The organism is Dehalococcoidia bacterium (genome assembly GCA_041653995.1).
Taxonomy (GTDB): domain Bacteria; phylum Chloroflexota; class Dehalococcoidia; order GIF9; family UBA5629; genus CAIMUM01.
Map to the genome: position 1 here is coordinate 634,387 of JBAZEK010000001.1, position 461,373 is coordinate 1,095,759.

Here is a 461,373-nt window from a genome sequence, read left to right on the forward strand (position 1 = left end):
GTTTAGGCAAAAAGCAAAATTTTTAAAAATAATTTTAAATTGACCGGCTCAAAATGTATGTGATAACCTTACAATCGCACTGCCGAGTTGTGTAGTGGTAGCACGACGGACTTTGAATCCGTTTGCCCAGGTTCGAATCCTGGCTCGGCAGCCAGCTACTATTCCTCAATCTTTTTTCGGTCCCATATGGTATTTAATCAGCGCCTTCCTATTCAGCCAAACATGTATACACATCATTGCGATAAACAGGACCGCTATGAAGATGTGGGCCTCCGGCGGACGTCCTGCATGGAACTCCTGGGACTCCACGATACCCGTCACCACGACCAGAATAAACAATATGGGCATGGTGATACCGATAAACTTTCTCATTTAAACACCTCAATTGTCCTATTGATGTTGATCGACAATGACCTCACGAAAGATCTTGTGAGCGAGACATGATTTCATCTCCGTCAGCGCTCTGGAAAGACGGGCGACGGGGACACTACTCGCGCCGTGTATTTCGTGCACCTTTTCGTGTATCGTTTTCGCTTCATTACGGACTGCATCTACATACTGCCGGTATACCTGCAGGTCGGAGGGCTTCAGGCCGAACTCGGCAAGCTCGCTCACGATCTGTGCGATACGCAGACTGACGTCATCATAAATTCGACCCTGCGGTGTATCCGCCGGCATGAGAAAACCCAGCTCATCCAGTTCATTCAGATCGGCGGCAGACATACCAGTAGCATGAACCAGTTCGCTGAAAGTCAGCTTCTTGAATTCACCGGTTCCCATGGGATGAAATACATCGTCGAGAAAAGTCAGCATCTCGATCAAATGGTTGGTATCCTCACCACGTTGCCTGGCGCTCATCATCATTTTTATAGCCGAAAGAGGAAGGAACCTTTTCACCTGAAGCTGCTTGATCAGACGGATATCCTCGACACACTCCGGGCTGTAATAAGCCATATTACGGGCGGTCTTGACCGCCGGAGAGAGCAAGCCTTCCCGGACATAGTAATGTATGGTCGGCAGAGAAACCCCGGTGACGCGGGACACCTCGCTTATCCGCATCAATCCCCTTTTCTTCTCTATCGCTGTTGCCATTGATTTTTGCCTCTAAGTATAGAGTATAACTATATACTTTACACTTGTCAACGGCTATAGTACTCAGTTGTGCGTGCGTCATGCATCAGGTAAAGATATAGCCGGGCTGTCTGACCATTAAGATCGCCGGCAGCATCACCTGTAATAGGTTATCTGATTCTGAATGGTTACTTATTAGCCAGTTCTTTCTGATAGGCCTTCCATCCCGGGCACCAGGTGGTGTGCCATTTCCAGATCCTGCTCATCAGCGCATTAGGATTGGCCTCGGCCTTCTTCTTCATGGGACAGTCTGCACATTTCGATGCCATTATTTTCTCCTTCATCCGAGTTGAACTTATCAACTGTATTTGTGTATACATATTTTATATTAATTGGATATAATCCGTTACGCTTTAGCTCACAGGGGGTGGCCCGATGGAAATTACGCTGTATCAAATCGATGCATTCACCAACCATATCTTCGGCGGCAATCCCGCCGCCGTCTGCCCACTGGATGAGTGGATCGACGGCAGCCTGATGCAGAAGATCGCTGAGGAGAATAACCTGTCGGAGACTGCCTTCTTTGTAAAAAGAGAGGGTCGCTACGAGATACGTTGGTTCACTCCGGCTGTGGAGATCGAACTGGCGGGGCATCCTACACTGGCCGCCGCCTATGTCATATTCAATTACTGCAACCACGGTTCCAGCACAATCATCTTCTCGTCGAAAAGCGGGGAACTTACAGTTAAAAGGGACTCCGATCTGCTTAAAATGAATTTCCCTGTATTGAAGGCGGCAAAAGCCTCGGCAAACGACCTGCTCAACCGCGCACTCGGGCTTGCTCCAATTGAGCTTTATTTGTCGCGCGATTATCTGGCAGTTTATAAATCACAGAAGGATATACTCTCGATCGATCCTGACCTCGGCCTGCTTAAGAAGCTGGACTGCCTTGGTGTGATTGTAACTGCTCCCGGCGATGAGGCTGATTTCGTATCACGTTGTTTCGCGCCTTCCGTAGGCATCGACGAGGATCCTGTCACCGGCTCCGCGCATTCCACCCTCATTCCTTACTGGTCGCAGCGCCTGAAGAAGGACACGCTGCACGCATACCAGCTATCAAAACGTGGAGGCGAGTTATTCTGCAGGAACCTGGGCCGCAGGGTCGAGATCGGCGGAAAGGCAGTTCCCTACCTGAGCGGCAAGATCGTTATCTGATCGCCGGGACTAATGCATCCCCCTTTAACGACTCTGGCGAATACACCCTCTCTTGGCATGATGCAGATACCCATCTCTTTCATGATGACGCACCCGCTATGGCACTTCTTCCCGATCTGAGTGATCTCCAGCGTAACGTCTTCTCCAGCCCGCAGGCGTGCCCCGACCGGCAGTGAGACCAGTGAGATCCCGCTGGTTGTGACATTCTCGGCGAAATCGCCCGGCTTGAATTCATGCCCATCGACATTCATCTTTGCGATACTTTCCTCCGCCAGCAGGCTGACTTCTCTCACTTTGTCGCCTCCGGCATGTGCGTCACCCTCCATCCCAAGGCCTACCTTGAATACGCCCGAAACAACCGGCGTCTTCCTGACGCCTTTGGTATCGCTGCTGCACACCGCAATCACTCTGGCCATATCATCTCCATGAGTTACTTATATCTATTATTTTATAGCGAAAGGCCTCGTGCCATGCTGAGCATCGTTCATTGTGAAGGCCGACGATGTTGTCTCGAAGCTCAGCCCAATCTCCAGCGGATAGGACATGGCCACGTTGCAGGCCCTCTTGGCGGCTTGCACGACCACCGGATTATAGCCGGCGATCTCGTTGGCCATCTTGAGCGTCGCCTCCATGAGCTTGCCCTTGGGATATATCTGCTGTATTAAGCCGATGCGCAACGCCTCCGGGGCCTCAATCCTTTTCCCCGTATAGATCAGCTCCTTGGCTTTTCCGATTCCGACCGCCCGGGGCAGCCGCTGACATCCTCCCAGGTCGGGTATGATGCCCAACTGCACCTCGGGCAGCGAGAAAACGGAGTATTCAACCGCGAATCTGAAATCGCAGGCCAGTGCCAGCTCGAGCCCACCACCCAGACAGTATCCGTTAATGGCAGCTATAACAGGCACGGCCAGCTTCTCATACATAGTGAAGACATCTCGCAGTTTGCTGATACCGTCGTAGTAATCACGTATATCCGGGCCTGTGATAAAGTTCTCACCAGCGGCAATCTTCTTGAGATCGATGCCTGAACTGAACGATTTCTCGCCGGACCCGGTGATGATGACCACCCTGATATTGGGATCGTTGTCAATTTCGACGGCCGCATGCTTCAACTCATTGTTCATGCCCCGATACCAGGCGTTCATTGCACCCGGGCGGTTGAGCGTAATAATGGCGACGTGCCCCTTCACATCATAGGTAAGATCGCGATAAGCTGACATCGGTTCCTCCTGGCAACAAGAATAGAGGTCTTACAAACCCTCTACACTTTATAGATTATTGCTGGAAATTTCAATTAGCCTGTATCTCGCATCGCCTGCGTCCGGGCGTTAGTAGTTCACCTTATCCAGACCTTTCAGCCCTAGGATTGCTCTGGCCTCGCCCGAATTAGCCGGCTCAAGCCCGAGCTCCTTCATGATGCGTATGATCTTCTGCACCAGTTCGGCATTGCTCTTTACCAGCACGCCCTTGCTCAGGTAAAGGTTATCCTCCATACCCACCCTGACATGGCCTCCCATGGCCATTGCCACCGTACAAATGGGCATCTGAAACCTGCCCGCGCCTATTGCGGACCAGGTAAAATTACCCGACCCCAGGGCTTCCCTGGTCGCGTTTACCAATGTGACAAGGCTGTTTACCGTCGACGGCACACCCCCCAGCGTTCCGGTCACGAATTGTATATGCACCGGCAGCTTCATATGTCCCCTCTCTATCATGAATGCCAGGTTATTGACCATGCCCAAATCGTAGATCTCCACCTCCGGCCTGGTGCCGCTGGCGGAGAACAACGACAGAAACTCGCGCAGTGTTTTAAATGTATTGGGGAAGATATAATCCTCGCTGGCCAGCATGCCCAGCCTCTCCCAGGGATATTTCCAGTCCTTGATCTTCTCCGCCACGTGAAAGACCGAGAAGTTCATCGACCCGAAATTGAGCGATGCGATCTCCGGCCTGAAGGTGGTAACCGGAGAGGCCCTTTGCTCCGTGCTCATACCCATGCCGCCTCCAGTGCTGACGCAGATCACAGCATCCGACGCCTTTTTTATGCCGGCTAGCACCGTGCGAAAAATCTCGATATCGGGGCTGGGCATGCCGTTTTCCGGATTTCTGACATGTATATGCAGAATGGCCGCGCCCGCCTCTGCTGCCCGTATACCGTCGTCAATGATCTGCTTAGGTGTCAAGGGTAGATAGGGCGACATACTTGGAAAATGGGCAGAACCTGTTAATGCAGCGGTAACGATCACTTTTTGCCCGGACATCACAACACCTCCCTGTATGATGCCATAATAGACAAGGCTTGATTGGTAGTCAAATTTAGTAAGTGCTGCTATAATTCGCCTGCAAATCAATTACGACAGGTGCTGCCGGAAGGCAATTCGTCCCGAGTTATCCAGCATAATAATTTTCCGGTGAACATGTAGATTGAAGATCGACCTACATATACATACAAGCAAGCTGTCCCCCGACAGCAGACTGGACCCGGAGGCGGCAATTATAAAAGCGCGCGAACTGGGTCTGGATGGCGTATGTTTCACCGAACATGACCGCGCCTGGGAGCTGGTCGATATACAGGCGCTCAGCACGAAGTTCGATTTCCCGGTTTTCCGCGGGGTGGAGGTGATGATAAAGGAAGGCGGCGAGATACTGGTCTTCGGACTCAACATCAATTTCACCACGGTCATCGATATCGATACGCTGCGCAAGCTCAGCATGGATTCCGGCGCCTTCATGATCGCCGCGCATCCCTTCCGCGGCTATCCCTGCCATGATACATGGGACTTCCAGACTGCGGCCGACCTGGTTCTCAAGCGGCCTGTATTCGACAAAGTCGATGCCCTGGAGGGATTCAACGGACGCAATATGGAGGGCAACAACGTCTTCGCCTGCAAGCTGGCCGACAAGCTTGGCTTCCAGACCTCCGGGGGCAGCGATGCCCACCACCTGGATGAGATGGGCAAGTGCATAACCATTTTTGAGAAAAACATACGCAATGAAGATGATCTGCTGGCCGAGCTCAAGGCGGGCAGATTTTGCGGCTCAAATGGCGGTAACCACAAATGATCATAGCGGGAGTAACCGGCACCATAGGCACGGGCAAGAGCACGGTAGCACGCATGTTCGCGGAACTGGGCGCATTCGTGATAGACCACGACAGGATATCGCGCGAAGTGGTCGAGCCCGGCAAACCCGCCTGGCAGGCAATTGTAGACTCTTTCGGTGAAGGCGTTTTAAACGACGACCGCAGCATAAACAGGCAGGCGCTGGCCGACATAGTCTTCAAGGATCCCGCCGGCCTACAGATGCTCAACTCCTTTGTACATCCCGCCGTGCTGGACGAGGACCAGCGGCTGGTGGAGGAGAGGAAAGGCATTGATCCCGCCGGCCTAATCATCAAGGACGTCCCGTTGTTGCTGGAGGCGGGACCCGAGATCGCTCACATGCTGGTTGAGAAAATCATCGTCGTATTCGCTTCACCCGATGTCCAGCTCAAACGTCTGATAGCCCGCGGCATGCCAGAGCAGGACGCCCGCAACAGGATAAAAACGCAAAAGCCCGTGGGCGATAAGACGAAGTTCGCCGATTACGTGGTCAACAACGACGGCACGCTGGACGAGACCATGCAACAGGTCAAGGATATCTTCTCCAGTCTGATGGGCCGATCGTCGTAACAGTTATTTTGCCCTGCTGAAAACGCAATGTTATAATATCTCGTTTACCCGGCGTAGCCGGGGCGACGATTGGAAGAGTGCTCATTCCTCGGTAGCTCAACGGTAGAGCGGGCGGCTGTTAACCGCTAGGTCGTAGGTTCGAATCCTACCCGAGGAGCCAAATCTACTGCTACCCATTTGCTTAACACTTTGTATACGATTAGCTTTGAAATTTTGCTTAACTTTCATTAATTTTCCTCCTCTTCGGTGCTCTCTTTCTTTCATACTTCAAACTCAGTACAACCCAATCATGTCCAAGCTTCTTTCCTTTCACATCCCCTTTAGCCAATAGATATCGGACATGCTGCTCGGATAATCCCAAGTATTTCGCCGCTTCCACAACACCGAAAAGCACTTGTTTCATACATATGTTATAAGCGATATCGCTGATATTGTCAATATTACTTGGCTAATGCTATTATTTCAATTTTGACGGTGTCAGAGCTATGATATAGCTAACGTGTTTAAGGTTCCAACTCTACCCATGTATTTTCGTCTATTTGCCGTATTATCCGCTCTAACTTGTGATTAGGAATAAGCCGAGGTTTTTGCCCACTACCAGGAGGAGCCCTTCTACGCATATTTTCTTCATAATCTCGTCTATCTTGCCCCAGCCACTCAATCAATTGTAACAATTGTTCTTTTTCAGATGGTAATAACCTCGCCCAGAATTGCATACCAGGTATTATCAATTGAATATCCTTTGATATCGGTTGCTCGTGAGAATAATTCGGTGCTAATGGATATAAGGCATCAGGAAGAGGTGGCAACTTTCCATTGTTAGCAGTCTCATAATCCGTAATCCAATTCTTTGGTTTTTCTAATGATGTCGGTTCTATCTGCCCTTTCTTTTCATCCTTTTTTGCTTGCTTTTTGTTATAAGTGATAGCTTTATGTTTGAGTCGCTCAATCTCGCTTCTAGGAATCATCCAATTTCCGTACTCTGATGTTTTTTTACCTTTAATGTTCCCTCTTTGACAACTATCACGAACGTTATCCTCTGAGCGGCCCAGAAGAGATGCAAATTCTTTTACAGTATAAAATTGCTTTTCTTCATTCATCCTAATACACCTCGGAAAACCTCAAAAGACCGCAAGTTGCACCATACTCATAGCCACCTATTAAACTGTTGCTAGACATTATAGGAGGCGATAGAGAAATATGCCAAACATCATGGAAAGAAGTGTCATTGATATGAGGCAGGGTAGCTATGTCATAACCCTACCGAAGCCGTGGATACGATATATGAGGATAAAGCCGAAGGATATTTTGGAGGTGATTATTAACGATGACCTAATAATTCGTAAAAAGAAAACGCAACGTATAAAAAATAGAAGGCCAAAATAAAAAGGCTCCTGCCCAAAGCTTTGGTCGGCCAGCAAGCAGGAGCCAAAAGTAAACAACGGAGGCAATCCAATTGTCTACTCACGTCTATTGTAAACTAAAAAATAGAAAATCAAAAGACCGCATACTAGTTCCATCGGATGACAATAGCCGCAATATAGGCGACATTGAGGACGATATATTCACCAAGTTCAATTTCCAATCTTCCAAGCATATCTGCCACAAACATAATGCTATCGGTCTGGATATCGGAGCATTTAAGAACTACATACTGCCCAACGCAACTGAAATAGTCTGCCCTGATAAGGGAAAGTCCATCACCTACAGCATGTCAGTCTCTACATTTATGCAAAATGCTTTTAAGGATGATTTAGGCTGGGGAATGCAAATGTTTTGCCCGTTGAAATTCTGGAATAAGACACAATCCAGGCAATGGCAAGGAAGCCTATGGGAGCTGTAACGATGATAGACATTCAATCCGAACGTAAAATCAGTGCTGAGGTAGATAGAAATAATCAAAGAATCAATCAAATCAACCCTATAGAAAACTCTGATGATTCGAACTCTAACAAGGTAACAATAACCTTGCGCAAGCAATACGGGTTGTTATCAGCCAAAGAATTATTAGAACTCCCTATTGAACCGCTTACAGCATTATGGGGGCCGTTTATTTACAAAGCTTCGGTAATACTCCTCAATGGTAAAACGGGAGTAGGTAAGAGTACATTCCTATATGGGTTGCTTGTGTCGGCTGCAATGGGTATTACGTTTGCAGGCATTCCCTTTGAACGTCCTCTCAAGGTAATTTACAGCGACCGTGAGACTCCACCAAATCTACGACAAATTAAACTTCAAAGGATATGTAATGAAGTTAGGCCGGATAACCTGCTATTTATTCCTAAAGAACTATCCAACTTCCAAGATAATCTGCATATCTACAGAGAGATTGCGCTTAAAGAGAAGGCAGATATTCTGGCACTTGATACCATATCCGAAGCGTTCAACACTAAAGATGAGAATGACAATGCCGAAGCAGTCAGGCAATTCCGTACTATCAGAGATTTTTCCATTGATACCGGATGTGCCGTTATTGCTGTCCACCATACAGGCAGAAGTACATTAAGTGAATCAGACCCCTTTGCAGGCAGAGGTGCTACTGCAAGAGCCGACAAGGTCGATATTGTACTGAATCTATTCCCTCTCAAAGAAGACCCGTCTATATTGTGCTTATCTATTGGTGGTAAAGATAAGATTGCTGGAAACGATTCGAAAATCTATCTAAAGAAAGCTGGGAATGATTCTTTCGAAGTTGTGGAGCGGAAGGAAGCATACGAAGCGACAACATCCGAGCGATGTAAGGAATTCATTCTTGCCAATCTGGATAACACGGAAATATCTACCTCACAGATACAAGCTGAATGCCAGAAGGAAGGATATAGTCAACCTACAGTCACGAGGGTTATCGGAGCATTGGTCGATACTGCAAAATTACGTAAGACGCGGCGCGGATACTACCAGAAGATTGAATCATCAACAAAACATATAGGGATTGATGATTTGATTTTTGATTCAACAGCTTCGATACACACTCCGGAGGCCCGCTGATGGATAAAATCAATTGCCCCTCATGGGAAGGATGTGCTGCCCCATTATGCCCTCTTGAGCCTCTACCTGGTGCACAATGGTTTCCGAATGAGGATATTTGTCATACAGTACTTTTAAGGAAATTACCATGGATACGAGTACAACGCAAGATAAAACGCCGCTACCTGAAAGGGCAAATCGATAGCGATTTCTGCTTTACGCTTCCTACGCTACAGGCCATCAAGGCACCGCGAAAAGGCACGCATGGCATCAGTCCGGAGGCGATGTACAGAAAAGGCACCGGCCAGGACAACCAGAAGCCGCCAAAATCGTTTCCGATGCCCTTAAAGTAGCTTTGTGGGAAAAGACAGCGGGGTCAGTGGATATCAAACCATTGGCCCCGTCTATCAAACTGAAAAACAAGGCTATTCGACAGTTAAAGCCATTCTCTCTTGTAAAAATAAACGGCTTCGAATTACATATCACCATATTGTGGATTACCCAGTCTTTACATCATCTGTTTACTCATATACAATACTCCATTGTCGAAGTTAGTGAGGCGAGCACGGTTGAACGAGGTATTATGATGCAATTTGCAATCTATCCCATGTTAATAATGATGGTCAATGTTACGGTATGGATTGTGGGTATGATAGGTGTTGTTGTGGGCTTTGACCTATTTGGAACATTCAGTCTTTGCCAGCCACTATTATCGGCGAGGCCTTGGACGTTAATCACCTATTTTTTTACATATGACGCATTAGGATATCTAATACCCGATATGCTTATTCTGTTTTTATACGGAAGGGCATTCTGCCGTATAGCGGGACCGAAATCCTTTATTATTACATATCTTAGCGGTGGCTTATTTGCAGGAGTAGTTCTATTATTGTTTGCCCCACCATTATCTATAACGAGTGGTGCTGGAGGAGCAATATTTGCAACGGCAATGGCGTTAACTATTATTGAACCAAAACTCAAAGTGTGGTTCACGTCACTTTGGATTGCAACGGCTGCCTATTTTACCCTTGCGATGTTTGTATATCCTAACTTGATAATTCCGCGCCTACCGCCATTAATAGCATTGCCAACTGCTATAGGAGGAATAATCATCGGCTTGACCGCCGGATTAATACTTCGCTCTAAACAAGCCCAAATATGAAGTAAATACATTTTTTATTGATTTGCTATTACATCTCCCTCTGCTTTTTAAGGCATGAAAAAACTGCCAATAATTCCCCTTTTAGGACGAAAAAAACTGGAAATACTTCGACACCCCCTTTTTGTTTTAAGAAACTCCGTAGCTAAAGGTGTCAATACTTTAATTAGTCCCGAGACCAACCCACTTCCAATTTTTCCTCATTTTGAATGAAAGAAAATCGCGTTAAAATGACTAAAATATATATCCTTGTTTAACTTCGAGATTATTAAAATATTTTTCTACAGCTTTATAAAAGAATAATAAACGAATTGCAAAGACCAAGCCACTTCATATATCTGGTATATGCAGCAAGAAATTATATTTGAATCTGAAAGTAATCTTTAATACTCGATATATATTTTACAGACAGTTGTTCTTTCTATCGTCGTTACTCTGCATTCACTATTAAACGAACATCAACTGCTTTAGGATATTGGTGCATATAGTTAATATTAAAGAACGCCCTTTGCTGTGGTTCAACCATCTGTGAAAAGCCAGATTGTGTAGCCACTATTTCGCCGTTGCTGTCAAGTAAAGCACCCGACATTCTAACAGTGAGTTTTCTATTTGATAGGTTCTGTAGTTCTCCTACTACAGTAACCCACTCTAATATATCATCGCTTCTTACAAGTTTGTAGGAAAGTACCTTGATAAGCTCTTCCTCTGAGCCAGAAGTTTTTGTGCATTCGTCAATACCTTTATTGTAGCCTACATCGTAGCCAGTCTTAATAGCCTTATCAATTAATTCACGATATTTTGTCGTCATATCGTTCATTTCTGTTCGGCTCGCTTCTCTACCCTGAATATAGCCAGCTTCATAACCTCTTTGATAACTCCCATTTTCGATATTTGAGCAACCTGTTGAGCCGAACACAATTGCCAATAGCAATATTGATAGTAAAATTAGCAACTTCCTCATCTTAAGTCACCACTCCTTCATGCTCGATATTATATTCACTCCTATCAGGAAATATCAATTGTGAGAAAAAAACGTTGACCGACAACAGACTGGGCAACCCGCTTATATCTGGATAAAACAGATTAAGATAACGGCGACCTGTAAAACTTCATTGAATCTTGAAAACTGAAAGACCTTGTGTATCGTTGCACCATTTCCAAGCTCTCCCAGCGACCTAATTCCTTAATAGTCATGGTATCTATACCAGCCTTCCTTAACAGCACTGCAAACGTACGTCTGAATGTATGAGGATTGCAGGTAATGCCGGTGCGCATTTCAAGACGGCGTAGCATGGAAGAGATTCCCCATATATTCATGCCCCATATATTATTTTTAGGTTGATATTGAGATAGCCACTTTCGCAGGTATCCCTCTGCCAATACACCAAACGGAGCCATTGCTTCCTTGTTACCTTTTCCAATCACCCTGATAGTATGATTATTCCAATCAATATCCGTAAGCTTGATATTGGTTAATTCAGATAATCGTAATCCACTCTCTATGAATAATGCTATGATTGCCTTATCCCGCATGGTATCGGTTGCCTTAATAAGTGATTGTACCTGTGATAAATCTAACGAGGGCAGTATTAATACTGGCCGTTTAGGTGCCTCAACCCACAGTATTGGATTGTTTTCAGTTTTAAAGCCATACGATGATTTAGGGCTATATAGCCAGTTGTAAAAGGCCCTGAGACATTTATAGTAATCGTATTTGCCACCGATACTGCAAGTGAGAGATTGCAGGAATTTGTTTATCTGTGCGGTAGTCGGGGCCAACCCGATAAATCCAAGTGACCTTGAAAGGGTATTCCTGTAATCCCGTATAGTATTTTGTGAAATACCTTCCCTGCGAGACTTCAAAAATAAGTTAATAGCCTTATGGCAGTTATCCCTTCTTCTTGCAGATGGTTGTAGTGTATCCAAACATTGCAGCAGTTTGGGGCTTGGTGGACGCTTACCACTTTTGACCTGTGAAATGTAGCTTTTACTAAGCTTGCTTAACTTTGATATCTGAGATACACTGAGTTTGTTAAGCAGTTTAGCTATGTCAGGGCGGCTGTTAACCGCTAGGTCGTAGGTTCGAATCCTACCCGAGGAGCCAAATCTACTGCTCAACTATTCACTAAATACCCTGTATGCTGAATAGCAGGCTGTCATATCCGGCGCAGGTTTAAACAGTCCTCTGAAATTACTCATATGCGGAGATAGGAGAGTTGAATATGGATCCTGTTGTGCTCACGAACTTAATTCTCTGTGTCATTATATTAGGTTTAGGCTTGTGGGAATACGTCCGTACCAGATCACGCGTTGAACTATATGTGGGCATTGCTTTCGGACTGTTCGGTGTGTCACACCTACTCACCCTTTTAGGATTATCCTCTGTCCTGACCCTGCCTCTCATAATAATCCGCCTGACGGCATACCTGCTCGTTATCTTCGGCCTGTATACAGCGATCGCCAGGAAGAAAAGGAATACTTGAGCCGCGTTCTTGATACCAATGTCTTAATCTATCCACCCGGTTTCTGCACCGGAATAGAGCCGTTGTAATCCTTATTACACAGGCATATAATCAATTACTGATATCCGAGGTGATGGTATGGGCAGACGAATTTCAGCATCAGTACTAGCAATCTTCCTATTGACAGTCGTTGCTCTTGCAGCGTGCGGCAGAATCGATACTAACATTCACACAACCATTAAACCTTCCGGCTTTATAATACAGAATATCTCCCTAACGGGAAGCGGACAGATAGGAGCTTCGATTTCCAAGGCCTTCCCACTGCAGACTTATATCAGCAAAGGCTGGCTGATCAATGTTACTAATGAGGGTAGCTCCACAACAATATCAGCAACGAAGGTCTTCCGGAAAGAAGATATCAGCGATATTACTGCTGCATTCGTTAAAGTTAACGCGCAGGGTACGTCGGGTATTAAAGACCCGGCTTTTACCATAACCGACAATTTTTTTATTAAATACTATTCTTTGTCCTTCACCATACCGCCGATGACGCCGGATACGATCGATGTCAACTCGGGGCAGCAATGGTCTCAGGTGGGTGAGGCGGTGCTGGACGAAATGTTCAGCCTGTCCTGGTCAATTACTCTGCCCGGACAGATCACCGCGACCAACGCTGACTCCTATCAAAGGGACACGGCTATATATAAATTCAATTATTCCTCGTTAAAAAACGGGCGGCAGATAATGGTTCAAAGCAAGTACATTGACTGGCCGCTGATACTTATTGTCATCGGCGGATTAATAGTTGTGATATTGATTATCGTTTTCGCCTCAAGGCCGAAGCCTGCCAACAAAGATAGCAATACAGAGAAGGCTATTACGGCACTGCCACCCCCACCTCCAGCTTCTTAATGCACGGATTCGACTGATATTCATTTAATAAAGGAAAGTGCCCGCATGTATCTCATGCGGGCACTTTCCTTTTGTCTTTACGAATAATCTATTTGAGTTCCATCGATTCCGCGACCAGTTCTGCTATATCCTTGGCGATCAGCGTCTCCTCCGCGCCCTTGGCCTTGATGGCGTCGGTGAACATCTGGACACAGTAGGGGCAAGCTGAGGCCACGATATCTGCGCCGGTCTCCATGACCTGGTCGATACGCACCTCGCTGATACGTTTTCCGATGCGCTCCTCCATCCAGAAACGTCCGCCTCCCGCGCCGCAGCAGAAACCTTTGTTGCCGGAGCGCTCCATCTCGAGGATCGGCAGCTTGTTAATAGCCTGCAGCACATGCCTCTGCGGCTTGTATATATCGTTGTGCCTGCCCAGGTAGCATGAGTCGTGGTAGGTGATCCTGTTTTCCTTCATGACGGCGGGCTTGATCTTGCCGTCGCTGATAAGCTGGGAGATAAAGGTGCTGTGATGGATGATCTCGAAGTTTCCGCCGAATTGCGGATATTCGTTCTTGAGTGTATTGAAGCAGTGCGGGCACATGGTGATGATCTTCTTGATATTATAGCCTTTGAACTGCTCGATGTTATTGGCGGCCAGCGTCTGGTACAGGTACTCGTTGCCCAGTCTCCTGGCGGGCTCGCCGCAGCACATCTCCTGCGCGCCCAATATGCCAAAGCTCACGCCGGCGGCCTTGAGTATTTTGGCCGTGGCGATGGCGATTTTGGTGCTCCGCTCCTCCAGCGAGGCAGCGCAGCCTGCGAAGAATACGTACTCAACATTGGGTTCTTCTGATAACTGTTTGATATCCAGTCCGGCCGTCCAGTCTGTCCTGGTCAGGGTGGTGCCTTTACAGCTGTGTCCCCTGGCCTCAATGCACTGCAGGACAGCCAGCCCGGTTTCGGGAACCTGTGCTAGGTCCAGCACCAGGTGGCGGCGCATGTCGATGATCTTGTCGATATGCTCGACGAATACGGGACAGATGTCCTGGCAGGCGCGGCAGGTCGTGCAGGCCCAGATCACGTCTTCCGTGATGACCTCGCCCACCATGGCTTTGGTGCTTCCGCCTGCTTCTTCCGCAGGGGCGGGCGCGGCTTCGCCTCCGGCCCTGGCCGCTTTTGCTTTGGCCTTCTTCTCAGCCAGCAGCGCAGGGGAGCGCTCCTGCCAGTGAGCCTTGAGGTCCTGTACCAGTTGCCGCGGCGAAAGCGGCTTGTCCGTCAGGTAAGCAGGACACCTGTCCTGGCAGCGTCCGCAGTTGGTGCAGGCGTCCAGGTCGAAAAGCTGCTTCCAGGTGAAATCTTCGATCTTGCCTATGCCGTAGGTCTCGGCGTTCTCAAGGTCGACCATGCTGAGGGCGCCCTTGGGACGTGAGGTCTTGAAAAGTACATTGACCGGTGATATCAATATATGTGTCAGCTTGTCCCAGGCAACGATGACATAGAAGACGGCGCCTATGGTTATAATCACATGTCCATACCACAGGATCTGATACCACAGATAGCGCGAAGCCTCGGGGAGCCCGGCGAACAGGCCGGCGATCCAGAAGCCGCCGAACCTTACCTGTCCCCACTCGGGGTGCACGTAGTATTCAGGCTGGCTCAATCCCACTGCCTCGGGCGTAGCGGCGATCATCCTGAATCCCTGAAGGAAGAAGCCCGTGATAACAACGATGAAGATAAGAAAGAGGGCAACGCCATCGTCCAGCACGGTGTTGAGCCTCTTGGGCTTCTGAATATAGCGGCGTGCAAAGGCCATCAGCAGGCCGATCAGCACCATGACGCCCGCTATATTCCACAGTCCGCCCAGGTAAATATATACCGGGCCCTGGATAAAGGCGGCGTGAAAAGGCTCGAAAACATAATGGTTCAGAAAGTCCAGCCCTGCGCCAATGAAAAGGAGTATACAGCCAACAAAAATGAGGAAGTGCATAATGCCGGGATACGGCTCACGCAGGAATCTCACATGCAGGCCGGCATCTAAAATTGTGAGTTTGATGAACTCGCCGATACGCCAGCCCGGCTTATCGAAACGCTTTTCGGGCCTGCCCAGAGTCCACATCTGATAGCGCTTGTAGACCGAATAGCCGATCAGCGCGATGGCGGCGGCAGCCGCAAGGTAGAGGGCTATCTGTACTAATAAGGGGATATGCCAGAAAATTTCTCGCGTCGCTTCCATGTTACTCCTTCCGAGATTATTTTCTTAAAACCGCAATATTATATTACTTTTTAATAGCTTGTTCCATCCGCTTTTAAACTGAATTACGGACACGTCCTATGATAAGCAGCGTCCTTCGTCCCGCAGGATTGCTAGGCTTCAATCCGGTTTGTATACCCGTCCGGCGGCGGCAAACAGCTTCACTATAGAGCTTTCGGGAACATCCCCGCTGCCCAGCGGGGTCTCCCGGCCATCGCAGAAATGGTGGTAGTCGCTGCCTCCCGTGGTCAACAAATCATGTCGTTTGGCCAGCCCTGCGATCCGGCTGACGGTCCTGCTGTCGTACTGTCCGTAGTAAGCCTCGATGCCGTCCAGGCCGGCCGTCTTAAGCTCGACGATGATGTTGTCTACATCCGCAATATCGGCGGGATGCGCCAGCACAGCTATGCCACCCGCCTTTTTTATGATCCTGACGGCCTCGACCGGCCCAACCTTTTCCCGTCCCACGTAGGCCGGACAATTCCTGCCGATGTATTTATCGAAAGCCTCCTTCTCATTGGAGATGTATCCTTTCTCCAGCATGGCCTGCGCGATGTGCGGACGGCAGATAGATTCGCCCCTGGCCAGGTCCAATACCCTCTGCCAGGCCACCGGCTTGCCCAGTTCATCCAACCTGGCCACCATCTTCTGTGCCCTGCCGACGCGGGATTCCCTGATCTTCGCCAGGGAGGCTAAAAGTTCTGCATCCTCGTAATTGATAAAATAGCCCAGCACGTGCAGCTCCCCCGTGGCCAGGTCCGTATTAATCTCAACACCGGGGACTACGATCAGCTTCTTTACACCGGCAGCAGCCGCCAATGCCTCGCCAACACCGCTGACACTGTCATGATCCGTAATGGATATTACTTCCAGTCCCCGTTCAGCCGCCAATACGACCATCTGAGACGGTGTCAGGCGTCCATCTGAGCCTGTAGTATGCAGGTGCAGGTCGAATCTCAAGGTTCGCTCTCCTCACGCCTGATTCTCTGTATGTCGGCAGCTTTACCGGTTTCCGCATTGATGTCCAACAGCATTGCATCCAGTGCGGCAATACCCTTGCCGACCGACAACCGGTGAGGAAGACCTGTTAGAAAACTTTCGAGCACGTTGTCGACATCATCGCCGATGATGGACTCGACAGGACCAACCATACCGATATCGGTGACATAGGCCGTGCCGCCGGGCATAATACGGCTATCGGTTGTGCCCACATGCGTATGAGTACCCAGCACTGCGCTTACACGCCCGTCCAAGTATCGTCCCAGCGCTATTTTCTCGGATGTAGCCTCGGCATGGAAATCGACCAGGATCATTTTAGGCAGGGGCCTCAGCGAGGACAGCAGATTGTCCATAGCGCGGAAGGGGCAATCCGCCGGGCCGACGAAGACACGGCCTATAAGGTTTACAACCAGGACGCCGTCGACAATAAGGTAACCGCGTCCGGCCACGCCGGGAGGGAAGTTGAGCGGGCGGATAATGGGCAGGTCCCCGTCCATGCAATTGACGATCTCGCGCTGAGCCCAGATATGATTGCCGCTGGTTATGACATCCACGCCCGAATCAAGCAATTCCTGAGCAGTTTTGACTGTGATTCCGATGCCGTGGGCGCTATTTTCGCCGTTGGCTATCACGAGATCGACATTGTACTCATTAATTAAGCCTGGCAGAAACCGCTGTAGCGCCCTCCTGCCAGGCTTACCTATGACATCACCAACAGCCAGGATATTCAAATATCTACCTCATGCCGATCATTTAGCGTAATCTACCGCCCTCACCTCTCGCATAACTGTAACCTTAATCTGTCCTGGATACTCGAGGCTGTCCTCGATCTTCTTAACGATATCTCGCGCCAGCCGCATGGCCGCCAGGTCGTCCACCTGCTCGGGCTTAACTATGATGCGCACCTCGCGTCCGGCCTGGATAGCGAAAGCTTTTTCCACGCCGGGGAAGCTGCTGGCGACGTTCTCCAGTGCTTCAATACGCTTGATGTACTGGTCGAGCGACTCGCGCCTGGCCCCCAGCCTGGAGCCGCTGATCTGGTCGGCGGTAGCCAGTATGAATCCCAGAGAGCTGGTCGTGGTGGCTTCGCCGTGGTGCTCGGATATGGCCTGCGACACTTCCACCGACTTGTCCCATTGCTTGACCAGGTTTGCGCCGATCAGAGCGTGCGGCCCTTCCACCTCGTGGTCCACGGCCTTGCCGATATCATGCAGCAGCGCAGCGCGCTTGGCCAGCGTTACGTTTGCCCCGATCTCAGCGGCCAGCATGCCGGCGATATGCGCCACCTCCAAGCTGTGCGTGAGCACGTTCTGCCCGTAGCTGGTTCTGAATTTAAGCCGTCCCAGCAGCTTGACCAGCTCCGGATGAAGGCCCTGCACTCCGGCTTTGCGGGAAGCCTGTTCGCCCTCGAGTTTTATAGTAGACTCAACCTCGGTTTTGGCCTTGTCCACCACTTCCTCGATCCTGGCCGGGTGAATGCGTCCGTCCAGAATCAGGTTGGTAAGTGCGACCCTGGCCACTTCCCTGCGGATGGGGTCGAAGCTGGAAATGGTGACCGATTCGGGAGTATCGTCGATGATCAGGTCTACGCCCGTGGCCTGCTCCAGGGCACGTATATTGCGGCCCTCCCGTCCGATCAGTCTCCCTTTCATGTCATCACTGGGAAGCGGCACATTGGAGACAGTGGTCTCAGATACGACATCGGTGGCGCATCTCTGTATAGTGGTTGCCAGTATGTCCCTGGCTATATTATCGATATCGTCCTTGATGCGAACCTCCCATTCGCGCACGCGGCGGGAGGCATCTTCCTGAATCTCGCTTTCTACAGCATTCAAAAGCTGTTGTTTGGCTTCGTCGCTGGACATTCCCGAGATCGCTTCAAGGCGCTGTAGCTGCCGTGTCTTGACTTCCTCCACCTGTTCCCTGACCGTGTCGATCTCCTTTTCCCTTCCGATCAGGCTGCGCTCCCTTCGTTCAAGGGCTTCGAGCTTGCGCTCCAGGCGTTCCTCGCGCTGGCTTGATCGTCTTTCGAGCCGTTGCAGCTCGTATCTACGTTCCCTGCTATCCGCCTCAGCCGCCGCCCTAACCTTCACCGCCTCTTCTTTGGCGTCCAGGATTAACTGTTCGTATTTAGCTTGTGCGCTCTCAAGTAGCTTCTTTGCTTCGTTTTGCGCGTTGCGTATCTGTTGATTTGCTAATAATTGCCGGGCAAAGTATCCAACCAGTAGAAACAACACGGCCACAAGGCCGATTATCACGTAGTATATCCAGTCCATAATTCAGTAGCCTCTCTTTATAAATAAACCTTTGCGGGTTATACATTTTGTTGAACCTCGATAATTATTATACCCTTATTTAACGGTTCGTAACCAGTTTATTTAAAAAATCGACTATTTTCCGGTCCCGCCGTCCATCCTGCTCTCCCATAACTGCCTGATAACTCCCCGAACCAGATCGGACCCATAACCTTTCCTGCCCAGATACGCAGCCAGGCGCTTGTAGAACTCCGGATAATCAAGGTCTTTCAGATGCCTGGCCTTGCTCATGCCCGCGCGCAAGGCGTTGGCCTCGTCATTGATATGGCCGGTTACTCGTTCGATAATCGTGCCGTCCACACCTTTCTGCATGAGCTCGCGCTTTATCATCAGGCTGCTTTTATGCCTGTGCGACACACGTTCCCTGGCCCACATCTCAGAAAAGGTAGTGTCATCTATCAGCTTTAGCTTCTTCAGTTTTGCGACGGCACGACTCACAGATTCATCCGTGAACCTGCGTTTGAACATCAGGTGGCGGCGCACCTCGGCCTCACTGCGAGGCCTGTACTCTATGTAATGCAGCGCAGCCTCGTAACATTTCGGGTATTCGTCCCCCGACTTTTCCTGGGAGGCTTCACCCTTAGTCAACTGCTTCCTTTCCGGCCGGACCGCCCGCCTGTCCCGCGAGGGCAATCTGCCTGATCTGTTTCTCTATCTCGGCCGCCGTTTCAGGATGCTGCATAAGGTATTCGCGCGCCTTCTCCCTGCCCTGCCCCAATTTGGCGCCGGCGAAGTCGAAAAAAGCACCCGATTTCTTGATGATGCCTGTGCTGACACCCAGATCGATTATATCGCCCTCTTTGCTGATGCCGCTGTTAAACATTATGTCAAACTCAGCGACACGATAGGGCGATGCCACCTTGTTTTTAACGACCTTGGCGCGCACACGGTTGCCGATGATCTCGCTGCCGTTTTTTATAGCCTCGGACTTGCGCAGGTCTATTCTGATGGAGCTGTAGAACTTCAGCGCCCTGCCTCCCGGCGTCACCTCCGGATTGCCGAAAATCACGCCGACCTTCTCCCTCAGCTGGTTGATAAAAATAACAGCGGTATTGGATTTGCTGATCTCATGCGTAAGTTTGCGCAGCGCCTGCGACATCAGCCTGGCCTGAAGGCCGACATGAGAATCCCCCATCTCGCCCTCTATTTCCGCCCGCGGCACCAGCGCCGCCACGCTGTCGATGACCACCACATCCAGCGCATGCGTCCTCACCATCCTCTCAGTGATATCCAGCGCCTCCTCGCCCGTCCCCGGCTGTGCGCCCTTCAACGCGTCCACGTTTACGCCGCAGACCGACGCGTAATTGGTGTCGAGCGCATGCTCGGCATCGATATACAGCACCAGCCCGCCCGTTTTCTGTGCCTGGGCGATGATGTTAAGCGCCAGAGTTGTCTTGCCAGAAGCCTCCGCGCCGTATATCTCCGTTATACGCCCCCGCGGTATTCCTCCCACACCCAGAGCCAGGTCCAGGCTCAGGGACCCAGTTGGTATGACATCAACTTTCACCCTTGCCTGCCGCTCACCCAGCGACATAATTGAGCCCGCCCCATACTGCTTCTCGATCTGGCTTATTGCCAGGTCCAGAGCCTTTCCTTTTTCCACCCTTTCTTTATCCAATTCCATTTCTCCTCCTGCGATATTTTTTCCCCACAACCACACCTGTTAAACCTTAATTAAAACAATTGTACTACTTATAAAAATATAATGCAACACTTGACTATTGCGGTCAAATTTCGCAAAATTTTACGGAGCGTATAATATGCCTATCTATGAATATATCTGCCCCAAATGCCACATCCGCTTCGAGCAGCTTCGCTCATTTTCCAGCTCCGAAAAGGACGCCGAGTGCCCGAAGTGCAAGGCTCCCTCCAGCCGCGCCATATCCAAATTCGTTTCGCGCTCCAAGTCGGACTTCGGCATGCTCGACCATATGCCTTCCAGCGGTGGCGGAAAATCCTGCAGCGGATGCTCGTCCACCAACTGCTCGACCTGCGGTTGAGCTCTTTTCTGCGGTCAATACTTAGTAAGCTCAGCACCGCCTGTTCAGCATCGTCTTCTCTATCACCAGCACAGCCAGACCCAGTATCACGGCCTCAGCCATGATCGTGGCCGTGACCATGATGGCCGCATCGAAGAAAAAGTTTTCCGTGAACATCATGATCAAATAATCTTTTGAGGGATCCAGCAGCCAGAGTTCATTGGAAAAGCTGACGATGTGAAACAGATAGAAAAGGCTGTTGAAATCTATCAGTGACCATACTACCAGCAGCACCATTAATGACAGTGTTGCAATCGCACCAACCAGAATGCCGCGCAGCAGCCGCCGAATCCCCAGTATGGCGAAGACCGCGGCGCCGGATGCCAGGAAGGCCAGTATGGCTGCGGTCTGCAGTATCTTGAAGACCGAGATTATATAACGTACGTCTTCCAGGTGGGTCAGCTCCTTTTGATTGTAAAGCAGCCTTGGTTGCTCCCACGCCTCTACGGCCATCTGGGGCGACACCAGCTTTCCGCTGAAATAGTCCACCATGTTTTGAGCCACACCCTCCAAATGTATGTCGCTGATGCCAGTGGCCGCGCTTATCTCGTATTTATTGAATCCGTACCTGTACAGGCCCGGGGAATGCGCATAGATATTGACCGTGCTCGAGATGATGAGGACCGGTATCGATATAAACAGCACGGCTAAAACCAGCCATCCGGCCGGATTTATCTTCTTGGCTTTGATCTCCGTCATTTGATTCAAATCTCCCCCTATCGAACCGCGTTCGACCCCGAAAACTTGTGTTATAATTTTATACTAAATTTCCGGGCGTGCCGTATGTTTACCCACCTACACGTTCATACCGAGTACAGCTTGCTTGACGGTTGCTGCCGTATTATACCCCTTATACACAGGGCCAAGGACCTCGGCATGCGCAGTCTGGCCATCACCGACCACGGGAATATGTACGGCGTCATTGATTTCTATAGGACGGCCAGGGAGTGCGGCATCAAGCCCATCGTCGGCTGCGAGGTCTATATCTCTCCCGGCGATTACCGCAGCCGGGAGGCGGCTGATAAGACCAATTACCATGCCACCCTGCTGGCGCAGAATCATACCGGATACAACAACCTCATTCAGCTCGTGACGCTGGCCAACTTCGAAGGATTCTATTACAAGCCCCGCATCGACAGAGATCTCCTGCTCAAATACGGGGAGGGCCTGGTGATTCTCTCAGGCTGCGCCCAGGGCGAGTTGGGACGCCTGATATTGCAAAACCGTCTGAGTGAGGCCGAGGAGGCCGCAACCTGGTATAAAAGCCACTTTCCGCATTACTATATCGAGATCCAGCGACATCCCATGGCGGAGATCGAAAAGATCAACGAAGGCCTGCTCAAGCTGGCTCGACAACTCGACATACCCATCGTTGCCACCAATGATGTCCACTATATTCACAAGGAAGACGCCTACATCCACGATATCCTTCTGTGCATCGGAACCAATACCACGGTCAATGACGAGCGCCGCCTAAAGATGGACGGCGACTATTTCTACCTGAAGACGCCGCAGGAGATGCAGGAGCAGTACGCCGATATACCCGATGCCATTGAAAACACACGCGTTATCGACTCGCTCTGCAACCTCGAGATCGAGTTCGGCAAGCCCCACCTGCCTCAGGTGGATCTGCCTGAGGGGAAGACATCGCATGCATACCTGTCGGTGCTGTGCTGGAGGGGGCTCAAGGAAAGGCTGCCCGACGCCGATGCGGCTACTGAAAAACGACTCGAATACGAGCTCGACGTAATCGAGAAGACGCAGTTCGCCGACTATTTTCTTGTGGTTCATGACCTCGTGTTGTTTGTTAGAAAAAGCGGCATCTTTTTCGGTGTTCGCGGCAGCGCCGCAGCCAGCCTGGCCCTTTTCTGCCTGGGCATCACCGATATCAATCCCCTCACTTACAACCTGGTGTTCGAGCGGTTTCTCAACATAGAGCGCCGCGAGATGCCCGATATCGATCTCGATTTCCAGGATGACAGACGGGAAGAGGTGATCGCCTATGTCAACCAGAAATACGGCACAGACCATGTGGCGCAGATCATCACCTTCGGTACGCTGGGCGCCAGGGCGGCCATCAGGGACGTAGGCCGGGCGCTGGGCATGAACTACGGCTCGGTCGACCAGGTGGCCCGTCTGATACCGGCCAGGCCCAACATCCGTCTGGATGATGCCATGATGGAAGTCAAAGAGCTGACCGATATGTATAACGCCGATGAGATAATGCGCAAGCTGATCGACACGGCCAAGAAGCTGGAAGGCATCTCCCGCCATTCCAGCACGCACGCCGCCGGTGTGGTTATATCGCGAGAACCTCTCACGCGCTACCTGCCCATGCAGCGCGCCGGCCGCGATGTCGGTCAACACTCGGGCATGACACAGTTCTCCATGGACAATGTGGCCAGGCTCGGCCTGCTCAAGCTCGATTTTCTGGGCCTGGCGAACCTCACCCTTCTGGCCAAGGCCAGGGAGGTCATCGGCCAGCAGCACGGCACCGTACTGGACCTGCTCAAGATTCCGATCAACGACCCCAAGACTTTTGAGCTGTTCTCGTCAGGCGAGACTATGGGGATCTTCCAGCTTGAAAGCCCGGGCATGCGGCGCTATATCAAAGAGCTCAGTCCAACCAAGTTCACCGATATAGCGGCCATGGTGGCGCTCTATCGTCCAGGACCCATGGAGCATATACCCACCTTTATCAGGGCCAAGCACGGGCTGGAGTCGGTGCACTACCCTCACCCCGACCTGGTGCCCATACTCGAGGATACTTACGGAGTGATAGTATACCAGGACCAGGTGCTCTTTATCGTACAGCGTTTCGCCGGATACAGCCTGGGCCGCGCCGATATCATCCGCAAAGCCATGGGCAAGAAGGACGCCGCTGTGATGAAGAAGGAGCGGCAGAATTTTATTGACGGAGCCCGTACCAAGGGCTACACGGAGAATGAAGCCGCCGCTATCTTCAGCCTGATCGAGCCGTTTGCCGGGTATGCCTTCAACAAGGCGCACAGCGTAAGCTACGCACGCATAGCTTACGAGACAGCCTATCTCAAGGCCAATTATCCCATCGAATATATGGCTGCGTTCCTTAACACATACTTCGATAAGGCGGACCGTATAGCCTCCGCCGTCTCCGAATGCAGGCGTATGGGAATTGAGGTGCTCAAACCGGACATCAACCACAGCTATGCGCATTTCACCATCGAAGCGGACGGAGACAGACGCGCCATCAGGTTCGGCATGGTCTCCGTCAAGAACGTTGGCTCCAACGCCGTGCAGCCCATTATTGAGGCCCGCGAAAGCGGAGGTGAATTTAAATCGATCGAGGATTTCTGCCGCCGGGTGGACCTGCGCAACGTTAATAAGAAGGTCGTCGAGAGTCTGGTTAAAGCCGGGGCATTAGATAGTCTGGGCCAGCGGGGTTCATTGCTGGCAGCCATCGACCGTATCGTGTCGCTGTCCCAGCGTGAGCAACGCCAGCGGCAATCAGGCCAATCCAGCATGTTCGACCTCTTCGGGAATAATGTGGATATCCCTCTACCGGCCCTGGACCTGCAGGATTTCGATGTGGCGCTGCAGGAGCGACTACTGTGGGAGAAGGAGTTGATGGGTCTTTATTTCTCCGAGCACCCGCTCACCGCCATGGCATCCCGTTTGGCCGAGCACGCCACGGTGCTGTGCGGCGAGATAAATAACGAGATGGCCGGCGAGAAAGTCGTCGTGGCCGGCATGGTTACCGCAGTCAGGCATGTGACCACCAGGACCAACCGGCTCTTCATTATCGCTACTTTCGAGGACCTCAACGGCAGCATTGAGGTTACCGTCTGGTCAGACGTTTACTCGCAAACACAGGACCTGTGGATGGACGGCAGCATCCTGCTGGTGGAAGGCTACATCAAAGTCAGGGAGGACAGGGCTAACATCAACTGTACCAAAGTGAGCCGCTATGAGCCGGAGGCGGCCAGGCCCGAGCCGATAAAGACTGAGCCTTTAAAGCCGGACAATGGCGGTAAAAACAACCACGTTAAGCCCAGGACACTCATAATCAACATCAGGCAGAGCAACGACTCGCAGAAAGACCTGGAGTATCTGCAAAAGGTGATGGAAGTGCTGCGCAGGTACCCCGGCAACGACAGCGTGCAGCTGGCTATCGGCAGAGGTGAGGAGATCACGCGCCTGGAAGTGCCCGATATTAAGGTCGATAACTCCGATGAACTGTTGCAGGAGCTCTCTCATCAGAACGGCGGCTGAATCGGCAGATTATTATTCTATGAATTCACGGATCAGGGAATTAATCAGCAGTGGTTTTTCGCGTACCACCCAATGTGAAGCATCGGGCACCCTTTTGACGCTCAACTGCGTCACATATTCATCCAACCCACTGATACAGCCGGTTAAGAGGGCGGTATCCTTCTCCCCCCAGATTACCATGGTAGGCAGCGAGATTTTGGGCAACGTTGCCGCAGCAGCCGGCTTTTTGATCGGCTCTTCAGTGTTTTCCAGGGCTTCTACATCCATAGCCCGGTAGTAGTTCAGCCCGCCGGTCAGCGCACCAGGCTGTGCCCAGGCTTTTTTATAGCCTTGTATATCCGCGTCTTTGAGTACCCCGCTTTTAATGATCTCGCCAAAAGCCATGTTTATGAGCCATGAGTAATCATCGGCAGCAAGCACGGATTCCGCTTCAGGGCTGCGGAACAGCAGCATGTATTTGCTGGCTCTGCGTTGCGCCGGATTCTCCCTTAGCTCCCGCTCGAAGGTGGCGGGATGCGGTGAATTAATGATAACCAGTTTTTCCAGATATTGAGGATAAAACATAGCAAATGTCCAGGCCACGGCGCCGCCCCAGTCATGTGCCACCAGCACGAACTTCTTATGGCCCAGATATTCGGCAACCTGCCTGATATCTTCCACAAGGTATTTTTGCCTGTATTGTTTCACCTCCGCCGGTTTGGAGGACAGGTTGTAGCCACGCATATCCGGCGCGATCGCAAGATGGTCTTTGCCGAATTCCTCGAGCTGTTCCTTCCACATATCCCAATACTCCGGGAATCCATGCAGGAACATGATCAGCGGTCCTTTGCCGCTGTGCGCGTAGTGAAGTTTTATCCCGTTGACATCCGCAAAACCATGCTCAATCACGTTCCACCTCACGACGAGTATTTATAGCACCACAGGGGTGAACTAATTCAGGATAGGATCCGGCAGCCTTCCAGCTCCAGCAGCATGAGCTTGGTCTTTACATCCCCGGCGCTGCCCCTGAATCCGCCGGGCTTCCCATCGCTGCGTATCACCCTGTGGCAAGGTATGATCAGTGGCAGCGGATTAGTGGCCAGCGCTCGGCCCACCGCGCGGCCGGCCAGGGGATTGCCGGCTTTTTCAGCCACCCACTTGTAGCTTCTTACCTGTCCGTATGGTATCTCCCCGACAGCCTTCCAGATTCTGCTCTGGAAAGTCGTGGCGCCCGATAGGTCCAGCCTGCAATGAAAACCGTCCTTCCCGCCTTTAAAATAGTCCAACACCTGTCTCCGCAGGCCGTCCATGCTGTCAGACTTATCTAAATCCGCAATGTGACCGGCGCCCAGCTGTGCCAGGGCTTCTTTCTTATCAGGAACGGGCAGATTCAACCTGAGAACACCCTTCTCTGAAAAGGAGATTCCCACCCATCCGCAAGTCGTTAGTACGAGGTCATAAATCATCTGCATCGCAGACCGGATAAAAATACACTACGCGAACTCCGGCTGGATCAATCCATATTTGCCGTCCTTGCGCCGGTACACCACATTGATCGAGTTGTCCTCATCACTGACGAAGAGGAAGAAGTCGTGGCCCAGGAATTCCATCTGCTCCACTGCCTGCTCGACGGTCATCGGCTTCACGATGAAGCTCTTGCGTTTATAAACATGGTGGGGCTGCTCTACCGTGGTAACTTCCTCCTCCACAGGGGTTCTGATGGTCTCGTGCGTTTTGCTTACGTTGTATCTTTTCTTGTACTTGTCGATCAGGCGCTCCATCACGTCGTTCACCGCGTCGATGGCCGCCCGTGGGTTATCGTTCCTTTGCTCGCCCCTCATCAGGAAGCCATTGATATTCATAGTAACCTGTGCGCCAAAGACGGGCTGGCGCGATTTCGTTTTCTCTTCGATCAGTTCCAGCTTGACCGAGCTGATGTTGTTGAGATACTTCGATAGTCGGCCGAGCTTCTTCTCGGCGTATTCACGCACATCGTCTTCCAGTTTCATATTGCGCGCAGCAATTTTAATCTCCATAATCAACTCCTGTTCGAGATTTCCCTTGCCAGTGTGAATCCCAGCACGTGTCCGGCCCCTGCCGACTTGAGGGCCGACGCGCATGATTCGAGAGTAGCGCCGGACGTGCAGACGTCATCGATAACGATGACATCCCTGCCTGCCACCTCACCTGAATCGCAGATAAAGGTGTTTTCCATGTTGGCTTTTCGTTGGCGGACGCTGGCGCTGCGAGCCTGCGGCCCCGTGTTCCTGACGCGTTTCAGCAAAGCCGCGTTGACCTCCACGGATATCATTCTCGAAAGCTCGTCCGACAGCAACTGAGACTGGTTGTAACCCCTTTCCCTGAGCCGCATCTCGTGCAACGGAACAGGTACCAGTACGTCACCTCCCAGGCTATATCCCTGGAAATAGAGGGCCATATAGCCGGCCATGCAATTGGACATAGCCTGCACATTGCGGTATTTCAGCTCGTGTACAGCCTGGCGAACAATGCCATCGAAGATGAAAACCGAGCGGATGCCGTCAAGGCTGCTTTTTATTCCCCAGCACTCGGAGCAGAAAGCTCCACTGGATTCGGGCCTGCCGCATCGGCGGCACAGCGGCGGTAGTATCCTGCTCATTTTTTTTGAGCAGCTTGCACAAATAAAATCACCGATTTTCCCGCATCCTATACACGTACGCGGAAAGAAAAAATCGGTGACTTCATACTGGAGCTGTTTCAACCATCCGGTCAAAACATCTACTCCATACTTTTATTCGCCGTTATCCCGCCTTTCTCCTTTTAGTGCCCGCGCAATGTATGGCTCGCGCCGCTGAAGATAGGCTCGTTCAGGTAGATGTCGCCGTTCCTGATTTTCAGGTTGAAACCGCATTCAGGATTTGTGCAAACCCAGGCTTTATAATGTATCGCTGCCCCCTGGCTGCCGAAATCGGACAGCGGAACCAAATCACCTACTTTGCATTTTAAACACTTTGGAAAGGAATAGTTTTCCACTATTTTTTCCACCTCCTCCAAGGATGGATAAAGTATAGCATTAACCAAATTTTATAAGCAAATTGGATTGTTCGCGCGCCGTTGACAACCAATCAACAATTCATACGCCCTTCAATTCATATTCGGCCAGGCGTGTGTACACGGCGCCCTGCGGAGTGAGCCTGCTTCGCATCAGCGATACCGATCTTACCTTTATGGGCGGGCCTGAGACAAATGCGACATGCTGCGCCAGTCCGCTGAACTCCAGTCGCTGCTCCCTGCTGCATTCCTCACGCAGCCTGGCCAGGGTGAGGTGGGCTGTGAAAGGCCGGCTCTCGCTCTCGAAGCCCAGCGCCGCCATGGCACTGTCGATACCCCGCTGCAGATCGCTCAGCTCAGCGATATCCCCTTCAAGCCCCAGCCAGAAAACACGTGCGCGCTGTAGCCCGGGAAAGAATCCGGTCTGCCCGGTGATCAACTGAAACGGCCTGTGTGGTACGGTAACGGCTTCAAGTGCACCCTTGACCGCCTCGAGCCGATTAGCATCGACATTGCCCAAAAACTTGAGGGTTAGATGGATGGAGCCGGGATCAACCCATTTCACAAACCGCGGGCGGGACGAGCTAAGCCTGTCCTGGAGATTCTTCAGCCGTGCGACCAGTTCGGCGGGTAGCTCTATTGCAATGAACGACCTTATAGTCTCATTATTCATGAAGCTCTATTTATGCTCCAATTTGAATAGCCTCTGCGCATTGCCTCCCAGGATGGCGTCCAGTTCGGCTTTTCCCAGTCCGGACTCCCTGATATGAGCGATCACTCTCTGCTGGCTCAGCAACGGCCAATCGCTGCCGAAGAGGATTTTCTCTATGCCGCATAATGCGGCTGCCGATCTGTAGACGGCGGTTTTGTACAGGAAGGGCCCTGCCGCCGTATCGTACCACGCATTAGACAACGCCTCTCCAACCTCGGGCATCATCTCGTAAAAAGGCAGCCCTCCACCCATATGGGCCAGTATGATTTTCAGGCCTTTTGCCTGCGAGATAAACCTGTAGACGATATCCGGCGTGTTGCCGCCCTTGCCCGGATAATCGTGTCCCACAGGCTCCGACACGTGCAGCGAGAGCACCATTCCCAGTCCGATCAGGCGATTAATCAGGGGACTCATCAGCTTCGCGTCGCAGAGGTCGAAATCCTGGGCGTCCGGACGCAGCTCGCCCAAACCTTTGATCCCGCCTCTGCTGCAGCGTTCCAACTCGGCCAGAGCCTTCTCTCCCCCGCGCGGCTGCACAGCGCAGAATCCGATCAGCCTGCCTGGATGCCTGCCGATAGCATCCATAATATAATCATTGCTGCGCGCGCACATCTCATTGGTGGACCATCCGATGTTGTGGACCACCGAAACATCTATCCCCTGCTCGTCCATGCTGCGAATGAGCTCATCCGCCGTGCACAGTCTGGCCCTGGGATTGCCGTAGAGAAGTCCGAAGCAGTGATCCGATGCGCAGTGCTCCTCCCTCCCTTCGATAACTGCCGGGCTGAAGATATGCGTGTGAGAGTCGATTATCATGTAAAGCATTATAGATTAGCCGGCCCCTGTTAACAATGCGTGGTTTCACACTGAGCTATGCGGTGTATAAAAATGGACATGGCAATCTCGTGTGGCATATAATGGGTCAGGTTCAAACCTGACAGCCGGGAGATACCGCATCGTATCGGGATCCCGGGGCGCGTGCCGCTTCCAATGACCAATTATAGTATTGAAGACCTCCAGGGCATCGCCCGCAACCTTCGTCGGCACGTTATCACCATGATTTCGACCGCGGGCAGCGGCCATCCCGGCGGATCGCTTTCTGCAGCCGACATCGTCACTGCTCTATATTTCCATATCATGAGGCACGATCCAGCCAACCCGAAATGGCCCGACCGCGACCGTTTCATACTGAGCAAGGGTCATGCCGCTCCGGTCCTCTACGCCGCTCTGGCGGAATGCGGGTATTTCCCCCTCGAATGGCTCACCACCCTGCGGAAAACCGGCACCTGCCTGCAGGGACATACCGACAGTACTCTCACGCCGGGAGTCGATATGTCGGCCGGCTCGCTGGGCCAGGGACTGTCCGTGGGCATCGGCATGGCGCTGGCTGCCAGACTGGACAAAAAAAATTACCGCACCTACGTTATGCTGGGGGACGGGGAGTGCCAGGAAGGGCAGGTCTGGGAGGCGGCCATGTTCGCCCCCAACTACAAACTGGACAACCTGACGGCCATCGTCGATTACAATGGCCTGCAGTTGGACGGCTTCACGAAGCAAATCATGGACCTTGAACCGTTCGTTGATAAGTGGCGCTCCTTCAAGTGGGAGGTGCTGCAGATCGACGGCCACGATATGAAGCAGGTAGTGGATGCGCTGCAAAAGTCCGCGCTGGTAAAGGGCAAGCCCGTGGTCATCGTGGCGCGTACGGTTAAGGGCAAGGGTGTCAGCTTCATGGAAAACAAGGTGGACTACCATGGGAAGGCGCCGGGCAAGTCCGAGACCGAGACTGCGCTGAGGGAGCTGGCATGACCGGCTATTCCGAACTCACGACGCGCGAAGCCTTCGGCAAGGTATTGACGGAGCTGGGAGGAACGGACGCGCGCATCGTCGTGCTGGACGCCGACCTCTCGCGTTCAACCATGACCAAGTACTTCGCGCAGGCTTACCCCGAGCGCTTCATACAGTGCGGCCTGGCCGAACAGAATATGATCAGCATAGCCGCGGGGCTGGCGACCTGCGGCAAGATACCCTTCGCCAGCACGTTTGCCGTGTTCGCCTCCAGCAGGTGTTTTGACCAGGTGCGCATGAGCGTGGCCCAGCCGAAAACCAATGTTAAGGTGGTTTCCACGCATGGCGGCATCACGGTAGGTGAGGACGGCTCCTCTCACCAGGCTATTGAGGACATCGCTCTTTACTGCTCATTGCCCAACTTCAACGTGGTGGTCCCCGCCGACTCTATCGAGACAGTTGAAGCCATAAAAGCGGCAGCCGCCACAGAAGGACCATTCTACGTAAGGTTGGGACGATCAAAGACTCCCGTTGTATACAACTCCGGCTGCAGCTTCAAATTGGGCAAAGCCGACGTACTGCGGGAGGGGAAGGACGCGGCGGTTATCGCCACCGGCATCATGGTATACAAAGCGCTGGAGGCGGCCGACACTCTGGAGAAATCGGGCATTAAATGCCGCGTGATCAATATGTCCAGCCTCAAGCCTGTAGACCGCAAGGCCATCGAGGCCGCAGCGGCCGACACTGGCGCGGTCGTGACGGCCGAGGAGCATCTGCTGCACGGGGGCCTGGGAAGCATTATAGCGCAGGTATTGGGCTCAGGGACACCGGCGCCGCTTGCGTCCCTGGGTATAAAAGATACATACTGTAAGTCGGGCAAGCCTGAGGAGCTGCTCGAAGTCCACGGGCTGACAGCTGACGATATAGTGGACGCCGTTAGAAGCGTATTGGCCCGCAAGAGGTAGTGGCGATATAATATTCGTACCGGGTGATACCGATCAGCCGGTAAAAAATAAAATGGAAAACGATCTTCGCACGGCTTTTTTAAACAAGGAGAGGGCTGAACTTTTCCTCAGCAACCTGGAAAAGCTGCGCAGCGATAAGGCCATCAACGAACTATCCTATACAGCGCTCAAGACCGAGTACTCTGTCAATCTGCAGCACGCGCAGATAAAGATCGATCAGATCAAGCAGGAATTCAACAAGAGGCTGGCGCTGCGTTCGCGCCAGCTCGGAGTGTTCAAACAGGAGATGGCCAACCTGGACGCCCGCTTCAAGGTCGGGCAGATGCCGGCCGAAGACTATCTCAAACAGATCAAGAACCCGCAGAAGAAGATGGCCGACCTCGAAGAGCAGATCGCCCACCTAACTTCGCTGACCGAGGCCAAGACCTCCGCCGAAATATCCGTGCCGGAATCGACCGGCCTGGCTGCGCTTTTTTCATCGCGCCTGCGCCAGGGCAATCGCCAGCCCGCTGTTATGCCGACCAATCTGGCGTGGACACCACCCCTGCCTGCTCCCGAGCCTGAGCCACCCAAAGAGACTCCCCCTCCTGAAATACCTGACACCACCAGCATTTCGAGCCTGCACATATTGCCTGACAGGGCCTATCCCGGAAGCTCGATCGGCATAATAGCCACAGTTGTTAATTCGGGCCACGAAAAAGTGCAGCACAGGGCGGAGTTCAAGATCAACGGCAGAATCGAGGCCGTCGATGAAGTCAGTATCGAGCCTGGCCATAGCCGGGAGGTCACATTTATGACTGTAGGAGGGACACCCGGAGATTACAATTTATCCGTTGACAATGCCACCGGCCTATTGAAAATCATGCCTCCGGCCTGACCGCCGCTTATCCTGCATGAAAACACGGATTCTTGCTCTACTTATCGCTTTCGCTGTGCTGGGCAGCCTGATTGTCGTAGCGCTGTACAGCAACCTGGCCATCTACATATCCATCATAGCTATCGGCCTGGCACTGGCGTTGCAGAAATACGTGGCCAGCTACTTCGGCTACTTCATCATCGTTTTCTCCAACATGCTGCACGAGGGGGACCGCATCAGGATCGACAGCTACAAGGGTGACGTGCGGCATATCGGCGTCTTCTTCCTGACGCTGGATGAAGTGGGTGAGGACGAGAAGCTGGGCGGAGAGCTTACAGGAAAGATACTGAGCATACCTAACCTGATCGTGCTGGACAAGCCGGTGCTCAATTTCTCCAAAAGCTATGAAAAGAAAGGCCAGAAGCTGCAATGTGATTACATCTTCGATGAGATCAGGTTCCCCGTGTCATCCGACAGCGATATAGCCCGAGCGGCACTCTTATTGGAGGAGATAATCAACAAAGAGGATTGCGAGTACCTGGCACTGGCCAAGGAAGCGTTCCGCGAGAACTATCCTGCGTTCCTGCACGAGGCTGAGAGCAGCAGGCGCGTGCTGATACACGTGGACGAGCAGAGGATCTGGCTGAAGGGCAAGTTCGTGGCGCCCTACAGGTTGAGGAACCAGCTGCGCACAAAAATGTACCTCCATTTCCTGGAGCGCGCAGCCCAGGAATCCAACATCAAGCTGGCCGGGACTCAATTTTCATAGAAGAAGGGGGAAAGTGCCGAGGGAGGGACTTGAACCCACACTCCCGTGAGGGAAGCGGATTTTAAGTCCGCCGCGTCTGCCATTCCGCCACCTCGGCATTTCTTGGAGGCGGCGAGCGGAGTCGAACCGCTGTATAGGGGTTTTGCAGACCCCCGCCTTAACCACTTGGCTACGCCGCCGCGTAAATAAAAAATGGAGCGGAAGACGGGGCTCGAACCCGCGACATCCTCCTTGGCAAGGAGGCATTCTACCACTGAATTACTTCCGCTCGCTCAACCTTAAGTAAATATTCAATTTGGTGCCGAGGAGGAGATTTGAACTCCTACGGGCTTACGCCCACCACCCCCTCAAGATGGCGTGTCTACCAGATTCCACCACCTCGGCTGGCAGGGGTGGCAGGATTCGAACCCACGACACGCGGTTTTGGAGACCGCTGCTCTACCAGACTGAGCTACACCCCTATTATACAAAAAATATGAACTTTTTAAAGTGCAGTAAATCTTACAATAGCCGGGCGATCATTGGCAAATGCCCCAGTACAGAGAATCCTTTGACAATGAATTGTCACTTCCATATAATCGAGCCATCATTTCTTCCAGGCCTGAGTACCGGAATTAATGGCGGGAGGGCATCATGAAAAGATTGTTTGCCATAGTCTTATTACTCCTGGTCGCTGCGCAGCTGTATTTATTACCCATGTCAGTACAAGCAACAATCCCATGTCCTGTGGTAACTACACTTGATGCGACAAATATCACCGAGAGCACGGCTACTCTTAATGGAAGTGTAAGTATCCCCAGCATAGTAAAAAATGCGGTGCCCAATGGGATTATACCCGTCTCTTTGGAATACGCGGGTATCGAACCGATTCAGGCATTCGTTTCATTCCAATATGGCACCACTCCTGGAGTTTATAGCAATGAGACTCCACAAATTATGCTGACGCAATCCGGTACATTTCAGGCAGCTATAACTGGATTGCCTTCCTGTACGACTCATTACGCGCGCACGAAGGTGCAGACAAATATTATTCCTGGGCTATTTAAACAGTATCGCGATAGTCTACAGGGTGCCGGCGTAGGCCTGGATTATAAATGCGCACGGAACCTGTATATTCCGAACGGGTTCGGTTGTCCTGTTTCTTACGGCAATATAGTGTCATTCGACACTATCGGCTGCCAAACGTATATTGGTACAGGCTCACATGGGGCAGGCGGTATATCCGGTTTCGGAAACACGCCACCGTCTAATCCTCCCATTGTGGGGGTAAGCAGCGCTGCAGTTGCTTCCACCAGGGTTTCCCCGGGCGATAAAGTGGACATATCGGCCACCATATCGAATAAAGGCGGCTCTGTTGGAACTTCCAAAGTTACGTTATTCATCAACGGACAGGAAGAGGAATCCAAAGGTGTCACGCTGGCAAGCGGAGAGTCCACTACGATGCATTTCAGTGTCAGTCGCAGCGATCCCGGCACTTATACGGTTAATGTAAACAATGTCCCAGCCGGCAGCTTTACGGTGGACCAGTTCAAGAACAACGATGCGCTGATATACGGCGTAATAGCTTTATTCATCATCGGCATAGCCGGGATTCTGTATCTGCTGATCAGAAAACGAACGGCATAATCGGCGGTTTCCGGGTGTTCCAGGATTTAAGCAAAAGAGTGGTACCCCTGGTGCGAGTCGAACGCACGACACGCGGTTTAGGAAACCGCTGCTCTATCCACTGAGCTACAGGGGCACGAAGCAAATTATAGTCAATAGTTAACCTCACGTCTACTTCGGGAACAAAACTGGCATTAATGATCAGCAGTACGCAAGCACTTCACATGAGGACGAAGTGACCTCTTGGTTCATACGACCTGATAATATCCGCGTAAATACTCACGTATATGCCACACTGACAGGCGCCAGAACCCCGCCGATTAACTTACCCTACAAAGAACACCAAACTGACAGGGGATACTCTTTAATTAAAGAATCCCCAGAATCCTCTCGTTATCTTCCGTCATAGTGATATATCTCGTTTTCGCTACTGACGCCAAACCAGTCGTTCCAACCGCTGCCCCACACCTTAACGATGTTTACCAGTTCATTGCCACCCAAATGCCGGGTAGGTGATTTCAGGCATTTTCGCTGGTATCCATCGTATCGCAATACCCTGTTGCCGAAAACAGTATTGCAGCTCTCACTGTAATTACCACAAACGCACTCCGCAGCACCGGCGACAAGTATATTGTTGCCCGACGTCCCCTCAATGTAATTAAAACCGCTTTTGCCATTAAATATCGAACGTGCCCACTGCTTACCGTCATAGTGGGCGCTGGTGCAATCTTCGTCTTTATGTATGAAAGTGACGTAGACATCGCTGTTGCCTGTTCCCCAAATATTGTTGACTGTGTCAACTCTAAACGGAAGTTCTACATGTTCCCACGACTTGCCGTCAAAATGCAGCATTCCAGTGCCGCCGGCATATATGTTATCAGGTCCGGTTCCCCAGAGTGCCAAGCAACGATTGAAATCACCTCCTCCGGAATAGTCCTTGTGGATATACCATTTATCGCCATCGTAGTGCAGGATAATCCACTGGCTGCCACAGGCATAAACATCCTTCGGCGACGTACCCCATACGCCGTACAATTCATGATCCTGCCATACATCAGGGCGCGGCATTTTTTCCCAGGCCTGACCGTTATAACGCACTATATGCAAATCATCACCCACCGCATAGACGCAGGAAGACCCGCTGCCCCAAACAGCATGAAGCTCCTTATCTCCCGGACAGGCCATCTGATACCAGTTAATGCCGTTGTAACGCATAACCAGGCTCTTCCAGGTCCTTCCTTCATCCGGCGAATACGAACCGACCACAAATACGTTATTATATGCATTGCCCCAAATTGCATTGATTTTAATCGTCTTAACTGGAATGTCCATTTTCACCCAGTCAGCCTGATATGTGGATGACTCCGTTCCTGACGCCTGAGTCGCCGGCTGAACGGGCTGCTGCTGCGAGGTTTGCGAGGAAGGCTGTGTGGTAATTCCGGCGGATGATGTCACCGCACCGAAAATACTCAGGCTTTCTGCTATGGTATTAAACGTGTCTTCATATGAACCAAACAGAGATGGCGGTGCTCCGGAAACCACCAGCCATATGGAGTCGCCACGTGTGAGCATCACCATCATCATGCGTATTTGAGTCCCTGAGCTGAGCATATCAAAGATATATCTTTCTGCGTCGAGGCCGCTTATCGTAACCGGTGTTTTGGAGATGAGCCGGTATCCGTCCCAGGCGGACATTTCAGTTTCCACTTCCCGGCAACATTGCTCCAGCGTTACATCATCAGCCTTGCCACGAATACTCACATTAAAGCTGCCCTGGGGGCCTTCAAAGCGTACGACCTCATGCCCGCTGAGCTGTCCCGGAGAGGCCTGCAGCCAATCCGAAGGATAACGGACGGAGAAACCGTTCTCATTATCCGTATAGGTGGAAAAAGAATAGGCAGCCTGCGAGGTTGGTGATGTATATGGCGTCGTCTGATCCAGTATCTCCGTACCTGCAGTTGCCGGCAGCGGTGAAATCAGTTGAAAGCTGTCAATAATTTTATTATAGATAAGTTCATTTGAACTAAATTCAGAAGAGGGGGCACAGATCATGGGAATCCACCAAACCTTGTCATCCTGGATAAAAATAACCATCACAATTATTTCAGACACTCCATCATCGGTGACCTGGCAAACGTACTTAATGGACGGCATCCCTGCTACAGTGATCTGTTCATCCGAAATGAATTGATAACCGCTCAATTGGGCAAACTGTGACTGCACCGATTTATACTCGGACTGAAGCGGCAGGCTGCTCGTCTGGGTATATTTGTTGACCACAAAAATAACGGCTTTGTGTTTAGCATAATCCAGTGACTGCAACCCGTAAATGGTATTGTCAGACCAGTCGCTTTCAGGCAGGGCATCCCAGTATTCCGGCACCGAGATCGAATATCCATTAACCGTATCCCTGTGAGTTACCCAAGCAGCAGACGGTGAAGATGCCGTGGCTGCAGGGGTTACAGGCGCCGCAGCGGCAGGCGATCCCGTAATTCTAAAGCTGTTCAGAATCCTGTCAAACGTGGGCTTGTATGTGTTATATTTTGAGGGGGAACACATACAGTTTACTATCCATCCCGAATTACCATACACCATAATTCCCTGCATGACTTTGGCAGGCGTGGTCTCATGATCAAATAGAGCCACATGCTTTTTTGCAGGAATATCGTTAATAACTATATCTTCACTTGAAATAAAGGTATAGCTCTCATCCCTGTTCACCATCGTCATCTCAGACTTAAAGTAATCAGCCAGAGTCATCCGTTTAACCAGGGGAATTTCAGAGATGCTCACATAGGGCGGCATGCCGTTTCCCTTATCGGGGTCCCAGAACGCAATATATTCCCCTGCCTGCAACAAGGCGGGGTCCACCTGCTTCCAACCGGCCGGATAGGAAAAAGAATATCCATGATTACTGTCCTGATAAGTTTTGTACGTGGAGGACTGCGATCCCCTAACACATCCACTAAATACACCGGCAACTGCAGCTACAATCAATAATAGTAAGATCGCGAAATAAACTAAACGACGATGAGCGACATAGCCTTTCATCTACAACCCCCTTAGCCCTTCTTTTCTTAAATTGCAGGCTCTATCTTATGTTAATCAACGTTTACTAACGTACGTATATCTAATTATAATGCGGTTATCTGAAAAAAGTAAAAGCCCGTCACAACAAAGAAAGTCACAGCCCCGCGGGGCCATGACTTTCTTTATCTATCAGACTTGAGAGCAGCCTTCGATTGTTAACGCTGCACTCGCTATCTATTGCACCAGCGGACCCGGCAGGACGCCTCCATGATATCTGAAATGAAGGTTGAAGTTTATGCTGCCTCCCGCAGGCATTATCTGGCTGGAAGGAGTAATTGATTCCAGTACGCTGCTGGGCGGGCCACCGGAACTGTAGCTTATCGTATAAGTCCCGGTCGCTGCATTGGAGAAGCTCTGCGGAACATAGTTGCCCGATTCTATGTAGGGCCCATGTACCACGTAGGCTACAGAACCGGTCCATGGCTCTCCATTCAGCGTAGCCGTCACATGCACCGTGCCCCTGGACTGACTGTAGAAATTGAGTGTATAGTGAATCGATCCACCGGACGATAGCGTTTGCGAGGCAGACGGGCTGATGCTTGCCAGAACCGCTCCCGTCGGTCCGCCAGAGTTGTAGGTCAGAGTATAGCTACCGGTAGGCTGTGAGCTGAATGTTGCTGGAACGTTGTTGCTGGTATGCGAGCTGGGGCCGATCAGACTGTAGCTGATGCTACCCGACCCGATGGCCACCTGCCACGGCGCACCGTCAAGCGTGGCATTTACCACAATTGTGCCATAGGTCGGCTGCGGCTGCTGGTGAACGAAGTTCATAACGAAATATACAGTGCCTCCGGGAGATACGTTCTGCTGCGTCGAAGGGGTGACGCTGGCCAGTGTTGCACCCACAGGCCCGCCTGATTTGTAGATTAACTGGACATTGCCACTGGGCACGTAACCCACCGTGCGCGGAACCGAGTATTCGTTATCCTCCACCGGCCCGCTCACCGTGTAATGCGTCAGTGTGTACTGAACGGCGCCAGCCCAGGGCACACCGTTGAGCGTGGCGCTGGTCTGCACGCTGCTTCCGGAAACAGGGCTGCTGAAGGACATGCTGTAATTGAGAGACCTACCTCCTACCAGGCTCTCGGACGCAGTGGGAGAGATGGAAATGAAGTTGGCCCCCGGCGGTCCACCGTGGTTAAATGTCAGCAGGTAACTACCTGTCGGCATGTCGTTGAAAGTCTGCGGAGTGGCGGTGCCCGATACGGTCACCGGACCTGTAAGTGTGTAGCTGATGGAACCATACCATGAAGTGCCGTCAAGTGTCGTAGCAATGTTGATGGTGCCGGTTGCACCGGGCGGCGGGATGGGACTGCCGCCAGGGGTAACGAAATACCACGCCGTGGCCCACGGCCCTGTTTCACCTCCGTAGGATGCGCGCACACGCCAGAAGTAGGTTGAAGCGGTGCTCAATCTGCCGCCAGGCACCACGTAGATCAATTGAGTTAAATTCCTCTCATCCACCAGTACATTCTGGAATCCGCTATCGGACGCTATTTGTAAATGATACGTATTGTTGCCGATACCTACCCAGGTCATGGTAGGCGATAACGTCTGCGTGACAGTGCCGTTTATCGGTGTGGCCAGCACAACCGTAAGAGGGCTGGTGGGGACAGAACATCCGATCAAGGTAAACAATACGAGCAATAACGCCAGTGCCATTTTAAACATAGCCACCTCCAATACTGATTACTTATGATCTACCAGTTATTAAGGGCGCATGCGCTTGACAATGAAGCCCTCAGGGGTTAGATAACCTCTTCCGGTGTCTTCCCTCGGTTCTTTCCCTTCCCTGCGCACCGCGACCTCTTTGCCGCCGGTCGGAATCTCAGCCCTGGCGCCGGGCTTGCCGCTGTCTTTGGCCACCAGGACTCCCTGTGGAGTCCTGGCCGGTCCTGCGGCGTCTTTCTCCACGGCAGCCTGCTCGATTCTCTTCACAGGCGCCCTGCCGTCATCAGCCCGCAGCTCGGACCTGGGCAACTCCCGTGTTCTGATCACCCTTCCGCTGCGGCCGTACCCACGTTGCAGCTTCTCTTCCGTCGCAGCCGGCTCTTCAATCGCTGCGGCAGGGGCAGGAGGTGGAAGCGCCCCGGTCTGGCGCATATCGTTAAGGGTGGACTCAAGGTCTTTGATCAAATCGGTAAGCTCGATGGTGTCGACCTCATCCTCCTCTGCAGCCCAGCTCTCGATCTCGGTGGCATAATGCTGCAGCTTGAAGCTGTGTTGCTCGAGTTGTTTGATCCAGTCGGCCAGCTCCTTGGAAGCGGTCTGTATATCGGGAATCTCGGTTTCCAGCAAGTTTTTGATTAAATTCTGAACAGCGCTTTTTCTCGGCTTCGCAGCCATTTTCAACCTCGCTTTAACGGCACGGACGTGTATTTACAATACCGTGGCCGTAAGAAATTATAACAACGCACATTTGTCAATGCAATGTATGGAGGCGCATCAGGCCTTTCGCACAAACACGTGATACTTGCCCCCCACCTCCTCAATGCCCAGAAATTCGTTGCCCGTCATTTTAGCCCAGTTCGGCATATCCTGCTTGATCCCTTCATCATCGGCCACCACCTCCAGCACCTGACCGGGCTGCATGGTTTTTATTTGCTTTGTCGTGTGGACGATCGGCATGGGACAGTAAAGTCCGACGCAGTCGATGGTGACATCGGGTTTAAAGTTCACTGTGCTCTTATCCTGCTCAGCCATGCCGTACCTCCCTCTATTTTTTCAGAGGTTTGCCGCACTGGTGACAGACGACCAGCGTCTGCTCCATGATGAGAGCGCCGCAGTTCTCACAGCGACCGAAACTGACCTTGCAAACCTCACAATACGGATTGTCGGCCACTACCAGCTCTACATCGCAGTACGGACAGGTACAACGGCAGATGAGGGGCTTCTTATCTTTCTCAGGTTTCGCAGGCATGTTCATCCTCCTCCGGCTCTTCTTTGTCCGTCAAACCGGGTATATCGATCTTGTTCTTTAGCGCATAATTTTTAATAGCCTTATGTAAAGCCTGTGCGCCCAGGTTGGAGCAGTGCAGTTTATTCTTGGGCAGACCCTCGAGTTCCTTGGCCACCATGGCGGGTGTCACGGTCAGCGCCTCCTCCAGGGTTTTCCCTTTGACCAGATCACTGACCATGCTGGATACGGCGATGGCCGCGCCGCAGCCGAAGGTCTTGTATTTGACGTCCTCAATGCGGTTGTCCTTAACCTTGATATAAAAAGTCATCATGTCGCCGCACACGGGATTGCCGATCTCGCCCACGCCGTCAGCGTCCGCGATCTCGCCTACATTGTGTGGATTCATGAAATGCTGCATGACCTTCTCGCTGTAAACAGGCATAGCTATCACCCCTTCTGTTCTTTGAGATATTTGGAGTACAGGGGAGACATCTGTCTCAGGCGGTCCACCACCCTCGGCAGCTTCTCCATCACATATTTGACGTCTTCTGCATCGTTATTCGGCCCCAGGGTGAATAATACGGAGCCCTGGGCCAGCTCGTGGTTGATCCCCATGGCCAGCAGTACATGCGAGGCCTTGAGCGCACGCGAGGTGCAGGCCGATCCGCTGGCGGCCGCTATGCCGTGGCTGTTTAGCAGCATGAGTATGGCCTCGCCCTCGATAAAACGCAAACAGAAGCTGGCATATGCGGGCAGCCTGTTGACAGGATGCCCCGTCAGGACAGAATGCTCGACCTTGCCCAGCACACCTTCGATCAACATATCGCGCAATCCCGAAAGCCGCTCCATTCTGCCTTCCAGGTCGCGTTTGGCTATCTCCGCGGCCTTGCCCAGACCTGCGATGGCCGGCACATCCTCCGTGCCCGGCCTGCGCCCACCCTCCTGTATGCCACCGTCCATCAGGGGCAGCAGCCTAACTCCCCGCTTGACCCAAAGAGCGCCGCTCCCACGCGGTCCGTTAAACTGGTTGCCGGCTAAACTTAGCGCCTGCACGCCCAGCTTCTTAACATCGACGTCAATGTTCCCGGCGCTGGCCACGGCATCGGTATGCAGCACCGGCCCGTCCTTTGGCAGACCGGACGCTATCTCGGCCAATGGTTGTATGGTGCCCACCTCCCCGCTGGCATGCATGACCGAAATAAGCACAGTATCGGGCCTGACCAGCTTGAACAGCTCGGCCGGGATGACGGTGCCGGTTGTATCAACCGGCGCAAGGCTGATCTCAAATCCCTCCCTTTGCATGGTTCGTGCAGAGTTTAACACGGAGAAATGCTCGATAGCTGAGACTATGATGTGCTTCCCCTTCTCTGCCCTGGCGCGGGCGATGCCTTTGACGGCCATATTATTGGCTTCTGTGCCGCTGGAGGTAAAGACGACCTCCTCGGAGACGCCGCCGATCAGCGCTGCCACCTGCTCTCGCGCGCTTTCCATCGCTTCCCTGGCCCCATCTCCCCAGTTATGCAGCGATTGCGGATTGCCGAAAGTCTCGCCCAGGTAGGGCAACATGGCCTCCCTGACCTCCGGCAACAGCGGGGCGGCGGCGACATTGTCCATATAAACCTGTCTCATCTTACACCACTACACTTAATAATAATGGATATCCGGACTATGCGGAAATCACAGGGACAGCATTCTGTTCACCGCCGACATAGCCCGCTCCCTTACATCGGACGGCACCTTCACCTCAGGCTTCATCTCCTCGAGCGCCCACAGCACCTTCTCCAGCGTGATTTTCTTCATATTGGGACAGACCGCTTCCGCCGTTGCCGGGACGAAGGTCTTGCCCGGATTCTCCTTTTTCAGCCGATGCAGTATTCCCGTCTCAGTAGCGATTATCATCACTTCGGCCTGCGCCGTACGGGCGTATCTCAACATGCCGCCCGTGCTGAGCACCTCGTCCGCAACGGCCGTCACTTCGGGCCTGCATTCCGGATGCGCCAGGGCCACGGTGCCCGGATGCTTTTTCTTCCGGTCGATGATGTCCTGCGCCTGTATCTTGACATGAGTGGGACAGAAACCCGGCCAGAGCACCATAGGCCTGTGGAGTATTGTCGAAACATAATGACCCAGGTACTGGTCAGGTATGAAGAGTATCTCACCGTCGCCCATGCTTCTGACCACGTTGACCGCATTGGCCGAGGTGCAGCAGATGTCCGACTCCGCCTTGACCGCCGCGGACGAGTTAACGTAGCAGACCACACGCACGCCGGGAAGCTCCTTCTTCCTGGCGATGAGCTGCTCTACCGTGATCATGTCGGCCATGGGACAGCCCGACTCCGAGTCAGGCAGCAACACCACGCTCTCGGGCGACAGTATGGAGGCTGTCTCCGCCATGAAATGCACCCCGCAAAAGACGATGACCGGGGCTTTCACTTCAGCCGCCTTTCTGCTCAGCTCCAGCGAATCGCCGACGAAGTCGCCGATATCCTGCACCTCGGGTCGCTGATAATTGTGCGTCAGTATGACGGCCTTCCGCTTCTCCTTCAGGCTGAGGATCTTTTCAATCAACTCTTTATTCATATTATCGTGCGACATTCAAGTCCCTCATACTTGTAGGGGCGGATTTTAACCCGCCCGTCGGGCGCAGCTAAAGCAACGCCCTTGCATCGTTTTGTGCTATAGGGCACACCTGAAGCAACGCCCCTACGTTTAACCATGCATGCTCCGCGCATAGCGGCGTGCTATCTCTATTGCCATCCTGACCACGCCGTTCGCATCGCTCCCCAGGGCCACAAAGAGGGGCTCCTTGCCCCAGCCATCGCCCTCGTAAAAAATGTCCGGCATCCCGCCTCCGCTCCTGACCAGCTGTTTTATCTTCCAGGGCATAGACCTGCCGTCGGCTTTAGACACTTCATCCGGCTCAGCCGTACGGTCGATCCAGCCAAATAATAGTCTCTTTTCACGCGTGTATTTTTTCACGACTTTTATGATGCTCTCATCGCATTTAAAATTGATTCCGGCGTTGATATCCGGCCTGTATTTCCTGGCCTCGATGATCAGCCGCGCCATATGGTCCGAGCCACCCCACTTCGGCAGTCCGCTGGCCCTGGGGTATCCGTTGACCACAGTTATCCTTCCGTCTATGGCGGCTACCCCCGCAGGACCTGTGGCGCCGGGCATGGCATAGACAGCGTTAACCCGCACCTCGGGCATGAGCAATGAGAACTCCCTGCAGCGCTGCAGCCTTTCCACAGCCAGACAGAGATTGCCCATGATCTTTTCGGCGCTGTCTTTCTTTCTCATGGTTCAGCCCTCGGCCGCGCTGAAATAGGCCGGCCAGAAGGGATCATCCAGCACCGGCGTCAGCTTCTGCTTTCTGCCTGACTTCCTGATAAATACCCTGTCCCGCGGGGTGATCTCGCCGATATCCCAGGCGGATATATTCTTCTTCTTCAACTTTGAGATGATCTTGCCGCTGTTGGCGGGCGAGGCGGTGATGACCAGCGTGCCTTCACCGATGGATATGAGCGGATCGATCTTAAAAGCTTTGCAGACGGCGTCAATCGCATCGGGAATCGCGATCTTGTCCTCGTACAGGGTAACACCCAGCCCGGAGGCCGCAGCAACCTCGAAGACGCCGTTGAGCAGACCTCCTTCGGTAGCGTCATGCATGGCATGCGCCAGCGGCGCCGCCGTTAGCGCGTCCTCCACCACCGTCATCTGAAGCAAATATTCCTTGGCTCTGGCCACCATGCCACGTCCCAGCTTTTTAGTCAGGGACTTTTCCGCCTGCCAGGCCAGCAATCCGGTCGCTTCCACGGCGGGGCCTTTGGTCATGATCACGCGGTCGCCCACCTTTGCATTGCAGGCCGCTGTTATCTGACTCCTCTTGCCGAGTCCCATCACGGTGCAGCCTCCGTTAAGGGGAAAAGACATACCCGGGTAGATGCCCGTATGGCCGCCGATGATGGCGATATCCAGTTTCCTGCATTCTTCATCCACCTGCGTCCACACCTTATCTATAACTTTCTCAGCCGTGCCCGGCGGAAACATCAGGCAGATGGTCATGTACCTGGGTTTGACGCCCAGAACAGCCACATCGCTGGCGCAGATATGGACTATGGCCCAGCCGAAATAGGGCATAATCACGGGCATGCCGAAGGTGGGATCCTCGGCGATAACCATGACATCACCGCCGGGCAGGTCGATGACCGCGGCGTCCACGCCGTGCCGGGGTCCGATAAACACAGATTTATCTTTCCTGCCCAGCCGCGAGAGTATTATGCGGTCGAAAGTAGCCCGGTCCAATTTGCCCAGTTCAGGTAGCATTACAATCTCCTTGTGCGATTTAATGAGACTATAATACATTCGGTGGAACGTTTAATCAACCTACCAGCAGCGGGCGGGTTTGAAAACCCGCCCCTACATAATCGTATGTAGGGGCGTACCTCTAGGTGCGTCCGAAACACCCGGACTCGGATTTTAATTATTCAAAATTTGGCCATCCTTAAGCCTGATCACCCGATCGGCCCTGCCCGCCAGCTCCATGTTGTGAGTAACCACGATCAGGGACAATCCGCCTTGATTCAACTTCTTAAATAGGGAGTAAATCTTATCCGCTGTCGCCGTGTCGAGGTTGCCGGTAGGCTCGTCCGCCATGATGACGCGAGGCTCATTGACCAGCGCACGTCCGATGCTGACCCTCTGCATCTCGCCTCCACTGAGCTGGTGCGGCAGGTGGCGTGCGCGGTGCGACAGCTCCAACGTCTCCATAACCCCCGCGATCCTGTCATGCTTGACGGGTTTCTTGCTGAAAAGCAACGGCAGCTCTATATTCTCCTCCACTGTGAGAGTGGGCAGCAACAGGAACTGCTGAAACACGAAGCCGATACTATCTCTCCGCACCCTGACCAGCTCTCGCTCTTTCAGCCCGGCGGTCTCCCTGCCTTCCAGCGAGATACTGCCGGAGCTCGGCGTCTCAAGCAACCCCAGCAGGTGCAGCAGTGTTGATTTTCCAGATCCCGAAGGTCCGACGATCGAAACGAACTCACCCTTTCCGATGGAGAGATCGACGGACTTCAGAGCGTGCACCTGCTCGCTCCCCCTGCTGTAGCTCCTGGCCAGTCCCCTGGCGGATATTATTGCATCTTTCATTCCAGATCACTCCTCATAGCTTCCATGGGTGTCAGACGGGCGCACCTGACCGCCGGGTAGATAGAGCAAAGCAGGCCGATAGCCAGGGCAAAGCCGATGCAGACTAATATCAATAGCGGATCGATGCTGATCAGTTCACCTCCCGGAGAATAGGGGATCACTCCCCGCACAAAACCCTCCACCAGCTTCGAGCCGACCAGCGCCACCAGCAGTCCCACGGCGCACCCGGCCAGGGTGATGATGAGGGTCTCTACCACGATGAGGCGCGAGACGTCCCAGCCGGAGGCCCCCACAGCCTTCATCATACCGAACTCCCTGGTCCTTTCGTTAACCGACATGATCAGCGTATTGATGATGCCCACAGCACTGATGAAGAGGGCGATGATGATGACAGAGAAAAGCAGCGCCTGCGCTGAGCCCACCAGGTTCATGATGGTGCCCATCACCTGCGTCATGGTGACCACCTGTATATCCGGTATCTGCTCAAGCTTCTTTGAGATGTCGCTGATTCTGGAAATGTCTTCGACCTTAATGGCTATGGTAGTTAGCTGGCCTTCCTTGCCGAAGACACTCTGCGCGGCGCCCAGGGGAAGGAAGTGGAATTCGTCGTCCTGGTTGCCCGTGCGCTCCAGTATGCCTACTATGGTGGTGGGCACCTTATCGGGCCCGAAATCGAGCACCTGCCCGACCTTGAGGTTCTCCTTTTCCGCCAGGCTGCGGCCTACTATCATGACGCCGGTTTCGTCGTCTTTAAAGTATCTCCCCTCCACTTTCCACCATGGCTTCAAGGCCTTCTGTTCCTCTATATCGATGCCGTAGACAATGTGTGGTTTATCGTCCTTGAAGAACTGGTGCAGCAGCATGGGGCTGGCTATCTCGATGCCGTCCATCTTTTGCACCTGATCAAGGTCGGAGTAAGACAGGTATTTGGGTATCACGCCGCCGTGGATGATGAGGGAGGCCGCCTCGTAGGGACAACCCTTGGGCACGGCCAGCATGTGTATACCCAGGCTGTTGAGTTCTCCCCCGAGCTGGCGCTCATAGCCGGCATTGAAGGAGAGCAGGCTGAAGAGGACAGCGATGGCGATGGCCACACCGGCCACCGTAAGTCCAGTGCGCACATGCCTGCGCATGAGGTTCTTGGCTGCCAGACTGAATATATTCAAATCGCCTCCTGCCTAAAAATCGACCTTGGTGCCGATTAAATATACGTCGCTGCCCTCGGCGATCACCCCGGCCGTGACCCTGGCGTAGGAACCCTTCCTCTGCGGTATGACCAGGTTGCTGGGGGCCAGATCGATGTATATGACGGCATTGCCGTCCTTGAGGGTGAACCAGCACCCGGCCGGGCATTCGCTGGCTATTTTCCCTTCCACCATAACATTCTTCCCATCCCATCCCATCGGGTCCTGCAGTATCTCCGCGATGCGGGCGGCATGCACGCCGTCAACCGCGCTCTGCTCAGCGGAAGTACCGGTGCCGTTATCGGCAGGGACACCCGTCCCGACGGCGGGAGCCGTATCGGCCGCAGCCGCCTGTGTCTCAGCGGGTTGGCTCCTGTCCAGCGCAACGGACGCAGGCTGTGAACAGCCTGCCAGCAGTCCCGTACTCATCAGGACTATCAGCGCGATCGCAAGTAATATGCCTTTCATTTACCGTTCTCCTTTGTCTCTATTAGTCATTCTGTATAAGGTCGCCCCGGTTATTCTTGCAGATATCAGGATGGGCTGGGGCTGTCGTCAATCAAAGCCAATAGTATATTGTGATTATGAATTTTGTATGAAGACGTTCGCAATTCTTGGTGAAGCGCACGACATTAAATAAAAACATGTTTTACTGTATAATCGATTCAAATGAATGCTGAGAATAGTCCGGCGAAGCTGATCGGACGCTGCAGCAAATCAGTTGCCGCAGGCGACGGAGCGAAGCTGAAAGTGATCAGCCTGAAAGACAGCCGGGCCATCGCCGTACGCAGCCGGATTACTCCGCTCGAAGTCGAGATCGCCTGCCTGAAGAATGGCGTGGTACCCATGCGCTACCTGCGTAATATAGGCACGGCGGGAATCGACGGGCAGTTGAAGCTGCTGCGCTCCACAGTGGCCGTCTGCGGTGCGGGGGGACTGGGTGGCGGTGTTATCGAACTGCTGGCCCGACAGGGTATCGGACATCTGGTGATCATCGACAACGGCAGGTTCGTGGAGAACAACCTCAACCGCCAGATCATGTCCGATGAGCATGTGCTGCGCAGATCGAAGGTGAAAGTCGCCGCGCAGCGCGTCAGGCAGATCAACTCGGCCATAGCGGTAAAGGAATGCAGCGCTCACATTGGCAATTCCAATGTGGACGGACTCCTTAAAGGGTGCGACGTTGTAGTTGATGCTTTAGATAGTCTGTCCTCGCGCATGGTGGTGGAAGCGTCCTGCCGCAGGCTCAAATTGCCTTTTGTCCACGGCGCCATCGCCGGCTACTGCGGCCAGGTGATGACGGTATTGCCCGGCGATAGGGGGCTGTCCGCCGTATATGGCCCGGGATGCGACGTGCGCGGCGTGGAAGCTGTTACGGGCAACCCTTCCGCCACACCTGCCGCCATCGCCGCCTGGGAAGTGCAGGAGGTGGTCAAGCTGATCACCGGAACAGGAGAGCCTGTACGCAACCGCCTGCTCTTCGTGGACTTCGCCGACGGCAGTCTGGAGAGCATACCTCTGGCGCAGGAAGGCAAATAATGGCAACCGTTAATATCAGGTTCGTCGGACCCTGGCGCCTCTACATGGGGACCGAGAAATGCGCCATGCAGGCCGACACAATCGAGGAAGCCATTGAACGGATGGAGGCTATTTATGGCCCTAAATACCACGAGCGCCTGCTCAGGGGCGGCGTCAAAGAGAGGCGATCTATTTCAGGCGACAGTAATATACTGGTCAACCGCGTTAACATCAGACAGCTCACGGACCACACTCTGAAGGACGGTGACAACATAGATGTCATCCCGCGCTTCGTGGGCGGTTGAACTTGAACCCGTAGTAACACAGTCTCTTTAGTGATAGAATAGGCGGACTCAAATTTCCGCAGGGAGTGTACTATGGCTGCCAGAGAATACATACTCTCCATAGATCAGGGCACCACCGGCAGCGCGGCCATACTTTTCGACCGTGACGGCAAGCCGGCCGCCGATGCCGATACCGAGACCCGGCAGATCTTCCCCAACCCCGGCTGGGTTGAACACGATCCCAACGAGATATATCAGACTTCGCTCGATGTGGCGCGCCAGGCGCTGGCGAAGGCCGGCGTGAAGCCGTCCTCCGTAGCCGGCATCGGCATCACCAACCAGCGCGAGACCACCATCATCTGGGATAAAAAGACCGGCCAACCGGTCAGCAATGCCATAGTCTGGCAGTGCCGGCGCACCGCCGGGCTGGTTGAAGATCTGAAGAATCGCGGTGTCGGCCAGACCATCTGCGACAGGACGGGACTGATTCCAGACGCCTATTTCTCGGCCACCAAAGTGCGATGGATACTCGACCACGCCAAGGACGGACAGAAGCGCGCCGAGGCGGGCGAATTGCTCTTCGGAACGGTCGACTGCTGGCTGGCCTGGAAACTGAGCGGCGGCAAGGCCCACGTGACCGATTACGGCAACGCCTCCCGCACCATGTTGTTCAATATCAACACACTGCAGTGGGACAAAGATATACTTTCGACACTCAATATCCCTGCAGCCATACTTCCCCGAGTGATACCATCCAGCTTCAACTACGGGGAGACGGCGGAGGGCATCTTCGAGGGTGCCCGCGTGCCACTCTGCGCTATCGCGGGCGACCAGCAGGCCGCTCTCTTCGGCCAGGCTTGCTACAATCCCGGTATGTCCAAGAACACCTACGGCACAGGCTCGTTCATACTCATGAACAGCGGTGAAAAGCCTATCATCTCCAAACGGGGCCTGCTCACCAGCCTGGCCTGGGGCCTGGATAATAAGGTCAATTACGCGCTGGAGGGGAGTATCTTCATCACCGGTGCAGCCGTGCAGTGGTTGCGCGACGGGCTCAAGATCATCGCAAACGCGGACGAGAGCGAGGCGCTGGCGCGCTCGGTGGACGATAACGGCGGCGTCTATTTCGTTCCCGCTTTCGTGGGTCTGGGCGCGCCCTACTGGGACATGTACGCGCGAGGGGCAATGATGGGGATCACGCGGGGCACCGGCAGAGGACACCTGGCGCGGGCCACCCTGGAGGCCATCGCCTTCCAGGTCCGGGACGTAGTAGACACCATGCGCTCCGAGACCGGCATAGGCATACCGGTGCTGCGCGTGGACGGCGGCGGAACCGCCAACTCCTTCCTCATGCAGTTCCAGGCGGACATTATGAACGTTCCCATACAGGTGGCAGCCATACCGGAAACAACGGCGCTGGGTGTGGCCTATCTTGCGGGACTGGCCGCGGGCCTGTGGAAGAGCAAGGAGGAAATAGCCGGAAAATGGCGTTCTTCAGCCACATTCGAGCCGAAAATGTCGGCCGACCGGAGGGAAAACCTCTACGCCAACTGGAAGCGGGCGGTGGAGAGGGCCCGGGGCTGGGCAATAAATTAGATTATAGGTGCGATTATGAAAAGAGATTTCAAAGCGATTTCCGGGAAAACCTTCGACGTGATCGTGATAGGCGGCGGAATAGTCGGCGCGGGAGTGGCCAGGGATACCACGCTGCGCGGCATGGAAACGCTGCTGCTGGAGAAGGACGATTTCGGCTCGGGCACCACCTCGCGCTCTACACGCCTGATACACGGCGGCCTGCGCTACCTGCGCCAGCTCGAGTTCGGTCTGGTCCGCCAGGACCTGAGCGAGAGGGAGGTGATGCTGCGCATCGCCCCCCACCTGGTGTATCCGCTGTCCTTCTTCATCCCCATACCTAACTTCAGCCTCAACTTCGCCATGTTTTTCGGCACGATTCTCTACGATGTCATTTCCTTCGATAAGACACTGCCCAACCACAGGTATTTGAGCAAGGCCACGACGCTGGCCGAGGAGCCGGGCCTGAAAGTCGAGGGGCTGCAGGGCTCGTACGTATATTCCGATTGCGCCATACCGTTGACGGAACGTCTCAACTGGGAGACCGCGCTGTCCGCCGCGGAGGCAGGGGCTACGGTAGTCAACCATGCGAAGGTCACGGGCGTGCTGCGCGAGGGCAACCGAATCACCGGCGTTGAAGTGAAGGACCAAGTCAGCGGCGAAACGCTGCAGGCCAGGGGCAAGATGGTGGTCAACGCCGCCGGCCACTGGGTCGATATCATCAAGGAAATGCTGTTCAAGGATAAACCGCCCTACCTGCGGCGCACCAAAGGGGCGCATATCGTGATACCAAAGGTATCGGAGCACGCGCTGGTTCTCTTCTCCCCGCGTGACGGCCGCCTCTTCTTCGTCATCCCCTGGGAGGGCTTCTCTCTGGTGGGCACCACCGACACCGACTATAAGGACGACCTGGACGCGGTATACGCCACCAGGAAGGACGTGGAATATATACTGGAAGGTCTCCACCTGGCCTATCCGGAGGTCGGCATCGACGACGTCCACTACGCCTATGCGGGGCTGAGGTCGCTGGCGCTCAAGCCCGGCAGGTCGGCCTCGGATACGTCGCGCAGCCACGATATCGTCGACCACGCCAAACGCGATCAGCTTGAAGGGCTGGTGAGCATACTGGGCGGCAAGATCACTGCCTACCGCGCGGTGGCCAAAGATGCCGCCGACCTGGTCTGCCGCAAGCTGGGCAACAAGTCCCGCTGCCTCACGGGCGAGAGACCCCTGCCCGGGGCGCCTGCCCTCACCTCCGCCGATATAACGGACATGGCTCAAAAATCAGGCCTTTCTGTTGCGACCACCACGCATCTCTCCCGCATCTTCGGTTGCAGAAGCGGCGAGGTACTGGCCATGGCCGGTGACGATAAGTCCGGCCTGAGGCCGCTCAGCCCGGGTGGGCCGGACATCCTGGCGCAGGTCAGGTATGCTGTGCAAAATGAGACCTGCATGACGGTAAGCGATTTCATGCTGCGGCGCAGCGCGGTGGGGCTGCGCAAGGACCTGGGTACGGATGCAGTGCCCATGGTCGCCGCCGAGATGCAGAAGCTGCTCGGCTGGAGCGACAGTGAGAAGGAACGTCAGGTGCAGGAGCATAACTTCGCGGCCTCACTGGCGCGGCGCTTCAAAAATACATGAGGGCCAGTTATGTGGCCGCATACGAAATGCGCCGCCTATCAATTGCCGGGCTTTTTCGATATTATGTATATAAGGAGGTACGGATATGAGAATAAAGGTGCTGGCGATCACTGCCCTTTTAGCTATTGTCCTCAGCCTTATCCCTGCCGGCGCAGCCACAGCTGCAAGCATGAGCCCCGCCATGGGTATTGTCGGGCTTGAAGTGACGATCACCGGTCTCACTGAGGGAAACGCGTACAAGATCAAGTGGGACGCGGAGGTATACAAGCAGGGAGTGGTAGGCAGTAGCGGCAGCATCTTCTTCATAGTGCCCGAAGCCTATGGTGGCCAGCATCCGGTAATAGTTGAAAGCCCTGCTAGCGCGACAGTTTTTACCGGAGAGTATATTGTCGTACCGAATATCACCATCGCTCCTACTTCAGGTAAAGCCGAAACAGATATTACCGTATCCGGTTTCGGCTTCGGTGTGAGCGAGGATGACATCGCAGTCACGTACGATGGAACGATTATTAAAAGCGGCATCTCGGCCGATGAAAACGGGTCGTGGAGCACCACCTTCTCCGCTCCGGTCTCCGCACGGGGAGCGCGCGCCGTCGACGCATCCGGCGATACCACCAAGGGTTCGGACGTGGCGGATAAGAATTTCACTGTCAGTCCTGTGGTCGAAATGGACCCCATTTCAGGCGGCGTCGGCACGCAGGTCACCATAACAGCCACCGGTTTCGCCACGGCGGAGGGCGGGATCAAGGTGCTCTTCTCCGATAAAGAGGTCAGGTCCAACATGACCGCCGCGGTCAACGGGTCCTGGAGCACCAGTTTCGCTGTTCCTCCTTCAACCAGGGGCGGACATATCGTTAAAGTGCAGGGTAATACCACGGCCTCCAGCGATATACCCGACATGGTCTTCACGGTAGGCCCCGCGGTGTCCATCAGCCCCACCAGCGGCGCCGTAGAGGACAATATCAAGGTAAGCGGCAGCGGCTTTGCCAATAATGAGACCGCCATCGAGGTCACGTTCGACGGCAAGGTCATCGAACGCAACCTGCTGGCGGACGATAACGGCAGCTGGTCCGTTGAGACCAGGGTGCCCCCCTGCGGCAGCGGACCGCACAATGTCGCAGGCTACGGCAGGATAACTCCGGCGGCGGACATAACGCCGGCCATTTTTACCACAGAGGCGGTGCTGACTGTCGTACCCAAGAGCGGCAACGTTAAAGACGAGCTGCGCGTGACCGGCTCCGGCTTCAACGCGGGCAAGGACTACTCACTCTCCTGGGACGGCACCGCGGTTGCCAGCGGGTCGGTCAACGAATCAGGCAGCTTCCAATCAATTTTCAAGGCGCCCGGCGGCAAGAGCGGGTCGCTGACCATCACAGCCGCCGACACCAAGGGGTCCACGGCCTCTACTACCTTCATGATGGAGAGCACTGCTCCCGATACCCCGCAGATATCCTCACCCAAGGACGGCGCGACGGTCGGCTTCATAGGCGATACCAAGGTTGCTTTCAAGTGGAGTGAGGAGACAGATCCCAGCGGCGTCACCTACGATATCGAGGTGAGTGAGGGTTCCAATTTCGCCAAAAACCTTCTTTCGCACACCAAGCTGGCTGACGCCAAATACACGCTAACCGAAGCCGAAGCGCTGCCCAACGGCGAATACTACTGGCGTGTGAGGGCGGTGGACGGCGCGGGCAACGCCGGCGATTGGACTTCCGCCAACCTGGTGAAGGTCGGCTTCATGACCACCAACACGCTGGTATTCATCGCCATCGGCATAGTAGTACTGCTGATACTCATCATGGTTCTGCCCAGGATACTCAAGAAGAAGCGCCCCAAGAGCGACTGGGAATAGCTGCCTGTAATTGACCTGTTACGAGAATTCGAAAGGCCCGTCTTGCGACGGGCCTTTTCGTTTGCGGTTATCTACTTAATTGGCCTCTAAAAGTTCGCTTACAGAGGAAAGCAGGCTGGCATTGAGCTGGCGCCAGTCGTTCGGCGGGACCGGGGCGTTATCACGCTCCACCAGTTTGAGCGAACCGCTGGGACACGTGGAAGAGCAAAGCCCGCAGCCGATGCAGCGGTTACTGTCGAACAATAGTCGATCGTCTTTCATCGTCAGGGCTTCCATGGGACATCTCTCCACGCAATCGCCGCAGGCTATGCAACTGTCGGCGTCAAAGGCGGTGATGAATCCGGAGACCGCGGCTGAGCCCTTCATGTTGAATTTTTTCATGCTCTGCAGTATGCCGCAGTGGCAGGAACAACAGTTGCAGACGAACTGAACATATTTGCTCATGTTGCTGGAGCAGTGGACCAGGCCGGCCTCCTCGGTGCGGCGCAGTATGTCGCGCGCCTCGTCCTTGCTGATCAGCCTGCCGAACTTCCTCTCGGCCATAAACCTGGCATCGGGCCCGAATCCCATGCACACTTCCTTGGGCTTGGTGCAGGGGCGTCCTAAAAGCTCGCCGTGGTGCCGGCAGTAGCAGGTCCCCACCGCGATGTATTCCGCCATATCTATATACTGCGAGACTTTATCGTAAGGATGGATCTCGAAAGTCGCCGGTATCTCTTTCTCCACGCTGATCACGCGCGCCACAGGGAAGGGAACGGCAGTTTTTATGGAACTTGAGCTGTATTTATCCAGGGCCTGGAAATAATCTTCGAAGAGGTGCGCCAGCCTGACCGCCCTTTCGCTGACATCGCCGCTGAGGAACTGCATCTCGAAAATGCCGGGCAGCAGCGGCAGCAGGCTGTAAAAGCGGAGACTATTTTTATCGAAGGTATAGACGAGGCCCTTGTCGGCCATCGTTTCGAGGAGCGATCTCACCTTGCCGGCGTCTACCCCCGCCTTAATGCCTATTTCTTCGGCGGAGGCAGGCATAATTGGCATGGCTACTGCCAGGTCGGCCTCCTCCTGCGAGAACAAATAGTCTATTAGCGCGAAAAATTCCGGGCTTTTAATGGCGGGCATAGAACCGCCGCGCATCTGGATGGCTGCTCTGAGGTTCTCGAACTTGTGATCCGGCATTTTACGATTTCCGAAATTCAAAAGTGGATATGGTGGGCAGTACAAGACTCGAACTTGTGACCTCTACGATGTCAACGTAGCGCTCTAACCAGCTGAGCTAACCGCCCCCGGACCACATGGCATTTTATCAACGGCTATATCCATAGTCAAGGATGTAACGGCTGGCGGCCGGATTGCGGCTATACTTTGGTTGAAAGTTTAGCGTTGCCCGTCAACGAAACGTGGACGTTGCTGCCGCACTTGGGGCAGGTCACCTCTATAGTGATGACCGGTTGGCGCATGACCCTTTCGATCAGCGTGGATACCATGGTATCGAGCTGGTCGATGCGCTTGTACATCATCTCCAGGCGTTTTTCCATCTGGGCCAGTTTATCAAGCTGTTGTTCGGCGTCCTCGATTTTTTTATCCATATCCCGGCATCCGTATTTTTATTCCGGTATAGAAATGAAAGAGGAGAAATCGTCAATTCCTCCTCTCGGTGATATCGCCTAACCCAGGTTCACAGGCTCTTTTCCTGGACTCCCATGGAATTGAGCTCGTCGCGGTCTTCTTTAATCTGGGAGTCGAGCAAACCGGTCATCTTGGATTCAAGCCATTTCTTGTAGGCTTCCTTGGCCTGCGGTGAATTCCTCACCGCGACTTTGGCATTTTCCCATTCCTCAAGGAAGAGCTGGCCCAGGCGTTCGTCTTTGAGTGGAAATTCCTCGTCCATCAAAGCCTCCGCCCGCTCGATTATCCTGTTCATAACCGCCCTTTTGAGGCGGTCGATCGAAAGCAGTTCCTGGTCTTCGTAAGGCCGTGAAACGAATTGATCGGTTGCCATCAGTACGACCTCCCGTTCATGCTTTTTCTGACCTTATAATAAGCTGCCAGGTATTCAATGTCAAGCCATCCAAAAGCCTCTTTATCATAGTATTTCTTACATCACTCTAGGCACTTATTCATATCGTCATTGCGAGCCCGCAGGGCGTGGCAATCTTGTGTTGTGTAATCACTCACAGGATTGCTGCGTCGCTACGCTCCTCGCAATGACCGGATTAATACTTCCCTTGCTTTGACATTGCCGATAGCGGCGGGCTACAATGGTTGCCTGTTCGCGGGAGTAACTCAGCGGAAGAGTTCCTGCCTTCCAAGCAGGGTGTCGCGGGTTCGAATCCCGTCTCCCGCTCCAATAGCTGCAAATTCATAAAGATTTACCTCGGGCGCTGATCGGCCAGACCACCTCAACCTTGTCATTGCGTACGCCCACATACCAGTCGTGGGCGTTGCAGGTCGGGTCGCAATGGCCGGGCACCAGGCGCAATTTATCGCCCACCTTCAGGGCGCCTTTTGGATCTATGATTATGCCGTGTTCATCTGCAGCCGCCAGGTACGTCAGATCCTCGCGGCCGAAGACAACCGGCAGACCGGAGTCCATCGACTGCACCTTCAGCCCAGCGTCGCATATGGCCACGTCCGGCTTTTTATGGCTGGTTATCATCGTCAATATAAATAAGGCATTCTCCCATTCGCCCTGGTCAAGCTGTTTTCCTTCCCTGTCGAGGTCGAGCCCATAGTCGCGATCCATGAAGGCATAGGAGCCGCACTGCAATTCGTTATAGACCCCGGAATTGCCCTCGAAATAATAGGTGCCGGTACCGGCGCCGCCTACGATGTCGCACTTCAGTCCATTCTTTTTAAGCGCCTCCACCGCATCCCGCACTTTAACAACCGAGGCATCGATCAGCGCCCTGCGGTCATCATATTTGCGTTGGTGTTGCGCCACGCCGTTATAGGCCTGTATGCCGGAGAATCTCAGCCCGGGCGCTGCATCGATGGCTCCGGCTAACTCTATAACCTCAGGGATGGTCGACACGCCTGCCAGACTTCCACCGCAATCGATTTCTACCAGACACTCAAGCCCGGTGCCATGTCTCTGCGCCGCCGCAGAGAGGTCGGCCACGTTGGCCACATCGTCCACGATGACGATAGTACGCGCGCCGAATTTCGGGATGCGGGCCAGACGATCGATTTTAACGAGGTCACGAATTTCATTCGTCACCAGGATGTCTTTAATTCCCCCGCGTGCGAAGGCCTCGGCCTCCGCGACTTTCTGACAACAGATACCGCAGGCATTTCCGAGCTTCTCCTGGAGTTTCGCCACATCTATCGACCGGTGCATCTTGCCATGCACCCTGTGCCGCACGCCCATCTCCTTTGCCAGCCTGCCCATCTTCACTATGTTGCGTTCGAGTGCGTCGAGGTCGAGGATCAGGCAGGGTGTTTGTATTTCGGCTGCAGGCATACCTGGAAGTGCAGGCACGTCGTAACCAACTTGAAGCCCTTCGAGTTTCTCAGAATTTTTCATTTGTTTTGCATCTCCATAATATTTATTAACACCCCTATTATTACCCTTTTGAACAACTCGTTTCTCCTGTCCTGTTCAATGCCGTAGAGCCGGTGGCGCAGGCGCTCTCTACATTGACGATCGACATGCATCCCACTTGCTGACCCACTTGTGATGATTAATTAACCCGGGGTATTCTATTATAATTAATGGGGCGCAGAAGGATACAATTTATCAGTATTATTAGCGCCGGGGTAGTTGAAACCATGCACTACCGTTACGGAAATAAGTTTTTATTAGTAGTCGTATTACTGGCGGCCATGGCTTTGCCCTGCGCTGCGTTATCCGGTTGCATCCCCTCTGACAAAGCGACTCCGCAGCAGCTCGACTGGCCGGACATCATCCCAAACGTACAGGATAGTGTCGTATTGATTTTATGCAACTCGGATACCGGATGGCAGCAGGGCTCAGGCGTGATAATCGATCCTTCGGGATGCATCCTGACCAATGCGCATGTGATAGAAAATGCCCATGCGATACTGGTTTTTATAGGTTATCAGGGCTCTGTCAACACGAATTTTAACAACGTGTATCCGGCCAGCGTTATCGACGAATGGGCGGAAACCGACATGGCAACCATAAAAATCGCCCCCGGGTCGATCGCTTTAAAGGCCGTAAGTTTCACCAAACCCAGCGTTCCCAGGAAAGGCACACGGGTAATGGCACTGGGCTATCCGGTCGCGGACACCATCGGTATCATGGCTTCCAACGAAGACCAGTCCGTCAGCATTACGACCGGGATCGTATCCGCAATCCGTGATGTCAACGGGCATGCCTTCATCCAGACCGACGCGTCCATCAATCCGGGCAACAGCGGCGGACCGCTTATCGACAATACGGGTGAAGTCATAGGTATCAATACCTTCTGGCTGGAGGAAACACAGGGGCTGAATTTCGCCGTCGCCGTCAATTCGAATAATTCCTTTATCAGGAATTCAATCAGCAAGGGAGAACAGATTGTTACGCCGTCGATAATTCCCCTCGAGATATCCAATTATAAGTACGATGTTGTCTACTCTACCACCGCCGGCGCAGCCGGGTGGGATGTACCGTATACAGTGACGATCACTTGGGATACATCCGTTCCTGCCAGAAGCAGAATAACATACACATCCGATGCTCTTTCCAATACGGTTGATGACGCAAGCTATTCAGCGGACCACACGGTATTGCTGCAGAGCGGGACCTGTCCGCAACCCGACGGGCAGAACACCTCCAATTGCATCTGGTCCAAAAGAGATTACACCGTCAGGATCTACTCCACCGATATCTATGACCGGACGCTGGAATCTCCCAAATATCTGCTGAAATCCCCTTGAGCAGGTACAATACTGTTATCAGGGAATCCTGTATTTCAGGATCAGTTTTGCATCGTCAAAACACAGCATATCGCTTGTGTTGTCCCAGTTGGTGGTGGTGAAGAGCTGCATCCTGAACTGGCAACGCGATTGACCCGCCTGGACCAGGTTCTGTATCACGTGTTCTCCGTTCGAGGAATTTGCGACATCGATCAGCCAGGGCGAGAGGGGATATTCGATGATATTTCCCCCGCTGACTAATGCGCCCGGCCTGTTATACGCCAGTATATCCAGGTCGGACAGCGCGCCGTACTGGAAAAAGTATATCTCCAGTGCGCCCATATTGCCGTACATCGCTATGTCATAGGTAGGATTACCCACCTTTTTATAGCCGCTCAGGTCCAGCATCGCGCCGGTCACAACCGCGTTGGGAGGGATACCCGAGATATCGAAACTGAGAAAGGCGCGGCTGGGTAGATTAAGGCTGGTATCGCCCACGCAGGCAGTTTCCTGAAGGGTGTAAATAGCATTATTTTTCACCAGCGCGCCGGATTCTCCCGCTATGGCGGGCAATGTTACTGAAATCTCCTGCCCGCTCTGATAAATGACCCCCGCCGAGCCTGTATAGACGGTCAGAGCATCGCTGACAACTCCGTATGAATTAGTTGCAGTGAGCTTGTAATTCGTGGTCACGTACGGATGCACAATAATGCTGCCCTGGGCGCCCACGACTCCGCCGGGCTCCAGGCTGACCAGCGTGGCGTCCACAGTGCTCCAGTGCAGTGTGACATCGCCACCCGGACCTACATAGGTCTTGTCCGAGGAAAAATACCGTATGGAAGGCTGTTTTACCTGCTGCACTACGGCGCCGCTAACGACCACCTGTGTCCTGGCCGTGGTGCTGCCCGAGGAATTATAGGCGGTAAGCGTATATTGCGTGGTCTGCGCAGGAGTAACGGCGATGCTCCCCTGGATGGCCACGTTGCCCACCCCGTTGTCGATAAACACCTTGGATGCGCCCGTCACCGCCCAGCTTAATGTGCTGTACTCGCCGGCCTTGACAACTGTGGGGGAAGCCTGGAAAGTATGCACCACGGGCAGGAAGCTCATGCCGCTGATCTCTCCGGGAAGATAGCTGCATCCGGATAGGGGGATGGTAATCAGAAGAAGAATTAGGGCCATTTGCGTAATAATTCGAGATTTCATATATCACCTCGCCATTTTATTCGTATCCATCAATTTGACCTGCCAAACGCTAAAATTCAAAATAACTGACTATGGGTCAAGAGCAGTCTCTACCAACTGTGCTTATTTTCATAATAGATAACGTACAAAGCGGAGAGAAGTTTATTTCAAATCGTGCCGTTTACTGCTCACAGCCACTATCTCCCAAGCTCCACTTCGGCTATCCGGCCTTTTTGATATGATATCTGTTGTACAGGAAGTTTACCCGTTTTCTGTTTGGACGGCAAGGATTTTTCTGTATGCCGGGCATCGGTAATATTTTTTTAGCCGGAGGAGTCATAATCATGGAATCACCTATCGTAAAGGTCAAGATCCTGGGAATCTCGGGCACACCCATCAAGGACGGGAACTGCGACAAACTGGTGCAGGTGGCTTTGAAGGCTGCGGCCGGGGTACCGGGAGTCGAGACGGAGTTCGTGACGCTGGCGGATAAAAAAATCGCGGAGTGCAAACACTGCCAGTGGTGCGTTAAAAACAAGGCCAGGTGCAAGATCAAAGACGATGTACATGACGTGCATGACAAGATGTTCGCCGCGGACGGGATCATAATGGGCGGTCCGACCTACTGCCAGGTGCTGAGCACACAGCTCCAGAACGTCTTCTTCCGCGGCAGGGAGGAGATATTTTTCGGGCATCGCTGCACGGGCAAGGTGGGCGGCGCACTGACGCTGGGGTGGTTCGGCGTAGGGATGGAGTTCGCCCTTAAGGTCATCGAACAGATGATGATGAGCTGGCAGATCATCCCTGTGGCCAGGAGCAGCGCCATCGTCAGCACCTTCTGGAAGGGGGAGCATGTCAGGTACCAGGAGAACGGCGTGATGGACCATCCGGCAGGCGTCTTCGGCGCCATGGGGTTGGGGACCAGCGTAGCCAAATATGCGCAGATGATGAGGTATGCCAGGGACGCCGGCGTAGGGATATTGCCCAAAGCGTAAAAACCTTTGCAATTGGTCGGTCCTTAACCCGGGTAGTACAATCAAATCACAGCCCGGCAGTTGATGCAGTTTATCAAGTGGCTTTATAAACGCTGCCAAAGCGGAGGTTTAACATGTCGGACACTCAGGGTGGACAGGCAAAGCGCAGGGTTTTCGGAGAACGCAGGAGGAGGCCTGATTCGGCGCCGCCCGGCGGACGTGAGCGGGCGGGAACGCCGCAGCGGCGCGAATACCCGACAGGAGGCACTCCTACAGGCGGATTTGGCACGGGCGGCGGCTATGATTCCGGCGGCGGTCTTGATACCGGCGGCGGGCTGGGCGGCCTGTTAGGGGGATTGGCCGGTTTATTCGGCACGGGAGGCGTGAACAGCGGCTCGAACCGGGCAGGCGGCAGCGGTTGCCTGACGGGGAAAACAGGCTGCCTGATGATGCTTCTCGTCATCGGCGCGGTAGTGTTAATCGCATTCCTCATGTTCTCAGGCGTTTGCAGCATACCTGCCGGTATGGACGAGTTCTCAGACCAGTCCTCACTGCTTGATCAGTCGGCGCTGCAGGACAGCAGCATGTCCACTCAGGCGCTTTCCCTCACACCGGCCACCAGCGGCCAGAAATGGCTGGTCATGCTCTACCAGGACGCCGACGACAGGATACTGGAAAAGGACATCTACATCGATTTGAACGAGGCCGAAAAAATCGGCTCGTCGGGCCTGGTCAAGATCGTGGCGCAGATAGACCGTTATAACGGGGCCTACAGCGGCGACGGCAACTGGACAGGCACCAAGCGCTTTTTAATCAGCAGGGATGATAACCTCGGCAGGCTGCGCTCACAGGAGATCGCGGACCTGGGCGAGATGAACATGTCCTCGGGGCAGACTTTAATCGATTTCGCTACCTGGGCCATAAAAACGTATCCATCCGATAAATATGTGCTCATCCTCTCCGACCACGGCATGGGTTGGCCGGGCGGCTGGAGCGATCCCAATCCCAGGAGCAGCGGAGACCAGAGCACACCGCTGGGATCCCGCCTGGGCGACCTGATTTACCTGAACGAGCTTGACGGCGCGCTGGGACAGATCCGCGCCAATAGCGGTGTAGATAGGTTCGAGCTGATCGGCCTGGACGCCTGCCTGATGGGACAGCTCGAGGTCTTCACGGCGCTTGAGCCGCATGCCCGCTACGCGGTCGCCTCCGAGGAGGTCGAACCATCTTTAGGCTGGGCATACACCAGCATTTTTAAAAAGCTGGTTGAAAATCCCAACATATCCGGCGCCGACCTCGGCCGCACCATAGTGGCAAGCTATATCGATGACGACCAGCGCATCTCCGACAGCAGCGCCCGCGCGGACCTTCTGGGCGAGGGCTCGGCTTTATCAGGCCTGTTCGGAGGATCATATGACGTATCTTCACAGGGGCTTGCGCGCGAGATGGGGCGCGACTCGACGCTGAGCGCGGTGGACCTGTCGAAGGTCGGCCAGATCAACAGCAGCCTGAACCAGCTTGCCTTCACTTTTCAAAACACCAACCAGCAGGCGATGGCGGGAGGACGCACCTATGCCCAGAGCTTCACCAGCATTTTCGGCAGCCAGGTACCGCCCTCTTATATCGACCTGGGCAATTTCCTGCAGATAGTCAAACAGAAAAGTAATAACGCCCAGGTCAACCAGGCGGCCGATGCAGTGCTGGCCGCCATCAGCCAGGCGGTCATCGCCGAGAAACACGGCGCCGACGTACCGGGAGCAACGGGAATCGCGATTTACTTCCCCAACTCGCAGCTTTACCAGAGCTCAGTCGCGGGCGCCCGGTCATATACCGCCATCGCCAGCCGCTTCGCCGGCCAATCGCTGTGGGACGATTTCCTGGCCTATCACTATACCGGACGCAAGTTCACGCTGACAGACACCCGCCCAATCGTACCGGTTGGAGTATCCGTGAAGTCCCCGGCCGCAGGCGGGATCAGTATATCGAAGATAACCGTCTCCAGCGCTCAGGCTGATCCGCGTAACCCTGTCATGTTGAGCGCCGACATAGGTGGCGACAACATCGGATATATTTATCTGTTTGCCGGCTACTACGACCCTCAGAGCAATTCTATCTTTATTGCGGACGAAGACTACATCGAAAGCCCGGATACCCGCCTGGTAAAGGGCATCTATTACCCGGACTGGGGCAAGGGCGAATTCACCCTGGATTTCAAATGGGAACCGATCATTTTCGCCGTAGATGACGGGACCAACCGTGTGTATTGCCGGTTCAAACCCGAAAGTTACGGACGCAACTTTGCCGAAGCTGTCTACACGGTGGACGGCACCTACACCTTCGCCGATAGCGGTGAGCAATGCCTGGCTACACTGTATTTCAGCGACGGCGCGCTGCGCAGGGTGCTGGGTTTTACAGGGCAGAGAGAGGCCGGTGCTCCGCGTGAGATCACGTCCACTACGGGCGATAAATTCACCGTCACTGAAAGCTGGCTGGAACTGGACAGCGGCGGCAACGTGACCAACACAGTCTACCAGGAGGGAGGCACACTGACCTTCGGCAGGCAGCCGCTTACCTGGAAGACGCTGGATGCCGCACCCGGCGATTACATGGTCGGTTTTGTCGTGGAAGACCTGGACGGCAACAGCCAGCTATCGCTGACGCAGATAACCGTTCAGTAATGTCTGCTCACGCTGTGGCATCAAACACACAACGCTGAATGCCTTCAGAGCATCCGGTAGTGCTGGTTATGTAAAGTTTAAAAAACAGCTACTTCTTGTACTTTGGATTGTATTCAAAGGCCAACCTGACCCTGGCGCGGTAGCTGATGACCTTGCCTTTTTCGACATGCACGTAAAATTTCTGCACGTCGGCGACATGTACACCTTTCACTCTTTTGGATGCCGCGGCGACGGCTGTCGCGACAGCATCGTCAAACGACTTGGAGCTGGACCCGATTACCGTAATAACCTTGGCGACGGTATTCTCCATGACCGATCCCTCCTTTGAGACTATTGGCTTTATTCAATATTCAAATTCGCTGTCTATTTTTCCTCAATCTTTGCTGTAGGGGCGTTTTTCTTAACCGACTCTATGCCCTTTTTGGCGGAGTCCTTGCTGGTGTATCCCTCTCCCACGGCGATGATTTGGCCGTTGGTCGCCAGCAGCTTCCAGCGGAATTCCCCTTTCTTGTCCTTGTACAGTTCGAATTTTGCAGCCATCTATTTCCTCCTTTTTTTATTATCAAGGGCGTTCACTGCTTATGCGGCAGCCGACCCTGATATTACTTGATCATCCCTTTGATCACCTGCATCATGGTGGATGCCACGAGGTTGCTGGACTGCTGGCGATAGCCGCCTCCCATGGCGCTGCTGGATACGACCGCATTCACGATCGCCTCCAGGTTGCTGCCGCCCCTCTGCTTGGTGCTCATAAACGACATGCCGGCCTGCAGCAGATCGCCCAGGTCGAGGCCGTCCTGGCCCTGCTGGGTCTGCTGTCCGCCGGATCCACCCAGCAGCGAGCCGAGCACGTTGCCGATGCCGCCGCCCTGCTGTTGAGATTGCTGTTGCCCGCCGCCCAGCAAAGAGCCGAGCACGCCGCCCATTCCGCCGCCCTGCTGTTGAGACTGCGACGCCTGTCCGCCGCCCAGCAGGTCCTGTATCAGCGTCATGGCATTGGCCGGCGTGACCTGTTGGCCCTGGAACTGCTGCGAGGCCTGCTCCAACCCGCTGGCATACATTTGTGACGAGCCGCTTTTGCGCTGCCGCAGCATCTGAGCGGCATACTCGAGCTGGCCTGCCGGATCAGCGCCCTTTCTCTCGCGCATGGCCTGCGTGATCACCTCGAAGGTATCCACCATGTTGTCGCCGTGGTCGTGGTTGTTGTCATCGGCGTCATTGAGCTGCTGCCTGTTATCGGCAAGTGTGCCGGTGACTGATTGGAATAACTGTGCCAGGTCTATGGACTTCGATTGACTGGCCATTCTTTTCTCCTGTTATTATATTCGTTTACGTTTATTAATCATCAAAAACGGTGCCCGGGCAATATGGAACTTCCATAGGAGGCAACAAGAAAGGATCCCTCTGCCGTATATAAGCGCTCACTCAGCCTCGTAAATCCCCGGCCGCCGACCGGCTTAATTTACGGTTCTCCTCAAATCCCACTCGCAGTAACTATACGAACCAGTGATGACGCAATTAATGCTTCAAAATAACGGCTGCACCGGCCGCTATAACCACTGATTAATATATTTTTATAGTGTCATATTGAAACGATAAAGTCAAAATATTTTTCAATAATACGGATGTATTCACGTTATTTCAGCCGGCCTTCAGCATCTCGCGCAGCTTGCGTTTCAGTATCTTTCCCACGGCGCTGGTGGGCAGGCTGTCGTAGAAAACGATTATCTTCGGCACCTTGTAGGGGGCTTCACGCGCTCGGATGAACTCCCGAATCTTCTCCTTCTCGGCCTCGCTCTTCTCGACGCCCTCCTTGAGCACAATGGCTGAGGCCACCGTCTCGTTTCCGGGACGGTTGGGGTCGGGGACGCCGATGGAGGCGGCCAGCGCAACGTCGGGGTGCTCCATGATTATGTCATCAAGTTCCCGCGTAAACACCTTGTAGCCGGAGACGATGACCATATCTTTGAGGCGGTCCACGATGTAGATATAGCCCTCGTCGTCCATGCGGCAGATGTCGCCGGTGTGGAACCAGCCGTCCCTGAAGGCGTTGGCCGTCTCCTCAGGCTTGTTGTGGTACCCCTTCATCACCTGCGGACCGCGCACAGCCAGCTCGCCGGGCTCGCCGATGGGGACCGGCTCATTAGTGGCGGGATCGACGATTTTGACCTCGGTATCGCCGACCGGCAGGCCGACTGAGCCGAATTTGCGCTTGCCGTAGCGGGGATTAGCCGCTATGAGGGGACAGGTTTCGGTCATGCCGTAGACCTCACTGAACTTGTCCTTGCCCACGATATCCTCGAACTCCTTTAGGTACTCCACGGGGAATGGCGCCGCGCCGGCAATGCAGCCCCAGATGCCCGAGAAATCCAGCGCGCGGAACTCCGGCTTCTTCATCAGCTCGAGATAGATAGTTGGCACGGCCGTCAGCACGCTGGGCTTGTATTCCTTGATACATTTAATGATAAAGTCGTAATCGCGCGGGTTGGGTATGGCGACCTGCGGTGTGGCCCACACCAGACAGAACAGCCCCAGGAAGAGGCCCGCCTGGTGGAAGAGCGGGAAGGGGCACAGGATGCGCTCCTGTCCCTTGACCGCATCGACGTAGTTGCCCCACTGGATCATATGGCGTACCACGTTGTTGTGGGTCAGCACCGCGCCCTTGGAGGGACCGGTGGTGCCGCCGGTATACTGCATCAGCAGCGGGTCTTCCCCCTTGACCCTGACATTTACGGGATCGGCGGGGTACTCCTGCATGATATCGGTGAACCTGACTACGGGTATGGATGACTCGGGCAATTTAAGCGGCTGCGCATCAGGCAGAAAGTCGCTGAAGCCGGTCAGCGCAATGGTCTTCAGCTTGACCTTATCGGTAACCTGGCTGATGTTGCCCCAGAAAACATCCAGCGCCAGCAGTAACTTCGCGCCCGAGTCGTTGAGCTGGTACTCAAGCTCCCTGGGCGTCAGCAGCGGGCTGACGCCGGTCAGAACGCAGCCGGCCTTCGAGATGGCGGGGATGGCGATGTAGTAAGCCGGCAGGTTGAGCGAATACACCCCCACAACGTCGCCCGGCTCCAACCCCTGCTTGATGAGAAAAGCGGCGAAACGATTGGATAACGCGTCGATCTGCCGGAAAGTAATCTCCTTCCCCATGTAATTGACCGCCGTGATATCCGGCACCTCGCTTACTGCCTCCAGGAAGAGGTCATGGAACATTTTATGCCCGGGATAATCGAAGTGGGTTTTCACGTGCGGATCGAAGGACTTCCTCCAGAATTTTCCGGCGTAAGGATCATTCGTCATGCCTCAACCTCCTCTCCTTATTATTTCGGGGACATCATGCCCGTCAACACATTAATCCTGTCACACATTTTACTTCAGGTTAAAATACGGTATCAACAGATCCTCCAGAGAATACAATCCGATCGGCCTATCAATGAGATGTTGCGCAGCAAACAGCGCACCGTTGCCGAACGCCTCTCTCGATATTGATTCATGAGTTAAGCGTATAGTCTGAAATGGAAACCCGATGAGAATCTCATGCCTGCCGACAATGCCGCCTGCCCTGATCGTTTTAATTGACTCTTCCGGCAAAGATAATACTCTGGCCATAATTCTGGATGTGCCGGAAACCTCCTTTTTAGCTTTGAAATGTTCTTCGATAATCTCGATATCCGTATAAGGGGCAATACTTTTCAGGACTTTAGCCGCCAGCATCAAGAAATTGATACCGATAGTAATGTTGGGAGACCAGAGCACCTTCGTTTGCTGCGATAATTTCTTTAGGAAATCAATTGTCGTGCCGGGATACTCTGATATCGCGCTGACTATAGCAATTCCTCTTTTAGCCGCTTCACCGCCGTAAGACAATATGGCTTCTGCAGAAGAAAAGTCGATCAATACATCTATGGGATGTTCATCGAAAAGCCGCGACGGCGGCAATTCATCTTTGGGGAAAATTAATCCGGGTTCATCCGATTCAATACCTAAAAACTCCGGGACTGACCGATGCTGTAGCGTTTCTGACTTTCTGATCACCCAGCAAAGATGAGATTCCTTGCTTTGCAGCAATACCGTCGCAACGGACTTACCTGTTCTGCCAAACCCGAAAAGACCCACCCTCATGAAAAACCTCCTTAAAACATTTCCCTCTCAATACTGATTTGATGCCCTCTATCATAAGCAGCACTCTGTTAACAACCGGGCTGATTCCCGGTCAAAAGTTCAGCATTTTATACCGGCGGCAGCTGCCGCTTCGTGCATAGACGGCACGCAGGCCGGAGTTCCAGCCCGCCCGACAACAACCATTGATTACGGCTTGATTACTATAACAGAAATCCCCATCTCTTACCTGACAGGCTGTAATACTTGCGCTCTCTCATCCGATCTTCAACGTGCTCAGGAAGAATCGAGCCCTTTAAATCTCTTGCGAACCACCGAGAAATAAATTACACTTCTAAAACCGATGGATCTCATAAAAACAATCAGCAATGTCCTCGGTGTAATCGCCATCGTAATCGGTGTCTTTCTAATACCGCTGAGCATCTGGTTTCTTCAGCCTGCGATTAAAAATAAGGATAGGACTTCCCTTGTCATATCGATCGTTGTTCTGGCCCTGGCTGCAGGTTGCTTCATCGGGGCATACATCATGTTTACAACCGGGATAATCAAAATGGCTGTGACGTAGCCCTGCGGTGAATCCACTTGACGGCTGATCTAATAGACGGCGCCGCCGTCCAGGAAGATCGGGTGCCCCGATATATAGTCACCCTCGTCGGAGCACAGGAAAACACAGAGGTTGCCGACATCCTGCGGCTGGCAGACACGTCCGAACGGCAAATTTTTAGCCAGGTCCTTAATGTCCATTCCCATACCATTGACCAGGCGTGTGCCCATGTCGGTCTCTATCAGGCCGCAGGCGATGGTGTTCACCCTGATATTGTGGCCCACCTCCTCCTTGGCCAGGACGGAGGACAGGGCGTTGAGGCCCGCCTTGGCCACCGCATAGGGAGCGTGCCCGGCCATGCAACTGAAGGGGCTGACCGAAGAGATATTGATGATATCGCCGCGCTTCTGTTTCCTGATTATGGGCAGCGCCTCCCTAATGAAATAGAAGGCCCCCATCACGTGTATTTTGAAAAGCCTCTCCATCTCATCCGCCTCGGTATCCCCGACGAACCGCCCGCGCGAGGCTATGCCTGCGTTGTTTACCAGTATATCAATCCTGCCGAAGGTCTCTACGGTTTTAGCCACGGCGGCCTTGACCTGCTCGTAATAGGTGACATCGGCCTGTACCGACAGGGTACGACGTCCCAGGGCCACGATCTCCGCTCCGGTGGATTTCGCGGCGTCGGCGTCGCGCCTGTAATTGAACGCGATATCGGCCCCCTCACGGGCCAGGGCCAGCGCGATACCTCTGCCGATGCCCCTGCCACCACCTGTAACCAGGGCAATTTTCCCCAATAATCTCAAGACTGACCTCCTGTTAAATCAATCAGCGAAAAGTGAATTATTTAAATGATACTGTCGATGTCAGCCGATAACAACTTATTATATTGACATGACTATAAAATCTTTTTTTAATTGCCTGAAATAGGCGATAATATCATGCAAAGCGGTATCCACATGAACATTTTATCCAACGTGGCGGCACTGGTCATCGGCATAGCCTCCATATTGACCTTCTACACGGCCCTTTTACACGTCACCCGCAAAAAGGTCAATAACACCTATAAATTCAGAATTATCCGGGACGTGATGGTCGGCATCCAATCCCTTCAACTGTGTTTCGTGGCGATGAACCTGCAGTTCGAGTATCCCTTTCTGCTGTATCCATTGCTTACGCTGCTGTTCATATCCGGCTCGCTCAATTACATACGATATTTCATGTTTTTCTACCCCGGAGGGAAAATACCCCTTCGCCTGATATTGCAGATGACCCCGGCTGCGATCATACTGGTAGCTGAAACATGGTTCTACTTTATCGATACGGGCGCAAACAAGGCCGTTGTAATCAGCATATTCGCGGACCCGACCGGCAATCCGATCACGCTCGTGTTCGTGGCGGGTGTACTCGTTCTGCTCGTTCAATATGTGTTGCTGCTGCGTCTCGAGTCGGGGTTCATCAACATCGCCACTATGCGTGAACCCGTCCGGGTCTCCATCGTCCTTACCCTGTTTTATATGGCGGATATCATCCTGATCACAACCGGTTTCATCCTGGCCAACAGCGCGGTCATGGATACAGGCATCATGTTGATCGGACTTACGGGTCTTACCTACCTGCTGTTTGAAAACAGGTATCCCCATTTTTACCAGCTCGTCGCACGGGAGGAGAAGCAACAAAAATATCGTAAGTCGCTGATCCAGGGTCTTAGCACCAATAAAATAATTCAGCGCCTGCGTGAATTGATGGAGGAAGATAAGATATATCGGCAATTCGAATTAAAGCTCGATGAAGTTGCCTCCATGCTTTTCATAACCCCACACCAGCTCTCCGAGTTTATCAACGACCACATCGGCATGAATTTCTCGAGTTATGTAAACAACTACAGGGTGGAGGAGGCCAAGGAGCTCCTTATCAGCAACCCGGACCAGAGCGCCCTGTCCATCGGACTTGAGGTGGGGTTCGGCTCCAAGCCTTCGTTTAATACTATCTTCAAGCAGAAAACCGGCATGACCCCCCTGGAGTACAGGAAAAAGGGTATAGCCATATAATTCCAACTGCATATTGAAGAAAACGTGATATGATACCTGGCTTCAAAATATTGAGGTGATAAATGAGGATCAAAGAGCAGTTATCCAGGCGTGAATGGGTTTTGCTGGCGATGTCTCATCGCACAACGGACGGTATGATCGACCTCGTTTATACGTCCGACGACATCGGCGGGCAAACAGGCCTACTCGTGTCGTTACCCATGTAGGAAGAGTTTATCAAGCCGTACCATGTGTGTATTAACGATATGGTGCACAACATGGGCTCGAAAATTATCTATCACAGCGGCGGCTATATCCTCGGGCCATCACACTGCGTCCAGGCGGGGACCCCTCCCGAGAATATTTATGCCATGTTAGAAACGGCACTGAGCTATTACCCGCACCGCTGAACCTGGCTTGTATTCAAGGCTATTTTCCGGTAAAAAACGGGCATGATGCCCCCGCAGTACCGGAAAAAAGGTTCAATATTATAATTCTTAACGACAGCCGGCCGTTTTTCTGTTATTTTTCCTCCGATCAACAGTGAAATCTTAACGGAGGAGATTATGACTGAAGAAACGTTTATACCGGATTGGACCAACGACCCGCCTGCGCCGGGTTCATACAGGTCCATTGTCAAAATAGGGAGGCCTGACCAGATCAAGCTGCCGTCACCCGAGTACTTCCACCTCATTCAAAAGGAACTCAAACTTGACAGGAAATATTTTGAAGACAGGTGCGATGGCAACCAACGGCTGGGACCTGTGCCTGCATCCAATGTCGACACAGGCGCAATTGAAGCATTCATTGAAATGGTCGGGAGTGAGAATGTCCAGGCGGATGATTTTAACAGGGTCAAGTACAGCTACGGGAAATTGCCCGAAGAGACCTTTCCCCTCAAGCGCGGCAAGCTCCACGAGATAACCGGGGCTGTTGTGCACCCGCGCGACAAGGAAGATGTCAGGAAGTTGGTGGGCTTCTGCAACGAAAAGAAAATCCCTATATACGTGTACGGCGGCGGCTCCGGAACTACCAAGGCACTGCTGCCCGAGAAAGGTGGAATCACCCTTGTGCTCAACACGCACATGAATAAGGTGCTGGAGGTCAATGAGTTGAACAGCACCAGCCGTGTGCAGGCCGGCTGTATGGGCCCTCAATACGAAGAGGCCCTGAATAATGCGCCCCAGCGATATCATACCGTCCACCGCTTCACCGGCGGACACTTCCCCCAGTCCTGGGAATTGTCCAGCGTGGGCGGCTGGGTGGTGACCAGCGGCAGCGGGCAGGCTTCGACTTACTACGGCGAGCCGGTCAACCTGGTGCTCAGCGTCGAGGTGGTAACACCCCGCGGAGTCATCAATACTATCGATTATCCCAGCACGGCCACCGGTCCCAGGGTGATAGATATGTTCAAGGGTAGCGAGGGGTCCTTCGGCGTGGTGGTGGAGCTTACCATGAAGGTATTTCGCTACATGCCGGAAAACAGAAAGTATTTTAGCTATATCTTCCCCACCTGGCCCAAGGCGATCGACGCAGCCAGGGAGATCTGCCAGGGCCAGTTCGGCCTGCCCGCGGTGCTCAGGGTCTCGGATGCCGAGGAGACCGACCATGCCTTCCAGATGTATCCGCAGAAACCGGCGGTTGAGTGGTTCCTCGGGGCGTTCGGATTAAAGCGTGGCCGACGATCGATTTGCATGGGCATTATCGAGGGTGACAAAGATTTCGCCAAACTGGTGAAAAAGAAAATGAATGCTATAGCCAAAAGCTATGGCGGGCTGAGCATAGGCGGCAGCGGGGCAAAGACCTGGGAGAAGGAAAGGTACCTTTCCTTCCTTATAGGCGAGACTATATCAGATTACAATATACTGCTGGACACGATTGAAACCCCGGTTCGCTGGGACAACGTACACCATATACACGACTCGGTCATGGCCTATGCCCATTCCGTGCCAGGTACGATGTGCATCAGCCACGCGTCCCATTTCTACCCCTACGGCACCAACCTGTACTTCATCTTCGGCGTTAAGGGCAGCCTTGAGGACTATATATCCTACAGGACCGGCCTGGTGGACGCCATGGTGAAGGCGGGGGGAACACCCAGCCACCACCACGGCGTGGGAAGGCTGATGAACCAGTGGATGGAATCATTTCTCGGCAAAGAGGAGATGGACGCCCTGCGGGCTATGAAAACACACTTCGATCCCAACAACATCATGAACCCTGGCGGCACACTGGGGCTGGACATCCCGGACAGCATGAAGAGATAGACGACCGTCCATATCGGGCATGTTCCTCGATAAGATGCGCTAACCGAAGTTGTAGGAGTAATAAAGTGAAAAGGTTCATCGAAAGTCACAACAACGCGACCTACGATATCATCGTGATCGGCGGAGGGATCACGGGGGCGGCGGTGGCATACGAAGCGGCTTCACGGGGCCTGTCCGTGGCAATGGTGGAAAAAGGCGACTTCGGCGCTGCGACATCGTCTGCAACGTCTAAACTGATACACGGCGGCCTGCGCTACCTGGCCAATTTCGAGATCGGCATAGTCCGCGAATCCCTCAGGGAACGCAGGATACTGGAGAATATCGCGCCCAACTTCGTCTATCCCATACCATTCATCGTTCCTACGTACAAAAATTCGAAAGACAACCAGTGGATTCTCGAGCCGGCAATGATCATCTACGATTTATTGTCTTACGACAAGGGTTTTACCTGGGACAGGGCAAAAAGAATACCACAGCACCGGCACCTGTCGCGCAACAGAGTGCTCGATCTGGAGCCGGTGGTAAAGGCCGAGAGGCTCACCGGCGGGATAATGTTTTACGATTGCGCCAGCATCATACCCGAGAGGCTTACCCTGGCCTTTATCAAGTCGGCCGTTAAATTCGGGGCGGTTGTATCCAATTACTCCAAAGTAGAGGATTTCACCCGGGAGACGGGGAAGATAACGGGCGTGGTAGTCCGCGACCTGTTAAACGGCAAAACGGTCGAGATTCGGGGCAAGATGACCATTAACTGCGCCGGACCGTGGGCTGACCTGGTCCTTGATGTTGCCGGCGGCAAACCAGGTTCCCAGCACGTGAGGAGGTCCGAGGGGATTCACGTTATCACCCGGAGCCTGACCAGGAAGTACGTTGTCGGAGCGCTCACCCCCAATGGAAGGCACTGCAACATCCTACCCTGGCGCGGACACTCGCTTCTCGGCACAACCGACCGGGAGTTTACGGGCAATCCCGACGATTACAGGGTGACCAGGGAAAAGATCGAGGAGTTCATCGGCGAGATCAATATGTCCTTCGGCGACAGCGAGCTGGTTAAATACTCCGATATCAAGTATGCCTATGGCGGGCTGCGACCCCTGGTCGAGGACGAGACCGTGGACGTATATAAGACTTCCAGGAAATACGAGATCTACGACAACGCGGATGACGGCCTCCAGGGTTTGATCACAGTGGAGGGCGGCAAGTATACCACCAGCAGGAACCTGGCGGAAAACGTTCTGAAGACCGTTATGAATAAATTCGGCAGGGAGTACAAAAAATCTATTACAGCACGGAATTATCTGGCCGGCTGCGATATCAAGGATATGGCCGCCTTTATCTACTCGGCAAAAATCTCCAGCAGCGATTTCAGCGAGACCGCTGTTGATTACCTTGCCCGCATCTACGGGTCGGAGTTCAACGATGTAATGCAGATCGCCCGTAGCGATCGAAAGTATGCTGAACCTCTTAACGCCGACGGTGAGCTGCCCGCTCAGGCGCTTTATGCGGTCAAAAATGAGATGGCCCGTACCCTGACGGACATTGTACTCAGGCGGACGGGCATCGGTACGCTGGGCAACCCGGGGCCGAAAGTGCTGGAGACTGTAGCTGGAATCGCCGCTGGGGAGTTAAAATGGGATGCGGCAAGAGTTGATAGTGAACTGGAAAAGGCAGCAAAGGCTCTCTCCGTACCAAAATAACTGGACTGCAGATATTCAAGCGAGCTGCTGTTTTCGGCGGATTTTCCCCCCATTAAGGCTGCAACGTCAGGACCTGCGTCAGATCCCCTGCAGAAAGGAAATGCGTCGGCACCTGCTGCCCGTCGGCCCACATCTGCGCCAGGTCGTTGTAATAGGGACTCATGTAAAGACCGGACTGCCCGGGCGGACTCATAATGGTGGATTTCTCGAGATCGGACATATCCACCACCAGCCTGATAACCCCACCGGCATCCATGGCATACGGGTTCTTGCTGTCCCACATGCCCGCGTTGATGGTGAAACCGTCACCGGCGGTGGGAATCGGGCTCAGGTTATAGAAACCGAGTTTGCTGCCCAGCGGATGCTTGAATGTCATCTGGTGTACCTTTCCCCACTGCCATTTCGCAGGGTCCGGTCCCAGCCTGGCCGTCAGCTCGGCATTAGCATCGTTCATGCTTTTTCTGATGATATCGTCACGCATCTCTTTTATATCAGCGGTTGTCACGTCATCGTAGAAAATATCATCCGTTGCCCCTGCTATCCTGGTCAACAACCTGTCGGGGATATATACCTGAAGGTCCTGGGCCAGCTCCGCCATCAGTTTGGCGCCGACCTTGTTTTCCAGCGTATTCTGCGCCATATGGCTGTAGAAAGAGTTAAAAAGCGTGGCCGCCGGGCTATCGACGTCGGAGGAATAGTTCCAGCTCCTGAAGAGATCCAGCGCCGGCTTCAAATCGTTCGAGCCGCTGCAGGCCGACAGGATGAGCGGCACCCAGGTCTGCGCCTCGATCGAGACGTTGTCCAGTTGCATTTTCCTGATCTCGTCGAAGGTGAACTTCTCTTTGCTCCCGACTATCTGGTCGAAGCGCAGGGCGCGCTCGATCATCCAGTAATCGGTGATGTGGTAGTCGACTTTATATGGAACGTTGTTAAAGGAGGCCACGTAACCCTGTGCGGGGTTGAAATCGTACGGCAGCTTCTCGAAGGGAACGTAGCCGGTCCAATCATATTTACCCTCTTCACCCGGCACGGGCAGGGTGCCGTCGCCGGCTTTGCGTACGGGCGGCGACATTATGAACTGGTAACCTATATTCCCATAGATGTCTGCGTATCCCAGGTTGAGCGTGGGCGTGCGCACCACGCTCAGCGCCCGGCGAAACTCGTCGAAATCCCTGGCCTTATCCAGCGCGATAAAACCTTCCATGATACCCAGGCGCGGCTGTAGTCCCACCCACATCATGGCGCAGTTGGCCGGCGCCCGCGGCATCACATCGGATATGATAGGGCCGTGCCTGGAGATACGGACCCGCAGCTTCTCCTCCCTGAAACCGTCCTTGCCCTTTACCCTGATGGTCTCTTCCACGATCTGGAAGTTCTTATAGCCGTCCTCGGTCAGGTACTGATCGGCGTCGGCGGGATTGATCTTCTCGATGAAGAAGTCCATCTCATCTCCCCTGCCGTTGGTTGTGCTCCAGGCGAAATAGCGGTTCAGTCCCAGAACGGTAACGGTGGGCGTACCGGGTATGGCGCCGCCCATCACGTCATAGTCGCCGCCTTTAAGGTGTACCAGGTAGAAAAGCGCCGGTATGGTGGGAGCCAGGTCCGGGCTGCCGGTGAAGACCGCTTTGCCGGAGTCGGTACGTTTGCCGGAGAAGATCATCCAGTTGCTGGCGGGGACATCCAGCGGTATAAGGCTCTCGCTATGTCCGCTGCCTGCGGCAACGCTTTCACCCCATGCTGATGGACGATCGGCATCAGACGTGGCAGGTTGAGCCGGCTCAACTGTGCCGGATACGGTTGGCGCATCGGCGGGCACCCTGGGAATAATCGAATCGAGCAGTTCGCCGCCGGCATACTCTCCAACCTGGTTGAGGATGAGCTCGGTGTCCTTGCTGCGGTTGAGGCTGTAGGCCATGAGTATACCGCAGACCATGGTGTCTTGGGACTTCCATACCAGGGGCTTGAAACCGAGGATCGTATACTCGCTGGGGAGATATTTGACGCCGTTGATATAAGCGTTTACACCCCGTGTATAATCGTCAACCACCTTCCTGGCAGAGGGATCCATGCCGGCGTACTCCGCCTCGGCGGCGCGGTAAAAACCCACCGTCCTGAAGAACTTATCGGTATTGAGCATCATATCGCCCAGCACGGTAGAAAGCTCACCCCTGCCCGCCAGGCGCGTCATATCCATCTGGAACATGCGCTCGCGGGCTGTGATATAACCCTGTGCGAAAAAGAGGTCCGTCTCATTCTGCGCAAAGATATGCGGTATACCGTGCTCATCGGTGCGCACCTCGACCGGCGCCGAAAGTCCGTCCAGTTTCTCGGTGCCGCTATAGGAAGGTTGTGGAAGCCTGAACACCACCTGTATGGCCGTCACAATGACTATGGCTAAAACAAGTACGATGCTCAGCGTTATGACCAGTGCCCTGCCTTTCTTCGACTTCATATACCCACCTCCGTTATTAATAGCCTCCGCAAAAACGTTATCCGCTTTACCTTGTATCAACAGTCTTCTGCGCCGCCGGGAAAACGTCCAGCATAACGTAGATCTGCACTTCCGCCGGCAATTTCGTCCCGGCCGGTATGGACAGCGTCACGGACTTGAGGTTCCCATCCGTATCGGTTATGGCTGAAGTGTTAGCCAGGTAATCCATGTAGACGGCCTCGTTGCTCTGCGTGTCCACCAGCAGCAGCGCGGCGCGGTGCTCCGAAACCGGGTATAAGGCGCCGGGCTCCAGCGAGAACTCCGCCGTCGCCTGCGCGGGTTCTTTTCCGTCCGAAGGCTTGAAACTTATATCCGTCACATGTATCCCCTGCGGGGCATGGTTGGCGGCGCCGTCGAAGGGCCGCGTCACGTAAGTGCCCGAGACCAGCAGCTTCTGGTACCAGTTATTGGCCAGCCCGGCAATGACCATGTACGGCCCGAAGGTCGGTATGCCCAGCGTGTCGGTGTCCGCGAAGGCCGCAGCGTATTCGGACCTCCCGTCCGCTGCCAGGCGTCCCCTCAGCTCGAACAGGTTGAAGGGAATCATGATGCCTGTGATGGCCATGGGGAAGTTGCGGTTCTGCAGTATGAAATCGGGGCCCCGGTAGCGGCCGTTGAGCGGTATGGCGAAATCGCCGGAGGGATCGGCCGCCAGCTGTCCTCTGTCGTCATGCCTGGCGCCGATAGCCCAGAGTATGAATTTTCCCTCACCTTTAGCATCAGGGTATGAAACGGCGACCGGCCCGATCAGCCAGTCGATATAGTCGAAGCCGATCTGGTTGAGGCTGGGCAGCATGGTAGGTATGGGCGCCGCCAGTCGCGTCCATTCCAGACCAGTCACCTTATCGGCGGAGACGCTGAGGGGCAATCCGCCCTCAGCCGCGGCAGCCCTGAAATTGAACTGCCCCTGGAAGTTGCCTGCCTCGGACCCGCCCAGGGTCATGTTACCCACCCTCCAGCCGTTCGTATAGTATTTCCCTCGTATGTTCAGTTTATAGTCTGCTCCCGGCGCAAGAAAATCCCGCGGCCGGATATAGATATAGCGCCCGTCGGCCGAGTGGTCCACGTCCAGGGCGACCTCCGGCTCGATCTCGGCCACCAGGGCGTCCTGCGGGCAGCCCACCGGGCTGTCGCACAATCGCGCATTCACCGTTTCACCGCCTTCGCGCACGACCAGGCGCAATGCGATCATGGCGGAGGGCGGCAATGTATCAGGGAATTCTCTGAGCGTGTTGCCGCCAGGCGTGACATAGTAGAGCGCGCACACGTCGTCCGGGAAGGGCTGCGCGGAGGCGCAGCGGGCGTCGTTGGCCCGCAGACAGTAGTCGTAGGGAACGTACCAGACCTGCCCATGCTCTCCGCCGATATAGACGCCCGTATTTCCCAAAGCGGGAGAGCCGTTGAGGTCGTTGCGGTCGCGCAGCTCGTCCGCCGTCGAATTGGTATCGAAGGCCCAGCGCAGGCTGCCGTCCGAATTAAGCGCGTAAAGCTTTCCGTTGCCGCAGCCGAAGTAGATGATACGCCCGTCGCCCGAGGGCGCCAGGCCCACCACAGGCGATGAGCGAATAACGTCGCCCGTGTCGTATTTCCAGATCAGCGAGCCGTCCGGCCTCAACGCGTACAGCGTGCCGTCCGCCGATCCGAAGTAGATGGCGGTGGTGGTGCCTGCCGCGTCGCGGTCCAGCGCGGCCGAGGAGTAAATATGGTCGCTCGCGCCGAACTTCCATTTAACATCACCCTTCTTCGGGTCGAGGGCATACAGGTTGCTGTCGAAGCCGCCCATATACACCGTGCCGTCCGAGCCGACCGCGGCCGAGGCCGCGATGAATCCCAGCGTGCGGGTGCGCCAGAGCTCTTTGCCCTCCGGACTGACGCCCCGGATGTAGGTGTCGAGCGAGCCCCAGAAGATGGTACCGTCATTGGCGAAGGCGGCCTGGGACCAGTTATTGCTGGCGGTCTCGTAGGTCCACTTGAGCGTTCCGTCGGGATTGACGGCGTAGTAGTTGAAATTGGTATTGCCGGCGTAGAGGGTGCCGTCCGGACCGACGGCCACGTTGCCCTCGAACCAGCGGTTGTAGCTGACTCCGGGCCTCAGCTCGGCCTCGAAGGTCCATATCTTGCGCTGCTCCATGGGGACGTCGTCGATGCGGAAACGGTACATATTTCCGTCGCCGGAGATAAAGGTGATGGCGGAATAGCCTGCGGTGGGATTGAAAGCACTGAGGGCGCCGGCGGAATCGATGATCTCGCCCGTCTCGTACTTCCATTTGAGAGTACCGTCGGGATTGAGCGCATAGAAATAGTGGTCGGCTGATCCGACGTAGATCGTGCCTTTATCGTCGATGACGGGCGTTGAGAAGATGCCCTTGCCCGTCTGGAACATCCACGGCTCTTCCCCTTCCACGTACGCAGCCCGTATGTCGCTGAAACCCGTATTGCGCGTATCGTGGCGGAAGGTGGGCCAGGGCGAGCCGGCCAGGGTGGCGCCCGCATTTTGCGCAATTACGGGAGTTGCGTCCGATTGAGAAGGAGCGGGCGGCTGGCAGGCGGCTATCAGAGGGGAGAGCAAGATCAATACCGAGACAATAATCCACAACAACCTGTATACATTCATCATAGCGACTTAGTCTAAACCAGGCGGACATGACAGTCAATGGCACAGCCACATACAATCTTCATAGTTGCATAAATACATATTTAAACGGTATATTATGCGTTAAACGCAGTCAGGCCTGCCCTGAACTGCATCGGATTACCCCCCGGGAATTGTACTTGAGAGTGCTTAAACGAACCCTTCCTGTCGCAAGTGTCCTGGCGGTGCTTCTGTCTCTGCTCACGCCGGCGGCGCCCGTGTCGGCTGATTCCAGCCATACATGGGATAGCAGGGGCGATTTCGATGCGGGGATTCTGACCAACGTCGATACTTCGTCCAGCCCCGGCGACGTTTTGCTGGCAACTTATATTAATACGGGCAGCGGTGCATTCGACGCAGGCGATATCACTGATACGTTTAAAACCGACTGGCGCAAGGGAGCGGTCACCCGGCGAAGCAACGCCGGAGGCAACATTGTTTATGTCGATACCCCCGATGGACGGTTTTACGTCGGAGACGAGGTCCTCATCATACAGATGACGGGCACCGGCGCCGGGAACTGGGAAACGCAAATCGTCCAGTCTGTGAATCCGGGACTGCTTGAGCTGACGGAAAACCTTGCAAACACCTATTACGCGGATGGAAACAGCAAGTCCCAGGTTATCATGGTACCCCAATTCCGCGAAATGAACGTTTTAAATGGAGGTGTTGTAACCTGTGATCCCTGGAACGGATCTACGGGAGGTATCGTATTTTTCAGGTCGAACAGCACTGTCACGGTGGAGCCTGGCGGGCGTATCGACGTCTCGGGGATAGGATTTGTCGGCGGCTCGGGCGGAGGCGGAGGCGACGGGGGAAAAGGAGGCGATTCCGGTTCAGGTGCGCATGTCTATAAAGATGGTCAGGGTGGAGATGTTTCAGGAACGGGCGGCGCAGGCGGAAAAGCTGTTTGCTGCTGCGGGAAAGGCGGCAACGGCGCCCTGGAGGGCTACCGGGGCGACGCAGGCGGCCATGGATCGACGGGACAGGGCGTCGGTGGAGGCGCTTCAGACCGCGGCGGCGCCAACGCAAGCAGCAACGACCTCTCCCTGTTGCAGCTCGGAGGAGGTGGGGGAGGAGGCAGCGGGGGCAAGGGAGGATACGGCGGCGGCGGCGGCGGCGGCGGCGGCGGTGGTGATATCGGAAACGGAGAAGACGGCACTGCCGGGGCCAAAGGCGGACTAGGCGGAGCCGGAGGCAGTGGCGGTCAGGCTGCGGGGGCAGTTGTCATTTTTGCCAGGGCCATTGTGGTGAAGGGAAATATCACGGCCAGCGGAGGAGCAGGCCACCCGGGTGATGAGGGAAGTACCGGACATAACAGTCACCATTGGATAGACCAAAGCCAGGGAGGCCAGGGGAGTTTTGTCTGTTCCGGCAGCGCAGGCGGAGGAGGAGGGGGATCTCAGGGAGGATACGGTGGGAATGGGGGTGGCGGCGGTTCGGGAGGGACTATCTGGCTTGCCGCCGATAATCTGACTCTGGGTAACTCACTCGTTATAGCAGCAGGAGGCAATGGTAAAGAAGGCGCCCGTGGAGGCGAGCCGGGAGATGGACAGGAAGGAAATATCGGCGGTTCTATGGAGGCGCTATGGTGTGCCGGCAATGACAGCAATGATGGGCCCAGAGGCCCCCGCGGCTCAACCGGTAACAGCGGCGGCGACGGCGGCCCGGGCATAATCCGCCTGGATTACAGCAATCTGACGGGAACTACGGACCCGTCTCCGAGCTATACATCGGGCCTGTATTACACCGGCGGGACCATCGCCTCGGATGTCTGGGACACGGGATGGCACGCGGACGTATGGAGGAAGCTGAGCTGGCAGGAGACACTGCACGACAATACCGATATCAGCTTCCAGGTCAGGGCCGGCGACACTCCATTTAATAAAAACGACGCGGCGCCGGCCTGGATTTCAGTCGGCAGCAGCAGCCCGGTTACCTCGGGCCTGCCGAATGGACAATATTTACAGTGGCGGGCAACCCTGACTTCCGACCGTGATTTTACGCCGGTGCTGCACAGCGTATCCGTGGAGTACGGGGACGCACCCATCGTTGCCACTCTGCCGGTCACCAATTTAACTTCGACAACAGCTACATTGCGCGGCGACCTGACCTTCCTGGGTGCACACGGCGCCGTCGCCGGCGTCAATTTCCAGATGTCGGATACTCCAGGGGGACCTTACTACGATGTTTGCGCCGCACAATACCTGTCGGCGCCGGGCAATTTCCATATGGACATGCCCGGATTCTCACCCGGCACGACCTATTACTACAGGTCAAAGGCTGTCAGCGATTACGACGGCACAAGCTACGGCAACGAGGTGAGTTTCCGTACATCTACCGTACCGCCAACGGTCACAACCAGTGCCGCAGGCTCCGTAACTACATCTTCAGCCGTCCTGCACGGCGCACTGATATCCCTGGGATCGGCTGCTGCAGTAAACGCATACTTCCAATGGGGGACCACGCAGGGTGGTCCCTATCCCAATACCACTACAATGCAGGCTATGACTACCAACGGTCCCTTCAATTATCGGCTGTCAGGATTGTCGCCGGACACCACCTATTATTTCAGGGCGGGCGCGGATGGAGGCAGAGACGGCACGGCATACGGCGCTGAGATGAGCTTTACCACGGCCAAAATCCCTCCGTCGGTAACTACAGGGAACGCCACCTCCATAACCGCCGGCTCGGCCACGCTTAACGGCGGCCTGTCCAGGATGGGAACCGCCGCCACGGTGTACGTATCGTTTCAATGGGGCACAACGCCCGGCGGCCCCTATCCCAATTCAACAACACCCCGGGCCAAGACCGCCCCCGACTCGTTCTCCGCCGGTCTGACCGGTTTATCCGGCAAAACTACTTATTATTTCAGGGCTGTAGCGGATGGCGGGGTACACGACGTCAGCTACGGCGCAGAAAGGAGTTTCACAACCTCGATAATTCAGCCTTCGGTGGATACCCTGGGTGCAACTGCGATAACCTCCAGTTCGGCTGTATTGCACGGCAATCTGACATCCCTGGGCACCGCAAGCATGGTTGATGTCACGTTCTGCTACGGTTTGCACCCGGGTGAATTCAGCCATCTTCCCTGGCAAACCCTGAGCGCCCCCGCGGATTTCCAGGCTACTCTCGACGGCCTGGCGCCCGACACCACCTATTACTTCCGGGCTACTGCGGAGGGCGATGGAAACAGTGTTGACGGCGCCGAGCTGACTTTCCGTACTTCCAAAGCCCCGCCTTCGGTGTCCACCAACGAGGCAACCGGCGTGACCGACTTCACTGCAACACTTAACGGCACGCTTCATTCCCTGGGCTCCGCTCCAACCGTGAACGTCTCCTTCCAGTACGGCACGACCTCCGGCATGTACAGCAACGAGACTCCCGTTCAGGCTCTGAGCGCCCCGTCCGACTTCGACAGTGACCATGACCTGGCCGGGCTATCTCCCGGCACCACTTACTACTACCGCGCCAGGGCCAACGGCGGAGTACACGGCATAGCCTACGGGACTGAGCATGTCTTTACCACGGGGCGCACTCCACCCTCGGTCACCACCGGCTCAGCCAGTCACCTGACCACTAACTCCGCCACCTTGAACGGCAACCTGACTGTCATTGGCACGGCTGCCACGGTTAACGTATCCTTCCAGTACGGCACCACGCAGGGCGGCCCTTACCCCGATTCGACTACACCCCAGCCGAAGACAGCGACAGGGGCCTTCCTCTCCAACCTGACCGGCCTCACCCCCTATACCGTGTATTACTACCGGGCCAGGGGAGACGGCGGTGCGTCCGGTACCGCCTACGGTGATGAAGCCTCGTTTCGTACCGGTATGTTCCCGCCTTACGTCGAGACACTGCCGGCTACCGGCACAACCGGCATAACCTCCACATTGAACGGCAACCTGCGCAACCTGGGCTCGGCCAATACGGTCAACGTTTACTTCGAATACGGCGCTACGCGGGGAGGGCCTTATCCCGATTCAACAACACCCCGGGCCAGGTCCACGACCGGCGCCTTTGCCGCCGACCTCGATGGGCTGATCCCCGGCGTCACCTATTACTACGTGGCGAAGGGAGACGGCGGCTCATACGGGGTCGGTACCGGCGCCGAGATGTCTTTCACCACCTCCAAGCAGCCGCCGTCGGTGACCACCGATGCTGCCGGAGGCATCAGCGCAGATTCCGCTACCCTGAACGGCAATCTGACCGACCTGGGCAGCGCGCCCACGGATAATTTATCGTTCCAGTGGGGAACGTGGCAGGGCGGGCCTTATCTTTATTCAACTCCGCAGCAAGCCACGGCGGCGACGGGACCCTTCCAGGCCGGGCTCACAGGCCTGCACGGCGATACCACCTATTACTACAGGGCCAGGGCGGATGGAGGCATCTACGGTGCGGCCTACGGGGCTGAGCAGAGCTTCACCACCTTGAAGGTTCCGCCGTCGGCAGAGACCGACAACGCCACCGCCGTGGGAGCTATCTCCGCCAGGCTGAACGGCTTTCTGGACTCCCTGGGCACCGCTCCATCGGTGGAGACATGGTTTGAGTACGGCACCATGCCGGGCTTATATACCGGCAGCACGGCCCATGAGTGGATGGACTCGCGCGGATTCCTGCAGGCCGCAGTTACCAGTCTGACGCCTCTCACCACCTACTATTACATAGCGGTGGCCGATGGTGGAGCGCACGGCGCGGCTCACGGCGATGAGTGCAGCTTCACCACCAGCGCGACGCCGCCATCAGTATCCACCGGCGCCGCCACATCGGTCGGCGACGATTCCGCCACACTCAACGGCTATCTGCATTCCCTGGGCACTGCCGGCGCTGTAAACGTCTCTTTCCAGTACGGCACCACTTCGGGCAGGTACGGCAACGAGACGCCTTTGCAGTTGATGAATGATCCGGGCGTCTTCAATGCCAATCTGGTGGGTTTGCATTCCCACACCACCTACTATTACCGGGCTAAAGCGGACGGAGGCGATCATGGCGCCAGCTACGGGGCAGAGAACACATTCACCACCAGTGCCGATCCACCGTCGGTGATTACCGACGCCGCCACGCACATGACCACCGACACAGCCCGTTTAAACGGCGATCTGACCATCCTGGGCACTGCCACTACCGTAAACACGTCGTTCATATACGGCACGACCCCTGGCGGCCCTTATCCCGATTCCACAACACCGCAGGCCATGGCCTCCACAGATAAGTTCTATAACTACGTGACCGGATTGTCCCCCTTCACAACTTACTATTACAAGGCCAGGGCGGACGGCGGCGTCTACGGTACGAGTTATGGCGCTGAGGACCACTTCACCACCAACCGCCTGCCTCCCGTGATGAACACCGGCGGCGCCATCGACATCATGACCAATGCGGCAGTTCTTACCGGAAACCTCTATCTGATGGGCAGCGCATCCACCGTGGACGCATCATTCCAGTACGGAACCACGCAGGGCGGACCCTATCCGTTCTCCACAACGCCGCAGGCTATGACCTACCCCGATGCCTATCAGACACAGATCACCGCGCTGACTCCCGACACCACCTACTATTACCGCGCCAAAGGAGACGGCGGGGAGCACGGCACCGGATACGGAGACGAGCAGGCTTTCACCACCAGCCACCATCCACCCATTGTAGCTACTGGAAATGCCACCGGCATAACCACCGATTCCGCCATGCTGAGCGGCGATCTATTAAATCGGGGCAGCGCCCGGACAGTGTACGTGAGGTTCGAGTACGGCACCACGCAGGGCGGACCCTACGTCAACGCTACCGCTCCGCAGGCGATGTCGGCCGCCGGGGATTTCGATGCCGGTATAACCGGTTTAAGCCCGCTGACCGTTTACTATTACCGGTCCAGGGCCGACGGCGGCATTTACGGGACCGGCTTCGGGGCTGAGAAAAGCTTCATCACACCCAGTGAGCCACCCACTGTGACCACGGAGGGCGCCTCCTCGGTCACCACAAGCTCGGCGATACTCAACGGCGACCTGACCTCCCCGGGCAGGGCCGACACGGTAGACGTGTCGTTCCTGTGGGGCGCGACATCGGGAGGACCTTACACCAATACAACGGCGCCACAGGAGATGACAAGCGCCGGGGCTTTCAGCGCCGGCCTGAGCGGCCTTTCCCACGGTGTGACCTATTACTTCATGGCAAAGGCCGACGGCGGAATATACGGCACAGCTTACGGCGTGGAGAGGAGCTTCACCACCGCAACTTTACCCCCGCCGGCTCCCGGGTCTCCGCCACCTCCGGGCTCATCGGGCGGAATGACATCGTCCATACCACCGATTCTTCCGGTCTCACTGCCCAACGTCGTGGTGCAGAGCGCCACACTATCGGCGGGCAGGGTTGCGCCGGGCGATCCCGTCGAGATAACCGCTACCGTGGCCAACAGGGGCACGGTCAACGGCAACGCCGTCATAAAGCTCTATATCAACGGTCAGGAGGCTGCCGTCCGCTGCGTAACGCTGGAGAGCGGCAAGAGCAGGGTAATAATCTTCACCACGGTGCGAAACGAGCCGGGGACCTATACTGTGTACGTCAACGGCGTGCAGGCGGGCTGCTTCGTGGTGAAAGAGTATATCGATCCGGACATCGTACTCTTCATCAGCATGGCGCTGATCTTATGCTCACTGGTGCTGGCGCTGATGTATATATGGAGGAGGCGTCAGCAGGGATACTGACGCCCCCAACCGGATGTCGTTATTTAGAACCAGTGGTAATACTGCACCAGTATGAGTATGCCCTGGATGATGAAGATGACCGCCACCAGCGCATTGAGCACACCGGGATTTACCAGAACTATGATACCGAAGAGCAGTGTGAGCGCGCCGACGATGAGCGGGAACAGCGCCCAACCCGATGCCAGGATCTGCCCTATTCCCAGTATGATCAGGTATACCCCCACCACATAGTTCAGTATGCGCGGTATGATCAGGATAACGATACCGGCGATGATGGCCAGTATTCCCCACAGCCAGACGCCCGCGATGCACCATCCGATGCCGCTCAGTATCAACGCAGCGGCGATCAGATAATTGACGATGCGGGGGATGATCAGGATTACGATGCCGATCAGCAGCAGGATGATCCCTAACGCGGGACCGCCGGCAGGTAAGCCGAATGTCAGCCAGGGCATGTAGCACCTCCTACCTCTTTTTTTATTTTATATATATTAAAACAGAAAATACGGTTATTGTGTTAATGCATGAAAGGTATATCCGTCTTCACTTTTTTCCGCCTGCCGGACAGACCGCGATGCAGATGCCGCAGATCTCGTGGTTGTCCTGGCCCGTCGCGGCCAGCGAGAACTGCATGGCCTTCTCCCGGCACTTGAAGGCGTTGTAGTACTCATCCCGGTCGATTTTTATGTTCCACAGCTTGCCGTTTATGGCCTTCGCCGGGCATGCCTCGACGCAGACAACGCACTTGCCGCAACGGCTTTTGTCGATGGGCGGCTGCAGCGGTTTAAGCGGGTAATCGACCAGTATGGAGACAAGCCTCAGCCTGGGGCCGAATTTGAGCGAGATGAACAGATCGCTTTTACCTATCCAGCCCAACCCTGCCCGCGTCCCTGTCATCTTATGCGAGAAGTCATGCCTGAGCGTCCGGGCGAAGTCGGGGGACCGATCCAACCGGCTGGAGGTGGGCGCAAATGCCAGGCTCTTTATGCCCGTCGCGGCTATCTTACCGGCCACATCTGCCGCCAGGCCGGTTAAATAGACATTAGTATCCTGATAGAGCTTCCAGTATTCCGGCGTAGGGCCGGTGACGATCGAATCGATGATCTCATCGTCCAGCTTTTTGCCGATGCTTATGCCGCAGTTATAGCCGGCGAAGCGCTCGTGCAGCAGTCCGGACAGGTCGGCCAGTCCCCAGATGTGCCGGCCGTCGTCCGGGACGGTCTCACGTATTATCTCAACTATTTTTCCCTGCATCTGACTCCCCGGCGATTGGGAACATTATATATAATTGTACCCTTTCACATATAGCCGCACGTGTAATAACTGATATAATACATTTATTCAAACGAGGGGGAGCGTGAAATGCCCGTTATAAAAGTCAACGGCATCGATCTTTACTACGAGGTGCACGGCGAGGGAGAGCCTTTGCTGCTGATCATGGGCTACGGCTCCAACTCGGGCCACTGGTTCGTGATACTGCCCCGCCTGGCCGCGCGCTTCAAAACGATTATCTTCGACAACCGCGGCACGGGAAGGAGCGGCAAGCCGGAGATACCATACACCGCCGATATGATGGTGGGGGACCCCGTCGGACTGCTGGACGCGCTGGGCGTTGAGTCGGCGCATGTCTTCGGCGTCTCCATGGGCGGTATGATCGCGCAGGAGCTTGCGCTCAGATATCCATCGAGGGTAAAAAAACTGGTGCTCGGCTGCACTTCCTGCGGCGGGCCCCACTCCATCGGGTCCACCCCCGAGGCCAAGGCCTTTCTTTTCAATCCCGACCGGGCCAAACTGTCGGATGAGGAGAGGGCGCGCTCGACCGTGCCCTGGCTGTGGAACCAGGATTTCATCGATAAGCACCCCGAGGCCGTGGAGCGTTATGTAAAGACCACGACTCAGTATCCCACACCCATGCACGGCTATATGAGCCAGGCCAATTTTGTCCTGCTTCACGATATATACGAACGGTTGCCTCAGATCAAGGCGCCGGTGCTGGTCATGACCGGAGCGCGCGACCGGCTGATACCTCATGAGAACTCCAGTGTGCTCGCCTCCGGGATAAAGGGCTCCGAGCTGGTGGTGTTCGAGCAGGCCGGGCACGGGTTCATCTCGGATACGGTTCAGGAGAGCAGCGGGAAGATCATCAGCTTCCTGGAAAGCTAGCCGATAATTGAGATGATGGAGGACACGCAATGCAGCAGTCTGAATCGAGGGACGACAGGTTAAACCGTCTCGAGCGAAAGTCGGGCGACTACGAGGAGCTTTACGGCAGTTGCGCGCAGGGGACCTTGCTGGCGCTGCAGGAGGAGTTCAGCCTGGGGGATAAACTGACTCTTAAAGCAGCTACCGCCATGCCCGGCATCGCGCTGCGGGGCGAGACCTGTGGGGCGGTGATCGGGGCCATCATGGCGCTGGGCATGGTCTTCGGGCGAGAGAAACCGGACGACTTCGATGCGGTGCAGCGCACCACCAAGGCGGCACGCAGGCTGTGCCGGCGCTTCGAGCAGGAGTTCGGCGGCTGCAACTGCCGCGAGGTGCAGCATCGCATCTTCGGCAGGAGCTACAACGTGGCTGATCCGTCCGAATCGATGGAGTTCGTCAAGGCCGGCGCCGCGCAGAAGTGCCGCGCCCCGGCCGAGAAGGCGGCGCGCATCGCGGGTGAGCTGATACTCGACGGCATAGAGAAACCGTAGTCATCGCATAACCCACCACTGCGAGTCCTTTTTCCATCCTGTCATTGCGAGCCCGTCAGGGCGTGGCAATCTTGTGTACCCGCAATTACTCACAAGATTACTTCGTCGCTACGCTCCTCGCAATGACATGCTCAGTAAAGTAATACTGTACAATGTGATTTATGAGCGAAAGGCATTTCTACGTGTATATCATTACCAACTGGAATAACACTGTGCTTTATACAGGCGTGACCAATGATCTGAAAAGGCGTGTTTATGAACACAAAGAAAAGCTCGCTGAAGGTTTCACCAAGCGTTATAACCTGACAAAACTAGTTTATTACGAGGTGGCAGAGAACTCTGAGTCTGCGATTCTGCGCGAAAAACAGATAAAAGCCGGCTCAAGACAAGACAAAGCAGAGCTTATTGCGGGATTTAATAAATCGTGGACTGACCTCTATCCGGATTTGTAACTGCCCGTCATTGCACCTCCTTTCCTTCCTCGTCATTGCGAGCCCGCAGGGCGTGGCAATCTTGTGTACCCGCAATTACTCACAAGATTGCTTCGTCGCTACGCTCCTCGCAATGACTAGCTGACTGTCCCCATCCTGGCCTTAAAGGCCTTTTTCTTCTGCTCGTAGAGCTCGTAATATTCTTCCATCAGGTCGCGGATGGGCAGGTGGTAGGGGCACCTGGTCTCGCATTCGCCGCACTTGTTGCATTTGGCGGCCAGGTCGAACAGTCCCGCCCAGAAGCCGAAGATCTGCTCCTCCGGCAGGCGCGCCATGAAGCTGGGGAAGGTCATGACCGACGATATGTGTATCCCCTCCTTGCAGGGCTGGCAGTAGTCGCAGCGGTGGCAGAACCTGGTGCCCAGTTGCTCCTTCAATTTGCGCATGTCCGCGCGGTCCTTCTCGGTCAGGTCCAGCGGCCCGTTGAGTATGCCCACGATCTCGTCTATCTCCTCCGGCCGCTCGATACCCGGTATGGTGACAACGTCCTTGAACTGGAAAAGGTATCTGAAGGCAGTCCGTGCGTCGGCGATCATTCCGCCCGCCAGCGGCTTCATGACGATAAATCCCACGTCGTGCTTTTTACAGAGCGGCAGCAATTTTTCGGCCGCTTCGTCGGTGACGAAGTTGAAGGGAAACATCAGCGTCTCGAAACGTCCCGATTCCACGGCTTTGACGGCGACGTCGATCTGGTGCGAGGTGACGCCGATGTGCCTGATTTTTCCCGCCTTTTTAGCCTCCTCCAGCACGGCCATGGGGCCGTTGGGATCGAGCACCGCGTCCAGCGTTTTGAAGTCACTGACCGCGTGGAACTGGTAGAGGTCTATGTAATCGGTGCCCAGCCGCGTCAGGCTTTTCTCCAGGTGCTTGGCAATGCCGTCGCGATCCCGGTGGGTGGTCTTGGTGGCTATGATCAGCTCCTTCCGTTGTCCCGCTATAGCCTTGCCGATGCGCGCCTCGCTGGTGGTGTAGGCGTTGGCCGTATCCAGGAAATTGATGTCGTGGCCCAGGCACCTCTTGATTACGGCGACGGCCTCCTCCTCGTTCAGCCGCTGGATGGGTATGCCGCCGAACCCGATCCTGGTAACCATCAGGCCGGACTTGCCCAGCCTTATCTTTTCCATGTTTTGTCCTCCTCTGTAAAGATAAGATTGTATCCCTGTATGATAGCACAAGATTGCTTCGTCGCTGTGCTCCTCGCAATGACAAGCCCACTTGACAATGTCAAAATACATCAACTATAATCGAACGGTCGTTCGTTCGATTGACTGCAATTACACGTGATTTGGATGTTGGATGCGCAGAGTAACCATGAATAAAAAGGTAAAAGCGGATACCGGGATCGAGTCCAGTTCCAGGCGCCGTCAGGTTATCATGGCTGCGGCCAGGCTGTTCCTCAAGAAAGGGCTGCACAAGACCACCATGCGCGAGATAGCGCGCGAGAGCGGCATCGTGGTGGGAACGCTTTACCATTATATAAGCACCAAGGACGATATCATAACGATGATTATGGACGAGGAGCTGGCCGCCGTCCATGAGTTCATCCGTGACAGCGAGAGGATGCTGGCGAAGCTGGGCGCCGTGAAAACCCTGCGCCTGACCATCGACCGCTACCTGCATATGATAGATATCAGCCAGGACGTGCAGGTCTTCTGGTACCAGGAGAGCGGGAACATGCTGCCCGACCAGCGCCGAAGGCTGATCGAGGTCGAGGACAAGCTGGCGGCGATGTACAGCAAGATTCTACAGGCAGGGTGCAGGTCGGGCGATTTCCAGGTAAAGGATATCCTGCTCACCGCTCACGACATCATAGTCCTGGGAGACATGTGGGCTTTCAGGCGCTGGTTCATCGGACGGCACTGCACGCTGGATGAGTTCATCCGGCACCAGACCGACCTTATATTATCCGGTATATCCAACAAAACGGCCCCGGGCGCGGCTGTCCCGGGCAAACAACCCGTCAAATCAGAAAAAAGAGGAGGTGCTTCCGGCAAAGATTAGTGAAGGGCGGTCTTACAATCCGGTCCGGTTTCGATCCGGCTTCTTGTCACGGGGCATGCGGATTCATACAAAAACTTGAATAAAAGGTAGGGGGATCGATGACAGAACAGAAAGTTTACGGGTACAGGTGGGTGGTGCTGGTCGTTTACATGTACGCTTCGGCGGTATCGCAGTTTTTCTGGCTTAACTTCGCGTCCGTCGAGACCTTTATGGAGGAGCACCTGGGCATCACGCCCATGGAGGGCGGTTGGCTTGCCCTGATATTTCCCCTGATGTCAATCCTTTTCTCCATACCCTTCGGCATACTCATCGACCGCAAGGGCATCAGGTGGGGTATCGGCTCGGGCGTACTGCTGCTGGGCGTCTTCGGATGCCTGCGGCTGATCAATCCCGACGTATATTTATTATTGCTCATCTCGCAGATCGGCGCGGGCGCCGGCACGGCCTGCATACTCAACGGCACGACCAAGATAGCCGTGACCTGGTTCCCTGAAAAAGAGGAGGCGACTGCCGTCAGCCTGGGCACGGTCGCCATGTTCCTGGGCATGCTGATCGGCCTGGGCGTAACGCCCCTGCTGCTGGTCGAGCTGGGCTATTACAATATGCTGCTTACCTACAGCCTGCTCGGCGTGCTGGCCGTAGTGCTGTTCTTCGTTCTGGTCAAAGAGCGCCCGCCCACACCTGCCAGGCTGACCGCGGCCACGACGGAATTCACGGATATGAAAGAGTGGCGCGGGCTCAAGGATATACTCAAGATGCCCAGCTTCGTCCTCCTCAGCATCATCTTCCTCATCGGCACCGGCTGCTTCAACGGCATCGCCACCTGGATAGAGAAGTTCCTCAACGAGTCCCACGGCATCCCGCTGTCCGAGGTCGGCTACGTATCCGGGATCATGATACTGGGCGCAATCATCGGCTGCATCGTTATGCCGCTGATATCGGACAAGCTTATGAAGCGCAAGCCTTTCCTCTTCACGGCGTTGATCGGGGGAGTGATATTCATCGTCCTGATGCTGTTCCCCTTCGGATTCACCGGCAGCCTGATCAACTCCTTCCTGCTTGGCTTCTTCATGATCTCCGCCCTTCCCATACTGATGGCGCTGTCCGTCGAGTATGCCGGGGCACGCTATGCCGGCATCTCGCTGGGGTGGCTCTGGCTGCTGGGCAACGCCTGCGCGGTTGCGGTCGTCCCCGCCATGGAGATGCTGCGCGACGCCACCGGACAGTTCACGCTTGCCATGCTGCTGCTGGCGGTCCTGCTGGTCGTAGCCATCATACTTACCTTCATGCTCAAGGAGCCGAAGCTGGGGGAAAAGAAATAGATTTAGACTTAGATTGAGATTTAGATTTAGATTTAGATTGAGATTCAGATCGAGGTGGAATAGATGTCAGAATTGATACCGAAAGGGTTACCCAAAGGCAAACAGGTCCTGGAAAAGGGCCTGAAAACCAGCCGGTCTTTCGAGATGGGCGTGAGCGCCTTCCAGCGCGAGAGGGGCCTCACCCTGTCGGACTGGAGGCGCCGGAATACCGGTGAGGGCAACGTGCTTTTCGTTGCGCAGATGGGGCTGGCCACGGTCAAGGAGCAGGTGGAGTCGATGAAGGAGATGTATGACAGGTGCAAGGAAAGGGGCACCGACGTGGGCGCCATGATAGTCACCAGCAACTGGGTCAACGGGCTGCCGCGCGGCGACTTGCGCAGCAAGGCGCCCAGGGGCACCAGTTTCACGCTGGACGGCCCGGAAGACTTCGTCAAAGTGGCCCAGGCGGCGCCCATCATGCCGCTCTTCGCCGACAACATGGTCGGAACGCCCAACTCGGTGAGCAACGCGGTCAACGCGCTCAAGGCAGGCGCCCCCGGCCTGGGCACCATGTCCCAGTTCACCTGGAACTATCCCTACTGGCACGACGATGTGGGACAGGTCGCGGCCACGGTCGAAGCCCTGGGCATACTGGCCGGCAAGCGCGAGCAGGGCGCGGGCATCGGCAGCTACATGGGCGACGGCACATCGGCCGGGTTTATCGACCATGCCTCGGAGGTCGGCTACTGCCTGCTCGAGCAGTATATCGTCGAGAAGCTCTGCGGCGCCAGGTACATGACGGGTCTGGGCGGACTGATCAGCCACATACCGTCCAAGATGGCCACCTGGCTGGCGAGTCATGAAGTGCTGAGTGCGGCGCTGGGGACGGACGATATCGTTATGGTGCACGTGGAGGGGAATACGCTGGAAGTCAGCGAGGACGCCCATTCAAACTACGGCCTGGTGCTGGCGGACTTCCTGCCCTACGCCATACTGGAGCGTAAATATAAGACCGGCGCGTTTTACAGCGCCAAACCCATCATGGAGGCCGTCAGGGTCCCCACATTAACCGAGATAGCCGACGTCATACTGGCCTGCGCGGCGGGGCTGCGCAAGGTGCCCGAGTTCGAAGAGGCCAAAATCTTCAACGAGGCGGAGATCAACAAGCTCAAAAGGGTGCTGGTCGTCAACGGCAGAAAATTTTTCAGGAATATCTTGAAAGGTCTTCCCGGGTTGGGCGTGGATATCAAGGATCCCGTCGAGCTGCTGCTGGCGGTGCGCCGCCTGGGAGGCGCAAAGCTGGAGCAGCTGTACCATCCGGGCGAGAGGGACCCCAAAAAATACCGGGGCATCGTCCCCTTCGCGCCTACCGACCTGATCATGATGCAGCAGATGATAACCGATTTCACGGTGGACGCCATCCGCCAGGAAAAATTGGGCGATTCCATCAGCGGAAAGAAGATTGTGGCCGGCTCCACCGATACGCACGAGTTCGGCCTATATGTGCTGGAGGGAGTGCTCAACGCCTTCGGCGCCAGGGTTGTGCACGCGGGGGTCGACCAGGATGCCGAGCAGATACTGGACGTGGCCCATAAAGAGGGCACGCCCTATATCGCGGTCAGCACGCACAACGGCCAGTGTCTGGAATGGGGCACCAATCTGGTGGAGGAGTCGCGCAGGCGCAGACAGCCCGTCACCGTATTCATGGGCGGCGTGCTCAATACCATCGTCGACGGCGTCTCCGAGCCGGTCGACGTCACGGACCAGCTTTCGGCACTGGGCATCAAGACCTGCGAAGACATCAACGCACTGTTCAAGCAGATGACTAAAGTGTAGCTGCCGTTGACGGGGCTACTCACTAATAATGGAGGATAGAGTTATGGATAAAGTAAGTACGACCAGCCGTCGCCTTCCGCCCGTGCAGGGCACGGCCTCGGCCGGGGATATCGCAGCCATAGTCAAGAAGCTGCGCAACACCTTCAACACGGGTAAAACACACGATATAAACTGGCGTATGGGACAGCTCAAGGCCATGAGAGCCATGTTGAAGGAGCACTACCGGGAGTTCATCGACGCGCTTACTTACGACACCGGGCGGCCGCTGTATGAAGCCTGGACCGGCGACGTTTTCTGCGCGCAGAACGAGATAGACGTAGCCATCAAGGGTCTGAAGAAGTGGGTCAGGCCCAGGCCGCTGGAGCCGGACTTCGGCTTTTTCCCATCCAAGGCCTGGACCGTGCTCGATCCTCTGGGCGTGACGCTGGTCATCGCCCCCTGGAACTATCCTCTGGAGCTGGTTATGAATCCCACGGTGGGCGCCATCGGCGCGGGTAACTGCGTGGTGATCAAGCCGTCCGAGATAGCGCCGCATACATCGGGGCTGGTGGCCAAATACGTGCCGCAGTATATGGACAACGACGCCGTGGCCGTGGTGGAGGGCGGGGTAGCCCAGACCACCGCCCTGCTGGCGCAGTACTTCGACCATATCTTCTATACCGGCAACGGTCGTGTGGGACGCATCGTGCTGGAGGCTGCCGCCAAAAATCTGACCACGGTGAACCTGGAGTTGGGCGGCAAATGTCCCGCCTTTTTCACTAAAAACGCCAAAATGCAGGTAGCCTGCCGTCGCCTGGCCTGGGGCAAGTACTACAACAACGGCCAGACGTGCACCGCGCCTGACTACGTGCTGGTTGAGAAATCGGTCGAGAAGCCCTTCCTGGAGTGCATGGCCAAAACGATTAAGGAGTTTTATGGCGACGACCCGCAGAAATGTGAGGACTACGGCCGCATCGTGAACGTGCACCACTTCAGGCGCGTGGCCGCCCTGCTCGAAGGCCAGGAGGTCTACGTGGGCGGGCAGATGGACGAGTCGGACCTGTATATCGCGCCCACGGTGCTGGTAAACGTATCGCCGGACAGTCCCCTCATGCAGGAAGAGATCTTCGGACCCGTCATGCCGGTGATCGCCGTGCCGGACCTGGAGGCGGCCATCAAGTTCGTGAACGCGCGTCCCAAGCCTCTGGCCCAGTGCATCTATACAGAGGACCGCAATGAGGAGAGGATGATACTGGAGAGGACCACCGCCGGCGGCGTGGATATCAACACGGCCAACCTGCACAGCGCCACGCCGGGCATCCCCTTCGGAGGCGTGGGCGCCAGCGGCATGGGCACCTATCACGGCAAGCTGAGCTTCGAAGCCTTCAGCCACCGCAAGAGCGTGATCCGCCAGGGCACCTGGACCGAGCTGGTCAGCCAGGCCATCAACCCGCCGTATACGAAGTGGAAGTGGAACCTGGCCAAGCTCCTCTCAGGTACCTATTGACGCGGACCAAAATAAGCGAAAGGAGGCCCAAGTGGCTAAGGGAGATAAGTTGATCATCACCGCCGCCGTATCGGGCGGCGCCACCTTCAAATCGAACAATCCCAACGTGCCCTACACTCCGCAGGAGTTCGCGGACGAATGCGAGAAGTGCATGCAATACGGCGTGAGCATTGTACACATACATGCCCGCGACCCCAAGACGGAGTTTGCAACCGCCGACGTGGGCGTCATCGGTGCAACCGTCGAGGCCATCAGGAAACGCTGTCCCGACATCATCATCAACCTGAGCACCGCCATCACCGTCGGGCTGACGCCGGAGCAGCGCATAGCGCCCATCATCGAGCTCAAGCCCGATATCGGCAGCATGAACAGCGCGACCATGAATGACGGCATCGCCGACCATCGGACCGGCGAGGTCTTCTTCGAGTATACCTTCGAAAACAAGCTGGGCATGATCGCCGATTTCGCCAAAGTGATGAAGCAGCACGCGGTCAAGCCGGAGTTCGAGGTATACGACCCGGCGGGCATCTACAACATAGAGCTGCTGAGCAAGCAGAAGGACCTCTTCGCCGCGCCGCTCAACTTCCAGTTCGTGTACGGCGCCTTCGGCGGCATCGCCTTCAATCCCGCGCTGCACCTGACCATGGTCGACCTGCTGCCCGAAGGGTCGACCTTCGGCGTCTGCGGGGTCGGTCCCAACCAGGTGCCGGCGGCGGTCATGAGCGTACTCACCGGCGGGCACGTCAGGATCGGCCTGGAGGACAATACCAGGATGCCGGGCGGCGAGCTGGCAAAAGGAAGCTGGGAGCAGGCCAAATGGGTGCAGGAGCTGGCCGCCATACTGGAGAGGCCGGTGGCCATGCCTGCGGAGGCCCGCGAGATACTGGGCCTGCGCCGCAAATAGGCGTCTCATCAACGACGTTACACTCACTTGTAAGGGGAGGGCATTATGCTCAAGATAAATAAGGTCGCCGTCATCGGCGCGGGCTTCATGGGCGTCCAGATCTCGGCGGTCGCGGCCCTGGCCGGCAACGGGGTAAAGGTTTTCGACCTCGATCCACGATCTGCCTCCAAAGGCATCGAAGGGCTGAAGGGCATCTTCGGTCTGAAAGGCATGTCCGCACAGGCTGAGAGGCTCGATGCCGCCCAGAAAAAAATAATCTATTGCGCTTCGCTGTCCGAAGCGGTGGCGGACGCCGACCTGGTGATCGAAGCCGTCAGCGAGAGCATCGACCTCAAGAAGAAGATATTCAAACAGGTTGAGGCGGCCGCGCCGGCAGCGGCGCTGATCGCCTCCAACAGCTCATCCATACCGGTTGTGAAGCTGGAGGACGCCGTGTCACGTAAAGACAGGGTGCTGAATATACATTTCGACTCGCCCATGATCGACCTGCCGCTGGTGGACATCATGCCCGGCAGCGCCACGACCGCCGATAATATCGAGTCCGCCAGGGCGTGGGCGCAGAGCATAGGCTGCGTTCCCGTGGTGGTCAAAAAGCCGATTATGGGCTACCTGGGCAACCGTCTCTGGAGGATGGTCAAGCGCGAGTCCCTCAAGCTGTGGGCGGGGGGATACGGCGATCCCCTGGACATCGACCGCTCCTGGATGCTGCAGTTCAAGGTGGAGCTTGGGCCCTTCGCCATGATGGACGTGATCGGTCTGGACGTGGTCTGGGACATCGAGATGTCGTACTACAACGAGACCAGAGACGCGCAGGACCTGCCGCCGCAGGCGTTGAAGGACATGATAGCCAAAGGCCTGCTGGGCATGAAGACGGGCAAAGGCTTCTATGACTGGAGCGACCCCGCCTTCCTCAAGCCCGACTTCCTGGGGAAATAGCTTCGTCATTGCGAGCGAAGCGCGGCAATCCTGTGTACCCGCAGTCACGCAAAACAGGTTTTAGAAAAACTCGCCTTTATGCAAAAGCTCGCAGAACCTGTCAAACGGCATAACTTCCACAGGTCCGAACCGATATGACCGCTGGCCTGAGTACACTCCAATCAGCCTGTCCGCCTTTACCTTATCCGAGGATCCTAATGACAGCAGTGGTTTTTCCCAGGTACGTTTCCAGCTATCGGCCCTTTTGACCTCGATAGCTACTATGTTCGGTATGGAACCAGTGTTGCTTTTAGAAGTCTCAACAACAAAATCCACTTCCACACCTGCCGGAGTGCGGTAATAATGCACGGGCCGGTATTTGCGGCTGACCTGGTTATAAACACGCAGTTCATGATAGACCAGAGTTTCCAGGGCAAACCCCTGTACGCTGCCGTCAAGCGGATTGCGCGCCTGTCCGGCGGCCGTCCGCGCGAGGCCAGGATCGAACCAGTAGAATTTAGGATGGGCGGCTTCCCGCACTTTAAGTCCGGCCCGCCAGGCTGGCAGGAAATGTCCCAGCAGTGTATCCACGATGATGGAGAAATATGATTCCACGGTGCTGCGTGCCGCGCCGGCATCACGGGCGATGTTCTGCATATTGACAACCTGTCCGTTTATTTGCCCGGCCACGGTTATGAACCGCATGAAGGGCGGCACGTTGCGCAGCAGGCCCTCCTGCCTTATCTCCTCACGTATATGCGTATCGAGGTAAGCTTCAAGGATGTCGGGCGCCTGCTGCGGGTCGCGCTGGACCATGGGCAGCGAGCCCCACTCTATAGACGATACCAGATCAAAAGACTTACCCAGCTCTGCAGCGGAGAAACCCTCCATATTCAAAGTGATGGCGCGGCCCGCCAGCAGGTTGGCTCCCTCCCTGCGCAGCTTACGCGCCGATGATCCGCAGAGCGCGAAACGCCAGCGCCGCGATTCCATCAGTCGATGGACTTCGTCGAGCAGGGAGGGTATCTTTTGTATCTCGTCCAGCACTATCCAGGAATCATCCGTGAGACCGCCGGCCATGGCTTCCAACCTGTGGGGGTCACGCGATAGCTCAAGAAAGAGGGATGCATCCAGCAGGTCCAGAAAAAGCGCGCTCGGCAACACGTGTCGCAACCATGTGCTCTTGCCAGTGCCGCGCGGACCGAACAGGAAGAATGAAACCTCCGGGCATTTCAACAACCTGTGAATATACGTCTTAGCTATGGCATTCATGCATTTTCACACTTCTAATGTAATATTACATTGTATTATCACATTATAACTGCACTAATGCAAGTTTTCACGATTATATTTTCCCGTCATTGCGAGGCCGAAGGCCGTGGCAATCCTACCCCTTCCTCTGAAGGAGCATCTCCATGAAAGCCCCTGCTCTATCCTCGAACTGCGACATTGAGAAATTGGCGGGGTCCATGTGGTCGGCCTCGATCACCACCGAGGGCACGCCCAGTTCCGCCTGCAGCGCGCGTTTGATGTCCATCTGTCCCAGCGTGATGGGCAGGCAGGACTTGTTGGAGTGCAGTATCACGCCGTCGATGTGGTAGTCCCGGCAGGCCTTGAGCACCATGTCCTTTCTGCGTTTCATCGAGACGCAGGACACCATGGGGTAGGACTGCAGCGACTTCATGGCCAGCGCCTCCAGCGGGTTGGAGGTGTCGAGGCGTATGGACCAGGCCGCTGAGTAGGTCTCGGCCACCACCACGCCCCCGTATCTCTCGAAGTAGTTGAAAAGCCCCAGGTTGTACCACAGCGGTATGTTGTCCCAGAACAGCCGCACCTTCTCCTCGGCAATGATGCCGGTCTTGTTCTCCGCGCGCTGCTTGACCTCGTCTCTCACCTTCGTAAGATAGTCCACTGCGAGCTGCGTGCCCTGCCGTGTGACCATCACGAACATCAGTCCCACCTCAGCCGCCGAGATGGGCGTAGGAATGCAGCGCCGGTAGGAGGTGATCTCGTCCCACAGTGCGCAGGACTGGTCGGACAGACGCACCACCTCGGCCAGCCTGTCGTAGTCCATCTTTCTGCCGGTAGTCTCGGACAGGAATTCGATGATACGGTGTATTTCGCTCAGTGCGTAATCGATGTGGTAGCGCTGGATATTCTCGATCGGCACCTGGGGCAGGTCGGCGTTGAAGGCCTTTGCGTCGGGGAAGCGTTTGGCGATGTACTGGAAGTTCTTCATGGCGGGAACGCAGCCCGCGCCCGGCACGAAGATCATGTCGGGTTCCGGCAGTCCGTTCAGCGGCACGCCTTCCTCGCCCATAAGGCCGTTGATATAGCCCACGCAGTTGCGCAGGTAACCGCACAGGTCCGGCGAGAAGCCCATGGACTCGGCGGTCATATAGTTTTTATGAATCAGCCCGAAGGCGGCGCAGACGGGGGACCAGTTCTCGGGGAAGACCGGCTGCAGGTCCATGGCGTAGAAGATCTCGATCAGCCCGTTCATGGGCGGCATCCAGCCGATGGGCTTGCCGGCCTTTTTGGCCTCGTGGCCTTCCAGGTAGAACTCGGCCACGATCTTCTGCAGCTCCCTGGCGGTGGCCAGTCGTTTGGTCGATTTCCCCGTATTCTGCGGTTTATCCATTTATCATCTCGAAGAAGGCGCCGAAGCGCGTCTTTAGTTGTCCCTCGATGTTGCCGCTCTCGTCCATCTCGATCGGAAGCACCGCGATGCCCTCGTCCCTCAGTGCCTCCGACAGCGCAGGATAGTCGGCCAGGTGCGGCGTGCAGAACTTCTGAAAGAGGAAGATCACGCCCTTTGCGCCCGCCCTCTCCACCAGCTCCTTCACCCGCGGGACGCGGTCCTGTATGGTCGAGCGCGACGGGCAGGGGAAGCGGTGCATGTAGCGGTCGATCAGCCGGTCCATGGGATCCGCGCCCGAGCCGTCGGCCGGTTCGCAATATCTATACCCGTTGCACAGGTCGTCCGCCACCACCTGTCCACCTGCTGCCTCCAGCAGATCGAATATCCACATCTGCTCCACAATGCTGCCCGATACCAACACCGGCACACCCCTGACCGGAGCAGCCTTGCCCTTTTCGACTGAAGCCAGAAGATTAGTCAGATGTTCCAGGTACTCCTCGGGCGGCATGCAGAATCCTGCCTCCATTATTGTGTAAAAGTCGCGTGCCGGCGGAGCGAATATATTTTGCATACGAAACTCATGCAGCCGCAGCAGCTTCTTCCTGATCTCCGCATAGAGGTCCAGCGACCGCTTCAGCGATGCATCATTGACCTTTCCACCTGCCGCAGCTAGTTTATCTATGAGCTCGTTCAGCGTCTGCCTGTAGAATTTCCTGGCGTTTACATCCGTGTTATACGGCAGCGGCACCGTGTGGAAAGTCTTCAGCCCGCTGTTCTCCGCCCAGATATTCATCATACCGCACGATATATCGCACGTGTAGCCCTGTATTACGCCCCAGAGATATTTGTACTCGCCGCGCAGCGCCCTCTCCAGCGAGGTACGCATATAGGGGCAGACGAAGTTGGGGACCAGGCTGCCGGCCTTCTCCACCGTTATCGTGCCGCCATGGATCCGGAAAGGCATGAACACGGCTGCATGTATTATCTCAATTGGAGTATAAGTACAGAACCAGCCGAAGACCTTCTGTTTTTCTGCATGGCGAGTGAGCCGCTCCGCCCTATTTGCAACCGCGCCAACAAAAGGGACGAAATTGATGGGCATCTTGGCCAATCCAATGCTATCCATAATATACCTATTCCTGACAAAAAGTGTGCCTTATTATTTCACCAAATAACGCTGGGAAGGTGAGTCCCACACAGTTTTATATTGCCAGCAGAATATTACCATACAATTTAATGGGGGTGACCTTACCCCGTGTTTGGCAGCTCCCCGTTTTAGAATCCGGTCTTTGTATAAGCCTACTCCAGAAAGATTAACCAAACAATTCTTTTTCTATCAACCTGACATATTTGTTTGCATAAAACATATCTGGCTCTTGTCTAAAAGGTCTGACTTTCATTTCAAATTGAGGGGAAGCTACATTTGTGCTATCGAATAGTACTAAACCAATTCCGAAAATCACGCATAATGAATCGATTCTGGAGATATCCTCTTGCGATGAATCTCTTGGAACTACTATGTATGATTTATGGCTAAACAGTCTGTACGAACAGGCTTGGCCAAACGCCGTAATCAAGTCTTTAGTATCTACTTTAATCTCTGCCGATACAATTTCGGTTGGAGCTTTTAAGATATCACTGGGAAGTGATTCGCGTTTACCTATCGCGTCAGGCGTTCCCCATTTATCCCTAAACTTGTTTTTCCCTAGCGCTATAGCTTTTGTACAATCTTCTGCTTCATTCACAAGCCAGTCAGCAAATGGTTGATAGAACATGTCTTCATGAACTTTCTCAGGTTTAATCCCTTCTTCCTTTATCTCCCTTTCTTTAAAACTGACATGACGAAATACCCCTTTTGCAGGTTTATAAATTTCATCTGGATGTTCAGTGTCTAAATCCCAAACGTTCCCATGAACTGTATTGATCGGTATATGTGGACATTGCTCTGAAATTTTTCTTACAAGCTCAGAATAGTGTATCCCATCAGGGTTCGATATTAATATCTTTAAAGCCGCCGATACTATCTCTTCTTTCCTAGTAGTCATGATGATCCTCCCCATTTATTCACGTATCTGTTTGATAATATGAGTGATTGCCTTATTTTATAAACCTGTCTTACTTTCTTCACACTATATATTCAAACGATCTGCTATAAAAAGACAAAATAAATTAGACACCGTACAAAGCCCTACATATATCCGCGTATGCAGGATATGCTGATAATCCCCTTAGCTTCCGACTGATTACGAGTCTTCGCTTAGCCAAAGGGCCGTTATTCGGATCGAGAGCACGTGCGAGCGCCCTATCTTGATTCTTTGCCTCTTGATATTCTTCAATCAGCTTTCGCGTACATGTTACGACATCTTGATGAAGTGTCTGGTCAGAGTCGTAAGGAGGCGTAACGCCAAAAGGTAATGTGTCAATATGCCTTTTCCCAAATGCTCCGTCTGGTTGAAATTCCCGGATGACATGACTGATAGCCTCACTATTGAATAAGCCTGTCAAATAAATAGCTTCCTGTAAAGTATCAACTTGGGCCCAATAGAGAGTCTGATCAACGACTAAACGATCCCAGCCAAGAGACCTGGATTCGGCAAACGCGGAACAGACTAATTCTCCGCTTCTTCCTGTGAATACAAGGTAGCCAACTTCGCCAATATGCTGTTGGGCAAGCTTCTCTCTCTTGTTAATCAGATTCCAAACGTCTCCAATTCTCTTGCCGGAACCGAGTGCCATACAAATCTGGCGAAAAGCATTGACTGTGGATGGACCCATAGTTGCGACATCCACCTCCCCAAGTGGCGCCCATTTACCTCGATCCCTGCGAATTGGGAGCAGAGTAGGAACCGGTGAGTATATTTCAAACGGCGTTAGTTGATTTGAGGTAAGTACATTAAAGAAAAGATCAGCCGGGAGAACGCAAGGATCAAGGTGAAAATCCGGGAGTCTCTTAGCGTCTTTGACCGTGAATGACAGTTTACTTGTCTGTCGATCAATAGAACTAATACGCAACTGAGCTCGACCTCGAGACGGCGGAGCATGTGCAATTTCATGGAAATAAATCGTTCTGGGCATAATATCGGCCCCCTGTCGGAAATCGGCTGGATGGAAAAATCCTGCGTCTCCCGCGGGACTGATATGCTCACTCCAAGAAATCCGTTTACCACGGACATTCCGGTAAATTGTCATTGGTGACATACCAATTTCGCTGGCATAGAAACCTGATATCGTATCTAAGAACATAGCCCGAGGATTGCTCTTCGATCCAATCAAGACTGCTCCACGGTTTTTGAAGGTAGTCTCCGAAATACGCCATACTTCTTCGACGTCAAAATTAACAGGTTTTAGTGCATGTGCATATTCAGCGAGTCGAAATGGATTATGGTTATATCCAGTTCGCACTGAATCGGGCACAATACAAGCTATCCTTGCCCCAGACTGCAAATAGCGGGCGACTGCATGTAGAAGAAAGATAGTGGCCATTTCAATATGTAGGAACGATGGCCCCGGCGGTTTGATAGAGAATTGTTCGGCCTTGTTTTGTAGAACAAGTTTATATGGGTTATCAGCTATTCGACTGAGAGCAAGCCACGGAGGATTAGAAACCAGACCATTAAACTGACCGGCTACTAGGCCTGGCCTGTAGCTATTTCTCAAAATAAAAGCCCAGATACCATTACGTCTGTCCCTATTTAGCCGATCAACTGTCTCGGAGAAAGTTCTAAGGAACTCTCTTGCCTTAATAACATCTGTATCCACCAGTTTTGGGCTTGAAGCAGCTAATGCAACACGTGTTGCTTGATCAAGTTGGGCATCGCTAAGATTAATAGGTGAGTTTCCTCCAGTCATGCCCAACTCATAGGCTTCATCAATAATTGCGTCGAATGCTCCCTGGAAAGAAGGCGAGATCAGAAAATGGGGTAGTTCGACAATAGAATCTGCTATCTGTAATTGATGAGTCTCTTGTCCCTCAACTTCTAGTTGATTAGACAATGGCGTTACCGCAAATAGAGAGTCGGCATTATATATCGGAATTGTTATGGAAAAAGCCCCCAACGGCTCAAGCCAATCACGTGCAGCTAAAACCCAGCCGATTTTCGCAAGGATAGTAGCCAGAGGGTTAATGTCAAATCCGGTTATAGCCAAGGCTAGTTCCTGAATCCGACGTTCACCATCGCTTCCTGGAATTATTGAGGCGATGCGTGTTTTTGCCTGTAAGACTGTTTCAACCACCATCGCCCCCGAGCCACAACACATATCAACGAGGCGCGGCATCTCATTTCCTGGTAAAGATTGCATAACACTTCTCACTAATTCCCGGGCAAGCCAGCGCGGTGTCCATTCCTGACCAAGTAGGATACGTTGAGTGCGTTTTGCCAATTGGGCCATTAACTGCCCAAATAAATCATCCGAGGGTGCGCTGGCAAAGTCATAAGCTTGTAGGTCATCCTGCATTTTGGTAGCAATCTCTACAATAGCTTCAATTAAGGGTGGCTCGTGTAACCAACCAAAATAGTCATATTCGACTAGATTATTTAATCCTCTTGCCTTAAAAAAATAGCCCCTGACTATCGATTCAATATACGAGCGATCCCCAATTATAACCTTTCCCTCGAGTGCATCTGCGCAAATGAGCTTGGCAAGGGTAAGTATATAAAGTTCATCGGCATAGTCTGCACGCTCGAATTTGCCTGCCGATCCACTCGTGCCTACAAAGCTGACGAAACGCTTCCAAAGGTTCTCGATGATATTCCCGTATGTGGGGTTAGCATCAAATGCTTGTTCGACCACTAGATGCAAGGGTTCGATGTGGGCGGAACAAAAAGTGCTTTCGAACCCTAAATCAGATTGTATCGCGATGGCTGTCAGAGGTCGTGCACCCAACCGTGCGAGGTAGCGAATGAGAAAATTGAGAACATTCCTCGCTGCGGCGTCATCGACAAGCGAGCAGTCTACTTGATCGATTTGTTCAAGTTTTATGTGTGCTCTGCCGTACAAACCGCTTTCGGGTCTTGTAATTGACGCTATTTTATATGCCCGCCAACGAACCGTGTCAGATAGAACACCGACGATCATGTTTGGTTGTCTGTTGTCATTTAGTAACCCAGCACAGTAATCCTGAATCTGTGAATAACCGGCATTAAAATTAGACTGAATTGATATATTGGCCTCATATTCGATCGCAGTAGAGTCAACAAGATTATCAACGAAGCCTCGATGAACTGCGCCGTCTCGGTGGAACTGAGTCACTGCTTCGCTGCCCTCTACGTGGAGTTGAGCCCAACGGGGTCTATATGGAAACATACGATAGATATACGAGGTAAAGTTGCTGCGGACGACATCTTCTGAGGCGCCCCGATCCATCAGTATTATTGCTTGTCTTAAATAGTCTATTGCGGCAGTGATTTGTTCTGCGTCAAATCTCATTTTTTCTCCGTGCTCCAAGACACGTACTGTTTATTGTGCGAAGTGCAGCTAGTGATTCAACGGCTCTACTATCTCCAAATAGTCTAGTGGCAATTATAATATCAATTCTCTCCATTGTTTGTAGGGGAGATACATTAGACGCCAGGTCATGGCCCAATAGTCTAAGCTCACCCCATTCCTGCGCAGATAGTCTAGGTATTGGCAACCTCCGAATATGAGTGGCTTCGAGTTTTAAGGCGCCACCTCCCATCACTGTTCCTATAAGTTCCATAGCAGCTAGGCACCATGCTGAATTCATAATAGCCAAAAAGGCTAGAATATCTGGTCCTGAAATTGTTGGTTCAACCCAGAGAGTTGAAAAATTTGCATCGATAATAGCCGTACGATTCGGATTTAGTAATGTCTTCGGATGTATGTAATTGACACGAGCCACGAACAGGTCCGGCTTATGACGATGAGTTAGTGGCGGAAGCATGAACCAATGTCGAGCAATCCAATTGTTCTTTGCTCTAGGTGGTACCACATTGGTTCGCACTGCAGACAATTCAGGGATCAGTTTCGCGTCTCGGCTAGTACTCACCTTAGTATGTTGAGCGGCCAAGACTAAACCACGAAGTCCTTCAGGCATTAATCTACGACCTGGCTCAGGTATATCCAATTCAGGAGGTGAATATGCATCTAATATTAGCAGCCGGCCTTGCAGTTTGTTTAAGTGGAGAGCAAAGCCTTCTGACAGTTCATCTTGTTTTCTAAGTACAGGATAAAGGACTTCGCTAGGTAAAAGGACGGATTTACCCAACTCTCGACTTTGCGCAACCAAACTGAATTCCTCACCAAACATAAGGTTATCACAATAAAAGAAGGTATTTGCTCCAGTACGAAGTCCCTGACCCACTTTTAGACCAAGCTGCTCCGGGGACTGTAATGAGTCTGTTACTTCGGCTGAAAGGAGACTCAGTAGAGGTTGCGGAAGTATCGCTCTTCTGATGGACGCTGACAAATGCTCCGCTTTGATCCACGGTTCCAAATTACGAAGCCAAATTGAAGAACTTGAGGTGGCTAATAAGTTATTCAAATCAGCCGATAAATTGTATCTGTTTATGCTGATACCTTTTCTGGAGCAACTGCCTTGAGTTTCCGCACTGATGATCAACTCGCGCAATAGAGTATCGGGGTCATTTTTATCTGGAAATAAACCTCCTGAAGGTCCACGACTATCTTGAGATCCGTTTCTTAGGACGACCCTCAAGTATGATTCATTCGAGATAGATTCATGCAATGCCCGTGGTAATGTTGTCCGTTTGGCGACTAAAAGGCAAGTCTTTATCTGAGCGTCCTTGAACCAATCTCGGGCTTCATTTTCGACTGTCCAGCGAAGCAGAAACAATTTCAGAAGAAGATAACGAATTACATCGGCAAAGTCGCGAGTTAGCCATGATTCGGGGGCGACCATGGCCAACGTTCCTCCTGGTTTTACCAAAGCCGCGCACAAAATCCAAGAGGGTATAGCCAAATCAGATAATCCCGAATAAGACTGGGCGAGTGTGGCCAATATTTTACGATCGGTATCATTTAAACTCGGTAATTGCGAGATGATACTTAATAACCCTGACCTCACACTATTGGCATCGAATGATTCACCTTTTGACTTTGTGGAATAAGTTTGATATCTCACATAAGGAGGATTCGTTATAACAAAGTCAAATGCGTTGGTTGGTAGCTGTGATATCGTCTCCCACGAAAAAGCATTCCCTGTAATTATATTGGAATGCTTTCCAAGGCGAATTCTAGTGGAGTCTGCATACCGCGTGTCAAGCTCGATACCGCATAGGTCAGCTGAAGGAGTCCACTCCCTCACAGCTTTGAGCATGTCACCGGATCCAGCCATTGGATCCAACGCATTAGTAACATTCTCAGCAAATGAGAGCCTAGCGAGAAGTCGAGCAAGCTTAACTCCAGTGAAGTACTGCCCTAGTTGTTTCTTATGCTCCGCCAGTTTTCGCCCCCCAGTTTCTATAACATGAATTAGGGTTATCAGCCTCGCAAACATGAATAAGCTCCCTAATCCGATAATAAAAATCCGCCGCATTGATGGTGACGGATAGATCTCGTTGCATGCAGAGTGTCACAAACCGGGAATATAGTCTTTCAGGTGTACGTTCTTTCACATCAGGAGCTTTCGCCGCAGATGTCATTAGTTCTGTGATAATGGCGTTAATATCTGCAGTGCCGTCTTTAGGCATATGCGCAGTAGTTTCTTTTACAAGAAGAAAAAGCGGGTCTCCTTTTACCGAATTAGTGGAATTAACCTGTTTGAAGCTAGATTGGAGTTTGTCTAGAACACTGGCGCGTTCTATACGCAAACCTGCAGCCAGATGGGCTCTTTGAAGGGACTGCCAAATATCAGCCTGGGCAGCATGAAAAACAATTGTTGCCATTCCGTCATCTTTCAGGACACGAGCTATTTCGGTGAATACATTGGCCATCATGGAGCCATACACATCCAGTGTCTTGCTTTGTGAAGTGCTCAAGATGATTTCTTCTGCTCTATTTGTTAGTCGACCCAGCCAGACCTCATTCAAATAATTGATCTCAGAGTACGGTATAAAACCACCGAAAGGCGGATCTGTGAATACATAATCGACTGAACGATCAGGCAGGTCAAGCTTCCGACTACTTGCATTAACAATCTGCACTGAGCCTCTTCCTCCTAAAGCTGCAAAAGCTTTGCCGAGCGTTTTTGCTTTGCGTCGCAGGCCATTAAAAATGTTCTTCTCAACAGGCAAGCTACTGATGTATAAGACTCCTGTTTGGGCGCCTGTTAGAACGAATTCGCTCCGATTGTGCTTGATGACTACACGCGTCATTAACGTAGCATGCGTGGCATTATAGCTCAATGCTAAGAGCTTTAAAGAATCACGCAAGGGTTGAGGTGCGTTGTTAATTTCATCCCATATTGTGGCCATAGCTAGCCAATTTCGCGGAGTGTAGAATTGATGGGCATGAGTAATGCCAGTATGATACCCACTACGATATAGATCTCCCCATGGAACAATTGAGACAGGAGCACAGCTCGGGATCTTGCACTCAAGCGCACAGTTTGCTATCTCGACATCTTTATCGTTAGCAGGTCGTACCCAATTGGTTCTCCCAGTACGACCGTAGACCATTGCTATCTCACGGATTCTGCGCCTACTTTGAGTGTGTATAAAGGAATCGTTAAATATCTCTTCGGTTCTGGCCATATTACACAATGAAGATGTTTTGCCACATACTGGACAATTAAAAGTCTCACTTATTACAAGTGGATTGAAGCTTACGGCGGCATCCCAAAAGCGTGTCCTGCTTTTACAAAACGGGCACTCAAGAACCTCTGTCCAAATTGCATATCGGATGACTCCCGGCTCGCCATTTGGGCCTTGGGCTGCATATAGGTTCCCAGTGCGTCTTTCACATCTGGCAATCAATGCTTCAGCTTCTGCCAAAAACTCAGTTGGGTCAGGTGGGCTGGTAATTGTTTGGGCAACAAAAGCACATAAAGGTGATAACTCATAGATAATTGCTTTACGAGGTCCCCATTGTACTGGGGCCTTAAGTTTTTTAGCTAACTTTATAACTGCCGTGGTAGGATTGTCACAGAGCATTGCGGCAAGCCCAGCAGTGCCACTTCCTCCAAAGACATCCAATACAGTGTCACCTGGTTTAGTGTGAGAGGCGACAAATACAGCAATTGATTCCGGTGAAATTTTCGTAGGGTAAGAAAACGCCGAGAAAATTGGGCCACTTCGGGAGGCAGGAAGCGGGTTGGCATACAGCGGACCCAGCTTCTCCATAATGTTTCCCAGTTCTCTGTCAATCATCTTCGTTGAAATTCTCTCATTATCTCAGTTCTCTTTACATGGTTATCGTGTGTATGACCTTACCCCAGGATTCAGCAGTACCTGCGCTTAGAATCCAACCGCTGTATAAGCATACTCCACCAGTGTTCTGTGATTCAATGAACTGTATGCCCCGACTTCGGTGTAATACTTGCACTAATCCTCAATAATCTCCATGGCATGTTTGAGATTGACAAACCAATTAGTATTCAAACACTCATCACATAGTCTGCCATTGAAGCTCTAAGCATAGACATTCTCCATTGGCCGACCCGTTACTGAAACTATTGTACGGTGCACTATCGTTCGTCCCCAACCACCCCCTTAACATTCCGCAATAATCGTCACAAGGAAACACCCAACTCCATTTATTGAGTGCCGCGACATATCCTTTACCTTTACCTGTCAGGATGCTGTCCACCACTGCAATAGTCAGAACAATGTCATCAGCGAATACGTATCCCGGGCTAAACAACGGGAAGCCCTCTTCCTTAATACTTTGGGATTCATAGGCCGACCCGATGCTGTCACCGGAAATGGCTCCGATCATTGATATCAACCTCCCTGTTGCAGTTTACCATATGTGAATGATGCAGGGCTTATGATGCTGTTAATGCCCTGACAACAGCAATAATTGCCACTACTGTGATAAAGACCACGGATAGCACCAGCACTATCGCGCCCAATATGCACAGGCTGGAGGTGATGCAGAAGCCGGCGCCGACCTTTACGGCCGTCCACCTGTTCTCAATCCTACTCAGCCCGCGCGTCTTGATGGACGCGTAGCAGGCGGTGAAGAGAATAAAGAGGCCAGCCAGGGCGTACCATAGGCCGAAGGGCAACAGCATCAGACCCAAGCCCAGCGGTATGCTGGTGAAAAGCGCAACCCGCTGCCAGGCCAGGGAAGGCCAGGGCAGTATGCCTTCGCCGGGAGATTTGCGTGATGGTGGTGAAGTCGGTGGGGGAGTGGACGGCCTCGATCCGTCATAGGCATACCGCTTATCTCCCTCTTCAGCCCGCTGCCGACGGTAAAGGTCGTAGTCCACCTTCCTAAGTGGGTCGGACAGCACCTCCCAGGCCTCATTGATATCCTTCATGCGCTGCGCGGAGCCGCCGGCATCAGGATGGTGCTTGCGCGCAAGAGCCGTGTAGGCGGCCTTGACCACCTCCTGCTCGGCGCCGGGGCTCACACTCAGCACGTCGTAGTAGTCCTTCCAGTTAAGCTCGTACTGTTGCATGCGTCATACCTGCACCAAACCGCTGCCGCCGCAGACGTGACAGCGCTTCTGTTTCTCGAATCCCGGCGAGCCAGCCTCCTCTTTTCCCGATCCGCCGCAGCGGTTGCACCACCTGTCCCCCGGATCCATCTTCACCATGCCCGTGCCGCCGCAGACTCCGCAATCATGAGGCTTGCTGAATGCGCCGTAATGCCCCTGCTCGCCGGTCCCTCCACATCCCCTGCAGTTGACCACCTTGCTCTGATCTTTCATGTGACCCTCCTCGATTATTTATAGTAGATATCTTCCTTCTTGAACCCGATGGGTTCGCTGTTCCTGCGGCTGATACGCCGCAGGACGCCGTCCACCTCCTCCCTGCTGAAACTGCAGCCCTTCCTGACGCCATATAGATTCTTGCCCTGTATCACCAGCCCGTAGATCACCTCCTGCACCTGCGCCGGCGTGTAGCCCTCGGTCCTGCATACCACGTGCTCCTGCACCGCCGGGTCGAGCGGTATCCTTTTGCACAGGTTATGCACGATCTCGCGGCGCAACTCCCTGCCGGGCGGACACATGGTGATGACGCGGTCGAAACGCGAGGGACGCCGGCTGAGGGCGTCGTCCAGCGCCTCGACGTAGTTAGTGGTGGCGATGGTCACGACCTCGCTACATTCCTTTACGCCGTCCAATATGTCCAGCAACTCGTTGAGCGCTTCCCCGCGGGCACCCGGACCTCCCCTGCTCTCCCCTATCAGGTCGATGTCCTCTAAAAATACGATGGCGGGCCTGAGGTCTCCCGCAATATCGTATAACTCCCGCATATAGCGGGCGTGCACCAGCAGCGCGGGGTCGGCCGCCAGACAGGTGATACCCGGACTGTTGCTCATCAGCACCTTCGAGACCAGCGTCTTGCCCGTGCCCGGCCTGCCCGCCAGTATCAGTCCCCGCTTGCGCGGTATACCGTATCTGGCCAGCTCCCTGCTCCGCTTGAGGAAACCAACGGTGTTGGCAACAAGCTCCTCCTTAAGCTCGGACTGCAGCGCCAAGTCATCCCAGCCCCTGGCGCCCGTCTGCAGGAACTGGAAGCCGCCGTTGTACTTTATCTTCTGCCCACGGTAAAGCTCCCTCCGGCGAACTACTACGTCGACGCCCGCGGCGAAGTTATGCGCCTCCCGCTTATCGGCAAGCCGCCCCTCCACCGACACCCAGGCGCGCTCGCCGTGACGGCTGCATTTGATGCGCACCGACAGCCGCGTCGCACCACGAACGAGCAGCAGACGCCCGCAGGCCAGCACACCGATGCACCTGCCGGGTCCCGCCTGGACCTCATTGTAGTCCGGCTTCGACTCCCTGTCCGGCCCTAAAACCCTGACCACCTTCCAGCCGCCGGACTTCACCTGCTCCTTCAAGGCCAGCGCCAGCAGGTCATCGTAATAATGCTCCACCACCACCGGCAGCTCGACCCTGCGCCCGACACCAAGGAAGCTATCCACTGGGTCGGACCCTTTTAAATGTCTATTCCGCCCGCCGGTTTCGGCGCCGGGCGCATCCTCATCATCGTCATCACCCACACACTCAAACATATCGTACATATGGCCGCGGTCCATTTTCATGACTTATACCCCTTTTCCATAGCCTGTGATGATAATCTACAACGGGGACGGGACAGCTATCTGTCACTCCGGCTAAAGGCGCCTGTGGTATAATTTCGAGCGTATCACGCAAGGGGTAAGCAGTGAGGGAGAACAAGCGGGACAGGCTGGCGCGGCTGAGTAAGGTGGAACACATACTCTACCAGTGCCCGGAGGGACTGACCGTGGGCGCCATAGCGGAGAAATGCGGGGTGTGCGCACGCACCGCGCGGCGCGACCTCGAGGCGCTGGAATCAATCGGCGTCCCCGTCTGGGAGGATGGCGCCAGGCGCGGGATCGAGCCGGGATACTTCCTGCCCCCCATCTCATTCACACTTCCCGAGGCCATGACCATATTCCTGGCGGCCCGGCTGATGCTGGCCTACTCCAACACCTATAACCCCAATATCGACTCCACCTTCGTCAAGCTCAACTCCGCCGTGCCCGCGCCGCTGCGGGACCAGGTGAGGCGCACCATCGACTGGATGCAGAAGCTGCAACGAGACGACCGCCTGCGCCGCATCATGGACGCGCTGACCCACGCCTGGATCAACGGGCGCAGGGTTAAGATGACCTACCAAGCGCTGGGACGCCCGCAGGCCGGACAAAGGGTGATCGAGCCCTATTTCATCCAGCCCGCCACCTTCGAGCACGCAAACTACCTGATCGCCTACTGCCACCAGGCGCGCAGGGTGCGCACCTTCAAGATCGACCGCATCATCGATATCGCGCTGCTGGACGAACACTACTCCATACCCGCGGACTTCGACGCCAATAAATTCCTGGCCCCGGCCTGGGGCATCACGCTCAACGGAAGTCCGGTCAAGGTACGTCTCAGGTTTGACCCGGAGATCGCGCGCATCGCAGCCGAGACGCGCTGGCACCCCTCACAGTCCGTCAAGATGCAGCAGGACGGATCGGCCGAGGTCGGCTTCATGGTGCCGGTCAGCGACGAGTTCGTCTCGTTCGTGCTGCGCTGGGGAGATAAGGTGGAGGCGCTGCAGCCGGCAGCGCTGCGCAAAAAGGTCGCGGACGCCGCGCGCCGCATGATGCGTATGTACGAGACTACTATGAGCGCAGACAGAAAGCTGTTATAATTCTAATCAGCTAAATATAACCGGAGACAGTATATGAGATTTACCATCACTCTGGAAAAGGACGAAGACGGTTACATTATCGCCAGTTGCCCTGCCCTGCAGGGTTGTCATTCCCAGGGAAAAACTAAAGAGGAAGCATTGTCTAACGTACAGGAAGCCATCAAGGGATATATTGCCAGTATGCGAAAGCATGGCGAGAAGATACCGGTTACAGAGACTGAAGAGGTAGAGGTCGGTGTATAGTGGGCAAGCTCCCAGCAATTTCTGGGGACGAATTCGTCAAAGCGGTTAACCATATCGGGTATAGCTGGGATCATACGGAGGGAAGCCATATGATCCTGATAAATGAGAATGGGCGCAGGGTGGCTGTACCAAGACACAAGGAACTGGGACCAGGGTTACTGCGCAAATTGATTCGAGATATTGGGTTGACAAGGGATGCGTTCATCGAGCTTCTTAAGAAATAGTTCAGCATTGAAATTAACCTCTTTCCCCTATTGACATGGTGAGCAAAACTGAAACTGCGATCTTCGGCGGGGGATGCTTCTGGTGCACTGAGGCCGTCTTCTCCGAACTTAAAGGCGTATTAAAGGTTATGCCGGGGTACACGGGCGGACGCTCCGATAACCCGACCTACCAGCAGGTCTGCGGCGGCAACACCGGACACGTCGAGGCCGCCAGGATCGAGTACGACCCGGAGCTGATCAGCTACACCGACCTGCTGGAGGTCTTCTTCTATACACACGACCCGACCACGCCCAACCGCCAGGGCAACGACGTCGGCGAACAATACCACTCCACCATTTTCTACGCGGACGATGCGCAAAAGGAACTGACCGAAAAGTATATCGAAAAACTGAACGAGTCCGGGGAGTTCCGCGCACCCATCGTCACCACGCTGAGGCCGCTAACTAAATTCTACGAGGCCGAGGACTACCACCAGAGGTATTATGAGAACAACGCTGCACAGCCGTACTGCCGGGCGATCATAGCGCCCAAGATGAGCAAGTTCAGGGCGAAGTTTAAGAACGCTTTGAAATAACTCGGTGGATTTAGTAGAAGACATGGTAATAAGATCGTTTTCCGTTTTGTTTACAGCAGATTGCCGCGGCCTTCGGCCTCGCAATGACGAGAGAAAAACGGTCGCAATGACAGGGGTGCGGAAGCGCTCGCAATGACGAATTAAACAAAGCTCTCGCAGAGGTAGACCGCCGCCATCGCATCTTCTCCGTGGCCGTCGCAGCCCATCTCCCTGGCCAGGACCGGCGTAGTGCAGGCGCCGCCGATGATAACCTTCACCTGGTCCCGCAGCCCGGCCTTCGCGATCTCCTCCACCGTGGACCGCATGGATACAATCATGGGCGTGAGCAGCATCGACAACCCCACGATCTTCGCCTTGTGCTCGCGCACCGCATCGACGATGCGCTGGGGGGCGACGTCGGACCCCAGGTCGATCACCTCAAAACCGGAGGCGTTGAGCATCATGCCCACCAGGCTCTTGCCCAGGTCATGAATATCCCCCTTGACGGTCGCCAGCACCACCGTGCCCTTGCCCTGCACGTCGGTTTTGGCCAGCAGGGGCTCCAGCGGCGCCAGCCCGGCTTTCATCACCTCTCCCGCCAGCAACAGCTCGGTCAGGAAATATTCGCCGCTTTGATATTTATCGCCCACTATCCTCATGCCGGCGCTCAGGCCGTCGTTCAGCACAACCCGTGGGTCGGCGCCCGCCTTCAGCGCAGCGCTCACCTCACCGGCCACCGCATCGATATCCAGGCTGACAACCGTATCCAGCACACCTTTTATGGCATCACGTTCATTCATCGCTCACCTCGCCTCTATCAGGCTAAATTAAGGGGGTAGACCCCGTAACGGTGGGTATCTTCAATCATCCAGCGCGTGTTTCCGACCTTTACCGCGTTGTGCGAGTTGGTCATGGCCATGATGTACCCGCCGTCCATGGCGGCGGCCTTCAGTTGGGCCTTGACCGCCGCCTCCACCTCCTCCCTCGTGCCCTCGCTCAGCACATGGGAGATGTCCATGTTACCTAAGATGCACATGCGCTTCCCCAGCCGCTTTTTCACGTCCGCAATATCTATGCCGGCCGTCGGCTCCAGCGAGTGCACGCCGTCGAAGCCCCAGCCCGCGAACATCTCCAGCAGCAGGTTTACGTTGCCGCAGGAATGTACGATGATTTTGATGCCGCGCCTGTGGGCCTCCTCGCAGAGCCTGCGCAGGCTGGGCCCGAAAAACTCGTCCAGCACGCGCGGCGGCATCTGCGGGCCGCTCTTGTGGCCCATGTCGTCGGAATAGATGAAGGCCGGCATGCCCGCGTCGGCCGTGGCGTTGATGGTCGCCAGGTAGATCGTCTCGTAGTATTTCACCATTTTCCGCACGAAGTCGGGGTTGCGGCGCAGGGTCACGGCGAAGTTTGCCAGGCCCATCGACTGGGAGGCGGACTCCCACAGCCCGGAGAACAGGCTGCCCATCAGATAGATTTTGTCGCCGTAGCGCTTCTGCAGGTCGGCGAATACACGGTAGATGGTCTTGTAAAATTTATCGGGATCGGGATGATGCCAGGCCTCCCACAGCTCCGGCGTGGTCAGCAACCCCTCCCGGTACATGGGCGTGTCCACGTTTCCATCCGGGTCGGCCACCAGGTCGTACAGCTTGCCCCAGATGTCGGTGGACTGACGGTTGCCCCTCAAATTGAAAATGGACGAGTACATCAGCCAGGAGCAGTCGTAGCCCAGGGCGATGTCGGCCTCCAGCTTCTTACCCATGAATTTCTCGGTCTCGCTGGTCATCCAGCCGATACGGTTGATCAGCGGGGCGGCGAGCTTGAACAGCGCCCCTGTCACCCCCTCCCGGATCATGCTCAACGGGAGGGCCCCGTCCTTATTGCCCAGGATCTCGTAAATCTGGTTTTGCTCCTCGGTGCATGAAAAGATGGGCACGCGGTCAGGCACTCCCAGGTTTAATGCGGTTGCGGTACGCTCGTGGCTGTTCATAGGCTACTCCTACCTCCCTGATTTCCCCTTTTGAATTATGAACCTGTAGGTATTTAGACCCGGCACTGATGGTATCCGTTTGCCCGCTGACTGTCAATGAGCTCGTCATTGCGAGAGTAGCTTATTCTGTTCGTCATTGCGAGGAGCGTAGCGACGAAGCAATCTTGTGCGTGATCGCGGGTACACAGGATTGCCGCGCCCTTCGGGCTCGCAATGACGGGGGATGAAGTTCCGGTACACCGGATTGCCGCGCTTCCTGCCACGCCTTCGGCTCGCAGCTTCACCTCACCGCAATGACGAATCGGCTGCGTTTTGCATTTGACCTTCAAATCGACTTGCTGTAACCTGTTATAGTCAGGACACTTCGTTCACCTGTACTCATTTCCAGGAGGTGGCAGATGATGAAGCCGGCATTCCGGACGTTTCTCCCCATCTTCATGGCCCTGGTGATGATCCCCCTTGCATGCTCCCAGCCTTCCGCAATTTCCCCCAATCAGACAGCTTCCCAGTCCCCACCCCAGATCGAAATACCTGCAGACAAAGGACTGGTGTCTTCGTCCACCCAACCACCCGACTGCAAAATATGGTTCAGGTGCTGGGGATCGGGCATCTGCATGATGAATACGGACGGGACGGATTACCGGTGCTTCCAGACACCGGCCGAATGGTATTCCTGGTCACCCGACGGCAGCATGATCGTGTATCAGAGCAATGTGGACGGGAACGCCGAGCTATATGTGATGAACTCGGACGGCGCCAATCCCAACCGCATCACCCGTAATACCGACAAGGATGTCGAGCCTTCCTGGTCTCCCGACGGGAGCAAAATAGCCTTCGCCTCGGACCGCGACGGCAACTACGAGATCTACACGGTCAATCACGACGGTAGCAACCCCGTGCGATTGACCAATGATGACGCCGGCGACCGCGAGCCGAGCTGGTCCCCCGACAGCAGCCGGATCGCGTTCTCTTCAGACAGGGGCGGCAAAGATACACATATCTACACTATGAATGCCGACGGCAGCGACGTGCAGCCCGTGAACCAAAAACTTAACTACGCCTGTCAGCCCCGATGGTCGCCCGACGGCACGAAAATCATGTGCCAGGTGTCAGGCTGGATCTACAGCATGAATACGGACGGGACAAACCTGAAGACACTTGCCGGAGCACGGGCTACACGGGGCGTGGTTAACACGGACGCCTCGTGGTCTCCCTGCGGCAAGTGGATCGCCTTTATCACGAGTACATTCTCCAAAGACCGCACCAAATTAAGCTATAAGATCAATATAGCCAACGCAGACGGTGAAGAGACTATGACATTATACGAGACCGATGACATAGTGGAAGAGCCCGAATGGTCCCCCGTCTCGCGCACCGTCCTCGCAAGCGTTCCTTCACAGGCAGCCTCACCGGCCGGCTCCTTTCCCGGGACCAAACAAATCGCCTATGTGTCAAAGAACAAAGGTACCATCTACCGGAACATCTTCACTGCTCCCGAAAATGGAATGGACACTCCCGTGCAGCTTACCAGGTATGAACACGATAACGTCGATCCTGCCTGGTCACCCGACGGGCGGCAGATCGCCTTCTCCTCCAAACGCGACGGCGACTTCGAGCTTTTCACCATGGACGCCGACGGCAATAACCAGGCACAGCTTACTGTAAACAGCGCCAGCGACGGGGCGCCGGCCTGGTCGCCGGACGGCAAAAAAATAGCCTTCCACTCCTGGCGCGACAACGACTGGGAGATCTATACCTTCAGCTCAGAGGACGGCTGGAATGAACAGACCAGGCTGACCGATTCGGAAGAGCAGGATACCAATCCCTGCTGGTCGCCGGACGGTAAACAAATAGCCTTCATGAGCATGCGCGACGGCAACTGGGAGATATACCGCATGAACGCCGACGGCAGCGGCCAGGTCAACTTGACCAACACTCCCACGGACGAGGGGTCGCCCGCATGGTCTCCGGACGGCAAATATATTGCTTTCGATTCAATACGCGACAATAACTGGGATATATACCGCATGGACGCCAACGGCAGCAACCAGATAAACCTCACCAACGATCCGGGAGCCGATTATACGCCCTCCTGGTCGCCGGACGGTAAACAAATAGCTTTCATGAGCACGCGCGACGGCAATAAGGAAATCTATATCATGAACGCCGACGGCAGCAACCAGACAAACTTCACTCAGAACCAGGTGGACGACACCGATCCCTGCTGGCAACCGTGAGCGGCTACATTTAAATTCAGCCTTTGGCGGCGTCCTTCTCGCGCTGGTCCAGTATCAACTCGACCGCCATTGAAGCGACCTCCCCGGCCAGCGAGGAGCACCTCTCCAGCACGCCGGCCTTGAGTGCCGCCTCCAGGTCCTCGGAGTTGATCAGATTGAAGAAACGTCCGTAGAATTTCACCTGCAGATCGTGGCAGCGGCATGTGCCATAAATGCCGTTGAACCTGTTCTCAAGCTCCCGGCAGATCAAAAGCGCCTTCATCATCTTGCCGCGGCGGTGGAACTCCTCCTTCTTACGCCCGTAAAGATAGCTGATGGCCAGCACGGCGCCGGACAGCGCCCCGCAGTGTCCGTCACCCGTCAACCCGATGCCGTCGGCGAAACCGGTGGCGGCGCGGAATACGTCCTCGTTCTCAACGCCCAGCGCCTCGGTCACGCCCGCGAATACGCTTTGCGCGCAGTTGCCGTTCTCAAACTCGTATTTCTTGGCCAGCGCAAATGCCCTGTCTTTGATCTCCTGCCTCGATTCATCCATATCTCAACTCCTTAATTACACCGCTACATTATAATCTTACCATCCCTGCGACGGCACCTTGCCTTGCCATCCACCCGACACTATACTGTGATTAGCAGTATGAAAGTTGTGGACGTCGGGCAGGACATCGCAATCATCTCCCCGACGGGGGACATCTCTGCTGCCGTGGAGCAGGAGATCGACGGCCTGTTGGCCGTGAACACTAAAGACACGACCATACTGGATTTCCATTCCGCCTCATCCCTGAACAACACCGCGCTCAGCATGCTGGTACGCCTGCACAATTCCACCAGGCACGGGGGACAACGCCTGATCGCCGCCGGTCTGAACAGCCATATGCTCGACGTTTTCCGGCTGGCACGCCTGGACGAAGGCATACCCTGCTACGACGACATCGCCACAGCCCTGCAAAAGGCAGGTTATAGCGGACAACCGCCGCCGGAATTACTGAGTAAAGCCCCGTCAACCGAAACATCTGCGGCCGACCGCTGGGCTAAACCGGTACCCAGGCTGAGCGTCAAACCCATGCCCGGGGAGGCGGTGAACCTCAACGTCAGCAGACGCCGTGTGGCCGGGCCCATGCAGGGGTTCGGACAGCTCTGGCAGAAAACATATCGCATCTCTCTGCCGGGCAACATATCTCCCGAACAGGCTATTGCAATACTCAAAGAGAATTTCACCGGATTCCAGCCCCCGGCCAACCGTTTCTTCCCTCCGCCGGAAGGCATCAGTCCGGGCGAGGTGATCCTGATCAACGCCGATACGCCGGGCGGACTGGTGGTCACGGGCGTGATGGTGCTCTACACCGGACCCGAAAGCTTCACCTTCATCACACCCCAGGGTCATCCCGAGGCGGGATGGGTTACCTTCTCGTCCTTCAAAGAAGGTGACTCAACCATCGTGCAGATACAGGGACTGGCGCGGGCCGGCGACCCCGTATACGAACTGGCCTTCCGCATCGCAGGCTCAAAGCTGCAGCAGGGCATCTGGACCCACGTGCTGCAGTCCATGCTCAAACATCTGAATGTCGACGGACAGGTGCAGGTGACGCCCGTGTGCCTGGACACCCGTCTCCAATGGGGACGCTTTTTCAACGTCTTCCTCAACGCACAGATACTCACCATGCTCTACATGCCGGTACTGCTCTGCCGGAGACTATTCAAAAAGTTATAGAATCGGACTCGTTAATGAAATCAACCGGCAGCGATAACTCGCAGGTCTATGTGGTCGGCTCGGGCCCCAACGGCCTGGCGGCCGCCATCACCCTGGCCAAGGCCGGGTTAAAGGTTAGCGTGATCGAAGGCAACTCCTCCATCGGCGGCGGAGCGCGCTCGGCGGAGCTGACGCTGCCCGGCTTCACGCATGACACGGGCTCCGCGGTACACCCCATGGCCGCCATCTCTCCCTTTTTCAAATCCCTGCGGCTTGCAGACCATGGTTTAATATGGATACAGCAACCTGCGGCGCTGGCACACCCCATGGACGACGGCTCCTGCGCTCTGCTCCAGAGATCGATACTCGATACTTCGGCTACCCTGGGAAAAGACGCCCCCGGATACAGACAGCTGATCAGGCCGCTGATGGAAGACAGGGAAAACCTGCTGCCGGACCTGCTGGGCAGGATGCGCCGGCCTCAGCACCCCGTCTCACTGGCCCGCTTCGGGCTCAATGCCATGCAGTCCGCCCTATTCCTGGCGCACCGTTTCCAGTCGGAACGCACGCGTGGCTTCATCGCAGGGCTGTGCGCCCACGCGATACTTCCCCTGGACGAATGGCCCGGCGCCGCCTACGGACTGGCGCTGGCGCTGGCCGGGCACGCCGCCGGCTGGCCTATACCGAAAAGAGGTTCCGGCAGCATCAGCGCCGCGCTGGCCTCGCATCTTAAATCCAATGGCGGGACGGTAACCACGGGTAAATTCATCAATAGCCTGGACGATCTGCCGCAGGACGCCACCGTCATGTGGGACATCACACCTGCACAGCTGCTAAGAATAAAAGGCCTCAACCTGCCGGACGGCTACCGAAAGTCGCTCAGGGCATACCGCTACGGCCCGGGCGTTTTCAAGATCGACTGGGCTCTGAGCGAGCCCATCCCCTGGAAGGCCCGCGAATGCAAGCTGGCCGGCACGGTTCACCTGGGCGGCACATTCGAGGAGATAGCGCTGTCGGAAAGCTGCGCCTGGCGCTGCGAGAGCGCGCCGAAACCCTTCGTGCTGCTGGTCCAGCCCAGCCTCTTCGATCCCTCGCGCGCACCCGCAGGCAAACATACCGCCTGGGCCTACTGCCATGTGTCCAACGGCTTCGACGGCGATATGACCGGCGCCATCGAGGCGCAGGTGGAGCGCTTCGCGCCCGGCTTCCGCGAGATAATACTGGCGCGCCACACGGCCGGGCCGTCCGATCTGGAAAAGGATAATCCCAACCTGGTGGGAGGCGATATCAGCGGCGGCGCCCAGACGCTGTGGCAGATCTTCGCCCGCCCCGCGCTACTGCGCGATCCTTATAAAATACCGGGCGCAAATATGTATCTCTGCTCCTCCTCCACACCTCCCGGCGCCGGAGTGCACGGCATGTGCGGAGTCCACGCCGCCGCATCCTGCCTGAAAAATATGTGATCGGCAGTCAGTCCCACGCCGCTATCTCAACCCGGCTTAACTCGAACGGCAATAGTAGCTGAACCGGAATGTATGCTACAATCAAACGAGCGGACGAAGACATCGGACCAATTAATAGTTTCCGCGACAGGAAGGTGAAGAAATGATCGAAAAAGTGCACACCCATATAATCGCGGAACTCGAGCAGAACACCAAGACGGACATCATATTCATACTCGCTTCTATTCTTCTCAACCTGATCACACTGGCCGTCAACTCAGGCGTGGCCAGCTCCGGCGACAAGGATGCCACGCAGTGGATCGTCTTCTTCACCTTCATCGTCCTGGTGATCGTGATCAACCTGGTGGCGGAGATCGGCATCATCAAGGGCAAGCAGAACAGGCAAAAGCTGATAGACGGCCTGCTTAAGATGTACAAAGACCAGGGAGTGGACGGCTACTACGACCCGTCGTTGCTCGGTAATTACAACATGCGCTACAACCTCTTCATGCTGGTAGTGCTCGTCACCGGACTGGTGGCCATTATCGTCCCGGTGCTGCTGCTGTTGTAATCTATTAACCGCGCCGGCCGGCAACGTTGCTCATGAAAAATATCGCGACTATTACATCTGCGGAATGCTCCCGCTTACGCGGCATACTCTTCGACATCGACGACACCTTCACTCACGAGGGGAAGATGGTGCCGTCGGCCTTCCAGGCGCTGTATGACCTGCGCGAGGCGGGACTGATCACAGTGCCCCTCACCGGACGCCCGGCCGGCTGGTGCGACCATTTCGCGCGCATGTGGCCGGTGGACGGCATCGTGGGCGAGAACGGCGCCTTCTATTACTTCTACGACCACAAGGCGGGCAAGCTGCGCCGGCGCTATATATTCAGCCCGCAGGAGATCGCCGATAAACGCCGCGAGCTCGAGGCTATTAAAAACGAGGTGCTGCAAAAGGTGCCTGCCGCCGGCCTGGCCTCCGACCAGCCCTTCAGGCTGTTCGACCTGGCCATCGACTTCTGCGAGGACGTAAAACCGCTGAGCGAGGACGAGATCGATGAGATCTGCCGTATCTTCGCGGAACACGGGGCCACCCACAAAATCAGCTCCATACACGTCAACGGCTGGTTCGGCGACTACAACAAGCTGTCCACGGCTAAACTATTTTTAAAGGAAAGGTTCGCAATGAAATGGGAGGAGGCCCGTAGATGCATGCTCTTCGCCGGGGACTCACCCAACGACGAGCCGATGTTCGAGGCGCTGGAGCTGACAGTGGGAGTGGCCAACATCAGGCATTTTATTTCACGCATGAAACATCCGCCCAGGTATATTACGCGTAAAAAAGGCGGACACGGATTCGCCGAGATGGCCCGCATCATTCTGGATAAAAGAAACCCACCTAAAGGAGCAGTCAAGTGAGCGATAAACCGGTCGTATCTATAGTCAAAGGAAAATTCCCTCCCGACAGACAGGAGATAGACAGAATGGTCCGCAGCGCCGTCGACCTGGCGGGCGGCCTCAAGCCGATCATCAAGAAGGGCAGCCACGTCGTGATCAAGCCCAACCTCTTCGCGCCCTACCCGCCGCCCATCTCGGTGGACCGCCGCGTCATCTCCAGCATGGTCAGACTGGCGCGCGAGGCCGGCGCCAAACGCGTGACCGTGATCGAGGGCGTGAGCGTGGGCACGCTGATGAAACGCGTCAGGCCTGCGGCTACGCCCTGCGGACTCAGCCGCGGATTCAACACGCTGGAGATCATGCGCATGCTGGGCATCAAACGCGAGGTGGAGGAGGCGGGCGGCGAAGTCATGGGCGTCGAGGACGCCGAAAAAGTGGAAGTCGATATCAAGGGAGGAGTCGCCCTGCACCGGGTCAATTACCCCAAAGTAGTGCTGGACGCCGACTGCTTCATCAACCTGCCCGCCATGAAGACGCACACCATGACCATGGTGACGCTGTCTATCAAGAACCTGCAGGGGCTGCTGGACGAGCGCGGCAGGTACTATTCGCACCGCGACGACATGCACCAGCATATGGTCGATATCAGCAAGATACGCAAGCCGGACCTGGCTCTGCTGGACGGACTGCTGGCCATGGAAGGCATGGGCGCGGGAGAGGGCGGCACGCCCGTGGAGATGGGCGTGATCATGGCCGGTTACGACTGCGTGGCGCTGGACTCCGTCGCCTCCATGCTCATGGGCATCGACAACCCGCTGGTGGTCAATACCACCAGGCTGGCCGGGCACGACGGACTGGGCGTGAGCAACCCCTTCATGATCGAGGTCGCCGGCGAGACCATAGCCTCGGTCAAAAAGAAGTTCCAGCTTCCCGCCACCTATACCATGCCCATCGACAGCCTGCTGACGGGCGTCTATCCCAATATCGATATCTACATCGGCGGCGCCTGCTGGGCCTGCTGGCTGATGGCCGCCCTGGCGGCGGGCACGCTGGCCAAAGCGCCGCAGCGCACCTCGTTGATCGTGGGCGTCGACCCCAAGATCCCGCCCAAACTAAGGACCGATATGCGACATACTTTCTTCCTGGGCGAATGCGCCCTGGCTACGGGAGGCGACCTGCTGGAGCTGCGCAACGCCATGCAGCTGGCCGGCCTGGACCGCTTCCTGGGCGGATGCCCGCCCTATGAGCAGAGCTTGCTCAAGCTGGAGGATATCATGATCGAGATGGGCTACCTCGACCCGCAGGAGCTGGTCAAGAAGGCGGGTAAGCACAGGGAGGAGTTCTTCGACTATTATAAGAAATACGACCCGACCTGGGAGCCGGAGTTGGAATGAAACGTTGGTCATTGCGAGCGCAAATTATTAAACTGTCATTGCGAGCGAAGCGTGGCAATCTTGTGTCGGGAACCGCGGCAACAGCAGATTGCCGCGTCGCCTGCGGCTCCTCGCAATGACGGGGATATAAAGCTGCAATGACAGGGCAATAAAGGGCGCAATGACATGATAAAAAAAGGAGGTTGACATGGCTGAGAAAAAATATGTGATCGCGATCGATTCGGGCACGCAGAGCGTGCGCGCGGTGATCTTCGACCGTCAGGGCAACCAGGTGGCCATCGAGCAGGCCGAGCACGAGCCCTATTTCTCGCTGCAGCCCGGCTGGGCCGAGCAGAACTCGCAGGACTACTGGGACAAATTGTGCTTTTGTACTAAAGGCGTGATGGCCAAAGCCAAGATACCGGCCGACGAGATCACGGGACTGGGCATCACCACCCAGCGGTCGGCCTCCTTCCCCGTGGACCGCGAGGGCAACCCGCTGCGCCCGGCCATCATCTGGCTGGACCAGCGCGTCACAGAGAACGCACCGCCCATCAGCGCCAAAGCGCGCCTGATATTCAGCGCCATGGGGCTGGGGGACGCCATGGACAAGGCGCACCGCGAGTCCAAGTTCCTCTGGATACAGCAGCACGAGCCCGAGATATATAAGAATACCTACAAGTTCCTGCAGATCTCCGGCTGGCTGGTCAAGAAGATCACTGGCGAGTTCAAGGACTCGCTGGGCATGATGGTGGGCGCCTGGCCCATGGACTACAAGGCGCTCAAATGGCACGCCCTGGACCTGGCCTACGAGACTCTGGCGGTCAAAAGGGAGCACTGCGTGGACCTCTTCCCTCCCGATACCGTGCTGGGACATGTCACCAAAAAGGCCGCCGAGGAGACGGGACTGCCCGAGGGGCTGCCCGTGGTGGTGGGCGCGGGGGACAAGCAGTCGGAGCTGCTGGGCGCGGGCGCCATCGACCCCTCCATCGCCGTGATCAGCTACGGCACGGCCACCTGCATGGAGGTGATCAGCTATAAGTACATCTCCGAGAAGCATATGAAGTTCTATACCTGGCCCTCGGCCCTGCCCAACGCCTGGAACCTGGAGATGTTCATCTTCCGGGGATTCTGGATGGTGACCTGGTTCAAGCAGGAGTTCGGACACCGCGAGGCGCTGGAGGCGGAGAAGCGCGGCGTCGAGCCGGAGGTTGTGCTGGACGAGGTGATCAGCAAGATACCGCCCGGTTCGCTGGGGCTGATGCTGCAGCCCTACTGGACGCCCATGATCTACGACAAGTACGCCAAAGGCTGCATCATCGGCTTCGGAGAAGTGCATACGCGCGCCCACATCTACCGCGCCATACTGGAGGGCATCGGCTACGAATTGAAGCGCATGTACGAGGAAACGCGCAGGAAGACGGGCATCCCCGTCAAGGAGATACGCGTGGGCGGGGGAGGCTCCAAGAGCGACGTGGCCGTGCAGATCGCCGCCGACCTCTTCAACCTGCCCGTCTCGCGCATGGGCACCTCCGAGATCTGCGCGCTGGGCGCCGCTATCGACGCGGCCGTGGGCACGGGCATGTTCGGCTCTTTCAAGGAGGCGGTGGACTCGATGGTCAAGAAGGGCAAGACCTTCCAGCCGGACCCGGCCAGCCACCGCGTCTACCAGGCGCTGTACGAGGACGTATACCTCAAGACCCATAAATCGCTGGAGCCGCAGTACCGCAGGATAGCCGAGATCACCGGCTACCCGGTGATCTACAAGCCGTCTAAGTAGCCTTCGAAGCGGCCTTGATTATCTCGGTGTATTTGCGGCTGCCCTGGTAGAGGGTGCGCTTGCAGGTGTCGAAGTCCACATGGTACAGGCCGAACCTGGCCTTGAAGCCGTGGGCCCATTCGAAGTTGTCCATCAGGCTCCAGTACATGTAGCCCCGCACGTCGATGCCGTCCGCGATGGCCTTGTTGATCACCAGCAGGTGGTCCTCGATATACTTGCCCCGCTTGGTATCGGCGGCGTCGGCGATGCCGTTCTCGGTGATGTAGATGGGCTTGGACGTGTAGGATGCTATGAGTTTGAGAGCGCGGTACAGCCCCTCCGGGTAGACGGTCCATCCCATATCGGTCAGCTCCTCTTTGGGCACTTTGGTGATCTCGAGGAACTGCTCTTTGTTGAAGGGCCTGAAGACGCGGTAGTGGTTGGTGTAATAGTTGAGCCCCACGAAATCGAAGGTGTCCTTCTGCGCGCCCCGGTATCTTTCGTCGACAACCCCCGGCAGGGTGAATTTGAAGTTCCCGTCAACCAGGAACGTGAAGTGCGAGTTGTTCATGTTGTTGTTGAGCATGCGCGCGATCAGCAGGTCCAGCAGGTTCCACTGGTGCGGCGGATCGAACAGCGCCACGTGCACCACCAGCCCCACCTGCGCGTCCGGCCTGATCTTCTTTATCACGTTATAGCATTCCACATGCGCCAGCAGCTGGTTGCGATAGACGACGGCCGCCTGTTTGGCGTCCGTGCGCGCCGGCGGGAACTCGGCGCTGAAATAGCTCAGCACGGCATAGATGGCCGGCTCGTTGATAGTGCACCAGAATTTCACCTTGGGCGCCAGCTTCCGCACGACGCGTTCGGCGAAGCGCGTGAATACGGCGGGCGAATCGTCCTGCAGAAAAGCGCCTTTGTCCTCGAACCAGATGGGATTGGTGAAGTGGTGCAGCGTGACCATGGGCTCGATGCCGTTGGCCAGCATCTCGTCCACTTCCTTCACATAGTGGTCCAGCACGGCTTCGTCGAACTCACCCGGCCTGGGCTCGATCTTGCTCCACTCCACTGAGAATCGGTAGGAGTTGAGGCCGATGTCCTTCATCAACCGCACGTCCTCTTTGTAGCGGTTCCAGGCATCGCAGCACACACCTGCCTTCTGGCCCTCGAGTATGCGCGGTTGGCCCTGCTCGTTCACGGCGGACTCGAACTGGAACCAGTTGTTGTTGTCGCAGCCGCCCTCGATCTGGTGGGAGGCCGTGGCGCTGCCCCATAGAAAATCCTTGCCGAAGCGCAGAGGGGCCTGCTTCAGCTTGTCGAAATCGAACTTGAGATTGAGCTGGCGATCTCTTAAGCTCATCACCAGGATGATGTAGGCTGCGGCCAGCGCCGCGATAATTATGACTGCTATCAACATGCCGCTCATAATCTTACCTCCATATTCGATGCCGGATCGCCAGCCATGATAGAAGTTAGCATAAGCGTTGTCAAGCAGGATGATATGACCATTGACAACGGGCGGTATCTTATATAGTATGATTCACAATTATCACCGGCCGCCGCCAGGCGGACGGAACGAGGCCCGGCACAGGCAGTTGCGTCAGATGGAAGATATTAAGATAGGTTTCGTGCCCGCCCATCGTGAGCCGTTCGACGATGACTGGGCGGTGAACATGCGCAAAAGGTGCCTGGCCGCCCTGGCCCGTATCAAAGGCCTCGAAGTCATAGTTCCCCACGCGAAGCTGACAAAGGGAGGCCTGGTGCGCGACGACGGCGACGCCGACAAGGCCATTAAGCTATTCCGGGAACGTAAAATAGACGGGCTGGTCATCGGCACCATGACCTTCGGGGACGAGGTGTCGGCGCTGGCCGTGGCTTCAGCCTTCCGCAACGTCCCCTTATTGCTTTTCGGCACCAAGGAGGGGGATTTCACCGCCGACGGCGGGCGCAGGTCGGACTCGTTCTGCGGCACGCTGGCGGTATCCTCCGGGCTGCACCGCAGGAAGATTCCCTTCCTTTTCAGCGGCATACTTTTCCCCGAGGAAGCAAGCTTCAGAGCGGACATAGAGAATTTCATGGCCGTCTGCTCCATCGTCAAAGGTTTCATGGGGGCGCGCATCGGCCTGGTGGGTCCCCGGCCGGAGCGCTTCGAGACCTGCATCAGCAACGAAGACGCGCTGCTGAACAACTTCAACCAGAGGGTGGTGCCGACATCCATACTGGATATCATGCTGCGCCTGGAGAAGCTCAAGGAGAACGCCCCCGAGCTCAAGAATATAATCGGCGCGATGAAAAAGGAGATCGACCTCTCGGGCGTCAAGCCCGAAAAGGTCAGGACGATAGCGGGGCTGCAGTTGGCTCTTAAACAATTCGCCGACGAGAAAGGGCTGTCGGCCCTGGCTGTCCAGTGCTGGACCGCCATACAGGAAGCCTACGGCATCTCGGCCTGCTATGCCCTGGGACGCGTGACCGACAGCGGCCTGATGACGGCCTGCGAGGTGGACGTTTACGGCGCGCTGACCATGCTGATACAGAACCTGGCCTCCTTTAAAGCGGCGCGGCCGCATTTTATAGACTGGACCATCCGGCACCAGACCAAAAAGAACCTCTTCCTCTCCTGGCACTGCGGCAACGCGCCTCCCTCGCTGGCCTGCAGGGCGCAGGGGATAGCCATACACCCGCACAGCATACTGAGCAAGCCGCTGGGTAAGGAACGCGCGATGGGAACAGCCGAGTTCCAGCTCAAGCCCGGCGTCGTGACGTTGTGCCGCCTGACGGAACTGGACGGCGAATTCAAGATGCTGGTCACGACGGGAGAGATCGTGGAATCGGCCCAGCGCCTGAGGGGCTCATGGAGCTGGGTCAAGGTGCCCGACCTGGACGGGCTCTATATGACGCTGGTGGAAGAGGGATTCACGCACCATGCCAGCCAGGTCCACGGGGACTATACAATGCCCATCGAGGATGCCTGCGATTTCCTGGGCATTGAAGTCGTCCGCGTTTGACGGAGATATATCCGGCCTTTGCGCCCGGCGCCTGCCGGGGATGACCGCTGAAATAATATAAGGGGATGAAAATGGAAGATAAAAAACTGCCGCTCGGTACCAAGCTCGGATACGGGGCCTGCGACTTCGGAGGCAACCTGTTCTTCACGGCCACGGCCTTCGTGCTGATGAACTACCTCACCGACACGGTCGGGCTGGCTGCAGGGCTGGCCGGCATCGCCCTCATGGTCGGGCGCATCTGGGACGCATTCTACGACCCCGTGATCGGCTTCATCTCCGACAGGACTAAAAATAAAATGGGGCGCCGCCGGCCCTATATGCTGGGCGCTTCGATCCCGCTGTTCGTCGCCGTGGTGCTGATGTTTACCAACCCCTCGCTGATCGCCGGCGCGGGAGTGAGCCAGATGACGCTCTTCTTCTACGCCATGGTGGTCTATGTCATCCTCTGCACGGCCTATTCCACGGTCAACATACCCTATTGTGCACTGGGACCCGAGCTGACCGCCGACTATCACGAGAGGACCTCGCTCAACGGCTACCGCTTCGGCTTCGCGGCTGTGGGAACGCTGCTGGGCGCGGGCGCGGCGCTGCCCATCGTGGCCATGGCCCCGGATAAAAACCAGGGCTTCGTGCTGCTGGGGCTCATCTTCGGCGGCGTGATGCTGATATCCGCCCTGGTCACCGTCTTCTCGGTCAAGGAACCGGCCAGGGTCCATCCGGCCCAGTCCCTGGGCTTCGTTGATACCTACAAAGCTGTGTTCAAGAACAAGCCCTACCTGCTGATCCTGGCGACCTACATCGTCCATATACTGGGTATCACGGTGGCCAGCGCCATCGTGATCTACTACTTCAAGTACATACTGGGCGACGAGGGCGCCACCACCTTCGCCATGGTGATATTGATCGTAACCGGCATGATCTTCATACCGGTCAGCGTGGCCATGAGCAAGCGGATGGGCAAGAAGCGGGTCTACGGCATAGGGTTCGTCGTCATGGCCGTCATGCTGATGATCATCTTCATCTTCGGAGAAACCATGGGCGTGACATTTACCCTGGTCATGATGTTCTTCGCCGGCACGGGCTTCGGGCTGCTATACGCCATGCCCTTCGCCATCGTTTCCGATGCTATCGAATACGACTATCTGTGCACCGGAGAGCGCCGCGAGGGCGCCTTCTTCGGCATCTGGACCTGGGGGCTCAAGATCGGACAGGCCATGGCCATTTTCCTGATGGGCATGGTGCTGGAGGGCATGGGCTACGTGCCCAATATCATGCCTCAGTCCGCCAGCTCGCAACTGGCCATCACCCTCTTCCTGGGTCCCATATCGGCCGGGCTGTTCCTGCTGGCCGCCGTATTCCTGTATTTCTACCCCATTACGGAGCAGCGATACAAGGAGATACTGGCGGGCATCGCCGAGATGGAGGCCAAAAAAGGCATCGCCGCTAAAACTTAAAATCGAGGATATCGGGGAACCTCTGCCGGATATCCAGCATGGCGCCCAGCGTGAGCACCACGGTCCAGGCCACGCAGGTATGAAAGCGTCCCTTTGTGCCCAGTATCCTGTGCTTGTAGTCCCAATTGGTCTGGTTCACCTGCTCAGGCTGCCAGCCCAGGAAATCGCTGCCTTTCCCCAGCAGGTCCCTCGGGCTTGAGATGAGTTGTCCGCAGGCGCCGATCATTGCCAGGGCACACTTCTTCCAGACCTCGTCGCCTGTGGCCCGCCACAGCCTGAGGAAATCGCAGGCTATACTGAATCCGTAGAAATCAAGGTGGTGATGGGCCACCGAGACGGACGTCATGCCCTGCGTTTTGAAATCCCGTCTGCCCAGAGGACTGCTCGGATCGAAGGCGACATTATAGGTATACATCCAGCTCAGGACGAATCCCGCAGCCAATCCGGCATAGCGAAGATGGAATTTATCGTGCGATCTTTCATACAGGTCGAGAAAAGCCTTTAGCAGAGCAATTCCGGCCTCTTTGTCCACGCAGTCGGCGTCCAGCGTATCGGCGTAGAATGCGCCTTTATCGATCAGGGAGGCATAATACTTGCCGGCCTTCTCCAGAGCACGGTCGATATCGTCACGTTTGCCCGCCGTTTTCTCCAGCTCGACCAGCAGGCTGATAATGTAGGCGCCGTTGGTGCCCAGCGTGTTCATGGGTACGCCCGATATGTCCCGCCAGCGGCCGAAGCTGCCCTCCTGCTCGCCCCGCAGCTGGTGTCCGATATAGAAAGCGGCGTTTTTCTCAACCAGCTCAAGGAAATCCGGTTTCTCACGACCGGCGTCTTTCAGCAGCCTGTACAGCCTTAAATAGTTGTACATGACCTCGCCGTTGCAGCGGGCGTTGGCCCCTTCCTGCAGCTCGGGAGGCGTGCCCACGCCCAGGTATCCGCCCCAGCGTCCGTCTTTAAGCGAGTAGCAGTCGCGGTGCAAGCCGTTGGGCAATGCTCCCGCCAGGAAGAAATCCCCGATCCTCTCCGCTATATCCGTATACCTGCTGTTGCCGACCTCCTTTCCAAGGCGCGCAAAGATGGTGGCGGCCTCCAGCCCTTTGACCAGGAACGACCCGGCGGTGTACTCGTAGAAGGATTGAAACAGGCCGTTGCCCCTGCCCATCTTGACGGCCGTCATGCGTCCATCGTCGATCAGCAGATAGCGCAGATGGTTGAACTTAAGCGCGGCTATTTTAGACCAGTCGACACCAGTGACTTTTGCTCCGGGAGCCGCGAACTCACCCAGGGCAAGCTCCGCCAGCCTCATGAATATCTCGCCGATATGTGAGCAACAGCCATAGGCGATATAGAAGGTGCGCGAATACTCGAAGGGGACTTTGCTTACTTTAAATAATCTCTCGGTCCTGCCGCTCAATCCGCCGATGAAGATGCCCTTCTCCGTATAGGTGCGCGGCTCCTCGCAGTAGGGCACCCTGATTTCGAAAGCGGGACCTCCCGCACTCGGATATGTTTTGACGCTGGATATAACGGACCCGTCCCCGGCCGGCTGCGTGAACACCGCCTGCCAGTTCGAGCCGTCGTGCAGGATGGAGCAGGAGGGCACGGGTATCCTGTCCTCACGGAACGACCAGCCGGCCTCGACTCCGCCGCGCGGGTAGCGTCCCGTGCCCATGGTGTTTTTATCGTACATAATGGACGGCACGATCCACTGCTCCAGTTGAGTGGAAGGGCGATAGCCGAAGCCCAATTGCCAGCTTCCCTTGCGCAAAATTTTCCAGCTCCTTTCCACCTTGATCAGCCCTTCACTGAACGTGAGGCGGTCCGTCAGCTCCGCATGCCCATATGAAGCTGTGATAACGTTGCCCGGGCCTATTACGACCTTCTCCGGCTGCATCCATCGGCCGCCACTTCTCAAAGGAAAATACAGCTTCCCCAGCTCATTGCCCGCGATGACCAGAGCGACTGTTGCTCCTTCCCGTCTCAGCTCCAGCTCCATCGTGTACCTCCTTACAAAGCCCCGCACATAATATGCATAGTATTATGTCATTGCGAGCGCTTTTTTACCACGTCATTGCACCCATTTTCTCCACGTCATTGCGAGCCCGAAGGGCGTGGCAATCCTGTGCACACGCAATCACGTACAAGATTGCTTCGTCGCTACTCTCCTCGCAATGACGATTCAACAACCCCTTTATTTTTTATGTGCATCACCGTATAATCATCTCAATGGACGACGAAAACACGAAAATACGTCCCGAGTTCGCCTGCTACAACCATCCCGACCGGCGGGGCGCCGGCGTATGCTGGCGCTGCCAGCAGCCCGTCTGCGACGAGTGCAGCGCAACGCTGCTGGGCAAAACCTACTGCTGCAAGTGCGCCGAAGAGGTGGAGCAGATATCCGAAGAAATGGACAAGCCGGGCATACTCAAACGCGAGATAAACTCTCCCGCGCTTATGGTCTTCATAATTATCATTACGCTGGCCATCGCCGCCGTCGAGATATTCGTCATGACCAGGTAGCAGGCCCGATGCGCCGTCTCATGCATCGTTAAGTATGGAATAATCTGCTATACTTCTTGCCCATGGATAACGTCCGGGGGCTCAAATCCTTTTTCGAGCCGGACTCGATCGCCATTATAGGCCTTTCCAGAAAAACGGGGCCCGGTACATACAACGCGCTGGAGAACCTGCTCAACTACGGTTACAGCGGACGCCTCTACCCCGTCAATCCCAACGCCTCCGAGATCGCGGGCGTCAAAGCCTACGCCTCGATCAACGACATACCTGACCCGGTCGACCTGGCGGTTATTTCCACGCCCCGCTCACGGGTGCCGCAACATATCAGGGATTGCGCGGCACGCGGTATCAGGTGCGTCAGCATATTAACGCAGGGCTTCAATGACGCGGGGGATGAGGAGGGCAACCGGCTGTTCGGCGAGATAAAGGAAATCGCAGCTGCCACAGGATGCAGGGTGCTGGGACCCAACAGCTTCGGCAGCGCCAACTACTTCCATAAATTCTGCTCCGCCTTCGCCAGGGTATCCATGCAGGCCAGCCCGGTCGGCCTGGTCAGCCAGACGGGGGGCATCTTCAACGGGGTATCCGAGTTCAGGTTCGTTGGTAAAGGCATCGATGTAGGCAATATATGCAACGTGGACTTCGCTGACTGCCTGGAATACTTCGAGCAGGACCCGCAGGTGAAAGTCATAGCTCTGCACATCGAGGGCATGCCTGATCCCCGCCGTTTCATCGATACCGCCCGGCGTGTATCCCGCCACAAACCCATCGTGGCACTGAAAACAGGCAGGAGCAGGCAGGCCGTGAAAGCCGCTCAATCGCATACAGGATCGCTGGCCGGCATCACCGAGATATGGGATGCCGCCTTCAGTCAGGCAGGGATAATCAGTGTGGACAGCCTGGAGGAGATGTTGGACGTCACACGCGCCCTCTATATGCTGCCCGCGCTGACCAACCCCAATATCTGCGTTGCCACCTTCAGCGGCGGAGCTGCCATCATGGCCATGGACGCCATGCAGGGAACGGATCTGCTTACCCCGGCACCATCATCAACCTCACGTGAGCAGATCAGTAAACTGGCGCCATCCTGGCTGGGCGTGGGAAACCCTGTGGACTACTGGCCGATGGTGATGGGCTCTGAATCGGTGCCGCGTTCCATCGACGTCATCATGGAGATACTGCTGTCGGACAGAACCTTCGGTGGCTGGATGTTCATACAAATCGTCCCGAACAGCATGGTAAGCAGCCAGACCAGAGTGATTCTCAATGGGATGATCTCCAGGCATCCTGACAAGCCGCTGGTGTGTGTGCTGACCGGTCCGCACGGATCAGAGATTATCCAGGAGCTACAGAACGACGGTATCCTGGCTTTCCCTACACCTGAGAGAGCTTCACGAGCGCTGGCCCGTCACTACCGGTACCACCTGCGGCGCAGCGCCCTGTAAACGGCGCGGCACGCACCTTATCACGAGCACATCGCTCAACATGGGGAAAACGCGCGACAGCCCATCTAATGAATAAACGATAAAGCGGGTAAGCCCCGCCGGCAGAGCGGCCAGCATATCGCCCCAGCCCGGCGTGCAGCAGAGCATCGATACGCCCGTAACTTTCTCCACCATCATGTAGCGTCCCGCCATCTGCATCAGCGTCCTGTAGTCGAATTTATAAGTGTGGTCGGGCGGCAGCTCCCAGGGCAGACGCTTGTACGGGTTCTTGATCCCCAGCAGCTTCCTGAGGCCGAAAATCAGCTTGCCCACCTTGAATCCCATGCTCTCGAAGTTGGCGATGGCTATCACCGCCCTACCACCCGGCTTGACGGTCATGGCTATCTCCTCCAGGGCCCGGCCGGGGTCGGAGAAATGGTCCAGCGCGCCCTTGCATAGCACCTTGTCGATGGAGCCGGGCACGACGGGGATGCTCTCCCCGATGCCCTGCAGCACGGCGGTGTTGTATCCGTCCAGCTTGAGTGTCTCTCGCGCGTGCGACAGCATGGTGAACGAGGGCTCCACGCCGATCAGCTCGGCGCCGGAGGCCGACATGTTGACGATGTCGATGGCGCGGCCGCAGCCGATATCGAGTATGCGCTCGCCGGGATGGGGGTCGACCATCTCCAGTGTGGCGCTGCTCATGCGCTTGAAAAGGAACTCAACGTCCGGCCTCAGTTTGTCGGGCAGGACCTCGTTGTCGTCCCAGTTCAGATCTACTCTGAACATGGTCGCGCGTATAGAGACGAAGTATTCATGGCTGCTTAAAGTATAGCAGAACCGTCTGCCTGAATGCCCGCTTTTCGGCTTCGTCAAAGCTGAATTTCAACGCGGCAGGCTATCGACAGCCTCTTGCAGGGCGGCGGGTCCGGTCATGGCGGACACGCGGTCAACGAACTCCGACAGCGAGCTCGACGCCTCTCTCAGCCTGGTCATCTGAGAGTAGATCGGGCCGGCCGAGCCGGGGTCCTGCCCGTAGATGCCATGAAAGGCGAAGTAGGCCTGGTTCAGCTTCCTGATGTAATAGCCGTGGGACTCGAAAAAGGCGCGGCGCCCATTCATGTATGTTTCAGCCTGCTGCACCTCTCCGGCGGCCAGCAGCCCGTCCACCTGCCGCCGCGTCGTACGCATCTCGGCCGCGAAATCAAACCCGTCATCAGGCCGGCTGTTTTGTTGCGGGGCTGCGGTTTCAGCGTAATGGCTGTATACGATGGACCCGATCTCGTCGGCGATCATCCCGGCCAGCGTCTCGTTCATGGTTATCACGCCGGGTTCCTGCGCGAAGCCCAGACAATCCAAGAGATAGCGAAAACCCAGCGGTCTAAGGGCCAGGTACTGGTGCGCCCACTCTTCCACAGCCGCCTCGACCATGTTTTTCACAGGCAGTGAAGGCGAAACGACGGCGGGATAAGCCGCGCCGAAGCCGCCGATCTTAACCACCAGCGCGGACAGACCCAGCTCCGTAATGCTGTTCTCCAGCTCCTCTATCCGGGCTAAATCCATAGCGGGCTGCAGCAACTGGCGATCTAAATATAATATGCTTTCCCTGGGCGATACCACCAGCAGCAGAGGTGGCTGCTCGAACCTGTACCTGACCGGCGGCACTGCCGCTATCCCCTGCTGCGCCAGCGCACGCTCTATGTCCGCGTCCAGCGTGCGCATGACGGTATTCGTGCCGGACTCTACAGGGGAGAGCGAATTACGCAGCTCCCAGGCCGGCACGTTCAGGGCATAAGGCGCGGCGGCGCGGCGTATCTCGTATCCATTGTCGAAGGCGCCGGACGGCAGGCAGGCCGTTATCAATATCAACACACCAAGCGATACATACAGCGGACTTTTGCCGAGAGCAGAGCTGTTGAACACCCGGGGCTAATCCTTACAATATACCTTTTAATAGCGGTCCGTTGTTATTGTGCCCCAAAAGCGGCGGCAGGCCAAATCAACGGCAGGATGAAATTAAGCATTTCCAGCTAATCCTTTTTACCCATATATGCGCTTGTGCGCAAATTTAAATTAAGCCTCACGACGGATGGCGGCGCGTTTTGCGCATGTTAAATTAGTAGCGTAAGGAAAAAGGATATAAACAACAAAGGAGGATATGACAATGGCTGAAACAATGGAAAAAGTCCAGAACACTCAAACGGCACAGGGAGTAGCGGGGTTCAATTTCTGGGCTGACAAGCAGCCCTGCTGGGAGAAGTGCCATTGTCCCGAGATGATAAAGGCGGAGTGCCCGTCCACCATGTACCAGTTCCTCCCCTGCTGGGAGATCGAGGGCACTTACTGCAAGCTGGACGACCGCGGGGCAACCGGCAAGGACACCAGCATCTGCGAGGTCTGCCGGGTCTACAGGAAATACGGAAACGGCGAGCCCATCAGGATCAAGCTCCACGGCAAGGGCATGGACACACAGCTCAAAGCGCTGGAAAAAATAGCACGCTGAACAGTCAACACTCAGGATCTCTACAGGCCGGCCTTTAAAGGCCGGCCTTCCTTATTTCCTTCAGCGTTTCGGCCCTATGTGACTTTTATTACTTTCGCATATAATAAAGTTGCTATAATGGGCTGAAGAGAGGAGGATGCATATGAAAGACGGCCATGAGACCATCGTAGAGGCGCTGAAATACGCGCTGCGCATGGAGCTGGACGGGAAAAAGTACTATACGCTGGCGGCGCGGGAGAGCAGCAACAGGGTGGGGAAGGACCTTTACTTCTGGCTGGCGGAGCAGGAGGATCTTCACTACAAACGTTTCGAGCAGATCTTCGCCGCGATTTCGTCCCAGAAAGGCTGGCCGTCATCAGGCGTCAAGCCCCCCAAACCGATAAAGCTGGGTACGCTCTTTTCCCGCCTGATCAAGGAGTCGGCCAAACCGGCGGGGACAAAAGCGGAGATAGGCTCGGCCGATACAGCCATAGATATGGAGATCAAGTCACGCGACTATTACAGGGAAAGGGCGGACAAAGCCTCTTCCCCGGACGAAAAGGGGTTTTTCAAGGACCTTTCCGCCGAAGAGCAGGGACACTACCTGGCGCTGGTCGATTACAAGGAGTACATCAGCGATCCCGTGGGCTGGTTCACACGCACGGAACACCATCTGCTGGACGGCGCATAATCATTTTATATATCGGGGAGGTGAAACATACAGCATGAACTCCAAAGCACTCTATTCCCTGACCTACGGACTGTTCGTCGTGTCGTCCATGAAGGGCGATAGGATCAACGGACAGATCGCCAACACGGTCATTCAGGTTTGTTCGGAACCTCAGGTCATACAGGCCGTGATCAACCGCAGCAACCTCACGCACGAATACATATCCGCCAGCAAGGTTTTCACGGCGTCTATACTCGCCAGGGAAACGCCGCTCAACTTCATCGGCGGATTCGGATTCAAAAGCGGCCGCGATGTCGACAAGTTCTCCGGCGTAAACTATAAAACCGGGCAGAGCGGCGCGCCGGTCGTCCTGGACAACTCCCTGGCCTATATCGAGGCGAAGGTGATAGCGCAGCTCGACGTCCATACGCACACCATCTTCGTGGGCCAGATCATAGACGCCGATGTAATCAAGGAAGGCGAGCCGATCACCTACGCGTATTATCAGCAGGTCAAACGGGGCACCACTCCCAGGACGGCGCCCAGTTTTATTGCGGATAAAAAGGAGGATAAAGCGACTATGGACAAATATCAGTGCAACGTTTGCGGTTATATTTACGATCCCGAGAAAGGCGACCCGGACGGCGGCGTCAAGCCCGGCACCAGGTTCGAAGACATCCCTGACGATTGGACCTGCCCCGTATGCGGAGCGGAGAAGAGCCAGTTTAAAAAGCTTTAGAGGAGGTCAGCATGAAAAGGCCGCAGATCAGGCCCGGCATCGATCCGGTGGGCGCCATTGACTGGGACCGCCGCCTGTTCGATTCGCTCATACCGCTGCCGGACGGCACAAGCTACAACTCCTATCTGGTGCGCGGCAGTAAGAAAACCGCCCTGGTGGATACGGTCGATCCCGCCATGGACAGCGTGCTCACAGGAAACCTGGACGATCTCAAGGTGGAGCAGATCGATTATGTCATCTGCAACCATGCCGAGCAGGACCATGCGGGCAGCATCCCCCTGGTCCTGGACCTGTACCCTGAGGCTAAGGTAGTCTGCACACCCAAATGCAAGGGTATGCTGATCGACCTTCTGCACCTGGACGAGGGCGTCATAACGACGGTCAACGACGGCGAGAGTCTATCTTTGGGCGATAAGACCTTGGAGTTCATCCATGCGCCCTGGGTGCACTGGCCGGAGACCATGGTATCCTACCTGCACGAGGATAAAGTCCTTTTCTCCTGCGACTTCTTCGGCTCCCACCTGGCGCAGTCCGCCCTCTACGTCCAGGACGAAGGCCAGGTATATGAGTCCGCCAAGAGATACTTCGGCGAGATCATGATGCCGTTCAGGACCAACATCAAGAAGAACATGGAGCGGCTCAAGGGCTACGCCATCGACATCATCGCTCCCAGCCACGGGCCGGTCTACGACAGGTCGGAATTTATACTGGAATCCTATAAGCACTGGGTGTACGACGAGCCCGCCAACATGGTGCTGCTGCCCTACGTCTCCATGCACGGCAGCACAAAAGATATGGTTGACCACATGGTGGGGGCGCTTATCGCACGCGGCGTGAACGTCAGGCAGTTCGACCTGACGGTGGCGGATCCCGGCAAGATCGCCATCGCACTGGTGGACTCCGCCACTTTGATACTGGCGACCTGCACGGTGCTGGGCGGAGCGCATCCGCTGGCGGCCAATGTGACTTTCCTGGCCAACGCGCTGCGTCCCAACCTGAAATTCGCCACCATCATCGGCTCCTTCGGCTGGGGCGGCCGCACCATCGAACAGATCACCGGCATGCTGACCAATATCAAACCCGAAGTACTCCCGCCCGTATATATCAAGGGCAGCCCGTCGGAGAACGATTTCGCGGCTCTCGATGCGCTGGCTGAGGCCATAGCACAAAAACACCGCGAGAACGGCTATAAATAAAATCGAACAGGAGAACCGGCCATGACTTACTGGATGTGTGAAAAATGTAACTTCGTTATCGAGTCGCCCAGGCCGCCCGACCCCTGCCCCAGCTGCCTGGTCAAATGCGCCTTCAGCGACGTCACCTGCTATACGCCCGAGTGCGGCGGCCAGGGTACGCTGGATTCCAGGCTGGTGGCCCAGCGCGTGGTCAAGAGAGAGAAACCGGGCAAGATCGTCCACTTCAGTGACCTGGCCAAAGGACGCACCTCTGAGGGCAAGGAGAAACACATCCCGAGCATCGAGATGATGAAGGGACAGGGCAAGATGGGCAAGGACCTGGTGGAGATCGTCGTCGGCAGGGAGGCGTCCCACCCCAATACGGCCGAACACTATATAGTCTGGATACAGGCCTTCGGCGTTAAAAAAGACGGCCATATCCTCGACCTGGGAAGAGAGGTATACAAGCCTGAGAAGGGCCGGCCGGTGTATGCCTTCGAGATCGACTCGTCCGAGTTCAAACACATCTTCTCCTTCAGCTACTGCACCCAGCACGGCGTCTGGGAACAGCACCTGGAGTTGTGATGCCCGCTAATGCCGATACGTCGACGGTGAAAACCACTTTCTCCGTGAGCGGGATGTCCTGCGCATCCTGCGTCTCCCGCGTCGAGAAGTCGCTGCGTGACCTGCCCGGCGTGGTCTCGGTGGCGGTGAACCTGGCATCAAACCGCGCTGTAGTGGAGCACACGGGGAAGGCCGACACCGCCGCCATGCTGCGCGCCGTTACCGACGCCGGATACGGGATAGAGGTGGTCACGGCGGAGCAGGGCAGGGAGGACGCGGCGTCTCTGCGCGAGATCTCGCAGCTCCGCACACAGTTCATATTTTCGTTATGCATCGCCGCCGTGGTCATGCTGCTGAGCATGACCGGCCTGCTGGACTATGACTGGAAACCCTACCTGCTGTGGGCACTGGCCACCCCTGTTCAGTTCTGGGCCGGCCTGCGCTTCTATAGGGGCGCCTGGGGCGCTCTCAAGCACGGCGCGGCGGACATGAACACACTGATCGCCGTGGGCACATCGGCGGCCTACCTCTACAGCACCGCGGTGGTGCTCTTCCCGCATTTCTTCTCCTCGGCGGGCATGGGACACGGGCTGTACTTCGACACCTCCTCCATGATCATAGCGCTGATACTGATGGGGCGCTTCCTGGAATCACGCGCCAAAGGTCAGACTTCCGAGGCCATTAAAAAACTGATCGGCCTGCGGCCCAACACGGCCACCGCCGTACGGGACGGGAAAGAGGTCGAGGTGCCGGTGGAGCAGGTGGCGGTGGGCGAATTTTTACTGGTAAAGCCGGGCGAGAAGGTGCCGGTGGACGGCATCGTCAGCGACGGCTACTCGGCGGTGGACGAGTCCATGCTGACCGGCGAGAGCATGCCCGTGGAAAAGAAGGCGGGCGACAATGTGACCGGGGCGACGCTCAACCTGACGGGCAGCTTCAAGTTCAGGGCCACCCGGGTGGGCAAAGACACCGTGCTCTCCCAGATCATCAGGCTGGTCGATGAGGCGCAGGGAAGCAAGGCGCCCATCCAGCGGCTGGCCGATATCATAGCCGGCTATTTCGTGCCGGCGGTCATCGCCATCGCAATTGTCACTTTCCTGATCTGGCTTATCATCGGGCCGCAGCCCTCCTTCGTCTACGCCCTGCTCAATTTCGTGGCCGTCCTGATCATCGCCTGCCCCTGCGCGCTGGGGCTGGCCACGCCCACCGCCATCATAGTGGGCACGGGCAAGGGCGCCCAGTACGGGATACTCATCAAGAACGGGGAGGCGCTGGAGCGCACGCACAAAATAACCACGGTGATGCTCGATAAGACCGGCACGCTCACGCAGGGACGTCCCCGACTGACCGATATCAAGGCCTTCCCACCTTTTGCGGAGGAAGAGGCCCTGCGGCTGGCCGCGGCGGCGGAGCGCAACTCAGAGCATCCGCTGGCGCAGAATATTGTAAGATCCGCCCGTGAAAGGGGCATCGAAGTGCCCTCGCCGCAGACTTTCCAGGCTCTGCCCGGGCTGGGCATCGACGCGGGCGTGGACGGCCGCAAGGTTACTATCGGCAACAGCATGCTGATGCAGGACAGGGGTATCGATATCAGCGCCGCCCAGGGCGCCGCCGAAACCATGTGGAACCAGGGAAAAACCGTGCTTTTCCTCAGCATCGACGGGAGGATAGCGGCGGTGCTCGCCCTGGCGGACACGCTTAAGCGCGAAGCCGCGGCGGCTGTGGCCGCCCTAAAAAACATGGGCTTGCGCGTTGTGATGCTGACGGGCGACAACGCGCGTGCCGCCGGTTACATCGCAGGGCAGGCCGGCATAGACGGCATAATCGCCGACGTGCTGCCTGAAAACAAGTCGTCCGCAGTGTTAAAATTGCAGCAGGAGGGCCAGGTGGTGGCCATGGTTGGGGACGGCATCAACGACGCTCCTGCGCTGGCCCAGTCCGATATCGGCATCGCCATGGGCACGGGAACGGACGTGGCAATGGAGACGGGGGACATCACGCTCATGAGGGGCGACCTGGGAGGCATCGTCACAGCAATCTCGCTGAGCAGGCGCACTATGAGCACGATCAAGCAGAACCTGTTCTGGGCCTTCGCTTACAACGTAATACTTATACCCGTGGCGGCCGGCATATTGTATCCCTTCTTCTCTGCGGGCAACGTCCCGCCGGGATTGCAGTTCATCTTCGGCCGCTACGGATTCCTCAATCCCATGCTGGCCGCGCTGGCCATGGCCGCCAGCTCGGTCACGGTGGTATCCAACTCCCTCAGGCTGAGAGGGTTCAAACCGGTGGAATTGCCCGCTACGTAGTGACTGCCTGCGTCCCATTTTCAGTATCAAAATGAATAGCCTGAAAAAGGTCAATCAGGTGACGATATGAGGGGAATGAGCCACGGTGACCACCAGGTGTCTCCAATTACGGGTGGGCGTCATGGCATGGATATGACCTCGCATTCCATGCATATGCAGGCCGAACAGGATAAGCCGCCGGTGCATGGCGGGCAGCACGCTTCAATGGTCTCTGATTTCAAGCAGCGTTTCTGGATATCTCTGGCCATAACCATACCCATCCTTCTGCTTTCACCTGCTCTGCAGGAATTGCTCGGCCTGGGCAATTTACTCCGCTTCAATGGAGATATATACGTCTTGTGGGCATTGTCCTCAGTTGTGTTTTTCTATGGCGGTTACCCATTTCTCAAAGGCCTGTTTGAAGAGCTTAAATCGAAAAAACCGGGAATGATGACCCTGATCGGCCTGGCCATTATCGTAGCTTATGTATACAGCAGTGCCGTTGCGTTCGGTCTGAAAGGCGAAATGTTTTTCTGGGAGTTAGCTACACTGGTGGTCATCATGCTTCTCGGTCACTGGATTGAGATGCGGTCCATTATGGGTGCATCCAGAGCGCTGGAAGAACTGGCACGGCTCATGCCTGCTGACGCCCATAAGATCATGCCGGACGGTGGCATGAAAGACGTACCACTCGAACAACTTCTGGCCGGGGACAGGGTGATAGTTAAGCCCGGGGAAAAAGTGCCTGCAGATGGAATTGTATTGGACGGAGAAAGTTCCCTTAATGAAGCTATGCTTACAGGTGAATCCACGCCGGTTCCCAAGTCGGCCGGGGCAAAAGTGATAGGCGCCTCTATTAACGGTGAGGGAAGATTATTAATAGAGGTTCAGAAAATCGGGAGGGATTCTTACCTCTCGCAGGTGGTCAAACTTGTCAGAGATGCGCAGGACAGCAGGTCCAGGACGCAGGATTTAGCCAATCGTGCCGCCTTATGGTTGACTATCATAGCCCTGTCAGCCGGGGCAATAACTATCTTCATCTGGTTGATTATTATGAATGAGGACTTCGCCTTCTCGCTTGAGCGAATGGTAACGGTACTGGTAATAAGCTGTCCACATGCCCTTGGATTGGCTGTGCCGCTGGTTGTCGCTGTGTCCACCGCTATATCAGCCAGGAATGGTCTTCTGATACGAAATAGATTTGCCTTTGAACAGGCGCGCAATATTCAGGCCATTTTGTTTGACAAGACGGGCACGCTGACTGAAGGAAGGTTCGGCGTTACAGATACAATCATCTTACAATCAGAATTCACAGATAAAGAATTGCTCGCATATGCGGCCTCTGTGGAAGCCTTCTCTGAGCATCCCATAGCCAGGGGAGTCACGGCTTCAAGCGGGGATAAATTCCCGGTTGAGAATTTCAAATCCATACCGGGAAAAGGAGCTGAGGCCATAGTTAATTCAAAAATGGTGAGAATTGTCAGCTCGGGCTATTTGAGGGAAAACAATATTCAGGTCGCTGATGAAAGAATAGACGCGGCTTTTTCTCAGGGCAAGACCGTGGTATTCGTGATTATCGGAGGACAGCCGGCAGGCGCCATCGTCCTGGCCGATATCATCCGCCCCGAATCCAAAGAAGCCATATCAAAGCTGAAAGAAATGGGTATCAAATGCATGATGATTACGGGTGATAACAGGCAGGTAGCCGCGTGGGTTTCCGGGCAAATCGGTCTTGATGAGTATTTCGCGGAAGTTCTGCCCGATCAAAAAGCAGCCAAGGTGAAAGAAGTCCAGTCAAGAGGGCTGTTGGTCGCCATGACGGGAGACGGCGTAAACGACGCTCCCGCTCTGGCATTAGCCGATGTCGGCATCGCCATCGGCGCAGGTACTGATGTTGCCGTGGAGACGGCAGACATAATCCTGGTGAGAAGTAATCCCCTCGATACGGTAGCAATCATAGGCCTGGCGAAGGCAACCTACAGGAAAATGGTGCAGAACCTCGTCTGGGCTACCGGTTATAACGCAGTCGCCATTCCACTGGCTGCCGGCGCACTGTATGAATTTGGCATTCTGCTCACACCGGCAGTTGGCGCGATCTTGATGACACTCAGCACGGTAATCGTGTCAATTAATGCGAGGTTGCTCAGACTATAAGAATAAAGCAGATCGTAGCCGCAATTACATGCGAACATTACAGTTATGACGCATCCTGATTCCGGTGCTATAATCAAAATCAGAACACGTATGTCAGGAGGTGGACAATGTTGAGATGGTGTTTCCTGGTCCTTTTAATATCAGTACTCATGGTCTCCACATTTGTGTCAGGTTGCTCTTCCCAATCAGCTCAGGCCCCGTCCTACAACTATCCGCCAGGCGGTATGATGGGTCCCGGCGGTGTGACCGGACCGGGCGGCATGATGAGTCGCAACGGCCTGATAGGGCCGGGTGGGCCTTACGGGAGCAGCGGGCAGCGTATTACTATGGAGAAAGCCCTGGAGATAGTGAATAACTACCTCCGTGAGAGGAACGATCCCGATCTGGAAGCCGCTGAAATACTGGAATTCACCAACAACTTCTATGTTGGCTTCAAAGAAAAAAGCACGGGCTATTATGCCTTTGAAGCCCTCATCGACCCTTATACCGGAGATATGTATTCCGAGCCGGGGCCCAATATGATGTGGAATGCTAAATATGGGATGATGACAGGAATGATGTGGGGTAACCGTAATGCCGCTCTTCCCATGACCGTCAGCGAGGAGCAGGCCAAAAAGGCTGCGCAGGATTACCTCGATAGTTATCTGCCAGGTTTGAAAGTTAGCGACGCCGACCGTTTTTATGGCTACTACACTATTGAAATCCTCAAGGACAATCAAATTTACGGTATGCTCAGCGTTAACGGCTATACAGGGCAGGTATGGTATCACTTCTGGCATGGCCCCTTCATAGGGGTAAAGGAGCTGAACTGAGGCTGGTACGACTGCCGATCCCGTTTGTATAATAGTGAATGATGACTTACGTCACATCCTGAGATAATAAAATTCTGGTAACATGCGTCCTAAGATCGTTGACGCATGTACGTAAACGGAGGTTGAATTGAAAAAATCAGACGTCGTCGAACTGCTCAACAAGGACATAGAGGGGGAACATGCCGCCATCATCCAGTACCTGGCGCACGCCTATTCCATGGGCGAGGGCGAGCTGGCCTGTGAGATCGAGGCCATAGCGCGCGAGGAGATGCGCCACCTCGACTGGCTGGCCGAGGCTGTGACCGAGCTGGGAGGCACGCCCAGCTTCACCAGAGGCAAGATGCGCCAGGGCGGCAAAAGCGTAAGCGCCTGGATGAAAAACGACGTGCTGGCCGAGGAAGACGCAATTAAAATGTACCGCGACCACATCCGCCTCATTAAAGATGTCAAGATCAAGCGGCTGCTGGAGCGCATCCTCTCCGACGAGATGTCGCACCACGGCGACTTCGCGGGCTTCGTGAAAGAAGCCGCCGAAGAGAAGCTGAAGGACCTGCGCGGCGAGCGCAAAGACAGGCTCACCCGCGTGCTGGACTGGGGCATCGAGCACGAGTACACGGTCATACTGCAGTACCTGCTGCATTCTTACGCCGCGCCCAACGAGGAGATGCGCAAAGAGCTGCAGGACCAGGCCATTAACGAGATGCAGCATATGGGCTGGCTGGCCGAGAAAATGGTCGGCAGGGGCGGCCATCCCCATATGGAACACACAAAAATCGAAAAACCCAAAACGGCATCAAAGATGCTGGATGCCGATATCAAGATCGAAAAACAGGTCGCGGCCGCATACGATAAGGCGGCTAAAGAGATCGACGACAAGAAGGTCAAGAAGCTGCTGACCAGGATCCGCGACCACGAACTCTACCACATCAAAGTCTTCAACGACCTGAAAAAGTCACTCTGATAATAAGGAGGTTCTATTATGGCATACGAGGCGAAGGATTACGCGAAACTGCTGGGAATGGAGGGGTTCAGCGACACCCTCCTGAACAATCACTTTACGCTCTACAAAGGCTATGTGTCCAACACCAACAAGCTGTTCGACAGCCTGTCGGGAATGGTTAAGGACGGCAAGGCCGCGACCCCGGAGTACGCCGAGATGAAGAGAAGAATGGGCTGGGAATTTAACGGCATGCGGCTGCACGAGTACTACTTCGAAAACCTGGGCGGCAAAGGCGGGCTCAACCAGGACGGCAAGCTGGGCAAGCTGCTGGCCGCCGGCTTCGGCAGCTACGACGCCTGGCTGCAGGACCTCAAGGGCACGGCGGCCATGCGCGGCATCGGCTGGACCATTCTCTACCAGGACGTTATCGGCGGTAAACTTTTCAACCAGTGGATCAACGAGCACGACACCGGACACCCGGCGGGCTGCCAGCCGCTGCTGGTGCTGGACGTCTTCGAGCACGCCTTTATCACCGATTACGGACTCAAGCGGGCCGACTACATCGAAGCCTTCCTCAAGAACATCGACTGGAAGACCGTCGAGGCGCGCCTGCGCTGACCCCGTCACGACTGATAGAAGAATATTTCAGATAAAGGCAGGTGACATTATGTCAAAAATTTACGCCCTGCGGACCGTTATCCCGGCGCTGATACTGTTGCTTGCCTTTAGCGCGGCCGGATGCCAGGCGCCCTCTCAGCCTGAACCCAAAGCCACCCTGCCGCCTTCGCTGCCTGCGCCGGCTGTCGGCACGCAGCCGGAAGGTCAATCAGCGGTCGCTGAAAATGTCACCTGGGCCGCGGACGGCATGTTTAAGCCGGGAGAGTACAGTCGAAGTAAATCCTTCGGCGACTTCGAGTTGAGCTGGTCGACCGACGACCTTTACCTTTATATGGGGATGAAGGCCAGAACGGCGGGCTGGGTTGCAGTGGGCTTCGACCCCTCATCACAGATGAAAGACGCGGATATAGTCCAGGGCTTCATCAAGGACGGGGTGCTTTCGATCGCCGACCAGTACAGCACGGGCCAGTTCGGTCCCCATCCCGCCGACACGCAGCAGGGCGGCACCGAAGATATACTGGCGGCGGCCGGCGGATCGGATGGCGGCTTTACAACCATCGAGTTCAAGCGCAGGCTGGACACGGGAGATAAATTCGATAAGCCGCTGGGAAAAGGTACTCACAAAATAATCTGGGCCTACGGCAGCGACCCACAATTCACCCTCAAGCACATGGCGCGCGGGTCGGGCGAGATCGACCTTTAAAGGAGACCATATGGACGCATTTTTTCACTCTCAAATAGCCAGGGACATCATACTGATCTTCGCGGTATGCAACATCGTGCTTGGCCTGCTCGTTTTTTTCACCTGCCGCTGCCTGCCGGGATTCAAATTCGCGCGCGGCCTGATGCGGAACAAAGATTATGTAAATTTCTACAAATTCCACTGCTACCTCTGGCTGTTTTTCCTGGTATCGGTCATGGTGCATGCCTTTTTCGCCATCAATTTCATGCTTTAAAAGGAAGAATGCCATGCAAATCAAATGGATTTTACCGCTGACCGCCTGGAGCACGTTGATGCTGACATTGCTGGCAGGCTGCGCCGGCGGCGGCGCATCTGAGAGCAGTGATCTCTCCGCTGTGCAGATAAAGGAATACCATGGCGAGAGGCTGTCGGACCTGGGCGATTTCCATGAGAATTCGATCAAAGGCCCCCAGCGTGTGGATATCGGCTCCTACCGGCTGCGCGTTACGGGACTGGTCGAGAAACCGCTTGCCTACACCTATGCCGAAGTACTGTCCGGGCACAAGAGCTACACCAAGCTGGTCACGCTGGATTGCGTGGAGGGTTGGGCGGTCAAGATCCTTTGGGAAGGGGCGCTGGTGGGCGACATCATCACCCCGGCCGGCATACTGCCCGCTGCCAACACCGTCATTTTCCACGCGCATGACGGCTACACCACCTCTCTCCCCCTGGCATACGTCAGGGATAAAAACATCCTGCTGGCCCATAAAATCAACGGCGTGGAGCTGCCGCCCGAGCGGGGATTCCCCTTCCAACTGGTGGCCGAAGACAAATGGGGATACAAGTGGATCAAATGGGTAACCGAAATTGAGCTGTCGGACGATCCGAACTACAAAGGCTACTGGGAGAGGGCCGGCTACTCCAACGACGCCGACCTCGACAAACCCTTCTTCGAAAGGTGACCCGGCATAAGGTAACCGGGATTCAAGCGCGCTTCCTGCTCACGGTCAGAGAGAGGCCGTCGACAGCCGTGACCGTGACTTCCTCCCCCACCTTCAGCTCTCCATCGGGACAGGATGCATTCCACAACTCCCCCTGCACCCTGACAAATGCCTCCGGAAATACCGTTTCGACGACGCCGGTGCTTCCCACGATTGCTTCAGGACCTGTCACGTCCCCGTACAGGACAGTGGGATGACCTATGCGGTACATGATATAGCAAAAGACGGGGAATCCGGCCAGCACGGGTACGGTCAACCACAGCGGGACCTGTACACCCAGGGCGGGCAGCAGCCATAGCAGCAGGGCGGCTATAGCCAGCTCTTCAATACCTGATGTGATCAGAGAATAGATGGTATGCCAGCGGCCGGATTTACGTTTTCTCAACTGTTCCCCGGCTGCCGTATCCTAATCATCCAGTATCGCCACCACGCGCGCCCAGCCGGCGCTGCCCCCGGTCAGCCTGACCGGAAAGCAGGCCACCTTGAAGCCCGTGGGCCGAGGCAGCTTGTCCAGGTTGGCCAGTTTCTCGATGTGGCAGTATTCCTTCTTGATGCCGGCCTTGTGGGCGGTCCAGATCAATCCCTTGTCGTGCGTCCTGTCGAACTCCTCTTTGATGGCCGCGAAGGGACGGTCCCAGCCCCAGGTATCGATGCCCATCACGCGGCTGCCCTGGTCTATCAGCCACAGCGTGGACTCCTCGGTCATGCCGCACCCCGCCGAGAAATACTCGGGCTTGCCCCAGAGCTTGTCTGAGTCCGTCTGTATCATGACTATATCCCAGGGCTTGATGCTGTAGTTAATCTTTTTTAGCGCAGCCTTGAGGTCTTCCACGGTTACACCGGAGCCCTGCGGCTTGTGCCGCATGTCCAGCACCACGCCGTCGTGGTAAAACCAGTCGAGCGGCATCTGGTCGATGGTCCTGGCCGCTTTACCTTCGGACAGAGGAGCGAAATGCCAGGGCGCGTCGACGTGCGTGCCGGCATGCGCGCCCAGCGTGGCTGCGTCGTCCGCCCACCCCAGCCCATCCGCCAGGTCATCCTTCTTGCCGCCCAGGAACATCTCGATGATGGGTAGGCTCAACTCATGCGCCTTATGCTCCACCCTGACGGGCAGGGGTTCGCTGGGGCTGTCCTCGGTGGGCACGCTCAAATCATAAATCCTGGTCATCTCACCGCTCCTTTCACATTATGGCCGATGATTATATTGCAAAATAGAGAACGCTCAATGCAATGCTGAACTGGGCGGCGTAATAAAGGATATGGTTAACCGCGATGTACGGCCTGGAATCCTTATTGTCGTAATAAGTCATGCTCAGTACGAGGTCCGACAGCAGGAATAATATAGCGCCCACAGCCAGCAAAACGGTGCAGGCGATGTAACCCTGATTGACCGCCGCGTAGCAGGCCTGCGTCATCATGTAGGCTAATACGAATGAGTATGCATAGGTATCAACGGTATGCTCGGCGAAATTGAATTTGAATACAAACTTGCTGACGCAGATTATTACGGCCGCCAGGATAACTGCGATAACCAGGGGTATCCAGCTGAAACCGAAATAGGCGATTAATGCCGCCAGGTAAAACAGGTGACCTGCAAAGAAAGCCGCCATCCCACCGTGCTGGTAGAGCGATGAAGACTCTTTATACATGATCTTGAGGTCCAGCAGTATGTCGCCGATCAGGCCGCAGACAAGCCCCATCATGATGAGCGCGGCGAATACAGCTGCGCAGGGACACGGGTTAACCATGAAAGATGCGAAGGCCGTCACTATGAACAGGAAGCTGGCAAGGGTTTTATACAGCAGGGCCTTGACGCTGCCGTTGCGGTCCCTGTTTACCAGAAAGAGGGTCAGCGCGACCGCGCCCAGAAAGACAATCAGATACGGATAATAAATCATAGTCATTGTATATTATATAACAGTTTAACGGACATATATTTGGCCTCGGCTAAATGCTATAATTCCCCTCATCAGACGGCTATGGATTTTATGCGATGACGGACATTGAGAGCGTTAAGCAAAGGATCGCCGAACTCAGAGATAAGATCACTTATCACAATCACCGTTACCACGTCCTCGACGATCCGGAGATCAGCGACGCAGAGTACGACGCGCTTATGCTTGAGCTGAAAAAGCTCGAGCAGGCCCACCCGGAGCTGGTCACGCCCGATTCACCGACGCAGCGCGTGGGGGCGCAGCCGGTGGCCGCCTTCGGTGTCGTGAAGCATCCGCGTCCATTGCTCAGCCTGGCCAACGCCTTCTCGGACGAAGAGCTGGACGCCTGGTACAAACGGTTGACCGGGCTGGTTCCCGGCCATGATATCGATTTCGTCTGCGAGCTCAAGATCGACGGACTGGCCGTAGCCCTGACCTACGAGGACGGCGTCTTCACCGTGGGCGCCACGCGCGGCAACGGATACCAGGGTGAGAACATCACGCAAAACCTGAAGACCATACGGAGTATACCGCTCTCGGTCAGCCCGCAGGCGCCGCAGCGTTTCGAGGTGAGGGGCGAAGCCTACCTGCCCAAAAAGGGCCTGACAAAGATCAACGAGGAGAGGGCGGCCGAAAAACTCCCTCTCTTCGCCAATCCCCGCAACGCAGCGGCCGGCTCGGTCAGGCAGCTCGACCCGCGTGTCACCGCCGGGCGTCCGCTCGACATCTTTATTTACCAGCTCGGCTGGTCCGAGGACAGGGACATGCCGGGCACGCACTGGGAGACCATGCAGTACCTCAAGGCGCTCGGCTTCAAGATCAACAGCAACATGACACGCTGCAGGGACCTGGACGCGGTCAAGGCCTTCTGCCGCGACTGGGGAGGACGGCGTGAGGAATTGCCCTATGATGTGGACGGCGTGGTGATCAAGGTGAACTCCATCGCCCTGCAGGAGGAGCTGGGGTCGGTGGGGCACGACCCCCGCTGGGCCATCGCGTTCAAGTACCCGGCCGTGCAGGGAACCACGCGGCTTCTACGCATCGAAATCAACGTGGGCAGGACCGGCAGCCTCAATCCCTACGCCGTGCTTGAGCCTGTCAGCATAGGCGGCGTTACCATCAAGCAGGCCACGCTGCACAACGAGGAGGACATCCATCGCAAGGACCTGCGCATCGGGGACTGGGTGCTGGTGCAGCGGGCCGGCGAGGTGATACCTGAGATCGTCGAACCCATCGTCTCGCGCCGCACGGGCGAGGAGAAGGTATTTCACATGCCGCCGGCCTGTCCGGTCTGCGGCGCGGAGGTGATCAAGCCCGAGGGCGAAGCGATACACCGCTGCACCAATACCGCCTGCCCGGCGCAGGCGCTGGAGGCGATTAAGCATTTCGCCGGCAAGGGCGCCATGGACATCGACGGTATGGGCGAAAAGCTGTGCACCGCGCTTTTCGAGCAGGGACTGGTCAAGGACTCGGGCGACCTGTATTACGTGAGCAAAGAGCATCTGATGAATCTGGAAAGGATGGGGGAGAAGAGCGCGTCCAGGGTGCTGGCGTCCCTCGAGGTCAGCAAAAAGCGCCCGCTGGCGCAGCTCTATTTCGCGCTGGGCATACCCAACGTGGGTGAGGAGACTGCGACCATACTGGCCAGGCAATACACCCATATAAATAGTCTGTTGAGTGCCGGGGCGGAGGAGCTGATGAACATACCGTCCATCGGTCCCAAAATCTCCGACGGTATACTGGCTTTCTTCCGCCAGCCCCAGAACATGCGCATCATCGAGAAGCTGCGCAAAGCGGGTGTGGCCATGGAGTCGGCGGAGCAGCCGGCCGGGGACCTCCCTCTATCGGGCATGGAGTTCGTTATAACGGGCAGATTGGAGACATCAGGGCGGCAGGAACTTGAGGCGCGCATCAGGGCGCTGGGCGGGAAGGCCGCCTCCGACGTAACCAGGCGGACGAACTACCTGGTGGCCGGAAGCGATCCCGGCTCCAAGCTGGCGCGCGCCCAATCGCTGGGCATAAAAATACTGAACGAGAAGGAATTCCTGGCATTCCTCAATGGTCAGACCGGCGGCGGCGATACGCGGCAGGCGAAACTGCTATGAAGATCATCATGGGGCTGGGCAATACCGGCAGACAGTACCAGCACAACCGGCACAATGTAGGATTTCACTGCATGGACCGGCTGGCGGAGAGGCATTCCATCAAAATTAAAAACAAGCTCTGTCACTCTCAAACCGGCACGGGGCTGATAGAAGGCGAGGAGGTCGTGCTGGCAAAACCTGCGACCTTCGTTAACCTTAGCGGGAACGCGGCTGCAGCCCTGCTCAAACGTTTCGGCTGCACGCCGCAGGATTTGATAGTGATACACGATGACCTCGATCTGCCGACCGGGCGTATCCGCGTCAGGCTGGGCGGCGGGTCGGGCGGCCACCGCGGAATAAAGTCGATCATCCACGAGATCGACAGCCGGGATTTCAACCGCGTGCGCATCGGCATCTCCAGGCCCTTTCTGGATCGGTCCGGGCCTGATTATGAAAACGAGATCGTGGACTACGTGCTGGGCAACTTCAGCCGCGAGGAAAACGAGCTCATCCAGCCTGCGCTGGACCTGGCCTGCGATGCGACCGCCTGCATACTGGCGGAAGGCATCGCCGCAGCCATGAATACATTTAACCGCCGCAGGTAGAATTCTCTGCTGTTTCACATTGCCCGCATTTTCAACCGGATGATATAATGACACGGCTTTGAATTGCGGCCGAAAATTCCCCCCAGAATAAATCAGGTAGTAATAGCATGAAAATAAAGAACATCAACGCACGCGAAATAATCGACTCCAGGGGCAATCCGACGGTAGAGGTTGAGATATCCCTGGAAAACGGCGTATCAGGCAGAGCTGCGGTGCCTTCGGGCGCCAGCACCGGCAAATACGAGGCGCTGGAGCTGCGCGACGGAGATAAGAAACGTTTCGGCGGCCTGGGCGTATTGAAGGCCGTGGAGAACGTGAACACCACCATCCGCAAGGCCGTCATCGGGCAGGACGCCTCTAAACAGGACATTTTAGATAATCGGCTGATCGACCTGGACGGCACGCCTGACAAGTCCAGGCTGGGCGCCAACGCCATACTGGGCGTGTCTCTGGCGGCGGCGCACGCATCGGCCAACTGCGCCGGCCTGCCGCTCTACAAATATATCGGCGGCGATAAGGCCGTTACGCTGCCAGTCCCCATGATGAACATACTCAACGGGGGCAAGCATGCTGAGAACTCCACCGACCTGCAGGAGTTCATGGTCATGCCCACGGGCGCCGCCGGCTTCTCGGCGGCCATGCAGATGGGCTGCGAGGTCTACCAGGCCCTCAAGAAGACTCTGCGGAAAAAGAGCTACAACACCAATGTCGGCGACGAGGGCGGCTTCGCCCCTTCGCTTTCCTCGAACAGCGAGGCTGTCGAGGTGATACTGGAGGCCATAGAGCTGGCCGGCTACGAAGCGGGCAGGGACTGCCATATAGCCCTGGACCCCGCGGCCAGCAGCTTTTACAAAGACGGGAAATACGTACTGGCTCGCGAGAGCAGAACGCTAAGCAGCGCTGAGATGGTGGATTTCTATGCAGACTGGGCCTCTAAATACCCCATTATCAGCATCGAGGACGGCCTGGACGAGGACGACTGGGACGGCTGGATACTGCTCAACAGCAAACTGGGCAAGAAGGTGCAGCTGGTCGGCGACGACCTCTACACCACCAACGTTAAGCGCATCAAACAGGGCATTGAAAGAAAGGCTTCCAACTCGGTTTTGATCAAGGTCAACCAGATAGGCACGCTGACCGAGACGCTGGCCGCCATCGATATGGCCCGCAAAGCCGGCTGGACGGCGGTCATCAGCCACCGTTCCGGAGAAACGGAGGACACTACTATAGCCGACCTGGCGGTCGCTGTGAACTCCGGCCAGATCAAAACCGGCGCGCCCTGCCGCAGCGAGAGGGTGGCTAAATACAACAGGCTGCTCAAGATCGAAGCCGAGCTGGGAAAGAAGGCCGTCTACCCGGGGCGCAGCGCCCTGCTGATTTAGGAGGATAATATTTCATGGAGCTGTTCAAGGGTATCAACCAGATCAAACTTCCGCTTCTCAAGGTCGGCCCGGAGAACGTCAACGTCTATATCATCGAAGGCGATGAAGGAAACCTTCTGATAGATACCGGCTGGAACACGCCCGAGGCCTTCAATACGCTGGCACAGGAGATGAAGAACAGCGGATTTGCCATGAAGGACATCACCGACATCGTGGTTACGCACGTCCACCCCGACCATATGGGGTTAGCCGGCAAGATCGCCGAGTTAACGGGCGCCAGTATAGCGGTACCCGAAATTGAGAATAACCTGCTCGATTCCTATTATGATCATCCGGAAACCTTTATAAGCGAGATGATTGTTTTTTTTATGGCTAACGGTGTGCCCGACTGGGAGCTCAAGATGCTCTCGGAGGCTTCCTTCAACATCCGTAGCTATGTCTCACCCTTCAAGGCTACGAAGCTGCTGAAGGGCGGCGATGTGATATCCATGGCGCCGTACGAATTCCAGGTCATAGCCACTCCAGGGCACTCGCCCGGCCACATATGCTTATACGAGCCGGATAAGAAGTACTTTTTCAGCGGCGACCATGTCCTATCCGAGGTAGTCCCCAACATAAGTTACCACCCCCGGTCAGGCGAAAACCCCCTCGGAGATTATGTAAAGTCTCTGGGCGCGTTATCGGAGTTGGAGGTCCGCTTTGTCTTCCCCGGCCACGGATCGGTGTTCAGCGGGCTCGGACCCACGATCGACGATACATTACGCTTCCATCGCGACAGGATGATGAAGATACAGCGGGTGATGGGCGTTGAGACAAAGAACGCCTTTGACGTGGCGAAATCCATACCGTGGGTTGTCAACGGCGAAGAAACGGCCTACGATAAGTTAGAGCCGATAGACCGGAGGCTGGCGGTGCTGGAAGCGCTGGCGCACCTGCAGTACATGGTGGCCGAGGGCAAGGGCAAGAGAATGTCGGAAAACGGAACGACTATTTATTTTTCCGGTGAATAGTCCATGGACAAACTCGTACGTAAAATTCAGTCGCTCAACCTGAAATACAGCGATGCGCCGCAGCCCGGCCTGCTGATCGCCATGCCCAATCCGTATGAGGGAAGGGACTACCAGATAGAAGTGGTCTCACCCGAGTTCACCGCGCTGTGCCCCATCAACGAGGGACAGCCCGATTTCGCCACCATCACGATCAAGTACGTGCCTGACAGGTCCATCATCGAGTTCAAATCGCTCAAACTGTACCTGACCAGCTACCGCACCGTCAGGACCTTCTATGAGGAATCGACCAACCGCATACTGGAAGATCTGGTCAAATCGCTCAAGCCCAGGAGCATGGAGATCGTCAGCGAATGGAATATCCGCGGCGGCATGTCGACCAGGATCACCGCCGCCTATAATAAGCGCAAAACAAGTAAAGGAGGTTGACCAATGGCATATAAAATAGGTATTAACGGATTCGGCCGCATTGGCCGTCTCGTCTTCCGGGCTGTCAATCAGCATTATGGCGACAAACTTGAGATAGCCGCCGTCAACGACCTGACGGATGCCAAAACCAATGCTCATCTGCTTAAATACGACAGCACCTACGGCATCTACCCGGGCAAGGTGGAGGCGGCCGCCGACGCGATAATAGTGGACGGCGAGAAGACCAGGGTCATCGCGGAACGCGACCCCGCTAAAATACCGTGGAAAGACCTCGGCATCGACATCGTGCTGGAATCAACCGGCCTGTTCACCGACGCCACCAAGGCTGCCGCGCACCTGCAGGGCGGCGCTAAAAAGGTAATCATCTCGGCGCCGGCAAGCAATGAAGATATCACCATCGTCCTGGGCGTCAACGAAGATAAGTACGACGCTAAAAAACACAACATTATTTCCAACGCATCCTGCACTACGAACTGCATCGCACCGGTGGTAAAAGTCCTGAACGACAGCTTCGGGATTGCCAGGGGCTTATTGACGACCGTGCACGCCTATACCAATGACCAGAGATTGCTTGACATGTATCATAAAGATCTGCGCCGGGCCAGGTCGGCCGCCCTGAATATAGTCCCGACCACCACGGGGGCAGCCAAGGCCGTGGCGCTGGTTATCCCCGAGATCAAAGGCAAACTGCACGGCATAGCGCTACGCGTGCCCGTGCCGACGGTCTCGCTGTGCGACCTCGTCTGCGACCTGAATAAGGAGGTCACAGTTGACCAGATCAACGACGCCTTTAAAGCAGCGGCCGCGGGTAAGCTCAAGGGCATACTGGAGTATTGCGAGGAGCCACTGGTGAGCACCGACTTCAAGGGCAACCAGAACAGTTCCATCTTCGATTCCCTGCAGACCCTGGTGCTGGGAGGCAACATGGTCAAGGTGATCGCCTGGTACGACAATGAGTGGGGCTACAGCTGCCGCATGGCGGACCTGGCCATCATGCTTTTCGACAAGGGGCTGTGATAAATACAGATTAAGATTAAGATTAAGATTTAGATTGAGATTAAGGGGATGACGGAACAGAGCATTCAGGGAACGGAGGCCTGCGCATCACCGACGGCCGGCGCCGCCAACGCCTACGAAAAGCACTGGTTCTGCGTCTCCCTGTCCACCGACGGCAGGGTCACCATGCAGGATGCCGACTCACCTGAATGCTTTCTTCAAAGCCTGAGGACTTCGCTTCTGGCCTGGGTGGATTACCGCACCGCCGACTATCAAAGAGATGTGCGTAACGGCGGGACGGCGCTGGGATTCTCCCATCAGCTGGTCGACGCGCTGGTCGACGATCCGCGCCTGCTGTACGAAGACTATTCCAGCGAGATGGGGATCAAGCTGCCGTCGATACAAATACGCATCAACGAAGAGATCGACGTACAGAACTATCCCACCCTGCTCCTGCTGCGCAGGAACTTCATCCTGACCGTGCACCCCATCCTGGTCGACCGCCGCTTTATACGCCTGCGCAGATACTCCGGGACCATCTTCAAGAAGGTCCAGCTCGATATCTGCGCCGAGGACAAGCTGACCACGCTTTTGATTCGCATCATCGACCAGAACAACGACCGCAATTTCGAGCACCTCAGGCAGATAGAGGGGCGCGGGGACGATCTCAATAAGATCCTGATGGACCCGCAGACGCCGCGCCAGCTGCTGGGCCCGCAGATATACAACATGAAGCATTCCCTCATCACCTACCTGGACGCGCTGTGGGAGACGGTGGACGTGCTGCACGACCTGCGCTACGGGGACGCCGATCTGCTGACCAACGATACCTCGCTGCTCAACAGAATGGGATACCTGGCGGACGACGTCAGCCGCCAGATCGGGCTGGCGGAGCACATGTCGGACGTGCTGGCCTCGGGCCTGGAGGTGCTGCAATCGATCTACAATAACCAGCTGCAGGCCATGAACAACAGGATGGCGCTGTTGATGACTTACCTGACCGTGCTGGGCACGGCGGTGCTGGTACCCAACACGCTGGCCACTATATTCAGCAATTCGGCCTTCGATATGGGACCCCAGGACATCGGTTGGTATGCCACTATGCTGGTCGTTTCCACCGTGCTGGCAACCCTGCTGGCCTTTATCTGGGTGAAAAAGTCAGGTTTTCTACCCAGGAAAATGGACTGAATTTACTGAGACCCGGCCAGGCCGGTCAGCCGTTCGCTCACTTCCCACAATTTCGCGGCCGTCTCCCTGTCGTAGCTCAGGTGCGATGATTTCGACTCCGTTCCATTTACATTCACCCGGGTAATTTTCAGATGCTGTTTGGTCTCAAAATAGCGCCCCGTCAATCCCTCTACGCCGGAAGCGCATGCCAGATGCAGCGGCAGCACGGCGCCCTGCTCCGGCCCTTTCATCAAAGCGTGGAAAAAGGAGTCGATCGTCCTGCTTGAATGCGACCATATGGTGGAGCTGCAAGCCCCCGGGCAAACGCAGTTAACCGTTATGCCGCTGCCTTCCAGCCTCCTGGCCAGCTCGTAGGTGAAAAGGACCACGGCCAGCTTCGACCGGGCATAGGCCGAATCACGGCCGAAGGACTTCTCCCCCTGCAGATTGCCGAAATCGAGCTTTGCCATACGGTGGAGCGATGTGGTCATGTTGACTATCTTGGAGGGCGCGCCCGCTTTGAGAGCGCCGAGCAGCAGGTTGGTCAGCAGAAAGTATGACAGGTAGTCGACGGCAAAGGTCATCTCGATGCCGTCCGCGGTCAGCACCCTCTTCCCCATAATGACCCCGGCATTGTTGACCAGCAGGTGAAGCACCCCGTGCTGCTGCACGTAATCCATCGCCAGCATCCTGATCTGATCCTGAACGGACAGGTCCGCCATCAACAGGTGGACGTCGTTGTTTCCCGATTGCCGTCGGATGTATTCCTGCGCCGCGCGCCCCCTGCCGGGATCCCGGCAGACCAGAAACACTCTGGCATCGCGGCGCGCCAGTCCCAGCGCGATCTCCCGGCCTATGCCCGAGCTGGCGCCGGTGACCATGCAGTACCTGTCCTTCAGGCTCCCATCCTCCCCTTGCGCGTAGTCTTTCATATCCATATCCTCCTTCCCATTCCCTACCCTGTTATTCAACGGTTACAACCTTCTCCAGCCTGCGTATGACTTCGTCGATGTGAATGCCGGACTGGTTGACCATTACGATGGCGTTATTGGGACATGTTTCCACGCAATTGCCGCAACCCAGGCAGCCCTCGCCGATAACGGAATGGCCATCTTCCTGCCTTATGTTTTTTATAAAGCACGCATCCACGCAGGCGCCGCAGCCCAGACAGTCTTCAGTGACATGCACACTGATGCCGGGCATGCGCGAGATCTTGGACCTGATGCGCCGGTCGATGTAGGGAGTGAAGCGCCACAGGCAGCAGCACGGGCAGCAGTTGCAGATCGTCAGCAGCTGATTGCCGGATTTGAGGCCCAGCCAGACCGTGTCCAGCCTGTTCTTGCCCACCAGGTGGAACAGTCCCGCCTCCCTGCATCTCCGGGCATGCCGGTGGGCCTCCTCCTTTGAAACCAGACTGCCCAACTTAGGATTTATGTCAAGCACTGCCCTGCCCAGGAAAAGGCAGCCCAGCGTCTGGGGATAATCGCGGCAGTTCGAGCTCTCACGGCAGATGCAGAAATTCATGATCCAGTGGTATTGCGCCTGATCGATAAAATGATGCACTATCCGCGATGGGAGCATCGTCTGCAAGGGCTCTTCCAGCTCTTTTCCGACGCTTATGACCCTTTCCCTGGGAAGGTAAACGATATCGTCCCCCTCGAAAAGCCAGCGGTCCAGCAGTGCCCCCAGCACAGGCGCCCTGGTCAGACCGGCCAGGGCAAAGCGCCCGGGAAAACCCTTCTCGATCAGCCTTACCAACCACATCGGTCGCGACATGAGCAACGTCCCCTCTTTTTCGAAAATCGGACCGGCCGCCCTGCACAGGCTTGAGCCCCAGTATATTGTAAAGGCACCCGGACAATCATTCAATTACAGCTGACAAGCGCGTAATTCCGGGGCAACTAAACTTTCTATAAAATTGCACGTTTAATATAATAGACACCGGGTAAATCGAGGTAACCTGGTGTTAGTAGAAGAACAGTTAGTACAGAGGGCCGTAAATGGAGACCGAGAAGCATTTACGCAAATATATGATCTGCATTTCGACAAGATCTACAGATATATATACGTTAAAGTGCGCAGCCAGGCCGAAGCCGAGGACCTGACACAGGATGTATTTATTAAAGCTTACGAGAGCATCAAGAACTACAAGTGGCGGGATCTTCCCATCACCGCATGGCTGTTCAGAATTGCACACAACAGGGTCATCGACCATGTCAGAAAAACATCGAAGGAGAAAAAGGCCAGCCTCGACGAAGCCGGCGCAATCAGTTCAGGCGACCCGGTTTATATGACGGAATTGAATTTTGAGATATACCAGCTGAAGGATGCGTTGCAGCATTTGCCGGACGCGCAGCGCGAGGTCGCGACCATGCGCTTTATCTCCGAATTATCCATCTCGGAGGTCGCTCTATCATTGGGTAAAAGCGAGGGCACGGTCAAGGCGCTGCAGTTCAACGCTATCGCATCGCTGAGAAAATTGCTCTACGGTAAGATAAATGGCTATTAGGATCGAAGAAGCTTTCAACGACTGCTTTGACAGGCTCACCATCGGGGAGAGCCTGGATAGCTGTCTGCGCAGATACCCTGAATATTCCGCCGAGCTGGACATGATGCTCAGAATGGCTTACGACGTCAAGCGCAGGGCCTATCCCATACAGCCCAGGCCGGAGTTCAAATACTGGTCTCGTGTGAGACTACAGGGCGTGCAGGACTACATGAGCAGGCATGCTGTTCCGCAGAAATCAGGTTCCTTCAGCTTCCGCAGGAACCTGGCCATCTCCATGGCCGGTTTACTGGTGCTGGTAATCGCTTCCAGCGGCACAGCCGCAGCATCAAATAATGCGCTGCCCGACCAGCCGCTGTACGGCGTCAAGATGGCGGTTGAACAGGCCCAGGTATCTCTGGCCACGTCGGACATCGACAGGGCGGAGATTTATGCCAAGCTGGCTGAGAAGAGGGCACAGGAGATAGAGGCCCTGGCGAGGCAGGGGAAGGCCGAGTATCTGGTCAGCACGTCGGCTAAAATGGACTACCAGCTCGAACAGGCCGAGACCTATATCGGCAGATTCCAGGCAGCTAACACGGTCAGCCCCGCGCCGACAATGGAAGCTACTACCGCCGCGGCGCCGGCAGATGAAACATCCGGCCAGCCTGCACAGACAGATCCCCGGTCTGCCACGCAGGTGAGACCTTATGCCATACCCGGCACCGATAAGCCGCAGGTCCCGCCGGCCGGTACGTCGGCCACCGACACGACCGATCGGCCAAACTGGATCGGTGATGGGAAAACGACCGTAAAACAGCCCGTGCCTGCGTCACGCGCCTTAGCCAACGTCAGCAAGGCTAAGACCGCTTTAAACTCAAGCACCGCCAAGAGCCTGGCCACACTTCAGGATGCACTGGATAAGGCGCCCGAATCGGCCAAACCGGCCATTATCCAGGCCATCGAACGGGTTAAAAAGGCCAACGAGTGGTCGCAGGGCAACTCCAATAGCGGCCAGAACTATAAGCCTCCCATAATCCAGCCGGGGCCAAAGTATGTCCCGCCCACGATCAACAGGTCGACCGGCACCAACATAAACAAAAATACCGATGTGAATACAAATACCGACACCGATAAAAACAGCCCTGCCGGCACAATCATTTATTTCAACCGGAATACCGATATAACAAACACGGACAAAACCAATACCAATACCAATACCGGTACTACCACTACCACTCCAGGTGCGGTCAGGCCGACAACCATACTGACCGATACACAGAAGCTGGCGCCGTCGACTTCGCTGACAAACACGACTTCCGACGAAAAATCCGTGCTGCCGACATCTAAATAGAATCGACATCCGCAACTATAATTTGATTCAGGCGTTACTATATACAGGGAGGATAAAATGAACCGATTCGTAAAATATGTTCTGCTGCTGGCGCTTGTCGCCGCTCTGGTTATCCCGGCTGCCGCCTGTGCCCAGAAAAGCGTCGTCGAGGAAAGCACCAAATGGTCGGGCATGGCGCCCGCTCCGGGGGCTGCTCCAATGGCGCCTGCGCCGTCCGGTTTTACCGTGGGCAGATCATCAGAAACTGATTATTACTCCACAGACGGAGCCGGCGCAGAGGATGCTGTAGACCGAAAAATAGTCAGGACGGGCTCCATTAGCATGGAGGTGGAGGATATCATCAAGGCGCAGACTGAGATCGCCGACATCGCTGTTCAGTACGACGGCTATGTGGTCTCCTCGAACCTGAACGCCGCTAAAGAGAATCCCCGTGGCTTTATATCGTTCCGGGTACCCGCCGAGAAATTCGATACCGCCCTGGCTAAACTGCGACAGCTGGCGGTCAAGGTGACCAATGAAAATACCAACAGCCAGGATGTCACCGAGCAGTACACGGATTTGAAGGCCCAGTTGAGCAACTACGAAGCCACCGAGGCCCAGTACCTGGAGTTGCTGAAAAAGGCCGACAACGTAAAGGATATGCTGGAGGTTCAGCGCGAACTGTCCAACGTCAGGGGCAACATCGAGAGGATCAAAGGCCGCATGCAGTACCTGGAGAGGACATCGGATACGTCCCTCATCGAGGTCAGCCTGACCAAGTCCACGCCCATCGGCGAAAGCACCTGGGATGTTACCGGTGTTTTCAAGGGGGCGGTGGATGGATTAATCGCCTTCGGCAAGGTGCTGCTCAGCGTCTTGATCTGGCTGCTGGTCTTCTCACCGATCTGGATCATCGTGCTGGTCATCATCTTCATCGTCAGGCGCAGGAAAAAGGCTAAAAGCGGCACGGCGGAAGCCAAATAAACCATCGCAGGATGATATAATAAAGGGCAGCGCTCAATAGGCTGCCCTTTATTTATATGAACTTTGCAGTATACGAAGATTCACCCCGGACCGATATCTGGATGCGGGTTATTTTTTTTCTGCCCGCCCTGATCATACTGGCCACAATCGTAATCATGCCGGACGAAGAGCCCTGGGTGCCGGCCATGCTTATTATCGTGGCCGTTATAGCCGTGGGCCTTCCCTTTCTGTTGCTGCCGACCCGGCTGAGCATCCTGAACTCGGCCATTCGTATCGGATTCCGTCTGCCCTTTGCGTTCCTTATTCCCTTTAACACGGTCACTACGCTGCGGCCTTCGCGCTGGTCCACTGTCGGCATAAACCTGCCCACCAACCTTTCGCCAAAGAATGCGGTGGAGATAGTCCGCAAACACCGCCTCTCGGTCACCGTCACACCATCGGACAGGGAGGCCTTTATAGCCGGCTTCGACAAAGCGTTTAAGGAATGGAAGACATACGAGGGGAGGGGTCAATGAAACCGATTCAATGGTCGGGCGGCAAGCTCCGATTACTTGACCAGACCGCGCTGCCGCTGCAGGAGATATATCTCGAGATCTCCGGCTACAGGGCGACTATACATGCCATAAAAACCCTGCAGGTGCGCGGCGCCCCGGCCATCGGCATCGCCGCGGGCTACGGCATCGTGCTGGGAGCGCAGTCGATTAAAACATCATCGATGAAAGCGTTTAATAAGGAATTGGAGCAAATACTGAATGACTTCGCTGCTTCCAGGCCCACGGCGGTCAATCTGTTCTGGACCATAAACAGGATGAGGCGGGCGCTTTCAAAGGCCGCATCTCCGGATGAAGCAGTCGAATTACTGGAAAAAGAGGCGCGCCTGATCCACAGGCAGCAGTCCGCAGCTATGGCCAAACTGAGCCGCATCGGGTCATCGCTCATCGGCAGAGAATGCACGGTGCTGACCCACTGCAACACGGGACAGCTGGCCACGGGCGTGGAATACGGCACCGCGCTGGGCGTGATCAAGGCTGCGGCCGAGCAGGGGAAAAAGGTATCGGTTTACGCCGATGAGACACGTCCCCTGCTGCAGGGCGCGCGCCTCACCACCTGGGAGCTGCAGCAGCTTAAAATCCCCGTCACGCTCATAACCGACGGCATGGCCGGCCATTTCATCAGCCGGGGTATGATCCACTGCGTCATAGTGGGGGCTGACCGCATCGCCGCCAACGGCGATACGGCTAATAAGATCGGCACCTACTCCGTGGCGGTGCTGGCCAGGGAGAACGGTATCCCCTTTTACGTGGCCGCGCCCCTCAGTTCAATTGACGTCTCAATAGACTCCGGAGCCCGCATTCCCATCGAGGAGAGGGGCCGGGAAGAAGTGCTGGAATTCAACGGCCGCAGGATCGCCCCTCTCAAGGTACGGGCGGCCAATCCGGCTTTCGACATTACTCCACACCGATACATAACGGCCATCGTAACGGAAAAAGGCATCGTCAGGCCGCCCTATAAACGCAATCTTAAATCCACTTTTCAGGAGGTTCGGTAATGCAGGAAGCCAGGGTAGGTATCATCGGAGGAAGCGGCCTTTATCACCTGGAAGGCATGACACACGTCAGAGAGGTGCGCATATCGACGCCTTTCGGCGATCCCAGCGACGCCATAACTCTGGGCAACATCGAAGGGGTTCACGCGGCCTTCCTGCCGCGGCACGGCGTGGGGCACAGGCTCAGCCCGTCCGAGCTGCCCTCCCGGGCCAACATCTATGCATTCAAGTCACTGGGCGTGGAATATATCATCGCCATCTCCACCGTGGGCAGCCTCAAGGAAAAGATCAAGCCGATGGATATCGTCATACCGGACCAGCTAATCGACCGGACCTTCCTGCGGCCCGATACCTTTTTCGGCAACGGCATAGTCGGGCACGTGGCCTTCGCCGATCCTTACTGCCCGCATCTGAGCGATGTGCTGTATGACGCCGCCCATCGCAACGACATACGCGTCCACGACGGCGGCACCGTCATAGTTATGGAGGGTCCGCAGTTCTCCACGCGGGCCGAATCGGAATTGTACAGGTCCTGGGGCGCCGACATTATTTTGATGACCGCGCTGCCCGAGGCCAAGCTGGCCAGGGAGGCCGAGATATGCTACGGCATGATGGCAATTGTCACGGACTACGATTGCTGGAACGAGCTGAGCGAGACCGTCTCCGCCGAGATGGTCGTATCCAATCTGAAGAAGACCCTTCAGACGGCCAAAAAAGTATTGCGCCATGCCATCGTCAACCTTCCTGCAAAAAGGGAATGCAGTTGCGGGCATGCGCTGGAAAATGCCATAATAACTGCCCCCGAATTGATACCTGAGAAAGCCAGGGTAGACCTCGACATTATCATCGGGAAATACATTAAATAACAGGAGTCATATATCCGTGCCCGAGTTCAACTGCGCTGCCACGATCATAGGCGCAATGCCCGATAAAGACGCAGCCGCCGCCTGCGCCGGGATAAGCAGGCATCTGGTCGACCTGCCGGCCTGGCCGCAACTGCCGCTGCGCTCGAACCTGGAGAACATGTACGTCCAGTACAGCCAGGGATTCCCCGGCATCGCTGTCGACGGCCAGAAGCTGCACGTCGAACGCGGGCCGGATCTGGACCGCGGCATAGAAAGGCTTTATTACGACTGGAGCGAGAATAAAGCAGGCGGTTACGCCATCGATAAAGAGCATGCGTCCGGCCTGTATTGCATGGCATCGCATAACTCCGCCGCGCCGCCGGTAGTCAAAGGGCAGATCACCGGGCCGATAAGCTGGGGGCTGTGCGTTACCGACGGCGAGGGCAAGGGCATAATCTACGATGAAACTCTGGCCGACGCGGTCAGCAAGTTCCTCAAGCTGAAAGTAGCCTGGCTGGAAGGTTTTATGCGTTCCTTCTCCAGGCAGACGGTTATCTTTGTGGATGAACCGTACCTGGCTTCACTGGGCTCGGCCTTTGTGGCATTGCCCAACGAGCAGATTACAGGACAGTTAACAGAGGTCCTGAGCGGCATAAAAGGCATCAAAGGCATACACTGCTGCGGAGGGACGGACTGGTCGCTGTTGCTGGGACTGCCCATCGACATCATCAGCTTCGATGCCTATAGCTACCTGGATTCGGTATTGTGTTACCGTCAGGAGCTGCTGTCCCACATCCGCAGTGGCCGATCCATCGCCTGGGGCATCGTTCCCAACGATGAGGAGGCGCTGAAAAAAGAGACCCCTGCCGGCCTTTTCGACAGGTTCGGGGACGCGCTGTCGCACCTGACCGGAGACGGGATTTCCATACGTCAGGTGGTCCGGCAAAGCCTGGTTACACCGAGCTGCGCGCTGTTATCCCTCACGCATGACGGAGTAGAATATGTCTATAATTTGTTAACGGAGCTATCATCCCGGGCGAGGCGAAAATATGGTTCGTAAATGACCGCTGAAGTTGAAATCTACGGCCGCATTAGCGATAATACATAGCGAGTTCTATATAAGGTGTAAATATTAGGTGATATAAGATGAACAAACGCAAGAAAATGGCACTGCTCAAGCACCGCCGCAAGAGAAAAAAGTTTGAAGAGCGCAGAAAGGCTCTGAACCTCGCCTCCGGCGTGGTAACCAAACCGGCTGTCAAGACAGCTGCCAAAAAAGAGATCGAGATACCCAAGCCCGTTAAAGCGCTGGCCGACATGCTTAAAACACCGCCCGCCAAAAAGCCGGCGGTTAAGAAAGAGAAGCCCGAGCCGGTAAAGGCTGCAGCGGCTGAAAAGGTGGAAAAACCCAAGAAGGCGCCGGCCAAAAAGAAAGCCGGCCCGGCATCCGGGTCTACTGCCGCAGCCAAGGCGACGGCGCCTAAAAAGCCAGCCGCCCGGAAAAAGAAACCAGAGTCCGCCGAAGGGGGTTGATGGGGCAAGCTTATCTGCTAACGGGCATGCCCGGCACAGGTAAAACCAGCATCATCAAAGAAGCGATCACGCAGTCGAAGTGCAATGCTGGCGGCTTCTTCACGCAGGAAATCCGGAACGTGGGCATACGGGAAGGTTTCCGCATAGTCACCCTGGACAATAAAGAGGGTGTGCTGGCGCATATAACCATCGAGAGCCCTTTCCGCGTGGGCAAATACGGTGTGGATATCGATGTGCTCAACACCACCGGGATCGACGCTATCTATAACGCCATCGAGCACAACGACATAGTTGTGATCGATGAGATAGGTAAAATGGAGCTTTTCTCCCCGCGCTTCATTCAGGCTGTGCAGGACGCCCTGAGCAGCCCCAAGAAGGTGCTGGGCACGATAACCCTCAAACCGCACCCGCTGGCGGATACCATCAGACAGATCAGGAACATCAAGGTAACCGAGCTGACGCGCAATAACCAGAGATACGTGCTGGCCGAGATGCTGGCCTGGCTGGCATATACCGGTAAATGAAGATAAACCTGGTCCCCATCGGTGATATAGATGCCGGCGTCCTCCAGCAGTTGAAAGACGGATTGGAAGCCGTGTTCGGATGTCCCGTACGTATTGATCAGTCCATCGAAATACCGCAAGACGCATTCGACCGCGCCAGGGACCAGTATCTGTCCGATATCCTGCTCGACAGACTGCGGCGGCACGAACAAAAAGCCGATCACCTGCTGGGGGTGACCGGGGCCGACATCTTCACCCACGGCCTCAACTTCGTATTCGGCCAGGCCGACGACGTCAACCGCGTGGCGGTGATATCCCTCAACAGGTTGAGAGACGAGCAAAGCGCCCTTGAAGGCGGAGAACAGCTGTTGTTGGAGAGGTCGCTCAAAGAGGCCGTTCACGAGCTGGGGCACACGCTGGGGCTGGTGCATTGCGGGGACGTTAAATGCGTCATGCATTTCTCCAACAGCCTGGTCGACACGGACGTTAAAGGCCTCTATTTCTGCAGCCGTTGCCGTCCGAAACTGATAGAATAAACGTCGACTATTTAGATGTAGCCTGCTATAGCAGGTTCTATCCAATAACACAGCAGGAGGCTTGCGTGAAGAAACTGGACGACTACAGCGGCGATTTCAATCCCGATCTGAAGCCGAGCGATTTTTCCTACGAAGCGCTGGAGAAGCTCATCAAGATTTACGCAAAGCTTTACAAGGCGCTGGATGGCTTCTGGTACCTTGCCCTCATGGAGAAGCAGGGCAACGACGAGGCGCTGGCTTGCGACATACTGGTATGGGAGAAACTCTGCCTCTACGAGATGAAAAAGATCAGCGAGGGCTTCAATATTAAAGGAAATGATGTGAAGTCCATGATGAAAGCCTTTCAGCTCAGCCCGTGGGCCTGGAATATCAAATCGGAATTCGAGCTTGTCAACGACAACCACGTTATCTGGAAGGTGCTGCACTGTCCCACCGTCCAGGCGCTTGAGCGCGAGGGGCGCGGAAGGGAGAACGATATCTGCAACAACGTGGAGGTCAGGCTGAACAGAATGTATGCCTCCTTCTTCAATCCGGACATCCAGGTCAACTGCCTGAAAACGCCGCCGCGCGAGAGCGAAAATGACTACTACTGCCGCTGGGAATTCAAGCTGTAATTTTTTTTCGGCGCCTCTATTGACAAATAAATTTTTTACTCCTAATATAATATTGTCCATCGACCCGCATGGGCGGTGAGTCAAAGTCAGGGTAATTGAATAAAAAGCCCGCTTGGATCAGCGATGACCGAGACGGCGTATACAGAGTGACTGTAATGACCTTCCCGGCTGCTGCCTGGAAGGTTTTTTTATTGCCCTGAAGGCATAGAAAGATGAAACAGACTATTGGAATCATCGGCGCCGGGATGACCGGCACAGCGCTCGCGGTCCGCCTGTGGCAGTGGGGTTATGAAATCATAGCCGTCAGCAGCAGGAGCATCGAGTCGGCGCGTCGGCTATCTTCATTTGTCAGCGGCTGCAAGGTATGTGAAGGCCCGCAGCAGGTCGCAGACCTGGCTTCAGTGGTCTTCATCACCACGCCTGATGATGTCATCCCCGATATCGCCGCCGGCGTCAGGTGGCGCCCCGGGCAGATCGCAGTCCACTGCAGCGGCGTACATTCCATAGAAATACTGGAGCCGGCCGCCTCGAGCGGCGCGCACGTCTGCTGCCTGCATCCGCTGCAAACCTTTGCCGGCATCGAAGAGGCCATCAATAATATATCCGGATCCACCTTCGCCCTGGAGGGCGATGAAGTCGGGCTGGCGGCTGCCACCGAAATGGCGCAGGCGCTGGAAGGAAATATCATCCTGCTCAAGGCAGGAGACAAGGTAAAATACCACATCGCCGCCGTCACGCTTTCAAATTACCTGGTCGCACTGATGAAAACCTCCGCCGACCTGTGGCAATCCTTCGGCATACCCCAGGAGGAGGCCGTCAAAGCCCTGTTGCCCCTGCTCAAGGGAACGGTCCGGAACATCGAGCGTGTGGGCATACCGGGCTGTCTGACCGGCCCCATCGCCAGGGGAGACGTCGAAACCGTGCGCAAGCATATCAACACGCTGGCAACGGAGCAGCCGGATAGAGCAGGCATTTACCGCGTGATGGGACTGAAAACGCTGGAGATCGCCCAGGCCAAGGGCAGGATCAGCCTTGAGACCGCCGAAGAGATACGTTCCCTGTTGAACGGGATGACCGCTACAAAAGCTCCCGACTACAGGGATACCTTTAATAATTACGACCTCGAATTCGCCTCCAGATATTTTTCAATGTCGACGGATGAATAAAGATGTACTCACATAGTCACGACCGGCAAGGAGATAAAAGGATGTCAACTTACAGGACCATGCTCAAAAGCAAAATACACAGGGCAAGGGTGACCGACTGCAACATCGATTACGAGGGCAGCATCACCATCGACAGCGACCTGCTCAGGGCGGCCGATATACTGCCTTACGAGAAAGTTGAGATCCTCAATATCAACAACGGGGCCAGGTTCAGCACCTATGCCATCGAGGGCGAGCCGGGATCGGGCTGCATCTGCCTGAACGGCGCCGCCGCCAGGCTGGCCTGTCTGGACGACCTGGTCATTATCCTCACTTACCATGAAGTGCCGTCGGATGAGGCCGAAAAAGCTAAACCCCGCCTGGTATACGTGGACAGGCGTAACCGGATTACATCCGTCAAAAACGTTGACTCCTGGATGGACGACCTGATAGCGGCAAGATAGCCGGAGGCTGGCATCCATGCCGATCACGATCAACAAAATCCAGGACCTGAAAAACGCCGGCGAGAAGATCGTCATGCTCACGGCGTACGATTACTCCACCGCCAGAGTCGTAGATGAGGCGGGAGCGCATCTCATTCTTGTCGGCGATACCCTTGGCATGGTTGTCCTGGGCTACAGCACCACCATACCCGTCACCATGGACGAGATGCTGCATCATGTCAAAGCCGTGGTCAGGGGCGCTGTAAACGCGCTGGTCGTCGGTGATATGCCCTTCATGGCCTATCAGACAAGCGCCAAGGACGCCCTGCGCAACGCCGGCAGGATGCTGAAAGAGGGCGGCTGCCAGGCCGTCAAACTGGAGGGCGGCGCGGTCATGGCCGAGACCACCAGGCGCATCGTCGGCAGCGGCATACCCGTCATGGGGCACATCGGTCTGACGCCCCAGTCGATACACCAACTGGGCGGCCACCGCGTGCAGGGCAAGACCTCCGATGCCGCTAAACGCCTGCTGGATGATGCGCTGGCGCTGGAGCAGGCCGGGGCCTTCGCCATCGTGCTGGAACTGGTCCCGATAGAGCTGGCCAGACTCATCACCGGCAGATTGAGGATACCCACCATCGGCATCGGCGCCGGACCATACTGCGACGGGCAGGTGCTGGTGATCAACGATATGCTGGGACTCTTCACCGATTTCGTACCGAAACACACCAAACAATACGCCAGGCTGGCCTCAACCATGAAGGACGCCGTCTCACAGTACTGCGCCGAGGTGAAATCCGGAGCCTTTCCCTCGGACGAACACGCTGCTTCCATGGACGAGGGCCTGCTGAAGGACCTTTAGAAACCTTGAATGTCGTTCGCAGCATAGCCGAGATGAAGAAGCTGCGCCGGCAGTGCAAAGGCAGTGTAGGGCTGGTACCCACCATGGGCTACCTGCACGAGGGGCATCTGGAGCTGGTGCGGCGGGCCAAATCCGAGAATCCCGTCGCCGTGGCCACCATCTTCGTCAATCCCACGCAGTTCGGTCCCGCCGAAGATTTCAAGTCATACCCGCGCGACCTCGACCGCGACTGCGCGCTGCTGGACAAAGTCGAGACCGACATTGTCTTCGTACCGTCGGACAAAGAGATGTACCCCGACGGTTACGACACCTGGGTGGAGGTCCGGGGCATAACCTCCAAACTGGAGGGGAAATCGAGGCCCACGCACTTCCAGGGCGTGACGACCGTCTGCAACAAGCTATTTAATATCATCGAACCTGATAAAGCCTACTTCGGGCAGAAAGACGCCCAGCAGGCCTTTGTGATACGGAAGATGGTGTCCGACCTCAATATGAACCTTGAGATTGTCGTCTGCCCTACCGTGAGGGAGAGCGACGGCCTGGCCATGAGCAGCCGTAACACCTATCTGACCACGGAGGAGCGTCCTTCGGCGGTGGCGCTGTATAAATCGCTCTGCCTGGCAAAGGACATGTATGACAAAGGAGAGAGGGATGCGGACGCGATCAAAAAAGCCATGAACGGCCTGATCTCCGCTGTGCCCGCTGCAAAGATCGACTACATCAGCATCGCCGATACGGTCAGGCTGGACGAGGTGGATGTTATACGGGGCAGGGTGCTGATATCGCTGGCGGTCAGGCTGGGCAAGCCCAGGCTGATCGATAACATCATATTAGGGTGACTTCTATATTGCGGGCACACCTGAAGGTACGCCCCTACAAACTTTCACCGGTCATTGCGAGCGAAGCGTGGCAATCTTGCGTACTCGCAATCACGTACAAGATTGCTTCGTCACTACGTTCCTCGCAATGACACGGGCTACGGTTTTTCCCTGATAAATACCATTAATCCTATGACCGCGATAACTGCCATAGCCGCGCCGAAATAAAAGGGGGCCGCCGGGCTGACCGCCTGCCAGAGCCACCCCGCTATCAAACTGGCCGGAAGCAACGTTATACCCACCACCCCGTGATAAGCCCCGAAGGCCGTGCCCCGCCTGTCTTCAGGCACCAGGTCGCAAACCAGGGCTCTGGCCACACCCTCGGCCAGGCCGTAATATACGCCGTACATCGCCCACAGCACCCAGGCCGTCCATTCCACATCGAAGAGGGCGAAGCCCAGATAGACCAGCGCAAAGATGGTCCACCCTACAGCGATGATCTTCTTTCTGCCCAGCTTGTCGGAGAGGATGCCTGCCGGCATTGAGACCAGCGCGTAGACGGCATTGAACACGATCAACATGAGAACGATATAGAGAACGTTGTTCCCCAGGTTTTGCGCCCTCAGTATCAGGAAGGCGTCGCTGGAATTGCCCAGCGTGAAAATGAAACAGATGATCAGAAACAGCTTGAACCTGCCGGTGAAGGCTGTCGTAGCAGGCGGCTCAGCGCTACTCACACCCGCCAGCCCGGACTCAGAGACGGCGCAGCTCTGTTTGGGAGGCTCATGGATAAACAGAAAGAAAAACAGCGCGATGAAAGCCGGTATCACACCCAGAATGACCAGCCAGCGGTAGGCATCGGCCTGCAGGGACAGTACCTCACCCTGAACCAGGAATATCACCGCCGCGGCGATGACCAGTCCCAGGGCGGCGCCCGAGGTGTCCATGGCGCGGTGGAAGCCGAAGGCCTTTCCCCTCTCCGACTCATCGCAGGAATCGCCTACCATAGCGTCCCTGGGCGCGGTGCGTATACCCTTGCCGAACCTATCGGTGAATTTAATCGCCATCACCGGGCCCCAGCTGCCGGCTATCAGCATGAAAGGTTTGGCCAGCGTGGAGAGGGCATAGCCGATAAAAGACAGTTCCTTGCGGTTGCCGATCTTATCGCTCAGCCATCCGCTGGCGACTTTGAGCAGCGACGCCGTGCTTTCGGCCACGCCCTCGACCAGTCCTATGATAATCGTGCCGGTCTGCAGTATATTGGCCAGGAAAAGCGGCATCAGTGTGAAGATGAGCTCGCTGCTCACGTCCGTGAGGAAGCTCACTGCGCCCAGCCAGAAGATGTTGGGGTTTAACCCGAATATTTTCCTGTCTTTATCTGGCATATTCGAGCATCTTGGTCAGCACCTGCTTGCCTAACTCGACATTATCGCGATCGGGGCAATGCCGGCCGTCCGGGATATAAAAATAATAACCTTGCGAGATCTTATAGTCTTTTTCCAGCCCCAATCCCTGCCAGGGGTCCATGCCGCCGCAGACGTAAACCAGCGGCACCTTCAAATCGGCCAGTCTGGAGCGCGGGGACCAGGCTGGTTTGACCGCGGATTCGGGGTCCTTGCCGAACAGCGCCCGGCTCTCCACGAAGAAATCGTCCCTGCTGCGGTTGAAGACGCCGTCGCTGCCGGCGGACAGCTCGAAGATGCCCGTCTCAGCGCACTGCTGGTAACGCCACACGCGCCAGCCGTATTTGCCCGTTATCGCCTCGTCACGTGAAAGCGTAATTTTGGCATTTGCTTCAGCATATTGCATCCCTGTTTTTTGGGCGATTGCATCGTCGATCATATGCAGCACGCCCATGAACGCCGGTGTGGGAAGATTTGAGGCAGCCTGGAAGACCGGCATGTATGACTTGTATCGTCCATACTGGGTCATGCCGTGGATGAATCCGACCAGGAGTTCCCGCTCCAGCCAGTTTGAGTCGAACATCTCGACAGGCTCAAGGTTCTTGATATGTTGCGTCAGGCGGGCGTAGGTCTCGGGGCCCATGGTGATGCGCACCTGTTTGTCATAGGCATCCATGGTGAAAGGCCAGTCGATCACGCCGCTGGAGGAAAGCGTTACGTTGACGTCGTCGGGATATATGGCCGCAAAATCAACTGATAGGCCGCCGCCGTAGCTGTAACCGGCGGACATCCAGGGACCTGTGTACGTCTTTTTAAGCTCGGCAATGACCTGGTGATAATCAGCCAGGGCCTGGCCCACCGTCACGTATGCGGGAACGGTCTGGTCGCTGTCGGAACTGACACTCTGGCCGTAGCCGCGGTGCTCGGCCTGGATGAAGATGACGTCGGTCGGCGCGCCGTACATATTCCATGTAGCTGCCAATTCCTGATTTGTCAGGTCGTGCTCGTTCCCCAGGATAAAGAAAACGGGTGAGCTGTTGGGAGCGTTGTGCGGGACCAGTATAAATATCTCCTGATCGAAACGCGCACCGTCAGGACTGGCGTGGTCCAGCGGCTGGGAGATTATAATGCGTGTAAGCTCGTAATTCTTTTCCGCCGGGGCGCATGACAGAAAGGGGACGCAAAGCATCAATGCAATAAGGAAGACCAGGACGGTATTAAACACGGATTTTCTCATGATACCTGCCTAAAAAAGATTTCTTATATTGTAGATTAAGCAGGGCTGCCTGCCAATCCATTAAAACTTGACCAAAAAAATCATTGCACACTTCAGGCTTTTGTTTTGTATATGCTAATTCGACGCAAATAGTGCCTTGGTACCATTGTAAACAAGCAGCTATTTTACGAGCACTAGCGCGTAAAAGTCTCTTTCATCTGCCCTGGTTTTCACCACGTTAATAGGTAGGCCATTACCTCTTGCCGTAGCGTAGACATCAATGCCACACGCTTCCATAGATGGTCTGGCCTTGTCAGGATGCTTGCACGTTTGGGAAGTATCGCAGTCGGAACAGAGGGTGCAGGGCCCACTCTTAGTGGCCCACGCCTTGTAATATCCTGCCAGAAAGAGTGACCTTTCCAGGGTTATAGCTGCCTTACTCAATTTTCCAACCGACTGCCACCCTCTCTTGATATGGCGGTGAAGAAGGATTGCGTATCTGTATGAGTCAAGCACCTTCCGCATGTCTTCAGGCGCTGGTGAAAATGGCGGACAGCAGAGGCAACCGGAATAACCGCCGCAGCCGAACCGACATTTCAATCTAACCCACGGAGCAGTAATCACCGTGGCAGTCTCAATAATGACCGCATCGTCTACTCCGCTTTTAAGCATTATATCCAAGTATGGCCTTAATTTGGTGGCGATATTATCTGTGCCACCTTGCTTTCCTTTCTCTCTTTCTTTGCTCATATCCCTCATATCCCTCTAACCAAATCATGACAGGATTCTACCGGTTCCCTTAGAGACTAGCAAAACTGGCAAAAAACAAATTTCAATAAACCTGATATTATTTACAGAATTAATTATTTTCATAGATATCTACCTGAGCGGGAGGAATTCGTAATATGGAAACTGTAGATCCTATTTACAGGGAATTTGCATCCAGATTGGGACAGCCTGATTCGCACTACCTGCCTCGCATACTGGCCAAGCTGGCCAATCTCGAACAGGCAAAGATAATTCGAGAACTTCCTTCAACCCCGCAGGAAATAGCCGGAAAACTCGGTATCGATGTAAAAGCAGTTGAACTGCATATAAGAGAATTATTTGAGAAGGGTGTAATTTTTTACACCAAAAAAGGTCCCCAGATGGCTCGCAGTCTCATGCAGTTACATGATGCCGCGCTGTGCAATCCGAAATACGACGAAATGCTGGGGAACGAGTTCTTTGACCTATTCACAGCCCTGATGAATGAGGAGATAGGACCGGTCGCGATCACCGAGGTGCTGGCCGGGGCCGGCTCAGGGCAACCTATGATGAGGATTATACCAAGATGGAAATCAATAAAGGACATACCAGGAGTCCTGCCGTGTGAAGATGTGAGGGAGATAATCAAAGCACAGAGTACGCTGGCACTGGTGCCCTGCTGCTGTAAACGCGAATACAGGCAAAGGCAATGCGGGACACCTACGAATAGTTGTATCAGCATTGGAAAGACGGCCCAGTACAATATCGATCGTGGGGCCGGACGGCAAATGACTGCAGAAGAGGCACTGAAGGTAATTGATGAGTGCGACGATTACCCGCTGATACACGTCGCTCCAAACCAGACCGTTTTGAACCAGGTATTCTGCAACTGCCACTCGTGTTGCTGCGGATTCCTGCATCCTGTATTGTCACAGACTAAATTCGAGATATCACAGGCTATCGCCAGAAGCCGTTTTGAAGTTACTGTGGACGCAAAGGAATGCATCCAATGCGGGATTTGCGTGGAAAGATGCCAGTTTAAAGCAAATTCTATGGAATATAACCAGGAAACCGGCGACGAATGCTCAAAGACGGATATCGATAGATGCCTGGGCTGCGGCGCCTGCGTCACTTCCTGTCCTTCAGGCGCCAGAAAAATGAAACTGGTCCGTCCGCCGGAACATATACCCGGAACCGTCGGCGGTATCTACTGATCGCCCCGATTACCGGTATGCGGCGATTAAGCCGGGACTAGATTGAAGCCCGGCGGCTGAAACCGGCTACGTTTTCAGTATCTTCTTTAATCGATCCACTGCCTCCGGCAGTACTTCCCCAGTGCTCTCCCAGAAACGTAGATCACATATCTTATCCAGCGGTGTCTCTCCCTGGTTAATGATGACCAGCTTTGCACCGGCTTTGTGAGCTATATCAGGCATTTCTGCAGCAGGTTGGACAACCAGGCTTGAGCCGGCGACAATGAAACTTTCGCTCAGCCGGGAGTGATGGGCGGACTCATCATACGCCCTGCGGGGAATCGGATCGCCGAAATTGACCACGCTCGAAACCAGTTTGCCTTTCTCGCAGATCGGGCAACCTGTATTCAGCAGGTCGGGAAAGGAGTCGATCTGATTGGCACATGAGGTACATCTCAGTTTGGTGATGTTTCCATGAAACTCGGCGATCAATTCGGGCTTAATGCCCGACCTTAAATGCAGATTATCGACATTCTGTGTGATGAGGAATTTGAGCATGCCCATGTCCTGCAATTCAACAATCGCCTGATGGGCCTGGTTCGGCTCCACCTCTGTCCAGTCTACACCGGTGGGCGGCGGCAGCCCCTTCGCCTTCCTTGTCCACAACCCGTCAGGACCCCTGAAATCCGGCAACCCCGATTCAGTGCTGATTCCCGCCCCGGTGAAGACCACCAGGTATTTGGCCTGCGCCATCCACTGAGCCAGCGTGTCGATTCTTTCGTTTAAATCAGCCATTGTCTGACCGCTTTGCCAACCTGAATTCTATTATATACGTTATGCTGAAAAGCAGTACCTGTCTGGTATAATAGTCCAAGCTTTAATTATTCGCGGGGAGGCCGATATGACTGCGACCAAGCGCGCCATTGTAATAGCACTGCTTTTCGTTATCCTTTTCCTTTTCGGCGGATACACCACGCTGGACTGGTACCAGTTCCTGACCGGCACGGCCGACTTCGCCCGGCCCGAGATTCCCTACGTGCGCGCAACCAAGGTTGCAGTTTCATTCATCTGTGCCATCCTGGTTTTCCTCATCGGCAGGGACGGCTTTAACCGCGGCGACACTAAACGCCTGGTGCTGGCATACGCCGCCATCGCCGTGGGCGATATCTTCCTGGTCTTCGATATAAACATGATCGGCATGCTGGTCTTCGCCGTCGCGCACGTTTTCTTTATCATACGCAATGGATGGGGGCTCAAGGACTATTTCAAAAATAAATCAACCTCAAACCGGACCTGGGATATACTCTCGGCGCTGTTCATACTGGCGATAGCCGGGGTCGCGATGGGATGGTTCTTCCTCCCAGCACTGGGGCCAAGCCTGATGTTCTACCTGCTGGCGATCTACAGCCTGTTTCTGGGCGTCTCCCTTTGGGCGGCCTGGGCCGCAGTGCGGATCGGCTTCATGCCCAAAGCCAACGCCTGGCTGGTGGCCATCGGACTATCCTGCTTTTTCGTCAGCGACCTGCTGGTGGGCGTGCATTTCGCCACTGAGCCGGGCCGGTTCCAGACCTGCGCCATCTATATCACATGGCTTTTCTACACACCAGGACTGGTGCTGCCGGCACTGAGCGGCTACAGGCTGGACCGCAAAGCCGCCTGAGACAGCCACCGGCCTGTGTGCCGTTAAGTTTGATTTTGAAGCCGGTTTCTGATAGATTATTTAACTGGTTTGACTGCTGTCATTTATTTTATATCTAATTCCACCAGGTACACCTGTCCCTTGAACCTTAACCTTACATTTTCGGAGGTTAGCACATCATGGCCAAAATAAGTCTATTTATAGATGGCAAATCCATAACCGTTGACAGCGAAAGCACCGTGCTGGAGGCGGCCACGCAGGCCGGCGTCTATATACCCCAGCTATGCTCACACCCTGACCTGAAACCCTCCGGCGAGTGCGGCCTCTGCGCGGTTGAGATAGAAGGATCTGGCGAACCGGTCCAGGCCTGCAACACCAAAGTCACAGAGAACCTGGTCGTCCACACCGATACCGATGCCATCAGGAAGAAGCAGAAGCAGGCCCTGGAGAAAATACTCAAACAGCACCCCAATGCCTGCCTCACCTGTTGGAGAAGGGAACGCTGCAAACCGTTCGACATCTGCCTGCGCAATGTCGAGGTGACCGAGAGGTGCGTTACCTGCCCCGAAAACGGCCACTGCGAGCTGCAGCAGGTGGTGGACTTCCTAGATATGGGCAACGACAATATACCCTACACCTACCGCAACCTGCCGGTGCAGAGGGACAACCCATATTTCGATCTCGATTACAACCTGTGCATCGCCTGCGGACGCTGCGTCAGGGCCTGCCGGGACCTGCGGGGCATTAAGGCCCTCGATTTCAAGGAAATCGACGGCTTCAAGGTCGCAGGACCCGTTAAAGCAACCTACGAGGAGTCCGGCTGTAAATACTGCTTCACCTGCGTCGAGGTCTGCCCGGTGGGCGCGCTGGTGGACAAGCTGGCCAGGTACCGCGCCATCGCGGAATGGGAAGGCTATGTCGTCCCCTGCAGCTATGCCTGCCCGGCGCATATAGATATCCCCAGATATATAAATTACATCGCCCGCGGCAAATATCCCGAAGCGCTGGCCGTGGTAAGGGAGAAGGTTCCCTTCCCGGGCGCGCTGGGACGCGTGTGCATACACCCCTGCGAGCAGGCCTGCCGCCGCGGAAAGCTCAACGAGCCGATCTGCATCAAGTTCCTCAAGAGGTACGCGGCAGACCACGATAACGAGCTTTGGAAAAAGAACAATAAGATATTACCGCCTACCGGCAAGAAGGTGGCCGTCGTAGGCTCCGGACCCGCCGGCCTGACCGCCGCCTTCTACCTGGCCAAGCTGGGCCACGCTGTAACCGTGTTCGAGGCCCTCCCCCAGACAGGCGGCATGATGCGCGTGGGAATTCCCGCCTACAGGCTTCCCCGCGAGATACTCGACGCCGAGATAGACGAGATCAAAAAAGCTGGCGTGGAGATCAAGGTCAACCAGAGGATAGAGTCCATAGACGATCTGCTGGCACAGGGCTTCGACGCTGTGTTTATCGGCATCGGCGACCACAAGGGGTCCAAGATGGGCGCGGAAGGCGAGGACCTGCCCGGAGTGCTGGACGGCGTGAGCTTCCTGCGCACCGTGGCGCTGGGTCAGCAGTTCAATATCGGCAAAAAGGTGTCCATCATAGGCGGCGGCAACTCCGCCATCGACTGCGCGCGCGTCGCACTGCGCGTTGGCTCCAGCGATGTGACCATACTCTACCGACGCACCAGGGCCGAGATGCCCGCCGCGCCGGAAGAGGTGGAGGCTGCCATACACGAGGGCATCAAGATCGTGTTTTTGGCCGCTCCCAACAAGATTACGCAGAATGGCGACAAACTGGCCATGGAGTGCATCAAGATGCGGCTGGGCGACCCCGACGCCAGCGGACGCAGAAGCCCGGTGCGCATACCCGGCAGCGAGTACGTGGAGGAGTTCGACAACGTTATCGCCGGCATCGGACAGGTCTCCGATATACCGGCTAAATTCGACGTGGCCGTCAACCGCGGCAATATCAAGGCCAACGATAAAACGCTTGAGACCAGCCGCAAGGGCGTATTCGCCGGCGGCGATATCGTGACCGGACCCGCTTCGGTCATCGGCGCCATCGCGCAGGGCAGATTGGCCGCGTCTTCCATCGACATATACCTGGGCGGCAAAGGGCAGATCGAGGAACAGCTGGCGCCCGTAGAAGAGATGGAGCCCTGGTTCGGCGAGGAGCCGGGCTTCGCTGCCAAAAAGCACCCGGCTATGCCGGAGCTGGAGAAATCGAAGAGCCTGGGCGGCTTCGCCGAAGTCGAGCTGGGCTACAGCGAGCAGGCGGCCGTGGACGAGGCCAATAGATGCTATAAATGCCATTACAGGCTGAAGCTTTCGCACCCGCCGGCGCCGCCGGTCAAGGTCAAATCTGCCTGAGGGGAGGTGTGCATGTTCAAAATCATAGCCAGCGAGAAGCTGACGCCGGTGATCGATCTGTTCAAGATCGAGGCCCCGGCCATAGCCAAAAAGGCCAGGGCCGGCCAATTCGTAATCATACGTGTCGACGAAGCTGGAGAGCGCATACCGCTGACACTGGCCGACTGGGACGCCAAGGAAGGCACGGTCACTCTGGTGGCCATGGAGGTGGGCACCTCAACCAGGAAACTGGGACAGATGAAAGCAGGGGACAGCCTGCATAACCTGGTCGGTCCGCTGGGACTGCCCTCCGATATAGAGAAATTCGGCACCGTGATCTGCGTGGGAGGCGGCGTGGGCATCGCGCCCATCTACCCCATCGCCCGGTCGTTGAAAGAGGCAGGCAACAAAATCATCTCCATCATCGGAGCGCGCAATAAGGACCTGCTCTTCTGGGAGGACCGCATGAAGACAGTCAGCGACGAGCTGATCGTCACGACCGACGACGGCTCCTACGCGCGCAAGGGACTGGTCACCGAGCCGCTCAAGGAGAAGCTGGAACAGGGCAAGATCGACCGGGTGATCGCCATCGGCCCTGCTATCATGATGAAGTTCTGCGCTCAAACCACCAAACCTTTTAACGTCCCGACCATCGTCAGCCTCAACTCGATCATGGTGGACGGGACCGGCATGTGCGGCTGCTGTCGCGTGTCCATCGGCGGGACCACCAAATTCGCCTGCGTGGACGGCCCCGATTTCGACGGACACCAGGTGGACTGGAATACGGTGTTCGACAGGCAGAAGGTCTATCTCAAAGAAGAAAAAGAATCCCTGGATAAATGGGAATCCTGCCGGTGCGGCAAATCTTAAGGGAGGCGGAAGTTGGAAGAAAAACCTAAATCGAAAATCAACCTCAACCGCATAGACATGCCGCGCCAGGACCCCAAGGTGCGCGCGCATAACTATAACGAAGTAGCACTGGGCTACAACGACGAAATGGCCCTGCAGGAGGCCGCGCGCTGCATTCAGTGCCCCAAACGTCCCTGCGTGGCAGGATGCCCGGTCAACGTCGACATCCCCGAGTTCATCAAGGCCGTGCGCGACAACCAGATGGAAGATTCGGTGCGCATCCTTAAGAGCAAGAACGCCCTGCCCGCCATCTGCGGACGTGTTTGCCCGCAGGAGACGCAGTGCGAACAGGTATGCTCGCTGGGCAAGAAGGGGGCCCCGATAGCCATCGGCAGGCTGGAAAGGTATGTCGCCGACTGGGACCTGGCCCATAAAAAGGAAACAAAGGTTGAGCTTCCCCCGCCCACAGGCAAAAGGGTGGCCGTCATCGGCTCCGGACCCGCCGGCCTGACCGCCGCCGCCGACCTGGCCAGGATGGGACATAAGGTCACGGTGTATGAAGCCCTGCACACGGCGGGCGGCGTGCTGATGTACGGTATCCCCGAGTTCCGCCTGCCCAAGAATGTGGTGCAATCTGAAGTTGATTATGTTAAATCGCTGGGCGTGGATATACAGCTCGATTCCGTGATGGGCAAGCTGGCCACGGTGGACGAGCTGCTGGAGAAGGACTACGACGCCGTTTTCCTGGGCACGGGCGCGGGACTGCCCATGTTCCTGGGCATACCCGGCGAGAACCTCAACGGCGTTTACTCGGCCAACGAGTTCCTGACACGCGTCAACCTGATGAAGGCATACCTCTTCCCGGAGTACGATACGCCTATCAAGATAGGAAAACAGGTGGCGGTGATCGGCGGCGGAAACGTCGCCATGGATTCCGCCCGCTGTGCGCTCAGGCTGGGCGCCAATAAGGTCTATATCATCTACCGCCGCTCGCGCACCGAGATGCCGGCCCGCCACGAAGAAGTTGAGAACGCCGAGGAGGAAGGCATCATCTTCAAATTCCTCACCAATCCCAAACAAATCATCGGCGACGACAAGGGCTGGGTCAAGGCCATGGAATGCTACGAGATGGAACTGGGCGAGCCGGACGCCAGCGGCAGACGCCGCCCCATAACCAAACAGGGCAGCGAGTTCATCATCGATGTCGATGTGGTTGTAATTGCCCTGGGCACCACACCCAATCCACTCATCCCCTCCACCACCAAAGGCCTTGAAGTCACAAAACACGGAACGGTGGTGGCGGACGAGCAGTCCGGCAAGACCGTCAAGGACCGTGTCTGGGCGGGCGGGGACGTCGTCACGGGCGCAGCCACGGTGATCAGCGCCATGGGCGCGGGCAAACGGGCCGCTGCCTCGATACACGAGTTCCTGATGGGGCAAAAGCCCTAAGGTCATTGCGAGGAGCGTAGCGACGCGGCAATCTTGTACGTGATTGCGGGTACACAAGATCGCCACGCTGCGCTCGCGATGACGTTCTTATGCGGTTCGTGTTGACAGATATTCAACCTTTCGTTTATTATGGTAACAATTGAATATTTAAAGGCTGTGAACGGGAATAGTAGGTCCTGCAGCGAAGGCCACAGAGAGTCAAGCAAGGTGAGAGTTGACGCCGGAGCGGGGATTGAATGGACCCGGGAGCCGCAAACCGAAAGGGAAGTACCCCAGTAGGCTTTGACGCAGGGATAGCGTAATCACAATCCAGGGTATCGCCGGCAAACCGGCCGTACCTGACAGAGATGGTCCGGCAACGGATCAATAAGGGTGGCACCGCGAAGCTAAGCCTCTCGCCCCTTGGGTGAGAGGCTTTATTTATTGTATGGAGGTCAAAAAGGAATGGAATTGAATATGTGGCCCGGCGGGGCCGAGAATTTGGTCTAACAAACCGGTATACATAGACATAAAAAATATTTAGTGAGGTATAAAATGGCTAAAAAATTAACAAAGTTCATCCTGGCTGAAAAGGATATGCCGACTTCCTGGTACAACATACTGCCCGACCTGCCTGAGCCCATGCTCCCCATACTGCATCCGCAGACGCATGAGCCGACCATCCTGCCCCCGCCCCTCTTCCCGTCAACCCTGAACGACCAGGAGTTCAGCAAGGAACACTTTATCGAAATCCCCGACGAGGTGCTGGACGTCTACAGGATGTACCGTCCAACGCCGCTTATCCGCGCCTTCAGGCTGGAGAAGGCCCTGGGCACACCGGCCCAGATATTCTACAAGTACGAGGGCGTCAGCCCGGCCGGCAGCCACAAGCTCAACACAGCCATCGCACAGGCCTACTACAATAAGAAGGCGGGCATCAAGCGCATCGCCACTGAAACCGGCGCCGGGCAGTGGGGAAGCGCCCTTTCTCTGGCCTGCCAGTACATGGGACTTGAATGCAAGGTCTACATGGTCAAGGTCAGCTACAACCAGAAGCCCTACCGCCGCATCATGATGGAGACCTGGGGCGCCAAGTGCGTAGCCAGCCCCAGCACCGACACCAATTTCGGTAAGCAGGTACTGGCTGAAGATCCCAACTGCCCCGGCAGCCTGGGCATCGCCATCAGCGAAGCCTGCGAAGACGCCTTCAGCCGCGAGGACACTTCATACTCCCTGGGAAGCGTGCTCAACCACGTCATCCTGCACCAGTCCATCATCGGCCTTGAGACCAAGAAGCAGCTGGAAATGGCCGATGTCGAAGCCGATATCGTCATCGGCTGCGTGGGCGGCGGCAGCAATTTCGGTGGATTGGCCGTCCCCTTTGTAAAGGACAAGATGAAAGGCAAGAAGATTGAGATCATAGCCGTCGAGCCCACCGCCTGCCCCACCATGACCAAGGGACCGCTGGCCTGGGACCTGGGCGACGTGGCAGGCATGGCCCCGATCGTCATGATGTACACACTCGGCCATTCTTTCGTCCCATCGCCCATCCACGCGGGGGGTCTGCGCTACCACGGCATGTCTCCGCTGGTATCCCACCTGCATAAACTCAAGCTGATCGATGCCAGGGCGGTAAACCAGAAGTCCACATTCGAGAGTGCGATCCAGTTCGCCCGCACCGAGGGTATCATACCGGCCCCCGAACCCGCGCACGCCATCAAAGTGGTAATCGACGAGGCTCTTAAGTGCAAAGAATCAGGACAGAAAAAGGTCATCGTCCTGGGACTGAGCGGACACGGTCATTTCGACCTGAGCGCCTACGAGCAGTTCCTCTCCGGCAAACTGGAAGCCGACGCCTACGACGAAGCTAAAGTGAAACAGGCGCTGGCACAGCTTCCCAAGGTCGATTTCAAAGGCTAATTATTACATTCACACAGGCCGGCATACGTGACTGATCCATAAGAAGTAAGTCCGCGTATGCCGGCCTGCAAATAGATACCCGGACGTTTTGCCGGCCTAATACCTTTATGCTAAAATCCCAGCACTATTCCGATCCAGAGGTAACCGAATATGAGAATCCCCGCCATAACGGCTTTTCTGCTCGCAGCCATACTGCTCTTCAGCGCCTGCCGCATCGAGTTCTCCACAACTCCCATATCGGCGCCGGCGCCTGCGATGGCGCCCGTTATCCAGCAAATAACTCCCCTCGATCCCGGCTGGAAATCGCCGGGTCCGGCGGAAAACGCGGCGGTCCTACCCAATATCGCCGACGTGGTTGAAAAGGGCTACCCCGGGGTGGTCACCATCACGACCGAACAGATCGTCAACGATATGTTCAGCAGGGTCGTGCTGCAATCGGGCGCCGGATCAGGCTGGATACTCGACAGCAGCGGCATTATCGTCACCAACAACCACGTCGTGGAAGGCGCACGCAAGGTCGTTATCCAGTTCTCGGACGGCAGGACCAGTGAAGTGACCGCCGACAGGGTTTTCCGCGATCCTCTGACCGACCTGGCCATCATCAAGGTCGACCTGACCGACCTTCCAACCGTGGCTATAGGAGATTCAGGCAAGCTCAGGGTGGGCGACTGGGTGGTGGCTATAGGCAATCCACTGGGCAAGGGCATTAAAGCCAAGGAGGGCATAATCAGCGGCCTCAAGGTCTCCCTCTCCCTGGACGAGGACGAATCGCTGTACGACCTGATCGAGACATCGGCAGCCATCAACGAGGGCAACAGCGGCGGCCCTTTGCTTAACATGAAGGGCCAGGTCATCGGCATCACCAGCGCCAAGATCGCCAAGATAGGCGTGGAGGGCATGGGCTATGCCATCAGCATCAACTCCTCTTTGCCCATACTTCAGGAGCTGGTCAACAAAGGCTATATCACGCGGCCCTTCCTGGGTGTGGAGCTCTACACGGTAAACGACTACGTCGCATACTACAACGGACTGGCGGTCAAACGCGGGGCTATCATCACCACGGTGCAGCCGGGCAGCCCGGCGGCCAGGGCCGGTATGCGCAGGCTGGACGTTATCATCCGCTACCAGGGCAAGGAGATCACCACCGCACCTGAGCTTCTTCGCGAGCTTCGCAGCTCCAAAATTGGCGACGAGATATCGGTTACCTATGTCCGGGGAAAGAATACTTACACTGCCACCGCCCTGCTCACCGACAGCCCCCCTCCCCAATAGCGGTCTGATTTACCGATGCGCTCGCAGCGCCGGCTATTCTTGTTTCTTGATAGACAGCGTGATCTCAAGCCCAGAGAGTTTAAATTTCTCGGTGTGTGCCGGCGGCTCAGCCGACTTCTGAAGAATCTCCGTCGACAGCGTCTCCTGCCTGATATAATCGGCGAAATCCTTCATCACGGCCTGCACCTGCTCGCCGCCCTCGTAGTAGGTCCGGATATGGTCCGCTATCTCGAGGCCGGCGGACCTGCGCATGGTCTGCAGCCTTCTGACTATCTCCCTGGCAAGGCCCTCAGCCTGCAGCTCCTTGCTGATCTCCGTGACGACGCCGACCTGGTAGTCGCCCTCAGCTATCACGGACAGGTTCTTATCCTCTTTCATCTCCTCCTCTGTGAATCCCATTTCCTTGACGTTTAACTCATCCGTGATCTGAGTGCATAGTTTCTGCAGCGCCTCCCTCTCATGAGACGACCTGGCCTTCACGATCACCTTGGGCAGGGGCTGCCTGACCTTGACAGCGCTCCTGGAGCGCGCCGCCCTTCCCATGCTGCAAACCTTCATGGCCAGCTCTGTGCCGGCGATTATATCCGTATCGATCTGTTTCTCATCGGCATCGGGGAATAGCGCCAGGTGAACGCTTTCCGGCGCATCCTTGTCAACCGTCCTGACCAGATTCTGATAGATCTCTTCCGCAACGAAGGGCGTAAAGGGCGCAAGCAGTTTGGCCAGCGTCGCCAGCGCCTGGTACAGCGTATGGTAGGCCGATAGCTTGTCGTGGTCATTCTGGCTCTTCCAGAAACGCCGCCGGCTGCGCCTGACGTACCAGTTCGACAGGTCGTTGACAAAGGACTCGATCTTCCGGCCGGCCCCGGTGGGATCATATTCACCCAAATGGCGGTCCACATCGATTATCAGCTGGTTCAAGCTTGAGATCAGCCACCTGTCCAGCTCCGACGTGATTTTCGGGGCCTTCTTTCCGGGTGCGAAATTATCGATATTGGCGTAGATAACGAAGAACGAGTAGGTGTTCCAAAGAGTCATGAGAAAGTTGCGCATGACCTCGACCACCATGTCGGGAGACATGCGCCTGACGTTGCCGGGAGGGCCCGAGGTGAACATATACCAGCGCAGCGCATCCGCGCCTGAGGAATCGAGAACGGTCCAGGGGTCCACCACGTTTCCCCTGGTCTTGCTCATCTTCTCCCCCTGAGCGTCAAGGATATGGCCCAGGCAGATGACGTTTTTAAAGCAGGGCTGGTCGAATATGAGTGTGGAAAGGGCGTGCAGGCTGTAGAACCATCCCCTGGTCTGGTCCACGGCCTCAGATATGTAATCGGCGGGGAAGCTCTGCTTGAAGAGCTCACTGTTTTCAAAGGGATAGTGCCACTGGGCAAAAGGCATGGCGCCCGAATCGAACCAGCAGTCGATGACCTCGGGCTGCCTGACCATGGTATCGCCACAGGCGGCGCAGGTGTAGGTGACGTCATCGATATACGGCCTGTGCAGGTCCATACCGTCGGGGTAACCGTGTAATCCGGGTTTGCCCTTGATCTCCTCCACTCCACCCGGGCAATCGTACTGCCCGCACTTGCGGCACACCCATATATTGAGGGGCGTTCCCCAGTATCTTTCACGTGAAAAGGCCCAGTCCACGTTGTTATTTAGCCAGTCACCGAACCGGCCCTCTTTGATATGCTCGGGATACCAGTTTATCTGCCTGTTCCCGGCAATCATCTCGTCCTTTCTGGCGGAAGTCCTGATGTACCAGGTCTTCTTGGCGTAGTAGACCAGGGGCGCGTCGCAGCGCCAGCAGAACGGGTAGGTGTGCGTGATTTTGACGGTCTTGTAGAGAAGGCCGCGCTTTTCGAGATCGCCCAGTATATCGGCATCGGCGTCTTTAACGAATTTTCCCGAAAACGAGTATGTGCCGGTGATGTTGCCCGCCAGGTCCACCTGCTGCACGAAATCGAGATTGTTCTCCAGACCTGCCTGGAAATCCACCTCGCCGAAAGCCGGCGCGATATGCACTATGCCCGTGCCGTCCTCCATCGAGACGAAATCGGCGGTAATAATCTTATAGGTGAGGTCTTTAACCGGCTGCTGCACATCGAACTGCCCCGGCTGGCCTTCCTTGGCGCGCTTTCTTTCAACATCGTATTCGTGAGGATTATACAGGGGATAATAGAGCGATCCGACCAGCCGGCCTCCCTTAAACGTCTTGAGCACAGGCCGGCCGCCCAGTCCGGCCTGGTCAAGCAGGGCCTGCGCAAAGACCAGATACTCGTCATCCAGTGCGATAACGGCATAATCGGCATCCTCCGCCAGTGCCAGCGATGTGTTGCCGGGAAGCGTCCACGGCGTTGTCGTCCAGGCTAAAAAGTAGACCTTACCCTTCGCTACAGCATCCGCCAGCGTGAGACCGCCGGACTTATCGGAAGCCACGGACGGCGGCAGCGTGTGTATCCTGAATTTCACATACACGGACGGGTCGACCGTGTCATCCTTGTATCCGAGGGCCACCTCGTGTGAACTGAGTGAAGTACCGCAGCGCGGGCAGTGGGGTGTAACCTTGTAACCCTGATAGATCAGGTCCTTGTTCCAGAGCTGTTGGATGCCCCACCAGCACGATTCGATGTATGAGTTATGCAGCGTCACATAGGGATGGTCGATATCCAGCCAGAAACCGATCCTCTCGGTAAGGGAATCCCATTGCTTGAGATACTTGAATACGCTTTCACGGCAGAGAGCGTTGAATTTGGCTACGCCGTATTCCTCGATCTGCGCCTTGCCTGTAAAACCGAGCTGTTTCTCGACCTCGAGCTCGACCGGCAGGCCGTGCGTATCCCAACCGGCCTTCCTGGGCACGCAGAACCCCTTCATGGTCTTATAGCGGGGTATCACATCCTTGAAGACGCGTGACAGGACATGGTGGATGCCGGGATTGCCGTTGGCCGTGGGAGGACCTTCGTAAAAAATATATCTGGGTGAAGAAGATCTGGCGTCTATGCTCTGCTCAAAGATTTTTCTGTCGCGCCACAGCTTTAATATCCCCTGCTCCAAATCAGGGAAGCTGACCTTGCTGTTAACGGGCTGGAACATGGACTACTTTTTCCTTGATTGTATTACCACACGGCGCCCGTCCCCTTCTCCAGTGCTCTGGGTCATAACGTCAGGATTATCGGCCAGCGTTATATGCACAATCCTTCTCTCATCGGGAGGCATCGGCTCCATGGTAATGGGACGCCTTCTCCTCGCAACCTGCTCGGACAGACGAAGAGCGAGCTTCGCGAGAGACTCATAGTGGCGTTTTTTATACCAGTCCACGTCGACATTGACGGAGACCCATTTTTTCAGTTTCTCGGCTACGATCAGTCTGACCAGGTATTGCAGAGACGACAGTGCCTGCCCGCGCCTGCCGATGAGCACCCCCAGGTCATCTCCCTCGATGTTCAGCGTGATGGGAACTCCATCGTCACCCGACCCGGTTACATCCACCGTGGCCAGTATACCCATGTTGTGCAGGACATCGCATAGCACCTGGCGGGCCGTATCGGCCGCATCGCTCATGGCACCCGGTTGCCTTTCATCGTCATCTTCGAGCAGGACCACCTTGATGCGGGCATCCTCGGCGCCGACTCCCAGCACGCCCGATTTACCTTTCTTGACCACGATAATGTCAACCTCTTCGCGGGCGACACCGAGCTGCAAAAGGGCAATCCTGGTAGCCTCCTCCACCGTCTTGGCGCTCAGTTCTAATTCTCTCACTTCTATCCCTTCTTTTTGTCGCCGCCTTCCTTAAGTGCCTTGGAAGGCTGTTCCGCTGCTTTTTGAGTCGCGCTCTGAGGCTGAGTCTGAGCCTGAGGTTGCCTGAAGGACGGGAAGGTGAAATAGCCCCAGCCGCCGGCCACGAAGTACTGGATGATTATGCCGATGATATTGGATACCACCCAGTAAAGGGCCAATCCACTGGGGAAGGACAGCGTGAAAAAGGCGAACATCAGGGGCATCATCATGGTTGTCATGCTCGACATCTGCTGCTGGCGGGGATCGGTGGCGGGCGGCGTAACCATCTTCTGCTGCACCCACATGGTCAGGCCTACCAATATGGCAAGGATCATGGTCGGGTCAGGCTGGGACAGCCTGAGCCCCAGGAAGTTCTCATTAAGCGGTATGGCCTGGTCCACCATGTCCCAGGGATATAGATGCTGCGACAATATGAGAAGATTTTCAGGCGTAGCCGCAAGGGCCTGCATGATAGATTGATAAAGCGCAATCCAGATGGGCATCTGTATCAGCATAGGCCACATGCATCCCAGGGGGTTGATACCGGCCTCTTTATAGAGGCGCATCATCTCCTGCTGCAGTTTCTTCTGGTCGCGCGCATACTTTTTCTGGAGCTCCTGCATCTTGGGCTGAAGCTCCTGCATGGCTTTGGTCGACTTTGTCTGCCTGAACGTGAGGGGCATGAGGACGATCCTGACCACTATGGTCAGCACGATGATAGCCAGGCCGAAGTTGCTCCAGAGCATCTGGGAAAGGGCGATCAGACCGTTCAGTACCGGATCGAGTATAGCTACATTCCAAATATCAACCATATAACTAACCTACTTTATCGCTGAAGAAAAATCCCAGGTGATGGTATTCTTCACCGTATCAACTGCATAGACTTTGTGATCCCGGGCATATATGTAAACCATGTCGCCCTCCGCGTAAGGATTCCCGTAGACGGTATAGCCGACCGATATACTGCTGATCTTGGTCCCGTTGGTTATATCCAGCTTGTAAAGCGTCCCCTTTTCACTCACCGCGAATATGTGCTTATCGGTCACGGCAGGGGTTGACACCATCTGGCCGTCTCCCTCGAATTGCCAGATCTCTGTGCCGCCGACAGCCTCGATGGCATATATCTTTTTGTCCATGCAGGCTGCATAGATAGTGCTGTCGCGAATCACCGGCGTGGCCCAGAACCAGTTGCCGGCCTGGTATTTCCACTTCACGGCTCCATCGGCTTTATCAACGGCATACAGGTTCCGATCGAATGTGCCGAAATAAAGCAGCTGGTCCTTTACAGCGAGAGACGAGGCTACCGCCGAGGGGATCTTGATGCTCCATACCTCCCTGCCTGTTTCGGCCGATATGGCATACACGTTGCCTCCGTAGTTGCCGGAATAGATTATTCCGTTGTCCAGAACGGGAGCCGTCCATATCTTGTCGGAGGTCTGGAACTCCCAGATAAAATCGCCTGTAACGGCGTCGAGCGCATAGATTTTACCGTTGGCGCTGCCGAAATACAGTGCCGTCCCGTCGGTGACGATATTACCGACGATCGCTCCTACCGTTTCGAAGCCTTCCCTGGGGTAAATCCAGCGGACCACTCCCCGATTGGCATTGAGGGCATAGATTTTGCCGGTGTAGGTGCCCACTAAAACCAGGTCACCGATTACCACAGGAGTGGCGTAGATGCCTTTGCCGGAGGCCGACGATGACGGGGCGCACATGGCGCCGCAGGTGGATCCCGGCGTGGCGGTTTTAATGGCATATATCCATTCCGTCTCGGTGGGGAAAGTCTTACCCTCGCTTCGCGCCTGCGGGCTAAGGGCAATGACCGATCCCTCCATAGACCCGAAGCAAATCAACTCGTTGTAGGGGGCAAAGCTGGACCAGCCCTGGGCCTGTGCTCCTGAACACCCGCCGTCCATGCCGGGCATACAGCCTGAAACAAATACCAGCAGGAGTACCCCCAGGAGAATAACAATCCTGACCAAATTTCTAACTTTTCTCATATATTATCCTACTAAGTTTCATTCAATCTTAAGCCGGCCTATCACGGAACAGGATCGTAGCCGCGGGGAGTCCAGGGATTGCAGCGGCAGATCCTGAGAAAAGTCATCCAACTGCCTTTAAAAATGCCGTATCTCTGTATTGCCTCATATCCATATTGAGAACACGTCGGTGTAAAGCGGCAGGCCGAAGGCGTAACCTGCGATATTGTGCCCTGGTACAGTTTAATTGATTTTAGAGCTACCGTTTTCAGCATCTATTACCATCAAATCCAGGCGGTTGAGCAATTTCGTTATCGACCTGTTAACCTCATGATAATCAACGCATGCCACAGGTCGCCGGGCGATCAATACCATGTCCCACCCGGATTTTATTATCATCAGGCGAATATTCTCCTTTAGCAGCCTCCTGACACGGTTTCTGACGGTTGCCTTCCCGATATCCTTGGTTACCGAGAGGCCAACGCGTAAAACATCCAGATGGTTGGGAAGAGCTTTTATTACCAGCAGTTTATCCGCTGCGGCTTTGCCAGACTTATATACTGCTAAATACTGCGATCTCCTGGTTAAAGCCAATCTCTTGGCCATCTCAATGCTATACCTGAGTGAGCTTCCAGCGCCCTCGGGCACGCCTGGCCTTTAATACGGCTCGCCCACCCCTGGTAGACGCCCGGGCGCGAAAACCGTGCTTCCTGACTCTTGCTCTTTTTTTCGGTTGATATGTCCTCTTGGGCAATTCAATACTCCAAATTTGATTAAGCTTTTTTCTCGGATGCGCTCATGTTGTAGACATGATTGGGCGACGAGGCCAGCATGGCCAGATAACGCGCCCTCTTAATGGCCTGGGCCAGGCTGCGCTGGTGCCTGGCACACACACCGGTGCGTCTCCTCGGCACTATCTTGCCGCGATCAGAAACAAAACGCTGCAGAAGAGACACATTCTTATAGTCGATAGGCGCTTTGTCGGCACAAAACATGCATATCTTGGGTTTAACAATGAATTTGCGCCCCCTCTCCCTTCTCTGTACGGTATTGGTTTCCATTGATCTAAAAAACTCCTTCTCTAACAATTAAGGATTTAAAAGGGGATATCCTCCGGCTCGATATCACCTTCGATTACACGGGCATCCTCGGGCGGCAGTTGCGCAGGCCCCTGCTTGTCCAGGAAGAGCACCCTGTCTGCCGTCACATCCAGGCTGACCCGTTTCTGTCCGTCCTTGCCGTCATATAAGCGTGTACGCAAATTTCCTTCCACGTAAACCAGCTTACCTTTGTTTAAAAACTGGTTGCATGTCTCGGCCAGCTTTCTCCACGCGCTGATGCGAAACCACTCGGTCTCCTCTTTGAAGGACCCGTCGGGCTGTCGCACATTGCGATTGGCCGCCAGGCTGAAAGTGGTGACTGCTACACCGTCCGCAGTAAATCTCATCTCGGGATCACCCCCGACCCGGCCAATCAGAATAATCTTGATCAAGCTCGCCATCAACCACCTCCGGAGATCAGCTATTCTCGCGAACGAACAGGTACCTTAATACATCCTCGGACATCTTCAAACCGGCGTCAAGCTCTTTTAAAGCCGTCTGTTTGATCTGCACTTTTTCGAGCACGTAATTGCCTTCAGTCTGCTTCTTAATCGGGTAAGCAAACCTTCTTTTTCCCCATTGATTCGTCTCCGTAACCGTTCCACCGAGCTTGGTTATCTGGTCGTTGACCTTTCCCAATACCCGGGTGAAATCATCTTCACTCAAGTCCGCATTCAGAATAAAAACCAGTTCGTAACCGGGCACAATAAATCCTCCAAGCAGCGAAATTCTACTGATTATAGCATACAGCCCAATTTCTCAACAAGCTTCAGCCTCGAGCTGCGGTATTGCATTTTCGTTCAGGCTGTCATATAGTTTTCTAGCAGGTCAGCACAATATGGAAATCAGCATTATAGGTTTGCCCGGCAGCGGAAAAACAACTGTTTTCGACGCTTTGACCAAATGTTCCGCCGAGCCCAAGCCGCACGGCGGCGCCGGGCTCACCCTGTTCCCGGCGGTAGCCAAGGTGCCGGACGCACGCGTGATGAAGCTCAGCGCCATCTTCCATCCGAAAAAGACTACACTGGCCGAGATAAAATACGTGGATTACGCCGGGCTTCCCAAAGGATTCGGCAGGGAGCAGGGGGTCAGCGGGCAGTTTCTCAACAGCCTCAGCACTTCGGATGCCATACTGCAGGTCGTGAGGGCTTTCGAAGATGCGAATATACCCCATGTGGACGGGAGGATCGATCCGCTCAAAGACATCGAAACACTGGACATGGAGCTCGTGTTCTCCGACCTGACCATCATCGAGAAACGGCTGGGACGCCTCGAGTCAGCATTGAAAATGGGGAAGTCCTCCGAGCGGGACTCGGCTGTCAAAGAGCAGGCTCTGCTCGGGAAAATCAAGGCTTCTTTGGACCAGGGCATCCCTATCAGGCTGCAAAAATTGGCCGCAGACGAATTGCGGGCGATCAGCAATTACCAGTTTCTGACGGCCAAGCCGATGTTGATCGTGATCAACATCGGCGAAAAGCAGTTGCCCGAGGCGGAAAGCATCCTTGGCACTCTCAAAACAGCCTGTTCCATGCCGCAGGTGGAGCTTATCTCCATGTGCGGCAAACTGGAAAGGGAGCTGGCGCAACTGCAGGACGATGAGGCGGATGAGTTCCGCAAGGATATCGGCCTCAAAGAAACCGCCTTCGCCGCTGTTATCAGGCATTCCTACAGCCTGCTGGGTTTAATATCTTTCTTCACGGTGGGAGAAGACGAGGTGAAAGCATGGACTGTCAGGGAGAATACACCCGCCATCCAGGCGGCCGGCAAGATCCACACCGATATCGAGAGGGGTTTTATCAGGGCCGAGGTTATGAGCTATGACGATTTTATCAAGAGCGGAAGCACGGCCGAGGCGCGCAAGCACGGTTTACTGAGGCTGGAAGGTAAAACCTATGCCGTGCGCGACGGGGATATCATGCATTTCCTGTTCAACGTATAATAATCGCCAATATTTGTACCGTGCCCCCTGTGATCCTTTCTCTTCAAGTTCACCGGTAAAAACCACGGTGTTATAATAGTCGACGATTCTTCCGGCATACTGACTATTTAAGGAGTTCCATGAAAAAAAGCCACAAAATCATAGCCTGGTTTGAGGAAATCACAAGGGAAGACATCGGCATCGCGGGCGGCAAGGGCGCCAACCTGGGCGAGATGGTACACGCCGATATTCCGGTCCCACCCGGCTTTGTCGTAACCGCCACAGCCTATTACGAGTTCCTGGAAGCGACCAACCTTATGGACGAGATAAGGAAACTGCTGAAGGATGTAAATGCAAACGACAGCCGGGCGCTGCAGGACGCGTCTTTCCATATAAAAGAGAAAATCGTCAGCGTGGCCATGCCGGAACACATGGTGAAAGAGATACAGACATCCTACCGTAAGCTGGGAGGAGGGCTGGTGGCGGTGCGGTCTTCGGCAACTGCGGAGGACCTTCCGGATGCTTCATTTGCCGGGCAACAGCGCACATTCCTCAACATTCAGGGCGAGGAATCCGTGGTCAAGGCTGTGCAGGAATGCTGGGCTTCTCTATTTGAATCGAGGGCTATTTTTTACCGCCATGAGCAGGGTTTCGATCACTTCAAGGTTGGTATAGCCGTACCTGTGCAGAGAATGATCCAGTCGGAGGCCGCCGGCGTAATGTTCACGGTGGAGCCGCTCAGCAGCGACCGCAGCAAAATACTGATCGAGGCTATTTTCGGTCTGGGCGAAGCCATTGTTTCAGGGGACCTGACCCCTGATCAGTACACTCTGGATAAAAACAGCCTGACTATACTGGATAAAAAAATCGTCGAACAGGACTGGTTCCTGACACGCAACCTCGAGGTTAAAGCCGACGACCTTGAGACAAATATCAAGGCGCCGGTGACGCCCAAACGTCAAAAAATACAGAAAATTGACGATGCGGATATCATAGGCCTGGCCAACATCGGCAAAAGGCTGGAGGATCACTATAAAACGCCGCAGGACGTCGAATGGGCCAAGGAAGGCGGGAAACTGTATATCGTACAGACCCGTCCCGTCACCACTCTCAATCAGCCGCTGGACGCATCCACCGTGGACGAGCTTAAAGCTGAGGCCATCTTAACCGGTGTAGCGGCAAGCCCCGGCGCTGCCAGCGGCGTGGTCAAGATCATCCGTGATCCATCGCAAATCGATAAAATCATAGACGGCGATATCCTGGTGGCCGAGATGACGACACCTGATTTCGTGCCGGCTATGAAACGGGCCGTCGGCATAATTACGGACAGGGGCGGAAGGACAGCCCACGCAGCGATCGTCAGCAGGGAGCTCGGCATCCCCTGCATCGTGGGCACCGAGCGCGCTACCTCCCTGCTCAAAGACGGCCAGGAGGTGACCGTCGACGGATCGTCCGGCAAAGTCTATGCCGGCCGAGTTGCTATCAAGAGCAAAAAGGCCAAAGCCCGCAGCACGTCGGGCGCCCGCATCAAGACTAAAACCAAACTTTATGTAAATCTGGCCGAGCCCGAGCTGGCGGAGAGGATAGCGGAGCGCGACGTGGACGGAGTGGGCCTCTTGAGGGCCGAGTTCATCATGGCCAGGATGGCGGGACATCCTCGCTTCATGCTTCACGAAGGCAAAGCCGCCCAATACATGGATGTGCTGACCAAGAATATCACCATGTTTACCCGGGCTTTTCATCCCAGGCCGGTCGTGTACCGCACCACCGATTTTAAAACCAACGAGTACAGGAATCTGCCCGGCGGCTATAAATACGAGGAGACCGAAGAAAACCCGATGATCGGCTACCGGGGCTGCTCAAGGTATACCCACGAAGTAGAGGTTTTCAGGATGGAGCTCGACGCCATTAAAAGAGTCTGCCAGTCCTACGATAACCTTTACGTCATGATTCCCTTCGTGCGCTTTGTATCCGAGATCGTACAAATTAAGAAGATACTGACGGAGGAGGGCTTCTACCTGTTCCCCAAGTTCAAGCTGTGGATGATGGTCGAGGTGCCTTCCAATATCCTGCTCATGGATAAATTTATCGATGCCGGCATCGACGGCATATCCATTGGTTCCAACGACCTGACGCAGCTTATCCTGGGTATAGATAGGGATAACTCCAAACTTGCCACGCAGTTCGACGAAAGAAACGAGGCCGTGATGCTGGCCATTGAAAGGGCCGTAACCACCTCGGTCAGCAAGGGTATCACCTGCTCGATCTGCGGGCAGGCGCCATCTACCTATCCCGAGATAACCGAAAAGCTGGTAAGCTGGGGGATCACATCGATATCCGTGACACCTGATATGATCGACGAGACGCGACATATCATAGCCGACGCGGAAGGTAAACTGGCCGCCTGAAAATAACGGGCGCTGCCGATCAGCATGGTTTACTCATGTATGAAATGAATGTTCGACAAAGGCTGGAGCAGGCCGAGGAGAACCTGTCACCCTACGCGGCGCGCAGCATAGCCAGCCGCGGCAGGAGGGTTGCCGAGCAACCGTGCCCTTTGAGAACCGCTTTCCAGCGCGACCGGGACCGCATTATATTCTCCAATGCCTTCCGCAGGCTCAAACACAAGACCCAGGTATTCATTGCTCCCGAGGGCGACCACTATGTAACACGCCTGACGCATACGCTGGAAGTTTCACAGATAGGCCGCACTATCTCCCGGGCGCTTTGCTTGAACGAAGACCTGACTGAGGCTATTGCCCTCGGCCATGACCTGGGACATACACCCTTCGGGCACATAGGTGAAAATGTGCTGAACGAACTGGTCCCCGGCGGATTCAAACATTACGAGCAGAGCCTGAGGGTGGTGGACTATATCGAAAACAACGGCATGGGACTTAACCTGACCTGGGAGGTGCGGGACGGCATATTGAACCATTCCAAGGGCGACCTCGAGATACTGGAAGAAGGATGGAATACCGTGTCCACAGTGGAGGGCCAGGTGGTGAAGATGGCCGATCTGGTGGCCTATATAAACCACGATGTCGAAGACGCTATCCGCGCCGGCATAATATCCCGCTCCGACCTGCCGGCCTCCACCGTAAGGACACTGGGACAGTCCAATTCAAGCCGCATCAACACGCTGGTCACGAACATCGTCGCCTTTTCATCGGGAAAGATGGACGGCGGCGCCGACCGGCAGATCATAGGAATGAGCCCCGAAGTTCTGAACGCTGCAAACGAGCTGCGCGAGTTTCTCTTCGCCAGGGTTTACCGGAACAGCCTGGAGGCAGGGAAAGCGTCGGACGCCCGCGAGATAATACTTCTTTTGTACCGCCATTTCCTGCGTGATCCGTCCATGCTTCCCGAAGAGTACCGGTTACTGGATGGCGGAGATGAGCGCCGCATCGCCGACTATATAGCAGGCATGACGGACCATTATGCTATACTCACAGCAGAAAACCTCAGATAAACACCGGTTTCTCAATATCCGCGTAATAACCAAGCTCTGATCGGACGATGAACACGACAGACGAGATCAAGCAGAGGCTGGACATCGTGGACGTGGTGTCGCAGTATGTCAAGCTGACCAAGTCGGGCCGCAACTACAAGGCCACCTGTCCCTTCCACAGCGAAAAAACGGCCTCTTTTTTCGTTTTCCCCGAGAAGCAGAGCTGGCATTGTTTCGGAGCATGCGCCACGGGAGGCGACATCTTCACCTTCATGATGAAAAAGGAAGGTATCGATTTCGGCCAGGCACTGCGTATCCTGGCGGAAAAGGCCAATATCACTCTCACTTACAAGACCAGCCAGGCCTCCGCCGAAGAGAAGTCCCGACAGGACACCCTTTTCAAACTGAACGAGGTCGCCGCGGAATACTATCACTATCTGCTGCTGCATGACGCAGAGGCTGAGACAGCCAGAAAATATACGACAGGCCGGGGCCTTTCCCAGACGGTAATAGACAATTTTCAACTGGGATACTCGCCCAATAAGTGGGACGGCCTGCTCGGCTATCTGTCCAAAGCAGGCTACAGGGATGACGATATGCTGGCAGTCGGGCTGATCGTTCAGCGCGATACAGGCGGCTTCCACGACAGGTTCAGAAACAGGTTGATGTTCCCCATTCGGGATGTAAAGGGCAGGGTGGTCGGATTCGGCGGCCGCGCGCTGGACGATTCAATCCCCAAATACCTGAATTCGCCGCAATCGATACTGTTCGACAAGAGCTCCATTATCTACGGGGTCGAGCGCGCTGCAACAGCGATCAGGCAACATGACAGCGTGGTGATCAGCGAAGGATACATGGATACGCTGGCGGCGCACCAGTTCGGATTCGAAAATACGGTCGCATCGATGGGCACCGCCCTCACGGAAAAACAGATATCTACTCTGCGCAAGCTGACGCGCAATATCATCGTTGCACTCGATGCCGATGCGGCCGGGCTTGAGGCCACGGCTCGCAGCATAACCACCATCGATGAACAGATACCCAAGGACCACTGGATGCCCTGGATCGAGCCAAAGACCTACAGTGAACTGGTCAAGCATGAGGTTCAGGTGATCGAGATCGCGGGAGGGAAAGATCCGGATGAAATCATACGCGGTTCGCCCGATAAATGGGCCGGGCTGCTTAAGGAGTCTCAGCCTATAATCGATTTTACTTTAAAAAAGGAAATTGCTAATATAGACAAAAATAATCCCAAAGATAAGTCCGCATTAGTATCAAAGTTTTTACCAATTCTATCTCAAGTAGATGACAATGTCCGGCGTGCCCATTATGTTGAGAAGTTGTCGCACCTTCTCGGTCTTAACAAAGGGTTCGTACATGATGCAATATCCGAATTCCGGATCAAGGAAAAAAAATCCAGAGCGGCGAGCGGAAGCAAGACAATAAAGAGCTATGCCGACCAGATCGCATCTCCACATCATATTGAAAAGTATGTTCTGGCGTTATTGCTCCTATTTAGCGATCTCCGAGAGGAAGGCATGAGACTATCGGAGAAATATTTTGAACTTTCGGAAAATAAGGCTATATTATTGAAATGGCAGAGTGCTGCTGATCCGAATTCGCTTGGCGAGGATATGGATCCCCTGCTGAAGGAATTCTATGACCAGCTGATATCCATGGGGAACAAAATACCTTCATCCGTATATCATGATCGTAAGGATCGGGAAAACACATTGAACGATTGCATCAATAGATTGCTTGAGCGCCACATAAGAAATCGTGAGATTGAGAAGAAATTCATCCTGTCTGAAGAGAAAGGCAGCGGTGATGTCGATAGTCAATTAGCCAAATTAATCGAACTGGATATAAAGGAAAGTCAGCAACTGCATGATATCTTCAATAAGCGCGGCCGACTTTTCAGCCGTACAAAGGGAGCCTGAATGGCAAAGATCTCAAACAAGGTGAAGAGTAAGAAAACGTCTCCGGCAAAGCCTGCGGGGAAGGGTAAAGTCGTGGTTAAGGGCGCGGTTAAAAGTGCGGCTAAAAGCCCGGCTAAGGCTGCGGTCAAGAGTACGCTTAAGGGTGCCGCCGGGGATAAGGTGAAGGTGAAGGTGAAGGTAAAGGTCAAGGTCAAGGTTGAGCCTGTGACTGTCGAAGTCGAAGGCGCCGCACTAAAGCAAACGGGATTCGAGGTACGCCCCGACCCCTGGGGCAAGATCGAAGCCGAAGCCATGCCTCAGGACGAGAAAGAACTGCTTTTCAGCGATATCGAAGCCGCCCCTGAGTTTGCCGAAGAGTGGCTCAAGCCCGAAGTGGAGGAAAAGCCGCTCATAGAGCTTGAGATCGAGCTGGCCGAGCATGAAGCAATCGACGACCCGGTCAGAATGTATCTGCATGAGATCGGAAAATACCCGTTGCTGAACGCCAAGCTGGAACGTGAACTCGCCAGTAAAATCGAGCCCTTTAAATATATGGCCCATATCCGTGAGGCCTTCCGCCACCAGGAAAACCGTTTCCCCAGTATATCCGACTTCGTTATTCAGCTGTTAAAGAACCTGGCGGACAGCGACACCGTTATCGACAGACTGGGGGAACAACTCAACGTCGCCAAGAAACCCAGCTTTAAAGAAAGACTGCTCAGTCAGAAGCTGCATCAGGCGATCGATGACTTTATCAATCCCGAAACGGTCATAAAAATCGCGGCGGATTTGAACCGTGAGCCCCACGAGATCGAAAAGAGGCTTGTCGATTACTCAATCTATGTTCGCATCATCAATCCCGAGATATTTTCTATCATAGACAGCAACTCGACCTGGGATAAGGTCAAGCAGATCGTTAATAAGGACGGCGAGACCAAACTTGCCGCAAAAATCGACGGACACAGCCACCCGTTTCAACAGAAATTCGAGCACATCGACAGGGACGGCAGGGAAGCCAGCAAGCAGCTTACCGTCTCCAATCTCAGGTTGGTGGTCAGCGTGGCCAAGAAATACGTCGGACACGGGATGCCGCTGCTCGACCTGATACAGGAGGGCAACATCGGCCTGGTCAGGGCTGTTGAAAAGTTCGAATACCGCAAAGGATACAAATTCAGCACATATGCCACGTGGTGGATCAGGCAGGCCATCACACGGGCGATAGCGGATCAGGCCAGGACCATACGCATACCGGTACACATGGTTGAAACTATCAACAGGCTGCTCAAGGTCAACAGAAAACTGTCACAGGAGTTTGGACGCGAACCCAGTTGCGAGGAGATCGGTGTGGGCATGGAGATATCGGCAGAGAAGGTCAGGGAGATCATGAAACTCTCGCAGGTGCCCATCTCCCTTGAGATGCCCATCGGCGAGGAAGAGGACAGCCATCTGGGCGATTTTATCGAAGATCGTTCCAACCTGCCCCCTGCTGACGCGGCTTCACGCGAGCTGCTCAAAGCCCAGCTCGATAAAGTCCTGGGCGAGTTGACTGAACGCGAGCGCAAGGTGCTGCTGCTCAGGTTCGGACTTGAGGACGGCCGGGCCAGGACGCTGGAAGAGGTTGGCAAGGAGTTCAACGTAACACGCGAACGGATAAGGCAAATCGAAGCCAAAGCTTTACGCAAGTTGCGGCATCCCAGCCGGAGCCGCAAGCTTAAAGATTACCTCGAATAATCACTGGCTGACTTAGGAGGGAACCGATGAGAATCCTTCAAGGATTTTTAATATTCATGGGCGTACTGGCGGTGCTGGCCATTATCGCCCTGGTATTTGGCTACGTACTGGCATTGCTGACACCCGACATACGCACAAGTATGAGGCCAGTGGTCCTGTCTTCAGAGGCTGTCGACAGCCTCAATAAAAAGATCAGCGATACGAAGAAAATTACCGAGGCAGCCTACGAAGCGAAAATCAGCAAGGATGTGCAGATAGTAATCACAGAGGAGGAGATCAACTCCACCATCGTCATGGCCCTGGCCGAGGGAACAGTGCCCGCCAAGGAGATGCTGGTTAATTTCAACGACGGGTACATGATGATGTATACGTCATGGAACTTCCCCGGTATTCCGGTTAGAACGGGTTTTATCGGAACGCTGGACGAGGAAAACGGAAAACCGGTATTCGTGATCCATGACTTTTACCTGGGAAAACTGCCGGTTCCGGACGACGTTGATAGAGGCGTGCAGAGCTGGATAAATATCCTCTTCCAGTTGAACGCTCCCATGGAAGAGCTGGGTTTCGAACTGAAAGAGATCAGCATAACCGAAGGGCAGCTCAAACTGGCAGGAGTTACTAAAACAGGGAAGTAGCCAGGGCTCAGCGTCCCATCAAGCCTGCTATGTTCTTAGGCAATTTGCCTTTAGCCATCATCCTGGTCATCTTCTGAATTCCGTAGAACTGGTTAAGAAGCTGATTGACATCGCCCGGCGTGGTTCCGCTGCCTCTGGCTATCCTGCGTTTTCGGCTGCCGTTGACCAGATCGGGATTTGACCTCTCTTCCGCTGTCATGGAAAGGATAATAGCCTCTATCTTTTTGGTCCTGTCCTGACTGTCTTTATCCGATATCCCCTTGGTAAGCTTGGAGAAGCCGGGTATCATGTCCACAAGCTGGCTGAAGCTGCCCATCTTCTTTATCTGCCTCATCTGTTCCAGCAGATCATTGAGGTCAAATTCGGACTTTCTCAGCTTGGATTCCAGCTTCGCCATCTGCTGTTTATCAAAGGTCTTCTCCGCCTTCTCAATGAGCGTGAGCACATCGCCCATTCCAAGGATGCGCGAGGCCAACCTGTCAGGATAGAAAACCTCCAGCGAAGCGGTCTTTTCACCCATGCCGGTGAATTTAATCGGTACACCGGTCACCGATTTGATGGAAAGCGCCGCACCGCCTCTGGCATCTCCGTCCATCTTGGTCAATATGAGACCAGTCAAACCCAGGCTGCTGTTGAATTCCCCCGCGATATTCACCGCATCCTGTCCGGTCATGGCATCGGCTATCAACAATATCTCGACCGGTAAAACCGCCTTTTTAATGTCCTTCAGCTCCTGCATCAGAGGCTCATCGATATGCAACCTCCCCTGGGTGTCGATTATCACCCACGCAGCCGCCGTCTCCTCCGCCCTGGCAACTGAATTACGGCTGATGTGAACCGGGCTGGCAGTTACGTCCTCGTGATATACGGGAATATCAAGCTGGCCGCCCAGCACCTTAAGCTGATCGATGGCGGCAGGCCTGCGCGTATCGGCCGCCACCAGAAGCACCTTCTGGCCTGATTGTTTTAAGTGAAACGCCAGTTTGGCTGCCGTCGTGGTTTTGCCAGCACCCTGGAGCCCAACCAGCATTATCACAGACGGTTGACGAGGGGAGGCCTTCAGCCTGGCAGGCTCCCTGCCCAATACGTCAACCAGTTCCTCGTTGACTATTTTGACTATTTGCTGGGCCGGCGAAAGACTCTCGAGTACCTTTGCCTCCAGCGCCTTCTCCCTCACCACGGCCAGAAAGCTCTTGACAACCTTGAAATTGACGTCAGCCTCGAGAAGCGCCAGGCGTATCTGCCTCAATGCCTCGTCGATATCTTTTTCACTCAGCCTGCCTTTGTTATTCAGCCCGCTGAATATCCTGCTAAGCTTCTCTGTCAGTACTTCAAACATCAATAAAGCATAGCATATTTTCCCTGCGTGATTGCAGTCAGAACACGCAATTAAAAACGGGCGGGTTTTAAACCCGCCCCTACAGATAAATGGCTACAGGTACACGGCCTGTTACCTTGACAGCTACACTCGTGGGGATTATCCTAAATACATTTAAGATGTTTGAAAAATACGAGATCAATGCCTTTGAAAAGGAAGAGTCCTGGCGGCTTTTCAGGTATATCGGTGAGCTGGTAGCCGGCTTTGACAAGCTCACCGGCATCGAGCCTGCGGTAACCATCTACGGCTCGGCGGTTGCCACGGAGAATCAGACCGATTACCAGAACGCTCGCCAGATCGCATATCTGCTCGGACAGCAGGGGTTTAACATAGTCACGGGAGGCGGCCCCGGCATGATGGAGGCCGCCAACCTGGGCGCCAGCGAGGCCGGCGTCAAATCGATCGGGCTGAATATTGTCCTGCCCAAGGAACAGAAATGCAATGTCTATTCAAGCCTGACCATAAATTTCGATCATTTTTTCGTGCGTAAGGTAATGCTGGTCAAATACGCCACCGCCTTTGTCATCATGCCGGGCGGCATGGGAACACTAGATGAGCTGACCGAGGTTCTGACACTTATCCAAACCAGCAAGATCAAGCCTTTCCCTGTGATACTGTTTAATTCAACTTTCTGGCGCGGTTTTCTGGACTGGCTTCAGACCACCGTCCTGGCAATGGGCTATATCTCCGACGCGGATCTCCGCCTGCTCAGGATAACGGACAAACCATCAGAGGTGCTGGATATAGTCAGCAGCTGGTATCTCAGGCAGGCTATAGTGGGCAGGCAGGCTATTGATTAACCTCTCATTTCACGGCGCCGCGCGCACAGTCACAGGTTCACGGCACCTGCTCGATATCAACGGTTACCGCTTACTGCTCGATTGCGGTCTATTTCAGGGCCGCAGGTCGGAGACATATCAGCGAAACCTGCATTTCTCGTTCGATCCAAGGTCGGTTGATTCGGCCATCATCTCACATGCACACATGGACCACCTGGGCAACCTGCCCAACCTGGTCAAGCAGGGATTCGATGGCGATGTAAACTGCACCTCGGCCACGCTGGACCTGGCCAATATCATGCTCACCGATTCAGCCAGCATCCAGGAAAGCGATATCCGGTATGTCAACAAGGTGCGCCGCAGGCATAATCAGCCGCCGGCAGAGCCCCTGTACGATACGACCGACGTGCCTCCCACACTGAGACTGCTGAGAGGCAACTCCTATGAGCATAGATTCGATCTCGCCAGGGGAATCAGCGTCATCTTTCACGACGCGGGACATATCCTCGGCTCAGCCATCACGGTCATCAATATAGCCGATGGGGATAGAAAACTGTCGGTTTGCTTCACAGGTGACCTGGGACGCAAGGATATGCCCATCATCCGCGACCCCCATATCGTTGCGGATGCGGACATTCTAATCATCGAAAGCACATACGGCAATAGAACGCACTCAGATATAAATCTGGTGCTGGACAAGCTTGCGGCGGTGATCAATGAAACCATCTCGAGGGGAGGCAAGATCATAGTGCCGTCGTTCGCCCTCGAGCGGACGCAGGAGCTGATCTACTGCCTGCACCAGTTGAAACTGGCCGGCCGCATACCAGACTTCCCCATTTATATTGACAGTCCCCTGGCCATCGATGCCACCGATATTTTCAGGGTCCACCCGGAGTGTTACGATGCCGATACAGCCCAGTTGCTCAGGACCGTGGCCGACCCCTTCGGCTTCCGCGGCCTGCATTACGTATCAAGCGTGGAGGAGTCCAAGCATCTAAATATGATTAAAACTCCCATGATGATCATCGCCGGGTCGGGCATGGCCGAAGCCGGGCGCGTAACGCACCACCTGAAAAACAATATCGGAAAGCCAAAAAATGCCGTACTGATCGTTGGCTGGCAGGCGGAGAATACGCTCGGCCGCAAGATCGCGGAGCGATGGCCGGAGGTAACCATCTTCGGAGAAAAATACAAGCTGCGCTGCCGTGTGGAGATATTTAATGAATTCAGCGCCCACGCGGACCGCAATGACCTTATCGGATGGATAGGCGCCGGCAGGGAAAGATGGCAGAAGGTATTCGTTGTACACGGTGAGGAAAAGTCGGCGCTATCCCTGGCGGATGCGTTCAAAGAAATGGGATTGCACGATGTAGAAGTGCCCGAAGAGGGCCAGACCTTTCAACTGTAGCTCTATAAACCCTTGGGGAAAGACACGGGGGACTATCGATGGCCCAATTCCATTCACTTAATCTTGATCAACTGCGCCGGCCCTGGAATGAACTTTACCTGCGCTCGCGGATCAGTTCGCCTTTCTCATCGCCGGACTGGGCTGAGAACTGGTGGAAACATTTCGGCGAGGGTAGCACGCTGCATGCCGGCTCGGTGGAAGAAGAAGGCAAAGTAATCGGCATTGCACCCCTTCGCTTGAAGGAAGGCATCCTGCGTTTTATCGGCAGCGACAACCTGTTCGATTTCCAGGATTTTATAATCGAAAAGGGACGTGACGAGGTTTTTTATCGTACGCTATTCCATCACATTTCTGAGACCAGGGCAGCAAAATTGGATTTAGGCTTGCTCCTGCCCGACTCCAGCGTGCGCCGGGTGCTCATACCCCTGGCAAAGGAGAGGGGTCTTGATGTGAGCTGCGTTCAGGACGATGTTACAGTATCGCTTGATCTGCCCACGGATACGGCGGGATATCTTGCTCTGCTCAGCGCAAAACAGAGGCACGAATTGCTGCGCAAGGAACGGCGACTGAACGAGGAGGGCGACGTAGCATACAGGGTACAGGACAGGGCAAGCGACGCAGATACAGATCTCTTCCTGCAATTTTTCAGGGAGAGCAGGGAAGACAAAAAACGATTCCTCACACCATCCATAGAGCTCTTCATGCGGGAGATTATTGGTTTAAGCGAGGCCCGCGGCATGCTGCGGCTGGGGATACTGGAGCTGAATAACACACCAATCGCAGCCACCCTTTGCTTTGAATACCAGGACGGTATATACCTGTATAACAGCGGCTATTCCCCGGCCTACCGCTGGCTGAGCGCAGGGCTGCTGTCAAAGTACTACAGTATCCGGGACAGCATCATGAAGGGAAAAACGCATTATAATTTCCTTAAAGGCGCAGAGAAATACAAATTCCACCTGGGCGGTAAAGAAGACGGCCTTTTTAGATGTATAATTAATTTTTAGATATTCAGATACCGGAATAATCCTTCGATGGACCATTTGCGCATCGCGCTCTTAAGCTTACATACCTGCCCCTGGAGCAAGCCGGGAGGCCGCTACACGGGCGGGATGAACGTTTATATTCAGAATCTGTACCTGGAACTCGCAAAACTGGGGGTAACTGCAGACGTATTCACCTGTTGCCATGAAGACAACCAGCCGTGCAACTTCAGCGGGCCTAGCTGCCACACAGGATTGATACATATCAATGACGCCCGCTCCAGGCCTATTACAGATTCCGGTCCGGCGGACTATGCACACAGCCTGGCTCAGGCCGTTAACTCACACTGCCGGAATCTGAACCTGCACTACGACGTTATACACAGCCACTACTGGCTTTCGGGTCTGGCAGGCAACCACCTGAAAGACTTCTGGCAGATACCGCACATAACCATGTTCCACACGCTTGGCGCCCTGAAAAACAGCTCCTTGCCGGGATCTCCGGAGCCTGAATCCCGAATAGTCCATGAAAGGTCTGTCATCAACTCCTGTGATCGCGTCATCGCATCGACCTCGATTGAAAAACAGGAAATGGTCGACAGGTACGGCGTATCTGCGGATAAAATCAGCGTCATACCCTGCGGTGTTAATCCCGCTCTATTTCACCCCATACAAAGGCCGGCTGCCAGAGCCGCCTGCGGCCTCCCCGATAAGCCGACGCTTTTGTTTGTCGGTAGGCCCGATCCCATCAAAGGGCTCAATAACCTGCTGAAGGCTGTCTCCCTGCTCAAGCAGGGCAACGACTTCCAACTCCTGGTGGTAGGTTACGGCAATCGCCGTATGGGAGATCCGGGGCAGGCTGCCGGCTACGGGAGTGAATATCTCAGGGACCGTGTGATTTTTACGGGCCCGGTCGACCACGAGAAAATGTCCCTGTATTACAACGCAGCCGATCTCTGCGTAATACCGTCGTATTACGAAAGCTTCTGTCTCACCGCGCTCGAATCAGTGGCCTGCGGCACGCCTGTCCTTGCGACATGCGTGGGGGAGATATCTGAGATATCGAAACTTACGACTTTATGTAAAATTATCCCCGATAACAGGGCGGAAACCCTGGCGGCGTATATCAGCATATATATAGAAGGCAACGCGCCGGATGTACCCCGCCCGGGTGCGGAGCTTTCAATGAATTATGGCTGGAACTCAATTGCGGACAGGGTCATTCGTGAGTATCGGGACGTGTTAAAAGTGCCTACAGAAGCTGTACTGACTATGCCATCATGCAGATAATCCAATACAGCCAGAGGAATATGATATGACAGATAAATTCGACCTTATGGTTATAGCCCCGCACCCCGACGACCCCGAATTCGGAATCGGCGGCACGATAGCGCAGTGGACGAAAGACGGCAAGAAAATAGTCTATATCATATGCACCAACGGCAATAAGGGTACGGATGACCCCGCCGTAACGCCGGTCCAGCTTGCAGAGATCAGGAGGTCCGAGCAGATGGCTGCGGCGAATTCACTGGGGGTATTCGAAGTCATCTTCCTCGATCATGAGGACCAGTCCATCGAGGATACACCCGAGTTCCGCAAGGAGCTGGTCAAGCTGATACGCACCTACAAGCCTGATATCGTGGCAGCCCCGGACCCTTACAGAAAATATGTCTGGCACCGTGATCACCGCATAACGGGGCAGGTTGTGCTTGACGCGGTTTATCCTTTCGCCCGGGACCGGTTATCTTACCCTGACCTGATCAGGGAGAACTATCAGCCGCACAAGGTCAAGGAACTGCTGTTCTGGGGCGCCGAGCAGCCCAACTACTTCAGCGATGTCACAGCCACTTTTGATAAGAAGATCTCAGCGCTTAAGTGTCACGGGAGCCAGGTGAGCCACTTTCCACAAGGCTGGGAAGAGGCCTACCGCAACGTGTTATCAAGCTACGGCAAAGACCATGGATACGATGTTGCGGAGACGTTCTACCGTGTAGTGTTGCCACCCTAATATGCAGCTATGCGGATGACCATTTCTCGGCCAGGTCACCGATAAGAGGCAACTTGAATTTCTGGCCCTGATAGGCCTTGACCATCAGCAGTATCCACATCACCAGCGCGAGTATCCAGATAATCCAACCGATTACCGGTATGAATCCAAGGATAACACAGGCCCCGAATGTTATGATCGACTGCATGGCATGGAACTTAACGAACTGACTATCTTTTTCAATCAGGAAAAAAATCAGGCCGGTGATCCAACCGACCAAGTAGCATAACAGCCCTGCAACATTCTCTTCCAGTCCGGTTGATGACTTTGCCATTGCTCAGACCCCCCTATTCGTTTATTACCGAAAGAATAACTGCGATGATAGCCGGTGTCAACAGCGTGTTACTGGACTTATTTTCAGGCGACACGGCTGCATCAATCCCGCAGCTATCTATCGATTACCTTATATCTTTTTACCTGCTTTAAAGGCTGCAAATGTCACAACAGCAATCAGAATGACACCGACAGCTATAGCTACAATTGCCCAACCCGGCATGCTTTGCGGGGCTGAGGCAGTCTGAACAGTGTTTGACGGGGCCGATTCCGTGGTAAAAGTGAATACTGACCCTGCGTCCCCGGGCACGGGCTCCACGGCTGAAGCCTGCCAAAAATAAGCCGTATCATAGTTGAGCTTGACCGGCAGCGAATATGCGGTGGTAGGGGTGAAATCCTCCACCACTATATTCTGCAACTGGGCGTCCATGGCTAAAATAAATCTGTATTTGGTTGTGCCCTGGTAGCCGCTCCAGCTGAAAGCCACCCCGCTGACCGGCACACCGGTTGCCCCGTTGGCTGGGCTCAAGGCCTGTAAGCCGTATGAAGGCGTACTCACGGCATATCCCGGCCTTATGCTGAAAGGCACAGCCTCGGACCATGGACTGGCAATCCTCTGGCCTGTAGCAGCCTGTGTGGTACGCACCCTCCAGTAATATGTGTGCCCCGCCTCCAGAGTTCCGGGAGGGTACCAGAAGGCCGGCGACATCGAGTCGGCCGGAACCAGTATGCCGGAATCATAAACCTTCAATGTAAAGAGCGGGTCCCTGGCAATCTGCACCTGATAACTGCCCGATAAGCAGTAATCCTCCCAGCGCATATCCACCGAGGAGTTTCGCCCGGTTACGGGATCCACATCAACGGTGTTCTCCGCGGGCTGCTGCGGGGCGTTAACGTTCAGCGTAATAGCCCTTGTCCTGGCGCCCGTGGAATTAACGGCGGTCAGTTTATAAGTAGTCGTATACAGCGGCGATACGGCAGCCTGCCCGGCCGGGAGCACTTCGCCAATCCCGTGGTCGATATATACGGAAGAAGCATTTTTAACGTCCCAGGAAATAACGGCAGCGGATGATCGCTCTATGCCGGAAGGTGTGACTTTGTAATCGCTTATTTCAGGCAGGGTCGGCAGCTCGACCGAGCCCGCGCATGGCGCCGGGAGAGCCACGGCTATCAGACATACATAGAGCAAAAACAAAGCTGCCGCATGAAAACTTGACTGAAGTGCTCTCATATTCATCGTCTTACCCCCGTCGAGGCATCACTCGGCACGGAAATCTGTTCCTTTCACGGCAACACCTGATTTAATAAGGTAATCATAATAGCCGGTCAGTTTGAGCAGGACCCTGGCGGCACGATCGCCGGATGTATAGTCATAGTGATTGCCCGCCAGCTTTACCTGTTCCTCCGTGAAGGTCGTAGTAATGACCGGCTTACCGTAGCTCTCGATCCACTGGGAGCTGAGCGCTCGCATCAGCCTTACGATCATATCATTGATAATATCCAGGCGCGACCGGCCGGTTTTTGCCAGCATGGCTTTGCCGCTGGCCAGCTCGAGCAGGTCGTCCACCAGCACATCATCGATCTTGCCCGAGAAACGGGCGGCGATCATAGTAACTGCAAGGTCCTCCACCTCCATTTTACCTTGAAGGCCAAGCACCCAGGCAAGCATATCGATGAGTTGCTTGATGGCGGTCTCAGTCTTATATACGTTGCCCGACTTGATATCTTCAATAATTGGAATAATGGCCCTCAGGGCGCTATCCCTTTTAGCCAGGTCCTCCGGCGACATCTTCTGTTCCTGGCTGGAGCGCTGCTGTAGTAGCAGGTTGCCGAACAGGGTAAAGCCGCCGAAACCCATGAATATTAGTGAATCGACTGTTTCCAGCTCCAGCAGCCTGGCGGGCGCCGTCAGATAGGCGATGAAATTGCGGTCGCCCGCAGGGTCTACCGGATTGGCGTGGCTCCATCTGGGCGGAAAGATATTATTAAACTCCTCGATGGTCTTTTCAGGCAATTTAACCACATTCAGCCCGCCCTCTTCGCAGGCTTCGGCGCAGAGCACGCCGTAGCTGCCGCCGGGAGTTATAATAGCCACGTTGCGTCCCCTCGGCAGAGGCTGAGTCAAACACCCGATGGCGACATCGAGCATCTCCTCAGGGCTGTCGACCCGCATGGCGCCCATTTTTTTAAAGGCCGCGTCATATACGGCATCGCTGCCCGCCATGGCGCCCGAATGCGATCGTATAGCCTCGGCCGCCGCCGCCGTTTTTCCCGGCTTTAACACGATAACAGGTTTATTGCGGGTGACTTCGGAAACTATATCCATGAACCTGGCGCCGTCATTGAGACCCTCAATATAGGTCATTATCGCTTTAACCCTGGTATCCTTCCCGAAGTAATCGATGTAATCCTCAATCTGCACATCCGCTGCGCATCCGCAGCTTACGTAATGCGTGAAACCTACGCCTCGTTCGTATCCGGCCACCACCACCGCAGCGCCGACATTGCCTCCCTGCGATACAAAGGCCAGCTGCCCGTCCCTGACCAGCAAAGGCATCATAAAAGCCGCAAGAGAAGATGACGAGCTCCAGTAACCCATGCAGTTCGGCCCTATGAACCTGATATTGCCGCTGCGCGCTATGCCCAGCACCTCGTCCTGAAGTTTCTTTCCTTCAGGACCCACCTCCGCAAAGCCGGCCGATATGATGACCGCCGATTTAACCCCCTTCTTCACGCAATCCAGCATAACTCCCGCTACATGTTCGGCCGGGATGGTGAAAACAGCCAGGTCTACGGGTCCAGGGATATCGGTTACCCTGGGATAAACCGTCAGCCCCTGTATCACACTTTCTTTAGTATTGACCGGATAAATAGGCCCTTTAAAGCTATGAATAAGGCTGGTTATGGTGGAGAAGCCCCATTTGTTGCGGTTGTTGGTGGCTCCTATGTGTGCGACCGAGGCCGGGTTAAAGAGGGGATCCAGATCCCTGATAATGTCTCTATTCATGTTATAGGCCCTCACAATCCATAGACTCTGAACAGTCCGAGCTGTAAATTAAAAAATGCCTTGAGATTCAAAGCATCATGCTTTATAATAACACCCCGGCAGGTGTCCGACAAATTCGATTCGTTCGTTATAAGATTGCTCATATACGATGCTTATCACGATACCTGCAACTAATTTCATAAGGAGCGAATGATGCTTAAAACCCGCATGACCGAGCTGTTCGGATGCAAGCACCCTATCATGCTGGCGGGCATGAACTGGGTAACCACCCCGGAACTGGTGGCCGCAGTCTGCAACGCGGGCGGACTGGGCATATTCGCCACTGCCAGGTGCACACCCGAGGAAACGAGAAAAAACATTAATGAGATCAGGAAGCTGACCGATCAGCCTTTCGGCATCAACCAGCTTCTGATTCTGGGGCAGGTGGCCCGTGACACCATCCAGGTGGCCATCGAGGAAAAGGTCCCCGTAATCAACTATACCCTGGGCAAACCATGGTTTATCGACGACGTGCATAAATACGGCGGCAAGGTGATCGGCACTACCGCCTTCGTTAAACACGCTATCAAGGCCGCCGAGCTGGGATGCGACGCCATCGTCGTTACCGGCACCGAGGCCGCCGCACACGGCGAAGAGGCCTCCACGCTGGTCATGCTTCCCATCGTCGCCGGCAAGGTTAAAATCCCCATCATTTCAGCCGGTGGATACGGAGACGGCAGGGGCCTGGCGGCGGCATTATCACTGGGCGCCAGCGCCATCTCCATGGGAACACGCTTCGCCCTGACCAAAGAGAGTATGGTGCACGAGAACTTCAAGCAGCTCTGCCTTAAAGCCAACGAGAACGATACAATCGTGAGCACCAAGTTCGACGGCATGCGCGGCCGCGCCCTTAAAACACCCGTTACCGAGCGTATCGCCAGGGGAGGATTCCCGATGGTAGACGCGTTCAGGGGCGCCTACGAAACCAAGCAGCTGTTCAACCTGAGCTGGCCGAAATTTATCGGAATGAGCTTTTCCATGATGGGATCGGACGATCAGCATCCCCTGTGGGTGCAGGCGCGCCAGGCCGCAGGCTATCGCCGCCATACGCTGGCCATCTACGACGGAAATATGAAGGACGGCATATACTTTGCCGGACAGATACTGGGCGCCTGCAACGACGTGCCCACGGTGGCCGAGCTCGTCGACAGGATTATGGTCGAGGCCGAAGCGACCCTCAAAAAGACTTATTCGATGCTGGCCTGAGCACTACTTCAGCTAATAGAAAAGGGGAGGTTATTACACCTCCCCTTTTTTTATAAAATGTATCTCCGTTATTTCAGGCGCGAACCTTTGAGCAGCGCCTCCGCCTGTTTTACCATCCTGTCCAACAGCTCCTTGCAGCTTACCACATCGTGGATTAGGCCGATAGACTGCCCGACCGGCACCAGGCCGGCCTCCATATCGCCGTCGTCCCAGATCGCCGTCTGGCGCAGGCCCGACAGGAAAGGCGCCAGCTCGTTGATCGTGGCATGCTTGGCTTCCATGTCCTGGATTTGCTTAAGTATGGCATTCTTCATGGCACGTCCCTGGAATCCGGTCGTCTTGCCGTAGAGCATGGTATCAAATTCCTGCCTGTTGACGAGATCCTGCTTGACCTTATCGTTCATGCGGCACTCGGTGGTGGCCATGAACCTGGATGCCATCATGACGCCTTCAGCTCCCAGCACAATTGCCGCAGCCAGGGATCTGCCGTCGGCAATGCCACCGGTCGTAATAACAGGTATTTTAACCGTTTCCGCCATGCGCGGGGTGAGCACCATAGTGGTCACATCGTCCATCAAAGGATGTCCACCCTCCTCCACACCGGCAGCGATAACGGCGTCATATCCGGCCTTCTCTGCATGGACTGCATGCCTGACCGATCCGAGCTTATGAATGAATTTACAGCCGGCGTCATGCGCTCGCTTGATAGCGTCAGGACCGAAGAACTTATCGACCGGCGTGCCCGAGATCTCGAATGCGGGCACCTTCTCAGCGACACAGGCGTCAAACCAGTCGGCGTACATCTCCTTGGTTATGCGAAAAGACGGCAGCAGGGACAGGTTCACGGAAAACGGCTTGTCAGTTTTTTCCCTGGTCTCCCTGATGGCCTGTCGCATCTCCTTGCCGTCTTTGTAATTGGCGGCCGTGATATTACCCAGGCCGCCTGCATTACTGATGGCCGCGCAGAGATCAGGTTTGCACAGCCACATCATGCCGCCACACATAATCGGGTGCTTGATGCCAAACAGCTCGGTCATTCTGGTTTTCATCTCTCTTCTCCTCTGTGAACCAATGTAAAATTTATGCGATTATAACATGCCGATCAGCTTGAGGTAAAGTTGACTAACCAATCAATCATTTTGACAACGGCGACCTTTTTTGAGATTATTACCGTTCGAAAGGTATCAATTAATAATGGAGGTTTGAACTCGTGAAAACCAGAATAACGGAGCTCTTCGGAATAAAACATCCCATTGTGTTATCGGGAATGGCCTTCGTCAGCCTGCCCAGGCTGGTCGCGGCGGTCAGCAACGCAGGCGGACTGGGTATTTTCAACAGCGTGGCAAACTCTCCCGACCAACTCAAGGGCATTATCCAGGAGATCAAGACACTGACGGACAAGCCTTTCGCTATAAACGTCACCCTTATATTCCCCAACGGAAAAGAGAATGCCGAGATGGCGCTGGCCGAGAAGGCTCCTATAATTAACTTCGCCCTGGGTAAGGGCGACTGGATCATCAAGCAGGCTCATACCTACGGCGGCAAGGTCGTGTCCACGGTAGCCACGGAACGCCATGCCATCAGGGCGGCCGAGCAGGGCGCCGACGGCATTATCGTCACCGGGCACGAGGCGGCAGCACATGGCGGCGATGTGGGCGGCATGGTTCTGCTGCCGCAAATAGCCAGCAAGGTAAAGATACCCATCATCTCCGCCGGCGGATACTGCGACGGGCGCGGACTGGCTGCGGCTCTGGCCCTGGGCGCCGATGCCATCGCCATGGGCACACGTTTCGTGGTAACCCAGGAATGCGATGTGCATCCCAATATCAAACAGACTGCAATGAAATGTCAGATGGAAGAGACGATATATTCGGCGGGCATCGACGGCCTGCCCGGGCGATGGTACGCCAATAAGAAGGCTCTTGAGATGGCTAACAGCAAGACTTCATATATGGAGGCGCTCAAAGCCGGCTGGGCGATGAGAAAACAGGTGGATACCCCCATCTGGAAGCTGCTTGCAGGCAGCCTTCAGAAAAGGGGCGTACAGCAGCTGGCGCAGCAGGCCATCGGCATAGACGCGCTGGGTAAAATCCTGGACGAGGGCGACCTGGAGAACGGCGTGGTGCCGTTCGGCCAGGTTGTAGGCCGCATACGCGACCTGCCCACCTGCAAAGAGCTGATCGAGCGCATCGTGGCCGAGGCGGAGGAAACCATCAAAGGGCTTCAGGCAAAGGTTTAAATCTCTGTGTCCAGCGGCTGCCGTTAAATTAGTTACTCCCCTCATACCGCTTCATTATGCTAATATCTTTATGTGTTTTAAGCAGTATTCTGCGGGAGCGAGACAATGACACAGAGCACAGACACCCTCCAGCTGGACAGATTCAACAGGACCGTAGCCCTCAAGGACGGATCGGTTTTACATCTCCGGCCCATTATGCCGGACGATGAAAACCGGCTGATGGCCTTCTTCCTGCGCCTGAGCGGGCGTACCATATACTTGCGATATCACCATGTGCTTACCGACCTGTCCAGGGAGGAGGCGCACCAGTATTCCAATATTGATTACGACAACACCTTTGCGGTGGTGGGAATACAGGGAGAAGGGGACAATGAAAGCATCATAGGTGTCGGCCGATACTGGAGGCTATCACAGCCCAACAGAGCGGAGATCGCCTTTATAGTTGAGGACCCTCATCAGCGCAAGGGAATCGGCACGCACCTGCTGGAGCTGCTGGCCGCGGCCGCCCGCGAGCACGGGATAGGTGTATTCGAGGCCGAGGTGCTGCCCGAAAACACCGACATGATCGACGTGCTGCAGGATAGCGGCTTCAAACAGCTCGAAAAAATCACCGAGTCTCACGGATGGAGGGGTGTATACAGCATAGCTCAAACGCCCCTGGTGGAGCAGAAGTCAGCGGAGCGTGAGAAGGTCGCCTCCATCGCTTCCATACGTAAATTCATGTTCCCGCGGTCCATCGCCGTTCTGGGCGCATCCAACAAACCGGGTATCGGCAATGCGCTGGTCAAAGACCTGATCAAGAACGAATATAACGGTATTATCTACCCGGTCAATCCCAAAGATGAGGTCGTATCATCGATCAAGGCATATCCATCCGTTCTTGATATTCCCGGCCAGGTGGATATGGCTATTGTGGCTGTCGCGGCAGAGAGGATACAGCCTTTGATCGAAGAATGCGGCAGGAAGGGAGTAAAAAGCCTGGTTATCATTACCGCCGGCTTCTCCGAGATGGGGGGTGAAGGCATCGAGAGGGAGAGGAAATTACTGAATACCGCCGGGGCATACGGTATGCGCATTATCGGCCCCAACTGCCTGGGTATCCAGAATACCAATCCCACTGTCAATATGAATGCCAGTTTTGCGCCTATCTATCCGCTGCACGGCAGAACCGCCTTCGGCAGCCAGAGCGGCGCACTGGGCGGCGCCATCATCAGTTACGCCATTCAAATCAACCTGGGCCTCTCGAATTTCGTCAGCATCGGTAACGGAGCGGACGTCACCGGCAACGAGCTGCTTCAGTACTGGGCGGAGGACCCCGACACCAACCTGATACTTCTTTACCTCGAATCGTTCGGAAACCCGCGCAAATTTGCTCGCATCGCACGTGAAACAACGCTTAAGAAACCTGTAGTAATAGTGAAAAGCGGGCGCTCGGCCGTGGGCGCGCGCGCTGCCGCTTCTCATACGGGCGCGCTGGCATCGGATGATACCGCCACTACGGCACTTATCAAACAGACCGGCATGCTGAGGTGCAATACACTGGAGGAGCTCTTCGATACCGCCCTGCTGCTGTCGAACCAGCCGATACCAAAAGGCAACCGGGTCGCTATTCTGACCAACGGCGGCGGCGCCGGCATCATGGCCGCCGATGCACTGGCAGCCCATGGCTTTCAACTTCCGATCCTCTCGGATAAAGCCCGCAGCGCCCTCAAATCGTTCCTGCCTCCCAAGTCCAGCTACATGAATCCCATCGATACCACCGCCGCCGTATCGCCCGACCAGTACCGCCAGGCTCTCAACGTGATATTGCAGGAGGATATAGATGCCCTTATCATCATCTATATCCCGCCCATGGAGTTCATGATCGAACTGATGAGGGGAGTTATACGTGAAATGGCTCCGTCATTCCGCGCCAAAGGCATACCCGTCCTGGCCAACTTCCTCGGCCTCGAATCGAGGTTGGTTGTTGGATCCAAAGAGGAAGGTTATGTCCCCACCTACGTTTTTCCGGAGTCGACCGCGCATGCGCTGGCCAAATCGTATGAATACAGCGAGAGATTGAAACGTCCCCTGGGAAACATACCCTCATTTACAGATATAAACAAGGCCGGAGCTGAAAAGGTGATCCAGGATGCGCTGGCACGCACGGATAAACATCCGGTCTGGCTGGATACCGTAGAGATAGTTAAGCTGTTCTCCGCCTACGGTATCAAGTTCGCTCAGTCCGGCGTCGCCGCCACGGCCCAGCAGGCGGCCAAGATGGCCGATGGTATCGGCTACCCGGTGGCACTGAAGCTGTTCTCATCAACGATCTCCCATAAGACCGATGTGGGCGGCGTGATACTCAACCTGGGATCCGCGACGGAGGTCAAAAAGGCCTATGCACAAATCGAGCAAAACCTGGAGAAGATATCGCGCAAGTCTGAGATGCAGGGCGTGACGGTGCAGAAGATGTTAACAGGCGGCGTTGAGCTCATAGTGGGCGTTACCGAGGATAAATTTTTCGGGCCGCTGATAATGTTCGGGCTGGGCGGCATCTACACCGAGCTGTTCAAAGACGTGGATTTCAGGATCCACCCGCTGACCGATTACGATGCCCATGAGATGCTTGCCTCTTTCAAAGCACATAAGATACTGGACGGATGGAGGGGCGCGCCACCCTCCGATACGGCGGCCATAGAGGACGTGCTTCTCAGGGTTTCAGCTCTGATCGAGGATATCCCTGAAATACAGGACCTCGATCTTAATCCACTCATAGCTATGCCGGTTGGAGAAGGCTGCGTGGTGGCGGATGCCAGAATATCCGTCTCACCGATTTCTGTATAATATGGATTGATTGGCCCCCGGTGCCCCTCATGTGAAGGAGTGCAATGGTGATGGCGGACCTGGACAGTAAAAGCTTCGAGAAATATTCGACCAGCGTGGCGCTCAAGGACGGCTCCAGCCTGCATTTGCGGCCCATCCTCATGTCGGACGAGGAGAGGCTGCTGGCGCTGTTCAGCCGCATGAGCAAGCAGACCATTTACCTGCGCTTCCATCATGTCCTGACACACATGTCCCGGGAGGAAGCGCGCCGTTTCTGCACCGTGGATTACGAGGATACTTTCGCCCTGGTAGGCACGCTGGGAGAGGGATCGGAAGAACGCATTATAGCGGTCGGACGTTACGCGAGGCAGCCGGGCGCCAACCGGGCCCAAATAGCTTTTGAGGTTGAGGACAAGTACCAAGGGCTGGGTATCGGCACACACTTGCTGGACCAGCTCGCTTATATCGCGCGCGACAAGGGCATAACCACCTTCGAAGCCGAGGTGCTGGCGGAGAACAAGGATATGATGAACGTCCTCATCAACAGCGGCTTCACCATGCAAAGGCAATACCAGGGCACCACTTATGTGGGTCTTCTCGACCTGGCCCCCACCGATGTAGTCGAGCAGAAGTCGTTCGAACGAGAGAAGTTCAGCTCTATCGCCTCCTTGCGCGCCTTCCTCAATCCGAAATCGGTAGCGGTTATCGGCGCCTCCAGGAGGCCTAATACCATCGGCAACTTCGTCTTCCGCAACCTTATACAGCAGGATTTCAAGGGCGTGGTATACCCGGTCAATCCCAACGCCGAGGTGGTGGCAGCCATCAAGGCCTATCCCTCCATCCTGGACATACCGGGCGATATCGACCTGGCCATCATCGTCGTACCGGCTGATAAAGTGCAGCAGGTGGTGGAAGAGAGCGCGCATAAAGGGGCCAGAGGCGTGGTCGTGTTATCCTCGGGCTTCGCCGATATAGGCGGCGAAGGGCTCGAGCGGCAGAACAAGCTCCTCACGACCATTCGTAGTTACGGTATGCGCATGCTGGGGCCCAACTGCATGGGGATGATGAATACCAATCCCGGAGTCAACCTGAATGCCACGTTCGCCAACATAGTGCCACCCCACGGCAATATAGCTTTCGCCACCCAGAGCGGGGTACTGGGCTCCGCCATCCTGATGTATGCAACCAGCCTCAATATCGGCCTTTCCACCTTCGTTAGTATAGGCAACCGTGCGGATATATCCAGCAACGAGCTGCTTCAGTACTGGGAGGATGATCCGGACACGGATGTCGTGCTTCAATACCTGGAGTCGTTCGGTAATCCCAGGAAATTCACGCGCATAGCTCGCAGCATCACAGCTAAGAAACCGGTCGTCTCGCTGACCGGAAACCGCGGCAGTATCCAGAAGAGAAAGTTCTCCTCACACACAGGCGCCATGGCCACCGACCAGGCGGCCACCGAGGCGCTTTACAAGCAGGCGGGCATACTGCGGGTCGATACGCTGGAAGACCTGTTTGACACAGGCAATCTGCTGGCCAACCAGCCGCTGCCGCAGGGCAACAGAGTGGCCATCATATCCAATGCGGGCGGTCCGGCGCTGCTGACGGCAGAAGCTTGTAAAAGCAGGGGCCTTGAGATCCCCCCGCTGTCCGACGGACTGGCATCGCGGCTTAAAACATTCCTGCCTTCGCGGGCAAATATATTAAATCCCCTCGACATGTCGCCCGAAGTATCTACAGAACAATACGGACAAACACTCAAACTTATGCTTAAAGAGGCCAGCCTGGACATGGTGGTGGTCATTTTCATACAGCCCATTCCCAGGCTGTCGGAGGAGTTTGCCGCGGTCATTCGCGAGGTTGCCCCGTTATACCGTGAAGCCGGCAAGCCGCTGGTCACATCCATCCTCGGCATACGGGGCGCAGGCATCAGTCTCGGCCCGCAGGAGAGAAGGGTCGTGCCATCCTTCGCTTTCCCCGAATCGACAGCCGGCGCTCTGGCGCGCGCAGTGGAGTTCAGCCAGCGGTTGAAACGGCCATCGGGCAAGATACCTGAGTTTTCCGACATCGACAAAGACAGGGCCGACCGCATCATCAGCTCAGCCATTGAAAAATCGGGCAAGCGCCAGGTATGGCTGGACGCCGAGTCCATCCTGGGCCTGTTTGAGTGTTACGGAATCAAATTCGTAACGCTCAAGATCGCCAGGACCCCGGAAGAAGCTTCGGCCGCTACCAAGGAGATCGGGTGTCCCGTAGCAGTCAAGATACTCTCCCCCTCCATCACGCAGAAGACCGAAGTCGAAGGCGTGATACTCGACTGCCGATCAGGCGACGAGGTGAAGAAAGCCTTCTCCCGGATCAGGCAGAATCTGGAAGGTATAGGCAAGAGCGCAGAGATGGAGGGAGTGATAGTCCAGAAGATGGTGCAGGGTGGTGTCGAGGTGATCGTAGGCGTAACACAACACCCGGCCTTCGGTCCTCTTGTGATGTTCGGCCTGGGCGGCGTATACGTAGAGCTCTTCCAGGACGTTATTTTCAACATCCACCCATTAACCGATATGGACGCGCACGAAATGATCAAGTCGGTCAAGGCTTACCAGTTACTGGAAGGCTGGCGGGGATCCAAACGCGCCGACATCCCGGCCATCGAGGATCTGTTGCTTCGGATATCGGCCATGGCAGAGAACCACCCGCAGATACTTGAAATGGACCTGAATCCCGTTAAGGTATTGCCGGAAGGGCAATTCTACCTGGTGGTGGATGGACGCATACTGGTCAGCAAAGAACAGGAATAGCTGAAAGTGACCATGGTATTGCGAGCGTAGCGAAGCAATCTTGTGTTGTGAGCCACGGCAGCAGCAGATTGCCGAGTCGCCTGCGGCTCCATGCAATGACATTTACGTTACATGATTTTAATAAGTTGATACGTTCAGTTCTTCCATCTTGCCTGTGACCATAAAGACCACCCGCTCGCAGATATTTGTGACCCTGTCACCCGTCCTTTCCAGGTTATGCCCCACCCACATCAATCTGGTGGCCCTGGTAATGGTGCGGGGATCCTCCATCATGAACGTCAGCAGCTCCCTGAAGACCTGGTCGTAGAGCTGGTCGATCTCGTCGTCCTCCGGCACAATTTTTCGGGCCGCTTCAGCATCATGAATAATGAATGCGTTAAGGCTGCGGTGCAGCATGTCAATGACCTTTTCATTCATGCGGGGCAGGTCTATCAGCGGCTTGAGCGGCGGCTCATTGCCTATCATGATGACAATTTTAGCATTGCCGGCCGCGTGATCACCCATCCTCTCCAGGTCCTGTACAATGAAGAGTATAGCCAGCAGGATTCTCAGATCGCTGGCCATGGGCGCCTGACACGATATGATATCCAACGCCTTTTCTTCTATCTCAAAACGTTTTTTGTTTACATTGCGGTCTTCCTCAAGCACCAGCTTGGCCAGCTTAAGGTCTCGTTCCTTAAGGGCCTGCATGGACCTTTCCAGCGCTTTCTCGATCATGCTCCCCAGGGCCAGCACATCATCCTGTAACTCGCGCAGATTTCTCTGATAAGACTCTCTCGGCATATTCAACCTCCTTTAACCGAAACGCCCTGTGATGTAATCCTCAGTCCTCTTGTCTTTAGGCACGGTGAAGACCTCCTTGGTACGAGCGTATTCTATCAGTTGTCCCAGCAGCATAAAACCGGTCCAGTCCGACACGCGGGCGGCCTGCTGCATATTATGTGTGACTATGACAACGGTGTAGTCTTTCTTCAGTTCCATCATAAGTTCCTCTATCCTCAGCGTTGATATAGGGTCCAGCGCCGAACACGGCTCGTCCATCAGTATTACCTCCGGCTCAATGGCGATGGCGCGAGCGATGCAAAGGCGCTGCTGCTGGCCACCCGACAGGGAGGCGCCGGGCTGGTCAAGCTTGTCTTTTACCTCCTCCCACAGGGCCGCCTTCCTCAGACTGCGCTCCACGACATCCGCTAAATCCCTGCGTCGGCTCCAGAAACGCGTCAGGCTTATCCCGGAGGCTACGTTGCCGAAGATAGACATTGTTGGGAACACGCTGGCCCTCTGAAATACCATGCCTATACGGCGGCGGATGGCAACCGGATCGACCTGCGGAGCATATATATCCTGCCCGTCCATGAGCACGCGGCCGGTCACCCTTCCCCCCTCCGACACCTCGTGCATGCGATTAAGACAGCGTATAAAAGTCGATTTGCCGCACCCGGATGGGCCGATCAAGGCTGTGATATGCTGAGCGCCAATGCCCATACTTATATCTTGAATAGCCATCCTGTTGCCGTACCAGGCACTCAGCTGCTCCACGGTTAATGTGCATTTTAACGGTCTCAATTGGCCTCTGTCTTCACCGTCAACGGCCCCGACTTTGACATTCTGACCCATCCTATTGTTTATCATTGCACCGTGTCCTTCCTCTTGCTTACAGACTTTTATTTCTTTTTCCTGCCGCTGACCAAACGCACAACGATATTTATACCGAGAACAAGTATCACCAGCAGGAAAGCGGCCGCCCAGGCCTGCTGCTGCCAATCGCTGTAGGGAGACAGAGCGTAGCGGTATATTTGCAAAGGCAAGGCTCCTATGGGCTGGGTAAGGCCCTGTACACCGAAGGCGCTGCCCAGGGCGGTGAATATCAGCGGCGCCGTCTCCCCTGCTATGCGCGCCACGGCAAGCATGATGCCCGTGACTATGCCTGTGACAGCGCCCGGCACGATCACGCCCAGAGTTATGCGCCAGCGGCTGATGCCGAGGGCCAGAGCGGCCTCGCGTTGTGAATTCGGCACCAGGCGCAGCGACTCCTCGGCGGTACGCGCTACTACAGGAATCATGATTATTGCCAGTGCTACTCCCGCCGAGAGGGCCGAGTAGGTATGCATGGGACGTACGAGAATGGCATAGGCGAAAACGCCCACGATAATCGACGGTACGCCGGCTAGTATATCGGCGGCAAAGCGGATGGCTGACGCCATCTTCGGCCCGGCGAATTCGGCCAGAAATATACCTGCCATCAGTCCCACCGGCAGGGCGATGAGCGAAGCCAGCCCAACCAGTATAAAAGTACCGTATATATCGTCCCGCATACCTCCCCCGGCCTCACCTACCGGTTTGGATTGCTGGGTTATGAAATCCAGGCTCAGGTAAGAGATGCCGTTGACCAGCGTATAACCGAGTATCAGGATGAGAACCAGTATCACAATGGCTGTGGCAACTCCGCACAGCACGAGCATCATCCGGCTGAACTGCTGGCGCCTGAAATAGCCGCTTTGCGCTTTCACTCGCCTGTCCCCCTCACGGAAACGGTGCGCCATACCAGTAACCTGGCAATAATATTGACCAGCAGCGTGATGGCGAAGAGAACCAGGGCCAGCTCGATCAGACTGCCTATATAGAGGTCCCCGGAGGCTTCATTAAATTCGCTTGCCACTTTGCTGGCAATGGTCGTACCGGGGGAGAAGAGCGAAAGCGAAAGGGCGTAGGAATTACCGATAACCATTGTCACAGCCATGGTCTCGCCGAGCGCGCGGCCCAATCCCAGGATCACACCACCCACCAGGCCGGTGCGGCAATAGGGCAATACAGACCTGGTGATCATCTCCCAGCGGGTTGCCCCCAGCGCCAGCATGGCCTCGCGCTGAGTCAGTGGTACCGCGGCTATAACTTCACGGCTGACTGCCGTGACGATGGGTATCACCATGATTGCCAGGATAATTCCGGCGGAGAGAAAACCCACGCCGAAAGGAGGCCCCTGGAAAAGGGGCAAAAAGCCCAGGTTGCTTCCCAGCCATGTCTCGATGGGATTCCTGATAAAGGGCACCATCACATATAGACCCCATAATCCAATAATCACGCTGGGTATAGCAGCCAGCATCTCGATGACAAAAGAACACGGCCTGCGCAACCAGTCGGGGGCGAGCTCACTCAAAAACACGGCTGAGCCCAGGCTGATAGGCACGGCGATTAGAAGGCCGATCAGAGAGCTCAGCAGCGTGCCGTAGATCGCCGGCAAGGCGCCGAAGACCTCGTTGACCGGATCCCATTCGGAGGATGTAATAAATGAAAGCCCGAACTTCTGGATGGCCGGCCATGCATCGATACCTAGTGCGATAAGCAGCGCGATCAGTATTGCCACGATTAAAACGCTGAAGAAAAGTGTCAGACGGGAAAAGATTTTATCGCCGACGCGTGCCCGCACTGCGCTTCCAGTATCGCTTCCAACTGCTGTAAGAGATGTATCGGTTTTGCACTTATCCATATTTTCAACCGTCTATTATGAACTCAACAATACGTAAATGCAGGAAAGGCGGACCCTTCCCGCATCTCCAGTATCTATCGCTTGAATCCACCCGATCAGCGGGTGATCAAAGGTTGTCCCTGGTACTTAATAGAAAGAATAGCCGTTTCGGCCTTGGTCACCGCCGTGCTTGCCAGACTGCCATAGCTAAGCGCGCTGGTATAATGCTGGCCGTCGTGAATCGCCCACCAGAGCATGTTAGCCAGGGCTTCTCCCTTGTCCTTATCCTTCTGGTTGGTATATACCAGTATCCAGGTGAATCCAACGATGGGATAGGCTTCCGGATTGGACGAGTCGGTCAGCATTACCTTCATATCATCCGGCAAAGACACACCTTCCGCTGCTTTCGTGGTCGCCTCCAGCGAAGGTTCGATAAAGTTACCAGCCGAGTTCTTTAGCTTCGCCCATGCCAGTTTGTTTTGTTCGGCATAGGCCAGTTCCACGTATCCAATGGAGTTGGGGATCTGCTGCACCTGCCCGGCCACACCGGCATTGCCCTGTCCACCGATGTCGCCGGGCCATTTGACGGATGTGGCATTGCCTACTTTTGAACTCCAATCCTGGCTGACCTTGGAAAGGTAATTGGTGAAGATATAAGTTGTGCCCGATCCATCAGAGCGGAAGACGACAGCTATGGGTGCATCTGGTAACGTCAGGTCCGGATTAAGCGATGCTATTGCATGGTCATTCCACCTGGTAATTCTCTTAAGATAGATATCGGCCAGCATTTCGCCTGTGAGTTTAAGCTGGCCCTTGTCTATATCGGCCAGGTTGTATATGACAGCTACAGATCCGCTGGCCATGGGAATATGTAGAATAGTCCCGTTCTTTTGTTCCGCCTTGGTTATTTGCACTTCAGTCATAATGCCGTCGCTGGCGCCGAAATCAACCGTACCCTCCGTGATCTGGCTGATGCCGCCACCCGATCCGATGGGCTGATAGTTGACCTTTACACCGGTGAGCTTGTTGTACTCATCAAACCACTTGGTATAGAGGGGAGCGGGAAAGGTGGCGCCCGCTCCAGTGAGATTAATTGACTTAGAAGGCGTACCTGAAGGACTGCCGGACGGTGTTCCGCAGGCTGTCATCATGACCGATGCAATCAGGATGGCAATAATAGACGCAATCCGGTTTTTACTCGATTTGCTCAAGCTGATCTCCTTAATGATTTTTCAGTGACATATGCATCTGTCACCATATTCAGTCTACAGCCGCTATATAAAGGAAGCATTAATCCGATGTTAAATTTGTGTTAAAACCCGCTATGCGCAGTTCAGGCGCCCATCGGAAGCGTGAAAAAGAAGGCCGATCCTTTGCCCTCAACACTTTCCACCCATATTTTGCCGCCGTGAGCAGCGATAATATGGCGTGATATGGCCAGTCCCAAACCGGTACCTTCATCATCCCTGGCCTTATTGACCTTATAGAAACGCTCGAAAATGCGCGGCAGTTCGTCGGCCGCTATCCCGATGCCCGTATCGCTCACAGCAAAAAGCACATCGCTGCCCTGTTTATCAACCTGAATGGAAATCGAACCGCCCGGATCCGTAAATTTTATTGCATTGTGAATTATATTCAACAATACCTGCTCGATCCTATATTGATCGATGACCAGAGCAGGTAAATCGGGATGGATATCCAGATTCAAGCTCAGGTTCTTTTTATCTGACTGCGCCTGTAAGCGCTGCACCACCTGTCTGACCAGGGTATCTATTTTCAGTGTATCTTTGATCAACACCGGCTCACTATTCTCCAGCCTGGAAAGCTCTGTCAACTCGTCTGTCATACGAGCCAGTTTATCGGCCTCCACATTTATTTTCTGCAGGAAATCCAGGTAAACCTCGCTATCTATCGGTGCTCCATCGGACAGTGTTTCAGCAATCAGTTTAATAGAGGAAATGGGGGTGCGAAACTCATGCGACACGTTGGAGATAAAGTCCCTGCGTATCTCTTCCAAATGTCGCTTCTCACTAAGGTCCTTCACAATTACGATATAGCTACGGGTTTCGGCGCCGGGGCAGACCTTTAAATCCAGGTACTGGTTTTTTCCGCGAATTTTGATCGCTGCAGTCTGTGGAACGCCGGTACTGATGCATTTCTTCACAAGGGCGTCGCATTCGTAGTCCCTGACGGCCTCGATAAACGACGTATTCCCACTTTTATCGTCAGCAATGCCGAATATGCGCGCGGCGGCCTGGTTCATATACCGGATCTCACGGCGCTCGCCAAGCACAAATATGCCCTCATCGATCAATGATAAAAGATATAAATAACCTTTTTCAGGCATTTTCGAACCGCTCACAATCAGCCTGCAAATTTGTACCCATATCCTCGCACTGTGAGCAGGTACTGCGGATTATCGGGATCCGTTTCCAGCTTGCGACGCATCCACCGCATATGAACGTCGACTGTCCTGTCATTTCCAATGAAGTCATAACCCCATACCTTTCTTAATATCTGCTCCCTGCTGATAACCTGCCCGCGATTGCTCAGAAGCAATACCAGCAGCTCAAATTCCTTGGGATTCAACTCCACTTTTGTTCCGCTCCTGCTTACTTCGTGCTTCTTGAGATCGACTGTTATATCGCCGGCCTCAAGAAATCCACTGCTTCCGGCGGCAGCCGTTCCTGCGTCCTTTACGGCTTCCGAACGTCTCAACACGGCTTTGATCCTGGATAATAATTCGCGCATGCTGAAGGGCTTGGTTACGTAATCGTCCGCTCCCAGCTCGAGGCCCACCACCCGGTCCACTTCCTCCGACCTGGCAGTCAGCATGATGATAGGTACCTGTGATTCCCCACGGATTATCCTGCATACTTCTGTCCCGCTCATAACCGGCAGCATGATATCCAGAATAATCAACGCAGGCTTATTGCTGCGATACATCTCCAGCGCCTGGGCCCCATCGACGGCGGCCAGCACACCATAGCCCTCTTTTTTAAGGTTATACTCAAGCAACTCTCTCAGAGTATCGTCATCTTCAACAATAAGAATACTGGCACTCATGGAGCTATAAAAAATATCTGCCGTGTATTGCCAACTAAGCATAAAACAAACACTCGCAGCATTACAAACGCTGCGAGTGCTGCAAGTGTTTAACAACCGAATGCTTAAGCTAAATAGTCGATCAATTTGCGGCTGCGGCTTGGGTGTCTGAGCTTGGCCAGCGCCTCTTTTTCAATCTGCCTGATCCTTTCACGCGTCAGGCCAAACTCGTGCCCGACTTCTTTCAAGGTCAGGCCCTGTTCGTTGTCCAGGCCGTAACGCATTTCGATGATCTTGCGCTCACGGTCGGTCAGCGAGGACAGGACATCCCTGAACTGCTGCCTGAGCATGCTGTTGGCCGCCTCATCCTCCGGCGCCGGATTGACTTCGTCCTGAATGAAGTCACTCAACTGGCTCTCATCGTCGCCGATGGGAATATCCAATGATACCGGCTCCGCGTACAGAATACTCACCAGCCAGTCTATCTTATCTGTTTCGACCCCCATCTCGGTGGCGATCTCATCGCTGGTCGGTTTTCGTCCCAGCTTCTGCAGCAGCTTTTGCCGTGCATTATTCATCTTGGTAATGGTTTCGACCGTATGCACGGGCAGGCGGATGGTCCTCGACTGGTCGGATATTACCCTGTTGATGGCCTGTCTGATCCACCAGGTGGCATAGGTGCTGAATTTAAATCCGCGCCTGTAATCGAATTTCTCAACGGCGCGCATCAAACCTATGTTCCCCTCCTGGATGAGGTCGGAAAGAGGCATGCCGCGCGCCCTGTATTTCTTGGCCATGCTCAACACAAGCCTGAGATTCGCCTTGATCATGTGCTCAGCAGCCTCGCGGCCGGACTTTTTTAAAGCTGCGAAATGCTCCCTCAGTTTCAGGCTCTGGGTCTCTACGTACCTGGCAAATTCCGATTTAACCGATGCATCTTTCAACTCGGCAACGCTCTTATACTCGTGATAGCCGTCTATTATCTGCCATGGTATAAGGCGCGTAACTATTGAAAGCTCTGTTATATCCTGCAGCGCCTCCTCGGTTTCAGTATGAGTGGCTTTGGCTGCGAACTGCACTGTCTCCTCAATGATTACGTCGTCGATACGGGCCCTCAGCGCGCTGTCCGAGACTTTCATTGAAAGGATTGCTGCGCCGGACGAATGATAATGTTTGAGCAGCTTTTCCATCAGGTTGCTGTGAACCGCCAGGCGCGATATGAGGAAACGTATAACATCGACCTCACGGGATCTCCTGGAAGTAACGGATGGCAACTGCTTCTCCACATGGGAAAGGTAGTTTGCGAGCTCCATGCGGCTGCTTAAAATCTTCTCATCCCTGGACGTGAGCAGGGGAGTTTTGCTGCATTCGGCAATATACAGACTGACCGAATCCTCGGAGTAATCGCTGCTTTTCCTATCATCGGGGAAAACAACGTCCTCCACATCAGCTTTAACGTAAGCTGATTCACTGGATGTCCTATTGCCTTCTATGTGCTCTAATCCCCAGTCGATACCAATTTTTTCCATGGTCTTTACACCTTGTTTCATCTTGGCCATATCTATAAACTCCTTCCGCAATCCCCAACTTCGCGGAGTATACTCATTCAACAATAAAATTGTGAATTCTTTATGAATTTTCAGCACAAATATAATAGTCTATGCTGATTTGCCGGTAAGCGACTTAGGTCGCAAATAGTAAAACGTACCGAACGGCAAAAAGGTTGCGACGGAAACAACAACAATAGCCCGATCAAATAAGTATGAGGGTCCGGCGGGGGCTGCCGTCAGCTTTCCAGGGCAACGATCTCAAACGGACACTGCAATGCACCGGTTGCGCAGACAAGCTCACAGTCGGTGCACCAGCCGCAGTTATCAACTTCGAGTATAGCCACGGTATTATCATGGAGTACGAGGGCGCCGCATTTGCATACCGTAACGCAAAGGCCGCATCCGTCGCACCTGGCATGGTCAATGACGGGCATTATGGGCAATCGGTTCTTCTCCTCAGATAACATGTCAATTATATTTGTATTTTAGCTCTTTACCATGTAGTACAATGTAACCTAAATCACCTCAGTTCAATCCTGCCAGCCTGTCCAGGTAGCTCCGGTCTTTGATGACAATGCGGTGCCTTTCCAGGCTGATGGCGCCGCTGTCCTCCAAATTCTTGAGAGACCTGCCCACAACTTCCCTGGCGGTCCCCGCCATGGCCGCCATCTCGTATTGAGTCAACCTTTGATAGCCTTCAGGACCGGGGGCGGCATTCTGCAATAGTATTTTAGCCACGCGACCGGTGACGTTTTTGAAGGACAGGTCTTCCACCAGTGTTAAAAGCAAACGCGCCTGCTCCGATAGGATCTCGAGGGCATTGCGCACTATGCGCCAGTTCTTCTCCATGACGGGCAACAGGTCATTTTTATGGATCCAGTATATTATGGTGGTATTGCCCAGAGCCTGTGCGCTGTAAGGACAAAAGCTGCCCCCGAAAACCGCCGTGTCGTTGAACGACTCGCCCGGCCGGACTATCTTAATAATCTGCTCTTTGCCCTCGGACGAGGTCTTGTATATTTTTACCACGCCCGTATTAACGAAATGCAGGTTCTCCTGTTTATCCCCCTCGGATACGATGGTCTGCCCTTTAATGAAAGACTTGCTGTTAAACAGGGACGGCAAACCCGCCAACCTGTCGTTTTCAACACCGTTAAAATAACTCAGCCGGCTTATATTCTCAATCGTTATATTCATTATGCTTACATCAATACCTGAAATTTATCAAATTATACCAGTCCCTGCACTATTATGAAATGGCCTGCGATGTGCCTCCTGAGGCAGTAACGCGCGCTCTAAATACATGCAGTTTGACTGGAAATTATTCAAGTCCTTATAATGTGCTAACCTGCAACAGACGCTGCCGCACATATATGGCGCGGTCGGGCCAAAAGCAACGGACTAAGACTCCGTGGGAACACAGGTTCCACGGAGTCTTATTAATTAAAATATGGAAATTCAGAAACAGAAGACTTCTGTAGCGCTGCTGTCGGTGGCTTCTAACTGCATGCTGGTTATTCTGAAGCTGATAACCGGCTTACTTACAGGGTCCATCTCGATACTGTCCGAGGCGGCGCATTCCTCCATGGACCTGATCGCCTCGGTCATAGCTTTCTTTGCCGTGCGAATCTCAGCCAGGCGTCCGGATGCGGAGCACCCCTTCGGCCACGGCAAGGTCGAGGACATCTCCGCACTGGCCGAGGCGCTGCTGATCGTCATAGCCGCCGTTTGGATCGTCGTTGAGGCGGTCAACAAGATCATCGCCCCCCAGCGGCTGGAAACGATCGACTGGGGCATCGCTGTGATGCTGCTGTCTGTGGTGGCCAATATAATCGTATCGCAGCTACTTTTTACCGTGGGTAAAAGGGCAGATTCGCCTGCCCTTATCGCAGATGCCTGGCACCTCCGCACCGACGTCTGGACTTCTGCAGGGGTGCTGACAGGCCTGGCGGTCATCTGGGTGGGCGCCAGATTGTGGCCTAATATAAATTTGACCTGGATCGATCCTGTGGCGGCCATTTTAGTGGCCACGCTGATCCTGCGGGCAGCCTTCAACCTGACCCTGGGAGCAACCAAAGACCTTATCGACACCAGCCCGCCGGCCCATGAACTGTACTGGCTGTCGAGCTATCTACAGAGCTGGTATCCCACTGCAAGGTCCATCCACCGCATCCGCACCAGGAAATCCGGCGCCGCGCGCTTTATAGACCTTCATATCGTGGTGGACCCCGCCATGACGGTCAGCGATTCCCATGAAATCACCGAGAAGATGACCGCGGCAGTGAGGGGTAAACTGAGCGGGGCAGACCTGACGGTGCATATTGAACCCTGCGACGGCCTGTGTAAAAAAGCCTGCGCCAGCGGTTGTATGCTGCCATCAGAGGAGAGAACAGCTATACAGCAATCGGCGGCGGCCGCTGCGAAGAAGACCAGGCAGACGATCTGACCGCTCGAACGGTTCATTAGAATTCAAAGCAGTGAGGTAGTTAAGATGGCAATAAGCAAATTCCATATGCCGATCCGTTTTATCATGGGCCAGGGCAGCTTTGCACAGCTTGGCAAGGAGACGGCCCGCTTGGGCAAGTCCGCCTTATTGGTCACAGGATCACGCAGCATGCGCTCAACGGGCGTGCTGGAGAAAGCGACCGGGGACCTTGCGGCCAACGGTGTCACGTCAGTTATTTTCGATAAAGTGGAGCCCAATCCTCGCACATCCACGATCGACACTGCTGCCAGGACTGCGCGGGACAAGAGGGTCGAGATGGTCATTGCGCTGGGCGGAGGCAGCGTGATGGACGCCTCCAAATGCATCGCCCTGGCCGCAGCGGGAGGAGAGCCTATTTTCTCCTACTACGAAGGTAAAGCCAACAGCAAGATAAAGGCTCTTCCTATCATAGCCGTACCCACAGTGGCGGCCAGCGGGTCCGAAGCCAACAACGGGGCGGTCATTACGAACTGGGAGACGCATGAAAAAGTGGTCCTCATGCATCCCTCCACTTATCCGGCCGTATCCATCGTCGATCCCGCCCTGACCTTAACCGTCCCGGCCAAAACGACGGCCCAGGGCGGTATTGACATCTTCTGCCACCTGGTCGAAGCATATATCACGGCACATGAATGCACGCTGATCAATGACGGGCTGCGCGAATCGTCCATGCGCACGGTGGTCGAAGCGCTTCCTGATGTACTGGCCAGGCTGGATGATATAGAGGGACGTTCCAGATTAACCTGGGCCAGCACCATAGCCTGCTCGCAATTCTCCAGCCTTGGGGGTGGTACAGGCTTAATGACGCTGCACGGGCTGGAGCATCCTCTGAGCGCAATCTACGATTTGGCCCATGGCGACGGTCTGGCGGCGCTGCTTATCGAATGGATGAAGTTCACCCTTCCAGCCCGCCGGGAACGCGTCGAAAAGCTCGGGCAGAACGTATTCGGGGCAAGCGACGGCATAGTAGCGACGCAGAACTGGCTGCATACAGTCGGCATGGACCACAGGTTGCGCGCCCTCGGTGTTAAGGAAGCTGATTTCGAGGCACTGGCCGACAACGCACTCAGGACGGCGCCCTGGGTCAAGTTCCACCCCATCCCGCTGGACAAGGCGTCCATAATCTCAATATACAAGAAATCTTTCTAACGATTAATCTACGGGTTCACGCCACCACCAGCTCTCTTGCCCCGCTTTTCCATTTCTCGGCGTTTTTGATCAAGGCCTCGGCGCCCTTCATCATGACTCCACCATTTCTCTCGGAACCGAGCATGACGGCCAGTTCCCTGATGCGGTCCTGTCCTTCGATCGTCTCAACCGTGCTCGACGCCCTTCCGCCCTCGATGACCTTATTCAATTTGAAATGAATGTCGCCGAAACAGGCGATCTGCGGCAGGTGTGTTATACACAGCACCTGATGGAAGCCTGCCAGGCTGCCCAGCTTGCGGCCGACGGAGTCTGCGTTCCTGCCGCCCACTCCCATGTCTATCTCATCGAAGACGAGCGTGGGAATGGGATCTGCAATCTTGAGCGCGCTCTTCACAGCCAGCACTATGCGTGAGGTCTCGCCTCCCGAAGCGATGGCTGACATGGGCCTGATGGGTTCACCGGGATTGGTGGCCACCTGAAACTCCAGCCGGTCGATACCGTCCCCCGTGTAGGCATATGCTTTGCCGCCTGCCGCAGAAAGCCCCTGAGCATCCTCCCTGCGCGAAAGCGCGATATCGAACCTGGCCCATTCCAGGCCGAGATCGGCCAGTTCGCTGTTGACCAGCCTGACCAGCTTCTCCGCGGCACTGCGCCTGGCCAGAGAGAGTTCTTCAGCTTTCCTGCCGGCTTCGGCCTTGAGCTCCGCCCTTTCGGCCTCCAACCTTGCCCTCGTCTCTTTGCCGTTACGCAATGCCAGCAGCTCGGATACAGCCTTATCCCTGAAAGCCTTTACCGCGTCGATGCTGCTGCCGTATTTACGTTTCAGCGCAGAAAGCATCTCGATTTTATTTTCGATCTCCTCCAGCTTTTCCTGACAATTCTCCACGTTTTCAGCATAAGACCTCAATTCCCGAGCCGTCTCCTCGATGGCAGCCAATCCACCCTCCAGCCCTTCCGAAAACTCCGCCAGGCGTGAATCGGCGGAGCTGATGCCCCTCAAACAGGTCAGCACTTTGTGCATGAGCACCGACACAGACCGGTCCTCGCCGTAGAGGGTCGCATAGGCGTCAAGGCATCCCCCGCTGATGGCGCCGGCCCTGCGATAAATATCCCTTTCCCTGAGCATGGATTCCTCATCTATACCGTCCAGCGCGGCAGCGTCTATCTCATCGATCTGATACTGGAGAAGATCGATGTATCCGTCCTTTTCCCTGTGCTCCAAAGCGCCAAGGATTTTCTCTTTTGCCCGCAATTCCTCGATGGTTCTCCTGACCTCTTTACGCCTGCCTTCCAGTTCGCCGTACTTATCGACCAGCATCAGCTGATTGGCGCTATCCAGCAGGGACAGATATTCCATCTGGCCGTGAATGTCCACCAGGTGTCGTCCGATTTGCCTCAGCAGCGAGAGAGGCACCGCCCGGTTGTTGACCCTGGCGATGCTCCGGCCGCCATCCTGAAAATCGCGCGATATCAGCAGCATCCCGTTGGCCTCGGGCTCGATGCCGCTCTCCTCAAGTATCCCCCTGATCAGGCCGATCGTGACCTCGGACGGCCAAAATATAGTCTCTACGTGCGCAGCCCTGCTACCGCTTCGGATCAAACCGGATGGCGCCCTGGCGCCCATCATCAAGCTTAAAGCATCTACCAGCAGCGATTTGCCCGTGCCCTCATCCCCGCTTATCACGTTCAAACCAGGTACGAAACGTATAGAGATATCCCGTATGACAGCGAAATTCCTGATATGCAATTCCCCTAACATAGCGCGCCTCCTGTATTCGCAGGAAATAATACACTTGTTCTACTATCATAGAGAACAATTGTTCTATTTGTCAAATTGATATAGGGGGTGCGTTAAGGTTAAATGCCTGACACTTATCGGTCACAGGCGGCCGTTATAGCCATGCAGCACGGCCTGAAATAGTCCTGTTAGCTCAGGATACTGACCAGATCGATGCCCGCCTTAAGTGCCTTTGTATTGTCTGCCACGGCTTTAGGGAACATGCCCTTGATCACCGGCAGGAGGGAATCCTCGGACAGAGGTATCAGGCCGTTTTTTAGCAGGGCGCCTATGAGTATCATATTAGCCAGCATGGCGTTGCCCATTTTCAGCGCCTCTTCCGTGGCGTTAACAACATATGTTTTGGTAGACATGCTCTTTATCTGCCCCAGCAGTGATTTCATATCCGGGTATCCACCTCCCGAGCCGGTGAAATCCACTGCGTGGATCGGCCGCGGATTGACCACGGTGACCACATTTTGATTGCCAAAGGATTTCAGCACCCGCAGCGTTTCTACGGGCTCCATCCCCAGCACAACATCAGCCTGCCCTTCAGGGATAAGCGGGCTGAACTGCTTCTCCGTTGAGATTTTAAGATGGCTCATGACGGAGCCACCGCGCTGCGATGAGCCGTAAGTTTCACCTATGGTAACGAAATATCCGTCATGTACCAGCGCGTTGCCTATCACCAGCGAGACCATAACATTGCCCTGGCCGCCAACACCCGCCACAACCAGATTAATGGGATCTTTTGAGAGTCTCTTCATGCTACAGCCTCCTTGGTTATGGCGCCTTCGGGACATATGTCGGCGCAGACACCACACTCGTTACAAATCACCTCGTCGATCCTGGTTTTGCCGAGCACGGGGTCCCAGATCAATCCCGGGCAGCGGAAGACGCGGGTACACAGCCTGTTGCATCCGCAATCCTCGCCCAGGCACTTCTCAGGATCAATCCGCATCTTGTAAGGTTTCTTATCCTTCTTCTGTCTGACGAGTTCACACGTGCGGCGCATAATGGCGACCCTCGTACCCTGGTTTTGCTCCACCAGGTCAAGTATTGTGCGTGTGGTATTTTTCAAATCAAAGGGGTCGCACACCTCCACCCGTGCGCCGATGGCCCGGCATATATCCTCCATACTGATGTGTGCAGCAGGCTCACCCATTGCGGTAAACTCGGTACCAGGGTGCGGCTGAAAACCTGTCATGGCCGTCGCCCCGTTATCCAGTATGACCAGTGTGAAATTGGCATGGTTATGCACTCCATTTACCAGTGCGGGGATGATGGAATGATAGAAAGTGGAGTCGCCCACCACTGAAACTACCGGCTGGTCGAAGCCGAAGCGGTGCAACTGGCCGAAGCCGTTGGCCAGCCCGGCTCCAGCGCCCATGCACTGGTGCGTCCTGGTTTGAAAGAATCCCGCGGGGCCCAGAGCCATGGTATAACAGCCTATATCGCCTGTGACAAAGCCGTTGCGACCGTCCATGGCCAGCGCGTTCTTGATAGCCCAGAAGGAAGCGCGGTGAGGACAGCCGGGGCAGAAGGTTAGCAGCCTGTCCATAACGTGGTCCTGAGGGACGGCTGTAACCTTCTTCATATATTCCTCATCCCTTGGCGCATACTTGATATCCAGCACAGAGGTTATGGCCTTGATCACCGCGTCCGGTGTAAGCTCGCCAGTGGAGTTGAGGTGGCGGGTCTGCTTACCGTAGAACATGTTGCGCTTGCTCTCGGCAGAGAAACCGGCGGCATACTCCATCACAACACCCTCCAGGAATGGATCGGTTTCCTCGATGAAGATGACTTTGTCCGCCCTGGACAAGCAGGACTTCACCAGCTTCTCGGGCAGCGGCCACAGTGTGCCCAATTTCAATATGCCGACCCTGTTTTCAGCCTTAAGCGCATTGACCGCATCCTGAGAATAAAGCCAGCCGGAACCGGAGGTGATGACCAATAGGTCGGGTTTTTCGGGGCCGACATATTTGTTGAACGTGGTGGCCTCGAATTTCTCCCTGATTTTATCTATCCGCATATGCTGGAACATATGCCGGAAAGCAACCGGAACGCACATGATGGAGGTGGGCATCGGCGCCGCCGGATCGAAGTAGCTTTCAAAGCGCGCCTTTTGTGCGACTTTTGGAATTTCACCCAGCCTGATATTGCCCCTGGCATGCGCGATTCTGGTCACACTGCGCATCATGCAAATCGTGCCAAATTCCTCGCTTATTCCATACAGGAACGGCATCATGTCCTTCGCTTCCTGAAAATCGCCGGGCTCAACCAGCGGTATGTCCAGCCATTTGGAAACAGGACGTGAATCCGTCTCATTCGAGCTGGAATGGGCGGAGGGATCATCGCCCACCATCAGGACAAGGCCTTTTTTACCTATGCCGCTGAGAGTAATCGTTGACAGGAAATCAATCACGGTATTAAGGCCGTTCATTTTCATGGCCACCAGCGCTCTGATGCCGGCAAAGGATGCGGCAGCCCCCTCTTCCATGGCAACTTTCTCATTTACCGACCATTCCACGTAGATATCACGTTTCCTGGCCACCTCAGCCAGGCTGCCGAGGATCTCCGATGAAGGAGTCCCGGGATAAGCTGATGCAAAGCCGATTCCCGCTTCCAGTGCTCCCCGCGCCATGGCCTCATTGCCTATAAATAACTGGTTACTGCCCGGGGCATCGACATCTATATTCGGCATACTAATGTCCTCCTTGCGGTGTTACCCGGTGGGCGAGCAGTTTCTCCTTTAGTTTATCGGATATACCGAGGTATATCAGGTCGTTTCTATCGCCCGTTTTCTCGACTATGGCCTGTACGGCCCGCGCCTTTTTAATTAAGGCGGCTTCTTTCAGGTGCATCAGGTTTTGCGCAGGCAATTCCTTTGTCTCGAGCTTTCCTTTCTTTTGAGCATCCACGACCAAGTCCATGCCCCGCTGTGTTCGTACGATCACGGTATTCCAGCCTTCGATCCCTTCAACCGAGCCGACAGATATATCTGTGAACTCGGCCGTCATATCCAGGCAATATGCGCAGGTGGACATTCTATACTTTCTGATCTTATCCAGCGAGAAGGACTTGACCTCTTTGCCTATGTAAAAATCGAACCTGTTGGCAGGGGGCGGCGGGATGTCGAACTTCTTGATCTTAGCGATTGAAACGTTGTTCTTGATGAACTCGTAAAACCTGTCGTAGGCCAGTGCCCAGGTGCAGAAAAGGCCGATAGTCAATCTCACATTTTCCATGCTGACACGCTGGGACGGCGGGCTTACCTTCATTTTAGCCAGAGCGATGGCCTGGCAGGGCGTAACCACGATGCCGAGCCTCTCTTTACTGTCCCCGGGCATCCTGTTGAGAGTTTCCAGGGCAGGGTAGGCCATGTAATTGGACCCCGCTCCCTCCAGCACCTGCGCGGACGATCGGGCTACGAATCCGGCGGGCAGCTTGTCGTCGGTGTTTTTGGACAGGATGGCTGCGTCGATTGAGCCATTATCCAATGCCAGAGACAGCAGCACGCTAACGGTGCCGCCGTACTGAGCTTTCGCCCTGGTTTTGCTATCGCCGGCCCTGGCCATAAGGACTTTCCTGACAGTTCCGATCTCATCGCCGCTGTATGGCATGCCGTGTATATTGTCGCTGATGGCGTCCAGGTCGGTAAAAGTTCGGGGACAATACTCGTAGCAATGCCCTTCTGTCCGGTTGCATAAGTCCAGCATGCGTATCTTCCCCCGATAAAAAACCACGTAAGGGCAGTCCCCCACACAAGCCCCACACACAGCACAGAGCCCCTTATCGATTACTTCCTTGAAAAGGTCCCCGATTCCCTTTGTTTTAGCGACCATGGAAGCCTCCTTATTATGATCAGGGATACACAATGAACAAAATCAAAGCTAATTTTAAATCCGCGTCGGGTAATAATCAATTTCAGACGTGGCGCTTTGCGGGCAAAGAGTGGAGAAAAGGTTGTGCAGAACGATCATATCTTAGCTGTATTCGCAGCCTTTGAGCAGGGCAGCCTTGTTCAGTTCGAGCTGCCGTTTGTCTTTGGAGAGCATCTGGTTGAGCACCTTGATGATACTCGATGTGGTGGCTACATCCGTATTGGCGATGACGGTGCCCAGCGCGATCAGGTTGCCGACCGACTCGTCGCCGAGCTCTTTAGCAGTCTCGACGGTCGGCACATAGACGACCTTGATATCGTGTCGCTTGGACTTCGTTTTGATCAGTGAGGTGTTAACCACCAGCAGCCCGCCGGTCTTGACCGTGGGCTCAAGCATCTTCATGGCGGCCGGGTTCATGGCCACAGCGATATCTGGATGTGTGATAAAAATGGAGCCGATCCTTTCGTCCGAGATATTCACGAAGCAGGAGCACATCCCACCCCTCTTTTCACCGCTGTAATAGGGCAACCAGGTGGTCTCCAGGCCTGCTTTGAAAGCTGATTCCATCAGCAGCCTGCCGATGAAGAGCAGGCCCTGTCCGCCGAACCCCGAGATGGTTATCTCCCAGTTCAACTCCCGTCCCCCTTCTTGAGCTCGGCAACCCCGGGTAACACCTTGAATTCACCCAGGGGAAACTGAGGTATCATGTTGTCTGTCATCCACTGGGGCGCTTTCACCGGATCCACTCTCCAGTTGATGGGGCACATAGAGAGTATCTCAACCATGGCGAAGCCCAAGCCGGCGAGCTGCGTGCGAAAAGCCAGCTCAACGGCCTTCTTGGCCTTGCGTACGTTGGCCGGATTGTTCACGGCCACCCTGGCGATATAGGCGGGGCCGTCCAGCGTGGCAAGCATTTCACTCATCCTGATGGGCCAGCCCGACTGCTCGGCGGTGCGGCCGCCCGGTGTGGACGCCGTATACATGCCCATCAGTGTGGTGGGAGCGAGTTGCCCTCCGGTCATGCCATAAGTAGCATTATTGGCGAAAATGATGGTGATCTTCTCTCCCCTGGCGGCCGCGTGTACTATCTCGCCGGCGCCGATGGAGGCCAGGTCGCCATCTCCCTGTATGGCAAAGGGCACCAGGTCCGGCCTGCATCGCTTGATGGCTGTGGCTACACACGGCGCACGCCCGTGGGGCGCCTCCATGCCGTCGACTTTAAAATACTCATAGGCAGTCACCGTGCACCCGATAGAACCTATGCATATAGCCCGCTCCACAAGGTCCAGCTCCTGCAGGGCTTCTCCGACCAGCCGCTGAATAATACCGTGGCCGCATCCCGGACAGAAGTGCGTGGGACGGTCGACCATGATGTCCGGCCGGGTAAAGATCACGTTATCGTAATCATCCATTTCAACTTCACTCATAGAAATTACTACATCAATAAATCGATGGCCTCAAATATGGGATCGGCCTCCAACGGAACACCGCCGTATGTATTCACCAGCTTTATCTCATTCTGGTTTCCCACCGCAATCCTGACATCCTCCAGCATCTGCCCCCCACTCATCTCGGCCACTACGAACTTGCAGCCCTTTTCAGCAAGGTCGGCCAACGGCTGATAGGGGAAGGGAAACACCGTGATGGGACGGATGAGGCCCACGCGGAGTTTCTTACTGCGGGCCATCTTCATGGCGCTGATGGCGGACCTGGCTGCGCTGCCGTAAGCGACCACTATGATATCCGCATCCTCAGTATTGAGGGCCTCGTAACGTACCTCGTTGATACGCATCTTCTCGAATTTATCCAGCAACAGCTTGATCCGTCTGGGATGATCGATGGGATTCATCTCAAAGGAGTTGATACGGTTCTTGGGCCTCCCTTTGGCGCCCGTTATAGCCCACTTCTTTTCCGGAAATTTCTTCACCCGCTCACGTATGACTACGGGCTCCATGGCCTGTCCCAGAAAACCGTCGGCAATAACCAGCGTCGGATTACGGTATTTATCCGCCAGCTCGAAGGCCAGCATGGTCAGGTCCATCATTTCCTGAACGGTAGACGGCGCCAGATTAATCAGATAGTAGTCGCCGTGCCCGCCACCCCGCGTGCATTGCATGTAGTCGCCCTGTGCTCCCCCGATGTTGCCCAGTCCAGGCCCGGCCCGCATTATGTTTATTATAACAGCCGGCATCTCGGCGCCCGACATGTAGGAGATGCCCTCCTGCTGAAGGCTGAAACCGGGGCTGGAAGTGGAGGTCATGGCGCGGAAGCCTACGGCCGCGGCGCCGTAAACCATATTGATGGCGGCCAGCTCGCTCTCGGTCTGCAGAAATACCCTGCCCTCCTCAGGCATATGGCGAGCCATGTGTTCGAGCAGGTCGTTCTGCGGTGTGATGGGGTAACCAAAATAAGCCTGGCACCCGGCGAGTATGGCGCCTTCTGCTACGGCAATATTACCCCCCATGAGGGTCCTTTCGGGCATAGGTCGGCTCCTCGGATTATTAATGGTCAGGAAATGGTGCCGGCTTCCAGGACGCGGCTGCGGAAAACCGAGATAGCAACGTCGGGGCACATGATTGCGCATGACTTGCAGCCCGTGCATTCGTGTGCTTTATCAGGAATCACCTCGGCGAAATTCACGCCGAGCCTGTTAATCTCTTTGGATGTCCCGATGATCTCCCTGGCACATACTGAAATACAGTAATGGCAGGCCTTGCACTTGTCCTTGTCTATTACTATGTAGTTGGTTTTCCTGCTTTCAGAGATTAGCAATGCACCAATCCTTCAAATTACTCTATGGCCTGAAAAAAGCGCAATCAGAAACATAGTTTACATACACACGAATTATATGTCAAGAGGCGCATATGGAAACGGCGCCCTTATACGCTATTCCGGTTTGTCCTTATAGCGGCCCACGCAGACCACGTACTGTTTGCCGTCACTGCCCGTGACCAGCTTATAATATACGGATTTATAGAACAGGCCGATCTTTCCCGGCATGGTGAAAATGTAATCCTCCCAGCCTGTGTCATTCTTAAGCGCGCCATCTACAATCGCGTCCCGGAATAGTTTCCCCGCCATATCGGGGACACCTTTGAGGTTACGTCCAACCACCGCCGGGTTGCTGGCGTTGGCCGCCTCGGTTACATACTTGTCAAAGACATAGACATATAGATCGGACCTGTCTTTATCCCTGTAAGGGCTTTCGCCGGCATTAATCTTGCGGATCGTCCCGCCGGCATCGGCCACAATATCCGCAGCCGTCCTGTCCACAAGGTGGACAACAGCTTCTTTCGGCACGCTGTCCGTTGTGTAGCGGGGTAAAACATAGCTTGTGATTATGCTGTCATAAAGGCTGCAAACATCGGAACTCTCTGTTTTTTTCATGTCGTCCAGTGCTTTTTGCCAAGCCCCGATGGTCGCGTCCGGCGTCTGGCGGTTGAAAGCGATGTACCAGTCGGCCCTCCATACATACGAGACCGGCTCAATTTCCGCGGGATTTACTCCGGCCTCATAGGCGAGGAAATGGAATCCCTGTGAAGGCCCCAGCCAGAGATCCACTTTGCCGTCCATCAACTTCTTGATACATTGTACATCGTTTTCGCTGACATTCAGGTTGGCAAAACCCTTCTCCAGCAGGAAAAGCTGGTTGGCATCATCCTTATAGACTGCGATGGATTTAACCTTCCTGGCGTCGTCCAGGGAGCTGATCGTGATGTTCGATCCCCGCCTGGCATAAAACCAATGATCCACGAACCCGATAGGCCCCACCCATTTAAACATCTCTTCACGGAAAGGCATCCTTCCGATAGAGTAAATCATGGTATTTGGCTGGCTCTGCACTATCTCATATCCTTTCGACCACGGCATCAGCTCGATAGAGCTATCATTTCCCGTTTTACTCATCAACGACCGCACTATCTCGGTCGATTGACCGGTGATATTACCTCGTTCGTCAGCAAAGTTATAGGGCGGATAATCTTCAGTAATGATGCGCAGCTTTCCGTCGGGCGGCGCACAGTTATAGCCTGAAAGCAGTATCAATGCTGCCAGCAGCACACAGGCGAAAATTCTCATCACACGTGCCTCCTTAAATTAAAGCATCATAGCCGATTGACTCATATTTTTACACACGTCTCATGCAAATGTCCAGACTCTTACAGGCGCATATTTATCCGTGGTATAATATTGCGCTTTTGCACCGTTTGATGCGCCCGCAAGCCCGTATGATACCAATAGTCAATCCATTGATTGATTGAACAATTAGCCGGAATTGTATATCATAATGCGGTGCAGCGCTGGAGACGTCGACTTGATCTTGATCTGCAATAATAGGAGTTATTAATGCCGCAAAAGAAGAGCAGGGTGTTTCAGACGAGAGTGGTGGTAAAAAAGAACAACAAGCTGAACCGCGCTCAGCGCGGGAAACAGATAGCCAGCTACAGAAAGAGGCAGATCACGCGTGCAGCATATGAGATCATTGCCGAAAAAGGCTACTACAATTTCACCATGATGGATATAGCCAAGCGGGCGGGGGTCTCATCGGGCCTCATACACCATTATTTCAAGGACAAGGAAAATATGCTGGTAACCCTTCTCCGGGAGATGCAGCAAAATGTGCGTGCGTCATTAGAGAGAGCACTCGAGCGCGAGTCCGATCCTAAAGAAAAATTAGGCATCTTCGTCGACCAGGGCTTTAACCTTGTGGAGAATGAAAAGGAATATATATACGTAACCTTCGATTTCCTGACGCAAATTAAGTTCAACGAGCGTATGCAGCGAATTTTAAGCAAGCTGTACCGTGGCTACAGGGAGAGCCTCTCATCAATTCTGCGGGAAGGCAAGGAGAAGGGGATCTTTAGAGACGTGGACGAGCACTACATCGCCACCATTTTTTCCTCCATCCTGCTGGGATTGGAACAGCAATATATCGTGGACAATACCGCCTTTTTCTACCGCGAATACGCCGCCAGGGTGAAAAAATTCATCTTCGATATGGTGCTGATAGAGAAATAACCGCTCAGGACGGGATGACAGCGTCATCCCGGCACAATTGCTTCAAACTGCTAAAAGCCGCGTCTTCGCTCAGCTTGCCGCTCTCAAAATCCTCTATTATTTGCCGCACCTCCTCCCTGATACCCAGCGCTGTCAGGCCTTTCTTATCCAGCGGGAACTCGGGAAAAAGGAAAAATAGGCCGGCAATCTCGCTTTTGCTGCCGCAAATGAGGTCTTCCACGGGCTGCTGCATGAGGTCCTTCTCTTCCCTGGTCAGCTGCGCTGCCGTGAACACCTCGTTGCAGAAGTGATAGCGGCATTCGCGCGGCCGCCGGTCGAAGATGGGACAGGTGCTGAAATATTCCGAGTAAAACAGGCAACCTATATTTTTACAGCAGTAACCGTTGCAGCGAGGGCAGATATCCGTCGCGGCCGTATTCATGATGCCTACCAGCCGGGCTATGCCGGGCCCGAAAAGCTCACCGAACTCACTGTCCGTTAAAAATATCTTGGTGTTAAGACTGCTGTTTATCATTCGAAATACAATGCCGTCGGCGATGGCCGCTTTAATTCGGCTGCCTAACAGACTTTACGCGATGAGCTTTGCAGAGACCGCAGTTCCTCGATCATAGTGGTATAGTTGTAGGCCTGTTCCTCGGTTATCAGCCCCTTCTGTATCAGATCGGTCAACGACTGGTTGAGCGTCTGCATCCCTTCCTTGCGGAAAATCTGAATCTGTCCATAAAGCTGGTGTATGCGGCCCTCGCGAATGGTATTCCTTATCGCATTGTTGGTGAGCATGACCTCACAGGCCGGCACCATCCCCTGATCACCCTTTGTAGGTATCAGGAATTGGCAGATCACGGCCACCAGTATCTGAGAAAGCTCGTTCCTGATCTGTTCCTGCTGCCTGTCGGGGAACATATCAAGAATACGGTTGATTGTCTGGGCGGCATCGATGGTATGCATGGTTCCCATCACAAGGTGACCTGTTTCGGCGGCCCTGATGGCCGTTTGCATTGTCAGAATATCACGTATCTCACCCACCACTATCACATCGGGATCGTGCCGCAGCGCGTGTACCAGGGCGACATCGAACGATTCGGTATCGTGCCCCACGTTACGCTGGACGATCAGGCATTTTTTGTTCCTGAAGACATATTCAATCGGATCCTCGATGGTAATTATGTTGCGCTGGACGTGCTGATTGAGATATTCCACCAGGGCAGCGATGGTGGTCGATTTTCCGCTGCCCTTGGCGCCGGTGACGAGGATCAGCCCCGACCGTTTCATGACCAGTTCTTTTATCACGGGCGGAAGGTTGAGTTCCGCCAGCGGTGGAATGCTATAGGGGATGATTCTGACCGCTATGCTGAGCGTGGAGCGCTGCTGCATCACATTGATCCTGCAGCGCGTATAGTTCTTAACACTGAATTCGAAATCCAGTTCATGCCGGGCCGCAAAAGCCTTCCTCTTCTCGGCGGTGGTGATCTCCTCGAAAAGAAGCTCTACGTCCCCGGGCGTCAACGGCGCCATATCCGGTATGGGGATCAAAACCCCAAAGATCCTCACCGTGGGGGGTGAACCCACTCGCAAATGCAGGTCAGAGGCGTTGTTGTCGATAGCTATCTTAAGTAGATCCTGTATTCCCATCTGGCCTTCCTATGCTCACTTATGCCGTTCACTATTGTATAGATTATGGTTTCCATTATCAATTGGTAATGTCCCCGCTCGCAATATATAATTTCACACGATGCCCAAACCTCTCTTCCCCGGAACATTCAAATACATGGGCGGGGTAACTGATGCCGAAAGATAATGAACTACTGGAGAGATTCAAGACCGAGGCTGCTCTTACAGGCGCACAGATCAAGGTGGCATCATCCGCCGAAGAGGCGGTGGAGTATGTGCTGGGCCTGGCTAAAGAAAAAGGGATAACAACGGTGGTCAAGTCGACTTCATCCATCGCCGACAGGCTGGATTTGGCGGCACGACTGTCGAAAGCCGGCATCAAGGTCATGGAGACATCGATCGCACAGTGGGCGGCCCAGTTAGCAAGGGGGCAGGAAGTACCCATCGATAAACTCGCTGAACTCGTCTCAGCCGCAACGGGTGAAAAAGTGCCTGCCGAGCCGGAGGCCATACTGCGGGTTGCCCGCCGTATGCTGAAAGACGCCTATACGGGGGCCGGCCTGGGCATCACCGAGGCGGACTTCGGCATCGCTGAAACGGGCACGCTGGTAACGCTGGAAAACGAAGGAAACGCGCGCCTGGCGGCGGCTCTGCCCAAACTGCACCTGACTCTGCTGGACGGCGCACGTATAGCAGGCAGTCTGGCGGACGCAGCCGACCTGATCAAAGACTCCCCCGGCGGCATACCCGGACACAAGGTACCCACTTTCATTACCTACCTGACCGGGCGCAACACGACCGCCGACATACCCGGGGCCATCTTCGCCCGCGCCCAGGGCCCGGCCGAAGAGCATATATTGATATTAATAGCCTGATTACCCATCGGCTGCAGTATCTCTCATGTCGGGAAAATTGAGAAAACAGGTCAGGCAGGCGCTGGCGGACGAAACTCTGCAGGCGGCGCTGAGCCGCTTCACTATGCTGACCAAATTCGGCCGCCAGATGGGCATGACCGGTATCGATTTCGAAGCGCTACGGCAGGACCTGCACGAAAGAAAAGCTAAGGCTATAGACAACCTTCCAGCGCTGATCGAAGAGTTTAAAGCCAACGCCGCAGCCGCGGGCGCTGTTGTCTTCGAAGCAGGGAACGCCGGCAAGGCCAATGACTATATAGCCGGGCTGGCCCGCCGGCGCGGCATCAGACATATCATCAAGTCCAAGTCCATGCTGACCGAGGAGATCGGGCTGCGCCATCACCTGGAACGCACCGGGATACGCGTCGATGAAACAGACATCGGCGAGAGGATAGTCCAGCTCGCGCGGGAGAAACCCGCCCACATCGTCGGTCCCGCCATTCACAAGACCACCGAGCAGATCGCATCCCTCTTTACCGAGCTGCTGGGCGAACAGGTCAGTACAGAATCGCAGCCGCTTTTGGATACGGTGCGCCAGTCCCTGCGCCGGTGCTACCTGGATGCGGACATGGGCATATCCGGCGCCAACATAGCCATAGCCGAAACCGGTACAATCGTCATACTTACGAACGAAGGAAACGGCCAGCTCGTGACCACGCTGTCACCCCTGCATGTCGCCGTCGTGGGTATAGAGAAGATCATGCCGGTTTTTGAAGACGCCAACGCCGTGCTCAGGCTGCTCAGCCGCAGCTGCGTTGGCACCAAGATGACCGTCTACACCTCCTTTATCACGGGTACCGGCAAGGTTTCCGGCCTGCCGCTGCCGGGCGGACAGGGTCCGCGCGAACTGCATATCGTGCTGGTGGACAACGGCCGCAGCCGGATGAGGGATTCGGACGACTTCAGGGAGGCTCTCTACTGCATTAAGTGCGGTGTATGCCTGAACGTCTGCCCTGTATTCGCGTCGCTGTCGGGACAGACTTACGGCCACGTATACCAGGGAGGCATAGGCACCGTACTCACAGCTTTTTACCATGACAGGGAACGCTCAAGGGAGCTTTCGGAAATGTGTCTGGGATGCATGTCCTGCAAATCCGTCTGCCCGGCCGGCATCGATATACCAGGACTCATACGCAGGCTGCGCGCTCAACACGTTCGTAAGAAAGGGCTGCCGGCCGGCAAGCGGTGGGCGTATAGTGTGATCAAGCATCCCGCCCGCCTGGAAAGCGCCGTCAGGGCCTGCGCAAAGCTGCAGGGGCCCTTCCTCGATGCCGATTCCATGATCAACAGGCTGCCGTACCCGCTGAACAGCATCACCGATACCATCAGCCTGCCGGGACTAAATATCAATCTATTACGCAGCCGTTTGACTGAATACTCCTGCCCCGCTCAAAGCAAATCGCCTAAAGTAGCCTTTTATTCCGGATGCGTCACATCCTTTGCTTATCCGGAACTGGGTGAAGATGTCATGCGCCTGCTCGAGAAAAGCGGCCTGGCTCCGTATTACCCGCAGGAGCAGGCCTGCTGCGGCGCGCCTGCCTATTTCTCCGGAGATTACAGTAGCGCGCTGGCACTGGCCCAGCGTAATATCGAGGCGCTGTCAAGCGGCAACCCCGACTACATCGTCACCGTTTGCCCGGGCTGCGCCGTTATGCTGAAAAAAGAGTTCCTCAGCCTGACCACAGGCCTGAAAGAACTGCATGAAAAAGCCGTGCGCCTCTCCGAAAAGGTGCGCGACCTCTCTCAGCTGCTGGCCGAGCTTGGGACAAAGCCGGCTGTCAAAGTGTCAAAGGTAAAGAAAGTCACATATCACGACCCATGTCATCTCAAGCGCGGGCTGGGCATATCCGCAGAGCCGAGGCAGCTGATAGAGGCGGCCGGTTACAGTCTGGTGGAAATGAACGATGCGGATGCCTGCTGCGGTTTCGGCGGGGATACGCTGCTGGCGCATCCCGAGCTGTGCGGCTCCATACTGCGGCGCAAGCTGGCCAACATCAAGGCTACCGGTGTGGACACAGTAGTCACCGGCTGCACGGCCTGCGTATTACAGTTGCGCGGCGGGCTGCACAAGAATAACAGCCCCATTAAAGTTGTTCATATCGCCAGGTTACTGGCCGGTGAGGTTTAAGGCGGGCATTTGGCGCAGACGGAGCGGAATAGCGTGGTGCTGAGATAGCGGTCGCCCCGGTCAGGTAGTATCACGACAATGTTGCCTTTATCCATTTTATCGGCGATGCGGACCGCCCCGGCCACAGCCGCCCCGCTGGACATACCCACAAAGACACCCTCTCTGGTCGCCAGCATCCTGGTCATTTCGAACGCTTCTCCGTCCTCCACGATTATTTTCTCGTCAAATCCCTTGGTGTCATAGATACCGGGCACCATTGATTCGGTCATATTTTTCAGCCCCTGAATAGTATGGCCTTCCGTGGGCTCCACGGCGATGACGCGGATCCCCGGTTTCTTCTCCCTCAGGTATTTGGCCGTCCCGATCAGCGTGCCCGAAGTGCCCAAGCCTGCGACAAACACATCAACTTCGCCGCTGGTCTGCCGGAATATCTCCGGTCCGGTCGTCTCGTAATGCGAAAGGGGGTTGTTGGGATTGTCGAACTGGTTGGGCATGAAGTATTTGCCGGGCTCTTTCTCGATAAACTGGCGGGCGCGGCGGATGGCCCCATCGGTCGCCTCCTTGGCCGGGGTCAGGATAACTTCGGCGCCGAAGGCCTGCAGGCAAATCTGACGCTCAGTGCTGACGCATTCAGGCATGAAAAGCTTCACTTTATAACCCCTGGCCGAGCCGATCATGGCCAGCGCGATGCCGGTATTGCCTGAGGTAGGCTCAACGATGATCCTGTCCGGGGTCAGCTGCCCGCTTTCCTCGGCTTTTACGATCATATAATAGGCCGGCCGGTCCTTGATCGAGCCGCCGGGATTACAGCCCTCCAGCTTGGCCAGGATTTTAACCCGAGGATTCACACCGTCCAGAGGCCCCAGCTCCACCAGAGGGGTGTTACCTATGGCGTCGAATACCCTGTGCTTGATTTCGTTCATAGCGTTCACTCCTTGCCGCCGCCTTTTTACAGACTATTTAAATAGGCGTCCTTGTTGTTCATAAATTCTTTATATATCTGATAGTATTCCGTGTCTATATAGTTTATCGGTTTAATGGGCACGCTGTCGAAATCATAGATAACGGCTCCCGGGAAAGCCAGCAGGATGGGCGAGTGGCTGGTGATGATAAACTGGGCATGGCCGTCCGTGCTCATCTCCTTGAGCAGCTTCAGCAGTTTGAGCTGGCTCCTGGGAGAAAGCGCTGTCTCAGGCTCGTCCATGAAGTAAACACCCTTTATTTTATAGCGGGAACTGAAGAACGAGATGAGTGACTGACCGTGGGACTGGGTGAGCAGGGAATCCCCGCCGAAGTATTCGAGCATGCCCGGGTCGGCGTGCGCCCACTCGTCCAGATAACGGGCGAAGTCGTGAAAAATCTGCGAGCTGAAATAGGATCCCGGAACGGGTCCGGATTCCCATTCCACGTCTATATACTCGTAGAAACGGCCCTCGTAGGGATTGTACTTATAGCGCGCGCCCTCGGTATCCTCCCAGATATGGATCCCGCATCTCTGGCAGATGGCTTTAAGCAGCGTGGACTTGCCTGTCCCGTTCTCCCCCGCAAAGAAGGTCACCGGGCCGCGGAACTCGACCGAGGCGGTCTTGTTGAAGATATCCAGGTTGAAAGGATAACAATCCCTGCCCGGATATCTCTCTGACTGCAGTACGACTTTATTGATATGCATTGAAGATATCGCTTGGGGCTGATATTATAACATAACCGTATGCAGCTATATGATTTTAATACAGCTTTCAAAGGCTGCCCCGGATACCGACCATGCTGAATGAAGCGATACTGGAGAACTTTGAGGTTGCTATAGACCCTCAGATCATACTGTCGGTCCATGGTTACGGCTCTACCAGGAAACCCCGTCCTGCCGTCGTTGAGATGGCCTCCTCCGCAGCTGCTGAAGCGGAGGGTCTGGTCAGGCCGCGGGCGATCTATCGCGAGTTCCCGATAGTCAGAATGGACGTGAAGAGCATAACCTTGCAAAACGGAACTCAATTCAGCATCGGCCGCAAGATCAGAGAGCTGTGGGAGGGAAGCAGGGCTCTGGGGATAGCGCTGTACACGCTGGGGCCCGAGCTGGAGGAACGAGTATCTGCTTTAACGCAGGATGGTCAGCAGGCACAGGCGCTCAGCCTCGATATAGCGGGCACGATAGCCCTGGGTCTGGTGGGAATGCAGGTACAGCAGATGGCCTGTCAACGACTGGGCGAGCAGAGTGAGGAGGCCGGACCATGGCTAAATCCCGGCTATCTCGATTGGCCCCTGACGGACCAGCGCCTGATCTTCGGCATACTGTCCGCGGACAGCATCAATGTGAGGCTGAACGACTCCTGCATGATGATACCGCGTAAATCGGTCACCATCTGCGCCGGCATCGGGATCAAAGGATCGCCCGCGTCATTCAACCGCTGCCGCCACTGCGGCGTGGCCAAATGCCAGTTCCGCAGGGTAACCGTGTCATCCGACAGCGATGCAATCTAATAGATAAAAGCTAATCGTGCAGACCGGCCTGAATTTCCCTGACCGTTTCAAACATCGCCTTTAAATTCTCAGCCGGCATGGTATATTGCAACATATGGGTCGTCGCGAGTATATGCCTTCTGTGCAGTTTGCCAATCTGGTAACTGCGCAGGATGCTTTCCCTCATTTCCTGCGGGCTCATCTGCTCGCCCATCTGTATATCTATACCGGTAGCAAAGGCTAACCTGTCCCCGTATTTTTCATAAGCGGATTGGAAATCGTTCCCCGCCTTGGGCTGAAAAGCCTGCAGGACATCGAGCCCTGCCTCCACATAATAATCAAGGAACGGCGTTTGGAATCCGCATGAATGCAGCATGGCCAGCGCGCCGGCATCATGAATCGCCTCAATAATGCGCTTAAGGTGCGGGTATGTGAACTCTTTCCACATATCCATGGATATCAGCGTGCGCCCCGTATAGCCGTAATCGTCACAGATCATCACAGTATCAACTCCGGCCTTCACGCCCCGACGTATCATATCAATCGACCAATCACGCAAACGTTGCATAAAATGTTTGAGTTCAACCGGATTATCATACAAAGCCATCATGAACGGAGCCATACCCAGCATTTGAGTGCTCGGCATGTCCTGCACACTCAAAGCCTCCACTGCAATGCATGCTCCCGGATAAGCCTTCCTCATTTTTTTGATACCCGCATAGTGTTTGTCGTCTGAAAAATCCGGAAACCGGTATTCTTTTAACTCCTCGACATTTCTAATCGCGGGGATCTCTACATCCCAATAAATACCGTTGCCCAGGCTTCTGTATATGCCGAACGCGTCCAGCACTTTTAACTGATGGTCTCGCCAGTACATGTGGCCCACATTGGAGTTAGTGGCCAGATGACTTATTATAGCTATGTCAGCGCCCAGCTCCAGCGCGTATTCACCGTTTCCATAATCGGACAGTAAAAAGGGCAATGCCCTCCACAGATTCGGCGCATTGAATCTCCCACGCCTGGAAAATTTTCCCCACAAGAAATGTGCAAGCCAGTTCCAATAAAGATTGCGGCCAGGCTGCATCTCTACCATCATCCGGCAGACCTCGTGTGGATTCAACCAGTACATTACCGGCACGCGATCGACCGGCAGGCCCCGGGCTGCGGCATGTATGCGCTCCTTGCAGGTCATTTGCCCCTTGTGCACTATCATTTTTTCAACTTTCAACCAGCTTACCTCTCAGTTAATTGCGTACCATGCCCGAAGAGCAGTAGGCCAGTGCCGCCTCGGCCGCCGAGACGGCGTCCGGCGCATAGCAATCGGCGCCAATCGCCGCACAAAATTCATGTGTAATAGGAGCACCGCCAACCATGATTTTTACACCATCACGTTTATTATTGGCAACAAAGATTTTAACGACATTTTTCATTTCATACATGGTGGTTGTCAGCAGGGCTGAAAGGCAAACGATATCCGCATGATTTTCCTGTGCAGCCTCATAGAATTTCTGCGGAGGAACATCCACACCAAGGTCAATGACTGTCATGCCCTTGCTTTCTATCATCATCTTGACGAGATTTTTGCCTATATCATGTAAATCCCCCTTGATAGTGCCGATGACGGCAGTACCTTTGGAAGCTACACCAGCCGCTATGAGGTGGGGTTTGAGCATTTCGATACCCGCATTCATGGCGCGGGCGGAAATTAAAACCTCCGGAATAAATACTTCATCGTTCTTAAATTTTTCACCTATTATATCCATACCCCCCAGCAGGCCCTCATTCAGGATTTTATCCGGCGATAGGCCTTCCTTCAGTGCCTGCTGAATCAACGCTCTGACCTGGGAAGTCCGCCCCTGCTGAAGTAATTCACATATATCGGTTAATATACTCATGCTAATACCTTCCATTGCACCATCTTAATCATAATTATATGTACGTATCAAATATATAAATATTTTTATACTTTTTTCATTTTCTTCTGGTAATCTAAGTGATATACATATAGTACTATTTTAGCGCTTCGCCATGTGTGCTGTTCATCCGCATTCCTCAACCGCCGTTTATCTTAGTGAATATTACCGTGATATGTTATTATTTTTTTATTTTCTGCATACTGTTTAACAAACATGCGTGAAGAGCTTCTTGAATCCTGTGCCCGCAATTGCAAACATTTCAGCGGGCTAACCGGCGCCCACAGCGTGGTACTTGATCTATCTGACGATCCCGCGATAATTAACTTTGGTTTTTCCAATGACTTTTGCTCCGGATGTCTGTATGAAAAACGCGATGAGTTAAGGACTCACAGCTACGGAGTCAGTGAGGCATATCGCTGGGGCGGTAAATATATTTACTACTGCCCGCTTGGATTTGTTTTCGTGACATCCTCCCTGTCGGACATCAACGGCAGATTATTGGGCGGCATCGTGATCGGACCTATTATTATGGGTAACCTGCAGGACACTTTAGAAGAACTGGCCTATCCCTCCATGCATGCGGCCCTCTCCAAGCTTCCCGTACTGGATACGGCTCAGGTACGGCATCTGTCGGAAATTCTCTCCATCGTAACTTCGGCCATAGCCGGAAGCCCGCATAGCGAGCTTGGCAAGGTAGTCCGCGAGCAGGAAAAACTGCTGAACACTATATATGATGTGAGAAAAGAATATGACAATAAAGATAACGATCATCAATATCCCATCGAAATTGAATCCAAGCTGTGTGCCCTGATCGTAAATGGCGATCAAGAGAGCTCACAAAAGTTACTGAACGAGCTTTTAGGGCACATCTTCTTTTACAGTGTCTTCGACCTGGACGATATCAAGGCGCGTACACTGGAGTTGATCGCCGTCCTCTCCCGTGCGGCAATCAACGCAGGCGCAAATACCGGCGAAACCTTCCGCTTCAGCACTTCAGTCATACGTGGAATCGAACGGTTTGATAATATTAATCAGATCAGCCTGTGGCTCAGCGGCATTTTGCACCGTTTTGTCTCATCAACCTTTGATTACATCAAGATCAAACATTCCGATGCAGTATATAAAGTAATGGAGCATATAAAAAATAACTACACCGAAAAACTGTCGCTGGACGAGCTGGGGCAGCTCGTCTTCCTGAGCAATTCCTACCTGTCCAGCATCTTTAAAAAGGAAACAGGCACAAGCATATCCGTTTACATCACAAAAGTCCGTGTGGGAAAGAGTAAAGCATATCTATCCGGTACCGGCCTCTCCATCTCGGAAATCGCTCAGATGTGTGGTTTTGGAGATCAAAGCTATTTCACCCGCGTTTTTAAAAAACAAACGGGAATATCGCCCAAAAAGTACCGCGACAGCCTGATCAAAACGACTGAGTAACAGCCTTTATTTCCAATTCATATTACAAAAATTCGTAAAATTATCCCATACAATCAATCGTTATCCCTAATATAATCAAAGCGCGAGCTTAAACTGAATAAAAACCTTGCGCGGGCAAAATATTTAAATGGATATGTTGAATTGGCTTGAAGGCATTAGGAAAGCATCGCGTAAAAAGGCGATGCCAATCCTGTCATTTCCGGCCATACAGCTAATGGGAATCAGCGTAATTGATCTTATCTCGGACAGCGATAAACAGGCATGCGCAATGAAATGCATAGCCGACCGGGCGGATGCCATGGCCACTGTCAGTTTGATGGATCTGTCTGTGGAAGCGGAATGCTTCGGATCGGAAATACGTTTTTCTGAGGACGAAGTGCCGACAGTTGTGGGCAGCATTGTATCAACATATGACGAAGCAGATGAGCTTAAGATTCCGGAGGTTGGATCCGGACGAACCGGCATATACATAGATGCCATTGGAAAGGCGGTTAAGTTAATTAATGACCGCCCGATCTTTGCCGGAATTATCGGACCTTTTTCACTGGCAGGCCGACTGATGGACGTGAGCAAAGCTATGATCAGCTGCTATGATCAGCCTGAAATAGTACATCTTTTATTGGATAAGATATGCGCCTTCTCGATCGCATATTGCCAGGCATATAAAGCTGCGGGGGCCAACGGTGTAATTATGGCGGAACCGCTTGCCGGATTGATGTCCCGCTCGCTGGCCGACCCTTTTTCGTCGGCATATATCAAAAAGATAGTTCAAGCTGTTCAAGATCAGAATTTCATCGTGATTTACCACAACTGCGGGAATTCCACGATTAAAATAATAGACTCAATCCTTGCGACAGGCGCTTCGGCCTATAGCTTCGGCAACGCCATAAAAATGAGCGAGATGCTGAAAAACATCCCCTCCGATACAATAACGCTGGGCAATATCGATCCGGCAGGACAACTGCGCTATGGTACACCTGATTCAGTACGCGAGGCCATTCTCGGCGTATTGAATGAATGCGGCAGATACCCCAATTTTGTAATCTCTTCGGGCTGTGATATTCCCCCACTTTCAAAATGGGAAAACATCGACGCCTTTTTCGCGGCTGTTAAGGAATTCTACGACGGTATTTAACAGCTGTAACGGCACTGCCGAAACCGACACACCACAGGCTGATAAAGGCGTTGTATATCAGGCCGTACGTAGCCCCGAGTGAATATCGTTACTATTATTGTGGTGTGATTCCGGGAACCCCATATCTGGTAAGAATGCCATTGAATTTTTCAATAAGCTCCGGCGGAAGTGGCTCGGGTTTATGCGTTTTGAGAATCCGTTGAAGATCTTCCCCGATGATGTCCTTTAAATCTTTCCTGCCACCCCTATCCCAGTTGTCGAAGGACTTCGAAACAAAATATTTTATGGGAGAGATCTCCTTCCGGCATTGGACCGCGGTGTGCTTTTCTCCCAGGAAATTGCCGCCCGGACCAACCTCGCGCGTTACATCGATTGCCAGAGTGTCATCGTCAACGGTCACTCCTTTCCAGATGCGACGCGCCGTGCCCATGAGCTCGTGACAGAGAAGGAGTGAATGAATTGAAAACGTCAGGGTCCCATCGATCGAACCGCAGAGATAGTTGCATGTGGCCTGGCTGAAGATTCCCGTCGTCATTGTAACCGCCAGGCCCAAAACGGCTTCCTGGTTGAAATCCAAACCCATATTGAGGCCTGCGTTGGCGTTGAACAGCGGGATGTCCCAGTATCTTCCAATCTGGCACTTGACCAGTTCTGCAAGCGTGGACTCGTTCAATACTCCCACACTGCCGGTTTGCGGGTCCATGAAAACGATCACGGATCCGATCATACAAAACGATCCCTTCTTGACAAGCTGGCTGAGGACAAGGCCCGCGAGGTCCGATGCAAAACAGTGAACGACGTTCCCCGCAACGGTTATCGGCGTGGTGGCGCCGCCGATGCCGGCGGTACCGACGGCGAGGGGAATACCATGCTCCACAGCAGTCAGGATCTGGTCGGAGTGGCGTTTCTCAAAACACAGCGGCCGCTGGCTGATGCTCGCGATGAAATACGGTTTCTCCCTGAGGGCATTGGCTTCTCCTCTCAGGGCGGTTGAGAGTTCAATCGCAGCCTGCAGCGTGCGGACGTCCTCAAACGAGGCCAGCTGGGGCTTGCTCGTATTAGCGGCCCTCACAGCGAAGCGGAAGCCCTCGGTTTCGTTCATTTTACAGGATCCGCCCACGCCGTCTATGTCCGGCAGCGCATCTGCCACGCGGCTGATCATTATGTAATCTTCCTTTATACTCGGCCTTCTCACACCCGTTTCCGGATCGATATGATTGAGGCAGCTTATCATCGCCATGAACACCCTGTTGCGGGGGCTGAATTCTACAGCGCCCGTTCCAGGCCGGTTCCATATCCTGGCGCTTCTTCCGACCGAATCGATACAGTCCTGGACGAGATCGGTCGGGAACTTGACGACCCCTTCTCTGGTGATTTCGCACCCTGCGTCTGAGAATATATCCATGACTTTGGGATTCCCTTCGAATTTCACCCCTATCTCTCGTAAGAGCTGGAAAATGGCGTCGATAATCCGCTTCAACTGAGCTTCTGTCAGGGGATTCTGAGGTTGAACACCGGTATTATGTTCCTTTACGTTCTCCATTTTAACTACCCCCTTTCATATTAAGGCCGACGCCTCATTCTTCGAGACCAATCATTCGACTCGCTCGAACAAGATTATATGCAGCAACAAATAAAATTGTATCAACTGCACAAGTCCGATGCCGCTTGAGCGGCCGAAGCGGCATCAGGCTCATAGCAATCAGCACCGATGGCCTCACAGAAATCCTTGCTTAAAGGAGCTCCACCCACCATAATTTTTACACTATCACGTTTTTCCTTGACAATAAAGATATTGACGACATTTTTCATCTCGATCATGGTGGTGGTAAGCAACGCAGAGCAGCAGACTATGTTCGCTTGATTCTGTTGTGCTGCCTCATAAAACCTTTCCGGGGAAACATCAACGCCCAGGTCAATGACGGTAAGGCCTTTGCTTTCCATCATTATCTTGACGAGATTTTTCCCGATATCGTGCAAGTCTCCCTTGACAGTACCGATAATGGCCACACCCTTGGAAGCTACACCTGCTGCAACGAGGTGAGATTTAAGTAACTCGATACCGGTATTCATGGCACGGGCGGAAATCAAGACCTCCGGAATAAAGACCTCGTTATTCTTAAATTTCTCTCCGATAATATCCATGCCGTCCATCAAACCTTCATTTAATATCTTCTGCGGAGAAATTCCTTCGTCAAGCGCCTGCTGTACTAACTCTTTTACCCTGCCGGTCTCTCCCTGCTGAAGAAATATACTGATATCAGTCAAAATGCTCATGACAACACCTCACCTCCGAGCTTTTTTGCTCAAGTATCAACTGTTACGATGAATTTATCGGTGTGCGTTAAATGTACAGTGTTTTCAGAATAAGACCACAGCAATAGCGATACCGAAACCGACACACCACAGGTTGATAAAGGCGTTGGATATCAGGTCACCCGTGGAGATTTTGTAGATGCCGTTGCGGATATTGAAGCTGAAATCCAGTACCCCCAGAAATATCAGTGCGCCGGCCGCTATCAGCGACAGGTTGATGCCCAAAGGAACATTCAGCAGCAACAGCACCCCCGCCACCAGCAGCAGCACGGCCAGTAATCCGTCCGGCAGCGGAAAGGAATGCTCGTACTCAAGATATCCTTTGGGAGGATTTTTGGGCGCCATGCTTCCGGTAAAAAAGAGTATCCAGAACAATATCAGGCCGACGCCTGTCAGCAATTCCAGTATGGCGATCGCAGTCATTATGGCACCTCCTAATTTTAGGATATATTATCTGTTATTCCTATATGTTCCGGCCACGGCCGGACTTTTGTAACAAGTTATATGCAACTACAGATTGACATTTACGCAAATTCCACTGTTACTCTCTCGACGCGCTCCTTGTCACGCAGATAGAAAAACGACCCTATGAAGAACATGACTCCACCGAATGCCATGAATATGGGCAGCAGCTGTAAAGCTGTAACCAGGTTGATCCTGTCGGAAATCACCCCGACGAATATCGGGCCCAGGGAAGCGCCCAGCAGATTTTGTACCACGTTGGCAACTCCATATGAGGTGGCGCGAAGACCGGCGTGCACCACGTCCTGTGTCACCGTTGCCGCCCCGCCGTAAAACCACGGCGCGAAGAACCCCATCCCAAGCAGCACAATATACTGGGAAGTTCCGGGCGGCATAGAGAAGGCTATCAGAAGTAACGAGGCGGCGATTACCGATGTGATGGCGGGGACAATCATTCGCGCCCTTTTTACCCGCTTTCGTATCGCGTCGGTCACTATACCACCGATGGGTGCGCCGACCACGGCCAGGATAAATATCCCCGCTGTCTGCAGGGCAGCCGTTTCCATATTGGGCTTATCCATCAGCTTATAGAAGTAAGTCGGCAGCCATGTCATCAACGCTGTGGTGACAAAGACATTGCCAACGAATCCCATGAAATTCATAACAAGCGAAGGCTTGCTGAAAATGTCCCTGGCGATATCGACCACCTTCATCTTAACTTTCTTACCGGCATCCACGCCCGCGGCAATGGTTTTGGTCAGATCGACCGACTTGTAGTCCTTGAGCGTGAAGAAGAAGAGCAAACCTATGATAAGAGCCGGTATAGCCACGATGCCGAAGGCGTAGCGCCATCCCAGCATCTCAGCAATTATCCCGCCTCCTATTGTGCCAAGCACGGCGCCAACAGGTACAGATGCAGTCAGGATGCCATTCATACGGGCACGTAACCTCTCCGGGAAATAGGCGGATACCAGAGCAGTGCAACCTGTACTGTAGGCCGACTCCCCGATGCCCATTATCAGCCTGAATGAGAATATGGCGGGAAAAGTTTTAAGCAATCCAATGATACTGCAGGCCACGCTCCAGGCAATGGTAAACAGACCGACGCCTTTGGTCCTGCTCCACCGGTCAAGTAAGAAGGCTATAGGTACTGAAAATGCCATCACTGACCAGAAAATGGCGGATACCAGAAGTGCCAGTTGCGTGTCTGACACTCCAAGCTCGGCCTTCATGAAAGGGAAGAGAGCAGTAACCACCATACGGTCAAGATAGTCTACGGTCGACACGAGAAAGAATAGAGTGAAAAAATAGTAAGCGCGACCTTTTCCAACGGGATACTCAGCCTGTTGTTCCGACAATTCTAAACCTCCTTCCATAAATTATTGACGCGGGTGTGCGACGAAACGATCACGATGTGCCCTCATTTTCCCAGAGCTCTGCGCACGCGTGCGACCGCATCGAAGCCACTTCCCGCGGCGGATTCCATATTGGTCCCTCCCAGTAGGCTGCTGGCAAAGGAGACTCCTTCCAGTTTCTCGGCCCGATGCTTGAAATCCATGACTCTCTGATAGGCCCCCGCGGGGTATTGTTCCGTAGCATAGGGAAGACGGACGACCTGGACATCCTCTATCCAGTTCGAAACACCGGGTATCATCAGTTCTGCATCCTCTTTGGCCTGTTTAACCATCTCGGCGTCCGACTGCTTCCATAGGTCAAACGTTTTGGGCAGGACCGCCCAGAAAGTGAGCACGCTCTTGCCGCTGGGGCACATCTGGGGGACCTTGGCGCGCTCATCGATGGCGAAGAGGAAAGTCCTTTTCAACCGCGGATCGCTCCAGTAATTCCACACATTTCCCGGAAGCGGCCTGTCGAGGAAGAAGACCGGCATGGGCGACGGCGAATATATCACTCCTTCGAAGAAGCGGCGCTCCTCGGCCAACTCATCCGGCAATATCTTTGCCGCCGAAGCGGAGTCGAGCGCAACTATGACGTGGTCCGCCTTCCTCACTTGCCCGCTCTGCAGCTCTGCTCCTATGACTTTGCCTTTGTCCGTCACCAGGCGCTTGACGGATGATCCGTACTCTGGTTCGACAACCCTGGCCAGTTCATCAGTCAGGGATGAGACTCCCCGGGCAAGGCACACATGATGGGAGATGGCAAACGTATGGAGGGCGCGTATGAAATGGTAGAGGCTCATATATTCCGGCGGCCCCATCGTAGCACCAACTGATAGAGGAAAGATAAGAAAGTCCCGCAATGCCCGGTCGCTCTCCTTATTGAAGTGATCCAGCACCGCGATCTTATCGCTGGCCGGGATCGGCTCGTTGATATGATACGGTACGATTTTTGGCCCCAGTGCCAGGTGGCGGAACACGTTCCAATAGAGCTTGAGATTGCCGCTGAGGCCGAGCAGGTCCATATATACCGTACCCCGTGGATATTCACGTACCGATCCGTCCTGCAGCCGGTAGACCATACTGCCCGTGACATCAGTTCTCTCCCCGCTCAGCTTCAGTTCATCCATGAGATCGAAGCAGTGCTTGAAATTGGTGTGATAAAACTGAGCTCCCACGTCAAGACGGTCACCTTTTCTTTCCAGAGTCACCATGCGGCCGCCGGGTTTATCGCTGGACTCGAGCACCTCCGTATCATATCCCGCCTGGCGAAGCCAGTAAGCCGATGCGAGTCCACTTATCCCGGCGCCGATTATCAGTACTTTCATATCTAAACCTCCAAGGAATTACTCTCAAAATATATCTGCACCCAATAATCGCGGGTATTTCGTGAGATGCATCTCAATATCACTCCGGCAGCACCCATTTATACGGTTCTTCCCTGTATTTATATTCCTGAGGCAGTTCTCCGTTGCGGTCGAGAATCGCTTTCCCTTCAGCCACGATTTTTGTCATCTCTGCAACCCGTTTTCCGGTGGTTTTGGCACCCAATAGAGCCCAATCGTCCTTCAGCACATTATCCCTGGCCAGGAAGTCCGGCATCTGCCCCGAATAGCCTGCTACACCTATATAGGCGCCAGCAAGGGTCATCCCCGAGATTACGAGATTGTTCATCAGCAGGCAGCTGTTGATCATCTGGCTCAGGGCTATCTCCTGCCCGCCGTTGCGATGGGCGCCTACCGTCATTACACCGCAGACCTTACTGTACCTGGGTTTGTCCGTTCCCATCTTCATATAAAATGGTTCCATCATGTTCGGCAACCGGTCCATAGCTGCCTTCATCAAGCTGGGAAGCCCCATATGATAGACCGGAGCGCCCCAGATAATACCATCGGCAGCAAGGTACTTCTCCATATACTCCATCAGGTCGTCCTTGAAGACGCAGCGGAATATCTTCCCGCACTTATGACAACCTATACAATGATTTATTTTCTTGCCGGCCATTTCGTATATCTCTACCTCTGCTCCAGGCACGGTTGCCGCCTCTTCCAGTGCCGTCTTAACCAGCCGGTAAGTGTTAGCCTCTTTGCGAGGGCTTCCCACCAGACCAAGGATCTTGAACTTCACCATGACTTCACTCCCTTATAATTGATATTTACTGGCTGTACCTATGCTTCAAGCTGCCTCGCCCGGTTATAATCAGAACGATAAAACCTGTACATAAAAAGGTATCCAAAAGACGCGACCAGCAGTATTGCACCGTTTATCCAGAATGCCACCTGCAGATTGACCGCATCGGAAATCATACCGGTGACAGCCGGGCCCCACAGCCCACCCAGCAAGAACATACAGAATACATACATACCGTAGGCGGTTGCCCGCTGATAAAACGGCACGATTTCCTGGCACACGATCTGCTGAACAGGTATGAAAAGATATATGAAAAGCGTCACCAGAAAGAATACCGGCCAGGCATTCAGCAGCACAGCCAAAACGAACGAGACTAAAGCGGCAATAGCGCAGATCCAGCATAGCAGGTTCTTGTTCCCGGGTGTCTTCCTTGAAACGCGGTCGCCCAGGAAACCACCCAGAGGCCCGGCCACCAGTGCGGTCACCAGCACACCGGCTGTCATGGCGCCTGCTCTGGCAACGTCCATTCCCATGTACCTGATAAAATACGTGGGCAGCCAGTATACCATTGTATTGCTGAAGAAATAGATCAGGCCGGAAGCTATGCACAGTGATACAAGGGTTTTGTTCCTGACAAGGTCCTTGATCATAGTGCCGAGACGGGTGCCCTTGCTTCCGTCCAAACCATCGGATCTCTGTTGGTTCCTGAAGTCCGGTAGAAACCATGCCAGTATGCCTAAAATCACTCCCGGCACTGCAACCACTATAAAGGCGGACTGCCAGCTATACCTGGAAGCCACCAGGCCTCCGATCAGCATGCCGCAGGCCATGCCCAGGGGAGCTGCCGTCGTCCATATTCCTGTCACCGTGGCCCGGCGCGCCCTTCTGATCGTAGCCATGATCATTGTTTGTCCGGCGGATGTGAAGCTGGCCTCACCCACACCCAGCACACCCCGGGTAGCCAGAAGCTGCATGAAATTGGTGCTAAAACCGGAGAAAAATGAGCCTGCGCTCCATACGACAGCCATCAAAGCCATCATCTTCCTTCTGCTCCAACGGTCAATAAAATACGAAAGCGGCATAGCTAGAAGGCAGACCATCGCCAGCACAATAGTGCTCAGCCAGCCCAACTGCGCATCGGACAGGTTCATTTCTTTTTTCAGGATAGGGAACATGGGACTAATCACCGACCTGGTTGCGAAATCAAGGAAATACAGCAGGTAAATGATTATCATCGTATACCATAGTTTCCCCCGGGGTAGCGGCAACAGCAGCTTTTCTTCCCCACCGTTATCAGCTTTTACCGGACTGTTTTCGGATTTTTGGTCCTCTGTCACGCATCGTCTCCTTTCATTTTTATCACGCTATATCTCCACCGGTTCTTTATCACCAAGAAATGAAATTTTCGTGCACTTAGCCAATTCCATAGCCTTATTGAAAGCACACAGACTCAGCTCTGACTTTGACGACGGCAGCCTTTTTGCCATGATTTTGGCCAGTGAGCCGCAGGACACGAAGGGACAGAACGCTGCCAGAGCACCCAGTACCGCCATGTTTACAGCCCTTTCCTCGCCCGAATCGATAGCGATTTGTCTGAATGGGATGCCCACGGTTCGTCCCCATAGCACCCGGTGCACCTGTTCCGGGTCAACTATTACGAGGCCCTCCTCTTTAAGATCCGGCGTATTATGGTCATAGCCCTGCTGCGTCAGGGCAACGAGAATGTCGACACCCAGATTCCAGGGGTAACCGATCTCTTTATCGCTCAATACCACGTCCGCTCGTGAACTGCCACCCCTTGCCTCCGGCCCATATGTCTGGCTCTGTGCCGCGTAATTTCCATCCTGAATGGCGGCTTCGGCCATTATGATCCCGGCCAGGACCACGCCCTGGCCTCCCGACCCGACTATCCTTATTTCGATTCGTTTTTCTTTATCTGATAAATTTTTCATATTCTTCGCTGTAAGTCGGCTTTTCCTTATCCGTGAAAATACCCATCACTATCTTTCCCCTGCGCTCCTGTTCGTCCATCATTTTGGCTTTATCCGAAGTGATGCAATTCTCTTTTTGCCACCTCATCATCTCAACAGGTGAACCAAGCCCCATCCAGCGGCTGCTGTATGTAACGCAGGGCGAAATTACCTCGAGCACTGAAAACCCTTTCTTATGCAATGCCATATCTATCAACTTATCTAAAAGCGGTGTGTGAAATACGCCGGACCGGGCGACAAAAGACGCGCCGGCCGCTTCGGCCAGCAGGCATATATCGAAGCTGTTCTCCGGATTACCGTATGGTGAGGAAGGAGTCATTACACCGTGAGGTGTAGTTGGAGAGCACTGCCCTCCCGTCATGCCATAAATTTGATTATTGACTATGAAGCTCGTAATCTCCACATTGCGCCTGGCGGCATGTATGAAATGGTTGCCGCCGATACTTACCGCGTCGCCATCACCCATGATGGTAATCACTTTAAGCCTCGGATTTGCCAGCTTTATACCGGTGGCAAATGTCAACGCCCGGCCATGTGTGGTGTGAACTGTATTGAAATCAACGTATACCGGGAGACGGCTGGAACATCCTATCCCGGATACCAGTACGATTTCATCCCTGGTGAACCCGCTGCGATCGATAGCCCTTATAAGGGCGTTTTCAAAAATGCCGACGCCGCATCCCGGACACCAGATATGGGGAAACTTCTTGCTGGAGCGGAGATATTTATGTATCGGGTGGGCAGTCTCTATCACACGCATATCTCCTCAAGCCTCTGCAGTATTTCACGCGGCGTTATCAATGTGCCGTCGACTTTATTTAAAGTGAGCACTTCACACCTGCCGGTATTGACCCTTTTGACCTCACGAGAGATTTGGCCCATGTTCATTTCGGGGACAAGTATCTTTGGGGACTGTTCCATCACCTGAGCCACAGTCTGTCGCATGAAAGGCCAGAGCACCTTTAATTTGACCAGTCCGACCTTCAGACCTTTTTCACGTGCCTGCGTGACCGCATGAAGCGCCGCACGGGCAACGCTTCCATAGGCAATTACAGTCACGAGGGCATCATCGGTGAAATACGAGTCGTGCCATTGAAGATGTTCCACATCTTTAGAGATCTTTGAGAAGAGCCTTGTGATCAGAGGTTCGATTTCGTCTTTACGTGTGGTGGGATATCCCCTGACATCGTGATACAGTCCCGTTACGTTATAGCGGTATCCATCTCCAAATTTCGGCATGGGAGGGACACCCGTGCCGGGGTCTGCATAGGGAATATACCATTCAGGCGGCATGTTCGGAGCAGGTCTATCTTCAACAGCAATCCGGCTTTTATCGGACAGCACTACGCTCTCCCTGACATGGGCGACTGCTTCGTCCACAAGTATTATCACCGGCGTACGGTATCTTTCCGCCAGGTTAAAAGACTGGACTGTCAGCTCGTAAAATTCGTAGACCGAGGAAGGCGCGAGTACGATGATGGGATGGTCGCCATGAGTGCCCCAGCGCGCCTGCATGACATCACCCTGTGCGCCCTGCGTCGGCAGCCCGGTGCTGGGACCGCCGCGCATAACATCGACTATGACACACGGGATCTCAGCCATGCAGGCATAGCCGATATGCTCCTGCATCAGAGAAAAGCCCGGACCGCTTGTGGCGGTCATGCCCTTTGCTCCGGCCAAAGAGGCTCCCAGGACCGCGCCCAGGCTGGCGATCTCATCTTCCATTTGAATAAAAGCTCCACCTGCTTTAGGAAGGTCCCTGGCCATCACCTCCATGATCTCCGAGGCGGGTGTGATGGGATAGCCGGCATAGAAACGGCAACCTGCCATCAGGGCGCCCTTTACACAGGCTTCATTTCCCTGCAGAAGCTCAGCCCTCGCTTTCGTCACTGTTTTCTGACTTTTCATGATTCTCCCTATTGCCATAAACCGTAATTGCGAAATCCGGACATCTGTCGGCACATAGCCTGCATCCGGTACACCGATCCGGATTCTTTATAACCGGATACCCCGCTACGCTCTTGTCCAGCACCTGACACGGACAGAATGCAATGCAGATACCGCATTTCTTGCACCATCCGCGATAGATCGCGATCCTGCCGGCCACGCTGTTCAACATTTAATTCTCCCTCTGCTTAAGCGCTCCTGGCGGTGGCTATGTCAGCAGGACAATGCCTGGATGAAAACCACCAGAAAATAAGCGCCATCATGCCCAGTACTCCCGTAATTGCAAGTGCTATACTGAGCCCGTGTGCGCCCCCGCCGAATCCATCCGACATTGCCCCCGCCAGCGCCGGGCCCCACGCACCACCCAACAGATTATTGGCCAGCACGCTCATCCCCCATGCTCTCCCCTTTAGATCAGGTGAAGCAACGTCCTGAGAAATGGCAATGAGCGGAGCTATTGCCATGGTATTGGTCAATCCGTACAGCGCCAGCAGAACATAGCTTCGAATGGATAACGACTGGCCATCATTTGCAATGGACCACAGCACAAATAAAAGTATTACGGCCGCTGCAAATACCGAGGCGCCGGCCAGGAAAATCCTGCCCTTTAAGGTTTTGGACTGCCAGCGGTCTGCTATCAGTCCGCCAATAGGCGCACCCATCAGCCCTACCAGCGCAACGATTCCTATGACAACGCCCGCCTTATCTTCTCCAAAACCGAATGTCCTCATAAGGAGGGCGGGTATCCAGGCAAGTACAGCTGTAACGAGAAGTGAATATAGACCGTATCCCAGCCAGAGCCAGCGCAGCGACCGGATCTTCATCAGTGCCTTGATACCTTCCCAGAAGCCAAGTGTTTTCTCTTTATCAGGAGAAGCTTTTACGGTCTTATAATCCTGCATGAATAGTGCCAGTATCGCCAGAATGACGCCGGGTATAGCGAAGTATAAAAACGGCACCCGCCAGCCGCCGAAGTTGGCTGAAACGTATCCACCCAGAACCACGCCGATAATGGATCCCACAGTAACGAACATGGTATAAATGCCCAGCATCAACGCCTTTTTCTTATCGTGATACGAAGCGGAGATCAGTGCCGCCGCTGCCGGCGAATATCCTGCCTCACCTACCCCAACAAAGAAACGCGTGGCGAGCAGGGTTGGGAAGTTTCGCGCTATACCGGTAAGGAATGTGAATAAGCTCCAGAACAGAACCATCACCGAGATCATCTTCTTTCTGCTCCATCGATCGACAAGGTGGGCGGTGGGGAATACAAAGAGAACAACGCCTATAACCAGTACCGTGGGCAGAAGACCAGCCTGGAAATCGTTCAGCCCGAACTCGATTTTTATCGGCTGCAACAGCACGCCCATTACATTCCGATCCATGTAATCGACCAGGTAACACAGTGAGGAAATGATCAATACATATAATGCCTTTGGTCCGCCAACCTGGAATGTATTCTTGTCATTTTTCATGTTTGCACAAGCCCTCCGTCCGATCAGTACATTGTCGTTTGTTTACTGCCCCAGCGATATTTTCCTTGCCCTGAGTCTTCGTTCTTTACTGAACCTGTACCAGACAGTATATATAGCTTCAAGAATCGCCCATACCTTCATGCTCATGGGTACATCCGGCATCACCCACTGGCCATATGTGCGCGGAGGTACCTTTTTCTTAAGGGATGGATCCAGAATTACATCCGCCACAATCACTCCTTCCTCCACGCCGAGTTGCGCCTTTAATGACCCGTCTGAATCGGCAATGGCGGAGTAGCCGTCAAAATGAGTGTCGTTTTTAATAAAAGGTAAACCGGGGACCGTGGCCAGCCATGGTCCCGAGTGATTGCAGTGTAGTACGGGTATTCCCAGCATATTGGCATAGATTAGAGGTACCTGATGCAAAAAATCGTTTATTACGGCAGCCGACTTTGCCGGAACAACCGTGCTGGCTTCAAGTATCACAGCGGCGTGAGGCTGCAGTAACAGGTCAATAGACTGCGCATACATATTTCTGGCTGTGAAGGCAAAGCGGTTTTCATAGCAGATGGCCACCCCGATTTTCCCCAGCTGACTATGTATAACATGCGGCCCGACTTCGCCTCTGAAAAAACAGGCTTCTGCCACAGCCGGTTTCTGCTTTCTCACGCGCCCGTCTTCTAAACCGTCGGGATTTGTGAGCACAAAGGTGTTATAAAAATCCTCCCCATCAGCCTCAAGAAAACTGGTACCCAGCCATATTCCCAACCTTTTGGAGTTCGTTTTCAGCCATTTAACGGTTGGCCCCTCAGTGGGTTCAGCGGCATCCCATATCTCTTGTGTATAGCTATATCCGGTAGGCATGAATTCGGGCAAAAGGATCAGCCTGGCTCCACGGGCTGCCGCTTCTTCTACGAGGCTCATGGCATGCTTGAGGTTCTCGGCTATTTTGCCGTCCTGTGAAGTTACCTGTACAGCGGCGACGCGCAAGGATCTTTTTGTTGCGGGCGGCACTGATTTTCCCACCATGGTCACTTACTCCGTTTCTGTTAATAACAATGCGATTTCACGCAGCCTGCAGTTCCACCCTTTCCGCGCGATCTTTGTCACGCAGGTAGAAAAACGATCCTACAAAGAACATGACTCCGCCGAAGAGCATGAAAATGGGCAGCAATTGAAACGCCGTTACCAGGTTGATCCTGTCGGAGATTATCCCGACGAATAATGGCCCGAGGGAAGCCCCCAGCAGGTTCTGTATCAGGTTGGCAACTCCCATTGAGGTGGAGCGCAGGCCGGGGTGCACTACATCCTGTGTTACCGATGTCGCGCCACCGTTGTACCACGGTGCAAAAAATCCCATCCCAAGCAGGCATACATATTGTGGGGTTCCGGGCGGCATCAGGAAAGCTGTGAGCAGCAGCGAAGCGGTAATCACCGATGTAAGCCCAGGGATCAGCATACGAGCCCTTTTTACCCGTTTCCGTATGATGTCGGTGACTATACCGCCGATCGGCGCGCCGATTATAGCCAGGAGAAATATACCCGCCGACTGCATGGCGGCCGCTTCCATATTCGGCTTGTCCATCAGTCTGTAGAAGTAGGTCGGCAGCCAGGTTATCAATGCCATGGAGACAAAAAGGTTGCCGGTAAAACCCATGAAATTTGAGACCAGCGAAGGTTTGCTGAAGATATCCTTTACTACATCCCCCACCCGCATCTTCACTTTTTTCCCTGCGTCCACACCGGCAGCAATCGTTTTAGTCAGATCGACTGTTTTATAATCCTTGAGCGTGAAGAAGAATAGCAATCCTATAATAAAAGCGGGTATTGCCACGATGCCGAAGGCGTAGCGCCATCCCAGGGACTCCGCAATAACGCCACCTACCAGTGAACCTACTACTGCCCCTATGGGAACAGCCGCGGTCCAGATACCGTTCATGCGAGCGCGTTCTTTTTCCGGAAAATAGGCGGATATAAGTGCGGTGCCTCCCGCACCATAGGCCGACTGTCCGATGCCCATTACACACCTGGTAAAAAATATGGCTGGGAATGTCCTGAGAAATCCTATGAGGCTGCAGGCAACGCTCCAGGCTACGGTAAACAAACCGATACCTTTTGTCCTGCTCCAGCGGTCCAGCAGATAAGCGATAGGCACCGCAAATACAACCAGCGACCAGTATATAGCGGACACTAATAGAGCCAGCTGTGTGTCCGTCACACCGAGGTCGGCTTTCATAAAGGGGAAAAGGGCGGTGACAACCATGGTGTCAAGGTTATCTGCAGCCTGTAAAAGAAAGAGCAAAACAAATAAATAGGTAGCACGCCCTCTTCCAAAGGCGAATTCAGCCTTTTGTTGTGACAATTTTCACTCTCCTTCTCAATTAATCTCACCCTCGGATGAATTGAGATCGCGTTATATCGTTGAGCATCATTGGTTATCCCAGGCCGCCCAGCCTCCAATCGTAAATCTTATAAAGGGCCTTGTATGCATTTATGCCGAGATACATCGCCGGGGCTGAGGGAACGTACAGGGCTTTCCGCCCGATCAGTACACTGTCTGTCAGATCGGACTTCTCGCACGCCATCATGGCCGCTATTATCTTGCCTGCAAGCTGGGCCGGCGCAAGGCCGCAGCCGTTATATCCCGCGCTATAGTAAATATTCCCGTGTATTCCCGTTCGGCCCATGAAAGGTAGAAAATCGAGCGTAATGCCGATCAGTCCACCCCAGGCATGGGTCATGCGTATTCCCTTGAGAAAGGGGAATTTCTTTACCATCAACTCGTACTGCCTTTGAAACGATTGATCCCGCCGGCTGTAGTCTTTCTCGTTGTTATAGTAATAAAACACCTCGTTTTCGTTGAAGACGAGCCGGTTGTCAGCGGTGAGGTTGCGGGCCCAGTAGAGATTTGTCGCGCCGAAAACGTTGCCCCTACCACCGGGATACTGGAATGCCTCCATCTGTGATCTACTTAGAGGCTCGGTAGTTATAACGTAGACATAGAGCGGCAGCACCTTGTAACGTAAAAGATTGAGCGGGTCGCTGAAGGCGTTCACTGCCAGGACGGCATCATCGGCGACTACGCGGCCTCCGTTTGTGTATATCAGTATCTTGCGAGATGTGTTTGTGCCCGGTACCATGCGGATGCAGCGAGAATTCTCGTAAACTTCAACGCCTAATGATTCGACGACACGCTTCATCTCGCGCAGGAATTTGACAGGATCCATGACCCCCTCGTTCGGATAGCGTAGGGCGGCCTTGATGTCCAGGCAACCGAACTGCTCACGAGCGCGTGTTCCTTCGTACCATTCAATGGGAGCATTGGCCTGCTCGCAGTCCTTCGCCTCCTCTTCAAGGCGTTTGGCCTGCGCATCGGTCTCCGCAACCATAAGCCTTCCGGCTCTATCGTAATCGCACTCGATTTTGTGCTCCCTGATCAACTCCTCAACGAGCTCAACGCACTGTTTCATAAGGTGCTGGAGCTGCATCATTTTCTCTGTTCCGAACTTCTTTCTGAGGTTGCTGTAGTTGTGGCCCATATTGCCGGCCACACCACCGCAGTTCCGCCCTGAGGAGCCGAATCCGATATATTCCGCCTCCAGCACGATGACGCGTTTTCCGGGGAACCGCCGTTTTATGAAGTAGGCCGCAGCAAGGCCGGTGAAACCCCCTCCCACGATGGCTACATCCGCTTCCTGGTCGCCCCACAGCATCGGGCCCGACCTATAAAGGTTGTCGAGCCAGAAAATGTCTCCGGGTACAACCTTCTCTTCCCTCATAACCACTCTCTCTTTCATCATTGGACTCGCATAAACACAAGAACGCAGAACGAAGCGCACCATAGCAGGGCGTAAATCCCGAGGCTGGGCACATTCATTGAGCTGAATTTATCGCTCAGCTCCTTCGATGTATTGCCCGCGAATATCTTGTGCTCGAGCCTGGCAAAACCGGAACCGTAAAAGACCAGTAGAAAGAGCCACTGCGGTACTACCGCCAGTACCGGCATAACGCCAAGCTTTCCCGTGAATAAAAGAAAAGCGAGATAGGCAATGCCGGCCAGCATGGCGATTATGTACACAGAGTTGAAGATACGCGCAGATCTCCTTGTTTTACGGAACTGCACATAGCTCTTCCTGAACATCTCCGAGTTGCCGGTTTCAAAAAACCATGACTGGAACGGCCCGAGTAAAAGAAATTCGCCCAGCATCTGGCCGGCGGCCAGGCCGGCCGTAATTGCCGAAAGCAACCACAACAGTGAACCTGTATCCATACGCCCCTACCTCAGCTATAGTTGTTTATTTATAGCAGGCGACTTCCAGATGCTGCCGCGGCAGTCCCTCGATCACCTGGCAACCATGTTCGGTGATGATTATCAGGTTTTCATAGTGGAACATGCCCGTCTTGCCGTCCCTGTGCCAACCGTCCATCATTCCGGTTACTTCCAGCTCCATGGCCATACCCGCCTGGAGGATCGTCTCCTCGGTATGTGAAAACACCGGCGGCTCATGGACGTCAAGGCCGATACCGTGCCCGACCATCTCAATGCAGAACATACCGTTATCGGTCTGCGTCTTGGCTACGGCGTCGTAGACCACGCTGGCGGGAATACCGGCTTTGGCCACGTTGGCCCCGGCATCGAATGCCTTCCAGGCGATCTCCATTCCGCGCTTGTAATTCTCAGGCGTGGGGCCCACGTACACAAAGCGGCCCATGTCCGCCCAGTAGCCTTTGTACCTGCAGGGCATGTCGAACGACATGTAATCGCCCTTCTTGATGACGATGCCGTCCCAGTGGCCGCCGCAGTCGATGACGCCCTCCTTCATATCGCCGCACATGATGTGGCCGGATTTCATCCAATCGGCGCCGTTCAAGGCCGCAGTCGACATGTAAATACGGAGCAGATCGTTCTCCGTCATGCCCGGCCTGTATCCGTCCACGATGGCGCCGAAGGCCTGCCGGTGCACGGCGGCTGCGTGGATAAGGCGGTCGATCTCCAGCGGAGATTTAATCATCCGGCATCCCCAGATTACCATGTCGCCGTCGACAAACTTGGCTTCGGGCAGTGAATCGATGAGCAGCTTGATATCGTTGTAGGGGCGGGGAATAAAACAGTGCGCCAGGGTGCCCATCTCGAGGCCGATCCTGGCCTTGCCGTATCCCATTTCCTTGACAACCTGGGCCACCTCGCGCGGGAGGCCTCGTTCATTCTGCGTCTGGTGCGCGTCCACCTGGCCGCGTATATCGCGTATCCAGCACTGGGCCTCGGCGCTCCACCTGAAGAACTCCGGTATGATGATGAGCGGCTCTCCAGTGACCGGGATGAGGGTGACACAGCACTGCAGGCTGGGGTTGAACCAGTGGGTGGAGGTGAAGCCTGCGAAATAATGGCAGTCCTGCATACTCCAGAGCATCAGCAGGTCGACGCCCTGCTCCTTCATGAGTTTCTGAGCCTTGGTAATCCTGGCACGGTGCTCGTCATAAGGAACATCCGCCAGATGCGGCGTGGGTCCGAATACGTCATACCCCTTCGGTTGCGGTGGTTTGTTGATTGTCATATCTCTCCCTCCTGATTTATATTTTTAAGACATGTGGCTCTTATGTTTTAAATAGCTTTTGATGGTGTTTGTACTGTTTTCAATCTCTCCGGAATAATATCCCTCCTGAACACATCTTCTATCGTTTCGGCTTTCTTGATGATCTCGGCACTCGATCCGTTTACCAGAATTGTTGCCGGGCGCGGCAGCGCATTGAAATTGCTGGCCGATACCTCCTGGTAGGCCCCGGTATCCAGTATGGCGATGATATCCCCTGACTTCAGTTCAGGCACGCGCACCTCAGGGATCATGCGGTCACCGTAGCACGACCTTCCCACGATATCGGCGGTCATTACAGGTTTTTCCTCCGGCTTATTGGCCCAGATGAAGTCGTGCAGGTGCTGTTCGTACGCGCCTCCGGTGAGGAAGAAATAGGTCGTATCAAGCAGCACCCAATTCCATACGATGGGCTTTTTCTGGTGCTTGGTTTTCAGTACCGTGCTCAGATGTATCCCGGCGTTGCCATACAGGCTGCGTCCCGGTTCAACCTGAAAATGCAGCCCCTTCATATTGAGTTTGTGCTTGAGCATCGCCTTCCTGAAGGACCCCATGGTTGCCTCAGCAAAATCTTCAATTGTGGGCGCCAATTTTTTATTCGGCGTCCTTGTCAGGATCAACTGCATCACCGTTGAAAGCGTCTTGTACCTGGCCCTATCGCCGAGTATTCTCAAAAAAGCCATTATCGGGAAGAAGATCATAAAAAGGGGCGCGTCAAGCCTGTTCATCATGCGGCCGAAGGGGTCCCTGGGTATGGGGAATCCACCGCCGATGCTGACTTCTTTCGGCTCATAGCCGTCCCATTCCTTTTTCAAGGTGGCAATCAGCTTCACATATTGTTGCATCATGCCCTGCCAGTACCAGAGGGTATCATGATGCCGGCCGGTATGAAGGTGAAAACCGACAAGCTCCACGTTCTTCATCTTAAGCGCCCGTTTGCCGAGTTCGATAACGTGCTCGGTGGGAATACCGTTTTTGTACGCCTGGGTCCCAAGGTCGATGGGGACCAATTCGAGCGTGAAAGCGGTGGGTCTCCATAAGTTGGGAAAGTCCGGACGGACCCGGAAACGGATCTTTGCCTTCATATTCAGTTCGTCGGCGACTTTCTCAACCAGGTCGAGTTCATCGACATCGTCCAGCGTTATGCGGCATCCAGATTTTATGCTGTTGCGGATATGCTCTTTATCCTTTCCACCTCCGTTTACAGATATAACCTCGGGATCTGCTCCCGAATCCAGCGCCGCCCTGAGTTCACCGGGAGAATACACATCGACCCCGGCCCCTTCCTGTGTAAGAATCATCCTGGTGGAAAGGGTCACATTAGCCTTGATAGCCGGCATAACAGTCACGCGGCCTTCAGGCCAGTTGATTTCAAACGCCTTCTTGAAACGCCGGATATTGGAGCGCAGCATCTTTTCGGAGAGGACAAAGATAGGTGATCCGAATTGTTCAACCAGTTTCACCGCATCGCACTCCTCCACATACAGACGCCCATCCCGGACCGACAAGCTCTCGTCAATTATTTTCGCTTCGTTGCCCACGTGAAACCTCCTCCCGATATCCTGGGTTAAAACCCTATCAGCTGAATTCTTTGACTACCCCATCATCGAGAGCGAATATTCGCTCTCGTATATTAAAAAAATTATATCCTCAGCAAATTCTTAAGCGCATTGAGAATTTTATCTATCTTCTGGTCCTCCGTCAGCCGTTTTGTTGAATCCCCGAAAAATGCGTCGAACCGCCGGGCATGGTAGTCGGAGACCAGCGAATAGCTGTAAAGCATAATATGGCTGTCTAACAAATGGGCAACCACGTCGATCCCCAGGCCGGCATCTATCTCCCCTCGCTTAACTGCCTTGCCGACCAGGTCCACAAAGAACATATTACCTTCGTATTCAACTTTTTCGGTGATAGCCGCGAAGCGGTTCATATTGCCTGATCCCAGGTCAGAATATATGGAAAGCATGTCCCTGTGTTTCCTGGTAAACTCTTTAAATCCATAAAGAAGGTTACGGACCGCGTCGATCAGGTTGTCCGTTTCATTTGTATACTTCAGGTACAGCTCCGCCATCATTACTTCAACACCGTACTCCACACAGGCATAGAACATGGTCTCCTTGTTCTTGAAGTATTTGTAAAGTGCGCCGTTAGATATACCCGCCCGCCGGCAAATGGTTGAAATGCTGGCCGCATCATACCCTTTCTCGGCGATCGTTCTGATGGCGGAATTAAGGATGCGATGCTGCTTGACTACAGGGAGTTTCTTAAATGCCTCATACATAACAAACTATCTGGAGAGTGACCGTTCACTCTCCGCGATAATATATTAAATTCTTATGGCTTTGTCAATACCCCGGGTTAGCGAACCGGCAGAAATGCATATCTTGGTGACGCTGCAATCTCTGCATACGTCCCGGGGGTCAATTCGACCAGTGTAATGTGTCCGAGCGAAGAGATCATCAGGTCACGCAGCGTATAGCGTTCCAGGATTGTGTGATAAAACTGCCCTTCAAGCAAAAGAGACACGAAACCGTGAACCAGACTCCATACGTTGATGGCCTCCACGTCCGATGGCCCGGGCCGCAGCAGGCCCGCGGCCTGGCAACTTTCCACTATACAAACGAGCTGTGAGAAGCACTTATTGGACAACTCGACGAATTCGGAATAATCCTTTTCCCTCTCCAGCACACTGGACAAGGTCACTTTGAAATGAGCCGAATCGCTGAGCGCAAACTGAATGTAGGCCCAGCTGGCTTCGATCAACTGCCGCACGGGTTTGCGCTTATAACGCCTGATCACGCGCTCCGTATTCTCACAGATTATACGAAAGCCCTCCGTCGAGATGGCGGCGATAAGCGACTGCTTGTCGGCAAAGTGCGCATAGGGCGCAGTGTGACTGACGCCTGCCTTCAGGGCAACCTTACGCAGGCTCAGACCGCGAACGCCATCCCTGGAAAGGATCTCGATTCCCGCTTTAATCAGGGCGTTCTTCAGGTCACCGTGATGATATCTCTTGACCGGCACGTGGAAATAGTAATGTTTTATCTTGACAACGTCAAGATTGACCATTTATAATCTTGACACTGTATAGTTAAGGCTTGGAAAGGAGGGAGAAATGAAGCCGGATGAATTATTAAGTCAACCTGTGGCGCTTCCCGATGGGATAGACTACGACGATTACATCATCGGGACGTATACTATCACCTATCCCGCGATATTTCCCGTACCGAAGCTGGCCCCGCTGCTGGCAATTGAGCAGAGCACGGGTACCTGGGTCCCCGTACCGGGAGAGACGCCTGAAGTGAGGAGAAACCATGTTGCCAAAGTAATCGGTGTGTATGAGCTACCCGATTACGAATTCGAGATTCCCGCCGGGGTACAGGATAGAAACTGGATGGTACAAATAGCCTTTCCCGAAGTGAATATCGGGCAGCAGATCCCCATGATGCTTACGGCGGTAGTAGGCAACATCTCCATGGGAGGCAAGATAAAGCTTGTAGACGTCAGGTTTCCCAAAAAATACGTAGCCGGATTTAAGGGGCCAAAATTCGGTATTGAGGGCATCAGGAAGTTGCTCGGCGTGAAAAAGCGGCCGCTTCTGAACAATATGGTTAAACCGTGCACCGGCTATCCTCTGGAGGTGGGCGCCGAGCTTTTCAAGCTGGCTGCCATGGGTGGCTGCGATATCGTCAAGGATGATGAATTAATTGCGGATGCTTCATTTAACTCAATGGCGGGCCGTGTGAAACGTTATATGCAGGTAGAGAAGCAGGTTTATGAAGAGACCGGTGAGCACACCTTATATACCGTTAATATATCCGATAGCGTGCCGAAGATCTTCGAAAACGCCCGGCGTGCAATCGAGCTGGGCGCTAATGCCCTAATGATCAATTACATAGCGGTCGGACTGCCGGTCATGCAGGCCATAGCCGAAGACCCCAGGATAAACGTGCCTATACTTGCGCATATGGATGTGGCCGGCGCCATGTATATGTCACCCTGCCACGGCTTGAGCTCACACCTGGTTCTGGGTAAATTACCCCGGCTGGCCGGCGCCGATATAGTGGTTATTCCCGCTCCTTACGGCAAGGCGCCTGTGATAATTGAAAAATTTGATGCAGCGGCCAGGAATCTTACTTACCCGTTGTACAATCTTAAGCCGACCTGGCCGATGGCATCCGGCGGAATTACACCCACTATGGTACCCCAGGTCATGCAGGAACTGGGCAATGACATAGTCATAGGTTCGGGAGGCGGCATCCACGCTCACCCGATGGGACCCGTATCAGGCGGCAAGGCCTTCAGGCAGGCGATCGATGCGACGCTCAAGGGTATTTCTCTGGAGGAATACTCTAAAACGCATAAGGAGCTTGCAGCTTCGGTCAAACAATGGGCTGACCCGTTCAAGGGATTCAAGAAATAATCGGCATTAAAGGAACTTTCAGGTCATTCTTCCTTTAAAGCGCCCGACATAAAAATACGGATTTTACGGGCTGCATGGATCACGCGATCCATGCAGCCTTTTATTATTTCAAAAGATATGAATATATTTTGCCATCATGAAACGGTGTGAACACAGCGCTCTCCCAATTGAGCTATCCCCACAAGGTATCCGGCAAAAATAGTATACTAATGACCAATTTTGACGGCCTGATTACTCAAGTGGAGGTTATTAATGGATACATCATATCTGACCTTGCAGGGCAAAGTGGCGCTGGTAACGGGAGGCAGCCGCGGCATCGGCAAGGCGATCGCCCTCCAGCTTGCTGACGCCGGGGCCGACGTTATCGTCAGCAGCCGGAAGCTGCCCGTCCTTGAAAAGGTCGCGGATGAAATCAGGGCCATGGGACGCAGGAGCCTGGCAGTCTCCGCGCACAACGGGAAAATGGACGAGCTCAAGAATCTGATGATCAGGATCAAGGATGAGTTCGGGCGCATCGACATCCTGGTAAATAATACGGGGGTGAATCCGGCGATATCGGATGTGTTGCATATGGAAGAAGCCGTATATGACCGCATACTGGACGTCAACCTCAAGAGCCACTATTTTCTCAGCCAGGCCGCTGCCAGGATGATGGTTGAGCAGGGCCGGGGCGGGAATATCATAAACATCGCCTCGGCGGCCGGCGTTGCTTTTACGCCGGGCTTCGGACCTTACAGCATGAGCAAGGCAGGCCTGATAATGATGACCAAAGTGCTGGCTGCCGAGCTCGGACCTTACAACATACGTGTAAACTGCATTGCACCGGGTTTCGTCAAGACGAGGTTCAGCGAGGCTGTCTGGAGCAACGATCAGTTCATTCAGGAAGCGATGAAGAGGATGGCCATTAAAAAGCTGTGCACACCCGAGGAGATCGCCAGGACCGCGCTCTATTTTGCCTCAGATGCATCCAGCTTCACGACAGGAGTGACACTGGTTATCGACGGCGGAGTAACACTCTGAATATTTAAAATGTAATTACATTATTTACTATCTGTCGAATGAGATTTGATGGGAGCGAGGCAGTACATAGCCCAGCCCATATATTGGTGTTGGAACTGTAAATAATCGTCCTGGTCAATACGAAAATGATTGAATACTTGTTCATAGTCAGGGTGGTTAGGGTTTTCCTCAAGCCAACGTATCAGTCCATACCAGCTATCCGAAATGTATCTGTCCCAGTCGTCGTGGCCGGCACGGATGATGTATTCGAGTTCAAAGCCTTCGTCCCGGGTAAATCGAGCTAGTTCCGCTTCCGTGTGGGTAGTGGTCTGTTTTTGGGCATATTCCGGATGTACCTGATTGCTTAGCCAGTGGGTTTCACCGATACCAAGGCGTCCATTCTGATGTACAGCCCTCTTTATGGCCTGGATTGTCTTTTGGTAGCTGCCAAAAATAAAAGTTGCCCCAATACATGTTGCGGCATCGAAAGATCCCTCTTCAAATATATAATCAGCCCCACTGGAGCAAATGATTTCGATTCGGTCCGACAATCCTCTCATGGCCAGCTTTTTCCTGGCCCGGTCGCAGAAATCCTCGCATATATCTATGCCAATACCAGTGATACCGAATTCCTCAGCCCAAAGAATGAGGGGCTCGGCACAACCACAACCGAAGTCGATGACCCGGTTCCCCTTTTTTAATTTGAGTACTCTGCCAAGTTTTATGATTTTTTCAGACGTCGAAGGGTTCAGTATCTCCATGTAGCGGTGTGAGATACCCATAATGTCAAGGAATTCCATAATTCAAGTCTCCTTTATGATATGGTACCCCCTTAGGGAAGATGATGGAGGACCTGATGCTAATCTTGCGCTTATAATGCTGGTGACAGCCCCAATTTAATCCCCATTATAAACATACTAGACTTCTGCTTGAAAAGAAGCAACAGGCAAGACTACACTTGTTGCTTCTTTTAGCTCTATTTATATTTGAACCAATGTTCTGCGGAAGCAACTCCCTCTATTCGCCTTTGAATCTATTATCCGATTTACATCTTGCCGTATTACGGGATTTATTTGATAGCCACCCTATTCGCTCAGCTGCACGACAGTCAAAATCCGGCACATAAGGCTTGATGTCCAGCAAAGGGGTGCCGTCAACCATATCCACATCTTCGATTTGAAGAATATTATCCTCGATCTCGACCAGATGAACGACAGATATACCGATCGGATTTGGTCTCGCCGGGCTTCTTATAGCAAATATGCCATGAATTTTATCGTCCAGAAAAGGTCTGACTTGAAGATCACATCTCTTGCACAAATGGAAATGGTAGATCAGGGTTATGTGAGAGAAACCTTCAATATCCTTGAGTCCCGGCAGGTACTCCCTGAACAGATCGACTGTGCCCTTTACCCCCGCCGCCCCGCTGGATTGTATCGGCATTCCACCCACCTCTTTGAACGGTGAGTGGATGATTCCAATCGGTTTATATTTTATTTCCTGCAATGCAGTGAACCAGCTACAACAAAAACGCTGAACGCCAATGCCGATATTAGGATTATAACACAGCGCAGCTTTTTCATAGCGCACTGAACGCTGTTGTGTCACTCCCGGGCAACGGACATATTATTCCACCACGAATAGTATGCTGATAACAATTTTGACGTTGGCGTAAGACTGTGAATATTTGACTGGTGGAGATAGGGGGAGATTCAAATCGTGCTTCAAGTGCCGTACAATACCAGTTCATATTGTGGAACTGCACAGAGTGGTGATTATGATTTAGGTTCAGTATTCTTTTTAGGCTTGTCCACCATCATACCTGCCAGTATCCTGGCGTTTTCGTCCAGATGCTGCTTGTCAGCACCAAGATAGTCGGCAGTGGCGTCGCTGATTTGACGAATTATTCTTTCCAGTTCAGCACGGTCATTTTTTGACAGTTTCCCAAACACAGATTGAAACAGTTCATTTATATTGGGGCCTAATTCATATAGAAGCTCTTTCCCTTTCTCCGTTATATTGACATCAACACTCCGTCTGCTGGTCTTTGAACGGCGTCTGGTAACCAATTCGCTTTTATACAATTTATCGATCATCGGAGTAACAGAATGGACTTCGATCGGTAAAAGCCGCGATATGTGGGTTGGAGACATGGGTTTCTTGTTGAACAGAAGAGCCTGCAGTGTTACAAATTGTGACAGAGTAATATTCCCTGGCTTCACGCTCTTCTCAATTGCTTTCGTCCACAGGTTCCCCGCCTGCGCAAATAAAATGACAGTCCACAGATACTCCTTGAATGGAAGATTCAAATCATAGTTTTTTTTCATGTACTTCATTTTCTTATCCGAATTCAATCACAACATATTTAGCTTGGATAAATTCAATTACATATGCATTTATTTCATATTACAGTCGGATCCTAATTAAGTCAATATCAGAATATTTTAAGCAATACAATACTTTTAAATAAATTTTACTGTCAGATAGTAAAGCAGCACATTTTAATGTTAAAGGCAGGTTACATCTAATTAGCGTATCGATATCGATAATCGATACTTATGCAAAATAAATATATTGAACCTGCTAATTTATACTATTCCAGGTGTGGTATGCTGCCAAGCCTGTTAAAAGTATATGGCTTATCGGTTTTTATGCCCGCCAGGCGCCTGGCAATATTTTTAATGTTCTCCATATTATATGCGCCCATGATGGCAATCTGCTCCATTCTGGGGGAACCTCCACCATGCACACCGGCATATTGCATGACGCCGGCACCCTCGGAACATGAAATATCCTGTACCCAGGCAAACGCCTTAAGGACATCATGAACATCCACATCCGGATTACGGGCCATATATTTCTCTATGAAGGGTCGTGTTTCTTCATTAATCCAGTCCGCATATCTGGGCAATGTAGCTGGCATACCACCCGCAACATCTGCAAGTATGTCGTATTCATGATATATATTGATTCCAGCGTGCCGGCGGCTCACGTTGCAGTACATAATATCGGGCACCCAGGTACCTGACGGAGATTGGTATCCATTAATTGCAGCCGCAATTCCTGTGCCATAACAAAGCTCGGAAGTGCACACAAGCTCGGATATTTTCTCCCTGACATGTTGCTCTTTCTCAATACCGTTGATCTCGGCCATCAGAGCAGTGGCACCCGTCAGCACATCGGTCGAAGCGGGCTTACAGCCGGTGTAGCTGTGACGATGGAAAAGCGCGAAGGTAAGGGCCATGTAACCGCCCATATCATTTTCGCCGCATAGAAAAACATGCTCCCATGGAATAAAAACATCGTCGAAAACAGTCATAGAGTCAGCTCCACCCCATGGACCCGGCGAACCATCGCGCTCGTCATAAGTAAAAGCGCTGACTATCTGCTTGACACCTTCAGCATCAGCCGGGACCACAAAAGCCACCGCCCAATCCTTATCATCCACAGTAAGTGCTCTGGTCGGCAACACATTTATCCATTCGGCAGCAGGAGCAAATGAATTGTGCACCTTGGCGCCGCGTACGATAATGCCGTCGCTCTTTCTCTCCACTATTCGTAAATACAGATCGGGATCTTTTTGTTGATGGGGCCTCCACAAGCGATTGCCTTTTACATCGGTCTGAGCACAGCATGCCACAGCGTCTGTTTCCTGGAACTTTCTTAACCATTCCTCAAATCGCCGGTAATACTCAGTCCCGTATTTTTGGTCCGTTAGGTAACAGACGACCGAATAAGCATTGGTTGAATCTATTCCCATACAGCGAGCCACACAACCTCCCACCTGATGACAGATAAGCCTGGTCATCTTCTGCTTGGACATTAGATCGGTCATGCTGCGGTGCACATTGTTAAAGCGGTTAATTCTTTGCCCCGTAAGGTGAGACGTCGCTGTGAGTATATCCTCATACTGCTTAAATTCAGGATCATCAATGATGTCGTAAGTTTTTGATAGTATATTTATGGCTCCCTGCAGCCTTGGATGGCTGCGGTCGACCAATTCACCGTCCATATAGATATTTCGCCTCATCTTACTCAATCTTTTCCTGTATTCAGTCGAAGTAATCATCTATCAGTCCTCCTTTATTTCTGCATTTAATATCGTATCAGGAACTAACTGTTGTACTATGACTTTGATAACCGCTATTATATTCAATTTCAACCAATATTGACAAACTTATTTTAGGAAACTACAATATATGACATTAAAATATCCGTAATAATAATATATTATGTAATAATATGCAACAGTGCCATAATTATCCTACGTAGCCGGCAGATTGAACCCGGGGTGGGTTTTAGGAGATATCCAACTTAAGCATGTAATTTATAAGGCAGACTTAAATATTGATGACCTGTTTTCTGGCTGTTCCGCTTTCATCGGCTGAACACTGATAGAAAATGCGCATCTTTTAGCATTGAGGAGGGAAAATGGCACGCGTTAAACTGGTCGAGAAAGAGCAAGCGGATCCAACTATTAAAGAAGTATTCCAGATTCTGGAGGACCTGAGAGTTCCCCTATCCAATATATTTAAGGCAGTGGGCAATTGCCCCAAAATAGGTCGCAATTTCATCGAGCTTGGTAATTCATTACTGAATCCTGAGTTTATTGATCCGAAGCTGAGAGAACTGGTTATCTTACGGGTTGGAAACCTTCTGCAGTCGGACTACGAGTTCACCCACCACGCACGTATCGGCATCAAGGCGGGTTTAACCATAGAACAGGTTAAAGATCTCGCTGTCTGGAAATCTTCCGACAAATTCAGTGAGATAGAGCGTGCTGTTCTGCAATACACCGATGAGGTCACCCTGAATGTCCGGGTCAGCAATAGCACGTTCGCTGATCTGCGAAGGTTTTTCGATGACCCGGGAATAGTCAAGCTCACAGCAATCATTGGCTATTACGGGATGGTATGCAGAATACTGGAGGCGCTGCAGATAGAGATGGAGCCGTGGGTAAAGTCTTTCACAACATAAAAATGAGAGGGATAAAGTGTTCATAGCAAAAATATCAGGAGGATGGAATGATAGTAATTGACAGGCACACTCATTATATTGCCAGACCCGACTGGGTTTCAGAGGCGGCTTATATGCCCCTAGCCCAATTTTGGGCAGCCAAGGAGGCTGGACGCTCTCCAGAGATGATCCTTCCAAAGCTTCTAAATGGTATAGCTGACGGCACTGGTGGGAAAATGTTCATAGATAACATGGACGCCGCCGGAGTTGATATCTCATTCGTCCTGGCTTCCGATACATGGATACGCAACAATGGCCAGGAACCGCCGATATCGTTTGATAAGCAACTGGAAGGCTGCGCGGAACTGGAGCAGGCCCATAAGGGCAGACTTTATGTCTGGGTTTACGTTGATCCGAGAAGGCCGAAAGCACTGGAATTGTTTGCCAGGGCGATCGACGAATATGGATTCAAGGGTTGCGGAGAGATTTCAGCGGAAGGATTCAACCTCGATGATGAGTTAATTCAGCCAATGTTCAAAAAATGTGCAGATTCCGGTATTCCGGTCGATATCCACATCCGTTCAGGTATGGGCGTTACAACTTTTGGAAGTGACGTTAGCGTAAATAATGCGTCGCATCCCGAGCATGTGAAAAAGCTGGCAAAAAAATATCCTGAAATGAAAATATTCATTGCGCATTCGGGATATTCGACATGGTGGCAGGCAGCCATACAAACTGCCCTTGAGTGCCCGAATTGTTATCTGGATCTTTCCGACTGGAATTACGACCTGCCCAACATGGCCGAGTTCGTGGCCAAGCTCGCTGCGATGAGGGACTCCGTGGGCGCCGAACGAATATTCTTTTCCAGCGACCAGATCTCCGGCCCACGCTTTTGCGGAGAGAAGTCGACGCTGCCGCAATGGGTGAATTTCTTCAAGACGCTCCCCGAGCAGGCCCCCAACTATGGATACCATTTTACTCAGAAAGAGGTTGATCTTATTTTAGGCGGTAACGCACAAAGACTATTTAAGCTGCCTTCTCCTGCAAAGAAATAGAATAATAATATATAGATACCCGGGAGGTTTCTACAGTGGGTTTACTCGATGGAAAAGTTGCAGTGGTCACCGGCGCGGGAGGCGGGCTGGGCAAAGCGGAGTCTTTGCTCTTCGCCTCCGAAGGCGCCAAAATCGTAGTGAATGATCTCGGCGGTAAAACTGACGGAACAGGAGCTTCCGCTTCCCCGGCTGATATAGTAGTCGCCGAAATCAAGAGAATGGGTGGAGAGGCAGTGGCGAACTACGACTCGGTCGCGACCTGGGAAGGGGGAGAGCGTATCATCAAGACCGCGATCGATACCTTCGGCAGGATCGATATACTGGTCAACAACGCCGGTATCGCGCGTAATCGTATGATTTTCAATATGACGGAGGAGGAGTGGGATATCGTGCAGAGGGTGCACCTGTACGGACATTTTTACTGCACCAGACATGCCTGCGCATATTTCCGTCAGCAACGGTCCGGCCGCATCATAAACACCTCCTCTCAGACAGGCCTGGGCAATATGGGGCAGGCTAACCTGGGACTGACCAACTACAGCGCGGCCAAGGAAGGTATCGCCGGCTTCACCCGCACCGTGGCATTAGATATGGCTAAGTACGGGGTAACCTGCAATTGTATACGTCCCATGGCCGCGACACGCATGACCATCTCACCAGATCTGCAGGCGGCCATCGAAAAAGGTTCGCAACAGGACTCAGGCGATACAGTAACCGGTCTCGAGGCGGAGGTGAAAAGGATGTCTCCCGCACATATCGCATCCCTGGTTGTTTATCTTGCCACGGATGCTGCCGCAAACATAAACGGAAAAAGCTTTATGGTAGGCGGAGGTGAAATCGGCCTTTACTCTGAACCAGAAATTGTATCCAGCATTTTCAAGGACGGCATCTGGACAGTGCAAGAGCTCGTGAATATCATGCCCAGGAGTGTTACCAAAGGTCTATTGGCAAATATATAACCGAATAAATTTCAGTTAATACCATTTCTGCACTATATGTATACACATAGCCGCTTCTTCCACGCCGATATTACCTCCACCGTTCTCGGCTAAACCGATGCGTGCCTTCTCGACCTGCCTTTTACCGGCGCCGCCGCGCAGTTGTAGACAAAGCTCGTAAATTTGAGCTAGTCCCGAGGCGCCGATGGGATGACCGCGACACTCCAACCCACCGCTAGTATTGATCGGCTTTTTACCGCCGATCCTGGTCGCGCCCGACTCAGCAAAGGGACCACCTTCTCCCATCGGACAAAAACCCATAGCCTCGGACTGGTGCAACTCAGCCCAGGCCGTAGCATCGTGAAGTTCAGCCAGGTCAATGTCCTTCGGCCCAACCCCTGCCATTCTGTAAGCCTGTTTGGACAATCTCTCGCCAATGTCTTCACCGTCCAATGACCTATCGCTGCCCTGCCCCATCACTGAAGCTATTATTTTAACCGGATGACTGTTCTTCAGCTTTTTCAAGTACTCTTCTGAACAGACAACGGCCGCTGCAGCGCCATCACCGACCGGAGAGCACATCGCTCTCGTCAGAGGATACGCCACAGCCTTATCAGCCAATACTTCCTCTACTGTCATAGATTGCTGGTATTGAGCGAGCGGATTCAAGGATCCGTGCCAGTGGTTTTTCGAGCAAATGACGGCAAGCTGGCGTTGTGTTGATCCGAACCTGTCCATATGCCATCTTGCTCCCATTGCATAAGCGTCCATGAAGATGCTCCTGCCCTCTCCCGGTGCCGATTTATCTTCCGGTAGCTGGATCTTGATCAACTTGTTGAAGTCGGTAATCATATTGATATGTTTTTCCAGGTTTTCTACATCCATGCAGGAAGCATATGCTGAAAGGGACAATGCCTTATCGGGATTGCTTAGCTTCTCCGAACCAAGTACGAGCGCTACATCATACAGTCCTGCACGGATACCGGTGTAAGCAAGATGAAGCGCTGACGATGCTCCTGCGCATGCATTCTCCACATTAACAACGGGTATCTTGTCAATACCCATGCCCCGCATGATAACCTGCCCACGTATGGAGTGCTGGTTTGAGAACATACCCCAGAAGGAATTGGAGAAAAAGACCGCCTGCAAGTCCCTTTTGCCCAGTCCTGCATCCTGCAGGGCGAGCTGTGTGGCGTCTTCGGACATTGTGCGAACGCTCCGGTTGGGCAACTTGCCGAAATTGGTCATGCCGATACCGATGATATAGACATTAGACATACGGGATGAGCCTCCTTGATTACTTGCCTGTAAATAAACTCCTTGGATTGTCCACCATCATTGTGTTGATCTGCTTATCTGTGACTCCCTTCTCTTTTAAAGCAGGCAGTATGCTTTTAGAAACGTAATCTACCCGCCAGTTACTCAGCATCGCTACTATCTCGGGAGGAGCAATATCGCGCAAAGAGCGGCCACACCAGTAATTGCACGTATCATGGGATAACATAATTTTGTCCGCATACCCCAATTTGCATAACTCGGAGATATTTTTGATACAGACTTCATCCTGCGTATACAGAATCATTCCCATGCGGTCAAAACCGACGTAGAATCCCTTATCCAGAATTGCCTTGTAATAGTTCATATCGGTGGAGTTGGATACATGGCCGATTAAAACTTTCTTTTTGTCAGCACCTTCCTTGAGAAAGAGGTCAGCCTGCGCTATTCCGGGATCCGGACCCTCTGTATGCGTTATTATCGGTACACCGGTCTCTTTCTGCGCTATAATCGCAGCTTTAAATACGCTTTCCTCATATGGAGTAACGGTTTCACTGGATGCGACCTTGATGGCGCCTGCCTTCACACCTGTTTTACCGATACCGACATTTATCTCCCTTACAAACAACTCCGCCATCATTTTGGGCATATCCTTGACAAACATGGTCTTGGCCACCCAGTAGGTCGTGGCGCCGGTAGTCCCGTTGAACAGGCCCGTCACACATATAATGTTGATTCCCGACTTCCTGGCCAGTTCTTTATAAAGCTCGGGGTCCCGCGTATAGTCGTTTGGTGTGCAGTCCACTATAGTTCCTATGCCGACCTCCCTGGCAGCCTTACAGACTTCCAGATTGGTCTTCAATGCGGCCTTCCTGTCATACGGAAACATTGTTTCGTCCGTCTGCCAACCGGGCTGCCCGATGATAAAATGTTCGTGCACCAGTGTCTTTCCCAGCTTATCAGGGGCAATGGGTCCCAGCACGGAGTTAATCATCCAATTAAACCTCCTTACTATCAATTAACCCTGGCTAACGATGATTGAAAGCGGCATGCTATAAACCAAAGGCATACCAGCCCGCATCTGCCGTTATGCCCGAATCGGCAGTGATGATCGAGCCGGTTATATACCGCGCTTCATCTGAGGCCAGGAAATATGCCAGGTAGCCTACATCGTCAGGCACCAGCGCCTTATGCATCGGAATGTATTTGAGAAATACATCGACATCGCGATCTGTCAGTTCATCCATCATTTCGGTAAGCACCAGGCCCGGGACAATACAGTTAACGCGGATAGGAATGGCAGCCAGCTCACGGGACAGTACCTTAGTAAATTGATGAACGGCCGCTTTCATCGGACCATAGACTATACCGGGCAATGATTCCAACCCCTCAACAGAGCCGATGTTTATGATATTGCCGCTTTTTTGTGCTTTCATCTCTTTGACTGCTCTGCGAGAACAGTAAAATGTGCCCTTGAAATGAATGTTTATTAGATCATCCACCAGTTTCAGGTCAATATCAGTTATCGGTGCCATCGGTTCGGCAATTCCGGCATTATTAACAAGAATGTCCACTTTGCCGAATTTTTCCATGGTGAAATCAAACAGCTTTTCAACATCCGAAAGAACGCTGACATCGGCTTTCACCGGATAGATTTCAATATCCGCCTTCTTTAATTCCTTGGCTGTTTTCTCAAGTACTTCAAATGTCCTGCCCGCTATCACTACGTCGATTCCCCGTTTTGTGAATATACGGGCAATCCCTTTGCCAATACCTCGACCTCCCCCCGTTATTACTGCAACCTTGTTAGACCTCGCCATTAAAATGTACCTCCCATTAAATTTAATATATATGCCGTGAAAGTTAGCTTCTCTAAGTACCGTGTAGATACATCACTTTTATTTCGTTGAATTCGCCATACGTAATTCCAGATCGATTGTGATTCTATCAGGCAACTATCTTATTTTTCTTCAACCTGGATATATCCGCTTCGCTGTATCCCAGGCCTGATAGCAGCTCTGTCGTATGCTGGCCAAGCGTCGGAGCGGCACATTTGATTTGTGCTGGTGTGTCAGACAAAGTCAGGGGTAAATCCAGCACCCTGGTTTTACCGGACACCGGATGCTCTATTTCTTTGATCATATCTACGGCTTGCACCTGAGGATGCATTGATCCACCGAACAATGTCTCATAGTCATATATCGCAGAGCCCATACCCCCGAGTTCGTCGATCATATTTATCATGTCTTCGCTTTTTTTGTCCGCAAAATACGTTTCGAAAAGAGGCTTCATCTCCTGCGCATCCCTGCCGAGGCCTACAGCTCTCAGCCCCTTATATTTAAACCATGGATCCTCAAGCAATTCACCAAGTCCGACCCTCTTTAAAAACTCCACCCATATATCCAGAGCTTTTTCTATTCCGCCACCAACCCGTCCGATGACAGAAAATACGATCGGCCTATCAAGGGTTGCGTAACCGTGCTCCGCATGGTCATAAGGACCAGTAAAAAACCATCCGCCATAGGTATCAGGGTTGCAGAAAGCCTGTATCCAGTAACAACCCATTTGGATCATAGAGCGCATCGCTGAGATTTCCACTTTCTGACCGATACCTGTCTTCCGCCTGTAATATAACGCTGCCAGGATACCCTGCATGGCATGCAGGCCGCTTCCCATGGCTGCGACATCCACTCCAACCCTTACAGGTTCCTCGCCCATCTCACCCAAATACTGCGTAAAACCTGCCATCCCCTGCAGCTCAAGCTCTGAAGCAGGTCTGTTTTTGTACGGACCGGTCTCGCCAAAACTTGAGATCGAGCAGTACACTACCTGTGATTTATATCGAACGATATCCTCGTATCCCAGACCCAGTTTCTCGGCATAGCAGGAATCGAAGCTCTCGATAAATATATCTGCGTTCCTGGCCAGTTGATATACTATCTCCTTGCCTTGGGGTTTATTGTAATCGACTGCTATGCTTTTTTTATTACGGTTTAAAGACATGAAAAGAGAACTTTCCCCTTTGATAAAGGGGCCAAGCTGTCTGGTAGTATCACCTTCGATACCCTCTACTTTTATTATCTCAGCGCCAAGATCGCCCAGATGCATCGAGCAATAAGGGCCAGCAACATCTTCAGTTAAATCAACGACTTTTATTCCCCCGAGAACCTCTGTCATTTTATCCTCCTGTCAACTCTTAATAATTAAGTTACTTGCAGTGAGCTGACCTCTATGAGTTAAGCATTTTAAGAATCTCATCGCGATTTTGATCCGGTTTGACTGTAGGAGTCATTTTCTCTGCAGGTGTCTTTTTAAAAAGCCATGGCGCTGCATATCCTTTAATTACACCGAACATGCTATCCATATTGAAGAACCATCCATTCGCCTGAATATGCGGATCGCTGATCAGGGCTTCATAGTCGTAATTAAGTCCGCACGGCACATCGCATCTCTTCAGATGCAGCATCCACCAGTATGCAGATTTATCGGCAATTTTTTCCTGAATTAACGGGATCAATTCATCACGGTTTTTTACTCTTAGTGTATTCGTCTTGAACCGTGGATCATTCTGGAGGTTCTGCAACTCCAACGCAGCACACAGCTTCGGCCAGTAGCTTTCTTTCGGTACACTGATATTTACATACTTGTTATCCCAGGTCCTGAATGATTGAGACGGAACGATGTGAACACAGGCGCTTCCCAGCCGTTCAGGATTTTTTCCCGTGGCGAAAAACTCGGAGATGCGTGTTATCTGCATAGACATAGTCGATTGCAGATGCGAGGTCTCGATTTTTTGTCCCCTGCCTGTGATCTCCCTGGCCAGCAATCCGATAAGTGTTGCCGATACAATTGTTAATGAAGCATTAATATCCGCATGCGCCGCATTTCTGAATATCTCCGGCTGACCGCCTTTTTTCCCGGTGACACTGGCAAAACCTGATGCCGCCTGGACAAAATGATCTGCGGCGGCATATTTAGACCAGGGCCCCTTATTTCCATAGGATGTGCTTTCTATGTATATTACTCTTGGATTGCTCTTATTCATTTCATCATAACCGAATCCGATTCTCTCAAGTGCGCCAAGACGGCGGTTATTAATTACTACATCAGCCCATTGAATAAGCTTTTTACCTAACTCCTTTCCTTTATCGCCCCTCAAGTCTAGTATTATGCTTTTCTTATTGAAGTGGCTGCCTATATAAGTCGATCCATAGCCACCTACGGGAGTCCCCACAAATATCAGCCCGTCCAAATTTGGAGGTTCGATCCGGATAGCATCAGCACCCATGAGTGCAAGCAAGCTGCACGCAGCTGGCCCCACCCCGAAAGCGCCAAGGTCAAGTACTTTTATTCCCGCCAATGGTCCTGTCATATCCGGTTACCTCCTCGTACATGGTTTATTTACCATATGACAAAATGCCGGCCTGCATCAGACGATTTCAATCATATTACCTGTCAATGGAGAAGCTGCCTGACGATCTATCGCCTTGCCCGGCAACTTCTCCATTGCTATTTTCATTACTAATGTATGGATTGTTTCTATTTCTCAGCCAAAACGGTGTCGCTTACGAGTTGGCTCTCCTTGGGATAGTATCTCCAGTTGATACCGTAGAAGATTACTGCCAGAAGTGTGACGGGAAGTAACCAGAGAAATCCGGCGCGTATGCCGTCAGCTCCGCCTCCGAGCGCATCTGAAATCGCGCCCACTATTGACGGGCCTATCGAACCGACAACGAAGAAAGCTGTTACGACAATTCCATAGGAGGAATATCTGTGGGAGACCGGTGTGACATCCATTGTTAGAGAGTAAATGAGAGTGCCACATATTCCAACTACGAGCATCAAAACCATTAGTAGTACGCTCATGAGAGGTATTGGAATTGATCCCATCAAATATATTACTGTTCCAACCAGGATAGCAAAAAGCAGTTGAGCAATGGTCATTAAATAAATACGCGCACCCTTTTGCCTCCTGTACCATATATCTGCTATGAAACCACCACCTAATGATCCCAGTATGCCTATTAAAGCAGCAGAGCCCACTATGCCGCCAGCCTGTGCTGCATTTAAGTCATAGGCGCGCATCATGAATGCGGGCAGCCAACCTATCACAGTAGTAAGCATCACTCCGAAGCACATCTGTCCTAACAATGTAAACACATATGATTTAATTTTAAAAAGTGCCAGCCAATCTCTGAAGTATTGCTTGCTGAGCAAGCTTTCTCCTTCCTTTTTAGGGGTTTTATAGTCCTTCAGGAAAAACGCCCAGATACCAAAAATTACGCCGGGTATCGCGAATATAAAAAACGGCATCTGCCACATCCCTGTCGATGTAACTATTATTCCGCCAACTATCATACCGAGAGCGCTTCCGCCGGTGCCGCCAATACCAAAGATACCATTCACCATTGCTCTTTTTGATTTGCTGAATGCCACCGACAGCCAACCCGAGCCGATCGTTGTAAAACCATCTTCACCCAGACCGACGGCCGCCCGGACGAAGAGCATGCTGATAAAATTCGTGCACAGGCCGGTAAGAAAGGTTGTCACGCTCCAGAATAATGCCATTATGCCGGCAAGCTTGCGGCGGCTCCAGCGATCGATAAGAATCCCTAACGGGATTGTAACCGCTCCGACCATTATCTGAAATGCAGTCTGTATTGCTCCAAGCTGCGTATCGGAAAAGCCAAGGGACACTTTAATGTTCTGCAATGTTACAGACAGAATAGCCCTGTCGGCATAGTTGATGATGAACAGAATCATTAATACTATCAGGATGCTGGCCTTCTGCCCATTGGTAATCTTATAGGTCTTTTGTGATTGCGCCGATGACTCGATTGTTGATTCCATACCTCCAATACACTCCTTCGTATTTATTCTACCTTGTTACCGAATTCTTTCATGCGAGACAGTACTTTCTTCTGATTTGGAATAGCTGCAATTAAGTAACGTCGATCTTCCCCGCTCTTGCATCCGAGCTTGATTACCCATTGTTTATTCGACAGTCCTTGCTTTACGCAACTCTTCTATTTGCTTTTCACTGAATCGTAGCTCCTGCAAAATCTCATCAGTATGCTGTCCGGGACGCGGGCAGAATGTTCTGTAACTGGGAGGAGTATCTGATAGTTTCAGGGGGTTACCCAGCTGTTTGATTTTGCCCAGAACAGCGTGTTCTTTTGGCATGACCATCTTGCGACTTATTAAATGCGGGTCATTGACAGCTTCTTCTATGTAGTTAACAGGAGCCAGCATAATCTGTTTTTCTTTGGCCCATTCCCACCACTCATCTTTGGTCTTTGTCAGGAAGACCAACTTCAATATTCCGAATAGCTCATTTCGTTCCTCCTCATTTCGCGGCCACTGGCGGGAAATCAGTTCCTGCTTTTCTATATCCTGACAAAAGTTCTTCCAGAACTGTGGCTCTATACATTGTAAGGTTATATACTCCCCGTCTTTGGTTGGGTAAACAGCGCTGCAGGGTTCTCCACCTGTTGTCATGGTTTTGCCACGCCTTCTCTTCTCACCGGAAGCCAGGTTCACAGAAACGTCAACTGCTATAAAAGAGAACACGGCATCCATATAGCTTATATCGATCAGTTGTCCCTTGCCTGTCTTTTCCCTGGCCAGCAGCGCAAGCAATATACCGGCTAACGGGTACAGAGCAGCTCCTGCAAAATCGGCTACCATATTGCTGGGAAAACAGGGGGGCCCGTCAACTGGACCTATTAGACTCAGGGCTCCCGATACAGCCATAAAGTTTGCATCATGACCCACACAATCGCGATAAGGTCCGGTCTGGCCATATCCACTTACTTGACAATAAATAATCCGCGGATTTATTTGTCTAATGGTTTCATAGCCGATCCCCAGACGCTCCATTGTACCGGCACGTGAATTTTCAATCAGAACATCGATGTTTTCAGCTAATTTACGTATTAAGTCACGCCCCTCCTCGGACCTCATGTTGACTTTGATGCTTCTTTTATTGCGATCCAGAAATGTATAGACAAGCATCAGATCCTCTGCGGCATCCTTAATGTGTTCCGTAGGACTGAAACCTACAGGATCGACTTTGATTACATCGGCGCCAAAGTCCGCCAGATGCATAGCCGCAGTGGCTGGCGGATATCCGCGACATAGGTCTAAAACCTTGACACCTTCCAGAGCTTGTACCATAAATTACCCTCCATTTTTTTATTGCTCCCGGATAAACAACATACCCCTATATTCATCATATTCAGCGACCAGTATTTTTACTGACATTATTCTGCACGCTATTGCTTATTTAAGTGATGCGTTCAGGATTAAATTTGATGATATAATAACATTCTATATAATATATTGTCAACATCGAACTTTATGCTATTGACAATTTAGTTGATCAATGATACTATACAAAATTATCTGATAAGCATACGCTGGAATCTTGTGGAGGTGGAAACAGGATGTATCAAAATAAGGATCCAGAGCTTGAAAAGTATCGAAGGAGGCAGTATGAACGATAAAATCAGTATTACAACGAGTTTCGCCAGGCAAATTACATCCCTGGGCTTTGAAGATATACCCAAGCCGCTGATACAGAAGGTTAAGACCTGCGTTTTTCACGTGCTGGCATGTTCCTTCAACGGTCATCACCTGCCGTGGTCGCAAACCGCCATTAATTACTTAAAGGCTCTCAATACCAAGGGAACTGCTACTTCATTTATTGATGGTATCAGAGCTCCATCCCCGGATGTAGCCTTCGTCAACTCAGTCCTGGCCCACAGCATCATACAGGAGGACCAGCATCTTGCTACAGGCAGCCATCCCGGCACAATGGTTATTCCGGCAGCACTGGCAGTGGGAGAGGAAACAAATTGCACCGGGAAAGATCTCGTAACAGCTATCGTTCTTGGCTATGAATTAATAGGACGGATAGGGGTCAGCGTGATGAGCTTCGAATTTATGAGCAAATTCAGGCCCAGTAGCTTCTGGGGGCCTTACGGCGCCTGTGCCGCTGCGAGCAGGCTGCTTGGTCTTAACCAGGATCAGGCGGCCAATGCTTTGGGCATGGCCGGCAATTTGTCCATGGGATTCCAGCAATGTTTTACTGAGGGAACCGACGATTTTTACTTCCACAACGGTTTTACCTCCAGCAACGGCGTCAGGGCGGCGATGCTCGGTAAAATGGGCATTCATGCGTCGAAATTCATTATCGAGGGGCCGGCGGGATTCTGGAACGGCTACAAAAGGCAACCGGGAGCCGATCGTATACTGGAAGGCTTAGGCCAATCATATGAAATATCGAGTGTATATTTTAAACCGGTCCCGTCATGCGCCATGGTTCAAACAGCAGTACAGCTCGCACACAGAATGTCAAAAACCCGGACAATCAATCCGGAGGAAATTAACAATATAGAAATTAGAACGTTCCAGGCAGCAATGAATTATCCGGGTGTGCACAATCCAGGCCCTTTCACCAATATGTTGCAGGCCAAATTGAGTCTTGAATTTGGCGTTGCTGCCGCGCTGACTTTTAAAGAACTGAATCAGAGCATTTATGATAGATACAATGATCCTCTAGTATCCGGAATAGCGGCTAACTCCGTTATGATAGTTGACGAAAATATAGAAAAGACGTTCTCCCAGACATTCCAGCAGGGCTGCCGGATAAATGTTGTCATGAAAGATAAAAGTGTTATCAGCGACAGTCTGGATAACGTCACTCCCATGACTGATGAACAGGTAGCTGATAACTTTAAAACCCAGGCCAATCGATTTTTGAAGCATAGGCAGGCTGAGGAATTAACAGATAGTATTTATAACCTGGAGAAGATAGAAAATATACGAGAAATGACCAAACTATTTGTTAAAAAATAGTCAGACCTGCTTGATGAGCTTCTCTTATTTCAATTTTAATAGTCTGGTGGAGATAGGGGGATTCGAACCCCCGACCTCTGCGATGCGAACGCAGCGCTCTCCCAATTGAGCTATATCCCCACGGGATTTGTATACTATCAAGGCCTATAAACCGTGTCAAGATTGATGGACTAACGCCTGCGCTGCGGCTTGCGCTTGCCGCCGAAGCGGCCGCCGCCTCCGTGCTTGTCGCGCGGCATGGACTCGCTGATATCGAGCGTCCTTTCCTTGAGTTGCTTGCCCTTGAGCGCAGCGATGGCGGCCGCACCCTCATCCTTGTTGGCCATCTCCACAAATGCAAAGCCCCTCGGCTGACCGCTGTACTTATCCTTGATGATGGACACGGAGGTCACCTCGCCAAAAGGTGCGAACTCCGCCCTGATATCTTCCTCGGTCACATCACGGGCCAGGTTGCCCAGAAAAATATTCATGCGAGCACCTCCAATTTATTTCTCATGCCTCCAACGAGGCTTTTCAAACAGGCCCTGTCCAACGGCAGTGAACGCCGTAACCGGCCTGAAGACAACGTATCAAGTGTCCGGCCCCGCGGCCGGTCGTGAGGTTTAAAGGAAATCCGCTTCTATTTAGCGGATTCAAGTATGATCCTGGCGTCGACCGCTATGGCCCCGTCCTTATAGGCGAAAACCGGGTTGAGGTCGAGCTCCTTGATCTCGGGATTCTTGTCCACGAACTCGGATACTTTGATGATCAAGTCTTCAAGGAAGGGCACGTCGGCCGGATCATGGCCGCGGTAACCTTTGAGTATGGGGAAGCCTTTTATCTCGGTGATCATCTCGGCCGCATCCCTTTTCGTCATAGGGACGATGCGGAAGGAGACGTCCTTGAGCACCTCGACCAGGATTCCGCCCAGGCCGAACATTATGACAGGACCGAACTGGGCGTCCTTGGTCATACCGATAATGACTTCGATGCCCTGTTTGGCCATCTTTTGCACCGAAACGCCGATGATTTTAGCCTTGGGATAGTGCTTCTTGATGCCGGCCAGTATCTCCGTATAAGCCTTGCCCGCCTGCGTGGCGTTCAAAATCGATAATTTCACACCACCGGCGTCGCTCTTGTGCACCACGTCGGGGGAGACAATTTTCATGGCCACGGGATAACCCAGCTTGGCGGCTATCTCCACGGCCTCAGCCTTGGATGTCGCCAGCCTGGTCTCGACCACGGGTATGCGCGCCGCCTTGAGCAATTCCTTGGACTCTATCTCGGTCAGGAGGGTCCTCTTCTCCTTCGCAGCCTTGGCCATAATCTCAGCTTTTGTCATCGTATATCTCCTCGTTAGTTTGGGATAGCCGGCGCATCACGACGCGGAAAAACGGCTACATTTTAGCCAATCTATAGTCCGATTGCAAAATGCCTGCATAACATTATATCATTACTTGTTTTGAACAGGGGCCCGCACGGCCCCGATACCAGAGAGGGCTGTTGAGCGTTGAAATTATTATGCATATCGGGCAGCCCCCGCCGCGGAGGCAACACCGACCGCCTGCTGAACGAGGCCATCATAGGAGCAGCCGGCAAGGGCGCACAGATCAAGCATATCGTGCTGGCCGACCTGGATATCGCACCCTGCGCCCACTGCGACGGCTGCATCCAGACCGGGGGACGCTGCGTGATGGAAGACGACATGCAACAGATACATGCGGATATCAGGGAGTACGACCGCTTCATCGTGGCCTCGCCCATCTACTTCATGGGCCTCACCGCCCAGGTCAAGGCCATGATCGACCGCTGCCAGGCCCTGTGGGTGATCAAGAACCTGTTGAAATTGCCCGTCGGCCTGAATAAAGGCACGGCTCGCAGGGGCGCGTTCATCTCCGTCGGGGCCACCGGCTACAGCAACCTGTTCACAGGATCGATCGTCACCATGAAGAGCTGGTACAAGACGCTGGATATCGAGTACGCCGATGAGCTGCTGGTACCCGAAATGGACAGATACAACGCGTCTGCCGGACGGCAGGAACTCCTCTCCCGGGCGCGCTCACTGGGCCGGCAGATCGTAGAGAATTAATTAAAAATCTCAAGGAGGCACATATGGATTTCTTTTTAACCGAGGAACAGAAGATGTTCCAGGCCATGGTGCGCGATTTCGCCACCAACGTGGTGAAGCCGGAGGCCGTAAAGATCGACGAGGAGGGCAAGTTCCCGGCCGAGATATTCAAGAAAGCCGCCGAGCTGGGCCTGTTCGGCATCACTATCGACGAAAAATACGGCGGCAGCGGCGGCGATTACCTGTCCATGACGATCTGCTGCGAAGAGCTGGCCAAAGCCTCGGGCGGACTGGCCGCCATCTTCCTGGCCAACCTGTCGCTGGCCTGTTACCCCATCTACAAGTTCGGCACCGAGGAGCAGAAAAAGAAATACGTGTCGGCCGTCGCCAAAGGCGAGAAGATCTGCTGCTTCGTGCTGACCGAGCCGGGGGCCGGCAGCGACGCCGGCGCGACGCAGACCACGGCGACCAAAGAAGGCGACAAGGTCGTGATCAACGGCAACAAGATATTCATCACCAACGGCGCCGAGGCCTCCATCGCGGTGGTCTTCGCCATGGAAGATAAGTCCAAGGGCACCAGGGGCATCTCCGCTTACATCGTGGAGAGCAACACTCCGGGCTACTCGGTGGGCAAGCTGGAGCACAAGATGGGCATTCACGGCTCGTCCACGGCGGAGCTCGTATTTGAGAATTGTAAGATACCCGCGTCCAACCAGCTGGGTGAATCGGGCCGCGGCCTCCGCTACGCCATGGAGTCCATCGACGCCAGCCGCGTCACCGTGGCCGCCCAGGCGCTGGGCATCTCGCAGGCCGCCTTCGAAGACGCGCTGGCCTACTCGCAGACGCGCGTCCAGTTCGGCAAGCCGCTGTGCCAGCACCAGGCCATACAGTGGATGCTGGCCGATATGGCGACGCAGATCGACGCCGCAAGATTAATGGTCTACCGCGCGGCCTGGCTGAAGGACCAGAACCTGCCCTATATGAAAGAAGCGGCCATGGCCAAGCTCTACGCCGCCGAGGTCTCCAATTTCGTCACCAACAAGGCCCTGCAGATACACGGAGGCTACGGCTATTGCAGGGACTATCCCATGGAGCGCTACCTGCGCGACGCCAAGATAACCGAGATTTACGAAGGGACTTCCGAGATGCAGCGCATGACCATTGCGCGCGCCATCACAACTCAGTAAAGAGATCTGAATAAAACGGCTAACGCCTGGCGGCTCCGCGCAGTTCAGCGACGCTGCGGATACCCTCGGCCTCGAGGTATTTCGCAAGATCGTCCACCACAGCCAGCGTCGCGCGCGGGTCGGCCAGGCCGGCCGTTCCCACCTGGATTGCGGTCGCGCCCGCCAGGATGAACTCCAGGGCGTCCGCCGCGTTCATGATACCGCCGCATCCGATAACAGGTATTTTGACGCAGCCCGCCACCCTGTAGACCATCAGCAGCGCGATCGGCTTGATGGCGGGGCCCGACAATCCGCCGTTAATATTCCCCAGCGCAGGCCTGCGCTGCTTCACATCTATGGCCATGCCGCTGACCGTGTTGATCAGCGACAGCGCGTCTGCGCCCGCCTTCTCCACCGCCTGAGCGATGGATACGATATCCGTCACGTTGGGGCTGAGCTTGACCATGACCGGCAGCGAGGTGGCCTTTTTAACGGCGCGGGTGACTTCTGCAGCCGTGGACCGATCGGTGCCGAACTGCATCCCGCCTCTGCTCACGTTGGGGCAGCTTATATTCACCTCGATGCCGCCGACACCCGCCACACCCTCGAGTTTGGCCGCCACCATGGCATATTCATCGACAGAGTTGCCGGCGATGTTGACCAGCACCGGCACGCTCCATTTAGCCCACATGGGCGCCTTCTCCGCTATCAGTGCCTCCACGCCGATGTTCTGCAGGCCCACCGAGTTTAAAACGCCGCCCGTGACCTCGATGATGCGCGGTTGGGGATTGCCGTCGCGCGGCTCCAGCGTGGTGCCCTTGCAGATGACGGCGCCGAGTTTATTCACGTCGACCAGGTCGCCGTATTCGTCCCCATATCCCCAGGTGCCAGAGGCGGCCATCACGGGATTGGCCAATCGAAGGGTAGAGGTGATATGAACGCTGAGATCAGCCTTCTTACTCATATATTGACGTCCGGCCTCAGCTTTTTAACCCTGTTGACCTTGCCCTGCATCGTCAATTTCCGGTCGCAGCGGTCGTCTATCTTTAGCGTGGTTACGACGCGCAGCGCCCCTTTTTTAAAGGGAACCTCGTGCATGGCCCGCGTGACCTTGAGCACCTGGTCCAGCGGACCCTCCAGTATGGTGCCCATGGGCGTTAGGCGGTGCTTTACGCCGCTGTTCCCGATCAGCACGTCCATGCAGCCGGCGACATACTCGCTGACGCTCGCGCTGCCGGTCCCCAGCGGCACGACCGATATCTCGGCAACGACATTTCTCTTATTCATGACTGCTCTTTTTTATCTATAGTATATACAAGCTCACCGCGAAATTACAGGCACTTCCGGTCAAACGCACAGCCGTTACAAATATGCTAAAATTTTATATCTGCAGGTTGAACGGCTCAAATGGAGAGTAGCACCTATCACATCAGGAATATGGCCGACAGGGACATTGCGCAGGCCCTGGAGATCGACCTGGACGCCTTCCCCAGCCAATGGCCGCATCCGACCTCGAGCTCTTTCCACCATGAGATGCGCAACAAGCTGGCGCACTACGTTGTGATCTGCCGCGGCGGCGGCGCGGCGGCGGACAACGGCCATCGAGTCATCGGACTGAGAGAGGTGCTATTATATTTCAAGCAGATATTTTCTCGCGACCGTATCACCGGCACGCCCGCAGCCGCGGAATACCTGGTGGGCATGGCGGGTATCTGGATGATGGTGGACGAGGCGCACATCGTGACCATCGCCGTGAGGAGGTCGCACCGACACCAGGGGCTGGGAGAGTGGCTGCTGATCAGCCTCATCGAGCTCTCCAGGAAGCTGCGGGCCAAATATGTTACGCTGGAGGTGCGCGAGTCCAACAGGACCGCGCAGGCGCTTTACGAGAAATACGGCTTCACCAGAGCCGGCACGAGGAGAAAATATTACTCGGATAACGGAGAGGACGCGCTGATCATGACCACCTGCGAGCTGGATTCGCCGTCCTACCTTGAAAGGCTGCAAAGGCTCAGGCAGGAGCACAACGCCCGCTGGAGCCATTGCGCCGTATGAAAATGAACTGAAATGGAGAATCGATTATGGGTGAGATGAAAAGTTCGTGGCAGATAGCCATGGAAAAGGCCGAAAAGCTGGGCAAGGTCAGCCCGGAGGAGATCAACAGCATAAAATACGTGCCCGAGGGGAACAGGATCGCCTCCCAGTACCTGCAGGATGAGAAATCGGACCTGATGGCCGAGCTGGCAAAGTTCCCGGCCGGCGACGCCGCCGTGCACGTTAAAAAGGGCATCGACGAGATACTGCTGCGCAACATCAGCCTGCCCCACAACGAGGAGGACATGCGCCGCACCAACCGCGCCATGGCCGGGTTGCGGCTGATCAAGGAAAACAAAAAACAGCTCGAGACCGCTCTGGGGCTGATCAACAACCTGCTCAACCAGTACCAGCAGGCGCTCAAACAGACCTACGAGGAGTTCAAGAAGAAGGCCGAGATGACCATACAGCAGGCCTCGCGCAGCCCGCGCCCGCAGCGCGGCGACCAGATGCCGCTGGAGCAGAGGCTTCAGTTGCAGATACAGGAAGAGTGGCGCCAGATACACAGCGAGCTGGACGCCCAGTACGGCAAGGCGCTGGACGAGCACAAGCAGAAGATCAGGGACATCGCCTGAGTGTACCTTATCAGGCCCGGAAAGCGCGCTCCTTCCAGAACGGGTAGAAATCAGGCATGTCGCTGCTGACCTTCATGGGGAATTTAGGGGGCCGCTTCTCCAGGAAGGACGCCACTCCCTCCATCACGTCTTTCTCGCCGTAGATCCAGTTCAGCGCTTTGGTCTCCAGTATATGGGCCTCCATGGGATGGTCCGCGCCCAGCATCTTCCACATCAACTGCCTGCAGATGGCCACCGATATGGACGAGCTGTTGTCGGCGATGCCGGCCGCTATCTCCCTGGCCCTGGGTATCAGGTCCTCCGGCTCCACCAGCTCGCTCACCAGCCTCTTCTCGTAGGCCTCCTGCGCGCTGAAGACGCGCCCGCTGTAGACCCATTCCGCCGCGGCCCCCATGCCCACCAGGCGGGGCAGAAACCAGGTGGCGGCGCCGTCCAGTATGATGCCCCTCCTGGCGAAGACGAATCCCATCTTTGCGCCCTTAACCGCTATACGCACGTCCATGGGCAGCGTCATGGTGATGCCGAAGCCCACGGCCGGACCGTTGATGGCCGCTATGACCGGCTTTTTCATATCGTAGATGCGCAGGCAGACCACGCCCCCCTCATCCCGGCGGGGAGCGTTATCCGCCTTGCCCGTGAACCTGTCGTGAAACGAGTCCAGCTTGCTCTCGTCCGACAGGTTGGCGCCGGCGCAGAAGGCCCTGCCCGCCCCCGTCACGATAACCACGCGCACGCTGTCATCATTGTCGGCCCGGTCGAAGGCCGCGGCCAGCTCGGCGCAGGCGGACGAATTGACCGCGTTCATGATCTCGGGCTGGTTGAGCGTCAGCATCAGTATATTGTCGGATACCTCGTATTTAAGATAGTTGAACTCCATTTGCCCTCCTTATGTAAAGCGAAGATATATCACGGCCTTACCCGCCGGCCTGCTATTATAAATTATTGCGATATCAAATGGCAGACACATTTGTTATAATGCGATTATGCGATACACCGCAGCCGCAGCCGTTGTTGCGCTGTCCCTCGTGCTGGTCATTCTGCCGGCCGCGGGCTGCGGGTCCTGCGCGCCCGACCCGCTGCCGGGCGGCGTGAAGATTTACTCGGGAGACAAGGCCATGGAGACGGAGCCGGAGCAGCCGCCGCAAACCCCTCCTCCGCAGCCGGTGACCCAGCCGGCAATACAGACCAAAGAGCGGCATGAGACCGTCACGGACGCCAACAGCGTGTTCTCCATCGGTGCGCCCGCCGTCGGCTACATCGAGGAGCGCTGGGTCACGACGCAACAGCCGGTGAATTTCTGGTTCGAATACCTGACGCCCGACATGTCGCTGACGTTGAACGGTGTGCCTGTGGAGATAACCACCCGCTACGGCGCGGGCAAGACCGCGTTCACAACCGGCGTCACCAGCTTCAGCTACGTGATGAAGTACACTTCCACGCAGCAGCTTTCGTACAACCTGCGCATCGTGCCTTCGACCCCGGGCGCGTCGGTCCCCATGGTTACCAGGGAGACCTGGATCGCGCCCTAATCCTGGTCCACCAGCTCCATGGTGTGCGCGATCTCTTTCCAGAGCGGCAACCTCTCAGGCGCGATGTCCAGCGGCGCCACTCCACCGAATAATATGTAACGGTTACCTTTCTTTATACCGTAGACATAGACCTGAGACGATATCTTGGTTGCAGACTTGGCATCATACAGATATTCGAAAGCCGGCGTGACCCCGTCCGCCAGCGTGGTGGCATTATCGCTGGCAACCACTTTGGGACTGGCCCCGCCGCCCGACAATCTAATAGACTTGGCCCACTCGAAGGCTACGGAGTCGGCATCCACTCCGAAAGTGCTCACAATATACACCCTGATTGTATTGGCGTCCGGCGTTGAGGGAGACGCAACCGCTCCGAAGACCGAGTCCGGCAGAGCTTGCTGCTTATATTCCTTGGGATACCTGACCCTGAAATCATAGACGTCGTTGAAATATTCGTTGTAGTCCCAGGGCGGCAGCGGAGTCTCTTTTTTAGCCGCGGCCGCGGCCTCGGCGGCTGTGGGAGCGGGCGGTGCGATGACCATGGTCACCACCACATTTTGCGGCGAGTTCCTCGTCCCGGCGCCCGCGATGGTGATATTTTCCGTATATGTGCCGGGCTCCAGTCCGGCGGGGGCGATGAAGACATCAAGTGTTTTGCTGTAGCCTTTCTCCAGCGCTCCGTCCATCTCGGTCAACCATATCCAGGGCACGGTCTCCCTGGCAGCCCAGGCCATCACCCCGCCGCCCTCGTTCATAAAGGTGATCGTCCTGGTGACGGTCTTGCTGTCGCCCTGATTAAACTGCACATTAATGGCCAGCGAGTTGATGCCCAGCCTGGGCGATACAACCGCAGGCTCCTCCTGTGTCGCTGCCGGCGTAGCCGCGGGCTCGGCGCAGCCGGCGATCAACAGCGAGACTATTACCAATGCCATGCAGATGTTGTTTCTGATACTATGACTATAAACCTTCGTAAATAGTTTCCTCATGATTAAATTATAACAGGCCGGGCAAATAGCGCTGCGGCTTCCGGCGCAAACAACCGAAGCCCGCAGCTCCCGTTGAAACGATATATACCCATGGAGTATGCTGTAACCGTGATGGGGCGCAGGGCGTAATGGACAGGCATCTCAGTCTGAAGGCGGGACGCAACAGCTACCGCATACCGCTGTCGCGCGTGCACACGCTGGTGCTGGGCAGCGGCGCCGCGGGATTGAACGCGGCCGTGCAGCTTCACATCAGCGGCGTTAAAGATTTAATGATCGTCAGCGAGGGGCTGTTGATGGGCACCTCGATCAACACCGGCAGCGATAAGCAGACCTACTACCGCTTGTCTATGTACGGTTCCCAGGCTGATTCGCCGCGCGACATGGCGCAGACCTACTTCGACTGCGGCTCCATGCACGGCGACCTGGCGCTGGTGGAATCGAGCCTGTCGCTGCAGGGCTTCATCAACCTGGTCAACCTGGGCGTCCCCTTTCCCCGCGACGAGTACGGGCAATTCGTGGGCTACAAGACCGACCACGATCCGCGTCGGCGCGCCACCTCGATCGGGCCCTATACCTCCAGGAAGATGTGCCTGACGCTGATCGACCGGATCAGGGAGTCAGGCATCAGGGTACGCGAAGGGCTGGAGGCGGTCGAGCTGTTCACGACGGGCGGTGAATCCCCCCGCGCGGCCGGGCTGTTGTGCGTGGACCGGGACGGACATTTCGAGGCCTTCATCTGCGAGAACCTGGTCTTCGCCGTGGGCGGACCGGGCGGGCTGTATAAAGCCAGCGTATATCCCGTTCAGCAGTCCGGCGCCATCGGGCTGGCGCTGATGGCCGGCGCCTGCGCCGCCAACCTGCCCGAATCGCAGTTCGGCCTGGCCTCCACGGCTTTCCGCTGGAACGTCTCGGGCACGTACATGCAGGTCATACCCAGGGTCGTCAGCCGTGACGCCGACGGAGTCTCGGACGAACAGGAATTCCTGCTGCCCTATTTCCGGTCCCCCGCCGCCATGCACGGGACGGTCTTCCTCAAAGGCTACCAGTGGCCCTTCGACGCGCGCAAGGCTATTGATGGCTCGTCGCTGATCGACATACTGGTCTACATCGAGACGGTGGTTAAAGGCCGCCGCGTGTTCCTCGATTTCCGGGCAAACCCCGCGGGCTACAGGCTACTTGAATTGCCCGGCGAGGCCCGAGCCTACCTGGAGAAGTCCGGTGCGCTGCAGGATACGCCCATCCACCGACTGCTGCATATGAATCCGGGCGCCGCCGAGCTCTATAAAAACCACGATATAGACTTGATGCAGGAGCCGCTCGAGGTGGCCGTCTGCGCGCAGCACAACAACGGCGGGCTGGCCGGAAACATCTGGTACGAGTCGACCAACATCAAACACCTCTTCCCCATCGGCGAGGTCAACGGCTCGCACGGCGTCACGCGTCCCGGCGGCGCCGCGCTCAACGCAGGGCAGGTGGCCGGCTTCCGCGCCGCCGAGTTCATAGCCAACCGCTACGGGGAATGGAGCCTGGACGATGACGAAGCCGCTCAGGCCGTTAAAGAATGCGCGCAGGGCGTCATAGATTATACTGAGCTGTGTCTCAAGGCCCGCAATTCCTGGGAATCGGAACTGGAACAGGTCCGCGAGCGAATGTCGCGTTCGGGCGCGCATATACGCAGCATGGAGTCGCTGAACAGGGAGTGTCCGCAGGCCCGGGAGCAGGTCCGCCGGTTGATGGGGTCCGGCTGCGCGGTCGAAAGCAGGGAGCAGATCGGGCATGCCTTCAGGGTCAGGCAGCTCGCCTTCGCGCAGGCGGCCTACCTGGACGCCATCCGCTACGCGCTGCAGAGCGGCGCGGGCAGCCGCGGGTCTTCCATCGTGCTGGACCCCGCGGGCACAAAGGTGCACGAGATGCTGGACGACTCCTGGAGGATCGCCGCGGAGGACACGTCGTTCAGGAGCAAGGTGCTCGAGACCCTGTGCGATAGAAAAGGCGAGATGAATCATCGCTGGGCGCCATGCCGCCCCATACCCGAGACCGACGCATGGTTCGAAACGACCTGGGCCAGGTTCCGCAGCGGTGATATCTACTTCCGCTGAGATTCACCCGCGGGACTGCATCCGCCGCCGGCCGCACTACTGTATGGCCTTCTTGATACGCTTCAATTCCTCCGCCTCCGGCAGCTCCCTGTAATAATCGTCCAGCGGATAGCATCCCGAGACAAGCCCATGGCGCGGCGCGGTGGTGCAATCGCTGAAGGTCCGGCAGATGCGGCTGCGGTCCAGCGGACGTCCCGCCAGCACATCCGAGGGAAGCCCCGGATAGGACAGCGTGGAGCGTCCCAGCCCCACGAAGTCGATCATGCCGGACTCAACCACGGCCTGCGCAACGTTGGGTATCCACTCCTGCAGGTAGCTGTATCCCGATCCCACGCAGAGCATATCCGGCGCGGCGGCTTTCAGTTCTGCCGCGACACGCATATGCCGCGCCACCCCGGCCAGAGGGTCCTCGGGAGGCAGATAGCCGTCCGAGGGCGGGTACCAGGCGGGACGTATAATATGCGGATTATAGTAGGGGCTGCCGGCCGAGAAGTTGACCAGCTCAACGCCCATCTCGTCCATCATCTTAATCAGCGCCAGCGGCTCGTCCGTTTTTACCTCCCCAGGCTTATCCGGATCTCCGCCGAAGGCATAGGGGTAACGGCCGTTTTCATCGCGGTACTCGATCATGCGGCCGACTTTGTTATCGTCCGGACGGAAGGGCGGCATGTCGAAGCTGCTGAACCTGACCCCGATCCTGAGGCCGGGGCATTCACTTTTGATACCCGCCACTATCTCGCGCAGGAAGCGGGCGCGGTTCTCCAGGCTGCCTCCGTATTTGCCCGGGCGTGTGACCGCGCTGAGGAACTCGTGCCCCAGGTAGCCGTGGCAGTGCTTGATATCCACGAAATCGAATCCGACGGCCAGGGCGCGCTTTGCTGCCTGCACATAGTCCCCGATCAGGCCGTCGATCTCGGCGTCGGTCATTACAGGGTAGTCCTCAGCTATTCCGAACAGCTTATCCAGCAGGGGATGGTGATACAGTATTTTCGGCTCGAGCTTGTTTTTCTCGTTGGGACGGCTGAAGCGTCCCGAGTGCGTGAGCTGCAGCCCGACTAGCAGGTCGTCGGTCCGGCCGTGAAAAGCTTCATGTTCTTTGGTCAGCGTCGTGCGCAGCTCTTCCAGGTCGCGCATGGTGTAATCGACTATCATCAGCTGGTTGGGATTGGCCCGTCCATCCGGCCTGACGGCAGCGGCCTCGCCGCCCCAGATCAGCTTGGCGCCGCTCAGGCCGAACTTCCTCCAGCGCCGGTAGACCGGGTCGGTGGGCCGCCCGTCCACGGTGCAGTCCCATCCCTCCATCGGCTGCGCGCAGAAGCGGTTGCCGATGGTCCTGCCGTCCTTCAGTTTATACGGCTGCGCCAGCGGGCCGGAGGGGGCCGGGACTATTTCGGGGCTGACGGGGATTTCGATGCCCAGCGAACGAACATAGTCGCGAAACTCCGCGAGCGTCTTCAGCTGTGCTATGCGAGTGTACACCTTATTAATCCGTGATGCGGTTTATGAGATGGCAGGCTTGCCGGCACGGGCCTTCTTTATCCAGCCCAGCACCTTTCTCGCTGTCGCGGTGATCGCGGTGTAATCGCCCGCTTCTATAGCTTTGGCGGGGAAGAGCTTGCCGCCCATGCCGACGCAGCATACGCCGGCCTTGAACCAGCCGGTTATGTTCTCCTCCGTAGCATCCACACCGCCGGTGGGCATCAGCCTGGCCCAGGGCAGGGGCGCCAGCACGTCCTTCACGAAAGCGGGGCCGCCGACTGCTGCGGCGGGGAAGACCTTGCATATCTCCACGCCCAGCTCCTCGGCGCTGGATATCTCCGACACGGTTGCGCAGCCCGGGCAGTAGGCAACCTTGCGCCTGTTGCACAGTCGCGCCACCTCGGGATTGAGCGCCGGACCCACGATGAAGCTGGCGCCCATCTGTATATAAAGCGCGGCCGTGGCCGGATCGATGATGGAGCCGGCCCCCAGTATGATGCGGTCGTCGTTTTTAAAATGCATGGTCAGCTCTTTAAACACCTCGTGAGCGCGGTCCCCCCGGTTGGTGAACTCGAAGCAGCGCACGCCTCCCGCGATGCAGGCCTCGACCACCCTGGTCACGGTCTTGCTATCGCTATGGTAGAACACGGGCACCAGCCCGCTCTCCACCATGGCGGTCAGGACTTTGAGACGAGAGAATTTAGCCATTTCACCTTTCCTCGCTATCGTATTAACGGCTGACGCGTCCCGACGCGTCGCCCTTGAGCAGCTTCTCCACCTCGGCGATGGAAACCAGGTTGAAATCGCCGTAAATGGTATGTTTCAGCGCCGATGCAGCCACGGCGAAATCCAGCGCCTTCTGCGGGTCGGACGGACTGGATATCAATCCGTAGATCAGGCCGCCCGCGAAGCTGTCCCCGCTGCCGACCCGGTCCACGATGTGCGTGATATCGAAATTCGGCCCCCGGTAGAATTTGCCCGCATGCCGGAGCACGGCGCTCCATGAGTTGTGAGAGGCGGAGAAGGAGCCGCGCAGCGTAATCGCAATAGTCGTCAGGTTTTTGAACTTTTTCGCCAGCGACTCGCAGACGAAGCGATACCTGTCAGCGGATACCTTGCCTCTGGAGATATCGGCCCCGGGAGCTTTAATGCCGAAGACCTTTTCGGCATCCTCCTCGTTGCCGATGGCCGCGTCGCAGTACGAGACCAGCTCCCGCATGACCTCGCCCGCCGGTTTCCCCCACTTCCACAGTTTGGCGCGGTAGTTCAAATCGCAGGAGACGGGGATGCCCAGTTTGCGCGCGGTTTTGACCGCCTGCAGGCACGTTTCCGCCGCGCCCGAAGAAACGGCGGGCGTGATGCCGGTCCAGTGGAACCATCCCGCGTCTTTGAATATCTTACTCCAGTCGAACATGTCCGGCGTCACCGTTGCGAAGGAGGAGTCCGCCCTGTCGTAGATCACCCGGCTGCCGCGCATGACCGCGCCGGTCTCCAGGAAGTAGATGCCCAGGCGGCTGCCGCCGCGCTGGATATGGCGGGTGCCCACGCCGTACCGGCGCAGGCACTGCAGGCAGGCTTCGCCCAGGTCGTTGGAGGGAAGCCGCGTGACGAAATCGGCTTGCAGCCCGAAGTTGGCCAGGGAGACCGCCACGTTGGCCTCGCCGCCGCCGTAGGAGGCATCGAAGCTCTGCGCCTGTCCGAACCTCAATTGTCCCGGCGTCGCCAGGCGGAGCATGATCTCCCCGAAGGTTACTACTTTTTTCATCTCATTCCTCTACAAACGCTGTATATGAAATCCGCCGTCCACGTCGATCACCTGTCCCGTGGAGAACGGCAGGCAGCCCTCCGCGATGGCGACCACCGCGCGCGCGACGTCCTCGGGCCGGCCCCAGCGCTTGATGGGCGTGACTCCGCCGGCGATCAGTTTGTCGTACTTGCCCTTGACCGCCTCCGTCATGGGCGTGCGGATGATGCCGGGACGTACCTCGTACACGTTGATGCCTTCCGCGGCCAGGCGGTCGGCGTAGAGCAGCGTGCTCATGGCCAGGGCCGCCTTGGAGATGCAGTACTCGGCGCGGCTGGGACTGCTGGTATAGGCGCTGATCGAGCCGATATTGACGATCACGGCCGATTTGATCACCTTTTTTTTGATCAGTTGAATCATCTTCTTCGCTACGAGCTGCGAGAGGAAGTAGGGCCCGACGGCATTGACCGCCATCACCTCCCCCAGGCTACTTTCTGTGATCTCGAGCATATCCCTGCGCACGCGCGGCGCGATGCCCGCGTTATTGACCAGCAGGTCCACCCGTCCGTATTTCTTAATTGCCGCGTCCAGCAGTTTACTTCGGTCGGCCGCCGAGGTGATATCGGCTGTAACGATCAGTCCATCCGAGCCTGCCTTACGCACCAGCCTGAGCGTCTCATTCGCAGGCTTTTTATCCCCGATATCGTTGATTACGGTCGTCCAGCCGGCTGCCGCCAGCCCGACCGCGATGCCGCGTCCAATGCCCCCGCCGGCCCCGGTGATGATCGCGATCTTCGCTTTTTTAACCATTTTACCCGCTCTCGCTGTGCAACCTCACACTGGAATTGAGCATATCATTTCAGGTGCTTCATCCGCAACTGAGCAGTGCATCATTTTGAATCCAAATGTATATGCTGAACATTTAAGATAGTAAATACCTGTTGACATGTGATATCATTATTGATACCATGTGATTGAATGACCGATGCAATAGCGAAGATAGTAAAACAGATGCGGGGGAATCCGCAAAATATCAGATTCAGCGACCTCTGCAGAGTTTGTGAATACTATTTTGGTAGCCCTCGGCAGAGGGACAGCAGTCATTGTATTTATAAAACGCCCTGGCAGGGCGATCCCCGCATAAATATACAGGATGACAATGGTAAGGCAAAAGTATATCAGGTTGGACAGGTTTTAAGAGCTATAGCTAAATTGGAGGCGCAAAATGGTGACAAAGATTAAGAAAAACACTGACCAGTATACATATCGTATTACCTGGTCCGAGGAAGATAAGGAATTCGTCGGTTTATGTGCCGAATTCCCCGGTCTGAGCTGGCTGGCGAAGACCCCCGAAGCGGCACTGCAGGGCATACGCAGGGTGGTGGCGGAAGCAGTTACAGATATGCAGTCCAACAAAGAAACCGTTCCTCAGCCGCTTGCGATCAGGCGCTATTCAGGCAGACTGATGGTGCGTATTCCGCCGCACATCCATCGGGAGTTGACCATACAGGCAGCGGAAGCTAAGGTCAGCATCAATCGTCTCATCAGCTCCCGGCTGGCTTCAGTGTAAATATTCCTCCCGGCCATCAGTCATATTGACACTCGAATTACAAAGTGTAGTACACTATGAACCGGTGAGCCAAAATATCCTGCTGGTAACGTCCGGATTCTTTCATCCGCCCTATGCGGGGAGGCTGGCCCTTCACGAAGCGCTGGGGCAGCTGGACGGTTTCACCTTCCGGCATGTGCCGTCGCTGGAGAAACTCCCCGCCAACCTGGAGCAGTACTCCGCCATGGTGCTTTATTATCATCACAAGACCATATCCGACGCGGCGTTTACGCGCTTTGAGGGTTTCACGGCGGGAGGGGGCGGGGTGCTGGCGGTGCACTCGGCCACGGCCTCGTTCAAAGACTCCCCGCCCTACTCGGAGATACTGGGGGGGCGTTTTTCCGGGCACGGTCCGCTGGAGAGTTTCGAAGTCCGCAGCCGCAGCTATAACATTTTCCGCGGCATCGAGCCCTTCACCCTCAGGGACGAACTGTATCTGCATGAGCTTGAGCCGGGCATCGACGTCCATTTCACGGCCATGCACGGAAACGGCGAGACGCCGGTGGTCTGGACGCACCGCTATAAGCAGGGCAGGATCTGTTACGTGGAGCCGGGACATACATCCAATAGTCTGAAACATCCCGCCGTGCAGGAGATACTGCGGCGCGGATTGCAGTGGGTTTGCGGCGCGGAGTAACGGCAGGGGCGAAAGCCATGAAAATGAACGTTGGGATGGTCGGCTGCGGCGACATCGCCGGCTACACGGCCTTCTTTATGCGCCTCAACCGCGGGATAAAAATAGTCTGCTGCGATATATCCCCCGGGCGCGCCGCCGCCTTCGCGCGGCGTCACGGCATTAAACAGGTCTTCACCGATTACGCCGCCATGCTGTCCCAGGCCAGTCTGGACGCCGTCTACCTGGCCGTCCCGCACAACCTGCATTTCGAGACGATCAAACGGGCTATAGAAGCCGGCAGGCACGTGCTGGTGGAGAAGCCGCTCACGCGCACATACGCCGAGGGCGTCGAGATCGTTAAAATTGCGCAGAAGGCCGGCCTCAAGCTGGCCGTCAACTACCAGTACCGCTACGACGCCGGCATATATCGTCTGGCGGGCGCCGCGCAGAGCGGACAGCTGGGCGAGATACGCTACGCGCGCATCAATATCCCCTGGCACCGTGACAGCAAATATTTCGAAAATTCGCCCTGGCACAAGAGCATCGCGCAGGCGGGCGGCGGCACGCTCATCACGCAGGGCAGCCACTTCCTGGATGCCGCCCTGTGGGCCTGCGGGAGCCGTCCCGTATCCGCGGTTGGCACGACCGCACAGCGCGTCTTTAAGGACGTGGAGGTGGAGGACCTGGCCATGGGCGTGATCGAGCTGGGTAGCGGCGCCCTGATCGAGATATGCAGCTCGATGGCGGCGGCGAAGGAGGGGGCGGTATCCGTCGAGCTCTACGGCTCGAAGGCCACCGCGGTCTATACGGACCGTCCCTGGCCGCGCGTGCGTTTCAGCGGCGGCAGTGTAAAGACGAGTAACGTGCCCGTCTTCGGATTTCACGCGCTGCAGCGCAGTATCGAGGGCTTCAGGCGCTGGGTGGACGGCGGGGCGCCCCACCTGGCGGCGGGCGGCGCATCGCTGCCGGTGCTGGCAGCGGTGGAGGCCATTTACCGCTCGGCGCAGAGCGGTAAACGTGAGAAAGTGGAAAGCACATTTGAATAATAGATAACGAAGGAGCGGAAGATGCAAAGCAGGAGCGAGAAACTTAGCTGGTGGACCAAAATCGGCTACGGGCTGGGCGACATTTACGGCGGAGGCTCGGTGGTGATGCTCAGCTTTTACTATCTGATCTTCCTGACCGACGTGGTGCAGATCGCGCCGGTGCTGGCGGGCACGGCCATACTGGTCAGCAAGATCTACGACAGCATCACCGACCCCTTCGAGGGGCTGATCGCCGACCGCACGCGCACCAAAATGGGACGGCGGCGTCCCTACCTGCTGGCGGGCATACCTCTGATCATACTGTCGTTCTTCGCGCTCTTCTTCCCCTTCAGCATGGATAACGAGATGACGCGCTTCGCCTGCGCGCTGGCCGCCTACCTGTTTTACTCCACGGTGGTCAGCATCGTGATGCTCAACTACAACGCGCTGCACGCCGAGATCACGCTGGACTACCATGAACGGTCCTCGCTCAGCTCCTGGCGCATCTTCTTCTCCACCATCGCCTCCATCGTGGCGGCGCTGGTGCCTCTGGAGATCGTGGCGGCCTTCCCCGACGTGCATACCGGCTACATCGTGATGGGCATGGCCATGGGCACCTTCTTCGCGCTGCCCTTCATCGCCACCATCGCGGCCGTCAAGGAGCGTCCCGAGTTCCAGAAAAAGCCCGCGCCCTTCAGCTGGCGCAGGGCCTTCATCGACCCCTTCAAGAACCGCACCTTCCTCTACACGCTGGGCATGTACCTCTTCGCCGTGGTGGCCATGGACATCGTGGCCACCATCGTGGTCTATTTTGTCAAATACTTCCTGCAGCGCAGCGGCGAGGTCACCTTCGTCACCGGCACGCTGCTGGTGGCGCAGGTCGTGTCACTGCCGCTCTTCCTGTGGATCAGCAAGCGCACGAGCAAGAGCCGCTCCTATATCGCCGGACTGGTAATCTGGGTGGCGGCCATGCTCTTCAGCTTCCTGCTGGGTCCCGCCAACGCCGATTACTGGGTCTACGTCTTCGCGTCCGTGGTCGGCCTGGGCACGGGCGGCATCATGGTGATGATCTACGCCATCTTCCCCGACATACCCGATGTGGACGAGCTGGCCAGCGGCGAGCGCCGCGAGGCCATCTACTCCGCGCTGGTCACCTTCGCCCGCAAGTTCTGCTCGGCGCTGGGCATTTTCGCCGTCGCGCTGGTTATCGGGTGGGCCGGCTACACGGCGCCGCTGCAGCAGACCATCGACGGCGCGACCAAACTGATCGAGCAGCCGCAGAGCGAGGCCTTCCTGCTGGTGCTGCGGATGGTCTTCGTCTTCCTGCCCATCGTGCTGCTGGGATTCGCGCTGTTCTTCGCCCTGCGCTTCCCACTCACGCCCGAGCTGCACCGGCGGCTGAATAACCTGCTGCTCAAAATGCGCCTGAAGGAGCCGGTGGATGAGAACGAGAAACGCGAGCTTGCTAAAGTTTTGCTGGGATAACCCATGACCGTGCACGCGCAGCCCGATTACCGAATAAAGGCGACGACGCCCGCGCCGGCCGGCTACCCCGCTGAGCCTTCGCCCGACGCCTTCTCGGAGCGTCCCTTCCTGCCCGATTACGGCTCGCGCCGCAAGACATTTTTAGATCACATCCTGCGCAATCCCGCGCCTGAGAATACCAAGGCCGGCTGGTACGAGCTGGCCCGTCTGGCGGCGGGTGGAAAGCCGCACGAGGGAGTGCTGCTGGCCTCGCTGGACTTCATCGACGCGCGCAGGGACTGCGCCGATTTCGCTCTGCACGGCATACTGCGCCTGCTTTATCAGTTCACGCCCTACGGCGGAGGGCAGGGCATGCGCATCGGACAGCCGCTGCCCACGTCCCTGGTTTCCCGCATGAGGAAGACCGTGCTGGACTTCAAGTACTTCCCCGACGAGCCGGGCGTCGACTCGCTCTGCACCTGGACCGAGAACCACTACATACTTTTCACCTCGGCGGCCTACCTGTCCGGGCAGATGTTCCCCAGGGAGGTCTTCAGCAACTCCGGGCAAACGGGCAGGCAGAAGGTGGAGCTTAACCGTCCGCGCATACTGCGCTGGCTGGAGCTGCGTTTCCGCAGCGGCTTCAGCGAGTGGCTCTCGCACGTTTATTACGATGAGGACCTGGCCGCGCTGCTGGCACTCTACGATTTCGCCGCCGACGGGGAGATACGAGACAGGGCGGAGATGGCTCTGGACCTGCTGCTGCTGGACATGGCGCTCAATTCCTTTAAGGGCGTCTTCGGTTCCACGCACGGCCGCGCCTACGAGAATACTAAGAAGTGGGCCTCCAACGAGGGGACGTCCGATACATCGAAGCTGCTCTTCGGAGCGGGCATTTTCTCCGGCTTCGACAACATGAGCGCAGTCGCCTTCGCGCTGAGCAATTACCGAGTCCCGCCTGCCGTTGAAGCCGTCGCCCATTACACGGGGACCCTGGAGAACCGCCAGCGCATAGGCATACGTCTGGCCGAGATGGAGAAGTGGGGCATACGTCCCGACAACTTCGAGGACGGCATGCAATATCTGACGCTGGAGGCCTACCTGCATCCGCGCACCATCGCCAACACGCTGCGCATGTTCGACATCTGCAACTGGTGGGAGAACTCCTTCCTCAGCGACTTCAAGCCCTACCGCGGGCTGCTGAAGGCGCTGGGTAAAATCGGCGGACTTCCCCTGCTGGCGCATTATCTGGAGAGGGACGTCTGCCGCAACACGCGCGAAGAGGTCAATATTTACACTTATAGGACGCCCGACTACATGCTCTCCACGGCGCAGGACTACCGCAAGGGCTACGGGGGCGACCAGCAGAGCATCTGGCAGGCCACGCTGGGAGCGGACGCCGTCTGCTTCACCACGCACCCGGCCAAAATAGAGGGGGTCACGCCCAACTACTGGACAGGCTCCGGCCTGCTGCCGCGCGCGGCGCAGTACAGGAATGTAGCGATAGTGGTGTACAAAATCGAGAGGATACCTGCTCTGTATATGCCCATACGTCATTTTTATACGCACGCATGGCTTCCCAGGGATAAATTCGACGAGATGGTGGAGAAAGCAGGCTGGGTCTTCGCGCGCAAAGGGGCCGGCTACCTGGCCTTACGCTCACAGAACCCATATTTCTGGAGGGAGAAAGCGCAGCAGGGCAAGCCGGCGGGGAAGAATCTCTCGGCGCGCGACGCACTGATGTATCCCAGGCCGGAGGACGAAGGACGCGAGATACTGGCCGACGGTGCGCGCAATATCTGGGTCTGCCAGCTCGGCCGCGAGGCTGACGATGGGCCCTTCTCAGCTTTCATCGATAAAATCTCGGCGGCGGAGCTCGTTTTCAAAGGATTGGACGTCCGCTTTCGTTCCCCCGGCAACGGACTTATCAGCTTCGGCTGGGAGGGTCCGCTCACTGTGGACGGTGTCGAGATCGCTCTTAAAGGCTACCGCCGCTACGACAATCCATTCTTGCAGGCGGATTTCAACTCAGACGAAATATGCATAACTTCAGGTGATCACAAGCTTGTTCACAACTGGAAGACCAGTGAGCGATCAGATCAATAGACGGACTATGGCTAATAGCGGTATCCAGTTCAGTACCAGCTGGTCTAAAGAGTAGGTAGATTTAACTGTGTATACGGTTCCTGTTTTGCATAACTGCTTAGATCAGCTATTTTGAGATAATCATCTTTATTTATCCAGTAACACCATACGCCCGGTATTCTTAGAGCTTTCTTGTTATGTTTTCCACCGTCGAAGCCGACAATCTCTATCTTGCACTTCGTCCCGGGTCTGTTTTGAACGAATTCAATTGCTGGAACCAGATCGGTATCGAGAGAAGCCATAACGCCAACATCATGAGCATGATCGATAGCCAGACCAATGAAATCAACAGCGATAGCGACATCTATACCTTTCTGCTGTGCCCTGGTATCCGGCCAATCCGACAAATATCTGAGCGGACGTGAAATCACGATTGCGCCCTCGTTTCTCCAGATATTAGTTTGCCTGGTATATGCTGAATGTGTCTTAGGTTCTTTGGACCCATCCGGAATGCCGGTATAAATCCGGACTTCTTTTAACTGCCGTGTAATGCCTTGAGGGCTACGCGAAGCAATCAGGTTTGCTAATTCAAAAGGCTTTATTTGTCCATAACAGCTGCTGTCTTCAGTGGAGAAGAAAGCCCGCCGGGTTGAGTTATAGACGTTTTGAGCATCTATGAATAAAGTGAACGTTTCAACTGCCGGCAGTTCACTCATAAAAAACAAACCCCGCCAATTCACTTGCGTGAAGGGCGGGGAAGATTAGAATCACATTAGCACACATAATGTACATCTGTCAACAAATATTTATTACATATACGAATGTCTAAGTATAGCAGGGATGTCAATATGCTGGTTATTCCGGCATGACTAGTGTGATAACGTCTTTGAGACTTACTTACTGTCAGCCTATTTCGTGGCTGTATAGATGGCTGCGGCGCCAAAGAATAGCCTCTTTGCTGTGGCCTGTTTGAAACCCTCCTTCACCAGATATTCCTGCATTTCCTCGGCGGAGTAGAAATGCTCTGCCGATTCCGCCAGGTATTTGTAGGCCTCCCTGTTTCCCGAGATCAGGTATCCGGCGGGGAAGACCCATAGCTTCAGATAAAGATGGTCGAGGAACCGTATGAATCGCGATTTTGGTTGGCTGCTTTCGACTATCACGAACCTGCCGTCCGGTCTGAGCACCCTAAGTATTTCATTCAAATAGTCTTCCGTCATGGGGTTGTTGTAGGTGAGGTTGCGGAACGCGAACGAGATCGTGATGCAATCGAAGTGGCCGTCCGGGAAGGGAAGATGTGCCACATCGGCGTTGACGAAGCGTATGTTTCCCACCCCGGCAGCGGAGGCCTTGGCGGCTGCTATTTCCAGCATGGGCTGGCTGTAGTCGGCGCCCGTGATTTCAGGCGTATATGGAGCAAGCCGGGCCATGGTTATGGCCAGGTCCCCCGTGCCGCAGCAGATATCCAGTATGTGTCCCGGGTTATCCTTTAAACAGATGAGAGCCGCCTGCCTGCGCCAGCCGCTGTCCATCCCTAGCGTGATGACATGGTTTATCAGGTCGTACCTGTCGGGAATCCTGGTGAAGATATGGTAGAGGGGACGTCCCGAGGTTTTCTTGATCGAGTTCGCTGCCATATCGATTTACATCTTGAATACGCCGGACAATATATAGCCGGCGGCTATCAGCAGTTGTGTCAGCATAACGACCATCACGTTATTGGCCAGCGCGGGTACGAGGATCGCTCTGTCGTCGTAATGGAATGAGCCGCGTATCGCCTTGACGGCGATCGGCAGCGTCAGCAGTGCCAGCAGTGTGAAAACGGGCATGGCCTTGAATATGACCGCCCCGATGATCCAGACGTAGACCATCAGTGTGAATACGGTATAAACGATGGCCGCGCCACGTCCGCCCAGCGTTATGGGCAGTGTCTTTCTGTGCGCCACCTTGTCCGCTTCGATATCGGGGAACTCGTTGATCAGCAGCAGGTTATGCACCAGGAAGCCCGACGGCATGGCGGCGATAACGGCGTGACAGGTGTACATGCCCGTTTGAGAGAAGTACATGCCCAGCACCGGCAGGAATCCCAGTCCCAGGAAGGGCGACCATTCAGGCCAGTAGCATTTCTGAATCAGCGGGCTGTACAGCACGACGCAGGCCGCCGCCACGATGATGAGGGGCAGCAGCAGCCAGCCTTTGGTGAGTATGAAATAAAGGCCTATGAGTGCTGCCAGCGCCAGTGTGATAATGCCTATCCACAGCACCTCGCGCTGTGTCACAAGTCCTTCTTTGATCATGCCGCTGCCGCCGCTGAAAGGCGTCCTGTCGGTGACCTTATCGATGCCGCTCCTGTAGTCGAAGTAATCGTTCAGCGTATTCACGCTGATGTGCGTCAGTATCAGGCCGAAAGTGGCCAGCAGGGCGTCGCCGAGATTGAAGAATCCGTCGTACCAGGCAATGCAGACGCCCGTTATGCCCAGTACTATCGAGAGGATCAGGAATTGGGGCCTGGTTTCTAGAAAATACAGCTTCGCTTTCATGTCATCTCCAAAAGATGCTGAGGATTATAGCAGAAAAGAGATATGCTCTAAAGAAGCCTGGATATCAATAGTCCAAACAGGCTATTTAATCCATAGCCATGACCGTTATCTTATTAAGTTGAAAGACGGGCCTCGAATATACGTCTTCGCTGTTGGCCACGATCTGTAGCGTTGCGCCAGACATGGAACCATCCCTGATTAATCTGTTGGCGTAACCCAAACTCGGGTCTGAAGACACTCCGACCAGTTTATATCCGTTGACCGAAAAGAACACGCCCGGATTGAACCAAATCTTGATGTTGTTTACCGAGTTTATGCCGTTCACGCACGTGTATGGCGCGCGCCGCAGGAAATACCCCGGTTCCAGGTCCGCGCTGGAGCCTTTGATTACATGTTTCGAATAGCAGGTGACCGACCGGTCATACGGGAACAGCAGGAAGTAGTAGTCGGAGGGCTGCTCATAGCCGGGTATACCCATCGGATTTATATCCGGCCACTTGAGCATTACCCCGACGCGGTCATCCCTGCTGCCGCTCAGCATCGTCACGTCCATATCGATCATAAAACTCGTCAGTGAGGTTAAAGCCGGGTTAATTGTATATACCTTGAACTCAGGATATGAGGGCCGGGTGCACTTCAAGTAATAGCCGCCGTCACCATAGTTACCCGCGCCGAAATCATTGGTGAAAACGGTCCATCCGCTCCCGGGATTCTTGAAGTCATCTTGGAAAATAATATTGGGATTCGGCTGCGAAGTGGTTATTGCGGGAGTTTCCTGTAAATTATCGGAAGGTACCGAAGGAGTTGCCACGTGAACTGACGGCTCAGGCGATGATATATTGTCAGAAGGCAGACAAGCTACTGCGCAAAGAATTAATAGCAGGACAAATCCTATACACGTTGATTGAACCAATCTGAAACGATACATCGCGACTTCTAAATTCTGAAAATATCCTAATTATACAAGGAATCGACCGGCTAATAATTCAATATCTAGGTTGCTCGGAAAATCTGGAAATAGTGAGGAAATACACAAGGTCTTTCAGTTTCCACCACTTAATGAAATTCTACAAATCACCATTCTATTAAGAACATAGTCATATTGAATCTAATTCCCTTTTTATATCTCTTTCCGTTAAAAATATGGTGGAAAGTATAAAATATGTAATAACTATGTATTTTTATCATGGACGACAGACTTTACATCGTCTATAGCCACTTCTTTTTGCATCGTCAAGGGTAGCAAAATTGACCTTTCTGTTCCATGGTATTTTCATAGCCCATTGACAAGATTGACGATGATAAATAAAAGAAGACGTATTACCAATGTATTGGGTAGATGTGCCCGTTGCTGGAACATGTATCGGTGCGCCTGTTGGCGGTACGTAAGTTTTTGGCCCCGTAGGTGCATAACCAATTACTTTCTTCTCGATGTTTATTTTAATTGCGACAACTATTGCTATTGACTCAAAAACAACAGCAATTACAGTGTATAAAAATGACATATTTTTAGGTACAAAAGCGCTACTAAGAAGATATACTATCCAGCCAAAATATAGATTAATAGCAAAAACTGCCCCAATAAACCCCCCAATGTTTAAAGAGGTTTTGTATATTGGTTCACTAGCAGGACTTGCCGATACCTGTTGAGCATAGTCAGGCACTGTGACTGTACAATTTACTTCAAATGCAAAGTAACCACCATTTGTATTGATTTGAATATAACCAGTATTTCTCTGATCATACGGCAAATACGCACTAGTTATCGCTACTGCAATAATCTCACTACTGTTAGGGGCAATACTAATATTAGGCTTATCAACAGATATCCAAGAATTTGCAGTTGAAAGTGTGCCATAAAGCATTTCATCCCCATCATTTTTAATGGTAAATGAATCTAATGAGCGTGTATTTGCTAATTCATTGTTGAAATCAATACGGAATCTATCTAGATTCAGATGTGCTGGTTTTGTTTTGATTAGTAATTCAATTAATACCTTAACTTCGTCCTTGGTCTTGGTATCTTCGTTTTCCAGGCGTATTAATAGATAACATGAAGATTGTTTTTGCAAACTGGAAATTCCGCTAGCCTTTAAAGTCATTTCGAGTGGCAATGGTTCAGAGGATAGTGATTTCACATCTGTAACTTTAAGCCAAGGGGGCAATGCTTTAGTATCAATCCAGATATTTGTAAATGTGCCGCCAATGCTTTTTACTAAAACAGTTGTCTCTTTTGATTGATTATGTTCAATATCTTTGAATCTAATGTACTTGGGTGACACGTCCAATTTCGGTGGGTTATGTGGAGAATTTAGTGGCTTTAAAAGAAAATTATATGCTGAAATTACAACTGTCAGCTCTTGTTCAGCTCTCTTACGTACAGCTTCAGGTTTATTCTGATTTTTGTCAGGATGTAAAAGCTGTAACTTATATCGGTACTGCTCTTTTATTTCTTCCTGCGATGCGTCTTTGCTAACACCAAGAATTTGACAAGCTTCGTCCCACGTCATCATGCACCTTTTTGATTACTAAGATTTCTTTCTAGGTTCAGGCAGTAGTAACGCAGCTGATTCTATCGCCTTTGCCAAGTTTTCCTTGGTAACTACAGAACTTAAATCCTTCCGTGATGCCAATCGTGATAGAAAATCCTTGTCAGCATCATCGGTTCCAATAGTAATTATTTCTATTCCATCCTTTTTCGATTCATTTCCAGCTTTTAGAGCAGCCAGTGCATCATTCGGTACGCCATCTGTAGCAATCACCATTGCCAATGGATTTTGATACTTTTTTAGATAATCATGCGCCATTTTAATTGCATCAACCATATTTGTAGAGCCAGTTGCCTCAAATTTGGGTAAATTATTCTCTATCTGCGAAAGTACTATATTCGGATTACATATTAAAGCAGCATCAGAATCAAACTTGATTAGTCCTACCTGGTAGTTTTTTTGAATTGCATCTCTGGCAAAATGAAGAACACCTTGCCTAGCTTGATTCAATTTGTAACCTGACATACTACCTGAACAATCTAGTAATAGAAATACAGTGCCTTTCTTTTGCTCAAGATGAATACTAATAGGTTTATTTGTTGTTGAGATTTTTATGCCATCAGAAGTTACTAAAACACCTGTATCTGATTCTTTACGAATACTTATACCTTTGATTTCTTTTGTCATCTCCTTTCCTTTTTGTTTGACCCAATTATATTACTCATCACTTCTTATAATACAAGCTACCTTGTCTAAGATTTCCAGTCAATTTATATTTAATCTAAATAAAAGAAAACAGAATCAGTTTAAGGGCATTTTGCCCATAATCCACGACTATTTTCACGTGCTTCCCTCTGTAATAAAAGAAAAAGGTCCTGATACTTTACATCCGGTGGATACGTGTATGAGTATGCATATCCGAGACGTACCAACTCAGCATTCACCATCGTTACATCATCCGTCCAAACATATCTGAGTAAACGTCCATATTTATCCTTCTCCGAGACATCTTTCTCCAAATACACAGTTTTCGATCTAACTAACTCAGTGTTCTTTTGCGAAGCTTCTTTGCCAAAGTATTCCACAGGTTTAAAGGGGTGCACCGTTTCTGGCGTGTCCATCCCGATATAGCGAACCTTATAGCTTTTACCACTTACATCGACCCAAATGGTATCCCCATCTATAACCTTTGTTACCAAAGCTTTTACTGCATCGGGCGGCTTCATTGGTGGATATATAGGGACTGGAACAGGAGATTGGGCTATATTAGATCTAACTGCAATAGTTGCATTATCCTGAATGATCCTGTCAGTATTTATAGCTGTAATTATATATGTAGCTGTAGCATCAGGCTTGATTAATAGCACCCCACTGGCGGATACTTCGCCTATACCATTATCAATTTCCACTGATGTTGAACCGGTCACACTCCAACGCAGTGTGGCTGATTCTCCTGGTGATATCGGCGAAGGAGTAATTAGAAAATAGTTTATTGCAAGATACGGGTAGGGGCTACAAGAAACAGTAAATAGAACTGAAACCAGGAGAAGGCATATGCCGTAACAGGACGACTTCTTAATACTGCCTTTATCAATTAACCATGGACAAAGAATGGATTTAATAATTTGCATTATGGTTTGCACCTAGAGCAAGGAGTATAGCCATTATTAATAGCTTCTGCTCGCTCAATAGGTATTTTACTCTCAGATAAGTATCCACAATCTGCTCTGTGGTACTTTTTGCCAGTTCTGGTGATATATACCATATCTGTGCCACTGAATATTGTATTTGGGGTGTTATTAATTGTTGGAGTGTCTGATGTATCTGAAGTATCAGGAGTATTAGCAAGCGGCAAGACTGTAGTCTTCGTTACTTGGGTAGTATTACTATTAGTGATATTGATAATACCGCCTATTACAATGAGGACTATGACCGCTAGGATACCAATGAGCCAAGGATTTTTCCTTTTTTCTTTCGGAGCTTTTTCAGTCTGCCTTCTCTGTTGCTGATATTGCGGGCTTAAACTGCTGGTTTGCTGTTGATAATAAGGCTGTTCGGATGCTTGTTTATGTACGTTTTGTTGCTGAGTTGGCCAAGGTAGTATTAAACGGCAATACGGACAATTTAACATCGTGTTTTGAACAGGAGCTCTGCAGTTGGGGCAGTTCCATTGAAATGGAGAATAGCAGTTCCAGCAACTGGGCTGGCCTATGTAATTCTGAGCACCGCATCTATAGCATTGAAATATTTGCTGCACTTCCATAGCCTCAATTCCCCAAACGCATTTTATCGCATTAACATAACTTATACAATGAACTTATATGGGGTATACTATGGAGTTGAGAGGTTATTCAGAACACTCAAGGAGGCAATAATTGGGTAAATATGAGGATGAAATTGAGATTGAAATGATGAATAAGTTAGCTGAACAAGAAAGACACCTCTCAGTTACCAATGTTATTGAAGAATTAGATAAGAAATCTAGATCAATCGAGTTTCAAAAGAAAATTAGTCAAACATTACATGAAGCAAGTACAAAGCACCGAAAAAAGAGATGGTTTGATATTTTTTGAAGTAACTATAGGCTATATCTAATCTGAGTTATATGTTATATGAAAAATGGTGGTGCCCCCAAGGGAATTCGAATCCCTGTGTCCAGCTTGAAAGGCTGGTGTCCTAGGCCTCTAGACGATGGGGGCACGCTTTATGGATAGAGGGGAAGGGGCTCAAGGCCGGACGTCTCCGGCAAACCAAACATTATATTCATATTTTGCACGGCCTGTCCAGCAGCGCCCTTGACCAGGTTGTCGATGCAGGTTATCACCACCACACGGCTCGTCTTCTGGTTGATGGTGGGGTAGACCAGGCATAAATTGCTGCCCAGCGTATGCTTGCTCTCGGGAGGCTGCTGCACCACTTTGGTATACGGCTCGTCGCGGTAAAAATCGTAGTAGACTTTGTCCAGCTCTTCCTTGCCACCGCTGAGCTTGCCCGGCTTCGCTTTCGCGTAGCAGGTGCTCTCGATGCCGCGCGTCATGGGCACCACATGGGGCACAAACGTCACTGAGACGCTTTTCGTGGCGTCCAGCAGGGTCAACTCCTGCTGTATCTCCGGCAAATGGCGATGGCCGCCCAAACCATAAGCGCGCACGTTGTCGCTGGCCTCTGAGAAATGAGTAGGAAGGGTGAGCGTCCGGCCGGCACCGGATACGCCCGACTTGCTGTCGACGATCAGGTCCGGCTCGACCAGCCCCATCTGGACCAGCGGCGCCAGCGCCAGTATAGCTGACGTGGGATAACAGCCCGGGTTGGCCACCAGGTCGGCGCCCTTGATGGCGGCGCGGTGCAGTTCAGGCAGACCGAAGACGGCCTTCTTCAACAGCTCCGGCGCGGGATGGTCGAAATCGTACCAGAGCGGGTACCAGGCGGCCTCCTTGAGGCGGAAGTCCGCGCTGATGTCCACAACCTTGATACCCTTATTCAGCAGCGGCACGATGCCCTCGGCGCTGGCCTTGTGGGCCATGGCCGAGAAGGCGACGTCTATTTTGCCCTCCAGCTCGGCCGTCACGGTCAAGCCTGTCACGCCCAGATGAGGAAAGACCTCGCCCAGCTTCTTGCCGGCCGCGCTCCTGCCCGTCACAGAGACCAGCTCGACGTTGGGATGCTGCCAGAGGATGCGCGCCAGCTCGACGCCGGCGTAACCGGTGACGTTGATGATGCCCGCTTTTATTTTGTTCATTGCTTTTTCCAATAACGTTGTTATCTATATTAACTTATTCAGGTGGCAGGTGTCATTTATGTAAAGGGCGGAGGGGACGCCGAAGCGGAACTCGAACAGGTTCACCGACCCCGGCTGCTGATCGATCTGGCCGTAGTGCTTGCTGTGCAGATGCAGCAGGTGCAGTATCATGATCTGGGACAATGCCCGCTGCGAAACGACCACTGCGGTTTCTTTCTTATGCTTCAAGGCGATATCGTCCAGCGCAACGGCGGAGGCCTCCCTCAGCCTGTCTATGCCGGCGTCGGGATACAGCATGCTACTTGCGCCGGGAGGCGCGCCCGCGGCCGAACAATCGGCCGCCTCTCCCTCTTTCTGAATGAGCTGCTTCCAACATACCTGCTGCGCCTCGCCCAGCCCCGGCAGGGGCTCAATTTGCAGGCCGAAGTGTCCAGCTATATGCCGTGCCAGATCCTCGACGCCGGGCAGCGGACAGTAATACACGGCTGCCACTTTATACTCGGACAGCCGCTCCGCCACGGCCCGAGCCACAGCGTCCTCCGAAAGCTCCCTTACCGGACCCGTGTTGACGATCAGTAGCTTGCCCAATTCACCCCGTCGACTATCTTTCAACGACCATGGCGATGCCCATGCCGCCGCCGATGCACATGGTGGCCAGGCCGTGCTTGAGGTTGCGCCTCTTCATCTCGTTCGCCAGCGTGACCAGCACGCGCCCGCCAGTGGCGCCGATGGGATGCCCCAGCGAGATGCCGCTGCCGTGCACGTTGGTCTTGTCCAGGTCGAATCCCAGCTCCCTGACGCAGCCCATCGCCTGCGAGGCGAAGGCCTCGTTCAGTTCGACCACGTCCAAATCCTTGACCGTCAGTTTGGCCTTCTCCAGCGCCTTCTTCACGGCCGGCACCACACCCAGACCCATATAGGCCGGGTCCACGCCGCCGGAGGCGAAGGCTTTTATCTTCACGATGGGCTCCAGGCCCATCTCTTTAGCTTTCTTGGCCGACATCAGCAGCAGGGCCGCCGCGCCGTCGTTGATGCCTGAGGCGTTGCCGGCCGTCACGGTGCCGTCCTTCTTGAAGGCCGGGGCCAGCTTGCCCATTTTCTCCATGCTGGTCTCCATCGGCCTCTCGTCCGTATCGAAGACCACGGGATCGCCCTTCCTCTGCGGCGTCACCACCGGCACGATCTCCTGCTTGAAGGTGCCGTCCTTGATGGCGGCCATGGCGCGCTGGTGGCTCATCAGCCCCAGCTTGTCCTGGTCCTCCCGGGTAAAGCCGTATTTGGAGGCGATGTTCTCGGCCGTCACGCCCATGTGGTAGCCGTAGTAAAGCTCGTACAGGCCGTCGTAGACCATCAGGTCCAGCACCTCGCCCTTGCCGGTCAAATCCATACGATAGCCCCAGCGCGCGCGCGTCATGGCGTAAGGGGCGTTGCTCATGCTCTCCATGCCGCCGGCCACGACCACGTCGGCGTCGTCCAGCATAATGGACTGCGCGCCCACGATTACGGCCTTGAGACCGGAGCCGCAGATCTTGTTGACAGTGAAGGCGGGCGTCTCCTTGGGCAGCCCGGCGTAGATCATGGCCTGCCTGCCGGGATTCTGTCCCTGCGCGGCCTGCAGCACGTTGCCCATCACCACCTCATCCACCTGCACCTCTTTGAGGTTATCCGGCCAATCGTAATATTTCTTCTCAAGCTCGCTCTGCCCATCGCCGGCCAGCGCCGCCGGGCCGTAGCCCAGCTGTTTGGACCCTGACTTCGGCCTGAGGCCGGCCCGCTTGAGGACGTCCTTTATCACTATCGAGCCTAATTTGGCCGCGGTCTGCTCTTTGAGGCCTCCGCCGAACCCGCCGATGGCCGTCCTGACCGCGCTCACTATGACAACTTCAGACATTGATCCCTCCTTAGATGACTATTTTTTACCCAGCAGGCGACGGCACAGCGCCGGCACCATCTCGTGTACGAATTCCGTGCTGTATTCGCTGCGGTTGAAACGCAGCGGCGTGATCGATATGCGGCGGTGCTTGAGCGCCCACAGGTCCGTGCCGCTGACGTCCTCCATGTCCACCGCCCGGTGCTGTATCCAGTAATACTCGTGTCGCCCGTCGTAGCCCGTCTCGATGCCGGCCGAGTATTTCTTCTCGCCCAGCTTGGTCACGTCCATGCCGGGTATCTCGCGTAATTCCAGGTCGGGCACGTTCACGTTGAGCAGCATCTTGCCCTTGATGCCCTTCTCTTTGACATAGTCCGCTACGGCACGGGCTACGCGCGCCCCGGTCTCGAATTTAGGCTGCTCGAAGCCGTTCACGGAGACGGCGACCGAGGGTATCGAGTAGAAGAAGCCCTGCAGCGCGGCGCCCACCGTGCCCGACAGGAACACGTCGTAGCCGCAGTTCGGGCCCTGGTTGACGCCGGACACCACCAGGTCGATGCCGTCCTTCATGACCACCTTGATGGCCATGATGACGCAGTCGGCCGGCGTGCCCTCCACCGCGTGCGTCTCGATGCCGTGTATTTTCTCGTGCACGCGCGTGATGCGTATGGGATGGTGAAAGGTGATGGAGGTGCCCACGCCGCTCTGCTCGCGATCGGGCGCCACCACCGTCACCTCGCCCGCGTCCTTCAGCCAGTCGACCAGCGTCCACAGGCCGTCGGCGTTGACCCCATCGTCGTTGGTGACAAGTATCTTCACTTCAATATCTCCCGGAAAACGCATAATTTTATCACAGACCACCACAGCCGATAAACATGGCCCGATACGGCAATCACGATGCTTGTTAGTTGCCATATACGGTGTTATAATTCGGCAGAAATCCGTGAGCCTTTACAGTCGTGGCAAACCATGCGCATGAATAACTGCAAAACGATCCTGCCAGGGAGGTCATGATGGAGCCAAAGATAGGTGTCTATATATGCCATTGCGGCAGCAACATCGCCGGGATTGTGGACGTTGAGAAGGTGGCGGAGTTCGCCAAAACCCTTCCCGCCGTCGTCGTCGCGCGCGATTACAAGTTCATGTGCTCCGATCCCGGACAGGACCTGATCAAGAAGGATATCAAGGAGCTGGGCGTCAACCGGGTGGTGGTCGCCTCCTGCTCACCCCAGATGCACGAGCCCACCTTCCGGCGCGCGGTGCAGGAAGGGGGTCTCAACCCCTACTACTTCGAGATGGCCAACATACGCGAGCACTGCTCCTGGGTGACTGAGTCGCCCAAAGAGGCCACCGAGAAGGCCAAGGCGCTGGTCAGCGCGGCCGTAAGGCGCGTGTTCTACCACCAGCCGCTGGAGAGCAAGGAGGTGCCGGTCCACCCCGCCACCATGGTGGTGGGCGGCGGCATCGCCGGCATTCAGGCGGCGCTGGAGATCGCCAACTCCGGCCACAAGGTCTACCTGGTGGAGCGCGAGCCCAGCATCGGCGGACATATGATGCAGCTCGACAAGACCTTCCCCACGCTGGACTGCTCGGCCTGCATACTCACACCCAAAATGAGCATGGTGGGCGCACACCCCGACATCGAGCTGCTCACCTACAGCGAGGTGGATTACGTCTCGGGCTACGTGGGCAACTTCCGCGTCAAGATACGCAAGAAGGCGCGCTACGTGGACGATGCGAAATGCAACGGCTGCGGCACCTGCATGGCCAAGTGCCCGGTCAAGGTGGACAGCGAGTTCGACGAGCGGCTGTCCAAACGCAAGGCCATCTACACGCCCTTCGCCCAGGCCGTGCCCAACGTGACCGTGATCGACCGCGAGCATTGCACCTACTTCCTCAAGGGCAAATGCCGCGCCTGCGAGAAATTCTGCGAGAGGAACGCCGTCGATTTCCAGCAGGAAGACCAGATTCTGGATATCGAGGTCGGCAACATCATACTCACCACCGGGTATCAGCTGTTCGACCCCACTCCGCTCAAAGAATACGGATACGGCAGGCTGGACAACGTCATCACCAGCCTGGAGTTCGAGCGGATGGTCAACTCGGCCGGACCCACCACGGGACACATACTTCTCAAAAACGGGCAGGAGCCCAAAAGCATCGCGCTGATACACTGCGTGGGCAGCCGCGACGAGAAATACCACACCTACTGCTCGCGCGTCTGCTGCATGTACGCCATGAAGTTCGCCCACCTGCTCAAGGAGCACGTGCACGGCGCGGAGGTCTACGAGTTTTATATCGATATCCGCAGCTTCGGCAAGGGATATGAGGAGTTCTATAACCGCGTCCAGCACGAAGGCACGGTGTTCTTCCGCGGACGTCCCGGCGAGGTCACGGACGTGGCGCTGACGCCCGAGGAGAAGGGCAAGTTGATCGTGCAGTTCGAGGATACGCTGGTGGGCAAACAGCGCCGCCTCCCCGTGGAGATGGTGGTGCTGTGCAGCGGGCTCGAGGCGCACAAGGACGCCCTGGACGTGGCGCACACCTTCAATATCTCCATCGGCAAGGACCACTTCTTCACCGAGAAGCACCCCAAGCTGGACCCGGTGGCCACCATGACCGACGGCATCTTCATCGCCGGCTGCTGCCAGGGCCCCAAGGACATTCCCGACACCGTGGCGCAGGCTTCGGCCGCGGCGGCCAGGGTGCTGGCGCTGATCGACAAGGGCAAGGTGGAGATCGAGGCCGACACCGCCTTCATCGACGAGTCCAAATGCTCGGGCTGCCGGGTGTGTAACCTGCTCTGCCCCTACAGCGCCATCACGTTCATCGAGAAGGACAAGGTCTCGCGCGTCAACGAGGCGCTGTGCAAGGGCTGCGGCACCTGCGTGGCGGGCTGCCCCAGCGGCGCCATCACGCACAGGCACTTCACCGACCAGCAGATCAACGCCGAGCTGGAAGGCATTTTAGCATAGGAGAGGGATATGGAAACGAAGCTGAAACCGGATTTCCTCAACGAAGTCGCCTCCATACCGGCCTGCGATAAGATCAACGAGTGCATACAGTGCGGCGTGTGCAGCGGCTCCTGCACCACCGCGGAGCACTGGGAATACCCTCCGCGCAAGATCATCGCCATGATACGCGCAGGCATGAAGGACGAGGTGCTCAACAGCAGCTCCATCTGGTACTGCGTGTCCTGTTACCTCTGCACGGCCCGCTGCCCGCGCGATATCAAGCCGGCCAATATCATGCACGCGCTGGAGGCCATCGCCCTCAAAGAGAACTACAAACCGCCCACCAAAACCACCACCATGTACCGCTCATTCGCGCGCTCGATCGAACAGAACGGGCGCATCTACGAGTTCGGCTTCATGCTGGAATACTTCCTCAAGACCAACCCCTTCGCGGCGCTCAAGATGCTGCCCATGGCCTTCAGCCTGCTGACGCACAAGCGCATGCCGCTGCTGCCCAAGGCGGTCGAAGGCAGGCGCGAGCTCAACCGCATGTTCCAGAACATTAGCACGGGAGGTTACAGGTGAGATATTACGCTTATTACCCGGGCTGCTCCATGGAAGCCACCGGCGCCCCGGTGGAGAAGGCGATTAAAACTATCGCCAAACCGCTGGATATCGAGCTGGTTGAGCTCAAGGACTGGACCTGCTGCGGCTCCTCCCCATTCAGCGGCGTGGACAAGGTCAAGGCCATGGCCATCACGGCGCGCGTGCTGGCGCAGGCCGAGAAGACCGGTCTGGACCTGGTCACACCCTGCAGCTCCTGCTACACCATTCTGCACGAGGCCAACGAGCTGATGAAAGAGGACCACAAGCTGGCCTGGCAGGTGCACGAGGCGCTGACCACAATCGGGCTCAACTATAACGGCACGGTCAAAGTGCGCCACATCGTGGAAGTGATCTACAACGACGTCGGCCTGGAAGCCCTTGCTTCCAGGGTGAAGCGTCCCCTGACCGGGCTCAAGGTGGCCTGCTATCACGGCTGCCAGCAGGTGCGGCCCGAGTACGGCTACGACGACCGCGAGTACCCCGACTGGCTGGATCAAATGGCCAAAGCGATGGGGGCGGAGCCGGTCAATTTCCCGCTCAAGGCCAAATGCTGCGGCAGCTCGCTGGTCATCTCCGAGACCAACATGGCTCTGGACCTGATACACAGATTGCTGCAGAACGCCGCCGACAACGGCGCGCAGGCCTTCGTGTCGACCACCTGCCCGCTTTGCCATACCGCGCTGGACGCCTACCAGCCGGCGGTCAACAGCAAATTCAAGACGCATTTCAACCTGCCCGTGCTGGCGCTGCCTCAGTTCATCGCCGTGGCGCTGGGATTCGATTTCAAACAGTCCGCGCTGGACGGCAACATCGTCTCTCCGCGCAAGCTATTGAATCCCTACTTCAGCGGCAAGATAGCGGCGGCCGCGGCCAATCAGCCGGCGCAGCAAGCAGCCGGATGAAAAAGCTGGTACTGGGCATCGGCAATCCCATACTGGGCGACGACGGCGTGGGCTTCCACGTGGTCGAAGCCCTGCAGTCCGATCCTCCCCCCGGCGACATCACTTTCGAGTGCGTGGACGCCTCCGGATTCGCCCTGCTAGACTACGTGGTCAACTACGACCGCGTGGTGATCGTGGACGCCATTATGACCGTGGACGGCAAGCCAGGGACCGTATACCGCCTGGGACTGGACAACTTCAGGCCCAGCAAGCACACCATCTCCCCCCACGACACCGACCTGCCCACCGCCCTTCACCTGGGCGCCACCATGAAGCTCAAACTACCTGAAAAAATCGATATCGTAGCAGTAGAGATACCTCCGGTATACGAGTTCTCACAGGATCTGTCTGAAAAGGTAGCTGCGGCCGTGCCCGAAGCCGTAAAGATGGTGAAAGAACTCATCACGCATTAGATCGTCATTACAAGCGTTTTTCACTCCATCATTGCGGGCATTTTTCTCCCATCGTCATTGCGAGGAACGCAGTGACGAAGCAATCTTGTGCGTGACTGCGGGCACACAGGATTGCCGCGCCCTTCGGGCTCGCAATGACATTTTGTCCCCCACATTCATAATCTGTATAATGATGCTTCGCGAAAGGGAGCGCAGATAGGATATGACAGCCGTGCTGATCAGCGGCCTGGAGGTCTCGGCCTCCATCCGCAGCGAACTCAAGGCACGCGCGGCCGCACTGGCCGCGCGCGGCATCGTGCCGCGCCTGGAGGTCATCCTGGTGGGCGACGACCCGGCCTCCGTTTCGTACATCAGGTCCAAGGAGAAGGGCTCGGTCGAGGTCGGCATCAAGGAGAACACCACCCACCTGCCGGCCGACACCTCCCAGAAGAAGCTGATCGCCCTGCTGGATAAGCTCAACGGCGATAAAAAAGTGGACGGAATACTGGTGCAGGTACCCCTGCCCCCGCACATCGATACGGAGAAGGTTCTCTACCATATATCCCCGGACAAGGACGTGGACGGGTTCCATCCGGTCAACCTGGGCAAGCTGCTGCGCGGCGAGCCCTGCTTCCTGCCCTGCACACCCCACGGCATCCAGCAGATGCTGATGCGCGGCGGATTCGATCCCGCGGGCAAACACGTGGTGATCTGCGGCCGCAGCAACCTGGTGGGAAAACCGCTGGCCGCCATCCTGCTGCAGAAAAAGAAGGGCGCCAATGCCACGGTCACCGTGGTACACACCGCCACCGAGCACATGCCCAGCTTCACCCGGCAGGCCGATATACTGGTGGCGGCCATGGGCAAACCCGGCTGCATCACGGCCGATATGGTCAAAGACGGCGCCATCGTGATCGACGTGGGCGTCAACAGGGTGCCCGACTCGACCAGAGAGAAGGGTTACCGCCTGGTGGGCGACGTAGATTTCGAGGCGGTCAAAGAAAAGGCGGCGGCCATCACGCCTGTCCCGGGCGGCGTGGGACCCATGACGGTGACCATGCTGCTGCAGAACACAATCGAGGCCGCCGAGCTTAAAAGGACTTAAGGGAGATTTAGCGCTATGCCGTACGATCCGTTGAAAATGAGCGACTGGCAGATCGCCGAGGCGGCGGAGAAGAACATGCCTCAGCCGGCTGACTGGCCCGCCAGGCTCGACCTGAAGAAGGAAGAGATCATACCCTACGGCAAGGTGGCCAGGCTGGACTACGCCGGAATTATGCGCCGGCTCGAGGACAGGCCGGACGGCAAATACATACAGGTGACGGGCATGACCCCCACCCCTCTGGGAGAGGGCAAAAGCACCTGCACCTGCGGACTGCTGGAGGGGCTGGGCAAACGCGGCTATAACGTGGGTGGCTGCATCAGGCAGCCCTCGGGCGGGCCTACCATGAACATCAAGGGCACCGCGGCAGGCGGCGGCAACGCCCTGCTCATACCCATGACCGAGTTCTCCATGGGACTGACCGGCGACATCAACGACATCACCAACGCGCACAACCTGGCCATGGTGGCGCTGACGGCGCGCATGCAGCATGAGCGCAACTACGACGACCGCAAGCTGCAGACCCTTTCCAATATGAAACGACTGGACATCGACCCCACGCGCATCGAGATGAGCTGGGTGATGGACTTCTGCGCGCAGAGCCTGCGCAATATCATCATCGGCATCGGCGGCAAGATGGACGGCTTCACCATGCAGTCCAAGTTCCAGATAGCCGTCAGCTCCGAGCTGATGGCCCTGCTGGCCATCGTGAGGGACCTGGGCGACCTGCGCCACCGCATGGACAGGATCACTGTGGCCTACAACAAGCACGGCGACCCCGTGACGGCCGGCGACCTGCAGGTGGGCGGCGCCATGACAGCCCTCATGCGCAATACCATCAATCCCACGCTATGCTGCACGGCCGAATACCAGCCGCTGATGGTGCACACCGGCCCCTTCGCCAATATCGCCCTGGGACAGTCCTCCATCATCGCCGACCGCCTGGGACTCAAGCTGTTCGACTACCACGTCACGGAGAGCGGCTTCGCCGCCGACATCGGATTCGAGAAGTTCTGCAACGTTAAATGCCGCCTGAGCGACCTCAAACCCAACGCCTCGGTGCTGGTGGTGACCGTGCGCGCGCTCAAAATGCACGGGGGCGGCCCCACGGTCGTGCCCGGCATCGGCATACCGGAGGAATACACGCGCGAGGACCTGGAGCTGCTGGAGAAGGGCCTGCCCAACATGCTGCACCATATCAAGATCATCAGGGAGGCCGGCGTTAAGCCGGTGGTCTGCATCAACGTCTTCCACACCGATACGGAGGCCGAGATCAAGATGGTCAAACGGGCGGCCGAGCAAGCCGGGGCGCGCTGCGCCGCATCCCGCCACTGGGAGTTCGGCGGCGAGGGCGCACTGGAGCTGGCCGACGTGGTCAAGGACGCCTGCGAAGACGACAATGAATTTAAATTCCTCTACCCGCCCGAGATGAAGATACGCGACCGCGTGGACAAGATTGCGCGCGAGGTCTACGGCGCGGCGGGCGTCTCCTGGTCGCCGGCAGCCGAGGCTAAAGCCAAAATGCTGGAGAACGACCCCGAGTTCGACGACTATGCCACCATCATGGTCAAGACCCACCTCAGCCTGAGCCACGACCCCGCCCTCAAGGGCGTGCCCAGGGGCTGGATCCTGCCCATACGCGATATCATCATCTACTCCGGCGCCAGGTTCCTCTGCTTCTTCGCCGGCGAGGTCAACATGATGCCCGGCACCGGCTCCAATCCGGCCTTCCGCCGCATCGATATCGATCCGCTCACAGGCAGGGTGCACGGACTGTTCTAAGGGCATGCGTCTATCCGATTTCGAATATGACCTGCCTCCTTCATTCATCGCCCAGCATCCGTTAGACCGGCGCGATCAATGCCGCTTGATGGTGATCGACCGCGGCAGCCGGAGCATCGAGCACCGCCATTTCCACGAGATTGGAGACTATTTAAATCCGGGCGACACGCTGGTTCTCAACGATTCCCGCGTGATACCGGCCCGCCTGAACGGCACGATCGAGGGCAGCGGGCGCAGGGCCGAGGTGCTGCTGCTCAAGCGGCTGGAGGACGGCAACTGGGAGGCGCTGGCCCGGCCGGGACGGCGGCTGCTTCCAGGCTCCAGGGTAATCGTGCCCGCAGTTAAACCGGGCGCCCCAGGGGAGCTCACAGTCACCATATTGAAGACAGGGGAGGGCGGGCTGCGCATCGTGAGCCTGGGAGGCAGGGACGCGCCGGACGGCTACGGGAAGATGCCGCTGCCGCCCTACATACACGCCCGGCTGGAGGACGATGACGACTACCAGACGGTGTACTCCAGATATGAGGGAAGCGCGGCGGCGCCCACCGCGGGGCTGCATTTCACGCCTGAATTGCTGGACGACCTCAGGCGCAGGGAGGTCAATACCACTTTCGTCACGCTGCACGTGGGACTGGATACCTTTCAGCCCGTGCGCGCAGAGGACCCGTCCAGGCACCACATTCACACCGAGCACGGGGTTGTCGGCCGGGCCACGGCTGAAATGATAAATGACACGCACGGCCTTGGAAAACGTGTGATAGCAGTGGGCACGACCTCGGTGCGGCTGATGGAGGCCGCTTCACGGGAAGGCCGGACGGCGTCTTTCAGCGGACAGGTTGGACTTTTCATACTGCCCGGCTACAGGTTTCAGGTCACGGACGCCATGGTCACCAACTTCCACCTGCCCAGGTCCACGCTGCTGATGATGGTGTCGGCCTTCGCCGGGCGCGAGTTCATACTGCACTGCTACGAGGAGGCCAAAAAAGAGGGCTACAGATTCTACAGCTTCGGCGACGCCATGCTCATCTTATAGTATGTCATTGCGAGGAGCCCTTCTTTCATTCGTCATTGCGAGGAGCCGAAGGCGACGCGGCAATCTTCTGTTGTCCTGGCACGAAACACAAGATTGCTTCGCTGCGCTCGCAATGACGTGGTGGGAAAAAGCTCGCAACGACAGGCGCTTAAAGCGTCATCTCGACGATCTCGGACAGCTCCAGCACGCGTACCTTGTCGCCGACCTTGAGGTCGCCCAGGCCGTCCTCCATCATGGTGACACAATAGGGACAGGCCACGCAGATGGTGTCGGGCTCCTGCTTGAGCGCTTCGCCGACCCGCTCGATATTGATGCGCTTCCCCGTGTTCTCCTCCATCCACATACGTCCGCCGCCGGCGCCGCAGCAGAACGACCTCTCGCGGTTGCGCTCCAACTCGACGGGAGGCCGGCCGGTGGCCTTCGCTATGATCTCACGGGGCTGATCGAAGATGGAGTTGTAGCGTCCCAGATAACAGGAGTCGTGGAAGACCACCTTCCCCACATCCGCCGGGACCTTCATCTTCAATTTTCCGGAGACGGCCAGCTCCCTGATCAGCTCGCTGTGATGCAATACCTGGAAATCAGCCCCGAAGCGCGGGTAATCATTTTTAAGGGAGTTATAGCAGTGGGGGCACTGCGCGATTATTTTCTTTACGCCCAGTTCACTGAACTGCCCTACGTTGTCTTTCACCATCTGATCGAAAACATACTCGTTACCCAGCCGCCGCAGGCTGTCGCCGCAGCATTTTTCCTCACGTCCCAGTATTCCCCAGGATATGCCTGCGGCATTTAGGATGTTGGCGATGGCGACCGTATTGCGCTTGTTGCGGGTATCGAAAGACCCGGCGCAACCCACATAGAAGAGGTACTCGGTTACGCCCTTTTCGAAATGAGGGGCATTCATGTCCGCGGCCCATTTGCCTCTTTCGGCCGGGATAATGCCCCAGGGATTGCTGCGGTTCTCCATGTTCTCGAAGAGCGAGATCAGCTCGTCGGGGAACCTGGCATGCATCTCCACCAGGCCCCGCCTCAGGTAGATAAGCTTGGGCACATGCTCTATGAAGACCGGGCAAACCTGCATGCAGGCGCCGCAGGTGGTGCAGTCCCAGATTGCCTCCGGCAGGATGCTGCCCTCGCAGCCCTGGCCGATAAGAGGCAACCCGGGCGCCCTGCCTTTTTCCAGCGCCGGCCCGTTATGCAGCAAATTGATTTTAATATCGTGGATGACCAGGCGCGGATTGAGCGCTTTCCCCGTGCTGGTGGCCGGGCAGTTGTCGTTGCAGCGTCCGCACTCGGTACAGGAATAGGCGTCGAACAGGTCCTTCCAACGGAACCGGTCGACACGATCGACGCCGTAGCTGCGACCCGCGCTGAAGATCTCGGGGTCAATCGTGTTTACCGTCCCGGCATTGGAGAAAAAGCAGTTGGGTATGGAGGTCAGTATGTGCATATGCTTGCTGTACGGCAGGTAATCCAGGAATCCCAGCAGCGCAACTGCATGCACCCACCAGAAAACAACGGCCATGGTTGATAGAACCGCCGCCGAGATAGATGCAAAAAGGACGCCGCCCACCAGGCTGGAGACAGGCATGAAGCCGGCTGCCCCCTTGCCGCCCAGTGCGATCTCGCTGCCGTTAAGACCGAAGTAGGCCAGCATGAGAACCGCCACCAGTCCGAGGATGACGAAGGCATCCGGTGAGCGGGCATCTATGTAGCGCGGCGGAAAAAACAGGCGCCTCCCCATGGCTATTAATACGGCCAGCAGCGCCAGCAGCGAAACTATATCGAATATAAAAGCCAGGGTGTAAGCCAGTCCGTCGGGCAGCAATGATAAGGATATATAATCCGGGAACAGCCCGCCGAGTAAAAATACGGCATTGGCTATCAGCAGAATGATAAAGCACCAGAAGAAGACCACGTGGTTCAACCCGAAGGGATATCTGCCGGTCATAACGCGCTTCTGTCCAAAGGCATAGACCAGCATATTCCAGATTCGCCGTCCGATATGGTTGAAGCGGTTGTCGGGACTTCCCAGCGCCACCAGCCGAAACCGGTACCAGCAGCTCCAGATGAAGAAAATGATCGCGAAAGCGAAAACTGCAGCGAAGACCATCACCTGGACCTGCATAAACTTCTCCTTTTCAAATCCTGCCCGATCAGCTTTTACTACCGGCCCTCAAGGCCTTTATCTGCCGCGTAAGCGAGGGGACGATCCTGCACAGGTCGCCGACCAGGCCGTAGTGAGCCACCTCGAAAATTGGGGCGCCCCTGTCGCGGTTGATGGCTATGATGATATCCGAATTTTGCATCCCCACGATATGCTGGATTGCCCCGCTGATGCCGCAGGCGATATAGATTTTGGGGCGGACGGTCTTGCCCGTTTGCCCTACCTGGCGCTCGGACGGCATCCAGCCGGCATCCACTGCGCTGCGCGAACAGGCCACCACACCACCGAGTTCATCGGCCAGCTCATGCAGCAGGCGGAAATTTTCGGCTGACTGCATCCCCCGCCCCCCCGACACGATTACATCTGCTGCCGTTATGTCTATCTCATTGCCCGTCCGGCGGTCGATAATCTCGATCACCTTGGTGGCCACGTCGTCCTCCTTGATCTCCAGCCATTCCCGCACGATTTCACCGGTACGGGAATCATCCTTCTCATGCAGGTGCATGGTGTGAGGCCTGACGGTAGCCATCTGGGGCCACGACTTCTCCGTAACGATGGTGGCCATGATGTTGCCGCCAAAGGCCGGCCGTGTCTGCATCAACAGCCGCCTTTCGTCATCCACCGTGAGTCCGGTGCAGTCGGCCGTCAACCCGGTACGCAGTTCGGTGGCAACCGCTCCCGCCAGGTCCCTGCCCACACCGGTAGCGCCGATCAGGACGATCTCAGGCCGGTACTGTCTGGACAGGTAACAAAGCGCTTTAAAATAGGGTTCGGTGCGGTAATAGCGGTAAACCGCTGCGTCCATCAGATAGACCTTTTGGGCGCCGTAAGCATATGCCTCTTTGCAGATGCCCTCCACTTTTTCACCGATCACGACGGCGCAAAGCTCGACTTTAAGCTGTCCGGCCAGCGTCTGCCCCACGCTCAGCAATTCCCAGGAGACGGTCGCCGGTATGCCGTCGGTCTGCTCTACAAATACCCAGACCCCCCTGTACTGGCCATTACCGGCCGCTATCTCCTCCTCATCGCTTTCCTGGAATTCCGTTTTTTGACCCCCGGCGGCCAGCTCTTCCAGTATCTGCAACTGCTCCGGCGTGTAATATATCTCTATGGCCTCTGCCGGGCAGATCTTTACGCACCTGCGGCAGCCTGTGCATTTTGCGGTGTCTATAAGCGGCACGCCCTGGTCCGTGATACCTATCGCGTGCTTGGGGCATACGGTCATGCAGCGTGCGCCGCAGGATATACACTTGCCTTCCAGCCGCCTGGCCACGCCCAGCGGCTTCCTGATCTTCTTATCTTCCGGCATGTCTTTCCAACCTGATGGCCAAATCCTGTATTACTGTGTCGAGATTACGTTCCTGCTGACCAATTTCTCCAGCAGCATGCGGGCCGCCTCTTCCGGATCGGTTACGGACTCCCCGCCCAGTATCTGGCCGGGGGGCCGGTCGGGGGAGAAAATCCTGCGCACGGATGTGGCCGAACCCTTGAGGCCGATCACATCCTCGCTCAGTTTAAGCACACTATTATCCCAGACCTTGATATCGGCATCATGTGCCATCAGCCGCATGGGTACCGTCGGGTAACGCGGGCGGTTGATCTCGCGCAGCACCGCCACCATGGCAGGCAGCCTGGAATCCAGCACCTCATACCTGTCCTCGAATTTGCAGCGCACCCTGATCCTTTTATTCTCGATGTCGATGCTCTCGACACGGTCGACCGATGTGAGCTGGGCACACTTAAGACGCGTTGCGATGCCCGGCCCCACCTGAGCCGTATCTCCATCAATGGTCTGCTTTCCGCATATCACCATAGCCAGCTCGTCCTCCTTGGCCAGCATGCGGATGGCGGAGGTCAACACCATGCTGGTAGCCAGCGTGTCGGCCCCGCCGAAAGCCCGGTCGCTCAGCAGCACCACATCATCGGCGCCGACAGCCAGGGCCTTGCGCAGCGTCATCGCCGCGCCGGGCGGACCCATGGAAAGGGCCACCACTTTAAATCCGTACTTTTCCTTAAGCCGCAAGGCCTCCTCGAGAGCGTGGGCATCAAAGGGGTTGATGATGGAGGGGACGCCTTCACGGATAAGCGTGCCCGTATCCGGATCGATCTTGACCTGAGTGGTATCCGGGACCTGCTTGATACAGGCGATAATTAACAAGTTAGACGCTTCCAGTAATATTTATATATGCGCATTATTATAGTATATTTCGCCGATATTAAGACTATATATTATTGTTTTATTAACCTCCGGTCAATATACATAGCGGAAACCACTCCTGTCCGTAGTGATGTGCCTTCAGGTGCGCCCGAATTGACAACCGCATCGTGCAATACGTAGAATTCAGCATCCAAAAAGACCATGACCACGACTAAAAAAATAACCGCGTGCGTCCTGATGGCCGCCATACTCATATGCATCGCGGCGATCGTGTACCTGGCGGTCACAACCCAGCCTTCCGAGAGCTTCAGCGAGTTCTACCTGCTGGGCGAAGGGGGCCGTGCTGCCGATTACCCGTCGCAGGCCGCAGCCGGACAGCCTGTAAGCGTTATCGTTGGCATCGTGAACCACGAAGGAAAACCGTCTGATTATACAGTTCAAATCAGGGAAAATGATGCTATAATCAGTTCTATAAAAGTGGGCGTATTGAATGAAGGACAGCAGTGGGAGCAGCCGGTGGAATTCAGCCTGAACCAGGCCGGAGAAGGCCGGAGGGTGAATTTCTACCTGTATAAGGACAATGGAGCTGTACCGCACATCAAAGACCCGCTGGTATTGATTATGAAGGTAACGGAGAACTGAGCATATGTGCGGAATCATCGGCTACTGCAGCAAGACCGGCAAGGCTTCCCGGGTGATCTTCGAAGACCTCAAGCGCATGGAATACCGCGGCTACGATTCTTCGGGCGTGGCCATGATATCCGACGGTAAACTGCTGGTGAAGAAGGGAGTGGGCAAGCTGGAGGAGGTAAACCGCAAATACAAACTGGATAAGATACCGGGCAGCGTCGGTATCGGACATACGCGCTGGGCCACGCATGGCGGCGTGACGCAGGTCAACACACACCCTCACTGCGACTGCGCCGGGGAGATCGCTGTCATACACAACGGCATCGTCGACAACTACCAGGAGCTGCGCAAGGACCTGATCAAGCACAAACACCGCTTTATCTCCGAGACCGATACAGAGGTCATACCCCACATGCTGGAAGATGAAATGAAACGCGGCCGCTCGCTGGAGGAGGCTGTGATGGCGGTGGCGCCCAGGCTGGAGGGCTCGTACGCCTTTCTCGCCATCTGCACCAATGAGCCCGGCAAGGTCGTGGGCACCCGCAAGGGCAGTCCGCTGGTGGTCGGCCTGGGCAAGGATAAAGCCTTCGCAGCCAGCGACTCGCTGGCCCTGGCCGGGCAGATAGACCAGCTCTACATGCTGGGCGAGGGCGAGATAGCGGTCCTCACCGCAGTTAAAACGGTTTTCTTCGACTCCACGGGACGTCCGATCAGCAAGAAGGCCTCCAAACCCGACGCGGTCTGGAACGACAACAACAAGGAAGGCTACGAGTACTTCATGCTCAAAGAGATCATGGAGCAGCCCGATACTCTCATATCCGCCACGCACCAGGACAAGGACGTTTTCACGGCGGTGGCGCTGGATGTGCTGAGGGCCGACCAGATAATAGTCACCGCCTGCGGCTCCTCGCGTTACGCCGCCCTGGTAGGACGCTACCTCTTCTCAAGCGTCGGCAAGAAATTCTGCGAGGTGGTCATGGCCTCCGAGTTCCAGTACTTCGCCGAATCCGTGAGCAGGAACACGCTGGTGCTGGCCATATCGCAGAGCGGCGAGACGCTGGATGTGATCGACGGCGTGGAGCTGGCCCGCAAGGCGGGCGCTCGAATAGTCTCCATCATCAACAGGCCCCAGTCGCTGCTGGGCGAGCTCAGCCACAATGTGCTGTACCTGAACTGCGGACCCGAGATCGGCGTGGCCGCCACCAAGTCGTTCCTCAACCAGCTGGCCATCTTCTACCTGCTGGCCTTTTCCATGGTGCATTCTTTCGATATGGCGGCCGATAACATACGCAAGGTCAGCCGGCAGGTCGCCAGGGCCATCGACTGGAATAACGACGTGATAACTAAAATCACGAAGCAATACCACGATAAGAACGATTTCTACTACATCGCCCGCGGCATCAACTTCGCTATAGCCTCCGAGGGAGCGCTGAAGCTGAAAGAGATATCCTACATACATGCCGAGGGCATGCCCGCCGGCGAGCTCAAGCACGGCACGCTCTCCTTAATCGAAGACGGCACGCCCGTGCTGGTGATCTGTCCCGGGGACTTCACCTACAAGGAGACGCTGGGGAATGCCATCGAGGCCAAGGCCAGGGGCGCCAGAATAATTGCGGTCTCCGATGTCGATAACGAGGTTTACGACCACTGGATCAGGATACCCAGGGTGCACGACCTGCTCTACCCCATGGTGTCCGTCGTGCCGCTGCAACTGCTGGCCTACCACATGGCCACCCGGCGAGGTCACAATCCCGACATGCCGCGCAATCTCGCCAAATCGGTAACGGTCAGGTAGCCTGAATGAGAATCATCGCCGTCATCCCCTGCCTGAACGAGGCGGCTTTCATCAGCGATATCGTCGGCAAGGCTATTAAGCATGTCGACCACGTACTGGTCGTTGACGACGGCTCCACCGACAACACCGCAGAGGTCGCCCGCCAGGCGGGCGCATATATGATCAGACACGAGAAACGGCGCGGCGCGGGCGCCGCCACGCGCAGCGGCATTCAGGCTGCCCTGAAGGAAGGGGCCGATATCGTGGTGACCCTCGACGGCGACGGACAGCATGATGCATCGGAGATCCCGAAAGTGATCGCTCCACTGCTGCAGGGAGAGGCCGACCTGGCCATCGGGTCGCGCTTCGTCAAGCCCGATACCAATATGCCACCCTACCGCAACCTCGGCATATATATCATCACCTGGCTGTACAACCTGGGCTCGAAGGGCAAAATCAGCGATTCCCAGAGCTGTTTCCGCTCCTACAGCCGCAGGCTGCTGGAGACGGTGGAGATCACCCGCGACGATTTCGGCTTCAGCATAGAAGTGCTGGTCAAAGCCAGGAAGAAGGGCTTGAAGATCGTGGAGGTCCCTGCCTCCTGCTATTATCACGCCGAAAGCTCTACCCTGGACCCGATCACACACGGGCTGGGGGTCGCCTGGAGCGTGATACAGCTGCGCGCCGCGATCGAACTATGCGGGCCGAAAGCTGTGTTATAATTATTAATTTGTAACGCGGCCTTCCTGATGACGCCGCAGCAAAAGGAGGATACCCGTGGACTGGACCAACAGCAAAGTACTGGTGGCGGGCGGAGCCGGACTGATAGGTTCACATATGGCCGGGACCCTGTTAAAAAAGGGCGCCAGGGTGAGGGTTGCGGATGATCTTTCCAGCGGGTCCATCAACAATATCAAGGACATCAAGAACAGGATCGATTTCCACAAGATAGACCTGCGCGAAAAGAAGAACTGCCTGAAGATGACCAAAGGCATGGATTACGTTTTCCAGTTTGCGGCCAACATGGGCGGCATAGGCTACATCACCAGCATCGGGGCGGATATCATGCGGGACAGTGTATTGATCAACACCAATATGCTGCAGTCCGCCCACGAGAACAGGGTGACCGAATATTTCTACAGCTCGTCTGCATGCGTTTATCCCGAGTACCTCCAGAAGGACGCTAAGGTCACGCCGCTCAAAGAGGCCGACGCCTACCCGGCCGATCCCGACCAGTTCTACGGCTGGGAGAAGATATTCACGGAGAAGATGTGCGAGGCCTACCGCGCCGACTACGGTATGAATATCAAGATCGCCAGGTTCCATAATATCTACGGCGAGGTTTATACCGCCTTCGATAAACAGAAGGGCAAGGCGCCCTGCCACCTGATCATGAAGGCGCTCAGATATCCCGATCAGGATTACGTGGTCTGGGGAGACGGCAAACAGACCAGGAGCTTCCTGTATATCGATGATTGTATCGAGGCCGTGCTGAGACTGATGGACTCCGATTACACGGGATCGATCAATATCGGCTCCGACCGGATGGTGACCATCGATGAGCTGGCCGAGATGACGATCAAAATATCCGGCAAAAAGATTCAGCTCAAGCACGACCTGTCCAAACCGCAGGGCGTCAGGGGCAGGAACGCCGACCTGACCCTGGTCAAGAAAGTTCTCAACTGGGAACCGAAGGTCAGCCTGGAAGAGGGATTGAAAAGGACCTACGACTGGGCCAAAGAGAGGTTCGCAGAGCTCGAAAACATTTAGGATGGATCGCTGCGAGTCAGGCATGCCTGTGAGAAGAGGAAACGTATGAAAATCCTGGTCATGGCCTCGACTATCGACCTCAAGAATAAGATGGGCTGCACACCGGCCTGGTGGCAGCTGTTGAAGGCCCTCTATGAGGAGGGCCACGAGGTTACAGTCATCCCGTATATGGGCATACCCGTAGAGAGCCTGTGGTGGAAGACGTACGACAATCCCTGCGCGCGGGAAAGCATACTCTATAACAACTTCCTGGAGAGCCGCAAGCGTCACGGCAAATCGCCCAGCGGGAAGAGCTTCATCTCGCCCGTCGCCGACCTGCTGATCAAGCACCATGTCAGGCCCAGATGGGCCGGGCACCTGCGCAAGGTACTGACGAAAGAAAAGTTCGACCTGCTGTTCATGATGAGCATACCGCTCAACCATATCACCGGCATTCCCTCCGCCGTCAAGAAGAAATTCGGCATACCGGTGGTATATTACGACGGCGATATGCCGACCATCCTGCCCAAATACACCATCAGCCGGGGCTTCAAATTCAACTACTACGAGGGCGCCGACCTGACCGAATATGACGCTTTTCTGACCAACTCGGCGGGTGTCATACCCGACCTGGAGAAAATGGGCGCGCGCAACGTCCACGCGCTGTATTACGGCATCGATCCCGACCTGGTGACGCCGGCGGAGGTTGAGAAGGATATCGACATAGCATTTTTCGGCTACGGCAGCGACTTCCGCGAGGAATGGATGGAGAAACTGATCACCATACCCAGCCGCGAGATGCCGGATGTAAATTTCTCGGTGGCCGGCGGCAACTTCGCCATCGACCTGGGCAGGGCAAAGATGATCGGCGACCTCTCCTACAGCCAGTGGAGGCAGTTCAGCTGCCGCAGCAAGATCAACCTCAACATCACCAGGTGGTCGCACACCAACGTTTTCGCCTCGTCGACCTCCCGGCCGTTCGAGCTGGCCGCCTTCGGCTGCTGCATCGTCTCGCAACCCTACAACGGCATCGAGCAGTGGTTCGATATAGGCAAGGAGCTGTACGTGGTGGAAAGCGCAGAACAGGCGGTTGATGTGTACCGCAGGCTGCTGGCGGATAAGGACGAAAGGGAAAGGGCGGGCAGCAGCGCCAGGGCGCGCGTATTGAAAGAACATACATTCAACCACAGGGCGGCCCGGCTGATCGATATCATCAAGGGCCTCAAATAGGCTCGGCGATCTCAGGTTGAAGGGCAGGAAGGTCGCATCTTTCATTCAATTGCACTAATATAGACTGCAGGACGACTATCTATAGTGGCGGAAAACCAGACTAAATGCCGCGTCTTCCTGGAACGCACGGACAGCGATGTCGAAGCGGCGCTGCTGCGCGGCCTGCAATATATCGGGTGGGAGCGCTATATAAACAGCAAATCCACCGTTTTCATCAAGCCGAATTTCACCTTTCCCCGCCATATAGAGGGTGTTACCACCTCGCCGGAACTGCTGCGCAGCCTGCTGAAGCTGCTGAAGGGGAAGGCGGGCAGAGTGATCCTGGGTGAGTCGGACGGCGCCAACCATGCCTTCACCGCCGAAGAGTCACTGGAGGGCCACGGCATGTACGATATATGCAGGGAGGAGGGCGCCGAAGCGGTCAGCCTGTCCCGCCTGCCCTCTACTATGGTCGAATCGAACGTGCTGGGTAAAAAGGTCAAGGTACAGTTGCCCGACCTGCTGTTGCACGATATCGACTGCTTCATCTCGGCGCCGGTTTTCAAGGTGCATGCCATGACCACCGTGACGCTCAGCCTGAAGAACTCCTGGGGCTGCGTACCGGACACGATGAGGTGCCTGCTGCACCAGGACCTGGCGCATAAACTGGCTCTGATCGCCGGCCGGCTCAAGCCGCGCATCGTGATCATCGACGGCCTGTACTCACTGGACAAACACGGACCCATGTACGGGGAGCCGATTAAAACCGACCTGCTGCTGGTATCCGATAATACAGTGGCGGCCGATGCGCTGGGAGCGGTGATCATGGGGTTTTCACCGGGCCGCATCAGCCACCTGGCCCTGGCGGGGAAGGCGGGGCTGGGACCGCTGGCTTTAACGGACATAGAGGTGAATACGGATTGGAGCAGGTACAGGCGTCGATTTCAGATCGAGCGCACCCTGATCGACAGGGCCTCGAGCCTGCTCTTCCACAGCGGCCTGCTGGCTAAAATCGTGATGGACTCGGCTTTGACGCCGCTGATATACAAAGTTGTGGGCCTTTTCCGGTCGTCGGATGAAAAACGTGTCGCCGGCCAGCTGGGCGGCCGCAGGTATGCGGGGCCTTATTAAATTTAATGCTGTGTTAACATCTGCGGGTAGTGTATATGGCTTCAAAAAGACTGTTCATATTTGATTTCCTGCGCTTTTCAGCCATCCTGCTGGTGGTTCTCAGCCACATTCTGAAAATGGAGACTATGGATGCGGTTCGAGGCTACCTGGGCATCATGGGTCTGGGCATATTCTTCTTCGTATCCGGCTACCTGCTGGCGGCAAATGAGAACCCCGTATCGAAGAACAATGCGATCGACTACTTTAAGAGAAGGTCCTTGCGGATATACCCGTTGTACTGGATGGCGCTGATTCTAACCGTTCTTCTCAGCTGGATGCTGGAAAATAATCTGTTCGGCTGGCGGACCGTCATCGCATATTTTTGCGGGCTTCAATCTGTATTCGTACCCAGGTACATGGTTGAGATCTCCTCTTACTGGTTCATCGGAACGATACTGATATACTATCTGATGTATCCCCTCATCACTTACGGGAAGAAAACAATCTCGATTTTACTGATAAGTCTCCCCGTTTTCGTTTTCCTGATGGTAGTCAGAGTATATGCCGGCCTGTTCGACGGCAGGGTTTTTGAATACTTCTTCGTTTTCGTGCTCGGCGTAATGGCGGCACGTGCGCAATTCTTCGATTCCAACTATTTCCGAAAGTGGAAGATACCTTCAGCTGTCGTTTCTATCGCCTGTATCTGTATCGTAATCATCTTCGGGCCGTTAATGCCCAGCGACCTGAGCCGCATAGACCCGCTGCTGCTGTTTAACGTGGGCCTGATTACCGTGTTCCGCATGATATTGATCGTCTCCACTATCGCAGCCGTTTACTGGATGCTCTCATTGAGCTCCCTGCCGTCTTCAGTTAAACGTGTAATAACGGCCGGGGCGTTTGCTTCATACGCTGTCTATCTGTTTCACGATGTATATTACTCCGTCATCCGCCACTTCCTTAATTTCAACGATGCGGTCGTAGGCAACATTGCATGGACACTGTTGCTGCCCATCCTGTTTATCATTTGCTATTACATACAGGCGGGCGCGGACAGGTTATTGATTAACCCCAAGCCTGTCTGTCCCGACTGAAACGGTATGCGGTTGAAAAGCGACTGATGATCAGGTTTAACGACTGGCCGATCAACAAACTGCTGCTGCTTGCCGGCAGTTTGCTGCTGGCTTCAGCCGGATTGAACGTCCTGGCCTACGCCGGCTGCGATATCCCGGCCGCCAGGCAGGTCATCGGTTTCATTTTCCTGACTATTATTCCCGGCGCTCTCATCATGCGCATATTGAGGATACATGAAGCCGGTACCCTGCCGGGCTTCCTGTATTCGATAGGACTGAGCATAGCCTTTGTCATGTTAAGCGGGGTATTGATCGATCTCATACTGCCCCTGGCCGGCATACGTCAGCCGCTTTCACTGCTGCCCGTCACAATCGCCGTCGGGCTTCTGGTACTTGTCCTGATGCCGGTCGCCTGGCTGCGCGACAGGGGATATGTGCCGCGCACAGCAGCATTCCCGTCTGAACCGTTACCCCTGATACCCGTGCTTACCATCATCCTGCTCATTGTCCTTACCGTGCTTGCCGTCGCTCTGGTCGATACCTTCCAGAATAATATACTGCTGCTCATCTGCCTGGCAGGCATTGCAGCCCTTGTCGTGCTTGCCGCCTTCGATAAATTCATCCATCCCGAGCTGTATCCACTGGCCATCTTCGCCATCGGACTCTGCCTGCTCTACCAGACCACGCTGATGTCGCCCCATCCCATCGGCAGCGATATTTTCACCGAGTACACGTTCTACCGCATGACCATGGATGCCGGATTCTGGGACGCATCCATATTCGAGATGGTCAACACATGCCTGAGTATAACCATCCTGGCGCCGGTCTACTCGCTGTTTCTGGGCATGGACGGCAACTGGCTTTTCAAAGCGGTTTACCCGCTGATTTTCGCGCTGGTCCCTCTCATCCTCTACCAGGCATTCAAACAGCAGATCGGTCCCAAAAGAGCCTTTTTATCCGTGTTTTTCTTCGTCTCCGTGCCCACATTCTCACTGGAGATGATCTCCCTCTGCCGGCAGCAGATAGCCGAGCTTTTCCTGGCCCTGATAATTCTGCTGCTGGTGGAGAGAAAGCTGAAGCCGTATCAGAGACTGTGTTTACTGTGCATTTTCGCCGTATCGATAGTGATATCGCATTACGCACTGGGATTGATCGGATTCGTGTTTGTTGCATTCTTACTGCTGATTATGCCGGCTCTCGGTATCAGGCCGTTCCGCAGAATATGGGGCAGCGAATCGGGTCAATCAGTCGATGCGGTTAATGGATCTCCGCAATGCGGACCGCTCAGTACAAAAGCGCTCATCATATTTATAGCCGTCTTTTTCATCGCCGGCGCAGCGTGGTACGGATTAACAGGCCAGGGATTGATAATCAGAACATACGAGAGGCTGTGGAACGAGCAAACCCAGGCGATTATCGTGCAGAAATCGGAAACCCTTCCAAGCACCGATGTGCAGCCGGCGACGCAAACGCCCTCTCTCATTCAAATCAACAACCGGGACGGATTGATCAGAACGGCCTTTGGTCTCGATTTTGCCGAAGCGACACCGGCTGGCAAGGGATTCAGGATCTGGCAATACCTGACTCAACTTCTGTTGATTATCGGATTCATCAAAACCCTGGTACGGCCGGGGAAGTCGGGATTCAGGCCGGAGTTTTTATCTCTGAGCCTGGCCGGCGCCTGTCTCCTGCTGGCCTCGCTGGTGATACCCCGCTTTGCCGATTATTTAAATATCACCAGGCTTTATCACATCGCGCTGATGACGCTGGCTCCCTTCTGCATACTGGGAGGTGAGGCCGTCTGGCTGTGGGCTGTATCCGCTTTTCATAGGATCAAAGGAAAGGCAGATAACGGCAGCGCACGCGGCCTCGGTTTTGTAACCCTGGCTGTCCTGATCCCCTATTTCCTGTTCACGTCCGGCATCATCTATGAAGTAACCGGCCAGAGCGTGACCGATAAAGCGGACCTTCCCTATTCAATAGCCCTGAGCAGCTACCGGCTCGACCTTGCGGGTATGTTGTATGCGAAGGACGGCGCAGCCGCAAATTGGATCAGCCAAAATTCCGATAACGTGACAGGCATTTATGCCGACCGTCATGCGGCCAATTTGTTGCATTTTTATCAGTTCCCTGGACCCGTGCAGGAACTTGCCCGCGATGCCAACAACCCGGAAGAAGGCAGTCGACTGTACCTGGACAGCGTGAATATCAGCCGGGGCGAGATCACTTTTGCCGTCTCGACCGGACTCAGGCAATATATCAACTGGAATGGTGTACCCGGCCTGGTCAAGATCATGGACGCTGCAAACAGGGTATACAATAACACGGGTGCGCAGGTATTGATCACGCGATGAAACGCGGGATAGCGGGGTGCCGTCAGAAATTCTCTGCCTCATACATATACAATAGCTATGTAATAAGAGAGGAAATATGCCGCTGAACGGTGTATCTTATATTATCAGGGATAGTTGCGAATTAAGGACGGCTGATTGCGGTACCTGCAACCAGCACTGGGAAAAAATCATCCATATTCCCGATCGGATTACCAAAATCGGTGAATTCGATATATACATCTGCAATAAAAGTAAGCTGGGATTTACCAATCCTTATCCATCGGAAGATACGGCATATCTGCTGTATGAGACTAAAGATTCGACCGATTTTGATGTGATCAGAGGAAATATTTTTGATAAAATCCAGGACTTCCTGGCTGCGAGGCTGATCGGGAAAATTGTGTCCTCCCATAGGCTAAATATGAATGCCGTTCTGGACTATTCAACTGGCAACGGCCGTTATGCTGCTACTGTATCGAGAATGTTCCCTTCTGCCAGGGTTGACGCAGTGGATTTCCAGCCTGAACCTCCTCCCCTGATAAAATGCGGCAGGCAGGCGATAAATTATTACAATGCGGACTCTTTTGGTCAGAACACACAGGAATACGACCTGATTATTTTAAGACATGTATTGGAGCACGCTCACTATCCGGTCCGGTTGTTACATGATCTGGGACAACACCTGACGTCGGAAGGGATCCTGTATCTTGAAGTCCCAAATCTGGAATCGGGCTGCGCCGCTGTATTTAAAAAGTACTGGACACCCTATTATGTCCCCCGCCATATTTTTCACTTCACCAGAGAGTCACTTAATAGAGTAGTTGATTTGGCCGGCCTTAAGGGTGAGCTTCATAAAAAGGAGGGCGGATCGATGGGTATGGTTACGAGCACATTTACCGGCATGGAACCTTCATCCGTTGTGAACAAGTTTTTCGCCGTATCGTTATACCCTTTACAGGTTTCAATAGAATCCGTCCACAATAGCTCTTCTTGTTTCAGCGCTTGCCTGCGTAGAAAATAATTCGATCAGTTTGACTTTCGGACAGACGCATAGAGTTCGATCAGCTTCTTTTTTTCCTGCTGCCAGTTATATTTATTTAATGCCGCATTCAAAGCATTCCGACCAAGCCTTTCCCTGAGCTCGGGGCCGTCCCGTAGTTTGATAATGGCCTGCCGTAACGATTCCTCATTATATTCAACCGTCAGACCTATGTCCTCGCGCTCGGTGAACTCACCGGAGTAGATTCCCCTGGTACAGATAATGGGCCTGCCACAGACCATGGCCTCAAAAAGCTTGTTTGGCGTGCCTATCACGTAATCGGGATTGGTCGTGTCGAACATGCAGAAAATAACGTCGGCTTGCGCAGTCATGGACAGAACCCTGTCCACCGGGACCCGCCCTACAAATGAGACATTAGGATTAAGCTGGCATTCTTTTCTGATAGATTCAACGTAGCCCGCCTCGCCGATGCCTCCCACGATGCAGAAAACGTCCCTTAAATCTTTCACCGCGTGTAGAAGCTGAGGTAAAGCCCGCGCTTTATGTATTGTGCCGATATACAGCACGGTGAACCTGCCTCCATTGTCCGGCGGCCTGTACTCGGTTAGCTGCAGTGGTTTGCAGTTCATGACAACCACAATCGGCCTTCGGGTTATCTTCCCCAGGCATTTCTGCATTATGTCGCTGACCGCAATGATGACATCCGCCTTTGCTACCCAGCGCTTCTCCAGCCACTCAAATATTCCGGCTATCCAGTGCGGAAAGGATGCCTGCATCATATAGCCGTACATATCGCGTGCGTCGTAGACGAGTGGAATGCCGAGTTCCCGCTTGAGCCGAATTCCCACCGGCATGGTATCAAGGAAGTGACAGTGTATGGCATCGAAGGGGGCTTTTTTGTGCAGGGACATCGCCTCCCGATGAGCCGCCTGCTGCCACAGAAGCAGGTGAAATGCATGCCAGGGCGGTACACTTAATCCGCATCCGGGCGGCAGAGATATTTTGAGACGGACCACATCGATCCCGTCCAGCATCTCCCTGCCTGGACTCTGCCTGTACCTGTCCCAGGCAATGACACTGACCCGATGCCCCGCTTCAATCAACGCCCGGGCTTCGTTATACAGCCGGGGATCTGTGGTAACGGTGCTGGATACCAGCATTAATATATGCATATAATTCCAACCATTAAGTATTGATCGGTGCAGTCTTCCTCAGGGAAACATCTTCCTCATCCATAGCTCCAGGTTCAGCGGCTTCCAGAGGGCGGATTGGGCGTCAAGGCTCTGGGTATTGAGCAGGTTCTTAAAATCCTGAGTTATCCGCCTGTTATCTATGTAAGCGGATGCCTTGAAATCCCTGTCTGCAAATATCTCCCTCACCCTGTCACCCTTCTGCCGCATCCAGGCTGACTCCGGAGTGGGAAATCCCAGCTTGTCCCTGCGCCACCTGATGTTTTCCGGAAGAATCTCTTCCATAGCCTCCCGTAAAATCCACTTGGTCCATCCGTTATGAATTTTATACGATGAGGGAAGCGAGAAGACAAATTCCACCAATTTATAATCGAGGAAGGGTACCCTGGACTCAACGGAAAAGGCCATTGAGTTTCTGTCTTCAAAGCGAAGAAGCACGGACAGTTCAGTCGCAACATCCATCGCCAGCCGTTTTTGCAGATTACAATAGTCTCCTTTGGCATGTTTGAAATGCGTTATACTACCGGCAAAGTGTTTATGATCAAAGCCCCGCGTCATAATTCTGTTAATCCGTTTGCCGCGCATAGCAAAATTAAAACGTCGCCCGGCAGATTGCAGCGGAACCGGCAGCACGTTGAATATCGATACGGCAGCAATCATTGCAGTAGAAGACATCATCCTCGGCCATCCCACAATAGAAGCGCTTTTACATCCTTCTGACAGCGCCTGCACTATTTTTCCTGTTGACAGCAGGTTAATAAGAAAGGTGCCGTAATATGGATGATATCCTGCCAGCAGCTCGTCCCCACCCTGACCGTCCAAAAGAACCTTGACCCCTCTTCTCCTGACTTCCTTCATCACACACCACTGCGCATATATGCTTGTTGTCCCGAACGGCTCGCCCTGATGAGCGATCAACTCAGGCAGATCTTCCCATAAGTCATCGCTGCCAGGGAAAACATAATTCTTCTCCGCTTTGGTTTTCCCTATAACCTCCTCGATGAACTTCCTCTCATCGATCCGTGCGTCTTCATAGCATGAACTGAACGTTTTTTGCCTGTCGCCCACAATACCGGGTTTGACAGATACATCATTAAACATGAGCCGGTTTGCCAGGCATACGATGGCGGAAGAATCCAGGCCGCCGCTCAGACAGGTGCCTATGGGCACATCGCTGCGAAGTCTCAATTTGATGGAATCTTCCAGCAGTGCGGCCAGTTTCTCCGCATTTTGACGCGCGCCGGCCGCTGAAACTTGCCCGATATCTGAGTTGACATGGAGCTGCCACCAGCGCTTTACAGTTATATCGCCCGAGATATCCGCAGTAAGATAATGTCCTGGATCAAGCTGTCTTATATCCTTGAAAAAGGTATCCGCCGAATATCCCAGCAGTCCCCACATCAGATAGTTGTAGACTGCCTGGTCATTGACCTGCCGGGTTACGGCCGGATGCGGCAGTAAAGCCTGTATCTCGGATGCGAACACAAAAACCTTCGCGCCTGCATAGTAGTAGAAGGGCTTGATGCCAAACCTGTCACGCGCACAGAAGAGTCTCCGTCTATCATAGTCCCATAGTGCGAAAGCCCACATGCCGTTAAATCTGCTCAGGCATTCATATCCCCACTCATCATAAGCCTCTAATATTACTTCTGTATCGCTTTCGGTTATAAATTCATGCCCCCTCTGTCTTAACTCCTCTCTCAGCTCGATATAATTGAAGATTTCGCCATTATAGATTATCCATCGCTTACCGTCGCGGCTGCACATAGGCTGATGGCCCGACGGAGAAAGATCGATAATGGACAGCCTCCGGTGTCCAAAGGCCAGGTCGTAATTATTCCGTTCTGCAGATGCATTATTTAAACGCTGATGCGGTGTGAATGAATAGCCTGCTGAATATACATCATCTGGTGTATCACTTCCGCCATAGACAGCGTTCCTTCCATTACTCATGTTCAGCAGCACATAGCCTTCATCGTCCGGGCCACGGTGTGTCAGGCAGGCGGTCATCTCCGATAAGACCGTAACGTCAACGGGCAAACCGTTGAAATTAAGAAAGCCAGTTATACCGCACATTGCAGTCAATCCACCCCATATTATACAGACCGTAAAAATTGCATATCCATAACCGATTACTTCCGGCCGGTCCGTGTCACCAGTCCATACAAGTACTTAACTTCAGCAACTCCCAGTAGCTTCAAGGCAAAGGGAACTGCCAGGAATGCCAGCAGCAGCAGTACTTTAATGCCCACGTTCATCCAATTGACATCGTTCATTATGAACAGATAGGCCGCAGCTATTATGGCGGCGGTTAGAATGTACAAAAGTCCGTTAGCGCCAAATCTATACGGGATCTTATATAGCTTTTGTGATATCACCATTAAAAGTACTGCCAGGAGTAAGAACGAGAAAACCGCTGAAACGGCCGCGCCGATCATGCCGAAGCGGGGAATCAACAGCCAATTTAAAGACAGGTTAACCAGGGCAGCTACAACTCCGGTCCAGGCTACATGTATCGTTTTCTTTTCTATGCCGACTCCGATAGAAAAATAACCGCCGAGTGTATAAATTATGAGCCCGGCGGATATAAAAGGCACGATTTTATAGGCTCCATAGTATTGAGCAGTCGTGAAAATATAAAGTAGTTCCCTGGAGAAAAGTGACAAACCCAGCAGAAGAATGCATGCCGCCACAGATACATAATCAAAAACCCGTGCGAATGTTCGTTTGGCATCTGCGTCTTTATACGTGGAATAGATAAAAGGCCCCCAGGCGAGTTGAAAGCCCATGACCGCAACACCAATCACGGATGCCACCTTGTAGCCGATACCGTAAATCCCCACTTCGCCCAATCCCTGATAATAATTAAGAAAATATCTGTCTGAGTTCGTCATAATGAAGTAGCAGAAAGACAACAGAAGATAAGGCAGGCCAAAAGCCAATATCAGCTTTAACCTCGTCCATGAAAAAACCAGCGCGTAACTGTCATAGGTCAGGAAAAATCCCACCAGGGTGAAGACAAGCTGTGTTATCAGGGTTGCAATGTAGATCCCTACCATTCCCGTATTCATGACGACTACAAAAATAATGATCAGCGCCGTTTGCAGCAATAATGTCCCCAGCGCCAGAAAGACAGCGCGCATCGGCTGCAGCCTGAACCGCAGCAGGTTTGCAAAGGAAGACACCAGCACTATGAAAGGCACACAGGCCAATGCCACTAATAAAACGTTCGAATAATTAATGTTGTGGAAGAGCAGTGAACTCAGATCATTTGAAAACACCATCAATACTGCGATTACTATTGCAGATGTTATCGCCAGATAGGCAATCCCCGTTGAGGCAATTTTTCTTTTATCGTCAGAAGCGCCTGTGTCAACAAAATATCTGCCTATACCGGTTTCTAATCCTGCGATCAGGAACACTGTCAGCAAGGCAGTAATAGTTGTGATGAGCTCTATAATCCCGTATTCATCCGGTGAAAATACTCTGGTGTAAATAGGCACGAGGATAATTCCAATGAAAGGCGAGGCGATCGCGGTCAGCGAATAAAGCGCTGATTCCTTCAGCAATCTTGTCAATTTTGAAATCATCGTTTATACAATTTGTAGCTATTAATAATCAAGCGATTCATATTTCACCGGCGAAGAAAACGTATTGTATCCTCGATCAGATAGAACTGCTCCTTTTTCAGCAAATCATTCGGTAATCTATAATATTTCTCAGCAAAATCCGGATAATAATCATATTTCTCTATGCCACCCGGTTCCAACCAGCCAAGAATCTGTCTGGCGACTTTTATATGATCGTGATAAGTCTCCACAAATTTCCTGCCGGCAATTGCCAAAGAAAGCCTGAAAGTTTTATCCAGTACAATGCGCTTCAAGTTCTCATACACATTGTCGTGAGTTATCGCAACAACCGGGCAACCATTGGGAATCAGCTCGTAATCCTTCATCACGCCCGATAATACCGCATTACCCGTGGCCATAGCTTCTAAAGCAAGCACACCGACAGTTTGAATAAATAAGAAATCAACAACAATATCAGAATCTGTAAGGATTTTTCGTAACTCCAGGTTATTCGTCTGCTCAATAATCCTGAACTCAAATTTAACTCCCTCGCGCTTCAACTGATCCACCGCTGCCAGGATATAATCAGTCCCCTTAATGGTTCTGCTGGTTGGCGCATGTATAACTACAGGAACATCCCTTGCAGGTATATTAAATTCGTACTCATCCAATGCCAGCGGGACATTGATGCGCATATAGGGCATGGTCAACAATTGAGACATCGTTCTTTGAGAAAGAATAAGCTCGCTGTATCTCTCAGAAAATTGCACGGTTCTGACTTTTTCACGTAAACGGCATATAGACTTTGTGTCACACTGTTTACACACCGATAGAGACGATATATTTAATCCTAACGATTCAAATTCCTGGTCAAAAGCCGACCAGTGCCTCACATCACAGCCGCAAAATGCACATACGATTTTCTTTTTGAAGAATTTTAATATCGGGTAATCGAAATAATTCCAGAGAAAAAAGGAACTACCATAAATGAAAATGAAAACATCGTAAAGAAATAAAGCCTTGACAAATTCTACAAATACAAACAGTTCCTGTAACAGGAACCGGATGGGTTTGAAGAAACGCGGACCATCACTCATTTTTAGAAGCCTGTCTGCTATGACTACGTCATACTGTTCATGAGTAAAGTAAGGATTCCTCTCCCTCATCACAATATGCGTTTGAATGCCAAGTGCTCTAAATGCCTTATTATAGGTTGCGCCAATATTGGCGATTTCATGCAATCCAATAAAAATGCGGGGTTCGTTGCCTTTGCCAATTGTATTAGTCATTCAATATCTCTGGGCCAATACCACCATAATTGAGCCGATATGCAAAACACGATTGCTCAGCAGATCCCAAATGCGGTTCTGAAACATTGCTCGAGCCAGCTTGCCTCGCCATGTTTCCATACCGCTACGTTCATTATGAAAAATGGTACGCTCTGTATGTAAACTCACAATCCGCCAGCCAGTCTGTTCAAGTAAAATTCGGATACTCCGAGGCCCAAAATAATATGGGTGATATGGCGGCGAATGGAGCGCCCATTTATCGCGATACAGGCGCGCATTAAATGATTCAACATTAGGAGTGCTGAGTAACAGGTATCCATTGTTTTTAGCGTATGCGGCCAGCCGTTTCAGGTATATCCGCGGGTCATCCAGGTGCTCCAGAACATCCAGCATAGTGATCATATCAAAGTAGCTTCGAGGTATGGTGCTGTCGTCAGTCTTCAGGTCGACGCAATACACCGGGGCACCATTAAGAGTTGTCCTTGCTGTAGAGCAAACCTCGGCATTCAGTTCAATGCCGCATACCTCTATACTCGATATGCCATTTGCCTTTTCAAGCAATGTCTTCAAAAAGAATCCATAGCCGCAACCAAAATCTAAAATCTTCAGTGTGCGGCTTTGGTCGGCGCCAAACAGACGGATAATCTCATTAATGTATTCTCTATAATGAGCTGCCCTGTGAGTTGTTGAGAGATCAGCATAGCATTCAGGATAACCGTACTTACCGTTGGTCTCTCGAAACATCTGCCCATTGAAATATGATGCTATATAAAAACCATTGCCTGATACAAAGCGACTGGGATGCAATTGTAGCAGGCGGCAGTCACTACAGGCTAAATGCTCAAATCCTTCGCGATCTAATATGCTTTTCACACGCGGGCTTTGGCATACGTAGCAGAGCTCCGTCGTCAATTCGCCACATCTATTGAAATTCTCATGACGCATCTCAATAATCTATTTGACCAAATACGGAATTCCTGGATATTTTCTCGAAGATACAGTATTCCATTCACCTGAGGGCGTCAAGTGTTCTTTTACTTGCCGGGCGGGTAGTTATGATCTAAACGGTCTATTTGCATCAGCAAGTTTTATTTTCTTTTGAAAACAAAAAGTTTTTCATATCCGAAATCACCGAAATTCGGCATTTCCGCAGCAAGTTCGTTTATTCTCGCCTCGTATTTCGGTTGTTCAGGAAATATGAGAGCGGGGTACAGTACGCGAGATATTAGCATATATGTGCTGCAGAAATTATTTATCTCTATCAGTTCAAAGAAATCTGCCGCAAAGTTAATCAGATCTTGATCATCAAAAAAAAGGTTGTGCCATACCACCTCGATTTCACTCAGGCCATTTTTAGTTCTCAATTCATTCAGCCTGATAAGTCCCTGCCGGCTGCCCTCAAGCATTAGGAAAAGCCCTCCGTGTTTGATGATTCGGCCAATTCGCCGTATTGCAGCTTTCTGCTCTTCCCAGGTAGGTATATTGATTAAGCATCTCTCAGTGTAAGCAATATCAAAGGTTCTATTTAACTCTAAATCCACGACGTTTCCCAGGCTGAATGTTATGTCCCCTTGCAGCGTATTTTCAATTTGCATCTTATTTTTTTCAGCTTCCGATATCATTTCTTCAGAGTAGTCGATGCCAAGTATGGATATTTTCTTAGCCCACGCCATATATAAACCAGTGTATCCCTTACCACATCCTATCTCGACAACGGTGTCCCCATTTTCAATATAATTCGAGAGTGTTTTCATCTCAAGATGTTGTATATTATAGTCTTTGAATGTGCCACAGTATTTAAGCGGGAAAATCTCTGGGGCATATGCCGCCCCTTCTTGAGCAGCTTTGCCCCAGTGGTTCTTGATATCCCAGTCTCTCCCCATTTTTACACGTCTCCTCTTGACCAGTTTGTGACTATATAACAGCTAAAAACATCGGATCGTCCTGTTCCGTGCTTTCCTGTTACCGCCATCCCACACCGCTTACTCATGGTGTCAAATTGTGCCCATATGCAAAAATCTTGATGTTGGGTTGTGACCTGGAGCCGACAGGTACTTTCTGGTTCGAACTGTAAACAAGCCTGTAGTCCTTCAACTCCTCTAGCGGTACAGGGCTTTCCCCTGAATCATCCCCAGCGATAATATAGTTACTGTCGCTGTTTTCCCCTACGAACCGCTCTGCAGCCTCATACGATGCGAACACTCTGCTGTCGATGATCTCTCTATATACATTGCCGTTCTGCGCGGCAAACTCCCTGTACTGGATGACAGGGACACTGCGCGGCACGACCGCCTTACCATCGAAATTATATAATCTGGCCACCATACTGCGGTAATACTCCGGAAAGAAATAAATGGCAGGTACATACTGGTTATTCTGCTTCGTCAAGAACACATCGTAATAACGCGAATAATCCGCGCCGCTCAGGGTGGCCAGCGCATGGAATTTGCCGTCATGAGCGGCGATCTCATTGTCCACGACAATGTAGCGTGCCCTGTATTTATCGACGGTCAGTTCAGCCGATGCAGCGTCCTGCGCGGTAAAAAAATAGGCCGATTCGAGCGCTCCGGTACCAGGATTGGTAGCTGGCGGCCGTTGACCTATCCTGGCTATCCAGTAGCCGTAATCCCACCAGGCTAAAATCCCGTAGGCATCTGACGGATACTCAAAGCCGCCGGGTTGGCCGGGGGGGTTGTATAATCCGTAGTAAGTATCCGCATCACCAAACGGCTCCTCCGTATTTGTCCGTAGCCAGTCCACGGCCTCGCACCAGGCATCTGAGGGAGCGAAGAGAGGCCTTCTGGCCAGGTCGATGGACGGCCGCTGTCCGTTGGGCAGCGGTCCTATATTGGGATAATACACGAGCAGCACTATCACAACCATCACCGCCGCGACGGCAATATTGCCCTGCAGGGAGGTCCGCCTCGACTGCTGCGCCTGTCTGGCTGCGCGTTTTTTCCCTCTGGCCGAAGGCTGCGGTGCGGCGACCGCTGCAACCGACTCATTTTTCTTTCTGACCAGCGCTTCAAGCGGGATCCAGCAAAGGTAACCCGTCAGCAGCGCCACGTTGACCGCAAAATAGTAGGCGAAACGCCGCATGGAGAGGGCGGAGAGCAAAATGATAACGCTCCACACCAGCAACAACGTCACATTCGCCTCCCCTTTCTTTATCACCTGATAGAACAGCACCCCCATACATATCATGCTCAAGAAAAAGGCCAGCATATAGTTTCCCATGGCCACCGCAAAGGTGAAAACGTCCTGCTGCATGAGCAGAGGCTGCATCTCCATTACGGTCGTCCCAATCGGCCAGATAAAAATGGTTGCCAGGCTGCCCGTCACCCACCTGAACATCGACGGGCCGATCACAGCCAGCAGGATCGCTCCCATCACAGCCAGCCCCGCTATAACGATCGGATAGTAAAAGCCACTCAATCCCCTGCCGTTCATCCATCCGGAAAGAAGAGGCAATAATACAGATACCAGCAATCCTGCAGCGAGCGCAGCTGCCGTTGAAATACCGTGTATCGCCGGAATGTATACAATCAGGCCCACTCCGAAAAGACAAACGCCCAGAAGGCCGAGATAGCCGGTAGGCCGGCCGTGCAAATGGTCGACCACGGCCTGCACCACGATGAATAAAAATAGAACCAGCGCAAACAGCAGGGCGCCGGCCCAGGTCAGCATATAGAGACCCATGAAAATCCCGGCCAGAATGCTGAACGTCAAAATCCTGCCGACGCCGGCCCAGCCTGCCTTAACCATATCGCCCAGCGGTCTTCCGTGGCCCGCCCTTAACGCCAGGAATACAAACAGCATGATGCCGGTAGAGAAAAATACCTCGGCGATATGATGGTCGGTATAACCCAGCAACGACCTGTTGAGGAACTCTCCCGGCATGATGGCCAGCAGACCGGCTGACATCAGGCCCAGCCACTTATTGCCCAGCAAAAGGCCGATGAAGAACACAGCCAGTATGGTCAAAGCCGCCAGCACGGGCGGTATATAAACGGATATCACATCGACCGTATGCTGGTCGGCATTTCCCAGGCTGAGAATCCATATTACGCCTCCCATGAAATAGGCAAAGAAATCGGGATGAGCCCCGGTCGGCACACCTCCGGGATAAAGCAGATAGGGATCGAACTGCGTGAGCTGAGGGAAGTGCTTCATCAGGTTGTCCACCAGGCGCATGTAGTAATAGGCGTCCACGCCCGTCATCTTCACCCAGTCCCTGACAAACACCTGGTCGTAAGGAAGAGCCACGCGCAGCCAGAGAGCCAGCGCAATAATTACTACAAGCAGCAACAGGACGATCGCCCAGGACCCTGCCTTCTTAACCGCCATATATTTAACCTTGCGATAGATTATAACGTTAAGCTTCAGTTTATGACAATGAATTTGAGCTGATGTATTTTGACATCGGGCGGTTAAAACTATATGCTTTAGCCAACTGAATATTTGAAGCAGGGCGCCCGCGGGTGACCGCAGGCTTAAAAGGAGTGCAAACCGGTGCGATACCGGTACAGTCCCGCCTACTGTGAAAGTCAGAACGCCACCCTGCCGAAAAGCTGCCTCCGCGGAGTAAGGGGGCGGGATTTGTTATTTGTTAACGATCCCCCTGCCCGCACGGGCAGGGGTTTTTTATTTATCGCGGAGGTGATCTTTGTATAATACCTGGAATAAAGCGGTTATTTGCGCGGCGCTGGCCGCCGTATTATGTGTATGCGCATGCGCCGCGCCGTCTTCACTCGAGGGATTGAGAGACGACTCCGGCAATATCATAACTTCGGCGCCCCCCGCTGAGCGTATCATTTCCCTGGCCCCGGCCAATACCGAGATAATCTACGCCTTGGGCCTGCAGGACAGGCTGATAGGCGTGACGGAGTTCTGCAACTATCCTCCCGCCGCTAAAGACAAATCCAAAGTGGGAGGTTTCAGTACGGTGGATATTGAGAAGGCGGTGGCGCTCAAGCCGGACCTGGTGCTGGCAGCCGAAATCCATAACAAAAGCGCTACACCGCAGCTGCAGAAAATGGGCTTCCGCGTCGTTTCGCTGCATCCCAAAACGGTGCAGGGCGTTATTCAGGACATCGCGCTCACAGGCAGGCTGTGCGGCGCCGACGCGGCCGCCGCAACGCTGACAGCCGACCTGCAAAAACGCGTGGACGCCGTAACTACAATCACCGCCGGCCTGGCGTCCGAGCAGCGCCCCCGTGCGCTGCTCGTCATCTGGAACGATCCCTTAATGACGGCGGGCAAATCCACTCTCATCGACGACATCATACGCCTGGCAGGAGGCACCAATATAGCGTCGCAGATCAACGGCTTCGCCTCCATGAACCTGGAATCGATTATCAGCGCCGACCCGCAGATCATCATAGTGCCGACCAGCATGGACGAAAAGGGCGATGCGTTGTGGGACTTCATTATCACCGACCCGCGAATGAGCAATACGTCCGCCGTTAAAAACGGCCGGGTCTACAAAATCGAGGGGGACCTGATCTACCGCCACAGCCCGCGCTGCATAACGGCCCTGGAACAAACGGCATCCTTCCTTCACCCGAACCTCTTCAGCAAGTCCGGCAGTGAATGATGCCCGGGGAATAACAATTTTACGATGGAAACGGCATTAAAAACTGAATTGGCCCTGTACCGTGCCAGAGCGCAGCGCGGAAGGCTGCTATTGATGCTGGCTTCCCTGGTACTGGTCGGGGTGGGGCTTTGGGCCGTCACAGTCGGCAGCACGGCCATCCCCTTCCAGGATATACTGGCCATTTTGCAGGCAAGGATATTTGCACCGGGTAAAGCCGATGCCTATTCTGCTATTTACAACACCATTATCTGGGACATCCGCCTGCCGCGCATTATCATGGCCGGTTTCACCGGCGCCGCTCTGGCGGTGGCGGGCGCGGCCTACCAGGGTATGTTCCGCAACCCGCTGGCCGATCCCTATCTTACAGGCGTCTCACAGGGGGCGGCGCTGGGCGCCGTGGCCGGCTTTATGCTGCCGGCCGCCGTGCCGGCCGCCCTGGTGCCCGTGCTGGCTTTCCTGGGCGCCATACTCAGCGTGGCAGCCGTCTATTCTATAGCGAGGACCGGCCGCACGCTGCCCATCACCACCCTCATACTGGGCGGCGTGGCGGTGGGGGCGTTTTTAGCCTCGATCACTTCCTATCTCATCATCATATCGGATGAAAAAGTGCACGGCATCGTTTTCTGGCTGCTGGGCACCTTCTCCCTGGCTGACTGGTGGCGAGTGGCGGTCATGATACCCTACATTTTCGCCGGAGTGACGGTACTGCTGCTGATGGCACGCCCTCTTAATGTAATGCAGCTGGACGAGGAGCAGGCCGAACAGCTGGGCATAAATGTCGAGCGCACCAAGCTGATCATTTTAGTGGCAGCCACCCTTACGACTGCTGCAGCCGTATGCTTCTGCGGCGCCATCGGTTTCGTGGGTATCATCATCCCCCACGCCGTGAGGATGACCTGCGGGCCGGACTACCGCCTGCTGCTGCCCATGTCATTGCTGGGAGGGGCGGCCTTCCTGATAATGGCGGACACAGCCGCCAGGACCATCATGGCCCCCACCGAGATACCTGTGGGAATCATCACGGCCATTATCGGCGCGCCCTTTTTCCTCTACCTGCTCAATCAGAAAAAAAAGGCGGTGTTTTGATGCCGGTCATATCCCTGGTCAGAGCAGGTTTCCGGTACGGCGAAAGGACCGTGCTTCACGATATCACGCTGCAGACCCGGCCCGGAGAGTTCCTGACTTTTATCGGGCCTAACGGCTCGGGCAAGAGCACACTGCTCAAGGGCATATGCGGGCTGCTGAGGCCGTTCGAGGGTTCGATCAGCCTGGACGGACGGCCGCTGGGCAGCTATAGCCGCACAGATATCGCCCGTAATATCGCCCTCATGCCGCAGAGCGCTTCGCTGCCCGAACTTTTCACGGCCATGGAGATCGTGCTGATGGGCCGCACGCCGCACCTGGGGCTGCTCAGATACGAGGGCAGCAGCGATATTCTGGCAGCTGCCAATGCCATGGAGGCCACGGAGACCGCACGGCTGGCCGGCCGCCGCATCAACCAGCTTTCCGGCGGCGAACGTCAGAGGGTCCTGATCGCCCGCTCGCTGGCGCAGGAGGCCGGCATTCTGCTGCTGGATGAGCCCACGGCCAGCCTGGATATCAATTACCAGGCCGGCATACTGGATTTCCTTAAAAAGCTCTGCCGGGACAGGGGGCTCACCATCGTCGCAGCCCTGCATGACATCAACCTGGCCTCACAGTTCGGCGACCGCATTATCGTCCTCAAGGACGCCGCCGTTTATAAAGAGGGCGGGCCGGATGAAGTGATCAATAGCCGCACACTGCAGGAGGCCTTCGGCATCGGCGTCACAGTCTACCCCCACCCGGTTAACGGACTTCCTACAGCTATGATAACGTCAGCCGCTGAAGGGGAGCGCAAATAATGGAGCTTTCAGGCCTGTATATATTGTCCATCGCCCTTCTGCTGGATGCATTGATCGGGGAGGCCTCCAATGCCTGGCATCCCGTGGCCTGGCTCGGCAAGCTCATCTCCCTGGAGCTTAAACTCGAGCCGCCTGAAGGTCCCCGCCGCCAACTGTTATTCGGCGCCGTCATGGTCGTGATGACCTGTATCGCAATAGCCGTTCCTCTCTGGCTCGGCCTTACTTTCCTGCTCAGCCTCAATCCGGTCATTTACATACTTGTTTCAGCATATCTTTTCAAGAACACCTTCGCCCTGAAAGGGCTGTGGAAGGCCGTGGAAGACGTCAGGCTGTGCCTGCAACGCAACGATGCGGCGCAGGCCAGGCGGAAGGCAAAGTCGCTGGTCAGCCGTGATACCTCGGGGCTATCAGACGAACAGCTTATGTCGGCGGCCGTCGAGTCCTGCGCTGAAAACCTCTGCGACAGCTTCGTAGCGCCGCTTTTTTATTTCGCAATCCTGGGCCTGCCGGGAGCCCTGATATACCGTATCGTAAATACCTTCGACGCCATGATCGGATATCACGGACGCTGGGAATATACTGGTAAAGCCGCAGCACGCCTGGATGACGCCCTCAATTACATCCCCGCCCGTTTGAGCGCGCTGCTGATCGTAGTTGCTTCGGGCATCTGCCGGGCCGATGCCGGCGGTAGCTGGCGCACTATGCAAAAACAGCACGGGAGGACCTCCAGTCCCAACGCAGGCTGGACCATGTGCTCCATGGCCGGCTCTCTGGGCATCGAACTTGAGAAAAGCGGCGAATATACTCTCAACGGCGGCGGCGCCGCCCTGTCGAATGCTGTGGTATCTCGATCACAGGCTGTAATGCTGACGTCCGCAGGCATATGGGGACTAATGATTGCCGTGGTGGAGGCGCTGGTTGGGATTGCGCGCTAATCCCCACATACACAAACTCCCTCCCATCGAACACGGAGGAGCGGGCTACGCCGGTCTGCAAGATTCCGGCCTGCTCGACTTCAGCACCTGCTGCAATCCCTACGGGCCGCCTAAGGAAGTCTACCGCACACTGCGCGCAATAAATATCCATGACTATCCCGATCCGCATTCAGGTGAACTTGTGGCGTCTCTGGCCGGCAGCCTGGGAACGGCTGCCGACAGGCTCCTAGCAGGCAGCGGCTCGACCGAGATAATCAGGTTGGCCGCCCTGGCCTATCTGGCGGCGGGAGATAAGGTTGTCATACCGTCTCCAACATATGGTGAATACGCGCTGGCCGCAGCGATTGCCGGATGCGCTATCGTAAAATATAAACTGCGCGAAGATCAGGACTTCCGGTTGAGCCTGGATGACTTCGCTTCCTTCGCGCAGGCTCACAATCCGGGGGCAGTCTTTCTGTGCAATCCCAACAATCCCACCGGACAGCTTCTGCCTGAAGAGGACCTGCGCAGGTTTGTCAAAGGCTTGCCCGATACGGTGGTTATACTGGACGAGGCCTACATGGCGTTCACGGACGAATCAACCGGCGGGCTCGATCTGATGGACGAGCCCAACGTCTTGATCGTCCGCTCCATGACCAAGGACTTCGCGCTGGCCGGCCTGCGCCTGGGTTACGGCCTGGCCTCTCCCTCAATCATCAACAACCTGAGAAAAGTGCAGCCGCCCTGGAATGTAAATTCGCCGGCCCAGCGAGCGGGCATTGCGGCAACCGGATGCGGCGATTATGTCCGGCGTTGCAGTACCCGCATGCAAAAATGCCGCTCCTACCTCACGCGCCGGTTGTCAGGAATGGGATACAGGATTATGCCCACCGACACGCATTTCTTCCTGGTCAGGGTAGGAGATGCAGCCGGTTTTAAAAACCGGCTGCTTGAGAAAGGATTCCTGGTACGCGATTGCTCGTCCTTCGGGCTGCCGGCCTACGTGCGTATATCGCCGCGCCGCATGGATGACTGCAAAAAGCTGGCACAGGCTGTTGCGGGGATGGCATGGAAAGCGGACTACTGACTATACTGTACAATATTATCTGCGGAGGACTATATGTCGGAACAGGATTTTAAAGGTCTGGTACAGGTTTATACCGGTGACGGCAAGGGCAAGACCACAGCCGCGCTGGGGCAGGCATTGCGCGCCTGTGCGCAGGGATTGAGGGTGGTGTTCGTCCAGTTTCTTAAAACACAGCCCGGAGGTGAGCATTTTTTCGCCGACAAATACCGGCCCTTTGAGATCGTTCAGTTCGGCAAGGGCGACATTTTCAAGAAGGGAGAAGATCAACTGTTGACTGAGACGCGGCAGGCCTACGATTACGCGATGAACGCCCTGAGCGGGGGAAAGTACGACGTGGTGGTGCTGGACGAGATATTCATCGCCCACTGGCGGGGTTTCCTCAGCCTGGCGCAGATCATGGACCTGATAAAAATGAAGCCGGCCAACGTGGAGCTTATACTGACGGGACGCAAGGCGCCGCAGGAAGTGGTCAAGATGGCCGACCTGGTGACCGAGATGCTTATGATCAAGCATCCTTTTTCGGAAGGCGTCCATCAACGCAAGGGGATCGAATATTAAATGGTGAGCATAATGTCATTGCGAGGAGCGCCTATATTTATTTCGTCATTGCGAGGAGCGCAGCGACGAAGCAATCTTGTACTGCCATGCGGGATCACAAGATTGCCACGCCCTTCGGGCTCGCAATGACGATGTGGAAGTGAGGTTCGCAATGACGAGGTGGAAGTAGGTTCGCAATGACGAGGTTATTGGTATGAGCACTGAAATAGATGCCGCAGCTAAACTGCAACATCTGATCGGCCGGGTGAAGCCCATCGACCCTTCATTCCAGGAAGCTGCCCGGCGCAGGTTAAACAGCCTGACCAAGCCGCGCGGCAGCCTGGGAGCGCTGGAGGATCTGGCCGTGCAGATCGCCGGTATACGCGGCGAGGTCATTCCGCGCCTGAAGAACAAGGTGATTATTACTATGGCAGCCGATCACGGAGTGGCCGTCCGCGGCGTCAGCCTCTATCCCCAGGAGGTCACCTGCCAGATGGCCCTCAACTTCGCGGCCGGAGGCGCCGCCATCAATGTCCTCTCCCGCATGGTCGGAGCACGCGTGGTCATCGTGGATATGGGTGTGAAGGGCGGGCTGCCGTCATACGAAGGCATCCTGTGCAAAATGATCGATTTCGGCACCGATGATATGAGCGCCGGCCCCGCCATGAGCCGTGACCAGGCCTTAGACAGCCTGCTGGCAGGCGCGGAGGTGCTGAAAAACGAGTTGGCCGCCGGACTAGACATTGTGGGCACCGGCGATATGGGCATAGGCAACACTACCTCGGCCAGCGCCATCACTGCAGCCGTGACAGGCGCACCCGTGCGTGATGTGACCGGGCGCGGCACCGGCATCGGCGATGAACAACTGGAGCGTAAGATAGAGATCATCGAGCAGGCCCTGGCGGTCAACAGGCCGGACCCCAGCGATACCCTGCGAGTGCTGGAGAAAGTGGGGGGGTTCGAGATAGGTGGGCTGGCCGGCGCCATGATAGCGGGGGCGGCCAACCGCATACCGGTGGTTATCGATGGATTCATCTCGGGCGCCGCCGCCCTCATAGCAGCGGGCATCTGCCCTCAGTCCAGGGACTACCTGATCGCAGCTCATCTCTCGGCCGAGAGGGGACACGCCGCCTGTCTGAAACACCTGGGGCTGCGGCCTCTGCTCGAGCTCGACCTGCGCCTGGGCGAGGGAACCGGCGCGGCGCTGGGCATATTTTTAGCCGAATGCTCTGTCAACGTGATGCGCGATATGTCCACCTTTGAAGGCGCCGGCGTGTCCGACATTCCCGGGGGAGGCGCATGCTGAGCTTCCTGGCCGTGCTCCGTTTCCTGACCATACTACCTGCGCCGGCAGCCGATTCAGGCGCAGGCAATACGCGCCTGGCTGTTCCGTCGGCCGGGCAGCGCAGCGAACATGCCTCCGCAGAGATGAAGACCGTGCTCATCCTGCCCGAAACGTCGGCCGCAGATGAAGAGATACGTTCGGTCGGGCGTTCCACAATATATTTCCCGCTGGTTGGACTGATCATCGGACTGGTGCTCGTCCTGCTTTATATCGTTTTCCGCGCGGCCCTGCCGACGCCGGTGAACTGCGTCCTGCTGATAGGAGCGCTGGCCGTCATCACGGGAGCGCATCACATCGACGGCCTGATGGATACCTGCGACGCCTTCGCCGTTAACAGGACCAGGACGCAACGGCTGGAGATCATGAAGGACACGCGGGTGGGCGCCTTCGGCATCACAGGCGCCATCCTCCTGATGCTCTCCAAGTACATCTGCCTTTCAGCGGCCATCAGCGTATATGCCCTGCTGACCTTTCCCCTGCTCAGCCGCTGGGCCGTCACAGGACTGGTGCTGATCTTCCCCTCCGCCAGAGACAGCGGCTCCTTCTATGCGCTCAAGAGCGGCGCCGGCTGGGGCGGATTTATCGGCGCAACGGTCATAACGCTGGCAGCCGCCATACCGCTCAACGGCCTGCTGATCGGACCGCTGATCATGCTGGGGCTTTTCGGTCTGCTGTACTGCCTGGGTGTACTCTTCAGCCGTTTCTTCGGCGGCCTGACGGGCGACTGCTGCGGCGCGCTGATCGAATCCGGCGAGGTGATCACTCTGATCCTGAGCATCGCATCTCTCCGCCTGATGCCCTATATATCCAGCTATAATCTGTTCAAAATCACCCTTCCGTTTTGATTGAATATGACCGGCGATAAAAAAATAGTCCTGATTTTAGGAGGCGCCCGCAGCGGCAAGAGCTCGTACGCGCAGAAGACGGCGGCGGAGAGGGGCGGCAGTGTGCTTTTCTGCGCGACAGCCCGGCCCCTGGATGATGAGATGCGGGAACGCATAGAGGCGCACAGGCGGTCGCGCCCTGCCGGCTGGGACACGCTGGAGGCCGAAGACAACTTGTCGGCGGCCCTGGCAGATAAGACAGAAAGGTATGACACGGTCATAGTGGACTGCATTACACTGCTGGCCGCCAACTGCATGGGCGATACTGCCAGTGGCAAGCAGGCCGAAAAATCCGTCGAGGCCGAGGTGGACGCTCTCATCGGCTTTATGCAGCGGTCGCGCTGCAGTTTCATACTGGTCTCCAACGAGGTAGGCAGCGGCATCGTGCCGGACAACGCTCTGGCGCGTGTTTACAGAGACGCCCTGGGCAAGGCCAACCAGCGTCTGGCCGCATCGGCCGACGAGGTCATACTCATGACGGCAGGCCTGCCACTTAAGCTGAAATAGGCGCTTCTTAATAATCTATTAATAATCTTCGTACATAATCGGTGGTAGTGCGGGCAAGTAGAGCGCGTACGCGATGATATCGACAATGCTATGAATTGCTATTATAATACAGTTATAAATGCCCCCGGCCATACGGATTAAGATCGAGTGAACAGCTACAGGCGTATCCTTGCCGCGACCGTCAGGTACCTGTGCGTTTGCCTTATTTTAGCCTGCCTCAGTTTCGGCCTGTTTTACGGCAGGGCTGATGCGGCGCCGCCCGTCATCTATGGTTCACCGCCTAACGGAGTGGTGGGTACATCTTATAGCACCAGCTTCACAGCCACATGCAACAGCACCACCTGTTCCTCGCCTGTCTGGTCTATATCCGGCGTACCCCCGGGTCTGGTAGCCTCCGGCAGGACCATCACAGGAACACCAACAGCAGCGGGCACTTACTCTATAGATGTAACCGTCACCGACGCCACCTGGGGCAGTACTACCGAATCCTACATCATATATATAACCGTACCCGCCCTGATCTTCTCCACCACCAGTATACCCACGGCGGCCGTGAGGCAGGCTTATTCGGCCAGCATCGTCGCCACGGGGGGCACCGGCACCATCAGCTATGCCATGACCAGCGGCACGCTGCCGTCCGGACTTACCTTCAACAACGGCCAGATATCGGGCACGCCCGCCAGCGGCACGTCGGGAAGCTATTCCATCACGGTCACAGCCACGGCGGGAAGCTCCACCGCGCAGCAGACTTTCACACTGACCGTTGAGAGAGGAAGTTACGATGTGACCGTCAGCATCTCTTCCGGCCTGGAGGAGGGCCAGACCCGTGTCTACATGAACAATACGCCCAGGGCCACGCTGCGGGGTGGCGAATCGTACAAGATTACCGGGCTGGATCCCGACACAACATCGATAATATCGGTGGACAATATAGTAACGCCGTCGGGACGGACCGACATCCAGTACAGGGCGGAGTCCAACTCAGCCTCCGTCAGCGGCGGGATCAGTCAGCTGCTGTTCACGTACTATCCCGAATACGATATCGAGATCACCAGCAGCCCCACGGGCATAGCATCGATGAGCGGGTCCGGCTGGCACCGCGAGGGCAAGCCGCTCAACGTCAGTGCGCCGCAGGAGGTGGCCAGGGACGCCGAATCCCAGTACAGGTTCGCCTACTGGGTGACGCCGACAGGTGAAAAAATCAGCTCGGCTACTCTCAACACCGTGGTCGAGGCAGCCGGCAAGTATATTGCGACCTACGATATGTATTACAGGCTGACCGTGGATTCGAAATACGGCAATACAACGGGGGGAGGATGGCAGAAGGCCGGCAGCACCGTCAAATGGAGTGTGTCCCCGGAAGAGGTGGCCATGCCCGGAATCGCCGGCTTCTTCGGCGGCAAATTCAGGGCGCTGCTCACCTCGGGTTCCGCGCTTATAGAGGGGCCGAAGACCGTTACCGTGCAGTGGGATCCCGATTACTCGACGCCGGCGGTTACAATACCCATAACCGTGCTGGTGATCGCCGGGCTCATCTACGGCATCTATGCCCTGACCCGACGCGGCCGCGTGCCGCAGCCGGTCAACCCCTGGGCTACACAGGTACAACAACCACCACCGCCACCTCCTCCTCCTCCGGTCTATTACCCGCCTTATCCCACTATGCCCCCACCACCCCTGCAGCCGCCACCGGCCGCTATACCTCCGCAGACAACGGTGGTTATGATCGGAGAAGGTCTCAAGAGGCCGCAGAGCACGCGCGAACAGCTCATGGAGAAATTCGGCGAGTTGCTGCAGAAATACGAGGATGAGCTGTCCCAGGGCCGTGAGCTGCCGGCGCCGACCCTGCAGGAGCTGCCCGAGATGGCCACCATGATCGATAAGAAGGAACTGCCCGCGCCTGAATATGCCGGCGCCGTCGACTCCACGGCAAAGGAAGAGTCGACCGTGGAGGAATGCGGCTCGACCTCCAAGAAGCTGTTGCGCACCGTCGTTACGCAGTGGAAGAACGCCGCTATCAAGCCCATTACAGTGATACCGGGCGACAAGAAGAGCGCAGCTATGGCGGGCGGAAGGACGGTAACCTGGACGCGCGAGTCATACAACGAATGGGAACTGCATATCTGCAAGCTGCCGCTGGGGCACAAGGGCATGCACAAGGGCGTTACCGAGATCGTCTACAGCTTGATTGATACCATCAGCGAGGATATCAACTACGGGCCCAAACAGCCGCTTAAGCCACCCATCCCGCACTACACCGACGGGATGCCCGAGATCAATATCCCTGCATCGCAGATCATACCTTCCGACCAGTTGCCGGCCTGAGCAGCCATAAACTGCGCGCCCGGCTGAAACGTTCTATAATCATCAGTAGCCGATGTTTAATCTCATGAAACGCATGGTCGGGCCGTCGCTGGCGGCACTGTCCCTGGCGCTGTCCCTCTCGCTTTTATCCGTGCCCGCGCAGGCCGGACGCATGATCTGGAGCGCGGTGGACACGCCAGGCAACCAGTTCAACGTCGTGGCCAGCCCCAGCGAAATCAACTTCCTGGCTCAGTCCAGGGACGGTCGCACTTTTTACGCTTCCGATACATCGCAGAGCCGGCTTTACCGATCGGACGACTCGGGCGCGAGCTGGCTGGAGATCGGCGGCAACCTGCTGGCAGCCGGGGCCGAGCTTCCCGCCTGGAATATCGCAATTTCTCCCGATAACTCTCAGTTTGTCGCTGCGGTAACCAGTTCGGGAAACCGCCCCAGGCAGGTTTACGTCTCGCAGGACGCAGGGCAGACCTGGAACGACACTGCTTTCCCTGCTGCATCCGATATCGGCGCTCTGGCCATATCCCCTATTTACGGAATTTGCGATATCGCAGCCGGCACCCGTTCAGGCGGGGCAGGCGAAGTCTATATATACAAGGTCGGCAGTATGGGCGGCGCCTGGGCCGCACAGGGGTTCGGCGGGGACGTGCTCTCCATTCGCTTTCCATCGTCCTACCGGGCAGACCCTTCCATAGCCGTGCTCTACTCCACGGCGGCGGGCACCTACTTCAATGCGGGCATACATGATCTGAACGCCAATACGACCGACTGGGCTACGGTCTTCAGCGGCAATCCTCCCGAGATAACGGTAAGCGGGGCAGGCGGCTCACCCGGAGCCGCGCAGGTAGTCAGCGGATGTCTTCAGCTCACGGCGGATTACTCGGGACAGGCCCCCGCATTGTGCCGGGCCTACCTGAGCATCGACGCTCCGGGCGGCAATGCCGGCATATTCAGGGTGGACGACATCGTGGTCTACCAGCTAATGGCCTCGCAACCCAACCGCCGCATCTCCAGCATAGCCTATTACGGCACCTATTCGGGCGGCAAGCTGCTGGCAGGAGCGGTCACAGGGGACGCCGCACAGGGCACCGTATTGACATGGTTTACCGACACTCCCATGACCTGTCCTACCGCCTGCTGGTACCAGACCGAAAAACCGCCTACCGGCGCCGGCGCCTCCAGCTACGGCAATGCCATTGTGATGTGGTCACCTGAAGGCAGCCTCGCCTACTGCGGAACCGCATCGGCACAACTCAACAGCGCGGCCGCCTGGCCGGTAGCATACCTCACCGGCGCACCCCTTGACGAATCGGCCTTCTCACTGAGTAAAGATAACGGGAAGACCTGGAATCAACATAGTCTCATCGATACACAGATAAGCTACCTCTCTGACGTGGCCGTCAGGGCGGATTCAAGCACGATCTACCTGGCCTCGATCAATGAGTCCGGCGCAGGCCTGGACAGCGTCTGGCGCTCAGGTGGATCGGCCACGGGCAAATCGTGGGAGCGCGTGCTCTGCCTGCCCGCGGCACGCAACGATATCATACTGCGCATGAGCAATTACGGTAACGATGGGGCGATTTTTATGTCCTCGCGCGGCACGGACGATCTGCGCCAGTCGCAGGATGGCGGACAGACCTGGAAGGCGCAGCTTCCGGCAATGAATGTGACCGACTTATCGGTCACCACCATCGATGATACGCGCTATCTGTATGTTCTCTCCGCTACATCCATGCGCAGGGCAAACGCGTCAGCGCCGACACCCCACTGGTCGCAGCAGGCGGCCACCACACTGAGAGGTTGCCACACTATTTTCGCCGCGCCCAACGGCATTGTGGTGGTGGGAGGCAACAGCTCCGACAGCAGGGTGGCCGCTTCGTCCGGCGTCGGCCAGTTCACTGTTACAACAGATTTGCCGTCCCCGGGCAATGTACACACAATCTTAGATTACAGGCACACCGCATTGATATACGCTGCCGGCGACGCGGCCGACAGCGATATCTACTACTGGCTTGTCGGCTACAGCCGCGACTGGGACATCATGGCAGCGCCCTCGTCCGGCTTCTGGGGCCTGGCCCAGATGGGCACGCTCTACGGCGCCTCCTCCGTTGCGGGCGGGTCTTCCGTAGACAGGACCCTGTATGCGGAAGCTCTGGGACCTCCCAATATCGAATGGGACGTGCTGACCACGGGACTGCCGGCGGGAGTGGCTTTAACGCGGGAGCCTGTGTCGCTAAAACTGTCATCGGGCGTAAACCTGTGGGCTATAGACAACAGGCCTTATGATTATGCGGCGGGCACGGGAAGGCTGTGGACCTTCTGCGACTGTCTCTCCCCCACACCCAGGTACAGCCTGCCGACTCCATTGCCTGCACAACAAGATGTCACTCCCGGGCCATCCCTTCCCGTAGTACCCCAAACACCTGCGCAGCAGACTGAAATTCGCGGGACGCCTGCACCGGGGCCATCGGAAAACATACAGTCTCCGCCGGCGACCACGGCGCCGCCCTCCTCAACACCACCACCCGATAAGCCTGCGCAGTCCGGCGCCGCTGATAACGGCACGCTCAACCTGGCCGCGCTTTTCGCCAACGACATCTATCTATGGATATGCGCCTTGGTGGCCATACTGGTCATCGTGCTGATCATAGTATTGATCGCGACGTCGATCTCACGCAGGCGTATTTAGCGTCTCTCCATCACGGAAGCGGTGATGCCGTTCTCGTGTTACGCTCCGGGCTGCGGGTGCCGCAGGGCTTTACGCCTGGCGATCACGGACTGTGCCGCCTCACGTCCACGCTTGAGTGCCGAAAGATAGATCGCCCTGAGGTTCTGTGATTTGAGCTTCTCGCCATTGGCGCACCACTGGTAAATGGCCTGCCCGATTGTATAGGTGCCGGCGTAAGCCACGGCGATCTTGGGTATGATGCCCCATGCCGGTATCAGCCCGACCAGCATCCTGGCCAGCTGTCTCCAGAGAAACGCGCCGCCTATCACGGCGCTCATCTTGGGCACGGTCTCCTTCCAGTCTGCCGTCAATCCCATGGCGAGGGATATCTTATAGGCCATGAGGGCCTGGTTCTTGGTCAGGATCACCATGTCGGCTATGTTGAGCGGCAGGTCGAGAAATATGTTGATCTCGGCCAGGCCCGTGGTAAGGCTGTAAGTGCTGTTGACCAGGCATGTATCATCGATCAGTTTGCGGCAGACGGCTTCGCGCAACATGGGGACGTTTCGCGCAAGCTGAACCTCCCGCCCGGGGCAGGCGCGCAATATGGCCGGCGCCAGCACTCCGGTAAGCGACTGACGGTCGCCTGGATTCGCAACCACCGTCTCCGCATCCCACCAATCCCGCGCATCTTTCGAAATAACATCTCCGTCCTGCGGCAGATCGCTCCGGCCGTAACAGACGACTACGGGGATCTTATCGCGCCGCAGCTGTTTAAAGACATCTCTCTCCCGGGCGCAATCATCGCTGCCGCCAACCATCAGTATAGCCAGAGTGCAGGCGCCAAGCGGCATCTCGGCATTGAGGCTGCACTCACTCACCCTGGCTATAATTCCACTCTCCTGCGAGCGCGGCCCGGTGAGCAACTGGCTAATCAGTAAAGATCTTCCCGTATCCTCTCCACCCAGCACGGCTAGATGAAAGGGTGATTCAGCCTGCCGGCGGATGGCATTGAGGTCCACTTCGCGCAGTAGTTTGAAGCCGGCTGCCAGGTCAGGCCACTTGGGCATGTATTTCCTCCACAACCTAAAGTTTAGCGCAACCCCTTTCTTATGGCTATAAACGGGCGGCGGCGGCGTGTTAAAATCTGTACAAGGAGCATCAGACATATGCAGAAAAAGAATTATCAGGCTATTCCTCTGTCGATTAAAACAGAGAAGAGTAAACTGAAGGCTGACCTGGAGCTGCTGCGGACCAGGGCGCTGGAGCTGGGTGCGGCGGGCGCCGAGATCATACGGGCCGACCAACTGGTGGTGGATGAGCGCGTCAGGTTGAAATGTTTAATACCGCGTTGCCTGCGGGCCGGCGAGACGCCGAACTGTCCTCCCAACGCGCCCGACCTCGACCTTGTCAGAAAAGCCTTTGCCCGATACTCCTACGGCATATTGATTAAAACGCTGGTGGAGCCTCTGGAGGACTATGCGCCGGGCAAATCCAAGGACAGCGGCGGCACCGACCGCAGCCTGCTCTTTCACGCGAAGACCGCAAAAATCATTTACGAGATCGAGCGACTGGCCTACCAGCACGGATATGCGCTGGCTATGGGTCTGGGTGGAGGGTCCTGCAAGGATTACCTCTGCCACGGCCTGGTCTGCCAGTTCAAGGACAGCGGCAGGTGCCGCTTTCCCCTCAGATCCAGGCCGGCCATGGAGGCGCTGGGCATCGACGTGGTGGACATCATCGGCAAGGTTGGATGGAACGCCTACCCGCTGCTGGGCGAGGCCAGTGAGATCCCCTGCGCCACCTCCGTGGGGCTGGTGCTGATCGACTGAAACAAGGAGGATGATATGGCCAGAAGCGCAATGGAGATAACCGAGGATTTCCTGTCGGACGATCCCAAGACATGGGGCAAGCTGGCGAGCGATATCACCTACCGGCGGCTGGAGCTGCTGCTGCTGCGCGAGATATTAATGGAACTTAAGAGGCTGAATCCGGGCAAGCCTGATTAGCCCATAAGCTGATTTACGGCCACGAGACGATTACCTGCGCAGGCGGCCGCGGTTGCCCCACCATCCACCGCCGTAAGCGGAGATATCAATGATGAACCCCAGTATGACCAGCGCCCAGGCGAAGGGATTGGCCATGCCCATATACAGATAGACGATTACATAGAATAACGCCGTATAGGGAAGAAAGATTATTCCCAGCAGCGGAATGATGAAGTTGGCGCCGAAAACCCTGGTAACCATATCTGAGAACAGCCACATGCAGACGAGTGCGAAGCGCGGACCGATCAACAGGAAAAGCGTGACAAAACAGCACATGGTGCCTCCTCCTTGCTTGATGTAATGGCATATTATTATGACAGATTTTATTTTATTATTACAGCGCAGTATCCTGATACATCGGCCCTGAATATAAACGACCGATGCTATAGAATATACGGATTAATATGCTGGCAAACTGGAGATCGTCGCCGTTTCTGGCGCTGGCCGCGCTGGTAGTAATTACCGCGGTCTGGGGCTACACTTTTACCATCGTACAGGCGGCTGTCGAACTGATGCCGGTCATGGATTTCATGGCCTGGCGCTTCGCCGCCGCTGCGCTGGTAATGCTTGTAATCCGGCCGCAATGCCTGCGCGGTATCACACGTCAGGAACTGCTGCGCGGCGCCGGGCTCGGCGTCGCGCTCGGGCTCGGCTATATCACGCAGACTTACGGTCTGCTGTATGCCTCCGCGGCGGTGTCCGGATTTATCACCGGCATGTTCGTGGTGCTGACGCCGGTCATGGCCTGGATCATCCTTCGACATAAAACAGACGGTAAAACCTGGCTGCTGGTCGCGCTGGCCACCATCGGAGTGGCCCTGCTCAGCCTCAACGGATGGTCGGTCGGCCCCGGCGAATTGCTAACGCTTGCATGCGCGGTACTTTTCGCCATACATATAGTCGGTCTGGGCGAATGGTCCCCCTATTATGATCCTTATACTTTTGCCTTCCTGCAGATCGCCACTGTGGCTGTAATCTCCTTAATTGCCGCGCTGCCGGGCGGCTTTACCCCGCCGCCAAACACAGAAGTCTGGATAACCATAGGAATTACAGCGGTATTTGCCACAGCGCTTGCCTTCATCGTGCAAACCTGGGCCCAATCCCTGGTATCACCCACGCGGGCGGCCATCGTAATGACTATGGAACCCGTGTTTGCCGGATTTTTCGCCGTCGTTATCGGAGGAGACCAGTTGACATTTAGGACGCTGCTGGGAGGAGCCTGCATCGTGGCAGCCATGCTCATCATCAACCTGAGGTCCGTGCACGCCACTCCCAGGGATACCTGAAACTGCGGCTATCTCATTAATATACATTTCCCCTTACCTCAATAGTAGGATAGAATCTTTTTATACTATACTGTTAAGCGGAAAAGACATGGGAGAGATGACTCATATGATTAAACGGTTGTACGATCACATTAATATAAAACTCACGTTTATTATGCTCTGTGTGTTTCTTATATCAGGCGGCTGCTCAGCGCCGGGCCCGGAGGGATTCGCCGTTTACCTCACCGAAGGAGATATACCCCCTTTAAAGATGCCGATCATGAGCCATGTCGATCTCGCAGAGCAGCCCGTCATCTCGACCAAAGACATCGTCTCGTACAATGTTATAACGCATGAAATTTTACTGACTGCGGATGTCTTCGTTCGCGTCTCCAGCCTGCATGTCCCCACCAGCGGCAGGTCGTTTATGGTCTGCGTCGACCGTCAACCGATATACTGGGGCGCCTTCTGGACGCCGTTATCGTCCCAGTCATTCGACGGCATCACCATAATGAAACCGCTTGGCTCCAGTGATTCAAGGGTCATTAAAATCGAGCCCGGCTATCCATCGGCTTCTTACTTCAATGGCGAAGACCCCAGAAATAATCTGGAGGTAATAGGGTCGCTGCAACAGGCCGGTAAGTTATCGGTCATAACATCGGAATACCCTGTGGACACGCTTCCGCATTCCCTCAAAGGATACGAGCTGTATTCCTGGCCGATTAACGGACTGTGGCATTTCACGCTGGTTACGGGCACCAACCGCGAAAAAACACTGGAAGAGATAATCAGCACGGAAAACATTGTCTCCGCAGAGGGATGGGTACATGTGCAGGTGGCAGGATTGGATGCGCTGATAACCCTGCTCGGCAGGCTTCCTCAAAACGAGCATGTCCTCTGGCTTGCAAAGCTACGGCCGCAGCAAACTCCGCAATCCACTATTAACATCATGCTGCCCGCTTCAGAGATTATCGACACTATCAGGGATCACGCCAGGCAGTATGGTTTAAACTTCGTAGCACCGGCACAATAATCCAGCACAATATGACATCGCATTGACAAAGAATTTCTGCAATAATATCCTGACTATTAGAGGCGAGGATGTACGTGATATGGTCAGCAAGTATAGCCATATGAGTTACGTATAAAAGATATTAACAAATACCGGAATTAATGATCGACAGTTGATTAAGGGAGGCAGTATGAAGCCGTCTGATGAGAAGCGCTATGAGAAACTCAGTCCATTTGAGCTGAAAGATAAGCTCATTAAAATCGCAGGTACCAACCATGAGCGTATGATGATGAATGCCGGGCGGGGCAATCCAAACTGGATAGCCGTTACGCCACGATCAGCCTTCTACGAATTGGGTATTTTTGCCAACGAAGAGGCTCTACGCAACGTAGATTTGCCCGCCGTGGGCATGTCTCCTTTGAAGCCCGGCTCGGCAAGCAGGTTAAGACATTACCTGGATCAGCATCAATCCTCACCCGGCGCGAGATTGCTGCGTGAGTCACTGGATTATATCAGGGACGTGCTCACGATAGACGAGGATGACTTCACCTACGAAATGGTAGATGGCATTTTGGGCGACCATTATCCCGAGCCGGACCGGATGCTGTCGTTCTGTGAGAAGGTAGTACAAAAATATCTTGACCAGGAGATGTTCGCGGGCAATCCTCCACCAGGTAACTTTGACCTGTTCGCCACCGAAGGCGGCACGGCCGCTATGGACTATATCTTCACCAGCCTCATGGAGAACCATCTATTACACAAAGGGGACACTATTGCTATCGGTACGCCGATCTTCACACCTTATATTGAGATACCCAGGCTGAATGACTATCAGTTTGTCGAGCTCGAGATAAAACAGAACGAGGATAAATACTGGCAGTATACTGAGCAGGAAATAAACAAACTGGCCGACCCGGCCGTCAAGGCCTTCTTTCTGGTGCATCCCTCCAATCCCACATCGGTAGCTATAGATGATTCTACTCTGAAGATGCTCGCTGATTTAGTGCGTACCAAACGCAAAGACCTGATCATACTTACCGATGATGTATATGGCACGTTTGTCAACGGGTTCCGGTCTATTGCCGCCGTTGCGCCGCGCAATACCATACTCGTATATTCGTTCTCCAAATACTTCGGCGCCACGGGCTGGAGACTTGGGATCATTGGCATTCACCAGGATAATGCCTTCGATAAAATGATTGCAGCTCTGCCCGGTGAAACAAGGGCCGGTTTGCGCCAGCGTTACAGCACCGTAGTGCTTGAACCCGATAAAATGAAGCTGATAGACCGAATGGTGGCAGACAGCAGATCGGTGGCTTTGCATCATACCGCCGGATTATCCACCCCTCAGCAGGTGATGATGGCGCTGTTTTCACTCTACTGCCTGCTGGATAAGGAAAATGTCTACAAGAGAGTTGCTCAATATATCGTCGCGCACAGGTTTTCTACGCTCTATGACTCCCTGGGGGTACCGGCGCCGGAGAACAAATACGATGCTCATTACTATACCACCATAGACGTTCCTGCGCTGGCCAGACTACGCTATGGCGAGGAATTCACGCGTTTCCTGGTTAATAAGCACCAGCCCATAGATTTCGTGGTGAGACTGGCTGAGGACAAATCCATTGTGTTGATGGATGGCGGCGGATTCGATGCGCCGGAGATGTCGGTTAGAGTATCACTGGCCAACCTCCCCAACGCTACCTATTCGGCCATAGGTAAAGAGATCAGCGAGCTTCTCGATACATACTACAACGAATGGCGGCAATCGAAGCGTAAATCATAGTCGTTTTACACTGACGTAAACAGGGGGTGTCTCACGTGGAACTTATTGTCAATATCTGCCGCAATAACCCTGAGATTGTCCTGTTCCTGGCCATGGCCATTGGCTATGCTCTTGGCAAAATCAAATTTTTCGGCATAAGCCTGGGCGCCACAACCTGTACGCTGTTGGCTGCGCTGGTATTGGGACAAATGAACGTAGAGGTGTCCCCTCTGTTAAAAACAGTGAGCTTTGCGCTGTTTATGTTTGCCATCGGTTACAGGGTGGGGCCGCAGTTCTTCGGTGCACTGAAAAAAGACGGCCTTAACTATCTCTGGATATCGCTTATAGTATGCTTTGCGGGACTGGCGGCCGCAATCTTCCTCGGCAAGCTGCTGAATTTTGACCAGGGCACCACGGCCGGCCTGTTCGCCGGCTCAATGACCCAGTCGGCCGCCATCGGCACGGCCGAAGGCGCCATTGCCCAATTGCCCGTCAGTGAAGCGCAGAAAACATTGCTTGATGCCAATGTAGCCGTGGCCTACGCCATTACTTACATCTTTGGAACAGCCGGTACCATAGTATTTCTGAAAATGGTTCCCCGCATGATGCGTATAAATTTGAAGCAGGAGGCCCGGAAGCTGGAAGAGCAGATGAACGGTGGCGCCGCTGCAGCGGATAAACCGGAGCTGTTTTCCTGGTCCAGGCAGCTTGAGCTGCGCGCCTATCGAATACCGGCAAGCGGCATAGCCGCTAAAACAGTCAGCCAGCTGGAGTCTCTATTTCCCGAGAGGGTTTACGTAACCAGGATCAAGCGTAACAGCGGAGTAATCAAGGTGGAGCCCGATACAATCATACAGGCTGATGATCTGATCGCTCTGTCAGGCAATGCCAAATCGCTGCTGGCGGCACCACGGCTGATAGGCCCTGAGATTGATATCGCCGACATTGCTGAAGTTTTAGGCGAGGTTATGGAGGTCTGCATCCTGAATAAGAAGGTTATTGGCCAAACGTTGGGCGAACTCAGCAAGAGCAAGCAGGCTCATGGTATATTCCTGAGCAGGGTAACACGCCAGGGCCACGAAATTCCCATAACCCGCGATACCGAAGTGCATAAGTGCGACGTCTTCCAACTAATTGGCGTAAGAGAGGATGTGGAGAGGGTGATCAACTACCTCGGCTACCCCGAACGACCCACCAATATTACCGACCTCGTTATGCTGGGCCTGGGTATTGTTCTCGGCACATTGCTGGGACTGATCGTATTGCACGTGGGTAACCTGCCGATTACGCTGGGAGTGGGTGGGGGCGTGCTGGTATCCGGACTGGTCTTTGGCTGGTTGCGCTCGATACACCCGACTTTCGGACAGATTCCAGGGGGAGCACAATGGCTGCTTTCTGACCTGGGGCTTAATCTGTTCATAGCCTGTGTAGGGGTATCTGCCGCAGTACAAGCGGTGCAGGCCTTCGAGACCACCGGATTGAGTGTATTCCTTGCGGGCGTGGCACTATCCCTGCTGCCAATCATACTCGGCCTGCTCTTCGGTCGCTACATACTGAAAATGAACATCGTATTGTTGCTGGGAGCGGTCTCCGGCGCAAGGGTGATAACGGCAGCGCTTAACACACTACAGGAAGACGCCGATAGTACCGCTCCTGCCCTTGGCTACGCAGTACCTTACGCTTTCAGCAATGTGATCCTTACGGTGTTTGGCAGCGTAATAATAAACGTCATGGCATGAGAAAGACTGGGGATATGCTCAGAACCATCACCACATATGCACCCATTTTCTGATCTCCGTCATGATTATTATGGTCTTTTTCTCTACGCCCTCCAGCGAATTGATGCGGTTATTGAGGAATTCCGAGAAAGCTTCAATAGATTCAAACCACGCCCATACGCCTATATCGTAATTGCCGGCCGTTAAAAGCACCTGCCTGACCTCGTCCATGTCGGAGAAGTAGTCTGCAATGCGGTTTAGCGCGCCGTTATCCACTTTCAGTGCTATTACAGAGGTGATCATTTTACCCAAACGAACGTTGGGGAAAGCCTGTATATGTATTACGTTATTACTTAACAGATTATTTATTCTGCGCCTGATAGTGGCAGAGCTCATGTTGAGGCTTTTAGCCAGGCGGGTATTGCTCTGATGCGCATCCTTTTCGAGCGCAGAAACAATCTTCAGGTCGATGTCGTCCACCGGTTTGCCGGTTGTTTGAACAATCCCTCCAGCCCGCGATAGATTAACAAACGCATATTTCCTGTATTCCGTACAGATTGCAGTGTCTGTCTCCAGCACCCCGTTCATCGTGTATAGCACGGTGTTTAAAAATTTGGAATACGCTTCCACTGTGACAAACCAGCAGACCATTATCATGTTGAAGCGGCCGGCGGCTAATGCCAGAAATCCCACTTCTTCTTGTTTTGTCAGAAGATCAGCCGTGCGTGAAATGGCATTGTTTTCAACTTTCAATAATATTGCGACGGTAAGTGAAGTTCTGGCCCGGTTGATCTGTACCGCCTGGATACGTATGATATCGTCCCTGATCAGCCTGTTAACCCTGCGCCGAACCGTAGGCGCACATATATCGAGCGCTTCAGCCAGTTCTCTGCTACTCATAGAGGCATCCTTCTCCAGTGCGGCAACTATTTTTTTGTCGATATCATCTATGTGCTTCATTGTCGTTATTAGTATCATATACTACTTGTTTTGTAAAAGAAATGATCAATTTGTTCATATTTCATATCAATTGAATAATTTTACTAAATATTAATGAACAAATCATTGACTTGCGAAAAAACAGTGCTATTATGCAGATACCTTCAATAATTTAACCCAAGCGCAAAGTGCAGCGATAATATATTTATCGAGTTGGGGATAGATGAACTCAGTGCTTGAAGATATCAGGGTTTTGGACCTGACTGACGAAAAAGGCTCTCTCTGCGGACGTATACTCGCCGAGATGGGAGCCGATGTTATAAAAGTTGAAAAACCGGGAGGTGATGCCTCCCGCAGGATAGGCCCCTTTTATCAGGATAAACCTGATCCGGAGAAGAGTCTGACCTGGTTTGCATACAATTTGAACAAACGGGGTATAACTCTTGACATCGCTTCAAACAATGGATGGCCGATCTTCCTCAAGTTAGTTAAAAAGGCGGACATTGTCATCGAGTCCTTCCCTGTCGGCTATATGCAACAAATAGGCCTCGATTACGTCGTGCTTAAAGCAATGAATCCCCGGATCATCATGACCTCCATCACTCCTTTCGGTCAGACGGGCCCCTACAAGGATTTCATTGCCTCGGACATCGTCGTTCAGGCCATGAGCGGGTATCTGCATCTTTGCGGGGACCCCGACCTGCCTCCCATGCGTATCAGTATTCCCCAGGCGTACCTTCATGCCGGCGGCGAAGCTGCTACGGCAACCATGGTTGCCCTCTATCACAGGGAAAACAGCGGCGAAGGACAGTATGTGGATGTTTCGGCGCAACAGAGCATGGTCAGGAATACCGTAAACGCCGTTCCACTATGGCTGACCTACGGTGAGATACTGGAGCGGTCAGGAGCATTCAGAGTCGGTCTTGGTAAAAACTTGCGCGCGCGGCAGACATGGGCCTGCAAGGACGGATTTGTAAACTTCCTCTTTGTCGCGGGAATACTGGCGTCGGTGGCCGGATCGTCGGGATTAGCGGAGTGGCTGCAGGAAGAGGGTATTCCAACCGATTATGAAAACAGGTTAAAAGATTTCGATATATCCAAATTCACGCAGGAAGAGTGGGAGGAGATGGAGGCCCCGGTGGCCAGGCTCTTTTTGAAACATACAAAACAGGAGCTGTTTGACGAGGGTAATAAAAGAAGGGTCAGCATCTGCCCGGTCCATTCACCGCAAGAGTTAGTGGCTTATCCCCAGCTGGAAGCCAGGGGATTCTGGACGGAAGTGCGGCACGAGGAGCTGGACGCTTCAATCAAATATCCCGGAAGCTGTATCAGGTTCACAGAAACGCCCAACCCCGGGCTGCGCAGAGCGCCCCTGGTCGGCGAGCACAATCTGCAGATATATCGTGACGAGCTTGGATTATCCGCCGCAGAGATCTCCCGTCTGCAGAAGCTGAATGTCATTTAAATGTGAAGTGTTATGAGCAAACTACCATTGGAAGGCATCAAGGTCCTGGATTTCACCTGGGTCATAGCAGGCCCGCTTATAACGAAATGCCTGGCCGATTACGGGGCAACCGTTGTCAGGGTCGAGTCCATGGCGCGTCCCTGTTTTCTGAGGGTATCAGGCCCCTTCAAGGACCGCGCCGTCGGGCCGGACAATACCACCTACTTCGCTTACTTTAATCCCAATAAATACAGCGCCTCTTTGAACCTGAAAAAGCCGGTGGGGCTGCGGACGGCCAGAAAACTGGCGGATTGGGCGGACATCATAGTAGAGAATTATGTGCCGGGAAAACTGGCGAAGCTTGGCCTTGATTACGAGAGCGTAAAAAAAACAAATCCCGATATTATAATGCTCAGCACCTCGGGACAGGGTCAGACGGGGCCCATGGCCGCGATCCCCATGACGGGAATGATACTGGTGGCCCTGACGGGATTCATGTTCTACAGCGGATGGCCGGGACAAGACAGCACGCAGCCGTTCGGGCCCGTGAACGATTTTGTCACACCTTCATTCGCCCTCCCTGCTATCCTGGCTGCTCTACGTCACAGGAAATTAACCGGCCGGGGGCAGTCCATTGATCTGTCACAACTGGAAGCGGGAATCCAATTTCTGGCGCCCGGCATCCTGGATTACACGGCTAACAAAAGGCAAACAGGAAACGTCGGCAATTCTTCTCCGGAGGCGGCTCCGCATGGTGTCTATCCCTGCGCCGAAAATAGATGGTGCGCCATAGCCGTTTTTTCCGACAATGAATGGAAGGCGTTCTGTACAGCCATGGGTCATCCTGAGACAGCGGACAGCCCTATGTTCAGCACTTTTGCATACAGGAAAAGAAACGAGAATGAATTGAATGAAATGGTTGGCCAATGGACCATCAAACATAGTCCTGAGCACCTAATGCATACGCTTCAGGGCTCGGGCGTACAGGCAGGGGTGGTTCAGAATTCCAGGGATGTCTGCCAGGACCCGCAGCTCAAAGCGCGCAACCATTTCTGGAGCATGAAACATCCGGTGATCGGGGATTCTATCAGTTTTGGGGAGCCTGCCATATTATCGGAAACTCCCGCCCAACCACTCAGGCCCGCCCCATGCCTGGGCGAACATACAGAATTTATAGCTACCGAATTCCTGAATATGTCCGAGCAAGAGCTTGTTGAGTTGTTATCAGATGAAAGCTGATATTTAAAGCTCCAGCGGATAAATAGATAATTACGATTAAGTACGCCGTGAAAGCGAGGAATGGGATGGATGCAAGTTATACATTAGCTGACAATATCGCCGGTATTACCTTTAAGGACATTCCATCGGAAGTCGTGGACATAACCAAGAAATGCATACTGGACACGTTCGGCTGCATCCTGGCAGGCTCGGGTTTATCGCAGGATAGCCTGAATGTGATCGACCTTTTCATGGAAGCAGGAGGCAATGAAGAGTCCACAGTCATAGGATTTAATAAAAAGCTGCCTTCCTGGTCGGCCGCTTTCGCCAACGGTGTGCTGGCACATGCCCTGGACTACGACGATATAGTCGATGAAGCCGGGGTCCATCCTACCCTGTGCACCGTCCCGGCTGCTTTCGCCCTGGCCGAAAAGAGGGGCGGTGTGAGCGGCAAAGAGTTCATCGCCTCCGTCGCCCTGGGGAACGATCTGATATGCAGGCTGGGATCCGCCATCAAAAGGAAGCAGGATGGTTTAGTGCTGGGCTTCCGGCCCGCTCCCGTGCTCGGCGTTTTCGGAGCCGCGGCAGCGGCAGGCAAAATACTGCAACTCGACCGGGACCGGATTGTGGATGCCCTGGGCATCGCTTTTCACCAGGCCGCCGCAGGCACATTTGAGGTATTCCTAAGCCCCGGAGATCCTAAAATAAGGGAACTATACGGGGGCAGCATCGGGATGCAGGCCGCCCTGGCAGCGCTGATGGCACAGAGGGGAGTTACGGGGATAAAAACGAGCTTCGAAGGTCCCGCAGGACTCTTCAACTTATATTTCCAGGGAAAATATGACAATGATTATCTGATAGGCGATTTAGGCAAGAGGTATGACGGTGTAAACGTGGGCTTAAAGGCCTGGTCGGCCAATAGAATCATGCATAATCACGTCCAGGCTGCCCTTGAACTGACGCGCGAGCATGATATCAATCCCGCGGACATCGAGCAGATCACGCTTTATGTTACGGAAATACAGAAAAGATACGCCGGAGAAGAGAGGAAAAAACCAGCGACCGGCACGGAAGCAAGGATCAGCCTGCCATTTTGTGTCGGCGCCGCCATCGCCAATAAAGGACTCCGCCTCAAGAGCTTCGCATCAGAAGGACTGACCGATAAAGTTGCATTGATGCTGGCTCAAAAAATAATGGCCGAGGATATCAGCTATGGTGAGGTCAAGTCCTTCTTCGCACCGGGCAAGGTATCCATCAAACTTAAATCGGCGGCTGTTTACACCCGTCAGATCGACCACCCGTTTGGTCATCCGCTCAATCCGATGCGGCTGGAGGACGTTATAAATAAATTTATGGATTGCGCCACGTATTCAAAATCTCCGGAGCAGGCGGCACATATTTTGAAGACTCTCAATGAGCTGGAGACCGTCAAGGATGTGAGGGAAATCACGGGATCATTCCAGTAAACGAAATCTCAAATATAATCTGCGAACAGGGGGAGTTGTGTATGGACACCATTGAATGCCTGCTGACACGCAGGAGCATCCGGAAATATACTGACAGGCCCGTGGATGATGCTGTGGTGAAACAATTGTTACAGGTGGCAATGGCGGCGCCTTCTTCAGCTAACGAACAACCGTGGCAGTTCGTGGTTATCAGAGACCGTAAGACGCTCGGTGAGGCATCTAAAATCCATACGTTCTCATATATGCTTGATCAGGCGGCCCTGGCTATACTGGTTTGCGAGGATCCGACCTTTGAATTCAACGCCGGACGGGGTCCGCTTGACTGCTCTGCCGCCATAATGAGCATCCTGCTGGCTGCCCATACCCTGGGGTTGGGAGCTGTCTGGGTAGGCATATTCCCGGTGCAGGAACGCATAGAAAAAACAAGAAGCTTGCTTGGTATACCGCCGCACGTTATTCCCATAGCATTCGTTTCCCTTGGATATGCTGATGAAAAACCTCATAGTGAGGACCGGTTCAAGGAGGAGAGGGTGCACTATGATCGCTGGACCGGCGGAGCAGCAGGCTGATGTTTGGTACGGATAAGACGTCGGTTGTTACACGGTTAAGAGGCTTTTTTTCATTTTCTTCATCGCAATTACGGCGATCATTGCCGTCGTGCTGGCCGCTGATGCAATAATAAAAGCGATCGTATAGCTGTCGGTAACATCGAATATCTGTCCGCCCAGCCAGGAACCCACGGCGGCTCCGACTCGTGAAGCAAGCAACATTAATCCCACCAGCGCCGACACTGCCCTGAGGCCGAATCGCTCACTGACCAGCAACGTTAGCAAAGGAATTTCTCCCCCGAAGGCAAAGCTGAATAGCGCAGCAAAAACATACAGCATCCACAGCTCACCGGAAAAAATTAACCAGACCAGGCTGGCAGTTTGTATCGCCATACACAGGATCATGGCATTCATATTACCGATTCTGTCCGATCCGCTTCCAACCAGGATGCGGCCGAAGATGCCGCCGATGCCTATAACGGACATGACCGTTGCAGCCGTCAGCGGGGATATCCCGATGTCAGTAGCGTAGTTCACCAGATGCAAAAAGATCATTTGCGTACAGACACCAACAAGAACCGCGGTGCCGACAAGTAACCAGAGGGGCAGGGTTCGACAGGCGTTCCCTAATGTCATACCGCCGTCGAATGCCGGGTGATATGATTTCTGTCCCTGGCTGCCCGTATCCACCGGTTCGGATTTCACAGCGCCGTAAGGTAAGCATCCTATGTCTTTCGGATCGCGCCGTAAAAACAGGGCGGTAGCACTAAAAATAATCAGGGCCGTGATCCCCACAATCAAATAAGAGCTCGACCAGCCTACGGCGCGGATAAAATACTCGGTTAACGGCGGCATGATAAGAATGCCGAAACCGACGCCTGCCGAGACAATACCTAACGCGAGTCCACGTTTCTTGTAGAACCAGCGGGCGGTGATGCCGCTGCTGATGGCAAATACCCCGCCGGTACCTATGCCGAAAATAAAGCCATATGCAATATACAGCTGTACCAGGTCGGTTATCCGGCTGCTCAGTATCAGGCCCAGGCCGATCAGGGTGCCGCAGATCAAGGCTATTTTAGCCGGGCCAAACCTGTCCGCCAGCCATCCAGCGGGTATGGCGAATAAACCTCCGCAGATCATTGATAAAGCGTATACGCCGGAAAGGGAAGCGCGGGTCCAACCGAAATCCGCAACCAGGGGCTTAAAAAAGATTCCGAAACTATACTGTATGCCGTTTTGCAGCGCTTGCTGCAGGAAGCAAACAATAACAATGACCCAACCATAAAAAAGAGGTGGCCGTGCGCCGGGGAAATTTTGAGAACAATCACTTGATTTCAATGCGGGAAACTCTCTTCCTGCACAGCAGCAGCTGCGCAGGCATGATCACCATTGATGCACCCATTTCCTGATCTCTGTTTGGATGGCGATCTCCTTTTTTTCGACGCCTTCCAGAGGATTGATAACGTCCTTCAAAAATTCAGAAAAAGCCTGGATAGATTCGAACCAGGCCCAAACTCCTATATCGTAAGTGCCTGTATATAACAAAACCTGCCTGGCTTCAGCCATATCACATAAATAATCAGCTATACGGTCTACTGCGCCGTTGGCCACTTTTAAAGCTATTACAGCCGCTATTGTTTTGCTCATGCGGAAGTTTGGGAAAGCCTGTATACGAATAATATTATTGTCCAACAGGTCGTTTATCCTGCATCTGATGGTGGGAGCGCTGATGTTGAGACTTTTGGCCAGCACGGTGCTTTTTTGACGCGCATCTTTCTCTAATAATTCAATAATCATCATATCGATGTCATCAACCGGTTTATTAGCCCGTTTGACAGGATTAGCAGCACCGTTCATTTTAATGAACGCATACTTCCTGTATTCAGTGCAAATCATAGTGTCGGTATCGAGCACGCCCTCCATCGGATAAAGCACTGTATTTAAAAACCTGGAATAAGATTCTACGGATTCGAACCAGCACAGGCAGACGATATTAAAATAGCCGGCAGTCAATACTATAAAACCCACTTCTTTCTGACTCGCCAGCAAATCAGCTGCCCGGGCAATGACCTTGCTTTCCACTTTGAGCAAAATAGATACTGTTATTGATGTTTTTACACGATTTATCTGAACCGCCTGTATACGTATGATATCGTCTTTTATTAACCTGTTTACCCTTCGACGGATAGTTGGAGCGCATATATTGAGCTGTTTGGACATTTCCATACTGCTCATATGAGCGTCTATCGCCAGCGCGTCCACTATCTTCTTATCCATTTGATCTAATTGATACATAATCGATATTAATACCATATATAACTAAGTATTGTAAATAAAATGATCAATAGTTATATTTAACTGATCAATATGATAAAAATATTTAATGAAGATAAACATATCATTGACATGCGTGAAATTAATGATAACATGCATGCGTACAGAGTTGGAGACAGGGCCGGAGGCATCGACCCGTATTCAATGAACCTCCAGGTTAACAATAGAAAATATAACAGCAGTCTCCCATTTAAATTGATTTCATATAGAGAAGGGACCTGATGAAAACGCTGCTTGATGGCATACGCGTATTGGATCTGACCGACGAAAACGGTTTTCTCTGCGGACGGATGCTTGCCGAGCTGGGGGCTGATGTTATAAAGGTTGAGAGGCCGGGGGGTGACACCTCCCGCAACATCGGCCCCTTTTATCATGACATACCTGACCCCGAGAGAAGCCTGACCTGGTTTGCTTATAACCTGAATAAGAGAGGTATCACCCTCGATATTAAGACCGGGAAGGGAAGAGAGCTTTTCAAACAGCTTGTTAAAAGGTCCGATATCATAGTTGAATCCCATCCCGTCGGATACATGAAAGAGATCGGTTTAGACTATCCCGAGCTTAAGAAAGCCAACCAGCGCATTATCATGGCGTCCATCACGCCTTTCGGGCAAACCGGGCCCTACAATAAATTCGCAGGTTCAGACATTATCGTCCAGGCGATGAGCGGATATTTATATATCTGCGGCGATCCTGACCGTCCTCCTTTGCGTGTTAGTTTACCGCAATCGCCTTTGTTCGCAGGCGGTGAAGCGGCCGTTGCCGCTTTAATTGCCCTGTATCACAGGGACATCTCAGGCGAAGGTCAGTATGTCGATGTATCGGCGCAGCAGAGCATGGTCAAGAACACGGTAAACGCAAACTCTCTGTGGTTCACTTATGGAATGGTCTTGGAAAGGTCAGGCGCATATAGAGTGGGGTTGGGCAGCGGCACACGTGCGCGCCAAACATGGCCGTGCAAAGACGGGCTCGTAAATTTCGTAATATTCGGGGGCGCGCCGGGAGCGGTAATGAATAAAATACTCGCTCAATGGCTAAAAGAAGAAGGCCTGTCCACTAAACAGAGAGAGGAAATGGATTGGGATAACTTTGACGTAACCAAATTTACGCAGGAAGAGTGGGAACAGCTCGAAGCCCCGGTAGCCGAGTTTTTTTTACGATATACCAAACAGGAATTATTCAAGGAAGCCCTGAAAAGGCACATGCCTATCTGTCCGGTATTGAATCCGGCGGATGTGGCGGATTTTTTTCAGCTCAAGGCAAGAGATTTCTGGGTGGATGTGGAACATCCGGAACTCGGCTGTGTGATCAAGTATCCTGCCGGTTGCATGAGGTTTGCGGCAATGCCTGCACTTAAAATTCGTAGGGCGCCGTTAATCGGCGAGCACAATCTGGAGGTCTTTCACGGTGAGCTCGGCCTATCTCCGGAGAAAATCGACGAATTTAAATTGAACAAAATTATTTGAATGGAAAAAGGTATGGGAAAGCTGGCGCTTGATGGAATAAAGGTTCTTGATTTTACCTGGGTCATTGCAGGTCCCCTGGTGACGAAATGCCTGGCTGATTACGGCGCGAAAGTTGTGCGGGTGGAAACCATTACACGCCCCTGTTTCACCAGGTCTTCCGCCCCTTTCAAAAACGGTAACGGTCCCGATAATTCGGCCTATTTCGCTTATTACAATCCCAATAAATACAGTATCGCATTGAATCTTAAAAGCCCAACCGGGCTTAACGTCGCCAGGAAACTGGCGGACTGGGCGGACATCATTGTCACCAACTACGTGCCCGGCAAGATGAAGAAACTCGGGCTTGACTATGAGAAAGTACGAGTTACCAATCCGGATGTGATTATGTTAAACACCTCGGGATTCGGAGAAACAGGTCCGATGTCGCCGATGCCCACGTCAGGTAACGTTCTGGTAGCCCTGACAGGATTTAACAGCTTCAGCGGTTGGCCGGGCAGGGATTGCGTGCAACCATATGGCCCGGTCAATGATTTCGTCACTCCCTATTTCTGCATCGCTGCTATTATGGCCGCACTGAGATATCGGGGCAAGACAGGCGAAGGGCAATTTATTGATGTTTCCCAGCTGGAAGCCGGTATCCAGTTCCTGGCGCCGGGCATGCTGGATTACACCGCTAACGGCAGACTGCCGGCAAGTGTCGGCAATACCTCACCCAATGCGACGCCGCACGGCGTTTATCCCTGCCTGGATAACAGATGGTGCTCAATCGCAGTATTCTCCACTACCGAATGGGAGTCATTCTGCACGGCCATAGGCGATCCTGCCCTGGCTGACAACCCAAAGTTCAATACGTTAGAGAACAGGAAGAAAAACGAAGAGGAGCTTAACGACCTGGTCGGACAATGGACGAAAAACAGGACGCCTGAAAGCGTGATGAGCCTGCTGCAGGCAGCAGGTGTGCAGGCAGGCCCGGTGGAGAGCGCTAAAGATGTGTGCGAAGACCCTCAATTGAAAGCTCGCAACCATTTCTGGTTTATGCAGCATCCGGCAATAGGTGATTGCATGCACGTGGGCGAGGCGGCGATACTGTCGGATACGCCCGCGCAACCCAATATGCCTGCTCCCTGCCTGGGTGAGCACACGGAGATGATAGCCACAGATATTTTATCTCTTTCAGAGGATGAGTTACTCAAATTATTAACCAATGAAGGATCCTGATATTTAAGGAGGTGACTATAGTAAACTTGAAAATAACTTGGCTGTGTAAAAACAATGATAGAAAGCGATGAAAACAACAGAGATGGAGGGTATCGATGAGAAACAAAACAATCGTCACCATATCGGCACTGGCAATGGTAATTCTGTTCGTATTGGTTGCCTGCACCGCGGCCCCCGCCGCTCAGACAACCAAACCGTCGGAAGATAGTGCCTCTCAGGCAACCGCCCAGGATCCGATCGTTCTTGTGGCTGCAACCATGTACCCGGCGGGGAATACATACGCCACTATAGCGCAATTATATGCCGCGGCGGTCCTGCAAGCTACTGAAGGCAGGGTAAAAATCGTTGTGAATCCGGGTGAATCGCTGTGTCCGGGCGCGGAAGAGCTGGCTGCGGTAAACAGCGGCAGCGTGGATGCGGCTATGACCGTCATCAACTACGTGGTCGGCCAGGTACCCCTTGCCAATGTGGGGGCGCTTCCCTGGGTAGGAATACCCGACATCGATAGCAATCTGGCGGCGGCAGCGGAAGGTCTGCCCATAATCCAGAAAGGTTTTGAAAAATATAATATTCACATTAACTGGTATGCCTGCGCCCCATCGGCATACGGCCTGGCGACAAAGAAGGAGGTCCGTGTGCCGTCCCAGGCCAAAGGTCTCAAGATCAGGTCCGCCGGAGGCGCCATGGACGAGTTGATATCCGGTTGGGGATGCAGTACGGTTACCCTCCCGACATCCGAGATGTACCAGTCCATACAATACGGTGTCTCGGACGGCACGCTTCTTTCAGTTCCATCGATGGTGGCTTTTAAGCTGCCCGAGGTCGCCCCGTATTATTGTGACCTGGACATCGGAACCGGAGGCTTCCTGTTCTATGTCAATAAGGACAAGTGGAACAGGATATCCAGCGCAGACCAGGAAGCGATCGCCAAGGTTACTCCGGAATTCATGAAAGTTGTTTTGCAGGTAAACGCAGCAAATATTGAGAAAGGCCGCAAGGAATTACCTGATATGGGAGAGAATGTGTATGTCCCGACCGCTGATGAAATGAAGCTCTGGAAAGCGCCGGCGCAGGCAATCTGGGACAAATACGCCGCATCCAGCCCTGAGGCCAAACAGCTCACAGATATATACCGGAAATACGGCGCGGGTTATTAGCGGTTTTGTTCCTGCAGGACACGTTCCCCCGACAAAAATTGTATGGGATTGAATAGCTGTTATGAATATGGTCAAAATACAGCCTGCGCTAAGTAAATTCAACAGGTTCTGTGCGTCCATCTCCGGTATCGGATTCCTGATAATCATATTTCTAACCGTGTATGAGGTAGTTGTACGGTATGCATTTAGAATGCCGACGGCGTGGACCTTGGAAATATCTTCGTACATGTTGTTAACCGCCACCTTCCTGTCGGCCTCATACACACTTGAGACAGGCGGCCACATCAAGATAGATCTGATCCCCACTCTGCTGAAGCCGAAACCCAGAAAAATACTGGCAATCATTGTTAATATACTGGGAATCCTGTTTGTCACCTTATGGCTCTGGAAGAGTGCCGTGTTAGCCTGGGACAGCTTCAGCCTATATTGGGTTTCAAGGACGAGGCTGGAAGTAACATTGTGGCCCTTTTATGCAGTGATCCCCTTCGGTCTGTTCTTTTTACTTTTTCAATACGTCATACTGCTTGTCCGGGAAATAGCGGGCATACTGCCGGCTCCGGCGAATAACGTGGAAGAAGAAATATAATGGATGTTGGAATAATCGGGGTCTTACTGTTCGTATTTCTGATTTTACTGGTGATCGCCGGTATGCCGATTGCTTTTGCCATCGGCCTGAGCAGCCTGCTGGGCATCTGGGTTTTCATAGGGCCGAATGCACTATCGCAAATAGCCGTAATAAGCTATAAATTCGGCACCGACCCCGCACTGGTTCTGGTTCCCATGTTCGTCGTAATGGCGGAGCTCTTAAGCAAAAGCGGCGTAGCGGAGCAGGCTTTCGATGCGGGGAGCAAATGGTTTAATAAAGTTCGCGGCGGCCTCGGGGCAACCGCTGCAGTTGCAGGCATGTTGTTTGGAGCCTGCTGCGGCAGCAGCTCCGGTGGCACAGCCACAATAGGCCTGGCTGCTATGCCGCAGCTTAACAAACACAGGTATGACGGCGGCTTTGCCGCCGGAATAATAGCAGCCGCCGGAACTCTGAGTATCATCATTCCCCCCAGCGCAATGTTGATCATATACGGCCTGTTGACCGAGGAGTCCATCGGAAAACTATTTATCGCAGGTATCTTGCCCGGGATAGTAACCACTGCAATCTTCATTATATTCATACTGATCTACGCCAAATTCAGGCCGCAGGATGTTGAACCTTCCATGACCGGAGTTACCTGGCGTGACAGGTTTGCATCGCTCAAGAACATCTGGGTATTCATACTGATCGTCATAGGTGTGCTGGGGTCAATCTACGCGGGCATTTGTACGCCAACCGAAAGCGCCTGTGTGGGCGCCTTTCTCTCTTTAATTGTCGCAGCCGCGTACAAAAAGCTGACCTGGCACAGCCTTCGGGACGTCCTGCTCAGCGCGGCCAGGATCTCCTGTTTTATTATCTTCATCCTTTTTTCCGCCTTCACATTTTCATATCTGCTTACTTACCTGGGCATACCGCAACTGATCGCTGAAACCATAGTCAAGAGCGGCATGTCAAATACCGCCTTTGTGATACTGACCATGTTTATTTTCATTTTGCTCGGTTGCCTGCTCGATCCTGCCGGAATCCTGGTGCTCACCCTGCCCACCCTGGTCCCGGTTATGAGGATTCTGAATATCGATTTTATCTGGTACGGAGTTTTGGTCACGATGTGTATGATGATAGGTAACCTGACTCCCCCGGTAGGACTGAATCTGTTCGTGATGAAGACCATAGCTCCGGATATTCCCATGAAAAGAATAATAATTGGGACGGCGCCGTTTGTCGCACTGATAATCGTCAGTATGCTCATCGTTTTCTTATTCCCGCAGGTGGCAACGGTTCTGCCGAATATGATGCGCAACTGAACAGGAGGACGCAAACAATGGATACTTCGACTGACGAGCTGTTATTCGAGTGTGACAACGGGATTGGGGTTATCACTCTCAACCGGCCGGAAAGGAGAAATGCGATCACCTCAACGATGGGTGAAAGCTTTGTTAAAGTATTGGAACAGGCCAGAAAAAGGGATGATATCAAGGTACTGATCATCACTGGCAGCGGCGAAGGCTTCTGCGCCGGCGCCGATGCTGCCAGCCGTCTCAAAGAACGGATAGGAGACGGCGGTTACAAAGCGCTGGAGAAATCCCGCTCGGAGCTTCTGGAACCCGGCATGATAGTAATGCCCCACGCGCTTATGGACCTCGGTAAACCCGTAATTGCCGCTGTTAACGGTGTCGCTGCCGCCTCGGGCCTTTCTCTGGCGCTGTTGTGTGACTTTCGCATAGCTTCAGAAAAAGCCAGGTTTGTCGCTTCATGGGTAAGGATAGGGTTGATGCCGGACGCAGGCGCAAGCTACTGGCTGCCAAGGATAGTGGGGGTTGATAATGCTCTGAAGCTATTTTATACTGGTGAAGCGATTGATGCGGCCGAGGCAAAGAGGATAAACCTTGTTACACAGGTTGTTCCGCATGAAGAGCTCATGAGTACAGCCATGGACTTTGCAGGCAAAATAGCCAGTATGCCCTCGGTGTCGATTGAGTTGACCCACCGTACGGTTTACCGTTTATTCAACGAGGAGTTGGCGAGGCAGCTGTTTAATGAAAACCTGGCAATGAACATCTGCTTTAACACGGAAGATTTCAGAGAAGGTACAAAGGCTTTTCTCGAGAAGCGAAAGCCCGTATTTAAAGGCATCTAGTCAATCAAAGAATCTAGAAGGAGTGCTACAGTGAAGAAAATCAGGATCGGGGCGGGTTCGGGTTACGCGCCTTCCAAGACGGGTGAAGCACTGAGGCTCGTGCTGGAAGGGAATTTAAATTACATCTGCTTCGACCAGCTGGCCGAGCTAACCATGTCCATCATGTCCAAGAACCAGCAGAAGGATCCCTCCAAGGGTTACCTTACCCAGCACATCGACGGTATGAAACAGGTACTGCCTGAAGCTCACAAGAGGGGCGTTAAAATCATCACCAACGGCGGTGGCGTCAATCCCGAGGCGGCGGCTGACCAGATACTCAAAATAGCCTCCGATAATAACATCAAAGGTTTGAAAGTTGCCGTGATCAAAGGCGACAATATAGCAGGCAGGATCGACGAGCTGCTCAAGAAAGGATGGAAGTTCACCAACCTGGAGACAGGCGAGGACGATATCAGCCGGATAAAAGACAATATCCTGATCGCCAATGCTTACATCGGCTCCGACTCCATTGTCGAAGCACTGGAGGCCGGCGCTGACGTGGTTGTGGCTGGCAGATGTTCTGATAGCGCGCTTTTCGTTGCCCCAATGATGCACGAGTTCGGATGGAAGTTTGAAGACACATACTGGCCACGCATAGGCGCTGCCATTACCATCGGCCACACGCTGGAATGCGCCGATTTCGTCACGGGAGTGGCCAGCCCGGTGTGGGAACATGTACCCAAGCCGAACGAGATCGTCTATCCGCTGGCCGAGGTATCCGAGGACGGGACGGCCATACTGGAGATGCCGTCATCGGGAGGCGGCCTGCTCAACGAATGGACCGTCAAAAGCCAGCTCGTTTACGAGGTGCATGATCCTAAAAACTATATTATGCCCGACGGCGTGGCCGATATGACGGCGGTAAAGGTGGAGGACCTGGGCAACAACAGGGTGAAGCTGAGCAATATGACCGGCAAGCGCAGGCCGGACACCCTCAAGGTGATCATCGGGTATCCGGGTGGGTTCATAGCGGAGACCATGAACTACATATCGGCGCCTAAAGCCCTGACCAAGGCCAGAAGAGTGGAGGAACTGGGCTGGAAGAACCTTACCAAATACGGCATGAAGCGCGAGGATGTGGACGTACAGATCGATTACGTCGGCTTGAATTCGATACTCAAGTCCATAGTCCCCCTGCCGGACGAAGACAGTATCAACGAACTCTGCCTGCGTATAGCGGCCAGGGGTAAAAATCCTCTCGAGGCGGGCATGATAGCCGTGTCTTTCCTGGACATGTCGCCGGTTGGTTTCACTGTATCGGTCCCTTCCAAGCCGAGAAGCTATATATCCCTGTGGCCGACGCTGATACCGCGCGAAGAAGTCCCAACGAGTTTTATTATGAAGAGGCTGGAATAAAAATGAGCAAGAAAGTGTTGATTAAAGAGCTGGCCTATGTCCGCAGCGGCGATAAAGGCGATATCTCCAACGTGGGGATAATGGCGTTCAATAAAGAGAACTACGAGATCATTAAAAAGCAGGTTACGCCTCAGAAGGTCAAGGACCATTACAAAGAGCTGGTCAAAGGCGAAGTCAAGGTATACGAGATGCCCAATATCGACGCTCTGCAGGTGGTCATGTACAGAGCCCTGGGAGGCGGCGCTACCTCTACACTCAGGTTCGATGAGACGGGAAAAGCCATGTGCCTGGGCATGCTATTCATGCCGGTCGAGGTGCCGGACGGATTCAAGCCGGCCAAACCTCCCATGTAAAATGTGTTATAAAAGGTCCAGCGCTTTCGTGCCGGCCATTCCGACTGCTATACGCCAGCCAGCCACTCCAGCAATCCGAATACCAGAACGCAGGCGATAAAATCTATACAGATACCGAAGCCTATTGCCTTGGTCACGCCGCCCTTACGTTTAACGGCGAAAACGACCAATACTATTATTGCTATTCCGACCAGCCCAAGAGCTATAACGAAAAATGTATTTGCCAGAACTGACACCCCCGCCATTCCGGTGGCATTGCCGAGCACTTGTGAAGCAATAGCAAGCAGGAGCGCCAGACATGGTGGAATTATTGTTGCGGGTATAGCCAGTCTGGCGGGACCAACCAGTTTCTCTTTTGGCCGGATCACCCATGCAAGAACGATGGCAGCAATGGTCAGCGGGATGGTCAATAACATAATGAATTCTCCTCCACTTTTTGGTTTTCTGTCAGAATGTAATTTAGCACGCCTTCCGCTATCCCTCTTTATCATTCAGAATAAAGATATCTTCGATGGCAGCTCCCAGCGCGCGAGAAATTCCATAAGCCAGCTTGAGCGATGGATTATATTTGCCTTGCTCGAGAAAGATAATGGTCTCGCGCCGCACCCCCACCATCTCCGCCAGCTTCTCCTGGGTCAGGCCGAGGCGGGCGCGATATTCTTTCATCCTTGTTTTCATGACTGTTCAACGGCACTGAAACTTGCACATAATCCCTTGCTATAGATTACCAGGCATCCCAGCAGGCTTAATGCCAGCACCGCCGGCGCCACCAGCAGCCCGAGTATAAAGAAGAAAGCATCCTCGAAGCCGAACCAGACGCTGACCAGATTATGCAGGACGATGGCCAGCGCGATTGTGCTGAGACAGAGCCCGGCTGTAATCAGGCATATCCTGAGCCATCTTGCCGCTTTCTCACCCAGGCAGGGACGGACACGGTCATAGTAATAATAGCCGATGACATAGACGAAGCCCACGACCACGAGTTGTCCGCTGATGATCAGCTCTTTGGGAGTATTCTTGAAGACATTGAACCTGAACAGCAATATCAGCACTATGCTGGCAATAAAGAAAAATATTCCGGTCAGGCGCATTGCACCTGTGAGATTATCGCGAACCCGTTCATCGATGACGGGCATCCGGCCGTGACGGATGAGCGACCACAATTCACGATGCCCCAGCAGCAAAATACCGGCTATCAGCGCTATCACTACGTACAGGTTCTCTCTGGAAAGCATCAGCATCAATGCCAGCAAACTGACAGCGGCATAGGCTATTAGTATCCATCTTGCTTTCACCGCATTTCCTCCCTATGTTAGAAATATTTAACGTTAGATATATATAACATATCACGTTCAAAAAGACCTGTCAAGGATTCCCACAGAAGCATGATGCAATTAAGCGCAGGTCACTGAGAAGAGTTACTTCGAAAAGCGGAGAGGGTTGATGACAGTCCGAGATAATTTACGCTTTGGTGGGGCATTGTGGACAGTTCCCGAACTCCTGTTTGAGAGCAAAAAGCTTATTTCGGTGCTGCAGCAATTGCTCACTGAAGGCTAACATGACCTTGTTTCCTTCCCTCCGACAACCACTTGCTCCTCGCCGGGATAAAACCTTTTCGTTTTGCTAAGCAAGACGCTCGAGATTATAAAGGCAGACCACTGACAGAAATCAAACTTGACAATTTATACCGGAGAAAGCATCTTCAATGTAGATACTATTGAAGGAGGCTTGGATTGAAAGCTCGTATACAGAAATGGGGAAATAGTCTTGCTTTGCGTATCCCCAAGTCTTTTGCTTCAGAAGCAGGTTTGCAAAGAGAAACCTCTATTGAAATTTCACTATCAGAGGGAAAGCTCATAATAACACCATTGGCTAATCCGAAATTTACTCTTAAACAGCTATTGGCAAAGGTTAATAAAGAGAATTTGCATCATGAGACGGATACTGGCCCCGCCGCAGGTAACGAAGCATGGTAAGCGCTTCACCTATATTCCAAGATGCGGAGACATAGTGTGGATAACCTTAAATCCTCAAGCAGGACATGAACAATCAGGACGCCGCCCCGCCCTGGTAGTTTCACCTGTTAGTTATAATGATAAGACAGGGTTGGCCGTCCTTTGTCCCATCAGCAGCATTGTCAAGGGCTACCCTTTCGAAGTACTACTTCCAGAAGGATCACCAGTGGCGGGGGCAATCTTATCTGACCAGGTAAAAAGCATGGATTGGCGTATTAGAAATGCAGTACTATTATGCACACTGCCTGCCGGAAATATCTCTGAGGTGCTCTTAAAACTGAACACCTTGTTATCACACTAAACAAATGCAATAAGGTCGTAGCCGGGTTGCGACTTGGACTACTTTACGATACGGCCTAACAACTCTATACCGTTCGCAATATGAGTGTACATGCATAATAAAGTCAGCTTTAAATTCTGACACGCCGGCTTGACTGTGCCTTAATTTTCCCTTAATATTTCGCTCAACCATGACGTGAGGTTTAGGAGGATTGAAATATGGTGACAATGCTGAGGCTCTGCATAGCCCTGATTATCATTATCGCATTGGTCCTGCCAGGAACAGGTTGTATTAAATTGGGCAAACTGCCGGGAAAACAGGCCGCGGAAAATAAGACTGCAGCATCAGGCGTCACGGCCGGGGGAACTGCCGGACAGTCAGGATCACAGGCGCCGGACACGGCGGGCAATCAGCCCGGTCAGGGCGGACAACCGGGCGCCCAACCCTCCGGCCAGGAGGCACAGGTCATTACCGGCGGTGGTGGAGTTGCCGTTGCCAACTGGATCGGCACCTGGCAATGCGGCAACTTTAAAATGTATCTGAACCAGGCAGGTGACCGGGTAACTGGGTGGTACGAGTACGAAAACAGCGACATCGAAGGCACTGCTACCGGCAACACTCTCACCGGTACCTGGACTGTATCAGGTGTTAAATATGGTTTTCAGATTGTTCAGTCCTCTGACGGCAAATCCTTTTCCGGCCGTTATAACCAGGGAACTTCAAGCAATCAAGGTGGATCATGGTCATGCACAAGGATAAGCACGGCCATGCCCACTGCAAAATCATCAGGAGAAAATTCCCAGGTAATCACCCAGGGAGGAGGCGTGGCCGTTGCCAACTGGATCGGCACCTGGCAGTGCGGCAACAATAAAATGTACTTGGACCAATCAGGAAATCAGGTGACCGGGTGGTTCGATTCTGAAAATAGCGATATTGAGGGCTTTGCCACAGGCAATACACTTGTGGGTACCTGGACCAAGGGCGGAGTCAAATATGATTTCCAACTGGATCAGTCGTCTGACGGTAAATCATTTGCCGGACATTTTCGCCAGGGATCATCAGGCGCATGGACGGGAGAATGGTTCTGTATACGCACCAGCAGCGCCAGACCTCCGGCGAAACCAGCCACATCATATCCCCCCTCAGCCATACAGACTGCAAGCTGGACAGGTACATGGGAATGCAATAATTATAAAATGTACCTGACCCAGACAGGCAGCAAGGTGACCGGCTGGACTGAACTGGATAATGGTGACATCGAAGGCTATGCAACCGGTAACACAATTGTCGGCACCTGGACACTCTCCGGAATTGAATATGATATTCAGCTAAACCAGTCATCCGACGGCAAATCCTTTACAGGCCATTACCGTCAGGGTTCATCAGGCAATTGGGCAGGAAGCTGGCCCTGCACTTTTATAACCAACGCACAGCCTCTGCCAAAGTCCGCAGTTCGATCTCAGCCTGCACCGACAGCACCCCCCACAAGCTGGACCGGCACATGGCAGTGCGGCCAGAAACAAATATGGCTACTTCAGACGGGCAGCCAGGTCATTGGCTGGTATGATGAACAGAGCGGTGATATTCAGGGCTATGTCACAGGAAATACACTGGTAGGAACCTGGGCGGACGCCTCGGGTGAAAAAGATATTCAGCTGTCCATGTCCGCAGACGGGAATGCTTTTTCGGGTCATTACCGCACCAGCCCTTCAGCAAGCTGGATCAGCCACTTCTCCTGCACGAAAAAAAGCGCGGAATTACCCGCACCCAAAGTAACATTTGATATACAGCCCGTAAGTATTACCAGGGGGATGTCCGCGCAGTTATCCTGGAGCACTATACTGGCTACTTCTGTAGATATTAAACCGGACATAGGTCCCTGTGGCGCTAATGGCAAAATAAATGTCAAGCCCGACGCAGACATCTCATATACATTGAGCGCGAGCAACCCATTTGGCGGATCTAAAGTAACAGTTCCCCTAAAGGTAACATCGCCGAACTGGAGCGGGGAATGGGACTGCGGAAGCTTTGGGCATATGATACTCACCCAATCCGGCAACCAGGTTAACGGAATATATACATACCAGGGCGGTAAAATCAGTGGCTATGTTAACGGGAATAAGCTTGCAGGAACGTGGTCTGAGGACCCGACCCATAAAGCTCCTGATGATGCGGGTGGTTGCGAATTCACCCAGTCAGCAGATGGTCTTTCCTTTACCGGTTATTATGACTACGGGTTTTCAGGCGCCGTGAGTCCCTGGAACGGGAAAAGGATTAGATAGGAGCATTATTGGTTTATGGTAAGTATTTTGGCTTCTATATTTAGTGCCAAATAACCAATATCCCATTGAATACCAGTCCATGCTAAAAAGAGATAAGTGGTGGTAGTATTACCTGGGGGCAGGTCATTTTTGGTGGACCTGGGGAGATTCGAACTCCCGACCTCCTGAATGCAAATCAGGCGCTCTCCCAATTGAGCTACAGGCCCGCAAGACTACATATTATACTAAATCCGCTTCTGTTTGCTAAACGCCAGTGCGGCGATATAGCTATTTCTTGCCTTTGGCTGGTTTAGATGGACGCGGCTCCGGTGAGCCCATCCAGCGCTCGTAGTGCACGCGCTCCGGCTTGAACCTGTCCTCCATGCGCGGCCTCTCGTCCGGATAGCCTACGGAAACGAGGGCGATCGGCACTATCCTGGTCGGCATGTTGAGCAGTTTCCTCATACCGTTCATCCTTTCCACCACCGGATAGACGCCGACCCACACCGCCCCCAGTCCCAGATCATGTGCGGCCAGCAGGATGTTCTGCGTGGCCGCCGAGCAGTCCAGCACACCCCTGCCTCTGGTCAGCTCGAGGCCGCTGTCGTTACACACCAGTATGGCAAGCGCGGCTTCCTTGAGCATATGCGCGTGCGGATGAAAGGTCGGCACCTGTACGAGCGTCTTGCGCTCGGTGATGACCACGAAATGCCACGGCTGCTCATTGGCTGCCGAAGGGGCTGCCATCCCGGCCCGCAGGAGTTGCTCGACAACTTCCGCCGGCACGCGGTTATCCGTATATTTCCTGATGCTTCTGCGCGTCATGATTGATTCAAATGTTTCCATCGGTTCACCTCGTAAGCGCCGGATCTATATACGCCGCCTGACCCTGGCAATCCAGCGCCCGATTAAAACGATCAGTGTAATGACTACCGCCGCCAGAACATAAGGCCAGATCATCTCGTAAAGCGGTGTGGGCGGCGGTTGCCTGTATCCGGTTAAATTCACCTTGAGCCTGTTGTCCAGTCCGCCGGCTATATGGAAAGTAGTCGCAGTCCTCTTGCCTTCTTTCTCGACAACTATCTTATATGTGCCGTAGAAGCCGCGCATTCTGGCGATGCCGTCATCACCCGTGTACACATCGCCGCGCGACCACCATTTATCACGGATAAGAGTCAGCAGGCGGTTATAGGCCGGCTTTTTCGTCATATCCATCCGCAACAGCCCGGCCGGCGCCCCCTGCCAGGCGCCACTATCCGACAGGTCCCACCAGGTTATGGCCTGCACGGACGGGTGGCTGAAGAGCAGTATGTAGAACTTCTCCGCGTAATCAGCCTGCTCGTTCTCGCCTGCAGGTGTGGACGGCCACTCGGACGGCTGCTCCTGGGACGATATGCCCGTCCTGGGCTTGCCGCTCAACACGGTCACTTCGGTGAAATGAATGGGGGCATCGAAATCCTTGAACCGCTCGCAGGTATCCCAGACTTGGTATAAAGGCCAGTTGCCGCGGTGCATATGCGATTGTATGCCTATGGCATCGAATTTACCCTTCTGCCTGACGATCCCCTGGAGCAGATCGCTATAATCCTGGTCGGTGCGAAAATCGTTGATTATGAGCGTCGACGTCGGGCAGGCCGACCTGGCCCAGCCCAGCGCATCCGCGCAGACCGTCACAGGTGTACGCTGGGACATCCACTTGCCCACCCGGGTGCTCACCTGCGCGCTCATGGTCGGCTCATTCACAACATCCCAATAATCGATCGTTCCGCAGAATTCACCGGCAATCTCCTTGACCCGCTTCTCCTGCGCTTTTTGCATATCATCGGGCCCGACGGGCGCCCAGCCGGGCACCGATTCAGCCCAGATCAGAGGATGTCCCTTTACCGTGATACCCCTTTTCTCACACCATTCCGCAACCATCTCGAGCATAATGGCTGATGACTGGCCCTGCTGCTCTTCATAGCTATCCCAGTAAAAAGGCGCGGTGCCGTAATTGAAAAAAGCGCTCAATGCTTCAGCCCAGTCCTGGTTGACTGCGGTGGGCCCGTTCTCGGCCAGCGGCGCCAGGCCGGTTCCGAAAAGGAAGTCATGGCTCTGCTGCTCGTAGTATACGCGCGCGCCCCTCACAGGAACGTTGTTCTCGTCCAGCACCTGTATAACGCCATCCCCCTTGCGTATCTTCTCGATACGGTCGCCGGCGCTCTGCATAATGAACCACTCAAATATCCCATTGTAAGCCTGAATGATGACATTGCCCGCGCTGACCCCAGGCGCCTGGCAGGCCGCCGCAGGCACAAGCAAAGAGACAACCACAATGGTCAGCGTCGCTATATAAAAACATCTTCTGTTCATTTCCAACCCTGTCAACGAAAATACTTTATCTATTTTAGCACAGCATCCAATCTGTCTATACCGGCCTGCAGCCGCGAATGCCATTAACCCGACCGATAGTATTTTTTGACTATTGTTATAAACATCAATATAATATATGATAATATGAGTATATGGTAATATATTCAGGGAGTAATCATTTGGCTGAATTGAAATTGGACCGGGTCACGCTGTATGAGTTTCATGCTCAGTTCTGCAAGACGCTGGCTGACGCCAATCGTTTGCTGATCATCGCAGAACTTGTCGGTGGAGAGAAGTCTGTGACCGATCTGGCGCACAATCTGGGCCTCGGTCAGTCCAATGTGTCGAAGCACCTGGCGCTGATGAGGGAGCGCGGACTGGTGGAAACCAGGCGTGACGGCGCGTCCATCTACTACTCACTGTCGGACCCCAGAATCTTTAAGGCTATTGAACTGCTGGTGCAGGTTCAAACCGAACAGGTTGCCAGAAGGCATAGCCTTGCGCAGCACAGCCGCTGACGCCGTACGGCGTAGTATCAGCTATGAACGTTGGATTTTAATCAAAAGTTAAGGAGGCTATTCGAAATGGATAACCAGGCAGACGGGGTGACCATAATAGTAATGAGTGGCGACATGGATAAGATAATAGCTGCGTTCAATATCTCCATTGGCGCCGCAGCTCTGGGCAAAGAAGCTAATATGTTTTTCACATTCTGGGGCATCAAGGCCATTCAGAAGGGCAACCTGACCGGAGACAGTTTCTTCGGCAAGATGATGGGGCTTCTGAACCGCGGCGGCATTGATCGCATCGGCCCCTCCCGCTTCAACTTCTGGGGCATGGGGAAATGGATGTTCAACCAGATGATGAAAATGCATAAGATCACACCCATAGCCGAGCTGCGTCAAACCGCCATCGACCTGGGAGTCAAGCTTCTACCCTGCCAGATGAGTATGGAAGTAATGGAAATCAAAAAAGAGGATCTCATCGACGAGGCCCAGCCTGCCTGCGGTGTGGCCACCATGCTGGAAATGGCCTACCGCTCCAAGGCGACCCTCTTTATTTAAGGAGCATATTATGTCAGTAGAAAATGAAGTAGTAATGACGCTTAACCTGGAAGGTCTCCTCTGTCCCATCCCGGTAGTTAAAGTCAGCAAAGCAATGCAGGACCTTCCCGTCGGGGGCGTGCTGGAAGCGACGGCCACCGACCCGGGCGTGCTTGCCGACATCCCCGCCTGGGCGCGCACCACCGGCAACGAGGTCATCAAGATCGAACGAGAAGGCAAGCTGGTCAAATTTCAGATCCGAAGATTGAAATATTATACCCGCCATGATCGATCTATCGTTGGCTGTTCTCCTGGTCTCGTTGGCCGTTGCCCTGGCAGGCGTGGCGGTATGGATTTACCAGCTCTTCTCCAGGCCGAGCGCGTGCGATCCATCGCCCGGCAAGGGTTCGGACAAGCTGGGAGTACTGTATGCCTTTACACTTGGCATGCTGCCGTGGAAGAAGGAAAGCGCCGGCCTGCATAAAATAGTCTATCTAAGGGGTATCTGCTTTCACATCGGCATTTTCGCCGGTATAGTGGCGCTAATACTTAGTATCTTCGGCATAGCGGCCGGCAGCACGTTGAACCTGGTGCTGAGCATACTGATGTGGATCGGCGCCGTTGCAGGCGTTACAGCAATAATATCACGCGCAACCGAAGCCAACCTGAGGGGGATCAGCCGCCCCGACGATTACATCTCGCCCGCGTTGATCACGCTCTTTATGTCCATGGGCGCGCTGCACGCCATGAACCTCGTCGATACCGTGTATTTTTATGCTGCCGCCAGCGTGCTGTGCCTTTACCTCCCCTGGAGCAAGGTCCGGCACTGCGTTTACTTCTTCTTCATGCGCGGTAAGATCGGCGCGATGATGGGCCATCGAGGTCTGCTGGGCACGACGCAACGACAGACGAGGAAAGGAACACCATGAGCGACAACGACACAGCCACATTAACACCGGCGAATCCGGCATCTACGGACGCCGATATGCTTGATAAGCAGCTGACCAGAGAGGTTGAAGCTGCGCTGGGCGGCTGCGTACGCTGCGGCCTCTGCGCCGAGTCCTGCCATTACTACTCCGCCCAGCCTCAACTTCAGAATATGCCCGTCTACCGGGGTGAGGCCGTGAGAAAATTTTTCCGCCAGGCCGGCAGCCGGGCGAAGGGATTATTTCATCGGCCTGCAAAGGCGAAAACCGATGTATCGTCCCTTGACACGCTGGCGGATATGGCCTTCGGCAAGTGCACCCTTTGCCGCCGCTGCACGGTGAACTGCCCTGTGGGAGTGGATACGGCGGCGCTCATGCGTACCGCACGCGCCATCGCCACGGCCTCCGGCAAAGCGCCGGAGATACTGGTCCAGCTCGCCGATGCGGCCATCAGCCGCGGGGAGAACATGGAGCTCTTTCGCGATATGTTGCTGGACCGTTTCAAAGAGCTTGAGGTCGAGACACGCAACAAGATCAATGATCCCGCTTTTTCGATTCCCGTGGGTAAAAAAGGCGCCGATATGCTGTTCGTAGGCCTCTCGGGCGAGCACAGCATAGTGCCCCCCGCCATATTGTTTCATTACGCCGGGGCAAACTGGACACTCAGCCTGTTTGAGGCGTCCAATTATGGCTCATTCCTGGGCGACAGCGAGAGATCGAAAAAAATAGCTCAACGCATAATCGACGAAGCCGGAGACCTTGGTGTGAAAGAGGTTGTGATCGGCGAGTGCGGCCACGCATATACGGTGCTGCGCTGGGAGGCGCCCAAGTGGTTCAAAAAAGCGCTGCCGTTTCGTGTCAGGAGCCTGATAGAGGTGCTGGCCGAGTGGATACAGAGCGGGCGGCTGATCCTCAATCCCGAGGCCAATCCCGATCCTGTCACATATCATGATTCCTGCAACCTGGGCCGCAACGGCGGCCTTCTGGAGGAGCCACGCGTTGTGCTGCGCGCTGCAGTCAAGGATTTCCGCGAGATGTACCCCAACAGGGAGGAAAGCTATTGCTGCGGAGGAGGCAGCGGCATGGTGGCCGTTTCCGAATGGGAAGAACGGCGCATGCTGGCGGGCTTGCCTAAAGCCAGGCAGATCAAGGCCACCGGCGCTAAAATCGTTGTCGCTTCCTGCGACAACTGCCGTATCCAGCTTGGCGAGCTCAACGAGCGCTACAACCTGGGCATCAAAGTGACCGGCCTGGCCGACCTGGTTGTGAACGCCGTCGTCAAAAAATAGTTCCAGTGGGCCTTTTCTCTCCCTGCATTGCCGGCGCTTATTAGTCATTGCGAGGAACGTAGTGACGAAGCAATCCTGTACGTGATTGCGTATACACAAGATTGCCACGCTTCGCTCGCAATGACGAGGAGAGAAACGCTGGCAACGACGTCTCGGCAAATACACCTCTTAACAGCGCCGTATGTTATCATTTGAGACGTGGAATCCATTCCCCTCCTCAAGTACCTTGTGGAAGCCGGAATCGGCGCCAGGCGCCAGGTAGTAGCCGCCATCAAGATCGGCCGCGTATCAGTCAACGGGAAGCAGGCCGAGAGCTATACCATGCCGGTCTATCCGCAGGCGGACAGGATCACCTTCGACGGTAAACCCGTCGCGTTCCACAGCCGTGCCAGAATCGTCCTTATGCTGCACAAACCGCTGAACCTGCTGACTACCACTAGCGACGACCGCGGCAGGCAGACTGTGCTCGATATCCTCCCAGCCGAGTACCGCGGACTGGGCCTGTATCCTGTGGGAAGACTGGACCACGATACCACCGGGCTGCTACTTCTGACCAATGACGGCAACCTTACCTACCGCCTGACGCATCCCCGCTTCGAGCTGGGCAAGGAATACTTTGTGCACATAGAAGGTACGCTGAGCCGGCAGGAAAAAGAGCTGCTGGAAAAAGGCGTGATGCTGGACGACGGCATCACAGCGCCCGCCGGAGTGAAGGAGATCGGCTACGAGCCGCCCTACAATTACAGCATCACCATCCACGAAGGGCGCAACCGCCAGGTCAGGCGCATGTTCGCCCATCTCGGATATACCGTCAAATCCTTAAAACGTGTCAGGATGGGGAATCTCCGGCTGGGCGACCTGGCTGAAGGAAGCTTCAGAAGACTCTCTGCACAGGAGATCGCATCGGCCCTGCGCCAGCACAAACAATAGCACGCTCGAGTTCATAATCATTGACGGGTAAGTCAATGATGTGCAGCCGTTGCCCTGTTGGTGTACAATATGCAGGGTTTTGCTCGCAACTAATTAAAATAAGGAGTGTGATTCAATATGGGTGACAGGCTAAAGGGCAAGGTAGCAATCGTTACGGGTTCCGGACGCGGCATCGGCCGTGCCGAGGCCATGGCGCTGGCCGCTGAGGGCGCCAAGGTTGTTGTCAACGACCTCGGCGCAGCTTCAGACGGCTCCGGCAAATCGGCCAGCCCGGCGGAGGAAGTCTGCCAGGAGATCAAGAAGCTGGGCGGCGAGGCCGTACCCAATTTTGATTCTGTGGCCACCTGGGCCGGCGGCGAGAATATCGTAAAGACCGCTATCGATAAATTCGGCCGCATCGACATCCTGGTCAATAACGCGGGCATCCTGCGCGACCGCATGCTCTTCAACATGAGCGAGGACGAGTGGGATATTATTCTCAAAATACATCTATATGGCCATTTTTACTGTGCCAGGGCTGCTTCTCCCTATATGCGCCAGCAGCGCTGGGGGCGCATCATCAACACCTCATCCATCGCCGGCCTGGGCAATATGGGCCAGACCAACTACAGCGCAGCCAAAGAGGGCATCGTCGGATTCACCCGCTCGGCGGCTCTGGATCTGGGCAAATACGGCATAACCTGCAATGCCATCCGTCCCAATGCAGCCACGCGCATGACGGTTACACCCGAGCTCAAGGCCGCCTGGGAGAAGAGGGCCGCAGCGGCGGGCATCACCGATAAGGCGCAGTTCGAGGCCATGATCAGCCAGATGTTCGCCTCCAAACCTGAGAATATCGCCCCTGTAGTGGTTTTCCTCTGCACGGACGAGGCTGCCAACATCAACGGCAGGACCCTCTTTATCAACCTCAACCAGGTCGGCCTGTATTCAGAGCCTGCCCTGATCAAGGAGATCAATAAGGCCGAAGGCTTCTGGTCTGTTGATGAACTGGTCAAAGAGATCCCGGGCAAGCTGACCGGCGACCTGGTGAATCCGGCGCCGCCTCAGCCGGCCAAATAAACCGCTCAAACAGATAAGCTAAACAGAAGGGCATCACCCTAAAAGATGCCCTTCTGTTATAATCTCCTTTAACAAGCGCCGGCAGGCTTCAATCAGAGGTTGAAAATGACTGATTTCATCGTGCAGGACAGCCGACGTCAGCTCTGGATCGTCATAAGCGTGGCATTTGCAGCGTTTATGGCGGCGCTGGATACCTATATTGTCAACGTGGCCCTGCCCACCATAGCGTCGGATTTCAATGCCAGCCCCACCGATGCGGCGCTCATCACGCTTTCATATCTGCTGGTCATCACCAGCACCCTGCTTATCTTCGGTAAGATCGGGGAGAGGACAGGCTTCAAAGTCGTGTTTGTCGCCGGATTCGCCCTGTTCGCCGTCGGCTCTTTCCTGAGTGGACTGGCTCCCACGCTGTACCTGCTCTCAGGCGCGCGCTGCATACAGGGATTTGGCGCCGCCATGCTTTACGCCGTGGGGATGGCCATGATAATCAGGTACATACCGCCGGGCAAGCGCGGCTGGGCTTTCGGCATCACCTCGACCGGGGCCGGTATGGGCGTGATTATAGGCGCGCCCATGGGCGGCTTTATCACGCAGTACCTGGACTGGCACTGGATATTCTGGTTCAACGTGCCGGTCGGTATCGCCGCCGTCATCGTGGCGCTGAAGGTGATGCCCAACGACCGCGTCCGCCGCAAAAAGGGCGTCAAACTTCCCCCCTTCGATATCGCCGGCGCCCTGATGAGCTTTTTCGCGCTGGCGCTCCTTGTGGGAGCTATAAACCGGGGCCAGCAGTTCGGCTGGGACCACTGGGGCATCTGGGGCTCATTCACTCTCTCCGCCATACTTTTCATAGCGTTCGTACTGTGGGAGAAGAGGTGCCGCGATCCCCTGCTCGACATGTCCCTTTTCAAGTTCGCCAGCTTCGGCTTCGGATCGTTCGCCGCACTGGCCGCATGGAGTATGTACTCCGGAGGCAACTTCCTCTTCCCCTTCTACCTGACCATGATCCAGGGCCTTTCATCCAGCATGATCGGCTCCATCTTCCTTATCAGCTCCGTTGTATATATCGCCACCAGCCTTTACATGGGACGGCTGTCCGACCGGATCGGCAGGCGGGTGCTATGCTGCGCCGGCATGATCTCGGCCTGCGCGGCGCTGATTTTCCTGGCGCTGACGATGGGCCTGCCCTCCCTCATTCCCATGATGGTTTATCTGGCATGGGTCGGCGTATCCATGGGCACATTCGTCTCACCCAATAACAGCCTTATGCTCGGATCCATACCGACAGATAACCAGGGCGAAGCGTCGGCGGCGTCCAGGGCCATGCAAAACCTGGGCATGGTGCTGGGCGTGGCTATCTTTGAGACCGTGTTCTCGGCCTTCATACCATCCGCCGACCTGGGCTCCGAGCAGGCCGTTGCAGGTGTGCCCACAAACGTGCTTGTGATGGGCTTCAGCGCCGCATGTTTCGTGGGCGCCGCCATGTGCGTTTTATCCCTCATCCTATCCTGGCTGGCCAAAGAAGACAGTGCGGCTGCAACGGGCGAAAAGCCCGGGCCCATAGCGATTTAGCGTACCTTTATACAGAGGTTACTTTCGATGCAGGGCTATGAGATAAGACGGGTACGGGAGGCGGACCGCAGCACCGTGGTGAGCATCTTCAACTACTTCGTTGAGAACAGCTTCGCTGCCTACCCCGATAAAAAAGTGGGGCCGGAGATCTTCGACCTGCTTAAAAATATGAGCAGGGCGGGGGTTTTTTATGTGGCGGAAACGGCAGACAAAGAGGTGATAGGCTTCGCCCTGCTGAGACATCACCAGGTTGCAGAGGCGTTCAAGCGTGCCGGCGAGATCACCTATTTCATTCTGCCCGGGCACGAACGCAGGGGCCTGGGCTCCCGCTTTATGGAGACCATTATTATTGATGCCAGGGCTGCAGGTGTGGAAACGCTACTGGCCAATATATCATCGCTCAACGAGGTGAGCCTAAATTTCCACCTCAAGCACGGATTCAAAGAGTGCGGAAGCTTCCAGCGCATCGGGCAGAAGTTCGGCCGGGATTTCGACGTCGTCTGGATGCAGAAATTCCTGTAGGCCGGCGCACGCGTCATTACGAGGAACGCAGTGACGAAGCAATCTTGTGCCGTCATGCGCGTGAACAGGATTGCCGCGCCCTCCGGGCTCGCAATGACCAATGATGATTAATACTTACTACTTCGAGCGGAAATCGAAAGGCCCGATTTTAAATTCGTACTGATCTGAGTCCGGCGCCGGTATCCAATCCTGGCCGTCGCCCTGGTCGAACTCATAGTACCCCGGCAGCCTGTCGGGCCATTCAGCCAGCTCAACCGGCACCGAGAGCTGCTGATCCCCTCTCTGTATAGACAGTGTGACTTTATCCCCCGGCTTCTTGCCGTTGAAATAAGAAAGGATATCGTTCACTTTAGCTACAGGTGTATCATCAACCGCCAGGATAATGTCGCCACCCGCCGCAGGCTCGTTTTGTTTATTCCTGCCGCTCTCCACCAACCCGGCCCTGTCCGCAGGGCTGCCGGTTATAACGCCGACGATGTACACGCCCTTCGTCGCCTTGAGATCCAGCTTGTCCTCCAGGTCTCGGCTGACGGGCATGCCCTCGATGCCGAGCCAGGGGGCCCTGATGGTGCTGCCCTTGATCAGCTCAGGCAGTACTTTTTTAGCGGTATTGATAGGTACGGCAAATCCCACCCCGTTGGCTGTGGCCTCTATAGCAGTATTGATACCGACTACTTCGCCTTTCGAATTGAGCAGCGGGCCGCCGGAATTGCCGGGATTGATTGCGGCGTCCGTCTGTATGATATCCGTTATATTGCGGCTGTTGGAATTTGGTATGGACCTGCCCGTGCCGCTGATGATGCCGATGGTGATAGAGCCCTGCAGACCGTAGGGCGAACCAAGGGCCAACGCCATCTGGCCGGGTTTGACCTCGCTGGAATCTGCCATCACCAGGTATGTCAGGTTCGGCACTTTGGAAGCATCCACCTGCAGCAGGGCTACATCGTTATTGAGGTCTGCTCCGATGACCTTTCCCTGGAGCTCGCTGCCGTCGCTGAGCACGATCTTGACGGTGGAAGCCCTGTCCACCACGTGGTTATTGGTGAGAATATGGCCTTCCGTATCGATGATGAAGCCCGATCCCTGCCCCCTCATATTGGGTATATCCAGGCCGAAGGGGCCGAGCAATTTAGAGGCGATCGTTGTCTCGGATTCCACCTGCACCACGGCCGGTATGCACTTTTCATACAGCGAAACAACCGTGTCTTCATCGTAGAGCGGCGTCACCTGCACCGTCGCCGATGAGGAGGGAAGGTTGATGGACTTCTGCTCCGTGGAAACGGATCCCGCGCTGCAGCCGGTAAGCAGGAGCGCAGCAATTAAAAGGGCAGCGGCCGGCGTTCCGATCATGCTGCGCCGTCCACTGCAAATTTTTAATAAAGACATTTATAACCTCCCGGTATTCGATATCCGTAGTGAGATCAAAGGTTCTGCGGCCCGAAGAATATCTCGTAGTAGTACATGTTGCCCGCCTCCGGCTCCGTGATACGCTCAACGCGGCCCTGCTCGAGGTCGACCAGCGCCAGCCAGGTTTTCCCATCGAGCTGCACCGATACGATGGCCTGTGCCGCGGCGGGCGTAACTTTCAGAATGGAGCCTCCGATAACGGACATATTGGAGACGGAGGAAAAAATAGGGAAGACCCTGTCCACACTTCCACCCCTGTCCATGACACTTTTCATCCTCTCATCCGCAGCGGCGATTTTTATCGCGCCTTCACGCTCATCCTGGGCCAGCTCCGGCATAAAAAGCCCCTCGTAGCGCCGTGCGCTTACCACCGTTTTGACGTTTATATCCACATCGGCTTCGATTAAATCCCCCATACATCGCCCGCAGATGACGCTGGCCATACCGTCCCTCACATCCACGCGCATTATGATGATCTCCCCCGTGCCGTTGAGGCGCTGCTGTATGCCGGGATCCCTTTTGACCACGTCCGCAGCGACAACCGAGGGCGAGGGGGCGGCCAGATAAAAGGCCAGCGATAGCACGGCGGCCACAACGAAGATGGCCAGGCCGCTGGCGGCGGCCATCCTCCAGGACGGCGCGCGCAGCCAGTTCAGCCAGCCCTTAAAGATGTTCCCCGGCGATTCCAGGCTTCCGCCCGCTGCCAGAGCTTTCGCATAGGCACCCTGCAGCAGCACCTTTCGCAGGCTGCTTTTGTGTCCCGCTACCATCAGGTCGGGCAGATCAGTGCTTTCCAGCATCCTGATAAGCGCTTCTTTTTTCATAATCCTATGCTTCCGTCCAATAATATAATGTGTTTTAACATAAAAAGTTGCATCACTTCATTTGTTCGCGGAGCTTTTCGACCCCCCTGTGCAGCAGCGACTTGATTGTTCCCTCTTTCTTGCCCAGTATCTTCACCATCTCGCGTATCTTCTTTTTTTCGAAGAACTTCAGGGCTATGACCTCCTGATAAATAAAGGGCAGCTCGGAGATCTTTTTGTGCAGTGTAATGAATTCCTCGTGCCGGCTCAGCTCCTCCTCCGCCTCGCTTATCTCGTCGCTGTAATCACCGGTGTCCGCCAGGTCGGCGATGGATTCGATGCTGGATATCCTCCTTCCCCCCTCCCTGCGGTAATGGTCATTAACCTCATTGCTGGCGATACGGTAAAGCCAGGCCGCGAAGGGCACGTCCCGCCAGCGATACTTTTTAATCTGCGCAAAGGCTTTGAGAAAGGTTATCGATGTTATGTCAAGTGCTAACTGAACACTGGCAGTTCGTTTCAAAGCATAGTTGAAGATGCGCCGGTAGTAGATTTCGTACAGTTCTCCGAAGGCTTCCGGGCTGTGCTGGGCGCGCTTCACCAGCTCCTTTTCCGCTTGCAACTGGTCCGGCGAAAGCGAAGTATCAGACGTCATATGATCAGGCATGTAACACAGTTTAACTCATAACGTAATGGATGCAAAAAGGTTGCATGCGTAAAACAGGCTGCAACGATATTGGTAATTGTGGCAGGCAACATGCACGGCCTGTATGCGAACTGACGGGCAGCGCGATCCGGCTACTGGTTCTTGAAACCCCAGCGCCAGATGACTGCCGCCAGGATGCCGCCTATGAGGGGCGCAACCCAGAAGAGCCAGAGCTGCGACAGTGCCTCTCCGCCAACTACCAGCGCGGGCCCAAAGCTGCGCGCCGGATTAACAGAGGTCCCTGTGATGGGTATCCCCACCAGGTGGATAAGCACCAGCGAGAGACCGATGGCCAGCCCGGCAAAGCCCGCCGGGGCATTTTTGCTGATGGATCCGAAGATAACGAAAAGGAAGAGGGCGGTCAGCACGATTTCAGCCACGAAACAGGATAACAGGTTGAACTGGCCGGGAGATAGAGCGCCGTATCCGTTCTGGCCCAGGCCGTTAACCGCCAGTGAGTATTCGGGCATACCGCTGGCTATCAGCCACAGCAGCAGGGCAGCCAGCACACCGCCCACACACTGGAATATCACGTAAAAAATGGTGTCTTTCCAGCCCAGCCTTCCGGCAACCAGCATGGCCACGGATATGGCCGGATTAATATGGCAGCCTGATATGTTGCCGATGGCGTACACCATCGCCAGCACGGTCAGACCGAAGGCGAAGGAGATGCCCATGAAGCCGATATACTTGCCGGCGATAACGGCGCTGCCGCATCCTATCAGCACCAGCGCAAATGTGCCTATCAGTTCCGCCCAGTACTTTTTCACTTCCCGTTTACCTCCTTTCCCGGATTATTCGATCTACTTTTTCAGCGAATCAAGCGCATTCTGCCAGGCAAGCACGGTCGCATAGGCTGTATTCTTATTAAATGCGATATACAGGTCGACCTTGTGCACAAAGGCCACCGCTTCGATCTCAGCCGGATCCACGCCCGCCTGCTTGGCCACCAACGCCACATCGGCGCCCGTGCCCAGCCAGAGGTCTGCTTCTCCCGCCACCAGCTTCTTCAGGCCATCGGCGGTTGAATCGACATAAGCGAAATTGATGCATCCCTGCTGAGCCAGCTTCTGCTGGCCCGCTTCATCTTTAACAACGGCAATGCATTTAACGGTCCTGGCCTCATCGATACTGCTAACTCTGACATTCGAGCCCTTCCTGGCATAGAGCCAGTTCTCGTAAGAGCCTATAGGACCCACCCACATGAAAAGGTTTTCCCTTTCCGACGTCCTGGCCATGGAATAAAGCGCGGTATCGGGTTCCGCAAGCACGACCTCGTAGGCCTGTGACCACGGCAACACCTCGATGGTGATGTTCTCGCCCAGCTTGTTGATTACACCTTTGACCGCCTCGGTGGATGAACCGACCAGGTTGCCGCCGGCATCGGTGTAATTGAAAGGAGGATATTCCTCCGTCATAACGCGCAGTTTAGCGGGCTGCGCCGGCGTTGTGCATGCAGTGACAAGCAGTATTACTGCTATAAGAGCAAAACAAAGTCTCTTCATATCTCCTACCTCAGTGGTTTTTAACAAGATTATACTCCAGATTCGGCAATGTCAATAGGTGAATGGTACTGGACCAAACACTGGGACAAGATGAAAATCGAGATCGAGGCGGCGCAGCAATACGAGAGCCGTGAATCGCCTGCTTAATCATTCAGACAGGTCAGTCCGCCTTTGTGTGAATCTGATGCAATTTGGTAGCCCTGCACAACGGAGCTATAATGCAATTCAGACCCGAGTATAGTGTCGCTGGAGGTTCTGTCTAATATGAACTTCAAATTTATTCCGGCATTGCTCTTAATGATACTGGTTTTATCCGGCTGCGCTTCCGGCACAGCTGATTCCAACACCCCACCAACTCCCACCCCGTCAGATAACTCAACTTCAGCGCCTTCGGACAAGGCGCCGCGCATCAGCATCGAAGAGCTGTTGCAGAAGATGAACAGCGGATCGGATATCCTCATTGTCGATGCCAGGAGGGATGTGGAAGAACAATTCAAGATAGCGCATATCAAGGGCGCCATTGCGGTTCCTCCCGATAAAATCACGGCGGGACAATGGACGCCGCCGCCTGATCTAAACAGAGAAATAGTCATCTACTGCTCCTGTCCCAACGATGGGACAAGCGCCAGCGCTGTGCTTGTACTGGTTAGTAAAGGTTACACCAACGTCAGGGCATTGAAGGGCGGCTGGAACGCCTGGCAGGCAGCCGGATACCCTGTGGAATCCGGTACCGATTAGGGAGTTTACTTCCGGCTCATTTTACTCAGGCGTAATCTCAGAGATATAGGAAACGCCGGCAACAGCACGTTTGATGCGGGTTGTATCCAGAAGGTGACGCATATCCACAAACTCACCGGCGCGCGCGATCCTTCTGATTTCTCCGTCCAGATCCAGGGCATAATCCCACTGCATATTTTCAAAGACCACACCGTGGTTATGCAGCAGCATCATCTTCTTATCGCCGACATTGGCCGGGTGCATATAGAACGCGTTCTCCAGTGCTGATTTCGACAGGTGGGACAGGTCGGCCGTCAGGTCCAGCCCCAGTCCGAAGCTGATCATGGTCCGGCCGGGCAGCTTCGGCTCCAGATTAATGTCCATCCATTTCTCTATATTTTCAGGATCCGTAATCAGTCCTTTGTTGGCCGGGGCGTGTTTTTTGATGGGGGAGATTTTGACGCCGGAGCTGAAAAGCACGTCCAGGTCGGCTATCATGGCCACGCTCACCAGGCCACGATTAATCACCTGCCGCTCCCGGGCTATATCGAAAACGGCTTCGTACAGCTCGCTGAGGGTAATCGCTTTGCTGCCAGCGTCGTCACCTACCAGCATGATATCGTTAAATTCACCATGCAAAGCCAGATTGAGACCGGTGTGGATCATGACCTCGCCTGTATCTTTTTGAGGGATGAGAAAATCGGGTGTGTCGTTTCCGTCGGTGGGCAGCCAGACCATGGTGCCTCCGCTGGTCATCATTTCGCCCAGCAGCGGCAGGCAGTCTTCAAGGCTACCGCCCAACGCCCCCAGGCCGATGGAATACTCCGCCTCGGAGAAACGCCTCTGCCGTATATCGCCTGATTCCAGGGTGGCATTCATTACTTTGCTCAGATCGCCCACGGTCTTCAGAGTGGCGGGGCGATCGGTAACGTGGAAGACGTGAAAGCTGGTATCCTTTCTGTGGTAACAGGGAAGGCTTCCCCAGTCCTTTTCGGAGCGTCTCATATCCTTCAGCATGGAGCTGTGGTTGACGGCTTCGTCCACCGTAGAATAGGTGGGGAACATGCCTTCCATACCCGCCATCTTCAAGACCTGGGCCGGGTATTCCGTAATTCCACACAGGGAGAGATGCCCTTTTCTGCCGGCCAGTTTTTTATGTATGGAGAGAAGGAGCCTGATGCCCCCGCTGCTCAAATACAGCGCGCCGGACATATCGAGCACCAGATAGTGATCGTCCTCCGTTACAAGGAACTCAAGCTCTTTGCCCAGGCCGGCGGCCTCAAAGGCGCCCAGCCTGCCCTCCAGAGCCACCACCAGGATGCCGTTTCTGCGTTCCGATTTAATGCTCACAACGATTCAATTTAATTAATAAGCCGGAGTATGTCAACAGACAGCAGTCCGAATAAAGACGGTACACAACCGGTAATACACTTGACAGAATGTATAGTATGCTTTACAATTAGTATAATAAACTATATAGGAGACGTTGTAATGCAAGTAAGCAGATTCCGAGTCTACAGGGCGATTATAGCCGCCGGGCTGGCCGTTGCCGTGGCGATTGCGATCGCCACCGATATCCCCTTAATCGCGCTGGTCGCGGTTGTCGTTGCTATCGCGCTTGCCATAGTTCTGGAACGCCGCAACAAAGAGATCGTGCGGGATGAGCGGATCCAGCAGATCGGCGGGAGGGCCGCCACTGCATCTTTCAACAGCGTGATTATACTGGCGGCTGTGGCCGCGCTGGGCGCTGCCCTTTTCCGCAATCAATTGCCTGAAAATATTGTATTCGTCGGCAACATCATGGGCTATTTCGTCTGCATCGCCATAATACTGCACCTGTGCTTTTACGCATATTTCAGCCGCAAGCTTTAGGGTGTAAATATGAAAAACAGGTTAAAGGTATTCCGGGCCATGCACGACCTCACACAGGAGGCGCTGGCCGATCGATTGCGCGTGACCAGGCAGACGGTCATATCCATCGAAAACGGCAAATACGACCCTTCCCTGCCGCTTGCCTTCCGTATCGCCAATCTTTTTAACGTGAAAATCGAGGACGTCTTCTTCTACGAAGGTGGTCCGGGTGAGTTCCACGGCTATCCACCCAGGTCTGAAAAATGAAGCCGCCGCAAAGAAGCAGTCATGCCTTCCCAAAAGCGCCCTGGAGTATCAGTAGAGCCGAAATTGTAAAAATAACCGGACAAAGTCTATATGGAATAAAATCGATTTGGGCGCCTGTAAACAGCGACAGCACTGCCATCGCTATCAGCATGACCGCTGCTGATACAAACACAACTTTCCGTGATTTCAGATTACTGTAGTTGAGTGCTGCAACGAGAATTACCAACCCTCCCAGGAATAAGAGCGTCAGGCCTTCATTTATCCATTCCATCAAAACTATTCTTGTATTGTCGACTGAAATGGCGCCGAATCCATCGACAACCGAATCAGTGGGAATCAAGTGAGCAATACCCCATAAGATACACAGTGCGCCACCGATTATAACCAATACTTTCCTGGCCATCTTCACACTCCTTCAATTTGTTACCGCACCATCCAGTTCAGGCAGCTGCCCAATCAATTACAATAGTATCCCATCCGACCTCCCATAGTCATCACGCCATTTTCATTTCAGTAATCTCACGACTGTTTCTTAAATATGGTATGATAATATGTAATACCAGGAGGTCATAATGGGCAAGGAAAAGATAGCGATCACTATTGATGGGCAGCTTGTCAGCGAACTTGACGGGCTGGTGGGTAAAAACGTCTTTCAGAGCCGCAGCCAGGCTATTCAGGAAGCTGTCCATGAAAAACTTATGCGAATCAGAAAGACCCGCCTGGCGGAAGAGTGCGCCAAACTTAATCCTTCATTTGAAAGAGCCCTCTCCGAGGACGGATTTGAAGGGGATATTAAACAGTGGCCGGAATACTGAGGGGAGAGATCCGCTGGGCGGACTTAAGCCCAACTCGGGGACATGAACAAACGGGTTTGCGCCCCGTGCTCGTTGTCAGTCACGACGTTTTCAATGAACGCTCGGGCACCGCTATTGTAGTCGCAATCACGAGTCAGCTGCAGCAGGCTGGTTTTCCACTTGTCCTGGAGTTGAAAACGGGAGGCCTTCCCAAGCGTTCATGGGCAAAAATCAGCCAGATCAGGACCGTTTCAACTGAAAGGCTGGGCAATAAAGTCGGTAGATTATCCCACGAAGAGCTGGCAAAAATCATCGATGGTCTGAACGAAATCGTTGCATAAATATACGCCGGGCAGCTTCGAGAAAAACATACTGCATTATTATTTAGGTAATCTCACGACTGCTTCTTAAACAGGCATGCAACCTGCATCACCAACCTGCCGGGTTGAATTCACCGGTCACTGGTGATAGTATTTCCAACATAATACGCATAAAGGAGGACTATTGATGCTTGCCATTTTAATAACTGCGGATATTACATCCCTTGAGGTTTCAGGCTAGATACCATATCATCGTTTAACCGATAGATTGCCGGTCGTTCCGCAGGGAACGGCTTTTTTGTTCTTCTCCTGATCAGGAAGTAAGGCTTAATTACGCACGGGGTGTGAGTCCGTGGATTATTCGACATTGAATAATGTCCTGATTAACTTACTTTCGAAAAGGAGCAAGAATTGAATATAGCTTCAAACCATTCACGAACACCCAACCTCCAGGATATAGGGTGGAATTCGTTTTTTCAGAAGAGCTACCGGGCGTTGCAAATCCCGGACACCATGCCTGCCAGAGTCATCACCGAACTCAAGGATGCTTTTCAGGTTTACACTGAATGCGGGGAATTGACTGCCGCGGTTTCAGGCAGGATGAGACACTTCGCTGAAAGTGAAGAACGATATCCGGCCGTCGGCGACTGGGTTGTCATCAAACGGCTGAATAACGAACGGAAAGCGGTAATCCATGCCGTACTGCCGAGAAAGAGCAAATTCTCCAGGAAAGTTGCCGGGGAACGTACCGAAGAGCAGATTGTCTCGGCTAACATAGACACCGTTTTCATTGTCAGCGCTATGGACGGCGGCAGGAACTTCAATCTCCGGCGGATTGAGCGATATCTCACACTTGCCTGGAGCAGCGGCGCCACCCCGGTAGTTGTCCTCAATAAAGTCGACCTGTGCACGGATATCGATACGCCCGTTCACGAAGTCGAGACTGTCGCTCCGGGCATATCCATTCACCCGGTCAGCGCCCGTGAGAAAATCGGTCTGGATGCGCTCACAGCTTACCTGGGAAGAGGAAAAACGACTGCTTTTCTGGGCTCCTCGGGCGTGGGCAAATCCGCACTGATCAATGCGCTGCTCGGCGTGGAGAGACAGAAGACGGGAGAGGTCCGGGGAGACGACCGCATGGGCAGGCACACCACGACCAGACGCGAACTGATCATCCTTCCCGGCGGCGGCATGGTGATTGATACGCCGGGTATGAGGGAAATCCAGATGTGGGCCGGAGAAGAGGACCTGCAGGCGGCATTTCAAGATATCGAGATGCTGGCCGGACAATGCCGCTTCAGCGATTGCAGTCACAACACGGAATCCGGCTGCGCCGTAAAAGCAGCAATCGCCAGGGGCGCTCTTGACCCATCCAGGCTGGAGAGCTTCAGGAAACTGCAGAGGGAAATAGATTACCTTGCATACAGGGAAGAGCATGGTACACGCCTGTACGAAAAGCTCAGATGGAAGAAAGTAGCTAAGCTGGTGAAAGAAATAAAGCATAATCCCAAGAATCGTTAACCGGCTGCAGACGTTTGAACCAATAGTCTCCCTCGCATCATTCTTGATCGCAGGGGGGCTATCAGTTTTGACCATTTGATTAATAATTGCTACAGTTATTGATATCAGGATGTATTACTAATATGATAAGAAGGAAGACGAGGCAGAGGATGGCTATCATAGAGGTGCTTAAAGGGGTCAGGACACATCCTTCCGCCGGCTGGATTTATGATGAAGTCCGTAAAAAGCTGCCGCACGTAAGCAAAGGGACTATCTATCGTAATCTGAATGTATTAGAAGATGAGGGGGCGATAATTGAGTTGAACGTAGACGGAGTGGTTGGAAGGTATGAAATCAGACAGGACAATCATTACCACTTTATATGTGAGAAATGTGGACATATCTTCGATCTCAATGAGCCCATTGAAGCCGAACTAAATGTAAGGTACGCCAAGAAAACGGGTTTCAAGATTACACACCACCTGCTGGAATTCAGGGGACTTTGTAAAGACTGTCAACGAATCGTAGATAAAAATAAAAGAAAGGGGGGATAATTTAATGGGTAAATCGGTCAAAGGGACTCAAACAGAAAAGAAGAAGCAAAACAAGGCGACGGGCAATCAAACAGCCAAAGGCACAAACAAACAGGTAACCGGCAGAGGCACATCGAACCTGGACTGGTGGCCCAATCAGTTGAACCTCAAGATACTGCACCAGCATTCCGCCAAGTCCAATCCGATGGGAGAGGATTTCAAATACGCTGAAGAGTTCAAGAGCCTGGACCTGGAGGCTGTGAAGAGGGACCTTGGTGAGATGATGACCCGGTCACAGGACTGGTGGCCGGCGGACTTCAAACACTATGGGCCCCTGTTCATCCGCATGGCGTGGCACAGCGCCGGCACATACCGCATGGGTGATGGTCGCGGCGGAGCAGGCGCGGGCCAGCAGCGCTTCCCCCCGCTCAATAGTTGGCCCGACAACGCCAATCTCGACAAGGCGCGCCGGCTGCTTTGGCCGATCAAACAGAAGTATGGCCGTAAAATCTCCTGGGCTGACCTGATGATCCTCGCCGGCAACGTAGCCCTGGAGTCGATGGGATTCAAGACCTTCGGTTTTGCCGGAGGCCGTGAGGACGTCTGGGAGCCGGAAGAAGACGTCTATTGGGGCTCTGAGGATAAGTGGCGGGGTAGTGACAAGCGCTACTCCGGCAAACGGGATCTCGATAACCCGCTCGCTGCTGTGGAGATGGGACTGATCTACGTCAACCCCGAAGGCCCGGACGGCAATCCGGATCCTGTCGCGGCAGCCAAAGATATCCGCGAGGTCTTTGCCCGTATGGCAATGAATGACGAGGAGACGGTAGCCCTTATCGCGGGTGGACATGCATTTGGAAAAACACACGGCGCCGGCCCTGCTACCCATGTGGGACCTGAGCCAGAAGCTGCCGGCATCGAAGAACAGGGTCTCGGCTGGAAAAGCAGCTTTGGCACCGGGAAAGGAGGGGATACGATCACCAGCGGCCTGGAGCTCACCTGGACCAACACGCCCACCAAATGGAGCAACAACTTCTTCAGGATCCTGTTCGATTTCGAATGGGAACTGACGAAGAGCCCGGCCGGCGCATACCAGTGGAAGCCGAAAGGCGGCGCAGGCGCAGGCACGGTGCCCGATGCCCACGACCCTTCAAAACGTCATGCGCCGGGCATGCTGACCACCGACCTTTCCCTGAGGTTCGATCCTGTCTATGAAAAGATATCAAGGCGCTTCTACGAGCACCCCGACCAGCTTGCAGACGCATTCGCCCGGGCGTGGTTCAAGCTGACGCACCGCGACATGGGCCCGCGCACACGTTATCTCGGGCCGGAGGTCCCTGCTGAAGAGCTCATCTGGCAGGACCCCATCCCCGCGGTGAATCACAAATTGATCGATGAGCAAGACATTGCCTCTCTCAAGGGCAAGATACTGGCTTCAGGTCTGTCTGTCCCGGAACTGGTTTCGACTGCGTGGGCGTCAGCCTCCACCTTCCGCGGCTCCGACAAGCGCGGCGGGGCCAACGGCGCACGAATTCGCTTTTCACCGCAAAAGGATTGGGAAGTCAACCAGCCGGCCAGGCTGGCGAAGGTGCTCAAGACACTTGAGGGCATCCAGAGCGAATTTAATAGGGCTCAGTCGGGCGGCAAGAAGGTCTCGCTGGCCGACCTGATCGTGCTGGCCGGTTGCGCAGGCGTCGAGAAGGCTGCGAAGAATGCCGGTCACTCTGTGACAGTTCCTTTCACGCCGGGACGCATGGACGCATCGCAGGAGCAAACCGATGCAGCCTCATTCACCGTACTGGAGCCGAAGGCGGACGGCTTTCGCAACTTCCAGAAGGCCCGTTACGCCGTATCGGCCGAGGAATTGCTGGTCGACAGGGCGCAATTGCTGACTCTCACCGCACCGGAGATGACGGTGCTTGTTGGCGGCATGCGCGTGCTGAACACCAACTTCGGGCAGACACAATACGGCGTTTTTACCGGGAAGCCTGAAGCGCTGACCAACGACTTCTTCGTGAACCTGCTCGATATGAGCACGGAGTGGAAGGCACTGTCGGACGCCGGGGACGTATTTGAAGGACGCGATCGCAAGACCGGCGATGTCAGGTGGAACGCCACGCGTGTCGATCTTATCTTCGGTTCGAACTCCCAGTTACGAGCCCTGGCCGAGGTCTATGCAAGCGCGGACGCGCAGGAGAAGTTTGTGAATGACTTTGTAGCTGCCTGGAACAAGGTGATGAACCTTGATCGCTTCGAACTCGCCGGATAATACCATAAACGCTTTTCTGTGATTCAAAGGTAACAATGTTACCTTTGAATCACAGTAGCAATCCATTATGAACCCGCAGGCAGGGCAGAATGACTATGCTATGATAGATACTCACAATGGTCTATTTCGAAATAATCATCATTATCTTTTTGACTATGCTCAACGGCTTGCTCGCCATGTCCGAGCTTGCTATTGTCTCTTCACGTAAAAGCCGTCTTGAACAGATGATGAAAAACGGGGACAAGGGGGCGCGTTCAGCTCTCCGGCTCCTCGAGAATCCCAGCCGGTTCCTTTCAACCGTCCAGATAGGCATCACTCTTATCGGCCTGATCGCCGGTGCATTTAGTGGAGCAACGATCGGACACCGCCTTGGGCTTTGGCTGGATTCCTTTCCAGTGATCTCACCATATGGTGACATACTGGGTATAGGTGTTACGGTTATAGCCATTACGTATTTATCTGTGATAATAGGTGAACTCGTCCCAAAGCGGATTGCCTTTGCCCAACCTGAGAGGATTGCTGCTTCCATTGCCAGGCCAATGCAGGTGCTCTCGCTCATATTCACGCCTGCGGTCTGGTTGCTTCACGTATCAACCGAAGGAGTGTTGCGTGTATTCCACATGTCGGCAAACAGGGAAACAAGCATCACTGAAGATGAGGTCAAATCACTCATCACCGAAGGGACAAGAGCGGGTGTCTTTGCTCCGCAAGAAAAGGAGATGATCGATGGTGTACTCAGGCTGGCAGACCGCCCGGTAAGAGCAATCATGACACCGCATTCCAAGATAATCTGGTTGGACTTACAATCAGATCGGGATACTATACTCAAGATACTGGAGACCAACCGCTTTTCCCGTGTTTTAGTCTGTGATGGAACTCTGGATAAGCCGATTGGCGTTGTGAATGCTAAAGACCTTCTGCCAAAAGCCATGACTTGCGCTGATATTAATCTGGCTGATTTGATTACACCTTTGCTTTATGTTCCTGAAAACACATCTATCCTTATACTTCTCAATCAATTCAAGAAAGAAAAGGTGCATGTGGCCGCCGTAATCGACGAATACGGCATGACTAAAGGGCTGGTCACGCTCACCGATGTAATCGAAGCAGTCGCTGGAGATTTGCCGGAACTTGGCGAAGATATGACTCCTGAGATTACCCAAAGAGATGACGGATCGTGGCTGATCGACGGCATGCTGCCGACGGATGAATTGGAATCCATCACCGGCATCAGCGTGGGGAAAAGTATGAAGATCCTTGCCGGATTCGTAATGGAACAGCTTGGACATATACCGGCAGCAGGTGAGAGCTTCATCTATGGGAGCTATCGGTTTGAAGTGGTGGACATGGACGGCAACCGTATCGACAAGGTACTCATCCAAAACATTCAAAACGCTGCTGAAGCTCAAAGCTCGGATTAGCAATCATTATCTTTGGCTTTGCCGCTCCCTTTGACGCTCGCCCGCCCGGTTGCGGGCCGTTTTGATCTGGGTTTACATGATGTAGGGCGTGCGGCAGCATTTAAGTGCAACACGATGAGAACATATGGTGGGCGATACTGGATTTGAACCAGTGACCCCCTGTGTGTAAGACAGGTAAAAACCTTTAATTGACTGGAGCTTATTGATAATCTCTAGGGAAGCCTTACGTTGTCCTGAAAGAATCATGCTCAAATAGCTTTTACTGATACCTAATTCTTTGGCTAATTGACTCTGTGTTAACTTTTTCATTTATTTCACCCGCCTTTTTATATCCTTTAAGCCTGCGTTTCCAATTATCGGTAAATATTGGTACGACTTCTTCTGTCTTCCTTTTGCACTAAAGTTCCCCTGTGGTTTTCTCACAAAATGACAGTCTACCTCATCAATAAGCCATCTCCGTCCAATGTAGAGTGCATTAATCCGTCCCTCTGACAAAAGCTTACGAACCCGTCTCTCAGATATACCAAGCCTTTCTGCTGCCTGTGGAACCGTAAGTAGTTTCATTCAATTACCTTCTATCATTTTAATATTATACCGTTATCGGAATAATGTCAAGTATAATTACAAGCTAAAATATCTTTTCTTTTTGCCGCATTTTTCCATAATACTCCGCAGAATTTTTTCAAATCGTATTTAAATTAAGTTTTAAAAGTTCAAGAATGAGGGTTTATAATATGCATATAAACTGGAAGCATATGGAAGGAAGCACGATAGAAAGTTAGAACGTAAGCAAGCGAGTAAGCAAGAAGGAAAGCAGGCGAGCAGGGAAGCTATGTTGCTTTCCTTTTTTTAATTTTTTGATTCGGAGGTACGAAATGACTGAAAACAAGGTCAAGGAAATTAGATTGAGCAAATGCATGAATCAGAGAGAACTGGCAGAGAGAGCTCATATCTGTCAAACAGCTATTTCAGACATTGAAAGGGGGGTAAGACTACCATGGAAAGCAGCGTCTGAAAAGCTTGCTATTGCATTGGGTGTCACAATCGAGGAATTATTCCCAAACAATCTTAGGGGAGGTAAAAATTGCTAAACAAAAATAGAACGTCTTTAAAGCTGGGAAACAAGAAAGTAGGCTACTTTGAAGGTGATAAATTCATCAAACCCGTAATCGGCTCAAAGCATCTGCTGAAATTTCCTTACCAAGCTTGGGCAATTGATGCCAAAGTATTTGACGATGAAATTAAACCTAACGCCAATTATTTTATTGTAAGAGATAGGGAGTCGGGGCTTGAATATAGTTGTACGGTAAAGGACTTCGACAATTTAAAGCGAACCATTAACAGAGGGTATGGTAAGCAGTACAGTCTATCTCTAAAACATTGGAAAATAGCAGCTATGGAAGACGCTGAAGCTTCCAGTAACGCAACATAGAGTAGTGCAGCACCCGTTTTAGTAGTTGGAGGTGCTGTGTAAAAATGGTATTAGACAGAAGGAAAAGGCTGATGGAGGAGGGTATGACTCGCCATGATATTTCAGGAGCCTACTTATTTAATCAATTCAAGTGAGTTGTAATAGATGGTCATACCTATTCGATGGTCTTAAGGAGGAAAATATGATTCAGGGCATAGAAAATTATATAAATTTAACAGATACCAAGAATGAATGGGCAAAATTTCTAAATGGCTTTGAATGGCATTGGTTCTTTACTCTCACATTTGATAAAAAGGTAAGTGATGACTTGGCATACAAGCAATTCTTTAGGTGGAAGAATTGGATAAAGAGTTCAGTAGGACACAGAATTTTCTATCTAATTATTCCTGAGCGTCCCAAGTATAAGGGAGATAATACTCATATTCATGGATTTCTTAATGGTGTTGAAAATGAGAAACCCTACATATGGAGAAGGAAATGGGAGGCAATGGCAGGCTTTTCTCGGATTCAACCCTATGATAGTTCAAGGGGTGCAAGCTATTATCTAGCGGATAAAATTGTATTTAAAGAAGAGGATATTTATCATAGCAAAGACCTAAATATGATAAAGATAAATACACTCAATTAAATCCATTATATATATCAATATGATTATTACTACAAACATCAATATTTATTTCTTTTACTTTTACTTTTCCTTATGCCCCTTTTTTATTTTTGCCCCAAATATGAATTAAATATAAATATCTACAATTAATTGCATAAAATTGGGGCATAGGGAAAAAATCACATATAAAATTCAAATAGAAAGTCAGGAGGAATCAGTAAGTAAAATGAGTACAATAATTTCAAAACCTACGACAATTCAAATTAGCATGCTTGGGACACATGCCTTTTGTGAATATAGGATATATCTTGAGCTTGTTATGGGTTTTAAAGCACGAGGTACACCAGAAATGCTTGAAGGCACAAAAGCACACTCAAGGATAAATACGATGGCTTTCTTAACGAGAGATTCAAATATTAGCATTGAGGATGCGTTGCTCCAAGCAGAGTCAGACGGAAGAGAAATAACAAAAAGGAACGTACGGGTAACAGGTAAGATACTACGTGGGAATATCGATGAAATTCACATTGGGCCAAAAGAAATTACGATTATAGATGATAAAAAATGGGCAGAGCATTATCCATCATATAAAAATCAAGTCTTTGGCTATTGCCTTGCGTTTAAAGAACAATACAACCCAAAGCAGCCGATATACGGTGCCATAAAGAATTATCAGTCTGGAAAGGAAGTCTGGAAAAAACAATTTTCAGTTTTGGAAGAGGAATATATAAACGGCATTGTTCAAAGAATACTGGGGATAATTCGTGAGGATATCACTCCAAAACCCATTGGTGTTAGAGAAGTATGCTGGCAATGTGGATTTAAAAATTACTGCAATGTAAGGACACGATAGCAAAATGGTGGAAAAAGGAAAAAGAAGAAACTAACTACTATACTGCCTTGAAACCCACAATAAAGTAATTTGATTTATCAAATATAAGTCTTATCTTGTGTTCTGAATTATCCTTGCCGGCCAGGGCAATTAAGAATGATAGCTTCTTTGGATTAGTAACTGTCTTAGAAATTGGACGATGGACAATAAAACCCTCAAGTTCAATCTTCACATATCTACAGCCAGTCTTCGGATATGGCAAATCCTTCTCTTCCACAATATCTATATATTTGCATATGGCTGAATTTGTCCTTCTTGGCATATTTATTTCCTTTCTTCCCTTTTCCGCTAAATTTAAACTAAATATAAATATCTACAAATTATTATATTAAATCCACAACCAAATTTGAATATGAATGCCACAGATAAATGGCGGAAAAGAAAAAGAGTCTTAGAGATATTATTATTTTGTATTATTTTCTTTAATAGTCAGATAGCAAGTGTGGCTAAGGGCAATTTTACCTTTAAAAATATTGAATCTGGTTGTCATTTGTCTAGTGCTTTAAAAATAGAAAACCTTCACGTGTGAGAAATGCCAGTAGCACGTGTATTAGAAGCGGCATTTTAAATAAAATCTTAGCCCAAAGTCATAGCAAATATAGATTGTTGCATGCGTCCTTTTAATACGATAGAATACGGTCAATGTAGTGAGGCTGGGGAGATGAAATATTTACTTGCTTGTTTCATAGCACTATTCGTTATATCAGCCTGTGCATCTCAAGTCCATGTTGGTGACCAAGCTCCAAACTTCACACTGACAGATATAAATGGTAAACGTATTAGTCTGCAAGATTTTCGTGGCAAGCAGGTTGTTCTTTATCTTTGGTTTTTATATTGTCCTGAATGTACAGAAGACCTTGCTGAGATTCAAGAGTTGAATAATAATAGTGACGAAAGAGTCATTAAGTTCCTAACCATTAACCCAGAAAATTCATCAAAAGACGTTGCGGATTTTTTCACTAAAAATGGATATAGTTTCCCAGTTTTGTTTGATTTAGATGGAAGTATTTACAAGCAATATAATTTACGACCTCGGTCTGCACCCTACACAATAATTATTGCTCCTGATGGAAAGATTAACAATATTACAGTGGGGAATCTTCATTATCAAGGTGGTTTAAAACGGTTAATTGGAGATAACGTAACATCCTTCAGTCCAAGTGCACAAACTCAAAAGACTCCAATAATTATCGTACCCAGTTTACAATCTCATGGTGTCGATGAACTTGCTTATGTATCTAGCGAAACGAACACGAACTCTATATATGTCGTGAATGCAAACGGGGAATATATTGCTAACTCATCTGGAAAAATGGATGCATTATACCATGTTAGTTGGTCGCCAAACGGAGATAAGATTATTTTTGAAGTGGTTAAAGATATCAATATAGACCAGAGAAATATGACCCTTATTTCTTCGTCTGATATTTATTCTCTTGATATTAAAGACCATGAAGAGCGTAGACTTACTTCAAATTATCCGTATAGCAATTGTTCTCCCACATGGATTGAAGACGATAAAATCGTATTTTATTCAACAAGGGGAAGTTCGTATGGCAGTTTTTTACAAAATATATACATCATGAACGCAGACGGAAGTAATCAGATAAATTTAACTAATTGTGCAGAGAATGTACCTATGGTATTAGAACCAATATTATCGCCTGACCACTTGTCTGCAGCATATATTACGGGTAAGTTATTCGATGAAGATATATATGTGATAAACCTAGTGAATGGAAATAAATTTGAAATAGGCCATAATCCAACATTTGCACCCTGGACTTGGTGGTCTCCAAACAGTAAACAGATAGCGTATATATCTGCCTCTCTAAACGGGGGGCCTGAATCATTTTATCTCTACGATGTCGAAAAACAGAAACCGATAAAATACTATGATAGCCCTCAATCTTATTCTATTATGGAAATAGCATGGTCGCCAGACAGTAACAAAGTCGCTATTTTTGAAAAACCGCAGAGCTTGTATGTTTTAGATTGTCTGAGTTCCAAGTTTACAAAACTTGATGGGATATGTGACTGGGTAGTAGAGATGAAATGGATACCTAATAACCAACAAATAGCCATTATTGGTGACAGGTTTACAAACAGAAACTTGTATGTAATTGATATTGGTGAGCAGAGTAAGCATAAAATCAATCCAGAGGGAACGGCAGTCGAGTCGTATCGATGGTCAACTGATAATACAAGAATCATTTATTGCTTAGATGATGGATATCTTTACACAACTTTCCTACCCAACTTAAATACCATAAAACTAATGCAACTTAATAAAAATACGATAAAAGGGTTAGCTTTGTCACCAGACGGTTTATTAATCGCTGTTGCTCTGAGTGACGATACTCTAACTGTAATTTCATTAAACAATAACAAGGTGTGCTTGTTAACTAATGATTATTACAATATTGGAGCAATTTCTTGGTCGCAAAACAGTAACATACTTGCATTTGAATACGGAACTTTATGGGATAGTCCGTTTGTATGCAGTAACATTCAAATCATCAATTTCGAAAACGAGGAACAGTTCATTAAATTAGATAAACCAATCTCAGGACGCTCTCCAATTTGGGCGAGAAAGGAAAAATAAGAAATTTCAAAAATGGAGACTGAATATGACTGGCGAATTGGGAAATTTTGTTATCGTCATGGGATTACCCTGTTTAGGAGCGCTGTTAATAGCTTTTTGTTCATTACCAACCGATAAATGGACAATAAAACACACTTTTATGTTGGTGGGAACTTCACTAATTTTTATTAGCTTTATTTTGCAAGCATATCAGATTATTGATAAATACCCTGATAAAAATGAATATATATTTGGATGGTGGATTGTCGGTTTAGCTACCGTTATCATGGCTATAATAGGGCAAATTATTAGAATCAGATACGGTAAAAGTTGGTTCCAATAGGATAATAAAATAGTGGGAAAGGAAAGAGAAGGAAATTTAATTAGCTATCTATATTTAAGATAAGAGTGACTTATAGAACTTCATTGAGGTTGGGAGATGCAACAACAGTATCAATGCCCTAATTGTAGGTATCCAGTTGCTTATGGGAATAATTTCTGTGGACATTGTAGACAACAACTAATCTGGCAACAATTAATGCCACCTTCACCACCAGTACACCATCAGCAAACACCACAAGGCATTATTGGGAAATCACACGAGCAAAACACTTCTGGACAAGGTGGTCAATCAATAATACCCGATGAAAAGCGTATTAAACTTCCAAAACTCAATATTCGTTTCGACTTTGAGTTGTTTCAAGCAATTGAGGACAATGACCGTAAACTGGCTGAACAGCTCAAAGCAAAATATGGGGATGATGTTTATAATTCCAATTTTTATAACCTGCTTAGTATCGAAGACGCTAACTCAGTAGACTCACTTCATCTTAAACTAGTATCAGTTGAAAAAATGAATTTCAATGATATTTTATGCGAAAGTATCAAAATAGAGACTGAAAAAGTACGCAAAAGGATAGAGGAGCTTGAGAATATAAAAAATTTACGCAACGGGATTGAGGAAGTGTAAGGAACTGACTAAACCCCTGAAACTGGCAGCTCGAGTAAGAAAAATGGCGGGAAAGAAAATTTGATTTATATGTTATGGGATGATACGTATCGTAAAGATGCAGCGGAGTATGAAATCTATCTGCGTATGCATCATAAAGAAAAAAACGATTACGAGAAGCTTTTATCTAATCTTGAACGTGAGTGGTCAGAAAAATCAGTTAAAGAAGAAAACTACATATCGCTTAAAAAGGAATACACAGCGAAACTACAGGAAACAAAGAAGTACATTTCAAAGCTGAAATTCCAGATTACAGCACTCATTAAAAAATGTAATAAAGACATAGATAAAATCGATAGCCAAATTGAACAAATTAAATTGCGGCACAAAGTTGGTGAATATTCAGAGGAGAAACTCAAAGAACTATTATCACCATCTGAAACAGAAAGAAGGCAATTTGAATCCTTAATAATCGAACTGAAACGCATACATGGCTTGAAATATATACCTAAACCAACTACCGATGATGTTGTATCAGAAACAGAACCGAGTCAGCCTAGAAGGTCTCCTATCCCAACGTCATCTACTTCTATTTCAACAGCTGAAGAGCAAGCCCCCGAAATATCAGCACCAATGAGTTTTGAAGAACCGCCTCCTATTTTGGTACCTGCTGTATTTAAAAAGTCTTCACCTGTAAGAGTAAAGAAGAGTCTGTGGATTATGGCTTCGATTACTATGTTTGTAATATTAATTCTCTGTTTTGTTATTTGGAATATAGAAGTGCATAAAAAGGTAATCCCTCAGATTGGAGACCAAGCTCCAAACTTCTCTCTCCCAGATATGAATGGTAAAACGGTTAACCTTCAGGACTTTCACGGAAAGGGTGTTGTTCTTTACCTTTGGGACACATCATGTCCTTACTGCAAAAATGACCTTAGCTGGATAAATGAATTAAATGGCTGCACCTATGACGAAGCAATAATATTTTTAACTATTAATATCTCAGATTCACGTGGAACAGCTATTAAATATTTTGAGGAAAATGGATATAGTATTCCCGTTTTAAATGATATGCGTGGGACGGTTATTAAGCAGTATGTAAAGTACACCTTAGGCCATACGTATCCAGATACTATTCTTATTGGTTCAAATGGCCAGATTCGTAATGTAAAAGTCGGGCCCTTCCAAAGCAAGACTGAATTAAAAACATTTATAGAATCAGGTTTAACCCCCCGTTGGGATAATACTCCTCCACAAATTTATGATATTAATCTTTCTAAGGCCTCTATTTTGAGTTGGAAAACGGATGAGGAAACACATAGTAATATACAAGGGTTTCGTAATAGTGTCGGAGGTGCTGGAGTCACTCTTGGTGAAAATTGGACAAGATATCATAGCGTAAATGAAACAGTTTGCACTAATGGCTACTATGACCAAATTCAAATCAACTCGTATGACCGCTGCGGTAATTCTGCTTCAAAAGTTTTTACACTGCCCAACTGCATAAATTTAGGTTGTAGAGCTCCTGATTTCACAGCAACTTCAACTAATAATCAGGATATAACGCTGTCCGCAGTACCTAGCAAAATGACTCTACTTCACTTCTGGCTACTCGGATGTGGTGCATGTGAAAAGGAACTTCCATTAATCCAAAAACTATATTATGAGCGTCCTAGAGAAGAACTTGAGATATTGGCTGTGAATGTTAGAGGTGACATATACAGCATAAATGACTTCGTTACTGCAAATGGTTATAGATTAATTATTTTACTAGATACAGAAGGCATAATAGATGCCGCCTATCATAATCCAAGGTTCCCCACAACCTTTTTATTGGATTGCAATAAGGTAATTATTAACAAGCATGACGGTGCCTTTCAAAATTATGAAGAAATCGTTGATTTTGTAGGTCAGTATCCAAAACTTCCTGGTAAATAGATAATTTCTTGATATTAAGAAATCGAGGTGTACTGGTCTGAACCCCTGAAACTGGACAGCTTGAGTAAGAAAAATGGCGGAAAAAGAAATGCAACAGGAGGAGCATCCCCTAAATATGGGGAAGCTACTTGTGAATTTCCAATCACTTGAGATAGCTCTCCGTCTATTTCTTTATAATGATGAAATTGCCTCTAGAGTTTCATCTCCTCAGGCGGTAAACCTAAATGCTATGAATGCGGGGGATATAGTAGCTGAAAATGCGTTCACAAACTATGATAGTCTAAGTCAACTCATTGATAAATATAATAACCATCCCAACATCATATCGACAGGTCTAACCATTGATAAGACTTTAGTGGACATACGTGATGCAATAGCTCATGGAAGAGTCGCTGGAGTCACTCCTTTGCTTGTGCCTCCTTTAAAACTAATGAAGTTTGATAAACCAAAGAACAAAAGTGTGAAAGTAACATTTAGCGTTTTATTGACAAGGGAATGGTTCATTCTAGAGATGGCTAAGGTTCAAGATGCAGTTTTTAAAGTCTTTCAAGCTATCCAAATAATACAGAGTGCTAAGACATAAGTGGTGCCCTCTGAAATCGCTCTGAGGGGCTGAAATCAGGGTGTTGCATATTGAACATGACGGATTCCACCTGTCATTACTATTCCAGCTTAATTAGAGCCTTTAAAGTATTAAACAGTAAAGGTAATAACTCTACTTCCTTTCCCTTAAGCCCCTTTATTATTTCTTCGCCTAAGTTTCCGTTCAAGTGAATTATGTCGCTTTTAAGACCAACAAACGCTGGTACACCATAAACACGTTTACGTTCAAGCCAATTATGTCGTTTTGCATATATTATTTCCAGCTTAAATTAACTACAGAAAAATGGGGCAAAAAGAGAAAAAGGGGAATTATATATCAATTTATTGTCAATAATCTTTGAAATACTATTACTTCATCTGAGAGAGATGCCAGCAGCTAAGTGTAACGGCATTGAATTTTAAATAACTTCTCAGCCCAAAGTGGTAACGCATATAGGTCTATTGCATAAGTATTGTTCATATAATAGAATACGGTCAATGTAGTGAGGCTGGGGAGATGAAATATTTACTTGCTTGTTTCATAGCACTATTCGTTATATCAGCCTGCACACCAAATAACTCAATAAACAACGTTGAGACATTCCCAAAAATCGGAGATAAGATACCGAATATCTCATGGACTACTATCAATGGCGAAAAGATTGATTTAAATCAGTTTAAAGGCAGTTGGGTGCTACTATGCTATTGGTGCTCTTGCCCTGTACATAGGAATGACATACTGACTATTCATAATGTTTATGATTCATTATATGATAAGAATCTCGATGTCATTGTAATTAATGATACTTATGCTCAGATAGAATTAGAGGCATTTGGAAAACAAAACAATGTACCGTTTTATTTAATTGAAGATAATCAAAAAACAATTGATAAACTTGTACCATTTGGCAACAGGCCAATATATCTCTTAATTGATGGGAGTGGGGATTTACATGCTATCGAAATAGGTACATTTCGCTCTGGCGAAAATAGCGTTAACAATGTAATCAATTTCCTTGATGATGTGATTAAGGTAAGAATCGATAATATTACAGTCACTAATATTACTTCAAATAGGGCAACTGTGAGATGGAAAACAGATAAGGCAGTACCGTGTTGGTTGGAAATTCACCCCCAAGGTGACCCAATCGGAAAGTGCATCGGCAAGACAAATCCAAATACATTTCATGAATTGATATTAAACTGTAATCCCAACACAGCTTACACTTTTAACGTAGCTGCTAGTGGATTAGATAATTCTTTAATTAACGATGCAAGCAATCGTAGTAGTGAATTTTCATTTCAAACATTACCAAATTGGGTTACTTCTTTATATGAGGTTGACTCTACTAAACCAAAAATATCGAATGTTAAAGTTTCTATAATTACAGATACGAGTGCAGAGTTATATTGGGAAACTGATGTGGAAGCTCAAGTCACCGCTACAATCTGTAAATATATATCCAGTACTGATGCGCCCTTAAACTCCCAGAAAATTGATTTTATAGAAGACATATATTTTACAAAGAAACATAGCTTTACAATTAGCTCTCTTGAGCCAAGACGATTATATGACGTTGGTTTAAATGCCAAAGATAGAATGGGAAGGGTTGCCGATTACAGTGTCGAATTTTTAACACAACCTTCAAATTATACTCACGGAGCGAAGATATCCAATATATCTTTATATGACATCACGGACAGGAGTGCTAAATTAAAATGGTCAACTGACAAGTCAGTATGGAGTTCAGCCTGCTATAAATATGAGTGCTCTTCTGGGGACATCAACACTGAGCATTCATATACACTATCCTATGGTCTGGAACCCGATACAGAATACTGGGTGCAAATTCTAGCACATGGGGAATCGGTATCTGATGTATTCAACTTCAGAACATTAAAGACAACAGATAAGGTAGATATGAAATGAAAGAAAATCAAAAGGGAGGTAAAGAAGATGGTAGCAAATAAGAAGAAGTATTATGCAGGGGAATCAGCTAAAGTCTCTGGCAAATACAACGAATGCAGATTGGGCACAGGCAAAACAGGAGTAACAGCAAATGTCAAGAAGGGGGATACACTCCCACCACATAAAATAGGAGCTCATTGGGAGTTATCAAGAAAATCTAAATAATATAGACATATTTAAGAAAGTGGTGACTTATAAAACTTCATGCTGTCCTGAAAGCTGAATGACCGAGTATATCTTTGCACCATAATAAAGTTCAGCCAAGGCACCGTTAAAATGTACTACAGAATTGTTCTAAAGGGCCAAAATGGGGTATATAATATAGGGCATGACAGATTCTTCCTGCCTGAGCTTTTCAAGCTTAATTATTGAACAAATAACTATGAAATCCTGATTGCTAACGAGGTAACTGATTTGAGCCGTTCACATCTTTGTAGACTTGAAGAGCATCCTCAAAGGATAAAGATTTTGAATACCTTTCAACCATAGAAATGCTTTCCCAACCGCCTAGATTTTGCACAATACGAGTGGATAACCCAGACTTAATATTGTGAATACAAAACCCTCTTCTATAGCTATGGGCGTTGGACTTAATGCCAGTTTCTTTAGACAATCGTTTAAGCATAGTTTTAATGCCAGCTCTTGATATTTCAAAACTATCATGCTCATCAAACCACTTTCCGATAACACCATTACCAGCTAAAGCCTTACGATACTTGTTACCCTTGCCCAGAATGGTTACTGTACCTTCACCCCAGTCAAAGTCTTTAGCGTGCACATTAGCACATTCACTCAGCCTTACTCCTGAGTACCATAAGAAACTAATTAATGCTCTATCACGTTCACAATGACAATGATTTATCAGAACTTCTAATTGTTCTTTTGATACCGCAGGCAATAGCTTCTTTTGAATTTTTGGGCTAGGAACTTTGTCAATAACCTTGTCGTGAATATAGCTATTGCTGTATAGCCATGAAATGAGAGTTTTGAGAGCTTGATAGAATCTTGCTTTGCCATTATGACAGGTAAGTGATTTTAGATAAGCATTAACTCCATCTGGACTTAGGGGATAACCAATAAAATGAGTTAAAGTATATTCGTAAAATTCAATAGTTCGCTTACTACAACCATCGGGGCGAGAAGAAATAAACTTCTCCAACAATTCTTTTGTGAACTTTTTGTAGCTAACTTGTGAATATTGTGAAATTGAGCTGTAGTTTTCTTTGGTGGGCGATACTGGATTTGAACCAGTGACCCCCTGTGTGTAAGACAGGTGCTCTAACCGCTGAGCTAATCGCCCTGGGGAGTGGCACGCCTGGTGGGGCTTGAACCCACGGCCTCAGCCTCCGCAGGGCTGCGCTCTATCCACTGAGCTACAGGCGCATAAAATGGTGCCGAAGGTGGGAGTTGAACCCACACATCCGTTACGGATACTACGCCCTGAACGTAGCGCGTCTGCCATTCCGCCACTTCGGCCCTGGGCAGCACAGGATTTGAACCTGTGACCCCTTGCGTGTGAAGCAAGTGCTCTAACCGCTGAGCTAGCCGCCCTCTAACGCTATATTTTATTCTTTAACAAGGTTTAAAAGCAAGGCGAACCGCCCCGTACAATCATAGTTCATCAGGATTTATAAGCCCGCGCTGTGGACATCCCTCTACTCCAATGCATATAATTCAACTACACCCATGTTATCTTTTAAGCCGCTTGAAGCCGGCCCATCATCGCTGCTGAGTGTCCTCATCCTGCTTGCCGTGCTGGCTGTGGCCTGTGCATCACCCCTGCCGTCGCAACCGACGCCGGGCGACGATAATTCTCAACCCACGGCTGAGCCGGCGCAGATACCGGCTGCTCCTCCACCGGAACCGGCTGAATCCGAGAACGTCTCCACAACAGTTGCCACTCCGGGATCGCCCGTCCGGATAAAGCTTATCCACTACAGGGGCACGCTCAGCAGGATCGGTTGCTGCAATCCGGGACTTTACGAGAGAGATGAATTCGTTGTCATCCAGAATGTCGGAGATACGTATGTCGATATCGTCGACTGGCGTCTGACCAATATTACCAGGGGCTATCCCACTTTCATATTCCCGTCGCACTTCCCCTGCGTCCCCTACGAGCTGCCGCCGCCGGACCCGACCGAGGAAATAATATCGACCGAAAGCTATTACTCCTTGACCAAGAACCCGGCGCAGTCCGAGATCTACAGGTTCACGACAAATCCCCAGCAGTCCAAACCGACCAATGTGCCCAACAGTGAAATAGACTGGGCTTCATGCACGCCGGTGGAACCGCTGGACGAGACGCCCATGCAGCCGATAGCGGGCGAACAGGGAGTGCCGCCGCAGTGCATCCTCTACCCCGGTCAAACGATACTGGTATTCACAGATGAAATTCACTGCCAGACCGGAGGCTTCTCCTTCAACTGGGGACTGGGCAATATCTGGAACAACGTGACCGCCGATACGGCCGCGCTGTATAACGCCCGCGGCGAAGAGGTATCGCGCAGGAGCTACCTTGTCGGCAGATAGCGGCATGTTTTTCTCCCCGAATTATTAAGTTTATTGATTTATTTAATACCTGTGTATATAATCAAGAAAATGGTTAAACATAGTCCGCCGGAAATACGTTTTCTCTATGGATAGTTATGGATGTGATGGAGAGATGAAATGCAGCAATGGATAAGATGCACCAGATGCGGCGCCAATAATGCTCCCGGACAGAAATTCTGTAACGCATGCGGTACACCCCTGCCGACCGTCTGCCCCAATTGCGGAACCCCGGCAGGTCCCGGCAGCACTTTCTGCGCCAGGTGCGGCATGACATTCAGCGGTATGCCCCAGCAGACCGGATATTACCCTCCGCAGCAGCCGGGATATCCTCAGCAACCTGGCTATCCGCAGCAACCGGCATATCCGCAACAGCCGGGCTATCCTCAGCAACCGGGCTATCCTCAGCAACCGGGCTATCCGCAACAGCCGGGATACCCGCAACAGCCTGGATATCCGCAGCAGCCCCCCGGCTACCCGCCTCAACAGACCGGCTATTATCCTCCGCAGCAGCCGGGTTATCCTCCACAGCCGGGATATCCGCAGCAACCGCCCGGTTATCCGCCGCAGCCGGGATATCCGCAACAGCCCGGCTATCCCCAGCAACCGGGATATCCGCCGGGCTATCCTCCGCAGCAGCCGCCACGCGGAGCGTATCCGCCGGGCGCAAGGCCACCCCAGCAAGGCGGCGGCAAAGGCATGCTCATATTGCTGCTGGTTGTTCTGATTGCCGGCCTGGCAGGCTTCGGTTACTGGGCTTACAGCCAGGGCTACCTCAAGGGCATACTTAACTTCGGCAGCGATAACACCACCACCTCCACAGGGAAACAGAAGGACACTGTGCCGCCCACCATCAGCGGCGTAGAAGTTAGCGCCAAGGCCATAAACGAAGTCGGCATTATCTGGAAGACGGACAAGCCATCCAGTTCTCAGGTGGAATGGGGTCCCAAGGGATCGTTCGGCAACAAGACGACACTACAGGATGACCCCGTGAGCGGTACCAGCATCGGTGTCACCGATCACGGGGTTATCGTCAAGGGATTAACGGCAAATACTGAATACCAGTACCGTGTGTTATCACATACCGACGGCAACGTTGACGCCGTATCCGCCACCAATACTTTCACGACACCTTCGGCAGATTAACCCTCCTTTTCGCTGCGTTTACAGATTTTCTAATGTATCAATCAACAGTACCCTGCCCTAAATGCGGCGCGCAGAACCTGCGGGGACAGTGGGTATGCGCGTACTGCGGAAATACGCTTGTCGTTTATTGTCCATCCTGCCATACCGGCAACGCCATCGACAGCCAGTATTGCCACGCCTGCCATGCAGTTCTCGCGTATACCGGCGTTCCGCCGGCTCAACCACAGTATCAACCCCAACCCCAGCAGCCTCAACCATATCCGCAGTACCCGCAATATCCTCCCGGGCAAACTGACCAGGGCCAGTACCCTCCGCAGTATCCACCCTACCCTCCACCCGGTTATCCACCACAGCAACCACCCTACCCGGACTACCAGGCCGGATACGGCCAGCCCGGCGATTATAAACCATACTCGGTTCACGGCGGCGAAGCCTACGCCGGAGGCGGGCTGGACGGCCTGATCGACAGGCTCAAAGAGTTCGTGCGCAATACCAATCCCATTCTCCTCTCTTCGCTGGTGGTGCTGGTAGTCGGTCTGACCATCTTCCTCATCCTGGCCTTCCAGTTCGGCTGGATCAAGACGGGTTCGGCGCCCAAAGTAGAAACAGTTAAAGATACCACAGCTCCTGTGATAACTTATTTAACTTATGAGCCCGGTGAAAATAGAAGCATTATAATAATTTGGGCAACCAATGAGCCAGCAAGTACGCGGGTCGAGTGGGGTATCGCACCTGTTTTCAACCAATTCACACTTATAGAAAACGATCCCCAAGTTGGCCAAGGTACACTTTCACATAGGGTAACATTGACTAACCTGCTACCAAACACCAGCTATATTTACCGCGCAATATCATATGACAAAGCAGGGAACAAATGCATGAGTCCTACTATGCCATTCCAAACTACGAACTACTAGTAGAAACGCACCCTGCCTCAAAGCCCGCGTAACATCCGACACCGATCATACATTGCTCCGGGCCCGCATTGGACATACAATATTAAGCATTTAAGGGATTATCATGCAGCAAAACTTTCTCTGTCCCATCTGCTGGCAAGAAAATACGGCCGGCAGCACGGTGTGCAGCCACTGCCACTCACAACTCGGCGTTCTGGGCGCCGTCAATTCCAATTGCCCCCATCCCGGCTGCCGATGGCCGCGCGTACCCTACGACCGCTTCTGCGGCAACTGCGGAAGCCCTCTGCAACCCATCTGCCCTAACTGCGGCAACAACATCTCCAGGGACTCGAGATACTGCCCCAAATGCAGCTTTTTCTGCGGCGGGGGCCGGGAAGGATTAAAATAATCATATAGCACTGCTGGAGAAGTATATGGCTGATATCCTTGACGAAGCTCAATCGTTATTACAGTGCAAGACCTGCCCCTGGTATAAGAACTGCGTCCTGCCTGTCCGCGTGACGGAGCTCGACCTGAAAAAGCAACTCGGCTCGAATATATCTTTCTCCACGCCTCCCGGCATGGAGGACCTGGGTCTCAACCAGTTGCTGGGGGGTCTGGCTTCAGCCGCCGAAAATTCGATGCTGGAAGGCTGCCCGGTTTTCATCGATAGACTGCGCTCCAATCCCAATCTGGCCCTGCGCATTAAAAAGGTCATGCAGGAGTGGTCGGACGAAAGCGGCGACCAGCAATAGCTGATGAGCGATCAGATCAAGCTTATCTCCTGGAACGTGGTCAGCATGCGAAACATGCTGGATAAGGCCAACCTGGCGCCGGACGGACAACCACATTTGCCCTTTCTCGACTGGTTGAAACGGGAATCGCCCGACGTTGTCTGTTTCCAGGAAACGAAGCTGCAGCAGTCCCAGCTCCCTCCCGCCCTCGAAAACCCGGCCGGCTACTTCACGCTCTGGAATTTCGCAGAGAAGAAGGGCTACAGCGGTGTGGCCACATTCAGCCGTAATAAGCCTCTTTCCCACAGCAGCGGGCTGGGGATAGAAAGGTTCGACAGCGAGGGCAGGGTGCTGATGACCGAACACCCCGGATTCAAACTCTTCAACATCTATTTTCCCAAGGCCTATTCGCCAAAGGAGGTGGCCACAGCCCGCAAAGAGGGCGCAGGAAATGCCGATAAAATGGCGGAACGGCTGCCCTTCAAGCTGGCCTTTTACGATGCGCTGCTGGAACACGTGGACCGATTATCGGAGCGGGGCGAAAAAATTGTTATCTGCGGCGACTTCAATGTAGCCCATACCGAGATAGACCTTGCCCGTCCCAGGGAAAACCGCGAGACCTCCGGATTCCTGCCCGAGGAACGCGCATGGATGGATAAGCTGATCGACCATGGGTACGTCGACACCTTCCGCCATATCTATAAGGACGCCGGGCATTACACCTGGTGGAGCTACCGCTTCAAAGCACGGGAAAAAGATATCGGTTGGCGTCTCGACTATTTCTTTATCTCACGCAATCTGACCGAATCGCTGACCGGCGCATTCATCCTCAAAAACGTGCTGGGATCGGACCACTGCCCGGTGGGCATAACGTTGAAAATAGGCTGAGCAGGCCTTAATATAAAGGGTATATGATCGACGCCCTGCACGAACTGAAAAACAATATAGCGCGCGTAGAGCAGAGCCATCCCCACCTGGGCAACGACCTTTCATCCACATGCGACAGGGCCATCACGGAACTGCAGGAGATCCACCGACGGCAGCGCATGGCCGGGACGAGGGATAGCGCTGAAGCCGCGCCGCGGACAACCGGGACCAATCCCCTTTCGCAGATGATCGATAAGACAGGCGCCTGTATCATAAGCGGACTGGACAGGATGGGCGACGCCATCATATTTCTCTTCGTAAAGATCGGCAGGGTATTCAGTTAGACGCCTGATTTCAATACAAAGCGGCTTCTCTGTTAAGATATTTGCATGAAAAAAACGCAGCGCATCGCTGTGATAGGCGCCGGCGCCGTGGGAAGCTATTACGGGGGACGTCTGGCCGAGGCCGGACATGATGTCCGATTCCTGGTCAGGCGTGATTACCATACCGTCAGGTCGTCCGGCCTGAATGTAACCAGTCCGGACGGGGATTTCCTGCTGGCACGTCCTTTTACAGCTGCAGACAGCACGGAGATAGGTACGGTGGACTGGGTGATCTGCGCGCTCAAGTCAACCTCCATTCATGCCGCACACAAGCTGGTCCAGCCCTGCGTGGGCGCCGACACCCGCATACTGGTGCTGATGAACGGCCTGGGATTGGAGGACCATTTCGCCGGGTGGTTCGGCCAAGAACGCATATTCGGAGGCCTGGCCTTTACCTGTATCAACAGAGGCAAGCCCGGTAACGTGCATCACCTGGCATACGGAACGGTTACACTGGGACACTACAAAAACGATCAAGGCGAGATCGACAAAGCCCTTGCGCTGTGGTCGGGCAGCAAAACCAGCGTTGTCTCAGCGTCCTCGCTTTTGAAGGCCCGCTGGGAGAAGCTTTGCTGGAATATACCTTTCAGCGGCCTGTGCGTGGCCGGCGGAGGTATCACGACCGACCGCATCATGGCGGACGAAGGACTGCGCGCCGCTGCAAAGGCATTGATGCAGGAAGTCATATGCGCGGGAAACGCCGACCTGGCATATCACGGCGAAAAATCCGACATCGACCGCAATACAATAATAAATAGTCTGTTTCAGAAGACTTCCACCATGGGAGCATATAAGCCGAGCACCATGATCGATTTCGTGGAGGGCAAGGCTATGGAGGTCGACGCCATCTTCGCTGAGCCGCTACGGCGCGCCCGTGAACTCAAGGTCCCCACCCACCGCCTTGCGCTGCTTACAACCCTGCTGAGATCCCTCAACCACGGCCGGCAATAGGGCCCGAGGCCGCTACGGTACCGTTATGCCCGATTCCCCTGAGATAGGCACGTATCTGAATGGACCGCTGTAATCCAGACCCTCCATGCCCATTTTAATATCGTTTACATCCCATATCGAGCTGATGATCCAGACCACCGCCACCTGTTTGCTGGCGGTAAGCTTTATTAGTATGGGGGCGAAGTCCTTTGTTCCCTGTTTATAGTACTCGATGGGGCCTATCTCGTAACCCTCAGCGACGGATCGCTGCTTCATCGCGGCCAGCGAGCTCCTTCCGGTCTCATTATCGAGGACCAGGAAAGAGGCATAACTTTTGGATGGATCATAGGTGAAGCCCTGTTCCGGCAACAACGAACATGCAAGACACGGCAACGCAAGCAGGACGAGAGCCGCCAGGGTAGCAAGAAGCAGTTTCAGACGCATCTTTTTAATTTCCTTACCGGTATTCCGTATATTATACAAAATGGCAGGCCTGGACGCCCAATTCGATGTATAATCGTCAGTAATATGAAAAGGGTCTACCACAACGATAAAATAACGGTTTTCTGGGATTCGGAGAAGTGTATACATTCCGGCAACTGCTTCTCCAACCTGCCCGAGGTTTTTAAACCGATGAGGCGTCCCTGGGTGGATATCAATGCCGCCGAAGCGGCGACTATTAAAAGCGCCATAGACAAATGCCCATCGGGCGCGCTTACCTGTGAACTGCATAAATAGCGGGTGACTGTCGTTAGGGACATTGGGGGCATGACTAAATACCTATTGATACCGGAATATCTGCTGTTATAATAAGCAGTTGGAGGTGATCTATGGGAATCCAGAATGCGGGACAGGTGCTCGGTGTCGTATGCCTGGGTCTGGCATCCCTGGCAGCATTTCTCATGGTGCCGGCGCGCGAACTGAGCATACGGGAGAGGATCGGCATACATACGTTTTACTGGGCTTTTGCCGTCTACGCAGCCTGGACCATATTCTTCATGTCGGCAGACCAGGGCTGGGAAAGATATTTTTATACCTGCATACCGTTGATGCTGGGATTGATCCTCAGCCTGTTGTCCGAGCTGCAGTCCAAACAGCCGCCCATCAATATAAACGATGCCCGTCTCAAAAAGATCGCCGTCCGGACGTGGCAAAGGCTGCCTAATCACGTGAAAAGAGGGCTGCAGAGCACCGTCATGAATATACAGGAGGTCCCGGAGTGGGACGAGCTGGACGAGGAATATTCCAGGGATTCCACGGCCAGGGCAGCGCGCTGGTATACCATCCTGCCCCTGCCGACCAGAGGTATAATACACGTATCGGAAAGCGACTGCCGAAACCTGCAGGACCAGGCTGTAGCGGCAGCCCTGGCACGCGAGTTAGGCATGGCATATCAATCCACCAAAACCCCCTTCGACAGCAACGCCATCGAAAAAGCCGGCGACGAGCTGCCTGTTAAATGGAAGTTCACTAAATAGGTCCGGCCTGTTGCATTCGTCTCATATCAACCGTATCATGGTGACGGTTCACTATCTATGCCCGCGGGGAACTGAGGAGGAGAACAGTATATGCTGAGCAAAAGCAGGACCTCTGTCAGGGCCGTCGATGTCGACGATGTGCTTTCCGAGTGGCGTTCCAGGGCGGTCACGGTTTTAACTTACGTGGTTCTGATAGTGGCGCTGCCGGCATTTGCGATTTCAGCGTTCTCCATGTACGCGTCAAAATCCTGGGCCGCGTTTGTCGTGATGAGCGCGGCTTACCTGGGGATGATCGCGCTTGCCTTATTAAAAAAGATCGATTTCAGGTTGCGGGCCTGGGTGCTGATCACACTGGGCTATATGATGGCCGCGGTCAATTTATGGTATTTCGGGTCCGCGGGTTCCGCGCGCGTTTATCTCCTGGCATTACCCATTTTGGGATTCATTCTAATCGGTACGCGCACCGGATGGGTCACCACCGCCTTCAGCGCCCTGCTCTACGCTGTTTTCTGCCTTCTTGACTATTACGCAATCCTCTCGCCCCGCTTATTGCCTCTCGATAGATTTGATTTGTTGAACTGGGTTACGACTGGTTTTACTATGATGATGCTGCTGGTTATCATCGTGATCCTGCTGATACGCATGTACCGTTTCCTGATCAACACCCTGAGGAAAGAGCGTGTCCTTTCGGCCGAGCTGGAACAGACCTACGACGCGACTCTGGAGGGCTGGGCTACTGCACTGGAATATCGCGACCTTGAAACGGCCGGACACTGTCACCGCGTCAGCGCAATAACCAAAAGGCTGGCGGAGGCCGACGGCACGGGAGCGCTCGATATAATGGACGTCCATCGCGGCTCCCTTCTGCACGACGTCGGCAAAATGGGCATACCGGACAGCGTCCTGCTCAAGCCGGGCAAGCTCACCGATGAGGAATTCAAGCAGATGCAGCAGCATACAACCTATGCGTATGAACTGTTGTCCCATATACCCTATCTCAAACATGCGCTGGATATACCTTACTGCCACCACGAGAAATGGGATGGCAGCGGCTATCCGCGCGGGTTGAAGGGCACGGATATCCCCCTTTCGGCCCGCATCTTCTCGGTGGTCGACGTCTACGATGCCCTCATCTCGGACCGCCCATACCGCAAAGCCTGGCAGGAAGAGAAGGCGATCGAATATATAAAAGAGAGATCGGGCAAAGATTTCGACCCGGCCGTGGTCCAGGCGTTTGTAAAGCTGGCCGAAGAGGAAACCGATTCGCTTTCCAGCAGCGAAGAATGACAGACCATAGCAAACCCGAGGCTATGTCGCTTCAAGCTGTTATGAAAATCCTTCTCAAGAATAATTAATCAGCCCGCTACTGAATTAGGTATGCCTACGTATTTATCAGGCGGCGCTAAGATTGTATACTTTCCACTCACTACAATGGAGGAGAAAGTATACAATGATAAAAATAATCTGCGACAGCACCGGAGACATTCCCGAGGAAATAAGAAAGCAGTACGACATCACCATCGTGCCGCTTAACGTGCAATTCGGCACCGACAGCTATCAGGACGGCGTGAACCTTACTGGAACTCAGTTCTATAAGATGCTGGTGGAGGGCAAGGTGCATCCCACCACATCCCAGCCCGCGCCCGGCGTGTTTGCCGAGGCATATGAGAAGCTGGCCAAACAAACGGATGAAATACTGGTGCTGACCATATCGGCCGGCATCAGCGGCACCTACGACAGCGCCATGCAGGCCAAACAACTTGTGGACAGCAAGCTTAAAATCGAGGTCATCGATAGCAAGTGGACCTGCGCCGGGCTGCTGCTGCCCACACTCAAAGCTGCCAGGGCGGTTGAAAAGGGCATGAAGATGGCGGAGATCACCAGTATGATAAAGGATATCCTGCCTAAGATCCGTGTCTACATGATTTTCGACACCCTGGAATACCTGAGGAAAGGCGGCCGCATCGGCCGGGCCAAGGCGCTGCTGGGGGGTATGCTCAAACTGAACCCGGTTTTGACGCTCAAGGACGGTGTAATCCACCCGGTGACTCAAGCTCGCGGCCGTGCCAAAGCCGTAGATCTATTGGTTGACCTGATTAAAAAGACCGGTAATCCTGACGAAATCGTGGTGGAAGATGCCACCACACCGGATGAGCTCGAAGACCTGGCCAAACGTATAGGCTCCGCCATCCCCAACGCCAAAATAATCCGCACCAAGGTTGGCCCCACTATCGGCGTCCACGCCGGTCCGAGGATTATGGTCGCCGGCGCAATAGCCACCGTCTGATCCTCCTCTCCATCAGTCAGACTACTGGAACCTGTGAAGAATCCCGATGTGAGCCGGGTGCGGTCTATGTCGTTATCCGGCTCACAGGTTTTTTTTGCTTTCAGCCCTTCCGCCGCCTGCAATCGATCCCATTTCAGCAGTGTTTCGGATCAACCCTGTATTAACCCAGTACCTAAGTCATAGTACCATAGTAGTATTGCTAATTTGAATATACTGAGGTTATATATATGACATATGTATATGAGGTCGGATGTGAGGGTCCCCTTCAAATCAAACTTATATACATGCAAGGGTGAGGGTGAAACCGAATAGATATGAAAAAGATCGATCTTTAAGTGAGGCATGGGCCGGCATCGACCGCGAGAGCTGTGATCAGCTGTTCAAATCGATATTTTTGAATTCCCCCATAGGTAAATACGTTGGGCAGAACGGCAAGTTCGTGCTCTTTAATCCTGCCTTTGAAAAGATCACCGGTCATAAGAAAGACGATCTCAGGGACATGCGCCATTTGAGCCTGGTCGTCCCGGCCGACAGGGAGCTCGTCAGAAGGAATGCCGTGCGCATGCTTAAAGGTTTGCGCAAAACACCCTACCGGTTCAGGGTATGTACGCGCACGGGCGAGGTGCGCTGGATAATCGAGACAGTCGTGCCCATCGTGTACCGGGGCCGGCGCGCCGTCCTGGGCAATTCCACGGACATCACCAGCCAGAAAAACCTGGGGGAGTCGTTTAAGGCAAGCGAGGAAAAATACCGCGCGCTGGTGGAGAATATCAACGACGTTTTATTCACGCTGGACACCAGGAAGACTATAACTTATATAAGTCCGGTCGTAGAGCGCGTCACCAGCTATAAAGTTAAGGAATTGCTGGGACAACCCTTTACCTCATATGTACATCCGGATGACCTGCCGGGCCTGCTGGGCAGCTACAAACGCCTGCTGTCGGGGATAGTGGAGCCATGGGAATTCCGCCTGAAGGACAGGGACGGTGAAACCAGATTCGTGCGTTCCTCCAGCCGCCCGATCTACCGGGAAAAACGCATCGTGGGGGTTTCCGGCCTGATAACCGATATAACCGAGCACAGGAAAGCTGAGGACGAGCTTGTGAGATCCAAGAACCTGTTGCAGAACGTGATAGACGCCACTCCCGACTGGATGTGCGTCAAAGATTTCGAGCATAAATACATATTAGTCAACAAGAGCTTTGCTCAGGCTCAGCACCTTTCACCCCGGGATATGATAGGCAGGCCGGATACCGACTTCTTCGCGGAAGAGCTATGCGTGGGTAATCCGGGAAAAGGCATCGCGGGATTTCACCATGACGACATGCAGGCCTTTCAGGGCCTCCTCGTGCAGAATCCCGGGACCGTTGTAACCTGGGCCGATAGCTCACAACATATTTACGATATATACAATATCCCGTTGAGGGACAACTCGGGAAATGTGTACGCCGCCCTCACGTACAGCCGCGACTCCACAGAGAGACAGAAGGCGGAGGAAGAGCGCGAGGCATCCATCAACGCCCTACAGAGGACTTTGCGGGCCCTGGTGGATACCATGGTCAAGGTGGTGGAGATGCGAGACCCATATACCGCCGAACACCAGCACCGGGTGGCCGACCTGGCGGGCGCCATTGCCAGGGAAATGAAGATGGATGAGCTGCGGATCGAACACCTGGTGATGGCGGCCAAAATCCACGATATCGGCAAGATGTATGTGCCGTCGGATATACTCAGCAAGCCCGGCAAACTGACCGACACCGAACTGGACCTGATCAAGACGCATACCCTCGGCAGCTATTCCATACTGCGGGACATCGAGTTCTCCCGTCCCATCGCCTTAATGGTCCTGCAGCACCATGAAAGGCTGGACGGTTCCGGTTACCCCCGGGGATCGACGGGCAAAGAGATGCTGACGGAGTCCAAGATACTGGCTGTGGCCGATGTGGTGGAAGCCATGTCGTCGCACCGCCCCTACAGAGCGGCGCTGGGTATAGATAAAGCCCTGAATGAAATATCAAAGAATCAAGGCAGGCTGTACGATCCCGAAGTTGTCGACGTCTGCCTGATGCTGTTTAAAGAGAAAGGATTTAAATTCGAGGACAGGTTCGTCTACAGGGACCTGTAGCTACCGCCTGCCGATATCACCGCCATCTTTCTAAACCACTTTGCTTTCCTCTACGTTTTAATATTTGATCAATATTTGAGCTGTATACTGTTTATGTAAACAGCTTAAGATGGTCAATTATAGTGCGCAGGACGTAGATAAATGCTGAAGAATTTGTACTGCCCCAGGTGCATGGCGCGGGTTATGTGCGGTGAGAGATTCTGTGGGAATTGCGGTGCAAACCTTGTATGGGCGGTGCGGCCGGCACAGTCAGGTGTGCCTGTGACGCCCATCAGCAAGGATATCTCCAGATTACTGGCAGACTTCGAGAAGCATATTAAATACAGCCATTCCAACTGAAGTAATACACCGCCCGTTTAAGTTTAAGAGTTGCATAATAAGGAAGCGCTGACCGGGTCGATGCGATCAGCGCTTCCCTGTTTTATAAGACGTCAGGCTGCTACGGCATGGGCGGCGGGGGTGGCATGGTGCCGGGGAAGGGGCCGGGGAACGGGCCGGGGAACGGAGCGGGCCGCGGCGCCGGGTATGAACGATACGGGTAGTTATACCAGGGTGTGCCGTAGGAGTAGGTCCGGTAATAGATAACGGTGGGTTGATAGGCCGGCTGCGCAGAAGTTACATACGTATTCTGCTGCCGCAGTTTGGCCTGGGCTTCAGCCAGCGATTGCTGGGTAGTATTCAGTTGCTGCTGGGTTGAAGACAACTGCTGCTGTGTAGAGTTCAGCGAGTTGTTGAGTGAGTTCACCTGGCCTTGCAGGGCCATGTACTGCTCGCTGCTTATACCAGTGGAAATGCAACCCGCAGACATCACCGTCATCAGCAATACGACTGATAGAACCGCGATAATTGCTGTCTTTTTCATTTTCACCTCCTTTTTCTTAGCATAAAGGAGGTGAACTCAGTATGCTTGACGGCAATCTGACAAGTTACTGATATCAGGCTAACAAATTATCGATCGAGGCTGAATTGTCACGGGGTTACGCTCACGGTGACCGTGGCGTTATCAGTCCCGTAGCTGTTGATGGCGGTCAAGGTAAAGCTGGTGGTTTCAGCCGGCGATACAGCCTGCGTGTATTTCGAGGCTGGAACGCCGATGCCCTGGTCAATAATGTATAAAGTAGCGCCATTCACATTCCAGGAAAGGTTGGATGTCCCGCCCTGAGAAATGCCGGTAGGCGTGGCCGTGAAAGATCTTATTATCGGCGCAGTGCCGTCGGTTAAAACGCCTACCGCAACCGTGACTTCCTTCTTTACGGAGCCGAACGTGTTGACCGCGGTCAGCTCATAAGTGGTGGAAGCGGTCGGTATCACCTTCGTCCAGCCGGAAGACGGTACGCTGCCGACATTCGGGCTGATAGAGACTGTCCTGGCCGCATCGACCGTCCAATTGAGTGTCACCTCCTCCCCCAGCATGATCGAATTGTTGCTTACGGAGAAGGTTTTAATCCGGGGCGGGTCTTTGGTCAGCGCCGGACCGGTGCTCAGGCTGGAAGCATCCACGCTGATAGTGACCGTCCTGGTTACCGAGCCGTAGTCGCTGTCGGCCCTCAATGTATATACTGCGGTCTCGGAGGGCGTTATTCTGACCGTACCCTTTAAGGCCACGCCGCCGATGCCCGGACTGATATTAATCGATTTCGCGCCGATGATATCCCATGCCAGCGTCGCTTCGTCGCCGGCTTTAATCGAGGACGGGCTGGCGCTGAAGATCGTGATGATGGGCGTCTTGGATGTGCTTACCTCCAGCGCGGCTGAAGCGGTTGTATTGCCGTTGATATTGGCCGCCGTCAGCACATAGCGGGTGGTCGCTCCCGGGGAAACGACTTTCGATCCGGTCGAAGATACGGTTCCCACCTCCGGCTGGATGGAAACCGATGTTGCGCCGGAGACGTTCCAGGATAAAGTGGACGTCTGCCCCACATAGATACCGCCAGGGCTGGCAACAAAGCTGTTGACCGTCGGCGGCTTGCCGGTGACCTCAACGGTTATCTCCCTGCTCACAGAGCCGCCGAAACGGCTATCGGCGGTCAGCTTATAGGTAGTGGTTTCATCCGGCGACATTTTCTTTGTTCCGCTGAAAGACACCGTCCCTATGCCGGGGCTGATGGAGACGGCGGTTGCCTCGCCGACATCCCACTGTAAAGTCACCTCCTGGCCGGATATAATCGTAGATGAACTGGCCTCGAAAGCTGTAATAACCGGCGGCGCAAACAGTTTTTCAATATCTCCCTTCAAAGCAACGCCCGTGACGATAAGCGCTGTAACAACAAGCAAGGCAGAGGCTATAGCAATAGTCTTTGTCCGGTTATCTTTTATCCGCTGCAGCAGTTTCGATACGACGCTATTATTCGGCGGTTGTTCCTGTCCCTGCGAATCCTGACCCGCCCATTGATTACCTTCCTGCGACTGATACCATTGCTGCTGCTGATCATGCCGGGAATCGTATGACTGGGACTGGCCCTGCGTCTGGGATCCCTGCCAGTTGAGGACGGTTTTGCAGTATGAGCACTGCGCCTGTCCGTAGACGACAGGTGTGTTGCAGTAGGGGCAGTAATACATTTGCTGCATGATATATTTTTACTTCCGTCACAGAGGTAAGTCAAGCTGTATAAATAGTCCGGTGTGCCGGGATTGTTCGATCTTCTCCCTGTGGTTGACGAAGCTTAGCATAATGCATAGTCCGGGCCGGGTCAACTCATTCTCAGATAAGGACGCCATTGCTTTCGTGCCCTTAATAAATCCTTTATAATTTGCACATAAACTATTACATATATGACAAAAGTGAAGATTTGTTATGCAGCAAATGTACTCTTGTCCAAACTGTAGAGCGCTTATTCAGTATGGACAGCCGTATTGCAGCAACTGCGGTATGACCTTTAATTGGCCTCCTCCACAACCGCCTCCTTACCCATACCCCAACCAGCAATATATGTACGGCAATCAGGGGGCTATGCCGCCCGGGAAAAGCTCGATGGGCGGTTTTGTCTGGTTTATTGTGATATTGCTGATCGTCGGCGGAGCGATCGGCGGCTTCTATTACGCTACGAACGGAGATGTCTTGAAATGGTTCACCCCACCCTCCGTAACATCCTTCGACGCCAGTCCCAAGTCCATCACGTCGGGAGGGACGGCAACATTAAACTGGGCCGTCATGGGGGCTCAATCGGTCTCCATCAGCCCCGACATCGGGACCGTGTCATCCAGCGGTTCGCAGGCTGTGAATCCTGATAAAACGACCGAGTACACACTGACCGCCTCCAATTTATCCGGCTCCTCCCGCGCCTGGGCCACCGTTACAGTTACAGCTCCGAGCAAGCCGGCCATCAGCAGCTTCAGTTCCAATCCGGGCACTATCACCGCCGGGCAGTCGGCCACATTATCATGGAATGTTACGGGGGCAACCTCGGTTTCCATCAGTCCCGCTGTCGGCAACGTATCATCGAGCGGCTCAAAGACAGTGACACCCACCGAGACAACCAGCTACACGATCACCGCCGTCAACGACGCCGGCTCGTCTACAACAACAGCCAAAGTTACGGTGAATCCGTCCGGACCACCGACGATCGCCAGTTTTACAGCCAGCCCGGCCTCTATCACCTCAGGCGGGAGTTCGACGCTGTCCTGGACCGTCAGCGGCGCAACCTCTGTTACCATTAACCAGGGTGTGGGCACAGTATCGACTTCCGGAACCAGGTCGGTATCGCCCTCCACCACAACCACCTACACCCTTACAGCCGGCAACAGCCTGGGCAGCTCCACCGCGACGGCCGCTGTCACGGTCACGGCGGCAGGCATACCCGTCATAACCATATTCACCGCCAGCCCGTCGCCGATTACCGCAGGGGACAATATGACACTGTCGTGGACCGTAACGGGGGCGACAACGATCAATATCTTGCCAGGTGTCGGAACAGTATCGGCAACAGGAACGCGCACTCTGATCCCCGCTGCGACCACCACCTATACGCTAACCGCCACCAACACTAACGGCCCGGCGACCGCGACAGCGACGGTGACGGTGGCTTCGGAAGGCCCACCGGTAATCAGCTCGTTTTACCCATCTCCCGTCACCGTTACCTCCGGATCGTCTTCGACACTGCACTGGACTGTTGCGGATGCGACGGAGGTATCCATTACCCCCGGCATCGGCGTCGTATCTGCCACCGGATTAGAGACGGTAACGCCTTTATCCACAACCACCTATGTATTAACCGCCTTTAACAGCCACGGCACAATCACGGCGACGACCGCTGTCACAGTGGCCCCGGCAGGCTATCCCGCGATCAGCTTCTTCAATGCCGTCCCGGCCTCGGTCGCGTCGGGACAATCGACAACGTTATCATGGACCGTCACTGGGGCGAGCACGGTCTCCATCAACCAGGGCATAGGCGCCGTTTCGGCCTCGGGTTCCAGGACAATAACTCCCGCCGCCACCACCACATACACAATTACCGCAACCAACGGCTCCGGCTCTGTTGCTGCTTCAGCTACGGTAACCGTAACGACAACCTCAGGTACGCCTCCGGTAATAGATTCTTTCGGAGCTTCGCCCACTACCATCTCGCCCGGAGGATCATCGCTGCTGAACTGGTCCATAACGGGAGCAACTTCCATCTCAATCGAACCCGATATAGGCGAGCCATCATCGTGGGGCTATCAGGACGTATATCCCACGGAGACCACGACTTATACCCTGACCGCCTTCAACAGCGCGGGTTCGGATACAGCCACAGTGACCGTGACGGTAACTCCCTGACGTTTTGAACCTGCAATACGTTTGCGTTCAACTAAAAACCGGTATAGCTATAGCGAACCAATCATTACAGGGAATCGCTATAATCCGGTGCACTTATACAGCGATGGAACCCGGCAATAACCGGATGCTACTTCTTCTTGGCTGTGCCCTTTTTAGCTTTGGTCGGCTTACCCTTTGTCTTCGGCGGATTGTGAGCAGCGCACGTCTTGCACATAATATCCTCCTCGCCTTGAAGCTGTCTCCTTACTTCCGATAATAGTTATTCCGTTTAAAGCTGTCAAATTAAAAGGCATACATACTTAAAAGGTCGATCAAGGGGTGCATGTGATGGTAAAACTCGCCTGGTTCGACATCATCGGCAACGGGGTAAGGATGCTCACCCTTTCCCAGTACGTGACATTGGAGGCCACATAGATCATCCAGCTCGTTGATACGGTCTTGGTGCCGGCCGCGCTGAAGACGAGGGTCTCCACCGGGCCTGTCGCGCCGTCGATACGCTCCCATCTATATGTTACCGTGCAGGGCCCGTCGACAGTGATATCAGCGGACGTGGTAACAGTTTTCGGGCACGGGCCGGTATAGTTGGACGGATTTGCCGTAGCTACAGCGCTTGTCACCTTGGGAGGACCCGACCAGCCGCCTCCACCGGGCGGAGTTGCGGGAGGCGGTGTTATCGGTACCGGCGTCCCTACCACAAATGTTCCGACCTGGACTGTTTTTGTAGCTGTCCCACCACAGCCGGTGGCTGTCAGTACATAGGTTGTAGAAGTTGTCGGATAAACCACGCGTGAGCCCGGTGACCCCACTTCACCGAAGCCGCCGGGTGAAAGAACAACAGAATTCACCAGTTCCCCCGACGTTCCGTTGGTTACCGGACCCCATTCCAGTGTAACCGCCTTGCCGGATTCAACAAAACCGGGATTCGCCTCAAAATGGGAAAAAATAGGTGCTCCGGGACATCCGGCGGGCGAGGGTTGCTGCGGTTGGCCCGGTTGCGATGGCTGTTGCGGCTGGCCCGGTTGCGACGGTTGCTGCGGCGTCCCTGTTCCTGCCACTTCAACCATAACCTCGCGTCTGAGCACAGTGCTGCCTATATCTATCATAAGAGCATAGACGGTGGATTCGGACGGGCATACCTGCTTCTGGCCGGAGGCATTCACCGGTTGGCCTTGCAGTTCCACTCCAAAGAAACCTTCGCCCTGAATACTCCAGTTCAGATTAACGCATTCTCCCGGCTGAATAGTGTTTCTGTCCGTTGTGAAAACTATTTGCGGTTCCCCGGGGGGCTGAGCGCCCTGCGGCGTGCCCGGAGCAACTTCACTTCCTCCCCGGCATGTGCAGCTGACAGTGGCCAGCATGATCGCAATAAGCACTACAGCAAATACACTTCTACACATTTCAAAACCTCCTCAGTATCATAGCAGTGTGCTGAGTCCCGACAATACAAACCCGTTAAGGACATATTAAAAGAAATCCCTGGAATCGGCAATCAAGACGATGGTCCCGGCTGATAGAACGTATGATCGGCCTGCTGACCGCCGGGATTGATTAATGCCGGAGGCAAGATCCCGTTATTGACACCGGGACACATCAGAATCTACAATACTTATCTGAAATGCCGATTGCTTCTTATACGCATACCATTGCCACTGTGCTGGGCTTTATTTGCGCGATAGTCTGCGCCGCCCTCATGCTGAACTTGAAGACGGATGAGCAGAGGCTTAAAAGGGCGCGCATCGCACGTCGCATAGCGCCTGTAACCTGGGTCGCCTTTATCGCGCTTATTATCAGCGGAATCTTTCTGGCCCTGGACAAGAATGACCTCAATGTCTATGTATTGGGAGCGAAGCACCTGCTGGTGTTAATACTGCTGGTCGACGCCCTGCTGATTCACTTCCGCTATTTCCCGCGATTTTTCAAACAGATCGGATCACCCGAGTTCGCTAAAACATACACGGTGATGCGCCGCATCGGCGCACTGTCCGTTTCCTGCTGGATCATCATCCTTGTGCTTTCGGTCCTGCTTGACCGTTTGACTTAGGCTCTTGTTCCCATTTCCTGCGCAAAGACTATAATATCAGCTATGAAAGGCGCCTGGTACGTTTATATAGTCGAGTGCAGTGAGGGTACCCTTTACACAGGCATCACTAACAATATTGATAAGCGTATAAGGGATCACAATGCAGGGATCGGTTCCAGGTACACCAAAGGGAGGAGGCCTGTTAAATTGCTCGGGAAGTGGGATTGTGCCGACAAATCACATGCAGCTAAAATGGAGTATAAAATAAAGCGCCTTTCCAGATCAGATAAACTGAGGGCAATCATGGGAATGGTAAAATCAAAAGGAGAAGGGGAACTTGATCAACGTTAAGACTGTTCTGTGTATTATATTGGCTGGATTGGCAACCATTTTATGCGGTTGCATTCCTGCGGTGGTGGTATCCGATATCCCGGCCCGCAACTGGGTAATGAGCGTCGTGACCAACGAAAACTCAGCCTGGACCAGAGGAGCGCAGCTGTTCGCCGACCTGGTCAAACAACGCAGCGGCGGCCGGATTCAGATAACAGTTCATCCCGATGCCGGGCTGGCGGGCGGCAACCAGGTGAACGAACTGACCATGCTGCGGGACGGCAACATTAATTTCACCTATCACTCCAATTTGCTTTATTCCAATCTCGACCAATCGTTCGCGGCCATTTCCATGCCGTGGTTGTTCACGGACTATGCGCAGGTCGATGCGGCGCTGTCAGGTGCGGCCGGCAGCGAGCTGTTGAAGGAGACGGAAGCCTACGGCATAGTCGGCCTGGCCTACGGCGAGAACGGTTTTCGCCAGTTGACCAACAGCAAGCTCGCGGTACGTGGACCCGACGACATGCACGGTTTGAAGATCCGTATCCCCGATGTAGGGCTATATAACTCGATTTACACAGAACTGGGCGCCACCCCCATAATAATGAACTTCCCCGAGGTTACCGGCGCACTCAAGCAGGGACAAATCGACGGCCAGGAGAATCCCGTGGACATTATTGTGTCCTCCCGGCTCTACGAGGTACAGAACCATATTACCGTCTGGAACTACTCCTACGACGCCCTTATCCTGGGAATGAACAAGAAGGACTGGGACGGTTTACCCGCCGCTGCACAGAATATTATCAGGCAGGCGGCAATCGAAGCTTCACAGGAACAGGTAAAGCTGTCTCGCGATGCCGCCCGGACGAAGTTGAGCCTGTTGCGTGATAAGGGCATGGCTGTAACCGAACTGACACCGGACCAGGTTAAAGCATTTCGGACTGCGACAGAACCGGTATATGCGGAATGGTCGGGTAAGATCGAACCCCATATTCAAAAGTTATGGGAGATCAGGAGCCTGTCCCAGTAGCCGCAAGCTACACGGATCGTTTCAACGCTATCATATGGCAGCCATCTGCCGGCACTATCTGATATTGACCGATATTAATCAGACTTATACAATGTAACTTAACGAACACTTACTTTTTCCACTATCAATAAACGCAGATCAGTCTTGCAATATAGGAGGCAGCAGTGAAAAAAAACATAGCATCTCAGATATTGGTGGCGATTCTTACTCTGGCTTTATTGTTTGTATCTGCGCCCGTCGTCGCTGATTCCGGTCTCACCAGCGGGTTTGTAAAAATCAAGGACTGGGATGAGACACATGAAGCCTTCAGTTTTTCATCGGGACAAGTTGCCTGGGGCAGCGGCGACTTCTTTATTTCACCCAGAGGGATCCATGTTTTTGAATCTCCCGGCATCATCGATATGGGTTTGGTATATCTTGACGATGTAGGCGAGGCGCCGGCAGCGGGATATGTGGAGATGGCTGCGCCGGTTGATGGTCATACATATGTTGTGCGCTCCAATGGAAAGTACGGTAAATTCTATCTCGAGGAGACCTATGATTGGCTGACCCCTATCCAATATGGGATTTCATGGGTGTATCAGCCCAACGGAACCAGGTCGCTTGGAGGCGCAGCATCAACCAGCCAGACTGTTACCTCCGGACAAACAGGGGCCGCAACAGATACAGGTTGTACCTATGAGCAGTACATCGCAGCTTACAACAAGCTGACCTACTTGATGTCCCAGGGCAAGGGAGATACGCCGGAAGCCCAGGCTGCCTATGCGGAATACGCAAAGGTTAAGGCCTGCTATGAGAGCGGTAGCACGGGAACGGGGCAATCATCCACACCTGCAACTACAACTACCACTACGCCGACCACCCCCACTACTACTACTACTACTGCCACTACGACCACGCCTCAACAGACCGGGTGCACGCAGTATCGCATACCACCTGCCGAAAAGTGGTCCGGCTCATGGTTCAACACCGGCATCAGCTTGCCTGCCAGACAGACGGTTTCCATTACGGCATCGGGGACTGTCAGACCGAGCCTGGGCATGGACGTATATTGCGGACCCGAAGGAACATTCGCGGTTGACTACTGGCTGAAGGATTACTCATTCCTCTCAGGTTGCGGCCATGCAGCGTTGATCGCCAGGATCGGATCAGCAGGGACTCCGATGTGTATCGGCACAGGCACCTCTTTCTCCACTCCCACAGGGGGTGAGCTCTGGCTCGGAATAAACGACACCGATCCTGCCAACAATTCCGGCTCATATGCGGTCGAGGTGTGCCTGGGACAGACCTCACCGTCTGCTACTACCACTACTATACCTGCAACCACTCCTGCAGGCACGACTTCATCTACATCAACGTCCGCCGTTACGAGCCTGTCCTGTGCAAACAAGGACAATGAAGAGAAAGGGTGTGGACCTTTCTATGGTGCGCATACATATCTATTTGGAGCTCAAAATGTAACATCAGTAGTTGCGCGTTTTGACACCGGCCGAAGGTTCAACTGTCGGAGTGTCGTGACATTTGACGTTTACCGAAACGGGGTATGGCAGACGATAAAAACGGTGGATGCTGTATCATCGTCAGGAAATTCCGAGTTTGCGCCTATTGAGGTTCAGGTACCTGTCAACGATACCATTTCCGGCTTCAGAATTTCTGATGGGTGTGTATGTTGCATAGACTTCTCCGAAATCACGATTTA

438 protein-coding genes, 17 tRNA genes, 3 pseudogenes, 1 riboswitch and 1 other annotated feature (1 of these 460 only partly in view) are annotated in these 461,373 nt (G+C 53.8%); of the genes and pseudogenes, 237 read left to right on the forward strand and 221 right to left on the reverse strand.

Annotated elements, in window-relative coordinates; translation table 11 throughout:
* The first annotated feature begins 80 nt into the window (after positions 1-80).
* A tRNA-Gln gene (locus WC359_03090) sits at positions 81-154 on the forward strand.
* An 11-nt stretch (positions 155-165) separates the two neighbouring features.
* On the opposite strand, the gene WC359_03095 is transcribed toward WC359_03090, so the two are convergent.
* From WC359_03095 to WC359_03105, 3 genes are all read right to left on the reverse strand, one after another.
* Positions 166-372: a hypothetical protein gene (locus WC359_03095; GenBank protein ID MFA5399409.1), complete on the reverse strand. Its 207-nt coding sequence runs from the start codon at positions 370-372 to the stop codon at positions 166-168.
* A gap of 18 nt (positions 373-390) precedes the next feature.
* Positions 391-1,092 (reverse strand): MerR family transcriptional regulator, encoded by a 702-nt coding sequence (locus tag WC359_03100; GenBank protein ID MFA5399410.1) that lies wholly within the window; start codon positions 1,090-1,092, stop codon positions 391-393.
* Between the two features lie 167 nt (positions 1,093-1,259).
* Positions 1,260-1,400 (reverse strand): hypothetical protein, encoded by a 141-nt coding sequence (locus tag WC359_03105; protein ID MFA5399411.1) that lies wholly within the window; start codon positions 1,398-1,400, stop codon positions 1,260-1,262.
* Positions 1,401-1,506: 106 nt separating this feature from the next.
* Here WC359_03105 and WC359_03110 point away from each other — a divergent pair, with 106 nt between their 5' ends.
* Positions 1,507-2,286, forward strand: a complete 780-nt coding sequence (locus tag WC359_03110; GenBank protein MFA5399412.1) for a PhzF family phenazine biosynthesis protein — start codon at positions 1,507-1,509, stop codon at positions 2,284-2,286.
* Here WC359_03110 and WC359_03115 read toward each other — a convergent pair.
* The 3 genes from WC359_03115 to WC359_03125 all read right to left on the reverse strand — a co-directional run bounded on the left by WC359_03115 (position 2,259) and on the right by WC359_03125 (position 4,547).
* Entirely contained in the window at positions 2,259-2,702 is a 444-nt protein-coding gene (locus WC359_03115) for an MOSC domain-containing protein (GenBank protein ID MFA5399413.1), read from the reverse strand. The genes WC359_03110 and WC359_03115 overlap by 28 nt on opposite strands.
* A 27-nt stretch (positions 2,703-2,729) precedes the next feature.
* Positions 2,730-3,506 (reverse strand): enoyl-CoA hydratase-related protein, encoded by a 777-nt coding sequence (locus tag WC359_03120; protein ID MFA5399414.1) that lies wholly within the window; start codon positions 3,504-3,506, stop codon positions 2,730-2,732.
* A 108-nt stretch (positions 3,507-3,614) separates the two neighbouring features.
* Entirely contained in the window at positions 3,615-4,547 is a 933-nt protein-coding gene (locus WC359_03125) for a 3-keto-5-aminohexanoate cleavage protein (protein MFA5399415.1), read from the reverse strand.
* A 163-nt stretch (positions 4,548-4,710) separates the two neighbouring features.
* Between WC359_03125 and WC359_03130 the strand changes: the two genes are divergently transcribed.
* From WC359_03130 to WC359_03140, 3 genes are all read left to right on the forward strand, one after another.
* A complete protein-coding gene (locus WC359_03130; GenBank protein ID MFA5399416.1) occupies positions 4,711-5,349 on the forward strand; it encodes a PHP domain-containing protein in 639 nt (212 codons plus the stop codon).
* On the forward strand, positions 5,346-5,957 hold the full coding sequence (gene coaE, locus WC359_03135) for a dephospho-CoA kinase (GenBank protein MFA5399417.1): 612 nt from the start codon (positions 5,346-5,348) through the stop codon (positions 5,955-5,957). The genes WC359_03130 and coaE overlap by 4 nt, the downstream gene beginning before the upstream one ends.
* 85 nt (positions 5,958-6,042) lie before the next feature.
* A tRNA-Asn gene (locus WC359_03140) sits at positions 6,043-6,117 on the forward strand.
* Between the two features lie 343 nt (positions 6,118-6,460).
* On the opposite strand, the gene WC359_03145 is transcribed toward WC359_03140, so the two are convergent.
* Complete coding sequence (locus WC359_03145) at positions 6,461-7,057, reverse strand: helix-turn-helix domain-containing protein (protein MFA5399418.1); 597 nt, start codon at positions 7,055-7,057, stop codon at positions 6,461-6,463.
* 356 nt (positions 7,058-7,413) lie between these two features.
* Between WC359_03145 and WC359_03150 the strand changes: the two genes are divergently transcribed.
* The 4 genes from WC359_03150 to WC359_03165 are packed head-to-tail and all read left to right on the forward strand — an operon-like array spanning position 7,414 to position 10,086.
* Positions 7,414-7,800, forward strand: a complete 387-nt coding sequence (locus WC359_03150) for a hypothetical protein (protein MFA5399419.1) — start codon at positions 7,414-7,416, stop codon at positions 7,798-7,800.
* A 2-nt stretch (positions 7,801-7,802) separates the two neighbouring features.
* Positions 7,803-8,945: an AAA family ATPase gene (locus WC359_03155; GenBank protein ID MFA5399420.1), complete on the forward strand. Its 1,143-nt coding sequence runs from the start codon at positions 7,803-7,805 to the stop codon at positions 8,943-8,945.
* Entirely contained in the window at positions 8,945-9,277 is a 333-nt protein-coding gene (locus tag WC359_03160) for a hypothetical protein (protein MFA5399421.1), read from the forward strand. The genes WC359_03155 and WC359_03160 overlap by 1 nt, the downstream gene beginning before the upstream one ends.
* Before the next feature lie 26 nt (positions 9,278-9,303).
* Positions 9,304-10,086, forward strand: coding sequence for a rhomboid family intramembrane serine protease (locus tag WC359_03165; protein MFA5399422.1), 783 nt, complete (start codon positions 9,304-9,306; stop codon positions 10,084-10,086).
* 427 nt (positions 10,087-10,513) lie between these two features.
* Here the strand turns inward: WC359_03165 and WC359_03170 are convergent, their stop codons facing one another.
* Entirely contained in the window at positions 10,514-11,044 is a 531-nt protein-coding gene (locus WC359_03170) for a hypothetical protein (protein ID MFA5399423.1), read from the reverse strand.
* 122 nt (positions 11,045-11,166) lie between these two features.
* Positions 11,167-11,862, reverse strand: a complete 696-nt coding sequence (locus WC359_03175) for a tyrosine-type recombinase/integrase (protein ID MFA5399424.1) — start codon at positions 11,860-11,862, stop codon at positions 11,167-11,169.
* A gap of 821 nt (positions 11,863-12,683) precedes the next feature.
* On the opposite strand from WC359_03175, the gene WC359_03180 reads away from it, so the two are divergent.
* Positions 12,684-13,457 (forward strand): hypothetical protein, encoded by a 774-nt coding sequence (locus tag WC359_03180; GenBank protein ID MFA5399425.1) that lies wholly within the window; start codon positions 12,684-12,686, stop codon positions 13,455-13,457.
* A gap of 88 nt (positions 13,458-13,545) precedes the next feature.
* Here the strand turns inward: WC359_03180 and WC359_03185 are convergent, their stop codons facing one another.
* From WC359_03185 to recA, 6 genes are all read right to left on the reverse strand, one after another.
* On the reverse strand, positions 13,546-15,672 hold the full coding sequence (locus tag WC359_03185; protein MFA5399426.1) for a heterodisulfide reductase-related iron-sulfur binding cluster: 2,127 nt from the start codon (positions 15,670-15,672) through the stop codon (positions 13,546-13,548).
* A 138-nt stretch (positions 15,673-15,810) separates the two neighbouring features.
* Positions 15,811-16,650, reverse strand: a complete 840-nt coding sequence (locus WC359_03190; GenBank protein ID MFA5399427.1) for a PHP domain-containing protein — start codon at positions 16,648-16,650, stop codon at positions 15,811-15,813.
* Positions 16,647-17,420, reverse strand: coding sequence for a TIGR00282 family metallophosphoesterase (locus WC359_03195; protein MFA5399428.1), 774 nt, complete (start codon positions 17,418-17,420; stop codon positions 16,647-16,649). Before WC359_03195 ends, WC359_03190 begins: the two co-directional genes overlap by 4 nt.
* A gap of 18 nt (positions 17,421-17,438) precedes the next feature.
* Positions 17,439-18,965 (reverse strand): ribonuclease Y, encoded by a 1,527-nt coding sequence (gene rny / locus WC359_03200; GenBank protein ID MFA5399429.1) that lies wholly within the window; start codon positions 18,963-18,965, stop codon positions 17,439-17,441.
* A 114-nt stretch (positions 18,966-19,079) separates the two neighbouring features.
* Complete coding sequence (locus WC359_03205; protein ID MFA5399430.1) at positions 19,080-19,592, reverse strand: regulatory protein RecX; 513 nt, start codon at positions 19,590-19,592, stop codon at positions 19,080-19,082.
* Entirely contained in the window at positions 19,585-20,628 is a 1,044-nt protein-coding gene (gene recA / locus WC359_03210; protein MFA5399431.1) for a recombinase RecA, read from the reverse strand. Before recA ends, WC359_03205 begins: the two co-directional genes overlap by 8 nt.
* A gap of 136 nt (positions 20,629-20,764) precedes the next feature.
* On the opposite strand from recA, the gene WC359_03215 reads away from it, so the two are divergent.
* Positions 20,765-21,004, forward strand: coding sequence for a zinc ribbon domain-containing protein (locus WC359_03215; GenBank protein ID MFA5399432.1), 240 nt, complete (start codon positions 20,765-20,767; stop codon positions 21,002-21,004).
* Between the two features lie 30 nt (positions 21,005-21,034).
* Here WC359_03215 and WC359_03220 read toward each other — a convergent pair whose 3' ends face one another.
* Positions 21,035-21,742, reverse strand: coding sequence for a TIGR01906 family membrane protein (locus WC359_03220; GenBank protein ID MFA5399433.1), 708 nt, complete (start codon positions 21,740-21,742; stop codon positions 21,035-21,037).
* A gap of 84 nt (positions 21,743-21,826) precedes the next feature.
* On the opposite strand from WC359_03220, the gene WC359_03225 reads away from it, so the two are divergent.
* Positions 21,827-25,294 carry a DNA polymerase III subunit alpha gene (locus WC359_03225; GenBank protein MFA5399434.1) on the forward strand — a complete coding sequence of 1,156 codons (3,468 nt, stop codon included), beginning with the start codon at positions 21,827-21,829 and terminating at the stop codon, positions 25,292-25,294.
* Between the two features lie 12 nt (positions 25,295-25,306).
* On the opposite strand, the gene WC359_03230 is transcribed toward WC359_03225, so the two are convergent.
* The 7 genes from WC359_03230 to WC359_03260 all read right to left on the reverse strand — a co-directional run bounded on the left by WC359_03230 (position 25,307) and on the right by WC359_03260 (position 29,840).
* Entirely contained in the window at positions 25,307-26,182 is an 876-nt protein-coding gene (locus WC359_03230; protein ID MFA5399435.1) for an alpha/beta hydrolase, read from the reverse strand.
* Between the two features lie 47 nt (positions 26,183-26,229).
* A complete protein-coding gene (locus tag WC359_03235; protein ID MFA5399436.1) occupies positions 26,230-26,745 on the reverse strand; it encodes a methylated-DNA--[protein]-cysteine S-methyltransferase in 516 nt (171 codons plus the stop codon).
* A 21-nt stretch (positions 26,746-26,766) separates the two neighbouring features.
* Complete coding sequence (gene raiA, locus WC359_03240; protein ID MFA5399437.1) at positions 26,767-27,309, reverse strand: ribosome-associated translation inhibitor RaiA; 543 nt, start codon at positions 27,307-27,309, stop codon at positions 26,767-26,769.
* Between the two features lie 2 nt (positions 27,310-27,311).
* Positions 27,312-28,025 (reverse strand): ComF family protein, encoded by a 714-nt coding sequence (locus WC359_03245; GenBank protein ID MFA5399438.1) that lies wholly within the window; start codon positions 28,023-28,025, stop codon positions 27,312-27,314.
* Positions 28,026-28,072: 47 nt separating this feature from the next.
* Complete coding sequence (locus WC359_03250) at positions 28,073-28,237, reverse strand: hypothetical protein (GenBank protein ID MFA5399439.1); 165 nt, start codon at positions 28,235-28,237, stop codon at positions 28,073-28,075.
* 148 nt (positions 28,238-28,385) lie between these two features.
* Positions 28,386-28,976, reverse strand: a complete 591-nt coding sequence (gene thpR, locus WC359_03255; protein MFA5399440.1) for an RNA 2',3'-cyclic phosphodiesterase — start codon at positions 28,974-28,976, stop codon at positions 28,386-28,388.
* Positions 28,977-28,982: 6 nt separating this feature from the next.
* Entirely contained in the window at positions 28,983-29,840 is an 858-nt protein-coding gene (locus WC359_03260) for an amidohydrolase family protein (protein ID MFA5399441.1), read from the reverse strand.
* A gap of 165 nt (positions 29,841-30,005) precedes the next feature.
* Here WC359_03260 and WC359_03265 point away from each other — a divergent pair, with 165 nt between their 5' ends.
* Genes WC359_03265 through WC359_03280 form a run of 4 tightly spaced genes read left to right on the forward strand, consistent with a single transcriptional unit; the run spans position 30,006 to position 33,393 of the window.
* Positions 30,006-30,824 carry a transketolase gene (locus WC359_03265; protein ID MFA5399442.1) on the forward strand — a complete coding sequence of 273 codons (819 nt, stop codon included), beginning with the start codon at positions 30,006-30,008 and terminating at the stop codon, positions 30,822-30,824.
* Entirely contained in the window at positions 30,821-31,768 is a 948-nt protein-coding gene (locus WC359_03270) for a transketolase family protein (protein ID MFA5399443.1), read from the forward strand. Before WC359_03265 ends, WC359_03270 begins: the two co-directional genes overlap by 4 nt.
* 52 nt (positions 31,769-31,820) lie before the next feature.
* Entirely contained in the window at positions 31,821-32,645 is an 825-nt protein-coding gene (locus WC359_03275) for a hypothetical protein (protein MFA5399444.1), read from the forward strand.
* Between the two features lie 16 nt (positions 32,646-32,661).
* Positions 32,662-33,393 (forward strand): mechanosensitive ion channel domain-containing protein, encoded by a 732-nt coding sequence (locus WC359_03280; protein MFA5399445.1) that lies wholly within the window; start codon positions 32,662-32,664, stop codon positions 33,391-33,393.
* A 14-nt stretch (positions 33,394-33,407) separates the two neighbouring features.
* On the opposite strand, the gene WC359_03285 is transcribed toward WC359_03280, so the two are convergent.
* The 5 genes from WC359_03285 to WC359_03305 all read right to left on the reverse strand — a co-directional run bounded on the left by WC359_03285 (position 33,408) and on the right by WC359_03305 (position 33,854).
* Positions 33,408-33,490 (reverse strand) — tRNA-Leu (locus WC359_03285).
* Positions 33,491-33,496: 6 nt separating this feature from the next.
* Positions 33,497-33,572, reverse strand: a tRNA-Cys gene (locus WC359_03290).
* Positions 33,573-33,586: 14 nt separating this feature from the next.
* Positions 33,587-33,661: transfer RNA gene (locus WC359_03295), tRNA-Gly, on the reverse strand.
* 28 nt (positions 33,662-33,689) lie between these two features.
* Positions 33,690-33,777: transfer RNA gene (locus tag WC359_03300), tRNA-Leu, on the reverse strand.
* Positions 33,778-33,854 (reverse strand) — tRNA-Trp (locus tag WC359_03305).
* Positions 33,855-34,653: 799 nt separating this feature from the next.
* Between WC359_03305 and WC359_03310 the strand changes: the two genes are divergently transcribed.
* Positions 34,654-35,019 carry a CARDB domain-containing protein gene (locus WC359_03310; GenBank protein ID MFA5399446.1) on the forward strand — a complete coding sequence of 122 codons (366 nt, stop codon included), beginning with the start codon at positions 34,654-34,656 and terminating at the stop codon, positions 35,017-35,019.
* Between the two features lie 39 nt (positions 35,020-35,058).
* Here the strand turns inward: WC359_03310 and WC359_03315 are convergent.
* The 14 genes from WC359_03315 to WC359_03380 all read right to left on the reverse strand — a co-directional run bounded on the left by WC359_03315 (position 35,059) and on the right by WC359_03380 (position 47,793).
* Positions 35,059-35,134: transfer RNA gene (locus tag WC359_03315), tRNA-Arg, on the reverse strand.
* A 257-nt stretch (positions 35,135-35,391) separates the two neighbouring features.
* Entirely contained in the window at positions 35,392-38,049 is a 2,658-nt protein-coding gene (locus tag WC359_03320) for a PsbP-related protein (protein MFA5399447.1), read from the reverse strand.
* Between the two features lie 213 nt (positions 38,050-38,262).
* The gene (locus tag WC359_03325; GenBank protein ID MFA5399448.1) at positions 38,263-39,759 is read right to left on the reverse strand and encodes a hypothetical protein; all 1,497 of its coding nucleotides are present in this window, start codon (positions 39,757-39,759) and stop codon (positions 38,263-38,265) included.
* Between the two features lie 39 nt (positions 39,760-39,798).
* On the reverse strand, positions 39,799-40,434 hold the full coding sequence (locus WC359_03330; protein ID MFA5399449.1) for a hypothetical protein: 636 nt from the start codon (positions 40,432-40,434) through the stop codon (positions 39,799-39,801).
* Between the two features lie 99 nt (positions 40,435-40,533).
* Complete coding sequence (locus WC359_03335; protein MFA5399450.1) at positions 40,534-40,791, reverse strand: sulfurtransferase TusA family protein; 258 nt, start codon at positions 40,789-40,791, stop codon at positions 40,534-40,536.
* 13 nt (positions 40,792-40,804) lie between these two features.
* Positions 40,805-41,008 carry a hypothetical protein gene (locus WC359_03340; GenBank protein MFA5399451.1) on the reverse strand — a complete coding sequence of 68 codons (204 nt, stop codon included), beginning with the start codon at positions 41,006-41,008 and terminating at the stop codon, positions 40,805-40,807.
* Complete coding sequence (gene nifU, locus WC359_03345; GenBank protein ID MFA5399452.1) at positions 40,992-41,429, reverse strand: Fe-S cluster assembly scaffold protein NifU; 438 nt, start codon at positions 41,427-41,429, stop codon at positions 40,992-40,994. The genes WC359_03340 and nifU overlap by 17 nt, the downstream gene beginning before the upstream one ends.
* 5 nt (positions 41,430-41,434) lie before the next feature.
* Positions 41,435-42,616: a cysteine desulfurase family protein gene (locus tag WC359_03350; protein ID MFA5399453.1), complete on the reverse strand. Its 1,182-nt coding sequence runs from the start codon at positions 42,614-42,616 to the stop codon at positions 41,435-41,437.
* A gap of 48 nt (positions 42,617-42,664) precedes the next feature.
* On the reverse strand, positions 42,665-43,567 hold the full coding sequence (gene nadA / locus WC359_03355) for a quinolinate synthase NadA (protein MFA5399454.1): 903 nt from the start codon (positions 43,565-43,567) through the stop codon (positions 42,665-42,667).
* A 129-nt stretch (positions 43,568-43,696) separates the two neighbouring features.
* The gene (locus WC359_03360) at positions 43,697-44,290 is read right to left on the reverse strand and encodes a thiamine-phosphate synthase family protein (GenBank protein MFA5399455.1); all 594 of its coding nucleotides are present in this window, start codon (positions 44,288-44,290) and stop codon (positions 43,697-43,699) included.
* Positions 44,291-44,293: 3 nt separating this feature from the next.
* Positions 44,294-45,316, reverse strand: coding sequence for an AIR synthase family protein (locus WC359_03365; protein MFA5399456.1), 1,023 nt, complete (start codon positions 45,314-45,316; stop codon positions 44,294-44,296).
* A gap of 153 nt (positions 45,317-45,469) precedes the next feature.
* Positions 45,470-46,141 (reverse strand): ABC transporter ATP-binding protein, encoded by a 672-nt coding sequence (locus WC359_03370; protein ID MFA5399457.1) that lies wholly within the window; start codon positions 46,139-46,141, stop codon positions 45,470-45,472.
* Positions 46,138-47,307, reverse strand: a complete 1,170-nt coding sequence (locus WC359_03375) for an FtsX-like permease family protein (GenBank protein MFA5399458.1) — start codon at positions 47,305-47,307, stop codon at positions 46,138-46,140. The genes WC359_03370 and WC359_03375 overlap by 4 nt, the downstream gene beginning before the upstream one ends.
* Positions 47,308-47,319: 12 nt before the next feature.
* Positions 47,320-47,793, reverse strand: a complete 474-nt coding sequence (locus WC359_03380; GenBank protein ID MFA5399459.1) for a hypothetical protein — start codon at positions 47,791-47,793, stop codon at positions 47,320-47,322.
* 201 nt (positions 47,794-47,994) lie between these two features.
* Here WC359_03380 and WC359_03385 point away from each other — a divergent pair, with 201 nt between their 5' ends.
* From WC359_03385 to WC359_03405, 5 genes are all read left to right on the forward strand, one after another.
* Complete coding sequence (locus WC359_03385) at positions 47,995-48,864, forward strand: HesA/MoeB/ThiF family protein (protein ID MFA5399460.1); 870 nt, start codon at positions 47,995-47,997, stop codon at positions 48,862-48,864.
* A complete protein-coding gene (locus WC359_03390; protein MFA5399461.1) occupies positions 48,864-49,148 on the forward strand; it encodes a MoaD/ThiS family protein in 285 nt (94 codons plus the stop codon). Before WC359_03385 ends, WC359_03390 begins: the two co-directional genes overlap by 1 nt.
* A gap of 72 nt (positions 49,149-49,220) precedes the next feature.
* Positions 49,221-50,723: a glycerol kinase GlpK gene (gene glpK / locus WC359_03395; GenBank protein ID MFA5399462.1), complete on the forward strand. Its 1,503-nt coding sequence runs from the start codon at positions 49,221-49,223 to the stop codon at positions 50,721-50,723.
* 15 nt (positions 50,724-50,738) lie between these two features.
* Positions 50,739-52,340: a glycerol-3-phosphate dehydrogenase/oxidase gene (locus WC359_03400; GenBank protein ID MFA5399463.1), complete on the forward strand. Its 1,602-nt coding sequence runs from the start codon at positions 50,739-50,741 to the stop codon at positions 52,338-52,340.
* A gap of 85 nt (positions 52,341-52,425) precedes the next feature.
* Positions 52,426-54,192, forward strand: a complete 1,767-nt coding sequence (locus WC359_03405) for an IPT/TIG domain-containing protein (GenBank protein ID MFA5399464.1) — start codon at positions 52,426-52,428, stop codon at positions 54,190-54,192.
* 75 nt (positions 54,193-54,267) lie between these two features.
* Here WC359_03405 and WC359_03410 read toward each other — a convergent pair whose 3' ends face one another.
* From WC359_03410 to WC359_03425, 4 genes are all read right to left on the reverse strand, one after another.
* Positions 54,268-55,368, reverse strand: coding sequence for a 4Fe-4S dicluster domain-containing protein (locus WC359_03410; protein MFA5399465.1), 1,101 nt, complete (start codon positions 55,366-55,368; stop codon positions 54,268-54,270).
* A 30-nt stretch (positions 55,369-55,398) separates the two neighbouring features.
* Positions 55,399-55,475: transfer RNA gene (locus WC359_03415), tRNA-Val, on the reverse strand.
* Positions 55,476-55,547: 72 nt separating this feature from the next.
* Positions 55,548-55,778, reverse strand: coding sequence for a hypothetical protein (locus tag WC359_03420; protein MFA5399466.1), 231 nt, complete (start codon positions 55,776-55,778; stop codon positions 55,548-55,550).
* Positions 55,779-55,867: 89 nt separating this feature from the next.
* Positions 55,868-56,191 carry a hypothetical protein gene (locus WC359_03425; protein ID MFA5399467.1) on the reverse strand — a complete coding sequence of 108 codons (324 nt, stop codon included), beginning with the start codon at positions 56,189-56,191 and terminating at the stop codon, positions 55,868-55,870.
* Positions 56,192-56,464: 273 nt separating this feature from the next.
* Here WC359_03425 and WC359_03430 point away from each other — a divergent pair.
* Positions 56,465-56,539: transfer RNA gene (locus WC359_03430), tRNA-Gly, on the forward strand.
* 12 nt (positions 56,540-56,551) lie between these two features.
* On the opposite strand, the gene WC359_03435 is transcribed toward WC359_03430, so the two are convergent.
* Positions 56,552-57,715 (reverse strand): DSD1 family PLP-dependent enzyme, encoded by a 1,164-nt coding sequence (locus WC359_03435; protein MFA5399468.1) that lies wholly within the window; start codon positions 57,713-57,715, stop codon positions 56,552-56,554.
* A 245-nt stretch (positions 57,716-57,960) separates the two neighbouring features.
* On the opposite strand from WC359_03435, the gene WC359_03440 reads away from it, so the two are divergent.
* On the forward strand, positions 57,961-59,073 hold the full coding sequence (locus tag WC359_03440) for a trypsin-like peptidase domain-containing protein (GenBank protein ID MFA5399469.1): 1,113 nt from the start codon (positions 57,961-57,963) through the stop codon (positions 59,071-59,073).
* A gap of 18 nt (positions 59,074-59,091) precedes the next feature.
* On the opposite strand, the gene WC359_03445 is transcribed toward WC359_03440, so the two are convergent.
* A complete protein-coding gene (locus WC359_03445) occupies positions 59,092-60,258 on the reverse strand; it encodes a hypothetical protein (GenBank protein ID MFA5399470.1) in 1,167 nt (388 codons plus the stop codon).
* 323 nt (positions 60,259-60,581) lie between these two features.
* On the opposite strand from WC359_03445, the gene WC359_03450 reads away from it, so the two are divergent.
* Both WC359_03450 and WC359_03455 read left to right on the forward strand, forming a co-directional pair.
* On the forward strand, positions 60,582-61,232 hold the full coding sequence (locus tag WC359_03450; GenBank protein MFA5399471.1) for a flavodoxin family protein: 651 nt from the start codon (positions 60,582-60,584) through the stop codon (positions 61,230-61,232).
* Between the two features lie 113 nt (positions 61,233-61,345).
* On the forward strand, positions 61,346-63,889 hold the full coding sequence (locus tag WC359_03455; protein MFA5399472.1) for a clostripain-related cysteine peptidase: 2,544 nt from the start codon (positions 61,346-61,348) through the stop codon (positions 63,887-63,889).
* Between the two features lie 88 nt (positions 63,890-63,977).
* On the opposite strand, the gene WC359_03460 is transcribed toward WC359_03455, so the two are convergent.
* The 5 genes from WC359_03460 to WC359_03480 form a co-directional block, all read right to left on the reverse strand.
* The gene (locus WC359_03460; protein ID MFA5399473.1) at positions 63,978-64,199 is read right to left on the reverse strand and encodes a dodecin family protein; all 222 of its coding nucleotides are present in this window, start codon (positions 64,197-64,199) and stop codon (positions 63,978-63,980) included.
* Positions 64,200-64,252: 53 nt separating this feature from the next.
* Positions 64,253-64,429, reverse strand: a complete 177-nt coding sequence (locus WC359_03465; protein ID MFA5399474.1) for a YegP family protein — start codon at positions 64,427-64,429, stop codon at positions 64,253-64,255.
* Positions 64,430-64,491: 62 nt separating this feature from the next.
* A complete protein-coding gene (locus tag WC359_03470; GenBank protein MFA5399475.1) occupies positions 64,492-65,193 on the reverse strand; it encodes a hypothetical protein in 702 nt (233 codons plus the stop codon).
* 337 nt (positions 65,194-65,530) lie between these two features.
* Entirely contained in the window at positions 65,531-67,192 is a 1,662-nt protein-coding gene (locus WC359_03475) for an AMP-binding protein (protein MFA5399476.1), read from the reverse strand.
* A 69-nt stretch (positions 67,193-67,261) separates the two neighbouring features.
* On the reverse strand, positions 67,262-68,014 hold the full coding sequence (locus WC359_03480) for a dihydrodipicolinate reductase C-terminal domain-containing protein (GenBank protein MFA5399477.1): 753 nt from the start codon (positions 68,012-68,014) through the stop codon (positions 67,262-67,264).
* A gap of 340 nt (positions 68,015-68,354) precedes the next feature.
* Between WC359_03480 and WC359_03485 the strand changes: the two genes are divergently transcribed.
* A complete protein-coding gene (locus WC359_03485) occupies positions 68,355-68,576 on the forward strand; it encodes a hypothetical protein (protein ID MFA5399478.1) in 222 nt (73 codons plus the stop codon).
* A 29-nt stretch (positions 68,577-68,605) separates the two neighbouring features.
* On the opposite strand, the gene WC359_03490 is transcribed toward WC359_03485, so the two are convergent.
* Positions 68,606-69,361 (reverse strand): glucose 1-dehydrogenase, encoded by a 756-nt coding sequence (locus tag WC359_03490; protein MFA5399479.1) that lies wholly within the window; start codon positions 69,359-69,361, stop codon positions 68,606-68,608.
* Between the two features lie 135 nt (positions 69,362-69,496).
* Here WC359_03490 and WC359_03495 point away from each other — a divergent pair, with 135 nt between their 5' ends.
* From WC359_03495 to WC359_03510, 4 genes are all read left to right on the forward strand, one after another.
* Complete coding sequence (locus tag WC359_03495) at positions 69,497-70,606, forward strand: helix-turn-helix domain-containing protein (GenBank protein MFA5399480.1); 1,110 nt, start codon at positions 69,497-69,499, stop codon at positions 70,604-70,606.
* A gap of 62 nt (positions 70,607-70,668) precedes the next feature.
* The gene (locus tag WC359_03500) at positions 70,669-70,812 is read left to right on the forward strand and encodes a hypothetical protein (GenBank protein MFA5399481.1); all 144 of its coding nucleotides are present in this window, start codon (positions 70,669-70,671) and stop codon (positions 70,810-70,812) included.
* Between the two features lie 339 nt (positions 70,813-71,151).
* Positions 71,152-72,852 (forward strand): FAD-binding oxidoreductase, encoded by a 1,701-nt coding sequence (locus tag WC359_03505; GenBank protein ID MFA5399482.1) that lies wholly within the window; start codon positions 71,152-71,154, stop codon positions 72,850-72,852.
* A gap of 65 nt (positions 72,853-72,917) precedes the next feature.
* Positions 72,918-74,549: a glycerol-3-phosphate dehydrogenase/oxidase gene (locus tag WC359_03510; GenBank protein MFA5399483.1), complete on the forward strand. Its 1,632-nt coding sequence runs from the start codon at positions 72,918-72,920 to the stop codon at positions 74,547-74,549.
* Positions 74,550-74,601: 52 nt separating this feature from the next.
* Here the strand turns inward: WC359_03510 and WC359_03515 are convergent, their stop codons facing one another.
* Positions 74,602-77,001 (reverse strand): penicillin acylase family protein, encoded by a 2,400-nt coding sequence (locus tag WC359_03515; GenBank protein ID MFA5399484.1) that lies wholly within the window; start codon positions 76,999-77,001, stop codon positions 74,602-74,604.
* Positions 77,002-77,047: 46 nt separating this feature from the next.
* Positions 77,048-79,657, reverse strand: coding sequence for a PQQ-binding-like beta-propeller repeat protein (locus WC359_03520; protein ID MFA5399485.1), 2,610 nt, complete (start codon positions 79,655-79,657; stop codon positions 77,048-77,050).
* A gap of 161 nt (positions 79,658-79,818) precedes the next feature.
* Here WC359_03520 and WC359_03525 point away from each other — a divergent pair, with 161 nt between their 5' ends.
* Positions 79,819-86,370, forward strand: a complete 6,552-nt coding sequence (locus WC359_03525) for a CARDB domain-containing protein (GenBank protein MFA5399486.1) — start codon at positions 79,819-79,821, stop codon at positions 86,368-86,370.
* A 23-nt stretch (positions 86,371-86,393) separates the two neighbouring features.
* Here WC359_03525 and WC359_03530 read toward each other — a convergent pair whose 3' ends face one another.
* Together WC359_03530 and WC359_03535 are read right to left on the reverse strand one after the other, a co-directional pair.
* Complete coding sequence (locus WC359_03530; protein ID MFA5399487.1) at positions 86,394-86,825, reverse strand: DUF3096 domain-containing protein; 432 nt, start codon at positions 86,823-86,825, stop codon at positions 86,394-86,396.
* Between the two features lie 88 nt (positions 86,826-86,913).
* On the reverse strand, positions 86,914-87,624 hold the full coding sequence (locus tag WC359_03535; GenBank protein ID MFA5399488.1) for a 4Fe-4S double cluster binding domain-containing protein: 711 nt from the start codon (positions 87,622-87,624) through the stop codon (positions 86,914-86,916).
* A gap of 108 nt (positions 87,625-87,732) precedes the next feature.
* Here WC359_03535 and WC359_03540 point away from each other — a divergent pair, with 108 nt between their 5' ends.
* The 3 genes from WC359_03540 to WC359_03550 all read left to right on the forward strand — a co-directional run bounded on the left by WC359_03540 (position 87,733) and on the right by WC359_03550 (position 89,515).
* Entirely contained in the window at positions 87,733-88,533 is an 801-nt protein-coding gene (locus WC359_03540; GenBank protein ID MFA5399489.1) for an alpha/beta hydrolase, read from the forward strand.
* 29 nt (positions 88,534-88,562) lie between these two features.
* Complete coding sequence (locus WC359_03545; protein ID MFA5399490.1) at positions 88,563-89,063, forward strand: C-GCAxxG-C-C family protein; 501 nt, start codon at positions 88,563-88,565, stop codon at positions 89,061-89,063.
* Between the two features lie 161 nt (positions 89,064-89,224).
* A complete protein-coding gene (locus tag WC359_03550; GenBank protein ID MFA5399491.1) occupies positions 89,225-89,515 on the forward strand; it encodes a GIY-YIG nuclease family protein in 291 nt (96 codons plus the stop codon).
* Between the two features lie 116 nt (positions 89,516-89,631).
* Here WC359_03550 and WC359_03555 read toward each other — a convergent pair whose 3' ends face one another.
* Positions 89,632-90,678 (reverse strand): aldo/keto reductase, encoded by a 1,047-nt coding sequence (locus WC359_03555; protein MFA5399492.1) that lies wholly within the window; start codon positions 90,676-90,678, stop codon positions 89,632-89,634.
* A 187-nt stretch (positions 90,679-90,865) separates the two neighbouring features.
* Between WC359_03555 and WC359_03560 the strand changes: the two genes are divergently transcribed.
* The 6 genes from WC359_03560 (at position 90,866) to WC359_03585 (ending at position 98,018) form a co-directional block, all read left to right on the forward strand.
* On the forward strand, positions 90,866-91,555 hold the full coding sequence (locus tag WC359_03560) for a TetR/AcrR family transcriptional regulator (protein MFA5399493.1): 690 nt from the start codon (positions 90,866-90,868) through the stop codon (positions 91,553-91,555).
* A gap of 98 nt (positions 91,556-91,653) precedes the next feature.
* Complete coding sequence (locus WC359_03565) at positions 91,654-92,877, forward strand: MFS transporter (protein ID MFA5399494.1); 1,224 nt, start codon at positions 91,654-91,656, stop codon at positions 92,875-92,877.
* 63 nt (positions 92,878-92,940) lie between these two features.
* The gene (locus WC359_03570) at positions 92,941-94,692 is read left to right on the forward strand and encodes a cobalamin B12-binding domain-containing protein (GenBank protein ID MFA5399495.1); all 1,752 of its coding nucleotides are present in this window, start codon (positions 92,941-92,943) and stop codon (positions 94,690-94,692) included.
* A gap of 43 nt (positions 94,693-94,735) precedes the next feature.
* Positions 94,736-96,178, forward strand: a complete 1,443-nt coding sequence (locus tag WC359_03575) for an aldehyde dehydrogenase family protein (protein ID MFA5399496.1) — start codon at positions 94,736-94,738, stop codon at positions 96,176-96,178.
* Positions 96,179-96,209: 31 nt separating this feature from the next.
* Entirely contained in the window at positions 96,210-97,082 is an 873-nt protein-coding gene (locus WC359_03580; protein ID MFA5399497.1) for a 3-keto-5-aminohexanoate cleavage protein, read from the forward strand.
* 45 nt (positions 97,083-97,127) lie between these two features.
* Positions 97,128-98,018 (forward strand): 3-hydroxyacyl-CoA dehydrogenase family protein, encoded by an 891-nt coding sequence (locus WC359_03585; protein ID MFA5399498.1) that lies wholly within the window; start codon positions 97,128-97,130, stop codon positions 98,016-98,018.
* A 60-nt stretch (positions 98,019-98,078) separates the two neighbouring features.
* Here the strand turns inward: WC359_03585 and WC359_03590 are convergent, their stop codons facing one another.
* The 11 genes and pseudogenes from WC359_03590 to WC359_03640 form a co-directional block, all read right to left on the reverse strand.
* Positions 98,079-99,269 carry an AAA family ATPase gene (locus WC359_03590; protein ID MFA5399499.1) on the reverse strand — a complete coding sequence of 397 codons (1,191 nt, stop codon included), beginning with the start codon at positions 99,267-99,269 and terminating at the stop codon, positions 98,079-98,081.
* Between the two features lie 115 nt (positions 99,270-99,384).
* Positions 99,385-100,638 (reverse strand): 2-hydroxyacyl-CoA dehydratase family protein, encoded by a 1,254-nt coding sequence (locus tag WC359_03595; GenBank protein MFA5399500.1) that lies wholly within the window; start codon positions 100,636-100,638, stop codon positions 99,385-99,387.
* A complete protein-coding gene (locus tag WC359_03600; protein ID MFA5399501.1) occupies positions 100,631-101,764 on the reverse strand; it encodes a 2-hydroxyacyl-CoA dehydratase family protein in 1,134 nt (377 codons plus the stop codon). The genes WC359_03595 and WC359_03600 overlap by 8 nt, the downstream gene beginning before the upstream one ends.
* A 187-nt stretch (positions 101,765-101,951) precedes the next feature.
* Entirely contained in the window at positions 101,952-102,683 is a 732-nt protein-coding gene (locus WC359_03605) for a hypothetical protein (protein MFA5399502.1), read from the reverse strand.
* Between the two features lie 124 nt (positions 102,684-102,807).
* Positions 102,808-106,065: a hypothetical protein gene (locus WC359_03610; protein ID MFA5399503.1), complete on the reverse strand. Its 3,258-nt coding sequence runs from the start codon at positions 106,063-106,065 to the stop codon at positions 102,808-102,810.
* On the reverse strand, positions 106,055-108,115 hold the full coding sequence (locus WC359_03615) for an N-6 DNA methylase (GenBank protein MFA5399504.1): 2,061 nt from the start codon (positions 108,113-108,115) through the stop codon (positions 106,055-106,057). Before WC359_03615 ends, WC359_03610 begins: the two co-directional genes overlap by 11 nt.
* Complete coding sequence (locus WC359_03620; protein MFA5399505.1) at positions 108,048-109,925, reverse strand: DNA methyltransferase; 1,878 nt, start codon at positions 109,923-109,925, stop codon at positions 108,048-108,050. Before WC359_03620 ends, WC359_03615 begins: the two co-directional genes overlap by 68 nt.
* 195 nt (positions 109,926-110,120) lie before the next feature.
* A pseudogene (locus WC359_03625) lies at positions 110,121-110,216 on the reverse strand (integrase core domain-containing protein).
* A gap of 326 nt (positions 110,217-110,542) precedes the next feature.
* Positions 110,543-111,181 (reverse strand): J domain-containing protein, encoded by a 639-nt coding sequence (locus WC359_03630; protein ID MFA5399506.1) that lies wholly within the window; start codon positions 111,179-111,181, stop codon positions 110,543-110,545.
* Positions 111,182-111,184: 3 nt separating this feature from the next.
* Entirely contained in the window at positions 111,185-111,433 is a 249-nt protein-coding gene (locus tag WC359_03635; GenBank protein MFA5399507.1) for a hypothetical protein, read from the reverse strand.
* Between the two features lie 14 nt (positions 111,434-111,447).
* On the reverse strand, positions 111,448-112,773 hold the full coding sequence (locus WC359_03640) for an ATP-binding protein (protein MFA5399508.1): 1,326 nt from the start codon (positions 112,771-112,773) through the stop codon (positions 111,448-111,450).
* Positions 112,774-112,895: 122 nt separating this feature from the next.
* On the opposite strand from WC359_03640, the gene WC359_03645 reads away from it, so the two are divergent.
* The 4 genes from WC359_03645 to msrA are packed head-to-tail and all read left to right on the forward strand — an operon-like array spanning position 112,896 to position 114,930.
* Entirely contained in the window at positions 112,896-113,888 is a 993-nt protein-coding gene (locus WC359_03645) for a WYL domain-containing transcriptional regulator (protein ID MFA5399509.1), read from the forward strand.
* Positions 113,889-113,921: 33 nt separating this feature from the next.
* Entirely contained in the window at positions 113,922-114,131 is a 210-nt protein-coding gene (locus WC359_03650; protein ID MFA5399510.1) for a type II toxin-antitoxin system HicB family antitoxin, read from the forward strand.
* Positions 114,131-114,355 carry a type II toxin-antitoxin system HicA family toxin gene (locus WC359_03655; GenBank protein MFA5399511.1) on the forward strand — a complete coding sequence of 75 codons (225 nt, stop codon included), beginning with the start codon at positions 114,131-114,133 and terminating at the stop codon, positions 114,353-114,355. The genes WC359_03650 and WC359_03655 overlap by 1 nt, the downstream gene beginning before the upstream one ends.
* 35 nt (positions 114,356-114,390) lie before the next feature.
* A complete protein-coding gene (msrA, locus tag WC359_03660; protein MFA5399512.1) occupies positions 114,391-114,930 on the forward strand; it encodes a peptide-methionine (S)-S-oxide reductase MsrA in 540 nt (179 codons plus the stop codon).
* A 140-nt stretch (positions 114,931-115,070) separates the two neighbouring features.
* On the opposite strand, the gene WC359_03665 is transcribed toward msrA, so the two are convergent.
* Positions 115,071-115,709 (reverse strand): corrinoid protein, encoded by a 639-nt coding sequence (locus tag WC359_03665; protein MFA5399513.1) that lies wholly within the window; start codon positions 115,707-115,709, stop codon positions 115,071-115,073.
* A 17-nt stretch (positions 115,710-115,726) separates the two neighbouring features.
* Positions 115,727-116,896 carry a uroporphyrinogen decarboxylase family protein gene (locus WC359_03670; GenBank protein ID MFA5399514.1) on the reverse strand — a complete coding sequence of 390 codons (1,170 nt, stop codon included), beginning with the start codon at positions 116,894-116,896 and terminating at the stop codon, positions 115,727-115,729.
* A gap of 398 nt (positions 116,897-117,294) precedes the next feature.
* On the opposite strand from WC359_03670, the gene WC359_03675 reads away from it, so the two are divergent.
* Complete coding sequence (locus WC359_03675) at positions 117,295-119,133, forward strand: hypothetical protein (GenBank protein ID MFA5399515.1); 1,839 nt, start codon at positions 117,295-117,297, stop codon at positions 119,131-119,133.
* Positions 119,134-119,149: 16 nt separating this feature from the next.
* On the opposite strand, the gene WC359_03680 is transcribed toward WC359_03675, so the two are convergent.
* Complete coding sequence (locus WC359_03680) at positions 119,150-119,668, reverse strand: C-GCAxxG-C-C family protein (GenBank protein ID MFA5399516.1); 519 nt, start codon at positions 119,666-119,668, stop codon at positions 119,150-119,152.
* 99 nt (positions 119,669-119,767) lie between these two features.
* Here WC359_03680 and WC359_03685 point away from each other — a divergent pair, with 99 nt between their 5' ends.
* The 6 genes from WC359_03685 to WC359_03710 all read left to right on the forward strand — a co-directional run bounded on the left by WC359_03685 (position 119,768) and on the right by WC359_03710 (position 126,816).
* Positions 119,768-120,841 (forward strand): STAS domain-containing protein, encoded by a 1,074-nt coding sequence (locus WC359_03685; protein ID MFA5399517.1) that lies wholly within the window; start codon positions 119,768-119,770, stop codon positions 120,839-120,841.
* Between the two features lie 14 nt (positions 120,842-120,855).
* Entirely contained in the window at positions 120,856-122,283 is a 1,428-nt protein-coding gene (locus tag WC359_03690; protein ID MFA5399518.1) for an NAD(P)/FAD-dependent oxidoreductase, read from the forward strand.
* A 142-nt stretch (positions 122,284-122,425) separates the two neighbouring features.
* On the forward strand, positions 122,426-122,833 hold the full coding sequence (locus WC359_03695) for a hypothetical protein (GenBank protein MFA5399519.1): 408 nt from the start codon (positions 122,426-122,428) through the stop codon (positions 122,831-122,833).
* Positions 122,834-122,865: 32 nt separating this feature from the next.
* A complete protein-coding gene (locus WC359_03700; GenBank protein ID MFA5399520.1) occupies positions 122,866-123,684 on the forward strand; it encodes an HAD-IIB family hydrolase in 819 nt (272 codons plus the stop codon).
* Complete coding sequence (locus tag WC359_03705; protein MFA5399521.1) at positions 123,681-125,057, forward strand: DUF362 domain-containing protein; 1,377 nt, start codon at positions 123,681-123,683, stop codon at positions 125,055-125,057. The genes WC359_03700 and WC359_03705 overlap by 4 nt, the downstream gene beginning before the upstream one ends.
* A gap of 187 nt (positions 125,058-125,244) precedes the next feature.
* Positions 125,245-126,816: an FGGY-family carbohydrate kinase gene (locus tag WC359_03710; protein MFA5399522.1), complete on the forward strand. Its 1,572-nt coding sequence runs from the start codon at positions 125,245-125,247 to the stop codon at positions 126,814-126,816.
* Here WC359_03710 and WC359_03715 read toward each other — a convergent pair.
* Positions 126,809-128,221, reverse strand: coding sequence for a family 1 glycosylhydrolase (locus tag WC359_03715; protein ID MFA5399523.1), 1,413 nt, complete (start codon positions 128,219-128,221; stop codon positions 126,809-126,811). The two genes, WC359_03710 and WC359_03715, sit on opposite strands and share 8 nt — an antisense overlap.
* A 178-nt stretch (positions 128,222-128,399) precedes the next feature.
* Between WC359_03715 and WC359_03720 the strand changes: the two genes are divergently transcribed.
* Together WC359_03720 and WC359_03725 are read left to right on the forward strand one after the other, a co-directional pair.
* Positions 128,400-129,800: an L-fucose/L-arabinose isomerase family protein gene (locus WC359_03720; GenBank protein MFA5399524.1), complete on the forward strand. Its 1,401-nt coding sequence runs from the start codon at positions 128,400-128,402 to the stop codon at positions 129,798-129,800.
* A 71-nt stretch (positions 129,801-129,871) separates the two neighbouring features.
* Complete coding sequence (locus WC359_03725) at positions 129,872-131,254, forward strand: MFS transporter (GenBank protein MFA5399525.1); 1,383 nt, start codon at positions 129,872-129,874, stop codon at positions 131,252-131,254.
* On the opposite strand, the gene WC359_03730 is transcribed toward WC359_03725, so the two are convergent.
* Positions 131,244-133,250 (reverse strand): hypothetical protein, encoded by a 2,007-nt coding sequence (locus tag WC359_03730; protein MFA5399526.1) that lies wholly within the window; start codon positions 133,248-133,250, stop codon positions 131,244-131,246. The two genes, WC359_03725 and WC359_03730, sit on opposite strands and share 11 nt — an antisense overlap.
* Before the next feature lie 230 nt (positions 133,251-133,480).
* Here WC359_03730 and WC359_03735 point away from each other — a divergent pair, with 230 nt between their 5' ends.
* Both WC359_03735 and WC359_03740 read left to right on the forward strand, forming a co-directional pair.
* On the forward strand, positions 133,481-133,774 hold the full coding sequence (locus WC359_03735; protein MFA5399527.1) for a hypothetical protein: 294 nt from the start codon (positions 133,481-133,483) through the stop codon (positions 133,772-133,774).
* A gap of 62 nt (positions 133,775-133,836) precedes the next feature.
* Positions 133,837-135,216: a CoA-binding protein gene (locus WC359_03740; GenBank protein ID MFA5399528.1), complete on the forward strand. Its 1,380-nt coding sequence runs from the start codon at positions 133,837-133,839 to the stop codon at positions 135,214-135,216.
* Here the strand turns inward: WC359_03740 and WC359_03745 are convergent.
* Positions 135,163-136,071, reverse strand: a complete 909-nt coding sequence (locus WC359_03745) for a methyltransferase domain-containing protein (GenBank protein ID MFA5399529.1) — start codon at positions 136,069-136,071, stop codon at positions 135,163-135,165. The two genes, WC359_03740 and WC359_03745, sit on opposite strands and share 54 nt — an antisense overlap.
* A gap of 9 nt (positions 136,072-136,080) precedes the next feature.
* On the reverse strand, positions 136,081-137,118 hold the full coding sequence (locus WC359_03750) for a hypothetical protein (protein MFA5399530.1): 1,038 nt from the start codon (positions 137,116-137,118) through the stop codon (positions 136,081-136,083).
* A 241-nt stretch (positions 137,119-137,359) separates the two neighbouring features.
* Here WC359_03750 and WC359_03755 point away from each other — a divergent pair, with 241 nt between their 5' ends.
* The 13 genes from WC359_03755 to WC359_03815 all read left to right on the forward strand — a co-directional run bounded on the left by WC359_03755 (position 137,360) and on the right by WC359_03815 (position 149,281).
* Positions 137,360-137,698: a hypothetical protein gene (locus WC359_03755; protein ID MFA5399531.1), complete on the forward strand. Its 339-nt coding sequence runs from the start codon at positions 137,360-137,362 to the stop codon at positions 137,696-137,698.
* 142 nt (positions 137,699-137,840) lie between these two features.
* Complete coding sequence (locus tag WC359_03760) at positions 137,841-138,368, forward strand: ferritin family protein (protein ID MFA5399532.1); 528 nt, start codon at positions 137,841-137,843, stop codon at positions 138,366-138,368.
* A 34-nt stretch (positions 138,369-138,402) separates the two neighbouring features.
* Positions 138,403-139,086 carry a flavin reductase gene (locus WC359_03765; protein MFA5399533.1) on the forward strand — a complete coding sequence of 228 codons (684 nt, stop codon included), beginning with the start codon at positions 138,403-138,405 and terminating at the stop codon, positions 139,084-139,086.
* Positions 139,087-139,097: 11 nt separating this feature from the next.
* A complete protein-coding gene (locus WC359_03770; protein ID MFA5399534.1) occupies positions 139,098-140,282 on the forward strand; it encodes an FprA family A-type flavoprotein in 1,185 nt (394 codons plus the stop codon).
* 186 nt (positions 140,283-140,468) lie between these two features.
* The gene (locus tag WC359_03775) at positions 140,469-140,846 is read left to right on the forward strand and encodes a desulfoferrodoxin family protein (GenBank protein MFA5399535.1); all 378 of its coding nucleotides are present in this window, start codon (positions 140,469-140,471) and stop codon (positions 140,844-140,846) included.
* On the forward strand, positions 140,846-143,134 hold the full coding sequence (locus tag WC359_03780; GenBank protein ID MFA5399536.1) for a heavy metal translocating P-type ATPase: 2,289 nt from the start codon (positions 140,846-140,848) through the stop codon (positions 143,132-143,134). The genes WC359_03775 and WC359_03780 overlap by 1 nt, the downstream gene beginning before the upstream one ends.
* Before the next feature lie 147 nt (positions 143,135-143,281).
* A complete protein-coding gene (locus tag WC359_03785; GenBank protein ID MFA5399537.1) occupies positions 143,282-145,267 on the forward strand; it encodes a copper-translocating P-type ATPase in 1,986 nt (661 codons plus the stop codon).
* Positions 145,268-145,374: 107 nt separating this feature from the next.
* On the forward strand, positions 145,375-146,079 hold the full coding sequence (locus tag WC359_03790; protein MFA5399538.1) for a PepSY domain-containing protein: 705 nt from the start codon (positions 145,375-145,377) through the stop codon (positions 146,077-146,079).
* A 127-nt stretch (positions 146,080-146,206) separates the two neighbouring features.
* Positions 146,207-147,040 carry a ferritin-like domain-containing protein gene (locus WC359_03795; GenBank protein MFA5399539.1) on the forward strand — a complete coding sequence of 278 codons (834 nt, stop codon included), beginning with the start codon at positions 146,207-146,209 and terminating at the stop codon, positions 147,038-147,040.
* Between the two features lie 18 nt (positions 147,041-147,058).
* On the forward strand, positions 147,059-147,637 hold the full coding sequence (locus WC359_03800; GenBank protein MFA5399540.1) for a Fe-Mn family superoxide dismutase: 579 nt from the start codon (positions 147,059-147,061) through the stop codon (positions 147,635-147,637).
* 49 nt (positions 147,638-147,686) lie between these two features.
* Positions 147,687-148,340 carry a DOMON domain-containing protein gene (locus tag WC359_03805; GenBank protein ID MFA5399541.1) on the forward strand — a complete coding sequence of 218 codons (654 nt, stop codon included), beginning with the start codon at positions 147,687-147,689 and terminating at the stop codon, positions 148,338-148,340.
* A gap of 10 nt (positions 148,341-148,350) precedes the next feature.
* Complete coding sequence (locus tag WC359_03810) at positions 148,351-148,593, forward strand: hypothetical protein (GenBank protein MFA5399542.1); 243 nt, start codon at positions 148,351-148,353, stop codon at positions 148,591-148,593.
* A gap of 13 nt (positions 148,594-148,606) precedes the next feature.
* Positions 148,607-149,281: a molybdopterin-dependent oxidoreductase gene (locus WC359_03815; GenBank protein MFA5399543.1), complete on the forward strand. Its 675-nt coding sequence runs from the start codon at positions 148,607-148,609 to the stop codon at positions 149,279-149,281.
* Positions 149,282-149,303: 22 nt separating this feature from the next.
* Here WC359_03815 and WC359_03820 read toward each other — a convergent pair whose 3' ends face one another.
* Genes WC359_03820 through WC359_03830 form a run of 3 tightly spaced genes read right to left on the reverse strand, consistent with a single transcriptional unit; the run spans position 149,304 to position 151,224 of the window.
* Positions 149,304-149,705, reverse strand: a complete 402-nt coding sequence (locus tag WC359_03820; GenBank protein ID MFA5399544.1) for an NfeD family protein — start codon at positions 149,703-149,705, stop codon at positions 149,304-149,306.
* A 21-nt stretch (positions 149,706-149,726) separates the two neighbouring features.
* Positions 149,727-150,488, reverse strand: coding sequence for a cyclase family protein (locus WC359_03825; GenBank protein ID MFA5399545.1), 762 nt, complete (start codon positions 150,486-150,488; stop codon positions 149,727-149,729).
* A 31-nt stretch (positions 150,489-150,519) separates the two neighbouring features.
* On the reverse strand, positions 150,520-151,224 hold the full coding sequence (locus WC359_03830; GenBank protein MFA5399546.1) for a lysoplasmalogenase family protein: 705 nt from the start codon (positions 151,222-151,224) through the stop codon (positions 150,520-150,522).
* An 89-nt stretch (positions 151,225-151,313) separates the two neighbouring features.
* On the opposite strand from WC359_03830, the gene ligA reads away from it, so the two are divergent.
* The 7 genes from ligA (at position 151,314) to WC359_03865 (ending at position 158,945) form a co-directional block, all read left to right on the forward strand.
* Positions 151,314-153,359: an NAD-dependent DNA ligase LigA gene (gene ligA, locus WC359_03835; protein MFA5399547.1), complete on the forward strand. Its 2,046-nt coding sequence runs from the start codon at positions 151,314-151,316 to the stop codon at positions 153,357-153,359.
* Positions 153,356-153,943: an aminoacyl-tRNA hydrolase gene (pth, locus tag WC359_03840; protein ID MFA5399548.1), complete on the forward strand. Its 588-nt coding sequence runs from the start codon at positions 153,356-153,358 to the stop codon at positions 153,941-153,943. The genes ligA and pth overlap by 4 nt, the downstream gene beginning before the upstream one ends.
* A 107-nt stretch (positions 153,944-154,050) precedes the next feature.
* Positions 154,051-155,325, forward strand: a complete 1,275-nt coding sequence (gene eno / locus WC359_03845) for a phosphopyruvate hydratase (protein ID MFA5399549.1) — start codon at positions 154,051-154,053, stop codon at positions 155,323-155,325.
* A 14-nt stretch (positions 155,326-155,339) separates the two neighbouring features.
* Positions 155,340-156,335 carry an MBL fold metallo-hydrolase gene (locus WC359_03850; protein MFA5399550.1) on the forward strand — a complete coding sequence of 332 codons (996 nt, stop codon included), beginning with the start codon at positions 155,340-155,342 and terminating at the stop codon, positions 156,333-156,335.
* Between the two features lie 3 nt (positions 156,336-156,338).
* A complete protein-coding gene (gene queF / locus WC359_03855; protein ID MFA5399551.1) occupies positions 156,339-156,761 on the forward strand; it encodes a preQ(1) synthase in 423 nt (140 codons plus the stop codon).
* A gap of 3 nt (positions 156,762-156,764) precedes the next feature.
* On the forward strand, positions 156,765-157,778 hold the full coding sequence (gene gap / locus WC359_03860; GenBank protein MFA5399552.1) for a type I glyceraldehyde-3-phosphate dehydrogenase: 1,014 nt from the start codon (positions 156,765-156,767) through the stop codon (positions 157,776-157,778).
* Between the two features lie 48 nt (positions 157,779-157,826).
* Positions 157,827-158,945, forward strand: a complete 1,119-nt coding sequence (locus tag WC359_03865) for a CorA family divalent cation transporter (protein ID MFA5399553.1) — start codon at positions 157,827-157,829, stop codon at positions 158,943-158,945.
* A 2-nt stretch (positions 158,946-158,947) separates the two neighbouring features.
* Here the strand turns inward: WC359_03865 and WC359_03870 are convergent, their stop codons facing one another.
* Positions 158,948-159,856: an SDR family NAD(P)-dependent oxidoreductase gene (locus tag WC359_03870; protein ID MFA5399554.1), complete on the reverse strand. Its 909-nt coding sequence runs from the start codon at positions 159,854-159,856 to the stop codon at positions 158,948-158,950.
* Between the two features lie 31 nt (positions 159,857-159,887).
* Complete coding sequence (locus WC359_03875) at positions 159,888-160,700, reverse strand: 4Fe-4S binding protein (GenBank protein MFA5399555.1); 813 nt, start codon at positions 160,698-160,700, stop codon at positions 159,888-159,890.
* Positions 160,701-160,887: 187 nt separating this feature from the next.
* Between WC359_03875 and WC359_03880 the strand changes: the two genes are divergently transcribed.
* The 15 genes from WC359_03880 (at position 160,888) to panC (ending at position 172,592) form a co-directional block, all read left to right on the forward strand.
* Positions 160,888-161,433 (forward strand): sigma-70 family RNA polymerase sigma factor, encoded by a 546-nt coding sequence (locus tag WC359_03880; protein MFA5399556.1) that lies wholly within the window; start codon positions 160,888-160,890, stop codon positions 161,431-161,433.
* On the forward strand, positions 161,423-162,763 hold the full coding sequence (locus tag WC359_03885) for a DUF5667 domain-containing protein (protein MFA5399557.1): 1,341 nt from the start codon (positions 161,423-161,425) through the stop codon (positions 162,761-162,763). Before WC359_03880 ends, WC359_03885 begins: the two co-directional genes overlap by 11 nt.
* 57 nt (positions 162,764-162,820) lie before the next feature.
* Positions 162,821-163,726: a DUF4349 domain-containing protein gene (locus WC359_03890; GenBank protein ID MFA5399558.1), complete on the forward strand. Its 906-nt coding sequence runs from the start codon at positions 162,821-162,823 to the stop codon at positions 163,724-163,726.
* 56 nt (positions 163,727-163,782) lie between these two features.
* On the forward strand, positions 163,783-164,241 hold the full coding sequence (locus tag WC359_03895) for a hypothetical protein (protein ID MFA5399559.1): 459 nt from the start codon (positions 163,783-163,785) through the stop codon (positions 164,239-164,241).
* On the forward strand, positions 164,238-165,275 hold the full coding sequence (gene mtnA, locus WC359_03900) for an S-methyl-5-thioribose-1-phosphate isomerase (protein MFA5399560.1): 1,038 nt from the start codon (positions 164,238-164,240) through the stop codon (positions 165,273-165,275). The genes WC359_03895 and mtnA overlap by 4 nt, the downstream gene beginning before the upstream one ends.
* Positions 165,275-166,138, forward strand: coding sequence for an S-methyl-5'-thioadenosine phosphorylase (gene mtnP / locus WC359_03905; protein MFA5399561.1), 864 nt, complete (start codon positions 165,275-165,277; stop codon positions 166,136-166,138). Before mtnA ends, mtnP begins: the two co-directional genes overlap by 1 nt.
* 16 nt (positions 166,139-166,154) lie before the next feature.
* Positions 166,155-167,177, forward strand: a complete 1,023-nt coding sequence (locus WC359_03910; GenBank protein MFA5399562.1) for a methionine synthase — start codon at positions 166,155-166,157, stop codon at positions 167,175-167,177.
* Positions 167,178-167,263: 86 nt separating this feature from the next.
* On the forward strand, positions 167,264-167,650 hold the full coding sequence (locus tag WC359_03915) for a hypothetical protein (protein ID MFA5399563.1): 387 nt from the start codon (positions 167,264-167,266) through the stop codon (positions 167,648-167,650).
* Positions 167,650-168,174 (forward strand): nucleoside-triphosphatase, encoded by a 525-nt coding sequence (locus WC359_03920; protein MFA5399564.1) that lies wholly within the window; start codon positions 167,650-167,652, stop codon positions 168,172-168,174. Before WC359_03915 ends, WC359_03920 begins: the two co-directional genes overlap by 1 nt.
* The gene (locus tag WC359_03925) at positions 168,171-168,689 is read left to right on the forward strand and encodes an archaemetzincin family Zn-dependent metalloprotease (protein MFA5399565.1); all 519 of its coding nucleotides are present in this window, start codon (positions 168,171-168,173) and stop codon (positions 168,687-168,689) included. Before WC359_03920 ends, WC359_03925 begins: the two co-directional genes overlap by 4 nt.
* Positions 168,690-168,754: 65 nt before the next feature.
* Positions 168,755-169,303 carry a DUF6125 family protein gene (locus WC359_03930; GenBank protein ID MFA5399566.1) on the forward strand — a complete coding sequence of 183 codons (549 nt, stop codon included), beginning with the start codon at positions 168,755-168,757 and terminating at the stop codon, positions 169,301-169,303.
* 212 nt (positions 169,304-169,515) lie between these two features.
* Positions 169,516-170,469 (forward strand): DUF2520 domain-containing protein, encoded by a 954-nt coding sequence (locus tag WC359_03935; GenBank protein MFA5399567.1) that lies wholly within the window; start codon positions 169,516-169,518, stop codon positions 170,467-170,469.
* Positions 170,470-170,510: 41 nt separating this feature from the next.
* Positions 170,511-170,912 (forward strand): aspartate 1-decarboxylase, encoded by a 402-nt coding sequence (gene panD, locus WC359_03940; GenBank protein MFA5399568.1) that lies wholly within the window; start codon positions 170,511-170,513, stop codon positions 170,910-170,912.
* Between the two features lie 16 nt (positions 170,913-170,928).
* The gene (gene panB, locus WC359_03945) at positions 170,929-171,753 is read left to right on the forward strand and encodes a 3-methyl-2-oxobutanoate hydroxymethyltransferase (GenBank protein ID MFA5399569.1); all 825 of its coding nucleotides are present in this window, start codon (positions 170,929-170,931) and stop codon (positions 171,751-171,753) included.
* A 5-nt stretch (positions 171,754-171,758) separates the two neighbouring features.
* On the forward strand, positions 171,759-172,592 hold the full coding sequence (gene panC, locus WC359_03950) for a pantoate--beta-alanine ligase (protein MFA5399570.1): 834 nt from the start codon (positions 171,759-171,761) through the stop codon (positions 172,590-172,592).
* Positions 172,593-172,729: 137 nt separating this feature from the next.
* Here panC and WC359_03955 read toward each other — a convergent pair whose 3' ends face one another.
* The 3 genes from WC359_03955 to WC359_03965 form a co-directional block, all read right to left on the reverse strand.
* On the reverse strand, positions 172,730-173,956 hold the full coding sequence (locus WC359_03955) for an MFS transporter (protein ID MFA5399571.1): 1,227 nt from the start codon (positions 173,954-173,956) through the stop codon (positions 172,730-172,732).
* On the reverse strand, positions 173,946-175,211 hold the full coding sequence (locus tag WC359_03960) for a S28 family serine protease (protein MFA5399572.1): 1,266 nt from the start codon (positions 175,209-175,211) through the stop codon (positions 173,946-173,948). Before WC359_03960 ends, WC359_03955 begins: the two co-directional genes overlap by 11 nt.
* Positions 175,212-175,370: 159 nt before the next feature.
* On the reverse strand, positions 175,371-175,940 hold the full coding sequence (locus WC359_03965; GenBank protein ID MFA5399573.1) for a DUF2284 domain-containing protein: 570 nt from the start codon (positions 175,938-175,940) through the stop codon (positions 175,371-175,373).
* Positions 175,941-176,095: 155 nt separating this feature from the next.
* On the opposite strand from WC359_03965, the gene WC359_03970 reads away from it, so the two are divergent.
* Positions 176,096-177,151 carry a 4Fe-4S binding protein gene (locus WC359_03970; protein MFA5399574.1) on the forward strand — a complete coding sequence of 352 codons (1,056 nt, stop codon included), beginning with the start codon at positions 176,096-176,098 and terminating at the stop codon, positions 177,149-177,151.
* Positions 177,152-177,217: 66 nt separating this feature from the next.
* Here WC359_03970 and WC359_03975 read toward each other — a convergent pair whose 3' ends face one another.
* Entirely contained in the window at positions 177,218-177,925 is a 708-nt protein-coding gene (locus tag WC359_03975) for a Sir2 family NAD-dependent protein deacetylase (GenBank protein MFA5399575.1), read from the reverse strand.
* A 106-nt stretch (positions 177,926-178,031) separates the two neighbouring features.
* On the opposite strand from WC359_03975, the gene WC359_03980 reads away from it, so the two are divergent.
* From WC359_03980 to WC359_04005, 6 genes are all read left to right on the forward strand, one after another.
* On the forward strand, positions 178,032-178,790 hold the full coding sequence (locus WC359_03980) for a lysoplasmalogenase family protein (protein MFA5399576.1): 759 nt from the start codon (positions 178,032-178,034) through the stop codon (positions 178,788-178,790).
* 158 nt (positions 178,791-178,948) lie between these two features.
* Positions 178,949-181,132 carry an FAD-dependent oxidoreductase gene (locus WC359_03985; GenBank protein ID MFA5399577.1) on the forward strand — a complete coding sequence of 728 codons (2,184 nt, stop codon included), beginning with the start codon at positions 178,949-178,951 and terminating at the stop codon, positions 181,130-181,132.
* Positions 181,133-181,144: 12 nt separating this feature from the next.
* Positions 181,145-181,981 carry a sulfide/dihydroorotate dehydrogenase-like FAD/NAD-binding protein gene (locus WC359_03990; GenBank protein ID MFA5399578.1) on the forward strand — a complete coding sequence of 279 codons (837 nt, stop codon included), beginning with the start codon at positions 181,145-181,147 and terminating at the stop codon, positions 181,979-181,981.
* A gap of 57 nt (positions 181,982-182,038) precedes the next feature.
* Complete coding sequence (gene gltA / locus WC359_03995; GenBank protein MFA5399579.1) at positions 182,039-183,409, forward strand: NADPH-dependent glutamate synthase; 1,371 nt, start codon at positions 182,039-182,041, stop codon at positions 183,407-183,409.
* Positions 183,410-183,556: 147 nt separating this feature from the next.
* Positions 183,557-183,815, forward strand: a binding site (T-box leader).
* 128 nt (positions 183,816-183,943) lie between these two features.
* Positions 183,944-185,308 (forward strand): TrpB-like pyridoxal phosphate-dependent enzyme, encoded by a 1,365-nt coding sequence (locus WC359_04000; protein ID MFA5399580.1) that lies wholly within the window; start codon positions 183,944-183,946, stop codon positions 185,306-185,308.
* 150 nt (positions 185,309-185,458) lie between these two features.
* Positions 185,459-186,580, forward strand: a complete 1,122-nt coding sequence (locus WC359_04005) for a trypsin-like peptidase domain-containing protein (GenBank protein ID MFA5399581.1) — start codon at positions 185,459-185,461, stop codon at positions 186,578-186,580.
* Between the two features lie 33 nt (positions 186,581-186,613).
* On the opposite strand, the gene ileS is transcribed toward WC359_04005, so the two are convergent.
* Genes ileS through rpsF form a run of 10 tightly spaced genes read right to left on the reverse strand, consistent with a single transcriptional unit; the run spans position 186,614 to position 194,144 of the window.
* Complete coding sequence (gene ileS / locus WC359_04010; GenBank protein ID MFA5399582.1) at positions 186,614-189,676, reverse strand: isoleucine--tRNA ligase; 3,063 nt, start codon at positions 189,674-189,676, stop codon at positions 186,614-186,616.
* A 3-nt stretch (positions 189,677-189,679) separates the two neighbouring features.
* On the reverse strand, positions 189,680-190,342 hold the full coding sequence (gene jag, locus WC359_04015) for an RNA-binding cell elongation regulator Jag/EloR (protein MFA5399583.1): 663 nt from the start codon (positions 190,340-190,342) through the stop codon (positions 189,680-189,682).
* Between the two features lie 2 nt (positions 190,343-190,344).
* Positions 190,345-191,172: a YidC/Oxa1 family membrane protein insertase gene (locus tag WC359_04020; GenBank protein ID MFA5399584.1), complete on the reverse strand. Its 828-nt coding sequence runs from the start codon at positions 191,170-191,172 to the stop codon at positions 190,345-190,347.
* Positions 191,173-191,181: 9 nt separating this feature from the next.
* Positions 191,182-192,360 carry a PQQ-binding-like beta-propeller repeat protein gene (locus WC359_04025; GenBank protein MFA5399585.1) on the reverse strand — a complete coding sequence of 393 codons (1,179 nt, stop codon included), beginning with the start codon at positions 192,358-192,360 and terminating at the stop codon, positions 191,182-191,184.
* Between the two features lie 41 nt (positions 192,361-192,401).
* Positions 192,402-192,614, reverse strand: coding sequence for a membrane protein insertion efficiency factor YidD (gene yidD, locus WC359_04030; GenBank protein ID MFA5399586.1), 213 nt, complete (start codon positions 192,612-192,614; stop codon positions 192,402-192,404).
* Positions 192,583-192,945, reverse strand: coding sequence for a ribonuclease P protein component (gene rnpA / locus WC359_04035; GenBank protein MFA5399587.1), 363 nt, complete (start codon positions 192,943-192,945; stop codon positions 192,583-192,585). The genes yidD and rnpA overlap by 32 nt, the downstream gene beginning before the upstream one ends.
* 7 nt (positions 192,946-192,952) lie before the next feature.
* Positions 192,953-193,093, reverse strand: a complete 141-nt coding sequence (rpmH, locus tag WC359_04040; protein MFA5399588.1) for a 50S ribosomal protein L34 — start codon at positions 193,091-193,093, stop codon at positions 192,953-192,955.
* 19 nt (positions 193,094-193,112) lie between these two features.
* Complete coding sequence (rpsR, locus tag WC359_04045; protein ID MFA5399589.1) at positions 193,113-193,400, reverse strand: 30S ribosomal protein S18; 288 nt, start codon at positions 193,398-193,400, stop codon at positions 193,113-193,115.
* 35 nt (positions 193,401-193,435) lie between these two features.
* Entirely contained in the window at positions 193,436-193,840 is a 405-nt protein-coding gene (gene ssb / locus WC359_04050; GenBank protein MFA5399590.1) for a single-stranded DNA-binding protein, read from the reverse strand.
* A 16-nt stretch (positions 193,841-193,856) separates the two neighbouring features.
* Complete coding sequence (gene rpsF / locus WC359_04055) at positions 193,857-194,144, reverse strand: 30S ribosomal protein S6 (protein MFA5399591.1); 288 nt, start codon at positions 194,142-194,144, stop codon at positions 193,857-193,859.
* A 133-nt stretch (positions 194,145-194,277) separates the two neighbouring features.
* Here rpsF and ychF point away from each other — a divergent pair, with 133 nt between their 5' ends.
* From ychF to WC359_04090, 7 genes and pseudogenes are all read left to right on the forward strand, one after another.
* A complete protein-coding gene (ychF, locus tag WC359_04060; GenBank protein MFA5399592.1) occupies positions 194,278-195,378 on the forward strand; it encodes a redox-regulated ATPase YchF in 1,101 nt (366 codons plus the stop codon).
* Positions 195,379-195,497: 119 nt separating this feature from the next.
* A complete protein-coding gene (gene ppsA / locus WC359_04065; GenBank protein MFA5399593.1) occupies positions 195,498-197,765 on the forward strand; it encodes a phosphoenolpyruvate synthase in 2,268 nt (755 codons plus the stop codon).
* 44 nt (positions 197,766-197,809) lie between these two features.
* Positions 197,810-198,829 carry a deoxyguanosinetriphosphate triphosphohydrolase gene (locus WC359_04070; GenBank protein MFA5399594.1) on the forward strand — a complete coding sequence of 340 codons (1,020 nt, stop codon included), beginning with the start codon at positions 197,810-197,812 and terminating at the stop codon, positions 198,827-198,829.
* A 47-nt stretch (positions 198,830-198,876) separates the two neighbouring features.
* Positions 198,877-200,748, forward strand: a complete 1,872-nt coding sequence (gene dnaG, locus WC359_04075) for a DNA primase (protein MFA5399595.1) — start codon at positions 198,877-198,879, stop codon at positions 200,746-200,748.
* A gap of 444 nt (positions 200,749-201,192) precedes the next feature.
* Positions 201,193-201,255: pseudogene (locus WC359_04080) on the forward strand (sigma-70 factor domain-containing protein).
* Between the two features lie 108 nt (positions 201,256-201,363).
* Positions 201,364-202,458: an RNA polymerase sigma factor RpoD gene (gene rpoD / locus WC359_04085; protein MFA5399596.1), complete on the forward strand. Its 1,095-nt coding sequence runs from the start codon at positions 201,364-201,366 to the stop codon at positions 202,456-202,458.
* 26 nt (positions 202,459-202,484) lie between these two features.
* Positions 202,485-203,093, forward strand: a complete 609-nt coding sequence (locus WC359_04090) for a hypothetical protein (protein MFA5399597.1) — start codon at positions 202,485-202,487, stop codon at positions 203,091-203,093.
* A 7-nt stretch (positions 203,094-203,100) separates the two neighbouring features.
* Here WC359_04090 and ffh read toward each other — a convergent pair whose 3' ends face one another.
* Entirely contained in the window at positions 203,101-204,432 is a 1,332-nt protein-coding gene (ffh, locus tag WC359_04095; GenBank protein ID MFA5399598.1) for a signal recognition particle protein, read from the reverse strand.
* Between the two features lie 116 nt (positions 204,433-204,548).
* On the opposite strand from ffh, the gene WC359_04100 reads away from it, so the two are divergent.
* From WC359_04100 to WC359_04120, 5 genes are read left to right on the forward strand one after another with little or no spacing between them, the layout of a single operon-like run.
* The gene (locus tag WC359_04100) at positions 204,549-205,271 is read left to right on the forward strand and encodes a TIGR00730 family Rossman fold protein (GenBank protein ID MFA5399599.1); all 723 of its coding nucleotides are present in this window, start codon (positions 204,549-204,551) and stop codon (positions 205,269-205,271) included.
* Positions 205,264-206,658, forward strand: a complete 1,395-nt coding sequence (locus WC359_04105) for an MBL fold metallo-hydrolase (protein ID MFA5399600.1) — start codon at positions 205,264-205,266, stop codon at positions 206,656-206,658. The genes WC359_04100 and WC359_04105 overlap by 8 nt, the downstream gene beginning before the upstream one ends.
* Before the next feature lie 38 nt (positions 206,659-206,696).
* On the forward strand, positions 206,697-207,665 hold the full coding sequence (locus WC359_04110; protein ID MFA5399601.1) for a GNAT family N-acetyltransferase: 969 nt from the start codon (positions 206,697-206,699) through the stop codon (positions 207,663-207,665).
* Positions 207,666-207,692: 27 nt separating this feature from the next.
* Positions 207,693-208,931, forward strand: a complete 1,239-nt coding sequence (locus tag WC359_04115) for a glycosyltransferase (protein MFA5399602.1) — start codon at positions 207,693-207,695, stop codon at positions 208,929-208,931.
* Positions 208,932-208,956: 25 nt separating this feature from the next.
* The gene (locus WC359_04120) at positions 208,957-209,649 is read left to right on the forward strand and encodes a PIG-L deacetylase family protein (GenBank protein MFA5399603.1); all 693 of its coding nucleotides are present in this window, start codon (positions 208,957-208,959) and stop codon (positions 209,647-209,649) included.
* Between the two features lie 7 nt (positions 209,650-209,656).
* Here WC359_04120 and WC359_04125 read toward each other — a convergent pair whose 3' ends face one another.
* The 3 genes from WC359_04125 to WC359_04135 all read right to left on the reverse strand — a co-directional run bounded on the left by WC359_04125 (position 209,657) and on the right by WC359_04135 (position 212,968).
* Positions 209,657-209,962 (reverse strand): DUF4870 domain-containing protein, encoded by a 306-nt coding sequence (locus tag WC359_04125; GenBank protein MFA5399604.1) that lies wholly within the window; start codon positions 209,960-209,962, stop codon positions 209,657-209,659.
* A 129-nt stretch (positions 209,963-210,091) separates the two neighbouring features.
* Entirely contained in the window at positions 210,092-211,198 is a 1,107-nt protein-coding gene (locus WC359_04130) for a hypothetical protein (GenBank protein ID MFA5399605.1), read from the reverse strand.
* 21 nt (positions 211,199-211,219) lie between these two features.
* Entirely contained in the window at positions 211,220-212,968 is a 1,749-nt protein-coding gene (locus WC359_04135) for a CoA-binding protein (protein MFA5399606.1), read from the reverse strand.
* Positions 212,969-213,160: 192 nt separating this feature from the next.
* Between WC359_04135 and WC359_04140 the strand changes: the two genes are divergently transcribed.
* The gene (locus WC359_04140; GenBank protein ID MFA5399607.1) at positions 213,161-214,213 is read left to right on the forward strand and encodes a nitronate monooxygenase; all 1,053 of its coding nucleotides are present in this window, start codon (positions 213,161-213,163) and stop codon (positions 214,211-214,213) included.
* A gap of 68 nt (positions 214,214-214,281) precedes the next feature.
* On the opposite strand, the gene WC359_04145 is transcribed toward WC359_04140, so the two are convergent.
* Positions 214,282-215,262, reverse strand: coding sequence for a nitronate monooxygenase (locus WC359_04145; GenBank protein ID MFA5399608.1), 981 nt, complete (start codon positions 215,260-215,262; stop codon positions 214,282-214,284).
* 161 nt (positions 215,263-215,423) lie between these two features.
* On the opposite strand from WC359_04145, the gene WC359_04150 reads away from it, so the two are divergent.
* The 3 genes from WC359_04150 to WC359_04160 all read left to right on the forward strand — a co-directional run bounded on the left by WC359_04150 (position 215,424) and on the right by WC359_04160 (position 222,052).
* Positions 215,424-216,452 (forward strand): nitronate monooxygenase, encoded by a 1,029-nt coding sequence (locus tag WC359_04150; protein MFA5399609.1) that lies wholly within the window; start codon positions 215,424-215,426, stop codon positions 216,450-216,452.
* A gap of 105 nt (positions 216,453-216,557) precedes the next feature.
* A complete protein-coding gene (locus WC359_04155) occupies positions 216,558-219,278 on the forward strand; it encodes a GNAT family N-acetyltransferase (protein ID MFA5399610.1) in 2,721 nt (906 codons plus the stop codon).
* A 50-nt stretch (positions 219,279-219,328) separates the two neighbouring features.
* Positions 219,329-222,052, forward strand: coding sequence for a GNAT family N-acetyltransferase (locus tag WC359_04160; protein MFA5399611.1), 2,724 nt, complete (start codon positions 219,329-219,331; stop codon positions 222,050-222,052).
* 117 nt (positions 222,053-222,169) lie between these two features.
* On the opposite strand, the gene phoU is transcribed toward WC359_04160, so the two are convergent.
* The 10 genes from phoU to WC359_04210 all read right to left on the reverse strand — a co-directional run bounded on the left by phoU (position 222,170) and on the right by WC359_04210 (position 231,310).
* Positions 222,170-222,835 carry a phosphate signaling complex protein PhoU gene (gene phoU / locus WC359_04165; protein ID MFA5399612.1) on the reverse strand — a complete coding sequence of 222 codons (666 nt, stop codon included), beginning with the start codon at positions 222,833-222,835 and terminating at the stop codon, positions 222,170-222,172.
* A gap of 12 nt (positions 222,836-222,847) precedes the next feature.
* Entirely contained in the window at positions 222,848-223,684 is an 837-nt protein-coding gene (gene pstB / locus WC359_04170; protein ID MFA5399613.1) for a phosphate ABC transporter ATP-binding protein PstB, read from the reverse strand.
* A 32-nt stretch (positions 223,685-223,716) separates the two neighbouring features.
* Positions 223,717-224,562 (reverse strand): phosphate ABC transporter permease PstA, encoded by an 846-nt coding sequence (pstA, locus tag WC359_04175; protein MFA5399614.1) that lies wholly within the window; start codon positions 224,560-224,562, stop codon positions 223,717-223,719.
* The gene (pstC, locus tag WC359_04180; protein ID MFA5399615.1) at positions 224,559-225,539 is read right to left on the reverse strand and encodes a phosphate ABC transporter permease subunit PstC; all 981 of its coding nucleotides are present in this window, start codon (positions 225,537-225,539) and stop codon (positions 224,559-224,561) included. The genes pstA and pstC overlap by 4 nt, the downstream gene beginning before the upstream one ends.
* A gap of 95 nt (positions 225,540-225,634) precedes the next feature.
* Positions 225,635-226,729 (reverse strand): phosphate ABC transporter substrate-binding protein PstS, encoded by a 1,095-nt coding sequence (gene pstS, locus WC359_04185; GenBank protein ID MFA5399616.1) that lies wholly within the window; start codon positions 226,727-226,729, stop codon positions 225,635-225,637.
* A 122-nt stretch (positions 226,730-226,851) separates the two neighbouring features.
* The gene (locus WC359_04190; protein MFA5399617.1) at positions 226,852-227,880 is read right to left on the reverse strand and encodes an ATP-binding protein; all 1,029 of its coding nucleotides are present in this window, start codon (positions 227,878-227,880) and stop codon (positions 226,852-226,854) included.
* 2 nt (positions 227,881-227,882) lie between these two features.
* The gene (locus WC359_04195) at positions 227,883-228,584 is read right to left on the reverse strand and encodes a response regulator transcription factor (GenBank protein ID MFA5399618.1); all 702 of its coding nucleotides are present in this window, start codon (positions 228,582-228,584) and stop codon (positions 227,883-227,885) included.
* Between the two features lie 104 nt (positions 228,585-228,688).
* Positions 228,689-230,122, reverse strand: a complete 1,434-nt coding sequence (locus WC359_04200) for a sigma-70 family RNA polymerase sigma factor (protein MFA5399619.1) — start codon at positions 230,120-230,122, stop codon at positions 228,689-228,691.
* A gap of 227 nt (positions 230,123-230,349) precedes the next feature.
* Positions 230,350-230,547 carry a 4Fe-4S binding protein gene (locus WC359_04205; GenBank protein MFA5399620.1) on the reverse strand — a complete coding sequence of 66 codons (198 nt, stop codon included), beginning with the start codon at positions 230,545-230,547 and terminating at the stop codon, positions 230,350-230,352.
* A gap of 91 nt (positions 230,548-230,638) precedes the next feature.
* A complete protein-coding gene (locus WC359_04210) occupies positions 230,639-231,310 on the reverse strand; it encodes a Crp/Fnr family transcriptional regulator (GenBank protein ID MFA5399621.1) in 672 nt (223 codons plus the stop codon).
* A gap of 253 nt (positions 231,311-231,563) precedes the next feature.
* Here WC359_04210 and WC359_04215 point away from each other — a divergent pair, with 253 nt between their 5' ends.
* Together WC359_04215 and WC359_04220 are read left to right on the forward strand one after the other, a co-directional pair.
* Positions 231,564-232,559, forward strand: coding sequence for a cation diffusion facilitator family transporter (locus tag WC359_04215; protein ID MFA5399622.1), 996 nt, complete (start codon positions 231,564-231,566; stop codon positions 232,557-232,559).
* 45 nt (positions 232,560-232,604) lie between these two features.
* A complete protein-coding gene (locus tag WC359_04220) occupies positions 232,605-233,747 on the forward strand; it encodes an iron-containing alcohol dehydrogenase (GenBank protein ID MFA5399623.1) in 1,143 nt (380 codons plus the stop codon).
* A gap of 16 nt (positions 233,748-233,763) precedes the next feature.
* On the opposite strand, the gene recN is transcribed toward WC359_04220, so the two are convergent.
* The 9 genes from recN to WC359_04265 all read right to left on the reverse strand — a co-directional run bounded on the left by recN (position 233,764) and on the right by WC359_04265 (position 243,485).
* A complete protein-coding gene (gene recN / locus WC359_04225) occupies positions 233,764-235,506 on the reverse strand; it encodes a DNA repair protein RecN (GenBank protein MFA5399624.1) in 1,743 nt (580 codons plus the stop codon).
* Positions 235,507-235,673: 167 nt separating this feature from the next.
* Entirely contained in the window at positions 235,674-236,291 is a 618-nt protein-coding gene (locus tag WC359_04230; GenBank protein ID MFA5399625.1) for an indolepyruvate oxidoreductase subunit beta, read from the reverse strand.
* Positions 236,288-238,228, reverse strand: a complete 1,941-nt coding sequence (locus WC359_04235; protein ID MFA5399626.1) for a thiamine pyrophosphate-dependent enzyme — start codon at positions 238,226-238,228, stop codon at positions 236,288-236,290. Before WC359_04235 ends, WC359_04230 begins: the two co-directional genes overlap by 4 nt.
* A gap of 1 nt (position 238,229) precedes the next feature.
* Positions 238,230-239,369, reverse strand: coding sequence for a Coenzyme F420 hydrogenase/dehydrogenase, beta subunit C-terminal domain (locus WC359_04240; protein ID MFA5399627.1), 1,140 nt, complete (start codon positions 239,367-239,369; stop codon positions 238,230-238,232).
* Between the two features lie 141 nt (positions 239,370-239,510).
* Positions 239,511-240,041 (reverse strand): 2-oxoacid:acceptor oxidoreductase family protein, encoded by a 531-nt coding sequence (locus tag WC359_04245; protein MFA5399628.1) that lies wholly within the window; start codon positions 240,039-240,041, stop codon positions 239,511-239,513.
* The gene (locus tag WC359_04250; protein MFA5399629.1) at positions 240,038-240,835 is read right to left on the reverse strand and encodes a thiamine pyrophosphate-dependent enzyme; all 798 of its coding nucleotides are present in this window, start codon (positions 240,833-240,835) and stop codon (positions 240,038-240,040) included. The genes WC359_04245 and WC359_04250 overlap by 4 nt, the downstream gene beginning before the upstream one ends.
* Positions 240,836-240,843: 8 nt before the next feature.
* Positions 240,844-241,890: a 3-methyl-2-oxobutanoate dehydrogenase subunit VorB gene (gene vorB / locus WC359_04255; GenBank protein ID MFA5399630.1), complete on the reverse strand. Its 1,047-nt coding sequence runs from the start codon at positions 241,888-241,890 to the stop codon at positions 240,844-240,846.
* A gap of 26 nt (positions 241,891-241,916) precedes the next feature.
* The gene (locus WC359_04260) at positions 241,917-242,180 is read right to left on the reverse strand and encodes a (Fe-S)-binding protein (GenBank protein ID MFA5399631.1); all 264 of its coding nucleotides are present in this window, start codon (positions 242,178-242,180) and stop codon (positions 241,917-241,919) included.
* Positions 242,181-242,294: 114 nt separating this feature from the next.
* Entirely contained in the window at positions 242,295-243,485 is a 1,191-nt protein-coding gene (locus WC359_04265) for a transporter substrate-binding domain-containing protein (GenBank protein ID MFA5399632.1), read from the reverse strand.
* 267 nt (positions 243,486-243,752) lie between these two features.
* Between WC359_04265 and WC359_04270 the strand changes: the two genes are divergently transcribed.
* On the forward strand, positions 243,753-244,424 hold the full coding sequence (locus WC359_04270) for a TetR/AcrR family transcriptional regulator (GenBank protein MFA5399633.1): 672 nt from the start codon (positions 243,753-243,755) through the stop codon (positions 244,422-244,424).
* Positions 244,425-244,428: 4 nt separating this feature from the next.
* Here WC359_04270 and WC359_04275 read toward each other — a convergent pair whose 3' ends face one another.
* Together WC359_04275 and WC359_04280 are read right to left on the reverse strand one after the other, a co-directional pair.
* Positions 244,429-244,938: a hypothetical protein gene (locus tag WC359_04275; GenBank protein ID MFA5399634.1), complete on the reverse strand. Its 510-nt coding sequence runs from the start codon at positions 244,936-244,938 to the stop codon at positions 244,429-244,431.
* Positions 244,939-244,982: 44 nt separating this feature from the next.
* Positions 244,983-246,056, reverse strand: a complete 1,074-nt coding sequence (locus WC359_04280; protein ID MFA5399635.1) for a PilT/PilU family type 4a pilus ATPase — start codon at positions 246,054-246,056, stop codon at positions 244,983-244,985.
* Positions 246,057-246,208: 152 nt separating this feature from the next.
* Here WC359_04280 and WC359_04285 point away from each other — a divergent pair, with 152 nt between their 5' ends.
* On the forward strand, positions 246,209-246,910 hold the full coding sequence (locus WC359_04285; protein MFA5399636.1) for an LUD domain-containing protein: 702 nt from the start codon (positions 246,209-246,211) through the stop codon (positions 246,908-246,910).
* A gap of 25 nt (positions 246,911-246,935) precedes the next feature.
* Positions 246,936-249,077 carry an L-lactate dehydrogenase (quinone) large subunit LdhH gene (gene ldhH / locus WC359_04290; GenBank protein ID MFA5399637.1) on the forward strand — a complete coding sequence of 714 codons (2,142 nt, stop codon included), beginning with the start codon at positions 246,936-246,938 and terminating at the stop codon, positions 249,075-249,077.
* Here ldhH and WC359_04295 read toward each other — a convergent pair.
* Both WC359_04295 and WC359_04300 read right to left on the reverse strand, forming a co-directional pair.
* Entirely contained in the window at positions 249,074-250,000 is a 927-nt protein-coding gene (locus WC359_04295; protein MFA5399638.1) for a PLP-dependent cysteine synthase family protein, read from the reverse strand. The genes ldhH and WC359_04295 overlap by 4 nt on opposite strands.
* Positions 250,001-250,026: 26 nt before the next feature.
* The gene (locus WC359_04300) at positions 250,027-250,746 is read right to left on the reverse strand and encodes an AAA family ATPase (GenBank protein MFA5399639.1); all 720 of its coding nucleotides are present in this window, start codon (positions 250,744-250,746) and stop codon (positions 250,027-250,029) included.
* A gap of 92 nt (positions 250,747-250,838) precedes the next feature.
* On the opposite strand from WC359_04300, the gene WC359_04305 reads away from it, so the two are divergent.
* Positions 250,839-251,552 carry a hypothetical protein gene (locus tag WC359_04305; protein ID MFA5399640.1) on the forward strand — a complete coding sequence of 238 codons (714 nt, stop codon included), beginning with the start codon at positions 250,839-250,841 and terminating at the stop codon, positions 251,550-251,552.
* A gap of 10 nt (positions 251,553-251,562) precedes the next feature.
* Here the strand turns inward: WC359_04305 and WC359_04310 are convergent, their stop codons facing one another.
* Together WC359_04310 and WC359_04315 are read right to left on the reverse strand one after the other, a co-directional pair.
* Positions 251,563-252,759, reverse strand: a complete 1,197-nt coding sequence (locus WC359_04310) for a uroporphyrinogen decarboxylase family protein (GenBank protein MFA5399641.1) — start codon at positions 252,757-252,759, stop codon at positions 251,563-251,565.
* Positions 252,760-252,775: 16 nt separating this feature from the next.
* On the reverse strand, positions 252,776-253,426 hold the full coding sequence (locus WC359_04315) for a corrinoid protein (GenBank protein MFA5399642.1): 651 nt from the start codon (positions 253,424-253,426) through the stop codon (positions 252,776-252,778).
* A 234-nt stretch (positions 253,427-253,660) separates the two neighbouring features.
* Here WC359_04315 and WC359_04320 point away from each other — a divergent pair, with 234 nt between their 5' ends.
* Together WC359_04320 and WC359_04325 are read left to right on the forward strand one after the other, a co-directional pair.
* Positions 253,661-254,884, forward strand: a complete 1,224-nt coding sequence (locus tag WC359_04320) for an AraC family transcriptional regulator (GenBank protein MFA5399643.1) — start codon at positions 253,661-253,663, stop codon at positions 254,882-254,884.
* A gap of 127 nt (positions 254,885-255,011) precedes the next feature.
* Entirely contained in the window at positions 255,012-256,019 is a 1,008-nt protein-coding gene (locus WC359_04325; protein ID MFA5399644.1) for a uroporphyrinogen decarboxylase family protein, read from the forward strand.
* Between the two features lie 94 nt (positions 256,020-256,113).
* Here WC359_04325 and WC359_04330 read toward each other — a convergent pair whose 3' ends face one another.
* From WC359_04330 to WC359_04425, 20 genes are all read right to left on the reverse strand, one after another.
* A complete protein-coding gene (locus WC359_04330; protein ID MFA5399645.1) occupies positions 256,114-257,562 on the reverse strand; it encodes a trimethylamine methyltransferase family protein in 1,449 nt (482 codons plus the stop codon).
* A 101-nt stretch (positions 257,563-257,663) separates the two neighbouring features.
* Positions 257,664-258,296: a corrinoid protein gene (locus WC359_04335; GenBank protein ID MFA5399646.1), complete on the reverse strand. Its 633-nt coding sequence runs from the start codon at positions 258,294-258,296 to the stop codon at positions 257,664-257,666.
* A gap of 84 nt (positions 258,297-258,380) precedes the next feature.
* Positions 258,381-258,758: a hypothetical protein gene (locus WC359_04340; protein MFA5399647.1), complete on the reverse strand. Its 378-nt coding sequence runs from the start codon at positions 258,756-258,758 to the stop codon at positions 258,381-258,383.
* Between the two features lie 101 nt (positions 258,759-258,859).
* Positions 258,860-260,155, reverse strand: a complete 1,296-nt coding sequence (locus tag WC359_04345) for an MFS transporter (protein MFA5399648.1) — start codon at positions 260,153-260,155, stop codon at positions 258,860-258,862.
* 62 nt (positions 260,156-260,217) lie between these two features.
* The gene (locus tag WC359_04350) at positions 260,218-261,519 is read right to left on the reverse strand and encodes an NAD(P)/FAD-dependent oxidoreductase (GenBank protein MFA5399649.1); all 1,302 of its coding nucleotides are present in this window, start codon (positions 261,517-261,519) and stop codon (positions 260,218-260,220) included.
* Positions 261,520-261,598: 79 nt separating this feature from the next.
* Positions 261,599-262,321 carry a flavodoxin family protein gene (locus WC359_04355; GenBank protein ID MFA5399650.1) on the reverse strand — a complete coding sequence of 241 codons (723 nt, stop codon included), beginning with the start codon at positions 262,319-262,321 and terminating at the stop codon, positions 261,599-261,601.
* 38 nt (positions 262,322-262,359) lie between these two features.
* Complete coding sequence (locus WC359_04360; GenBank protein MFA5399651.1) at positions 262,360-263,658, reverse strand: MFS transporter; 1,299 nt, start codon at positions 263,656-263,658, stop codon at positions 262,360-262,362.
* A 27-nt stretch (positions 263,659-263,685) separates the two neighbouring features.
* On the reverse strand, positions 263,686-264,273 hold the full coding sequence (locus WC359_04365) for a 2-oxoacid:acceptor oxidoreductase family protein (protein ID MFA5399652.1): 588 nt from the start codon (positions 264,271-264,273) through the stop codon (positions 263,686-263,688).
* Positions 264,254-265,066, reverse strand: coding sequence for a 2-oxoacid:ferredoxin oxidoreductase subunit beta (locus WC359_04370; protein ID MFA5399653.1), 813 nt, complete (start codon positions 265,064-265,066; stop codon positions 264,254-264,256). Before WC359_04370 ends, WC359_04365 begins: the two co-directional genes overlap by 20 nt.
* Positions 265,063-266,220, reverse strand: coding sequence for a 2-oxoacid:acceptor oxidoreductase subunit alpha (locus WC359_04375; protein ID MFA5399654.1), 1,158 nt, complete (start codon positions 266,218-266,220; stop codon positions 265,063-265,065). The genes WC359_04370 and WC359_04375 overlap by 4 nt, the downstream gene beginning before the upstream one ends.
* Positions 266,183-266,431 (reverse strand): 4Fe-4S binding protein, encoded by a 249-nt coding sequence (locus WC359_04380; protein ID MFA5399655.1) that lies wholly within the window; start codon positions 266,429-266,431, stop codon positions 266,183-266,185. The genes WC359_04375 and WC359_04380 overlap by 38 nt, the downstream gene beginning before the upstream one ends.
* A gap of 16 nt (positions 266,432-266,447) precedes the next feature.
* Positions 266,448-267,734 carry an MFS transporter gene (locus tag WC359_04385; protein ID MFA5399656.1) on the reverse strand — a complete coding sequence of 429 codons (1,287 nt, stop codon included), beginning with the start codon at positions 267,732-267,734 and terminating at the stop codon, positions 266,448-266,450.
* A gap of 42 nt (positions 267,735-267,776) precedes the next feature.
* Positions 267,777-268,763 (reverse strand): carbon-nitrogen hydrolase family protein, encoded by a 987-nt coding sequence (locus WC359_04390; protein ID MFA5399657.1) that lies wholly within the window; start codon positions 268,761-268,763, stop codon positions 267,777-267,779.
* Between the two features lie 37 nt (positions 268,764-268,800).
* Positions 268,801-270,096 carry an MFS transporter gene (locus WC359_04395; GenBank protein ID MFA5399658.1) on the reverse strand — a complete coding sequence of 432 codons (1,296 nt, stop codon included), beginning with the start codon at positions 270,094-270,096 and terminating at the stop codon, positions 268,801-268,803.
* Positions 270,097-270,169: 73 nt separating this feature from the next.
* Entirely contained in the window at positions 270,170-271,534 is a 1,365-nt protein-coding gene (locus WC359_04400; GenBank protein MFA5399659.1) for an FAD-binding oxidoreductase, read from the reverse strand.
* Complete coding sequence (locus WC359_04405; GenBank protein ID MFA5399660.1) at positions 271,531-272,004, reverse strand: hypothetical protein; 474 nt, start codon at positions 272,002-272,004, stop codon at positions 271,531-271,533. The genes WC359_04400 and WC359_04405 overlap by 4 nt, the downstream gene beginning before the upstream one ends.
* Before the next feature lie 25 nt (positions 272,005-272,029).
* Positions 272,030-273,289 (reverse strand): Xaa-Pro peptidase family protein, encoded by a 1,260-nt coding sequence (locus WC359_04410; protein ID MFA5399661.1) that lies wholly within the window; start codon positions 273,287-273,289, stop codon positions 272,030-272,032.
* A 47-nt stretch (positions 273,290-273,336) separates the two neighbouring features.
* Complete coding sequence (locus tag WC359_04415; protein ID MFA5399662.1) at positions 273,337-274,866, reverse strand: hypothetical protein; 1,530 nt, start codon at positions 274,864-274,866, stop codon at positions 273,337-273,339.
* A 101-nt stretch (positions 274,867-274,967) separates the two neighbouring features.
* Positions 274,968-275,606, reverse strand: coding sequence for a TetR/AcrR family transcriptional regulator (locus tag WC359_04420; GenBank protein ID MFA5399663.1), 639 nt, complete (start codon positions 275,604-275,606; stop codon positions 274,968-274,970).
* Between the two features lie 77 nt (positions 275,607-275,683).
* A complete protein-coding gene (locus tag WC359_04425; GenBank protein MFA5399664.1) occupies positions 275,684-276,394 on the reverse strand; it encodes a TetR/AcrR family transcriptional regulator in 711 nt (236 codons plus the stop codon).
* A 46-nt stretch (positions 276,395-276,440) separates the two neighbouring features.
* Between WC359_04425 and WC359_04430 the strand changes: the two genes are divergently transcribed.
* Positions 276,441-277,748, forward strand: coding sequence for a RuBisCO large subunit C-terminal-like domain-containing protein (locus WC359_04430; GenBank protein MFA5399665.1), 1,308 nt, complete (start codon positions 276,441-276,443; stop codon positions 277,746-277,748).
* 252 nt (positions 277,749-278,000) lie between these two features.
* Positions 278,001-278,768 (forward strand): SDR family oxidoreductase, encoded by a 768-nt coding sequence (locus WC359_04435; GenBank protein MFA5399666.1) that lies wholly within the window; start codon positions 278,001-278,003, stop codon positions 278,766-278,768.
* Positions 278,769-278,788: 20 nt separating this feature from the next.
* On the opposite strand, the gene WC359_04440 is transcribed toward WC359_04435, so the two are convergent.
* From WC359_04440 to WC359_04455, 4 genes are all read right to left on the reverse strand, one after another.
* Positions 278,789-279,547, reverse strand: a complete 759-nt coding sequence (locus WC359_04440; GenBank protein ID MFA5399667.1) for a class I SAM-dependent methyltransferase — start codon at positions 279,545-279,547, stop codon at positions 278,789-278,791.
* 217 nt (positions 279,548-279,764) lie between these two features.
* Positions 279,765-280,253, reverse strand: a complete 489-nt coding sequence (tsaA, locus tag WC359_04445) for a tRNA (N6-threonylcarbamoyladenosine(37)-N6)-methyltransferase TrmO (GenBank protein MFA5399668.1) — start codon at positions 280,251-280,253, stop codon at positions 279,765-279,767.
* 269 nt (positions 280,254-280,522) lie between these two features.
* Positions 280,523-281,083 (reverse strand): MarR family transcriptional regulator, encoded by a 561-nt coding sequence (locus WC359_04450; protein MFA5399669.1) that lies wholly within the window; start codon positions 281,081-281,083, stop codon positions 280,523-280,525.
* Positions 281,084-281,340: 257 nt separating this feature from the next.
* Positions 281,341-282,816, reverse strand: coding sequence for a 4-hydroxyphenylacetate 3-hydroxylase N-terminal domain-containing protein (locus WC359_04455; protein ID MFA5399670.1), 1,476 nt, complete (start codon positions 282,814-282,816; stop codon positions 281,341-281,343).
* Positions 282,817-283,178: 362 nt separating this feature from the next.
* Here WC359_04455 and WC359_04460 point away from each other — a divergent pair, with 362 nt between their 5' ends.
* The 3 genes from WC359_04460 to WC359_04470 are packed head-to-tail and all read left to right on the forward strand — an operon-like array spanning position 283,179 to position 285,717.
* Positions 283,179-283,724, forward strand: a complete 546-nt coding sequence (locus tag WC359_04460) for a carboxymuconolactone decarboxylase family protein (protein ID MFA5399671.1) — start codon at positions 283,179-283,181, stop codon at positions 283,722-283,724.
* A 47-nt stretch (positions 283,725-283,771) separates the two neighbouring features.
* Positions 283,772-284,758: an amidohydrolase family protein gene (locus tag WC359_04465; protein MFA5399672.1), complete on the forward strand. Its 987-nt coding sequence runs from the start codon at positions 283,772-283,774 to the stop codon at positions 284,756-284,758.
* A gap of 35 nt (positions 284,759-284,793) precedes the next feature.
* Entirely contained in the window at positions 284,794-285,717 is a 924-nt protein-coding gene (locus tag WC359_04470) for an SDR family NAD(P)-dependent oxidoreductase (protein ID MFA5399673.1), read from the forward strand.
* Between the two features lie 15 nt (positions 285,718-285,732).
* On the opposite strand, the gene WC359_04475 is transcribed toward WC359_04470, so the two are convergent.
* From WC359_04475 to WC359_04505, 7 genes are all read right to left on the reverse strand, one after another.
* Positions 285,733-286,974, reverse strand: a complete 1,242-nt coding sequence (locus WC359_04475; GenBank protein ID MFA5399674.1) for a thiolase family protein — start codon at positions 286,972-286,974, stop codon at positions 285,733-285,735.
* A 19-nt stretch (positions 286,975-286,993) separates the two neighbouring features.
* A complete protein-coding gene (locus tag WC359_04480) occupies positions 286,994-287,965 on the reverse strand; it encodes a TatD family hydrolase (protein MFA5399675.1) in 972 nt (323 codons plus the stop codon).
* A gap of 58 nt (positions 287,966-288,023) precedes the next feature.
* On the reverse strand, positions 288,024-288,791 hold the full coding sequence (locus tag WC359_04485) for an SDR family oxidoreductase (protein ID MFA5399676.1): 768 nt from the start codon (positions 288,789-288,791) through the stop codon (positions 288,024-288,026).
* Between the two features lie 127 nt (positions 288,792-288,918).
* On the reverse strand, positions 288,919-290,148 hold the full coding sequence (locus WC359_04490) for a CoA transferase (GenBank protein ID MFA5399677.1): 1,230 nt from the start codon (positions 290,146-290,148) through the stop codon (positions 288,919-288,921).
* A 52-nt stretch (positions 290,149-290,200) separates the two neighbouring features.
* Positions 290,201-291,343 (reverse strand): CoA transferase, encoded by a 1,143-nt coding sequence (locus WC359_04495; protein MFA5399678.1) that lies wholly within the window; start codon positions 291,341-291,343, stop codon positions 290,201-290,203.
* A 167-nt stretch (positions 291,344-291,510) separates the two neighbouring features.
* On the reverse strand, positions 291,511-292,821 hold the full coding sequence (locus WC359_04500) for an MFS transporter (GenBank protein ID MFA5399679.1): 1,311 nt from the start codon (positions 292,819-292,821) through the stop codon (positions 291,511-291,513).
* A 144-nt stretch (positions 292,822-292,965) separates the two neighbouring features.
* Positions 292,966-294,147, reverse strand: coding sequence for a CaiB/BaiF CoA-transferase family protein (locus WC359_04505; protein MFA5399680.1), 1,182 nt, complete (start codon positions 294,145-294,147; stop codon positions 292,966-292,968).
* Between the two features lie 318 nt (positions 294,148-294,465).
* Here WC359_04505 and WC359_04510 point away from each other — a divergent pair, with 318 nt between their 5' ends.
* Positions 294,466-295,830 carry an MmgE/PrpD family protein gene (locus WC359_04510; protein MFA5399681.1) on the forward strand — a complete coding sequence of 455 codons (1,365 nt, stop codon included), beginning with the start codon at positions 294,466-294,468 and terminating at the stop codon, positions 295,828-295,830.
* A gap of 44 nt (positions 295,831-295,874) precedes the next feature.
* On the opposite strand, the gene WC359_04515 is transcribed toward WC359_04510, so the two are convergent.
* From WC359_04515 to WC359_04525, 3 genes are all read right to left on the reverse strand, one after another.
* Positions 295,875-295,950, reverse strand: a tRNA-Ala gene (locus tag WC359_04515).
* Between the two features lie 50 nt (positions 295,951-296,000).
* The gene (locus WC359_04520; GenBank protein ID MFA5399682.1) at positions 296,001-296,300 is read right to left on the reverse strand and encodes an RNA-binding protein; all 300 of its coding nucleotides are present in this window, start codon (positions 296,298-296,300) and stop codon (positions 296,001-296,003) included.
* A 149-nt stretch (positions 296,301-296,449) separates the two neighbouring features.
* Positions 296,450-297,151: an acetate--CoA ligase family protein gene (locus WC359_04525; protein MFA5399683.1), complete on the reverse strand. Its 702-nt coding sequence runs from the start codon at positions 297,149-297,151 to the stop codon at positions 296,450-296,452.
* A 168-nt stretch (positions 297,152-297,319) separates the two neighbouring features.
* Here WC359_04525 and WC359_04530 point away from each other — a divergent pair, with 168 nt between their 5' ends.
* On the forward strand, positions 297,320-297,898 hold the full coding sequence (locus WC359_04530) for a flavodoxin family protein (GenBank protein ID MFA5399684.1): 579 nt from the start codon (positions 297,320-297,322) through the stop codon (positions 297,896-297,898).
* Between the two features lie 23 nt (positions 297,899-297,921).
* Entirely contained in the window at positions 297,922-299,064 is a 1,143-nt protein-coding gene (locus tag WC359_04535) for an acyl-CoA dehydrogenase (GenBank protein MFA5399685.1), read from the forward strand.
* A 19-nt stretch (positions 299,065-299,083) separates the two neighbouring features.
* Here the strand turns inward: WC359_04535 and WC359_04540 are convergent, their stop codons facing one another.
* Entirely contained in the window at positions 299,084-300,007 is a 924-nt protein-coding gene (locus WC359_04540; protein MFA5399686.1) for a dihydroorotate dehydrogenase, read from the reverse strand.
* Positions 300,004-300,330 (reverse strand): MTH1187 family thiamine-binding protein, encoded by a 327-nt coding sequence (locus WC359_04545; GenBank protein MFA5399687.1) that lies wholly within the window; start codon positions 300,328-300,330, stop codon positions 300,004-300,006. The genes WC359_04540 and WC359_04545 overlap by 4 nt, the downstream gene beginning before the upstream one ends.
* A 120-nt stretch (positions 300,331-300,450) precedes the next feature.
* On the opposite strand from WC359_04545, the gene rimI reads away from it, so the two are divergent.
* Together rimI and WC359_04555 are read left to right on the forward strand one after the other, a co-directional pair.
* A complete protein-coding gene (gene rimI, locus WC359_04550; GenBank protein MFA5399688.1) occupies positions 300,451-301,098 on the forward strand; it encodes a ribosomal protein S18-alanine N-acetyltransferase in 648 nt (215 codons plus the stop codon).
* A gap of 26 nt (positions 301,099-301,124) precedes the next feature.
* Positions 301,125-301,712, forward strand: a complete 588-nt coding sequence (locus WC359_04555; GenBank protein ID MFA5399689.1) for a hypothetical protein — start codon at positions 301,125-301,127, stop codon at positions 301,710-301,712.
* Positions 301,713-301,722: 10 nt separating this feature from the next.
* Here WC359_04555 and WC359_04560 read toward each other — a convergent pair whose 3' ends face one another.
* On the reverse strand, positions 301,723-302,589 hold the full coding sequence (locus tag WC359_04560) for an enoyl-CoA hydratase-related protein (protein ID MFA5399690.1): 867 nt from the start codon (positions 302,587-302,589) through the stop codon (positions 301,723-301,725).
* A 106-nt stretch (positions 302,590-302,695) separates the two neighbouring features.
* On the opposite strand from WC359_04560, the gene WC359_04565 reads away from it, so the two are divergent.
* Positions 302,696-303,241: a hypothetical protein gene (locus tag WC359_04565; GenBank protein ID MFA5399691.1), complete on the forward strand. Its 546-nt coding sequence runs from the start codon at positions 302,696-302,698 to the stop codon at positions 303,239-303,241.
* Here WC359_04565 and WC359_04570 read toward each other — a convergent pair.
* Positions 303,238-304,170 (reverse strand): hypothetical protein, encoded by a 933-nt coding sequence (locus WC359_04570; protein ID MFA5399692.1) that lies wholly within the window; start codon positions 304,168-304,170, stop codon positions 303,238-303,240. The two genes, WC359_04565 and WC359_04570, sit on opposite strands and share 4 nt — an antisense overlap.
* A 182-nt stretch (positions 304,171-304,352) precedes the next feature.
* On the opposite strand from WC359_04570, the gene WC359_04575 reads away from it, so the two are divergent.
* Positions 304,353-306,323, forward strand: a complete 1,971-nt coding sequence (locus WC359_04575; GenBank protein ID MFA5399693.1) for an FAD-binding protein — start codon at positions 304,353-304,355, stop codon at positions 306,321-306,323.
* Between the two features lie 36 nt (positions 306,324-306,359).
* Here WC359_04575 and WC359_04580 read toward each other — a convergent pair whose 3' ends face one another.
* Genes WC359_04580 through WC359_04595 form a run of 4 tightly spaced genes read right to left on the reverse strand, consistent with a single transcriptional unit; the run spans position 306,360 to position 310,356 of the window.
* Complete coding sequence (locus tag WC359_04580) at positions 306,360-307,802, reverse strand: NADH:flavin oxidoreductase (GenBank protein ID MFA5399694.1); 1,443 nt, start codon at positions 307,800-307,802, stop codon at positions 306,360-306,362.
* A gap of 21 nt (positions 307,803-307,823) precedes the next feature.
* The gene (locus WC359_04585) at positions 307,824-308,510 is read right to left on the reverse strand and encodes a bifunctional 4-hydroxy-2-oxoglutarate aldolase/2-dehydro-3-deoxy-phosphogluconate aldolase (GenBank protein ID MFA5399695.1); all 687 of its coding nucleotides are present in this window, start codon (positions 308,508-308,510) and stop codon (positions 307,824-307,826) included.
* Positions 308,511-308,532: 22 nt separating this feature from the next.
* Positions 308,533-309,567: a sugar kinase gene (locus WC359_04590; GenBank protein MFA5399696.1), complete on the reverse strand. Its 1,035-nt coding sequence runs from the start codon at positions 309,565-309,567 to the stop codon at positions 308,533-308,535.
* Between the two features lie 9 nt (positions 309,568-309,576).
* Complete coding sequence (locus WC359_04595) at positions 309,577-310,356, reverse strand: 3-ketoacyl-ACP reductase (protein MFA5399697.1); 780 nt, start codon at positions 310,354-310,356, stop codon at positions 309,577-309,579.
* 168 nt (positions 310,357-310,524) lie between these two features.
* On the opposite strand from WC359_04595, the gene WC359_04600 reads away from it, so the two are divergent.
* The 6 genes from WC359_04600 (at position 310,525) to WC359_04625 (ending at position 316,366) form a co-directional block, all read left to right on the forward strand.
* Entirely contained in the window at positions 310,525-310,788 is a 264-nt protein-coding gene (locus tag WC359_04600; protein ID MFA5399698.1) for a toxin HicA, read from the forward strand.
* On the forward strand, positions 310,772-311,116 hold the full coding sequence (locus WC359_04605) for a toxin-antitoxin system HicB family antitoxin (protein MFA5399699.1): 345 nt from the start codon (positions 310,772-310,774) through the stop codon (positions 311,114-311,116). The genes WC359_04600 and WC359_04605 overlap by 17 nt, the downstream gene beginning before the upstream one ends.
* 64 nt (positions 311,117-311,180) lie before the next feature.
* Positions 311,181-311,792, forward strand: coding sequence for a ThuA domain-containing protein (locus tag WC359_04610; protein ID MFA5399700.1), 612 nt, complete (start codon positions 311,181-311,183; stop codon positions 311,790-311,792).
* A 17-nt stretch (positions 311,793-311,809) separates the two neighbouring features.
* Positions 311,810-312,817: a Gfo/Idh/MocA family oxidoreductase gene (locus tag WC359_04615; GenBank protein MFA5399701.1), complete on the forward strand. Its 1,008-nt coding sequence runs from the start codon at positions 311,810-311,812 to the stop codon at positions 312,815-312,817.
* A gap of 21 nt (positions 312,818-312,838) precedes the next feature.
* Complete coding sequence (locus tag WC359_04620) at positions 312,839-314,281, forward strand: MFS transporter (protein ID MFA5399702.1); 1,443 nt, start codon at positions 312,839-312,841, stop codon at positions 314,279-314,281.
* Positions 314,282-314,284: 3 nt separating this feature from the next.
* Positions 314,285-316,366 carry a hypothetical protein gene (locus WC359_04625; protein ID MFA5399703.1) on the forward strand — a complete coding sequence of 694 codons (2,082 nt, stop codon included), beginning with the start codon at positions 314,285-314,287 and terminating at the stop codon, positions 316,364-316,366.
* Positions 316,367-316,410: 44 nt separating this feature from the next.
* On the opposite strand, the gene WC359_04630 is transcribed toward WC359_04625, so the two are convergent.
* From WC359_04630 to WC359_04665, 8 genes are all read right to left on the reverse strand, one after another.
* A complete protein-coding gene (locus WC359_04630; protein MFA5399704.1) occupies positions 316,411-317,061 on the reverse strand; it encodes an NYN domain-containing protein in 651 nt (216 codons plus the stop codon).
* Between the two features lie 192 nt (positions 317,062-317,253).
* Positions 317,254-317,982 carry a ubiquinone/menaquinone biosynthesis methyltransferase gene (locus WC359_04635; protein MFA5399705.1) on the reverse strand — a complete coding sequence of 243 codons (729 nt, stop codon included), beginning with the start codon at positions 317,980-317,982 and terminating at the stop codon, positions 317,254-317,256.
* 6 nt (positions 317,983-317,988) lie between these two features.
* A complete protein-coding gene (locus WC359_04640; protein ID MFA5399706.1) occupies positions 317,989-318,885 on the reverse strand; it encodes a prenyltransferase in 897 nt (298 codons plus the stop codon).
* An 85-nt stretch (positions 318,886-318,970) separates the two neighbouring features.
* On the reverse strand, positions 318,971-319,696 hold the full coding sequence (locus WC359_04645) for a hypothetical protein (protein ID MFA5399707.1): 726 nt from the start codon (positions 319,694-319,696) through the stop codon (positions 318,971-318,973).
* Between the two features lie 373 nt (positions 319,697-320,069).
* Complete coding sequence (locus WC359_04650) at positions 320,070-321,395, reverse strand: J domain-containing protein (protein MFA5399708.1); 1,326 nt, start codon at positions 321,393-321,395, stop codon at positions 320,070-320,072.
* Between the two features lie 18 nt (positions 321,396-321,413).
* Positions 321,414-322,061 carry a vWA domain-containing protein gene (locus WC359_04655; GenBank protein ID MFA5399709.1) on the reverse strand — a complete coding sequence of 216 codons (648 nt, stop codon included), beginning with the start codon at positions 322,059-322,061 and terminating at the stop codon, positions 321,414-321,416.
* 119 nt (positions 322,062-322,180) lie between these two features.
* Positions 322,181-323,005, reverse strand: coding sequence for a thermonuclease family protein (locus WC359_04660; GenBank protein MFA5399710.1), 825 nt, complete (start codon positions 323,003-323,005; stop codon positions 322,181-322,183).
* Entirely contained in the window at positions 323,005-323,637 is a 633-nt protein-coding gene (locus WC359_04665; protein ID MFA5399711.1) for a zinc ribbon domain-containing protein, read from the reverse strand. The genes WC359_04660 and WC359_04665 overlap by 1 nt, the downstream gene beginning before the upstream one ends.
* 112 nt (positions 323,638-323,749) lie before the next feature.
* Here WC359_04665 and WC359_04670 point away from each other — a divergent pair, with 112 nt between their 5' ends.
* Positions 323,750-323,947 (forward strand): hypothetical protein, encoded by a 198-nt coding sequence (locus WC359_04670; GenBank protein ID MFA5399712.1) that lies wholly within the window; start codon positions 323,750-323,752, stop codon positions 323,945-323,947.
* A gap of 50 nt (positions 323,948-323,997) precedes the next feature.
* Here the strand turns inward: WC359_04670 and WC359_04675 are convergent.
* The 5 genes from WC359_04675 to surE form a co-directional block, all read right to left on the reverse strand.
* Positions 323,998-324,073: transfer RNA gene (locus WC359_04675), tRNA-Glu, on the reverse strand.
* A gap of 5 nt (positions 324,074-324,078) precedes the next feature.
* Positions 324,079-325,113 carry an N-acetyl-gamma-glutamyl-phosphate reductase gene (argC, locus tag WC359_04680; protein ID MFA5399713.1) on the reverse strand — a complete coding sequence of 345 codons (1,035 nt, stop codon included), beginning with the start codon at positions 325,111-325,113 and terminating at the stop codon, positions 324,079-324,081.
* Between the two features lie 24 nt (positions 325,114-325,137).
* Positions 325,138-325,701, reverse strand: coding sequence for a histidine phosphatase family protein (locus WC359_04685; protein MFA5399714.1), 564 nt, complete (start codon positions 325,699-325,701; stop codon positions 325,138-325,140).
* Between the two features lie 13 nt (positions 325,702-325,714).
* Entirely contained in the window at positions 325,715-327,004 is a 1,290-nt protein-coding gene (locus WC359_04690; GenBank protein MFA5399715.1) for an acetyl-CoA C-acetyltransferase, read from the reverse strand.
* Positions 327,005-327,022: 18 nt separating this feature from the next.
* The gene (gene surE / locus WC359_04695) at positions 327,023-327,802 is read right to left on the reverse strand and encodes a 5'/3'-nucleotidase SurE (protein MFA5399716.1); all 780 of its coding nucleotides are present in this window, start codon (positions 327,800-327,802) and stop codon (positions 327,023-327,025) included.
* A 194-nt stretch (positions 327,803-327,996) separates the two neighbouring features.
* Between surE and WC359_04700 the strand changes: the two genes are divergently transcribed.
* The 7 genes from WC359_04700 (at position 327,997) to queA (ending at position 335,793) form a co-directional block, all read left to right on the forward strand.
* The gene (locus WC359_04700) at positions 327,997-329,958 is read left to right on the forward strand and encodes a CoB--CoM heterodisulfide reductase iron-sulfur subunit A family protein (GenBank protein ID MFA5399717.1); all 1,962 of its coding nucleotides are present in this window, start codon (positions 327,997-327,999) and stop codon (positions 329,956-329,958) included.
* Positions 329,959-329,967: 9 nt separating this feature from the next.
* Positions 329,968-330,522, forward strand: coding sequence for a 4Fe-4S dicluster domain-containing protein (locus WC359_04705; GenBank protein MFA5399718.1), 555 nt, complete (start codon positions 329,968-329,970; stop codon positions 330,520-330,522).
* Positions 330,519-331,445, forward strand: a complete 927-nt coding sequence (locus WC359_04710; GenBank protein ID MFA5399719.1) for a CoB--CoM heterodisulfide reductase iron-sulfur subunit B family protein — start codon at positions 330,519-330,521, stop codon at positions 331,443-331,445. Before WC359_04705 ends, WC359_04710 begins: the two co-directional genes overlap by 4 nt.
* Positions 331,442-331,897, forward strand: coding sequence for a hydrogenase maturation protease (locus WC359_04715; protein ID MFA5399720.1), 456 nt, complete (start codon positions 331,442-331,444; stop codon positions 331,895-331,897). The genes WC359_04710 and WC359_04715 overlap by 4 nt, the downstream gene beginning before the upstream one ends.
* A 202-nt stretch (positions 331,898-332,099) precedes the next feature.
* Positions 332,100-332,981, forward strand: coding sequence for a bifunctional methylenetetrahydrofolate dehydrogenase/methenyltetrahydrofolate cyclohydrolase FolD (gene folD, locus WC359_04720; protein ID MFA5399721.1), 882 nt, complete (start codon positions 332,100-332,102; stop codon positions 332,979-332,981).
* Positions 332,982-332,996: 15 nt separating this feature from the next.
* Complete coding sequence (locus WC359_04725; GenBank protein ID MFA5399722.1) at positions 332,997-334,760, forward strand: formate--tetrahydrofolate ligase; 1,764 nt, start codon at positions 332,997-332,999, stop codon at positions 334,758-334,760.
* A 4-nt stretch (positions 334,761-334,764) separates the two neighbouring features.
* Positions 334,765-335,793, forward strand: coding sequence for a tRNA preQ1(34) S-adenosylmethionine ribosyltransferase-isomerase QueA (gene queA, locus WC359_04730; protein ID MFA5399723.1), 1,029 nt, complete (start codon positions 334,765-334,767; stop codon positions 335,791-335,793).
* A gap of 148 nt (positions 335,794-335,941) precedes the next feature.
* Here queA and WC359_04735 read toward each other — a convergent pair whose 3' ends face one another.
* The 3 genes from WC359_04735 to WC359_04745 are packed head-to-tail and all read right to left on the reverse strand — an operon-like array spanning position 335,942 to position 340,118.
* Positions 335,942-337,921 carry a (Fe-S)-binding protein gene (locus WC359_04735; protein MFA5399724.1) on the reverse strand — a complete coding sequence of 660 codons (1,980 nt, stop codon included), beginning with the start codon at positions 337,919-337,921 and terminating at the stop codon, positions 335,942-335,944.
* A 28-nt stretch (positions 337,922-337,949) separates the two neighbouring features.
* Entirely contained in the window at positions 337,950-339,269 is a 1,320-nt protein-coding gene (locus WC359_04740; protein MFA5399725.1) for an electron transfer flavoprotein subunit alpha, read from the reverse strand.
* Positions 339,270-339,299: 30 nt separating this feature from the next.
* Positions 339,300-340,118 carry an electron transfer flavoprotein subunit beta/FixA family protein gene (locus WC359_04745; protein MFA5399726.1) on the reverse strand — a complete coding sequence of 273 codons (819 nt, stop codon included), beginning with the start codon at positions 340,116-340,118 and terminating at the stop codon, positions 339,300-339,302.
* Between the two features lie 201 nt (positions 340,119-340,319).
* Between WC359_04745 and WC359_04750 the strand changes: the two genes are divergently transcribed.
* From WC359_04750 to WC359_04790, 9 genes are all read left to right on the forward strand, one after another.
* Positions 340,320-340,760: a DUF1616 domain-containing protein gene (locus WC359_04750; GenBank protein ID MFA5399727.1), complete on the forward strand. Its 441-nt coding sequence runs from the start codon at positions 340,320-340,322 to the stop codon at positions 340,758-340,760.
* A 4-nt stretch (positions 340,761-340,764) separates the two neighbouring features.
* Positions 340,765-342,543 (forward strand): glutamine--fructose-6-phosphate transaminase (isomerizing), encoded by a 1,779-nt coding sequence (gene glmS, locus WC359_04755; protein ID MFA5399728.1) that lies wholly within the window; start codon positions 340,765-340,767, stop codon positions 342,541-342,543.
* Positions 342,544-342,548: 5 nt separating this feature from the next.
* Positions 342,549-343,244, forward strand: coding sequence for a glycosyltransferase family 2 protein (locus WC359_04760; GenBank protein ID MFA5399729.1), 696 nt, complete (start codon positions 342,549-342,551; stop codon positions 343,242-343,244).
* Between the two features lie 55 nt (positions 343,245-343,299).
* Complete coding sequence (locus WC359_04765; protein MFA5399730.1) at positions 343,300-344,292, forward strand: NAD-dependent epimerase/dehydratase family protein; 993 nt, start codon at positions 343,300-343,302, stop codon at positions 344,290-344,292.
* A 45-nt stretch (positions 344,293-344,337) separates the two neighbouring features.
* Positions 344,338-345,501, forward strand: a complete 1,164-nt coding sequence (locus tag WC359_04770) for a glycosyltransferase (GenBank protein MFA5399731.1) — start codon at positions 344,338-344,340, stop codon at positions 345,499-345,501.
* Positions 345,502-345,585: 84 nt separating this feature from the next.
* The gene (locus WC359_04775) at positions 345,586-346,611 is read left to right on the forward strand and encodes a DUF362 domain-containing protein (GenBank protein MFA5399732.1); all 1,026 of its coding nucleotides are present in this window, start codon (positions 345,586-345,588) and stop codon (positions 346,609-346,611) included.
* Positions 346,612-346,646: 35 nt separating this feature from the next.
* Positions 346,647-347,681 carry an acyltransferase family protein gene (locus WC359_04780; GenBank protein MFA5399733.1) on the forward strand — a complete coding sequence of 345 codons (1,035 nt, stop codon included), beginning with the start codon at positions 346,647-346,649 and terminating at the stop codon, positions 347,679-347,681.
* Between the two features lie 26 nt (positions 347,682-347,707).
* Positions 347,708-350,014: a DUF2206 domain-containing protein gene (locus WC359_04785; protein MFA5399734.1), complete on the forward strand. Its 2,307-nt coding sequence runs from the start codon at positions 347,708-347,710 to the stop codon at positions 350,012-350,014.
* Between the two features lie 76 nt (positions 350,015-350,090).
* Entirely contained in the window at positions 350,091-351,014 is a 924-nt protein-coding gene (locus WC359_04790) for a class I SAM-dependent methyltransferase (GenBank protein MFA5399735.1), read from the forward strand.
* Positions 351,015-351,019: 5 nt separating this feature from the next.
* Here WC359_04790 and WC359_04795 read toward each other — a convergent pair whose 3' ends face one another.
* From WC359_04795 to WC359_04825, 7 genes are all read right to left on the reverse strand, one after another.
* Positions 351,020-352,153, reverse strand: coding sequence for a glycosyltransferase family 4 protein (locus WC359_04795; protein MFA5399736.1), 1,134 nt, complete (start codon positions 352,151-352,153; stop codon positions 351,020-351,022).
* A gap of 51 nt (positions 352,154-352,204) precedes the next feature.
* A complete protein-coding gene (gene asnB / locus WC359_04800; GenBank protein MFA5399737.1) occupies positions 352,205-354,259 on the reverse strand; it encodes an asparagine synthase (glutamine-hydrolyzing) in 2,055 nt (684 codons plus the stop codon).
* 56 nt (positions 354,260-354,315) lie between these two features.
* The gene (locus WC359_04805; GenBank protein ID MFA5399738.1) at positions 354,316-355,761 is read right to left on the reverse strand and encodes an oligosaccharide flippase family protein; all 1,446 of its coding nucleotides are present in this window, start codon (positions 355,759-355,761) and stop codon (positions 354,316-354,318) included.
* Between the two features lie 56 nt (positions 355,762-355,817).
* Complete coding sequence (locus tag WC359_04810) at positions 355,818-357,041, reverse strand: hypothetical protein (GenBank protein ID MFA5399739.1); 1,224 nt, start codon at positions 357,039-357,041, stop codon at positions 355,818-355,820.
* Entirely contained in the window at positions 357,042-357,914 is an 873-nt protein-coding gene (locus tag WC359_04815) for a class I SAM-dependent methyltransferase (GenBank protein MFA5399740.1), read from the reverse strand.
* 215 nt (positions 357,915-358,129) lie between these two features.
* The gene (locus tag WC359_04820) at positions 358,130-358,924 is read right to left on the reverse strand and encodes a class I SAM-dependent methyltransferase (protein MFA5399741.1); all 795 of its coding nucleotides are present in this window, start codon (positions 358,922-358,924) and stop codon (positions 358,130-358,132) included.
* Positions 358,925-359,027: 103 nt separating this feature from the next.
* A complete protein-coding gene (locus WC359_04825; protein MFA5399742.1) occupies positions 359,028-361,388 on the reverse strand; it encodes an oligosaccharyl transferase, archaeosortase A system-associated in 2,361 nt (786 codons plus the stop codon).
* A 104-nt stretch (positions 361,389-361,492) separates the two neighbouring features.
* Positions 361,493-361,620, forward strand: a riboswitch (cobalamin riboswitch).
* An 87-nt stretch (positions 361,621-361,707) separates the two neighbouring features.
* Between WC359_04825 and WC359_04830 the strand changes: the two genes are divergently transcribed.
* The 11 genes from WC359_04830 (at position 361,708) to WC359_04880 (ending at position 374,802) form a co-directional block, all read left to right on the forward strand.
* Positions 361,708-362,637 carry a cobalamin-binding protein gene (locus WC359_04830; GenBank protein MFA5399743.1) on the forward strand — a complete coding sequence of 310 codons (930 nt, stop codon included), beginning with the start codon at positions 361,708-361,710 and terminating at the stop codon, positions 362,635-362,637.
* A 24-nt stretch (positions 362,638-362,661) separates the two neighbouring features.
* Complete coding sequence (locus tag WC359_04835) at positions 362,662-363,723, forward strand: iron chelate uptake ABC transporter family permease subunit (protein MFA5399744.1); 1,062 nt, start codon at positions 362,662-362,664, stop codon at positions 363,721-363,723.
* Entirely contained in the window at positions 363,723-364,520 is a 798-nt protein-coding gene (locus tag WC359_04840; protein MFA5399745.1) for an ABC transporter ATP-binding protein, read from the forward strand. The genes WC359_04835 and WC359_04840 overlap by 1 nt, the downstream gene beginning before the upstream one ends.
* The gene (locus tag WC359_04845) at positions 364,520-365,455 is read left to right on the forward strand and encodes a cobalamin biosynthesis protein (GenBank protein MFA5399746.1); all 936 of its coding nucleotides are present in this window, start codon (positions 364,520-364,522) and stop codon (positions 365,453-365,455) included. Before WC359_04840 ends, WC359_04845 begins: the two co-directional genes overlap by 1 nt.
* Positions 365,439-366,521 (forward strand): histidinol-phosphate transaminase, encoded by a 1,083-nt coding sequence (locus WC359_04850; GenBank protein MFA5399747.1) that lies wholly within the window; start codon positions 365,439-365,441, stop codon positions 366,519-366,521. The genes WC359_04845 and WC359_04850 overlap by 17 nt, the downstream gene beginning before the upstream one ends.
* Positions 366,522-366,554: 33 nt before the next feature.
* Positions 366,555-367,079 carry a cob(I)yrinic acid a,c-diamide adenosyltransferase gene (locus WC359_04855; GenBank protein ID MFA5399748.1) on the forward strand — a complete coding sequence of 175 codons (525 nt, stop codon included), beginning with the start codon at positions 366,555-366,557 and terminating at the stop codon, positions 367,077-367,079.
* Positions 367,080-367,272: 193 nt separating this feature from the next.
* Positions 367,273-368,364, forward strand: coding sequence for a nicotinate-nucleotide--dimethylbenzimidazole phosphoribosyltransferase (cobT, locus tag WC359_04860; protein ID MFA5399749.1), 1,092 nt, complete (start codon positions 367,273-367,275; stop codon positions 368,362-368,364).
* Positions 368,358-369,248: an adenosylcobinamide-GDP ribazoletransferase gene (locus tag WC359_04865; GenBank protein ID MFA5399750.1), complete on the forward strand. Its 891-nt coding sequence runs from the start codon at positions 368,358-368,360 to the stop codon at positions 369,246-369,248. The genes cobT and WC359_04865 overlap by 7 nt, the downstream gene beginning before the upstream one ends.
* Before the next feature lie 6 nt (positions 369,249-369,254).
* Complete coding sequence (gene cobU / locus WC359_04870) at positions 369,255-369,794, forward strand: bifunctional adenosylcobinamide kinase/adenosylcobinamide-phosphate guanylyltransferase (protein ID MFA5399751.1); 540 nt, start codon at positions 369,255-369,257, stop codon at positions 369,792-369,794.
* Between the two features lie 147 nt (positions 369,795-369,941).
* The gene (locus WC359_04875) at positions 369,942-372,119 is read left to right on the forward strand and encodes an Ig domain-containing protein (GenBank protein ID MFA5399752.1); all 2,178 of its coding nucleotides are present in this window, start codon (positions 369,942-369,944) and stop codon (positions 372,117-372,119) included.
* A 64-nt stretch (positions 372,120-372,183) separates the two neighbouring features.
* Positions 372,184-374,802 (forward strand): hypothetical protein, encoded by a 2,619-nt coding sequence (locus WC359_04880; GenBank protein MFA5399753.1) that lies wholly within the window; start codon positions 372,184-372,186, stop codon positions 374,800-374,802.
* A gap of 38 nt (positions 374,803-374,840) precedes the next feature.
* Here the strand turns inward: WC359_04880 and WC359_04885 are convergent, their stop codons facing one another.
* Entirely contained in the window at positions 374,841-375,851 is a 1,011-nt protein-coding gene (locus WC359_04885; GenBank protein ID MFA5399754.1) for a hypothetical protein, read from the reverse strand.
* A gap of 99 nt (positions 375,852-375,950) precedes the next feature.
* Between WC359_04885 and WC359_04890 the strand changes: the two genes are divergently transcribed.
* Together WC359_04890 and WC359_04895 are read left to right on the forward strand one after the other, a co-directional pair.
* On the forward strand, positions 375,951-376,613 hold the full coding sequence (locus WC359_04890) for a DUF2284 domain-containing protein (protein MFA5399755.1): 663 nt from the start codon (positions 375,951-375,953) through the stop codon (positions 376,611-376,613).
* A 15-nt stretch (positions 376,614-376,628) separates the two neighbouring features.
* Positions 376,629-376,790: a hypothetical protein gene (locus WC359_04895; GenBank protein ID MFA5399756.1), complete on the forward strand. Its 162-nt coding sequence runs from the start codon at positions 376,629-376,631 to the stop codon at positions 376,788-376,790.
* 30 nt (positions 376,791-376,820) lie between these two features.
* On the opposite strand, the gene WC359_04900 is transcribed toward WC359_04895, so the two are convergent.
* Positions 376,821-377,105 carry a hypothetical protein gene (locus WC359_04900; protein ID MFA5399757.1) on the reverse strand — a complete coding sequence of 95 codons (285 nt, stop codon included), beginning with the start codon at positions 377,103-377,105 and terminating at the stop codon, positions 376,821-376,823.
* A 128-nt stretch (positions 377,106-377,233) separates the two neighbouring features.
* Between WC359_04900 and WC359_04905 the strand changes: the two genes are divergently transcribed.
* From WC359_04905 to aspT, 4 genes are all read left to right on the forward strand, one after another.
* The gene (locus WC359_04905) at positions 377,234-378,115 is read left to right on the forward strand and encodes a DMT family transporter (GenBank protein MFA5399758.1); all 882 of its coding nucleotides are present in this window, start codon (positions 377,234-377,236) and stop codon (positions 378,113-378,115) included.
* 106 nt (positions 378,116-378,221) lie between these two features.
* Positions 378,222-379,127, forward strand: coding sequence for a hypothetical protein (locus WC359_04910; protein ID MFA5399759.1), 906 nt, complete (start codon positions 378,222-378,224; stop codon positions 379,125-379,127).
* Between the two features lie 169 nt (positions 379,128-379,296).
* On the forward strand, positions 379,297-380,892 hold the full coding sequence (locus tag WC359_04915; GenBank protein ID MFA5399760.1) for a bifunctional aspartate transaminase/aspartate 4-decarboxylase: 1,596 nt from the start codon (positions 379,297-379,299) through the stop codon (positions 380,890-380,892).
* A 35-nt stretch (positions 380,893-380,927) separates the two neighbouring features.
* Positions 380,928-382,610, forward strand: a complete 1,683-nt coding sequence (gene aspT / locus WC359_04920; protein MFA5399761.1) for an aspartate-alanine antiporter — start codon at positions 380,928-380,930, stop codon at positions 382,608-382,610.
* A gap of 27 nt (positions 382,611-382,637) precedes the next feature.
* Here aspT and WC359_04925 read toward each other — a convergent pair whose 3' ends face one another.
* Positions 382,638-383,549 carry an Lrp/AsnC family transcriptional regulator gene (locus tag WC359_04925; GenBank protein MFA5399762.1) on the reverse strand — a complete coding sequence of 304 codons (912 nt, stop codon included), beginning with the start codon at positions 383,547-383,549 and terminating at the stop codon, positions 382,638-382,640.
* Between the two features lie 202 nt (positions 383,550-383,751).
* Between WC359_04925 and WC359_04930 the strand changes: the two genes are divergently transcribed.
* The 4 genes from WC359_04930 (at position 383,752) to WC359_04945 (ending at position 388,225) form a co-directional block, all read left to right on the forward strand.
* Positions 383,752-384,993, forward strand: coding sequence for a CoA transferase (locus WC359_04930; protein MFA5399763.1), 1,242 nt, complete (start codon positions 383,752-383,754; stop codon positions 384,991-384,993).
* Between the two features lie 12 nt (positions 384,994-385,005).
* Positions 385,006-386,211: a CoA transferase gene (locus WC359_04935; protein ID MFA5399764.1), complete on the forward strand. Its 1,206-nt coding sequence runs from the start codon at positions 385,006-385,008 to the stop codon at positions 386,209-386,211.
* Between the two features lie 65 nt (positions 386,212-386,276).
* Complete coding sequence (locus WC359_04940) at positions 386,277-387,656, forward strand: MmgE/PrpD family protein (GenBank protein ID MFA5399765.1); 1,380 nt, start codon at positions 386,277-386,279, stop codon at positions 387,654-387,656.
* A 41-nt stretch (positions 387,657-387,697) separates the two neighbouring features.
* The gene (locus WC359_04945) at positions 387,698-388,225 is read left to right on the forward strand and encodes a nitroreductase family protein (protein ID MFA5399766.1); all 528 of its coding nucleotides are present in this window, start codon (positions 387,698-387,700) and stop codon (positions 388,223-388,225) included.
* Positions 388,226-388,252: 27 nt separating this feature from the next.
* Here the strand turns inward: WC359_04945 and WC359_04950 are convergent, their stop codons facing one another.
* Both WC359_04950 and WC359_04955 read right to left on the reverse strand, forming a co-directional pair.
* Positions 388,253-389,542: an MFS transporter gene (locus tag WC359_04950; protein MFA5399767.1), complete on the reverse strand. Its 1,290-nt coding sequence runs from the start codon at positions 389,540-389,542 to the stop codon at positions 388,253-388,255.
* Positions 389,543-389,587: 45 nt separating this feature from the next.
* Entirely contained in the window at positions 389,588-390,481 is an 894-nt protein-coding gene (locus tag WC359_04955) for an Lrp/AsnC family transcriptional regulator (protein ID MFA5399768.1), read from the reverse strand.
* Between the two features lie 278 nt (positions 390,482-390,759).
* Between WC359_04955 and WC359_04960 the strand changes: the two genes are divergently transcribed.
* From WC359_04960 to WC359_04995, 8 genes are all read left to right on the forward strand, one after another.
* Positions 390,760-392,004: a CaiB/BaiF CoA-transferase family protein gene (locus WC359_04960; protein ID MFA5399769.1), complete on the forward strand. Its 1,245-nt coding sequence runs from the start codon at positions 390,760-390,762 to the stop codon at positions 392,002-392,004.
* Positions 392,005-392,016: 12 nt separating this feature from the next.
* A complete protein-coding gene (locus tag WC359_04965; GenBank protein ID MFA5399770.1) occupies positions 392,017-393,222 on the forward strand; it encodes a CoA transferase in 1,206 nt (401 codons plus the stop codon).
* 95 nt (positions 393,223-393,317) lie between these two features.
* Positions 393,318-394,379, forward strand: a complete 1,062-nt coding sequence (gene dctP, locus WC359_04970) for a TRAP transporter substrate-binding protein DctP (protein ID MFA5399771.1) — start codon at positions 393,318-393,320, stop codon at positions 394,377-394,379.
* 67 nt (positions 394,380-394,446) lie between these two features.
* Positions 394,447-394,965 carry a TRAP transporter small permease subunit gene (locus WC359_04975; GenBank protein ID MFA5399772.1) on the forward strand — a complete coding sequence of 173 codons (519 nt, stop codon included), beginning with the start codon at positions 394,447-394,449 and terminating at the stop codon, positions 394,963-394,965.
* Positions 394,965-396,269, forward strand: coding sequence for a TRAP transporter large permease (locus tag WC359_04980; protein MFA5399773.1), 1,305 nt, complete (start codon positions 394,965-394,967; stop codon positions 396,267-396,269). Before WC359_04975 ends, WC359_04980 begins: the two co-directional genes overlap by 1 nt.
* Positions 396,270-396,286: 17 nt before the next feature.
* Positions 396,287-397,102 (forward strand): enoyl-CoA hydratase-related protein, encoded by an 816-nt coding sequence (locus WC359_04985; protein MFA5399774.1) that lies wholly within the window; start codon positions 396,287-396,289, stop codon positions 397,100-397,102.
* 30 nt (positions 397,103-397,132) lie between these two features.
* Entirely contained in the window at positions 397,133-398,497 is a 1,365-nt protein-coding gene (locus WC359_04990; protein MFA5399775.1) for an acyclic terpene utilization AtuA family protein, read from the forward strand.
* Positions 398,498-398,499: 2 nt separating this feature from the next.
* Positions 398,500-398,850 carry a hypothetical protein gene (locus WC359_04995; GenBank protein MFA5399776.1) on the forward strand — a complete coding sequence of 117 codons (351 nt, stop codon included), beginning with the start codon at positions 398,500-398,502 and terminating at the stop codon, positions 398,848-398,850.
* A 47-nt stretch (positions 398,851-398,897) separates the two neighbouring features.
* Here the strand turns inward: WC359_04995 and WC359_05000 are convergent, their stop codons facing one another.
* The 3 genes from WC359_05000 to WC359_05010 are packed head-to-tail and all read right to left on the reverse strand — an operon-like array spanning position 398,898 to position 400,145.
* Positions 398,898-399,266 carry a hypothetical protein gene (locus WC359_05000; GenBank protein ID MFA5399777.1) on the reverse strand — a complete coding sequence of 123 codons (369 nt, stop codon included), beginning with the start codon at positions 399,264-399,266 and terminating at the stop codon, positions 398,898-398,900.
* A 58-nt stretch (positions 399,267-399,324) separates the two neighbouring features.
* Complete coding sequence (locus WC359_05005; protein ID MFA5399778.1) at positions 399,325-399,528, reverse strand: helix-turn-helix transcriptional regulator; 204 nt, start codon at positions 399,526-399,528, stop codon at positions 399,325-399,327.
* Positions 399,525-400,145: a hypothetical protein gene (locus tag WC359_05010; protein MFA5399779.1), complete on the reverse strand. Its 621-nt coding sequence runs from the start codon at positions 400,143-400,145 to the stop codon at positions 399,525-399,527. Before WC359_05010 ends, WC359_05005 begins: the two co-directional genes overlap by 4 nt.
* Before the next feature lie 438 nt (positions 400,146-400,583).
* Here WC359_05010 and WC359_05015 point away from each other — a divergent pair, with 438 nt between their 5' ends.
* The 3 genes from WC359_05015 to WC359_05025 all read left to right on the forward strand — a co-directional run bounded on the left by WC359_05015 (position 400,584) and on the right by WC359_05025 (position 403,427).
* Complete coding sequence (locus tag WC359_05015) at positions 400,584-400,826, forward strand: AbrB/MazE/SpoVT family DNA-binding domain-containing protein (protein MFA5399780.1); 243 nt, start codon at positions 400,584-400,586, stop codon at positions 400,824-400,826.
* Positions 400,783-401,166 carry a type II toxin-antitoxin system PemK/MazF family toxin gene (locus tag WC359_05020; GenBank protein MFA5399781.1) on the forward strand — a complete coding sequence of 128 codons (384 nt, stop codon included), beginning with the start codon at positions 400,783-400,785 and terminating at the stop codon, positions 401,164-401,166. The genes WC359_05015 and WC359_05020 overlap by 44 nt, the downstream gene beginning before the upstream one ends.
* 197 nt (positions 401,167-401,363) lie before the next feature.
* Complete coding sequence (locus tag WC359_05025) at positions 401,364-403,427, forward strand: hypothetical protein (protein ID MFA5399782.1); 2,064 nt, start codon at positions 401,364-401,366, stop codon at positions 403,425-403,427.
* A gap of 130 nt (positions 403,428-403,557) precedes the next feature.
* Here WC359_05025 and WC359_05030 read toward each other — a convergent pair.
* The 3 genes from WC359_05030 to WC359_05040 all read right to left on the reverse strand — a co-directional run bounded on the left by WC359_05030 (position 403,558) and on the right by WC359_05040 (position 405,758).
* Positions 403,558-403,633, reverse strand: a tRNA-Ala gene (locus tag WC359_05030).
* Between the two features lie 61 nt (positions 403,634-403,694).
* A complete protein-coding gene (locus tag WC359_05035) occupies positions 403,695-404,252 on the reverse strand; it encodes a nitroreductase family protein (GenBank protein ID MFA5399783.1) in 558 nt (185 codons plus the stop codon).
* 24 nt (positions 404,253-404,276) lie between these two features.
* Positions 404,277-405,758 (reverse strand): endo-1,4-beta-xylanase, encoded by a 1,482-nt coding sequence (locus WC359_05040; protein MFA5399784.1) that lies wholly within the window; start codon positions 405,756-405,758, stop codon positions 404,277-404,279.
* 179 nt (positions 405,759-405,937) lie between these two features.
* On the opposite strand from WC359_05040, the gene WC359_05045 reads away from it, so the two are divergent.
* The 9 genes and pseudogenes from WC359_05045 to WC359_05085 all read left to right on the forward strand — a co-directional run bounded on the left by WC359_05045 (position 405,938) and on the right by WC359_05085 (position 413,099).
* Complete coding sequence (locus WC359_05045) at positions 405,938-406,276, forward strand: metalloregulator ArsR/SmtB family transcription factor (GenBank protein MFA5399785.1); 339 nt, start codon at positions 405,938-405,940, stop codon at positions 406,274-406,276.
* A gap of 66 nt (positions 406,277-406,342) precedes the next feature.
* The gene (locus WC359_05050) at positions 406,343-406,822 is read left to right on the forward strand and encodes a DsrE/DsrF/DrsH-like family protein (GenBank protein MFA5399786.1); all 480 of its coding nucleotides are present in this window, start codon (positions 406,343-406,345) and stop codon (positions 406,820-406,822) included.
* Between the two features lie 94 nt (positions 406,823-406,916).
* Positions 406,917-407,006, forward strand: a pseudogene (locus WC359_05055) (recombinase).
* A gap of 79 nt (positions 407,007-407,085) precedes the next feature.
* Positions 407,086-407,730: a hypothetical protein gene (locus WC359_05060; GenBank protein MFA5399787.1), complete on the forward strand. Its 645-nt coding sequence runs from the start codon at positions 407,086-407,088 to the stop codon at positions 407,728-407,730.
* The gene (locus WC359_05065) at positions 407,727-409,016 is read left to right on the forward strand and encodes a (Fe-S)-binding protein (GenBank protein ID MFA5399788.1); all 1,290 of its coding nucleotides are present in this window, start codon (positions 407,727-407,729) and stop codon (positions 409,014-409,016) included. Before WC359_05060 ends, WC359_05065 begins: the two co-directional genes overlap by 4 nt.
* Before the next feature lie 198 nt (positions 409,017-409,214).
* Positions 409,215-409,946, forward strand: coding sequence for a pseudouridine synthase (locus WC359_05070; protein ID MFA5399789.1), 732 nt, complete (start codon positions 409,215-409,217; stop codon positions 409,944-409,946).
* 117 nt (positions 409,947-410,063) lie between these two features.
* A complete protein-coding gene (locus WC359_05075; protein ID MFA5399790.1) occupies positions 410,064-411,005 on the forward strand; it encodes an SDR family NAD(P)-dependent oxidoreductase in 942 nt (313 codons plus the stop codon).
* A 105-nt stretch (positions 411,006-411,110) separates the two neighbouring features.
* Entirely contained in the window at positions 411,111-412,577 is a 1,467-nt protein-coding gene (locus WC359_05080) for an MFS transporter (GenBank protein MFA5399791.1), read from the forward strand.
* Between the two features lie 27 nt (positions 412,578-412,604).
* Positions 412,605-413,099: an N-acetyltransferase family protein gene (locus WC359_05085; GenBank protein ID MFA5399792.1), complete on the forward strand. Its 495-nt coding sequence runs from the start codon at positions 412,605-412,607 to the stop codon at positions 413,097-413,099.
* 117 nt (positions 413,100-413,216) lie between these two features.
* Here WC359_05085 and WC359_05090 read toward each other — a convergent pair whose 3' ends face one another.
* The 5 genes from WC359_05090 to WC359_05110 all read right to left on the reverse strand — a co-directional run bounded on the left by WC359_05090 (position 413,217) and on the right by WC359_05110 (position 417,520).
* Positions 413,217-414,485, reverse strand: a complete 1,269-nt coding sequence (locus WC359_05090; protein ID MFA5399793.1) for a trypsin-like peptidase domain-containing protein — start codon at positions 414,483-414,485, stop codon at positions 413,217-413,219.
* 35 nt (positions 414,486-414,520) lie between these two features.
* Positions 414,521-415,330 (reverse strand): hypothetical protein, encoded by an 810-nt coding sequence (locus WC359_05095; GenBank protein ID MFA5399794.1) that lies wholly within the window; start codon positions 415,328-415,330, stop codon positions 414,521-414,523.
* Positions 415,331-415,382: 52 nt separating this feature from the next.
* The gene (locus WC359_05100) at positions 415,383-415,976 is read right to left on the reverse strand and encodes a sigma-70 family RNA polymerase sigma factor (GenBank protein ID MFA5399795.1); all 594 of its coding nucleotides are present in this window, start codon (positions 415,974-415,976) and stop codon (positions 415,383-415,385) included.
* 131 nt (positions 415,977-416,107) lie between these two features.
* Positions 416,108-416,785, reverse strand: coding sequence for an aquaporin Z (gene aqpZ / locus WC359_05105; protein ID MFA5399796.1), 678 nt, complete (start codon positions 416,783-416,785; stop codon positions 416,108-416,110).
* Between the two features lie 33 nt (positions 416,786-416,818).
* The gene (locus tag WC359_05110) at positions 416,819-417,520 is read right to left on the reverse strand and encodes a transporter substrate-binding domain-containing protein (protein MFA5399797.1); all 702 of its coding nucleotides are present in this window, start codon (positions 417,518-417,520) and stop codon (positions 416,819-416,821) included.
* Between the two features lie 264 nt (positions 417,521-417,784).
* On the opposite strand from WC359_05110, the gene WC359_05115 reads away from it, so the two are divergent.
* Positions 417,785-418,258: a rhodanese-like domain-containing protein gene (locus WC359_05115; GenBank protein ID MFA5399798.1), complete on the forward strand. Its 474-nt coding sequence runs from the start codon at positions 417,785-417,787 to the stop codon at positions 418,256-418,258.
* 21 nt (positions 418,259-418,279) lie between these two features.
* On the opposite strand, the gene WC359_05120 is transcribed toward WC359_05115, so the two are convergent.
* A complete protein-coding gene (locus WC359_05120; GenBank protein MFA5399799.1) occupies positions 418,280-419,587 on the reverse strand; it encodes an STAS domain-containing protein in 1,308 nt (435 codons plus the stop codon).
* 141 nt (positions 419,588-419,728) lie between these two features.
* Between WC359_05120 and WC359_05125 the strand changes: the two genes are divergently transcribed.
* Both WC359_05125 and WC359_05130 read left to right on the forward strand, forming a co-directional pair.
* Complete coding sequence (locus WC359_05125; GenBank protein ID MFA5399800.1) at positions 419,729-420,109, forward strand: DUF2178 domain-containing protein; 381 nt, start codon at positions 419,729-419,731, stop codon at positions 420,107-420,109.
* Positions 420,110-420,118: 9 nt separating this feature from the next.
* Entirely contained in the window at positions 420,119-420,355 is a 237-nt protein-coding gene (locus WC359_05130) for a helix-turn-helix transcriptional regulator (protein MFA5399801.1), read from the forward strand.
* Positions 420,356-420,374: 19 nt separating this feature from the next.
* Here the strand turns inward: WC359_05130 and WC359_05135 are convergent, their stop codons facing one another.
* Complete coding sequence (locus WC359_05135) at positions 420,375-420,758, reverse strand: hypothetical protein (GenBank protein MFA5399802.1); 384 nt, start codon at positions 420,756-420,758, stop codon at positions 420,375-420,377.
* A gap of 169 nt (positions 420,759-420,927) precedes the next feature.
* Between WC359_05135 and WC359_05140 the strand changes: the two genes are divergently transcribed.
* The 6 genes from WC359_05140 to WC359_05165 all read left to right on the forward strand — a co-directional run bounded on the left by WC359_05140 (position 420,928) and on the right by WC359_05165 (position 427,192).
* On the forward strand, positions 420,928-421,170 hold the full coding sequence (locus WC359_05140; protein MFA5399803.1) for a ribbon-helix-helix domain-containing protein: 243 nt from the start codon (positions 420,928-420,930) through the stop codon (positions 421,168-421,170).
* Positions 421,155-421,490: a type II toxin-antitoxin system PemK/MazF family toxin gene (locus WC359_05145; protein MFA5399804.1), complete on the forward strand. Its 336-nt coding sequence runs from the start codon at positions 421,155-421,157 to the stop codon at positions 421,488-421,490. The genes WC359_05140 and WC359_05145 overlap by 16 nt, the downstream gene beginning before the upstream one ends.
* A gap of 390 nt (positions 421,491-421,880) precedes the next feature.
* Complete coding sequence (gene rsgA / locus WC359_05150; protein MFA5399805.1) at positions 421,881-422,990, forward strand: ribosome small subunit-dependent GTPase A; 1,110 nt, start codon at positions 421,881-421,883, stop codon at positions 422,988-422,990.
* A 122-nt stretch (positions 422,991-423,112) separates the two neighbouring features.
* On the forward strand, positions 423,113-423,523 hold the full coding sequence (locus tag WC359_05155) for a transcriptional repressor (protein ID MFA5399806.1): 411 nt from the start codon (positions 423,113-423,115) through the stop codon (positions 423,521-423,523).
* A 4-nt stretch (positions 423,524-423,527) separates the two neighbouring features.
* Complete coding sequence (gene katG, locus WC359_05160) at positions 423,528-425,771, forward strand: catalase/peroxidase HPI (protein ID MFA5399807.1); 2,244 nt, start codon at positions 423,528-423,530, stop codon at positions 425,769-425,771.
* Positions 425,772-425,887: 116 nt separating this feature from the next.
* Complete coding sequence (locus WC359_05165; GenBank protein ID MFA5399808.1) at positions 425,888-427,192, forward strand: hemolysin family protein; 1,305 nt, start codon at positions 425,888-425,890, stop codon at positions 427,190-427,192.
* 72 nt (positions 427,193-427,264) lie between these two features.
* Here WC359_05165 and WC359_05170 read toward each other — a convergent pair whose 3' ends face one another.
* Together WC359_05170 and WC359_05175 are read right to left on the reverse strand one after the other, a co-directional pair.
* Positions 427,265-427,501 carry a helix-turn-helix transcriptional regulator gene (locus tag WC359_05170; GenBank protein ID MFA5399809.1) on the reverse strand — a complete coding sequence of 79 codons (237 nt, stop codon included), beginning with the start codon at positions 427,499-427,501 and terminating at the stop codon, positions 427,265-427,267.
* Positions 427,502-427,756, reverse strand: coding sequence for a helix-turn-helix domain-containing protein (locus tag WC359_05175; GenBank protein ID MFA5399810.1), 255 nt, complete (start codon positions 427,754-427,756; stop codon positions 427,502-427,504).
* 311 nt (positions 427,757-428,067) lie between these two features.
* Between WC359_05175 and WC359_05180 the strand changes: the two genes are divergently transcribed.
* The 4 genes from WC359_05180 (at position 428,068) to WC359_05195 (ending at position 430,084) form a co-directional block, all read left to right on the forward strand.
* Positions 428,068-428,283 carry a helix-turn-helix transcriptional regulator gene (locus tag WC359_05180; GenBank protein ID MFA5399811.1) on the forward strand — a complete coding sequence of 72 codons (216 nt, stop codon included), beginning with the start codon at positions 428,068-428,070 and terminating at the stop codon, positions 428,281-428,283.
* Positions 428,277-428,624 carry a hypothetical protein gene (locus WC359_05185; GenBank protein ID MFA5399812.1) on the forward strand — a complete coding sequence of 116 codons (348 nt, stop codon included), beginning with the start codon at positions 428,277-428,279 and terminating at the stop codon, positions 428,622-428,624. The genes WC359_05180 and WC359_05185 overlap by 7 nt, the downstream gene beginning before the upstream one ends.
* Positions 428,625-428,805: 181 nt before the next feature.
* Complete coding sequence (locus WC359_05190; protein MFA5399813.1) at positions 428,806-429,252, forward strand: hypothetical protein; 447 nt, start codon at positions 428,806-428,808, stop codon at positions 429,250-429,252.
* A gap of 205 nt (positions 429,253-429,457) precedes the next feature.
* Positions 429,458-430,084 (forward strand): Dna2/Cas4 domain-containing protein, encoded by a 627-nt coding sequence (locus WC359_05195; GenBank protein MFA5399814.1) that lies wholly within the window; start codon positions 429,458-429,460, stop codon positions 430,082-430,084.
* Positions 430,085-430,121: 37 nt separating this feature from the next.
* Here the strand turns inward: WC359_05195 and WC359_05200 are convergent, their stop codons facing one another.
* Positions 430,122-430,385: a hypothetical protein gene (locus WC359_05200; GenBank protein MFA5399815.1), complete on the reverse strand. Its 264-nt coding sequence runs from the start codon at positions 430,383-430,385 to the stop codon at positions 430,122-430,124.
* Between the two features lie 399 nt (positions 430,386-430,784).
* Between WC359_05200 and WC359_05205 the strand changes: the two genes are divergently transcribed.
* From WC359_05205 to WC359_05235, 7 genes are all read left to right on the forward strand, one after another.
* Complete coding sequence (locus WC359_05205; protein ID MFA5399816.1) at positions 430,785-432,728, forward strand: redoxin domain-containing protein; 1,944 nt, start codon at positions 430,785-430,787, stop codon at positions 432,726-432,728.
* 25 nt (positions 432,729-432,753) lie between these two features.
* The gene (locus WC359_05210; protein ID MFA5399817.1) at positions 432,754-433,050 is read left to right on the forward strand and encodes a hypothetical protein; all 297 of its coding nucleotides are present in this window, start codon (positions 432,754-432,756) and stop codon (positions 433,048-433,050) included.
* Positions 433,051-433,146: 96 nt separating this feature from the next.
* A complete protein-coding gene (locus tag WC359_05215) occupies positions 433,147-433,677 on the forward strand; it encodes a zinc ribbon domain-containing protein (GenBank protein MFA5399818.1) in 531 nt (176 codons plus the stop codon).
* Between the two features lie 69 nt (positions 433,678-433,746).
* Positions 433,747-435,594: a redoxin domain-containing protein gene (locus WC359_05220; GenBank protein MFA5399819.1), complete on the forward strand. Its 1,848-nt coding sequence runs from the start codon at positions 433,747-433,749 to the stop codon at positions 435,592-435,594.
* 73 nt (positions 435,595-435,667) lie between these two features.
* Positions 435,668-436,177, forward strand: a complete 510-nt coding sequence (locus WC359_05225; GenBank protein ID MFA5399820.1) for a hypothetical protein — start codon at positions 435,668-435,670, stop codon at positions 436,175-436,177.
* Between the two features lie 516 nt (positions 436,178-436,693).
* On the forward strand, positions 436,694-438,106 hold the full coding sequence (locus tag WC359_05230; GenBank protein ID MFA5399821.1) for a redoxin domain-containing protein: 1,413 nt from the start codon (positions 436,694-436,696) through the stop codon (positions 438,104-438,106).
* A 27-nt stretch (positions 438,107-438,133) separates the two neighbouring features.
* Positions 438,134-438,310 carry a hypothetical protein gene (locus WC359_05235; GenBank protein MFA5399822.1) on the forward strand — a complete coding sequence of 59 codons (177 nt, stop codon included), beginning with the start codon at positions 438,134-438,136 and terminating at the stop codon, positions 438,308-438,310.
* 232 nt (positions 438,311-438,542) lie between these two features.
* Here the strand turns inward: WC359_05235 and WC359_05240 are convergent, their stop codons facing one another.
* The 5 genes from WC359_05240 to WC359_05260 form a co-directional block, all read right to left on the reverse strand.
* Positions 438,543-439,304, reverse strand: coding sequence for a tyrosine-type recombinase/integrase (locus WC359_05240; protein ID MFA5399823.1), 762 nt, complete (start codon positions 439,302-439,304; stop codon positions 438,543-438,545).
* A 65-nt stretch (positions 439,305-439,369) separates the two neighbouring features.
* Positions 439,370-439,445 (reverse strand) — tRNA-Val (locus tag WC359_05245).
* A 7-nt stretch (positions 439,446-439,452) separates the two neighbouring features.
* Positions 439,453-439,528, reverse strand: a tRNA-Arg gene (locus WC359_05250).
* A gap of 6 nt (positions 439,529-439,534) precedes the next feature.
* Positions 439,535-439,621: transfer RNA gene (locus WC359_05255), tRNA-Leu, on the reverse strand.
* Positions 439,622-439,623: 2 nt separating this feature from the next.
* A tRNA-Val gene (locus WC359_05260) sits at positions 439,624-439,696 on the reverse strand.
* Positions 439,697-439,831: 135 nt separating this feature from the next.
* On the opposite strand from WC359_05260, the gene WC359_05265 reads away from it, so the two are divergent.
* The 8 genes from WC359_05265 (at position 439,832) to WC359_05300 (ending at position 445,669) form a co-directional block, all read left to right on the forward strand.
* Positions 439,832-440,674, forward strand: coding sequence for a lamin tail domain-containing protein (locus tag WC359_05265; GenBank protein ID MFA5399824.1), 843 nt, complete (start codon positions 439,832-439,834; stop codon positions 440,672-440,674).
* A 138-nt stretch (positions 440,675-440,812) separates the two neighbouring features.
* A complete protein-coding gene (locus tag WC359_05270; GenBank protein ID MFA5399825.1) occupies positions 440,813-441,838 on the forward strand; it encodes a zinc-ribbon domain-containing protein in 1,026 nt (341 codons plus the stop codon).
* A gap of 32 nt (positions 441,839-441,870) precedes the next feature.
* A complete protein-coding gene (locus tag WC359_05275) occupies positions 441,871-442,755 on the forward strand; it encodes a fibronectin type III domain-containing protein (GenBank protein ID MFA5399826.1) in 885 nt (294 codons plus the stop codon).
* A 103-nt stretch (positions 442,756-442,858) separates the two neighbouring features.
* Positions 442,859-443,143 carry a zinc ribbon domain-containing protein gene (locus WC359_05280; GenBank protein ID MFA5399827.1) on the forward strand — a complete coding sequence of 95 codons (285 nt, stop codon included), beginning with the start codon at positions 442,859-442,861 and terminating at the stop codon, positions 443,141-443,143.
* Positions 443,144-443,168: 25 nt separating this feature from the next.
* Entirely contained in the window at positions 443,169-443,489 is a 321-nt protein-coding gene (locus WC359_05285; GenBank protein MFA5399828.1) for a hypothetical protein, read from the forward strand.
* 3 nt (positions 443,490-443,492) lie between these two features.
* The gene (locus WC359_05290) at positions 443,493-444,356 is read left to right on the forward strand and encodes an exodeoxyribonuclease III (GenBank protein MFA5399829.1); all 864 of its coding nucleotides are present in this window, start codon (positions 443,493-443,495) and stop codon (positions 444,354-444,356) included.
* A 23-nt stretch (positions 444,357-444,379) separates the two neighbouring features.
* Positions 444,380-444,679 carry a hypothetical protein gene (locus WC359_05295; protein MFA5399830.1) on the forward strand — a complete coding sequence of 100 codons (300 nt, stop codon included), beginning with the start codon at positions 444,380-444,382 and terminating at the stop codon, positions 444,677-444,679.
* A 45-nt stretch (positions 444,680-444,724) separates the two neighbouring features.
* Positions 444,725-445,669: a 2-dehydropantoate 2-reductase gene (locus WC359_05300; protein MFA5399831.1), complete on the forward strand. Its 945-nt coding sequence runs from the start codon at positions 444,725-444,727 to the stop codon at positions 445,667-445,669.
* A 12-nt stretch (positions 445,670-445,681) separates the two neighbouring features.
* Here the strand turns inward: WC359_05300 and WC359_05305 are convergent, their stop codons facing one another.
* A complete protein-coding gene (locus WC359_05305; GenBank protein MFA5399832.1) occupies positions 445,682-446,092 on the reverse strand; it encodes a hypothetical protein in 411 nt (136 codons plus the stop codon).
* Positions 446,093-446,176: 84 nt separating this feature from the next.
* Here WC359_05305 and WC359_05310 point away from each other — a divergent pair, with 84 nt between their 5' ends.
* The 6 genes from WC359_05310 to WC359_05335 all read left to right on the forward strand — a co-directional run bounded on the left by WC359_05310 (position 446,177) and on the right by WC359_05335 (position 451,877).
* Positions 446,177-446,386: a (4Fe-4S)-binding protein gene (locus WC359_05310; protein MFA5399833.1), complete on the forward strand. Its 210-nt coding sequence runs from the start codon at positions 446,177-446,179 to the stop codon at positions 446,384-446,386.
* Positions 446,387-446,478: 92 nt separating this feature from the next.
* Positions 446,479-447,126 (forward strand): hypothetical protein, encoded by a 648-nt coding sequence (locus WC359_05315; protein MFA5399834.1) that lies wholly within the window; start codon positions 446,479-446,481, stop codon positions 447,124-447,126.
* 90 nt (positions 447,127-447,216) lie between these two features.
* On the forward strand, positions 447,217-448,413 hold the full coding sequence (locus WC359_05320) for an HD domain-containing phosphohydrolase (protein MFA5399835.1): 1,197 nt from the start codon (positions 447,217-447,219) through the stop codon (positions 448,411-448,413).
* A gap of 163 nt (positions 448,414-448,576) precedes the next feature.
* Positions 448,577-449,413, forward strand: a complete 837-nt coding sequence (locus WC359_05325; GenBank protein MFA5399836.1) for a DegV family protein — start codon at positions 448,577-448,579, stop codon at positions 449,411-449,413.
* Positions 449,414-449,711: 298 nt separating this feature from the next.
* Positions 449,712-451,538 (forward strand): PAS domain S-box protein, encoded by a 1,827-nt coding sequence (locus tag WC359_05330; GenBank protein MFA5399837.1) that lies wholly within the window; start codon positions 449,712-449,714, stop codon positions 451,536-451,538.
* Positions 451,539-451,679: 141 nt separating this feature from the next.
* Positions 451,680-451,877 (forward strand): hypothetical protein, encoded by a 198-nt coding sequence (locus WC359_05335; GenBank protein MFA5399838.1) that lies wholly within the window; start codon positions 451,680-451,682, stop codon positions 451,875-451,877.
* Positions 451,878-451,977: 100 nt separating this feature from the next.
* On the opposite strand, the gene WC359_05340 is transcribed toward WC359_05335, so the two are convergent.
* The gene (locus WC359_05340; protein ID MFA5399839.1) at positions 451,978-452,400 is read right to left on the reverse strand and encodes a hypothetical protein; all 423 of its coding nucleotides are present in this window, start codon (positions 452,398-452,400) and stop codon (positions 451,978-451,980) included.
* Positions 452,401-452,507: 107 nt separating this feature from the next.
* Positions 452,508-454,106 (reverse strand): hypothetical protein, encoded by a 1,599-nt coding sequence (locus WC359_05345; protein ID MFA5399840.1) that lies wholly within the window; start codon positions 454,104-454,106, stop codon positions 452,508-452,510.
* Between the two features lie 382 nt (positions 454,107-454,488).
* Between WC359_05345 and WC359_05350 the strand changes: the two genes are divergently transcribed.
* Positions 454,489-456,294, forward strand: coding sequence for a hypothetical protein (locus WC359_05350; protein MFA5399841.1), 1,806 nt, complete (start codon positions 454,489-454,491; stop codon positions 456,292-456,294).
* Positions 456,295-456,605: 311 nt separating this feature from the next.
* On the opposite strand, the gene WC359_05355 is transcribed toward WC359_05350, so the two are convergent.
* On the reverse strand, positions 456,606-457,691 hold the full coding sequence (locus tag WC359_05355; GenBank protein ID MFA5399842.1) for a hypothetical protein: 1,086 nt from the start codon (positions 457,689-457,691) through the stop codon (positions 456,606-456,608).
* 218 nt (positions 457,692-457,909) lie between these two features.
* Here WC359_05355 and WC359_05360 point away from each other — a divergent pair, with 218 nt between their 5' ends.
* The 4 genes from WC359_05360 to WC359_05375 form a co-directional block, all read left to right on the forward strand.
* Complete coding sequence (locus WC359_05360; GenBank protein MFA5399843.1) at positions 457,910-458,335, forward strand: hypothetical protein; 426 nt, start codon at positions 457,910-457,912, stop codon at positions 458,333-458,335.
* A gap of 42 nt (positions 458,336-458,377) precedes the next feature.
* Positions 458,378-458,665 carry a GIY-YIG nuclease family protein gene (locus tag WC359_05365; protein MFA5399844.1) on the forward strand — a complete coding sequence of 96 codons (288 nt, stop codon included), beginning with the start codon at positions 458,378-458,380 and terminating at the stop codon, positions 458,663-458,665.
* Positions 458,652-459,674, forward strand: a complete 1,023-nt coding sequence (locus WC359_05370; GenBank protein ID MFA5399845.1) for a DctP family TRAP transporter solute-binding subunit — start codon at positions 458,652-458,654, stop codon at positions 459,672-459,674. The genes WC359_05365 and WC359_05370 overlap by 14 nt, the downstream gene beginning before the upstream one ends.
* A gap of 164 nt (positions 459,675-459,838) precedes the next feature.
* Positions 459,839-461,373, forward strand: partial view of a PA14 domain-containing protein gene (locus tag WC359_05375; GenBank protein ID MFA5399846.1) — the 5' portion only. It continues 1,150 nt past the right edge of the window; 1,535 of the gene's 2,685 nt are visible here — the first part of the coding sequence; it begins with the start codon at positions 459,839-459,841; its stop codon lies off the right edge, out of view.

Excerpts from the sequence above, each read along its gene's own strand:
- WC359_03095 (MFA5399409.1), bottom strand. The coding sequence starts at position 372 with ATGAGAAAGTTTATCGGTATCACCATGCCCATATTGTTTATTCTGGTC.
- WC359_03100 (MFA5399410.1), bottom strand. The coding sequence starts at position 1,092 with ATGGCAACAGCGATAGAGAAGAAAAGGGGATTGATGCGGATAAGCGAG.
- WC359_03105 (MFA5399411.1), bottom strand. The coding sequence starts at position 1,400 with ATGGCATCGAAATGTGCAGACTGTCCCATGAAGAAGAAGGCCGAGGCC.
- WC359_03110 (MFA5399412.1), top strand. The coding sequence starts at position 1,507 with ATGGAAATTACGCTGTATCAAATCGATGCATTCACCAACCATATCTTC.
- WC359_03115 (MFA5399413.1), bottom strand. The coding sequence starts at position 2,702 with ATGGCCAGAGTGATTGCGGTGTGCAGCAGCGATACCAAAGGCGTCAGG.
- WC359_03120 (MFA5399414.1), bottom strand. The coding sequence starts at position 3,506 with ATGTCAGCTTATCGCGATCTTACCTATGATGTGAAGGGGCACGTCGCC.
- WC359_03125 (MFA5399415.1), bottom strand. The coding sequence starts at position 4,547 with ATGTCCGGGCAAAAAGTGATCGTTACCGCTGCATTAACAGGTTCTGCC.
- coaE (MFA5399417.1), top strand. The coding sequence starts at position 5,346 with ATGATCATAGCGGGAGTAACCGGCACCATAGGCACGGGCAAGAGCACG.
- WC359_03145 (MFA5399418.1), bottom strand. The coding sequence starts at position 7,057 with ATGAATGAAGAAAAGCAATTTTATACTGTAAAAGAATTTGCATCTCTT.
- WC359_03155 (MFA5399420.1), top strand. The coding sequence starts at position 7,803 with ATGATAGACATTCAATCCGAACGTAAAATCAGTGCTGAGGTAGATAGA.
- WC359_03160 (MFA5399421.1), top strand. The coding sequence starts at position 8,945 with ATGGATAAAATCAATTGCCCCTCATGGGAAGGATGTGCTGCCCCATTA.
- WC359_03170 (MFA5399423.1), bottom strand. The coding sequence starts at position 11,044 with ATGAGGAAGTTGCTAATTTTACTATCAATATTGCTATTGGCAATTGTG.
- WC359_03180 (MFA5399425.1), top strand. The coding sequence starts at position 12,684 with ATGGGCAGACGAATTTCAGCATCAGTACTAGCAATCTTCCTATTGACA.
- WC359_03185 (MFA5399426.1), bottom strand. The coding sequence starts at position 15,672 with ATGGAAGCGACGCGAGAAATTTTCTGGCATATCCCCTTATTAGTACAG.
- rny (MFA5399429.1), bottom strand. The coding sequence starts at position 18,965 with ATGGACTGGATATACTACGTGATAATCGGCCTTGTGGCCGTGTTGTTT.
- recA (MFA5399431.1), bottom strand. The coding sequence starts at position 20,628 with ATGGAATTGGATAAAGAAAGGGTGGAAAAAGGAAAGGCTCTGGACCTG.
- WC359_03215 (MFA5399432.1), top strand. The coding sequence starts at position 20,765 with ATGCCTATCTATGAATATATCTGCCCCAAATGCCACATCCGCTTCGAG.
- WC359_03220 (MFA5399433.1), bottom strand. The coding sequence starts at position 21,742 with ATGACGGAGATCAAAGCCAAGAAGATAAATCCGGCCGGATGGCTGGTT.
- WC359_03225 (MFA5399434.1), top strand. The coding sequence starts at position 21,827 with ATGTTTACCCACCTACACGTTCATACCGAGTACAGCTTGCTTGACGGT.
- WC359_03235 (MFA5399436.1), bottom strand. The coding sequence starts at position 26,745 with ATGCAGATGATTTATGACCTCGTACTAACGACTTGCGGATGGGTGGGA.
- raiA (MFA5399437.1), bottom strand. The coding sequence starts at position 27,309 with ATGGAGATTAAAATTGCTGCGCGCAATATGAAACTGGAAGACGATGTG.
- thpR (MFA5399440.1), bottom strand. The coding sequence starts at position 28,976 with ATGAATAATGAGACTATAAGGTCGTTCATTGCAATAGAGCTACCCGCC.
- WC359_03260 (MFA5399441.1), bottom strand. The coding sequence starts at position 29,840 with ATGCTTTACATGATAATCGACTCTCACACGCATATCTTCAGCCCGGCA.
- WC359_03265 (MFA5399442.1), top strand. The coding sequence starts at position 30,006 with ATGACCAATTATAGTATTGAAGACCTCCAGGGCATCGCCCGCAACCTT.
- WC359_03270 (MFA5399443.1), top strand. The coding sequence starts at position 30,821 with ATGACCGGCTATTCCGAACTCACGACGCGCGAAGCCTTCGGCAAGGTA.
- WC359_03275 (MFA5399444.1), top strand. The coding sequence starts at position 31,821 with ATGGAAAACGATCTTCGCACGGCTTTTTTAAACAAGGAGAGGGCTGAA.
- WC359_03280 (MFA5399445.1), top strand. The coding sequence starts at position 32,662 with ATGAAAACACGGATTCTTGCTCTACTTATCGCTTTCGCTGTGCTGGGC.
- WC359_03320 (MFA5399447.1), bottom strand. The coding sequence starts at position 38,049 with ATGAAAGGCTATGTCGCTCATCGTCGTTTAGTTTATTTCGCGATCTTA.
- WC359_03325 (MFA5399448.1), bottom strand. The coding sequence starts at position 39,759 with ATGTTTAAAATGGCACTGGCGTTATTGCTCGTATTGTTTACCTTGATC.
- WC359_03330 (MFA5399449.1), bottom strand. The coding sequence starts at position 40,434 with ATGGCTGCGAAGCCGAGAAAAAGCGCTGTTCAGAATTTAATCAAAAAC.
- WC359_03335 (MFA5399450.1), bottom strand. The coding sequence starts at position 40,791 with ATGGCTGAGCAGGATAAGAGCACAGTGAACTTTAAACCCGATGTCACC.
- WC359_03340 (MFA5399451.1), bottom strand. The coding sequence starts at position 41,008 with ATGCCTGCGAAACCTGAGAAAGATAAGAAGCCCCTCATCTGCCGTTGT.
- nifU (MFA5399452.1), bottom strand. The coding sequence starts at position 41,429 with ATGCCTGTTTACAGCGAGAAGGTCATGCAGCATTTCATGAATCCACAC.
- WC359_03350 (MFA5399453.1), bottom strand. The coding sequence starts at position 42,616 with ATGAGACAGGTTTATATGGACAATGTCGCCGCCGCCCCGCTGTTGCCG.
- nadA (MFA5399454.1), bottom strand. The coding sequence starts at position 43,567 with ATGAATAAAGAGTTGATTGAAAAGATCCTCAGCCTGAAGGAGAAGCGG.
- WC359_03360 (MFA5399455.1), bottom strand. The coding sequence starts at position 44,290 with ATGAGAAAGAAAGACAGCGCCGAAAAGATCATGGGCAATCTCTGTCTG.
- WC359_03365 (MFA5399456.1), bottom strand. The coding sequence starts at position 45,316 with ATGCTACCTGAACTGGGCAAATTGGACCGGGCTACTTTCGACCGCATA.
- WC359_03370 (MFA5399457.1), bottom strand. The coding sequence starts at position 46,141 with ATGAAAGATGCAATAATATCCGCCAGGGGACTGGCCAGGAGCTACAGC.
- WC359_03380 (MFA5399459.1), bottom strand. The coding sequence starts at position 47,793 with ATGAAAGGCATATTACTTGCGATCGCGCTGATAGTCCTGATGAGTACG.
- WC359_03385 (MFA5399460.1), top strand. The coding sequence starts at position 47,995 with ATGAATGCTGAGAATAGTCCGGCGAAGCTGATCGGACGCTGCAGCAAA.
- WC359_03390 (MFA5399461.1), top strand. The coding sequence starts at position 48,864 with ATGGCAACCGTTAATATCAGGTTCGTCGGACCCTGGCGCCTCTACATG.
- glpK (MFA5399462.1), top strand. The coding sequence starts at position 49,221 with ATGGCTGCCAGAGAATACATACTCTCCATAGATCAGGGCACCACCGGC.
- WC359_03400 (MFA5399463.1), top strand. The coding sequence starts at position 50,739 with ATGAAAAGAGATTTCAAAGCGATTTCCGGGAAAACCTTCGACGTGATC.
- WC359_03405 (MFA5399464.1), top strand. The coding sequence starts at position 52,426 with ATGAGAATAAAGGTGCTGGCGATCACTGCCCTTTTAGCTATTGTCCTC.
- WC359_03410 (MFA5399465.1), bottom strand. The coding sequence starts at position 55,368 with ATGCCGGATCACAAGTTCGAGAACCTCAGAGCAGCCATCCAGATGCGC.
- WC359_03420 (MFA5399466.1), bottom strand. The coding sequence starts at position 55,778 with ATGGATAAAAAAATCGAGGACGCCGAACAACAGCTTGATAAACTGGCC.
- WC359_03425 (MFA5399467.1), bottom strand. The coding sequence starts at position 56,191 with ATGGCAACCGATCAATTCGTTTCACGGCCTTACGAAGACCAGGAACTG.
- WC359_03435 (MFA5399468.1), bottom strand. The coding sequence starts at position 57,715 with ATGAAAAATTCTGAGAAACTCGAAGGGCTTCAAGTTGGTTACGACGTG.
- WC359_03440 (MFA5399469.1), top strand. The coding sequence starts at position 57,961 with ATGCACTACCGTTACGGAAATAAGTTTTTATTAGTAGTCGTATTACTG.
- WC359_03445 (MFA5399470.1), bottom strand. The coding sequence starts at position 60,258 with ATGAAATCTCGAATTATTACGCAAATGGCCCTAATTCTTCTTCTGATT.
- WC359_03450 (MFA5399471.1), top strand. The coding sequence starts at position 60,582 with ATGGAATCACCTATCGTAAAGGTCAAGATCCTGGGAATCTCGGGCACA.
- WC359_03455 (MFA5399472.1), top strand. The coding sequence starts at position 61,346 with ATGTCGGACACTCAGGGTGGACAGGCAAAGCGCAGGGTTTTCGGAGAA.
- WC359_03460 (MFA5399473.1), bottom strand. The coding sequence starts at position 64,199 with ATGGAGAATACCGTCGCCAAGGTTATTACGGTAATCGGGTCCAGCTCC.
- WC359_03465 (MFA5399474.1), bottom strand. The coding sequence starts at position 64,429 with ATGGCTGCAAAATTCGAACTGTACAAGGACAAGAAAGGGGAATTCCGC.
- WC359_03470 (MFA5399475.1), bottom strand. The coding sequence starts at position 65,193 with ATGGCCAGTCAATCGAAGTCCATAGACCTGGCACAGTTATTCCAATCA.
- WC359_03475 (MFA5399476.1), bottom strand. The coding sequence starts at position 67,192 with ATGACGAATGATCCTTACGCCGGAAAATTCTGGAGGAAGTCCTTCGAT.
- WC359_03480 (MFA5399477.1), bottom strand. The coding sequence starts at position 68,014 with ATGAGGGTGGGTCTTTTCGGGTTTGGCAGAACAGGTAAGTCCGTTGCG.
- WC359_03485 (MFA5399478.1), top strand. The coding sequence starts at position 68,355 with ATGGATCTCATAAAAACAATCAGCAATGTCCTCGGTGTAATCGCCATC.
- WC359_03495 (MFA5399480.1), top strand. The coding sequence starts at position 69,497 with ATGCAAAGCGGTATCCACATGAACATTTTATCCAACGTGGCGGCACTG.
- WC359_03500 (MFA5399481.1), top strand. The coding sequence starts at position 70,669 with ATGAGGATCAAAGAGCAGTTATCCAGGCGTGAATGGGTTTTGCTGGCG.
- WC359_03505 (MFA5399482.1), top strand. The coding sequence starts at position 71,152 with ATGACTGAAGAAACGTTTATACCGGATTGGACCAACGACCCGCCTGCG.
- WC359_03515 (MFA5399484.1), bottom strand. The coding sequence starts at position 77,001 with ATGAAGTCGAAGAAAGGCAGGGCACTGGTCATAACGCTGAGCATCGTA.
- WC359_03520 (MFA5399485.1), bottom strand. The coding sequence starts at position 79,657 with ATGATGAATGTATACAGGTTGTTGTGGATTATTGTCTCGGTATTGATC.
- WC359_03530 (MFA5399487.1), bottom strand. The coding sequence starts at position 86,825 with ATGCCCTGGCTGACATTCGGCTTACCTGCCGGCGGTCCCGCGTTAGGG.
- WC359_03535 (MFA5399488.1), bottom strand. The coding sequence starts at position 87,624 with ATGCAGGGAAAAATAGTTGAGATAATACGTGAGACCGTCCCGGACGAC.
- WC359_03540 (MFA5399489.1), top strand. The coding sequence starts at position 87,733 with ATGCCCGTTATAAAAGTCAACGGCATCGATCTTTACTACGAGGTGCAC.
- WC359_03545 (MFA5399490.1), top strand. The coding sequence starts at position 88,563 with ATGCAGCAGTCTGAATCGAGGGACGACAGGTTAAACCGTCTCGAGCGA.
- WC359_03550 (MFA5399491.1), top strand. The coding sequence starts at position 89,225 with ATGAGCGAAAGGCATTTCTACGTGTATATCATTACCAACTGGAATAAC.
- WC359_03555 (MFA5399492.1), bottom strand. The coding sequence starts at position 90,678 with ATGGAAAAGATAAGGCTGGGCAAGTCCGGCCTGATGGTTACCAGGATC.
- WC359_03560 (MFA5399493.1), top strand. The coding sequence starts at position 90,866 with ATGAATAAAAAGGTAAAAGCGGATACCGGGATCGAGTCCAGTTCCAGG.
- WC359_03565 (MFA5399494.1), top strand. The coding sequence starts at position 91,654 with ATGACAGAACAGAAAGTTTACGGGTACAGGTGGGTGGTGCTGGTCGTT.
- WC359_03570 (MFA5399495.1), top strand. The coding sequence starts at position 92,941 with ATGTCAGAATTGATACCGAAAGGGTTACCCAAAGGCAAACAGGTCCTG.
- WC359_03575 (MFA5399496.1), top strand. The coding sequence starts at position 94,736 with ATGGATAAAGTAAGTACGACCAGCCGTCGCCTTCCGCCCGTGCAGGGC.
- WC359_03585 (MFA5399498.1), top strand. The coding sequence starts at position 97,128 with ATGCTCAAGATAAATAAGGTCGCCGTCATCGGCGCGGGCTTCATGGGC.
- WC359_03590 (MFA5399499.1), bottom strand. The coding sequence starts at position 99,269 with ATGAATGCCATAGCTAAGACGTATATTCACAGGTTGTTGAAATGCCCG.
- WC359_03595 (MFA5399500.1), bottom strand. The coding sequence starts at position 100,638 with ATGGATAAACCGCAGAATACGGGGAAATCGACCAAACGACTGGCCACC.
- WC359_03600 (MFA5399501.1), bottom strand. The coding sequence starts at position 101,764 with ATGGATAGCATTGGATTGGCCAAGATGCCCATCAATTTCGTCCCTTTT.
- WC359_03605 (MFA5399502.1), bottom strand. The coding sequence starts at position 102,683 with ATGACTACTAGGAAAGAAGAGATAGTATCGGCGGCTTTAAAGATATTA.
- WC359_03610 (MFA5399503.1), bottom strand. The coding sequence starts at position 106,065 with ATGAGATTTGACGCAGAACAAATCACTGCCGCAATAGACTATTTAAGA.
- WC359_03615 (MFA5399504.1), bottom strand. The coding sequence starts at position 108,115 with ATGTTTGCGAGGCTGATAACCCTAATTCATGTTATAGAAACTGGGGGG.
- WC359_03620 (MFA5399505.1), bottom strand. The coding sequence starts at position 109,925 with ATGATTGACAGAGAACTGGGAAACATTATGGAGAAGCTGGGTCCGCTG.
- WC359_03630 (MFA5399506.1), bottom strand. The coding sequence starts at position 111,181 with ATGCAACAGTACGAGCTTAACTGGAAGGACTACTACGACGTGCTGAGT.
- WC359_03635 (MFA5399507.1), bottom strand. The coding sequence starts at position 111,433 with ATGAAAGATCAGAGCAAGGTGGTCAACTGCAGGGGATGTGGAGGGACC.
- WC359_03640 (MFA5399508.1), bottom strand. The coding sequence starts at position 112,773 with ATGAAAATGGACCGCGGCCATATGTACGATATGTTTGAGTGTGTGGGT.
- WC359_03650 (MFA5399510.1), top strand. The coding sequence starts at position 113,922 with ATGAGATTTACCATCACTCTGGAAAAGGACGAAGACGGTTACATTATC.
- msrA (MFA5399512.1), top strand. The coding sequence starts at position 114,391 with ATGGTGAGCAAAACTGAAACTGCGATCTTCGGCGGGGGATGCTTCTGG.
- WC359_03665 (MFA5399513.1), bottom strand. The coding sequence starts at position 115,709 with ATGAATGAACGTGATGCCATAAAAGGTGTGCTGGATACGGTTGTCAGC.
- WC359_03670 (MFA5399514.1), bottom strand. The coding sequence starts at position 116,896 with ATGAACAGCCACGAGCGTACCGCAACCGCATTAAACCTGGGAGTGCCT.
- WC359_03675 (MFA5399515.1), top strand. The coding sequence starts at position 117,295 with ATGATGAAGCCGGCATTCCGGACGTTTCTCCCCATCTTCATGGCCCTG.
- WC359_03680 (MFA5399516.1), bottom strand. The coding sequence starts at position 119,668 with ATGGATGAATCGAGGCAGGAGATCAAAGACAGGGCATTTGCGCTGGCC.
- WC359_03685 (MFA5399517.1), top strand. The coding sequence starts at position 119,768 with ATGAAAGTTGTGGACGTCGGGCAGGACATCGCAATCATCTCCCCGACG.
- WC359_03690 (MFA5399518.1), top strand. The coding sequence starts at position 120,856 with ATGAAATCAACCGGCAGCGATAACTCGCAGGTCTATGTGGTCGGCTCG.
- WC359_03695 (MFA5399519.1), top strand. The coding sequence starts at position 122,426 with ATGATCGAAAAAGTGCACACCCATATAATCGCGGAACTCGAGCAGAAC.
- WC359_03700 (MFA5399520.1), top strand. The coding sequence starts at position 122,866 with ATGAAAAATATCGCGACTATTACATCTGCGGAATGCTCCCGCTTACGC.
- WC359_03710 (MFA5399522.1), top strand. The coding sequence starts at position 125,245 with ATGGCTGAGAAAAAATATGTGATCGCGATCGATTCGGGCACGCAGAGC.
- WC359_03715 (MFA5399523.1), bottom strand. The coding sequence starts at position 128,221 with ATGAGCGGCATGTTGATAGCAGTCATAATTATCGCGGCGCTGGCCGCA.
- WC359_03720 (MFA5399524.1), top strand. The coding sequence starts at position 128,400 with ATGGAAGATATTAAGATAGGTTTCGTGCCCGCCCATCGTGAGCCGTTC.
- WC359_03725 (MFA5399525.1), top strand. The coding sequence starts at position 129,872 with ATGGAAGATAAAAAACTGCCGCTCGGTACCAAGCTCGGATACGGGGCC.
- WC359_03730 (MFA5399526.1), bottom strand. The coding sequence starts at position 133,250 with ATGGAGCTGGAGCTGAGACGGGAAGGAGCAACAGTCGCTCTGGTCATC.
- WC359_03735 (MFA5399527.1), top strand. The coding sequence starts at position 133,481 with ATGGACGACGAAAACACGAAAATACGTCCCGAGTTCGCCTGCTACAAC.
- WC359_03740 (MFA5399528.1), top strand. The coding sequence starts at position 133,837 with ATGGATAACGTCCGGGGGCTCAAATCCTTTTTCGAGCCGGACTCGATC.
- WC359_03755 (MFA5399531.1), top strand. The coding sequence starts at position 137,360 with ATGGCTGAAACAATGGAAAAAGTCCAGAACACTCAAACGGCACAGGGA.
- WC359_03760 (MFA5399532.1), top strand. The coding sequence starts at position 137,841 with ATGAAAGACGGCCATGAGACCATCGTAGAGGCGCTGAAATACGCGCTG.
- WC359_03765 (MFA5399533.1), top strand. The coding sequence starts at position 138,403 with ATGAACTCCAAAGCACTCTATTCCCTGACCTACGGACTGTTCGTCGTG.
- WC359_03770 (MFA5399534.1), top strand. The coding sequence starts at position 139,098 with ATGAAAAGGCCGCAGATCAGGCCCGGCATCGATCCGGTGGGCGCCATT.
- WC359_03780 (MFA5399536.1), top strand. The coding sequence starts at position 140,846 with ATGCCCGCTAATGCCGATACGTCGACGGTGAAAACCACTTTCTCCGTG.
- WC359_03785 (MFA5399537.1), top strand. The coding sequence starts at position 143,282 with ATGCATATGCAGGCCGAACAGGATAAGCCGCCGGTGCATGGCGGGCAG.
- WC359_03790 (MFA5399538.1), top strand. The coding sequence starts at position 145,375 with ATGTTGAGATGGTGTTTCCTGGTCCTTTTAATATCAGTACTCATGGTC.
- WC359_03800 (MFA5399540.1), top strand. The coding sequence starts at position 147,059 with ATGGCATACGAGGCGAAGGATTACGCGAAACTGCTGGGAATGGAGGGG.
- WC359_03805 (MFA5399541.1), top strand. The coding sequence starts at position 147,687 with ATGTCAAAAATTTACGCCCTGCGGACCGTTATCCCGGCGCTGATACTG.
- WC359_03810 (MFA5399542.1), top strand. The coding sequence starts at position 148,351 with ATGGACGCATTTTTTCACTCTCAAATAGCCAGGGACATCATACTGATC.
- WC359_03815 (MFA5399543.1), top strand. The coding sequence starts at position 148,607 with ATGCAAATCAAATGGATTTTACCGCTGACCGCCTGGAGCACGTTGATG.
- WC359_03825 (MFA5399545.1), bottom strand. The coding sequence starts at position 150,488 with ATGACCAGGATTTATGATTTGAGCGTGCCCACCGAGGACAGCCCCAGC.
- WC359_03830 (MFA5399546.1), bottom strand. The coding sequence starts at position 151,224 with ATGACTATGATTTATTATCCGTATCTGATTGTCTTTCTGGGCGCGGTC.
- ligA (MFA5399547.1), top strand. The coding sequence starts at position 151,314 with ATGACGGACATTGAGAGCGTTAAGCAAAGGATCGCCGAACTCAGAGAT.
- pth (MFA5399548.1), top strand. The coding sequence starts at position 153,356 with ATGAAGATCATCATGGGGCTGGGCAATACCGGCAGACAGTACCAGCAC.
- eno (MFA5399549.1), top strand. The coding sequence starts at position 154,051 with ATGAAAATAAAGAACATCAACGCACGCGAAATAATCGACTCCAGGGGC.
- WC359_03850 (MFA5399550.1), top strand. The coding sequence starts at position 155,340 with ATGGAGCTGTTCAAGGGTATCAACCAGATCAAACTTCCGCTTCTCAAG.
- queF (MFA5399551.1), top strand. The coding sequence starts at position 156,339 with ATGGACAAACTCGTACGTAAAATTCAGTCGCTCAACCTGAAATACAGC.
- gap (MFA5399552.1), top strand. The coding sequence starts at position 156,765 with ATGGCATATAAAATAGGTATTAACGGATTCGGCCGCATTGGCCGTCTC.
- WC359_03865 (MFA5399553.1), top strand. The coding sequence starts at position 157,827 with ATGACGGAACAGAGCATTCAGGGAACGGAGGCCTGCGCATCACCGACG.
- WC359_03870 (MFA5399554.1), bottom strand. The coding sequence starts at position 159,856 with ATGAAAGACTACGCGCAAGGGGAGGATGGGAGCCTGAAGGACAGGTAC.
- WC359_03875 (MFA5399555.1), bottom strand. The coding sequence starts at position 160,700 with ATGTCGCGACCGATGTGGTTGGTAAGGCTGATCGAGAAGGGTTTTCCC.
- WC359_03885 (MFA5399557.1), top strand. The coding sequence starts at position 161,423 with ATGGCTATTAGGATCGAAGAAGCTTTCAACGACTGCTTTGACAGGCTC.
- WC359_03890 (MFA5399558.1), top strand. The coding sequence starts at position 162,821 with ATGAACCGATTCGTAAAATATGTTCTGCTGCTGGCGCTTGTCGCCGCT.
- WC359_03895 (MFA5399559.1), top strand. The coding sequence starts at position 163,783 with ATGAACTTTGCAGTATACGAAGATTCACCCCGGACCGATATCTGGATG.
- mtnA (MFA5399560.1), top strand. The coding sequence starts at position 164,238 with ATGAAACCGATTCAATGGTCGGGCGGCAAGCTCCGATTACTTGACCAG.
- mtnP (MFA5399561.1), top strand. The coding sequence starts at position 165,275 with ATGCAGGAAGCCAGGGTAGGTATCATCGGAGGAAGCGGCCTTTATCAC.
- WC359_03915 (MFA5399563.1), top strand. The coding sequence starts at position 167,264 with ATGAACAAACGCAAGAAAATGGCACTGCTCAAGCACCGCCGCAAGAGA.
- WC359_03920 (MFA5399564.1), top strand. The coding sequence starts at position 167,650 with ATGGGGCAAGCTTATCTGCTAACGGGCATGCCCGGCACAGGTAAAACC.
- WC359_03925 (MFA5399565.1), top strand. The coding sequence starts at position 168,171 with ATGAAGATAAACCTGGTCCCCATCGGTGATATAGATGCCGGCGTCCTC.
- WC359_03935 (MFA5399567.1), top strand. The coding sequence starts at position 169,516 with ATGAAACAGACTATTGGAATCATCGGCGCCGGGATGACCGGCACAGCG.
- panD (MFA5399568.1), top strand. The coding sequence starts at position 170,511 with ATGTCAACTTACAGGACCATGCTCAAAAGCAAAATACACAGGGCAAGG.
- panB (MFA5399569.1), top strand. The coding sequence starts at position 170,929 with ATGCCGATCACGATCAACAAAATCCAGGACCTGAAAAACGCCGGCGAG.
- WC359_03955 (MFA5399571.1), bottom strand. The coding sequence starts at position 173,956 with ATGCCAGATAAAGACAGGAAAATATTCGGGTTAAACCCCAACATCTTC.
- WC359_03960 (MFA5399572.1), bottom strand. The coding sequence starts at position 175,211 with ATGAGAAAATCCGTGTTTAATACCGTCCTGGTCTTCCTTATTGCATTG.
- WC359_03965 (MFA5399573.1), bottom strand. The coding sequence starts at position 175,940 with ATGAGCAAAGAAAGAGAGAAAGGAAAGCAAGGTGGCACAGATAATATC.
- WC359_03970 (MFA5399574.1), top strand. The coding sequence starts at position 176,096 with ATGGAAACTGTAGATCCTATTTACAGGGAATTTGCATCCAGATTGGGA.
- WC359_03975 (MFA5399575.1), bottom strand. The coding sequence starts at position 177,925 with ATGGCTGATTTAAACGAAAGAATCGACACGCTGGCTCAGTGGATGGCG.
- WC359_03980 (MFA5399576.1), top strand. The coding sequence starts at position 178,032 with ATGACTGCGACCAAGCGCGCCATTGTAATAGCACTGCTTTTCGTTATC.
- WC359_03985 (MFA5399577.1), top strand. The coding sequence starts at position 178,949 with ATGGCCAAAATAAGTCTATTTATAGATGGCAAATCCATAACCGTTGAC.
- WC359_03990 (MFA5399578.1), top strand. The coding sequence starts at position 181,145 with ATGTTCAAAATCATAGCCAGCGAGAAGCTGACGCCGGTGATCGATCTG.
- gltA (MFA5399579.1), top strand. The coding sequence starts at position 182,039 with ATGCCGCGCCAGGACCCCAAGGTGCGCGCGCATAACTATAACGAAGTA.
- WC359_04000 (MFA5399580.1), top strand. The coding sequence starts at position 183,944 with ATGGCTAAAAAATTAACAAAGTTCATCCTGGCTGAAAAGGATATGCCG.
- WC359_04005 (MFA5399581.1), top strand. The coding sequence starts at position 185,459 with ATGAGAATCCCCGCCATAACGGCTTTTCTGCTCGCAGCCATACTGCTC.
- ileS (MFA5399582.1), bottom strand. The coding sequence starts at position 189,676 with ATGTTCCAGCCCGTTAACAGCAAGGTCAGCTTCCCTGATTTGGAGCAG.
- WC359_04020 (MFA5399584.1), bottom strand. The coding sequence starts at position 191,172 with ATGGTTGATATTTGGAATGTAGCTATACTCGATCCGGTACTGAACGGT.
- WC359_04025 (MFA5399585.1), bottom strand. The coding sequence starts at position 192,360 with ATGAGAAAAGTTAGAAATTTGGTCAGGATTGTTATTCTCCTGGGGGTA.
- yidD (MFA5399586.1), bottom strand. The coding sequence starts at position 192,614 with ATGCTGAAAACGGTAGCTCTAAAATCAATTAAACTGTACCAGGGCACA.
- rnpA (MFA5399587.1), bottom strand. The coding sequence starts at position 192,945 with ATGGCCAAGAGATTGGCTTTAACCAGGAGATCGCAGTATTTAGCAGTA.
- rpsR (MFA5399589.1), bottom strand. The coding sequence starts at position 193,400 with ATGGAAACCAATACCGTACAGAGAAGGGAGAGGGGGCGCAAATTCATT.
- ssb (MFA5399590.1), bottom strand. The coding sequence starts at position 193,840 with ATGGCGAGCTTGATCAAGATTATTCTGATTGGCCGGGTCGGGGGTGAT.
- ychF (MFA5399592.1), top strand. The coding sequence starts at position 194,278 with ATGGAAATCAGCATTATAGGTTTGCCCGGCAGCGGAAAAACAACTGTT.
- ppsA (MFA5399593.1), top strand. The coding sequence starts at position 195,498 with ATGAAAAAAAGCCACAAAATCATAGCCTGGTTTGAGGAAATCACAAGG.
- WC359_04070 (MFA5399594.1), top strand. The coding sequence starts at position 197,810 with ATGAATGTTCGACAAAGGCTGGAGCAGGCCGAGGAGAACCTGTCACCC.
- dnaG (MFA5399595.1), top strand. The coding sequence starts at position 198,877 with ATGAACACGACAGACGAGATCAAGCAGAGGCTGGACATCGTGGACGTG.
- WC359_04090 (MFA5399597.1), top strand. The coding sequence starts at position 202,485 with ATGAGAATCCTTCAAGGATTTTTAATATTCATGGGCGTACTGGCGGTG.
- ffh (MFA5399598.1), bottom strand. The coding sequence starts at position 204,432 with ATGTTTGAAGTACTGACAGAGAAGCTTAGCAGGATATTCAGCGGGCTG.
- WC359_04110 (MFA5399601.1), top strand. The coding sequence starts at position 206,697 with ATGGCCCAATTCCATTCACTTAATCTTGATCAACTGCGCCGGCCCTGG.
- WC359_04115 (MFA5399602.1), top strand. The coding sequence starts at position 207,693 with ATGGACCATTTGCGCATCGCGCTCTTAAGCTTACATACCTGCCCCTGG.
- WC359_04120 (MFA5399603.1), top strand. The coding sequence starts at position 208,957 with ATGACAGATAAATTCGACCTTATGGTTATAGCCCCGCACCCCGACGAC.
- WC359_04125 (MFA5399604.1), bottom strand. The coding sequence starts at position 209,962 with ATGGCAAAGTCATCAACCGGACTGGAAGAGAATGTTGCAGGGCTGTTA.
- WC359_04130 (MFA5399605.1), bottom strand. The coding sequence starts at position 211,198 with ATGAATATGAGAGCACTTCAGTCAAGTTTTCATGCGGCAGCTTTGTTT.
- WC359_04135 (MFA5399606.1), bottom strand. The coding sequence starts at position 212,968 with ATGAATAGAGACATTATCAGGGATCTGGATCCCCTCTTTAACCCGGCC.
- WC359_04140 (MFA5399607.1), top strand. The coding sequence starts at position 213,161 with ATGCTTAAAACCCGCATGACCGAGCTGTTCGGATGCAAGCACCCTATC.
- WC359_04145 (MFA5399608.1), bottom strand. The coding sequence starts at position 215,262 with ATGAAAACCAGAATGACCGAGCTGTTTGGCATCAAGCACCCGATTATG.
- WC359_04155 (MFA5399610.1), top strand. The coding sequence starts at position 216,558 with ATGACACAGAGCACAGACACCCTCCAGCTGGACAGATTCAACAGGACC.
- WC359_04160 (MFA5399611.1), top strand. The coding sequence starts at position 219,329 with ATGGCGGACCTGGACAGTAAAAGCTTCGAGAAATATTCGACCAGCGTG.
- phoU (MFA5399612.1), bottom strand. The coding sequence starts at position 222,835 with ATGCCGAGAGAGTCTTATCAGAGAAATCTGCGCGAGTTACAGGATGAT.
- pstB (MFA5399613.1), bottom strand. The coding sequence starts at position 223,684 with ATGATAAACAATAGGATGGGTCAGAATGTCAAAGTCGGGGCCGTTGAC.
- pstC (MFA5399615.1), bottom strand. The coding sequence starts at position 225,539 with ATGGATAAGTGCAAAACCGATACATCTCTTACAGCAGTTGGAAGCGAT.
- WC359_04195 (MFA5399618.1), bottom strand. The coding sequence starts at position 228,584 with ATGAGTGCCAGTATTCTTATTGTTGAAGATGACGATACTCTGAGAGAG.
- WC359_04200 (MFA5399619.1), bottom strand. The coding sequence starts at position 230,122 with ATGGCCAAGATGAAACAAGGTGTAAAGACCATGGAAAAAATTGGTATC.
- WC359_04205 (MFA5399620.1), bottom strand. The coding sequence starts at position 230,547 with ATGCCCGTCATTGACCATGCCAGGTGCGACGGATGCGGCCTTTGCGTT.
- WC359_04210 (MFA5399621.1), bottom strand. The coding sequence starts at position 231,310 with ATGAATATAACGATTGAGAATATAAGCCGGCTGAGTTATTTTAACGGT.
- WC359_04215 (MFA5399622.1), top strand. The coding sequence starts at position 231,564 with ATGGAAATTCAGAAACAGAAGACTTCTGTAGCGCTGCTGTCGGTGGCT.
- WC359_04220 (MFA5399623.1), top strand. The coding sequence starts at position 232,605 with ATGGCAATAAGCAAATTCCATATGCCGATCCGTTTTATCATGGGCCAG.
- recN (MFA5399624.1), bottom strand. The coding sequence starts at position 235,506 with ATGTTAGGGGAATTGCATATCAGGAATTTCGCTGTCATACGGGATATC.
- WC359_04230 (MFA5399625.1), bottom strand. The coding sequence starts at position 236,291 with ATGAAGAGACTCTCAAAAGATCCCATTAATCTGGTTGTGGCGGGTGTT.
- WC359_04235 (MFA5399626.1), bottom strand. The coding sequence starts at position 238,228 with ATGCCGAATATAGATGTCGATGCCCCGGGCAGTAACCAGTTATTTATA.
- WC359_04240 (MFA5399627.1), bottom strand. The coding sequence starts at position 239,369 with ATGGTCGCTAAAACAAAGGGAATCGGGGACCTTTTCAAGGAAGTAATC.
- WC359_04250 (MFA5399629.1), bottom strand. The coding sequence starts at position 240,835 with ATGAGTGAAGTTGAAATGGATGATTACGATAACGTGATCTTTACCCGG.
- vorB (MFA5399630.1), bottom strand. The coding sequence starts at position 241,890 with ATGCCCGAAAGGACCCTCATGGGGGGTAATATTGCCGTAGCAGAAGGC.
- WC359_04265 (MFA5399632.1), bottom strand. The coding sequence starts at position 243,485 with ATGAGAATTTTCGCCTGTGTGCTGCTGGCAGCATTGATACTGCTTTCA.
- WC359_04270 (MFA5399633.1), top strand. The coding sequence starts at position 243,753 with ATGCCGCAAAAGAAGAGCAGGGTGTTTCAGACGAGAGTGGTGGTAAAA.
- WC359_04275 (MFA5399634.1), bottom strand. The coding sequence starts at position 244,938 with ATGATAAACAGCAGTCTTAACACCAAGATATTTTTAACGGACAGTGAG.
- WC359_04280 (MFA5399635.1), bottom strand. The coding sequence starts at position 246,056 with ATGGGAATACAGGATCTACTTAAGATAGCTATCGACAACAACGCCTCT.
- WC359_04285 (MFA5399636.1), top strand. The coding sequence starts at position 246,209 with ATGCCGAAAGATAATGAACTACTGGAGAGATTCAAGACCGAGGCTGCT.
- ldhH (MFA5399637.1), top strand. The coding sequence starts at position 246,936 with ATGTCGGGAAAATTGAGAAAACAGGTCAGGCAGGCGCTGGCGGACGAA.
- WC359_04295 (MFA5399638.1), bottom strand. The coding sequence starts at position 250,000 with ATGAACGAAATCAAGCACAGGGTATTCGACGCCATAGGTAACACCCCT.
- WC359_04300 (MFA5399639.1), bottom strand. The coding sequence starts at position 250,746 with ATGCATATCAATAAAGTCGTACTGCAGTCAGAGAGATATCCGGGCAGG.
- WC359_04305 (MFA5399640.1), top strand. The coding sequence starts at position 250,839 with ATGCTGAATGAAGCGATACTGGAGAACTTTGAGGTTGCTATAGACCCT.
- WC359_04315 (MFA5399642.1), bottom strand. The coding sequence starts at position 253,426 with ATGAGTATATTAACCGATATATGTGAATTACTTCAGCAGGGGCGGACT.
- WC359_04320 (MFA5399643.1), top strand. The coding sequence starts at position 253,661 with ATGCGTGAAGAGCTTCTTGAATCCTGTGCCCGCAATTGCAAACATTTC.
- WC359_04325 (MFA5399644.1), top strand. The coding sequence starts at position 255,012 with ATGGATATGTTGAATTGGCTTGAAGGCATTAGGAAAGCATCGCGTAAA.
- WC359_04330 (MFA5399645.1), bottom strand. The coding sequence starts at position 257,562 with ATGGAGAACGTAAAGGAACATAATACCGGTGTTCAACCTCAGAATCCC.
- WC359_04335 (MFA5399646.1), bottom strand. The coding sequence starts at position 258,296 with ATGAGCATTTTGACTGATATCAGTATATTTCTTCAGCAGGGAGAGACC.
- WC359_04340 (MFA5399647.1), bottom strand. The coding sequence starts at position 258,758 with ATGACTGCGATCGCCATACTGGAATTGCTGACAGGCGTCGGCCTGATA.
- WC359_04350 (MFA5399649.1), bottom strand. The coding sequence starts at position 261,519 with ATGAAAGTACTGATAATCGGCGCCGGGATAAGTGGACTCGCATCGGCT.
- WC359_04355 (MFA5399650.1), bottom strand. The coding sequence starts at position 262,321 with ATGGTGAAGTTCAAGATCCTTGGTCTGGTGGGAAGCCCTCGCAAAGAG.
- WC359_04365 (MFA5399652.1), bottom strand. The coding sequence starts at position 264,273 with ATGAAAAATTTATCAGATAAAGAAAAACGAATCGAAATAAGGATAGTC.
- WC359_04375 (MFA5399654.1), bottom strand. The coding sequence starts at position 266,220 with ATGAAAAGTCAGAAAACAGTGACGAAAGCGAGGGCTGAGCTTCTGCAG.
- WC359_04380 (MFA5399655.1), bottom strand. The coding sequence starts at position 266,431 with ATGTTGAACAGCGTGGCCGGCAGGATCGCGATCTATCGCGGATGGTGC.
- WC359_04385 (MFA5399656.1), bottom strand. The coding sequence starts at position 267,734 with ATGAAAAATGACAAGAATACATTCCAGGTTGGCGGACCAAAGGCATTA.
- WC359_04390 (MFA5399657.1), bottom strand. The coding sequence starts at position 268,763 with ATGGTGGGAAAATCAGTGCCGCCCGCAACAAAAAGATCCTTGCGCGTC.
- WC359_04400 (MFA5399659.1), bottom strand. The coding sequence starts at position 271,534 with ATGATGAAAGAGAGAGTGGTTATGAGGGAAGAGAAGGTTGTACCCGGA.
- WC359_04405 (MFA5399660.1), bottom strand. The coding sequence starts at position 272,004 with ATGGATACAGGTTCACTGTTGTGGTTGCTTTCGGCAATTACGGCCGGC.
- WC359_04410 (MFA5399661.1), bottom strand. The coding sequence starts at position 273,289 with ATGACAATCAACAAACCACCGCAACCGAAGGGGTATGACGTATTCGGA.
- WC359_04420 (MFA5399663.1), bottom strand. The coding sequence starts at position 275,606 with ATGTATGAGGCATTTAAGAAACTCCCTGTAGTCAAGCAGCATCGCATC.
- WC359_04425 (MFA5399664.1), bottom strand. The coding sequence starts at position 276,394 with ATGGTCAATCTTGACGTTGTCAAGATAAAACATTACTATTTCCACGTG.
- WC359_04430 (MFA5399665.1), top strand. The coding sequence starts at position 276,441 with ATGAAGCCGGATGAATTATTAAGTCAACCTGTGGCGCTTCCCGATGGG.
- WC359_04435 (MFA5399666.1), top strand. The coding sequence starts at position 278,001 with ATGGATACATCATATCTGACCTTGCAGGGCAAAGTGGCGCTGGTAACG.
- WC359_04440 (MFA5399667.1), bottom strand. The coding sequence starts at position 279,547 with ATGGAATTCCTTGACATTATGGGTATCTCACACCGCTACATGGAGATA.
- WC359_04450 (MFA5399669.1), bottom strand. The coding sequence starts at position 281,083 with ATGAAGTACATGAAAAAAAACTATGATTTGAATCTTCCATTCAAGGAG.
- WC359_04455 (MFA5399670.1), bottom strand. The coding sequence starts at position 282,816 with ATGATTACTTCGACTGAATACAGGAAAAGATTGAGTAAGATGAGGCGA.
- WC359_04460 (MFA5399671.1), top strand. The coding sequence starts at position 283,179 with ATGGCACGCGTTAAACTGGTCGAGAAAGAGCAAGCGGATCCAACTATT.
- WC359_04465 (MFA5399672.1), top strand. The coding sequence starts at position 283,772 with ATGATAGTAATTGACAGGCACACTCATTATATTGCCAGACCCGACTGG.
- WC359_04475 (MFA5399674.1), bottom strand. The coding sequence starts at position 286,974 with ATGTCTAATGTCTATATCATCGGTATCGGCATGACCAATTTCGGCAAG.
- WC359_04480 (MFA5399675.1), bottom strand. The coding sequence starts at position 287,965 with ATGATTAACTCCGTGCTGGGACCCATTGCCCCTGATAAGCTGGGAAAG.
- WC359_04485 (MFA5399676.1), bottom strand. The coding sequence starts at position 288,791 with ATGGCGAGGTCTAACAAGGTTGCAGTAATAACGGGGGGAGGTCGAGGT.
- WC359_04490 (MFA5399677.1), bottom strand. The coding sequence starts at position 290,148 with ATGACAGAGGTTCTCGGGGGAATAAAAGTCGTTGATTTAACTGAAGAT.
- WC359_04495 (MFA5399678.1), bottom strand. The coding sequence starts at position 291,343 with ATGACAGGACCATTGGCGGGAATAAAAGTACTTGACCTTGGCGCTTTC.
- WC359_04500 (MFA5399679.1), bottom strand. The coding sequence starts at position 292,821 with ATGGAATCAACAATCGAGTCATCGGCGCAATCACAAAAGACCTATAAG.
- WC359_04505 (MFA5399680.1), bottom strand. The coding sequence starts at position 294,147 with ATGGTACAAGCTCTGGAAGGTGTCAAGGTTTTAGACCTATGTCGCGGA.
- WC359_04510 (MFA5399681.1), top strand. The coding sequence starts at position 294,466 with ATGAACGATAAAATCAGTATTACAACGAGTTTCGCCAGGCAAATTACA.
- WC359_04520 (MFA5399682.1), bottom strand. The coding sequence starts at position 296,300 with ATGAATATTTTTCTGGGCAACCTGGCCCGTGATGTGACCGAGGAAGAT.
- WC359_04525 (MFA5399683.1), bottom strand. The coding sequence starts at position 297,151 with ATGACAAAAGCTGAGATTATGGCCAAGGCTGCGAAGGAGAAGAGGACC.
- WC359_04535 (MFA5399685.1), top strand. The coding sequence starts at position 297,922 with ATGGATTTCTTTTTAACCGAGGAACAGAAGATGTTCCAGGCCATGGTG.
- WC359_04540 (MFA5399686.1), bottom strand. The coding sequence starts at position 300,007 with ATGAGTAAGAAGGCTGATCTCAGCGTTCATATCACCTCTACCCTTCGA.
- WC359_04545 (MFA5399687.1), bottom strand. The coding sequence starts at position 300,330 with ATGAATAAGAGAAATGTCGTTGCCGAGATATCGGTCGTGCCGCTGGGG.
- rimI (MFA5399688.1), top strand. The coding sequence starts at position 300,451 with ATGGAGAGTAGCACCTATCACATCAGGAATATGGCCGACAGGGACATT.
- WC359_04555 (MFA5399689.1), top strand. The coding sequence starts at position 301,125 with ATGGGTGAGATGAAAAGTTCGTGGCAGATAGCCATGGAAAAGGCCGAA.
- WC359_04560 (MFA5399690.1), bottom strand. The coding sequence starts at position 302,589 with ATGGAGTTCAACTATCTTAAATACGAGGTATCCGACAATATACTGATG.
- WC359_04565 (MFA5399691.1), top strand. The coding sequence starts at position 302,696 with ATGCGATACACCGCAGCCGCAGCCGTTGTTGCGCTGTCCCTCGTGCTG.
- WC359_04570 (MFA5399692.1), bottom strand. The coding sequence starts at position 304,170 with ATGGCATTGGTAATAGTCTCGCTGTTGATCGCCGGCTGCGCCGAGCCC.
- WC359_04575 (MFA5399693.1), top strand. The coding sequence starts at position 304,353 with ATGGACAGGCATCTCAGTCTGAAGGCGGGACGCAACAGCTACCGCATA.
- WC359_04585 (MFA5399695.1), bottom strand. The coding sequence starts at position 308,510 with ATGGCTAAATTCTCTCGTCTCAAAGTCCTGACCGCCATGGTGGAGAGC.
- WC359_04590 (MFA5399696.1), bottom strand. The coding sequence starts at position 309,567 with ATGAAAAAAGTAGTAACCTTCGGGGAGATCATGCTCCGCCTGGCGACG.
- WC359_04595 (MFA5399697.1), bottom strand. The coding sequence starts at position 310,356 with ATGGTTAAAAAAGCGAAGATCGCGATCATCACCGGGGCCGGCGGGGGC.
- WC359_04600 (MFA5399698.1), top strand. The coding sequence starts at position 310,525 with ATGACCGATGCAATAGCGAAGATAGTAAAACAGATGCGGGGGAATCCG.
- WC359_04605 (MFA5399699.1), top strand. The coding sequence starts at position 310,772 with ATGGTGACAAAGATTAAGAAAAACACTGACCAGTATACATATCGTATT.
- WC359_04615 (MFA5399701.1), top strand. The coding sequence starts at position 311,810 with ATGAAAATGAACGTTGGGATGGTCGGCTGCGGCGACATCGCCGGCTAC.
- WC359_04620 (MFA5399702.1), top strand. The coding sequence starts at position 312,839 with ATGCAAAGCAGGAGCGAGAAACTTAGCTGGTGGACCAAAATCGGCTAC.
- WC359_04625 (MFA5399703.1), top strand. The coding sequence starts at position 314,285 with ATGACCGTGCACGCGCAGCCCGATTACCGAATAAAGGCGACGACGCCC.
- WC359_04630 (MFA5399704.1), bottom strand. The coding sequence starts at position 317,061 with ATGAGTGAACTGCCGGCAGTTGAAACGTTCACTTTATTCATAGATGCT.
- WC359_04635 (MFA5399705.1), bottom strand. The coding sequence starts at position 317,982 with ATGGCAGCGAACTCGATCAAGAAAACCTCGGGACGTCCCCTCTACCAT.
- WC359_04640 (MFA5399706.1), bottom strand. The coding sequence starts at position 318,885 with ATGAAAGCGAAGCTGTATTTTCTAGAAACCAGGCCCCAATTCCTGATC.
- WC359_04650 (MFA5399708.1), bottom strand. The coding sequence starts at position 321,395 with ATGACGTGGGACGAAGCTTGTCAAATTCTTGGTGTTAGCAAAGACGCA.
- WC359_04655 (MFA5399709.1), bottom strand. The coding sequence starts at position 322,061 with ATGACAAAAGAAATCAAAGGTATAAGTATTCGTAAAGAATCAGATACA.
- WC359_04660 (MFA5399710.1), bottom strand. The coding sequence starts at position 323,005 with ATGCAAATTATTAAATCCATTCTTTGTCCATGGTTAATTGATAAAGGC.
- WC359_04665 (MFA5399711.1), bottom strand. The coding sequence starts at position 323,637 with ATGGAAGTGCAGCAAATATTTCAATGCTATAGATGCGGTGCTCAGAAT.
- argC (MFA5399713.1), bottom strand. The coding sequence starts at position 325,113 with ATGAACAAAATAAAAGCGGGCATCATCAACGTCACCGGTTACGCCGGC.
- WC359_04690 (MFA5399715.1), bottom strand. The coding sequence starts at position 327,004 with ATGTCTGAAGTTGTCATAGTGAGCGCGGTCAGGACGGCCATCGGCGGG.
- WC359_04700 (MFA5399717.1), top strand. The coding sequence starts at position 327,997 with ATGGAGCCAAAGATAGGTGTCTATATATGCCATTGCGGCAGCAACATC.
- WC359_04705 (MFA5399718.1), top strand. The coding sequence starts at position 329,968 with ATGGAAACGAAGCTGAAACCGGATTTCCTCAACGAAGTCGCCTCCATA.
- WC359_04715 (MFA5399720.1), top strand. The coding sequence starts at position 331,442 with ATGAAAAAGCTGGTACTGGGCATCGGCAATCCCATACTGGGCGACGAC.
- folD (MFA5399721.1), top strand. The coding sequence starts at position 332,100 with ATGACAGCCGTGCTGATCAGCGGCCTGGAGGTCTCGGCCTCCATCCGC.
- WC359_04725 (MFA5399722.1), top strand. The coding sequence starts at position 332,997 with ATGCCGTACGATCCGTTGAAAATGAGCGACTGGCAGATCGCCGAGGCG.
- queA (MFA5399723.1), top strand. The coding sequence starts at position 334,765 with ATGCGTCTATCCGATTTCGAATATGACCTGCCTCCTTCATTCATCGCC.
- WC359_04735 (MFA5399724.1), bottom strand. The coding sequence starts at position 337,921 with ATGCAGGTCCAGGTGATGGTCTTCGCTGCAGTTTTCGCTTTCGCGATC.
- WC359_04740 (MFA5399725.1), bottom strand. The coding sequence starts at position 339,269 with ATGCCGGAAGATAAGAAGATCAGGAAGCCGCTGGGCGTGGCCAGGCGG.
- WC359_04750 (MFA5399727.1), top strand. The coding sequence starts at position 340,320 with ATGACCACGACTAAAAAAATAACCGCGTGCGTCCTGATGGCCGCCATA.
- glmS (MFA5399728.1), top strand. The coding sequence starts at position 340,765 with ATGTGCGGAATCATCGGCTACTGCAGCAAGACCGGCAAGGCTTCCCGG.
- WC359_04760 (MFA5399729.1), top strand. The coding sequence starts at position 342,549 with ATGAGAATCATCGCCGTCATCCCCTGCCTGAACGAGGCGGCTTTCATC.
- WC359_04770 (MFA5399731.1), top strand. The coding sequence starts at position 344,338 with ATGAAAATCCTGGTCATGGCCTCGACTATCGACCTCAAGAATAAGATG.
- WC359_04780 (MFA5399733.1), top strand. The coding sequence starts at position 346,647 with ATGGCTTCAAAAAGACTGTTCATATTTGATTTCCTGCGCTTTTCAGCC.
- WC359_04785 (MFA5399734.1), top strand. The coding sequence starts at position 347,708 with ATGATCAGGTTTAACGACTGGCCGATCAACAAACTGCTGCTGCTTGCC.
- WC359_04790 (MFA5399735.1), top strand. The coding sequence starts at position 350,091 with ATGCCGCTGAACGGTGTATCTTATATTATCAGGGATAGTTGCGAATTA.
- WC359_04795 (MFA5399736.1), bottom strand. The coding sequence starts at position 352,153 with ATGCTGGTATCCAGCACCGTTACCACAGATCCCCGGCTGTATAACGAA.
- asnB (MFA5399737.1), bottom strand. The coding sequence starts at position 354,259 with ATGTGCGGTATAACTGGCTTTCTTAATTTCAACGGTTTGCCCGTTGAC.
- WC359_04810 (MFA5399739.1), bottom strand. The coding sequence starts at position 357,041 with ATGACTAATACAATTGGCAAAGGCAACGAACCCCGCATTTTTATTGGA.
- WC359_04820 (MFA5399741.1), bottom strand. The coding sequence starts at position 358,924 with ATGGGGAGAGACTGGGATATCAAGAACCACTGGGGCAAAGCTGCTCAA.
- WC359_04825 (MFA5399742.1), bottom strand. The coding sequence starts at position 361,388 with ATGGCGGTTAAGAAGGCAGGGTCCTGGGCGATCGTCCTGTTGCTGCTT.
- WC359_04835 (MFA5399744.1), top strand. The coding sequence starts at position 362,662 with ATGGAAACGGCATTAAAAACTGAATTGGCCCTGTACCGTGCCAGAGCG.
- WC359_04840 (MFA5399745.1), top strand. The coding sequence starts at position 363,723 with ATGCCGGTCATATCCCTGGTCAGAGCAGGTTTCCGGTACGGCGAAAGG.
- WC359_04845 (MFA5399746.1), top strand. The coding sequence starts at position 364,520 with ATGGAGCTTTCAGGCCTGTATATATTGTCCATCGCCCTTCTGCTGGAT.
- WC359_04855 (MFA5399748.1), top strand. The coding sequence starts at position 366,555 with ATGTCGGAACAGGATTTTAAAGGTCTGGTACAGGTTTATACCGGTGAC.
- cobT (MFA5399749.1), top strand. The coding sequence starts at position 367,273 with ATGAGCACTGAAATAGATGCCGCAGCTAAACTGCAACATCTGATCGGC.
- WC359_04865 (MFA5399750.1), top strand. The coding sequence starts at position 368,358 with ATGCTGAGCTTCCTGGCCGTGCTCCGTTTCCTGACCATACTACCTGCG.
- cobU (MFA5399751.1), top strand. The coding sequence starts at position 369,255 with ATGACCGGCGATAAAAAAATAGTCCTGATTTTAGGAGGCGCCCGCAGC.
- WC359_04880 (MFA5399753.1), top strand. The coding sequence starts at position 372,184 with ATGAAACGCATGGTCGGGCCGTCGCTGGCGGCACTGTCCCTGGCGCTG.
- WC359_04885 (MFA5399754.1), bottom strand. The coding sequence starts at position 375,851 with ATGCCCAAGTGGCCTGACCTGGCAGCCGGCTTCAAACTACTGCGCGAA.
- WC359_04890 (MFA5399755.1), top strand. The coding sequence starts at position 375,951 with ATGCAGAAAAAGAATTATCAGGCTATTCCTCTGTCGATTAAAACAGAG.
- WC359_04895 (MFA5399756.1), top strand. The coding sequence starts at position 376,629 with ATGGCCAGAAGCGCAATGGAGATAACCGAGGATTTCCTGTCGGACGAT.
- WC359_04900 (MFA5399757.1), bottom strand. The coding sequence starts at position 377,105 with ATGTGCTGTTTTGTCACGCTTTTCCTGTTGATCGGTCCGCGCTTCGCA.
- WC359_04905 (MFA5399758.1), top strand. The coding sequence starts at position 377,234 with ATGCTGGCAAACTGGAGATCGTCGCCGTTTCTGGCGCTGGCCGCGCTG.
- WC359_04910 (MFA5399759.1), top strand. The coding sequence starts at position 378,222 with ATGATTAAACGGTTGTACGATCACATTAATATAAAACTCACGTTTATT.
- WC359_04915 (MFA5399760.1), top strand. The coding sequence starts at position 379,297 with ATGAAGCCGTCTGATGAGAAGCGCTATGAGAAACTCAGTCCATTTGAG.
- WC359_04925 (MFA5399762.1), bottom strand. The coding sequence starts at position 383,549 with ATGAAGCACATAGATGATATCGACAAAAAAATAGTTGCCGCACTGGAG.
- WC359_04930 (MFA5399763.1), top strand. The coding sequence starts at position 383,752 with ATGAACTCAGTGCTTGAAGATATCAGGGTTTTGGACCTGACTGACGAA.
- WC359_04935 (MFA5399764.1), top strand. The coding sequence starts at position 385,006 with ATGAGCAAACTACCATTGGAAGGCATCAAGGTCCTGGATTTCACCTGG.
- WC359_04940 (MFA5399765.1), top strand. The coding sequence starts at position 386,277 with ATGGATGCAAGTTATACATTAGCTGACAATATCGCCGGTATTACCTTT.
- WC359_04945 (MFA5399766.1), top strand. The coding sequence starts at position 387,698 with ATGGACACCATTGAATGCCTGCTGACACGCAGGAGCATCCGGAAATAT.
- WC359_04955 (MFA5399768.1), bottom strand. The coding sequence starts at position 390,481 with ATGGATAAGAAGATAGTGGACGCGCTGGCGATAGACGCTCATATGAGC.
- WC359_04960 (MFA5399769.1), top strand. The coding sequence starts at position 390,760 with ATGAAAACGCTGCTTGATGGCATACGCGTATTGGATCTGACCGACGAA.
- WC359_04965 (MFA5399770.1), top strand. The coding sequence starts at position 392,017 with ATGGGAAAGCTGGCGCTTGATGGAATAAAGGTTCTTGATTTTACCTGG.
- dctP (MFA5399771.1), top strand. The coding sequence starts at position 393,318 with ATGAGAAACAAAACAATCGTCACCATATCGGCACTGGCAATGGTAATT.
- WC359_04975 (MFA5399772.1), top strand. The coding sequence starts at position 394,447 with ATGGTCAAAATACAGCCTGCGCTAAGTAAATTCAACAGGTTCTGTGCG.
- WC359_04980 (MFA5399773.1), top strand. The coding sequence starts at position 394,965 with ATGGATGTTGGAATAATCGGGGTCTTACTGTTCGTATTTCTGATTTTA.
- WC359_04985 (MFA5399774.1), top strand. The coding sequence starts at position 396,287 with ATGGATACTTCGACTGACGAGCTGTTATTCGAGTGTGACAACGGGATT.
- WC359_04995 (MFA5399776.1), top strand. The coding sequence starts at position 398,500 with ATGAGCAAGAAAGTGTTGATTAAAGAGCTGGCCTATGTCCGCAGCGGC.
- WC359_05000 (MFA5399777.1), bottom strand. The coding sequence starts at position 399,266 with ATGTTATTGACCATCCCGCTGACCATTGCTGCCATCGTTCTTGCATGG.
- WC359_05005 (MFA5399778.1), bottom strand. The coding sequence starts at position 399,528 with ATGAAAACAAGGATGAAAGAATATCGCGCCCGCCTCGGCCTGACCCAG.
- WC359_05020 (MFA5399781.1), top strand. The coding sequence starts at position 400,783 with ATGAGACGGATACTGGCCCCGCCGCAGGTAACGAAGCATGGTAAGCGC.
- WC359_05025 (MFA5399782.1), top strand. The coding sequence starts at position 401,364 with ATGGTGACAATGCTGAGGCTCTGCATAGCCCTGATTATCATTATCGCA.
- WC359_05035 (MFA5399783.1), bottom strand. The coding sequence starts at position 404,252 with ATGGAAACATTTGAATCAATCATGACGCGCAGAAGCATCAGGAAATAT.
- WC359_05040 (MFA5399784.1), bottom strand. The coding sequence starts at position 405,758 with ATGAACAGAAGATGTTTTTATATAGCGACGCTGACCATTGTGGTTGTC.
- WC359_05050 (MFA5399786.1), top strand. The coding sequence starts at position 406,343 with ATGGATAACCAGGCAGACGGGGTGACCATAATAGTAATGAGTGGCGAC.
- WC359_05060 (MFA5399787.1), top strand. The coding sequence starts at position 407,086 with ATGATCGATCTATCGTTGGCTGTTCTCCTGGTCTCGTTGGCCGTTGCC.
- WC359_05065 (MFA5399788.1), top strand. The coding sequence starts at position 407,727 with ATGAGCGACAACGACACAGCCACATTAACACCGGCGAATCCGGCATCT.
- WC359_05075 (MFA5399790.1), top strand. The coding sequence starts at position 410,064 with ATGGGTGACAGGCTAAAGGGCAAGGTAGCAATCGTTACGGGTTCCGGA.
- WC359_05080 (MFA5399791.1), top strand. The coding sequence starts at position 411,111 with ATGACTGATTTCATCGTGCAGGACAGCCGACGTCAGCTCTGGATCGTC.
- WC359_05085 (MFA5399792.1), top strand. The coding sequence starts at position 412,605 with ATGCAGGGCTATGAGATAAGACGGGTACGGGAGGCGGACCGCAGCACC.
- WC359_05090 (MFA5399793.1), bottom strand. The coding sequence starts at position 414,485 with ATGTCTTTATTAAAAATTTGCAGTGGACGGCGCAGCATGATCGGAACG.
- WC359_05095 (MFA5399794.1), bottom strand. The coding sequence starts at position 415,330 with ATGAAAAAAGAAGCGCTTATCAGGATGCTGGAAAGCACTGATCTGCCC.
- WC359_05100 (MFA5399795.1), bottom strand. The coding sequence starts at position 415,976 with ATGCCTGATCATATGACGTCTGATACTTCGCTTTCGCCGGACCAGTTG.
- WC359_05110 (MFA5399797.1), bottom strand. The coding sequence starts at position 417,520 with ATGAAGAGACTTTGTTTTGCTCTTATAGCAGTAATACTGCTTGTCACT.
- WC359_05115 (MFA5399798.1), top strand. The coding sequence starts at position 417,785 with ATGAACTTCAAATTTATTCCGGCATTGCTCTTAATGATACTGGTTTTA.
- WC359_05125 (MFA5399800.1), top strand. The coding sequence starts at position 419,729 with ATGCAAGTAAGCAGATTCCGAGTCTACAGGGCGATTATAGCCGCCGGG.
- WC359_05130 (MFA5399801.1), top strand. The coding sequence starts at position 420,119 with ATGAAAAACAGGTTAAAGGTATTCCGGGCCATGCACGACCTCACACAG.
- WC359_05135 (MFA5399802.1), bottom strand. The coding sequence starts at position 420,758 with ATGGCCAGGAAAGTATTGGTTATAATCGGTGGCGCACTGTGTATCTTA.
- WC359_05140 (MFA5399803.1), top strand. The coding sequence starts at position 420,928 with ATGGGCAAGGAAAAGATAGCGATCACTATTGATGGGCAGCTTGTCAGC.
- WC359_05155 (MFA5399806.1), top strand. The coding sequence starts at position 423,113 with ATGATAAGAAGGAAGACGAGGCAGAGGATGGCTATCATAGAGGTGCTT.
- katG (MFA5399807.1), top strand. The coding sequence starts at position 423,528 with ATGGGTAAATCGGTCAAAGGGACTCAAACAGAAAAGAAGAAGCAAAAC.
- WC359_05165 (MFA5399808.1), top strand. The coding sequence starts at position 425,888 with ATGGTCTATTTCGAAATAATCATCATTATCTTTTTGACTATGCTCAAC.
- WC359_05170 (MFA5399809.1), bottom strand. The coding sequence starts at position 427,501 with ATGAAAAAGTTAACACAGAGTCAATTAGCCAAAGAATTAGGTATCAGT.
- WC359_05175 (MFA5399810.1), bottom strand. The coding sequence starts at position 427,756 with ATGAAACTACTTACGGTTCCACAGGCAGCAGAAAGGCTTGGTATATCT.
- WC359_05180 (MFA5399811.1), top strand. The coding sequence starts at position 428,068 with ATGACTGAAAACAAGGTCAAGGAAATTAGATTGAGCAAATGCATGAAT.
- WC359_05190 (MFA5399813.1), top strand. The coding sequence starts at position 428,806 with ATGATTCAGGGCATAGAAAATTATATAAATTTAACAGATACCAAGAAT.
- WC359_05195 (MFA5399814.1), top strand. The coding sequence starts at position 429,458 with ATGAGTACAATAATTTCAAAACCTACGACAATTCAAATTAGCATGCTT.
- WC359_05200 (MFA5399815.1), bottom strand. The coding sequence starts at position 430,385 with ATGCCAAGAAGGACAAATTCAGCCATATGCAAATATATAGATATTGTG.
- WC359_05205 (MFA5399816.1), top strand. The coding sequence starts at position 430,785 with ATGAAATATTTACTTGCTTGTTTCATAGCACTATTCGTTATATCAGCC.
- WC359_05210 (MFA5399817.1), top strand. The coding sequence starts at position 432,754 with ATGACTGGCGAATTGGGAAATTTTGTTATCGTCATGGGATTACCCTGT.
- WC359_05215 (MFA5399818.1), top strand. The coding sequence starts at position 433,147 with ATGCAACAACAGTATCAATGCCCTAATTGTAGGTATCCAGTTGCTTAT.
- WC359_05220 (MFA5399819.1), top strand. The coding sequence starts at position 433,747 with ATGTTATGGGATGATACGTATCGTAAAGATGCAGCGGAGTATGAAATC.
- WC359_05225 (MFA5399820.1), top strand. The coding sequence starts at position 435,668 with ATGGCGGAAAAAGAAATGCAACAGGAGGAGCATCCCCTAAATATGGGG.
- WC359_05230 (MFA5399821.1), top strand. The coding sequence starts at position 436,694 with ATGAAATATTTACTTGCTTGTTTCATAGCACTATTCGTTATATCAGCC.
- WC359_05235 (MFA5399822.1), top strand. The coding sequence starts at position 438,134 with ATGGTAGCAAATAAGAAGAAGTATTATGCAGGGGAATCAGCTAAAGTC.
- WC359_05265 (MFA5399824.1), top strand. The coding sequence starts at position 439,832 with ATGTTATCTTTTAAGCCGCTTGAAGCCGGCCCATCATCGCTGCTGAGT.
- WC359_05270 (MFA5399825.1), top strand. The coding sequence starts at position 440,813 with ATGCAGCAATGGATAAGATGCACCAGATGCGGCGCCAATAATGCTCCC.
- WC359_05275 (MFA5399826.1), top strand. The coding sequence starts at position 441,871 with ATGTATCAATCAACAGTACCCTGCCCTAAATGCGGCGCGCAGAACCTG.
- WC359_05280 (MFA5399827.1), top strand. The coding sequence starts at position 442,859 with ATGCAGCAAAACTTTCTCTGTCCCATCTGCTGGCAAGAAAATACGGCC.
- WC359_05285 (MFA5399828.1), top strand. The coding sequence starts at position 443,169 with ATGGCTGATATCCTTGACGAAGCTCAATCGTTATTACAGTGCAAGACC.
- WC359_05290 (MFA5399829.1), top strand. The coding sequence starts at position 443,493 with ATGAGCGATCAGATCAAGCTTATCTCCTGGAACGTGGTCAGCATGCGA.
- WC359_05295 (MFA5399830.1), top strand. The coding sequence starts at position 444,380 with ATGATCGACGCCCTGCACGAACTGAAAAACAATATAGCGCGCGTAGAG.
- WC359_05300 (MFA5399831.1), top strand. The coding sequence starts at position 444,725 with ATGAAAAAAACGCAGCGCATCGCTGTGATAGGCGCCGGCGCCGTGGGA.
- WC359_05305 (MFA5399832.1), bottom strand. The coding sequence starts at position 446,092 with ATGCGTCTGAAACTGCTTCTTGCTACCCTGGCGGCTCTCGTCCTGCTT.
- WC359_05310 (MFA5399833.1), top strand. The coding sequence starts at position 446,177 with ATGAAAAGGGTCTACCACAACGATAAAATAACGGTTTTCTGGGATTCG.
- WC359_05315 (MFA5399834.1), top strand. The coding sequence starts at position 446,479 with ATGGGAATCCAGAATGCGGGACAGGTGCTCGGTGTCGTATGCCTGGGT.
- WC359_05320 (MFA5399835.1), top strand. The coding sequence starts at position 447,217 with ATGCTGAGCAAAAGCAGGACCTCTGTCAGGGCCGTCGATGTCGACGAT.
- WC359_05325 (MFA5399836.1), top strand. The coding sequence starts at position 448,577 with ATGATAAAAATAATCTGCGACAGCACCGGAGACATTCCCGAGGAAATA.
- WC359_05335 (MFA5399838.1), top strand. The coding sequence starts at position 451,680 with ATGCTGAAGAATTTGTACTGCCCCAGGTGCATGGCGCGGGTTATGTGC.
- WC359_05340 (MFA5399839.1), bottom strand. The coding sequence starts at position 452,400 with ATGAAAAAGACAGCAATTATCGCGGTTCTATCAGTCGTATTGCTGATG.
- WC359_05345 (MFA5399840.1), bottom strand. The coding sequence starts at position 454,106 with ATGCAGCAAATGTATTACTGCCCCTACTGCAACACACCTGTCGTCTAC.
- WC359_05350 (MFA5399841.1), top strand. The coding sequence starts at position 454,489 with ATGCCGCCCGGGAAAAGCTCGATGGGCGGTTTTGTCTGGTTTATTGTG.
- WC359_05355 (MFA5399842.1), bottom strand. The coding sequence starts at position 457,691 with ATGTGTAGAAGTGTATTTGCTGTAGTGCTTATTGCGATCATGCTGGCC.
- WC359_05360 (MFA5399843.1), top strand. The coding sequence starts at position 457,910 with ATGCCGATTGCTTCTTATACGCATACCATTGCCACTGTGCTGGGCTTT.
- WC359_05365 (MFA5399844.1), top strand. The coding sequence starts at position 458,378 with ATGAAAGGCGCCTGGTACGTTTATATAGTCGAGTGCAGTGAGGGTACC.